Genomic DNA, 461373 nt, shown 5'->3' with positions numbered 1-461373 from the left:
TAAAATGACTCCTTTTGATGAGATGTATGGTGAAGAAGCATCCCGTAACACCGTAAATGATCTCTTACGAGAAGCCGCCAGAAAACCGGGTAAAGAATGGGTTTTTGATGAAGCTAATCCGGGCAAAATTCAGTTATATGATGGTCGTACTGGTGAACCATTTGATCGCCCTGTGACGGTGGGTAAAGCTTATATGCTCAAATTGGTCCACTTAGTGGATGATAAAATTCATGCTCGTTCTACAGGTCCTTACTCTTTAGTGACACAACAACCTCTTGGCGGTAAAGCTCAACAAGGGGGACAGAGATTCGGAGAAATGGAGGTATGGGCGTTAGAGGCTTATGGTGCGGCTTATACTTTACAAGAGTTACTAACTGTTAAATCTGACGATATGCAAGGACGTAATGAGGCTTTGAATGCTATTGTCAAAGGTAAAGCGATTCCTCGCCCCGGCACTCCTGAATCTTTTAAAGTATTGTTGAGAGAATTACAATCTTTAGGCTTAGATGTTTCTGTCCATAAAGTATTAGAAGACAATGAAGAAGTTGAAATTAATCTCATGGATACAGGTAATCGTACCCCTAAACGTCCTACTTATGAGAATCTTGCTAGTTTAGGTCAAGATGATGAAGACGAGTATTAAATAACGAATAATTAACAATTAACAATTACTAATTCTATCCTTGATTTTTCCTTTACCTATCAACTAAGAAATATGCCTACTGAGAAAAAAACTCAAACTTTTTATAACATCGTTATCGATAAAGGTGCTCTTAAAAAACTTATTTCTAAAACCTTTACTGAATATGGTTCTGCTCGTTGTGCTTCTGTTTGTGATAAATTGAAGACAATGGGTTTTCGTTATGCTACTCAGGCGGCAGTGTCAATCAGTGTAGAAGATTTAAAAGTTCCTGAAGCCAAAAAAGCGATGTTAGCCGAGGCAGAGACTACCATAAAAAAAACGATCAACCGTTACGCTAATGGCGAAATTACAGAAGTTGAACGTTTTCAGAAAGTAATCGATACATGGAATGATACTTCTGAATCTCTTAAAGATGAAGTCGTGCGGAATTTCCGTCAATCTGATCCTCTCAATTCTGTCTATATGATGGCATTTTCTGGAGCAAGGGGAAATATTAGCCAAGTTCGTCAGTTAGTCGGTATGCGTGGCTTGATGGCAGATCCTCAGGGAGAAATCATCGATTTACCGATTAAAACTAATTTCCGTGAAGGTTTAACTGTTACAGAATATATTATCTCTTCTTACGGTGCAAGAAAAGGTTTAGTTGATACCGCATTGCGTACAGCAGACTCGGGTTATTTAACCCGTCGTTTGGTGGATGTTTCTCAAGATGTTATTATTCGTGAGACTGATTGTGGTACAACAAGAGGTGTTACGGTTTTACCCATGAAAGACGGGGAACGAACTTTAATTCCTTTAGGCGATCGCCTCTTAGGTCGTGTATTGGGAGAAGATGTCATCGATCCAGCTACTGGTGAAGTTATCGGTGTTCGTAACCAAGCTATTGATGCTGATTTAGCAAAAGCTATCGGTAAGGCAGTAGATAAAGTGAAAGTCAGATCTCCTCTTACTTGTGAAACTGCTCGTTCTGTATGTCAAAAGTGTTATGGTTGGTCTTTGGCTCACGGAGATTGGGTAAACATGGGTGAAGCTATTGGTATTATTGCCGCTCAATCTATCGGTGAACCCGGTACTCAGTTAACCATGCGTACTTTCCATACTGGAGGGGTGTTTACAGGGGAAGTAGCTCAACGTATTATAACTCCTAAAGCTGGTACGGTTAAATTTGATAAAAAACTAAAAGTTCGTGATACTCGTACTCGTCATGGAGATCAAAAGTTATTAGTGGAAATTGCTGGTAATATTATAGTCGGTGATGCGAAAATCAATGTTCCTGCCGCTAGTTTATTAGCCGTCAGAGAAGGTGATACCGTACAAGTTGATGATCTATTAGCCGAAGTAATGCCTCAAAAAACTCGCTCAACAGAAAGAGTGACGAAAGATGTTTCTTCGGATCTATCTGGTGAGGTCTATTTTGCTGATATTTCCCCTGAAAGTAAAACTGATAGACAGGGTAATACTACTACTACTGTTACCCGTAATGGTTTAATTTGGGTACTCTCAGGACAAGTTTACAACTTGCCACCAGGTGCTGAACCTGTAGTTAAAAACGGTGATAAAATTGAAATTGGTTCAGTTTTAGCAGAAACTAAACTCAGAACTAAAAGTGGCGGAGTTTGTCGTTTTGAAGAAGGTAGTCGGGAAATTGAAATTATTACGGCTTCCGTTTCTTTAGATCAAGCAGATATTTACCTAGAACATAATGGTAGTCAACAACAATATGTTATTCATACTCCTAAAGGTGATCGTTTTGCTTTAAAAGTTGTCCCCGGTACAAAAGTACAGAACAATCAGGTAGTTGCAGAATTAATTGATGATAGCTTCCGTACTAATACTGGTGGGATTATGCGTTATGCAGGTTTAGAAACTGGAAGAGGCAATCGTAAACAAGGTTATGAAGTCATAAAAGAAGGCACTTTAATTTGGATTCCTGAAGAAAGTCATGAAATTAATAAAGACATCTCCTTACTATTAGTAGAAGATGGTCAATATGTGGAAGCTGGTACAGAAGTCGTTAAAGATATTTTCTGTCAATCGAGCGGTATTGTAGAGGTAATTCAAAAAAATGACATTTTACGGGAAATAATCATTAAACCCGGACAGCTATATATGGATTTAGATCCCGAATACTTAGCTACTATTGAAGATGCTACTATTATTGCTCCCGGTACACAAATCGCCCCTGGTTCAGTTACAGAGGATGAATTTTTAGCAGAATTTGTTGATACTAACGAGGGCGTTGGTTTATTACTGCGTCCCATGAAACAGTATGAAATTTTTAATACTACTCAATCTCCTTCCCAAGAGTCTTTAAATAGTGCTGGAGGTGCAATTAATTTACGTCCTGTATTGCGTACTTTCTTTAAAGATGGCGAAAGAGTTAAAAGTGTTGAAGGTGTTCAACTTGTTACTACTCAGTTAGTGTTAGAAACCGTTGAGGGCTTGAGTGCTGATATTGAGTTAATTCCCCATGAAACTGATGAAGATGCTTTCCGTCTGCAAATCGTGGTTTTAGAATCTGTGATGTTGCGTCGAGAAATGGAATCAGAATCGAATATCATCACCCGTGTTTTAGTTACCGATGGACAAGAAATTGCTCCGGGTGAGGTAGTTGGCACAACGGAAATTCTTTGTTTAGAAAATGGTACTATTCAAGGGATTCGTGAAGGCGTTGAGGCAATTCGCCGTATTTTAGTTGTCAGAGATATTGATAATATTGATATTGAGTTCGATGTTGACACAAAATTACAGAAGAAAGTAGGAAATTATGTTACTCAAAGTGATTATTTAGACATCGATAAAACAATATCTTTCCCTGAATCTGGGATTATTACACACATAGGGAAAGGAAAATTAACATTACGTTATGCTCGTCCTTATCGTGTGTCACCCGGTGCTATTTTACACATCGAACAAGGAGACTTAGTACAACGGGGCGATAACTTAGTATTACTCGTATTTGAACGGGCTAAAACGGGTGATATTGTCCAAGGTTTACCAAGAATTGAGGAATTACTTGAAGCTCGTAAACCAAAAGAACCTGCTTTATTATCTCGCAGACCGGGTGTTTGTCAAGTAGAATACCGAGATGATGAGGCGATCGATATTAAAGTTATTGAGGATGATGGTACTATTTCTGAATATCCCCTCAACCAAAATCAAAATATCATCGTTAACGATAATCAACGAGTAGAAGTGGGTGAACCTGTAACTGATGGTTTACCTAGCCCTCACGAAATGTTAGAGGTATTTTATGAATATTATCAAGAACATATGGGAATGTATGATGCCGCATTAGCTGCCTTACAAAAAGCTCAATTATTCTTGGTTAATCAAGTACAAGGAGTTTATCAATCTCAAGGTATTGATATTTCTGATAAACACATTGAAGTGATTGTTCGTCAAATGACATCAAAAGTCAGAATTGATGATGGTGGTGATACTATTCGTTTACCGGGTGAATTAGTAGAATTACGAGAAATAGCTAAGGATAACGAAACCATGGCTATTACTGGTGGTGCACCTATTCAATATACTCCGATGCTCATGGGTATCACAAAATCTAGTTTGAATACTGATAGCTTTATTTCGGCGGCTAGTTTCCAAGAAACCACCAGAGTATTAACAGAAGCGGCTATTGAAGGTAAATCAGATTGGTTAAGAGGTTTAAAAGAAAACGTCATTATCGGTCGTTTAATTCCTGCTGGTACTGGTTATAATGCCTATGACCATCATCTTGATTGGGATGATCCTGAACCTAATGTATCAAATATAATCTCTTATAGTGATTCTTGGGAACAAGATGATAATAATTCATTATCGATGAGTGAAGTGGAAGATGTAATTATTGATGATCAAGTCGCCAGAGTTTTATCTCCTGAAGAATCATTTATTGACGATGATAGTGAGTATGATGATGGTGATCATAACTATGATGATGATGATCAAGATTATGAAGATGATTCTGATTATGATGACGATTAGACTCTATTACCTATTTTTTATTTTCTTTCTTAGGTGTTTTCAACGTTGAGGCTAATTTGTTTAGCCTTCACCCCCAACCCCTTACTTTCAAAAGGTGGGGGTGTTTTTTTGTCAATAAATTTATTTTAAGAATGCACAAATATTAGAATTTTTTTACTATTCTATTTGTTCACCTGTTTTTCTTCTGTTAAATGGAGTCTTGTTTTATTGTTTCTATTATTTAATTTTAAGCCTTTCTAAATTCCAAAAAGCACCACCTAAAGCAGAATATTCAACTCCTTCAATACGATTTCTAACGGCGGCTAAAGAATAAGGATTTACTAAATAAATTAAAGGTAAATATTCATTAGCTAATTGCTGAGTTTGTCCATAAATTTTCTTTCTTTTTTCTAAGTCTAATTCTTTTGCTCCTTCAATATATAAATTCCCAATTTTAGCTTCCCAATCTGCTATAATTCTGCCTTGAATTGGTGGTCTTCCGGGTTGAGGTTTTTGGTTAAAAACGTGTAAATTTCCATCAGGAAACCATAAATTAGCACCTCCATTAGGTTCATTGCCACCAGTAAATCCTAAAATATGGGCTTCCCAATCTAAGGAGTTACTTAGTTTATCTACTAATACATTAAAGGCGATAGGAGTAAAATCAACGGTGATACCAATTTGACTTAAATCTTGTTTTATTTGTGAACCTAAAGATTCTCTAATTCTATTTCCAGCATTAGTTAATAAAGTGAATCTCACTTCATTATTTTCTGAGTCTAATAATCTGCCTTCTTGATCATATTTGAATCCTTCTTGTAATAAAATTTTTTTTGCTAATTCTGGTTCATAATCATAGCCAATAATAGTAGGATCATAAAAAGGTGATTGTACAGAAATAGGTGAATTTTGTGCTTCTCCTAAACCTCGATAAATATTATTAATCATCCTTTCTCTGTTAATACTATAAGCGATCGCTTTGCGAAAATTAACATTATTAAACCATTTAGATTTAATAGGATCAACAAGAGGTTTACCATCTCTTGAGCCTTGATTAAGATTAAAACTAATAAATGTTGTACCGTAAGCCGCACCTCCATTATGAATAGTAAAGTTACCTCGATTTTCTTCTCTTTTTAGTAAGGAAAAATATTCAGGAGAAACGGTAATAGAATCTAAACCACCAGAGCGAAATTGCAATATAGAAGTATCAGTAGATTCCACAATTTCCCATACTACTTCTTCTATATAAGGTAATTGATTATTTTCATTATCTTTTTGCCAATAATAGGGATTTTTTGTAAAAATTAATCGTTGAGAAGTCGCATAATTTTTCAATTTATATGCACCATTAACGATTAGTTGATCTGGGGGAGTATCAACACCCCAAAAAGAAAGAAAAAGAGGCTTACCATTTGCTCCTTTGGTAGTAACTTTTTCTTCTAAAATATGTTTAGGTAATATTGATAAACCAGTACTTTCTAAAAAAGGTGCAAAAGGTTCAGGAATTATAAATTTTACCTGTAAATCATTAACTTTTTCAACTATAGGTAAAGCCTTACTTTGACCAATTCTTAAACTATCTCTTGCATTAGTGGGAATTTCCTCATTTAAATATAATTGGTTATAGCTAAATATCACATCATCAACTGTTAAAGGCTCACCATCTGACCATTTTAAATCATTTTTAAGAGTAAAAATAATACTTAATTTATCTTCAGAAATAGTCCAAGATTCTGCTAACGCAGGTTCAATTTCTCCCGTGAGAGGATTTTCGATAATTAATCCTTCATAGGTTAAGCCAAAAATGTTAGGAGATTCTTGAGATAAAACAGCATTAAAAGTTTTAGGATCACTTAAAATAGCTTGAATAAGTCTTGATTGATTCTGTGGAGAAGAATTTAAAGCACAAGAAGACAAAAGTAAAGTAGTGGTACAAAAAATAATAATTAAATGGAATAATTTTCGCCACTGCAATCTTAAGAAAATACTAACAAACTTCATATTTATAAGCATAAAAATCTAATTATTGCTAAAATAGTAACTTAAATTGTTACTAAAAAGAAAGTTTACTCCGAATAATGTTAGATAATATTTTAAAATTATCAGAAAAATTTCAGCCTTTTATCACAGATTTAATTATTACTTTTAGTATCTTAATTTTAGGTTATTTTTTCTTGAAAATTACAAAAAATATAGTTTTTAGACAAATTAGAAAAATTGTTAGAAAAAGTGAAAATAAATTAACTCATCAAATTATAGACATTTTAGATAAACATTTTGTTCTTATTACTTATTTTAGTTTATTTTATATAACTTTAAAAGAAATTGAATTAAATGCCACAATTTTAGCGACAGTAAAAACTATTGTTATAATTGCCACTACTATTTTTATCGCTCAATTTTTAATAGATTTGTCCAGAACTATTATTTATTTTTATGGAGAAAAATATCGTAATTCTAACTCAGTTATAGAAAGAAATATTAATGCTTTATTTCCTGCTATTAGAGTATTAATTTATGGTTTAGGTATTATTTCTATTCTCAGTAATTTAGGTTTTGATATTGCTGCTATTATTGCTGGTTTAGGGATTGGTGGTGTGGCTTTAGCTTTAGCTTCTCAAGGAATTTTACAAGATTTATTTAGTTATTTTGCTATACTTTTTGATCGTCCCTTTGAGATTTCTGACTTAATCGCTGTGGGGGATTTTATGGGTCATGTAGAACATATTGGTATTAAAACTACGAGAATAAAAACTATAACAGGAGAACAATTAATATTAGCCAATACAGATTTAACCAGTTCAAGATTACGTAATTTTAAACGCATGGATAAAAGACAAGTAATCATTAAAATTGGACTTATTTATGAAACTGATAATGAAAAATTAAGTCAAATTCCTAATATTATAAAAGAAGCAATAGAAGAAATTGATAATATCACGTTTGATATTGCTTATTTTTATGGATTTGGTGATTTTAGTTTAAATTTTGAAGTAGTTTATTATGTTGATAATAATGATATAAAGGATTATCGTTTAGCCAGAAATGAGGTTAACTTAGCTATTAAAAATGCTTTTGCTGTTCATAAATTAGAGTTTGCTTATCCTACTCAAGTTAATTATTTATCAGGAGCAAAAGAATAATTAAAATTTTAATGATTATAATTTTATCCTGAAATAATTTTTAAAGTATTTAAACTTTGGTCACTTGTTCCTGTAATTATTCCCCCTGAATTAATAACTTCTTGAGCATATCTTAAAGCATCTTTAGTAATAACTTCTCCTGCCATAATTAAAGGAATTCCGGGAGGATAAGGACAAATATTTTCGCCACTAATTTCATTGATTGCTAAATCTCGTGAAACAACTTTTTTTTCAGCCCAAAATGCTTGGCGAGGAGTTATTTTTAAAGAATTTATTGGCAAAGAAGAATGATTAAATTTATTATTATCAGATTTTTTTTGATATTTTTCTAAGTCTTTTAAAGCTTTAATTAACCTATAAATATTCTCGATTTTATTACCATAAGAAATGATAAAAGTAATATTTTTTAAAGAGGGCAATTCACAAGTTACTCCAAATTTTTGATGAAAAATTTCATCTGCTTCATAACCCGTTAAACCTAATTTACTAACATTAATAGTTAATCTTGTTATATCTAAATCGGCAAAATTATCTAGGGTTTTAACAAAGTCTAATAAAGATAAATATTCTAATTTGGCTATTTCTTTTCTTGCAATTATTGCCAAATTTATAGTATTAATTAATAACTTTTCTCCTTCCATCACCATTTGTTGTCTTGCACCATCTAAAGAGGCTAAAAGTAAATAGCTAGGGCTAGAAGACTGCACCAATTGTAAAGCCTGATTAATACGATAAGGGTTAACTAAGTTGCCTTGAAGATGAAGCATTGAAGCCTGAGTCATTGCCCCTAGAGTTTTATGAGTGGATTGTATCGCAATATCTGCTCCTGCTTTTAATGCTGACATCGGTAAATTAGGATGAAAAGAAAAATGTGCACCATGGGCTTCATCAACTAACAAAGGAATGTTAAAGTGATGTGCAAGATTGGCTATTTCTGTCAAATTTGCACAAATACCATGATATGTCGGAGAAACTACCATTACAGCTTTAACATTAGAATGAGTTTCTAAAACATCAGCAATTTGAAAAGGAGAAAGGGTATAACAAAGGTCAAAATCCGAGTTATATTCAGGATTAATAAAGAGGGGAGTTGCACCAGACAAAATTAAGCCAAAAATAGCTGATTGATGAATATTTCGAGGCAAAATAATCTTATCCCCTTCGCCACAGGTAGCCAAGATAGAAGCAATAATGCCAGAAGTCGAACCATTCGCCAAAAACCATGTTTGTTTAGCACCAAAAGCCTCTGAGGCTAAAATTTGAGCTTCTTTTATGACTCCTTCGGGAGCAAATAAATTATCTAATTCAGGTAACTCTGGCAAGTCAGCACGAAACACTTTTTCTCCCATTAATTGCTTTAAAGATTTACTGATACCTTCACCCTTTCTATGTCCGGGAGTATAAAACGGAGCATCTTCTTTTAAAGCTAATTCTTGTAAGGTAGTTAATAACGGGGTTTTTTCTTGAGAATTTTTGTTCAAAACCGACTTTTAAAATGAGGAAAAAGACAATAATAAATAAATTATGTTATTAATTGTTAATTGTTAATTGTTCACTATTAATTGTTTATTTTCCCATACCCAACTGTTGGGCTTTTTGATAAACTTTTCCTTCAGTTAATAGAGAAGGTGCAATCACCACTTCTACTTCCTGCATTTCCTTGATATTTTTTGCCCCTAATGTACCCATACTGGTTTTTAACGCACCTAATAAGTTATGAGTACCATCATCAAGTTTAGCAGGTCCTCGTAAAATTTCCGTGATCGTACCAGTTGTACCAACATTAATTCTAGTACCACGTGGTAAAACAGGGCTAGGAGTTGCCATACCCCAATGATAACCCCTACCGGGAGCTTCAGCACTACGAGCAATAGGAGAGCCAATCATCACAGCATCTGCACCACAAGCGATACATTTACAAATATCACCACCAGTAATAATTCCACCATCAGCAATAATAGGGACATAGTTACCTGTTTCTTTGTGGAAATCATCCCTAGCCGCTGCACAATCAGCAACAGCAGTGGCTTGAGGTACACCTACTCCTAGAACACCCCTAGAAGTACAAGCAGCACCCGGACCAATACCTACTAATATACCTGCGGCACCAGCTTTGAGCAGTTGTAATGTTACCTCGTAAGTAACGCAGTTACCAAGAATAACAGGCATCGGCATTTCTTGACAAAAAGTAGCTAAATCCAGAGGAGTAATAGATTCAGGGGATAAATGAGCAGTAGATACCACGGTTGCTTGAATAAATACTAAATCTGCACCTGCTTCCGCAACAACTTTACCAAATTGACTAGCACCAGCAGGAGTCAAACTTACTGCTGCAATACCACCTTGTTGCTTAATTTCAACGATTCTTTGCTTAATTAGCTCAGGTTTAACTGGTTCACTGTATAATTCCTGCATTAAACCAACAAATTCTGATTTTCCCACCGAAGCAATACGATCTAAGATAGGATTAGGATCTTCATAACGGGTTTGGATACCTTCTAAGTTAAGTACTCCTAATGAACCTAACTGAGATAATAAGACTGCCATTTTAACATCAACAACACCATCCATTGCACTGGCAATAATAGGAATTTCTCGCTCAATACCACCAAGAGTAACACGAGTATCAGCTAGTGCGGGATCTAATGTGCGATTTCCCGGTGCTAAAGCTATTTCATCTATACCATAAGCTCTACGGGCTTGTTTTCCACGACCAATTATAATACTCACTTTATTTTTTCTACTATAAGTTATTTGCTTAGATTATCAAATTTTGGATGATCGTGGCAATTTGAGCAATATTTCAAAGAAGTTTTTTTTTGATTAAGAAATTTAGTTAAGATAGGATGGAAACTCAATTAGTTTGAAGTGGGAAATAATCCTTTATGTTAGGTAAATTTCAAAAAAGCGAATTAAGAATTGAAGTTAAGGCAACAGAAAAATTTATCGGTGATTGTTTATTAGATATTAATAAATTAAAAAAATGGTTTTTCCCTTTAAAATTTGATCATCATTCTTCAGAAAAATTATCTCAAGATGATAGTTTTAATTTTTACCTTGGTGTCATAGAAATTAAAAATAAAGTAGATGTCATTGATAGTAATTATGTGAGAATAATTTTAAGCGGTGGTATTGATGGTTATCAGGAATGGTGTTGGGGTGATGGTTGGATTCAGTCTCGTCTTGAAGGAATTTCGATGTTACCCCTTAATTTAGGGCAAACCTTAAATTTATTGCGTTTAAAGTCTTTCGTAATAAATAAATCTCAGTAAAGAGAAAAACTGATCAGGTTTCACAGTATTTTTTAGTAACTTCATGGCGATAACGAAACATCTCTTGAAGGCGAGAATTTACCCACCAACCGAGGAAAATTTCACTTAACCACCCTCCCGGAATTCTATATTCAATAATATCTGTGAGCTTTGTTTCTAAACCTTTAGCCTCAAAATAATGACGATGAATCCATGAATCCATTGGTCCTCTAATTTGCTCATCAGTAAATATTTTATACTGTTCATATTCAGTATGACGGGCTAACCAAGAAATATGAATCAAGCCAAACATCAGTAAAAATTCGCTAGTTGCACCAATATTTAAACCTCCTTGTCTAGCAATAACTTTCACAGGTTGCCAAGGAGGAGTTAAAAGTTCGAGAATGTCTTGTCTTTCGTGAAATTCCCAAACTACTTTTACTGGTGCTTTAATAATACTTGAATATTGAAATTTTCTCACTATTTTTTATCAATTATTAATCGCTAATTATTAATTATTTAACCTAAATTTTCTCCAGAATAAATATTTTCAATAGGAGCGGGAGCCGCTAAATCAGTTTTAATAAAGCTCCGTGCAGTGACTGCTACTAAAGCAAATAAAGCAATCAAAATAGTAATTAAAGGAACTATCTGTTGACGAATAAAATTCATAATAAATAATGTAAATTTAGTAATAAAATAAAGTAGTTAATCAGGGATAATTAAACCTTTAGAATTGAGCCATTCACGGTTATAAAGTCGAGATTGATAACGGGCACCGCCATCACATAAAACAGTCACAATAGTATGCCCAGGTCCGAGTTTTTTGGCTAAAGCAACAGCCGCACCTACATTTATACCAACAGATCCCCCCATAAATAAGCCTTCTTTTCGTAGTAACTGATAAATAACCCGAATTGCCTCTTGATCATCAATTTGAATGGCATCATCAATGGGGACATTTTCCATATTAGCAGTTATTCTACTGTTGCCAATCCCCTCAGTAATAGAATTACCTTCCATTTTGATTTCTCCAGTTTTCACATAACTGTATAAACCGCTACCTAAAGGATCTGCCAAAACACATTGTATATCATGATTTTGATCTTTTAGAAATAAAGAAACCCCCGCAAAAGTTCCTCCTGTACCTGTTGCGGCTACCCAACCATCAATTTGATGATCTGTTTGCTCCCAAATTTCTTTCCCCGTAGTTTCGTAGTGTGCTTGACGATTAGCTAAATTATCGAATTGGTTTGCCCAGATAGCATTATCCATTTCAGAAGCAATTCTGCCAGAGAGTTTAACATAATTATTGGGATCTTTATAAGGTACAGCAGGTACAGCTCTAACTTCTGCTCCTAAAGTCCGTAAAGCGTCCATTTTTTCCTGTGATTGAGTATCAGGAATGACGATTACACATTTATAACCCTTGGCATTGCAAATATGAGCTAAACCGATGCCAGTATTTCCTGCCGTGCCTTCTACCACTGTGCCACCGGGTTTAAGCAATCCTTGAGCTTCTGCTTGTTGAATTATGTATAATGCGGCTCTGTCTTTCACCGAACCACCCGGATTCAAAAACTCTGCTTTGCCTAGAATTTCGCACCCCGTTTCTTCACTGAAACTATTTAAGCGAATTAATGGGGTATTGCCGATAGTACCAATGAAGCCGTCTTTAATATCCATTTCTCAGTATTTGATTAGTTCTTGTCATTTAAGTTTTTATTGTACAGTTCATTGACACTCCCGATAGGCTAAAGCCACGAGGATTCTTTAGAGGAGATAACTAACACAATGCTAGTCATTGCTCGTAACAACCACATTGTCATATCGTCTATTAACAAAAATATAATAGTACTTCACAAGGCGGTGTCAATCGTCACTACACTGTTAGCTATTGCCTTCAGTTTACTTTTAGGTTTATGCTTTTCACTCCCTTAATGTCTTTGCTTGTGGGGGCTGAGTCTATAGTGCATTGCACCGAGTACCATTTCGGTAACTCATCTTTTCAACAGGTGTCCCACCACTGGGAGTTGCACCGCACAATGAAGGTCTTAGTGGCTACCTTGATTTTAACCTAAAACCACTAAATATAAAGCCGTCTTAGAAGTACGGGGTTTCAGACCTAAGAATTTTGATGAACTTCTGAAGTAATGAGATTATCTTTTTTTTCGAGAAATTTTTTTTGATAAAAACCTTGACAATTTTTTTTTTTTGCGACATAATATTAAATGTACTGATTGCGGGTATAGCTCAGTGGTAGAGCGTCACCTTGCCAAGGTGAATGTCGCGCGTTCGAATCGCGTTACCCGCTTTTTAAAAGTGTTAAGAAATTTTGCTGGTAATTCTAGTCTTACAGATAATACTTAAGTATTGTATTATTTATATCAGTTAGTTCTAAAGTGCTTACTAACAAGCTCAAATTAGTTAAAATTTATGATTGATTGGCTTACTAAGGGCTTAAAATTAGTTAAGATTCAAGAGTAATTGATTAACTAAAAACATGAATATAAGTAGTGCTTTACCGACTTTTGTTGTCACCCTAAGAGAAGGTTTTGAGGCCGCTTTAGTAGTGGGAATTGTCTTTGCTTGTTTGCAAAAAGCACAAAAACAGGAATATTATCGTTGGATTTATTTAGGAGTTTGTGGTGGCATATTAGCAAGTGTTTCTGTTGGTTGGTTTCTTTGGGGTAGTTTACAACAAATAGATTCTAGTCAATACTTTTATGCACCTGTATTGAAAGAAATCTTAAAAACTTTATTTGCTTTAGTGGCGATCGCTATGTTAAGTTGGATGTTGATTTGGATGAGTCGCCAAGCTCAATCATTAAAAGGTGAAGTGGAAGGAGCGATTAATTCTGTATTAACCAATGAAAATGCAGGTAAAGGTATTTTTTTATTAGTCTTTATAGCCGTTTTACGAGAAGGTTTTGAAACGGTTTTATTTATGGCTGCTAAATTTCAAACTGATTTTATTAGCCCAACGATTGGAGCAATCTTAGGACTAATATTAGCAGGTTTAATGGGATGGGCATTATTTTATTGGGGAGTCAAAATAAATATTCGTTTATTCTTCAAAATTATGGGAGTTTTTCTCTTGTTAATTGTGGCTGGTTTAGTAATTAGTGCTTTAAAAAATTTAGATGGTGCAGTAACAATTCTTAGTCAAATTAATTCTAATTATGAAAGTTTATGTATATTTAAGCAAGGTTCTTGTTTATTAGGAATACCTATTTGGAATACCAGTAATTTTTTACCAGATGGTGAATTTCCAGGGATACTATTTAAAACTTTATTAGGTTATCGAGATCATATTTATTTAGTGCAATTAATTGCTTATTTGCTTTTTTTAAGTATTGTAGGTAATTTATATTTTTCTAGTTTAAAGTCGAAAACTAATTAATAGTTAATAGCTAACAATTTAATTCTCAAATTCTTTGAGTGAATATCATTTCATGGGATAAGTTCGTAATTCCTAATTCTTAATTTATATTATTTATCATGTCAAAAAAATATGACTTTGCACAACAATTTCCAAATCAAACACGAAAGGCAGGAGAATGTATCTTTGAAGAAGGAGAAAAAGGAGAATTTGCTTATATTATTGATGAGGGTGAAGTAGAAATTTCGACAATTTCTGCTGATAATAAAAAAATTATTTTAAATATCTTAAAAGCTGGTGATTTATTTGGTGAATTAGCCTTAGTTGATGGCAGCCCTCGCTCTGCTTCTGCCTATGCTAGAACTAATGTGGTGCTAACTATTGTCACCAGTGAACAAGTTAAAACTAGAATTGAAGATGCTGATCCTATCTTAAAATTATTATTAATGGTAGTGATGAAATATTTTCGATCAGAAACTGATAGATTAAGATTAGCGAAAGAAGAATTAGATCAATTAACTTTGCAAAAGACACAAAAAGATTATCAGGAAAAAATTTTTCAAGCTATTGAATTAATCAGACTAGAAAGTGAATTAAGAACGGGTTTTAAACAGAATGAATTAGTACCTTTTTATCAACCTATTATTGATTTAAAAACTAATTTAATTGTAGGTTTTGAGGTTTTATTAAGGTGGTTTTCTGCCACAAGGGGTAATATTTCTCCCTCAATTTTTATTCCTTTAGCAGAGTCAACTTCATTAATTGTTCCCATAGGAGAGTGGTTATTAGAAGAAGGTTTAAAAGCTATTTTACGAATTAAAGAAGAAACTAACTATAATGTTTTTTTGAGTATAAATATTGCTGAAAAACAAATTTCTGATGTAGATTTTCTTCCCATTTTTAAAAATAAAATTATTACTTCTTCTGTGAATCCTAATCAAATTAAATTAGAGATTTTAGAAAGAAGTTTATTTGAGGGAGATATTGCTTTATCATTAATGAATGATTGTCGTAATTTTGGGTTGCATTTAGTTATAGATGATTTTGGCACAGGATATGCTAATTTATCCTATTTAAAAAACTTTAAATTCGATACGATGAAAATAGATCAATGTTTTGTTAAAGATTTAGAAAATAATGATAAAGATCAAATTATTTGTCGTACTCTAATCAGTCTATCTCAGGGTTTAAATATGACAACAGTGGCTGAAGGCATTGAAAATCAATCACAGTTAGATATTTTAAAATCTCTTGGTTGTAATTATGGACAAGGATATTTATTTTCTCCTGCTTTACCTTTAGAAAAAGCTATTGATTTTATTAAACAACAACAACATCAATAGAGTTATAAAAAAATATTCCCTAGAAATGGGGATAGGGTGTTGGTGTAGTAAAATGATGGAATGATCAAGTTTAAGAAGATTATGCGCATATTCATTAGTACTGGAGAAGTTTCAGGAGATTTACAAGGAGGTTTATTAGTTCAAGCCTTTCATCGACAAGCTAAACAACTTAGTACTAATTTGATAGTTGAGGGTTTAGGTGGAGAAAAAATGCGCTGTGCTGGTGCTAATATTATCGCTGATACTACCGCTATTGGATCGGTGGGTTTATTAGAATCTTTACGTTTTATTTTCCCTACATTGCAGATTCAAAAAAAAGCTAAAAAATATTTAGAAGCTAATTTACCTGATATTGTTGTTTTAATTGATTATTTAGGTCCTAATTTGGCGATCGCCTCTTATTTGAAGCAAAAATTCCCAAAAATCCCTATAATTTGGTATATTGGTCCACAATTTTGGGTTTGGACACCATTAGGGCAAGATGTTAACCAATTAGTTGCTGTTACTGATAAATTACTAGCAATTTTTCCTGAAGAAGCTAAATTTTATCAAGATAAAGGATTAAGTAGCTCTTATGTAGGGCATCCGTTGGTAGATCGGATCAAAAATGCACCAACAAGAGAAGAAGCGAGAAAAAAATTAGGTATAAAAGAAGAAGAAAAAATGGTTGTTTTATTACCTGCATCTCGTGAACAGGAGTTAAAATATTTATTACCAGTAATGTTAGAATCTGTAAAAAAACTTCAAATTAAAATACCTTCAGCTCATTTTTATTTACCCATTTCTTTACCTAAATATCGCACTAAAATTGAGAAACTAATTACAGAATATAAATTAAATATCAATCTTTTTGAAGGGGAAACTTTAGAAATTTTAGCCGCCGCAGATTTAGCTATAACCAAGTCAGGTACGGTCAATTTAGAGTTAGGACTATTAAAAATTCCTCAAGTGGTAATTTATAAAGTTAATGCTTTTACCATTTGGGCAGCTCGTAAAATTTTAAGATTTTCTATTCCTTTTATGTCTCCTGTTAACTTAGTTTTAATGAGAGAAATTGTTCCAGAATTATTACAAGAAAAAGCCACGCCAGAAAATATTTTCAACCTTTCCTTAGATTTATTATTTAACAAATCTGCCCAAGAGAAATTACAGTCAGAATATCAAAAAATGATTAATACTCTTGATAATGGAGTTGATTGTGTTAGTGATACGGTTGCTCAAGAAGTCTTACAGTTTGCTGATAGCATCAAAAATGAATGCAATATTTAAGTTAAATGCTATGATACCAAGAGCAAAAAAATAATTAGTTGCCAAAATCAAGCAAGGTCAAATAAGTTAACAATGGGAAAAATTTGGGAATTAGATTTTTATTCACGTCCAATTTTAGACGATAATAACAAAAAACTATGGGAAATATTGATCTGTGAAAGTCCCACTGCTATTGATACGGATCTTAACTCTTTATTTCGTTATTCTCAATTTTGTTCCAATAATGAAGTTAATTCTGTAACTTTAAAAAAGGTGATCGCCACTGCCATCGAAAAATCAGGAGAAACTCCCAGTAAGATTCGCTTTTTCCGTCGTCAGATGAATAATATGATTATCAAAGGCTGTGAAGATGCTGGAATTGCAGTATTTTCCTCCCGTCATACTTATGCTCTAAATCAATGGTTAGAAGAAAGAAACGAAAACTTTTATCCACAACAACAAGGATATGATGAAAAAGCTCGACAATTAAATACAGTGCAATATCCTCAAAGTAATGCGATTAATCTCCCTGATGCTGTTAAAGGTGATAAAAAAGATAAATGGGCATTAGTAAATCTGTGTGCAAAAGATTTTGCGGAAATGAAAGAATGGGATATTGGCTTCGGTGAAGCTTTCCCTCTTTCGATGATAAATATTGAACCCGATACTATAATTCCTGGATTGATTATTTTCTCTCAAAGGGCGTTACCTTTAGCAGGATGGATGTCTGGTTTAGAATTAGGTTATTTAAGGCTCGACAAAGGAAATTTCCCTAAAATCTCTTTAGAAACAGGAGTTAGTGATAGTTGGATTCTTGCGAATCTTACAGATAAAGCTACTTTAGCAGAAGGAGAAAATTTTGAAAGAGTCAAAAAACAAGCTAACGGAGTTCACTTTTTAGCGGTACAATCTTCCCCAGAATCAGAATCTTTTGCTGGTTTTTGGCTACTTCTGGACAATTAACTATCAACAATCAATAATTTAAACAAGATTAGAAGAAAATTAAAGATTTATTATTATGAGTGAAAGAACAATTATTACAGGCTCTGGTATTCCCCTCATCGGTAATGACATTGACACCGATCGCATTATTCCCGCTCGTTTTTTACGATGTGTAACTTTTGATGGTTTGGGAGAACAAGTATTTGCCGATGATAGAAGTGCCATGAATGGGCGACATCCTTTCGATTTACCTCAATATCAAAATGCAAAAATTTTGGTAGTTAATGCCAACTTCGGTTGTGGCTCAAGTAGAGAACACGCTCCTCAAGCTATTTCTCGTTGGGGTATTGATGCCATTGTTGGGGAGAGTTTTGCTGAAATATTTTCGGGTAACTGTTTAACGATGGGAATTCCTTGTGTTACCACCACTTCTGGTAACATTAAAAGTATTCAAAATTTATTGACAGAAAATCCTAATATTTCCATGATTTTAGATTTAGAAAATTTAAAAATACAATGTGGATATTATAGTAGTACGATAAAAATGGATTCTGGTGCCAGAAATATGTTAACAACGGGAAAATGGGATACCTGTGGTTTATTAACAAAAAATATAGATGAAATTAAAACCACCGCCACAAAATTACCTTATTTAACGTGGTAAATTTTCCAAATTTACAAAAAGTATGAGGTTAAAAGCTCTAAAAAATCTTTCATTGGTATTGCTATATAAAAACTTAATTACTCACAAAACGGGAAATATCTGCTCAGGAGGCTCAAGATGGTAACACTAACCTCAATAAAACCGCAAATCACCTTGGAAGAATTTTTAAAACTACCAGAAACAAAACCCTACAGTGAATACATTGAAGGAAAAATAGAGCAAAAACCCATGCCCCAAGGACAACATAGTATTATTCAAACTTCTCTATCCGCTAAAATCAATGAGATAGGAAAACAAAAAAAAATTGCCTTAGCCTTAACGGAATTAAGATGTAACTTTCTTGATCGATCTATAGTGCCAGATATTAGTATTTTTTTCTGGAATCGTATCCCTAAGGATGAACAAGGAAGAATTGCTAATCGTTTTAATCTTCATCCTGATTGGGTAATTGAAATCTTGTCCCCTGAACAATCTGCCAATAAAATCATTAAAAGAATTATGTTTTGTGTGAACCAGGGTACACAACTAGCATGGTTAATTGATCCTGAAGATGAATCAGTAATGATTTTTAAACCGAATCAGTTTCCCGAAATTAAATCTGACGATGAAATTTTACCTGTTTTAGATGAGCTTAAAGAAATTCAATTATCCGTTCGAGAAATGTTTAGTTGGTTAAGTCTTAACTAATATATAATGACAAAAACCTTGATATATTTGTCAAGATAATCATCTAATATTACAACAAATAATTGCCTATTCTTCATTCTCAAAATTTATCAATCTGAAATTATTCCCGTATTGAGTATAGATTTAATAAGATGATCACCTTTATTTTTTAATTATATTCTCACCAAAAATGTAAGCTAAAATACTTGATTAAAGAGATTAAAAAAAGTAGCAAATATGTTTGTTCAAGAAAAAATCGATGATGATTTGAGACAAGAAGAAAAGTTGGTGATTTTAGAGGAGTTTTGAGATTAGTATACTGATGGTTATGAAGATCGACTTGAATTACATAATGAGTTGTTTTCAAAATACAACCCACTAACACCCATGAACTAGTAGCGGGTGTTTTAGCCTCAAAATTATCTGTTTAACCTCAGTTTTGGATAAGAAAACAGGCAAATAGTAAGCTGAATATAGCAAACTATCAAACTAACTACTGCCTTATGTTTAATTTAGACTATTTATTTTGTCATGTCGATGATTTCTGCCAACAATTTGAGACTCAATGGCAACAAAAGCTCTTATCTCATGGAGCTGTTACTCGTCTTAGAGCCAAAAGTCTTTGTCTAAGTGAAATTATGACCATCCTTATCGCTTTCCATCAGAACCATTACCGTAATTTCAAACATTTTTATCTCAATCACGTTCAACAATATTGGTTCGATGCTTTTCCAAAACTACCTAGTTATCAACGTTTTATTCAATGGGTACCATCAACTGTCATTCCTTTGTGTGTTTATCTCAAACATTGCTTTGGCAATTGTACAGGGATTAGTTTTATTGATTCTACGAAGATTCAAGTGTGTCATAATCGACGTATTTCACGACATAAGGTATTTCAGGATTTAGGGGCGAGAGGAAAAACCTCTGTGGATTGGTTTTTTGGTTTTAAACTTCATCTAGTAGTCAATGAACTGGGAGAAATTCTCCATATGAGTCTGACTGGGGGAAATGTGGATGACCGAAAACCAGTAATTGATCTTCTCCAAAAACTTTGGGGTAAAGTGTTTGCTGATGGAGGTTATGTATCTCAAAAATTAACGACCAAACTTTTGAAAGATTACGGAATCGAGTTTTTTGCCAAGAGGAAACGTAACATGAAAAACAAATTAATGCGTCTTCACGACAAATTACTATCTCGTAAGCGATTGATTGTCGAAACCATTAATGATCAATTAAAGAATATCTCACAAATAGAACATTCACGCCATCGTTCACCAATAAATTTTTGTGTCAACTTATTATGTGGATTAATCGCATATTCTCACCAAGCAAAAAAGCCGAGTCTCCGTTTAGAATGGCTTTTACCTCAATCTGCTTAACCAAAACTCAGGTTGTTTATATTGATCGTTTCAATTTACCCTTATTTATTATCCCTCGTCAAAGATTAATTAAAATCATAGACACAGATAAATAAATCAGCTTATATTCCTTATGTGATGGTGTTAGAGAAGGTTAGGGGAAGACCTTATATTAGTACACAAAAAGGCATTGGTGATTTTAGGTATGAAGAAGACTAAAAGTAGTTCTCCCTAAAGGACGAAAAGGAATTGGTATATCTTTAAATTTGAGATAGTGAATCAATAGTGAAACAGAATACTTTAAAATCTCCATGGATTTTGAATAACATAAAGTTTTTCGATGTAGTCTAGCAAGATAATGTCTTAATCTCGTATTTTCTCCCTCCACTCTGGTCATGTATGTTTTACAGATGATTTGGTCGCCCTCAGGAATAAAGTTTCCATAGACTTTCCACCCGTCTGTTACATAAAAATAACAATGCCATTTTTTTACTTGCTCCCACAACGGTCTAAATGTTTTTGCACTTCTATCCCCTATGACCCATTCCAATATACCCTCGTGAAAATGATCTACCGCTGTCCATCGCCAGATTGGTTTTTTTTGAGCCGACAAAGGTTTGCAATTCATCTAATTCTCCAACTTCTGGTCGCGTTTCTGGATGATAGCTCTGTGGCAAAATTTGACCCACTGCTTTAACCCAAGAGATGATCGTTGTATGATGCACCTGTTTAATCCTCCCAATAGCTCGAAAACCCATACCATTGACGTACATTTTTAAGCATTCTTTTCTGAGATCATCACTATAACCTTTACCACTGAGTTGTTCTAGAGCTATAAATTGTCCGCGACAATAAACACAAATATGATTTTGTTTTCCTTTTTTTATGCCATTTTTATTGATATTCTTGGAGCCACATTCTGGACATTTCATGTTTTTTTACTTCACTTTTTTCCTTTTTCTATCATACCCTCATTCACCAACGCCCACAAAAACAATCAACCATTTCTATTACAATCAAGATTATAAAAAATTTTATCAAAATTTATCTTCTCAAAAAATTTTAAATAAAAGTATTTGCCCGAATATAATTAACCATTAGCAATTATATTATTAGTGTAGAGTGGGCATCCCCCACAATCAAGAATTATATCTCATGACTATTCATAGCAACATTACCCTCTCGATGATTGTCAAAAACGAGGCACACAACCTTGTAGATTGTCTTAATAGTGTCAAAAATTTAGTGGATGAGATAGTGATTGTCGATACAGGCTCAACCGACAATACAAAAGAAATAGCAAACAACTCAGGTGCAAAAGTTTATGATTATTCGTGGCAAGATAATTTTGCCCAAGCCAGAAATCAAACCTTAGAATATGTCAACACAGAATGGGTTTTAGTCTTAGATGCTGACGAAATTTTAAACCCCCCAATTATCCCTTATATTCAACAAGTGATTAAAGAAAAAGATAATCTGGTTGTTAATTTAATTCGTCACGAAATTGGCGCACTTTCTTCTCCTTATTCTCAATTATCTCGTTTATTTAGAAAACATCCTGACATCAAATTTTCCCGCCCTTATCATGCTTTAATTGATGATGCGGTATTATCTTTACAAGAAAAAGAAACTCATTGGCGCATCGTTGATTTACCAGAAATTGCCATTAAACATTATGGTTATCAACCCGAAATTATTGCTTCTCAAGATAAAACTCAACGGGCAAAAAAAGCCATGGAATCTTATTTAAAGGGAAATCCCAATGATGCTTATGTTTGCAGTAAATTAGGTGCATTATACCTTGATTTAGGAGACACCAAAAAAGGTCTAAAATTGCTGAAGACTGGCTTAAAATTGAATTTAGCAACCACTGCGACATTATTTGAACTGCATTACCATCTAGCTAATGCTTTAGTCAAAGAAAAACAATGGGATACCGCCGTTAAACATTATCAAAAAGCCATTACACAACCAATATTAGCGAAACTCAAATTAGGAGCTTATCATAACTTAGGTAGTTTATGTTATCAAGGACAAGATTTTAATAACGCCATTAAACTTTATGAAGAATGCTTAAAAATCGAACCAAATTTTGCCTTAGCTTATTATAATTTGGGGTTAACTTATCGAGCAATGGGACGTAACTTTAAAGCCATTGACGCATATCAAAACGCTATCAAACTCAATCCAAGTTATCCTTGGGCATATCAAAATTTAGGAGTTTTATTATATAAACAAGGAGAAATAGAAGACAGTATTCGCGCTTTTCAAAAAGCCTATGATTTGAATAAACAACAAAATCCAAAAGTTGCCCAAGAATTAAAACAAGAATTATTAAATATGGCTATAGAATTAACAGAAAATTAAGAATTATTTCCTATTCTTTAATCTCAAGTTTGATTTTGAAGGCAATGTGTGATTATAATGACTGCAACATTAGTTGTTGTGAATACATTATATGGCATAAAGTATTATGAATAGATTTCTAGTCGGTGATCCTGTACCTTGGTTTCAGTGTAAAAGTACTAGCAACCCTACCTATAACTTTAGCACTGTTAGTGGTCGTTATATAATTTTATGTTTTTTTGGTTCGGCTGCTACAGAAAATAGTATTAAAGCCTTATCTTTTTTTTATCAAGAAATGCGACATCAATTTAATGATACCAATTTATGTTTTTTTGGTGTAAGTGTTGATCCTCAAGATCAAGAATTAAATCGTGTTCAAGATATAATACCGGGTATTCGTTTCTTTTGGGATTTTGATTTAAAAGTTAGTAACCAATATGGTGCATTAAAATCTCAAGATGATAATATTCTCTATAATCCTTTTACTCTTATTCTTGATCCTACATTACGGATAATTGCTAATATCTCTCTTAATGATCCTGATACTCATAATCGTGAGATCGCTGATATAATAAACAAATTACCTTCTGTCGATGATCATGCTCAAGTGCCTTTAACTGCACCAATTTTAATCGTACCTCGTGTATTTGAGCCAGAATTTTGTCAAGAACTAATTAAGTTATATAATCAAAATGGTGGCTCTGTGTCAGGATTTATGCAAGAAAAAGACGGAAAAACTGTTGGCATAATCAATGATAAATTTAAACGTCGCCAAGATTATAATATAGAATCAGAAGACATTAAAAGTCATTTGAGATCTTGTTTAGTGAGAAGATTATTGCCTGAAATAAAAAAAGCCTTTCAATTTGACGTCACTCGTATTGAACGTTATATCGTAGCTTGTTATGATAGCGAATCGGGAGGATTTTTTCGCCCCCATCGAGATAATACAACAAAAGGCACGGCTCATCGTCGTTTTGCCGTAACAATTAATCTGAATGCAGAAGAATATGAAGGGGGTAATTTACGTTTTCCCGAATTTGGCTCAAAAACCTACCGAGCACCTAGTGGTGGCGCTGTCGTTTTTTCTTGCTCTTTACTTCATGAAGCTACTCCAGTAACTCAAGGTACTCGTTATGCAACCTTACCTTTTTTATATGATGATGAAGCAGCAAAAATTAGACAAGAAAATCTGAAATTTTTTGATAATGAAACAGCCAATATTAATCAATAAAAATGTTTCTTTTTTTACAAAATTAAATAATATATTAATCCTATAGGGGTTGTAAAATTTTTGGAGGTGTTAGCTATTAGCTTTCATGAGTTCATTTTAGGGGTATTGCAAAAATTACAGATTTATTTATTAATTGTTAATTATTCACAAATAATTTAGAATTGCTATAAATAAAATTTGTCTCCCCGTTGATGAAAAATTCCTACTTCTAAAAAAGAATTTCCTGTGAATATATAACCATTTTTTTGATAAAAAATAATACTTTCTTGACGGGCATGGAGATAAAAATGATTAATTCCTAAATCACAGAAAACTTCTTCAATTTTCTTTAATAATAAACTACCTATTCCTTGTTTTTGATATTCAGGAATAACCAACATTTGTCTAATTTTTACTGTTTCGTTTTCTCTGATTCCTAAAACACAACCGATAATTTGATCGTCATGATAAGCTACCATATGATATGCGTGGCGATCAATTTCTAAATCATCAGGAGTAAAATTGATTCCGAGAGGAAGACGCAGATATTTTTCTCTGATTTCTCGGGCTTGATAATATGCTTGAGAATTGAATTTAACGGCTTTAATTAAAATATTATTTTTCATATAGTATCAAAAGTTAACAAGATCATGATTACATTTTGGTTTAAGACATAAATAAAATTAATTTTATGAATGAAAATATTGGCAATCAAAGAGATTGGATTTGGCACGGTTGGCATATTCGTTATACTTTTAAACGAGTAGCTTTAGAAAATAAATTCTCAGACATACCTATAATACTTTTACATGGTTTTGGTGCATCTTTAGGACATTGGCGACATAATATCCCTGTTTTAAGTCAACATCACACGGTTTACGCTCTTGATTTACTTGGTTTTGGGGCATCAAAAAAAGCTTATACTAACTATGGTGTGGAATTATGGTCTGAATTAGTCTATGATTTTTGGAATACTTTTATTACTCAACCTTGTATTATTCTCGGTAACTCTATTGGTTCATTAATTGCTTTAAACACTGTGGTTGAATATCCTCTGATAGCCAAAGGTTTAGTGATGTTGAGTTTGCCTGATATATCGGCAAGACAAAAGTTAATTCCTCCTAAAATTCAACCTTTTGTCAATACCTTAGAAAATTTAGTTGCCTCTCCTTTTCTTATTCGTCTAATTTTTTATTTAGTGCGTCAACCTAGCATTATCCGTCGTAGTTTAAAGTTTGCTTATATTGATCATACCAATGTCGATGATGAATTAGTAAATATTATTAGTCTTCCTCCTCATGATCGTGGTGCTGCTCGTGCTTTAATTGCTTTAAGTAAATCTGTTAGTAATTTTTCTTTATCCACCTCAGAATTATTAAAACAAATTAATATTCCTATATTATTACTTTGGGGTAAAAGCGATCGCTTAATTCCGCCAACTTCAGCAAAAGAATTAGTAAAAATAAACCCAAAAATTGAACTACAATTATTAGATAATTTAGGACATTGTCTTCATGATGAAAATCCAGATTTATTTCATCAATTATTATTAAAATGGTTAGCCCAAATTTTAGATAATAACAATTTTATAGATACAGGATGTTGAAAAATTATTTTTGTGGGGATAAGAGAAATGCTTATGAATAAGTATTTCAAGCTGAGGGGGCGACAATGAAGGTAAACAGACGATGGCATAAGAGATTGAAGCTGGTAATCTGGATAAAAATAAGATGTTTTTAGTTTTTATATTAATTACTATAGAAAAAGATGTTTCAACTTCCCCAATTTTATCAGGAGTATTTAAAAAAACAGTTTAATTTACCTCAATATTTAACTCTTTGTCTTTTAGTTAATTTACTTCAAAATCTTAAAACTGTTAGGTTAGAAGAAATGGCAAAACTTTTTCCTTATCCGATTAAATTAAGAAGTAGAATTAAAAAGTTACAAAGATTTTTAAGTCTGAAAAATTGGAAAGTTGAAACCATATGGTTTCCGATTTTAAAATCATGGATTATGAACCAATGAGAATCAAACAAAGTAATTTATTTAGTCATTGATAGAACACAGTGGCAAAACATTAATATATTGATGGTAAGTTTAGTTCATCATCAAGGAGCTATCCCTGTATATTTTATCTTATTAAATAAAAAAGGAAGTAGTAATTTATCAGAACAAAAACAAGTATTAGAAGCAAGTATTAATTTATTAATTGAATATAAAATAATCGTTTTAGGAGATAGAGAATTTTGCTCTGTGGATTTAGCAAAATGGTTATCAGTAGAGAAACAGGTTTATTTATCTCTACGTTTAAAAAAGAGTGAATATGTGGAGTTAGAAACTGATATATGGTTTCGATTGAGTGAATTAGGTTTATCTCCAGGATTCTCCGTATATTATCGAGGAATAAAAGTTACAAAAACCAAGGGATTCTCAGGAATTAATTTAGCAGCAAAATGGAAGAAAAACTATAGACATAAATCGAGTAAACAGCCATGGTTTATTCTCACAAATTTAGAAAGTATGTCGGAAACAATCTCTGCTTATTCCAAAAGAATGGGTATTGAAGAAATGTTTAGAGATTTTAAATTAGGAGGTTATAACTTAGAAAGTACAAAACTTGAAAATGAACGACTAATTTCTTTAATTATACTGATAACATTATCCTATAGTTATTCAACATTTATAGGAGAAGAAATTAAAAGAAAAGGAATAAGTGAATATCTAGTTAGACCCACAGAAAAAAGAAGAAGATATAAAAGATATAGTGATTTTTCTATTGGTTTAAATGGGATAAAATGGCTAAGTGAAATCTGCTTTTTTCAAGAACAATTAGATAAGTTAACCTCTTTATTTCCTCAGAAACAGTCCTATTATCGTCAAGGTATGAGGGCTATTTCCCTTATCCAATCTGCATTCTGAATGTTCTGTCGCCCCCTCAGTATTTCAAGACGAATATTAGAAATAAAATTAAACCAAAAATAATTATTAACTATTAATTATTAACTGTTGATATATTGCTTGTTTTTGTTCATCGTCATATCCCCAACGATTTAAAAACTCTTGATAAACTCCTTTTTTATTTTTAATTGTATTAAGTAATAATCCTATTTTTTCCTCAATTTCTGATAAGGATAAATCATCAATTAAAATTAAACTTCTTTTAGCAACTCTAGCAGATTTTTTAGCCATTTCCAAGTTATTATTTCTTTCATGAGTTATCTTCATTGCTGTGGACATTGCCACATTTTTAACTAATAATTCACTAACTATTTCGGCAGATGTTTTTAATCCTGCAATAATACCTGATGATTTTTCATCTACGAATAGATTATCGTTAGTTAAATAAGTTACAAAAAAACCTCTAGCACCATTTTCTGAAATAACTAAAGATGAAACAATAGATTTTTTTTCTGACTCTGATAACTCAGGAATTTGTTGAATAAATTTTTCTGTTAAGGCAATTGCTTCTTCAAAAGTAATATTTTTTTGTGCTATTAAACTCATCATTTTTGCCAAAATAAATCTATGATCTTGTTTGATTGAAATTGATGATCCTTGATCTTCAAAGTATTTCTTAAGCTAACTTTTTGCTAGAAAATTTAGAATCAAGGATCGATCAATTAATCTGTCAAATATAATAATCTTTTGCCATGAATTAATGCCGCAACGGTTACAATATCAGATTCAATACGATAAATCAAACGATAACTATAGGCAAATTGTTCGATAATGGTAGATTCTTCTATTTCAGGAATTAATCTTCCATGTTTTGCCTCTTCTGATAATTTGCTAGTAATTTCTATCACCCTTTGAACCACGGCGGCGGCATAAGACGGTGAATCCCTAGCAATATAAGCCGCTATCGCTTCTACATCTTCTACTGCTTTGGGAGACCAAACTACTCTATAAGCCATTTACTTAACAACCCTTCTACTTCTGCTTGTTGTAAAACCCCTTCTGTATCTGCAAATTGTAATCCTTGACGCACTTTTCCTAATACATATAAATGATATTGTATATCTTCAATGGTGCAATCATCAGGTAATTTTCTCAACATCGACTCAACTTTTTCTTTTGTCGAACTCATAAAATAATTAGGAATTAATTATTAATAATTAGAAATTAGAAATTTAAGACAAGATGCTTCTATTATAATATCAATTACTTCTTCTTCTCCTTTTATCCTATTAAGGTCCAGAAAAAACAGCATCTTCAATGTCTCGACGAGAAAGAGAATAACGAAATACTCTTTTTATGTCACTACCATCTGCTCCAGCATTGAGATAGTTAACATTAAGATCTTCTATCTCAAGGGTTATTTCTGCCTCCCATTCCAATTTTTTTATATACCAACAGTTAAGTTGTTGTGGATTTTGCTCACATCCCATTTGTTTTAACCAATTTTCAATTTCGGGTAATGGAAAATTATATAAAGGACTGTTAGGGTTTAATTTTGGCATTATTTTCTTGAAGTCAGACAAAAAATAGGATTTAAGGTCAACAATTATAACTATATAATAGAACTTCTCAACCAAGCAAGAGTTATTGCTAATAACAGACAACTAATTATTGTGATTCCCATTAATAATAAAGCAAATAATTCACCACCAGATAGCGGTCTTTCGGTAGGATCTAAATAAGTTGATGTCATTCCTTCTTCTTCTTCTGATAATGACATTGACAAATCATAAGAACTTTGAATTACATTCCAACGAGAATAACCAATTTGTAAATCATAAAGTGATCGCTTTTCGGGATTGGCTAAGATACCATAAGCCTCATTTAATTTTTGAAATTGTTGCTTTGCTTCCTCTAAAGGTAAATTAGTTGTATCGGGATGATAAAGTTTACTTAACTCTCGATAAGATCTTCTAATATCCATTGCTGATGCGCTGGGATGTAAATTAAACAATCCATAGTGAGTGTTGGCAAAATATTTACGAACACTAGAAGAATATTTATTATTACTAAATGAGTTCACCGTTTTTTTGTCATCAAGATCTGTTTCAATATTCTAGTACAAGGTTTTATTTTTTTGTATCTCATTTATCAAACTTTAACTTATGTTAACAACTCGCTTTTATTCGACTTTTAGACGCATCTTTATTACTTTCTTTTGTATTTTAAGTTTTTGGTTTAGTTACACCGATATTAGTAATGCTAGTATTGATGATGATCGCTACGATGGCAATATTTTTGTTGTTTATGCAGGGAATGGTTCTTTAGTACCTTCTAAATTAACCTTAAAACAATCCTTAGCTCGAAAAATGCCAGTAATTTTAGTATATTACCTTGATGATAATAGCGATTCCAAGCAATATGCTTTTATAGTTTCTCGTTTTCAAGAATTTTATGGACGTGCCGCTAGTATCATTGCCACCACAGTGGATACTATTCCTCTAAAAGATAAATATGAACCTGATGAACTGGGTTATTATTATAAAGGTGGTATTCCTCAAACCGTTGTTTTAGATCAAAAAGGTAAAGTCGTCTTTGATGAAATAGGACAATCAAAATTTGAGGATGTGGACGATATGTTACGAAAGATTTTTGACTTAGTACCTCGTTCAGAATCTGTGGAATTAAAACGCAAAACCTTCAATGAATTTAATAGCGAATTAGTACCCCAAACAAAAGAGTAATCATATAGCAATCCTACTACGGTGGGAGTTGTGAGATTTTTTAATCTTTAATTATTCACCAATGATTTAGGATTGCTATAGTAATAAATTTAAGAATACAAATAAAAATTTTATTGAATCACAGCATAGCCTCTAATAAATCTAATCTTAAATTAAACCCTCTGAACTTTTGGCACTTCTTAAAATTTTTTTAGCTTACAATACCACATTATGTAATACAAAAGTTTCATTGATTAAAATAGATTATTATTTATTCATGGCAAACTCGATGGCACTTTTTAATCCTTGAGCAAAATAATCAGGGGAATATTTATTAATATGTTGTAAAGATGCCTTGCCCATTGATTCTAAATCCACTTCTCCCGAAGACATTTTGATCATTAAATTGGTTAATTCTTGTTGATTTTCAGGATTAAAACCAAAACCATTAACTCCTTCTATTACCAAATCTTCAAAACAACCACAGCGATTAGAGACAATTATGGGTAAACCTGCCGCCATTGCTTCATTAACGACTAATCCCCATTGTTCAGTTGTACTGGCATGAATAAAACACTTGCCATGAGCAAAATAAGGAAATAATTCATCTTGCTGTAAAAATCCGGGGAGGTGTACATAATTATGCAATTTATACTGATTAATTAAATTTTCTAAAGTTGATCGCAATTTCCCATCTCCACATAAAACTAAATCCCAAGCATTTTCACCGAGTTGTTGCTGATAAGAAGCATAAGCTGAGATTAGTAAGGGTAAATTCTTTTTTTCAACAAATCGATTAATGGATAAGAAAAAAGGTTTATTCAATGGCGAGGTTAGATGTTTTATATTATCAGGATGAAAAGCACTGTTATCAACTACATCATAGCCATTAAAAATACCGTTTTCAGGAAATCCTAGTTTAACTAAGTATTTTTTGTGAGGATGTCCTCCTACTAACGCACTGGAATATTTTTTAATTAGCCAACTTTTAATAATTTCTTTCCACCAAATACGAGGTTCATCATCATCTTTCGACTCGGATAAAACAATAGCTGGTTTTCCATGCCAAAGACTCCAAAATAACGCCGATAGCATTGATAAACGAGCATATCCTGCGATAACAAGAATATCGGGATTGATTTTTGATAAAGCATCAAAGGTTTTTTTGATATTAGTTTTTGTGTCAACTTCACTGGGTTTTAAGTTACCTAAGATACTGTATATTTCTAATTCGCTATTTTTAAGATTCGTTTTCCACTGATAATCAACACCATCTCTAGTAATTTCTAGTCCAACAACTTCCCAATCATTTTTAACTATTGACTGGAATGCCTTAACTCTAGCTAAATGATAAGGACCATAATTAGTAAATAGGATCACTACTTTATATTGACTCATATATTTCTAGTTTTCTGTGTTGAATATTCATCACGACTATTGAGAAATTCTATATATTTAATTGGAATTAAAAAAATAATAAAATTCAACAGATTAAAAATAAATCCATCTGTTCCTCCAAGAAAAAGTGAAAATGTGAAAACTAAAGCGATAGGATAAAGAAGTTGATTTGATATTTTTGGTTTTTGATTCACCGATAACCATAAGTTTTTAAATTGCTTTCCAATAAAATAACAAATGAAAAAGCCAAAAAACCAAAACTGAGAAAATAGTTCTGCCATAACGGGTAGAATATAACCTGTTTGAAAAGTTTGAGTGGAAAAATAATCAAAAATTCTTACTTGTAATGATTCATTGAATTGTAAATATAATGATTCTTTAAAAGTTTTCCCTAAAAACTGAGCGGGAATAAAGCCAAAAACAATTCTATTCCAATACCTTGTACCATAATCAAATTGACCTGTTTCATTTGTTACTTGAATCACAGAAGCAGCATATTTTGTTTCCGATAAATTAGTAGTTGATAAATATTCATTATCTTTTGATGATTGAAATAATTTTGTACTTTCTTCCCACCAATTCACATTTTGAAACGCTGTTAGCCAATCATCTATCCAATTAAAAGTAAAAAAATCTTGCCAGTTAGAATATCCGATATTTACTTGGAATAATTCCGATCGCAATGCTCCAATAGCATTAATGAAGAAGAAACCTATAACTATACCAATTAACACCAATTTACTTTGAGGAATGACCCCCTTAATAAACCAAAGAGTTAATAAAACTATGGTGATATAAGTTACTGCTTCAGTTCTTCGAGCGTAAAACAACATTTTGAAAATAGGCCAAAATGCAGAAATACCAAAAACAAACCAGTACAGAAAATTACGTTTAATAATGGCAAAATATAGATTAATTGCAAATCCGAAATATAAAAGTCTTTGAAAAAAAGCATAAACAGTTAAAATACCAGACCATTGAGCTACCCTTTGTTGTTCAATATCAACATTTCCAATAGCTAGATTAGAAACAAGACCAATAATTGTATAAATAATTCCTATATAAAAAATTCTTTGATCTAAAGTTTTAATTTTATTATTTTCATTAAAAACTTGTGTATCTCCCTCTTTTTTTGCATAGCCGTAAAAAAATAGAAATAAAGATAATATAGTTAAGAAAATAGTTAAATCAACATAATCAGGACTGACAGGGTAAGGATCTTCGATTAAAGCAAAAAGTTGAGGTACTATGTATATTAGACAGGCAATGGTGATAAAAAAAGGGAATTGATATAGTTTAAGAGGTTCTCTAAAACTCCACCAAAGGATATAAGCACAAAGACACAACAAGATAATACACAGAATATAACTAAAAATCATAATAAGTCAGTATGTAATAATAAATATTTTAGATATTCAAGAAATAAGACTAAATAAATTTTTCAGTCTAATGCCTGTTTCTTCTATGTTAAAAGATTTAATTTTTTGCCAACTATTTTGCCCGTGTAAATCTACTAAATTGGGATTCTCCATATACATTAATAGTGATTCAACAATTTGCTCAATATTTCTTTCTTCTATAATCAGTCCTTCAATTCCATGAGTTACCCACGAACCCGATGATTTTGTGGTTATAACCGCCAAACCAAAAGCCATTGCTTCATAAATAACCCCGGCACTCCCTTCCGATAAGCTTGGAAAAACAAATACATCAGCCCATTCATACTGTTTAGCTAACTCCTGTTTATCAAGTTTCCCCATAAAGGTTACAATATCTGAATATTCCTTCACCTTACTTTCGTTAATTCCTATTGAGCCAACAATTCTAGCGGTAAATTTATGAGGATTTAATTTTCTGAGAGCTTGTAGTAAATAGGGTACACCTTTTCTGAGGTCAACGTTACCGACAAACAAAATTCTTAGCTTATCCCCCGAAGTAGAACTTCTCATTATCCTTGTTGAGTTTTCTTTAAAGGTTGTGTTGTAGTTGTATAACCAGAAAGGGGCGGGATACGGATTGAGATAAACTTTTTCTTCATCAATACATAAGTCATTGATTAGGCTTTCTTTTACCGAATCTGACGGAGCAAAAAAAAAGTCGATTGATTCTTTATCCTCCTGTTCTTTTGGCAGATATAATTCTTCCATTCCAGATAATAAACTTATTTCATTACTCCAATCAGAATGAATTTTCATCTCCTCAGTCAATATGGGTAGAAATGATTTTATTGGAGTGTGAATTTGGTCAACGATCAGTATTTTTGTCTTAGCAACTTCTCTACAATTTTTAGCACTAAAAGAATAACAGTAAATATGACTTATGACTTCCTTTTCATTTTTAATGAGTTGAGCAATAAAAAAAGAAATTTTTTGATTAAGTAAATATGATTCTTGATAAGAGAGATTTTTTTTTGGAAAGTTAGAGAATAAAAATAACCAGTCTAAACTATAAACCTTATCATCTGGTAAACCATTTTGTCTTCGTTTACATAAGTTACCTGTTATTGATATTTTACCATTGCTTAATTTTTCTGTGGCTCTTGCCCATTCTATCATCCAAGAGTAGGCATAAAAGTCTGTGAATAAGTTTTGTAGCAAACCTTGCTGATATAAGACTAAGGGGAGGGCATAATTTCGCCTAGCTCCCTGTTGATGAAAAGCTATTTTTATTTTTTCCATATATATTAAATATTATGTCTATCTATATAAATAATTAGGATTGACAAAAGTTAGTGTAGCTTTAGGTAACTTAATTCGTTTCCAGTTAATGCTCCGTGTAACTTAATAAAGTTTATTTCTGTGGAATAATCCAACTCCACAATATTTCTACTTTTTACTCCCATTTTTTTTCTTAGTTCTTTATTTTTACAAAGTAATAATAAGCTATCGAACCATTCTTCGGGAGAATTACACAGAAAACCGTTATCTCTAACAACTTCTTTATTCATGCCAACAGGAGAAGCGATGACTGGAATACCCACTGCCATATACTGTAATAGCTTAAAAGAGCATTTTCCTCGACTAAAAGGGTTATCTTCTAAGGGCATTAAGCCAATATCAAAAGATTGTAAGTCAGTCAATTCATCTTCTGCACTCCATTGCTTTAATTCCGCAATATCTTTTAGATTAGATGGCAATTCTTGGATATTAGTAACAATTCTAATTTGAATATGAGGAATTTGTTTTTTTATACTAGTTAAACTAGAAACAACTAAATTAAGATGGATAAGATTAACCCATCCTCCCATCCAACCAACTGTAATCTTATTCTTGTCCTGAATGTCATTATCTGTTTTGGGAACATAATAGTTAGTTTCAATCGGTGTGGGAATAATATGAATGTTTTTTTGATATTTTCGAGCGAATTCTGCCAAATATTCATTTCCTACTACTACAGCATCACAAATAGGTAGTAGTTTTTTTAGTTTCGTTTCTGTTCTCCTATTTGTAGCAAATATAGCATCATCAATATCTAAAACAATTCTCAAAGATTTTTTCCTTACTACTTGGGCTAGATAGTCTGTTTCTAAAAAAGGGGTCAGAAACGAATGTATGTAAACTACACTGTCTAAATCATTTATTTGATTAATCTGTTGCCAACGATTAACTACATTTTTTAATTCTGTGAAATATCGTGCAATGTTAAAAATCAAAATAGAGATCAAAGATTCTGATTTAGGTTTTTGTATGCTAGAAGCTAGAGAGGTAGAGAAAATTGTTGTATATCCATACTTGTGGAAATAAGACAAATACTGTTGCGATCTAAATCTTGTTGTCGGATATTCTGGAGGATTTGTAAAGAAATAAATTTTTGCCATAGAGTATTGGATGGGGATTTAGATTTTTTAATCACAAGAAGAATTATTTTTTGAAATGAATTGATTAAAGTCATCAGACATTAGGAGAGGAACATTACTTTTTATTTTATTCAGATCCCAATTCCACCATTCCATCTCCAATAGTTTTTCAACTGTGTGAGAATCAAATCTGGTTTTGATTTTCTTAGCAGGATTGCCAGCAACAATCGTATAAGGTGGAACATCTCGACAAACAACGGAATTAGCTCCTATAACGGCTCCATCTCCAATTTTTACTCCCGATAGAATTAATGAGTTCATGGCAATCCAAACATCATTACCAATTATAACATCACCTTTAGTTGCCGGATGTCCTTCTATATTAGTAAATTCTTCAAAAACGACGCTAAAAGGATAAGTTGTGAGCCAATCAACTCGATGATTTCCATCCAAAAGTATTGTTACCCCGGAAGCGATTGAACAAAAACTACCGATTCTTAGTGTTGATTCATTGCCCCACTTTAAAACTCTTGGTTCTCCATAAGTATATCGACCAATACTATAATCCGAATAAGTTGGATTTTCGTTCATCGGCATTATTGTTTTTCTATAAACAGTTGATTTTTTAAACAAGAAGAAAATCTTTCTAAATATTTGTGCCTTAATCATATTTTTTCAGACAAATTACGGTTAATCTTTCAGCTTGTTTTACACCGAAAATCAAAGAAATAAAGATGGATAAAAATCGGTCAACAAGTTTGTTTACAAAATTAATAGAAGTCCACTGTTGACTTAAAGAAACATTATCTAATCCTTGGGATAATAAAATACTGGGGTATAAACACCCTACCGTATTTTGTGCATATATTCCTATGATTTTCAGTCCTGATTTTTCGACTACTTGATGAATACTTTTCTGAGAAAAATGACTGACGTGAGTAGGAACTTGTAGTCCAGCCCATTTATTTTTAAAAAGATTAAATTGCCAACAATCAGAATTAGGAACACTAAAAGCAAATATTCCATTGGGTTTAAGGACTCGCTTAATTTCTTCTAAGGTTTCAATGGGTTGATAAAGATGTTCTAAAACTTGCCAAGCAAATACCGCGTCGAGGTGATTATCAGAAAGATTGATTAATGGAAGGTTGGTTTCAATAAACTTTGCTCCCATATTAACAATAGTAGATTGTAAATCTTGATTAAGATCTGTCCCGATCGTATTCCATCCACGAGAAACACATTCCCGAACAAAACTGCCACTGCCACATCCTAATTCTAAAACTGTTGCACCTTTGCTTAAATTTGGAATAACCCATCCTCGACTCCCCCAAAATCCTCCGTAAAAACTATATTTTAGAGAGTCATTGCTTACTATTTTTTCGGAAGCAGAAGATTCAATAATTTTGTTTGTGGAAATACGATCATCTCGATAACAATGATAGTCTTTTGTATAATAATCAAAAATATTTTCCGCAGGGGGACGCGGATTTGTGAATCGAAAATCACATTCTATACATTGTTCTACACCAAATTCCCCTGGCTGTCCCATTAATAAATCATTAGCTTTAAACAAAAGACGTTTTTCAGGTGAACCACATAAGGGACAATTTTTAAGTTCGATGTATTCAAATTTAGCTATAGTCATAGTGCTAAGTTTCAATTAAATTCTTTGATAACAAACACAGATTATTCCTCGAAGGAGATAAATTTTCCTTAAAGGATTCATAAAAAACACACTTTATTAAAATTAAGTTGATAATTATTTGAGATTAGCTGAAATATATTTTAGTGTTTACAATTTTAAAAGCATTCCTTGGTTAACCGCTAAATAGGTAGGAACAAAATCAACAAAATATTTAACTTCTCCTCCTCTTTCTTTAACTGCTTGTAGCAAAGTCTCCTCCGCAATCCTGGTATCGCTACCCTCCATAGTAGAATGTTTATCAGAATTATCAAGATAGATGTAACCCCCTCGCTTTAACTTTGTAACTGCACTTTTGGCGCAATTACCTCGTTCAGAACCATCAATCAAGATAAAATCAAAAGTTTCATCGGGATATTGATCTAAATTAAAATAGTTATCATCAGTTTTGAATTGATAATCTACATTATCAGTCTTGCTTAAAGTTGGTTTTACTTTTTCATACCAAGGCTGATAATCTTCAATGCTAGTTAGATGGCCAACTCTTTGAGCAAACCAAAGAGTGGACATTCCTGATCCCCATTCAAGCATTTTCCAATCTGGTTTTAACAGTTTGTCTAAAAACTTAATGGCTCGATAACTTAGCCAAGGTAAAACAGGGCGATAACCTATAGTTAATCTGAGGGCAGTTGTTGCTAAACAATGGGGTAGATAGATAAAACCCTTTAAATCCAGTGGGTTTCCTTTTTCATCATGAAAGCGACTTTTATGAGCTTTACCCCCTGTAACTATTTTATTAACTATTTGCATGGGTTTTAAAACCAATTTTAATCTATAAAAGTTACTTTATCGTAAATCTCCCCAAAAGTGATCACTAAATTTAAAGAGAGTAAATTTAAAATATTAGATTCTCTTTTTCCTTCTGTTAAAACCAATTTACCCTCAGCATTTTTGCTAAATTGTTCTACTCAATATTCAGATTGATTGAAATATATTCTTTTAATTTAGGAATAGCACGATAGTAAGTGAATTTCGTAATTCATTTTTAAATTCCGCTTTTTTTTCTAAAGTCAAGATATTCTTGTGGAGAATAGTGTTGTTGTTCAGTTAATTGAGAGGTTTATTTTTCAATGATTATTACTTTCATCATTATTTCCCCTTATATATAATTATATTTATGTTAAGGTAGAACGATAAAGACTGGAAACGAAAACTTTTTGCTGAGTATTTTTTTATTAAACTCTCCGATTACTGCCCCACTTGAAAAATTTGTTCTGCAGTTAAACTAAGTTCAGGAAAGAAAGAATATTTCAAAATATCTTGAGATTGAAACAACTCTAGGGTATATTCTTTTTATACCAATTATACCAACGATAAATGGTTTTAATTCTTTTATTTTACAATCGATATTCTCTAATTTTTCTATGAGCAATTATTTGACTACTTCATAAGGAATTTTACCTTGATCATGAACAATTTAAGATCTCTTTTATCTGTGTTAATTTTAATCCTAAATGTTGCGATCGTCGAATAAAATTTAAACGATTGATAAGCATAGGAGAAAATAGACGATAATCAGAATTATCACAGGAAATATGAGGACACAATAAAACTAAATCTACATAATAATGGATAAATTTAACTGGTAATTTGCTATAATCAGCTAAATTTTAAACATTCAGATTCCACAAACATTTTATTTATGATAAATAATCTCGTTTTCTTTTAAGAGGAGGTAAAGGAGTTAAATTACTTCGACTAGGGTTAAGATAACGTTTAGGATTGGATGAAGAAATCATATTTCTAGTTTTTTGCATTTGTAACCATCGCATCCAACCACTGATAATAACTAATAATATTCCTAATGATAGCAAAGTCCACCGCTCACTAAAACCACCTAAAATGGCATCCATTGCACCAAAAGTGAATATAAATGCTGATATTTTTTCTTTCTGGTATGTTGATTTTAATTTTCGAGCTAATGTCACATTCATCTAATTTTCAAAGTTTTAACTATACATCTCTCATTGTACTAAGATTTTGTTTGAATCATCAAATATTTAAAGAAGATGGATTATCAACTTAATTTTTAGTTATGAAATTTTCGTAATATATATTATGATTTTGTGTACGAAATGGTACGAATACTTTAAATTTTTAGTATTACAATGTTAAATTAATATTTAAACATATTAATATTTTCTTTTAATTAATTACATGATATTTTTGTCAGGCTATCAAATTTACCACCAAATTGATGAAGATGTTAATTCATCTCTTTACTTTGGTGTTAGAGAATCTGATCAAAGAAAAGTATTAATTAAAATCTCTAAGCAAGATTATCCAACAACACTGGAATTAAATCAATATAAACAAGAATATAAAATAACTAAATCTCTTAATTTTGATGGGATTATTAAGGTTTATGCCTTAGAAAAATATAAAAATGGTTTGGCACTTATTTTAGAAAATTTTGAAGGTAAGTCTTTAAAACTATTAGTTAATGATAGTAGTTTTTTAATATCTGATTTTTTAAAAATTGCTGTAAAAATTGCTACAATTTTAGAATTAATACATAGGAATAGTATCATTCATAAAAATCTTAATTCTCATAATATTTTTTATAACCCCAATACTGAAGAATTAAAAATAAGTAATTTTAGTATTGCTACGGTTTCAAACAAAGAAAAATATCAAGACAAATTTATTGAAGAAGATTTATTTATATTACAAACAAGATTAGCTTATATTTCTCCAGAGCAAACGGGAAGAATTAATCACAATTTAGACTATCGCACTGATTTTTATTCTTTAGGGGTTACTTTTTATGAATTGTTAACAGGTATTTTACCTTTTGAAAGTGATGATTCTTTAAAGTTATTTAATTTTCATATTACAAAAACACCGATTAATCCATCCTTCATTAATCCTTCCATTCCTGTTGTTATTTCAGATTTGGTTATGAAATTAATGGCTAAAAATCCTAATGATAGATATCAAAGTGCTTGGGGATTAAAAGCAGATTTAAAAGATTGTTTACAACAATTAGAGTTAACAGGAATTATTAACACCTTTTCTTTAGGAAATAACGATATTTCTGATAGGTTTTTAATTTCTCAAAACATATATGATAGAGAAGAAATTTGCACAAACTTATTAACTAAATTATCTAATATAACAGAGCAATCTCAGACTGAAATAATTTTTATTACAGGAAATTCAGGCACGGGTAAATCATTTTTAGTTGAGACAATATATCAAAAAAATATCATAAAAAATTTTATTTCAGGAAAATTTGATCAATTTCAACAAAGTAATCCTTACAGTGCTTTAATTAATGCTTTGCAACAATTTGTTAAAAATAAATTAACAGAAAATCAAGAAAATATTAATAGCTGGAAAAATATATTATTAAAAAAATTGGGAATTAATGGACAAGTTATTATTGATATAATTCCAGAACTTGAGTTAATTATTGATAAACAATTACCTTTACTGAAAATAAGTTCAAATGAAGCAGAAATTAGGTTTAATTTAGTATTTCAAAAATTTATGGAGGCTTGTTGTACAAAAGAGAATCCTTTGGTTATTTTTCTTGATGATTTACAATGGGCGGATTCTGGTAGTTTGAATTTAATTGAATTAATTATTACTAATAATAATTTACCACATTTATTTTTAATAGGTGCTTATCGTGATAATGAGATTAATGGGAATCATCCTTTAACTATCATGATGAATAATATAAAAAAACATCAGGTGATAGTTAATGAAATTTATTTACAAAATTTATCTATTAATAATATTACTTTTTTAATTGCTGAGACTCTTAAAAGTGATATTGAAGAAGTAAAATTTTTATCAGAATTAATTTTTAAGAAAACAAAAGGTAATCCTTTTTTTACGAAACAATTTTTACAAAAGCTATATTTAGAAAATTTTATTTATTTTGATTATAATCAATATAAATGGCAATGGGATATAGTCAATATTTCTGCTCAAAATATCACGGATAATGTAGCAGAATTGATGATTGATCAGTTAAAAAATTTCCCTAAAAATACTCAATCTTTATTAAAATTATCGTCTTGTCTTGGTAATAAATTTGATTTATTGACTTTATCAATTATTAGTGAAAAATCTCTTGAAAAAATATTAGAAGAATTAACCATTGCTATTAATTACGGATTAATTGTTTTATTACCCTCTGAAGAAAAAATAAATAATTATCAGTTTCAATTTTTACATGATCGTGTTCAACAAGCCGCTTACACTTTAATTGGTGAGGATGAAAAACCAAAAATTCATCTAAAAATAGGACAATTATTATTACAAAAATATACTGAATTAGAACAAGAGGAACATTTATTTGATATTGTTGAGCATTGGAATAAAGGAAAAAGTTTGATTCAAAATTCAGAAGAAAAAGAAAATTTAATTACACTCAACTTAAAAGTAGCAAAAAAAGCAAAAAAAACTATTGCCTATGATATAGCGAAAATTTATTTACAAACAGGAATAGAATTATTAGATATTAATTGTTGGCAAAATCAATATGATTTAACTCTTAATCTATATAATATGAGGGTTGAAATTGCTTATTTAACAAGTGACTTTCAAAAAATGCAAATAATGGCACAAAAGGTATTAGATAATGCCAGAAATATTTTAGATAAAATATTAATCTATAAGATTTTTATAGCAGTACAAATAGCAAAAAGTAGAATGAATCTAGCCATTGATGTTGGTAGAAAAGCATTAAAAGAATTAGGGATTCAATTACCAATTTCAGCTAATATTTATGATACGAATAATGCTTTACAAAATCTTAATCGTCAGCTAGAAAATAAGAATATTGAAGAATTAATTAATCTGCCCATAAATAACAATCCCGAAGGAGAAGCAATATTAGAAATATTAGCCATATTATATTCTCCTTTTTTTCAATCCATGCCGAATATCATACCTTGGGTTAGTTCTACCATGGTGAGTTTATCGATAAAGTTTGGTAATCTTTCCTCTTCAGCTATTGGTTATTGTATTCATGGTATGGTACTTTGTAGTTTTTTCTCAGAAGTTAATAAAGGCTACAGTTTCGGCAAATTAGCGATGAATTTAATAGAAATCGATCCTCAACAACAGTTTCAGTCTGTAATTGTACAGATATTTGGATGTATAATTCAATGTCGTCAAGAACCTATAAGAAATAGTTTAATTACGTTAAAAAACAGCCATCAAATTGCTTTAGAAACAGGTGATTTAGTCAATGTCGGTTATAATGCTCTAATTTATTGTTTTACTGGATTTTTTGCTGGGGTTGAATTAGAAACTTTAGAAACAGAATTGACAAGTTATCATCAATTATCAACTAAAATTTCTCAGAATTCCGCAAAAACCTATTTAGAGATGACATGGCAAACTATTAAAAATTTACGAAACATATCACCTCAACCTGATTTATTGAGAGGAATACTATATGACGAAACCATTAAAATTACTTACCATGAGTCACATCAAGAATTAACAGCCATCGCACAAGTTTATATCTATAAATTATTACTAGCTTATTATTTTGGTAATTATCAATCAGCAGAATCTTATATTAATCAGGCACAACCTCATTTATCTGCTGTAAGTGGAATTGTATTTTTTCCTTATTATTATTATTATGCCGCTTTAACTTATGGGGCATTATGGGAAACACAAGATAATAAAGAAGAGATTTTAGAAAAAATGGAATATTATCAAACGATACTTTCTCAGTGGGCAGAAGATACCCCCATCAATTACAAGTCGAAGTGGCATTTAGTTGAGGCAGAAAAACAAAGAATTTTAAACAATAAGGCTAAAGCTATTGAAAATTATGATAAAGCCATTGAATTAGCTAAAGAAAATCAGTTTATCAATGAGGTTGCCATGGCTAATGAATTAGCAGGAAAATTTTATTTAAGCTGGAAAAAAGAAAAATTAGCTCAAATTTATTTTGAAGAATCCTTATATTACTATACCCGTTGGGGGGCAACAGCAAAAATCGCCGATTTACAACAAAAATATTCTCAGGTTTTATCTTCTATAACTACTTCATCTAATATTTCTGGAGATATTCATAAAACAACTAATGGCATTAACTCTCGTAATAATTTAGATTTAATGACTTTGATGAAAGCATCTGAAGCTATTGCCAAAGAAGTTCAGCTAGAAAATTTATTACAAACTTTAATGACAATTTTAATGGAAAATGCAGGAGTACAAAAAGGTTGTTTATTACTGCATACTTCCTCTTCTGTTGAAGAATTAGGTACATTTACCATCGCTATTGATATTTGTAATAATAATCATTCACTTTTTCCTGATAAAACCATTGGTGAAACCTTACCAGAGTCTATTTTTTACTATGTAGCACGAACTAAAGAAATCATCTGTCTTGATTATCCTTATTTGACAGGAGATTTTGTCTCCGATTCTTATATTCAATCAGTGCAACCCTTTTCTATTCTCTGTTATCCATTAATTAATCAAGGAAATTTAATCGGAATTGTCTATCTGGAAAATAATTTAACCCCTGGTGCTTGTACTACACAAAGTTTAGAGCTTTTACAATTACTTTCCGGACAAGCTGCGATCGCTATTAAAAACTCACAACTTTATCATCAAGTCAAGCAAAATGAAGAATTATTAAGACAATTTTTAGAAGCAATGCCCGTAGCAATAGGTATTTTAGATGCTAATGGACATCCTTATTATACCAATCAAAAAGCAAAATATATATTAGGTCAAGGAGTATTATCTAATACCTTAAAAGAAGATATTGCTAAAACTTATAAAATTTATGTATCTGGTACTAATCAACTATATCCTAATCAAGACTTACCCGTTATCAAAGCATTAGAAGGGAAAGTTTCTAGTGCGGATGATATAGAAATTCATCAAAATGGTCAAATTATTCCTGTAGAATGTTGGGCTACACCTATCTATGACGAATTAGGAGAAATTTTGTTTGCAATGGTTGCTTTTCAAGATATTGCACAACGGAAAGAAATAGAAAAAAAATTAAGAGACTATCATCGCACCTTAGAGAAAGAAGTCTTAAGGCGTACAGATGAGTTGCGAAAAGCTAACCAGCAATTATCGCGCCTTGCTAATTTAGATGGTTTAACCCAAGTTGCTAACCGCCGTCATTTTGATAATTATTTACAAAAAGAATGGCAAAGACATTTAAGACAAAACAAACATCTCTCTTTAATACTTATCGATATTGATTATTTTAAACCTTATAATGATTTATACGGTCATCAAAAGGGAGATGATTGCCTAATCAAGGTGGCACAAACAATATCGAGTGTTATCCAACGCCCCACAGATTTATTCGCTCGTTATGGAGGAGAAGAATTTGCTATTATTTTGCCTGAAACACCCCCCATGGGGGCATTTACAGTGGCTCAATCAGTTAAAGACGCTATTAATGAATTACAAATTATTCATGAACAATCATCTGTAAATAAATATGTCACTTTAAGTATTGGTTTTGTTAGTCTTATTCCTACTTCGCAACTTACCCCCGAAAATTTAATTACTAAAACTGATTTGGCATTATATCAAGCTAAAAATGAAGGTAGAAATCGAATTATCGGTAATATAGAAGATTAATTAAGTGCTGATTAATAATTTAATTTTTTGATAAAGTATTCTTAAAAGCTATTTTTACTTTACCAATGGTTATATCTCCAGAAATTAATACCCCTAGCATCACTCAAAATATTATCAAACTCCTTCGTTGGGATAAACCAGCAGGAAGACTGATTCTGATGATTCCTGCTTTATGGGCAGTATTTTTCGCTAGTATGGGTAAACCCCCTTGGATTTTAGTCGCTATTATCATTTTCGGTAGTTTAGCCACCAGTGCCGCAGGATGTGTTATCAATGATTTATGGGATCGTAACATAGATAATCAAGTAGAAAGAACAAAAAATCGTCCTTTAGCATCCCGTGCTTTATCAATCAAAGTCGGGATTATTGTCTTTATTATCAGTTTAACTTGTGCCGCAGGATTAGCATTTTATCTCAATTCTCTTAGTTTTTGGCTTTGTGTGGCTTCTGTACCGTTCATTATCTGTTATCCTTTAGCAAAGCGCGTTTTTCCTATTCCTCAGCTGGTTTTATCTATTGCTTGGGGCTTTGCCGTTTTAATCAGTTGGAGTGCCGTGACGGGTAATTTAACTTTTAATACATGGGTATTGTGGGGTGCTACCATTACATGGACGATGGGCTTTGATACTGTTTACGCTATGGCAGATAAACCTGATGATCTCAAAATTGGTATTAATTCTAGTGCAATCTTTTTTGGCGATTTAGCTGGGGAAGCTGTGGGTTTATTTTTTGCTCTCACTGCTGGTTTATTTGCTTATCTTGGCTCTTTCAACGGCTTAAACTACTTTTTTGGGCTATCATGGGCGATCGCCGTTATTCTTTGGGCAGGACAATACATTGAATTGAGACAATCAAATCAAGAATTCGTCAATTATGGGCAAATATTCAATCAAAATGTTTGGATTGGCTTTATCTTATTATTAGGCATCATTTTTGGTAATTAAGAATGACAAATCACCTATAACTATTAACTATAACTATTAATTACTTTGAATAACTGGTTAGGCTTAATTATCGGCAACTCTCGACTCCATTGGTGTTATTTTGATGGAGAAAAAATACAACAAACATGGAATACTTCTCAAGGTGAATCCTTAGCTGAATTATACCATATGTTAGATAACAATCTCTATTCTTATTTAAAAGCACAAATTCCCTTATATATTGCTTCCGTTGTGCCTTCCGCTACTAAAATCTTTCTTTCTTTACCACAAACTACAATTATCGATCCAAAAATTATTCCTTTACAAGATATTTATTTCACCATGGGAATCGATCGCATTTTAGCATTGTGGGGTGCAGGAAGTACTTATGGTTTTCCTTGTCTTGTGATTGATAGTGGCACAGCTTTAACTTTTACAGGTGCAGATGAAAATCGCAAATTAATTGGCGGTGCAATTCTTCCGGGGGTAAGATTACAATTACAAACTCTATTTTTTAATACCGCTGCCCTACCAGAAATTGAAATAATAGAAGATATAATACCTCGTTGGGCAAAAAATACATCTTCAGCAATTCAAAGCGGAATCGTTTATAGCCTTATTGCTAGTATTCGAGATTTTAGTCAAGATTGGCTGAGTAAATATCCTGAAAGTAAAGTTATTTTAACTGGTGGGGATGCGTCATTATTATTTCAATATTTAAAAGCTGTTGTGCCCGATCTTAGTGATAAAATTACGGTAGATGTTAACCTAATTTTTTTAGGAATGCAAAAATATATAACAGATTTATAGAGAAGAGTCAAATTCTTCTAACTCTTCTCTATACTAAATTCTGTTTGTAAAATTGCTAGAATTTCTATGGCTTCTTCTGCATTATTTGCTAAACTAGCAAACTCCATAAATCTTTTTAACTCTTTTTTCAATAAACTACGCTCAATTTCCCAAATATCTCGTTCTAACACTGGCGGTATTACAATCATATCAAATAAAGTTGCCTCTTTTTTCCCGTCATGGGGGCGCAAAATTCTTCCTCGTCGTTGAATAAATTGTCGAGGATTACTACTACTTGCCAAAATTACCGCATTTTCAATCATCGGAATGTCGATACCTTCATCTAAACAACGAATTGCCACTAATCCCTGTAATTCTCCTGATATCAGCTGTTTTTTTATTTTTTCTCGATCTTCTAAAGATGTTTCTGATGTATAGGTATTGACTCGATAATTTAATTCTTTACCTAAAATTCTTGTTACTGCTTCCAATTGACGCTCATTTTTATTTATATAACCATCTCCGCAATAAAATAAAGTAGCCTTCATATTTAATCTAGCTGACATTAATTTTTTCAAGGCAACTAATTTATTACTAGCCGTAGCAATTAAACGTGATCTTCTGATTAATAATGCTTTAAGATTATGATTATTTTCAAGATTATTATTTTTTGATAATTCCCAACCAATTTTTTTAGTTAATTTAGCATAATGTAATACCTCAATATCTGTTAATTGTACTAAAATTGGATGATAATTATATTTAACTAAAGCTTGTTTTTTGATGGCATTTGCTAAAGTAAATTCTGGAGGTAAAACCTTCCCAAAATAATTAATTAAAAAGTCTGTACCATCATCATCAAAATATCTTTCAGGAGTTGCTGATAATGCTAATCTTAAACCAATTGTAGCTGGTAAAGAAGATAATAAACGAGGTGATCCTAAATTATGAGCTTCATCACCAACTATTAAAGTTTTTTCAGGAAAAAATAATATCTGAGATTGAAAACCATCACTCATAAAAGTAGAATTAGTAGTAATTATCGTTAAAAATTTTTGTTGATTATTTTGAATACGATAAAGTTGTCTTGAAAGCTCACTTTGCCAATTATTAATACTTTCAAAAGCTAAAATCGGTTCTAAATTAAATTTTTTTGTTTCTTCTTCCCACTGTAAAACCAGATGACGAAAAGGACAAATTACTAACAAAATTTGTAAATTTATCTGCTGATATAATTCTGTGGTAATAGCTAAAGCTGTGATAGTTTTTCCACTACCTGTTGCCATTTTTAATGTGCCTCTACCATGATTTTTCAACCAATTTAAAACTGCTTCTTTTTGATAATCTCTTAAAATTAAATCATCGGGAAAAATAGGCACATAATTTAATATATTTTTATAATTATAATTTCTTTTTTTTTCTGCTAATTTATAATTATTTCTCTGCTGATAATTTACAATTAAAGCATTCCAATTAATATTCATAATCTATTTTTTTAGTCTTAATACTTAAAATTTAATAGCCATTATTTGAATACATTTAATTCTATAATAGAAATTATTTATCGAAGGTCATTGTCAGAAACAATTCGCATCAAAAAATATTTCAATTAAAATTAAAAATGTTTTAAAAATCACATCTATTATATTATCCAAATAAAAAAAAATTTTTATAGTTTAAAGTGATCTTTTTTGTCCGATAATTGGTAAATTAACCTCAATACTCAATATATAAAAACATATTCAAGATGAAAACATTAGTAATAGGTGGAGATGGTTATTGCGGTTGGGCAACTGCATTACATCTTTCAAATAAAGGTTATGAAGTAGCTATTCTCGACAGTTTAGCCCGTCGTCACTGGGATGACAAATTAGGTTCACAAACTTTAACCCCCATTGCTTCTATTCAAAAACGTATTCAGCGTTGGTATGAGTTAACTGGAAAAAAAATTGAATTATTTATTGGTGATATTACTAATTACGATTTTTTAGTCAAGGCATTTCGTAAATTTGAGCCTGAATCTATTGTACATTTTGGAGAACAACGCAGTGCACCTTATTCTATGATTGATAGAGAACACGCTGTATTTACTCAAGTAAATAATGTTGTCGGGACATTAAATATTCTCTATGCTATGAAAGAAGAATTTCCTGATTCTCACCTCGTCAAATTAGGCACAATGGGAGAATATGGCACTCCCAATATTGATATTGAAGAAGGTTATATCGAAATTGAGCATAACGGGCGTAAGGATATTTTACCCTACCCTAAACAACCCGGTAGCTTTTATCATTTAAGTAAAGTTCATGACAGTCATAATATTCATTTTGCTTGTAAAGTTTGGGGTATTCGTGCCACTGACTTAAACCAAGGTATTGTTTATGGTGTTTTAACTGAAGAGACTGGCATGGATGAGTTACTAATAAACCGCCTTGATTATGATGGTGTTTTTGGCACTGCATTGAATCGTTTTTGTATTCAAGCTGCAATTGGTCATCCTCTAACAGTTTATGGAAGTGGTGGTCAAACTCGTGCTTTACTAGATATTCGAGATACTGTACGCTGTATGGAACTTGCCATCGCTAATCCAGCAGAAGCAGGAAAATTCAGAGTATTTAACCAGTTTACCGAGTTATTTAGTATCAATGATTTAGCTCATATGGTACAAAAAGCTGGAGAAACCATCGGCTTAAAAGTAGAAGTTAATAACCTTGAAAATCCCCGTGTTGAGTTAGAAGAACACTACTTTAACGCTAAAAATACCAAATTATTGGATTTAGGATTGCAACCTCATTATTTATCTGATTCTCTCCTTGATTCTTTACTTAACTTTGCCACTAAATATCAAAATCGAGTTGATTTAGAGCAAGTATTGCCAAAAGTTTCTTGGCGAAGATAAAAAATAATTAATAATCAATAATTAATAATTGACAATTAACAATTAAAGAATTAATAATTATAGATTTTTGTCAATGATTCTTGCTCCTTAAAAAATTACCCCATATTTTATTGACAAAATTATGATTGCAAATCTAAAAGTTGATAGTTATAAAAAAAGTGACTATTTATTAAAGTTAATGTCCATGACTTTATTTGTGATAGCTTTCTTGATGATATATCCTATTAACCATTCTTTCGCCCAATCCGTCACCCCAGAAAATAGAGATTGGAATAGTTTTATTGAAACTGAGCAAACTAACTTCGGGATGAAAATAAAAGCCGATGAAGCTATCAATATCTTAAATAATAGAATGGATGAAATAATAACACAGATGAATTTATCTTTAGATAGTGAAGCCCAAGAATTATTGGAAAAATCACAATTGGCATGGAATGATTATAGTGCGGCAAACAGCAAATTTTTAGCAGACACTTTTCGAGGTGGAACTCATTTTGGATTAGCTTATAGTTATAACATGATAGACGAGCAAATAAAAAGAATTAAACAGTTACTGGAAATGAATAAGTATCGCAATAACATTTAAGTTTATCGAAGAACTGGTAAAAAAGAAAGTAAATTGTGCAACAAATGATATAGTTATTACTTAAAATTCACCGTCTTTGTATTCACTCTCACTTATTTATGCGTATCGCCTTATTTACCGAAACATTTTTGCCTAAAGTTGACGGCATCGTTACTCGTTTAAAACATACCGTTGAACATTTACAAAAACAAGGAGACGAAGTTTTAATATTTTCTCCTGAAGGCGGTTTAAAAGAATATAAAGGAGCAAAAATCAACGGTATTAAAGGAATTCCTCTTCCTCTTTATCCAGAATTAAAATTAGCAATTCCTAACCCTTCCATTAATTTCGCCTTACAAAGATTTAAGCCCGATTTAATCCATGTAGTTAATCCCGCAGTTTTAGGGATTGGGGGAATTTACTACGCCAAAAAACTAGACATTCCTCTTATCGCTTCTTACCATACCCATTTACCTCAATATCTTCATCATTATAATTTAGGGGCATTAGAAGGAATTTTATGGGAATTACTAAAATTAGCCCACAACCAAGCTCAATTAAACCTATGCACTTCTACAGCCATGGTAGATGAATTAGTTAATCACGGCATTGAAAAGGTTGATTTATGGCAAAAAGGTGTTGATACCGATTCTTTTCATCCTAGTTTAGCTTCTTCTGAAATGCGTAATCGTCTTTCTCAAGGTAATCCTGATGCACCACTTTTATTATATGTCGGTAGAGTCTCCGCCGAAAAAGAAATTGACAAGATAAAACCTGTTTTAGAGAGTATTCCTGATGCAAGACTAGCAATCGTAGGAAATGGTCCTGCTAAAGATGAATTAGAACAACTTTTTGCTAATACTAACACAAATTTTGTTGGTTATCTTCATGGACAAGAATTAGGTGCGGCTTATGCTTCTGCTGATGCTTTTATTTTTCCCTCTTCCACTGAGACTCTTGGTTTAGTATTATTAGAAGCCATGGCGGCGGGTTGCCCAGTTATTGCTGCAAGACGGGGAGGAATTCCTGATATTGTTACTGATGGTATTAATGGTTATATGTTTAATCCTGATGATGCTCAAGGGGCGATCGCAGCTACTCAACGTTTATTGGCTCATCAAGACGAGAGGGAAAAATTAAGACAAAATGCTCGTTTAGAAGCCGAAAAATGGGGCTGGAGTTCAGCAACAGCTCAATTAAGGAATTTTTATCAAGGGGTAGTATCGGGTAATTTATCCTTGGCTGCATGATGACAAAAAGAGGAGACTAAGAGACTGGGAGATTATGTTTTTGTGAATGAATTAGATTGTCTCAAAAATCCACAAATTTATTTTGAGAATTTTTTACTATTTTACTTACCCACTATTACAGTTGTTTAAAGGTTTTGTCTTCCTGATTTTTTCTATTTTGTCTTCCTGATTTTTCCTATCTCGAACTGAGGTTTGCCTTTTTTTATTGCTCATTGGCTTTTTTCATGCTAATATTAAGATTCTTTAAGTTTAACGGAGGTCAAAAACCGAGTGTATAAACAAATTATCCCTCAAATAATCATCTCTTTACTTTTAGGAGGTATGGGTTTAATCCCGCAAAATTTACCCGCAGAAGCTCAAAATTCCGTGCAGGTAGCCACAAAATTAAATTCTCAACAAAGACAACAACTATACAGCTTATTACAACAAGGTAAACAATATGTTACCACAGGAGATTTAAACAACGCACTATCAATCTATCGTCAAGCCGCTACTTTAGATACAAATAATGCGAAAATATTTTCTAGTCTAGGGTATCTCTACGCTTCCCTCGGAGACTATTCAGCCGCTACGAATGCTTATCAACAAGCTATTTCTCTTGCCCCTGATAATGGTGATTTTTACACTGCTTTAGGTTATACTTTTGCTCAAAGGGGTGATAATACTAACGCTATCAATGCTTATAGAAGGGCAATTGCCCTACAACCTAAAAACCCAGATAATCTAATCGCCTTGGGAGTTTTATTACTCAGAAATGGCGAATATTCCCAGATAGAAAATTATTATCAACAAGCTATCGCTTTAGATAGTAAAAATGAAACTGCTTATGACATGATGGCAACAGCACTTTATCAGCAAAATAAAAATACTGAAGCTATTGCTTTTTTAGAAAATGCCATTCTCAAATTTCCTGCTAATAATGATCTAAGATTAAAGTTAGCTACAGCTTATTTTAAAGAAGAAAAATCTGATTTAGGATTGGAACAATTAAAGATTTTAGAAACATCAGAGCCTAATAATCCTCAAGTTGTGTTAAAAATGGCTATGGTTTATGAGCAACAAAAAAATTGGGATAATGCTCTTTTAGCTTATCAAAAAGCTTCTGGTTTAGATAATAAATCAATTCAAGCCTATGGTGGTACTGCTAGAATTTTAGAACAAAAACAAGATTATTTTCGAGCTATCGTTGCTTATCGTCGTTTTATCGAATTAGCACCAGAAAATCCTTACGGTTATCATCGTTTGGGTTTACTTCTCAAAGACAGGGGTAGAAAACCAGAAGCAAAAGAAATGTTAGAAAAAGCCAAGAGTATTTATCAGCAACAAGGAAAATTAGAAAAGGTGGCAGAAGTACAAAAACAGATATAATCTAAAGCTCGTTGCTGTAATTACCACTTTGATGAATGTCTAAATCTAATTTACAAATTTATACCTTAATTTCTGGTGTCATGGGGGGATTGTTATTGGTTTTTTTCTTCCAACCCTTAATGTTGGCTGAAAATGAAAATACAATTAATAATCCTCTAGTTGGTATCAATATTTTTCAGGCGTTAATTCTGGGTTTAATACAAGGTTTAACGGAGTTTTTACCTATTAGTAGTACTGCACACCTCAAGGTTATTCCTGTCGCTTTAGGTTGGGGTGATCCGGGAGTGACTTTTACCGCTATTATTCAATTAGGGAGTATTTTAGCGGTTTTATGGTATTTTCGACGGGATTTGCTGGATTTAGGTAGTGGTATTTTTAAAGCTGTAAAAGTAAAAAATTATCAAGCTCAAGAGTTTAAAATTGGTCTAGGTATTATTATTGGTACAATTCCTATCATCATATTTGGCTTAGGTTTAAAAATTTTAGTGCCAGATTTAGATAATTCTCCTTTTCGTAGTTTGACTACTATTGCAATAGCTTCCATTGTGATGGCGATTCTATTGGGTGTAGCAGAAAAAATTGGCAGTCATAAACGAAATTTTGACCAATTATCCACAAAAGACGGAATTTTAATGGGATTAGCAGAATCTCTTGCTATTATACCAGGGGTTTCTCGCTCAGGCTCAACGATTACTGCTGGTTTATTTATGAATTTAGAAAGGGCAACTGCCGCTCGTTTCTCTTTTTTACTTGGTATTCCGGCTATTACTTTAGCAGGTTTTGTGGAGTTAAAAGATGTTTTTGATCAAGGTTTGAAAATTTCTTATGCTATACCTTTGACGGTGGGTTTAATTTCTTCTTGGATTTTTTCTTACCTTGCTATTGCTTGGTTAATTCGTTATTTACAAAAACAAGATACTTGGGTTTTCGTCTGGTATCGTCTTGTTTTTGGAGTTGTTATTTTAGTTGCAACTATTAAATAATTATCCTTATTGTTTTTTGGTGAAGGTAGGAGATAGGAGAAATACTTATAAATAAAGATGTTTATTTCAGTATCATGAATAAATATGGAAACACTTTATTGATAAAAAATTCCTATTGCCTATTGATTTTGTATTTAGATGTGTCTGAGTTTATATTATCAATTATCTTCATCAGGTTGTTTTATTTCTTCTTTAAAACCTCGCAACATTTTCCCTAAAGAATTGCCCAATTCAGGGAGTTTTTTTGGTCCAAAAATTAAAAGTGCGATCGCAATTATAAGAGTTACTTCTGTCCATCCTAAACCAAACATAATAGATTTTCCTGTAAATGCTATGGTAGAAAATACTGGATATTTTTTAATGCCAGTACCTGATCATAACTAAAATTCAGAATAAATCAACAATTAAATTATTTTTTATGGTAGTTTCTTCCTCTGATTTGAAAAGTCGTTTACATCCCATTATTAATGAATTAGCTGAAATTATCGTTGCCACTTGGCAAGAAAATCTTTCTTTATCTGTCTATGAATTACCTGAAGGTTTAGGATACGTTGAAGGAAAATTAGAAGGTGAAAGATTGACGATTCAAAATCGTTGTTATCAAAGTCGGGAATTTCGTAAAATGCACCTCGAATTAGCAAAAGTTGGTAATAACTTAGATATTCTTCACTGTGTAATGTTTCCTAATATTGAGTATCCTTTACCAATGTTTGGTTGTGATATTGTGGCAGGAAAAGCGGGAATTAGTGCGGCTATCGTAGATTTATCTGCAACCAATGCTGAAAAAATCTTATCAACTGATTATCAACAAAGATTATCCAATTTAGAAGAAATCATTTTTACTGATAAACGAGATTTACCCACATGGGGAGATATTTTTTCTCCTTTTTGCTTATTTATTCGCCCAAATAGTGAGGAAGAAGAAAAGTTATTTTTAAAAAGAGTTAAAGATTATTTAACTATTCATTGTCAAGTAGCAAATCAATCAAAACCATTATCTAATAATGAAAAATTGGTCTATTTTGAAGGACAAAAAAATTACTGTTTACAGCAACAAAAAAATGATAAAACCCGTCGAGTTTTAGAAAAATCTTTTGGAGTGGAATGGGCAGAAAATTATATGAATTCTGTTTTATTTGATTTACCATCTTTTTAAAGTAATTAATCATTGATAGTTGATAATTAAGAAAATAAAAAATTAATTATTAAGAGTTAAAATTGTACGATAAACTTTTTCTCCCTTATTTAAAGTTGCAATTTCTCTCTCTGTCATCACCTCTAAAGGATTTTCCGTTAACCAGATATCAGATTTTAAAGGTTTAAATTGAGGATTTTCTAAAAAATGCTCACACATTTCTTGGGCAACTTCTTCAATATCTGACTGTAAAAATATTTGTCCTTTTTTATTTAAAAATTGTCCTATAATTTCTACAATTTCTGGTTGTACAACTCTTCTTTTTTGATGCTTTTTCTTAAACCAAGGATCAGGAAACTGTATTGTTACTAACTGTAAACTATTTATTGGTAAAGATGCTAATAACTCTGATAAAAAATGATTAATATTTCCATATAAGTAGTAAAGATTCGTTAAATTATATTCATCTTTAATCTCATTAGCTTCTATTACTAATGCTTCTCTTATTTCTATACCTAAATAATTTCTATGGGGATTTTTTTGTGCCATTTGTAATAAAAAACGCCCCCTAGCACAACCTAAATCAAGATGAAAAGGCAAAGATAGATTAGAATATATTTGACTCCAGTCAGGTATAGATATTGATTGTTGATATTTATTACTTAATGGATTGACGTGTTGACGCACTCTTATTCTAGCCAATGTGTTATTTCTCCTTCTATTTATCTTTACTTATCGATTTATTTAAAATATGAATGTACGTTTTGCTGTCGCCAGTGATTTACATATAGCTTTACCTGAAACCATTGATAATAATGCTAATCGTTTTCACTTAACCCAATTCAGCATACCAGCCTTAGAAGTGGTTTTAGAGCATTTAAGCACTCTTAATCTTGATTTTCTCTTATTGCCGGGGGATTTAACCCAAGATGGTGAAAAAGTTAATCATCGTTGGCTACAGGCAAAATTAGCTACTTTACCTTATCGGGTGTATGTGATTCCGGGTAATCATGATGTACCAAGTTTTCAAGGAAATGACAAAACTATTGCTTTTGATGATTTTCCTTACTATTACCAACAATTCGGTTATAAAAATACTAAATTGTTAGATTATACCTGTGAGATTGCAGAAGGTTTACAATTAGTTGCTCTAAATTCTAATCAATTTAACTCTGAAGAAAAACAATTAGGTTGCTTAACAGACAATCAGTTTATCTGGTTAGAGGAAACTCTTTCTAATGTTACCGATAAATTAGTTTTCTTGATGATTCATCATAACGTCATTGAACATTTACCTCAACAATCGGATCATATTTTAGGGCAAAGATATATGTTAGATAATGCACCTCGTTTATTATCAATTTTAGAGAAATATGGAGTTAAATTTATTTTTACAGGACATTTACACATACAAGACATTTCTACTTATAAGGGTATTTATGAAATTACCACAGGCTCATTAATTACTTATCCTCATCCTTATCGCATCTTAGAATTGAAAGATAATCAATTAATTATTGAATCTTATCGTATCACTCAATTACCAAACATGGAAAATTTAGGGAATTTTTCTCAGAAATGGACAAGTGAACGCTCATTTTCTTTTATGATGACGATGTTAACTTCTCCCCCTCTAAATTTACCATTGACAGATGCACAAAAATATGCACCACTGCTAAAGCATTTTTGGGCAGATATTGCACATGGTGATAAAACATTTAATTTTCCTGAATTACCGCCTTTAATTAATCAGTATTTTCAACAATTTGGTGCTATTGATAGTGACGGAAAGCCACGATTGATTGATAATAATGCTAAAATTAATCTATACTAATGATAACTTTTGAGTCAAGATTACGTAGTCAAAAATAAAAAATCTTACGCTAAAAATCGATTCAATCTTTAGAAAAGATTACAGTTTTACCAAAATAAAACAAATCAAGACATCATAGTAATAGATATCTGTTGAGGTAGAAAAAACTAGCTTTTTTTTTAAATTCTAATTAATGTTTATCCCCAGTCAATCCCTAATTAGTAGAATTATTCCCCATCAAATGTTTACTAAAATAAGTCATCTTTGGCAAGAATTAGTAAATGAAAATGAGGATGAAGGAATTTATCTGAATGAGGATAATTTAGTTTCTTCCACTAATATTGAAACTACAAAACAAAAATTTCATAGTTTTAAATTATTTGTATCACCAAAAATACAGGCTTTATTATTAATTGAAAAACAAATTAATCAAGTATATTATCAAATAACTGTCACTTTTGATTATCAAGAAATAGTGGATTTTTTAGAATTAATCCAGCCTCAAATAATTATATCAAATGAAAAATTAACGAAGCTAAATCAAATATTATCTAAAGATCAAAATAAAGATTGTAGTAATCATACTTTTATCTTTGCTTTACTAAGAATACTAACAGAACCTTTGTGCTTGCAAGAAGGATATTTTGGAGATTATTATCAAAATCAACCCATCGAAGTCATCTTAAGAAATAGAATCGAACAAGAACGAATTTTACATCAAGTAACTCAACAAATACAGCAAGATTTAGATCTATTAATTATTATTAAAATGACGATAGAACAAGTACAAACATTATTACAAATAGATCGTCTTTTAATATATCAAATTAAAGTACCAGTTCAAAAGAAAATTTCTGATGAAATTAAATTTATTGATACTGTTACCTATGAAGCAAAAGTATCTAGTATTATTCCTTCTGTTTTAAACTTTCAAGAAGAAAGTTGCTTTAATAATATAAAAAACTGTGAAGAAAAATATCTAAATGGTTTTTATTTAGCTGTAGAAGATGTTGACAATTCTAATATTAATAATTGTCTTAAAGAATCAATGCAAAAATTAGGAGTACAAGCTAAAATAGTTGTTCCTATTATTGTTCAAAATAAATTATGGGGTTTATTAATTGCTCATCAATGTTTTTCTCCTAGAAAATGGAAAAGTAGTGAAGTTAATTTTTTGAAAAATATTTCTGAGTATTTAGCCGTTGCTATTTATCAATATAACTGTTATCAAAAATTAGAAAAACAAAAAAAATTACTAGAACAGCAAATAGAAAAAAAAGCGAAAGAATTACAAGATGCCTTAATTGCGGCTCAAATTGCTAATCAATCAAAAACTGAATTTTTAGGTAGTATTAGCCATGAATTAAGAACTCCTTTAACTTGTATTATTGGCTTGTCAGGAACTTTGTTACATTGGTCACAAGATAAACAACATAAACTATCTACTGAGCAACAAATAAGATATTTAAGAATTATTCAAGATAGCGGAAGAAAGTTATTACAATTAATTAATAATATCTTAGATTTTGCTGATATTGAAGCAGGTAAATCATTGCTTTTTATTGAGCAAATATCCCTACAAAATATTAGTAATATGATTTATTTAGCGGGGATAGAAATTGCTCGTAATCAAGGTATCAGTGTAAAATTAGATAATCTAACTACTCCAGAATTAGACTTATTTTATGCCGATGGAGAAAGACTATATCAAATATTATTAAATCTAGTTGATAATGCCATTAAATTTACTCCATCAGGTGGAGAAGTAATTATTAGATTAATGAGAAATCAAAATCAGGTAATTTTTCAAATCGAAGATACAGGAATAGGTATTTATGAAGAACAAATTTCTCTTTTATTTACCAAATTTCAACAACTAGAAAATTATCGAACTCGTACTTATTCAGGCACAGGATTAGGATTGGCATTAACCAAACATTTAGTAGAATTACATGGTGGTTTAATAGAAGTGGAATCTGTTGTCGGAAAAGGTTCTATTTTTACTGTTATTTTACCTAACTCTGAAGAAAAAAATAATATTAAGCCAAAAATAATTGAAAAAGAAATTGGTGATATAAAAATTAATAAAACAATTGTAATTATTTGTGATGATGATGAGATTGGCACTTTTTTATGTGAATTATTAACTGCGGCTGATTATCAAGTTATTTGGTTAATTGATGTTAGTGAAGCTATTAATAGAATCAAACTAATTAATCCTGCTGTTGTTATTTTAGAAAAAAATCAGCAAATATCTTTAAGTATTTCTAATGCTCTTAAAAATGATGAAAATAAAAGCTTTTACTTAATAGTAATTAGGGACGAAATTAATGGTAATGATTGGGAAAATTTATCTAATTCTGGTATTGATGAGTATTTATTAAAACCTTTACTACCAAGAGTTTTACTAAAAAAAATGAGTAGAATAATTAAAAATTGAATAAACAATTAACGAAAATATTAATTATTTTTTAGATGACACAATTATCAATTATAGACATTTTATCTAATTTTATTGAAAATCATCACTTATCATCATTAGACCTAAAGCTATTATATGATGATGATGCAATTAATAATAAATATCCATTAAAATTCAAACAAAATTATGATTTTTTACAAAGTAAACTTGACATTTTAATACTTGTCTATCACCATGTAAAACTATTATTTAATGATGTACAACTTATTCATAAATCTAGTTATCTCAATCATCTTTGGTATTTTTGGATTCCTTTAGCCTTAGAGTTAGCCAAGAAAAGAAAACAACAAAATTATCCTTTCACTATAGGTATTTTAGGAGGACAAGGTACAGGAAAAAGTACTTTGACACAAATATTACCTGTTATATGGCAGTGTCTTAATATCTCTAGTGTGGGAATTTCCCTTGATGATTTATATAAAACCTATGAAGAAAGACAAAAACTTCTTAAAATTGATTCTCGTTTAATTTGGCGAGGACCTCCTGGTACTCATGATGTAGAATTGGGTATTAAAGTTTTAAATCAACTTCGTCATGGCTATTATCCTGTGGAGATTCCCCGTTTTGATAAATCTCTTTATAGTGGTTCGGGCGATCGCATTGAAAATGAATTGTTAACTAATTATATAGGACAAAAAAGAAGAAGTCAAATAGATATAATCATCTTAGAAGGTTGGTTTGTTGGAGTGCAACCTGTAGCAGAAGAAAAATTTATTTATCCTCCTTATCCTATTATCACGAAAGAAGACCAGAAATTTGCCCTCGATTGTAATCAAAGACTCAAAGAATATTTGCCGTTATGGGAAATACTCGATTATCTAATGATATTAAATCCTGAAGATTATCGATTCAGTTTACAATGGCGGAAAATAGCTGAACATAAAATGATAAATCAAGGTAAAGCAGGAATGAATGATGAACAAATAGAGCAGTTTGTGCATTATTTTTGGAAAGCATTACACCCACAAATTTATATTCAACCGATGATCAAAAATTCTTGGTTAACTGATTTGGTGATAAATATTGATTATGATCATAATGTCACAAAAATTATTCGTCCTAATTTAACTCAATAAATAAAAGAAAAATTTCCTTTTTCATTGCCTATTAAATATTTAAACTTATAATTACCAAAGCATAAAAATGTTTATTGAAAATATAATACTAGAAAAATACATTGCACAAAACATTATGATAGAGAAAAAAGATATTATTAATAAAAATATGGTTTTAAACGAATTAGAAATCAGACAAAAATTAGCAAATCTCCCTGATTGGATGACAAATGGACAAGCTATAACTAAAACCTATAAATTTAAAGATTTTATTCAAGCTGTAGAATTTGTTAATCGCTTAGTTATACCTGCAGAAAAAGCTGGACATCATCCAGATCTTGAAATATCCTATAATAAAGTCACTATTCATCTAACGACCCATGACGCAGGAGGAATCACTCAAAAAGATTTTGATTTAGCAACAGAAATTGTGAAAATTGTTGATACTTTTAAGTAGTTCAAATTTTTAGAATCAATTTTTCTTTGAGAAGTACTTTTGCATTACAGTAAATTATCGTAGATAATAAACAATTATTTACTATACAATTTTAAAAGGCGACGCCCAGATTCGAACTGGGGGATGAAGGTTTTGCAGACCCTTGCCTTACCACTTGGCTACGCCGCCATTTTTTTATACTTTATCATCTTAACGTAAAATAGTATTTTTTGGCAAGGAAATTTTTAATTATGGGTTTAGAAATTGAACGTAAATTTTTAGTTAATCATACTCTTTGGCAACCTTCAGATAATGGTATTTTATATCGCCAAGGTTATATTTACACCCATAACGGTAATACTGTTAGAGTTAGAATCGCTGGAAATAAAGGTTATTTGACTTTAAAGGGAAAAACTAAAGGTAGTGTACGCTCAGAATTTGAATATGAAATACCTTTAGATGATGCTGGAGAAATGTTAGATACATTATGCGATCGCCCGTTAATTGAGAAGATTAGATTTAAACAAAAAATAGGTGAATTAACATGGGAAATAGATAATTTTTTAGGAGAAAATCAAGGTTTAACTTTAGCAGAAGTGGAGTTAAAAAATGAAAATCAAAAAGTAATTTTACCATCATGGGTAACTGAAGAAGTAACCCACGATAGACGTTATTATAATTCTAATTTAGCTAAAAATCCTTATAGTAAATGGTAAAAACAATTAAGGAATTAAGTAATTTAAGCAGTTATTTCATTTTTCCTTCATTATTAATTATTAATTATTTAAGTGATTACAGTGGGTATATCCCTGTTAGTAAACTTCTTAATTTGAACGATTTCTTCGGTGATATTAATTAAATCTTTTAAGGCTTCTTGAGTATCTAAATCATGTTTAGTGACATCAGGCTCATAACTTTCGAGATATATTCTTAAAGTAGCACCTTTAGTCCCTGTGCCTGAGAGGCGAATGATAATCCTCGAATTGTCGGTAAAAATAATGCGAATACCCTGATTTTCAGTCACACTACCATCAATAGGATCAGTGTAACTAAAATCATCAGCGTAGGCAACGGTATAATTGCCAAATTGTTTACCTTTCAATGTCTCAAATTGACTTTTTACATGATTAACTAATTCATTCGCACCTTCAGAGGCTACTTCTTCATAATCGTGACGAGAATAAAAATTACGTCCGTATTCTTGCCAGTGAGATTTGACAATTTTTTCCACGGATTCACCTCTAACAGCCACTATATTTAACCAAAAAAGCACTGCCCAAAGTCCATCTTTTTCTCGGATATGATTGGAACTTGTTCCGAAACTTTCTTCACCACAAATAGTAGCTTGATCTGCATCTAATAAATTACCAAAAAATTTCCATCCCGTAGGAGTTTCATAACAGTTAATACCCAATTTTTCGGCGACTCTATCCACTGCACCACTGGTAGGCATTGATCGTGCTACTCCCGTCAGACCATTTTTATAACCTTTGATAAGGTGAGCATTGGCGGTAATAACTGCTAAACTATCACTAGGGTTAACAAAAAAATTACGCCCTAAAATCATATTGCGATCGCCATCACCATCAGAAGCCGCACCAAAATCAGGAGCATCATGAGCAAATAAAATATCAACTAAACTTTTAGCATACACTAGGTTAGGGTCAGGATGACCACCGCCAAAATCTTCTAAAGGTACACCATTAATGACAGTGCCAGTTTTTGCCCCTAATTTACCTTCAAAAATTGCCTTAGCATAAGGACCTGTAACAGCGTGTAAAGAGTCCATACACATAGTAAAATCGCTCTTAGAAAGAAGATTCCGCAGTAAATCAAAGTCGAATAAAGATTCCATTAACTCGATGTAAGGAATAACAGAATCAATGACTTCTATATCCATCGTACCTAACTTAAACGAACCGACATGATCTAAATTAACATCAGCAGATTCTAAAATTTGGTATTGACTAATGGTTTTTGTCTGAGAAAAGATAGCTTCGGTAACTTTTTCTGGTGCAGGTCCACCGTTGCTAATATTATATTTAATACCAAAATCGCCGTTAATTCCCCCAGGATTATGAGATGCAGAAAGAATAATTCCTCCATAAGCTTTATTTTTGCGAATAATAGCCGAAGCGGCAGGAGTTGATAGAATACCATTTAAGCCGACTAAAACTCTACCAACACTATTAGCTGCCGCCATTTTTAGGATAGTTTGGATAGCTTGACGATTATAGTAACGCCCATCGCCACCTAACACAAGGGTTTTACCTTCTAAATCTTCGAGACTATTAAAAATGGATTGAGTAAAATTTTCTAAATAATGAGGTTTTTGAAAAACTGTTACGGCTTTGCGTAGTCCAGATGTACCGGGTTTTTGATCATTAAATGGTTGAGTGTTAACCGTAAGAATAGTCATTGGAAAATGTTAAATTAGTTAATTTTTTTCTCTGCACCTAATTTATCAGTAAAGAGTGAAAAAACATTACTTAAGGTTTATTTTGATACAAATTCAGTATATTTTATGATAGTCAGAGATCTATGATTATGATTAGACTATTAGTTAATGAATATAGTGATTATTAAATTATGAAAAAATTATCTTTATCAGTAATATCAGCTTTAGTTTTATTGACAGGATGTACTGGTGGTGAAGAAACATCTACTGTTGCCCCAATTCCGCCGCAAAATCCTACTCCTACTCCCATTCCTGAAACTTCTCAAAATAATCAAAGTAATCAAAGTAATAATATCAGTAGCTCTAGTGGTTTAATTCCTTCTACTAATCCTCAAGATAGATTAAATGAGATTAGTCAGGGTAGAAATGATCCTTTTGATACAATTAATCCACCAGCAATTATTAGGGTTAAAACAGATCAAATTATTAGTGAATCTGTAGCTACGAATAAAGCTATTCTTAAAGAAGCTCCTAAAGTTGTCAATTCAGAAACCACTGGCAAGGCAAATAATACTGCTCCAAATATGGGTAAAAATACCACAGCTAATACCAGTAGCCCTAGTGACAGAAGAGATGCAAATATCACTAATATTAATGGTAAGTCATCTTTACCTTTTCAACCTCCTTCACCTAATGATGCACAAAATATTATTGTCTCAGGTATATTGAATTTAAACGGTGAAAATGTGGCATTGATTCAAACCCCTTGGGATGGTATGACTCGATCAGTACGTGTTGGTGACATAATTTCTGATAACACTTCGGGTATTCGTGTGAGAGTCAAAGATATTAATTTTGGATACCCAACTACTATTGCCTTACGTGAAAATAATCAAACAGTATTACGCAGTGTTAATGATGATAATGGAGTTGTAGTTTTAGAGCAATTTGGACAAAGAGTTACCCGTCAAATTGGTGAAAATAATAAAGATGAAAAAAATGTGGCTAAATTATAGTTATTCATTAACGATTAAATATTATCAGTCACTATTTTTATAAACAAGATTATTAATTTATGAAGAGGTAAAAAATATTGTTAAATACTATTATTAATAAATCAACGAACAAAATAAATTTAATTTGTGAGCAACTTCCTTTAGCAGTGTATCGTGAAATAGTATCTCATTTGAGACAAATAGAAGGTGTAAATGCTGATTTATTACCACAAACTTCTAAGGAATTTGATTATTTGCAAAGTCAAGTAGGTGGTTTATGGTTGGAATATTCTTCCACAGAAGAAAAGCAAACAAAAATCATCTCTATACTAAGCTACTATGAAAATAAATATGGTTCATGGAAAATAATTAATAATTGAAAAAACTATCAGCATTATAATAACAGGTAATATTATATTTTTCATGAATTCAACTTTAATAGAAAATCAACAAATTTCTGTATCTAAAGGTTTAATTTCTTTAGAGAATATCTATAAAATTTATGGTAGTGGTGAAACAGAAGTTCATGCTTTATCGGGGGTAAATCTCACCATTAATTCAGGAGAATATTGCGCCATTATGGGATCGTCAGGCTCAGGAAAATCTACTATGATGAATATTTTAGGTTGTCTTGATCGTCCCACTTCTGGTAATTATTTTCTTAATGGCGAAAATGTTGCTTCCTTATCCAGTCAAAAACTAGCCACAGTGCGCAATTTACAAATAGGCTTTGTTTTTCAGCAATTTCACCTTTTACCTCAGTTAACGGCTTTAGAAAACGTCATGCTACCCATGATTTATGCTGGGGTGTCTGAAGTCGAACAAAAAAAACGGGCAACTTCTGCCTTAACCAAAGTTGGTTTATCCCATCGTCTCAATAATAAACCCAATCAGCTTTCTGGAGGACAACAACAAAGGGTTGCGATCGCAAGATCAATTGTAAATAATCCTTTAATATTACTAGCAGATGAACCCACAGGAGCATTAGATTCAGAAACAACAAAAGAAGTATTGCAAATATTTCGTCAATTAAACGATGAAAAAATGACCATTATTTTAGTAACCCATGAGCATGATGTCGCCCAAGAAGCTAAAAGAATAATTCGTTTTGCCGATGGGAAAATAATTAATAATTAACTTGATGGATATAATTGACTCGTGAATATTAAAGAGTCGTAATCATTAGCTCTGCTCAAGATAATTCTGTCTCTGAAAAATCAAAATAGAGAAAATAATACTCTTTTATCTGATTACGAATCCAAAATTTTATGCAAAAATAAAAAAGCAAAATTTAATAAAAATAATCTAAGATAATAGTGAATTCTACTAACTTTAATCCTCATCAAATAAGTATTAAAAATAATTGTTTTTTCGGTTTACCTCATTCCATAGAAAATGCGAAAATAGTTTTTTTAAGTGTCCCTTGGGATGCCACGGTGTCCTATGGTGAAGGTACAGCAGAAGGACCAGAAGCCATCCTTGATGCTTCTTATCAATTAGATTGGTACGATTTTGATTTACCCCACGCATGGGAAAAAGGTTACGCTACCATCCCCATTGATAAAACTATTAAAGCTAAAAGTAACGCAAAAAGAATGATGGCAAAAACTGTCATAGATCACCTAGAGTCAGGAAATGATCTTGATGACAAGGCGATCGCAAAAGATTTAGCAATGGTAAATAAAGGAAGTATAGATTTAAATGAATGGGTATATAATCAATGTCTAAACTATTTATCTCAAGGAAAATCTATCGCTTTAATTGGCGGTGATCATAGTGTGCCTTTCGGTTATATTAAAGCTCTGACAGAACATCATCAACAATTCAGCATTTTACATATTGATGCCCATGCAGATTTACGTAACGCTTATGAAGGCTTTACTTATTCCCATGCTTCGATAATGTATAACGTTATGCAACTGCCAAATATTGATAAATTAGTGCAAGTAGGAATTAGGGATTTATGTCAAGAAGAAATGAATAAAATTCGCAGTGATAATCGTATTATTTTATTTGATGATTGGCAATTAAAAAATCATCTTTATGAAGGTATATCATGGCAAAAACAATGTCAAAATATTATTTCGAATTTGTCGGAAAAAGTTTATATCAGCTTCGATATTGATGGTTTAAATCAAGCATTTTGCCCTAGCACTGGAACACCCGTTGCTGGTGGTTTAGACTTTAATCAAGCTATTTATTTGATCCAAATTTTAGTAAAATCAAGAAAAAAAATTATCGGTTTTGATCTTTGTGAAGTTTCTCCTAGTTCAAATAAAGAGGATCAATGGGATGGAAATATTGGTGCTAGATTACTCTATAAGTTAACTAATTTAATGTATCTTTCTTCTCATCAAAATTAATCTTAAAAAGTTCATAAAAACTATTGCATATTTTAAAATTATTTGTTATGATCAAAGTATAAAAAACAAAGCCGCCTTTTCTTGAGCCGTAGCGCTCGGGGGGAGGTGGCTTGTCCATTTTTCTGTATTGCCTAGTAAAAATTTTATCTTCTCTCGCAAAGGGGTTTATCGGTTATCCTCATGATTGGTATTAAGTGAAGTTTTTTCATCACCTGTTAAAATGGTTTACATTACTTAACAAAGATTTATTCTTGAGAAAGCAAAGCCGATGAAACGTATCGTATTAATAACAGGATTTGAGACTTTTAATAGTAGTTTATACCGTCAATCAGCTTCGATCGCTATATCTTGCTGTGAAGGTTTAGAAGTAATAGTTTTCACCGATACGGATATTAATACTCAAAGAGAAAATGTGGAATCGGCCTTACAAAGTGCTGATGTTTTCTTTGCTAGTCTGCTTTTCGACTATGATCAAGTAATATGGTTAAGGGAAAAAGTTGCCCATATTCCCATTCGTCTTGTTTTCGAGTCGGCTTTAGAATTAATGAGTCTTACCCAGATAGGTAAATTCGCTATTGGTGATAAGCCTAAAGGAATGCCTAAACCTGTACAATTCATCTTGAGTAAGTTTACCAATAGCAAAGAAGAAGATAAACTGGCAGGATATATCAGCTTCTTAAAAACAGGGCCTAAATTATTAAAATATATTCCCGTTAAAAAAGTCCAAGATTTACGCAACTGGTTGATTATTTACGGTTATTGGAATGCTGGAGGGGTTGAGAATGTTGCCTCTATGTGTTGGTTTATCGCTGAAAATTATCTCGGTTTAACCGTCACCGAAATTCCCCCCGTTATCGAAACTCCTAATATGGGATTACTTCATCCTGACTATGATGGTTATTTTACTTCTCCTAGTGAGTATTTGAGTTGGTATCAAAAGAAATTAGATGAGGGTAAGACAGGCAGACAGGCAGACAGGCAGACAGGAAGACAAGAAGAAAATACTATCAACTATTCACTATCAACTATTCACTATTCACTGCCTGTTGTTGGTATATTGTTATATCGTAAGCACGTTATCAGCAAACAACCTTATATTCCTCAACTGATTAGTTACTTTGAAGAAGCAGGATTAATTCCCTTACCTATTTTCATTAATGGTGTGGAAGGTCATGTGGCTGTAAGGGATTGGATGACAACGGATTATGAGCAAGAAAAACGCAGTCAGGGTATTAATGAAACTCCCTCTTTATCAAAAGATGCTGTGAAAGTAGATGCGGTAATCTCTACCATCGGGTTTCCTTTGGTGGGTGGGCCTGCTGGTAGTATGGAAGCTGGAAGACAGGTAGAGGTGGCAAAACGTATCTTAACGGCAAAAAATATTCCCTACATTGTCGCCGCACCTCTGTTAATCCAAGATATTCATTCATGGGTAAGAAAGGGTATCGGTGGTTTGCAAAGTGTGGTATTATACGCTTTACCTGAGTTGGATGGTGCGATCGACACTATCCCATTAGGTGGTTTAGTAGGTGAAGATATATACCTGATTCCTGAAAGGGTTAAGCGTCTTACTGGTAGGGTTAATAACTGGATTAAGTTAAGAAGAAAGGCGAAGTGCGATCGCAAGATTGCCATTATTTTATATGGATTCCCCCCCGGATACGGTGCAACTGGTACGGCCGCACTATTAAATGTACCTAAATCTTTGCAAAAATTACTAACAGCATTGAAGGAAGAAGGCTATACCGTTGATAATATTCCCGAAGACGGCGAGGAAATTCTTAACCAAGTCAAAACCGCTGATGATTTTATCTCCTATTCAGGAAAAGCAGAAGGCAGAAGGCAGAAGGCAGAAGATGATTTAACTATTGACAAGTCACTATTAACTATTAACTCTAATACTGTTGATGTGAAGACCCTCGATCGATGGTTAGGATATATACTAATAAATAAGATCAAGAAACAATGGGGTAATCTGACTCAAACTGGTATTAAAACCATTGGTGACAAATTCCAAATCGGCGGTATTCAATTAGGAAACGTCTGGATTGGAGTACAACCGCCACTCGGTATAGCGGGTGATCCCATGAGGCTTATGTTTGAGAAAGATTTAACCCCTCATCCTCAATACACAGCTTTTTATAAATGGTTGCAAAATGACTTTCAAGCCGATGCGATTATACACTTCGGAATGCACGGCACAGTAGAATGGTTGCCCGGTAATCCTTTAGGTAATACGGGCTATTCATGGTCAGATGTACTATTAGGAGATATTCCTAACCTATATATTTATGCCGCTAACAACCCTTCCGAATCCATGTTGGCAAAAAGACGGGGTTATGGTGTTATTATCTCTCACAATGTGCCTCCTTACGGCAGGGCAGGATTATATAAAGAGTTAATGGCATTAAAAGAGTTAATTAACGAGTATCGAGAAGATACAGAGAAAAACGCCCTCTTAAAAGAAGATATTGTCCAAAAAATAGTCGATAGTAGCTTAAATAAAGACTGTAAATTTAGCGAAGAGGAAAAACGAGGTATTGAATTTACTGCTGACAATGCCAAGGTATTCAGTAAACAGGCATTAAATGATTATTTTGTCCAAATATATGACTATTTGCAAATAGTTGAACAAAGATTATTTTCCAGTGGTTTACACATCTTAGGGGAAAATCCGAATCAAGAACAATTGCAATCATACCTTGAGGCTTATTTCGATGATACTTATAGTCAACAAAACTTCGCCCAAGAGTTAAACAATAGCGACTTATTCGCCAGAGTTGAGAAGAAAGCGGAAAAAGAAGAAGAATTAAAGCAACGTTTTGCGCAACAACAGCTAATTACTGACTTGTTAATGCAAACCGAAGACGAATTAACTAATTTATTGCGAGGCTTAAACGGTGAATACATCCCCCCAGCGCCCGGAGGTGATTTACTGCGAGATGGTGCTGGAGTATTGCCTACAGGACGTAACATTCACGCATTAGATCCCTATCGGATGCCTTCTCAGGGTGCGTATTCAAGGGGTAGGGAGATTGGTAAGAAAATTATTGAGCAAAATTTAGCAGAAAACGGTTGTTATCCAGAAACCGTAGCCGTCATGTTATGGGGTTTAGATGCTATTAAAACCAAGGGGGAGTCGATCGGCATTTTACTAGAATTAGTGGGTGCAGAGCCTGTTAAAGAAGGCACAGGGCGCATAGTTAGATATGAGTTAATGCCGTTGAAAAAAGTAGGGCATCCTCGCATTGATGTTTTAGGTAATTTATCAGGCATTTTCCGAGATACTTTTATTAATATCATCGAATTGCTGGATGATTTATTTCAACGGGCTTCTACTGCGGAGGAATCGATCGAAAATAACTTTATTCGGAAACATTACCTTGAATTAAAGGAAAAAGGCATTGATAACGCCTCCGCACGACTATTTTCTAATCCTAACGGCGATTTTGGCTCATTAGTAAATGATCAGGTTGTGGATGGTAACTGGGATTCTGGGGATGAATTAGCGGATACATGGAAAAATCGCAATGTTTTCAGCTACGGTAGAAAGGATAAAGGGCAAACGCGCCCTGAAATTTTAGATAAACTATTACAAACCAGTGCAACCGTTGTGCAGGAAATCGACTCGGTGGAATATGGCTTGACGGATATTCAGGAATATTATGCTAACACGGGAGGCTTGAAACGTGCCGCCGAAAAACAAAGCGGTAAAAAGGTATCGGCTAGTTTTGTGGAAAGTTTCTCTAAAGATACTACTCCCCGTAAATTAGAGCAGGTGTTAAGGATGGAATATCGCACTAAGTTACTTAACCCAAAATGGGCGAAAGCTATGGCTGATCAGGGTTCAGGTGGTGCTTATGAAATTTCTCAACGGATGACGGCATTAATCGGTTGGGGAGGTACTGTCGATTTTACCGATAATTGGGTATATGATCAAGCTGTTGATACTTATGTATTAGATCAAGACATGGCAAATAAGTTAAGGGAAGCGAATCCCGAAGCCTTCCGAAATATTGTGGGAAGGATGTTGGAGGCGAATGGGCGTGGTTTTTGGGATGCGGATGAGGAGAAATTAGAGAAAATCAAAAGTCTTTATGAAATGACGGAGGATGAATTGGAGGGGGTTACTGTTTGATGCTTGAAATCAATACCTTTTATTGATAGAGTAAAGTAGTAGTGTATTAATTTTGTTTTTGTAGAAAAAACGACAACATATAAAAAACTATCAACTTTCATATTGTTAAATTTATCCCAAAGTCAATTATAAAATGAAAGCCTCTGAAACCAGTTTAAGAAATTTACTAGAAGGTACAAAACAGTTTCAAGTACCATTGTTTCAAAGATCTTATTCTTGGAAAAAAGATAATTGGCAAATGTTATGGGAAGACTTATTAATGATTTATGATGATCATAGCGATGATCCTTTTTTTATGGGTTCAATTGTTACACAATCAATACCTGGAACGGCTGACGGTATTTCCCCGTTTATAATTATTGATGGACAACAACGACTTACGACTTTAACTATCTTATTAGCTGCAATTAGATATTCTCTTGATAATGAAAATTCTTTAAAAGAAGAAATTTATGAAACACATTTAATTAATAAATATCAATCAGAAGATTATCGTTATAAATTATTACCTACTCAAACAGATAAAAAATCATATAAAAAAATTATTGATTTAGAACTAGAAAATATTGAAGAATTAAGTAGGGAAAGTAAAATTTTTGAACTGTTTAAATTTTTTGATAAAAATATTAATAAGTCTAGTAATAATATTGAGTTTAGAAAACTGAAAAATATAATTTTAGAGCGTTTATTTTTTGTCAATATTACATCTGGAGAGGAAGATAATCCTTATCTAATCTTTGAAAGTTTAAACTATAAAGGTCAAGAATTGACTCAATCTGATTTAGTTCGTAATTATATTTTTATGCTTTTAGAACCTCATAAAAGAGAAAAAATTTATAATGAAACATGGTTGCTAGTTCAAAATAAATTTTTAAATCAATTTGAAAATAATCAAGAAAAAGTTGCGGAAGAATTGACAAATGCACTATGGTTTTATTTGCGAAAAGATGGAAAATCTGTTTTACAAAGAAATATATACAAAGAGTTTCAAAATAGATTTAAAAAACAAGAGAAAAATATAGAAAATAAATTAACTGAAATAACAAAATTTATCAGCTATTATCTAAATCTTTCATGTCCTAATGATAATACCACTATTAATGAATACTTAGGACGATTTAAAATTTTGGACTTTAAGGTAGTTTATATTTTTTTATTAAACGTTTTTCATGATTATCAAGAAAATAATTTACCACAGTGTGATTTTCTCGAAATTCTTCGTTATTTAGAATCTTATTTTGTGAGAAGATGGATAGTTGATATTTCTACCAGAAGTTTAGGAAATATTTGTAACAAACTATATAGTTTACTATCTTCTGAAGAGGGAAATTTACCTATGAAATTATATAAAGTTTTAGATAGTTTTAAGGATAATGATAGATGGCCTGATGATAAAGAATTTAGACAGGCTATTATTACAAAATCAATATATAAGAAAAAACTAATAATGAAAGGGTAAAATTAGTTTTAAGTAGTATAGAGAAATATCAAACAAAAGAAATTGTTAGTTTGGATAATTTAACAATAGAACATATCTTACCTCAGACATTAAATGATGAATGGAAACTTATGTTAGAAAATGAAAAAGAAAAATTAGATTCATATATTCACAGATTAGGAAATTTAACGTTGACAGCTTATAATGGCGAACTATCCAATAAATCTTTTTCTAAAAAAATAGATTATTTTAATAATAGTAATCTCCGAATTAATCATTATTTTCGAGAACAAAATATTGAAATATGGAATTTAGAAGCTATTAATCAACGTTCAAAATATTTAGCAGATATTGCAGTTAAAGTTTGGATTAGATAATAATCAGGTGAATGTTAAAAGGAAAAACTTTTATTGATTTATTCGCAGGAATTGGCGGTTTTCATCAAGCATTAAGTTATTATGGTGCTAAATGTGTTTTTGTTTCTGAATGGGATAAATATTGTCAGGAAATTTACTTAAAAAATTATGGTATTTTACCCGAAGGAGATATAACCATAATTCCTGAAAATGAGATACCTAGTCATGATATTTTGTGTGCTGGTTTTCCTTGTCAAGCCTTTAGTATTTCAGGGAAACAATTAGGATTTAATGATACTAGGGGTACTTTATTTTTTGATATAGTGAGAATTGCTAAATATCATCAACCGTCATTATTAATCTTAGAAAATGTGAAAAATTTTGCTAGGCATGATGGTGGTAAAACTTTAAAAGTTGTTAAAAATACTTTAAATGAAATTGGTTATGATGTTTTTTATCAAGTGTTAAATGCTTCTAATTTTGGTGTACCTCAAAAGCGAGAAAGAATCTATATTTTAGGTTTTAGAAAAGATTTAAAGGTTAAAATGTTTATTTTTCCTAATAGTTATAGTAAAGCAACCAGTTTAATTGATTTTTGTTTAGATGACTCAGAAACTAAGGATTTTATTATTAATAGAAGTGATATAAAAATGAACGAAAATTTGGAGATAACTAGAGATATTTTAGGGAATTATCCGCAAAAAACCATTAGAATTGGTACGATTAATAAAGGTGGGCAAGGTGAAAGAATTTATCATCAATTTGGTCATGCTATCACTTTATCCGCTTATGGTGGGGGTATTGGGTCAAAAACTGGTATTTATTTAATTAATGGTAAAATTCGGAAATTAGCACCTAGAGAATGTGCGAGAATTATGGGATTTCCTGATGATTTTATTATTAGTGGTAGTAATAATATTGCTTATAAACAATTTGGAAATAGTGTCGTAGTTAATGTGTTAAGATTGATCGTTGAGAATGTTTTACAGATTAATAATTTATTTGCTGAGTTGATTTTGTTATAATTTGATGTATATATCAACTTTACTTGTAGGTATTTTATGTCGATCGCAGATTTAATTAAAGCAGAAATTGATAACATTCCCGAAGATAAATTAGCTGAATTATATCAGTATATTAAAAAATTAGCAAAACCACAAAAAACTCTTAATCACTTATGGCAAAAAATAGATGAATTAGGAGAAGATGAAGATCAATTATCAATGGAAGAAATCGTATCTCTAGTAAAAGAAGTTAGAGAAACCAAGACTAAATAATGAAACTTTTATTAGATACAAATATTTGGATTTCTGGATTATTGTGGGGCGGAGTGCCTCGTGAAATAATTAGTTTAACAGAAAATAATTTGGCGAGTATTTATATATCTAATTCTTTATTACAAGAGTTAGAAGATACTTTAACAAAATCAAAGTTACAGAAAAGATTAAAACAGCTAAACTATTCAGAACAAGATTTGATAGATACCATAAAATCTGTTACTATACTATGTCAACCTCTGTCAATATTAGCAGTGAAAGAATTAAGAGATTTAAAGGATAAAATAGTTTTAGAAGCTGGTTTATCTATTCCAGTAGATTTCATTATTACTGGTGATTTAGACTTGTTAGTTTTAAATTCTTTTCGAGGTATTAAAATTCTAAATCCTAATGATTTTAAGTTAAAAATTTTATCTTGAAAATGTTAATTACTAATTTTGTTTTTTATTCTAGGTTCTAAAAAATAATCTAACTAATTGCATATTTTTTTACAGAGTTAAATTTTATTGATTTATTTGCAGAAAAAATTATTTCTATCCTAGTATTATAAGTTTATAGATAGTATTTTATTCCGTTTTATGTTTTTGATCGAGCAAATAGATAATGTCATAAAATAGAATTAAAATCATGCAATTAAGTAGAAGATGATGGAAAATACAAAAGTTATTTTGGGAAGAATCACCTTTAACTCTGAAATCATGGGAGGAAGGGCTTGTATTCGAGGAATGCGCATTACAGTTGCTTTAGTGCTAAAATTGTTAGCTAGTGATATGTCGATCGAAGAAATTTTAAGAGAGTATCCTGACTTAGAATTAGGGGATATTCAAGCCTCCCTTAACTATGCCTCCTTGTTAGCGGATGAAAAAGTTTATTCTTTTGAGCAAAAAGTGGCATGAAATTTTTAGCAGATATGGGAGTATCACCTTTAACTGTTAAGGCTTTATCTCAGCAAGGATATTATGCTATTCATCTATCAGAAGAAGGCTTGTTTTATTTACCTGATTCTCTGATTATGTCAAAGCAAAGGATGAAGGAAGAATAATTCTCACTTTCGATTTAGATTTTGGGGAATTGTTGGCGTTTAGGGGTGATTCTTTGCCTAGTGTGATGATTTTTCGATTAGAAAAAGCTAATCCTGATTATGTTTTATCTAAATGAAATCCTGTTTTAGAAGAATTTCAAAATATCTTAGAAAATGGTGCAATTATTACTATTAAAGATAATAATTATCGTGTTCGATATTTACCAGTAAAAAATGAATAAATATTTTAGTTATTTAGGATTAAAATTATTTATAACAGTCCTAAATCATTTGTGAGAAATTACCATACATAAACATTTTGGGAAAATTAAAAATATTATTATTCGTAGAAAATTCAAATAAATATCTAACAATCTTAAATGATTTACATAAATGATAAAATTCTCTAATAAATCTTTTTCCCTGTAGCCATATATCTTCCATTGGATTTTGTTTTGGGCAATTGGGGGCAAATCTTATGCAAGTTACCTTCCATTTTGTTTCTTCTAAACCCTCATTTAATGACTGTAAATATTCTCTTATTTCTTCTGAACGATGATAGCTCGCTCCATCCCATATTATGGCGATACGACTTTCTTTATTTTCTGATAATAAATATTTGATAAAATCTATTGTATTCTTTGAATTACACCCTTCATATTTTTTACTTATACACTTTTGATTTAATATATTTATTGCTCCATAATAAGTTTGCCTTCTTCTTTCATTTATCATCGCTATTTCTACTCTTTATTCTTTTTTACCCCAAATATAACCACAGGTATCTCCCCATAATAAATGACATTCATCTTCAAAAAAAACTGCTAATTCTCCTGTTTGTATTTCATAACTATTTATTTCTAACCAATCTATTATTTCTTGTTTTTTTTCGACTAATTCTTGATCTTCTTTGGGATTTGATTTTTGACTTTTTTTCCAACTAATTCCCGCTAAATTCAACATATCATAATAACTTTGATTAGATTCAAACTCCACATTATATCTGACTAATATTTCTGTTTTTACGGATGATAAAGACCAATAGTTTTTTCTTTTAGCCATTTATTTATTTGTTGTCGTTGTTCCTCTTTCAAATAACCATTTGAACCCATATATTTTAATTTTAAGACTTCAATGCCTGAGTGTTCATATTTATCTGTCCATTTACTAATAAAACCTGAACTTACCCCTAAAATATTTTGAATCTGATAATGTTTATATCCGTCCAACCACATTTTTACTGCTACTGCACGTTTCAATTCTCTAGGGTCTGGATTTGACTGAATATATTGATTAAGGTCTTCCTGATACATGGCGAGGAATCTACTAATTTTGGTTAATTAATTATTAGTTATATTCTTACAACTTATTTAAGAACACTATATTAGCATAATTAAGGAAAATCAACTACATCAAAAGATAGTTTTATCCTCTTTAAAACCATTAAATTGATGTTAATGATGATCGAATAATCCCTCATTTTTTTATTGAATAAAGGAAATTAAACCATGATTAAACAACTAGAAAAAGCAATTAGTAAATTGTCAGAATTATCAGAAACAGGACAAGAAGTGATTGCCCAAATAATTATAACAACAATTGAGAATAAGAAAGAAGAAAAAAAAGGTTATGTAAAGGATGATCCATTAGCAGAATTAAGGAATAGTGATTTTATTGGTTGCTTTGCTGATGAACCAGATTTAGCAGAAAAATCAGAACAAATTGCTCAAGATATTATGTCGAAGAAAGGTTAATTATGATTATTGCTGACACTGGTTTTTTCATAGCTTTAGGAAATAATAAAGATAAATTTCATGAACTAGCAAAACAAAAACTTGTTACTCTTAAAGAAAAATTAGTTATTACCTATCCACTAATAGTAGAAACCAGTTATTTATTATTAGAAAGATGCAATAAAGAAGCTCAATTTAAGTTCTTAAATCAGTTAACAAAAGATAGTATAGATATTTTTCATTTAAGTAACGATAATTTAACGAGAATGATTGAGTTAATGAAAAAATATTCTGATTTACCAATGGATTTAGCAGATGCTTCTTTGGTAATTTTAGCAGAAGAAATTAAGGAAAATCGAATTTTAACTACAGATTTTAGAGACTTTAATATTTATTGTTAGCAAGACAATAAAAAATTTAATATTCTACTAACCTAATTTTTATATGCTTATGTTGCTTTTCAATCTTTTAAAAAATAACGATATAACTTTATCAATAAAGGACAAAATAAAATAAGGAATAAATAATACTAAATAATATTAAATTTATGGTTTTCTTAAATATAAAATAACATGATTACTCTAACTATATTGTATTAAAAAATATGAATATTTATTTTCTGGAATGTTATGGAGAAGGGGTAACAGATGATCCAAGAGTTAATTTTTTTCTACCATCCTTAATGGCTTTTTCTTTCTTTGCGATCGAATCCTTAACTAATGTTGTTTATATTCAGTTTATTCAAGATAGTTTAAAGAAAATAAAAGATATTGACTTCAAAAACAAAATCAAGGAAATAAATGAGCAATTAAATATAAGTGAAGATGAGTTTTCTGAATTAGAGACAATAATAGATGAAATGAAAAAATTTAGGAATAATTTAGTACATTCTAAACCTTTAAAAATAGAACATGGTCCATATTATTATGAAAATAATTCTGATGCCATTGGTTATATACCAACAAAAATTTATGAGATAAAAAATTTATTTAATCGAGTAAATAAAGATAATGTACAAAAATTTATAGAAACAGTAAATGATTTAGAAGAAATGTGGGATAAACAGTGTCAAAAACAATTTAACAGAGAGATAATTTTTTCTCAAGTAATGCAAATCAAAAATACCCCATAATCTTATCAATGTTTGATCGCACCCAATATAATAATACTTTATTAGATGTGCCGACAGTGAATGATTACACCTCAGCACTCAGGAAAACAGTCATCTGTTAGAAGTTAGAGAAATAAACAAAAATTCAAAATAAAAGCAATAAAAATTAATAAATACCTGAAAGTCTGAAAAATTAATGGTTCTAAAATTTGTCACCAGTAATCGGTGAGGTCAATATCGTACAATAGTCTTATCATTTTGTTTTTCAGTTTTCCACTAACATATTCTACATCAAAACTTTTCAAACAGCTTCTAATATCGTTGACCAAAACTATGAGATAAAAAATTTTATGTTGCAAAATAGATGGAACAAATTTTACTTAATTTTGTTTAGTATATTTTTTCTATTAATAAGCCCAAAAGTAAAAGGAGATGAAAGAAAAATAGTCAATCCTGACAATGGGAATGAATATCTTTTGACAGACGTAATGTCATGGCAGGAAGCAAGAGTTTTAGCGGAGAAATTAGGCGGATATTTAGTGACAATCAATGATGAAAAAGAGAATCAGTGGTTAATAAATACATTCCTTCACCATGACACTGATTTTGTCTGGATTGGTATAAATGATTACCAAGAAGAAGGGCATTTTATTTGGATTAATAATGAAAATGTTCCCTATACAAACTGGGCATCGGGAGAACCGAATAATAATTTACTACAAGGCGGTGAAGATTACGGAGTAATAAATGGAGGAAAAAATCCTTTTAACCGTACAGTAGGAACATGGAGCGATGCACCTGAAAAGGCTAGATTAAGAGGTATTATTGAATTCACAATCAATTAGGCAGAAACAGATGATATTCACCTGAGAAATTAGGATTAAACCAAGTCATAACAATTTCTGATTTTTCAGGAAATTCAATAACCTCGAAATTTTTATCCCAATAACATTATTTAGTATTTAAGAAATCATGAGTAACAATTAAAGTTTTGAAGAAAAATACTTCAAACTTAGCGATTTTGTTTACTATCAAGGAAGAATAGAAATCGGTTAACGAGAACATTAACTCTTTTGTCGTTGCTCATGATTAAGGAGGAACGGTTTATGAGGGTAAAAGACACTATGGAGGATGCCTTAGCAGATTTAGAAGTTGGTATCACTCAATATTTAGAAGAAAACGGTATTGATTTGAAAGAATAAGATGTCTATAAATCAGAAAAAATCGGTAAAATGTATTGCTCAAAAAGTTAATAAAAAAGATGGGATTGTTAAAGAAATTGTTAATGCTACCTTAGAAGAAATATATAATTGTTTAAAAAAGAAAGAAAGTGTCAATTTAAGAAATTTTGGAATATTTTATATCCAAGAAAAAAGGGATAGTACACTGTTTAAATTTAATCCTTCTCAACGCCTACGAAAATTATTTGGTTGGTCATCTACTTATAAAGGAGATATATAAAAGATTTTTCTGATACTGGAATATAATCAAACTATTAATATGAATAAAGAGTAACAGATGATAGAACTTTACTATTGGACAACTCCTAACGGGCATAAAATCAGTATATTTTTAGAAGAAGCTGGTCTTGATTATCAGATTATCCCTGTCAATATTGCCAAGGGAGAACAGTTTGAACCAGATTTCTTGAAAATATCTCCTAATAATCGTATTCCTGCCATCATCGATACTAAACCGACTGATAACGGAGAACCCATTAGTTTATTTGAATCAGGGGCAATATTACTTTATTTAGCCCAGAAAACAGGCAAGTTTATATCATCCGATACTCGACAATATGCTAAAACTTTAGAATGGTTATTCTGGCAGGTAGGCGGACTCGCACCAATGGCGGGGCAAAATCATCACTTTGGTATATATGCTCCTGAAAAAATACCCTATGCCATCGATCGATATGTTAAAGAAACTAATAGATTATACGGAGTATTGAATAAACAGTTAGAAGGGAAAGATTATATTGTAGGGGAGTATTCCATCGCAGATATGGCTTGTTATCCTTGGATAGTACCGTATAAAATTCAACAACAGGATATAAGAGAGTTTCCTCATTTAGAAGCATGGTTTAAACGCATGGGAGAAAGAGAAGCAGTGATTAGAGCTTATCAACAAGCAGAACAATTTAATAATCAACCAACCGTTACCGAAGAAAGTAGAAATATTTTGTTCGGACAAACTGCTAAAAGATAGTTTTATCCTTTTTGAAATATTCAATTAAATACCAAATTAAAGTGACAATAAACAAAACAAATAAACAACAAAAAACCATTAAAGAACAGGTTAAATTATTAGCTCAAGAATCTTTACAACGTTCTGAACCTTCGGGCTGGTTTGATCTTATTTATCAACAAGCTGGAGACGATGCAACTCAAGTTCCTTGGGCAAAAATGCAACCTTATCCTTATTTCCATGATTGGCTTAATGAACTTCAACCAAGTAATTTATCAGGATTAAATAGCCTTGTAATTGGTTGTGGATTGGGTGATGATGCCGAAGCTTTAGCTGATTTGGGAGTTGAAAATATTACTGCATTTGATATATCTCCTCATGCGATTGCTTGGTGTAAAAAACGTTTTTCGAATAGTAAAGTTAATTATCTTGTCGCTGATTTATTCAATCTCAATGCAGAATGGAGTAAAAAGTTTGATTTTGTTTATGAATGTAGAAACATACAAGCATTACCTTTAAATGTGAGAACTGAAGTGATTACTAATATTGCTAACTTAGTAGCTGATAACGGTATTTTATTAGTTATTAATTATTTTCGAGATAATGATGAAGAACTAACAGATTCACCACCTTGGGCATTGTCAAAACACGAATTTGACCTATTTAAAAAACTAGGATTAAAAGAAAATAAAATCAATACTTATTTTGAAAAAGAAAATAAGATACAAATAGCAGAGTATATAAAAACTGAACAACTTATTTTGGATAAATCAGTCTTTGCATTCCGCTAAACTGTATTGTTATCTGTCTGTTACTGGTTAATTGCTTTAAACAAATATTAATCATACTTACAGGGCGGTTAATGATATTACTTAATTGCTTGATGGTTAATCCTTGAGGATTTTGATTAATTACGTTTAGCAAAGTTTCACCCGTAGTTAAACCACCACGAGCTTTGATGAATATTAAGTTAGTCATTTCCTCACACAGAAATTATTAAAAATTATTAAGATATTATAATTCACTCTGTAAATATTTACAGAAGCAAAGTTAATAATCATCAAGAAAAAATAATCAATAGTTTATTGCCTTGTAGCTTTGAAAAGAGATTCGTCTTCATTTTCATTTATTAATTCAATCGATCCCTCACCACTAACATCGTCCATATCATCATTACCTTCCCATACGTTCGTTTGCTTTAAATAACCATTAAACCAACCTGTTACTAAGCCAAATCTTAATCTCCTTCATTATTAGCTTTAATTTCAAGTAATTCCTCAATTCGGTTGATAATATTGAGAATAATACTATGATCTACCTTAAAAAAGTATGGCATACCTATTGACAGTTTTCTCTTTATTGGTTAGTATATTAAATATAGTAAAGGGAAAGGGGCAAAGGTGAAACATCCACTATTTGTTAATTCTTGTAGCTTTATTACTAATTAACTTGTTTTTTGCGATAACACGATTATTTTTGAGGGGAATCGATGAATATTACTAAACATGGACATCAAAGGATGAATCAGAGGGGAATTACTAAGACGATGATTGAGTTAGCAATTCATTATGGAACACCAAAACAAGATCAGTATATTCTAAATAAAAAATTAGCTGAACAACTCGCAATTGATCTACAAACACAGCTTAAAACTCTTAAAAAAATTATTGATAAAAAAGGAATTGTAGTAGTGCAAGAACAGGATATATTAATCACTACCTACAACTGTTAAATTTCTAAATCAGAATATTTTTTAATGGGATAAAGATAGAACATAACCTTTAGATAAAAGTCTATATTTTTCTTTATTGGATAACTCTTATTAAAATCAACATATTCAATTAATTATTAATTTTCACTACACAGACACAAAATTTTATGGATAACGAAAAAATATTGTCAAGTTTATTAGATTGCTTACCCTTGGACAAAAATAAACCAGAATATGTAGTTTTTTATCTTCAAATTTTAGCATGGGCGAAACTTTCAGCATCAGATTCTCTAAAACAGGAATTATCATTTAATCCCCAATTTTTATCTGATAATTTTGAAAAAGTAAAAGCCATATTTAATGATATTTATAAGAATAATTCTTTTTTAAAAAATGCTTTAGCTTTTAAATTATCAGATATTAATATTGATAATGATTCTGTTAAAAAACTATTGATTTTAGTTGAAGATTTAAGTAAAAATGGTATTATTAACAATTTTAGAATTTCTAACGAAATTTTATATAAAATTTTAAATTCAGATAAAAATTATACAGGAATCTTTTTTATCCCTAGTGAATTATGCGATTTAATGATTAATTTATTGGGGGATATTACAAAAAAAGAAATATATTGTCCTTATGATAATTATTGTGATTTTAGTCTAAAAATCTATGAAAAGGGGGGTTTACCTTATATTGAAATATTATCAACTAATTTAATTCCTGAGTTAATAAATATATTAAATAATTCGGATATAACTATTGCTCATAGTGATCCAATTTTAAATCCTTCCTATGTGAAAGAGGGTAAATTAAAACAGTTTGATTTAGCAATGTCTTGTCCCCCAATAGGACTTAAATATGATTCTGAAGTTGTTAAGAAAGATTGGTTTAATCGTTTTAGTCACATCAATCGTAATGGCGATGTTTATGCTCTTTCTCATATTCTTTCTCAAACTAAATCCCGAATCGTGGTAATTGTAGCTCATAGTATGCTTTTTAGCTCCACAACGGAAGTTTTTAGAGAAACGATATTGAAAGAAAATCAAATTGAAGCTGTAATAGCTTTACCTTCAGCTATTTTCCCTTATACTTCTTTTCAATCTTCAATCCTTATCTTTGATTTACATAAAACAAAGAAAACAGTCCGATTTGTTGATGGTAGTGATGAACAGTTTTTTATTCGATCTCATCATCAATCTCAATTAGTTAATTGGCAATCTTTACTGGAAACTTATTTATATGGTGAGGATGAATCTTTGGTTGTTGATATTGATATTGAAACCATCCTTAACAATCATTCTATTCTGGAAGTATCTAAATATATATTACCCCCAGAACAAAAAAAAGTTACTCAACTATTAATAGATCAAAAAACCGTCAAATTATCAGAGATAGTAACAATTATTTCGCCCCTTCAAATTAGCTATCTAAAACGTGCTGACAAAGAATCAAAAATTAAAGCATGGGAAATAACTGCATCTAATTTTCCTGAATATGGTTATTTACTAAAGCCAGAAAAAGAAGTTGAAACCATTTATTCTAAAAAAGATAATCAACATTTTTTACAACCTAATGACGTTGTTTTTATATATAAAGGTAGTGTTGGTAAAGTGGGAATTATTCCAGAAGATGTACCACCTAAAGGTGAAGGGGGATGGGTTGTTAATCAATCCTGTTTGATTTTACGCCCGAATAAAAAAATAAATGCAAAAGTATTATTTATGTATCTAAACTCTGAAGTAGGTCAAACTTTAGTAAAAAGAATCATCTCAGGTGCAACTATACCTTTAATTCAATTGAAACTATTAAAAGAATTAGAAATTATGATGCCTAATCAACAAGAATCTCAAAAAATTATTAGTACTTTCGACCAAATGGTTACAATTCAATCTCAAATACAAAATTTATTTCAAGAACAAGAAAACTTGAAACGTCAACATTGGGCGATAAGTCCGTAAACAACAGATAACAGACAAGTATATTTGTTTGCATAAATCATTAAAGTTATTCGGATAAATAAAAATATAGTGGAGATAATTATGACTAATATCGCATCAAACAATGCCAGAAAATTTATTGATTTAGTTATCAACTTTAAACATTACTTTGATAATAAAGATCGTTTCATGACTCTTTTTCTATTGTATAAAGGAAACAAGTTTGCAGAGCATGATCAATTCTATTTTACCAATCAGTTAACGAAGATTTATCCTGATTTTTTAGCTTCCCTGAGAGAATGTACTCCTTCAGAATGGCTAAAAGCTCGTTTGCGTGACTGTCAATTAGATATGAGTATTCGAGCTTTATTTATTATTTTTTGTGATGATATTCTTGGTTATGGTTGGGATGAAAATGTACATCTTGATGATTGTACTGGTCATTTATATCTTGATGATCAAGTGTTAAAAGAAATATCTCAGTATTGGGATTATAACTTTTTCACTGTTTATGGTTACGATGAGATTGTCTGCCCATTATCATTGTTACCTCAAGATTTACAAGAAGAAGAATAATCTATTAGTAAATAGGGTCTGCTGAATAAATCAAAAAGTGAGTCAAAATTAGATAAAAGGTAATTTTTAATGAATAGTAATAGTAAAATTAATTTTGTTGATGGTTTTATCTCTGCTATCAGTTTTGCAGGGAACATTGAACAATTGCAAAATGAAATTGATTTTCATATAAATTTTAATGGGTATTCAGAAACAAATCTTGAATCTTTAGTGAGAGAAGCCAGAAATGAATTTGAGCTAGAAGAAATCGGAGAATGGTCTGCTCCGAAATGGACAACAAAAAACGATATTATTTACTTTTATTTAACTAAAGATAGACCGATAAAATATGTTAAAAATTTAATTAAATTTGCTGAAGAAAATAAAGACTTTAAATTGATTAAAATTTTATATAGAAATCAGCAATTAATTGAAACTTATAAAGGAAAAATTTTTGCCTGTGCAAGAGTTGTAGGTTCACCCATACGTTCTCAAAACAATCATGATAGTTATCATCATAAAGGTAGGATATATATTTCTTATGCTCAATGTTATGTTTTTCAAAATCCTTTGCCTTTAGAAAAAATAGAGAGACACATAAAAATAATAAGAGGTGCTACTACAACTCCTGTCAGAGGACAAAATTTTGATGGAATAAAATTAGAATTATCGAGAAATAATATACTACCTGATTACTTAAAAAATGCACAGGGTGGTAATATTAATTTCACAAATATAGGTAAAGATACATGGAAAACAATATCATGTTCGCCTGAAAAAACTTTTATTGATGAGTCGCAAATAAGAACTTATTTTCTTAATTATTTATTAACTGAAATAAAGGATAAAAACACGCCTTTACTTGAGGAATGTAAATGTTATAAAGAAAATAAATATAATAACGGAATTGTTGATTATTGTATTAGAATAAATGGACATTGGATTCCTGTTGAAGCTAAACTTAATATAAGTTGTGAAAAAGATATTTTGGCTCAGGTTAGAAAATATACAGACGCAAATAATTTTATTGCAACAAAAGGAAAAAATAAAGGAAAGAGAGTTACGAATAACAACTATTTATGTATTGTAGCTGATATGTTTGGTTTATCTTTGATAAATAAAAATCAGTTTTTGTATGGTAATCCTGAGAATCCAGCATGGAAAAGAGAAGAATTTTTATACAACACTACATTAGTTGATAATCTTCGATTCTCAATAAGGGAATTACTAATTAACCAAAATGGATAAAATTTAATAATCTTTTAATCATTACAAGGATTACTGGTCCGATTTGAAGAGTTAAAAATATTAGACAATGTACTAAATAGAAGAAATTTTTATTGAATAGTTATTAAATTTTGTTTGAAATATGATCTCAAATTTTAAACTATTATTCTGAGCGTAACACATATTTATATTCCTCAACAGTTTTTTTATTTAGTTCCCATTTCCAGTAATCATCTCTATTACCTCTAAAAGTTATTTTTTCTGCTCTTATTAATAGAGGTTTAGCCTCATCAGGTAGAGAAAAAAAATTGAAAACCTGAAGCATAGCTCATTTCTTGCAAATCAAAAACTTTATCATTTATTTTTAATTCCATATAAGGCATACGGGGGGTTTCATCTCCTGTATCCCTCGTTTAGGCTACAAGTGAAATCCCTATTGAATCTTTATTTAATCTTGTAAACCCTATGATTCTGTAAGCCCATGTTTTTTGTATGTAAGATTTATCATATACTAATGGGGCTGAAAGTTCATTTCTAAATTTATCTAATTGCCTATATGCCAGTGAATAAAGGGGCTTATCATCTTTATTCACTGGTAAATCTTTTGCAGAGTTATTACAAATATCATTTCGATTATTTTCTTCTAAAATATCTGGAGATTTTTCTATACTTGAGTTTAAACCATCAGCTTTCAATGGTGTTGAATTTTCAGTAATTATCATTAAAGAAAAAACAAGAAATAATAATCTCTTAAAAAAATAAATCATTCTTTTTCAATTATTAAACAAATAAGTACCTAAACAAAATAGATTGTGGACTTTAAAATTAACAAGAATTGTGTCAATTCCTTATTCCTAATCTTTACTTAAATATACAATAAAATTGGCTGATTAATTTAAACAGGGCTGTAAATATTTTAGCTAAATAATCTTTATAGTTTAATAATTTATAATAAACAGCTAATCAAAGCTAAAATATTGGGCAAAAACTGATTATACAGATAATTAGAACGGAAAAATTATCCCCTTATCTAGCACTCCAAGTAAAATCATTTCCTTTCGTAAGAAAAAAGCTTCTTAATTCTCTAACAATAAATTAATCTTTTCTAATAACTTCTCTACTTTCTCCCACTTCTTCCGTTCAGTTTCCCATAGTTTCTTTTTCTCAATATTTTTGACTAAATCCTTAACTGTTTTTGATGCTGATTCTATTAGTTTTTCTTGTAATTGTTTTATCTTTTCTTTAATCTCCCTTACTGATAAATTAAGATCGAGTGATTCCTTCAATAAATCTACTCTTATCTTTTCTTCTTTTATTTTACTGAGAGCGATCGCTTTAGTATAAGCAATCTTTCCTTCTCTGAGAGCTTGTAAAATATCGTCAGGTAATTTGAGTAAAGGTAAACGAGTTCTAATAAAAGATTCCTATTTAATGGCTAATGATTCAAATAACTGAATAATTACAGTACTTTCATTGTGAATGGAAACGTTTCCATTCACTCTAACTTTCTCATTTTGCATTCGATATAACTGAGCAATGACATCAGAAATAGATAAATTGAGTTGAATAGAGAGTAACTGTAAAAAACCCTCTGTTTCCTCTATAGGGTTTAAATCCTCTCGTTGTAAATTTTCGATTAATGCTACTTGTAAAGCCTCTTCATCAGTAATTTCCTTGATAACTACAGGAATTTCTATTAATCCTAATGATTGACTAGCCCGATAACGTCTTTCTCCTGCGATTAATTCATATTTTCCTTCTGATAATGGTCTAACTAATAATGGTTCGAGGATACCATGTTGTTTAATGGAGAGGATTAACTGTTCTAATTTTTCAGAATCAAAATAACGTCTCGGTTGTTGTTTAGGTAAAACAATATTTTTGATGTTAATGGTATTGGAGGATAATTCAGTGTCACTAAAAATAACATCGAGATTAGCTTTCCCACGATAAGGTTTATCTGTTTTTCTTGTTACCATTATTTTTAACTTTTAGCTTTTAACTTGAATATTGGTAATTTCTTTGGCTAACTTATTCATCATTTTAACCGCAGGACATTTAAGATCATAAACGGCAAGGGGTACAGCTTCTTCAGAAGCATCAGCAAAAGCAGTTAACCGAGGAATAGCATCATAAACTGTGGCAATTTGTCCAAACTCTTCTTGAATAGCTTGTAATGTTCTTTTATCCTGAGAATTTGCTTTACTATAACGAGAGGGAATAAAACCAGCTATTTTTAAATCACGATTACCTCTTTTCTTTACTTTAGCAATAGTTTCGAGTAATAAATTAGTTCCCTGAAATGCCTTAAAATGAGTTTCAATGGGTATTAAAACATGAGTTGATGCAATTAAAGCACTATAACTGAGTAACCCTAAACTAGGGGGACAATCAATCAAGATAAAATCATAATTGGGTAATAGGGGGGCGATAGCTTCAAGTAATCTTACCTCACGAAAATCAAGATTAACCAACTGAATTTCGGCGGCGGATAAATTAATATTAGTCGGGGCTAAATCGACACCATGAATATTTTTTAAGATAAACAAAGGTTCTTCATTAATAATAGCATCAAAAGGTGTTTTATCTAATGTCTCAGGCTCAATGCCCATGAAAGTAGTTAAAGAAGATTGAGGGTCAAGATCAATGAGTAAAACTCGATATTTTAAGAGGGAGAGATGATAACCAAGATTATAAGTAATAGTCGTTTTACCGACTCCTCCAGCCTGATTAAATAAAGGCAATAGTAATAGCCATAGTAAATAAAAAATGAAACTGAGAAATATTCAAATTACAATTATTGTTATCGGTAGTATATTAGTTGCCTTGCTATTTATTAGCAGAATAACAGAACAATATGATTATCGTAAGCAAATAATAAAAATTAAGGAATATGTAACTAAAATTAGTGATAGTAAAAAACAATGTACAATTAACTTTAAAAAAAATATAGTAACTTCGGATTGTGCTGAATCATTAAAATTGAAAAACCACTGAAATTAAATTATCAGAATGGAGTATTTAAAGGAGAAGAAATATTATTGATTAAATCAAAAAAATATCTTCAACAATGTTGTATTGGTTTTAGTGGTTTAATTATTGCAATGGGTGATTACGATGGTCAATGTAATAATTTTCGTAACTAAACTGAAAATAATTGACTCCATTCTTTAGATTGAGCATCTTCTTTGGCGACTATTTCTAAAATATGATTATTAGTTTTAGGGTGAAAAATAGACTCGACACAAACTTGAGCGACTTTAACACGAGGAATCGAACCCTCAAATAAAGTATCTGCACCACTAACCACTAAAGGATATTGATTATCTTCATTTTTTAATCCAGCAGGACGAACAATTGTATAATTTAACCCACTGTTAATTAAATATTTTTCTGCTTGTTTTTTCCAAAATAAAACTAAACCAAATAAGTTGAGAGGATGAAAAAATCTTGATACACACAAAGAGGTAACAAAGATAAATTTATCAATATTGTTTTCCTTTGCCGAATTAATCAAATTTTTACTACCTTCATAATCTACCTTATAAAATGCAGTAGGATCTAAACTAGGAGTTGCACCAGTAGCACAAATAACAATATTACAATTAGTTAAAGCAGAAGAAAAAGAATTAGGATTAAGCACGTCACCAATTATCAGTTCTACTTCAGAAGGTAAAATTTTCCGTGCTTTATTTTCATCTCTTACTAAAGCACAAACCGATATATTTCGTTTTACCAATTCTGAGGCAATTCTTCTACCAGTTTGCCCCGTTGCACCAGCTAAAAATATTTTCATAATTTGCTCCTTTTTATTTTTCATTGATCTCACTTTATCTTGCCATAAACTAAACTATATATGTATTCGTTAAAATTCATGAAGAATATTACTCATCGAATCAATATTCTTCATCCTGTTTGTATTCAATTACTTGGGAGAGAGGAACTTTAATTATTTTAGTTATACCTGATTCTCTTCCGAATAAATAACCATGTCGTTCACTTAAACCAACTAAGATTTGACTTTTGGCATATTCAACAGGAACACGAGCATATAATCCTTCATATTTATTTACTGCTAATTCATCATCAGAATTAACTTTATTGGAAGATAATATATCAGTGGGGTCAGAAATTGACATTGGTTCAAATGTTGATAATGATTCTTCATTTGAAGAGAGAAGGTTTAAATTTTGTTTTTCATCTTTTTCATTAGATAGATTGAGTTTTGATTTATTAATATTTTCTCTTATATTTTCCTCGATTATAGAGGATTGAGATTGTGAATTAATTTGAGTAATAATAGAATTGACAGAATTTTTAAGTTCCTTAAGTTCGGAGATTAATTCTAAATTTTGATTTCTTAATTGTGAAAAATTAATTTGTAGTTCTGATAAATTTGTTTTTAGTTTTACATTTTCATTTTTTAGTTGCGAATAAGCAGAAGATAAAATCTTTTCATTTTCTGAATTTTCAGTTTTTCTTTCTAAATTTGGTAAACTGTCAACATTAGCAACTTCTTCATTAATAAAGGGCTGTTGATAAGAATAACTATAGCTTTCACCATTGACAAGATAATTTGGCAATTCTGATATTTTATTGTCAACAATATCAACATTTTTATTGTTTTCATTTGAATTATTACTATTTTCTTTAATCCTGTCACTTTGTGTAATAAATCGCCATTCTAAATGTTTCCCATTACCTCGAACTTCCCCAAAACCTAAATCAATTAAATCTTGAAAATGTCGGCGGATGTCGATACTTAATACATTACGGAAATAACGGTCACATTGTTTTAAATCTCTTGCTTTTAACCATCCCTTCCGTTGACTCAAACTTATTATTTTTGAATAAATCGGACTTAAATTTTTCTCATTACTTCCTTCATGTTTAAGATATATACTTTTAATTTCATTTATATATCGTTTAGCTAATTCGACTCCCATCGCCATAAATTTAGGTTCTAGCAACATATTGCTGTCAACATTACCAACATTATGATAAAAAGCCTTATGGAGAGATTGAAGTAAAAGAGCGATTTCTCCTGCTACTCGTTTAAATTTAGAATAAACAGCCCTCAGTGCTTGATTCGGTTCATTTAACTTTAACTCCTCCATTTCATCGAAAAATTGTTGATAAATCTTACTTCCTGTTTGACAAAGATGATATTGATAAGCAGGAAGATTCTCAATATTTTCATATAAACCACATAGTAAAGGATAAATATCGAATTTTACTTCATCATCAGGAAACTTACATTTTTTCAGAGGTAAACTCGCATAAACGAATCTTGCCCAATAACCTGATTCATCCTGACAACTTCCCATTTGTTGACGTAAAACATCAGGAGTCATCGCTCCTAAAATTGAATAAGTTGACCGAGCATTATTAAAACGATCGCCATTTTTACGGTTAACTTTCCAACCAGTACCGTCACGACCTGAGAGTATTTTTTCTTGGTCAGCTCCTTTACCGCCACGATAAGCATTATTTTGTTTAATTAAGCCTGATAACTCATCGAATAACATCAAAAAGCCTTTATTGGGTTGATCATTAATAATTTGAGCAATACATTCAGAAGTAACATCAGTTACGTAATATTCTAATGGTTTAGGCTTAGGAGGCTTTTCTTCGATACTTTTGTCAACTTTAATTCTTTCATATTCAGCGAGAGATTGTTGATATTGATGTTCTGCTTTTTGTTGGATATATTGAATAAGAGGAGCAGTAAAAATATCCATAGTCGGAGATTTAGAAGAACCACTTTCACCCACCACTGCCGAATAAAAAATTGGACGAGCGATAAATTTAGAGCTTTTGATTAAAGTTAATTTCGTGTGAGGATTAATAAGAGAAGCTATTACAGGTAATAAAGCCGTTAATTGAGCGATGCTATTACTTCCTAAAATTTCAGCAATTTGATTTAAAGGATGAACTATTTCAATCGGTAAATACTTCGATAAATCAAAATAATCAGATTCTAATTTTAATAATTGATTAATTTCATCTTGGCGAATGGATAACTCAGCAGATTTATCAGATTCTTTCGTTAAATCTCGGTATAATTTCCGAACTTCGGTTATTGGTAATCCAATTAATCGACTAAGTTTATTAAATATTGTAGTCAAAACTGACTCTTTTGGACTGCTATCAATTAATTGCTCTAATTCAATTATTAATCGTTTATCGTTAAATTGTTCTGTTGTTTGTTGACTACCTTCATTAAACTGTGATTCATTATTTATCGAAGTGTTGACTGATTTTGTTGACATTGATTTATGAAAAGGTAAACGGGAAAAAGCAAGGGGCAAAAGATTATTTAATTTTGAGTTCTCAGTTTCAATTTCTAAGTTGAGAGTTTGAAAATGACGAGATTGATTTTCAACAGAATGGAAGATAGTTTCTTTAATTTGTTCATTATTGAGTCCATAACTATTTTTGAGTTCATCAATCCAATCAGCAATATCTAAACCATTACTATCAGGTAATGTTATATTCCACAAAGGAGATTGAGGAAAAGCATATAACCAGAAAGCATTTTTAAAATATTGATTAATTTTGTCCATATGTTCAACACCAACAATATCTCTGTCAGGACATAAAACTATTGAAGGCAAATGGTTATTTTCTTTACTGTTCTCTACTCCCCGCTCTGTACTGCCTATATTTATTAATAAATCTTGAGAATGAGAATCACGCCATTTTTTACTGCCACCGATATTAGTAGTAGCTGGAATACCTAATTTCCATAAAGCATCAGCACAACTTTCTCCTTCTACAATAAAGATAATCTTATCTTCGGTAATCGCCTTCTGAATTTCGTGATAACGATAAATGGGGATATGTTGACGTTTTTCTTCTTTAAGTTGATTAAATAATTCCCATTCAGTATCGTTACATTTACCATTGTCATAATCTTTTTGGGATAATTTAACCCAATATTTCTCGGTTCTGAATTTAGCTAAATCTGGATGTTCTAGCCAATATTCCTGCCAAATAATTTTATTTGGGTCAATTCTTACCACTCTGATTAATTTATTACCAGAGCGATCTAAATATTCCCATGTCCTTGTCTGAGATTGTCGGGGTTGCTTGGTGGGTAAATCATTAATAGGAGCGTAATAGGAATGACCATTGATTTATCTAAAGTTTCAGGAGTTCCAGAAACAGTGATTAGTTTATTTAGAACAGGAGAAAGAAATACTGGTGTCAAAATTTTTGATCAACTTAGAGAAGGTTTACAACAAATTTCGCCGAAAGCATATAGACGTTTTATGGAATTATTAGCAGAGGTAGAACCATTAGAAGAGATAAATTTAGCTGAATTGGTTGCTAAAGCTCCATTTTCGGTTCAGGCAGAGGTATTAAAAGCTATTGCTTCGACTGGGGTGTTTACCCGATTATCAGAAATGGCACAAGATAAAAATAATCAAAAAGTATTGAGTTCTTTTTAATAAAATTTTATATGATAGTGTTTTAAATTACAATATAAAACTGTAGTTTATTATACAAGAGATAAATTGTGAGTCAAAGAAATAAATATAAAATATTGGGAACAGAAGAATTAGTAACCAAGTCGAAAAAGGTAATTATTGCGGAGAGAGAATTAAATATAAAACCTTCAAATGACAATAACAATGACGAAAAAGAAAAAACCCACCCAATTCTTATCATTGGATCAAATAATATTTTTGGCAAAAATGTATTTTTGCTTAATGCTGGTACAGAACAACAAGATATAGATTTTTTAATGCAACACTTCTCACCAGAACTTTTAGATAAATTTATGTTTGGTCTTAATACAGAAATAGACAAAAAAAGTAATGAGATTAATTAAAATTTAATATTTATTTTTAATTTTATTATAAAAAAGCCTTCCTCTAAAAACTAAGATTTTGAACGACTTTCCTTTTTATATCATTCTCTCGTCGATCATAACTAGCTGTAGTAATGGGGGAGGCGTGATCTGCCAATTTTTGTACTGTAACAATATCCACTCCTGCCGACAATAAATCACCACAGAAAGTTTGTCTTAAATCATGAGAACAACAGGATTCAATTTTAGCAAGTTTAGCTCGTTTTTGGAGCATACGCCAAATAGAGTTAGAGTGCATTTGACCGATTTTGAGATGTCCGCCTCGATGGATACGACAGAAAAGATAGCCGTTTTCATAACCTCGTAATTCTAACCATTGTTTAATAAAAAATAAAGCCTCATCAGGAAGGAAAATTTTACGACTTTTATTGCCTTTAGAGTTACGAATATATAATTCTGAATTTTCTAAGGTAACATCTCGTAATTCTAAATTAATTAATTCAGTACGGCGTAAACCGCCACCTCTGAGGACACTGAGAATAGCTCTGTCTCGAATATCGAAAGGACTATCACCATCATAAGTAGCAATTATTTGCTGAATTTCCTGTTTACTTAATGCTCGTCCTTTTGGTTCGCTCGTACCGACAACTTTTTTAAAATCAATAGTTTTTTGATAAATCTCAAATTCCATCAATCTTAATTTCTGAGCTTCTCCCAATACTCTTTTAAACGCTTAGGATGGCTACCAGTGGTAAGGAATGTACATTTTACCGATGAAGAAATAGAATTAATGACCATCATTAACTAAAGTTGCTTCAATCAAAATTAATTTATGTTCTGATTTTTCCCTTGTACCATAAGATTGCCACCGATAAAATCCTCTCCGCCAATGAGTAGTAATGGTAAACTAAAGCTAATAGGAGAAAAAAAGCTATCCTTCCATGACTATTTTATATGAAGATGAATATATTATTTGTGACGATGATGCTTTAACTATTCTTTATTACTATTTCCCCTTTGGAGATAAGCGAATACCATACAAAAACATAGCTAAAATTGATCAGCAAGAAATGACATGGTTGAGTGGTAAAACCAGAATATGGGGTGGTTCGTTTGAGTATTGGTTAAACTTGGATATTAAACGTCCATGGAAAGATAAATTAATCATTATTGATGAGGGAGAATTAACAAAACCTGTTATTACTCCTGATGACCCCGAACAGGTTTACCAGATTCTTGTTAATAAAACATCTAGTTAAAATTCATAGTCTCTTGAAATGACTATAACTTATACTTTTTTATGTTTTATTGTTAAACTGAAAATAGGAACAATAAAGGGGAGGTAGCTCAATGGTAGAGCAGCGTTTTACTTTTCGCAGGATGCAAACAAAGTTCCTTGATTAAATTTTTGGATAAATTATTACTTTCCGCATAATGCAAAGCAAGTTCCTAATTTTGGCTCATAACCCGCTGGTTGCAGGTTCGACTCCTGGCTTCCCCAACAAAAGGGGGCAAAAGAGATTCCTTATAGTGGCTTACGCCATTAGTCTTAAGAACTAATTTTATCTCTCGCCCTCTTTCTAATTCAAGGATATTGAAAGATGAATAAAGCAACGTTAAAATTATTTAATGCGATCGAAGTTAACCATAAGCAAAAGAAAAACTTACCTGAGTCTGTATTGGTGAGAACAATTCAAAATGGTTATATTCTTGAAGATGCAATCGCACCTGATGAAGACTTACTCAATCTCATTGAAAGCGTTGTCGGTATTTCAGGAATTAAAGCCAATTCCGCCTTTCATAAATCTTGGCAAATAATTCAAGAATCGGATTTAGAATTACTGGTTACGCAACAAATCATTCATTACATTACAACCTATGGCTTTGAAAGACTAGGTATTTATCGAGAAGACGCAGTTTATATCCCCAAAGAAATATTAGAGTTACCTACTATCACCGATGATATTCCGTTGGTGGTGATTAAAGCCATGACGGCAGATGAAATTCTTGAGCAGATTATTAATTTAGCCAATGGTATTGCTTTAGCACAAGAAACCCTCGATGATATAATGAACATAATTAAAAGCCATAACTTCAATCCTAGTTTTGTTGAAAAAATTGGCAACCGAGAATTAAAAGCCTTACTTTATGATTTTTATGGCATTGTACCATCAGAATCCGTAGAATTTTTGCGTCATTTGATCAGTAAATTAACTGATGAATCTTTGCTAATAAAAAATCAATATTTAATCAATAAAATTAAACAATCTAATGGCAAGTTTTTAGATACTTTACTAAAAAAAGCACCCGATGATTTAGCTTCAATTTTCTTTCGCTTCAAACCATTATTCTTAGCAATGAAATCAATTTCCAGTAATAAGAGATATTTTAACCAACTGAGAAAAAAAGCGAATAAATTACACAAACCTATTCCCACTGACTATCTAAATAATGTCACCAGTCAAATAAAATATGAAAAATTAGAGTTAGAAACTTTAGCTCAAAAACTCAAAAAAGCAACCATTTTTCGTAAAATTCGCCTCGCTTATGCCTTAAAATACCGCTTGGATATTTCCGATTCTATTGTTTATCGAGTTAGAAATGGCAAAGGTTGGGCAACAGAATTTGATTTTGAATGGTGGGATATGGTTGAAGATAAAACCCAACAAGCCTTAGATATTGTCGTTAACTCCATTGTGGAGGATGTGAAAAAAAATGTCGAGGGTAAAACTATTTATATTCCCCATAATATTCATTATGCTTTACCAGCCACAGAAAAACAATTTACAGGATATTTTCCCACAGGTACTTATGTTACCAGTACTGAAGATATGATTGTCGGGATTCATTGGACAAATACGAAGAAAAATAGAGTAGATTTAGACTTATCTGTGATAGGAGAATCAGGAAAAATTGGTTGGGATGCCAATTATTATGCAGAAGAAAAAGAGGTTTTATTTTCTGGAGATGTCACTGATGCACCACCTCCCCATGGTGCAGTTGAGCTTTTTTATTTTAAACAAGCTGATTACGAAGCGAGAATTTTAATGGCAAACTATTATAATTTTATACAAGGAGAAAAAGTTGACGCTAAAATTTTAGTAGCACAGGAAAAACCAGATAACTTTAATAGAAATTATATGGTAGATGTCAATAAAATTATTGCTTCTGCTAATATAACTATTACTAAAAAGCAAAATATTTTAGGTTTAATTATTAATATTAATGGGGAAAATAGGGCTTATTTTGCTAATATAATTATAGGTAATTCTATCACTTCTAGTTATAATTATCAGTCTATAAAAACTAGAAAATATTTAGTAACTAAGTTGATAAATGCTCTTGAATTAAGGGAAATTTTAATGGCAGCAGGAGCAAAAATTATCGATAAAATACCAGATAATAAAGAAGAAGAATATATTAATCTTTCTCCAGAGGCATTAGATAAAACAACAATTATTAATTTAATTAGGGATGCTGAATAAACCAAAAGAGTATAAAAAAACAAAAATTTAGATACACTACATTGCAAAAAAAAAAGTCGAGAATTTTATAAAAATTTAGTCTCCACAAATCTTCAAAATACATGGGTATAAATAAACTAAGACTATGAGTATCTAAAAGATTATTGATAAAGGCTTTTATCGTTATTGAATACAATTGTACGGAGAGTTCAGATATTAGTTGAATTTAATTAGCTAACAGTTAATGACTGTCCATTATTTTTTGCAGATAATTTAAGCAAAAACGGTAATGCTTGTTTTACCCATTCATCAATAGGAGTATAATATTCGGCTTCATCTCCAAAACAAATATTTAACATATCTGTTTGAATGATACCAGGGTTAAGAGCAACCGTTGCCATGCCTGATGGTAATTCTTGGGCTAGTGCCTGAGTTAATCCTTCTATTGCCCATTTGGAAGCACAATAGGGTGCAACTTCTGGGGATGTTGAGCGTCCCCAACCAGAACTAATATTAACGATAATTCCTTGTCTATTCTTTATCATTACAGGTACAACATGACGAATAACATTAGCAGTACCTTTAATATTGACATCAATCAAATAAGAAAAATCGGTGGCTGGAATTTCCCAAAGTGGTGCTGGACGATTAATAACTGCGGCATTATTGATTACTAAATCAGGAATATCAGGGAAAGATTCAATCCATGTTTTGACCTGTTCATCGTCTGCTACATCAAGAACAGTAAAATAATGTTGAGGATATTGTTGCTGTAATTTGTTAATGGCATCTTGAAAACGAGAGCAACCAATAATAGTATGACCGAGACTAATAAATTTCTCTGTTAAAGCACGTCCTAATCCTTTGCTTACTCCTGTAATAACTATAATTTTTTTCATAATCTATTTAGCTTTCCATGTACCACCATAACGATAAAATTTGTTATTTTTAGCTAATAATTCCCAACAATCTGGGCAAACCATTATCCATTTTTGACTCTGATCATATTGAATACGATAACGAGTTGATACTAAATTACTACAATAATTACAATTTTTAGATTTTATTAATTTACCCATTTATGAAATAGATAAAATACTATTGATTAATTGTAAACCTTTAAGTTTGTTTAAAATTAATTGGTAATAAATTTTTTCAGATTTTATAGATAATAATGTAAAGTTATTTTTTCGGTGCTTCACAAGCTATACCATCTTTATTTCAGTCTAATCGATGAGGGTCATTAGGAAAAGTATCAAGTACTCTCTGGGCTTCTTGTCGATTCTTGAAATCTTTGCAGTCACAATCAGTTTTTACCAATTAAGAGCAGGAGAAAATATTATTGTTACTATTACTGGTAATAATTTAGACAATGTAAGCTCGATCGTATTTCCTGATAATGAATTAATTTTAATTACTATTAAACAACAGGATAAGACAAAGATAATAACAGAATTTCAGGTATTACCAGAACATCCTCATCAACAATTAACAGAAATAATACTTAGTACAGATAAACCATACTTATTAGAATTAAGTCAAGCTATTGAGATTATCCAGAGAATAGTAATACCTGAATTTCCAGAGATTGAAGGATTCAAAGAAGCTGTTGAACTTATTTTACAAGGAAGACATGGACAACCAGAGGATTTTATTTATTGGTTAGCTCAACAAAAACCCCATTTACTGAGGGTAGAAGATAGTGATTTATTGGTAGAATTGGTTAATGATGGTATCCTGTTTGAACATCAGAAATCAGGCTCTCAACACTGTTATAGAATCATGCAGGATTTTGGGGTGGCGGTGTGTGCTGATGCGGTGGGATTAGGTAAAACTAGGTTAGCCTCCGCCGTAGCTAAACTTTACCAATATAATCAAGGACAAGTAAGAATAGCAATTATCGCCGCCAAGAAATTACATTCTAACTGGGAAAGAGAAATGAGAGAGTTAGGATTCAGAAAAGGCGATTACGAACTCTATAATAAAAACCTGATGAGTCGTAAAAATAGTAACTTCTTCGATGACTTTAACCGTTTTGGTGGTGCTGAATTAGTGATTATTGATGAAGTCCATGAGGGTATCAGAAACTATAATAACCGTATCCATAAAACTTGTTTACGCATTAGACAACAGGATATAGTTGATAACAGACAAAGATATTATTTACTGTTGACTGCTACCCCGTGGAATAATCGCAGAGAAGACATTTATAATATTTTATCACCTTTTTTAACTCGTCCAGAGGGATTCACTGATTTAGGATTTCCTTCAGAATTATCTCATTGGTTTAGTAATAGAGAAATAGGAGTAGAAAACTTTACTGATAATACCCCTATTTTTCGTAACGTTTACCGAGAGTTATTTTTGCAACGCACCCGTAAAATGTTGAGGGATGCCACCCCTGATTTAAACCTATACGCTAAGAGGATAGCAGAATGGTTACCCGTTGAATTTGAAACAGAAACAGAAACAGCTTTAGAACAGATATTCACTCAATTTGAGAATAGCTTATTTATCCCCTTTGCTGACCCTATCCGCTATTTTACTGATACTGTCGAGCAACGTTCTTTACTACGCAACCAACGGCGGATGTTCTTACAAAGAGCTGAATCTAGTATGTATGCACTAAGAAGAACTATTAAGAATTTTAGCGATCGCATTATACTATTACAGAGAAGATTAGAGAGTGTAACAGCTAACGGTGAAGGATTAAAGCAGTTTTTGTTATTACATTATGATTTTATTACTGAGAATGAGTTAAACCAAGATGAGTTAGAGGATAATTTACTTGACTTTGATAATTGGGAAGAAGGTTTTGAGGAAGATGAGGGGGAAGAAGAAACGGATAATAACCAAGAAGATAGCAGACAACAGTTAAAAACCAGTATCAATTTAGTGACTCATAATTTAACCGATGAAAGAGCGATCGATATTTATCAGAGAATGTTAACAGACTGTGATAGTGATTTAGAGCAATTAAGAGAAATTGAGAGTTTATTAAAGGATGAGTTTATTACTGACCACAAAAGAGAGATTGTTACCGCTAAAGTCCGAGAATTAGTTAAATCAGGTCACAAAGTATTATTAATTTCTACTTTTGCTGATACTGTTATTGATTACTACCGCTACATGGCACAAGATACGATTGATTATTACTTCTAAAGGTATTGGTATGGCAATGGGGGGTAATAAACGTTACTTTAACGATAATCAGATAGTTAAGGTAAATAAACATAATCTAGTCAAGAATCAGCGGGAGAAAAAAGGAATAACAAGATTAGAGTTATTTAGGTTATTTGCTCCCTCCGCCAACGCTAAAGGTAATAAACCATCTGCTGATGAAGAAATAGCTGTTTTAATCGGTTCTGAAACTCTCTCCGTAGGGCAAAATCTCCAAGATGCTGATTACACTACAGAATCAAAATTTATCTTCAAAATATTTTTATTCATAGTCTGATTCACCAACGCCGATTAATTTATTTTATTGATTAGAGGTATTTTATGACTGTTGGTGACTTAATAAAAGCGGACATTGATACTTTCTCAAAAAAAGTATAATTATTATTACTAGATTTTATTGAATTATAAAAAAAACGCTATCCCCCATTAAAAGATAAAAATATAGATTTAGATGTTACTGATAAAATAAATAAACAATCTTTTATTGGAATATGGAAAGATAGAGAAGATATGAAAAATAGCAGTGAATGAGTAAGACAAATTAGAAAATAAGAATGGTATTAATTAAATAATATACAAGCTATAATAGTAACTATTTAATTAATCAGGTAATTATTAAATAATATGACTTTTTGTGACGTAGTGGAAGCAGTTAAAAAACTATCTAATGAAGAAAAAAATGAGATAAAATCACTCATTGAACATTATTTAATCGAAGATAAAAGAGAAGAAATTTATCAGAATTATTTAATTAGTAAAGAAAACCATAAAGAAGGTAAATTACACTTTTCTTCAGACATAGATGAGTTAATGGAGTCTTTGGAAAATTAATGTTAGAAATAAGTTTTGATGAATCTTTTAAACGAGCTTATAAAAAAAGGATTAAAGGTAATATAAATTTAGAACAAAAATTTAGAAATAAACTGGAAATATTTAAAAATAATCCCTTTGATTCAAGATTAAAAACTCATAAACTATGCAGGAAAACTCAAAGATTTATGGAGTTTTAGTATTGAATATGATCAAAGAGTAGTTTTTTATTTCATTGATACAGATAAAATTGTATTTATTGATATAGGAAATCATGATCAAGTTTACTAAAATTTAAAATAATTTAATGTTAACAGGGTTAAAATTTATTGATTTATTCGCTGGAATTAGCAGTTTTCATCAAGCATTAAGTTATTATGGTGCTAAATGTGTTTTTGTTTCTGAATGGGATAAATATTGTCAGGAAATTTACTTAAAAAATTATGGTATTTTACCCGAAGGAGATATAACCATAATTCCCGAAAATGAGATACCTAGTCATGATATTTTGTGTGCAGGTTTTCCCTGTCAAGCCTTTAGTATTTCAGGGAAACAATTAGGATTTAATGATACTAGGGGTACTTTATTTTTTGATATAGTGAGAATTGCCCAATATCATCAACCGTCATTATTAATCTTAGAAAATGTGAAAAATTTTGCTAGGCATGATGAGGGAAAAACCTTAAAAGTTGTTGAAAATACGTTAGATGAGATTGGTTATGATGTTTTTTATCAAGCCTTAAATGCTTCTAATTTTGGTGTACCTCAAAAACGAGAAAGAATCTATATTTTAGGTTTTAGAAAAGATTTAAAGGTTAAAAAGTTTACTTTTCCTCATAGTTATGGTAAGGCAACAAGTTTAATCGATTTTTGTTTAGATGACTCAGAAACTAAGGATTTTATTATTAATAGAAATGATATAAAAATTAAGGAAAATTTAGAGATAACTAGAGATATTTTAGGCAATTATCCGCAAAAACCCATTAGAATTGGTACTATTAATAAGGGAGGGCAGGGGGAAAGAATTTATCATCAATTTGGTCATACTATCACTTTATCGGCTTATGGTGGTGGTATTGGGGCGAAAACGGGGATTTATTTAATTAATCGTAAAATTAGAAAATTAGCACCAAGAGAATGTGCGAGAATCATGGGGTTTGCTGATGATTTTATTATTAGTAATAGTAACAATATTGCTTATAAACAATTCGGAAATAGTTTGGTGGTTAATGTTTTAAAATCGATCATTGAAAATGTTTTAGAGATTAATCATTTATTTGCTGAATTGATTTTGTTATAATCTGATATATCTATGAAACTTATTTAGAGGTATTTTATTTCGATCTCAGACTTAATGAAAGCCAAAATTGATACTTTTCCTGAAGAAGTATAATTATTCTTACTAGATTTTATTGAATTATAAAAAACTTTATTCTTCATTAAAAAGCGAAAATATTGAAGTCACAGAAGATATAGATAAGGAATCTTTTATTAAAATGTTAAAAGATAGATAATATAAAAAGCAACATTAATTATGTCAGACAAAATACAAAGTAAGAATGGTAATAATTAAATGACTAAAAAAAAATTAATTGATACGGATATTTTAATCGATAATTTGAGAATTGTTTTGATATAACTCTATCAAAATATTTGTATCACTTAATATCATTTAGTTTTATCTAACGATGATTGTTTACTAATTGATTGGATCGAAATTTCCCTATCCTGTCATAAACCAGCTAAGGAAAAAAATCTCCTTAATATTGTTAAAAGATTCATCACAAATATGTTTTAATCTGTCTATTTGACTTCTAATAGTAGAATTATCTTGAATCAGATTTTCTTGATGATATTTTTCTTGATGATACTTTTCATAGTGTAATAATTCCTTTTGAAGACATAAGGGTATTTTTTCCAGCATTTCCAATATTTTAGTTTTTAATTCCATTTATTTTATTAATAAATATTACTTCTATTTTTTTATCTAAACCTAATATAAATTATTGATCACTGTCTAATCGTTTTTTGTAAGCAAGTTGAAAGTAAAATCGGTTTTTATTAAAGGTTAGATGACGAAGGCTTTTTATTGAGGTTTAGGGTATCATTTTTAATTATTTGGAATTAAATAATGTTTGAATTATGAAAAAGTTAGTTGTAGCCACAGGAAATGCGGGTAAACTTCGAGAAATACAGGGATATTTAAGGGAATTTAACATTGAATTGGCTTTAAAACCTTCAGAATTAGACATAGAAGAAACGGGGTTAACTTTTTTGGAAAATGCGATTCTTAAAGCCTCAGAAATCTCTAAAGCATTAAAACAATGGGCGATCGCCGATGATTCTGGTTTAATGGTAGATGCGTTAAATGGACAACCAGGTATTTTTTCTGCTAGATATGGTAAAACAGATCAAGATCGCATTACTCGTTTATTAAAAGAATTAGAAGGAGAAAATAATCGTAATGCCCAATTTGTTTGTGCTGTGGCTATTACCAATCCTGAAGGAGAAATAATCATTCAAACTGAGGGTATTTGTGCGGGGGAAATATTAACAGAAGCAAGAGGAAATAATGGTTTTGGCTATGACCCAATTTTTTTTGTGCCTGAATTTAACAAAACCTTTGCACAAATGTCACCAGAATTAAAAGCAAAAATAAGCCATCGGGGAAAAGCATTTACCAACTTAACACCTTTACTTAAATCTCGGCTTAAGTGAGAAAAAGAATAGACAAATGGACAGGTAGAGAATAAAGTTTTTATGATAAATAATGATAGAAATGTTAATTAAATAAAAGAAAATGACAGAAAAAGAAGTAATAGGGGTTGATTTAGGCGGTACGGCTATAAAGTTAGGCAGATTTCTCGAAAATGGTACTTGTTTAGAATCTGTTACTATTCCTACCCCCCAACCAGCTACCCCTGAAAGTGTTATTGATGCGATCGCCAATATAGTAATACAATTAAATTCCAATAAAAAAGCTGTAGCCCTAGGAATAGGTACACCAGGACCAGCGGACGCTCATGGCAGAATAACATTAGTTGCCATTAATTTATCAGGATGGAAAAATGTTCCTTTAGCCGATGAATTGGAAATCAAAACAGGCTTAAAAACTATCATCGCTAACGATGCCAACTGTGCTGGATTAGGAGAGGCATGGTTAGGGGCAGGAAAACATTATCAAAACTTGATTCTTTTAACTCTAGGTACAGGAGTTGGTGGTGCAATAATACTTAATGGTAAGTTATTTACAGGACATCTAGGATCAGCAGGAGAATTGGGTTTAATCACCCTTAACCCTGATGGACATAATTGTAATAGCGGTAATCAAGGATCACTTGAACAATATGTATCTGCTACAGCAATTTATCGAGATACAAATAAAACTCCTGCGGAATTAGGACAATTAGCAGAAAATAATAACATTGAAGCTTTGACATTTTGGCAAAATTATGGTAAGCAATTAGGGTCAGGATTAGCTAGTTTAATCTATATATTGACACCTGAAGCGATTATTATTGGCGGTGGTGTAAGTGCTAGTAGTCAATTTTTCTTGCCTTCCACTAAAGCAGAAATTAATCGTAGAGTTTTAGAAAGCTCTCGTATTAACTTAAGGTTGATGGTAGCAGAATTGGGAAATCAAGCGGGAATGGTGGGGGCGGCAAAATTGGCATGGCAATTGTGGGAAAGTAATTAACTAAGGGTTGCCGAAAAATTTTGAGTGTGAAGGTAGCAGTTAGGAAAAGAGAAGACTAGGAAAAATAAGGATAAACTAGGACGCATTTAACTTGCATTTTTTCAAACTAATGAAAATATCTCAAAATATTACCCATTGCCCATTGCCTATCTTCACCAATCAACTTAGATACGTCCGAGCTTAAACCTTTTTTTTATGGCTTTTTGGTTTATTTAATAACCCCTTAGTAATAAGTAATAGGTATATTAATTGATCCAAAGATAAGGATTTTCAAGATATACTTGTATAGTTAAAAATTCCTTCTTTGACAAAGTTTGAACGTAAATTATGGATAATCCTTCGGGTAACTCAGATTCTTCTATCAGTAAGGTAGTTACGGGAATATGGCAAAATATCCAAACTCAGTTACATTTTCCTACTTTAAAGCCGAATGCTAAAGTACAAGGAATTCATGTTAAAAATGGACAAGATAACTATACCTCTTTTTATCCATTATTAGGTGATCGCTATATTATAGGGAGAAGTACTAAAAGTTGTGATATAGTTATTCGTAGTGCAATTATCAGTCAAACTCACTGTGTAATCGAAAGAGATACTAATAATCCTGAACAGTTTATTATCCGAGACTTAAATTCAACTAACGGTGTTTATTGTGGCAATCAGCGTTATCAATCTTTAACCCTTCAGCATAACGATATTATCACCCTTGGACCGCCAGAATTAGCCGATGTGATTGAAATACGCTTTGATAAATGTCCTCCAAAGTCTTTGATTTTTGCTCGTTATGGTTTAATTGTGAGCGGTGTTAGCTTATTATTAATAATCGCTTGGCTCAACTTTGAATGGGCAAAATATGACGTTTATCCTATTCCTGATCATGTTGGGGGTTCAACGGTGGTGTATGGTGATGATGGTAAAACCCTACTTTCTCCTCGTATTGATTCCCCTCACCGAGAATTGGAAGATTTAAAAGAATTTTCTCCTGTTTTACCTCAAGCATTAATGGCATCAGAAGATAGTCGCTACTATTGGCATTTTGGGGTTGATCCTTTGGGCATTTTAAGAGCAATATTAATTAATAAACGAGAAGATGGACTTAAACAGGGTGCTAGTACTATAACACAACAATTAGCAAGAAGTATTTATCCTGACGTGGGGAGAGAAAATAATCTCGCTCGTAAACTACGGGAAATGATTGTAGCCTTGAAGCTAGAAACAGTTTACAGCAAAGATGAAATCATGAAAACTTACCTTAATCGAGTTTATTTAGGAGTAAACTTGTATGGTTTTGAAGACGCTGCACAATTTTATTTTGATAAATCTGCCAGAGATTTAGATATAGCTGAATCCGCTACCCTTGTAGCTATTTTACCTGCACCTAATGCCTATAATCCTGTGCAAGATTATGATACCGCCGTTAAATTACGTAACCGAGTCATAGAAAGAATGTTAAACGCAGGAATGATAACTAAAGATGAGGCTTCTGACGCTAGAAGATCAAGAATTTATATTAGCCCTAAAGCACAAGAAACTTTATCTAAAATTTTAGCACCTTATTATTATGGTCACGTTTTTCAAGAAATGAATCGCTTATTGGGAGATAATTTGACTCAGGAAGGAGATTTTATTATTGAAACAGCTTTGAATCCTAAAATTCAAGCTATTGCGGAAGAAAGTCTCAAAAATCATCTGAACTCTAACGGTAAACAAAATAATTTTTCTGAAGGTGCGATCGCCACTATTAAAGCTAAAAATGGAGAAATAGTTGCTTTAGTTGGTGGAAAAGACTATCGACAAAGTCAATTTAATCGTGCTACTCAAGCACAAAGACAACCAGGTTCAACTTTTAAGGTTTTTGCTTATACCGCAGCCTTAGAAGCAGGAATTTCAGCAAATAAGAGCTATTCTTGCAGTCCTCTTCGTTGGCAAGGATTTACCTATCGGGCTTGTGAAAGATCAGGAGGAGCGACAAATATGTATCAAGGTTTAGCTTTATCAGAAAATGCCATTGCCTTGAGAGTTGCGAAGGATGTTGGTTTAAATAAAGTAGTAGAAACAGCAAAAAAAATGGGAATAAAGTCAAACTTAAATCCAGTACCGGGTTTAATATTAGGACAAAGTGAGGTTAACGTTTTAGAAATGACGGGTGCTTATACGGCTTTTGCCAATCAAGGAATTTGGTCACGTCCTCACGCTATAAAAGTAATTCGAGATGGAAGAGATTGTGAAGATTACGAAAAACATAATACTTGTCGAGAAATTTACCGTTTTAATCAAAATAAAGATGAACAAAAACAAGCAATTAAGCCAAAAATTGCCAAAACAATGGATCAAATGTTGCAACAAGTAATTTCATCTGGTACGGGTAGAAGTGCTTACATAGGAAAAAATGAAGCGGGTAAAACAGGCACAACAAATAAAGGTGTTGATTTATGGTTTATTGGTTATGTTGCGAAGGATAATTTAGTGACTGGAATTTGGTTAGGGAATGATAATAATTCCGCCACCAATAGCAGTAGTGGACAGGCAGCGATATTATGGGGTGATTATATGAAAAAAATTTTATAAACTGAAGCACATCTAACTTTATTTAGAAAAGTAGAAAATAAGTAATATGTTAAAAAAATTTTTTTTCTGACATTAAAGTTTTTCAAATATGTATTGACTTAAGTTAATAAAGTAATTTCTTTGTTATTAGTTTTTGTTGAAATCTGTTAATTGTAAAAAATGATTGATACTCTTAATTATCTTTTCTTTTTCAGAAATATTACCTGTAAGATCGAGAGGAATTTCTAAACCTCGATGTAAAATAATTTTTGATTTTAAAATTTTATCTCCATCACTATCTTTTTCTTCCACTATTATAACTTCTTTAATTTCTCCTAATCCATATTGTTTTATTTTTGATTGGAATAGATTATCTTCTCTAATAAAAAACGTTCCGTTACCATTATTGAAGATACAATTAATTTGTCTAAAAAATGTTAATGAACCTAGCATTAAAGAACCACCAACCAACACAAAAATTCCACCAAAAGGATAGGCAAAAAGTCGATCATCTTGCTTAATTTTTAGAGAATTTTGAGTTTTATCAGTGATAAAATTATTAATTTTTTTTACTTGTTTTCGTTTATTTGTACTGCCTGAACTATATACTTCTGTTAAAGGAATTATTCCCTCAGATGTATTCAATTCAATGCGATAGGTATCTCCTTCATCTCCTCCACTGATTCCTAACTCTGTACTATATACTTGACCAATATCAATATTTTTTTTCCCCCTTAAACCTTCTCTGATTAATTGACAAGATATTTGTTGAAATTCTACTCGATTACATTGTAAAGTATTTAATGTTCCCATAAAGAAAATAACAGCTATTCCCGCACAAAAAAAAGGAGTTGCAAAAAGAAATAAGAATAATCTTCCTAAATAAAATTTACTATTCCCTAACTCTAATATTTGAGAGGTTTGTTTTTTGATTTTCATAGCTTTACTGAATAAAAATCTTTTGAAATTTGATTCTAATAATTAACCATATAACAAAATTTTTAAATTATTTATCAATAGCTCTTAAGTGTAATAATTTTTAGACCTATTTATCATTGATCAATAAAAATTAACAATAAAAATTGAACAAATAGGTTAATCTTTTATCCTAGTAGAATTTATATTTATATATTTGATTATGACACAACCAACAATTGAATCAATCTTACAAGAAAAACGTACTTTTACCCCGCCATCAGAATTTGCAGAAAAAGCACAGATTAAAAGTTGGACAAACTATCAATTATTATATCAACAGTCTATTAATAATCCTACGGAATTTTGGGCCGATTTAGCGGAAAAAGAATTAAATTGGTTTCAAAAATGGGAGCAAGTATTAGACTGGAGTAATCCTCCCTTTGCTAAATGGTTTGTCAATGGCAAAATTAATATATCCTACAACTGTTTAGACAGACATCTAATTACTTGGAGACGCAACAAAGCCGCTATTATTTGGGAAGGCGAACCCGGTGACAGTCGTACTTTAACCTATGCTCAATTGCATAGAGAGGTCTGTCAATTTGCTAACGTCATGAAGCAGTTAGGAGTCAAAAAAGGTGATATAGTGGCAATTTATATGCCCATGATTCCTGAAGCGGCGATCGCCATGTTAGCCTGTGCCAGAATTGGAGCGGTGCATAGTGTAGTATTTGGCGGTTTTAGTGCCGAAGCCTTGAGAGATAGAATTAACGCCGCATCCGCTAAATTAGTCGTCACCGCCGATGGTGGTTTCCGTAAAGATAAAATTGTAGCCCTTAAAGAGCAAGTGGACTTAGCCATTGCTGATAATCAAGCCCCCAATGTCGAAAACGTGTTAGTAGTACAACGCACGAAGGAAAAAGTCTCTATGGAAGTAGGTAGAGATCATTGGTGGCACGACTTACAAGCTGGAGTATCCGCCCATTGTGAAGCTGAAGCAATGGATAGTGAAGATATGTTATTTATTCTCTATACCAGTGGTAGTACAGGGAAGCCTAAAGGAGTTGTGCATACAACAGGAGGCTATAACCTTTACTCTCACATGACGACTAAGTGGATTTTTGATCTTCGTGACGATGATGTATATTGGTGTACTGCCGATGTGGGATGGATTACCGGGCATAGTTACATAGTTTATGGACCTCTTTCCAATGGTGCGACAACTGTTATGTATGAAGGTGTACCCCGTCCGTCTAATCTCGGTTGTTTTTGGGATATAATCGAGAAATACGGCGTAAATATATTTTACACTGCCCCTACCGCTATTCGTGCTTTTATCAAAATGGGCGAACATCACCCCAACGCTCGTGATTTATCATCTTTAAGGCTTTTAGGTACGGTGGGCGAACCCATTAATCCAGAAGCGTGGATGTGGTATCATAAGGTAATTGGTAAGGAAAAATGTCCCATAGTCGATACATGGTGGCAAACAGAAACAGGAGGAGTGATGATTACTCCTTTACCCGGTGCTACCCCCACAAAACCCGGCTCTGCGACCCATCCTTTTCCCGGCATCATGGCGGATATTGTGGATTTAGAGGGCAATTCTGTTGAGGATAACGAGGGCGGTTATTTGGTGATAAAACATCCTTGGCCCGGTATGATGAGAACAGTATATGGTGATCCTGACAGATTCCGTAACACCTATTGGGAGCATATAGCGCCGAAAGATGGAAAATATTTGTATTTTGCTGGGGATGGTGCAAGACGAGATGAAGACGGCTATTTTTGGGTAATGGGGCGTGTTGATGATGTGATTAACGTTTCGGGACACCGTTTAGGTACGATGGAGGTAGAATCGGCTTTAGTATCTCATCCTGCGGTAGCAGAAGCCGCCGTTGTTGGTAAACCTGATGAAATTAAAGGGGAGGAAATCTTTGCTTTTGTCACCCTCGAAGGTGATTTTATCCCTAGCGATGAGTTAGCGAATGAACTTAAAGCCCATGTAGTACAAGAAATTGGGGCGATCGCCCGTCCGGGAGAGATCAGATTTACTGATGGAATGCCCAAAACTCGATCGGGTAAAATTATGCGTCGATTATTGCGTAGCCTGGCTTCTGGGCAGGAAGTGACAGGAGACACTTCTACTTTAGAAGATCGTAGTGTCTTAGATAAATTAAGAGAGGGAGCATAATAAAAGTAGGTTGGGTGGAGGAAACAAAACCCAACTATTTGATAATGAAAATGATTTATATTACCATCATGAAGATTTATTTATGAAACCGAGGAGATCAATTTCTGATAATTATTAGGGTGAATTTATGCCAACTTCGCAACAATTAGAAGGTCTTTATCGAATTTGTTATTATTTAACTTATCGAGCTTTGCAACCAATTCACCTTATTTGTCTTGATGAAAGAACAGGTAATCTGTTTATTTTGGCAGGAGATGAGGAGAATATTGAGATGGAAATTACACCCATTGGGGAGGTGCTTTAATGTCTGATATTAATTATACTACAATGTCCGATGAGGCGTTAAAAAAATACTTTTTAGCACATAAAAATAATCCATCTGCTTTACACGCTTATTTAGACAGAAAAAATCAGCAACAGAGAAAAGTAATTACAAAAGTAGGTGATCCTGATTTCGACCTAAAAATAGAAAAGGCTATTCAAGCAAAGTTACAAAAACAGAAAAATCAAGGAGAAAAATAATCAATGATTCAATATACTATGCTAATTGAATGATCAGAAGAAGATCAACTTTTTTTAGTAACAATACCTGAATTTTCGGAAAAAAATGATGCCTTGTTGTCACGGTAAAACTCGTCAAGAAGCGATCGAACATGGAGAGGAAGTTATCGAAATGTATTTAGAAATATGGCAACAAGAAAGAGATATTATTCCTCAACCGAAAAATTTATAAGTTACCTAAATATAAAAGTTTGATTATAAGATTAAGCATTATTTATAATTAAGTTGAATCTTATTAAATCAAGTTTATACTTACCAGAAACTGTGAAATTATTTGTGTAACTATTATGAGTAAATGCCTTAATCCTGAATGTTTGGCAGAAAATGAATTAAGTGATAAAATGTGTCAAAAATGTGGTAATAAATTATTATTAAAAGAACGTTATAGAGCGGTAAAAATAATTGGACAAGGTGGTTTTGGTAGAACTTTTTTAGCTATTGATGAAGATAAACCATCTAAGTCTTATTGCGTAATAAAACAATTTTTACTCCAAGCTCAAGGCACAGATAATTTAGAAAAAGCATCGGAATTATTTGCCCAAGAAGCTCACCGATTAGACGAGTTAGGCAAACATTCTCAAATACCTGAATTATTAGCTTATTTTATTCAAGATAATCGTCAATATTTAATTCAACAATTTATTGAAGGACAAAATTTAAAGCAAGAATTAAACTCTCAAGGTAATTTTAATGAGCAGAAAATTAAGGCTTTATTAATAAATATATTAAATGTCTTAAAATTTGTTCATCAAAATAATATAATTCACCGAGATATTAAACCTGAAAATATTATTAGAAGAAGGGAAGATAACAATTTATTTTTAGTTGATTTTGGTGCTTCAAAAGTTGTCGAAAATAGTCGTTTATCCATCACTGCTACCGTTATAGGTTCGGCTCAGTATTGTCCTCCCGAACAATCTTTTGGGAAACCTCAATATTGCAGTGATTTATATAGTTTAGGGGTAACTTGCTTACATTTATTAACAGGAATTGAACCTTTTAATTTATTTGATATGGGAGAAGGTAATTGGGTTTGGCGTGATTATTTAAACAATAATTTTGTTAGTAATGATTTAGGAAATATTTTAGATAAATTGGTAGAATTTGCTTATAAAAAACGTTATCAATCTGTCGATGAAGTTTTTAATATTTTACTATTGAAAAAAGAGAGTGTATTAGATAAAATTCCGATACATAAAACTATAGAAAATAAGGTAAATAATACTATTAATACAAATAAAGACACCCTTAAATCAGGTGAATTTTTATCGGTAAATGAATTTTTAATATCTGCTAATGGTAATTATAGTCTAGTACTTCAAGCAGATGGAAACTTGGTATTATATAATTGTAGGTCTTCAAAAGCTATATGGGCTTCAGGTACAAATGGTAGAAAACCTATAAGTGCGGTTATGCAAGAAGATGGTAATTTTGTGATTTATTTTGATGGTTTTAATCCTTGGGCTTCTAATACAGCTAATAGATTAATTTCTCATCTCAAACTAGAAGATAATGGTACTGTAATTTTGTATAATAATCATTATTCTTTAACAATTATTTCTTAGCTTTAACTCTGGCAGAGGCGAGAAAAAGATTAGATATATAATATGAAAATTATTGATTTTGTTATTCATAAAATTGAATCAAAACCTAATCAGATCAAAATAAAAATTGATGGTTGACAATTAGGTTGAATTCAAGAAATACTAGGGATTAATTGTCAAGAAAAGACTCGCCTATAATTAATTAATGGAAAATTTAAAAATCACCTTAGAACAGGCTTTAGAATTTAATCCACAAGAAGCTATTAATTCGGCAGATGGTAGTTATTTTGAGGAAAAATTGCAGTTGTCATATAAGTTATATAAAAAGAAGTGAGCTTTTGCGTTATCTTCACTCTCAAGAATCTGAATTGTTGAGAGAAGGTGGTAATCATTGATGTTGGCATAATCCGTCTTAAAATAAACGATCAGCTATTCCCCGACATAATAAAATTCCTGATATTCTTGCTAAAAAAATTTGTAAAGATTTAGGGGTCATATTTTTAAAATAAGTGCGATCGCTTGTTCAGGAGAGATCCCATTTACGGTAAGGAGTGCCGAAAACTTGATAGGGTAAAATCATGTGCAGATTATTGCGTAGTTTAGCCTCTGGGCAGGAAGTAACAGGAGATACTTCTATGTTAGAAAATCGTAGTATATTAGATAAATTAAGAGAAGGAGCTTAAGTTGCTCTATTAGTAGGCTTTTTAGATAACCTTTAAATTTATAATAGTACAGTGGAGGCAATCTCATTTTACCGACTGTTGGACAATCAATAAAATTCAGGAATACTTTTACCGCAGTGATAAAATCATTTCTTACTTATTACTTATCATTTATTACCTACTTATGATCGCGCATCATTTTCACAAATTGCTCGAATAAATAATCAGCATCATGAGGACCAGGACTAGCTTCTGGATGATATTGTACGGAGAAAAAGGGTAAAGTTTTATGTTTGAGTCCTGCTACTGTGCGATCATTTAAATTTAGGTGAGTAATTTCTATATCAGCACCTAAAGATTCTTCTGTAACGGCAAAACCGTGATTTTGACTGGTTATTTCTACTTTTTGTTTTAACCCACAAGGTTGATTTAAACCTCGATGACCAAATTTTAATTTAAAAGTTTCCGCTCCTAATGATAAACCGAGAATTTGATGCCCCATACAAATACCAAAAGTTGGTTTTTTTGCTTCTAATAAAGCTTTTGCCGTTTCGATACCTTCTGCCACAGCAGAGGGATCTCCAGGTCCATTAGACAGAAAAATACCATCAGGATTATATTTAAGGATGTCTTCAGGAGGAGTGTTGGCAGGAACAACAACCACTTTACAACCATAACTAGCTAAACGACGTAAAATATTACGTTTAACTCCAAAATCAATAGCGACAACGGTGAATTTTTCTTCTTCTAAATTAGTACGATGACTAAATTCCCATTCTGTGGAGGTGGGTTCTGTCCATTCATAAATTTCTTTTGTACTAATCTCTTGAACAAGGTTTAAACCTGCCATAGAAGGTACTGCTTGAAGTTGAACGAGTAATTGGTCAGGATCTAGTATTTCACTAGAAATCACCCCATTCATTGCTCCTGATGAGCGTAAACGACGAGTTAAATCACGAGTGTCGATGCCATAAATTCCTACAATGTTATGTTGTTTTAAATAGTCTGGTAATGATTGAGTTGATCGCCAGTTACTCGGTTTTTCTGTAATGTTACGGGCAATAACTCCTTTGATATGAGGTTTCGCAGATTCTTCATCTTCAGAGTTGACACCCGTATTACCTAATTCAGGATAAGTAAAAGTAACTATTTGACCAGAATAACTAGGATCTGTCATGACTTCTTGATAACCTGTCATGCCTGTGTTGAAAACGACTTCTCCGAAAGTTGTACCTTTTGCACCAAAAGCATAGCCTTCATAAGATGTACCATCGGCTAAAACTAATAATGCAGGATTAAAACGCAAGATAGACATAAGTAAGAGAAATAAATTTTATTTGAGATAATGCAATTAGGTCACTTTATCTGAGGTTCAGATTAAATATACTAATAAGCAATGTACATTAAAATTAGCTGATAGTGATACTCTTATTTGAGCTATTCTTGACAAATAGCACTAACATAAGTCACATTAATAATGGCTAGATTAGTTTGAGTTTGACTACATTAACGAGTAAGGTTGAGATTATGAGTCCGAGAAAATTGTCTGATGGCGATCGCCAAGAAATCTTAGAACTATATCGCAACACAGAAGAAACTACTTCAACTTTAGCGGTACGTTTTGGGGTGAGTAGTTCTACAGTTAGTCGTTTTCTCAAAATCAGTTTATCGGATTTAGAATATGAAGATTTGATACAAGAAAAACGTCTTGCTCGTACTACCAGAGGCTCGGGGGAAACAGAAAATCAAGCACAATTAAACTTAAACTCAACAACAGAAGTAGAAACACAAACATTATTATCAGAGATTATTCCTGAAACACAGGTAAGTATTAATCCGACATCGGAAATTCCTCCTGTAGAAGAAACTGTTATACAAGAAGAAGAAAACCTTATTTTAGAGGTTTGTGTTCAAGAAGATTCCATCTCAGAAGTTTCCATTAATATTAATAAACCTATCATAAAAAACAGTCCAAAAACAGATAAAGAATCAAATAATATTTTATTTGAACCAGAAGAAGTCGTTACACCTCCATTTGAAGAAGAAAATATAATTGACGATACACAAATAGAAGAAGAAGGAGAATTAGACGAAGAAGATAATCTCGAATCCGTTAATGCTTTAGCCGCAATGTTTGGTGAGGATATGGAAGATGAGGATGATGAAGATGATGAGGATGATGAAGATGATGAAGATGAAATTCAACCCATCACAAAAAAACATATTACCTCTGAACTATTACAAGTCTTACCTTTAGCAAAAGCAAATTTTCCTAAAGTTTGTTATCTTGTGATTGATCGTTATTCAGAATTAATTACTAAACCCTTGAGAGAATTTGCTGATTTAGGTAAAATACCCGGACAAGAAACTCAACAACGCACTTTACCAGTATTTGATAATCATCGAGTCGCTAAACGATTTTGTGATCGTAAAGGAAAAGTGATAAAAGTGCCAGATGGCAGAATTTTACAAAAAACCTCATCATTTTTACAGGCTAAGGGTATCAGTCGTATTCTGATTGATGGCAAAATTTATTCTTTAGTTTAAAATAATCTTGGTAGTGTTTGAAATTTTCGACTTTTTCAGTAAATCCTAATTAATTTCGATGGTTGTTTTCATGATAAATTCTTGCACCAGCCCATTGTAGTTTTTCTCGTAGGGTTTTATAAAAAGAATGGGATTCTCTCAAGATAATAAATTGGGCTTGACAATCTGCCATTTGTATACTTACCCACTGCCCTGGCCATATTGAAGTTGCTAACACTCCATCCATCCATAATTTATTATTTAATTCATAATCTCCTAATGTCCAAATACTTACAACAGAGCGAGGAGGTAATAATAAAGGGCGACTGGATAAACTTAAAGGACATATGGGCGTAACCGCAATAGCACTCATTCCAGGGTGTATAATAGGACCATTAGCTGATGCAGTATAACAAGTTGAGCCTGTGGGAGTAGAGACAATTAAACCATCTCCATGATATTGATCAACTACTTCTCCATCTACCTCCATTTCAAGCATAGCAGTGGGCATTCGATCTAAACAGGCTGGTTTAACGCACATCTCATTTAAGCAGAAAAAGCGATCGCTAACAGGTTCAATATCTTTTTTGTTTCTTTCCCAAATTTGAGCTTCTAACATCATGCGTCTTTCTACCGCATAGAAATCATTTTCGAGACGATGCCAAAGATTTTCTGTGTCTTGAAATAAGGAAAAAGGTTCAGTTAAAAAGCCCAAATGTCCCCCCACATTCACCGCTAAAATAGGTATTCTTTCGGGGGATAAATGACGAGCAGCGGCTAAAATAGTACCATCACCACCTAAAATAATCCCTAAATCAATTTTTTGGGTAGCAGAAGCTAAAAAGACAGGATAAGGATTATCTTTTATGCCACTAGGACCTAATAATACCTTACATTTACGGACTTCTAATTCCTTAGCACATCTTTCCGCCCACTTTTTACTATTTTTATCCCCTGCTTTATAGGCAATAATTACTTGTTCAAGCTGCACAATTTTTATAGTGTAATTTTCCTTATTTTAGTATAGTCGGTAAGGGAATAATTTTATTTTACTAAAGATTGGTAATGAAGAATCGTCAATTAGCAATGCTTTTTATAATATTTATTTTCTTTTTTGCTACTCTCGTTTTTATGAGTTTTTTATCTCAAATTCAAGCTTCTCAAGTATCTTTTCGGAGTCATCAATAGCCGATGAGATATTATTTCCCTCATAATAGTTATATTCTTATTCTAAAGCCGACTGGGCGATGGCAACTGTAACAGCTCCTTTTTCGCCTTCTCGATGAACAATTTGTTTAGAGACGATTAAATTAGCTGATTTTAATCGATTTTCGATGAAATTAAATGATAAAGCAGCTTTTAAAGCAGAAGCCTCTGCAATGCTACGAGTTCCAACTTCTTGGTTAACTATAGCTGATGGATTGGGTACAGAAATTTGATTTAATTCTTCAGCCGTGAAAATGCTTAAAGGTAGATGCCACTTATCAGCTAAAGCTAAAATACCCACTTCACTGCTTTTTATATCAATGGTAGCTAAAGAGGCGATGGCTTTTCGTTCCAAGTTATACTTATTTAAAACTTCAGTGACAGCAGATTCAATAAGGGAAAATGAAGTATTTTTTTGACAACCAATACCTACCCATAAAACACAACAATGCCTAATAATAGAGGGAATATTAATATTTGGAGTTTTTTGTAGATGAATATAAATCATTGCTTTTAAGTCTAGTTGATGAGCAATTAATTCAGTTAATTTATCAATATTAGCTTGATGTTCTTTTAATAAGCTAATCACAGATTAATTCTCAAAATCAATAACGATAATAGTGAGATCATTTTTTTATTTGTCAACAACGGAAAGATTAAACATATTACTCCGCCAACAGTTAAATTAAAAATAATTCCTTGATAATTTTCGCAAATATTTTTTTAATGTTCTTTTAAAGAATTATCGTAATATTGAGCCATTAATTGATTATTTTCTAATTTTTTAGCCAACCATAAAGTTTCTTCTGTAATTTGACTCAAAGATTCAAGTTTAAAAATATTATCTTCAGTAGCAGTAATTAACTACTTGGGCAAAATTAATTATATATAGGCAATGAGTTTAAACTTATTGTTATTAAGAGCTTTGTAAAAATAAAATTCACAATTGAAAGTGTAAGGGTTGAAAATAAAAAAATAATCGATATTACTTACAAATAATTAATACTTGACAGTTCTAAAGATAAAAAAAACATTGAACAATAACCATCTCAAGTTAATATTACTTAATAAAGCTATTATTAAATTAGAATTTTCATTTTCACCCCTCAAAAATAGACATGATTGGAGAATTATCCCAAGCCAACGAAATATTCCATCTTATTGCCTTTCTTGTTGCTATGAATGTTGTATTGTGGAGCACCCCAATAGTCAAGAGTATTGGCTTAAGAAGTGGTCATGTAGATAAACCAGATGCCAGAAAAGTACATCGGAAACCCATCGTACGCATTGGAGGGGTAGCAATTTTTGCCGGAACAACCGCAGGTTTATTAGTGGTATGGTGGCTAGGAGGATTTGGCATATTATCTCCGGAAAAAGATGCAGAAATTTGGGGTGTAACCATTGGTGCTATTTTTTTCTTTTTTATTGGTTTAGCAGATGATTTATTTAACTTATCCCCTTCCTCTCGTTTAATAATGCAATCGATCATTGCTGGTTTTGCATGGTATAAGGGAGTAAGAATTGAATTTTTTACCCTTCCTTTTGGTGAATTAATCAACCTGAATATGTGGTGGTTAAGTCTTCCCATTACTATTATTTGGTTAGTAGGAATGGTAAATGCTATCAATTGGATTGATGGTTTAGATGGATTAGCCGCAGGGGTGTGTGGTATCGGTGCAGTCGTTATGTTAATAGTTAGTTTGTTTATGAATCAACCAGCCGCTGCATTATTAGCCGCTGCATTAGCTGGAGGAGCACTAGGATTTTTAAAATATAACTTTAATCCTGCTGAAATTTTTATGGGGGATGGTGGTGCTTATTTTATGGGTTTTATGTTAGCTGGTGTTGGGGTGATTGGTTTAGCGAAAACTGCCGCCGTTACTGCTGTGATTTTACCTTATATTATTCTTGCTGTACCGATTTTGGATATGTCTTGGGTAATTATATCCCGTGTCATGCAGGGAAAATCTCCTTTTTTAGCCGATAAACGTCACTTACATCATCGTCTTTTAGATGCAGGAATTTCTCAACGTTTAACCGTTTTATTTATTTATTCATTAACTCTTTGGGTAGGTAGTTTTGCCTTAGTTTTTTCAGGATTTCCTAGTGGAGGAGTATATGCTTTCGGTGCAACGATGTTATTGATTTATACGGCTTGGCAAGTTTGGCGTAATCGTAAGGTTGATGCAAACACTAATGATTAATCTACATTGTTTTTTAATTAAATTTTAATTATATTTCAAAAAGTAATTGCATATTCACAAATAATGATCTATTATGTAAAATAACTCACAAGTCAAACCCTTATGGAATAGTGAAAACAAGTAGTTTTCTCAATAAATCAAAATCCTTTGTCAAAAAACTGTTGGCAAATTCTCCATTAAACATCATGCCGTCCTTCCGTTCTTCTCCTACTTGGGTGTACGGTACTGAACAGCCTCCAGAGTTTTACGATGAAAAGTTTTTAGAACAAGACTATTTACGAAAACATTATACGCAATCAGGATATTATTCTTTATGGTCAATTATTGCAGATCGCATAAGACTAAAAAAAATTAACTCTCTGTTAGATGTTGGTTGTGGAACTGGTCAAATGGGGCTTTTTTTGTTTGATCAGGGATTACCAAATTATTTGGGGTTTGACTTTAGCCCAAAACGGGTTGACTACGCCAAAAAACTTTGTCCAAACTTACAATTTTTAGTTGCGGATGCTTTTGAGACAGATTTGTTTGATATTTATAACTATGATGCTATTCTTTGTACCGAGGTTCTAGAGCATGTAGATAAAGACCTTGAAATAATTCAAAAAATCCGTCCTGAAACTCGTTTTTATGGAACCGTGCCTAATTATCCAGCCACAGGTCACGTTAGACATTTCAAGAGTGTACAAGAAGTTTTAGCAAGATATGAAACTTATTTTTATTCACTCGACGTAGCTGAACATCTTATCAGTTTAAATGGTAACAAAATCTATATCATGGATGGAATAAAAAATTAAGATGTAATCTTTTGTTACTAAAAAAAAGAGATTAAACAATAGACTTGTGAAAGAAGTTTCCTAATAAGTAATAGTAATACGATTTCCTCTTGTTGATTTTTTCTTTTTACCAAAATATTTTTACAAGTAAACTCTTAATATAAGTTTTTTAAATAAGTATAATAACTTATAAAATTATCTTTTTTTTCTATATGTAAAGAAATATATAGTAAGTAACGTTTTAATGGTAAAAACAAAAAATAGGTCACTTACCATATCCTTAAGAAGATAGATAAGTCAAAGGGATAAACATTAGTTAAGTTAATAAAAATCAGAAAAAATAGTAATCAAAAATAGTCGAAAAAAAATTATTCTTTATGCAAAACTTGATCCCCTTCATGATAAGATTGAAACTCGAAAAGTAAAAAGCTTAAAACTAACTTCCAGTTTATAGAAGTTATTAAAAATAAAGCCATAAAGAAAATTTATATATTTGGAGGAAACGACAAATGGTACAAGCTGGATCCAAAGGTGGATTTAAAGCTGGTGTACAGGACTACCGCCTGACTTATTACACCCCTGACTATACCCCTAAAGATACTGATTTATTAGCCTGTTTCAGAATGACTCCTCAACCCGGAGTTCCCCCTGAAGAATGTGCAGCGGCGGTGGCAGCTGAGTCCTCTACTGGTACTTGGACTACTGTTTGGACCGATGGTTTAACCGACTTAGATCGTTATAAAGGTCGTTGTTACAACGTTGAGCCTGTACCCGGCGAAGATAATCAATATTTCGTATTTGTTGCTTATCCTTTAGATTTATTTGAAGAAGGTTCTATCACTAACGTTTTAACCTCTTTAGTTGGTAACGTATTTGGATTCAAAGCTCTTCGTGCATTACGTTTAGAAGATATTCGTTTCCCTGTTGCTTTAATCAAAACTTATCAAGGTCCTCCTCACGGTATTACTGTTGAACGCGACATTTTAAACAAATATGGTCGTCCTCTCTTAGGTTGTACCATTAAACCTAAATTAGGTTTATCAGCTAAAAACTATGGTCGTGCAGTTTATGAGTGTCTTCGTGGTGGTTTAGACTTCACCAAAGATGACGAAAACATTAACTCTCAGCCTTTCATGCGTTGGCGTGATCGTTTCTTATTTGTACAAGAAGCTATCTCCAAAGCACAAGCTGAAACCAATGAAATGAAGGGTCACTACCTCAACGTTACTGCAGGTACTTGTGAAGAAATGATGAAACGTGCTGAATTCGCTAAAGAAATCGGTACTCCTATCATTATGCACGACTTCTTTACTGGTGGTTTCACTGCTAACACTACCCTCGCAAGATGGTGTCGTGATAACGGTTTATTACTCCACATTCACCGTGCAATGCACGCAGTAGTTGACCGTCAGAAAAATCATGGTATTCACTTCCGTGTTTTAGCTAAATGTTTACGTCTATCTGGTGGTGATCATTTACACTCTGGTACTGTTGTCGGTAAATTAGAAGGTGATCGCGCTGTAACTTTAGGTTTCGTTGACTTAATGCGTGAAGATTACGTTGAAGAAGATCGTTCTCGTGGTGTATTCTTTACCCAAGATTATGCTTCTTTACCCGGTGTAATGCCTGTTGCTTCTGGTGGTATCCACGTATGGCACATGCCCGCATTGGTTGAAATCTTCGGTGATGATTCTTGTTTACAATTCGGTGGTGGTACTTTAGGACACCCATGGGGTAATGCACCTGGTGCAACCGCTAACCGTGTAGCTTTAGAAGCCTGTGTTCAAGCTCGTAACGAAGGTCGTTCTTTAGCTCGTGAAGGTAACGATGTTCTTCGTGAAGCAGGTCGTTGGAGTCCTGAGTTAGCTGCGGCTCTTGAACTTTGGAAAGAAATTAAGTTCGAGTTTGACACCGTTGATACTCTCTAAATTTTAGTAATCAGTAGGGGCGTAATATATTACGCCTGTACAGAAGTCAGGAAAAATAAGTATTAATAGTAATTAATGAACAAAAATTCTTAAGATAAAGAGAATAATGAAATTATTAATTGAGTAATTGTACTTATTATTAAAATTCTGATAACTGAAAACTGATATTTACTAAAATTTATGACTTATAAACAAGTCGTTAAGGATACGGCAAAGGTTTTGCAAAGTTATCTCACTTATCAAGCCGTAAGAGTCATTATTGAACAACTCTCGGAAACTAACCCCGGACAAGCTATTTGGCTTAGTGATTATAGCGATCGCAAAAAAGTTCAAGATAGTGACTTCTATATCAATAATTTGATGAAAGAAAACAAAGAGTTAGTATTAAGAATTCTTACAGTAAGACAAGATTTAGCAGAGCAAATTGTGGAATTTTTACCAGAAATGGTAAAGACAAATATCGAACAATCTAATATGGAACACCGCCGTCATCTTTTAGAGCGTTTAACCCAAACTCAATCTTCTTCATTAACGTCATCTTCTGTAGATGAACCAAATCTAGAATCTAATCAATCAGAAAACAAGGAAGAATAAAAAATGCAAACTTTAGGAAAAGAGCGTCGTTACGAGACCTTATCTTATTTACCTCCTTTAACCGATCAACAAATCGTTAAACAAGTTCAGTACTTATTAGATCAAGGATTTATTCCTGCCATCGAATTTGAAAAAGATCCTTTACCTACTGATCACCACTGGACTTTATGGAAATTACCTTTATTTAATGCTTTCTCTCCCCAAGAAGTATTAAATGAAGTTCGTGAATGTAAAGCACAATATTCCGATTCTTATATCAGAGTTATTGCTTTTGACAATCTCAGACAGTGTCAAACTGTTAGTTTCATCGTTCACAAACCTAACGCAAGTCGTTTCTAAGATTAATCTTTAAATCTTAAATTAATGATGGGGTGGGCTTTATTGTCTGCCCTGTTTTTTTTGAAAGAGAATGAATGAAAAAGATGTCTTATAAATGTGAATGTTTACTGTTCCATGTTTGAATAATAATTAGCAACAGTGCAACAATTAAAGGGACAAAAAAATAGACTATACGATAAGCAATTAATCCCCCTAACATATCGGCGGCACTAACTGATTCAGGACGTAAATATAAAATTACAGTTTCAAATACCCCTAATCCACCCGGTACATTACTAATAAATCCTGTGGTTAAAGCTACAATATAAATACCGAAGAAACCAATAAAAGATAAATGGGTATCAACTGGTAATAATAAATAAAGTACTGAAGCGGCGATACCCCAATCAAAAGCAGTAACAAGAATACTGGCGAATGAGATAACGGGTTTTGGAAAAGTTATTTCATCTTCACCAAATTTTAAAGAATGTTTAATGGTGACACTAACAATAAAATAGATTAATACTAAAAATAAAAAAATAAATCCCAATGGGTGTATCGATTTAAAAGGTAGTTTGATAACAGCGGGTAAGGTTAAGGGATCTAATAAGCATACAATACCACTGACACTAAATAATCCTAACCAAAAAGTTAGATGAGTAAAAACGATTAATTCCGCTATCTTTATTTTAGAGATACCCCATAAACCATAATAGCGATAACGGATAGCAGTACCAGAAAAAGCGGTGAAGCCAACTGTATTACCAACTGCATAACTAATAAAGGCGGTAAAAGCTATTTTTAGAGGTGCTAATTTTTGCTGAATGTGAGCAAATCCAAGTAAGTCATATCCTGTCATTAATCCGTAACCTAATATTGTCATCAATAATGCGGTTATTTTATGCCAACGGGGAATATTTTGTAAGTATAACCATACTGATTCTATACTGTATTTTTTTAATTCAGAGACGATGGCTATGATTGATACCGAGAATAAAATCAAGACAAAAACAATCGGAATTAATTGACGAATTTTTTTACTCATAAAATATTGAATCTAAAATATATCTAATTAGAATGATGAGAGTCAGCAATGGGCAATAGTAAACTGAGTAAGAGTTTTAAAAATTTTTATTAATTTTAAAAGATTCTAGTTAAATACGTTTTAGCTTATTAAAAAATCTTACTAATTGTTAATTATTAATTGTTAATTATTAATTTTTCTATTCCCAGATTTGACAAGCTAAATCTCCTGCTTTACGGGAAAAACGGATATTTTCTCGATAATCAACAGGACAATCAATTACGGCTGGAACATCCTGTTCTAAAGCAGTCTTTAGAGTCGGGATTAAATCTTCAGCAGAAGTGACTCTATAGCCTTTTAATCCCATACTTTCAGCAAATTTCACAAAATCAGGGTTACCAAAATCAACATAGCTTTTAGAGCCAAATTGATTCATTTGCTTCCATCCAATTAAACCATAACCGTTATCATTAAAGATTAGTGTTACAAAAGGAGTTTTTACTCTTAAAGCTGTTTCTAATTCTTGACAATTCATCATAAATCCACCATCTCCTGTTACTGCTACTACTTTTTTATTAGGGTTGACTAATTTAGCCGCAAGAGCACCCGGAATAGCTATACCCATAGCGGCGAAACCATTGGAGATAATACAAGTATTTGGACATTCACAATGATAATGTCTTGCTATCCACATTTTATGAGCACCCACATCAGAAATAACTATATCATCCGAACTCATTACTTGCCTTAAATCATAAATAATTTTTTGAGGTTTAATGGGAAAACCTTCATCATGGGCATATTGTTCATAATCTTCTCGTATTTCATTTCGTAAAGAAGCTGCAAAAGGTGTTGGTTTACCTGTGCGATCACATCTTTTCAGAATTTCATCTAAGGAATCGCTAATATCACCAATTACTTCGACGCTAGGAATATAACTACTATCAATTTCTGCCGAATTAGCTCCGATATGAATAATGGGAGTTGTACCATCAGGATTCCAACGCTTTGGAGAATACTCAATCAAATCATAACCTACCGCAATAATTAAATCTGTTTGTTCAAAAGCACACGTGATAAAATCTCTCTGTTGTAGCCCCACAGTCCATAATGATAAAGGATGAATGTAGGGAATTGCACCCTTACCCATAAATGTATTCGCCACAGGAATATTTAAACGAGTGGCAAATTCTGTCAACGCATCGGCAGCATTAGCACGAATTGCTCCATTTCCTGCTAGTATAAGAGGGTTTTTTGATTTTGCGATCGCTAAAGAAGCAGCATTAACACTGCGATAAGAAGCATAAATTTTCTCTCGATTATCAATACGCAAAGGTTTACCTTCTACGGGCATCGCCGCAATATTTTCAGGTAAGTCAATATGTACTGCCCCGGGTTTCTCATGTTCGGCTACTTTAAAAGCCTTGCGCACAACTTCGGGGGTAATACCCGGGCGTACAATTTGTTTATTCCACTTAGTCACAGGTGCAAACATAGCAACTAAGTCGAGATATTGGTGAGATTCAATGTGCATTCTATCTGTGCCAACTTGCCCCGTAATAGCCACAAGAGGTGCACCATCTAAATTAGCATCAGCAACGCCAGTCATTAAATTTGTAGCACCAGGACCGAGAGTAGAAAGACAAACTCCAGCTTTTCCCGTTAAACGTCCATAAACATCTGCCATAAAAGCAGCTCCTTGTTCATGGCGAGTAGTGATAAACTGAATAGAGGAGTTTTTTAAAGCCTCTAAAAGGTGTAAATTTTCTTCTCCCGGTAAGCCGAAAATATATTCTACTCCCTCGTTTTCTAAACACTTAATTAATAATTCTGCTGTATTCATTTCTCCCATGATTTTGCCCCTAATTTTTGATTATGTTAAATCTTGTTGCTATATTCTAAAAAAGTGATCAATAAAATCGCTAAAATTCAGAATTTGTATCATATATACCAATATAAACTTTTTCATTAAGAGAACATCAGTGTGAATTTAAGTAATCCTTCCGTTTATCCTCAAAATTTATCTTCTGACTCTAATTATCCCTTAGATCATTTTGCGGTGGGTATTCCTCACCATCCTTTACAATACCGTGCGATTGGTATTATTCAAGCTAAATATCAACCCTTAGAAGATAAACTTACTAAAGGAGTTATTATCAGTTCTGATAATCAAACTTTTGAAACAGTATTATTAGGTAAAACTATTAGTGCTGTAAAAAATCATATTGACTTAAACGAATCACAAAATTGGGTTGTTTATCCCCATACAATTCCTGAAATTGAACAAATACATTTTCAAATAGCGGGAATTTATATCCCTGAAAATATTAGTAGTGACACTTTGCCTCTGAACTACTTTTCTATTCGAGGAGAAGTACTTTACTCTTCTAAAAAAGAGAAAAAAGTGATCGTTAAAATATGTAAAAATAATACTTTATCTACTAGAAGAGTTTGCTTTTTTAAACTGGAATTAGAAGGAAAAATACCTGATCATACTATTAAACATTTTTACTCTTTTTCGGTGGTTTTGGAAGGAAAAAAATTAATTATTAAAAATTATATAGATTTAGGTTTAATCGCCGTCAATTTCTGATAATTATCACATTGTCTTAATTTCTTTATTATTCACGATTCCATTATTTACTATTGATTATGGGTAAAAGAGCTTTATTATTGATTAATCGTCATTCTCGTAAAGGAGAAAAATCACTGCCTTCTGCGGTGGAATCTTTTTATGCCCATGACATGGAATTAATTATTAAACCTGTTAAACATCCTGATGAATTAGGGGCAGTAGTTAGAGAATATCGTAATCAACTAGACTTAGTCATTGTTGGTGGTGGTGATGGCACTCTCAATGCGGTGGTGGATAGTTTAGTCGAGACTAATTTACCTTTAGGTATTTTACCACTAGGTACAGCAAATGATCTGGCTCGAACTTTAAATCTTCCTCTCACTATGAAAGAGGCTTGTGATGTTATTGCCAAAGGTAATTTAAAATCCATTGATTTAGGAAGAGTTAATGGTAAATATTTTTTTAACGTGGCTAGTATGGGTTTAAGTGTTGATATTACTGAAAAATTATCCCGTGGAGTAAAGCGTCGTTGGGGAGTTTTAGCTTATGGCATTACCGCTTTACAAGTCATTAGCTCAACTAGACGTTTTCGAGCCAGAATCAAAGTTGATGGTCAAGTTTTTGATGTCAAAACTATTCAAATTGCTATTGGTAATGGCTTGTACTATGGCGGTGGCATGGCGATCGCTAAAGATGCAGCCATAGATGATCAAAGACTAGATTTATACAGCATAGAATTAAAACATTGGTGGCAAATTTTCCCCTTAATTTGGGGTTTACCAAAAGGGCATCATCATCAACTAGACTGGGTGAGAAGTATTGAAGGAAAAGAGATTGAAATTTATACCCAGAAATCTTATAACATTAATACTGATGGCGAAATAACCACTTTTTCTCCTGCTAAATTTAAAGTCATTCCCCACGCCTTAAATGTGTTTGTACCATAAAATAGGATAAACAATTGATAATTAACAATGGAATATAGACAATTGATAGATAATGAACAATAGTGCTGGTATCTTCGATGTTTTTTAAATTATTGATTTACAACTTCTAAAAAGATTTTTATCTTACTATCAACTATTAACTATCAATTATTTATTATCAACTAAACATTAAATCTAAATAACATCACATCACCTTCTTTAACTATATATTCCTTTCCTTCAGAACGAACTAAACCTTGCTCTTTAGCAATACTCATGCTACCTGCTTTAACTAAATCTTCATAAGCCACTGTTTCCGCTCGAATAAAACCCCTTTCAAAATCAGTATGAATTACTCCTGCGGCTTGAGGTGCTTTCATTCCAGCTATAATTGTCCATGCTCTAGTTTCGGTTTCCCCAGTGGTAAGATAAGTACGAAGTCCTAATAATTCATAAGTAGCTTTTATTAGAGATTGTAAACCACCTTCGGTTACTCCTAAAGATTGAAGAAATTCAGCTTTGTCTTCGGGGGATAAATCTACTAATTCTGATTCTACTTGGGCAGAAACCACTACGACTTTAGCATCTTCCGAGGCAACAAATTGTTTAACTTGTTCAACCCATTCGTTACCATTTGCTAAATCTTCATCGGTGACATTAGCCGCATAAATAACGGGTTTCGAGCTTAATAATCCCAGAGGTTTGATGATAACTTCTTCTTCAGGGGTTAATTGTAATAATCGAGCAGGTTTACCATCATTTAAAATTGGTAAAATGCGTTCTAAAATTATCAATTCTTCGGCGGCTTCTTTATTATTTTTTGCTTGTTTTCTAACTCTATCAATTCTGCGCTCAACTTGAGTTAAATCTGCTAAAACTAATTCTAAATTAATTACTTCAATATCTCGAATGGGATCGACAGAGCCAGAAACATGGATAATATCATCATCATCGAAACATCTTACCACATGAACAATGGCATCAACCTCTCTAATATTTGCTAAAAATTGATTACCTAAACCTTCACCTTTCGATGCGCCTTTGACTAAACCCGCAATATCTACAAACTCAATAGTAGCAGGTACAATTTTCGTACATTTAGAAATTTTAGCTAATACTTGTAAACGTTCATCAGGTACGGCTACAACGCCCACATTTGGCTCAATAGTACAAAATGGAAAATTTGCTGCGGTGGCTTTTGCATTGGCAACTACGGCGTTAAATAAGGTAGATTTACCCACATTTGGCAATCCGACAATACCAGCTCTTAACATAGATTTACATATAACAATTAATCAACACTCTATTATCAATGATTAACGTAAGATTGCACAATGCTGTAACGAAGAAATGTCTAAATTGCTTATTTCTCAATACCATAAAGGAATAGAAAAAATATTCAATATAGTCGTACTAAAAATGAAACTTTTGTTAGATTTCCTTTTCAAAATTTATTAAATAGTTATTATCAAATAAAGGATTTTATCTTAATTCCAGAGTTACCTGATAAAAATGAAAAAAATTCGTCCTGATATTACAATTAAAGACACTTTAAGGTTAGATTAAAAATATTAAGAAAATAGAGATAAATACCATAATTTAGATTTGCAAATTGAGAAGAAAGAAATTAAGGAGTTATTAATATATTTTTTACTAGCAAAATAAAAAGACTTTAAGCAGTGTTTAAAGATATTCTCAAGTAATTAAACGCACTACCTTTAGTATAGTTAAATACTATAAAAAATAGAAATTTTTATAAGTTATTTATGAAAATTTTTATAAGACTTATAATCTTATTTCTGCATGGTAAAGTAGAAATATAAAGCCGCCCTAAAAGTGCGGGGTTTCTAACCCAAGAATCTTGATGAAAGTGTTTTATCTTAACTTCTGAAATCTATTATCATACTTCTCTTCGATTTAGGCGAAACTGATAAACATCCCCCTGAAGACGAAAATTAAAATCAATTCTCCCCGAAGAAATTATTAATTTTTTTCCTAGATGTGAAGTTGGTTGATGAGAAATTGCTAGACAAATGAAAGAAGTCTAATTCACCCTTACAAATTTTGTGATTTAACTAAAAGAAAATTGCCGTAATCGTTAATCAGGCAAAAATTTTGATAAGTTAGATACCATAATCAAAATTTATAAAAAAAGGAGATAATTAATGACTAAAGCTAAAGACGTGCAAGTTGGTAGTGTTGGTTTAAATACAAGGGTTTTTCGCTCTCGTACATGGGATAGGCTTAAATTTGAGGTAGAATATGGTTTAAGTAGGGGTACAACTGCTAATTCTTTTATTATTGAAGGTGATAAAATAGCGTTAATTGATCCTCCGGGAGAATCTTTTACTGATATATTTCTTTCTGCTTTAGATCAAAGAATTCCATTAAATAAAATCGATTATGTTATTTTAGGTCATGTTAATCCTAATCGTTGCAATACAATAAATAAATTATTAAAACAAGCTCCACATATTACTTTTATCACTTCTAATACTGGAGCAAAATCATTACAAACAATCTTTAATAATACTTATCCTGAAACTATTGCAGAAAACATTTTAAATATTATTTCCGTCAAAAGTGATTATGAATTAGACTTAGGAAAAGAGCATCTTTTAGAATTTATTACTACTCCTAATCCTCGATATCCTGATCAACTTTTAACCTTTGATAATAATAGTAAAATTTTTTATACTGATAAATTATTTTCTGCTCATGTTTGCGGTGATCAAATATTAGATGAAGGTTGGAAAATTTACCAAGAAGATAGACGTTACTATTTTGATTGTGTTATTGCACCTTATGGCACACAAATAGTTAAAGCTATTGAAAAAATTCAACAAAAAAATGCCTATATTTACGCTACTTCTCATGGTCCTTTGGTAAGATATGGTTTAACAGAATTAACTGGTTTATATAGTCAATGGTTAGAAAATCAGCAAAATCAAAGTCTTAATGTTGCCTTAATTTACGCCTCGGCTTATGGTAACACTGCTATTTTAGCTAATGCCATCGCTCGGGGTATTACTAAAGCAGGAGTTAGGATAGAATCCATAAATGCTGAATTTGCCAACAGTGAGGAAATTAAAACAGCTATTCAACAATGTGACGGCTTTATATTTGGTTCACCTACATTAGGAGGACACGCTCCTACTCAAATTCAAAGTGCTTTAGGTATAGCTTTAGCCAACGCTGATACAAATAAATTAGCAGGAGTTTTTGGTTCATTTGGTTGGAGTGGAGAAGCCATAGATCTGTTAGAATCTAAATTTAAGGATGGGGGTTATCGCTTCGGTTTTGATACCATCAGAGTTAAATTTAAGCCCACTGAGGAGATATTAAAGACTTGTGAGGAAGCTGGTACGGATTTTGCCCAAGCCTTAAAAAAACGCAAAAAAGCACTCAAACCAAAGGAATCTGCTGATAATTCCTTAAGTGCGCGCACAGAACAAGCATTAGGTCGTATTATAGGTTCTCTATGTGTTGTAACGACTAAACGACATGATTTAAAAGGTGCAATGGTGGCTTCTTGGGTATCTCAAGCAACATTTAACCCTCCGGGTTTTACGGTGGCGGTGGCAAAGGAAAGAGCGATTGAATCTTTGTTGCCTATTGGTAGTAAATTTGTTTTAAATATCCTCGAAGAAGGCAAACATATCGAATTGATGAAATATTTTCTTAAACCCTTTGCCCCTGGGGAAGATCGTTTTGCTAATATTGAGTCTCAAGAAGCTGAAAATGGTTGTCCAATTTTATCCTCCGCTTTGGCTTATATTGAATGTGAAGTTAGTAAACGTCTTGAATGTGGTGATCATTGGGTAGTTTATGCGATCGCCAAAAATGGTAAACTATTATCGGATACTGGCGTAACTGCGGTACATTATCGTAAATCAGGTACTCATTATTAGAATTTTGGTAGATTAACCTAAATTCGATATGGAAATAGATAATGATTTACTCTGGTTGACAGGCAGACTCCGCAGACAAGGAGATTCTATTTGTGTGGATAAACGAAATTCTTTCAAAAATATACAAATATTGAGAGTTTTTTGACTATTGTTTTTGTCCGCCTGTCTCGTTTTCAGGATTTTTCTTCTGTCGAACTGAAGTAAATTAGGCTTCTTCTTGAAGTTTATTTCTGAAAATTTATATGATACTTCATTTAATCAATCATACTCTTTGTTGAACTCAGGTAACTTATTGATAATTTCATGGCGACTTAAGAAATTGCTATCGTAATGCTTTTTGTTGGTGCAAATTCATTTTCCCACTAAAAAGGATGTTCGACGCTACCATCGGTAGCTCTATTCGGACTCGTTTTATAGTGGTAGTCTTATTTGCACATTAAGATAAACTCTGTAACAATTTATTTGTTTTAATTATTTAACAACTAATTACTAATTACTAATTATTTAATATTCTTTTTTTAGTTGTTGACGTAATTGCTCTAATTCATCATCAACAATACTAGAAGAGGAAGGGCTAGAGGTGGTAACATCAATACTAGGAGGTAAGCTAGTAGTTGGTTGAGGTGTGCCAGATAATTGTGCTTTTAGCATTGCTAATTCATCATCAACGGCAGTGCCACCTTCTAAAGCTGCCCATTTAGAATCTTCGCCCATTCCTGCTAATTCTCCAGCAGACTGAGAAACTGCTTCCATTTGTAAAACTTTGTCTTCCATGCGCTCGAATGCAGACATTGCGGAGCTAGTATTAATGTTACTAATAGTACTTTGTAGTTGTTGATTGGCTTTAGCCGCACTAAGACGAGCTTTAAGCATATCTTTTTTCGTTTTCGCTTCTGAAATTTTACTTTCTAAAGCAGTAAGATTACGACGTAAAGAGTCGATTTGTCCTACTTGTCCATCTAATTGAGTTTTTAAAGTAGTGGCAGTCTCACTATAAGTTTTTTTGCGGACTAAGGCTTCTCTGGCTAAACCTTCTTCTCCTTTGGTTAAAGCTAGTTGTGCCCGTTGTTGCCACGTATTCGCTTCAGAGAGATTTTTTTGATATTGTTGCTCTGTACGTTTTTGAGCAGCGATCGCCTGTGCTACGGCTTGACGCATTTTTACTAGATCATCTCCCATTTCCCGAATACTTTGTTCTAGTACTTTTTCGGGATCTTCGGACTTATCAATCATATCATTGACATTAGCTCGAACTACTCTACTGATGCGATCAAAAATTCCCATAATAATTTCAACCTTTTATTCTACTTCTATCTATATATTACTTTATCACTTTCGACTTTATTCTATTTTAAATCATCATTTTCTGATTTTAAAAGAGCCTTGAAATAGTGAAACCTTATCATTACTTATTGTTATGGAGTATTTTCTCCTAATTTACGGTTTAAATCAAATAAAAAACCATGAATATATTCTTCTGTCCATTCTGCACCATATAATCGAGTAAACATTCCTCTGGCTGGATCTTTTTCCCCACGATAGTTAATATATTTTTTTTGAGACTCTAAAATTTGTTGTAATTTATTTTGATCTGTTATTTCTGGTGCTTGTTGTACAAAATTGATATAGGCTTCGAGATATTCTTTAAAGGCATCAAATACTATTGTTTCTATAATTTCTGTTTTTTGAGGACGAGTCCATAAAAAGGCGGGAGAAAAAAATTCTTTAGCTTCCTCAGGAAAATCTCCCCCCCATGCTAATTGATCTTTATATTTATTAAAAATAGATGCGATAGGCTTAAAATAAGTTGCTTGATAATCACTATCATGGAATAACGGTTGCATATCAAGGGCAATTAAATGCCCCCCCGGTAAGGTGACTAAATCAGCTCCAAAAAAAGGTAAATCATAATTTAAGTGGGGAAAAATGACAAAATTCAATACTTGTAGAGAATTTCCTCCTTCCACATGAGCGGCTCTAATCTGTCTTAATTTTGAAGATTGATAACCATAACTGGTAGTAATGACTTCTTGAGTTTTATTTCCTTTCCCCGTAATGGTTTTATTTTGTGCAAAACCTTCAGGTATAGGATAATCTGTTATTTCTAACCGCTCTTTTAATAGTGCGATGGCATAGTCTAAAAAAGGTTGATAAAGAGACATAAAACAATTTTATATTTATTGTTAAACTACCGCTAAAGATAAAGCATCTTCAAAAAGAAATTCATGGAGAAAACGATTTGCCCATGGATGACCAAAATAACTACTAAATAAACCATGGGCTGGATCTCTTTCTGCACTATAGCGATCATATTCTTTTTGTGCATCTATAACCTTGGCAATTTCCGATTTATTTGATAAGGGTTTTGCTTCTTTTACCATTTGCCAATATAAACGCAAATATTCTTGATAAGCAGGAAAAAGTCGATTGTGGATAGAGTCAGGATCAGTTTTAGCAAATAACAGATTTTTAGAAAAGAAACGATTAGCATCATAAAACTTCATCCCTAAATTTTGAGCTAAATCAGAATATTTTTCTCTAATTTCAGTGATAGGATCTATATACTTTTGTAAGTAAGCCTCATCTTGAAATAATGGCTGAAAATCTAACACCACTAAATTTTTTTTCTCTCCAAAAGTCAGAAAATCAACTCCTAATAATGGTAAATCATAATGATGGTCAGGATAAATAACACTATTAAAAATTTGTGCCGATTCTCCAGCATCTATATAGGTATAGCGAATCTTTCGTAATTCTGAACACTGATAACACCAACTTCTAATGGTTGCTGGATTTTTACCACGCTCACTAACTTTTTCGGCTAATCCATCAGGAATAGAACGAGGTTGCAGTTCAAAGTTGTGATGAAGTTCTTGTTCTAAAAAATTCTGAAAAGCTTGATACATATAATTTTTTATCTTATAAAGATGCTTAGTTATGCCTTTGATCTAGTTTAAGAATTTTGTGATTCACATCAGCCAATTTATGAAAGAAAGTAATATTACTTAATAAAATTACCGTTTATATTAAAAAAATATTTGTTACAAATATTAATAAAGATTAGCGAGAAATTGCTGTTAAATATTTTATAAACCGAAGGCTTAAGTAATTATCAAAGATCGTTTTTAGATAAATCTAAACTTATTATTAACCTTATTTTGATTAGGTTTTATAGTTTTTATTTTCTCAGAATCTTTGACTTTTCTGACATGAGCCGATAATGGTTTTTTGTTAAAATCATCATACTGCAAGTAAAAATAATTAGAAATACTTCAATAAAATTGAGGAAAAATTAAAAAAATTTTAGAAAAAATTTACTTTTTCTATATTCCCTAATAGATTTACTTGTTAAGTTTTGTAAAAAAAAATAGAAAATATCTCAGATTATAGAGAGGAATATCGCAAATGGTTTTTGGACCTGCATCTCAACTAGGAGTAAGTTTGTTTGAAGAAACAGCACCTATTGAAAGACTGCCCAATAGTAGCACTGAAGATTTAGAAACAATTATTCGTGCTGTGTATCGTCAGGTTTTTGGTAACGCTTACATTATGGAAAGTGAACGTGCTATTGTACCTGAATCTCAATTTAAAAGAGGGGAATTAAGCGTCAGAGAATTTATCCGTGCTTTAGGTAAAAGTTCTGCTTATAGTTCTCGGTTTTTCGACACTTGCCCTCGTTATCGTTTTATTGAACTTAATTTTAAACATTTCTTAGGGCGCACTCCCGAAGGATTGGAAGAAACCAGAGCTCATAGCACGATTCTTGACACAGAAGGTTTTGAAGCAGAAATTGATTCTTATCTTGATAGTGACGAGTATCAAAATGCTTATGGAGAAAACATCGTACCTTACTATCGTGGTTATAAAACTGAACCTAACCGCACAATGGTAGAGTTTACTCATATGTTTGCTATGCTTCGTGGTGCTTCTAGTAGTGACTTTAAAGGAAGTTTATCGGGTAAAAGTCCTGTACTTAATCAATATGTGATTCAAGGTACTCCTTTAGCTGTAATTCCCCCTTCTGGTGGTTCTGCTGGTGATGGCTGGTCATTCCAAGATCGTACCATCGGTTCACGTTCTCAAGGCAGTTTTGGCACAGGAGATGAAGGCAAAGTATTCCGCATCGAGGTTACTGGTTACGGTTCACCTAAGGGTAAAGGTGTTAATCGTGTCTCGGCATTCCGTCGGAGTAATCAAGTTTACTTAGTTCCTTTTAATCGGCTCTCAGCAACCTATCAAAAAATTCACCGACAAGGTGGAACTATTGCTAGTATTACCCCCGTATAAGAACAATCCTCGGTCGAAGCGTTTTCAATAACGTTTTTACCGAGAACTTTTGCCATAAGTATAACACTTAAATGTTTTTTATATATATTCGTTAATGACCATATCAAAATTTGTTCAACAATCCTTGGGTAACTGGCGATCGCTTCGCAGTGTACATCATCTTGCTTTTAGTCATTTAGAAGAAGTGCGATCAGAAATTGAGATTATTTCCTTAACAGTTGATGATCCTCTAGTAATTAGTTTATGTCAAGAAAATAATATAGATATAGCATTAGCCACAAATCCCTTTAAAATGAGTTGGGAAGGAGAATCAGATTGGGATGAGAAAGAAGAATTAAAAGGTACAACAGTATTAGTACCTATTCCAGACGCAAACAACTCCAATAAAGGACAATTATTGCGAGATCGAGGTTATGCAGAGACAATGGCAGCTATTGCCCTATATGAAATTCAAGAAGACGGTACATTTATCTTAACCACTAATTATGATCGTGCCAGTGCAGAAGAAAAAATTTGGTTTGTCAATCCTAATCTGCGGTTTCGTGTATCAATGATTAAAACGGCTGATGGTAAAGGAGTTGTTACTGCTTCTTTTTCTTCTGAAATTCGCTCTAAAGCAGTGGATAATTAACAATGAAATTATCATTAAATTATTTGAAGTTGGTGAATTAATGTATAGTTTATCTCTTGCAAAAGTGCTCATGGAGCAAAGTGCCAAATTTTACAATTTTATTTACTAAATGATTAATAATAATTCTGATTTACTAATAACATTGGCTCGGTGGATAGCTGGAGAATTTAGTAATAAAAAACAATGTTTTGCTGATCCTAAATTATTTGCCCACATTCATGTATTTTTTCGCCCATTACCTGAGAATTTTTTTGACGGAATTGGTTTTTATTCTGAGCAAGTTTATGACTATAATATGTGGACTCCCTATCGTCAAGGAGTGCATAAATTTGTGCAACAAGACGATAAAATTTATGTAGAAAATTATAGTTTAAATGATGCTATGCTTTATGCTGGTTCAGGGCATAATCGCTCAATTTTACAGACTATTAAACCAAAAGCTATCGAAAGACGTTATAATTGCTCGATGATTTTTAGTAAAAAAAATGATACTTTTTTCGGTAGAGTAGAAGGAAATAAATGTCTGATTCCAAAAAAAGATAAATTAACTTATTTAATCAGTGAAGTAGAATTAACAGAGGAAACTTTCGTTAGTTTAGATAGAGGAATGGATATTAATACAAATCAGCAAGTTTGGGGTTCAACAGAAGGTCCTTTACGCTTTGAAAAAATACAAAATTTTGCTGATGAATTGCCTTTTTAGTTGTCAATAAAATATAGTAAAGTACATTAAAAAATAATTAAGCTATTTTTACTATTACATTCTTTTAACACCGAATTTATTGATGAGATTCCAGTCTTTATTTCCATAAACCCCAGCCAATGCTGATTTAAAGCATGAGATGAAAAAATAAAATAACAATTCTAAGAATATTTCGTACATCTTACCTTTGCGCATCGAAGCGAGACAAATCATAAATTAATTCAGCAACAAGAATAATTAAGTATATTTCTGACTCATTTTCTCTAATATTTCATTAGGAATACAACGACGTTCAGAAGAATATGTCATTAAATTGACTCCATTCATCATTTTTACAGTACTAATTCTTACTCGAAAATCGTCGGTAATAAACCAACATCTCTCCATGCCCTGATTTTTTTCATATTCAGTGATAATAGTTAATACTCCATCGGGGGCGAAATTATAATTACAAACAACAGGAATCCCCTCAACATAACCTTTATTACGCAAAAATCTACCACTACTTTTATTGTCAGAATTGGGAATATCTACTAGAATTGCCGCCCAATTCGGATTCGGATTCGGATTATCTAAATTATCCTGCCACAGAAAACTTGCTCCACCAACAGTTAATTGGGGATCAATATTTTGCTCTTCACATACTTTTTGAATCCGATTATCATTTCTGTCTAATACTTCAATAATAATATTAGAATTTCCAGATTGTTCAACTGTAGTATCAAAATGATGTACTGTTCTTTGAGAATACCAAGTACCTTCACTTTTATTGAAAAAATCCATCATTGTCATCGGTGCTTTTAATGGCATAATATCTTATTCTTATTATGGTTTAATGTGTATGATTATTAAAATGTCAAGCTGTTTTGATTAATTTTTCTCAAGGTATATTAAGAAAATTAATTTTAGTTATTTTAGTCACTCATTTAACCATATTATAAGTTAAGGTATTTACCTCAAAATGTGAAAATTTTTAACAAAAAAATAAATATACATAAATTATTATTTGATCTTTTTATTATTTATTAATTGATTTAATATCTATGTCATTATCTCAAAGTCATTCAAAATCAGAAATTCTTGCGATTATGCAACAGGATAAAAATTTAGCAGGGGCGAATCTACAAAATATGGATTTGTCACAATTAGATTTATCGGGTGCAAATCTTCAAGGTGCAAACCTTATTGGGGTTGATTTTAGCGAGGCTAATCTTAGTCATATTAATGCCCAAAATGCAGATTTGAGGGGTGCTTGTTTACAAAATGCTGATCTTAGTTTCACTAATTTACAAAATGCTTTATTACATAGATCACAATTACAAAGTTGTAATTTGAGTAATAGTAATTTAGGGGGAGCAAAATTAGATCTTGCCTGTTATGATAGTCAGACAAAATGGCCAGATAACTATGATTATCGCAAATGTGGAGCAGTAGGCCCTTATGCGAATCTAACAGGTATTTTTCTTAATACAGCGAATCTGAGAGGTTTAGATTTACAAGGGGTTAATTTACGAGGTGCTTATCTCAGTGGTGCAGATTTTACCGAAGCAAATTTAGAAGGAGCGGCTTTAAGTGGTGCTAATCTTAAGTATGCTTATTTGACGGGGGCTAATTTACAAAATGCCTTGTTAGTAGGTGCTCAGTTAGAAGGTGCTGATTTACGAGCAACTAACTTAAAAGGTGCTAATTTAGACAGGTTAGAGAGTATTGCTGGGGCTGATTTTACTTACGCCCAAGGATTAGATGATAATACTAGAGCGATGCTTTGTAGTTTTCCTGCCCAAGAATTAGGTACATGGAATGCCTTTACCCGTAGCAATACTCAAGTTAGTCTTCAGGCAATTAATTAATAATATTGCCCAATAAAGGGATTAATGAGTCTCTCGCAAAGGTGCAAAGAAAGAATCAAGTTTTTTATCCTTAATTTTTTTATTTTCATCTCTTCAATTAGTAATGGCATTTATTTTACAAAACCTATTTATCTTTAATCAATAAGCTCTTAACAATGACGAATACAACAATTAAATATACTGCTAATTCTATTCAATTAACCGAAACTGAAACTGATGAGTTATTACAAAAAGTTGAGGAAAAATTGTTTAGGCATAATTTTGACACCGATGATCATGAGACGATCGCAAGTATGGTTGAAAGTATGGGTGATAAACGAGGAATGACTCGTTTAAAGTTTGCTGAAAGACTGGGAATCATCGGTAAACCTGCCGTACCATTTTTATTAGAAGCCTTAGCTAACCATCCCAATCCAGTAATTCGTAGAGCTAGTGCTAAAACTTTAACATTAATTGCTGACCCTAGCGCTGTACCTAACTTAGTTTATGCTTTATTACATGATGAGGATACTGTGGTACAAGGTTCTTGTATTGGTGCTTTAGCTCGTACGGGGGAAGCCTCAGTACCCGAACTACTTAAAATCATAGCTGATTCCGATCAAAATGAAACAATTAAAGGTCATGCTAGTTGGGCTTTAGCTTTTATTGGCTCACAAGCATCGGAATATTTATATCAAGCAATCAATTCTGAATCGTTAGATGTTCGTTGTGCTGTGATTAGTGCTTTAGGTAGTTTAGTGCAAGAGCAACAGGATGAACAAGCCTTAAAAATTTTAGTGGATTCTTTACAAGATTCTGAACCAATTATACGTTGCGAGGCGGCGGCGATTTTAAGTAAGGTAAATCAACCCTCTGTGGTTTCAAATTTAATTGCTTCTTTACAAGATTCTGATGCCCAAGTGCGCAAAGCCGTTGCATTAGCATTAATGAAAATAGGGGGAGAAAATGCTTTACTACCGTTAGAAAATGCCTTAAATCAAGAATTAGAGGCAGAAATAAAACCCATTTTTAAACTGGCGATTTCTCAAATTCAAAGAAATTTAGATGTTGAATAATTATGTGGCACAGGCATCTTTTTTGTTACTCATTAGTAATTACGAAAATTAATTATAAGGCAATATAATCTTAACGGTTGTGCCTTTATTCATTTGACTTCTAATGGTAATACTACCACTATGCAAATCTACACACTTTTTCACTACTACTAATCCTAAACCAGTACCAGTGAGATGACGCACATTTTGTCCTCGATAAAAAGGCTCAAAAATTTCCCTCATATCTTCTGGAGAAATACCTACACCTTTATCTCTTACTTTTATTTGAATTTTATCTGAATGAAATATTAAATATAAATAAATAGAGCTATTTTGAGGAGAATATTTAATGGCATTGGATAGTAGATTGGCTAAAATTGATCTTAATAATTTTTCGTCTAAACAAACATCAATTCTTTTTCCCTGACAGATAAATTTAAGGTGATGTTGAGTGTTAGTACTCAGTTTTATTTCTTCCATAAATTGACGACAAAAATTCTCTAGTGCCAATGGTTGAGGATTAAATTCTAAATTGCCAGTTTCCGCACGATTAATAGTTAAAATGTCATCTAAAAGTTGCACCATATTTTTAACGGCGTTTTGGATTCGATGTAAATTTCTTAATTGTTTTTGCGGATTATGGGAATGGGTTGTTGCATTTTCTAATACTTGGGCGGCAGCTAATACTGTGCTTAAAGGAGTACGAAATTCATGGGATGCCATGGAAAAAAAACGGGTTTTGACAATATTTAACTCTTTTTCTCGCTCTAATGCTTTATGTACTTCTTTTAGTCGTTTTCTTTCGGAAATATCACGAGAAGTAATGACAATTCTAGTTTCAGGCACATAGTCAATAAATTTTTGGGTGATAGCTTCCAGATGATGCCACTCCCTTTGTTTATTTCTGCATCGAAATTCAATGGGGCGCACAATAGGATTATCTTCTAAAGCATCTGCAATACTAGAGCGAATATTGGCAATTTCATCAGGATGAATATAGCTAAAAAAGTTTTCTTGAATAAATTCGGCGAAAGTATAACCTAAAACTTTTTCTACCGATGGACTTTGATAGTGAATTGTACCGTTTTGATCTATGATCGTAATAATATCTAGTGCATTTTCTACTACTTGACGAAAACGCTCTTCACTATGACGTAAAGCTTTTATTAAGGATTCTAAAGTGTGGTTAGTATGACGCAAAGCGGCTTCGGTTTTTTCTCGTTCGATAATTTCTGCTTTTAATGATTCATTGGTTAATGCTAATTCTTCTGTACGTTGTTGTACTCTTTCTTCTAATTCTGTATTTAGTTGTTGTAATTGTGTATGAAGTTCTGATTGTTGAATGGCGATCGCCACTTGAGTTGCCAGTTGCTTCATTAATTCGATTTCTTCATCTTCCCATATTCGTGGTTGACTACATTGATGAGCGATTAATAAACCCCAGAGATAGGAACAAGGAGTAGAATCAATGGACAAAATAGGAGTAGAATTAACTCTGGATTCATCTTGATTTTCTAAATTGCGATTTCTAATATCTTGAATAATCGGTACAACTAACTTTGCCTTCACTCCAAATTGTTTCACAAATTCTGCCAAGCAATCTTCGACATCGGTTTGTTCAATGTCATTAATAGCACGGGTTTTACCCTCAATATAAGCCTGATGATATTCTTGAGGAAACACTTCTTCAGGGAAAGTTTTACCCAAAATTTGAGGGTAAGGAGAGCGTACATTTTCAGTAATAGCACTACCTGTACCATTATCCCATAAGCGAAAAATTATAACTCGATCAGTTTGTAGAAAACTTCTGACTTCAGTAACAGTGGTATTTAAAACTTCTTCAATATTTAAGGAAAGACGGATTTGATGAGTAATTTGATGTATCAATCTTTCTCGTTTAGCTTTTTGCTTCAAGATAAATTCAGCTTCACGACGAAGATTTATTTCTCGTTTGAGTAAATAAAAACCAATTAAAACAATAAAGCAATAAAAACTAATAACGGTAATCAGTGGATTGAAAAAATTAAATAAATTCACATAAGTTACTCAATCTTAAATTATCTTGGGTGTTTATCCTTCTACAGAATCAATCTTAACCTCTTAATTCAATAATGGGAGAAAGTTCGACAACAACCCTCATCAAATTTAGTCGAAAAACTGCCATTTTTATACCAGTAGTTTTTCAGAGGATGATGAGGTGTTTTCAAATTTGCCTTTGCTTGATAGAGAATAACTTGACGATGGTTTCCTCGCCAGACTTTTTTTAAGGCTTCCACAGAAATTAAATATCCGCCCAAACTAATAACACATTCTTCAAATCTTTCTATGGTTGAATAATCAAAAGTTTCAAATACTAAACAATTTTCAGCATAAATTAAATGACGACTCCGAATCCAAGTCTCCATTTTTTTTGTAGCGACTGGAGGCAACATTTCCCTTATTAGTTATAAATTAGTGTCTTAAAAAATGAGGTTAATTAGAGTTAATTTTAAATTTTTTAGTGAAAGTTAGGAAAAAATAGACAACAATTTTATTATCAATTTTAGATATAAAAATCCTATAACAATATTGTTATCTAACAAACCTAAATAATTTCTGTAATTTGTCTCTAAATTTAGTCCCTTAGCCCTAACTTTGGCAGAGAGTTTTTTCTACTTTTATCAAAAAAAATTTTCTTAATTCTTCTTTAAACTTCAACAATACTAAGGATTTGTCCTCCTTTTTTCTGAATATTTTGAATTTGTGGAGATAGTTGACTATAACCAACAGTATAAGTAATATTACTTTGTTTAAATAAAGGAGTTGTACCAGACTTTCTGACAGAAATTTTAAATCTTTTACCCGTATTAGTATGCGCTTTTTCTATTCCAGAAGATTTAACTTTAATTTGTGGAGATAAATTAGCACCAATGGAGTTAGTTAACTGTGCTTTATTACTATTATCACTGGTAGCTAATCCGCCTAATAAAGATATTGTGCGATTGAAAACGACATTTTTTACCCCTTTTTGAGAAGTAATATTACGAGGAAAAGGAACAATATTTTCCCCAAAAACACGATTATATTCCTCACTATCAATATAAGAATTGATTTCAGCTTCGTAACCTTGTTCATTATAAATCTGAACGTGTTCGGAAATTTCCTCTTGATTTAAAGGAGCACGACCAAGAAAATGTTTACAGTTTAATTCAATAAAACGATAAGCAGAACTGGAATTAAAAAATAAGGATTGATATAATTCTGATTGACCAACCATTCTCACAAAATTACGAAGGGAAATATTCCCATTGCGTAACATCGATTCAGCACTCTCTAAACGTTCACTTTCCATGACATGGGCATTACCTAAAACTTGCTTATACACTGCTCGAATAACTAACTGTAAGTCATCTTCTGTATTATTAGCCCATAATTCGATAGGGTTATTGATGAAAGCCTCTGTTAAACTTGCCATAATAATTTGTTTTTAATAAAATTTTGCATTAAACTTTACAAAAAAAATATCATATAGGTAGTAAAGAAAAGGGTAAGAAAATAGTAAAGATTTCGGAAAGATAGTTAAATTTGTGAGAATTTGTTACTTATCTTAACATTTTATGTATTTTGAAACACTTTAGCCTAAAATTGCATAATATGAGATCTAATAGCGATCAATTATCAATAATTCATGAGAATTCTTTTAGTGGAAGATGACTTACCTTTAGCGGAAACTCTAGCAGAAGGAATTACTGATCAACTTTATACTGTTGATATTGCCACCGATGGAATCTTAGCTTGGGATTATCTTCAAGCTATAGAATACGACTTATTACTTTTAGATGTCATGTTACCTCATATTGATGGCATCACATTATGTAAACAATTGCGATCACAAAATTATCAAATGCCTGTACTAATGATTACGGCACGTGATACAGTAAGTGATAAAATTATGGGTTTAGATGCAGGAGCGGATGATTATGTAATTAAACCCATTGACTTAGGAGAATTATTTGCTCGTATTAGGGCATTATTACGTAGGGGGAGTATGTCACTACCTCCAATTTTGAGATGGTATCAATTAGAATTAGATCCGAGTACCTACGAAGTAAAATATGCTCATAAGCTGATTCACCTAACACCAAAAGAATACTGTATTTTAGAATTACTCTTAAGAAATGGTCGGCGAGTGCTTAGTCGTCATGTAATAATAGATCATATATGGTCAATAGAAGATTCTCCCGAAGAACATACTATAAAAGTACATATTCGTAGCCTGAGACAAAAACTGAAGATAAATGGTGCACCCGAAAACTTAATTGAAACAGTACATGGTATCGGTTATCGTCTTGGAGAAAGATAAAAAAACTCAATTATTAAGGGAAAACGTCTTTAACTTGCATTTCTTAAAATTGCTAAAAAATCAGAGAAACTATCGCCCATTGCTTACCCCCCAGTCAACTTAAATGCGTCTGAGCTTATTTTATTTAGAAATAACTTTAAAAATATCCTCTGTTAAACGTCCTGCTATCAAATTATCCCAGTTAATGGATTGTAAAAATTTTTCAGCATTTTCAACTTCAACTATATCTACACCCCAATCTCCTTGTTGAAGAGTATTAACATCAGAAGAGTTAGCAGGAGTATTTTTTACGCCTCCCAAAGCCAATATACGATAGGGTAATTTTTTCTGCAATTGATTTTGACGATAATCAACCAAAACTTTAACGAAACTATCAGCCACAGTTGAAACAGGTGCATCAGTAATCACTTGACATCGCCAATGGGGATGAGAAAGAGGAATTACTTGCCATGGGGAAGGTAGATATTCATGAAACACTTGACAAAATGTATCACTAGAAAGAGGAGGAGCAATATTTTCAGAAATACTATAATTATGGGATAAAAAAAATCGATGGGACATAGAAATAATTAATTGAGATTGATATTTTATAAAATTACTGTAACAAAATTAGAGTTTTTAAGAAAATATCTCATAATACTGAGATTTTGCTTAACTGTGGAAAATTGAAAAATAAAAAATAGCTGATAACAAAAATGGAGAATAATTTACTTATTAAAATTATATTATCAAATTTTCGTTGATTTTTAGGAATTTAAGTCCATTAGACTCTTTTATAATCTTATTTACTCTTTTTAACTTCTTTTAACTATTAATAAAATAAACGAAAAATCTTGATGCTCGGTAAATAAATTTATGATTTTTGTGTAAAATATTACAGATTATTAATTAGTTTTTCATAATTGAAGGTATTTTTCATTGGTGCTTTATATTGATATTTGAAAAGGTTCACCACAGAACCAAATTCAAAATTTTAAGAAAAATATATACTTATAGGAGAGCTGAATGTTAGACGCTTTTTCAAGAGCGGTTGTATCCGCAGACAGTAAAACTGCCCCCATTGGTGGTGATGAATTAAATCAATTACGTAGCTTCATTGCTTCTGGTAATCGTCGTCTTGATGCTGTTAATGCCATTGCTAGTAATGCAAGTTGTATGGTATCTGATGCTGTTGCTGGTATGATTTGTGAAAATACCGGATTAATCCAAGCTGGTGGTAACTGTTACCCTAACCGTCGTATGGCTGCTTGTTTACGTGATGCTGAAATAATCTTACGTTACGTTAGCTATGCACTTTTAGCTGGTGATGCTTCTGTTTTGGATGATCGTTGTTTAAATGGTTTAAAAGAAACCTACACCGCTTTAGGCGTACCTCTTCAGTCTGCTGCTCGTGCAGTAGCGATCATGAAAGCTCAAGCTGCGGCTCACATTCAAGACAATCCAAGTGAAGCTCTTGCAGGTAACAGACTCCGCAAAATGGGAACTCCTGTGGTAGAAGATCGTTGTGCCACTTTAGTAGCTGAAGCTAGTAGCTATTTCGACCGTGTAATTGGTGCTTTAAGCTAACCCAATTTGAGTCTGTTTTTAGCTATTCCAAGCCATCCCTTGAAGGCTTTTCATCATTTAAAAATTAAAAACTAAGTCCACTTAAGTCAAATTTAGAAAAACTAAAGATATGAAGTCTGTTATTACCACAGTTATTTCCTCTGCTGATGCGGCAGGACGTTTTCCTAGCACCTCCGATTTAGAGTCCGTACAAGGTTCAATTCAACGTGCAAATGCTCGTTTAGAAGCTGCTGAAAAATTAGCTGCTAACCTTGATGCCGTAGCTAAAGAAGCTTACGATGCAGCTATCAAAAAATATTCCTACCTCAACAATGCAGGTGAAGCCAACTCTACTCCTACCTTCAAGGAAAAATGTCTTCGTGACATCAAACACTACTTACGTTTAGTCAACTATTCATTAGTAGTTGGTGGTACAGGTCCTCTTGATGAATGGGGTATTGCTGGTCAACGTGAAGTTTACCGTACTTTAGGTTTACCTACCGCTCCTTATGTTGAAGCTCTTAGCTTTGCTCGTAATCGTGGTTGTGCACCTCGTGATCTTTCAGCTCAGGCTTTAAGTGAATATAATTCTCTCCTTGACTATGTAATTAATTCTTTATCTTAGTAACATAGATTATATTACGTTACTCTCGGTTAGTCAATCAATCTAAAAGACTCTCAGCTGATCAGTTTTCCCTTATTAGGTTACTCTGATAAAGCGAGAGTTTTTTAGTCTGTAAAAATAACAAATATTAGAAATTTTCCCACTTGTCTATCTGTTCACCTGTCTCATCTTCATCAATTTTTTTTTCTAAAGTAAAATTAAAGCTAAAGTGAGTTACGGAGGATTCATGAATTATCCGTACAGGAGAAATGCACATCTTTTAAAATACAAAATATTAAAAATATTCACTAAAAAAATGGATTCTCTTTTTGAACAACTTAAACATCCTAATCCTAATTTGCGAGATCGAGCAATGGTAGAAATAGCCGAGTCTCGTACTGAAGAAACTATCCCTCGCTTGATCAGTCTTCTTGGTGAAGAAGATGTGGTGTATCGCCGTGCCGCCGTCAAAACTTTAGGGTTGATTGGTTTTGATACTATTCCATCTGTGGTAGATTCCCTAATTAATAGTGACAATGTAGTGATTAAAGCCAGTGCGGGGAAAGTATTAGCACAAATCGCTGTTAATTATAAAGACTTCCCTTTTCCTGAAGAGGGTATCAATGCCCTTAAGATAACAATGAATGATCCTAATCCTGTCGTTCATATTGTGGCAATTATGGCTTTGGGTGTAATTGGTAAACCAGTTCTTGATATTTTAATTAAAGCTCTGCAAACTACTGATAATATAGCTGTATCTGTTTCCATCATTAACACCCTTGGCTCTATTAATGACGAAAAATCCGTCAATGTTTTAACAGCTTTAAGTAAGGATGAATCCCAAGACGTTTATATTCAAGAATCAGCTACAAGTGCTTTATCTCGTTTAGAGCAATTAACCTTTTTTCAGTCAAAATAGTAAAAGTATTTCTTCTTTGTACCTTTGTGCATCGAGGCGAGATAATATCATACATTTGATAAACAACACCTAATGATTTAATAATGGATAAGCGTTTTAGTAATCTTTTTCAAATTACGGAAGAACAAGCTATTAAGTTACTTCAAACTCCTCTCGAACAATTGGAGGATAAGAGTGATCGCTATGCTGCGGCATCTCATTTAGTACGTTTTAAAAGTGATCGCAGTATCAAAGCCTTAATAGAGGCGATCGCCGTTTGTGATGATCAAATGTATAATCAGATTACCAAACGCAAAGCCATTGAAACTTTAGGAAGATTCAAAGCTGAAGAAGCATTTGAGATTATTTGCTCTTGTTTAGGAGATCATGATTGTTATACCGTAGAAAATGCCGTATGGGCAATAGGGGAAATTGGCACGAAAGACAAGGCTATTTTAAATAAAATTACAGAAATATTATCTAAACCAAATCAAAATTACCGAGTTGTCATTCAAGTTCTGGCTAAATTAGATTATCATCTTGCCGTTGAAGCCATTAAACCTTTTATTGAGGATAAAGATCAAAGTATTGCTAGTGCGGCATTAAGTGCCATTATCCGTTTAACTGGAGATAATAGTTACACAGAGCGGATTGTTGAATTATTACAGTCTGATAGTGTTAATGTTAGACGTGCTTGTATTCAAGATTTAATGGATATAAAATATTTTGATAGCATTGGGGCAATCGCTTCTTGTCCTGTGTCTATAGTATTTCGTTTACGAGCTATTCGAGCTTTAGGAGAAACTGCCATTGATGAAGGGTTTAAAAGTTTTGCGGAAATAGAACCTTATTTAGATCAAGTAATTAGAGATCATCCAAATGATTTACAATTAGTTCACGAATATGATCAACCTCCATCCTTAGAATTTTTAATCAATGAGCTATATCATACGGATTTTGGTCGTTGTTACCTTGCCACAAAAACCATTTTAGACAATTATGCAGATGTAGCAGGAGAAGCACTGATTAACACTTATAAAGAATCTGCACATAATGACTATGGAGCTCATTATCATGTGATAAAACTTTTTGGGTGGTTAAAATATCAACCAGCTTACGATTTATTATTAGAAAATCTTTTTAATAATGCGCCCCAATTTCAAAAATCCAGAGCGGCAAGTGCGATCGCCTTGGGTAATTTAGGAGATGAAAGAGCGATTGAGGCAGTGGAAAAAGCATTAATAACCAACATTTTTGACCTTAAATATGCTTGTTTAATGGTTTTACAACAGTGGAATTATCCTATTGATTCACAAATTGCCGTCAATGAATCGGACTTTTTACTTCCCTATAAAATACAAAATAAGGCAAATATTTTTCCGAATGACTAATAATACTCAGAAATATTAACTTTCACATTATGGACGCAAAAGGAAGGTAATAAGCGAAGAGGAGAGTTAATTAATTTTGTAATTATTCAATCTACGATTAAGAAGGTAAAGGAATTGAATAAGCTAAATAACCTGAGTTTTGGTTAAGCAGATTGAGGTAAAAGCCATTCTAAACGGAGACTCGGCTTTTTTGCTTGGTGAGAATATGCGATTAATCCACATAATAAGTTGACACAAAAATTTATTGGTGAACGATGGCGTGAATGTTCTATTTGTGAGATATTCTTTAATTGATCATTAATGGTTTCGACAATCAATCGCTTACGAGATAGTAATTTGTCGTGAAGACGCATTAATTTGTTTTTCATGTTACGTTTCCTCTTGGCAAAAAACTCGATTCCGTAATCTTTCAAAAGTTTGGTCGTTAATTTTTGAGATACATAACCTCCATCAGCAAACACTTTACCCCAAAGTTTTTGGAGAAGATCAATTACTGGTTTTCGGTCATCCACATTTCCCCCAGTCAGACTCATATGGAGAATTTCTCCCAGTTCATTGACTACTAGATGAAGTTTAAAACCAAAAAACCAATCCACAGAGGTTTTTCCTCTCGCCCCTAAATCCTGAAATACCTTATGTCGTGAAATACGTCGATTATGACACATTTGAATCTTCGTAGAATCAATAAAACTAATCCCTGTACAATTGCCAAAGCAATGTTTGAGATAAACACACAAAGGAATGACAGTTGATGGTACCCATTGAATAAAACGTTGATAACTAGGTAGTTTTGGAAAAGCATCGAACCAATATTGTTGAACGTGATTGAGATAAAAATGTTTGAAATTACGGTAATGGTTCTGATGGAAAGCGATAAGGATGGTCATAATTTCACTTAGACAAAGACTTTTGGCTCTAAGACGAGTAACAGCTCCATGAGATAAGAGCTTTTGTTGCCATTGAGTCTCAAATTGTTGGCAGAAATCATCGACATGACAAAATAAATAGTCTAAATTAAACATAAGGCAGTAGTTAGTTTGATAGTTTGCTATATTCAGCTTACTATTTGCCTGTTTTCTTATCCAAAACTGAGGTTAAATAAACTTTTTAGATGAAGCAATGGAGCTTTTTTTCAGAGTAACAAGAAATGTTTATTTTTTTATTAGATATTGGCAGTCATGATGAGGTTTATTCAGGTTTTTGCTCATATAGCATAATCCGATGTCCGTCATAATCACAAAAAGCCTGTTCTGTAAAAGAAAGATTATTCTCAGTGGTAAAATGATTTGGGGGTGCGATAAAAAGATTTAATTGTTCAAGTTGTTCTATCTTTTTTGTTAATGCTGAAACTTGAATTACCAAAGCACAACTATAAGTTAATGGAGAGGAAGAAAGTTCAACCCCTTTTACTTCCGTTAAAGCTAACGCTCTGGGATTATCTTTAGTACTTAACGCCGCAAAAGTTAAGGATGCTGACTGAGGTAAATTAAACACAGAATAAAGGTAAGAATTACTATCCGCTTTACTTTGATAAATTAATTGAAATCCTAAAATATCTCGATAAATAGAAAGAGATTTGCTTAAATCACCCACCGTTAAACAAGGACGTTTGATTAATAAATATTCATCTAAAAAACAATTTGGATTATCCATAAATTATTGCCCATTGTTGATGATAACTTTTTCTAAAACAGCCCCTACCACTCGATGATCTTCATCTTTTTTTAATAAATTGAGTGCCTCTTGAGCCTTAGAATCGTTAAAATAACTTAACGCTTTTGCTACTTTCATCCTAATACGCCAAGAAGGATTATTAACCATTGTTAAAAGTTGGTTTAAAGCCTCTGTTTCTTTAAAACTTCCTGCTAATTGCCCTAAAGCACTAATAGAAGTTTCTCTCACAGCCTCATCATCACCTGCAATGCCACATAGGCAAATATCAAATAATTGATCATAACAATTCAAATCCATGAAAGCGGCTAAAATACTTAAACGCACTAACCAATTATCATCTTGGTGAAAAGCCTGTTGTAAATGAGGTATCGATACATCTCCAAAAAAAGAAAGAGCATTACAAGCTTCAGATCTCACATTGGTGTCTTGATCAAATTTAAGCATTTCTAACAATGTAACCATAGACTCTGCGGTTTTCTTTTTCCCTAATATCATGGCAACAAAAGAACGTACCAAAAATTGTGAATCTTTTGTCATACTAATTAGCAACGGAATAGCCGCATCTTCGTTTATCTCTCCAAGGGCTGTAACTCCATCGAGTCGATCCTGAAAATCTTGAGAAGCTAATTTAATTTTAATTTGATTAATATCCATGATAATAAGAGATTTTTAAACCTAAATTAACTTTACTCGAGAGAATCAAATTTAGCAATATCTTAACAATTGACAATTGACCGAAGATATTTGAAAATATAGTAGATATGCTTTTTGATCATGATAAATAAAGCAATCAAAATTAGGTTGAAAAAACTTTAAAAACTTATTACTAAATTTATCCAATTTTTACATTTAAAGAGGTATTAAAAAATGTCAGAAGTAGTGAACAAAGAAGCATCAAAAGCAGAAATTGAGGAGATTATTCTGGAAATGGAACAATATAGAGAAAGACTTGTAAATGACATATTACAAATGGGCAAAAAAATCAAGTTATCTCAAAAAGCAGTAGATAAAAATATTACTGAACATCCAGAAATAGCTAAAATAGATGCAATTTTAGAACATCTTCGTTCTCAATAAATTATGTTGAAAAAAGATATAACCACCCTAGATTATCTGTGCAAAATCAATTTACCCATTGCTTATTACCTATAAACTTTGCGTCCTAGCCTAATTAATCTTTTGCAGCTATTCTAAAGCATACTTTGCTTAATTTGTTAACAAATAATCCTGTCAGTTATTAATTCTTTACAAATCTTGATAATAAATGTACTCTTATCATTGTATAAATAGATCTGACTAGGGGTAAACATCCCTATATTTTAAATTAACTTTAATTTAACTCATCAATTAATACTAAATAATCGGCTCAAGTCTATGTTCAGTAAAACTTGAAGGGTTAATAAGTACAAATCTTAACAAAAAAAGTGTCTTTGATTAAACTATTTTTATCTAAGTTAATCATGATTCACTTGATTAAGTTTTGTAAAAAAAATTAAAACCAAAAAATAACACATTCATAAAAGGAGACTAACAAATGTCTTTACAACAGGCGGCAAATCTAGGTATTAGCCTATTTGAAGATGCTAATATTATTGAAAGAAAACCCAATGATTCTGATGAGAGAATTTCACAGATTATCAATGCTGCTTATCGTCAAGTGCTTGGTAATTCATATATCATGTCTAGTGAAAGACTTGTTAATGCTGAATCTCGCTTCAGAAATGGACAGTTAAGCGTTCGTGATTTTGTCCGTGCGATCGCCAACTCTGATTTATACCGTCAGCGCTTTTTTGAGCCTTCACCTCGTTATCGCTTTACTGAACTAAATTTTAAACATCTTTTAGGTCGTACACCTGAAAATCAAGAAGAAATGAGATATCATAGCGATATTTTAGACACCCTTGGTTATGAAGCTGATATTGACGCTTACCTTGACAGTGACGAATATAGCGAAGCTTATGGGGATAATATTGTGCCTTACTATCGTGGTTACAAAACCGATAATAATCGTACGATGGTGGAATTCACTCATTTATTTGCGATGCTAAGAGGTGCGGCTAGTAGCGATTCAAACAAATCTCCTGTAATTCACAAAAGCGTTTTAACTCAAACTCCTCTGTCAGTAATTCCTCCTTCTGGTGGTGCAGCTGGTGCTGGTTGGGCATTCCAAGACACTCCTTTAACTTCTGCCACTCGTCAAGGTGTGGGTGCTGGAGATGATGGGAAAATTTACAGAGTGGAAGTTACTGGCTATCGAGCAAAAGTATATAATTCTTTCCCTAAATATCGTCGTCCTAATAAAGTTTATATGGTTCCTTTTAATAAGTTATTTCAACTTTATCAAACCATCCATAAACAAGGTGCTAGTGTCGCTAGTGTAACCCCTGTTAACTAAAAAACTTCAGAGAAGTAAAAGTTAACTTCTCCTAAGTAAATAAGTAAAAATTGATGAAGTAACAAAGATAGTTGAGTTATCAGATAATAGAAAAATATCAAATTTTCTTGATAAAAAAAAGACTAAGATTATTGAGCCTAATCTTAAATAGTTTTTAAACTAAGTCTAAAATGACTCATCATCTTTGCTACTCATCAATGCTATTTCATATTTATAAAGAGGAAAAAAATTAATTTACTAGAAATATTTGAGACTCTAAATTTATGGTCATAAAATAATCGAGTTAAAAATCCTAGAAATTGATATTTTAATCATCAGTATATAATCTTAACAAAAATTTAACATTCTTTTCACTAGATTTTCCGAACAGTTAAAATCAATTTTGACTCTTCGATTAATTAATAAATTAATTTAATTTAGATAAAATAAATTTAGATAATTTTTTTGTCCATTTTCAAACTTAATAGCTAATATCTTGGCATTATTGATAATTTTATCTTGAACTTAAGTAAATTAATTTTAAAACAAGATCAACGAATTAAAATCTGCTATAAACATGAGTAATCGTACCTTAGCGGTGAAAATAAACCCTAGTTTAGCCACTAAAAAACTGCAAACTTGGATAAAAAGTCGGCATTTAATTTGCTCAGGAAACTTTTTTGTTTTGGAAACAGTAGAATATTCTATGATTGAGCGTTTTGAGGAATATATCACCATATTAGGTGGCAGTCTAATTTCTGTTGAATCTATCAAAAAAGTACCGATGGGAAACCATCGCCAAGTAATTCTCTACCAAGTTAAAGCCAGTTTACATACTCCTAATCATCAACTCAAAGAATATTGGCAAAGATATGGTGCTATTTCCAGTAAATTTGAGCAACGATGAATAGCCTTGTTGCATTAATCAGTAAATAGGTCATTTTTGAGAAGGCATTCCCACCGTAACACTTCAAATTCTTTCAGAAATAGTGGTATGATTTGTCAAAATAAATCCATTTCCGTCAGAGAAAATAGTGATCTCATTCAAATAAAACATTCTCTCTTGGTTGTTTTTTCATTGAAATTAAAGACTTAATCATGAGACAAGTTAGAATAATCTAATTTGAGAAATAATGTGATACACCGCTTTTCCGAATCTTTTGAATTATCATTTTATATGACGAAAGGAGCTAGTAATGATATATTAAAGAAAAATTAGTGGTTATCATTGGCTATGAATGGGGAATATTGGATTAAAAAACTAGATTTACAAAAACATCCTGAAGGAGGCTATTATCGAGAAACTTATCGTAGTAATGATATTATTAATCAGGATAAATCTTTAACAAGATATAATGATGTTAGAAATATTAGTACTGCTATTTACTACCTTTTATTAGGGCAAGAATTTTCTGCTTTTCATAAATTAAAAAGTGACGAGATTTTTCATTTTTATGGTGGTTCATTTTTGAGAGTTCATCTAATAAATAATGAAGGAGAATATCATCAATTTAAACTAGGAAATAATCCTGAAAATGGTCAAGTTCTACAGTTAATTATTCCTCATGGTTATTGGTTTGCTTCTGAAGTTGGAGAATCTAATTCTTATAGTTTAATTGGTTGTACTGTTTCTCCCGGATTTCATTTTGCTGATTTTACATTAGGGAATAAAGAACAATTAATTATTTTATATCCTCATTTAAGTGATCTTATTAGCAAGTTCACTTATAACTAAATTAAGACTTTTGATTGACAGAAAAAAGATTATAAATTTATAATACTAATTGAATATAAAGAAAATTATATATACTCCCATAGCAACGTTAAATAACTTTATTATATAAGCAATAAAAAAGGATAAAAAACATGGATGGAAATTATCAAAATTATGTAAATAGAGTTGTACAAATGACTCTTCCAGCTAACTATAAACAACAGTTAAAAAATATTCAATCATCTCCTAAATTTATTGATGGAAAACCTGTAGAATTTCCGGGCTATAGTGTTATTACTCCTCCTTATGAAGAAGAAAATGTTAATCATAAATTCTATGAAAATTTACAATTTATTTCCTCTCGATTAACACAAGATTTAGATGCTGATTTTTTCTTAAGTTTACCATCTCAAAGTTTTCATTTAACCCTAGCGGATTTAATTTGGGATAAAACCTATCTTAATGCAGTTAAAGAAAATCCTGATTTTGATAATATATTAATTTCAGAGATGAACAAGATTTTTAAAGAATTTCAATCTTTATTACTTGATAATGAATCATTAGAATTAGAAATTATAGGTTTGTCTGTATTCCCTAGAGCCATTGCCGTATGCCTTGCACCGACAGAAGCTAGTTATGAAACGATTATTAAATTACGTCAATTAATTTATCAAAACGAACAAATAATTAGGCTAGGCATCGAGCAACAATATGATTTTGCCGCTCATGTTACTTTAGGTTACTTTAATAAAATTGAAGATAATATTGATTTAGCAAAAGTCGAATCTATAATTAAAGAAATCAATGATCTATGGATAGAAAATCCTGCACCAATCTTTAAGTTAAAACAGTTTGAATTAAGAAAATTTACCGATATGGTTAATTATATTCGTCAACCTGAATGGGCTACTATTAAAATGAATTAATCATTAATAATAAACAATTAACTATTAACAATTAATTCCGCCTTTAAATCCTAAAGTTTTTCAAGATTAACTTAATTATTAAATAAAATTTTGTAAAGTATTTCAAATCTTATTATCGAAAAAGATTTTGTCATTATTGATGAAATTATTAGGAAACATCATCTTTCTCCTTTAGAGTATGATATTGTTCGTTACATTATTCACAATGAGAATCTAAGGCATATTTAGCTTTACCTAGACATTCTACTGGTACAAATCATAGGTAATAAAAGTGACTGAATATATCATAGCTCCAGCAATTATCAATGCTTTATTCTTGATGATAGTTGACAGTTGACAGTTGACAGTTAATAGTTAATTATACAGACATTTTATCTGTTAATTGTTAATTGTACATTGTTCATTGATTATGCGTATTTACGGTAACAGAGAAATAAAAACCCTTTCAGGAAAAGATACTCGCCCCACAACATCAAAAGTACGAGAGGCGTTATTTAACATCTGGGGTGATAAAATTGAATCAGCATCATGGTTAGATTTATGTGCAGGAAATGGTACGATGGGAGCAGAAGCTTTATGTAGAGGTGCATTGGAAGCAGTTGCCATTGAAAAATCATCCCTTGCTTGTCAAATAATTCGAGAAAATTGGCAAAAAGTAATAACAGAAAATCAAGAATTTAAAGTCTTAAGAGGTGATATTTTACACAGATTAAAAGGTTTAAATGGACTTAGATTTGATTTAATTTATTTTGATCCTCCTTATTATTGTGATTTTTATAATTCTGTTTTAAATGCTATTTATGATTATCAACTTTTAAAGCCTAATATTGGGGAAATTGCAGTAGAATATAATCCTAAAAGATCTAATCTTAAAGATGCTCATAATTTACAATTAATTCAAACTAAATTTTATGGAAATACTGCTGTCAATTTTTATAATCATCCTGAATAAATAGAATAATTAATTATCAATTAAAATTATAATCATAGTTAATAAATATTTTAAAATATATGGAAGTTAAAAACATTTTAAAAGCTTATCAACAAGGACGAAAAAACTTTAATAAAATTAAATTAATTGAAGCAGAAATAATCAACGAAAATTTATCAGAAATAGATTTTACTGAAGCAGATTTAAGACAAGCTAGATTAGGACGTACAAACTTTCATAAAGCTAATTTTACCAGAGCAGATCTAAGTGAGGCTATATTATGGGGTACAGATTTAAGTGAAGCTATTTTAGTTAAAATTCTCTTAAGAGATGCTGATTTAAGTAGTGCTAAACTAATAAAAACTAACCTTCATCAAGCAAACTTAATAAAAGCTAGTTTTTGCGGTGCAAATTTAACTCAGGCAAATTTATCTAATAGTATCATTATAGATGGTGATTTTCGTCCTAATTCAGATCAAATAACGAATTTAAGTCAAGCAAATTTAACCAATGCAGATTTAAGTTATGCTAATCTTTCTCAGGCTTTATTATGTCAAGCGAATCTTGATGGTGCAAGGCTTTGTCGAGCAAATTTAAGTATCGGTAAAAACTATGAAAAAATTGTCACAGATTTAACGGAAGCTAGTTTAAAAAATGCAGATTTAAGTTATGCTGATTTGACAGGTGCAATCTTAATTAATGCTAATTTAGAGGGTGCTGATTTGACAGGTACAATTTTAAAAAATGCTGATTTAACAGGTACAATAATAAATAATTAATATTTTATTTAATAACTATTATTACCAATATTTTCATATTCTAAATAAACAATATATAGCAAAAAATAAGTTAATTAGGATATTATTAAACCCCATAGAATAATTATACTTTATATTTGCTCTTTGGCTCTTGCCCTTTACCCTTTCCTATCAATTAAATTCATGACTACTTTACTAACTCCCAAGATTAAATCATCTGAAATTCGCCCTGCAATTGCCGAACTACAACCCCAATTAGTCCATTGGCGAAGAAGATTACATCAATATCCAGAATTAGGTTTTAAAGAAGTATTAACTTCTGATTTTATTGCAGAAAAATTGAGCGATTGGGGTATCGAATATCAAACTGAAATTGCCAAAACGGGTATTGTCGCAATTATCCAAAGTAACTATAAAGGAAAAGTCTTAGCTATTCGTGCAGATATGGATGCTTTACCCATTCAAGAAGAAAATGAGGTGTCTTACTGCTCAAAACATGACGGATTGATGCACGCCTGTGGTCATGATGGACATACGGCGATCGCATTAGGCATAGCCTACTATTTAGCGCATCATCGAGATCAATTTCAAGGTACTGTAAAAATTATATTTCAACCTGCTGAAGAAGGTCCAGGAGGTGCAAAACCAATGATAGAAGCGGGGGTGTTAAAAAATCCTGATGTTGATGCCATTATTGGCTTACATGTATGGAATAACTTACCATTAGGCACAATGGGAGTTAGAGAAGGAGCATTAATGGCGGCAGTAGAATGTTTTAAATGTGAAATATTTGGTAAAGGTGGCCATGGAGCAATACCTCAGCAAACCGTTGATTCTATAATAGTAGGAACACAGATAGTTAATGCTTTACAAACTATTGTTTCTCGTAACATTTCTCCCATCGATTCTGCTGTAGTTACCGTGGGAACTTTTCATAGTGGCACTGGCTTAAACATCATCGCTGACACAGCAACAATGAGCGGTACAGTTCGTTACTTTAATCCTACTTTAGAAAAATATATCGGTGAAAGAATCGAGTCCATCATCTCTGGTATTTGTCAAAGTCACGGTGCAAAATATCACCTTGATTATTGGCAACTTTACCCCCCCGTTATCAATCATCCGAGAATCACACAATTAGTTAAATCCGTAGCTTTAGAAGTCGTAGAAACCCCTTTAGGAGTTGTGCCTGAGTGTCAGACAATGGGCGGTGAAGATATGTCTTTTTTCTTGCAAAAAATCCCTGGATGTTATTTTTTCCTTGGTTCAGCTAATGCCCAAAAAGGTTTAAACTATCCTCATCATCATCCTCGTTTTGACTTTGACGAGACGGCGTTAGGTTTAGGGGTAGAAATGTTCGCTCGTTGTGTGGAGAAATTTGCTGATTTTGTATAACTTGTGTCTAAATTACTAATTTTAGTGTAGGTAATTTCATAGCATTAACAATTGATTAAGGTTTTATTATGCTAATTTTCCATAGTTAGATTAAACTAACATTATGTTCATTTACAGTGCAAACATTTCAGCTAAAGTAGATAAAACCTGTTCTTGATGAGTACTATCGAGAACTCCTATTTTTTTGATTAAACGAATTTTCTCAACTGTTCTAATTTGATCTAACACTATTTGACCTTTTTTTTCCTGAAAAACACAATCTACACGGGTGGGATAAGATTTTGTTGTGCTGGTCATTGGTGCAATAATAATAGTGTTGATGTAGTCATTCATTTCATCAGGAGAAATAATTACACAAGGACGAGTTTTCTTGATTTCACTTCCCAATGTCGGATTAAGCACAACTAAATAAATATCAAATCTTTTCATCTACCAATCCCACTCTTGTTCATCCCAAGTGCATGTAATATCCTGATTAATATCTAAAAGTTGATCATCATTATTCTCAGCCATATTTTTAAAAACCTTATCCCAGTCTTGACGATTTTTGCTTATTGGAGTAATTATAATTTTGCCATTCTCACTAGATAAATAAATTTTGTCTTTAATTCCGGAAAGTTCTAGGAGCTTTTTCGGTAATCTAACACCTTGAGAATTTCCTATTTTCACCATATGGGATTTGATCATTATCTTTTCATGAATAATTTTAAAGTAATTACATTATAATCACTTCAAAGGATTTAATGCAAGTTTTTAAATAGTTAAATTGATTAAGTCAGTAAAATGATATTGAGCATTTTCACCATAATTATTGGTCAAATAAATTAATAATTCTAAAGCGTAATCATAAAAACCCATAACATCAGCAACACAGGCTAATTTAAGAATTTTTGACGGATTTTGTTCTTCTTTACTAAACTGATTTGATATTAAATCTCTTAAATAAAAAGCATCTCCCCACAGTAATTGCCCATTAGGATGATTACGGGATTTTTGACCAAGATTATAACGAGGGCGATAAGCTAAATATAAGTCAAATAAGCTAAATTTTTGATTTCGTAAGAAAATATCAACATCAGCAAATAGAGGTTGATTAATATATAAATGGGAAAATTCTACTTCTATTTGAATCGCTAAAATAGTTTTATTTAATAGGTTAATTGCACCTTTTAAAACATCCAAATCCGCTCCTTGTACGTCTATTTGTAAAAAATCAATTTCTTCTATTTTTTCTTCTCCACAAAAAGCATCTAAAATTGTTGTTTCAATACCTACTGTAAAATCTAAATTTACTAACTCAGGTAATCCATGAAAACGAGCTAAGTAAGTTTCATTGGGAGGGTATAAAGAACTACACATTGGGGCTTTGGTGACATAAAGTTCTTTTTCGCCGATAGAATCAGATAAACCTAGAGGAATATGTACTTCTTGCCAGTTAATGCCTCTTTGTTGTAATTCGGCGTTGGCTTGATTACAGGTATCTTCGTCAGCATCAAAACCATAAATGCTTAAATTTGGGGCAAAAATTCCCCATCCTTGACTGGAGTAGTCATCTTGAATACTCATTTTTCTTGAGCCGACGTTAACAACAGTAAAATGTAAGTTGTCTAAATAGCCTTTATTTTTCAGATTTTGAACAAAAATTGACATAACTTTATTTATTTATTTTGATGTTGAGCAATAATATTTAATTTACCTGATAATTCTTCTAAGGATTGAAGTGGTATTAATTGCTTGAGGAAAGGCTGGTAATAAAATAATTCATAACCTATGCTTAATAGAAATTCGGCGACAGGAATGTTGCTTCCTTGACTACCCGCAATATTTTCATAGAGGATTTTGGGTTTAAATTCTGAGAGAATATAACTGCTACCCTTTAAAACTTCGATCTCATTCCCCTCAGCATCTAACTTCAACCAGTCAACAGTAGATAATTGATATTTTTCCACTAAACTATCAAGGGTAAAACATTCTACTTCTTGATAATTGCCTTCTGGGGATGAATCGTCTTTGATAATTTCGTTTAATTCACTTGCTTGATGTAAGGATAATTTTACTATCTTATTTTCTTCTCCTGCCGCCCCCGCACAAATATTTACCCAGTTTAACTGATTAATTTTACGGGTTTCTTCTAAACATTCTACACAACCAGAAAAAGGCTCAACTGCAATTACTTTACCATTCTTTCCTACTTTTTGAGCAGCACTAAAAGTATATACTCCTACATTTGCTCCCACATCAATTATTACCATCTCAGGTTTAATTTCTTCTCTCCACATTTCCATTTCAGACTCAAACCAATCTTCTTGTGCTAAAATCACGGAGGTAACAATTGAGCGAAAACTAGCCTCCACAGCTAAGAATAAATTGCCATCAAAGTTAACATAAGTGAAAGGATTATCTAAAGGTAAATTAGTCCACATCCATTGTAAATGTTGAGGATTATCTTGATAAATTTTTTTCCCATATTCGTAGTAATAATTAGTTAAATTTACATTGTTTAAATCACGATAAGCAAGATAAAGAGCCTGAATAATATTACTATTCGTTGGTTGTAATTGTCGAGCTTGATGAAGATAAAGTAAACCTTCTGGTTGACGATTAGAAAGATTACTAATGCCTAAATTTAATTTAATATTGACAGAATTAGGAATAATATTATTCGCTAAATTAAGTAACCTTAAACCGCCTGAATTATAAAACACCATTTGAGATTGCTCACAATCAGCGATTAGTAAATAAAATGCTTGTAAATAGCCATTATCCAAACTTATAATGTTCTTTAAACTCTCTTTATTTTTAGCTTTATTTCTATTATTAATTGGTAAGTAAACTAATCCCGAAACTGAATTTTCTTGAGGCTCAAAAATAATGGGTAAGATGTCCAATAATCGAGAAAATTCGATTTGATGAGCAGTATGAACTTCACCTGTTAAACTTTTAATAATACCTAAATGAGCCACACAAAGAGGGTGATTTTCTTGATTTAAGGCAGTTTCTAAGGCTTCGATGGCTAATTCTAAATAAAACTGACGTAAGCCTATATCTTCAGTTTTTCTCGCTTCAATAATTTGAATTACCGCAAAATTATTTAACTCTATTGTCGTCGATGGATTTTCCCAGTCAGTTTGTTGTGCCGATGTAAATAAAGGTAATGAGGATAAATTAATATCAGCAACATTTTCGCTTATATATTCTTGATAACTGTCAAGGAGAGAACTATAACTCATAGGTTAGTTAATTGGAGATATTTATGATAATCATAATCAAATTTTGTATCGATAAAATTAAGATTATTTAACAATTTTATTAAAAAAAAAGGTCTATGATCGCCCTTTAGGTTAAGTTTTATAACAAGGAGAGATTTAAGGAAGCCAATTTTCATCTAAGATTTGTTCAAGAGAGGCGCTCGGCTTTTTGGGAAATCTATCAAGAGGTAGTTGGGAATGTTTGGAAGCCAATTTACAACCTTTTAGATAACAGTCAAAAAACTTATTATTGAGATGATTGTTTAAACTAGGACTATCTTCTAATTCTTCCATGATTTGCAGTCGAAAATTCAAAATTTCTCTCTCCCAATGACCTCGATTTCTTTCTTTTTCAGAATCCCAATATTGTAAAATTAGCAGGTGTTCTATCAATTTCATTAATAAACTTGTCATTTTTCTTCTTTTACGCTCACTCAAGTCTAAAACCTCCTCAATTAAGTTTTCCCAGTCAACAGCGTTAAAATTTTTATTTTCTAGTTGTTTAACTGTTTCTAATATCCAAAGATTGTAGTCAGTCTCGTATAAATTTGTTTGGTTTTTGATTAATTCCGCTACCATTACAATTACCTCCAATTTTTAAGTAACTTTATTATAAATTATTTTCATGGAAGGGTTGAGGAAACCTGAGTTTGATATAAAAATAGATGACGACTGACTTTCATTGACAGACATGAAGACAGGGGGATTATATCTTGCATGAATCAATAAAATTATTTTAAAGTGTATTGAATCTTAGGAATTTTTCTCCTATTCTACTTGTCTTCAGCGTCTTGTTTTCACAACTTTTCTTCTGTCGAATGAAGGTGAGGAAGCCATCAATATTAGAGAGTAAGCCGATGGGCAAGAGTTTTGAGAAGGATGGGTGCAAGACAAGAAATAGAAAAACTATACAATTAATATCGCCTAATATCGCCCATTTGGGTTTCATATCAAAAAAAAAGGTCTGTGATCGCTTATAAACTCATCATTTAGAGAGTCTAAAAACCATCACAGACACTTGATTTTTATAATTTTGACTTGTAAATCAAAACCTAGAATAAACCCAAGGTTAAGGATTTATCGATGGGGAATATAGAACCAGCACCTAACCAAAGAGTTACAGCAGTACCGAATAAAAATACAGTCATCGCAATAGGGCGACGGAAAGGATTTTGGAATTTATTAACACTTTCAATGAAAGGTACTAACATTAAACCTAAAGGAATCGCCGCTTGACAAGCAATACCTAGAAGTTTGTTCGGTAAAACTCGCAAAATTTGGAATACAGGGTATAAATACCACTCGGGTAAAATTTCTAAGGGTGTTGCAAAAGGATCGGCAGGTTCACCCATCATAGCGGGATCAAGAATTGCTAAACCAACGACTAAACCTAATGCACCTAAAATACACACAGGAAACATATACAGAATATCGTTAGGCCATGCAAGTTCACCATAATAATGATGACCCATATTTTGAGCTAATTTGGCTCTCAATTTTGGATCATTAAGATCCGGTTTTTTGTGTAACTGAGAATTAGGGTTGGACATGATTGTAGTTATCTCCTAAATAAGGGAAGAATAGAACAAAAAAAACAGAATATTTGTTTATTTTATCCTGATTTTTTTCTACTACTGATAAATTTATTAACGAAACGAAATAAAAAATTTGAGATTAGAAGGAGAGGATATAGGTAGTTACAAAATGAGATTTCCTCATCTTCTAGCCCTTATCCTCATAGCCTAGCAAGTTACAAGGGTCCAGAAATGCCTTGTTTGCGGATTAAAAGGAAGTGTAATAACATGAAAACAGCCATTAACCAAGGTAAAACAAAGGTATGAATGGTATAGAAACGGGTTAAGGTAGCTTGACCTACACTTGCACCACCTCGTAAAAGTTCCACCATTTGATCACCCACTACAGGAATAGCCGCAGGTACACCAGATACGATTTTAACCGCCCAATAACCAACTTGATCCCAAGGTAAAGAATAACCAGTTACACCGAAAGAAACGGTAATTACTGCCATAGTTACGCCCACAACCCAAGTTAATTCACGGGGTTTTTTGAAACCGCCAGTTAAATAAACACGGAATACATGAAGGATCAACATTAGTACCATCATACTAGCAGACCAGCGATGGATAGAACGAATTAACCAGCCGAAATTAACTTCATTCATGATAAATTGAACGGAAGTAAAGGCTTCAGCAACAGTGGGTTTGTAATAAAAAGTCATGGCAAACCCAGTGGCAAACTGAATCAAGAAGCAAGTTAGGGTGATTCCGCCTAAACAATAAAAAATATTGACGTGAGGAGGAACATATTTGCTACTAATATCATCGGAAATCGCTTCTACTTCGAGGCGATCGTTAAACCATTTATAAACAGGAGAATCGGTTACTTGTTTAGTAAACATTAAGCCGTGAACTTTTAGGAATTATTATGTACAGTGATTTTTAAATCAGTATTTTTAGACATTCTCTGACTTTCGTTTCAAGATTTTTTGCTTTTGTGCAGTTACGGTTTGTCTTACCGTTTTATAACTATAAATCTCAGTTTTAAAGACTTATCGTTACAATTAGTCAAATGAATTATATCATGACGTTGTAGCAAGATCTGACATCATTAACAATGGTAATAGTTTGATCTTTTGCTACATAAAATTTAACATATCTTTAAGGTTTGTCGCAATAAACTGATTTAACGGAAACCTTCTTAAAAGTAAAATAAACTTGAATTGCTAATTCGATAATCAGGAATTCTCTTGTATGTAAATTTTCCACATTTGCTGATAAGCCTTTTCCATTTCTTTTGTAAATTGCTTACCATTCCATAGCGGTGATGTTTTTTTAGATTGTCTCAATTTCCAACTAACTTCTTTTCTTAAGTTTTCATCTGTGCCTAACTTTATACCCCATTCGATATATTCTTCATCACTCCATGCAATACCTTCAGTGATACCTGCATTCATCATAAAAGTATAACTATTTCGAGCGGCAAACTGTTCACCCACTCTAGTAACTAATGGTACTTCCATCCATAGGGTTTCAAGGGTTGTGGTTGCACCATTATAGGGATAAGTGTCTAATACTACATCTGCTATTTTGATGTTAGCTCGATGAGTTGCTTCGGTAAGAGTCATCTCTAAAAATTTTATTCTCTCTTGTTCGACTCCTTCTTGTTGTGCGATCGTCAGATATAATTGTTGTGCTAGTTGATCATCTCCACTACCTTTGATTAAGAGATAACTATCAGCTACAGACTTAATTATTTTCATTTGTAAATGAATAGTGTGAGGATTTCTTTTTAAAGCACTTTGAACATTTAAAAATACAATCGCTTTTTCCTGAATTGCTAATTTTTTTCGATTTAGATTCGGCACATCAATTTCAAAGCCATTAACTCCTAAATAAGTATGTGGTAAACGCCAGATTTTTTCTTGATAGTATTTGTCGGCATTATCAGGTAAAACGTAAGGATCAGCGATAAAATAATCTATATTCGGAATCCCGTTACTATCCATTCCTAACCAACTTACTTGTATTGGTGCTGGTTTTAGTGCCATAATCATCGCCGTTAAATTATGAGTAAAACTGTCTAAATCTACTAAAATATCTATTTCATCTTTTTCGATTTGAGTAATAAAATCATTAACTACATTAGTGCTATTGTAGGCTTGATCAACATTATTGATAAAAAATTGTTCCGTGATATGATCATTTTTTTGACAAGCAAAATAAGTATAAATGGAAAACTGGGTGCGATCATGATTTTTAATTAACCAACGACTTAATAAACCTACGGAATGAGATCTTAAAGTATGTCCTATATAACCAATTTTTAACTTTCGAGCAACCTTTAATTTTTCCGAAAAATGCACAGGACAACTATAATAATTATGGGCTTGTTTTTGAAATAATTGACCAATTCCATTAATTGATTGACGATTTTTGTGGAGTTCATCTTTAACGTAAAGTAATAATTTTCCAATATTAGCTAACCTAGTAAAAATATATTTCTCTTGAATTTCGGGCTGTTGTTTTACTAAACTATTTAAGTTTTCTTGATAGAGAAGAAAATCATCTTGAATATTTAACCAATCACCACTTTCAATAGCATTTAATAATAATTGATAAGAAGCAAACACTTTTTCTATGAAAGTAGAGCTATATTTTTGATATTTGATCGCACTTAATCTGGCTTGATTGTAATTACGGGATAGAAAATAAAAAAAGAAAATTTTGCTAATAGTTTCAAGATTTTTGGGCTGATGTTCAAGAGTTATTTCTAGCAATTTTGCACCATAAATTAAAAATCTTTTTTCTTCTGCCATTAACCCAATTTTATCAGCAAATAATTCCTGAAATTCAGGATTATTTACTAATTTTGAGTAACTAACTTTCACAAAATCTAAGGTAAACTGATGGGGAATATCTAATAATTTATCCAAGAAATGAAGAATCAAAGTTGTTTCTCCTTCTGATAAATTAGAACTATCCTTAATAAAATCCAAACATTTATATTCATGTATTATTTCAACACAAAAAGTCTTATTTTGAAATCTTAATAAAAATAATTTGATGATATTTAATAAACTAGGATTAATTTCTAATACCTTCTCTATCAGGAACACACTAATATTTAATTCATTTAATTGCTCTTGTCTTTCTGCTTCTTCCTCCAAAATCTTCACGAAACTTTTGCTAATAATTTTCTCATTATTCTCCTTTATTTCTAAAAAAGGAAGTAACCAAATTGATTCACAATCTTCATAATTTTCTTTCAATAAATAAGCTAAACCTAAATACCAATAATTATTTAATTCAGACGGATTTGTTTCTATTTGGTTTTCATAAAAAAGAATAATAGGATCAATTTTTTTGTCTTTCAATAATTCTTTTATATTAGGATGCCAAGTCATAATCAATCTTAAATATTATATATTTACTAAATTTATTTTGATAACGAAAATTAAAAATTTTATATGATATTATTAGAATAAGTTAATTTTACCATCTATGAGAATTATGCAAAAATATAGTCCTGAACAATTGATGTTTACAGAAATTTTAACTGATAATCAAAACTCAGTCGGGGACTATTTTGGAACTTTTTTTGATTATATGCGCCGTTCTCTTGTTTCTGGTGGTTCTGAATTTGGTTTGGGACTAACTTTATTTAGTTTAGTTGTTAGTACCCGCTCTAAAAGACTGATAGAAATAGGTAGATTCAAAGGGTTTTCCACTCTCTGTCTTGCTAGTGCATTAAAATTTTTAGATATTGGTTGGCAAGAACCAGCACAACATAAGCAACGTCCAGATATAAATTATCAAGTATTTGAAAATTCTACTAAAGGAAAATTATTATCGATCGATCCTTTTCCTACGGAGGAGGCAGAAAAATTGATTAAGGAAACGAGCCTAACAGAATATGTAGAATTTATCAATGCCCGTTCCGATGAAGTTGATATTCAAGGGGAATTTGATTTAATTTTTATTGATGGTGATCATAGTTATGATGGTTGTAAAGCTGATACATTGTTATATGTTCCTTGGCTTTTGAAACAGGGAGGCTATTTCATCTTACATGATTATTTTGGTTGGTATGACGATAAAGGTAATAACAATTCTCCTGTGAAAAAAGTTATTGATGAAATTATCGAAGAAGGAATTTGTGAACAAATATTAATTGATACTGGTTATATGTCATTCAGCATTTTTAGAAAACTATAATGACTCTATTTGCTGTTATATAAATTAACATAGATTTCCCACATTTGCTGATAAGCCTTTTCCATTTCTTTTGTAAATTGCTTACCATTCCATAGCGGTGATGTTTTTTTAGATTGTCTCAATTTCCAACTAACTTCTTTTCTTAAGTTTTCATCTGTGCCTAACTTTATACCCCATTCGATATATTCTTCATCACTCCATGCAATACCTTCGGTGATACCTGCATTCATCATAAAAGTATAACTATTACGAGCGGCAAACTGTTCACCCACTCTAGTAACTAATGGTACTTCCATCCATAGGGTTTCAAGGGTTGTGGTTGCACCATTATAGGGATAGGTGTCTAATACTACATCTGCTATTTTGATGTTAGCTCGATGAGTTGCTTCGGTAAGAGTCATCTCTAAAAATTTTATTCTCTCTTGTTCGACTCCTTCTTGTTGTGCGATCGTCAGATATAATTGTTGTGCTAGTTGATCATCTCCACTACCTTTGATTAAGAGATAACTATCAGCTACAGACTTAATTATTTTCATTTGTAAATGAATACAATTAGGATGACGTTTAAAAGCATTTTGAATAGTTAAGTAAATAGTACTTTCTGAGGGAATATCTAAATTTTCTCTTGTTAAGGTTGGCACATTTACTTCAAAACCATTGATTCCTAAATAGGTATAAGGCAAACGCCAAATTTTTTCGGTATAGTATTTCTGGGCATTACTGGGTAACACATAAGTATCGGCAATAAAGTAATCTATTGATGGTATTCCTGACGCATCACTTCCCAACCATGTTACTTGAATTGGTGCTGGTTTTAAACTCATGACGGCAGAAGTAGTTTGATTAGTTATAGCGTCTAAATCAATTAAAATATCTATTTTATTATTAATAATTTGTTGTGCTATTTTATCTATTTCACCAGATAATTTATAGTTATAGTCCACTTTATTTTTAAACCATTTTTCTGTCATTTCGTCTTCAGATTGATTGATTAAATAGATATATATTTCAAAATTTTCTCTATCATGATATTGAAATAACCATCTGCATAACCAACCGACAGAGTGCATCCGAAAAGTATAACCGATGTAGCCTATTTTTATTTTATGTTTCTCTTTTTTATTCTCTGTTAATTCGCTATTTTTATTGATCTTAAAATTATCTTTTATATGATTTTCAAAAAGTTGAGCGAGACGATTTTGAATCTTTCGATTTTCTCTAGGATTATCTTCTGAATGTAATAATGGTCTAATTAAACGGACTAAGCCATTATCATAAAAATTACGGCATTCTTTTTCTTGAGTAATTGTTTTTAATAGCATTTTATGACGTTTAAAAATCTCATCACATTCTAACCATAAATTACTTTTGTGCATCAGCTCTAACAAAAATCCATTAAGATATACTTTTATTTCTGTATTTTCTTGTTGTTCATAAATTTTTTTTGCCAATTCAATAGCATTTTGATGAAAACTATCAGAGAAAAGATATAAACAAAGATTCTTTTGTAAATACCAATCATTAGGTGTTTTCTGTAAGCATAAATTGGTTAATTGAATTGCTAAATTAGGTTTTCTATAACAAAAATATTGAGCTGTATCACTAATTTTTTGGAGACAAATTGATAAATCGTAAATATAATAAGATAGACAAAATTCAATAAAGTGTAAAGAGTTTTCTTCTTCAACTATAATGAGTTTTGGTAAAAGTTCCCACAAAAATTTTAGGTTAATATCCGGTGTTTGTGGGACAAGTAATTTTTCTAAGTTCCAGTTATTTAAACTTCCTATTATATATTTATTAAGGATAATTTCTAAATCAATTAAATATAAGATATTATTAATATAATTGGGATTAATTTCTTTTAAATAACTACGAATTAACCACACATTTTCTTTGTTTTCTAAACTTAATTGTCTCTGAACTTCTTGTTCTAAAATATCACTTAATAAATTTAATAATTCTTCATCTTCTAGGGTTAAAAGATAAAACCATGTGCTTTGTGCTTCTGCTTCATTTCCTGCTAATAAATAAGCTAATCCTAAATAAATATAATCGTTAATATTATCTGGATTATTTTCCATTAAATTTTCATAAAAACTGACGATGCGATCAAATTTTTGTTCTGTTAAAAATTCTTGTACTTCTAAATGCCAACTCATAAATTTATATTTATCCCCTAAATTATTTTATTATTACTATTCAATACTCAGAGAGTATAGACAGTATCGTATCAAGATAAGAGGGAATTATTAGCAGATTATTCTGAATTACTTATCAATGGATTCTGTTGTACTTTTAGGATTGCATTTCTGAAACAAAAATCTTAGATGAAAATTGGCTTCTCTAAACACGAGATCTATCTATTTTGAGTATGCAAAGCAACACTCTTTCATCTTATCTTTTTTATTTCATTTTAGCTTTAGTTTCTTGATTAACGTATATATCCCACATTTGTTGATAAGCCTTCTCCATTTCTCTTGCAAACTGCTTTCCATTCCATAACAGAGAATTTTGTTTTGATTGTTTTAACTTCCAGACTACTTCCAGCCTTAGATTTTCATCTGTACCCAACTTAATCCCCCATTCGATATATTCCTCATCACTCCACGCAATGCCTTCTTCAATTCCAGCATTCATCATAAAACCGTAAGTATTTCTTGCCGCAAACTGTTCTCCTACCCTAGTCACAACAGGTAACTCACACCACAAGGCTTCAAGGGTAGTAGTAGCCCCATTGTAAGGATAAGTGTCAAGTAAAACATCAGCTATACTTAAATTAGCTCGATGCTCTTCCACAGTGGGATCTGTAGAAATAAATCTTAATTGATCTTGATTAACTCCACACTTTTGCGCGATCAACTCTAAATATTTTCTAATTTTATCTTCTTCTAATCTAATTTTAAAAATTAAATAGCTATTGGGTACTTGTTTAATAATCGCCATTTGCAAACAGATTAAATCGGGATGTAATTTTGCAGTGTGTTGCACATTCAAGTAAATAATAGCATCATCACTAATATTCAAATCCTCTCGCCGTAAAGTTGGCACACCAATTTCAAAACCATCTATAGCTAAATAAGTATGAGGTAAACGCCAGATTTTCTCTGAATAATACTCCTGAGCGTGATCTGGTAAAACATAAGGATCGGCGATAAAATAGTCTATATTTGGAATACCACTAGCATCCATCCCTAACCAAGTCACCTGAATTGGTGCTGATTTCATCGCCATGGTTAAAGCCGTTAAATTATAGGTTAAACTATCAACATCTACTAAAATATCTACTTCATCTTGATGAATTTGCTCAACTAAAGCGGCGATATTCTGTTGAGAATTCACAATCTTATGGACATTCGGTGTAAACCATTTTTCTGTCCAATCATCCCCAGTGCCTTGGGGAAAATACAGATTAATCTTAAATAAATCCTGATCGTGATAGTATATTAGCCAACGGGCAAGATAACCCACAGAATGCCGTCTTAAAGTATGTCCAATATATCCGATGGTTAATACTTTTTTTTGTTGGGGTTTTGTGTGAGTAATATGGGGATAAAAAGGATAATTAATTTCTTGAAATAAACTAGCTACCGTATTAATTTTTTTTCGGTTATTTTTGGGATCATCACTTAAATAATAAGGACTAGAAAACCAAGAGAAAAAACTTGATCGAATTAAAGAATCACTTAACTCATTTTTATAAAGATGAATTTGTTGATAAATATCTTCTTGTTTTTTAGCAATGTTTCTCGCTTTTTCCCATTCAGCTAACATTAAGTAAGTATTTAACAGAGAATTATTAACTGTATATTTTTCCACAAAACTTTCAGCTTTTTTTTCTGCTTCTTGTGCAATAGCTAACACTCGATCGAAATTATGAACTAACTTATAATATTCAAATAAATTGATATAAACCCTAATATTTTTATGGGAATATTTATTACACATTTCCATTAACTCTATTCCATAAAAAATGTATTTTCCCTCATTAGTACGATTATCCCCGACATTAACAATTAATTGAACAATCTCTTTATCCACATCAGTATAAATTAAAACTGACTCCGCAAAATCCACCGTAACATTATAAGGATAATATAAAATATCCTTTAAAATCGTTGACAACAACACAAAATCCAAAGAATTAGCAGAACTATTTTTAACTAATTTAATTAAATTATAGTTAATTAAATCATGGATTTCAAAAGTTTTTAATAACAATTTAAGATTAATTATATGTAATAAATTATGAATATTATTCGGCGTAATTTCCTGAATTTGTTGACGAATTAATAAACTTTTTTCATACCTTCCTGAAAACAATAATCTTAAAGCTTCTTGATCTAATATTTTCCCTAACTCCTGATTCCATTCTTCTAATTGCGAATCATCACCTTGAGAAAAAACTATAAACCAAGTTGTTTGTGCGGAATCTATATCTTCATTTAATAAATAAGCCAGTCCTAAATACCAATAATGACCAACATTTTCCTCATTATTTTGCACTAATTCTTCATAAATTTTCACAACTTCTGAGTATTTTTCCGCTTCTAGAAAAGGTAACGCTGAATCAAGCCAATTAATCATATTTTTTTCTTCTAAGATTCACTCTTTTCGTTATCATAACAAGAAAAGCTATTTATAATTTCCCTATATGAACCAATCCTCCCAAGATTTATTACAACAACAGTATGATAGTTTACCTTATCCTAAAATTCCCCTAGAAAAGTCTCCTGCTAAAGATTATGACTCTCTATTTGTCAATAATTTGACCACTTCCTATTATCTTTGTCATCAGAGAGTTATTGATACAAAGGATAAAGTTATCTTGGATGTAGGATGCGGTAGTGGATGGACTACGTTAAATTTAGCTTTTGCCAATCCTCAAGCAAAAATTATTGCCATAGATTTATCGCAAAATTCCTTAGAAGTAGCGAAAAAAAGATTAGAATTTCATGAATTTAATGATGTAGAATTTCATCAAATAAGAATCGAAAATATCGCCGAATTAAATTATCAATATGATTATATTAGTTGTAAAGATGTTTTGTGTCTTTTAGATGAACCTTTAGAAACATTAAAAACATTCAAATCAGTGTTAAAATCTGATGGAATTATTCACACAGACTTTCACAATTATTATCAAAGATTTGTTTACTATACCTCCCAAGAATTATTTCGTTGTTTAGGTTTATTGGAAGAAAATCCCGATGATTTTGAAATTAACGTAGTAGTAGAAACTATAAAAAATTTAAAGCCCAATGTTTTATTAAAACAAAAAGTAGGGGGATTATTTAATGATGAAAATTTAGATATAAAATCAGATAAAGTCAGACAAGCTATTCTGATGAATCATTTACTACAAAATGATAAAGGTTATACCATACCCAAAGTTTTTGAAATGCTAAGGGAATCTAAATTAAAATTTTTCAGTATGGTTAACTGGAGACAATGGGAAATTCGAGATTTATTTCAAGACAATAGTTTACCCACTGTGTGGGAATTTGCCTTAGAAAATGCTTCGGAAGAAGAGAAGTTACATTTCTATGAATTACTGCACCCTTGCCATCGTATAATTGATTTTTGGTGTAACCATGATGAGATTTCCTCATCTTTTCAACCGCCATCTACTTGGGAAGAAAATCATTGGCAAAAGGTAAAAATATATTTACATCCCCAATTAAAATTACCAGAAGTTAAACAAGATTTATTAATGGCAATTAAGCAACAAAACCCTTGGGAAGTGAGTAAATTTATTAAACTACCAACTACTATACCCATTTATTTATCTGCTGGTTTAGCTGCTGTTTTATTAATCTTGTGGGAAAAACCTGCAATCTTGCAAGAATTAGTCTCTTATTCCTTAAAAATTCAGCCCATTAATCTAGTAACAGGGGAAGAAAAAAATTACTCGGAAGCTGAAAAAGAAATTATTGATTTAGTTATTAAACTAGAGACTTTTTTATATTTATTAGTAGAAAAAATCTAACTATTTTTGATGAAAATTGTTTTTTTAGATTTGGGTAATATTGACTATAACGTGGAAACTCCCCATTCTCAACCATTGAGCGGTTCTCAATCAATGATCTGTTATTTAGCCGAAAATTTGGTAAAATTAGGTCATGAAATTTATCTAATTAATAACCTCAGTAAAGGAGGTATTTATCGGGGAGTTTCTTGTCTTTCCTACAATGAAATTAATGTTAGTTTTTTTCTGACAGTGGACATTGTCATTCTGCAAAATAGACCTGCTTTTGGCTTTACTATAAAAAATTTAATTAGTTCTCACTGTCTTCTTATTTTATGGTTACAACACGCACAAGATCAACCAGCCGTTGAATGTTTGTTAAATGCTGAATTAGTTAATATTTATGATCAAATTGTCTTAATCAGTCAATGGCAAAAAGACCAATATTTAAAAACTTTTCCTATCTCTCCTGAGAAAGTTACTATTTTAAATAATGCCATTAGTCCTAATTTTGCTCAATTATTTAGAGAAAATGAGCAGATTTTAAGCCATAAAATCAACCCTCCTGTTTTGGCTTACACCAGCACTCCTTTTCGTGGTTTAGATTTACTTTTAGAGTTTTTTCCTTATATCAAAAAATTGATTCCAGAAATTACTTTGAAAGTTTTTTCCAGTATGCAAGTTTATCAAATCAATGATGAATCTAAATATGCTGGGTTATACGAGAAATGCCAGAATATGGAAGGTGTTGAATATATTGGTTCAATTTCTCAGAAAAAATTAGCAGAGGAATTAAAATCAGTATCTATTTTAAGTTATCCTAATACTTTTCCTGAAACTTCTTGTATCGCAGTGATGGAAGCCATGGCAAGTGGTTGTTATATCATTACTAGCGATTTGGGAGCACTTGGGGAAACATCTGCAAATTTTGGCTCTTTACTTGCCGTGGATGATAATGATTGGAATAGATATGGTGAAGTTTTTATTCTTAAAACTGTGGAAATTTTACAACAATATCTTAATGAAGATTATGAATTAGAAAATCATCTACGAAAACAGGTTGATTTTGTTAATTATAATTACGGTTGGAAAGTTCGCACTCAAGAATGGATAAATTTTTTGACGAAAGGAAAATTTCAGCAATTTCTCAAGGAAGAAAAATATCAAGAGGCAGTAGATTTTTTTGAACGAGAGATTAATATTAATCCCTTAATTACAGATAATTATTGGTATTTGGGATTATCTTTCTTATTTTTAGGAGATATTATCACCGCTCAAACGACTTGGTTTAGTATTCTTTTTAATGATTCTACTGAAATAATAGAAAACAATAAATTAGAATTATTAGATATTTTACAGACACAAATCAAGGAGTTATGGAAGTTAGAGCGAGATGATTTAAGGGAATTATTAGAAAACACTATTAAAGATGTAAGTTGTTAGGTGATTTCTAATAATAAATATACTTGCTAGATCTCCCCTAGCCCCCTTAATGGGGAATTATAAAGAACACAATTCTTCTCGAAAAGATAAAATCAATGTATAGACTTTTATTGGAGGCTCTGAAATGATAAAAATTCAAGCAATTATACATGAAGCGGAAGGATGTGGATATTTGGCAGAAGTACCATCACTACCCGGTTGCCTCACAGAAGCTGATACAATGGAGGAATTAGAGAATAATCTTAGGGAGGCTATAGAACTATATTTAAGAGCAATTCCTAATCAACAAGATTCATCTGATAAGATATTAGAACTAATTTTATGAAGTCAATTTCAAGAAAGTGATTAGCTATATTCTCAAGAAAAAAGGTTGGGTATTAGTAGATGTTAATGGCAGTCATTTTAAATATTGCAAAAATAATCAGACAGTAATAATTCCTATTCATGGCAATAAAGATTTAAGAATAGGTACTCTTAAAAGTTTCATGAAACAAGCAAATTTGACTGAAGATGATTTGATTTAACAACGAATTAGACACATAAATTGACAAAACATAGTACAGATATGAGAGACAATATTGAATATTAGTTTGTAGTGATGGCTTTAGTCATTAATCTGTAGATAAAATTTTTCTAATGCTTTCACACATTCTAAATCTCCATAAAGTCGATCGAGCTTAACTTTTATTTTCTCTCTAATCGTTTGATTATAGGCTCGATCAAGCCCTAATTTCACAGCAATTTTGATATATTCTTTTTCGGAATTAGCAATTGTTTGAGTCACCCCTAACATTTTCAAAATTCCGTAACTGTGACGACTGCGCATAAATTCTCCAGGTAGTGTCACCACAGGTAAATGACAAGATAGAGCTTCTCTTGTTGTATTATCTCCAGACCATGCAATACTATCTAAAAAGACATCAGATAACCAATTTAACTCAAAATAATCACCTTGAGACAAAGAAGGCAAAAAAACACAATAATCATGAAAATCTAAGTTATTTTTCTTAAAAACAATGTCTAATCTTTCTTGAAAAATATGCGTTAAATCAGGATAAGATTCTATAAAAACAAACTTAGCGAGAGGGACTTTTAGAGCTATTTTTGGAAGTAAATAATCATGACGGGGAAGATATTTAAACAACATTTGACTGCATAAATAAATAATATCATCACAGTTTAAATAAAAATCTTCCCTTATTTTATTTACCTCAGTAATAACCTCTTTTTCTAAACACATACCAATATTAGGTAAGCAAAATAATTTTTCAGAATAATGATTTTGTGCCTGTTTAGTTTCCATTAACTCCCTTGAAATATAATAATCAATCGTTTCTAATCCAGAAGTGAGAGGATGTCCGATGGTTGCACACTGAATTGGAGCTAATTTTAAACTACCCATGACGATAGTTTGCGGTAACATTCCTATTTCTGTATAGGTTAAAATATCTAAATTATCTTGATAAATTTGCTTACAAATTAATTCTAAATTATCAGGAATACAACAATATAATTTAGTTATTTGCTCAATTTGTTTTCTTAAAGACTCAGAAATATTTTCAATAAAATAAACATGAATAATAAATTTATTTACATCTAAATTTTCTAACCATTTAAATAACCATTTAGCTCGATTATAACTTCCTCCACAAACAAAACCTAGTTTTATTTTTCTTTCTTGTTTTCCTTTGATATAACTGCGTCTTTTTGACCATTGAGGAAAATTTGCTTCTGCAATTTTAGTAACTAAATAAGCATATTTTTTTTGTAAATCTAAATCGTTATAACCTTGATAAGCTAAATAAAAATTGGTATGATTAGTAATAGCTTCTAAAGCATTTTTTCTTTTATCTTTAGTAGATAAATCTAAATTATTAATTAAAAAATCTAATCCTCGACTAAATCTTTGACGATAATCAATAATTTCTTTTTCTGCACAATAAATAATAGGTAAAAATAAATATTTTTGCAATTGCCAAGTAAAATTATCAGGAAATAAATCGGCAGTTTTTATAGCTAAATTGACTGCTTCATCAAATTTTCCCCTATTTTTAAGGGCTAATAATAAATTAAAATAACTACCCAAATAATTCTGGTTAGTTTCGATGGCTTTTTGATAAATTAATTCGGCTTTTTCCCATTGATTAAGGTAACAATAAATATTACCTAAATTATTATAAGCATCTACTAAAGAGGTATTAATATTGATAGCTTTTTTATAGGCTTCCATCGCCCTCATTTTATCCTGTAGTTTTTCTAAAGCTAGGGCAAAATTATAATAATATAATCCCCACTCAGGTTTTAAGATTTCTTGTTCCCATAGTAGCTGATGAATTTTCCCATAAATTTTTACTGTGACGCTAAAATTATTATGATGAAATTGAGTTAAAGCCATCTCATCAAAAATATTTAAAAGCTCTTGAAAATCATCATCAAAATTATTACTACTTAAAAGAGTTGACATCAAAATCTCATCAGTATTTTCTATGTCATTAAGTAATAAATATACTAATGCTAAATAAAAATAACTAGTAATTTCTTCTGGTTTTGTTTTAATTCTTTCCTCAAGAAGATTTTTTAATTTCCAGTAATTTTCTTGATTTAATTCTTTGACAACTAAGGATTTTAAATCATTCATAATTTAATCTTCTTGGGGTAATTTTACCTGTACTTTACCATCCTTAGATATATTCACTTCTCCTCCTAAACTTTTAATTTTATCCATTGCCATTTGACGGCTTTTATCATCAAAAACAGAAGTAAGAATATTTGCCCAAGCACTAACTTGAGCTTTTTTACTATCAGGATTTTTTGCCAAATATTGGGCAGTTTCTAAGCGTTGTTTGGCAACGCTTTTGCCGATGTCGTCTCCTCGGGTTAAAGCCCATTGAGCTGATTTTTCGTAAGATTTTTGGGCGGCGGATATATCTCCTAAAAAGAGAATTTCATCTACTCCTTTATAAGTCCATAAATTAAAAGCTAAAGGGTTAACTTCTGGAGTAATTTGAGGTAAAATTTTATCGAGAAATTCTACAGTTTTCTCAGGTTTACCAGCATAAATAGAGTTAGCGGTGGAGAGGAAAAAATAAGCATTGACGAAGGAAGGATCATAGTTACTAATTAACTCAAAGTAATCTGTAACCAGAGAATAACCAGTTTTATCCCGTGCTGGAGTATCCCCAAAATATTGGATTAATTGTAAGTATTGCCAATCTGCGAGTAAATTGTTGAATCCAACGGTAGGTAATTTTTTCTGTAGAGTTAAAGCGGTTTTGAGCTTTTCTTCTTGTGAGAAATAATCAACTTGTGTTGTTTTATTCTCGATATTTGTCTTAACGTATTTCTGCTGAAAAAAAACTATTCCCATTCCGCAAAAAAGTATAAACACAAAGGGAATTAAAGATTTTATTTTCATGGAACCTATCAAAAATTATTACCATCATTTTAATTTTTTACCGCTATTAGTGCAATCATCGGCGGCAGTATCACCCACATTCACCGCCTGATTTACTCCAGAAGATTCACAAATACTAAAGGTATAAAGTCCACTATTATAATAAACTCCTGCGGCAAAGTTTCTGACTTGATCTTTGACAGGGTTAATGGCAATGGCTTGGTGTTTGACTAAAGTAGCGTCCACATCGCTAGGATCAGGAAAGTTATGATATTTAGTATCCAAACTATTACTGATTCCATCGTTTAAAAGGGTAATGGTGGGGGCAAAGGTTTGTTTTTCCCAGTGGTAAGCCTGTTGTCTCCTTGCCACTGAACCTAAAGCTGATTTGGTTTCCGCTTCTCTGGCTTTGCCCACTTGATTGATAAAGTTAGGAATGGCAATAGCAGCTAAAATACCTACAATAATCAGAGTGACTAAAAGCTCAATTAAGGTAAAACCTGAAGTTTGATGACGATTAATTACCCTTAGTTTTTGTAATAATAAGGTTTCGATCATGGCTTTTTAGTGGATTGATTTATACACCCTCAATGTACCCAAATTTTGGTTCTTTGTTATCAATCGATGGAGATAACTTCTCCAAAGTTTGAAGAAGTGTTAGATTTATACCTAGATGCCAAATGGTGGGCAACGCCCCCCTACTAGTTGATAAAAAAAGAGCAAGTATTACTACCCACTCTTTATGTTTTATTTTGTTTTGTAGAATGCTGTTAAGCTAAATAATTATTTGAGGGTTGTACCAGAAGTACAAGCACCACCAGTAGCGGCAGCAGCACCACCAATATTGTCGGATTGACATACGGCACTACTGTAAGCACCAGTACCAAAGGCAATGGAAGCAGCATATTGTCTTACCCCATCTACTGTTGCGGCTTTAGCTGCAGCGTCACTATCACCGGTACTGGTAGAGATGTTGAAATATTGGCTATTGATTACTGTTCCTAACACGTTGTCAGCCTGAGCGAGGGTGGCAGAATCAACAGTAGCAAAGGATTGTTTCTCAAAATGGTAAGCTTGTTGAGTTCTGTTGAGAGTACCCATGGCGTTTTTAGCTTCAGATTCTCTAGCTTTACCAACTTGTCCTAATAAATTGGGTAAGGCAACCGCAGCAAGTACACCGATAATGATTACAACGACTAATAGTTCAATTAAGGTAAAACCTTCTTGTTGATTTTTTTTGTTACGGAGGTAAGATAAATATTTTAAAGTTACTTCTGGTTTCATGGCTTTATGCTCCTGTGAGAGTTGTTTTTAAAAGTTTGTTTTTTCTCTTATTGATACCTTACCCAAGTTCGATCAAAAACCTATCATCTTTTTCAAAAAAATTTTTTCTATGTCTAAAATTCTTTATGGAAGTTTGATGCAACGTCTCCATGGTGATTTTTGAAGATGTAAATTATTATCAGGCATTTGAGAAAAATAAAATTTATCGTTATTCAGTTTATCCACTTAGTAAGAATTGGATATAAATAATAATCAAAAGGGAAAACTTAAGAAAACTCTATAATAAAAATAAAATCCTCTAAATAATTATGGATCAGGGTAATTTATATAAAGAAAAATTATTAGTCCAACGTTACCTCTTAAAAGAAATCATTGGGCAAGGTGCAATGGGCATAGTTTATCGGGCGGAGGATACTATTTATAAAAGACAAAATGTTGCTGTCAAAATTCTCTCTCGCTCATTAAATGATATGAAAATGATTCAACGGTTTCAAAGAGAAGCGACTATCAGTGCTTTACTTTCAGAGAGAAGTGATAACATCGTTAAAGTTAGTGATTATGGTGTCGATGAAAATAAAGTTCCTTTTTATGTGATGGAATATCTTAATGGGGAGAATCTCACTGAAATAATTGATATTCATGGTATATCCTTAACGAAATTTTTTGATTTTTCCCGTCAAATTTGTCGTGCGATGGAAACTGCTCATAACGGCATTTTTTTTGAAGGGGAAATTTCTCCCGTGATTCATCGAGATCTAAAACCTAGTAACGTTTTTGTGATAGAAGATGCTAATGGAAAACAACAGATCAAAGTCTTAGATTTTGGCATTGCTAAATTAATTAAAACGGAAGAGGGGGAAACAGAAAGTTTCATGGGTACTCCTCGATATTGTTCTCCCGAACAGTTACAGGGGAAAGACTTAGATAATCGCTCTGATATTTATAGTTTGGGTATGATCATGTATCTGATGTTAAGTAAAAAATATCCATGGGATTTAGAAATAGATTCTGTGGGAGAATGGTATAAAGCTCATACGGAATTAACACCAGCTCAATTTTCCTCAGAATTAAATATTGCGGCAGATTTAGAAAATTTAATTTTAAAATGTCTCGAAAAATCTCCTAATAATCGTCCTCAAAGTGTTGGTGAAATTATCCAAAAATTAGATCTAATTTCTCGAAAAAATAGCGAAAATAATAGTGCTATTACTACCAAGAATATTCCTAAAAATGATTTATTATCAAACGATTCTAAATTAACTCTAAATCAATTTTTATTAGAAAGTAAGTGGCCTAAAAATAAGCCCATTCAAAAAATAGTATTTCCTAGAATTATCACTTATGAAAAACAAATAATCTCAACAGTTTGTACCATGCTAGAAGAAGTAGATATAAAAAATAGGCAAAATGATATTCGTTACAATCAATTTCTATTTCAAAGTTATCCTCATCCCATGATTTTATGGTTAACCGTATTATATAATCATAAAGATGGAGCTCGTTGGTTGCCTTGTTATTTAGATTTAAAAACTAATATTGGTCAACAAGTTGTTAATACATTAAGTGATTCTAAAGAATATTATTTACTATTTTTCCCCATTGAAAAACCACAAGTTTGTCAAGATTTTTTATCTTTTAAAGTAATGCTTAAACAAAGAACAAATCTTAAACAATGGGGTTCAGTAAGTAATATGATAACAGTAAAACATAATGAAGAGGCAATTGTTAGTAGAAAAAAACTTAAACAAGATTTAGAAGAGTTAAAACCAAAAATTATTTTAGAAATTGAAAAAAGCAACACTCAAGAGCTACATTTTTAGTCATAAAATACTAATTATTTTGCCATTATTTTTTTTAAAAATTAACGATAATAGTATGAATTTAACAGAAATTATTAAACAAGATTATCAAAACTTTCCCGAAGATCAAACCTATAGTATCTATGCTGAAAATGTTCATTTTAAAGATCCTGTTTATAATTTTTATGGTTTAAAAAAATATCAAGAAATGATTAATTTTCTAAAAAAATGGTTTAAAAATTTACACCTAGAATTACACGAAATAAAACAAACAGAAAATCAAATAGATACTCGTTGGACAATGTCATGGAATAGCCCTTTACCTTGGCAACCTTTTATTTCTGTTTCTGGTAGAAGTGAGTTAAAGTTGAAAGATAACTTAATCATCGGTCATTATGATTATTGGGATAAATCATTTTGGAACATGATTCAACAACATTTTGTTTTCATAAGAAATCAACAAGTTAAATTTTAAATAAAAATTAATTAGCATCTAATCTTAAATAATTAATAACTTAAATTCAAAATAAATATGACAAATAAAAATAATAAAAATAACTTAGATTCTCAAAAATACGCCTATTTAAAAGCGGAAGCTGAAGCTCCTTATAAGGGATTAAGAAAATTTATTTATTTTGGTATTGGTGCATCAGGTGCGATTGGTGCTTTCATCTTTTTCATCCAAATAATTGCGGGAAAAAATATTACTAATAACATTCCTAATTTATTAATTCAAATTGCTGTAATTATTCTGATGATTTTCTTATTTCGTTGGGAAAATAAAAATAATTAGGATGTCATGAAACAGTATTTTGATAAATCTGATTTAGAGATAAATTTGTTAACGAAGGTGAGATTAGAAGATTAGAGAACAAGCTGAAGAAGAAAGAATTCAGTTAAACATTATTATAATTGATTTTAGACACCTTTTTTGGTATAAATTTTGTAAAATACATAGTACTATAAAGGTGAGCAATGCCCACCCTACGGATTAAGATAAGGCTTCTATTAATTTAGTTTTCGCTATAGTTAAAGCCTCCTCAACTTTAGTCGTATCTTTACCACCAGCTTGGGCAAGATTCGGTTTTCCACCGCCTCCTCCACCGCAAATTTTAGCGATTTCACCGATAAATTTACCCGCTTGAAGTTGTTTTTCTTTATAAACTTTCTCCCCAAAAGCCGCCACTAAACTAACTTTATTGGCTTCGGGAATAGATGCTAAAATCACCGCAGAATTACCTAATTTTTGTTGCAATTTTTCTCCTGCTGATTGCAAAGATTTAGCATCTAATTCGCCCATATTAGCCACCAAAATTTTAAATTCGCCCACAGATTGTGCATCACTAATTAAACTTTCAGACTTTAATAAAGCTAACTCTTGTTTCACATTTTCTAATTCTTTTTGAGTGACTTTTAATTCACTTTGAAGATTAAAAAATCGATCGACAATTTCCTCTGGTTTAGCTTTTAATTTATCTGATAATTGCTTGACGACATCATCTCTCACTTTAAGATATTCTAAGACAGATGCACCTGCTACCGCTTCAATACGTCTAATGCCAGAAGCAACCCCTGTTTCAGAAATGATTTTAAACAAGCCAATTTCCGCCGTATTATTAACATGAGTGCCTCCGCACAATTCCATCGAAACGCTAGGAATATCAATTACTCTGACTTCACTACCATATTTTTCTCCAAACATGGCGATCGCACCCTTAGCTTTAGCATCTTCAATTCCCATGATACTAATATCTGTGGAATGAGCTTCCGCAATCCAAGTATTGATTAAATCTTCAACCTGTTGTAATTGTTGCTTAGTAATGGGTTGAGGAGAATTAAAGTCAAAACGTAACTTATCAAAGGATACCAAAGAACCAGCTTGAGAGATGTTTTCATCGACAACTTTTTTCAAAGCTGACTGTAACAAGTGAGTTGCGGTATGATTCGCTCTGACACGGTTACGACAAGATTTGTCTATAGTTGCGCGTAACTTTTGCCCTACGGTGACAATACCTCTTTCCACTGTACCATAATGGACAAAAAAGCCCGACTCTTTCTGTACATCTTCGATCGATATTAACACATCTTCTCCTGCTAAATAGCCTCGATCGCCAATTTGCCCACCAGATTCGGCATAAAATGGGGTTTTATTCAAGATTAGCTGAACTTTGCTACTTGATTCGGCTTTTTCCACCGATTTACCTTCAACTAATAACGCCTCGATGTGACTGATTAACTGATATTCGCTATAGCCTAAAAATTCCGTCGGATGGATATGCTCTGCTAACTTGTCTATGCTACCCTGTACAGTTAAATCAATGGTTTCGTGGGCAGACTGAGATCGAACTCTTTGAGCTTCCATTTCCGCTTCAAAACCAGACACATCAACGGTTAAACCTTCTTCCTCTGCAATTTCCTGAGTCAATTCGAGGGGGAAACCATAGGTATCATAAAGGGTAAAAGCATCCTCCCCCGAAATAACTGTTTTTTGCTGACTTCTGAGTTTAATAATCACCTCATTTAAGAGTTTTTCACCCCTTTCAAGGGTTGCCAAGAAAGCCGATTCTTCCCGTTGTAACTCGGTTTTGATTACCTTTTCTCTTTCTCTCGTATTGCTGTAAACCTCTTCTAATAGCTTGATAGCGCTTTCGGCTACCTCATTGATAAAATTGCCATCGATACCGATTAAACGCCCGTGACGCACGACTCTGCGTATCAGACGGCGCAAAACATAACCCCTTCCTATATTTGAGGCTGAAATACCATCAGCAATCATTTGAACGATCGATCGTACATGATCACCGATAACCTTTAAAGATACCTTAGTATTTTCATCGGCTTTGCTATAGTCAATATCCGCCAACTTTGCCGCCGTTTTAATGATAGGGAAAATCAAGTCAGTTTCGTAGTTATTAGGCACTTGTTGCAGAATTTGTGCCATTCTTTCTAACCCCATGCCAGTATCGATGTTTTTGTTTTGCAGAGGGGTTAAATTGCCGTCAGCGTCTCGATTATACTGCATAAACACCAAGTTGTAAAACTCGATGAAACGGGTATCGTCTTCCAAGTCGATGTTATCATCCCCCAATTCGGGTTTAAAATCATAGTATAACTCGGAACAAGGGCCACAAGGACCAGTTACTCCCGATTTCCAAAAGTTATCTTCTTCTCCCATACGAATAATCCGTTTTTCGGGGATTCCCACTTCATCACGCCAGATAGCAAAAGCCTCATCGTCTTCTCTAAATACACTGACAACGATTCTCTCTGGGGGTAGCTGAAACACTGTAGTTGACAACTCCCAACCCCAAGCAATGGCTTGTGACTTAAAGTAATCACCAAAGCTAAAGTTACCCAACATCTCAAAGAAGGTGTGATGCCTAGCGGTGTGCCCTACGTTTTCAATATCATTAGTACGAATACACTTTTGCGAAGTGGTAGCACGGGGATAGTCAGGGGTTTTCTGCCCTAAGAAAATAGGCTTAAAGGGAAGCATTCCTGCGATCGTCAGTAAAACAGTGGGATCTTCTGGTACTAATGAGGCACTAGGCAGGATTTTGTGTTGTTTTTGGGCGAAAAAGTTTAAAAATTTCTCTCTGATTTCGTTTCCTGTTAAAGAAGGAGGGATATTAGTCATAAAATATTATCAATAATGGTCTATCTCCTATTATTGCTGATTTTTGTTGCTATCATAAAAGCTAAAAGTTTGTAAATCAAGAAAATCTGATGATTGATGCCTAAAAAAATTCGAGAATTAAATAGTTTATTGAAGAAAGCACGGTTTTCGGTTAAACCAGCAAAAGGAAGTCGTAGCAAATGGCAACATCCACAACTATCACAAATCATGATTGCCTAGAAGGTAGAAGATATATAATAGAGTTCGTTTTTGCAATATATTTATTTATGTACATGAAAAGTTTATGAGTAAATCTGAAATAATACCATCTGCAATAATTTTTAAAAGTGATCAACAAAAAAAACTATTTCATAATGCTGAAGATAATGATATTGATCTTTCAGATGGAGTCGGACAATTTCACGGTATAATCTCGAACGCAAAATCAGAAAATGAAGTTCATAATTTTTTAGAAAAATATCCTGATTTTCTTCCTGGTTTTACAAATTATCATTTAGGTCCTGCTGCCAGAGCCATTGTAACAAAACTTCCGTTAGGTAATGATTTTAAAACAGATTTTGCTTTTTTAGCTTACAATTCAATGGAAGTTTGCCTAACAACAATAGAAATTGAAAATCCAAAATATAATATTTTCAATCAAAATGGTAATTTTTCATCTCATTTCAATAATGCTCGTCAACAAGTGGAAGATTGGATGGAATGGGCAACAGATAATAAGCAACAAGCATTTGATTGTTTTGGCGATTTGGGACAAATAAATTGGAACAATACATTAACCAAGACATTTAAAGCATACTTAGTTATCGGTGATTCAGATAAATTGGAGTTGGAAATAGAAAAACAACGATGGTCTAATCTCCAAAGCTATGAATCGAAAAACATTTATATAATGAGTTATCGTAGGCTCTTACAAATGTCATCCTTAGCTCATATACTTTATAATAAGAGGCTATTAGTTTGTTCATATAAAAATAGACAATTATACGTTAAAAATGTTGCAGGATAATTTATCTATCTATGTGTATATGCCACTATTGGAGAGTTTTTTTTTAGGAATTGTAATCTTCATAATTTTCTTTCGGCTGTTTTTGTGATGGACTACATCTTGAATAAGCAATCAGGTGCTTAACTCCTGAAGATTTTTCTCTTGGATTATTATTGCTTTAGATAAAGAAGCAAAAAGATTAGGAATTGAATCTCAATCTTTAATTAAAGTTTGGATTGCTCAACATTTAGATTCTGTTAAATTATCATAATCTATTCCTAAAAAAATTCCATAATTAAAAAGTTTATTGAAGAAAGCTGGTTTTGTATATCGTACAGCTAAAGATAGTTATACTCGTTGGTATGATGAACTATTACCAGAAGATCCGATTACAATATCAGGAAATGATGGTTATGATGCTCAAAGATGGTGATGGTGCTCAAAAATATTTAGAAAAACAAATTAACCAAAAATTAGCTAAATTAAAAAGAATAAAAGAGGGTAAATAATTATGAATAAATTTAATTATACGATCGTTATTCAATAGAGTGATGAAGATAACTGTTTTGTCGTATTCCTTCCTGACTTTAAAAATGAAATGCAACCTATTACTCACGGTGAAACCTATGAAGAAGCCTTAAAGAATGGGCAGGAAGTTTTAGAGTTAATTATAGAAGAATATCAAAAAGATGGTAAAACTTTACCTCAATCTAAAACTTTTGTTTTTGCTTAAATTTTAGTCTTACATAAATGAAAATAGAATCTTTAAACAAAAAAGAGCTTGAAAATTATTGTCAAAGATATGGTATTAAAATACAAGCTAAAAATACAAAACAACAGTTATTAGAATTAATTAATCGAGATAAATTTAACAAAATTACTAATGCTCTTAAAGAAGGAAAACAACTAGAATTACTAATATCGCAAATTCATTTACTTTCGGAAGAATATGCTTGTTAATTAAAAATACAAATTGATTTAAGAAAAGAAGAAATGAAGAATGATGATACTTCTCATTATCTAATTTATAGAGTTTTGGGGATAACCAGCCAAGAAGGGCAAAAAATAGACGAATATCAAAATATTGGTAGGTTTTTATATAATTATGCTGGTTCTTTTTTAAAAGAAATTGCTTCTTTATGTTTATTATTTAACAATCCTCAAGGAAAAAAAACTACTGTTAAAAATTCTTTTGGTACAAAACCGAAAACCTTTGAAATTGATTTTTTAGATGGCAATGATGCTATTGAGATTAAATGGAGAGATGCCACTACAGACAGAGACCATAATCACGAAAGAGCATACTCATGTAAAAGCTATACAAAATAGTGGATATAAACCTATTAGAGTAATGTTTTATTATCTTCAAAGAGAACAAGCTATCAATATTCAACAAACTTTAGAAACAGTTTATAAGGGTGTAAATGGCGAATATTATGCTGGAGAAGAAGCATGGAATTTTATCAAAACTCGTACAGGATTTGATTTAAAACAGATTTTAATAGATATTGCAGATAAAAAAACACCTGAAAAAACTTAAGTTATGAACAAAATAATTTTAGGAAATTGTCTTGATGAATTGAAAAAGATTGATTCGGAAATAGTAGATTTAATATATTTAGATCCACCATTTTTTACTTAAAAAAACATTCTTTAACAACCCGTGATAATTCTATTAATTATGAATTGGATGATGTTTGGCACAGTCTAAATGATTATCTATTAATGATAGAAAAATGTTTAATTGAATGTAAAAGAGTATTAAAAAAACTGGTAATATTTTTTTTGCATTGTGATAAATCTGCTTCTCATCATTTAAGAATTTTATTAGATAAAATATTTTTTCCTGAAAATTTTACAAGTGAAATTATTTGGTCTTATAAAAGATGGTCAAATTCAAAAAAAGGTTTGCTTAATTCTCATCAAACTATTTATTTTTATTCCAAAACAGATAATTTTAAATTTAACATTATTTATACTGATTATTCTCCTACGACAAATATTGATCAAATATGGCAATTAAGAGAAAAAAATAGTTATGGTAAATCTGTTTATAAAAAGGATAAAAATGGTAATATAATTATAGCTCAAGAGAAAAAAGGCGTTCCTTTATCGGATGTTTAGGAAATACCTTTTTTAAATCCAAAAGTAAAAGAAAGAGTTGGTTATCCTACGCAAAAACCTGTTTTACTTTTACAACAAATTATTAATATTTCTACCGATGAAGGTGATTTAGTTTTAGATGCTTTTTGTGGTAGTGGTACAACTTGTGTCGCCGCTAAATCTTTGCATCGTAATTTTATTGGCATTGATATATCAGAAGATGTGTGCAGCGTAGCTGTGCCTTTGGCATCGAACTTACGAAAAAAAGATTAAATGAGATGATTATAACTAATTCAGAACTTGTGGAAAAAGGAAAAGCAAGTTATATAGAAAAATCGGAAGATGAACTATTTTTATTAAAAAGTATTAATGCTATTCCTGTACAAAGAAATAATGGCATTGATGGTTTTTTGAAGAGACAATTTAATAATAAACCTATCCCCGTTAGAATCCAAAAAAAAGATGAAACTTTAGAAGATGCGATCATATCTATTAATAATTCTGAACAAGCAAAAAAAAGTGATTTAAAAATAGTTATTCAAACAAATAATTATCGTCAGTTATTCCCTTTAGAAGATAAGAAAATTCTCATTATTAAATCTTATGAATTATTGATTCATGAAGAATTAAACAACAGGAATATGATACCGTATAATAAATAGAAAAAAAATCACTTAAAATGACCAACAACAAAGATATTGAATATATGCGTCAAGCGATCGCCTTGATGCGAGAGGCAGGAGTTGTCAAGAAAACAGGTGGGGCATTTGGTACAGTTGTAGTTAAAGATGGAGAGGTAATTGGGGCTTCTGGTAATAGTGTTTTACGGGATAATGATCCTACAGCACATGCAGAAGTAAACGCTATTCGTCAGGCTTGTAAGAAACTAGGAACTGTTGATCTATCAGGTGCTGTTTTATATAGCAGTTGTGAATGTTGCCCTATGTGTTATGCAACGGCTTATTGGGCTAGAATTTCCAAAATTTACTACGCCGCTGGTTGGAGTGATTTTGCAGATCTTTTTGATGATGCTAATATTCAAGAAGATTTAGTTAAAGAATATAAAAATCGCTTACTCGCACCAGAGCAAATTCTTCAAGAAGAAGCACAGGCTGTTTGGAAAGAATTCAGAGAACTTCCTGATGGTGCAAGATATTAAATTAAATAGATATTAAAATAAATATTTTCACTACCAAAAACTAATCGGAATATGTCGGAAAATCTGTAACAGCATAAAAAGGGCAAGGAAAATGCTTGTTAATGCTAATAATTGCTCTTTTTTTGTGCCTTCACTTTCTAACCAATTTTGATAAAGACGACTAATCCAAGGAACTGCAAACCAACCAGTTATGGCAACACTACAGAAATTACCAAAAAGCATCCATGTCGGAAAATCAATTAAAGATGGCTTTTTCAAAAGTAAATTAAATAGCATCACGGTGGGATAAAGTACCAGTAAAACTAAAAGGTTAATTTTCCAAACAGGAGAGGAGTTGTTAACACTTTGTTTTATCCAACTGGTATAACTCCCGAAATTTGCTTCCCCTTTAAATTGATAACCATTATTTTCTTCCGCATAAAGTAATTCTCGTCTTTCTTTACTATCAATCCAGTTAATACAATTTTCTGGGGTATCAAATCGCAATATAGTTTCAAAAACAAGGGTTTCTCCTTCTTCCAATAATACAGGCAAATCTTCACTAAGATAACCTTGATAATTTTTAGCCCGTGTTCTTAATTTTTCTTGAAATTGTAAGAAATTATTATAGGCTAAGGGATTAATCCTATGTACAAAACGATATTCAAAAAAATGATCAGATGCTTCAGGTAATGAAGAGAAAGAACTCATGATAAAAGATTGAATGGCAAAAGGAAACTTATAATCTGAGTTTATAACTAAAAAGTTTTAGATTACAACTTAAACATAGTTTATCAGAGTTTTTCTTTTTCTGTAAGAGTGGATAAGTATAGTTCAATTGCCTCTTGAATATTAGCTTTTATTTCCTCTAAGGAATCCAATCGATGTTGACAACTGAACCTTCTAATTGAAAACAATAAGCATAATAGCCATATTTATTTTTTTCAATTATTGCACTTATTTGATAATATTTATTGTTCATATAAATTGTTAATTTTTAACAAAAGTATTGATCTATCTTTTACTATTGCTGATTTTTGTTGCTATGATAAAAGCTAAAGTGGAGTAAATTAACAATTTATAATGGTTAATGCCTAAATTACTAAGTATTACGGCTAATAAAATTATTACATTTATAAGTAATTAATCCCCGCAAATGAAATGTTCAGAATAAAGATAAAATAAATTAAGATATACTAAACTATGTAATCAATAAATTAATATTTAAAATCGACACGGTATAGGAATGAGTAACAAAAGACTGGTTATTGGAGATGTTCACGGTCATTATGATGCTTTATTGAGATTATTTGAAAATATTGCTCCTGATAAAGAAGATCAGATTTACTTTCTAGGAGATTTAATTGATCGTGGACCTCACAGTGCCCAAGTAGTAGAATTTGTCATGAACAATGATTACAATTGTATTCAAGGCAACCATGAAATTATGTTACTCAATGCCTTAAATCAGGGGCAAACAAATTATAAAATATTGCAAGGATGGTTACAAAATGGTGGTAGTACGACAGTTAATAGTTATGGTCAAAAAATGCCTCCAATAGAACATATCGAATGGATCAAAAATCTACCTCTATACTATGATTTAGGAGATTATTGGTTAGTCCATGCTGGAATAGATCCTAATCTTCGTCTTGAGCAACAATCTTCTGATCAATTTTGTTGGATTCGTACACCCTTTCATGTTAGTACTCACCCATATTTTTTGGACAAGACTATTATTATCGGTCATACTATCACTTTTACATTTAAAGGACTAAAACCCGGGCAGTTAGCTAGAGGACAAGGTTGGATTGGCATTGATACAGGTGTTTATCATCATGAACAAGGATGGCTAACAGCTTTAGAATTAAATGAATCTATGGTATATCAAGTAAATAGTTTCGGTAAAAACTTCCGTAAATTTCCCTTAAATCAATGTCTGATTCCTATTAATAATCGCAAGTTATTTAGTTTTCGCCCAAAAGCCTTATTTTCATAATTTTTTTATTTCCAACTATTACTATTCAACTTTTTTAAGAAAAGATTTTTTATTGTCTCGTAGTAAGGGTTTTAACTCTTCTAAATCATCAACTTTGCAGATGTCTATTTTATTAAAAAATAGCAGGTGTTTTTGTAGTTTGATTAAAAAAGGTTAAACATCAATTTGTTCTACTTTGCCGTCAAGATAAATAAAATACAGTTCTATTGTTAAATTCGGATAGCGATTAGCGATCGCATCATAAGCCTGAGTTAAATATTGACGATGAATATTTATTTCCTCTTCGAGATTTTGAGTCAAATTAGTATTAAATTTACTGCTATAAGCACCACAATCTTGATGATCTAAAATAATAACCTGTTCAATATTATGTAACTTGTAAGATAAAGCTAGTTGTTCCCAAAAAACGATAGTATCTGCAGGGCTAGGAAAATCTGTCAGAGCTAAAGATGCTCCCGCTAAACTTAACCAATCAAATTGATGATCTAAATTACTATTTATCAAGAAATTTCGCTCAAAATCAACAAAACGAAAATCAATACAACTTAACACTAATGCTTTAGCTTTATACTCAGCTTTCGCTGATAAAGCAGAAGATAACCAAAAAGATAAGCCGAAACTTCCTGTTAATAATAATTTAGTAAAATCTCGTCTTTTACAAGTGCAAATGTCTAATTTATTTTCTTTTTTATTCATTATAGATAGTTATTTTTAATCTGATCATTCTTTTTTTGTTTTTAAAATTGACAGATATAAATGAATAGTTTAAATGACTTGAGTGGTGGTATCAAAATCAAAACTTACTGTCGCCAGTATTACTAACATTAATCCCATTAAAGAAAAGATACATTTACTAGCATAAATATAAAACTAAATTAGTTTAGTTACAATGACAATTACAATGATCGCCATAGAATAAGGATTGATTAAGTCCAAATTATTGAAAGCCTATCATGAATAGTTAATAATATTTTATTCTAGTTTTTGTAAAGCATTTTTGACTTGCACTAAATGATTATTAAAAACCTCCTTTGCTGAGTCTAACACTTTCAAAATTGCTGGTTCATTTATCGAATAAAAAATGTAATTACCTTGTCTGTGACTTTTAACTAAATGATATTTTCGCAAAATTGCCAACTGTTGTGAGATTGAAGACGCTTTCACCTCTCACCATTGAGCAATATCATTAAAACTAATTTCTCCTTGTCTAAAAGTGTCTAAAATTTATATTTTTATAGGATTCGAGAGAATTTTAAACCAATCAGCTTTAAAGTAACTTGGTTGAAAAAGCATTTAGCTATCTCACTATCCACAAAGTTCTTCATATGCTTTAGCACAATTTTTTAAAAGTTAAAAAATAATCAATTAACATAATTAACTATAGATTAGTGTGCATTTGACTGATAAGATAACAAACAATAGAAAAATTACTGATATAAGTAAAATTTAGTTTCAACTATAGAGGAAAATATGACTCAAGATAGAGTAGTTATTATTGGCGTTGCTGGAGACTCTGGTTGTGGAAAATCAACTTTCTTGCGCCGTTTAGAAGATTTATTTGGTAAAGAGTTTATGACGGTTATCTGTTTAGATGACTATCATTGTTTAGATCGTAAAGGTAGAAAAGAAGCTGGTGTAACCGCATTAGATCCTCGTGCCAATAATTTCGACTTAATGGCAGAACAAGTTAAAGCGTTAAAAAATGGTCAAGCTATTGATAAACCTATATATAATCATGAAACAGGAGAATTAGATCCTCCTGAAAGAATCGAACCTAATAAAGTAATTGTTATTGAAGGTTTACACCCTCTTTATGATGCAAGAGTTCGAGAATTAGTGGACTTCAGCGTCTATCTTGACATTAGCGAAGAAGTAAAAATTAACTGGAAAATTCAACGTGACATGGCAGAAAGAGGTCATAGTTATGATGATGTGGTTGCTTCGATCATGTCCAGAAAACCTGATTTTACTGCTTATATCGAACCTCAAAAACAATATGCAGACATCGTAATTCAAGTATTACCTACTCAATTAATTGAAGAAAAAGAAGGTAAAATTTTACGAGTTCGTCTCATTGAAAAAGAAGGTATTGAACACTTTGAACCTACTTACTTATTTGATGAAGGTTCAACTATTGATTGGCGCCCTTGTGGACGTAAACTTACTTGTGCATTCCCCGGTTTAAAAATGTACTATGGACCTGATAACTACATGGGTAATGAGGTTTCTATCCTTGAAATTGATGGTGAATTTGACAACCTAGAAGAAATTATCTATGTTGAAAGTCATTTAAGTCGTACTGGTACTAAGTATTATGGTGAAATGACTGAATTATTACTTAAACACAGAGATTATCCCGGCTCTAATAATGGTACTGGTTTATTCCAAGTTTTAGTGGGCTTAAAAATGCGTGAGACTTACGAAAAGTTAACGGGTGTAGTAGCAAATACCGAAGAAAAAGAAGTAGCAACTGTTTAAAAAGAATGAAGAAGTAATGAATTTTTTTGATTCTTTTAGTGCCGTAACTAATAATTCAAAAAAGAAAAAGTTTAAAATTTTTAATTCCTAATTATCTTATCGAGACTGTGGTTAATTTTTGTAATTAGTCACGGTCATTTTTTTTGTCAAAATTTATAATGAGAACAATAAACAATGAATAATCAATCAATATTTCTTTTATTTACTTATTACTTCAAAACTAACAACAATTCGTTTACTTAAGTGTAGAGGTTCACTTATGTCTGCCATCATCTTCAAAGATAATTCTGTTACTCTTGCCGATTATAGTTATAATGCTATTGCAAAGCAAGTCAAGAAAATTCTTAAGTATGAAAAGAAAATATTAATAGAAGAAGATCCTGAAAACTTGCATCAATTAAGAGTTGCCATGAGGAGATTAAGAAGTATTTTAAGTGTTTTTAATTCTGCTTTAAAGATTCCTTCTATTATTAATGATACCAATATTAGTAATATTGCTAGATTTTTAGGACAACAAAGAGATTTAGATATTTTAAAAATCAATTTAGAAGATAAATTTAGTCAGGAAATATTAGAGATAGAACATAAATTTATCCAAAAAATTATCGCTGATATTAGTAAACCATCATCTCAAGATACTAAAGAAATTAAGTTAATTTTAAGTACAAAAAATTATCAAAAATTAAAACAATCTTTAATAAAATGGTTAGAAAAGCCTGAATTTAAAGGGATTGCCAACATAAAAATCAAATCATTATTATCCTGTTTGTTATTACCTCAAATTAGTAATTTTTGTTTACAATCTGGTTGGTTAATAGGAACAAAAATCAATGAAAATCAGGATATTATTGTCCAAGAAAACTTAACTGATGAAGAAATTAATTTATTAATCAATAAACAAAGAAAAATTTTACATACCTTAAGAAAACAAGCAAAAAAAACTCGCTATCAATTAGAGTTATTTATTGATTTTTATCCCGAAGAATATAAAAAATATTTGTATTTAGTAGAACAAGTACAAGAAATTTTAGGAAATATTCAAGATAATATTTGCTTAGAAAATCATTTAACAGAAAAACTAGGTAAAACATGGTTAACAAAATTACCAACTTTACATTATTTAATTATGAAAGATCAATCAATAAAATGGCAAGAATGGCAAAAATTACAGGAAAAATTTTTAGATAATAATTATCGTAATCAATTAACTTCTTTGATCATTGCAATCTGAAAACTTTAGACAAAGTAGGATTAATCGAAAATAATAATGATATTTACTCAAAATGATCTAATTCTGAAAAAAAATTTTGTAAAAATTAAGGATCTTTCAAGGAAAGTTAGTTAGATTTAAGCATAAACATAATTAGAATTAAAAGTTATAAATAATTATTATGACACCCGAACAATTTAGCCTCTTAATTCACCCTTTTCTTACCATTATTAGTGTTTTTCCCTTATTGGGTATAGTTTCTTATTTTGCATGGGAAACTCGTCAAAGAAGATTAGAAATCAAAGAAGGAGATAAAAGTAAAATTCCGCCCTCTGTAGGTTTAAATCATGTAAAAATAGGTAAAATATTATCTACCGCAGTGGTAATTGTTACATTGATAGGGTTAGGACAACCCATTATTACTAAAAATATTCTCAAAGAAACCCTTTGGCAAACAAATTTTTTTCAGTTTATATTCTTAGTTTTAATGTTTATTTTCACCATCGCTTCTTTTATTTTATTATTTCTTGCCAGAGAAAAATTATGGCGAGGAATTTTTGCAACATTGAGCGGCATGGGAGTGATAATTTTAGGTTGTCAAGATGGTGTTTTTCGTCGTAGTAATGAATGGTTTTGGTCTCATTACTATTATGGTGTAATAGTTTGCTTATTAATGATTTTTTCTGTAGCAATTATCGATGACATTTACCGAGATAAATCCCATAAATGGCGTAATATTCACATTATTCTCAACTGTTTAGCGTTATTATTATTTATAGGACAAGGAATCACAGGATCTAGAGATTTATTTGAAATTGGATTATGGACTCCTCCTCCAGCATTAATGGTTTTTTAATTAAATTAAATTAACGAAGGAACAAAAACATTTCCTAAAAGTCTAAAATTATACTAATTCAATTAATTATGAGTAAATTTATGTCTTTCGATAGCAATCTTTAAATCGTTTGTTAATCATTAAAGATTTAAAAATTAATCTATAAATTTTACCATATCGCTAAAGCTGACTACGAATAGCGAATAGCTAACATATCTACAAAATCTCACAACTAACTCACATACTAGAATTGTTATCACCATTTATTCATTGATAATCTTATACAATTTGAGGAAAATATATGTTTAAAAAGCAGAAAAAAAATAGATTTTATAAATCAACAATAATAATAGCTTTTGTTATGGGTTTTATCCCTTTGATGGAGATATTTATTTCTTCGGCAAATGCCATCGAGTTTCCCAATGCTCCTAAAAGAGAATCGCCCCAAAGTACTGCGGCGGGAGGAAGAAGAGGGGGTTGTGTTCGAGGCAATTTACCGATTACTCCTTTAACTCCTAGTAATGATAATTTCATCAAAACTATATCTAGTCAACCACAATTTTTTGTTTACATTCCTCCCACTCAAGCTAAATTTGCTCAATTTATTTTGAGGGAAGAAAACGGCAAAGATTTGGATATTCAGGAAATACCCATAACTGCAACCGATCAAATTATAACGATCAATGTATCGAATAAAATAAATTTAGAAACCGATAAAAAATATGTATGGGAAATATCTTTAATTTGTAATCCCATGTTTATTAACACTAGCAATCATACAAAAGGAATGATTGAAAAAGTTTCTTTAGAAGAAAATATTAACAATCAATTATCAACAAACTTAGACAATCTTCAAAGAGCTCAAATTCTAGCCAATGAAGGAGTTTGGCAAGATACCTTATCTTTGGTAGCCACTTTAAAAGAATCTCAACCTAAACAATGGCAAGAATTATTAACATCCGTAGGATTAGATGCTTTACTAGATAAAAATTTAGTTAAATCTTCTGAAAATTAATTTTAACGATGAACGTATAAATATAAGGGTTAATGATATTAACCCCAAAACAATTGAATTAAGGACAGCCAAGAGATTGACGAGTACTTGCTCCTGTCTTAGAATTTATTCCACCAGCATATTTACAAAGTTTGATAATTTGTTGATTATCTAACACTGCCTGAGTAAAATCTGCACCTTCAATTTGAGCATTATTAAAAGTCGATCTCAACATCACTGCTTCTTTAAAAATAGCATCCGTTAAATCGGCATTATCAAAATTAGTAAGATAAGTTAAACCATTGGTTAAATCAGATCCAGAAAGGTTTATTTTTTCTGCTTTCACACCGTTAAAAACGCTTCCTCGTAAGTCAGTATTACTTAAATTTGCATTTTCTAACTTAACATTAGTAAACTCTGCTAATTGTAAATTTTGTCCAGAAAAATCTTCTCCTGTTAAGTCTTTTCTTTCAAAAGTTGATGTTACCGCACTCGAACTAGCGGCTATAGCTTTTGTGGGTATAAATAAAGTTGTTAGAACTAAAATTAGAACTAAAAAACGGGCTAATTTTTTAAGCATAAATAGAGAATATAAATATTGATAATTGTTAATTGTTAATTGTTAATAATTAATTAATTTATGTTCCCACAGTCCAAGAATTCATATACTCAATTTGAGCAGGAGTCAGAGAATCAATAGTGATACCCATACCTTGTAACTTCAAACGAGCGATTTCTTGATCTACTTCCACGGGGATAGAGTGAATACCGGGTTGTAAACTGCCTTGATTTTTAACCAAATATTCACAGGCTAAGGCTTGGTTAGCAAAACTCATATCCATAACCGCACTAGGATGACCTTCAGCCGCCGCTAAATTAACTAAACGCCCTTCACCTAAGACAATTACCGATTTGCCGTTATTAAGTAAATATTGTTGGGTAAAGTTACGTACTTCTTTCACTTCACGAGACATGGATTTTAAGGTTTCTAAGTCAATTTCTAAGTCGAAGTGACCAGAGTTACACACCATCGCACCATCTTTCATCACTGCGAAATGCTCTTCACGGATAATATGTTTATTTCCTGTTACAGTTACAAACACATCACCAATACTGGCGGCTTCACTCATGGGCATTACACGGAAACCATCCATCGCTGCTTCAATGGCTTTAACGGGGTTAATTTCGGTGACGATGACATTTGAGCCTAAACCACGAGCACGCATTGCTACTCCTTTCCCACACCAACCATAACCAGCAACGACTAGGTTTTTACCTGCTAAAAGTACATTAGTTGCACGGATGATACCATCAAGGGTAGATTGTCCTGTACCATAACGATTATCGAAGAAGTGTTTTGTTTCAGCGTCATTGACGTTAACGGCAGGGAAAGTTAATACACCATCTCTATACATCGCTTCTAAACGAACGATACCTGTGGTGGTTTCTTCGGTTGTACCGATTAAGTCACTTAATTGGTGTTGTCTTTCTTTAATTAACGTAGCAACTACGTCCGAACCATCATCGATGATAATGTTAGGTTTATGATCTAATGCGGTTTGTACATGACGGTGATAAGTGGCATTATCTTCGCCCTTAATAGCAAAAACAGGGATACCATAGTCATTTACTAAACAAGCAGCTACGTCATCTTGAGTTGAAAGAGGGTTACTAGCAATTAATACCGCATCCGCACCACCAGCTTGAAGGGCGATCGCCAAATTGGCAGTTTCAGTGGTAACGTGACAACAAGCCACTAAACGAATACCCGCAAGAGGTTTTTCTTGGGCAAAACGTTCGGTGATTTGTCCTAAAACAGGCATTTCTCTTGCCGCCCATTGGATTCTTTGGCGACCAAGGTCAGCTAAATTAATATCCTTAATATCGTAATTTAATTTGGTAGGAGTTGCAACCATGAGGAATACTCAATAAAACTTTACATTTTAATGATACCTCACGACTGTTAAATCTTACCTGAGTTCAATATAAAATTATCATTAATTAATTTTTCTATCAAAATCAAAGAGATTATAGAATATGTCCCTACTAAAATAATTATTACGATTGCCTTCTATTGATTAAGATTATTTACAGATATATCAATAGAGTAAGTATTAAAAAAATAAATTTACATATCGTTACGTTTCGGGTAAAATCTCCAAAGAGTAAAATTTTTTACCAACTTATTTTTAAAAATCAAATATATATAGGAAGATTTGCGTCATGGCAAAAAAAAGTATTGCAAGTTTAACACAATCTGATTTAGAAGGAAAAAGAGTATTAGTGCGCGTTGATTTTAATGTACCTATGGATAACGGACAAATCACCGATGATACTCGTATTAAAGCAGCTTTACCCACCATCAATCATTTAACAGCTAACGGTGCTAAAGTTTTATTATGTAGCCACATGGGTCGTCCTAAAGGTCAAGTTAAAGATAGTTTACGTTTAACCCCTGTTGCTAAACGTCTTGGGGAGTTATTAGGTAAAGCCGTTACTAAATTTGAGGACTGTATTGGTGATGTTGTTAGTACTGGGGTAAGTGCTTTAGCTAATGGTGATGTTGCTTTATTAGAAAATCTCCGTTTTTATGATGAAGAAGAAGCTAACGATGCTGAATTTGCTAAAAAATTAGCTAGTAACGCCGATTTGTACGTTAATGATGCTTTTGGTACAGCCCACCGTGCCCATGCTTCTACTGAAGGCGTAACCCATTATTTATCTCCTTCTGTTGCTGGTTTTTTGATTGAAAAAGAATTAGAATTTTTACAAAGTGCGATCGAAGCTCCTAAACGTCCTTTAGTAGCTATTGTAGGTGGTTCAAAAGTATCCAGTAAAATCGGTGTTATTGAAACCCTCCTTGAAAAATGTGATAAATTAATCATCGGTGGTGGTATGATTTTCACCTTCTACAAAGCACGTGGTTTAAGTGTTGGTAAATCCTTAGTAGAAGAAGATAAATTAGACTTAGCCAAAGCATTAGAAGCTAAAGCTAAAGAAAAAGGAGTAGAGTTTTTATTACCTACCGATGTCATTTTAGCGGATAATTTTGCCCCCGATGCTAACACCCAAACCGTTGATATTAATAGCATTCCTGATGGTTGGATGGGATTAGATATTGGACCTGATTCCGTTAAAACTTTCCAAGAAGCTTTAGCTGACTGTAAGACAGTAATCTGGAATGGTCCTATGGGTGTATTTGAGTTTGAAAAATTCGCTAAAGGTACAGAAGCGATCGCACATACCTTAGCAGAATTAACAGGCAAAGGTGCAATTACCATTATCGGTGGAGGAGACTCTGTCGCTGCGGTAGAAAAAGTAGGAGTTGCTGAAAAAATGAGTCATATTTCCACTGGTGGCGGTGCAAGTTTAGAGTTACTTGAAGGTAAAGTCTTACCCGGTATCGCTGCTTTAGACGACTAGAGAATTAAGAATGTAGAATGTAGAATATAGGGTAAAAAACTCTTGATTTTTGGTATTTACCCCAAATTTTAGAATTTCTTTTTATTTTAAGATTCTACTTTCTACTATACTATTGAGCTTCAACTTATCTATGACCAAATTAACCGAAACTGATTTATCTGCTACGTCTAAATCTAATTTTTGGATACAAATAAAAGAAAATTTTAGTATTGTTTTTATAGGCTTAATCTTAGCTATTCTTATTCGAGTTTTTATTGCTGAGCCTCGTTTTATTCCCTCTGAATCTATGTCTCCGACTCTTTCTGTTGGTGATCGTCTTGTGGTAGAAAAAGTTTCCTACTATTTTAATCAACCTCATGATCATGATATAGTTGTTTTTACCCCTCCTCCTCAATTACAAATATTGGGATACGATGCAAATCAAGCATTTATCAAAAGAATTATTGCCCATGGGGGAGAAACCATAGCAGTAAAAAAAGGCATAGTATATGTTAATCAAAAACCCCTTGCAGAAGATTATATTTTTGATCCTCCTCAATATGACTTAGAAACAATGGAAGTGCCTCAAGGATATGTTTTTGTGATGGGTGATAATCGTAATAATTCTAATGACTCTCATATTTGGGGATTTTTACCTCAAGAAAATATTATAGGCAAGGCAATTTTTACTTTTTGGCCTCTTGAACATTTAGGCAAAATTAGTTAAGAGATGAATCTGATATGAGAATATTTTTGCAAAGAAAAATTCCTTAACTTTAATATTTATTTCCAGTAGCTATAATCAATATCTTGATTAGTTTTAGGTTGTAAATCTTTGGCTTTTTCTCGAAACTTAAAAATGAGATCTTCTAATTCATATTGATGTAAAATAAATGCTTCATAATAAATAGTGGAAAGACATTTTCTGAATTGATTAGGAAGTAAAGATTCATCTAATAATTTATTAAAAAGTTGTGGAAATGATACTTTTCCTGTTTCCATTAAACGTTGTTTTGCCATGCCAGTGGGAGAAAATAGATAATGATAAGAAAATATTTGAGTATCATCTTTATCAGAACAAAAGAAGGCTAAAAATAGAATAAATAAAGGAATAACAATGGGATTTTTTTCGATGGTATCTTTAACTATTTCTTCTACTTTTACTCGATGATAGCCTATACCACTATAATCTTCTATTAAAATTGCATCTAATTTAACTACTTTTTCTGTGTCAGGAAATTTTAAAATCATTCCTTGGGCATTTAAACCCATAATTAATTTTTCCCATTTTTCAAAAGTAAGATTATCGGTGCTAAAATGGCGATCGCAATAATTGACAATATCTCTGACTGCTTCTTCAAATTTTTGGGGAATGGTAATATTATCAAATTTATATAAATCATCAGGAATAGGAGGAATAAAATAAGTAAGGAAAAGAATTTTATGGGTATCAGGAGTTAAAAAACCTACATTTAAAAGTTCAACTAATTTTTCAATATTGAAAGGAAATTTTTTGAAAGATAAGAAAATTTCTGCACCAATTTCTTTAATAACAATTAATAATTCTGCTGGTTGTAAGTTAAACGATTCTCGATAAATTTTTTGTTTTAATTTTTGTTTATGAATACCAAAACATTCATCTAAAGCACAATCAATAAAAAGAGCGTAGTCTTGTTGAGGTTGAGAAAAATCTAAGTCATATATATCAACAATATATAAAGGAGTCCAAATACCTGTTTCTATTTGTAAATTAATCAAAGATCTATCAAATTCATCAATTATTCTTTTTTTTCTTTCTATCTGTAATTCTCTTTGTTCTTTGATTGATATTTTTGCTTTTTTATCAATGATTTTAATATTAATATTATTATTATTAATGGTAGAATTTTCAGTAGATATATTAGAGGTTTTCTTCTTTTTTTTCCCAAAAAGTTTGTCTAACATTTAACTAAACAGAAATAAATAATTAAAATTATTCAGCCATTATACTCTCCATAAACAAAAGTTGGGGAAAATGATGATAAAAAATAATATTTAATGAATGTTAATTATAGACAAAAGATGATTTGTGATAGACAATTGATAATTGACCTGAAGATATAGATATTTGATTGAAGATGAAACCAATTATATTTAGCATGGGAATTGTGATTATCTGTGCAGGATTTTTGATAATTTCCCTTATTTTTAACAACAATGGTAAACCAGAAGCGATCGCTGACGAAATAGGTATAAACAATGTTACACTAACTCAGAATATGTCTGAAAAATCATCTTTAATAGCAGACGCTAGTCAACTTAAACCTAAAGGAAATATGGATATAGATTTATCGACGGCGCAAACTTCTCCTACCGGCTTAAAGTATATTGAAAACATTGCTGGAGAAGGACAAACCCCACAACGAGGACAAAAAGTAACAGTACATTATACAGGTTACTTAGCAGAAGAAGGAGTTAAAAGAGGCAAAAAATTTGATAGTTCTCTTGATCGCAATCAACCTTTTACCTTTACCATTGGTATAGGACAGGTTATTAAAGGATGGGATGAAGGAGTTGCAAATATGAGTGTAGGCTCAAAAAGTACTTTAATTATTCCTCCCGATTTAGGTTATGGTGCTAGAGGTGCAGGAGGTGCAATTCCTCCTAATGCTACTTTGATTTTTGACGTAGAATTATTGGAAATCAAATAAATAATTGACTAACAAATTACTTTTAATTTGTAAGGGCGAATACTTTTCGCCTAAAGTCTTGTCGTAATCAATCAAAATATGATAAGTACAAAAAAAGAGCAAAATTGGGATTTTTGGTTTTTATTACCCCTTTATCCTTATCAACAACGCCCTACTTTAAAACAAGAAATTATTACAGATACTATTTGGACATTTGACCAACCTCATGGTTTATTATATGCTGTTGTGCCGATTCGCATGACTGTTATTAAATTGGCGAAAGGAGGATTATTAGTATATTGTCCTATTGCACCTACTCAAGAATGTGTTAACTTTGTTAGACAATTGGAAAATCAACACGGAAAAGTTAAGTACATTATACATTCTACCAGTTCAGGGTTAGAACATAAAATTTTTGTTGGTCCTTTTGCTCGTTTTTTTCCCGCCGCCGAAGTTTGGAGTGCACCTAGTCAGTGGAGTTTTCCCATCAATTTACCTATAACTTGGCTTGGTTTTCCCCCTCGACGTACAAAGATTTTGCCCTTAGATTATCGACAGTCTCCTTTTGCTGATGAATTTCAATATCAAATTTTAGACATTAATTTAAGTCAAGGCTCATTTGTTGAAGTTGCTCTATTACATAAAGCCACAAAAACTTTATTGGTTACTGATGCTGTAATCAAAATACCTCAACATCCTCCTAAAATTATTGAATTAAAACCTTTTCCGTTGCTTTTTCATGCTAGAGAAACTGCTTTAGATAATCTTGAAGATACTACGGAAAATCGTCTCAAAGGTTGGCAAAGAATTTGTTTATTTGCCCTTTATTTTCGTCCTAGTGCTATCGATACTACTTCTGTTAAACAATTAATTAAAGAAGCTCTCAACGCCCCTAATCGTTCTGTTAGTAACTATTTTGGGCTATATCCTTTTCGTTGGCAAAGACATTGGCAAAAATCCTTTGAGGCGATCGCCAATCGAGAAATACCATTAGTTGCGCCAATACTCGAAACTTTAATTTTACCCCAAGCACCAAAAGAAGTAATAAACTGGGCGACAATAATCTCAACATGGAATTTTAATCAAATTATTCCTGCTCATTTTTACGCACCAATAAAAGCGACACCAACACAATTTCGCCAAGCATTTTCTTTTTTAGAAAACAATTCTTCTTCTCCCCAAAATTTATATCCCAGTGGGAATGATCAAATTTATCAAAAAGATAGTAATTTTATTAAACAATTAGAGGCAACGTTAATTAAATTAAAGATAGCAAAACCACCAAAGACTAAGTTAACAAAAATTGAAATTGATGGATAATATCTCTTTGCAAGTAAAACTAGCTCTTAAGTGGGATTCTTTAGTACAACCTTTTTATATTGAGCAAAAAGTTAGTAAAAAAATATTTCTGGATTTAGTTAAACATTATTCCAATTCCTCAAGATATTATCATAATCTTAAACATATTGACCATCTTTTAGAAATCATTGAAATTTTACGAGAAAAATCACAGAATTTTATTGCTATTCAATTTGCTGTATGGTTTCATGATGTTATTTATAATACTCATTGTAAAAATAATGAAGAAAAAAGTGCAGAATATATGGAAATAGAATTAAATACCTTGAAAATTCCTTCAGAAATTATTGATAAAGCTAAAAATATGATCTTGAAAACTAAAAACCATGAAGCCCATGAAAATGATATTGATAGTGAAATTTTATTGGATGCAGACATGGCAATATTAGGAGCTGAAATTTCTGAATATAAAATTTATGCCCAAGGAATTAGACAAGAATATTACTGGATTTCAGAACATGAATATTCTATAGGAAGAAAAAATTTTTTAGCTCAGATTTTAGCAAGAAAATATATCTATTTTAATCAAATCTTTATAAAAACTTTAGAGTTAAAAGCTAGACAAAATATACAATGGGAAATTGAGAATTTATCAAGAAAAAACCCTCAAAACCCTAAGTAATATTTTCTAAATTCTTTATCTTGTTAATTATTAATTCTTAACTAAAATTGGTTGTTTCTTAGAATAATTAGCAACAATTTGACGAAAAACATCTCCTTCAATAGTTTCTTTTTCGATTAACTGATCTACTAAATTATCAATTAAAGGACGATTATCTATGATTATCTTTTTAGCATTTTCATAACATTGATAAACTATTTTTTGAATTTGTAAATCAATTTTTTCAGCTATTTCTTGAGAATATTCCGAGCGATTAACAGTGTCATTACCTAAAAATATTGGTTGTTCGTCTCCCTCTAAGGCAAGGGGTCCTAATTCTGACATTCCAAATTTAGTAACTATTTGACGAGTTAAAGATGTAACTCTTTCAATATCATTTCCCGCTCCTGTGGTTACTTCATCATTACCGAAAATAATATCTTCGGCGGCTCTTCCCCCTAATAAACCTGTAATACGAGCAAATAGTTGAGTTTTAGAAATTAAACCTTGTTCTTCATCAGGGGTAAACCAAGTTAATCCTCTGGCTTGTCCTCTAGGGATTAAGGTAACTTTTTCCACGGGATCATGACCGTTGGTAAATGTACCTACAATTGCGTGACCAATTTCATGATAAGCAATTAACCTTTTACACTTACTATCGACTAAAGGAGTGCCTTCCATTCCAGCTATAACTCGATCAATTGCCGCATCAATTTCTGACATGGTGATAGCTTCTTTTCTTCTTCTGGCAGTTAAAATAGCCGCTTCGTTGAGTAAATTCGCTAAATCTGCTCCTGAGAATCCGGGAGTACGTTGAGCGATAGTGTCTAAAGATACTTCGGGAGCGATTTTTTTAGTAGCGGCGTGGACATCTAAAATGCCTAAACGTCCTTTCAAATCAGGATAATCAACCATCACTTGACGATCAAATCTTCCGGGGCGTAATAAGGCACTATCCAAGACATCAGGGCGATTGGTAGCGGCAATGACGATAATACCTGTATTTCCTTCAAATCCATCCATTTCCGTCAATAATTGGTTAAGAGTTTGCTCTCTTTCATCATTGCCTCCGCCGATACCTGTACCTCTTTGTCTTCCAACTGCGTCAATTTCATCGATAAAGACTAAACAAGGGGCGTTTTCTTTGGCTTTTTTAAATAAATCACGAACACGGGAAGCACCAACTCCCACAAACATTTCGACAAATTCTGAACCAGAAATGCTAAAAAAAGGAACTTGTGCCTCTCCTGCAATAGCTTTAGCTAAAAGGGTTTTACCTGTTCCTGGAGGTCCAATTAGTAATACTCCTCTAGGAATTTTAGCACCAACGGCGGTGAATTTATCGGGGGTTTTGAGAAAAACGACGACTTCTTGTAATTCTTCTTTAGCTTCCTCAATTCCTGCCACATCTTTAAATTCAACTCCTGTAGCCGCTTCCATTTGAAATCTTGCCCTTGATTTCCCAAAATTCATCGCCCCTGCCGCACCACTAGCAGATTTTTTGATGAGGAGAAATAAACCAATAATTAATAAAAGAAGAATACCTAGTTGCATGGTGTTTAATAAAGCCGCCGTATTAGCCGCAGAAGATTCTACGACAAAATCCACTCCTTTTTCCCTAATTTTGGCAATTAATTCGGGATTTTGATTAAATAACTTGACTTTTTGCGGTTTATTATCATTTTCTCCGTTCAAATAAACATAGGCAATATTTGTGGAAGGATCAATAGAAACTTTTTTTACTTCTCCAGTTTCAAGACTTCTCAGTAAATCGCTGAAATTAAATTGCTCATTTTTTTCTTGTGCTAAGACACTGCTACCAGTAAAAAATGTTTGTAATAGCAATAAACTTCCTGCCATTAAACTGATAATTTTTTTGTTTTTAATTGCTTTATTTTTCCGTAATTTATGATTATAATTGTACATTTTATGATTTTTTTAATAGTATTTTTTAACTAAAAGAAATTTACTTTTGATTGATTATTGTATTGTCAATTTCTGATTCTTTTACCTATTCCTTGTAAAATACCTTTACCAATTAAGCCGATGCCTTTACCAATAACTTCTGTTAGTAAATAAACAACAATTTTACCTAAGGTATTTTCTAAAGATTTTATCCCTCTAGAGAGACTATCTCTTAATTCAATTGAAATGGTTATCCATAAAGGTATTCCTTTTATAACATTTAATTCTTCATGACGAGGATGAGTTATCATACAAGTCTCTATGCCCTGATAAGTTAATTTTAACATTTGATATTGATCTTCAAAGATATTTCTAGGATTTAGCCAATATGTTTCTTGACGATATGCCCAGACTAAATTATTACGAAACATGGCTACTTTTCGAGAAGATTTTAGCTCTAAAGTAAATAAATTTTGTTTAATATTTAAGTTATCAGCAAATTTATTTAAAGTGAAATCCATAATCGAATTAGCAATGGTGATCAGTAAATTATCAAAAATAGTTTCTTCAATATCTTTAGCTGATTGGCTATCATATTCATATAGTTGATTATCGATTATTAAGTCTTTTTGCTTAACTTGATAAAGAATAATTTGTTCTAAAAGGGGAATTTTTGATAAATTTTGAGTTAAGAAAAAATTAGAATTTTCTAAAACCAATTGTACCAAATCATAAGAATTATTTTCATCAAAATTATAATATCTACTCAAAAATTTAATAGTTGAATTTTGCCAAATATCTTTAATAAGAATATCAATTTTCTTTGGTAATTCTTCCTCTTCTAAATTAATACTATTAAAATTTTTAATTGTCATTATCCATTCTTGTAGAATAACGATTAATAACTCTTGTTTTTTAGATTCTTTGAGTATATCAGTAGAATATAATTTATCAGTAGAGTTTTTAACTGAGCCTTTAATTTTTGCTAAAGTTAAATCATAAATATTATTTGGATTATTACTTACAACAATTTGATTGTTAAAATTTATAGATGAATCATTTTCGTTACCAATATCTTGTGATTCAGATTCCAAGGTAAGGTTAGATTGAAAATGAGTATAATCAGGAGTAAATTGCCGTATAAACCATTTAGCTAACTTTAATTCTCTTTTTCTTCCTTGCCAGTATAAAATATCTCCCACTGATAATTTTTTCCCTTGAATGTAATCTTCAATATTAATTATTTCTCCTTGAATTTGCTGTAAACCAAATTGACATTGATTATAAAACCAGTTATGAATATTTTTAGATGGTGTTGAAGAATTATTAATAGAAAAATAAGTTTCTCCTGAGGCACAGATTCTCACTATTTTTACCAATTCATTAACATCAGTTCCTTTATAACAACATCCTTTAATTACAGGAATAAGAGAAAAATCACCTATAAAACCCCAAGGAACTAAAATAACTAAAGATAAGTTAGAATTTTGTTCACTTAATTTTTCAAGAGAATTAAGAAATTTTTGAGCTTTATCTGGATATTGATTAAAATCTAAAGATACCACCCATAAAGTAAGATTATATTCTTTTAATAAAGACGAAAAATCTAAGATCTTACCAGTCGCTATTACATTTATATCCTTAAATTCTTCCCCATTCAAAACTTCTTTTAATCCTAAAACAAATATCGGATCATCATCTAATAATATTGTATTAATTTCGGTCTTATTGGTATTAGTGAAAGACATTGTAAATAATGAAGAATTAAGAATTAATTTAAAAGCATATTAGCTTAAGTCATCTGATTGGTGTTTATAACCATAAAAATCAATGCGATAATGGGCTACTTTTACTCCTGTTTTTTGTTCAATAGTTTTAATTAATTCTGAGGGTAATTCCACTTGTATATCTACAATTTGATTAGTGTCTAACACATTAACATGACTATGATCTTCGCAAAAGTTACCATATAACCTTCCTTCATGTCTTTCCACACATTCAATAATTCCTTGACTTGATAAAGCTTCTAAATTTTGATAAACAGATGTATGCCCTATATCTTTTCCTTGCTTACTTAGGCGATCGTAAATTTCTTTTGCCGATAAGTGTTCGTCTTGTGACCACAATAGTTCAAGAACAAAACGTCTTTGACGAGAAAGTCTCATACCTAATTCTTGGCAACGGTTGAGGGCATCTTTTAAGGAGCGAATTTTTTTTGCGGTTGCTCCTGATTTTTCCATATTCTCCTATAATGTATTTCTGCTAAAGTAAACTCACTACCACTTTAACCTAAGTAACCTAACTTTGAACATTTACTCGGACAAAATCAATGATTAAACTTTTTAGATATTTTTCAAGGTTTATCTTTTACCATATTAAGCATCTCATCTATTCAATCTGAATCCGTTTATTCTTTTTATGTTAATGTTAAATTACATCTTGTCGGCATGGTTTTTTGGGACTTTTTTCTCAGGAATCTTAGCTGTTATCGTTGGTTTAATTATCGGTTTGATTGTTGGGACAATCAGAAAAAGCATTAAAACAACTATATACACTACAATTGTCGGTTGTTTTGTTGGTATCATGTGGATTTGTATTATTCCTCTCTATGGGACTCCTGGCAACATCCAAGGATGGGGTATGGGAGGAGGATTAGGATCACTCGCTCCTCTGATGACGATGATTGGTTTAGGTTCAATAGGTGCATTAACGGGAGGGATAACAGGTGCTACATTCGGGTTTTCTTTTTTCCAAAGTTTATTAATTAACCAGCACAAACTGGGAATATTAATAGGAATAGTTTACTTAGTAGTTGCACTATGTATTTTTCTCAGTTTTAGTGTTGCCTGTATCAATTCTAATTCTGCCGACTGGTATTGTAAAAAAGTCGGATTTTAAAAGAGATAATCATTATAATCTTTATATCAAATAAATTATTTGGCTTATTGGTGGCACTTCTGAGAGTATTGCGATCACAAAATCATCAATAAAACATGAGCAAAAAATTATTATTTTTGTAACTACAGCTAAGGCAACCCAACTATATCAATTTGTAGGAAAACAGAAGATTTTTGTCAGAAAATTAACGAAAAACATGATGTTAAAATTTATTCAACAAAACTCTAATATGGCTCACCAAAGATTATGACTGAGCGAGTAAGTTGTCTAACTACTTCCGTGGTTACATCACTTACTGCCAAACCTCCCGCAGTACGACGACGAACAGAGCGTAAGATAACTAAATCAAAATCATATTTCTGGGCAGTATGAATAATAGCTTGAGCAGTATCTGGATAACGTAATGTTTTAATGGTAATAGGAATTTGAGTAGCTATTTTTTCCACCGCAATACTTAAAGCTGACTTAAAGGTTTCTATTTGATTTTTATTAATTTTGCGATCGTGTACGTGAAGTAGGGTAAGACTACCTTGATTATTACCAGCAAAGATAGAAGCAAAACGAATGATATTGAGAGTTTTTTGATCTAAGTTTTTAACAGGTACTAAGATTTGGTGTATGTCATTTGGTTCATCTAATATTTTTATCACAGCAACAGGACAATGAGAAGCCCAAAATACATTATCAATTAAATTACCAAATAAACGAGCTTGAATAGTAGTATTTGGACTCCAACCCATCACAATTAAGTTAGCTTGATTTTCTTTTGCAACTCGGCTAATGGCTTCGGCTAAATCATCATCAATGCGAATAATTGGTTTAACAGATACTTGTAAATCTTGACTATATTTGACACTTCTAGTTAGTAATTTATGGCTATGATTTAGGGCGATTTTCAATTCTGGCTCATCCATGTGAACATGAGCTTTTACTATAGATAAAGGTATGATAGAGCCTTTTTCATGACGTGCCAAAATTGCGCCAATTTCAATGAGTAACTTTTCTGTATGAGGATTAGCAATCGGTACAACAATGGAAAAAGAATCTATTAAATTATGCTCTTTAAAAGTTTCTTCCTTAGCTAATTCTGAAGACTCTTGAATCTCTAATGGTTCGATTAATGCAACATCTACAGTAGGATTAAATAAATTACGGGCAAATTTACCTGTTATAATGGGGCCTGATACAGAAGTAACTAACATCATCACAATAACAACGTTAAAAACTGAGTCTGACAATAAACCAGCGTTAACTCCCACTAAGGTTGCCGCTAAAGTTGCCGCTACTTGAGGTAAGGATAAAGACCACATTGTCATACATTGATCCCAATTATATTTATACAAAAATTTAGGTATTAATGCCGCAATAAATTTACTTAAAAATAAACCACCAACAATAGCAATGGTAAGGAAAAAATCGCTACTTAAAGTGTCAATAAAACCCGAAATATTTAAAATTAATCCGATGGAAACGAAAAAACATGGTATAAATAAAGTGCTACCTACAAATTCAACTTTTTCTTTAACTGGTCCTTTTCCTACAACATCATTAACTGCTAAACCAGCTAAAAATGCACCAACAATTTTATCTACATTAATCATTTGTGCTCCCACAGAAGCAAGAAAAACTGCTAATAAAACGAATAAAAATTGATTACTTTCCTCGTCGCCTGTACGCCTAAAATATTCTTTCCCAGCTTTATCAAAACCATATAAAATCACAAAGGAATAAAAGGCTAAACTCACTAATTGAAAAATTAAAGTAGCTAAAGTAAATTCTCCGCCGTGAATAGAAACACAAATAGCTAAAACCAATAAAGCACCAATATCTGTAAAAATAGTTGCACCAATAGTGATGACAACTGCTTCATTTCCCACTACCCCTAAACGATTGACAATGGGATAACCTAAGAGAGTATGAGAAGCTAATAATGAACCTAATAAAATAGAAGAATTTATGCCCATATTAAAGGTTAAACCCACTAAAGTACCCATAATTAAAGGTACGATAAAAGTACAAAAACCAAAAGTTAAAGAACGATTTTTACTCTTACGAAAATCTGCTAAATCAATCTCTAACCCTGCCACAAACATTAAATAAATTTTACCAATGTCGGCTAAAAGTTTAATAGATTCACTCTCTTTATCTAACAAACCAAAACCATCATTTCCCAAAATAACTCCTGCGACTAATAAACCTACTAATCCGGGTAGTTTGATTTTTTCAAAAAGAGGGGGAATAGTGACAATAACTAATAATAAAATAGTAAAAGTAAGAAGAGGACTATCGGGAATTAGGTCATAAAATTTTTCCATCTATTTAATTTTTTATTTTTGGATATTTTCTTCTTTATTTTTATACCATTAAAATAGTCTAATTCTTTAAAAACTTATTTAAAGTTTATATTAGTTTTTTATTTTTACTTACCTTAAAATTTTAGATATTTAGAGTATTTTAAAAATCTATTTATTTTGATCTATATAATATTATTATTAAGTTAAAATTTTTGCTATTATAACTTTATTTTTCATAAATCATTAGATCAATTATTTAAAGTAATATATCATTTTCAATTCAAGATAACTTATCTATTTGACAATTTTTTCTCGAAGATTTATTTTAAGTAGCAATTCATTAGACTCAAAGTGTCGTGTCAAAAACAAAGTTAATGATATTTACGTATGAATAAGTAATAGAAAATTCTTAAGTATCAAAATAATTAATTCAAATAATTAGATTTTATTTTAAAATATATCAAAAAAAAATACCAAAATATACTGATTGTTTAATAAAAAAAAGATATTATTATTTTAAATATAGGAGAAAATTCTCATGAAGAGGTAATGCCATGAAAGTAGAATTAACATTGGAGGGAAAATTAGATAAACCTTGGTGGAATCGTCCTTTATTAGGAGAAAAAACTCTTATCGATTATATTTTTAGCCAATATATTAAAGCTGATATACCTCAAGATATTTTATTTCATTACAATAGTGCTTTGGAAAAGATAGAAAGTACGAATGTCACTCTAAAGGCTTTATTAAGTGAAAAATTTATCGAAAAAGATTTTTTAACCTATGCAAGAATACAGAGTTATTTAGATAGATATTGTCAACAGAAACAGCATTATTTTGTTATTGCTAAAGAGTTTTTTAAAATATTATTAGATAATTTAGATACTCTTTTTAAAATCAAAGAAATTGAAGCAGAATATAATAGTCCAGCATTTTTAGAATTTTATCAAAATTCTCTTGAGTTATTTCAACAACAAGAAAATAAATTAATTTTTCAAGAAAAACTAAGAAAATCAATATCCTTTTTTATAAAACAATTAAATGAAGAAAATGAACAAAAAACTATGAAACTTTATATGAAGTACTTGTTCATGATTTCTGATGTAAATAATTTAGGAACTTTTTTTTACTTATTAAAAACTAATGAACTAGAATATTGGCAATTATTGAAAAAGATTAAAGATTTTATTGAACAGAACAAAGCATATAATATAGAGGATTTAAAACCTTTCGTTTTATTGGTAAAAAGTGATGATAATTTATTCCGAGAAATAGCGACTCAATTTCTTAGAATAAAAAAAGATGACACTGAAGATTTCTTAACTATGGCGAGAATTCTACAGTACATTACGTTAAGTTATAAGTATGAAGCATTTTACAGTCAATTTCAACTATTTTTAAGTTATCTCAGTAAATGGGAAAAAACCTATTATTATATTCTCCATCTCAAAAATAAATATCCAAATAGTAAATATAATTATCCTTCTAATTTCAAAGTTAAACTACCTGGATTTGATTTATATAAGAGTTATTATGATTATTTAGATACAACTTATTCTATTAAATAATGGAATAAAATCTCATCATTTTTTTATAATTTTTGATTTTGAAACGATAATTAAAAGCCTTAAAATAATCACTAATTTTTAATGTTCAATTTTATGTTGACATCTTTATTATATGATGATTGAGAATAAAAACAAGATCAAAAAATCATTGAAACATGAAAATAGTTGTTACTGGTGCAACTGGCTTTTTAGGCAGACATCTTTTACCACAATTAAACACTCAATATCCTCAAGCTACAGTAATTGGTTTATCTTCTCAAGATTATGATTTGATGAATCCTGTGGAAGTGCTGAAAATGTTTGAAGAATTACACCCAGAAATATTAATCCATTTAGCCGCTTATTCGGGAGGAATTGGTGCTAATCGTTCATTTCCAGCCGATTTCTATTATCGCAACACTATTTTAACCGCTTTAGTATTTGAACAAGCAGCGAAATTTAAAGTCAAAAAAATGATTTATACGATGGGAGGATGTAGCTATCCAGCAACCGCAACATCACCTATCGATGAATCTCAGATGTGGCAAGGTTATCCTCAAGCTGAAAGTGCAGGTTATTCAAGTGCGAAAAAAATGGGTATTGTCGCTTCACAGTCTTATCGCACTCAATATGGTTTAAATTCTGTGGTATTAATTCCGGGTAATTTATATGGAGAATATGATAATTTTCGTAACAATGAATCTCATGTCGTACCTGCTTTAGTTAGACGTTTTTATGAAGCTAAATTAAACAATTTGGAAGAAGTAACAATGTGGGGAAGTGGTGCTGCTAAACGAGATTTTGTTTATGCCCAAGATGTGGCAAAAGTTATTCCTTATTTTATTGAAAATTATGATTCTAGTGAGCCAATTAATATTTCTTCAGGCACAACAACACCTATTAAAGAATTGGCAGAAATAATAAAAGAAACCACGGGTTTTGAAGGTAAACTAAGTTGGGATATAACAAAGCCTGATGGGCAAATGGTAAAAATTTTTGATGTTACTAAATTAAATTCTTTAGGCTTATCTTGTGATACTCATTTAAAAGATGGCTTAGAAAAAACTTTCGCTTGGTTAAGTACAAATTATAGAAATAAAACCGATGGAATTCGACTCTAATTTTAAAATTATTATTATCGGTGGAGAAGGCTTTGTTGGTTCGGCTTATACTCGTTATTGTCAAAAAAATAACCTTGATTATCTAGTAATAAATAGAGCTAATTATGAAAATAATATTGGCACAAAATGTGACTTATTAATCAATGCCAATGGCAACTCTAAAAAATTCTTAGCTAAAGATAACCCTCTATTGGAATTTGACGCTTCCGTCCGTTCTGTGCGACAATCATTAATAGATTTTCCTGCCAAAAAGTATATATTCTTGTCTTCTTGTGATGTTTACCCAGATTGTTCAAATCCTGAATTGACAAAAGAAGATAGAATCATTGACATTTCTGCCCAAAGCCCTTATGGTTTTCATAAGTATTTAGCTGAACAATGTGTTCGTCATGTACATCCTGACTGGTTAATTTTCCGTATGGGGGGTTTTGTCGGCGAAGGAATGAAGAAAAACGCTATTTTTGACATCCTTGAAGGGGAAAAACTTTGGCTACATCCTGATAGTGAATTGCAATATATTCATACTGACATAGCGGCAGCCGCAGTTATAAATATTATTCAACAGGGTTACACTCAAGAAATTTTCAACCTCTGCGGTAAGGGTTTAGTCAAGTTGAAAGAGATTATTGACATAACTAAAAGTCAAGTCAAAGTTAACTTTGAGACTCCTCCCGTCGCCTATGAAGTATCTATCAATAAAATTCAGTCAGTGGCAAATATTCCTTCTACTCGTGAAACAGTAATTGATTTTGTGAATGAGAGTATCTCGCAAAGGCGCAAAGACACAAAGGAAATTTATTAAATTCAGTTTTTTAACGTAGTTTGTTGTCGCTAAAAATTAAATAAGCGGCGGCAGCCAACAGCATTGCCGCAAAAAAATAATTTCGAGTAATTGGAACTTTCATGTAAGCAAAACTAAATCCTGCAAAAACTAGCATACTGATTACTTCTTGCACTACTTTTAATTGAGGAAGGCTAAAATATTGATTCCCAATACGATTGGCTGGTACTTGAAAACAGTATTCAAAAAATGCTATTAACCAACTTATAATAATTACAGTCCAAAGAGGAAATGATTTTAGATCTTTCAAATGACCATACCATGCAAAGGTCATAAAAATATTTGAAATCACTAAAAGAATTAATGGTTTAAACATTTTTGATTTGTAAAGTTTATTTCTTTTCAATGCCTAAATATAATTCTGCTACTTGAGGGTTGTTAAGCAAGTCTTTTCCCTCACCCTCAATAGCATCTTTTCCATTTTCTAAAACATACCCACGATGTGCCATCATCAAAGCTTTTTTGGCATTTTGTTCTACTAAAACTATTGCTTTACCAGTGGCATTAACAGCTTTTATTTGTTCAAAAATATTATTCACTAAAATGGGAGAAAGTGCAGCAGATGGTTCGTCTAATAATAGCAAATCTGGATCTAACATCAAAGCCCTACCCATAGCTAACATTTGTCTTTCACCACCAGATAATGTACCAGCACTTTGTTTCGCTCTTTCTTTTAATTTAGGGAACATAGTATATATTAGCTCTTTTTGCTTCTTATTTGAGCCTGATAATGTATAAGCACCCATTTCTAAATTTTCCTCGATGGTGAGACTAGGAAAAACGTTGACAATTTGTGGCACATAACACATTCCACGCTTAACAATCTCATTCGGTTTTAATCCAGCTATATTTTCTCCTTTAAAGATTATTTTGCCTTGATTTGGTGATAATAAGCCAAAAATGGTCTTAGCAAGAGTAGATTTTCCTGCACCATTTGGACCGATTACGGTAACTAACTCATGGGCTTCAATACTAAAGTTTATACCTTGTAAGATGTTTAAATCTTTTATATAACCTGCATAAACATTTTCGACTTCTAGTAAATTAGCCATAAAAATTAATAATCATCTATAAAAATTAATTACCTTGTCAACTTGTGTTATGAGAAGAATCTATTATTCCTTAAATCAGATAAACTTAATCACTATACAGGAGTTTTTTGCAATTCGGGACGCTCTTCTGCTAGGATGGCATCTTCTACTGGACATACTTGCAGACAAATTCCACAATCAATACAAGTGTCAAAATCAATCCAATACCAATCAGTGCCTTTGATATTTTTACTTGGTCCTTCATGAATACACGCTACAGGACAAGCTGAAACACAATCGGCTATTCCTTCGCAAACATCCGTTACAATAGTATGTGGCACTTTTTCGCTCCTGATTTATTAATTCTATCTTTTACGCCCAAAACATTATACAGTAAGCTATTAACCATTGACAATAAAATTGCCTTATGAATCAGTAAAAAGATGAAATATCCTCATTATCAATCAGGTAAAAGTAATAATCAACAGTTAAGTTTATTTGAATCTGTCGCAGTTTATCAAGTAAAAAAGCCTAATTTAACTCCTGATTTTGTCATGGGAAAAAAGTTTTTAGAAAATTGGAAAAATAATCTTTATAATTATCAACAAAGTCAGCGTAATAATTTATCTCAACAAATTAATTTTTTTCCCGATAAGACGACTTTATTTGACATAAATTTATTTGATCCTTTTAGCCTTGAAACTCATCCTGATCAATTTTATGATTTACCGAACTATAATCTTAGTGAAAGTTGTCTTTATTTTATTTTAGATACTCATGTAGATATACTTTTATATGTAGGAGAAACTAAATTATCCCCCCATCAAAGATGGATTAATCATGACTGTAAAAGTTATATTCAAAACTATATTGAATTGCACCGAAAATATAAGCTCAATTTAATGATTCGCAGTGCTTTTTTATGGAGTATTCCTACTGATAGAAAATTACGTCAAACCATTGAAAAAAATTTGATTATTAAGTGGCGATCGCCGTTTAATAAAGAATCATGGAAATATTGGGGACAACCTTTTAAATAGATCAAATTTGATTAGTTTATAGTTATTTTACGTTCTAAATTAAAAACTATTTTATTATTTCTCATAAGCTGATATTTTCCTATCCATGTACCTTTTTCTAAACTTGATTTATTATTTTTTCCAGCATAACTCATCCATGTACGAGAAGATTTATTAATAGGTTTTTTCTGATTAATAATTAGTTGATTATTCGGGTTAATTAATTGGAAAGATTCTTGATCATTTTCTAAGACTCCAAAAGCATGAATCCAAAAAATTAATTGAGGACTTTTATTGTTAATTGACAGATTATAAAATTGTCCTTCCCATAATTTTTGTTGAGTGGGAATTTCTGAGGCAAAACCAGCTTCAATTAATCCTGTTGGTGTATAGTCTAATTTTTTTTCCCATAGAGATTTTTTTGTTATGTCACAACCTGTTTTATCTGTTATTCCCACAAAAGGATCGACAATTTTGCCTTCCTGCCTTAAGCTTAAATGAACATGAGGAAAAGATGATAATCCTGATGTTCCTACCATACCTAAAGTTGTTCCTTTTTCTACTTCCATGCCATTTTTGACAATGATACTATTTTGTTTTAAATGACAATATTGACTTTCCCAACCGTCTTCATGTTTAATTACGATTCCATTACCACATTCTTTGCCTTCTATCGCTTTTTTGTCTTCTTGATTCGATATTAAATTATCTTCTACTCCATCTCTTACCCTTAAAACTATACCATCTTCGATAGCTTTAACCTGAACACCCTGTTGCATAATTTGCAGATTAGGAATCCCAAAATCTGTACCGTTATGAGTGTCATAGGTTTGTCTGCCACAACCAAAATCAATTACTTTTGATGTGGGATCATGATCAACATAGTGCATAATATAACAATCTTGACCTAATTTACAATCAATTGGTAAACCAAATTTGGGTGCTGAAGATGCAAAAGTAGCGATAGAAAATGAAACTAACACTAATATAAGAATAAAGCTAATTCTTTTTAACCATTTGATTGATAGTTTTGACATTTTATTCAAGTATTGAAGATAAGTACAATATATTTATTTTATCTTTTATGAAAAACAAAGATTAAAAAAGCTCTAAAAAATGATTATTAATTAATATTATTTTTTGATTGATTTTTTAAGTATTCAAATACTGATTTATCGCCAATATCAGGAGAAATTTCTTGAATAGATTTTCCCATGAGAAAAACTAGAAATAAGATTCCCCATGTAGTTAATAAAAATTGTTCTAATTTTAGAGGGAAAATATCCATCATATAACCTAGTAATAAACTGGGAATCATAAAACTTAAAATTTTTGATTCTATACGGTTAAAACAAAAGGCTTCTTTAATAAATATTCCTGTTAAACTGGCAAAAATAAAGCCAATTCCTAGTAAACTTAAAGGTTGATTTTTGATAAAATTTACCAAGTATCCTTGACTATTTATAGCAAAAACAATAGTACTAATTGTACCGATTAACCAAAAAACTTTTAACGTATTGTGTAAGGGTTTTAAGTAAATATGAATCTTTTGTAAACTTACCCCTAAGCTCATAATAAATAAGGCAAATAATATCGTTAAAACTTGATCGATAATCGGAGTAAAATCTAACCATAAAAATAATAAAATCCCTACAGCAAAACTGACTCCTGCTAATGCTAAACCAAGACGATATATCATTACTTCTTTGCGATCTTCTTGTGTAATGATAAAGTTACCAAATTGTCCTTCATAAATTTTAGATTCTATAGTCATATATTTAATTAAATATTACTTTAATTTGATCATAATATTGCTTATTGAGTTCTATTTTAGCACTACCGCCATTAACTGCTATTTCTAACCATCCGTTACTATCAATTAAGGCTAATAAATCTCCTTCATTAACATTAGAATAAGTTAAATGTTGCTCAATCTTTGTTTTTTTTTCTATAACATACCATGATTTATTATTAAGCATATTAACAGGAATATTAGTTACTAAATTACCATAGATATCAATATACTGAATTGAACCAATAATTTCTTGATTATTAATAATAATAGGCTCAATATTGATTTTGACTAAATTTTCTAATGGTATTTGTGTTCCTAACTCATCTAAACTAATACCTTTACTTATATAGGCGGCTACGGGTGCAAAAATATCTCTACCATGAAATGTCTTGCTAGGGTTACTATTCAACCAATATTTATGATTAGTTAATTCGATAACTTTTTGAAGTTTATATTTTTCTAAAATTCCGCTAAAAATACCATTATCAGGACAAACTAAGTAACCCTTTTCAAACTTAATTGCAATACTTTTTCTTGCACTTCCTACGGTAGGATCAACTATGGCTACATAAATAGTATTATCAGGAAAAAAATCCATAGCATTCATTAAAGCAAATCTAGCCGCCAAAATATTTTGTCGAGGAATTTCGTGAGTTAAATCAATTAAATTTACATCGGGATTAATCGTCTTAATAACTCCTTTCATAACTCCCACGTAAATATCTTGTAAACCAAAATCTGTTAGTAAAGTTATCATTTTTTCTTGATAGTTATATATTTATAAAGCGTTAATTATGATTAAAAATTCCAAAAAAATAAGTTAAATATTAATTTAAATTTATTAATAGTTTCCGTTGACTCAATGGGTAACTCCTAATCTCTATACTTCTTAAATAAGTTCGTTACTTATTAAGATTTTGTAATAAATGATACAAAAATTATAAAAAAAGTTATTATAGAAGTACAAACAAAAAATAATGAAAATAAAATTAATAAATAAAATTTTAGAGGTAAAACATAATGAACATTGCTCGGAAAAATCAAATGAGTGCCAATGCAGGACAAGCCTATCAAGATAGTTTACGTAAAAATTTAGAACATCGCTTAGAAGTTGCTAGAAATCAAGGTAATCAAAAATTGGTTGAACAATTAGAAAAAGAAGCTACTTATTTACATTTGAAATAAAAAATTATTAATAAAGTTAATTGTTTTGTATTCTCAATGAATTACCAAATCAAAATCAAATAAATAATAAGGGTTTATCTTTAAGAGGTGCAAAAGCATCTGTATCAAAACGATACAGTGTAGCAGGTCTTCCAGCACCTTTAGAAGCCTTTTTTCTGGTATCTATTAAAAATCCTAATTTCAACAAACGTGAGCGAAAATTAGAATAATCAGTGAAATTTTCTCCTAAAACAGTAGTATATAACTGATAAAGGTCGTAAAGAGTGAATAATTCTGGCAAAACCTCAAAAGCGATGGGACTATATTCTAATTTATTGCGTAATCTTTGATAACCATACTCTACAATTTGGTTGTGATCAAAAGCAAGGGCGGGAATAGAATCTAGTGTCATCCATGTAATGCTTTTTATATCTTTTGTGATTTGTGCTTCTTTGTATCTAACTAAGGCAAAATAACTTACAGATAGATAACGCACCCCAAAACTATCCGATGATTCTCTAGGATCTCTATGAGGATCACCAAAAGTATATAATTGTTCTAAGTAAAGATTGTTGACTTGTATTTTTTCTGCTAAAGTTCGATAGGCTGCTGATTCTAAAGATTCTCCTTGTCTTACTAAAGTACTAGGTAAGCTCCAATAGGTTTTAAATGGATTTTGTTCACGTTTTACCAGTAAAATCAATAGTTTATTATTAGTTGTATCCACGGAAAAAATTGCATTATCTACTCCTACTTTAAAATCTGCTAGGCAATGGTTTACATTAAGTACTTTTTTGTTCATCCAAATATAAACTATTTTCTTCAATATAAGTTTTTACTTTATCAGTTAATACCCCTTGATCATGATTTGTACGATAGTCAGTGGAGGAAAAAGGAGGTGTTTGACAATTTGCGATCGCACATCCTAAACTAATATGATTAATATTTGTAATAACTTCATTATCAATTTTATAACCTTCACGGGGAATTAATAAAACTTTTACCCCTTGCCATAATTGTTGTGCTTCATACCATGTAAAAATTTGTTGTGCCAAATCTGTGCCAATAACAATAGTTAAATCAATATTTTCTCCCCATTTTATCTTCGCTTTTTCTACAGTATATATTGTTCGGCGATCGCTTATTTCGGGACAATGAATAATATTACCATAAGTCGAATTCATATCTTCAATAAGTAACTCTAGCATTCGACTACGATGAGGTAAATCACTACCATGACTTTTAAAAGGATTCTCGGAAGCATAAACGGCGACGAAGTCATAGTTATTACCTAAGTAATTTAATATGGTTTTATGGGCGATAGTAGGGGGATCTGCACTCGTACCAAAAATAGCGACAAACATAAATAACTATTAATTATTTGGAGGATATTCCAAAGAAACAGCACCTAAATAACCTTTGCGAAAATCTTGTAATATTTGACGAGCAACCCGTTCAAGATCATTATTATACTTAGACTGTGCTAATCTCAGTATAAACTCTTCCCCTGTCATATCTAAAGGATCTAAACCATAACGAGAATGTAATACAGATTCTGTACCCAAATTGACTAATAAATCAACGAAAGCCTGTGCCACTTCTTGATTATTATAAGCAGCGTCGCCGATGTCTTCACAAATAGCTAATTTTAAGGCATCTTCCTGATTTTCTAATTTCAATGGAATTATACCAGGAGCATCTAATAATTCTATTTCCTCGGAAATGCGTACCCATTGCAATTGTCTTGTTACTCCTGCTTTTCTAGCACTAGCTACTATTTTACGTTTGAGTAAACGGTTAATTAAAGCTGACTTGCCCACATTAGGAAAACCAATCACCACGGCACGAACAGGACGAGGTAACATTCCTCGACTATAACGACGTTCATTAACGGCAATCCCCGCCGATTGAGAAGCCTTTTGTATTGCTTTTACTCCACCACCATCTTTAGCATTGGTAAAATAAGGTATTTCTCCCCGACTTCTAAACCAAGTACGCCATTCATCACGCAAAGCATCGGTAATCATATCTTCTCGATTCAAAATCAAAATCCGTGGTTTTTCGCCAATCCATTCTTTAACTTGAGGATGATGAGAAGCTAAAGGTATTCTTGCGTCTCTTACCTCTAATACTACATCAACTTTTTTTATTTGTTCTTTTAATTGTCTCTCCGCTTTGCTAATATGCCCCGGATACCATTGAATCAGTGCCATAACCAAATTTATAAATAATTTAAGGCGTTTAGATTTAAAATTGAAATTAACTTCAGCCTTATAAAAAATGAAGCAGTCAAATCTTATCACCTCAATAATTATATCTATTTTGACTACATTTCTTGATTAATTAATAATAATTAAAAAGAATGATTATAATTAAACTTAAAATCATCAATTTTCATTGAATTAAAATTAATTTTATTATTATCATGAGTAGTTTTCGTGTGGGCATAGCTGGTCCTGTAGGCTCAGGAAAGACAGCATTATTAGATGCTTTATGTAAAACGATGAGAGAAAATTATTCTTTAGGGGCAGTAACTAATGATATTTACACCCAAGAAGACGCACAATTTTTAGCAAAATCTCAAGCATTACCATTAGATAGAATTAGAGGAGTAGAAACAGGAGGATGTCCTCACACTGCCATAAGAGAAGATGCTTCTATTAATATTGAAGCTATTGAGGAATTAGAGTCTTTATTCAGTGACTTACAATTAGTATTTGTGGAAAGTGGTGGAGACAATTTGGCAGCAACTTTCAGCCCCGAATTAGTTGATTTAACTATTTATGTTATAGATGTAGCTGCTGGGGATAAAATACCCCGTAAAGGTGGTCCTGGTATTACTAAATCAGACTTGTTGGTCATTAATAAAATTGATTTAGCACCCTATGTGGGAGCGAGTTTAGAAGTAATGACAAAAGATACAAATAAAATGCGTGGTGATAAACCTTTTGTCTTTACTAATCTTAAAACTGGAGAGGGTCTAAGTCAAGTTGTTGATTTTATTAAGTTTCATTGTCCTTAGGAAAAAAAAGTTATCTATTGAATTAAGGAAGAAATTTGTCCTAAAATAAATATAATAATTAACCAAGGAATAATCCAAATAAAAAATTCTTTTACTCTTGATTTTATTCTGCTCTTAATCGATTTTTGTTCTTTAAAAATTGTTTGACGGTAAAAATAATTAATCACAAAAGTTAATAATAAAACGATTAATTTTCCCCATAAATCATAAGATTGATCATAGTTCAATATAACAATAATTAAAGTTTCTAATATTATTCCAATACAAAAAAAAGTTGCTAAAGGTAAGTTTAATAACATGGGTATAAACACTAATTCTGGTTTAATAAATGCACTAACGGCATATATTATCATCCAAAAAATAAACCATAATAAACTAATGCCAAAACTTCGAGGAGACAATTTTTTAAGGTTAATAAATTCTTTATTTTCTAGTTTCTGATATAAATTATAACAGTTCATTTCGTTGGTGTTAATAAAGTAAATTTAGATTCTGGTATTATTATTTTCTGAAAGCAATTTTTTGAACTTTGTTTTTCAGTGGATAATTGATCTTCGGAAAATGAAATATAGCAATAGTTATTTCCATAAGTAACTAAATTAAGCTCAGATAAAGTTTCCGTATTGACTAATAAAGAAGATGGTGATTTGAGCAAATTTTTCATCTCTTCTAAACTAGCAGGTATGACTCGATGTTCACTATAAAAGTTCATGGAAGGACGTTCGTAGTCAAAAGAAATATAAACAGTTTCTTTCGGTTTTACCATTTCTTTAACCACTGCGGCAACGGGTTTGACTTTATAAGCTTCATTTAATTCCCATAACCAATAATTGGAACTAAAAAACATCATTAAAGATACGTACATTCCCCAAAATAACACAGAAATAAATTGTGGTTCTTTCTTATTCAAAAGAATTGTCGTCGTGGTAAATGTAATTAATAATAGTCCTAAAACCGTTAAAAGATTTTGATTATTGGGCTGAGTTAAAAGAAAATAGAAAAATCCTCCTGTAATGACTACACTAAGAAAACCAAAAAATATTTTCCATGTTGGAGGATAAGCCATAAAAGAAGGGAGAGATTTAATTTGTGCTAATGCTACTCCTGCGGCAATGGATAAAGCTGGATATATCGGCATGATATACCAAGGTAATTTTGTTCCCATAATCGATATTATGACAAGATAAATACTACTCCAAACTAAAATGAATTTTGCCCAACTCCAATTCTGATTTTTATAGGCGATCGCAATGCCATAAACAGCAATAAAAAGCCAAGGATGAGGATATTTCAGTAATTCTAAAAAATAATACCAAATTGGTCCTTGATGTCCTTCTACGGCAGTAAAAATGCGATCTACAGACTGATCTTTAATAGAAGTATTGATAAAATTTTCACCATAATATTTATATTGTGCCAATTGCCAAGCAATAACAGGAACACTACCTAAAAGTAATCCTAACCATAAATAAACTGAAGAAATTAATCGAGGAGTATCCCAAGCAAGAAATAAAAAGGCAATGGCAACAAATAAAATGCCTATCATCCAACCTTTACTCAGACAGATTAAGGCAAAACTAAGTCCTGTGGGTAAACTCCATCGTAAATCTCGTCTTGATTTTAAAATAGATAACATCAATAACATTTGAAAACATAACACTGCACCATCAAGCATGGCTAATCGTCCATGACGGACTACAGGCATAGTGGTAAGATAAACTAAAGCTGAAAATAAAGCATAATTACGAGGTAAAAATAATTCTCTCGCTAAGGAATAAAGTAAAGGCACAGATAAAGCCGTTAAAGAAGCACCGACAATACGAGTTGTCAGTTCACTGACTCCAAAAAAACTATAAACTAAAGCCGTTAAACTATGAATTAAAGGCGGTTTATTGAGATACGGCTCATCCCAAATTGTAGGAAAAAGCCAGTGTAAATCCATGAAAGAAGATTGATAAATTTCCTTCGCTACTTGAGCAAAAGTACCTTCATCCCAATCTCTTAAGGGTAAATTACCTAAATGAAATGTATATAAAATTATAGCAACACAAAAAAGACCAAAAAAAACAAAAAATTCTTCCCAGTATTCTTCTGATTTTACTCGATAGCGAGGGATTTTAGAAGTAAAAATATGACGATTCATAATATAAAAATTAATTCTTAACCATTGACTATTAGAACATTTTTCTTGAGAATCAAACTACTCATTAACAATGAAAACAACATAGAAAATTAATATAACCTGAATAACCTATAAAATTTACTGGTGAATATATAACAAAGAACACAGAAGAGAGAAGATAGTAAAAATAATTGATTAAAACATCTCAAAATTAATTTTATTAAGATTATATTAATTATTTAATAGATAAAAATTCAGAAAAATTAACCCAAAACCTAAGCATTTGAAATATTCTTACGCTGTATTCAGATAATCGACTAAAGAGCAAAAGTGAAACATGGATGATGATTAGTTCTAGGGTTTTCATAATCTCCTAATTATCCGGTTTTATAGTGCGGTAAAAAAAAGATAACATACAGAAATAATTTTGCTAAAATAGCGATCTATTCACTATTCTTTGGTAAATTATAGAGCTTATGTTTGTTTATCATGTCGAGGAATTAAGAAATCAAGGAATACTCAATCTAGCAAATTCTGAGTTATTTCATCAAGGACAAAAACTGGTAAAAAGTATTTCCATTTCCAAACGACTTAAACAAATGGCGATTAATATTTGTCAACAAGAATATCAAGCTGGTAGAGTCTGTATAGTAGTGGAAAATGAGAGTCATTTCACTATTTGGAAACAAAAGATCGATAATCAATTAAAGAAAAAGATTACCAGTGATTCACCTTCAGAGTCAAAAATTGAAGTTAAACCTTTGGATGCACAATTAATCTCCGTGTGTGAAAAACAATTAGGTCAATATGTTGGTCCTATTAGCAAGTTTATTGTCGATGATTTAGTAGCGGAAAATCCTCACATAACGAGTAAAAAATTAGTTAATTTAGTGAGTGAGGAAATTCCTGATGAATCTCATAGAGAAGAATTTAAAAAATATTTTATAAATATCTTAAAGGATTAAAATTCTAATTTGAGCCTTTATTTTTGTCTCTCATCTGATTTAATTTTTTCATCGCTAACATAAAACTGGTTTTCATGCGAGAAAAAGAATCGGCTAATGCACCAATTTCATCATGGGATGTTTTTTGAAAATCAACGGTTAAATCACCTTGAGATACCATTTCAGCTACTTTAGTCATTTTCACAACTGGACGTACTACGGTTTTTCTTAACCAATAATTAATGACAAGAATAACAATTGCAAAAACACCTATAACTACAGACATATTGAGAATAAATGATTTACGAGCACTTTCGATGACTTTACTAGCGGGGACAAATATAATTTGACTCCCAATTACTTCATCTAATTGCCAACCAAATCCTCCTTTTGAGCCATAAAGATTGATCATACTAACAGGAGCGGCTTGGGGGGTAGAATGACATTCTAAACAACTACTTTGTGTTATTTTTAAGGGACGAGCAATATAAAAAATATCTTCGTTATTATTATTTCTAAATCCTTCTATGGCTTTGGCTACATTACCAGAGCGGAATTTTTCGATAATTTGTGTCTCAAAATCATCGGCTTGATCTCTTGGATTAGTGGGATTAAGGGCAGCTTCTTTATAAAAAAATTGTTGATAGTCTTTGTTGCTACGAAAATTCTCAAATACTTCTGTGGCTGAATAAGATGGAACTGTTTGGGGTAAAAATTCTTCTTTTAAACGGGAGGCTAATTCTGGTTTAATCTGCTTACTGGTATAGTCTCGCACTGAGATCATGGTATCCATTAGAATTAAAGCTTGGGAAGTAATTTCTCTTTGGGTATTTTGATTCAAAAGATAAGATAAAGCTATACCACTTAAAACACTACCGATAAGAAAAATAAGAATTAAAATGATAGTTAATTTTTGTCCCAGTTTCAAATTGTCATAAAATTTAGAAGTGCCAAGATTTTTAATATTCATATTTTTAAGTATTGAATTTTCACTTATTAATTATTATATAAATCAAAAAAAAAATTAATATTAATATTTTCAGATGCAGATTTGTTTTGGAGAAGAAAAGATGAGTTTTACTATTAATTAAGAATCTGTGCTAGTCTAATCAAAACTAAGAAAATAGATTTGGGCATCAAAATAACCCCAATAAAACTCTCAACCTAAATTCAAAATCATCATGGATGGATCATTTGCGCTTACCATACAGATTGTTATAACAGTTGTAGCAGGAATTAGCGCTCAAGTATTAGGAGAATATTTAAAAATACCGAGTATTGTCTTTCTACTCATCTTTGGCATTGCTTTAGGTAGAGACGGGTTAGAAATATTACATCCAGAATTATTAGGTACAGGATTAGAAGTTTTAGTGGCGTTAGCCGTCGCCATCATCCTCTTTGAAGGAGGATTAAATCTTGAATTAAAAGAATTAGGAAGAGTATCAGGAAGTATCCGTAATTTAGTTACTATAGGCACTTTAATAACATTTTTAGGTGGAGGAATGGCTGCCCATTGGTTAGGAGAATTTCCTTGGCAAATTGCTTTTTTATATGCTTCTTTAGTCGTAGTAACAGGACCGACAGTTGTTGGACCACTTTTGAAACAGGTAACGGTAGATAGAAGAGTGGCAACTTTACTTGAAGGAGAAGGGGTATTAATCGATCCTGTAGGAGCTATTTTAGCGGTAGTAGTACTAGATACGATCCTTAATAAATCTCCTGATTCGGTGGAAATTATTTCAGGCTTATTATTCCGTTTAGGTGTTGGTGCGATTCTTGGTGGTGTTAGTGGATGGTTATTAGGCACATTTCAGAAAAAAGCAAATTTTGTTGCTGATGATTTAAAAAATTTAGTGGTATTAGCAGGAGTGTGGGGAACATTTGGACTATCTCAAACCATTATCAGCGAATCAGGATTAATGGCAACAGTAACAGCAGGTATTGTTTTAAGGGCATTTAGTATTCCTGAAGAAAGATTATTATTACGTTTCAAAGGACAATTAACTGTTTTAGGGGTATCCGTTTTATTTATTTTATTAGCGGCGGATTTGTCTATTGCCAGTATTTTTGCCCTTGGTTGGGGTAGTGTATTAACGGTGTTAGTTTTAATGTTAATAGTTCGTCCTTTAAACATTTTAATCTGTACGTGGGGAAATGGGATGAATTGGCGACAAAAGTTTTTTTTATCATGGATTGCACCTCGTGGTATCGTCTCAGCTTCCGTTGCTTCTTTATTCTCGATTTTACTCACTCAAAATGGTGTTAATGGTGGCGACTCTATCAAAGGATTGGTATTTTTAACCATTATGATGACGGTTTTTATTCAAGGTTTAAGTGCTGGTGCGGTAGCTAATTTACTTAAAATAACATCAGATCAAGCTACAGGAGCGATGATTATCGGTTGTAATCCTTTAGGGCGTTTAATTGCAGGTTTATTTATTTATGCGGGAGAATCCGTTGTTTTAATTGATACAGATAAAGATGCTTGTGAAAAAGCGAGAAAAGACAACTTGCCAGTAATTGAAAGTAGTGCATTAGATCATCAAGTATTAGAAGAAGCAGGAATAGAATCTTTTGGCACTTTAATAACTCTTACCAATAATGGTGATGTTAATTTAATGATCGCACAAAGGGCATCTGAAGAATTTACATTACGAAAAATTTTAGCCGTATTTCCTAATAATGATGATAATAATATCAAAACGAATAAACAAAAAATTAATCAAGCTTTTATGTCTCAATTTTCCATGAAAACATGGAATCAATATCTAATTGATGGACAGTTTAAGTTAGGTAAAACAACAATTAAAGCTAATGCGATTGATTTACAACAAATTCATTTACAAACCATGATTAGCACTGGAGAATTACTACCTTTATTAATAAAAAGAGAAGGTAAATTACTTATCTTAGTTGCAGGAGAAGAATGGAAAATAGACGATGAAATTATCTATTTATTACATGATTCTCGCCCTGATTTATTAAAACGTTTATCTGGTAATATACAATCTTCTCGCTTTAGTTTAGATAAGTTAAAAGAAGTAGAAGAAATACCAATTTATAGTTTAGATAAATTATCTACTTTAGAAATAACTAATTAATAATTATAATAAGTAAATTTATAATTTTATTCAAAATCTCAATAAAAATTAGTTGAATTTTATTTTTATCACTTTTTTTGGTGGATTTTTTTTACAATTGCTTCTATGAAATACTCTTTTCTTAATCAATGGGAAAATTTACAAGGTATTTTATATAGTAGATTAAGTCTTTTAATTTTATCTATTCCTTTTATGTTTATTGGCATTTATTTCAAAATTATTATTAATTTATAGAGTTTTTAATAAATTTATTGATAAAATAACATCATTAATTATTAAAAATTTTCATTTTCATTATCGTGTTATGGTTAGATTTATTATGTTAGGCGGTCCTGGTTCAGGAAAAGGTACTCAAGCTTTAAAAATTAGTAAAGATCTTAATTTAACAATTATTGCCACAGGAGATATTTTACGTCAAGGAATTACTCAAGATAATGGATTAGGAATAAAGGCTAAAGAATATGTTGAGAAAGGAGAATTAGTACCTGATTCTATCATGATAGAATTTATGAAAAAACGTCTTTTACAAGAAGATGTTACTAAAGGTTGGGTTTTAGAAGGTTATCCTCGTACAGCATTTCAAGCGGAAGAATTAGACTTTTTATTAGAAGATTTAGTCCAAAAAATTAACTATGCTATCTATTTAGATGTTAGTGAAGAAACTATGATTAAACGTTCTTTATCTAGGAAAAACATCGATGATAAATTAGAAACCATACAAAAAAGAATTCAATTATTTAAACAACGCACAACTCCCATTTTAGAATATTATCAAGGAAAACATAAATTAATTACCATAGCGGCAGAAGGTACTATTGAGGAAGTGGAACAGGCTATATTTAAAGAGACAAAAGTCATAAACTAGATGCTTTTATTATCATGGCACAAATATAATGCAACTGATAGTATAGACAAACACAAAAAAAGACGGAATAAAACCGTCTCAATTATTTCTTAAACTTTGAATTCGTAACAAAAAATAAATAAATTATTGTACTGTAATTACTCCATTCATTCCTGCACCACGATGAGGCTCACAGTAATAAGGATATTCCCCTGGTTCGGTAAAAGTAATATCAAAAGATTCACCAGCAGAAAATGCTAAACCTTTATGGCTTAGTTTGTCAGCATTCTTGACAGAACTATCAAATACTACATTATGAGGAGCCAATTTATTATTTACCCATTTTACGGTATCACCAGCATTAATTGTTACTTTCGCAGGTTGAAATCCTAAAGCTCCATTATCAGCACCCATTTTTACTTCCACAGTATCAGCTAGTGCAGGGTTAATTGCTGAAAACATCATTGTAACTGCTAACAATAGAGATGATAAGAATACACCTAATTTTTTACTCATTTTTATATTGATTTTTTCTAATTTTCTTTTTTTCATTTTACCACTAACTTTGACCACTTGTCATTTTTACTACCAAAAAAAATCCTGAATCTTAGCTTGTATTGATAGACTTTTGTGTGTTATAATATTAATTGACTCGGACTTATGCAATCGTGACGCTCAAACCTTGTCAGAACCGGAAGGTAGCAGCAATACGAGATGCTTATGGTGGGCGTAGGCTTCGGGTCTTTTCTCTTCATTAAACTTTCATTTTTTTTGTTGTAACTTTAAACATTAGAAGTTTTAATTAATTGAACTATTACTTCTGTTAGTTCTGGTGTTGCACCCAGTGGAAAGATGAAATTTAACTTCGTGTCGGTAGTTTTTTGTAGTAATTTTATTTCATCGTAAATTGTATCTATAATTCTACCTGTAAACAAGAAATAAGGAAGAATCCCAATACTATTTGAACAAGAGTTCGGTAGTTGATTAACTATAGTCGCAAGATTAGGTGAAATTGACCAATAAGCGGATTCTGCCTTTAATTTTTTAGCTATTTGTTGAGATTCTTGATTACCTTGAGCAATTTTTGTACCATGACTTAATAAAATGCGGTGATTGGTGGGTTGTTGTTGATATTTATTGTCTAGTAATGTGATTAAATTTTCACTTTGCCCTAAATGAATCATCAATTCTATTTTAAGGGGTGAAAAAGGACGAGATATTTCCACCTCTTCGGGGATGTCTTTTAAAACGTGAGTACCAGATAATAAGAATAAAGGCAATATTTTGAGAGTTGTATAACCTTTTTTAGCGTATTTTTGTGCAAAATTAACAATTTTTTTTGATAAAGGTTGATCTCCCAATTCCAAATAAGCTGTAACGATAGGTGCTGTAAATCCTTGACTATGCAATTTTTCAATAATTAATTGTTGTAATTGATCTAATTGTTGACGATAAGCAGAATTGCGACTACCATGGACTACTAACATATAGGCTATCATAATTGATAATTAATGATGAATAATTGACAGTTGAGAGGGAATAGTTAATAGTTAATAGTTATTGATTATTTATTAGACATCTCAATATTTTATCTATTATGGAACTTTTACCCTCTAATTTACAAAGATTAAAAGATCAAGTTGCCATCGTTACAGGTGCATCCAGAGGTATTGGCAAAGCTACAGCTATTACTCTAGCCTCTGAAGGTGCAAAGGTTGTTGTTAATTATGCAAGTAACTCTCAAGCGGCAGATAATGTTGTTAATGAAATTATAAGTGCTGGAGGAGAAGCCATCGCTATTAGTGCGGATGTATCTCAACAAGAAGCAGTAGAAGAAATGTTTAAACAAACTACTAGTAAATGGGGAAGAATTGATATTTTAGTCAATAATGCTGGAATTACTCGTGATACTTTAATGTTGCGAATGAAATTAGAAGATTGGCAACAGGTAATTAACCTTAATTTAACAGGGGTATTTTTATGTTGTAAAGCCGCTAGTAAAATTATGTTAAAGCAAAGAAGTGGAAGAATTATTAATATTTCATCAGTAGCAGGACAAATGGGTAATCCGGGACAAGCCAATTATAGTGCCGCAAAAGCTGGGGTTATTGGTTTAACGAAAACCCTCGCTAAAGAGTTTTCTAGTCGTGGTGTTACTGTTAATGCCGTTGCACCCGGATTTATCGAAACTGATATGACAGAAGGTTTACAAGCGGAAGAAATCTTAAAAATGATCCCCCTTAATCGTTATGGTAAGCCAGAAGAAATTGCAGGAATGATTCGCTTTTTAGCTGCAGATAACGCCTCTAATTATATTACAGGACAAGTTTTTAACGTTGATGGTGGCATGGTAATGTAATTTATTGATTAAACATTAAAACCAAACAACTGTAAGGGTGAAAGCATTATTCACCCAACCAATTAAAAACCAATAAGCAATTTATTAAATTAGATTCCTCTAAAAAGTTCGGCAATATTGTAATAGTTTCTTTAATTTTTTGCTAATTTTAAAAGATAACAATTAAATGTGTTTTGGCTGAAAATTGATAATTTGTTACCTTAAATTGATTTTATTGTTTAATGTGATCTCTGTCCATTTATGACCAGTTGAGTTATTTATGCTCAATAATCCATGCGATAGCAGGAAGTAAAACAATACTGGCGATCGTAATAATAGATACAATCCAAATAGTATTAATGTATTCTAAAGTCATAGTGCAAATCCTCTCTATTAATAGTCGGTTTCCCCTAGCACTAAGCAAAAAACTTAAGGTTCTGATTTGCTCTACCTTCTATTTTAACTACTTATTTTTCTATCTTTTTATTAATGTTATAAAAAGTTATAAAAAGTAACTATTAACTAAATACGAAAGTTTTCTTTAACTATTTCCTAACTGTTGAGATCTTTGATAAGCAGCAGTTACTGCAGAAATAACAGCATTACGGAAACCATTTTTTTCTAATTGTGCCACTCCAGCTATAGTCGTGCCTCCTGGACTTGTAACTTGATCTTTCAATAAAGCAGGGTGTAAATTTTGTTGTTTCACTAATTGGGCAGTGCCTAAAACCGTTTGTGTTGCTAATTGTAAGGCAATTATGCGAGGTAAACCCGCCGCCACACCCCCATCAGCTAAAGCCTCAATCATTAATGCTACAAAAGCAGGACCAGAGCCAGATAAACCAGTTACGGCATCCATTAAATATTCTGGTATTTCAATCACAGATCCAATAGCGTTAAAAATAGACAGGGTAGTGGTCAATTGCTTTTCAGAAACAAGGTTATTTGGACTAATAGCAGTCATTCCTTCCCCGACAATAGCTGGAGTATTGGGCATAACTCTTACAAGGGGAAATTGAGGAAATCCTTGGGCTAATTTGTCCAAAGAAACTCCCGCTAAAATTGAGAGAATTAAAGGATTTTTTGTCTGAAAATTGAAAGTTAAATCTGAGATTACTGTGGAGAAAATTTGAGGTTTAATCGCCAAAATAATTATGTCGGCATTGTCTAAAATTTCTTGATTTTTTTCTGTAATAGTAACTGAATATTTTTCCTGCCAAAACTGACGACGTGTAATCGAAGGCTCACTGATGATAATCTCTGACGAACTATATATTTTTTCTTGAATTAGGCGAGAAATAATCGCTTCTGCCATTACTCCACCGCCAATAACACCTATTTTAAATGACACTTTTCTACCTAATTTTTAATTTCTAATTCCTAATTCCTAATTCCTAATTATTTTACTGTGCGATGGGATCAGATAATGATGTGGAATCACCTTCCCAGAGAGATTCAGAAAAAGAACTACCTAAAGTACTACTGCTGACCATGGGTTCTCTAACTTGATAAGAATTACCAGATACAGTACTAACTTTAACACTTCTGGGAGTGAATAAAAAGATACTTTCTCCTATTCTTTCTTGATGACCATCAATGGCGTAAGTACCACCAGCCACAAAGTCCACGGCTCTTTGAGCTTCATCTGGTTCCATTATATTTAAGTTTAATACCACACATCTTTGCTCTTTTAAAGTTTGAATTACCTGGGGAATTTCATCAAAAGAGTGGGGCTCGATTACTACTACTTCATTCACAATGTTATTAACTCCTGGCATTCCGATAACGTTATTTGGTAAGCTGCTTCCGATACTACTACCGTCCATATCAAGATAAGATGATGAAGGTAACTCCATTTTAAGGGCGGATTTATCACGATGACGACGACGAGAAGGAGTAGAAGATTGTACAGGGGTTTCAGGTTGTGATTCCATAACTGGTTCAACAATTTTTTCTTCTTCCAATGAATTTTGAGTTGCTAAACTCTCAATTTCATCCTCGTAATATTGGTAATCCTGTTGACCTCCACCAATAATATCTTTTAATTTACCTAAAAAATTACTCACTTGTTTAATTCCTCAATGACTCTAGTATAATAGTACAAACTTTGTGATTTCAGACAAAAATTTAAGGATACTTTCCTTCCATTTATAGTTTAGGTTACAAAACAAGGTTTATTTTACTCAGATTTTGTCTGAAGTTTCAAATTAACGATTAAGTACTCATGTAAAATTAATTGTATAGAGGCAATAAGTTTAAATCCATTGTTACCAAAGCTTTGACAAAACTAAAATGCACAATCAATTTTACTCACTCATCAGTAGTCAACTTAAATGATCAAAAATCCTGTTTTAAAAGACTTTATTCTACTTATAAAATAACCTCTAATTACCAAAACGCATTTTAGCTAAAGCCGTTTGAGTTTTTGTATCCAGAGAATTAAAAAGAAAACGCCCCTGAGATTTCTGTCGAGGGCGAAAGTTAGGCTTTTCTTTAGTTTTAGTTGAATCAATTTCTTTAGCTAATCCTTGAGCTGATAGCCATTCTGCCCCATATCCGACAACAGTATGACGTTGTGCTTGATCTGAAGTAGCGACAATTATTCTTGTATCGGTTTCAGGATTTCGGCGAGGAAAAGATGCACAAAATTTTTCTATGTAGGTATCCGCAGTTTCAGAATAAGATGTGTAGTGAACTGATACGTTTTTACCATGTTTTTCTTCATAACTAGGAGTTTTTTGATAATGAGCATCAAAAACTATTTTTGCTTCTAGTGCTTTGTAACCCGTATAATTAACCAAACTCTCAATTAAAGAGTCTCTGGCGTGTTCTAAGCCGTTTTTATCTCTAATTTTTTTAAGCCAGTACCATGTCCCAATTATATTGTAGCCATCTACCAACAAGATAGCTTGAGAAGTAGTAGAAACCATTTCTTTGCATATATTATTTAACTAAGGGTTTTTTTTGCGATGTCATAATGGTAAATTTTAACAAAAATTTAAGATCTTCGGTGTATTTATTGCCACATCTTTTCAAATAGTTCTTGTGGATTACCCTGACTTACGACTTCTCCTTGTTTTAATAAAAAATAACCATCAGCATAGTTTAATTCTTCTAAACGATGAGTTACCCATAATGCAGTCATTCCTCTTTCTTTGACCAATTTTTGTACTAAGGCGACTAATTCTATTTGAGTATCGGGATCTAATAATGCAGTCGGTTCATCTAATAATAATACTTGACAATGACGAGCAATAGCACCGGCAATGGCAATACGTTGTTTTTGCCCACCGCTTAAAGCGTAAATGGGACGACGTTCTAATTCCAAAAGATTAACCGCTGTTAATGCTTCTTGTACCCTTAATTTGACTTGGGATAGGTTTAGTTTTTCCTCTACCAATCCGAAAGCTATATCTGCCGCAACAGTGGGCATCACTAATTGATGATCTGGATTTTGAAATACAAATCCTAAAGGAGGCTCGGTTTTTACTGTACCACTATCAGGAATTAATAAACCAGCTAATAATCTCAAAAGAGTTGACTTTCCACAGCCATTATTACCTAACAACATCCAAAACTGTCCTTTTGGGACATGGAGATTACATGAGTTTAAAATATTAGTTTGAGGATTCCAACCAAAACTCAAATTCTCAACAACGATCGCAAATTCAGATTTCTTCAAGGTGGTGAATGATAAAAAAACTTATTACTTATTACTTACAACTCTGTTGTCTATTTTTCCGTTAAAGCAGCAAAAAATCCGGGTGCTTTCCCACCTGCATTGACAGCATCTTTCTGAGAAATTACAACTCCTGTCACTTGATTACTTAACACGGCAATTTTTTTATCAATCTGTTTATCACAGGTTAATTGAATAATTTGTACTTCTTCACTTTTTATTATTTCTAAAATACTGTTATAAAGAGCTTGTGCTTCAGACTCTTCTTTTTTTTCGACGGATAAGGGTACGGGAATGTATCTAACTAATAAATCAATGGTAAACATAATTGTTCTTAAATTTTAATTACTTTAAGTTACAGGAAAAAGGGATAAACTTAACTAATTTTAATATTTTTAAGGATTTTTTAACAATTTAGTTGTCAAATATTGCAATCTTCCCATAAAATGTTACTATAAGTTAACGTTAAGAAAAGTAAATATTTCTCAGAAAAACATCATAATTAGAAGTTGAGACCGAGAAAAAACTTCAAAAATAACGTTTTAGTAATTATATTCATTCGGAGTTTATTTTATGACCATTGCAGTCGGACGTGTGCCGGAAAGAGGGTTATTTGATACCCTTGATGACTGGCTCAAAAGAGATAGATTTGTCTTTGTTGGTTGGTCTGGTATCCTACTATTCCCTTGTGCTTATTTAGCATTAGGTGGTTGGTTAACTGGTACTACCTTCGTTACTTCTTGGTACACCCATGGTTTAGCTAGTTCCTACCTTGAAGGTGCTAACTTCTTAACTGTAGCTGTCTCGTCTCCTGCTGATGTTTTTGGACACTCCTTACTGTTTTTGTGGGGTCCTGAAGCTCAAGGCAGTTTAACTCGCTGGTTTCAAATCGGTGGTTTGTGGCCTTTCGTCGCATTACACGGAGCTTTTGCTTTAATTGGCTTCATGTTGCGTCAATTTGAGATTTCTCGTCTTGTAGGGATTCGTCCTTATAATGCCATCGCTTTCTCTGGTCCTATTGCTGTATTTGTAAGTGTTTTCTTAATGTATCCCCTCGGACAATCTAGCTGGTTTTTTGCTCCTTCTTTTGGAGTAGCAGGAATTTTCCGCTTTATCTTGTTCTTACAAGGATTTCATAACTGGACACTCAACCCCTTCCATATGATGGGTGTGGCAGGAATTTTAGGTGGTGCATTACTTTGTGCTATTCATGGTGCAACGGTAGAAAACACCTTATTCCAAGATGGTGAACAGGCAAACACTTTCCGCGCGTTTGAACCTACCCAAGCTGAAGAAACCTACTCCATGGTAACAGCTAACCGTTTCTGGTCTCAAATTTTTGGTATCGCATTCTCCAACAAACGTTGGTTACACTTCTTCATGTTGTTTGTACCTGTTACTGGTTTGTGGATGAGTTCCATTGGTATCGTTGGTTTAGCTTTTAACCTCCGTGCTTATGACTTCGTCTCTCAAGAATTAAGAGCGGCGGAAGATCCTGAATTTGAAACTTTCTACACCAAAAATATTTTGTTGAATGAAGGTTTACGTGCATGGATGGCACCTCAAGATCAACCCCACGAAAAATTTGTCTTCCCTGAAGAAGTATTACCACGTGGTAACGCTCTCTAATTCAAAAGATAAATTTAATATCAATTCCAAGCCCTGATTCTGGGGCTATTTTTTTTGAAAATTATTCCAACCCACCACTGACGGATGAATACTCACTATCTAAACTACGATTAGAACCATTATTAATAACTATTAAAGGATTAATGGCTTGATTTCCTATATCATTAGGGGATAATTGGTCTGAAGATATACTAGATTCAGTAATACCCATGACAGTCAATGATCTAATACTAGATGTTGTAGTGCCAGGGTTTAGATGCTCTATTGTTAATTGAATGCCTTTCATATTATTTATCGGTTGATTAATAATACATTCCACGGAAGCAGAAATAGAACTTTGATCGATTCTTGTTTCCATAAAACCACCAGACATTGATACTTGAGCAGATGCTATTCCTGTAGGGATTAATGAGAATGCTGAAGTTAAACTGATAATTGAGACAACTATTTTTAAAGTTTTCATCGTCTCACCTCTCTTTACTTATCCTATCTATATCTTGATCTTAACTTTTAATACATTTTGAAACCATGACATAAACACCCATTTTGATGGGGATAAATACTCATAATTCATCGTCAAAAAAATAACGAAAAATACTGCTTTATTTACTAAAATTTCATAAAAGTAAACCCATGAATACTTAGGTAAAATTAATTAAATTCATGGCTAAAAAGTTAACTATTCCAAATAATTCATTAATAATTGCTCTATACTAGGAAGATTAAGCTCAATTTTATGATTATTTTTATATAAACTATGACTGATAAAAAACGTCTCTATAATATCGTTACTTTTGGTTGTCAGATGAATAAAGCAGACTCTGAACGCATGGGCGGTATTTTAGAAAATATGGGTTTTGAATTTACCGAAGACCCTAATAACGCTAATCTTATTGTTTATAATACTTGCACCATTAGAGATAATGCCGAGCAAAAAGTTTATTCTTATTTAGGCAGACAAGCAAAACGGAAACACCAAGAAGCGGATTTTACTTTAGTTGTAGCTGGATGTGTAGCTCAACAGGAAGGAGAAAAATTATTACGTCGTGTGCCTGAATTAGACTTGGTTATGGGACCACAACACGCTAATCGTTTAGATAGTTTATTAGAACAAGTTTTTGCTGGTAATCAAATTGTAGCAACTGATCCTATACATATTTATGAAGATATTACTAAGCCTCGCCGTGAAAGTGAAATTTCTGCATGGGTAAATATTATTTATGGTTGTAATGAAAGATGTAGCTACTGTGTTGTGCCAAATGTAAGAGGTGTAGAACAATCTCGCACCCCTGAATCTATCAAAGCTGAAATTGAAGAGATTGCCCGTCAAGGTTATAAAGAAGTAACGTTATTAGGTCAAAATATTGATGCCTATGGGCGAGATTTACCCGGCACGACGGAAACAGGACGCAATTTACATACTTTTACGGATTTACTTTATTACATTCATGATGTGGAAGGCATTGAGCGTATTCGTTTTGCCACTTCTCACCCCCGTTATTTTACAGAGCGATTAATTCAGGCTTGTCACGAATTACCCAAAGTTTGCGAACATTTTCATATTCCCTTTCAATCGGGAGATAATGACATTCTTAAGGCTATGAAACGAGGTTATACCCATGAGCGTTATAGGGATATTATTACTAAAATTCGTCATTATATGCCCCATGCTTCTATTAGTGCCGATGCCATTGTCGGTTTTCCGGGAGAAACTGAAGCACAATTTCAGAATACTCTAACTTTAGTGGATGATATTGGTTTTGATCAACTAAATACCGCTGCTTATTCTCCTCGTCCAAATACTCCCGCCGCATTATGGGATAATCAAATTAGTGAAGAAGAAAAAAGTGATCGCTTACAACGGTTAAATCATTTAGTATCAGTAAAGGCAGCGCAAAGATCTCAACGATACTTAAATCTTGTGGAAAAAGTCTTAGTAGAAGATGTTAATCCTAAAGATAACACTCAGGTAATGGGTAGAACCGATGGTAATCGATTAACCTTTTTTGCAGGAGACATACAAAAATTGAAGGGCAAAATTATTCCTGTGAAAATAACGGAAGTTCGTCCTTTTAGTTTAACGGGTGAAGCCTTATCCTTAGTAACAAGATAAGTTATTGATTGACAGTTGCCAGTTGATAGTTGATAGTTGATAGTTGATAGCTAATTGTTTAAATATGACAAAAATTATTGCCTATTTAGGACCCAAAGGAACTTATTCAGAAGTAGCTACTCTTTGCTATGGTAAATATTTACAAGAAAAAAAACTTATACAATCTGAGTTAGTACCAATAGTTAGTATTTCTCAAACTTTGCGAACGTTGGCAAAAGGTGATGCTGATATTGCTGTTGTGCCCGTTGAGAATTCTATAGAAGGTACAGTAGCAATTACTCTTGATACTCTTTGGGAACTGGAAGGGCTACATATTCAACTAGGCTTAACTATTCCAATCATACATAATTTACTATCGAGAGGGCGATCGCTAGAAGGTATTAAAACTGTTTATTCTCATCCTCAAGCCTTAGCCCAATGCCAGAAATGGCTAGAGAAAAATTTACCTCAAGCACAATTAATTCCCACCAATTCCACCACAGAAGCCTTGCATCATCTTAATCAAGAACCAACGGCTGGAGCTATTTCCTCTTTACGAGCTGCCCAATTATATGATTTACCTATCAAAGTGTCTAATCTAAACGATTATGCTGACAACTGTACTCGTTTTTGGGTTATCAGTAAAGAACCTCATGATCATGGTAATAACGTATCTTTAGCCTTTGCTTTTGAAGCAAATCTTCCAGGTGTATTAGTTAAACCTTTACAAATTTTTGCGGATAAAGAAATTAATTTAACGAAAATAGAATCAAGACCTACAAAACGTTCTTTAGGAGAATACTTATTTTTTGTTGATTTACAAGGAGATACAACCCAAACACCTATCAAGTCAGCTTTACAAGAATTATCTTCTTTAACTAAAGTCTTAAAGGTTTTTGGTAATTATGACATTCTCAACATCGATCATCAACAGTTGAATAATATTTCTTGAAACATTCTTAAGAGTATTTTTGTGGGATGAGATGTTGATTATAATTTCACTTTAACTTTTAGATTTAATTACTTCAGTTTTTTTGAATTTTGAAGAATAATCAACTAATTCATCAGTTTGAAATCATTCTCCATCTGATTCGAGTGTGTTAGAGTAATCTATTTCTTCATGTGCTCTTGCCATTATTTCTTTTACTCTTTCTTCTATCATAGGGGAGATGTCTGAACTCTTAATTGTAATAATTGCTATATATTTTCCCCTCAAATTTAGCCTCTAGCATCCTTCCCTATCTCAATTTCACCGTAAAGATCATAAATATCAGCCGATGTAATTCTCACAGGCATGATCGAACCTAAAATAGCTTCTCCTGTTACATAGACTAAACCATCAACTTCTGGGGCAAAACGAGAGGAACGACCAATTAATTCACCAGTACTAGGATTTTCTTGTTCGATTAACACAGATACAACTTTACCTACTTCAGTCTGATTTTTTCGAGCGGCGATGGGTTGTTGTAACTCCATTAAACGATTACGGCGATCTTCTTTGATGTCATCAGATACTTGATTCTCTAAATCATAGGCTTTTGTGCCTTCTTCGGGAGAAAAAGTAAACACTCCGACATGATCGAATTCGTGTCTTTTCACAAATTGTAATAAATGTTCAAAATGCTCCTCTGTTTCTCCAGGAAAACCCACAATAAAAGTTGTACGCATTACTGCATTTGGTAAAGCCAGTTTAATCCTGTTGATAATTTCATCATTAACTTTTCCCTGCCAAGGGCGATTCATGCTCTTTAAAATGTCAGGGTGAGAATGTTGTAAAGGTAAATCTAAATAAGGCAAAATATTATGAGTTTCTCTCATCGCTTCGATTACTTTATCCGTTAACCCTGTGGGGTAGGCATAATGAATGCGAATCCAAGGAATATCAACCTTACCTAAAGCCCTGAGCAACTCTGCTAATTTAGGTTCACCATATAAATCAACACCATAATTAGTAGTAATCTGAGAGATTAAGATTAGTTCTTTTACTCCTTGTTCTGCTAGTTGTTGTGCTTCTGCGACGATAGATTCAATAGTTCTTGATCGTTGATTACCCCGTAAATGAGGAATAATGCAAAAAGCACAACGATAATCGCAACCTTCTGCAACTCGAAGGTAAGCAACTCCTTCAGTTGTGGTACGATAGCGGGGAATATTTTCATCGGCGATAAAAGTTGGTTGTGCTGAAACGGCTTTGACTCTTTCTCCTGCTTCGACTCTTTTAATGACATCGACAATATTTTGGTAGTCACCTGTACCAACGATCGCCACGGCTTCGGGCAATTCTGCTAATAACTCTTCTTGAAAATGCTGTGCCATACAACCAGAGATGATGATTTTTTTCTGGTTTTCTGCTAATTCGACTAAAGTTCTAACGGATTCTTGACGAGCAGACTCAATGAAGCTACAGGTATTTACAATCACATAATCGGCTAACTCTTCGGTATTATCGATGGGATAACCTGATTGGGCTAGTAACCCTAGCATATGTTCAGAATCGATTCTATTTTTTTCGCATCCTAAGTGAGAAACGGCGATGGTTGGCTTATTGCCCATATTTAAAGATGATGTAACTTTTCTACAACTTTTATTTGATGAATAGCTTAACAATAATAACAGATTTAGTCACTGATGACATAAATTTTTCAACGGTGGTGGGAAAATGATTCCTAGATAATTAAAGTTTTACTTGCCTAAAAACATCTTTCAAAATTTCTGCTGATTTTTGTAATAGTTTTTCTTCTTCCTCGTTGAGAGTTAGATTAACAGTTTTTAAAATACCTCTTTCATTAACAACCCTAGGAATACTTAAACAAACATCTTCAATGCCATAGAAGCCACTCATAAAACCACTAACGGTTAAAATTCGTTCTTGAGAATTTAAAATTGCTTTGACAATATCAGTGGTTGCCAAACCAATAGCATAGGATGTATAGCCTTTTCGTTGAATAATCTCGTAAGCGGCATTTTTGACATTGTAGAAAATATCAGATAACTTATTTTGTTCATCTTGTGCTAAGTTTTCCCAACCATCAGGCACAAGTTTCATTCCGCCAATATTAGCTGTACTCCAGACAGGTACTTTACTATCTCCATGTTCACCAATAATATAAGCATGAACACTACGAGCATCGATACCCATTTCTTGGGCAATTAATGAACGAAAACGAGCACTGTCTAATACAGTACCAGAACCGATAACTCTTGAAGAAGGAAAACCAGTTATTTTCAAAGTGGCGTAAGTGAGAATATCAACAGGATTACTCACGACTAAAATAATAGAATCAGGACAATATTTAACTACATCTTTTAGAATATCTTTATATATAGCAAAATTGCGTTCTAACAAACTTAAACGACTTTCTCCTTGTCTTTGAGCAACACCGGCGGTAATAATTACTATATCGGCATTTTGTCCTACATCTGCAACAGTACCTGATTTTAAATCTGTTGGCGGTAGAAATGAAATGCCATGAGACAAATCCATTACTTCTCCTTCTAGCTTATCTGCATCTATATCCTGTAAAACTAATTCATCAAAACAATTTTGTATCAGGAGAGAATAGGCACAGGCTAAGCCAACTTGCCCTAAACCAATAATAACTCCTTTACGGGGACGGATAGAAGAAGGTTTTTCAGAACAGGGATTCGGAATTAAAATCTTTTCAAACATATTTAATGATATTTTTTTTAGTTTTAACCATTTCAGTATAAACAAAAAATTTTTAATAAAAGGTTAATTTTTAATTAAATTGACAAATTATCTTTGATAATAACTGGAATTTCTTGAGTTTTTCTAGTTTGTGGATTTATGCAAATATGTCGAGTTAAAGCAGTAGCAATTAAAATATCATCTTTATAAATTTTATAGCTGATTTCAAAAACTTTATTATTAATTAATTTTATGTTAAGATTGATGATAATTAAATCACCACAAAAAATAGGTTTAAAAAAGTCTATTTCAGCGTGAATAATAGGAATAGCAATTATATTACTGCTAAAAAAATCTTGTAAATTAATATAAAAATTAGTTAAAAATTCTTCATAGGCTTCATGACAAATAGATAACAAGTTCGCAAAATATACCACACCTGCGGCGTCAGTGTCAGCAAAAAAAATTTTTCTTTGATACTTAAATTTAGTCATAATTTTATGATTTCATTATATTAATCAATCTTTTTTTATAGGATTATTAACTATAATCATTAACAATTCTTAAACTATCTATATTTATTTATGATATTTTGATTATGATAAAAAAGAATAGCAGTTAATAAAAAGAAAATATTATGTATAACAATCAAATTATTATTCTGACAGTCATCATGACCCTATGTTGTAATTTTTCAGAGGTTAAGGCACAAAATCAGCAAATAGAAGATGTAAGTATTACAGGTGATTCTTTACAAGGGCTTGATTCGAGAAATATAGAAGAAAATCTAAGTAAAGACAAAACTCCAAAATTAAATATAACTTTAGAGAGAGATAATAAACCTGAAAATAAATTTAGTACAGGTAACGAATTTATCGATTCTTTAATTAGCAATCCTTCTAATCCAAAATCATCAAATATAGATTCTATAAACACTAACAAAGGGGACGTACCGACTACGGGAAGTGGTACGATTCCCCTTGTGAATTTTTAACTTTTACAGTGGGCATTGCCCATGTATATAATATGTATTAACTACGGTGCTAAGGCGTTACCTCTTAAAAGACTGCCAATGGTTTTAGCTGTAATCTTCATTTGTACTAATGGGTTAGCAGGTACAACGGTTTTATATAAGTAGCTATCAAAAGTGATTTTTTGCACGTCAATATCCGCACACATTTCTACAAATGCTTCACGGGTGGCATCACTGCGATAGAAAACCCTTTGTAAAATATCTAATACTAAGTAAGTTGTGCCGTATTGTTTATCCCAACGTTTGAGATAGGTTTTTAAGTCTGCTTCACTAGGAACTTTTTGACCATTATTACTGGTTTCCACGATCACTTCTGCACACATTCTCGCAGATTTAGCCGCAAAATAAATGCCTTCCCCTGAAGACTTAGTAACTGTACCCGCCGCATCACCGACTAAAGCAACTCTACCAACTACACGACGAGGACGAGGATGTTCAGGAATAGGATGTGCTTCTACTTTAATGATTTCGCCACCTTCTAAGCGTTTAGCCGCCCTTTGACGGATTCCTGCTTGTAAGTCTTTGATCATTGCTTTATTGACTTTCATTGTACCAGTGCCAACGGCAACATGATCATATTTAGGGAATACCCACGCATAAAAGTCTGGAGAAACATCATTACCAACGTACATTTCCGCTAAGTCTTCATAGTACGCCATCTTATCTTCAGGCAACCTAATTCTTTCTTGAAAAGCGATGGCATAGTTATAATCACCAGCATCAATGGCTTTAGCAATACGAGAGTTAGCACCATCAGCACCAATAACTAGATCTACTTTCAGAGTTTTCATTTCCCCTTGGGCAGTGCCATTAGAATGATCTGCATAGTGCAGGGTATAAGCTTCTTTATCGTTGTTAGGAATATCTAGTTGATAAACAGTACCATTAATCAAATTAGCACCCAATTTAGCGGCACGTTCGCGCATAAAACCGTCTAAAACTTCTCGACGACACATTCCAATATATTCATCATCTTTGAGAGTTTGACCGATATTGACTTCAATATTCGAGGGTGAAATCATTTTCATTTTACGGACTCGACGATCAATAATTTCGGGCGGTAAATCAAACTCACTCACCATACAAAGAGGAATTGCACCACCACAAGGTTTAGCATTATCTAACTTTCTTTCAAAAATATAAGTTTCAATTCCTGATGAAGCTAAAACTTCTGCTGCTGAAGAACCTGCAGGACCTCCACCCACTACTGCTACCCGAATTGTCACGGTTTTTTCTCCTAAAAATCTTTTAAATCAGTTATTTGATTATAAATTGCATATACATAGAAATTTAAAATAAAATGGACATCGATAAAAATTTTTCTAGAGTTTTGCAACAGTCCTTAACAAAGTTAGCAATATTTCGTAATACTCTTTGATAAAAATCTATGGATATGATAGAGCGAGGTTATTGACACTCCATCGGGCTAAAGCCACGAGGATTCTTTAGAGGAGATAACCGAAAATGTCAGTTATTGCTCGTAACAACCACATTGCCGTACCGTAGTACTAACACAACAGCAGTCCACAAGGCGGAGTCAATCGCCACTACACTGTTAGCTTTTGCTTTCAGTTTACTTTCAGGGTTGTGCTTTTCACTCGCTTAACGTCTTTGCTTGTAGGGGCTGAGTCTGTAGTGCATTGCACCGAGTACCATTTCTGTAACTCATCTTTTCAACAGGTGTCCCACCACTAGGAGTCTCACCTACCGTTTTAAGGTCTTTGTGGCACAATATTTATATTATCAAATTAATGCCCTAAAGGGCAGGGTTTCAGACCCACGATTTTTTGATGAAAAAGTATTTGATGATAAAATTTAAAGCGTAAATCGAATTAATTCTAATATACTTTGAGTCAATATTATTCTTAGTGCAAGATCTAAGTATAATATTAAGTGTTTGAACCTAAATGAAAAGAAGGTGAGAAAAAAGAGAATAAAGATCTTTGAATTTTGACTCTTTATCTAAAATTTTAAATTAGTCCGTACTTATTACTTAGATGAATATTTTTTATTCACTGATAAATTTATTTGTTACTTTAAAACTAACATTTTTTGCTTCTCACCTAAAATTTTGTTTACCCCTTAAACCCCATTGATAGGATGACAAAACCTTTATTTTGCATTTGGAACAAAGAATCAGTTACCCTTAAAGAAAGTAACCGAATTTTGGCTATTAAAAATCTTAATTTAATACCAGAAAAAACTATTCCCGTTTTTGATGAAGCGACTCAAACTGCCGCTAATTCTTTAGGTATATCCATTTGTTGTTTAGGTATTTTATTAGAAGAAGAATATCAACTTAAGTCAGCCTTTGGTTTATCTAAATTAGGGTTGATGAATGATATAGCTAAAACTAGAAAAATTCATCGAAACAATGCCTTTGCTACTCATGTTATTGATAGTGGTAATTCTTTAGTTATTGAAAATGCTTTAGATGATATTTTTTTTAAACAAAGTATTCTAACTCAACATTATGGAATTATTGCTTATTTGGGTGTACCTATCTTTAACTCTAACGGTTTGTGTATCGGTTGTTTAGAGATAATAGATACAAAACCTCGTCAGTTTTCTACGGCTGATATTAATTTTCTCACTATTACTGCTCGTTGGTGTATAGCAGAATATGAAAAAAATCAATTAATTACAAAAAAAGAAATAACTTCTGATTTAATTGATAACATTGAAGAACTTAATAAAGATATATTAACAAACAATTTAAAGGATCAAAGTTCATCTAATTTAATTGTTCAAGAAACAAAAAATAATTATAAAGATTCTGAGCAATATATCCGAAGATTAAGTTTTCAATTATTAAATAAATTAACTCAAAAACTATCGATTCCTTTAACTTCTGTGATTGGAATGTCTAGTGTTTTAAAACAAGAAATTTATGGGAAACTTAATCCTAAACAATTAGAATATTTAGAGATTATTCATGATAGTGGCAAAGAGATGATTACTTTAGTAGATGAAGTAACAAAATTAGCTAGTATCAAAACTGAAGTTAACCTCGAATTTGTACCTGTTGATTTGGAAAATTTAGGCACACAAGTTATTAAAAGTTTAGAAAGTGTTGCCCGTAGTCGTGAACATACATTAAGATTATCTATCGAACCAGGGGAAAAAATTTGGAATTTAGACAGGGAAAAAGTCAAGAAAACTCTATATTATCTTCTTATTACCATTATTGAAGGTTCGAGAGCGGGGGGAGAAATACAAATACACATATCACAAAGGTTACATATTCTTAAAATCAATTGTTGGGTAACTCATCCATGGTTAGGAGATGGTATTTCTTTTGAAAAAATTAGCAGTTATGAAGAGGCTTTAAAAAATAACACAAATCTCGCACAAATTTTAGATAAAAAAGATGAAATTAACCAAGAATTAAATCAATATAACAACTATGATTATGATTTAGTTTGTTTATTATTTAGTGCTTATTTAGCTAGTCTTCAAAAAGGTAATATATCTTTACAAGGCTCAACGGAATCAACCTATCGTTTTGTAATTTCTATTCCTATTCCTAACTAATAATCAATATAAATGAATGAAAAGTGATTTAATTTATTAAAATTCTTCGGGGTTAACTAAACCTCTCATTTTAGCAATACCTTTTTTCACTCGTCGAGAAACAGTAATAACGCTAATGCCCAATTTTTCGGCGGTTTCTTTTTGGGTTAAATCCTGTAAAAAAACGAATTCTAATACTTTACGAGTGCTATCTTCTAACTGACATAAAGCGTTATTTAATCGGATTTTATCTTCTTGTACTAATTGAAAACTATGATATTGATTATCAGGTAAACAGTCCACCAAACTATTTTTATCATCTTCTTGATTATTGGTAGTATCTAGGCTGATAAGATCTCTATTTTGATGAGCTAATTTTACCTCATGCCATTCTGTTAAAGATACCCCTAATTCTTGAGCAATTTCTCTGTCAGTGGGTTGACGGTTAAGTTTATTTCTTAAATTTATAACAATACGATTTGATTGATGCTTTAATTCTAAGCAACGACGAGGAATACGAATAGAATCTCCTTTATCTCTGAGATAGTGTTGAATTTCTCCTTTAATATAAGGTATCGCAAAGGAGCTAAAAGCAAAACCTTTTTCGGGATTAAATCTTTCAATGGCACGAATTAAACCGATACATCCTACTTGCAATAAGTCGTCATAATTTTCTTGACACTGATTTATCCAATGACAGACTTCTTTTCTAACTAAGCCTAAGTTTAGCTCTAAAATTTGATTCCGAATTTTTAGATCTTGATTTGTTTGATAAAGAATAAATAGTTTTTCGTTTTCAATTTTGTATTCTGAAGCAGTTTTATGGGACATAATCTTAGATTCGTATTTGACGATTAGAAGATAGATAATTTAATTAAACTATTCCTTTAAGAAATATTTCCACAAAATTTTATTTTTATGTATTTAATTATTATATTTCATCTATTTGAAGTAAAACAATGGGGTATTTACTGTATTTTTATGTTTAGTTTCTTTTTAATTCCCTATTTATACTGATATTTTATCTTCCTATCAAATATAAAATATGAACAAATTCAATGATGTTTTATTAAAAAAAGTAACAATTTAAACAGAATTCTTGACAAAGTTGCAGTTTTAATATCCATATGTTAGCTTATTATCTAACTTACCAATTGAGGAGTGAAATTTATGGAAACATCAGCAAAACTTAGTCTTGAACAAGAATTCAAGCTAGAGGTATTAAAAGATCAAGTTCAAAAGTTGAGTCATGAACAAGCACAAGAGTATCTCATCGAAGTATTTCGTCAAATGATGGTTAAAGATAACCTAATGAAACAATTACTGAGAAATGCTTAAACTTTGTGACGTTGCCGTAGAGTAAAGATTCTGGTTGTTTTCTTTGCAACAAGATTTTTTGTTAATTTTGAAATAAATTTTATTTTTTATGCTTTTTCGTCTCGGCAACGTCTATGATTCATTTTTTGTCACTGAAACGGTTGCTACACCTATTGTTTTTAACTTTACTTTGTTTAATACTTGTATCGCTTCATTTACAGTTATTCCAGTGGTATAAATATCATCAATAATGAGAATTTTGTTATATTTATTTATTTTTGTGTAATCTTTTCCTAAACAAAAGGCTTGACTAATATTTTTCTGTCTTTGTTGAGGATTTAAACCAAACATTGCTTCAGTATTTTTTATTCTCATTAATAATTTTCTTTGCAAAGGATAGCCTGTAACCTGACAAAAACCATTGGCTATTAATTCTGCTTGGTTAAAACCTCTGGTTTTTAATTTATCCTCATGTAAAGGAATGGGAATTACCATTAGTTGAGGATATTTTTTTTTATTCCCTGATTGTAACCATGCTTCTCCTAGCCAGTTGCCTAATAATTCTCCTATGGCTTTATTTTTATCATATTTTAAGGCGGCGATCGCCCGTTTTAAATAACTATCATATTTACCCCAAGCAAATAAAAGAAAATCGGATTGACCAAATTGTTTATAATTGGTAAGTTGACAAGAGAGTAATTTTTGCTCACAATATTGGCAAATAATATTATCAGCATTACGCTGACAAAGAGGGCAATTAGATTTAAGAAACAAAGATAAAAAATTGTTCAACATAAATAAATATTGTTAATTATTCTTAGAATTCAAGAAATAAAAAAATGCAGATAAAATTTAGAGAATTTAATCCTTTTGATGTATGGATTTGGTTAGAATTTGATCATGTGCCGTCAGAAATGGAAAAACAATATGTAGAAGAATTATTTAACTCATGGTTTTATTTAGGCAAATTAGGAGGATTTAATGCCGAAAATCTACAAATACAAGAATTAGGGATTGATATTAGTTATATGGAATATGATGAAGATTTAGCAGATAATTCCATGATGTCTCCGATGCATAATATGGGAGAATTTGAATTTTTAGGAAATTGGGGTAGGTGTTGGTTTGATTTAGGCACAAGTGATTTAATTAGTTTAGATATATTAATTAATGCTTTGAGAGAATTAGCTAACGAATATGTGGGCATTAGTCAGTTAATTATTGGGGGAGAAAATGAAGATTGGACAATAGATAAAGATAAAAATTCTAATTTTTTAGAAGAATAAATTGATAAAATATTCTGCTTTTTGATATTTTTAACTTATCAAAAATTGTCAATTTATTTCATCAATCTTCAGGTATTCAATTTTTGTCCAATTTTCTTGATTATCCAACTTAACAAAGCACCTATAAATAAAATATCTATTGCTGGATTAAATACAGGTTGCCATAGTTGATACCATATTTCCCATGGTAGGGAAACATCTAATGATTTGAGGATTAATGCGATGATAAACCAAACAAAACCGATGATGACTAAAAATACATCAGCGACTAAAAAACGATCTAACCAAGTTAATAAGTTTTCTTTCATAAAGGAGATATTAAAACTAAATCTATATTAAAAAATTAAGTGTTATTAATGAACATTTTATTTGTTATTTTAACACTTTAGTTATCACTTTTATTTTAAGTTTAAAATAACATTATAAAATTCCATAAGTTTTGGGAAAAGTAAAATGATTTACATGAAACAGTAAAATATAAGTGAATGAGTAGAATAAATGACAAAAATAACAAAACTATCAATCTTCTCTTATCCTGTTATAAATATTATTTTTTTAGGTTTAATTATACGTACAATTATCGCTATTTATTTATATCCGGGATATGATGAAGCCTATTATTATATTTATAGTCAAAATTTAGATTGGAGTTATTTTGATCATCCTCTTTTAGTTTCTTTAACCACTGGTTTAGGAGTATGGTTAACAGGAGAGGTTAATCAATTTACCATCAGAATTGGCACATTAATTATTTTTACTGCTAGTCTTTATTTTCTTTATTTAACAGGTAAAAAATTATTTAACTATCAAAGTGGATTATTAACTTTAATTATTGCTTCAATTATTCCTATTTTTACTGTTGCTTTTGGAGTTTTAACTTTACCTGATGTACCATTAATATTTTTTTGGACATTAACTTTATTATGCTGTTATTATGAATTTTTTGCCTCTGAAAATTTGTTGAATTATCAACCTAGTTATCGTCTCATTTTGATAGCAATTTGTGTTGGTTTAGCTTGTTTATCAAAATATCATGGCTTTATTTTAGGATTAGGATTAGTAGGATTTTGTCTTTTTAATTCCCCTTATCGCCGAGTTTTTACATCCTATTGGTTATATATCGCTACAGTTTTATTTATCTTAACTTTATTTCCGCTTTTATATTGGAATTGGCAACATGATTGGGTTTCTTTTGGATTTCAATTATCAGGGCGTTTTCAATCTCAGAATTCTTCATTACTAATTATAAATCCCCTAAATATAATTCTTGTGGCATTAGTCAGCATTGGTTACTTATTTCCTAGTTTTGGTTTTCCTCTTTGGTGGGTAAGTTTTAAAAGTCTTTGGAATGAAATAACTATTCAATCTAACTATCGCTATCAACTAATTCTCTGGATTTCTTTACCGTTAACTATTGGATTTACTTTACTAGGTGCAGTTACTCAAATATTACCAACATGGTCTATGCCCGGATTTTGGGGTTTAACTTTAATTTTAGGAAATTTTGTCGAACAATGGCTTAAATACTTTCCAAGAAGCGTTAAGCGTTGGTTATATCTTTCTTTTTTGATGATTAACACCATTATTTTCATTATGTTATTACATTTTAATTTAGGATTATTTCAAAAACCTAATCAAAATATCTTTTTTTCTGGTTTAATTTCTCCTCAAAATGATCCTTCTACAGAATTAATTGATATTGTACAATTTAGACATCAATTGACAGATTCTCGTGCATTTACCGAAGCCTTAAAATCCAGTGACTTTATTTTTACTAATCAATACTATCTTGGTGGTTACATTGGTATGGCAATTAATTCTTTAACAAATATACCCTTAGTGTGTTTTTGTGATGATAGTCGAGGATTTAATTATTGGTATCCGTTAGAGAATTTAAAAGGAAAAACAGGGTTATATATGACATCTAAGCGTTTCATTGAGGAAGAAGACAAATTCAGTCAATATTTTACACATTGGCAAAAGATTACTCAAATTTCTTTAAAAAGATCAGGTGAGATAACAGAAACGTTTTATATATATCAAGGGAAAGATTTAATGATTATACCAAAAGTCAGTTAAACTGAAGCGCATTTAGATTGAGGTTTGAAGCAGAAACACAGGAGAGGAAGAAGACAAGAAGAAAAGTTGAATAGTAAAAAAAATTACCAATATTTGTGCATCTTTGAGAGAATTTTATTAACTCACAAAAAATATAATCTTCCTGTCTGCGGAGTCTTCCAAGTTAGTAATCACCTCTTTTTTATCTCAAACTCAGATTTTATTGGGCAAATACCATTCACTCCTGAGAGATTCTTTTTATTTTTAATGACAAATGTCTCATTACCTAATAACTTGCTAACAATCCGCTATGTCTTAATAAAGGTTGAGTATTTGGTTGTCTTCCTCTAAATTGTTTGAATATTTCCATAGGTGATAAACTACCCCCTAATGCCAAAACAGTATCACGAAAATGTTTGCCAACTTTAGCAATCGCTTTTTCATCTTCTAAACCAACTTCTTCAAAAGCTGAAAAAGCATCTGCACTAAGCACTTCAGCCCATTTGTAACTATAATAACCAGCAGAATAACCACCCGCAAAAATATGCCCAAAACTACATAAAAATTGATCTTCAGGCAATGGTTTCATAACTGTAGTAGTTTCAGATATACGTTCTCGCACTTGATGGGGAGTTTCACCATTAGTTGGGTTATAACGAGAATGTAACTCTAAATCAAGGAAACTAAAATGTAGTTGACGCAACATCATAGAGCCACTCATATAATTTTTAGAAGCCAATAATTTTTCATAGTAATGATAGGGTAAAGTTTCTCCCGTCTCATAGTGTTTTGCCATACCAAAAAGAGTATTTTTTTCTAAGCACCAATTTTCCATAAACTGACTTGGTAATTCCACGGCATCCCATTCCACGTTATTAATTCCTGATGCCCCAGAATAATCAATTATCGTTAACATATGTTGTAAACCATGTCCAAATTCATGGAATAAAGTCTCAACTTCACTAAAAGTCATCAAACTAGGCTTACCATCGATAGGAGGCGTTTGATTACAAGTAAGATAAGCCACAGGAAGACGGGTGATAATCTTACCATTTTGCTCAAATTTTGCTCTACCTAAACAATCATCCATCCATGCGCCGCCTCTTTTTTCTGATGGGCGTGAATAGGCATCAAGATAAAAATGGGCAATAATTTGCTGATTTTCATTGGTGACTTGAAAATATTTTACATCCTCATGCCAAACTGGTGCTTCTCCATCGGCTGGGGTAATAGTAATTCCAAAAATTCGTTTTGCTAATGCAAATAAACCTTCTAAAACTTGATTTAAGGAAAAATAAGGGCGTAATTCTTCTTCAGTAAAGTTAAACTTAGTTTCTCTTTGTTTTTCTGCCCAATAACTCACATCCCAAGGATTTAAGTCATCAATCTCTGCAAATTCTTTTAATTCCGTTAACTCTTTTTGTGCCGCCGAATAACTAACAACTCGTAACTCTTCTAATAATTTTTCTACCGTTTCGACACTATCCGCCATTTTTTTAGCAAGACTCACTTGTGCATAGTTAGAATAACCTAAAATTTCGGCTAATTCTTGTTTTAAAGTCAAAATTTGAATAATTAAAGGATTATTATCAAATTCTCCACTTCCTGCACGACTAATAAACGCCCGATAAACTTTTTCTCTTAAATCCTCTCTTTTACTGAATTTTAGAAAAGGTACATAGCTAGGATAATCTAAGGTTATCATCCAAGGACCATTTTCAGGAGTAGCATTTTCTTCTCCTTCACTTCTAGCAGTTTGTGCCGATAAACTTAGTAAACTAGCTGGTAAACCGTCTATTTCTTCAGGATTAGTTAGACGTAATTTAAAATTTTTAGTAGAATCTAGGATATTATTTGAGAATTTTGTCGATAATTCGGCTAATTGTAACTGAATTTGATTAAAACGCTCTTTTTTTTCTCCTTCTAACGCAACCCCTGACAATTGTGCATCTTTGATAGCAGATTCTATGATTCTTTTTTGTGCGGATTCAAAATCATTCCACTGTTGACTATCTCTAATTTTCCTAAATCCTTCGTATAAAGCCCTACTTTGACTTAATTTATTGCTAAATTGGACTAAATCAGGTTGTACTGTTTCGTAAGCCGTACGCAGTTCGGGACTATTCTTAACTCCCATAAGATGCCCGATAATTCCCCAACTCCACTTTAATCTATCTTCTAAGTGATTCAAAGGTACAACTAAATCTTGCCATGTAGGTTGAAAATTAGCTTCTAATGAACTTAAACTCACTTCTAATTCCGTTAATAATTCTTGAATAGCAGGTATAATATGCTCTGGTTTAATATCTTGAAATGGTGGTAATCCTTCACCAATTAAAAGAGGATTATTTTTATTTATCATTGTTGGTATTTTTGAATATTTTTTTAAGGATTATATTTTTATATTATATATAGCAATCCCATGTAAGTTGTGAGATTTTTAGAGATATTAACTATTGGCTATAAACTTTCGGGTATGATTAAAATTTACAGATTTATTTTTTAATCTTTAAATGATTGAGAAATAATTTAAGATTGATGTATTGAACCTATTTTTCGTTATCAACAATTATTTCAAAATAAAAAACAAAAATATTATTGATAAAATAATCGATATTAATAGTATTTTGCCTAATAAAATTTACTAAACTTATCTTAATTGTGATTATTTTAACTTTTGCTGTTATTTTTATATTTTTTTTAGTTAAGCTATCAACGATTACTATTAATTTCTTTTTATTTAATTTTTTTTATCCTTTGGGAAATGTACTAATTATAACATTGCTAATATTAATTATCATTTTTGTTGGTTGGTGTTTTGGTGATAATTAAAAATTATAATTCAATATAAATACTTTAAGATTAAATACCACCAAATCTAATAGTTATACCAAAAATAACAAATAGAATAGATAAAGTTGTTACAGCTAAAATATGAATAATTAAATCCAGAAAATTATCTTGGTTTAAGTTAGGAATAATCCGAAAACGAGCATCAATACTTAAAATTAAACTAATAAGTAATAAACCTAATTTAATTAATATATTTTTCGTAATTGGTTCATTATAATTTAGCCAATCTTGCCATAAAGGAATATAAAAATGTCCCAACCATAAACCTGTGATAATTTGTATAACTAAAGCAGTTAATCCTATTGGTTCAAACTTATCCTCAAATTGATGAATAATATCTATATTTTTTTCTTTTAAAGCCTTTGGTAAATATGCTAAAGTTAGAATCAAATGCTCTCCCGTCCAAACCGTAGCACCCAAAACATGAATAGTTAAAAATATTGGCAATAATTGTTGATATATCATTATAATTTGATTAATTTAACTAAATAAATCTAAGGGGAAATGTCCATAAGTTCCCATAATTTCATCATTGAAATCTGAAAAAATAGTAATTAAAACTCCTCGATAATCTCCTTGATAATCACTTAAATTATAAGATTTTTTTTGAGTACTAAATTTGAGGTAAACTGATTTATTTTCTAAAGAAAAGTCTGTTGTTATCTCTTGATCATTATATCCTAAAGCTTTTAAATAGCTTTTTAAAGCTGCAAATGCTTCTATATTTGTTGAAGCACAAATCCCAAAATTTTGATCATCAGATACACTAACGATTAATTTTAAAGCAGATTGTAATATTTGTTTTTCTTCCTCAGAATTAATAACTTTTAATTTTATATCGCTATATTGTTTTAGTATCGTTATAGCTTCAACTATTTTTTTGTCCATAAATATCTTATATTAAATTATCAATTAAGTTAAGAAATTTATTATACACTATAGATTAATTTAATTTTTATTATTTTTTTAGATTATTGATATTAAATTAAGATAAAATATCAATAATTAATTTTCTATTGAAATATTTTTGAGAATGTGGTTATCTAATAGTTCTATAATTATTCAAACTCTAACTCCTATTTTTATTATTATTTTTGGTATTTTACTCGGTTTTTTAATAGAAAATAGGCTTAAAAAATTTAGGAAAAAACTAGATAATAATGATTTGTTAGCTAAATATTCTGTTATTTTAAGATCTTTTGAGGGTGTAATTTTTATTTGGTTTATTGTAGGTACAATTGCCTTAATTTTACCTAGTCTCAATTTACCTACACCCCTAAATATTTTACTACAAAAAATAATTATCGTTATTGCCTTATTTATGGCTACGATTTTAGCATCTCGTTTAGCTGTTAGTGCTATTCATGTTTATAGTAAAAAATCGAAAACAACAGTATCTTTAACTTCATTATTTGAATATTTAACTAAAGTTATTATTTTCAGTATTGGATTTTTAATTATTATTCAATCTATTGGTATTCAAATTACTGCATTAATTACTGCTTTTGGCGTTGGTAGTTTATCTATAGGTTTAGCTTTTCAAAATACTTTAAGCAACTTAATTTCGGGTGTAAATATTATCGTTTCTGGGAAAATTCGCCCAAGGGATTATATTGAATTTAAGAGCGGAGAAGAAGGATATGTAATCGATGTAGAATTAAAATATACCCTTATCAAAGACATTTTCAATAATATTATTGTTATTCCTAATCGACAAATTATTGATGCTAGTTTTAAAAATTATACCCTAGAAAATTCGTGGATGTTGTTGCCAATAAAAATAGTGATCAATTATGATAGTGATTTGGAAAAAGTAGAACAAATAACATTACAGATAGCTAAACAAATTTTAGAAAATATTGATGGTGGATGCAAAGAATTTGAACCTTTTTTGAGATATGATAATTTTGATTATTATGGTATTAATTTAACTGTTTATTTAAAAATTCATGAGTATTTAGATAGACTATTAATTACTCATGAATTTATCAAAAAAATTTATAAAATCTACCAACAAGAAAATATCACTTTAGCTTATCCTCTAGTTAATCCATACTTAAAAATAAACAAGTCAATAGATGATTAAGTAAAAATTAATTTCCTAATTATTTTGTTGATAAAAATAAGGTTCATAAAAAATACAGTGGAAATATTTATATTATTGTGGCACAATTTTAAATATATAACTAAAATTTATATTTATGGACAAATAATCTAATCACTCAGTAATTTTATGGAGGTAATCTTTCTCAATCATTGATTTGTCTTAATGAAATTCTATTTTGATTAAATTTTCATGACAAATTCTACCAAATTTTTCAAATATTCTCCCCAAAATCCAAAAGGTTTGCTAACCTAGAGGTCAGGGAAGATTAATAATCCATCAAAATCTATGTACTATTGCAGACCTGAGCCCTTTGATAATAAAAAAGTACCGCTTCTGGATGCCATTTTCTGTGAAATTCATTACAATATCTGAAGATTTTACTGACAAAACTTCTTAAAAAACTTAAAGAAGTTCTAATAGTTAAATCTCGGTTATATCGAGATAAATTTTATGAACGAATAAAACATTAAAAATCATGTTAGTGACCATAACACTGGTTTTTGTGCTTATTAATAATTTAGTTTTATAGTATTTATCTTTGAGTAAGTTAAGTATATCAGACTGTTGACTTTATAGAAAACAGTTCTTCGAATTTACCGTTATTCGGTATAATTCCCTCGTTTTCAGGTATCATCCTGAGCATTTTCTACCATAACTATCCATTTACTAAATCTCAATGAAACTAATAAATTATACTGTTCTTAAGTACTTAACACTCTTACAAAGAATGGGAATGTTATTAACTTTAAATAGTGAAATAGTTTATTGTGATACAAAAGTAAAATATGGGTTATGTATAGAGAAATAAATATAATTCAATTTTGACAATCTATCTTCTAGCTAAATTTTTTCAGAAGGAGTAAGAGGAAAACGGCATGACCCAGGCACAAGAAATTTTCGCAACTATCTCACCCGCTAATGATTTCGAGGAAATGTTGGACTTTAATTCTGGTAATAATCGGAATAGTTCTATAGCAACCATAGAAGGTGAATTTACCGATATCATTGCTGAAGCTGATTCTATTGGTGTTAGTGATCTCAATGGTAAAAAAACTCGTAAATTACCGACTACCCGTCGTCGTACCCAAACAAAGAAAAAACCATTCACAGAAGATTCTATTCGTATTTATCTTCAGGAAATTGGTCGAATCAGGTTACTTCGTGCAGAAGAAGAAATTGAGTTAGCCCGACAAATTGCTGATTTATTGGATTTAGAATATATCAGGGCGACTTTAATTGAACATCTTGGGCGTATTCCGACAGATCAAGAATGGGCGATCGCTTGTGATATTCCTGTCCTGCGTCAGTTTAACCGCCGCCTACATATTGGCAGACGTGCGAAAGATAAGATGGTACAGTCTAACTTGCGTTTAGTGGTATCCATCGCTAAAAAGTACATGAATCGGGGTTTATCATTCCAAGATTTGATTCAAGAAGGTTCTCTGGGTTTAATTCGTGCCGCCGAAAAATTCGACCACGAAAAGGGTTATAAATTTTCCACTTACGCCACATGGTGGATTCGTCAAGCTATTACTCGTGCGATCGCCGATCAATCTCGAACTATTCGTCTTCCTGTGCATCTTTATGAAACTATCTCTCGTATCAAAAAAACCACTAAGATGTTATCTCAAAAAATGGGACGTAAACCCACAGAAGAAGAGATTGCAGAAGATATGGAGATGACCATCGAAAAGTTACGTTTTATTGCCAAGTCTGCTCAATTACCCATATCCTTAGAAACCCCCATCGGTAAAGAAGAAGATTCTCGTTTGGGGGATTTTATTGAGGCCGATGGGGAAACTCCTGAAGATGAAGTATCTAAAAATTTATTACGAGAAGATTTAGAAAATGTTTTAGATTCTCTTAGCCCTCGTGAGCGTGATGTTTTACGATTACGTTATGGCTTGGATGATGGGCGAATGAAAACCTTAGAAGAAATTGGTCAAATCTTCAATGTTACCCGTGAAAGAATTCGTCAAATTGAGGCGAAAGCGTTGCGCAAATTGCGTCATCCTAATCGGAATAGTATTTTAAAAGAATATATTCGTTAAATAATTAACAATTAACAATTAACAATAGTCAGTTTGATTTCTAGTCATTAAAAATTAGTGAATAAAAAAATTAAGGCTGATATTCACTCTTAAATAGAAAAACTATTGCACTCTAAAAAAGAAGAAATTATCGAAATTGTGAAGAATCACGGAACATTTAATATCAGAATTTTTGCCTCAGTAGCTGGAGGTGAAGTTCAAGAAAATAGTGATGTTGATTTTTTAGTTGATTATTCTTTAGACAAAATTAGTTCATGGTTTCCTACTAGTTTAATATTCAATTTAGAAAATTTATTACAACATAAAATTGATGTAGCTACAGAAGGAGCTTTAAAAGAGCTAATTAGAGAGCAAATATTGCAAGAAGCAATTAAATTGTGAGAAGTGATAAAGATAGAAAGATACATTGTTAGATATTTTGGAAGCTATTAATAACATTGAAAAATATTTAAAAAATAATCAACAAAAGTTTTTTGAAGATGAGTTAATTCAAGTTTAGGTGGTGCGTCATTTACAAATTATTGGGAAAACTGCGAATAATCTTTCTGATGATTTAATTAATCGATATAATTATATTCCTTAGGCTAAAATTATGGCTTTTAGAAATATTATTTTTCATGAATATTTTAAGATAGATTTACAAATTATTAATAAAATTATTCAGGAAAATTTAAAGGAATTAAAATCACCAATAGAAGAAATTATTTAAGTTAATTATATTATGTTAACCAGTCTGCAAAATCCTCTTGTTAAAGAAATTCGTAAATTACATAAAACCCAGGAAAGACATCGACAAAATTTACATTTATTAGAAGGCACAAATTTATTAGAAGTTGCCACTAAGGTTAATTATCCCCTCGTTACGGTGTTAGCAACACAGTTATGGCAGAAAAAGCATTACTCTCTTTGGGAAGCTTTACAAACTCAAGCAGAAAGAATTGAAACAGTTTCCCCTGAATTGATGAAAAATCTGGCTACTACCGTTAATCCCGATGGCATTATCGCTACGGCTTATCGTGATTCTCGACAGTCACAACCCACTGAAAATCTGCGTTTAGGCTTAATTGGCGATCGCATTCAAGATCCGGGTAATTTAGGTACTATCATTCGTACTGCAGTGGCTACAGATGTTGATTTTTTATGGCTAAGTGGTGATAGTGTGGACTTGGATAATCCAAAAGTTATGAGATCTTCTGTGGGTGAATGGTTTAAAATTCAAGCAAAGGTAGAAAATGACTTAGTTTCTTTGATAAAAAAATATCAATCTCAAGGTTATCAAATTATTGCGACTTCTTTAGAAGGAAATAAAACCCATTGGCAAATTGATTTTACTAAACCTACGATTTTATTATTAGGTAACGAAGCCCAAGGTTTATCCCCTGAATTGGCTAATTTAGCGACAGAAACTGTCAAAATTCCTTTAGCTAATGGTGTGGAGTCTTTAAATGTGGCGATGGCAACTGCTTTTCTTTTAGCAGAATATCAGAGACAAATAATCAATTCAGATTAAGTAAGAGTTTCCATCTTTTTAATAATATTTATCGTCTCAATACTTACTTGACAAACCCACATTAATAAATTAATTACCTCTTCTTTATAATCAGCAAATTGATAATTATTGAACTTTTCACCGATGATTTTATCTTGAGTTTTCTTTAGTTTATATTGATCTAAAATCCACCCTAAAGCACTATTATTTCCTAGTTTATATTCCCACGCCATTGACGGTATATTTTCTAAAATTGTCACATCGTCAATAATAATTTTACTGTTAATTTTATCCGCTTTTAGTTTAGGTTTAGGAGTAGCTGAAGGAAATGGGCTTAAGCCCATTGTTATAGATGTATCAATTCTTTTTAGTTTATAAGGTTTAATAGTCTCATAATTGAGGTGTAAATCCATTAATTGTTTAACCCATTTTGCCCATTGCTAAAATTCATTATAAAAGGGTATTCTGGGAAATTTTCTTTTTAAATTTAATTTATTTTTTTGTCGATATTTAGGGTTATATAAAACGCCGTAAATATAATAAAAATATCTATTTTAGCAATTTCTTTACCAAGACTTCCAGACTAAAGGCTTAAGCCCTTTCTTACCCCGTCATCACCCTCTCGAAACACAGTTTTAGTAAGTTACCAAAAGCCACACGAATTGATTGTTTATTACAGCTACCATCAAAACGAATTTTATCTTCTAATTCTCGATAATAGTGATTGATTAAAAGACGTGACAGAACATTAACAATAAACTTAGAATAGTATCACTGTTATTGAACTAGGTAAATATTACGATAAATTAATCTCTCCCTTCTTCTAGTCTCCCTTGTCTCCTTTATCTTATCTTCATCATCTTCCATTCTCTCTTGTCTTCATCATTTTTTCGTCAAACTTTGCCCATCTCCTCACTTCTTACTCCTTAGTGCAAGATCTAAGTTATATTTTTATATACCAACTGGTATTTTTCTCAAAAAAGAAATTAGATTTATGACCAAAAGATTGACAGAATTAGGTATATCTCAAGAAGATTATTGCGTTTTCGGTTTAGCCACTTGTTTTATTCGAGACGAAGGAGAAATCAAAGAAATAAAAGTAATCGAGCCGATACCTTCCGCAGCATTAGAAGCATTATTCAAAGAAATTCCCACATCTTATCAGTTAGCAGTAGCAAAAACCATCGGACAAGTTATTGTTGAAGATACTCTACAAAAACCCTCAGAATTTCCTGCGGATAGTCAATTTTGCGATGATTTTCTTGATCGCACTTTTGCCGCCACTCGCACTTATAAAAGTAAACCTAGCGCCCAAGAATATATTAAATTAGGTGCATCAAAAAGTGATTTTAACTATTCCTTGGAGAGGAAAAGAGTCTTAAATAGTGTTCATAAAGTTTCTGACGATGATAATGTAAAACAACATTCTCACACTCATAAAGTTTTATAAAAATTTTCTCATAATTTCTCTAATGAAATATTACTCATTCAGTTTGAGTTTTTTGCTATTTATTTGTTTAGTACAACTTCCAACTTATGCTGAAAAAATAATTTCTTCGGGGAAAAAATCCCCTGAAAACTCCTTTATTTTTATCAAGAATCAAGAAAAAAAATCGATGAATCAAGTTATAAATAATTCAAATCCTACATTAAAATTATACGGCGGTACTCGTAGTCGTGCCTCTATTATTCAATGGTATTTAGAAGAAATCAATCTTAACTATGAGTATATTTTGATTGATATGGCACAACAAGAACATTTACAACCCACTTTTTTAGAATTAAATCCCATGGGAAAAGTTCCTGTAATTGTGGACGGTGATTTTAAACTTTGGGAATCAGGAGCAATTTTATTATATTTAGCAGAAAAATATGGTAATGAAATTGATTCTTTAGAAGAAAAAAGCATTATCAATCAATGGATTTTATTCGCTAATTCAACTCTAGCCACAGGATTATTTATTGAGGCAAATCGAGAAAAAGAAATGTCAAAATTATTACCTCCTTTAGAAAATATTTTGAAACAGAATTCTTACTTATTAGGGGAAAAATTTACTGTTGCTGACGTGGCAGTAGGTTCAATGTTAGCTTATACTCAAATTTTATTGAAACTTGATTTAACTGCTTATCCTGCAATTTCTAGTTATATTAAAAAGATTACCCAAAGACCAGCTTTTATGAATACCATTGGTAAAAGATAACTCATCAATAGTAAAAATTTTCTCCCATTCTTTTGCTTTTTGATCTATTAAACGATTTTTATTTTGTTAAAGAAAATGATTAGATAGTCTAAACTTAGTAAATGTCAGATAAGCTAGAAACAAAAAGTTTTCTTATCTGTCATTAAATAATAGTATGTTTATAAAAATAATTTCTTATTTATACTGAATCCAACTTAATCAAGATTATCTGAGGAAATAATACTATGGTGAAATTTTATTCTTTAATTCTAAGTCTATTAACATTTTTAATTCTTGCCGCCCCCGCTTATGCAGGAAGATTATTATTTTGGCGTTTTGAAGCTAATCAAAATCGTTTAGTTTTCACTACAGATCAAGGAATACAACCTACAGCACAACTAATCCCTAATCCCACTCGTTTAGTGATTGATCTTCCAGGCACTACTCTGGGTAGACCTTCTATCAGTGAAAACTTAGGTAATATTATCACTAATTTAAGAATCGGTCAATTTGATGCTAGAACTACACGAGTAGTCTTAGAACTAGCTCCCGGATATACTCTCGATCCTCAAGGTATTAAAATTAAAGGTCTTTCTCCTACGCAATGGACTGTGGATTTACCACAACCACAACGGACTAATTTTCCTTCTCAGTCTGCCCCTAATAATTTTTCTCCTGATAATCAGTCTCGCAATAATAACAATAATACTTCAGTAACAAATAACACTAATAATCGAAATAACAGTTTTAACACTGCCAATGGTTTACAAGTAACTTCTAGTGGTATTATTGTTGGGATTGATGGAAATCATAAAAATAAAATTAACGTTAAACGTAGCCGTGATCGTCGTCAAATCAATTTTGAAATAGATAATATGACCATACCCAATAATTTACCAAAGTCTTGGAAAGTTAATCAGTATGGTATCAGCGATTTACTCTTAAATCAATCCAGCAAATCAGTGGCATTATTAACATTAAACGTCAATCCTGATAGCCCCGATTGGCAAGCAAGTTTTAGTCGTATGGGTGGATTAGTCCTATGGCCTCAAGGGGGTATTTCCAGAGTGATTGATTTATCAGCTCAAAATAATGATAATTCAGAACCGAAAGCCTCTATTGTTTCAAATACACAACCCCCTAGAACACAAACTGTAGCGAATAGAAATAACCTTCCTATTAATTCTGGTAGAACAAGTATTGATTCGATCGAAGTTAACTATAATCAGTTAATGATCAGGGCAAATCAATCGGTAAAAGCTCAAGGTACTTGGACTCAGGGTAATAGTATTTATCAAATTAGAATGGAAAATACTGACTTATCCCCTAATTTTAAAACTCCTAATTTACCTTCAGGAAGTCCTATTTCAAAAATGCGTATTTGGCAACCAGATAATAAAACTGTTGTATTATTAATTGAACCAGCTTTAGGTATAAGAATAGGACCATTAAATCAACCTAGCGAAAGAATGTTAGTATTATTGCTAAACCGTAATATTACAACTTCTCGTGATATACGGAGTAATCCTTCTAATGCAACTTCTATTCCTGTACCCCAAGCACAAGCTGATCCTTTTAATTATACTCCTCCTAATAATTCTTTCCCTTCATCTACCACCAATAATTCTCGTCCTTTTAATAACTCTCGTCCTTCTAATAATCGCCCTCCTAATCAAAGTAGAGCTCTTGTTATTATAGATCCCGGTCACGGCGGTAAAGATGTTGGTGCGGTAGGAATTGGCTCTATTCAAGAAAAGCAGATAGTGTTATCAATCTCTCAGCAAGTGGCTCGTATTCTTGAGCAACAAGGTATTCAAGTAAGAATGACTAGAGACAGTGATTACTTTATTAGCTTAGAAGGTAGATCAGAAATGGCAAATCGTCTTAATGCTGATGTATTTGTAAGTATTCATGCTAACTCTGCTGGTGCAAGTAAACCCGGAGTAAGTGGTTATGAGACCTATTACTATCAAAATGGCAGAAATCTAGCACAAATTATTCATCGTAATATTATACGTCGAGTTGATGTTCGTGATCGAAAAATTAAACAAGCCAGATTCTATGTTTTGAGAAAGTCAAATATGCCTTCAGTATTATTAGAAACAGGTTTTGTGACAGGAACTGAAGATGCAGCAAAATTAACTAATTCTAGTTTCCAAAGACAAATGGCAGAAGCTATCGCTGCGGGTATTATAGAGTATGTCCAAGTCAATCGACTATAAGTCAGTTATCAGATCACAATTGTCATCAAAGTAAAAGAGTTCATAAGGAACGTGGAAACATGAAACAGGCAAATAGAAATAGGGAAAAAGATAAAACAATAAAGATACATAAGAAGAAAATGTAAAGACTAAATATTTTTAATATTAATTGTTTTCCTCAATCTATTTACATTTCTAAGTACTTTTGCTTAAATTAAGATAATTTTAATTGCAATCATGATAATTTTATGAAACATTCTCTGGGTAATAGAATTGGTGTTTTTGATAGTGGTGTCGGTGGCTTAACAGTACTTCGCAAAATGTATCGTCATCTACCTCAAGAATCCATCCTCTATTTTGCCGATACTCAACGTCTTCCTTATGGTACTCGTTCCCCTCAAGAGATTATTTTATTCGTTAGGGAAATTCTCGATTGGATGAAAGATCAACAAGTGAAAATGGTTATTATGGCTTGTAATACCAGTTCAGCCCTAGCTTTAGAAGAAGTGGAATCTGAATATGAATTTCCCATTCTCGGTTTAATTCACCCCGGAGCAAAAGGTGCAGTTAAACAAGGTAAAAAAATAGGTGTTATTTCTACCGTAGCCACAGCTCAGAGTAATGCCTATCATAATACAATTAAAGAAATTAATCCTCAAGTAGATGTTTGGCAAGTTGGTTGTCCTGAATTTGTACCTCTTATCGAACAAAATCGTATTTATGATCCTTATACTAAAAAAGTAGCTCAAAAATATTTAAAGCCTTTAATTAGTAACCAAATTGATGTTCTTATTTATGGTTGTACCCATTATCCTCATTTACAGGGCTTATTAAAAGAAATTTTACCCGCTGGTGTCAAATTAATTGATCCTGCTGACTCTGTGGTTAAGGCAACAGAAAGAGAATTAGATTTAATGAACTTACGAAACCATGAAACCGTTCTACCAACTCGTTTTTGCGTTAGTGGTGAGCCTGAAGATTTCGCCAAAATTTCTAAACAATGGCTCGGATTCACTCCTCAAGTGGAAAAAGTTTACTTATCTTCTGTTGATAGTGTCGTAAATACTTCATCATCCTCAAAAATGATCCCTGTCAATCACCATCTTTACGCGGAAAGTGTGATTATTTAACATGATTATAGTTTGCTGAATAAACCTACAATTTTATAGAAAAAATATTCAGCAAACCGAAGAGACTTCACAGTCATAAATACAATTTTCCCAAAAGTCAGAATATGAAAAATGAACTTGAGAGAAAACGAGTACGGAGGGAATCGAACCCCCGACACCCAGAACCGGAATCTGGTGCTCTATCCCCTGAGCTACGCACCCAACTTATTCTAAAATATCATAGTTTAATCATCTCAGCAATAATAGTAGCTCCTATAAAGTAATTTTTCTCTTTTTTGAGAATTTAAAGTCAGTAGATTGAGAAGAAAAAATAAAGGTATTTTAATACATACGCACTAAATAAATGTATTTTATTTCAGACAATAATTGTTGAATAGAACAAAAAGAAAGCTGGAAGATTAATCTATCACGAAATATTTTCTATAAAACGAATGTTATTTCTTCACAACCATGCAATAGAAATAATTTTTCAGAAACCAATATTTTTATATACCCATTTTATTTTGTCTCTTCAATGGAAAAATATCTTCTTATTATGAGATTTTCAACATAGAAATGTTATTCTAACGCATTTGACTTTTTTCTTAATCTATTTTAAAATGTATTTGAATACCAAGCGTCAGTTCAAACTTGGCAATACTAGACGTGATAGTTCGCTCAAGATAAACTTTAATAGGAGAAAACAGAAAATGTTAAACAGACGTTATGTATTGTTTGCTCTCTCAGGATTAATAGCTCAATTTGCTTTACCCGCCTTAGCTCAAAAAAAACCCAAAACTGTTGAATTAACTCTTGTTAGTTATGCTGTAGCTAAACCAGTATTTTCTAAATTAATTCCTGAATTTCAAAAAGAATGGAAGTCAAAAACAGGACAAGATGTTACTTTTAAAGAATCCTATGGTGCATCAGCCGCTCAAACCAGAGCAGTTTTAGGAGGATTAGAAGCCGATATTCTCGCTCAAAATCTCCAAGAATTTATTACTCCCTTAGTAGAGAAAAAGCTGGTTAATCCTAATTGGAGTAAACGCCTTCCTAATGGTGCAAGTCCTGCTAGTAGTGTTATGGTATTAATTACTCGGGCGGGGAATCCTAAAAAGATCAAAACATGGAAGGATTTAACTCGTGATGGTGTAGAAATTGTCGCTATTAACCCAAAAACGTCGGGTAATGCTCGTTGGGGTGCTTTAGCTGGATATGGTGCTATTTGGAAAACTGAAGGAGAAGCTAAAGCAAATACTTATTTTAATGCTTTTGTTAAAAATATTAAAAATTTAGTTAATTCTGGAAGAGAAGCAACAGATACTTTTGTAAAAAATCGGGTGGGAGATGTATTAATTAATTTTGAGAATGAAATTATCTTCACTAATGATGCCATTCCTAAAGATTTTCCTTATGTTGCACCTTCTCCTAACTTAAGAGTTGATTTTCCTGTGACAGTAATTGATAGTGTGGTAGATAAGCGAGGTACACGTCAAGTAGCTGAAGCCTTTACTAAATTTCTGTTTACTCCTAAAGCTCAAGCCATTTATGCTCAAGCTGGTTATCGCCCTATTGATGAGAAAATCAGAAAAGCTAACGAAAAAGACTTTCTTAAAGTTTCAAGAATTTATAATATCACTGATTTTGGTGGTTGGCCTGCGGTTAATAAAAGATTATTTGATGATGGTGCATTATTTGATAGAGCTTTACAAGCCGCTAGGAAGTAAGATTTACTGAATGATGACTCTTAATTTAATCTCTGGGTGGCAGACATTTATTCGTTATCAACTTCTCTTAAGAGGGATTGTTTTTCTATATATTAGTATTATAATTATACTTCCATTAACTGCCTTATTCTGGAAAGTTAGTCAAAAACCTTTAACACAAATTATCCCTTTAATTACCTCAGAAATTGCCATTGATGCTTATAAATTAACCTTTGGTACAGCTTTAGGTGCCGCTTTAATTAATAGTATTTTTGGCGTAATTTTAGCCTGGATTTTGGTTAGATATGACTTTGTGGGCAAAAGAATTGCTAATGGCTTAATTGATTTACCCTTGGCTATTCCGGGGGTTGTGGTGGGCATAACCTTGATGTCTCTTTATTCTCCGGCAGGAGTTATCGGACAATTATTTGAGCCTGATACCTTTTTAGGAAAATTATTTCAACACTTTGACATTGAAGAAGTTAATTTAACATCCTCAGTTATTGGTATTTTAGTTGCACAAATTTTTGTTACTTTACCTTTTGTAGTCAGAACTGTTCAACCTGTATTAATAGATTTTGAACCTGAAGTTGAAGAAGCCGCTAAGATTTTGGGTGCTAATTCTTGGCAGTGTTTTTGGAAGGTAATTTTACCCCAAATTTTGCCTTCCATTTTAACAGGTTTTACCCTTGCTTTAGCTAGAGGTATCGGTGAATTTGGAGTTGCTTTCATTATTTCTGGCAATATTCCCAATGAAACTTTAATGGCTACGGTTTATATTTATCAACGCTTAGAACAATTTGATTTTGTAGGTGCTACCGCAGTGGCGATCGTACTTTTAATATTAGCGTTGGTTTTTCTGATTCTTGCAGGAATTTTACAACGATGGAGTCAAAGACATAGCCAAAATAATTAACAATGGGCAAAGGTAATTTCCCTATGACTAATAACAAGTGACTAATTATTTATTGAGGTTATTTTGAAACAAAAAATATTTCCTTGGGAGCGATATATATTAATTACAATCGGTTTAGGATTTTTAGCTTTAGTTGTATTATTACCTCTAATTAATATTTTTTATGAAGCCTTTTCTCAAGGAGTCAGTGCTTATTGGCAAGGAATTAATACCCCAGAAGCTCATCATGCTCTGATGTTAAGCCTTATTATTACAGTGATCGCAGTTCCTGTGAATACAATTTTTGGTTTATTAGCCGCATGGGTATTAGCAAGACAAAATTTTGTAGGTAAACAACTTTTATTGGGAATTATTGATTTACCCCTAACCATTTCCCCTGTCATTATTGGTTTAATGTTTGTGTTGCTTTTCAGCCCTATCGATAGTATTTTTAAATCTATAGTGGTTGCTTTTGACCTGAAAATACTGTTTGCTTTACCTAGTATGATTCTTGTTACTATGGTGATTACCGTACCTTTTGTCGTTAGGGAAGTATTACCTGCGTTGGAAAATCTGGATAAGGATCAAGAAGAAAGTGCTATGATACTTGGAGCATCACCTTGGCAGGTTTTTTGGCAAGTTATTTTACCAAATATTAATTGGGCTGTGCTTTATGGTGTTATTTTATGTACTGCTAGAGCTTTGGGGGAATTTGGTGCTGTTGCCGTTGTTTCAGGGAGAATTATTAGTAAAACAAATACTTTAACTTTACACATCGAACAAACTTATAGTAACTATGAAACGATAGCGGCTTTTAGTGCTGCTTCTTTACTAGCATTAATTACTTTATTAACAATTATTTGTGAACAAATTTTAGATCATCGCCAAAAAATATCTAAGTAGAAAAAGATAATTATTATTTAACATATTTTTTTCTAGGAAGTTAGCTTATGAAAGATAATCCATTAAAAATGTCACAATTGCATATAGTAAAAAGAAAGGAATTAACCATACAAAAAATTCTTTAATTCTAAAACCTATTTTTTTATTTTTAAATAATTGATAACGATAAATATAGTTTAATAAATAAGGTAATAAAAGAATGTTAAACATTACAGAAATTATCATAATATTTTCATCACTAGAATGATATTCATAATAATTAATTGAGTGTAAAAATATTTGTGTAAATCCTATAAAGATTAAACCAATTAAATAAAAACTAACTAAAGGTAAATTAGCAATCATTGGTATAATAATTAATGATGAATTTATGTTCCCACAAATAGCAAAAATAGTAAACCAAATAATCATCCATCCGAAGCAATAAAGCATTTCTTTTCGGAAAATATTCATAATTTTTCTTAAACTACGAATAAAATTAAACTCTTCTTTAATAGTAACTCCAAATATTTTTGTTAAATTTGGTTTTATTTTTTGATATATATTACTGGGAACTTTTCCTGATGATATTTGATAAAAAAACATAGCCAAAATTAATGATTTATCACCTAATTTACTTAATAAAATTGCTAATACTTTATATTTATTTATAATAGGAGGGTTTCTTTTTTCTCGAAATTTTTGATATTGTTCATGGGTAAATAAGTCAAAATTAGTAGAATTGTTGGGGAATTGAGACATAAAAGCTAATTGATTTTCCAAAGAAATTCTTATTTCTTGATCATAAGTTTTTCCCCATAAAGTTTCAGGAGATTTTAGTAACCAAAAGACTATAGATAATAGCTCAGGTTTTTTTACTAAATTCAGTAATATTAATTGTACTCCTAGTCTTAAATTATAATTAATAAAAGGAGTATTATTTGATAAAAAACTACCTAAACTTAATTGAAAATCTATACACATCTCATAATGATCTTTCTTTTTTCCTTTTCTATTATTTAACCACTCTAAAAACTCTGATAAAGCATCAGGAATAATTATTGCCCTTAAAGTTAGTAACCTTACCATTTCTGAGGTATAAATAGCCTGTTGTAAAGCCATTATTGTGTTATTACCATTAAGATATTTAGTATAAATTTGACTATTTATTTCAGGATTGGCTAAAGCATTTTCGAAAACTAAAATATGTTCTTTTTTTAAATTTTTTCTTCTAGTTAAACCTTTGATAGCAGTGTTAATTTCTTGTTCAATTTCAATCATTATTTTTTAGACGTTTTTGCACAAAGTGAGAAAACAAGTAATAGGTAATCATAAAAGAGATTGTAGATCTTTTCTCTTGTGTCTATTTTTTTATCGCCTTAATTTCTCATTTTAAACTAGATAGACTAAGATTATCTATTGCTATCAAAGATTTCCATGTCTTGTCAGCCATAGATAAAAAATTAGATTTAAAGAAAAAACTTCTCGTTGCTTATAGTTCTTAGGTTAAAATAAAAGTTAACATTTGTAACAAAAATTAAAAAACTTTTATTAAAATCTTTTTGTAGCTGAACATTATGCAAAATCGTCTAATTCGTAAAACTTTCATTGCCTTGGTTATTGGCTTAATCAGTATTTCTACATGGTTGTTTACTCCTTATTCTTCTGCATCTGCGGTAAATAATCCTGAATTGTTACCAGCAGAAGTTACTCCTATCGTTGATTTAGCAAATTATTTGCCTACATTACAGGAAGAATCTATAACTAAACAAATAGAAGATTTTGAACAACAAACAGGATGGAAATTAAGAATTTTAACCCAATATGATCAATCTCCTGGGAGGGCAGTGATTAAGTTTTGGGATTTAGATGATCAAAGTATCCTTTTAGTGGCTGATGGCAGAGGTGGTAATTTACTGGCTTTTAGTGTTGGTGACGATGTTTATAAACTACTTCCTCGTACTTTTTGGATTGAATTACAAACTCGATTTGGCAATATGTATTATGTTCGTGATAATGGAGAGAATAACTCTATCGCCGAGGCTTTAGATACTGTCAAAGGTTGTTTAGCTAAAGGTGGTTGTTCTGTCGTACCCGGATTACCTCAAGAGCAATGGATTTTAACTTTAGTCACATCCGTGGTAGGTGGTATTATTTTTGGAGTAGCTGGGCATCCCCGTAAACCCGGACAAGTTTTTGCATGGCAATGGGTATTAATTATTTCTCCTTTATGGGGAATTTTGTTTTTTGCTTTCGGTATGGGACCTGTTGTTACTCGTACTTCTGAATGGTTGCCGATATTTCGTAATGTCATTGGTTTTGCTTTAGGTGCATTAGTCGCTTATTTCTCTCCTTTACTCAATCAGCAAACTCCCTATGAAACATAAATTGAAGTAAAATAATCAATATTATTGATTTTTAAACTTTAATGAAATGGAATTTATTAACGGCTCAAAATTTAGCTATTATCGATCAAGAAGTTAATCGAGGTAAATTTTCCCCCGCTGAATATGAAATAGTTCGACGTACTATTTATGTTAGTGGGGATTTCGATTATCATTCTTTGGTTTCTTTTTCGAGTAATGCGTTACAATCAGGTGCGGCAGCATTATCCGCTAGAGTTCCTATTATTGTTGATACTTCTATTCTTCAAACTAGTATTACTTCTTTATTACAATCAACTTTTCTTAATCCTGTTTATTCCGTGGAAGCAATTTCTAGTAATATTGTTTTTGAACAGAAACCCTCTTCCATATTGGAAAATTTAGCTTATCGTTATCCTTATGCAATTTACGTGTTTGGACAAAATCAGATCATCTTAGATTCTTTATTAGATTTTATTGAATCACAGGAGATTAAACCTAGTTTGATTATTACTACGGCTTCTGGTTTTATCTATAAGGAGGCTATTAATATGAAATTGAGAGATTCTTCGATTTCTCACATCAGAGTCGATAGTTGCAAAGGAGGAGTTAATTTAGCAATGGCAATTATTGATGGTTTAATCGATTTGGCATGGATGGCGAAACAATTAACCATTAATTAATTATTAAATTATTATTTCTTGGGGGGATACCAATTCTTGGGCGAATACCATTCCCCCCTAATAATCAATTTGGTGCTATCCATAGTAAGGTTTGCCCATATTCAACGGGTTCACCATTTTCTACTACAATTTCCATAACTTGTCCTGATACTTCCGCTTCAATTTCGTTCATCAGTTTCATCGCTTCAATAATACACACTATATGACCATTGGAAATGCGATCTCCAACATTCACAAAAGGAGCTTCTCCAGGGGCTGATGCACTATAAAATGTTCCTACCATAGGAGATGTAATTTCAATCCAATTATCAGTTTTTTTAACTGGGGAAGATTTTTCTGTAACTAAGGGTAGTTTTGCCTCTGTTTCCATTGGCTTAGTTACTTCTAAAGAAGGCGTTGCCACGTTTAATGGCTGAGATATTGTATAAGTGGTATTGTTGATGTGAGGACTTGTTTTTTGAAGTGTTAGTTCAAAATCCCCTTCCTTAATCGCTAATTCCGTTATATCTGTTTTGGCGATCGCCTCGATAAATTCTCGGAGTTGATTAAAATCTATTGGCACTTTTTAATATATATATCAATGAATTAATTAGAATTTGGGAGAAAAAAATAAAGATTTATTTTAATGATAGTCAATATAAAGTTATTCTCTTCCTAAATAACTGCCATTTCTGGTATCAACTTTAATTTTCTCACCGATAGAGACAAATAAAGGTACCATAATTTGTGCTCCTGTTTCGACAATTGCTGGTTTTGTGCCACCGGTAGCCGTATCACCTTTGACACCCGGATCTGTTTCGATGATTTCTAGTGTTACTGAAGTAGGTAATTCAATGTCTAAGACTGAAGTATTCCAAAATAAAACGTTGACTTCCATTTCTTCTTTGATAAACTTAGCACGATCTCCTACTTGAGAAGCACTGAGTGTTACTTCTTCAAAGGTTTCCATATCCATGAAAATAAATTGATCACCTTCTTTGTAAGTATGTTGCATAGTCCTTTTTTCAAGGTTAGCTTGAGGCACAGTTTCTCCAGCACGAAAAGTTTTTTCCATGACATTGCCACTTTGAGCATTTTTTAGTTTAGTGCGCACGAAAGCTGATCCCTTACCGGGTTTTACGTGCAAAAATTCTACCACTCGCCAAACACTACCATCTAATTCAATACTAACACCGGGGCGAAAATCGTTACTTGAAATCATATAAGTTTATACTCTTAAATCTTTTTTCTAATTTCGAGACATATTGGGTACAAAACACCAAAACTATATTCTCTTAAAATGGTACTAATTACAAGTAACAATTGGCAATTAACAATTAATAATTAACAATTAATAATGAATCATCAATAAAGTTAAAGAAACAATAGGCAACAAAAATCACGTTAATCCTTCACTTCTAAAGCTAATCGTGGTTATTTGTATCTTTTATTGTTAGTGCAAGATCCAAGTAAAATATGAATAGTTCCATGAATTAATTGATCTATTTATGAAAATTCGTCGTCAACAACCTTCTCCTCCTATTGCCATAGAAAGTTTACGTTATCAAGTTATCTCCCCTGAAAATGAGCCACGAAATATTTTAGAAAAAATTGTTTGGCATAAAGAAAAAGAAGTAGAAAAAATGCGCGATCGCCTTTCTTTATTAGATTTGCGTAAAAAAGTAGCAGAATTATCTTCTTTTCCCCTCAATTTTCTTTCTGCATTGCATAATTCAGAGAAAAAACCTGCTTTAATTGCAGAGGTAAAAAAAGCTTCTCCTAGTAAAGGAGTTATCAAAGAAAATTTTGATCCTATTACTATTGCTAAATCTTATGAAACAGGTGGAGCAAGTTGTTTATCTGTATTAACAGATGAAGAGTTTTTTCAAGGAAGTTTTGAAAATTTAGCTAAAGTTAGAGCAGCTGTTAAAATACCTTTGTTATGTAAAGAATTTATTATTTATCCTTATCAAATTTATTTAGCAAGAGTTAATGGTGCAGATGCAGTTTTATTAATTGCAGCAATCTTAAAAGATAATGATTTGCAATATTTTTTAAAAATAATTCATAGTTTAGGAATGACAGCTTTAATTGAAGTTCATACTTTAGAAGAATTAGATCGAGTTTTGGCTATTGATGACGTAAAATTAATTGGTATTAATAATCGTAATTTAGAAGATTTTACTCTTAGTTTAGATACAACTAAAGATATTTTATCTGCAAGAAAAGAAACTATTATTAATAAACAAATTACTATCGTGAGTGAATCTGGATTATATACCAAAAATGATTTAGATTTTGTTAAAAATGCTGGAGCAAATGCTGTTTTAATTGGTGAATCTTTAATTAAACAAGATGAATTAGAATTGGCAATTGATAAGCTATATAACAATTAACAATTATAAACAATGGGTAATAAGTAATAAAACTATTACAAAAAAATATGATTGATAATTGTGAAATTACGGTTATTATTCCTGTTATAAATGAAGAAAAAAATCTCAAAAAATTGTTTTCTCATCTTATTAAAAAGTCTTCTATCGAATTGATTTTTGTAGATGGAGGAAGTAATGATAATACAGTTAATTTAATCAAAAAAGCAGGTTTTAATGTTATTTTATCGCCTATTTTACGCCGTAGCTATCAAATGAATTTGGGTGGACAAAAAGCTAAAGGAAATATCTTATTATTCCTTCATGGAGACACTATTTTGCCTGATAATTATGACGAAATTGTTATTGAAACTGTAAAAAAGAATAACTTTATTGCTGGTGCTTTTAAGTTAAGAATTGATAGCCAAAAATCTATTTTTAGAGTCCTTGAAACTTTTATTAATTGGCGATCACAATATTTATCATTACCTTATGGAGATCAAGGAATATTTATCAAAAAAGAAATATTTGATAGTATAAATGGTTTTTCTGACCTAGAAATAATGGAAGACTTTGCATTCATTAGAACAGTCAAAAAAATTGGTAAAATTTATATAACAAATTCTTCAGTGATCACATCTGCTAGACGATGGAAAAAACTAGGAATTTTCAAAACAACATTAATCAATCAATTAATTATTATTGGTTATTATTTAAAAATCAATCCTGAAAAATTAGCTCGTTTTTATCGTCAAATTAACTAAAATTATTTCCTATAAACTAAAAAAAGAAGTGGTAAGTATGTCCATATTTCCTAAATTTCAATTTAGAAGCATAACCCATCGGCTCATTTTTGGTTGTGTCATTGCCGCTTTATTTATCTACAGTGTGTCTTATTGGCATATGCACCAAGTTGTTGAGTTAGGTGTTGTTACTTGGATGACTGATGTTGCCCAATCTCGCATTGATTCGGTAGCTGTTGAAGTTGAAGGAATTTTGCGATCAATTGAGGAAAAGACTGAGTTAATTATTTACCCTGAGCAATCAAAGGAAAAGAATCAATTTAATATAACTCTTTTTAAAAAACTACAACAACAACAATCATTAATCAAAGCCGTTGCCATTGGTAGTTTATTAACAGAAAGTAAAACTATTAAACCTTCCCAAATATTTGGTTTAAGTACTAATATTCAGGGTGAAAATGTGTTGATGACGGAAAGTGATATAACCAGATTACTTAATTATTGTCAAAATAATTTTAATGTATCTCTACCTTTTTGGTCGAATCCTTCTGCAAACAATCCTTCAAACAAATCACTGATTTATTGTACTTCTCTGGGTGAAGAAAAAGTAACTCAAAACTTACTTGCCATCGAACTTACTTTAGATTGGCTCGAACCTTTAGTAACTCGTAAACTTAACTTAGAAGACAAAATCAATCATTTTTCCATTGGGCAACCTTTTGTGATTGATTTAGCAACAAAGCAATGGTTAATAAGCCCTCCCGAAACTATACAATCCCTGTCTTGGTTTTCTAAACATACTACTGTACCTGAATTTCAATCTAACAAAAAAGAAAATAAAAATTATGGAAGTTCTCAAATTTTTACCGATTCTCAAGGTACACTGATTTTTACCATATTACCGAGAACATCTTGGGCTATGGGTTTTGCTATCTCTGAGGCACAAATGAAATCATTTCGCCAAAACTATTTTTTTACGATAATTGCATCTATGGTTAAAGATATGGCACTCATTTGTTTAGCGATAGTCGTGATTTCTCGTCAAACAACCCGTTCTCTCAGGGCTTTAATCGTTAGCACAGAAAACATTACTCAAGGTAATCTCAACACCATATTACCCACTACTAAATCAAGGGATGAAGTAGGACGACTTACGGCGGCTTTTCACCATATGCGTGATGCTTTGAAAACTCATATTAAGGAATTACAAGAAACCACTGCTGCGAAGCAAAAAATGGAAAGTGAGCTCTCTATTGCGGCTCAAATTCAACGTTCCATGATACCCCGTATTGAAGTTACTGATGGCTCTAATCAAAACTATGAGATTTCTGCTCTTTTCCAACCAGCAAGGCTAGTAGGAGGTGATCTTTATGATTTCTTTTCTCTAGGAGGAGATCACAAAGTGACACAGAGTGATCGCCTTTGTTTAATTATTGGTGATGTTGCGGATAAAGGTGTACCAGCGGCGTTGTTAATGGCAAAAACGGTGAGTTTGATTCGTACAATAACTAAAAGTACAAGTACTCCTAAGTCAATTTTGCAAACTGTTAATCATGAGCTTTGTATCGATAATGACGAGTGTTTATTTGTGACTTTATTTTGTGCAGTGCTAGACTTACGAACAGGAATATTAAATTATGCTAGTGGTGGTCATGATGCTCCGTTATTGTTGCGAGACGGAAATGTTCACTTTTTAGAATTAGAAACTGGACCACCTTTAGGATTAGAGGAAGAAGCCTTTTTTCCTGAACAAGAATATTTTTTGAAGCCCAAGGATTTGATTGTTCTTTATACCGACGGTATTACTGAAGCCATGAATCGAAAAGGTGAACTGTTTTCAGAAGAGCGATTAATTGATGCTATTTCCCATAATTTACGCTACAATCCTACTAAAATAATACATACTATTCAATATTTTCATCAACAGTTTATTCAAGATGCCTCACAATCAGATGATTTAACTTTGCTAGTACTTCAGTATCAACCTTCAAATCCTTTTTCTCAGGAGATTAATGTTTTGGAATGGACTATTACTATTAATAATGAATTAACTGAATTAGAAAGAGTCAAACCCCAGATAGGCAAAATTTTGCAAAGGGAATCTTTAGTGATCGAATCGATTGAAGATACTCAACTGATTGTGGAGGAAGTTTTAGTTAATATTATAAATTATGGCTATAGTAAAGAATCTCGATATTCTATTGATTTACAATTTCAGATTAGAGATCAGACTCTAGTTATAACTTTTCAAGATAGTGGACGACCTTTTAACCCTTTAACAGAGATTGAGACACCTGATTTATCGATGGATGATGATGAACGTGAACTGGGAGGATTTGGTTTTTATTTGGTACGAGAGTTAGTAGATTACATTGATTATACATATCATAATGATAAAAACATTTTAACGATTTACCAAACTATCACTAAAAAAATGTAAATTAAGTATCAGACTTTTTCAAAGCCTAGGCAAAAGGCAACAGGTTAGACTTTGATAAAAATGAAGCCAAAAATTGAGGGAAATCTCTATTATTGAGAAACAAAAATTGAAACTGAAAATAATTCAATGAAAAATAATAATCTTTGATAATAAAACTGATGACACTAAAAATTCACACAAAAATCACCCAATTAAATACTATGCACCTTATTCTTAATGGGCAATTAGATGCGATTACTGCACCTGATTTAGACCAATTTATTATTAAACTTGATCATAATATCAAAAATCTTGTCCTAGATTTTGAGAGTCTTAATTTTGTTTCTAGTGCTGGATTACGAATTTTGGCGAAGGCTAGAAAAACGATGAAATCTAGGCAAGGACAAGTATGTTTTGTCAATCTTAGTCCTCAAGTTAAGAAAGTTTTTAACATTGTTAAAGCTGTGCCAATTTCTGATGTTTTTCAAAATATAGAAGAACTTGATGCTTATTTAATGAAAATGCAAAATCAAAATAATTAATTAGAGTTTCCTGAAAAAGAATCTAAGTATTCATACAAAATTAATTGTATATTATCAATAGATTTAAACTCATTGTTATAATAGCTTTGAGAGAAATAAAATGTGCAATTAATTTTACTAACCTACTTATTTTAATTTTTCTATCGATGAGATGTCTATCAGAAAAAATAACCAGATTTAACGGTAGTTTGATTAGTTTTACTATCATAATCTAAAAGATACTCTCTGGCGATCACTTGTTTTTCTCGTAAAAAATTAACCTCCGATTCAGCGATTTCTGTATCAGTAGAAAGCAAAATCACCTGATGAGAAGCCGTAGGAAAATAACGCTCAATTAAATTATAACGGTGAGAAGAATCAAGTCGTCCTAAAGGAGTATCAATAGCAATAGGTAAATTTCTTCCAGAAACTCTTGCTAATCCCCACAATAAAGCAATCGCTAATAATTGTTTTTCTCCCGCCGATAAACGATTTTTTGGAATAACTAAACTATGATAATCATATAAATTTAAAGCAAAAGTATCCGCATCAATTACCACTTTGGCTACAAAATTAGATTTATGAAGTAGATAACGAAAACAATTTGTGACTTCTAATTCTAATTTATTTAACTTCCTTAAAGTTAATTTTTGTTTAAATAAACTTAAAGTATGTTTAACTTTTGGCATCATTTCAATAATATGCTGTACTTGTAAATTTTGTAAATTATTATTACCATAATGACTGAGTTTTTTTGTGATTTCTATTATTTTTTTTTCAATGGCATTTAAAGTTTGTTTAATAGTTTCACATTTAGTTTTAATCTTAATTAAAGCCTTTTCTTGATTTTTATATTCTTCTTCTAATTTTTGATATGCTTGAGGAGAATCTACACGAAGAATCGTTTCTTCTACCCCTATTAATTCTTTTTGTAATTGTGTTAATTTAATTAATTTTTCTTGTACTTGATTTTGTTGATTTGGTAATAAATTTCGTAAAATATTATCAAGTTTAGGTAATGTAATATCATCAGCTTCTAAATAAATTTGATGAGAATTTAACTGCTGCTCTAATAATAAATTTTCTGATTGTAAAAAATCTTGTATTTTACTATATTTATTTGGATCAATATCTAAATTATCAAGAAAAGATAATAATTTATAATCTTTTTCTTTCCATAAATCTTGAGAATTTTTTATTTTTAATAACATGGATTCTTCTTCAAGTTTTATTTTGAGATTATTTAATAAATCAGTAATCAAAATTAAAGGAAAATTTTGACTAGCTATGTATATTAATTCTGAATAAATAATTTCTATTTGATTTTCTAAAGACTTTTGCCTATCACGTAATTGATGTTTCTGTACTGCAATTTTTCCCCCTTCATCTTTAAGATTATCAGAAGCGTGACGATATTTTTGATTAACTATTTTTAGTTGTTTTTCTTCAAAATTTAATTCTTCTAATAAATCTTTTTTTTGTTCTTCCAATATAAGTAATTCTTGTTCAACATCAGAGAATTTTTGACCAGCAATTTCTTGATCTAATATTTTATCTTTTCTATTAATTAAAACATCTAAATCTGAGACTAATTTATCAGCCAACTCCAACCCTAATAAAGATTTCATCGCTTCTTTAACGGCATTAGTTGGTAAATCTTGTTCGGCTAATTCTTTAACTTGTTCACCATCAAATAAAAATAAATTAGAAATACCTAAAGGCAAAAAATTTTCGACATATTCATCCCAATTTTCTGTTAAGTTTAGCTCGGGGAATTCTCCTTCAATAACACCTAAATTATCTTTCCCATCTTTAGTATTTTTATCCCAATAACGAACAATTTTTAATTCTATCCATTGCTCATTAATTATATGTTCAAAAGTTAACTCTATTCTAGTTTTTTCTCCCAAAGAAATTTGATTATTAACACACTGAATTAAATAGTCATTATAACTTAAGTTTTCTCTATTAGAACACTGAGATCTTCTTCCATAAAGTGCTAATCTAATACTATCCATTAGGGTAGTTTTTCCACCACCATTCATTCCTCCTAATAAAATAATTGGAGTATTATCTAATCCTTTTTCAGGAATTAAATTAATAATATTTTTTCCCCTATAAGGACCAAAATTTTCTAATACTAATTCTTTAAAAATCATCATCTAATATTATAATTTAAACTGTTTAAAGTCTTCCTCCACGCATATCAAAATGAAATCTAGCAATACCTAAATATAAACTCTGAGGATTATTCCCTTCAGGATAAACAGTTATACCAAATTGATATATTCCACCATAAAGAGGATTTCTGGCTTTAATAGTTAATCTAATTTTGTCACCAGGAGTTGCTGGTTGTAATAAATTGATAATGATCTCATTTTGGTTATCACTAACATTTAAAGTACTATTAAGATCAAGAGGTTTTTGATATTTATTCAAAATAAAAGCCTTAGTTTTATCAGGAAAAAAAGTAATAGTTTCTGTATTTTGTTGCTGATTAATGACTATTTTTTTTAAGTTATTATCAGCATTTTCAGGAATTTCAATATCAAAAATATATGTAGAGATAACATCGGGAAAAGTATAGGTAGGATGACTTCTAATTAAACGAGGAGAAGCTCGAAAAAAATTAATATCCGTTGCTAAAACTTGTGTTAATAGTGATTTTGAGAATGCTTTATGTTGATTATTTACTAATAAAAATAAATCAGAAAAACATATAAAAACAGCAAAGAAGAAAAAATAATTACTACTCTTAACAAAGTTCTTAATAGTTTGAAAAATTTTCATTGATAATCACTTATGAATGCTTGTTTCTTCTTTAATTGTTAATTGTTAATCATTAATTATTAACTTACCATTTTAAAAGGTTAAAACGTTCCATATCAATGGTGTCACGGTTACGATAAATAGCTAAAATAATAGCTAAACCAACTGCGGCTTCTGCTGCTGCGATAGTAATTACAAATATTGCAAAAACTTGTCCTTTAATTTCACTAGGATCTAAATAATTGGAAAATCCTATTAAATTAAGATTAACAGCATTGAGTAACAATTCAATGGACATTAAAACTCTTACGGCATTACGACTGGTAACTAAACCATAAATACCGATACAAAATAAGGCGGCTGCCAAAATCAAAAAATATTGTAGTTGTATTTCCATAATTTAAGATCTTTATTTCTAAGATTTATTTACCCTCTAATTACTTATTATTAATTGTTAATTATTAATTATTAATTCTTATCACTACCTGCTTCAATTAAGTCTCTAGGTTTCTCTGGTAACGTCAAAGAAGTAGTATATATTTCTCTTGTTTTTTGAGCTGTAGGAATTAAATCTCTACGGGCTAAAATAATTGCTCCTACCATTGCCATCAAAAGTAAAACAGAAGCAATTTCAAAAGGTAAAAGATAATCACTAAAGAAATGTTTGCCAATCATCACAATTGTGTTTTCAATGACAGACGGAGAAATTGTGGATAATTGCCAAGGAGTAACTAAAACCATTGTACTTAATAAAGCAAATAAGCCAAGACAAACTAAACCAGTGGCAATTTTACGAATCCATCTACCTTTTACTTGTTGAAAATTTTCGGTTTTATTCACCAACATAATTGCAAACAGAATTAGCACATTGACTGCACCAACATAAACTAAAATTTGTGCGGCGGCAACAAAATCGGCATTAAGTAATAGATATAAACCCGATATACTTATAAATACTCCTCCCAAAAGAAAAGCGGAGTAAACAATATTATCTAATAAAACTACCCCTAAAGCCGCTCCAATCATCATGACAGAAAGGATTCCAAACGCTACAAATTGAACACCTTGTGATATTTCCACGATTTAATATACCTTTTTAAAAATATTTGTAACAACTATCAACTATACAACTATTAATTTTTGATTATATCTTGAGGATTTTGCCCAGCACGTTGACTACCTTCAGGTAAATCATGGGGCTCGATAACGCCTTTTGGTAAATAACCTAATTCTTTGAGAGGTGTTACCATTGAATCTTCTGTTACTTTTGTAGGTAAACGCCCTAAAGCGACGTTATCATAATTTAATTCATGACGATCATAAGTCGCTAATTCGTATTCTTCCGTCATAGATAAACAATTGGTGGGGCAATATTCTACACAATTACCACAGAAGATACACACGCCAAAGTCAATACTATAGTGTTTTAATTCTTTCTTTTTGACGGATTTGTTAAATTCCCAATCCACAACGGGAAGATTAATCGGGCAAACACGAACACAAACTTCACAGGCGATACATTTATCAAATTCAAAATGAATTCTCCCCCTAAATCTTTCAGAGGGTATCAGTTTTTCATAAGGGTATTGTACCGTTACTGGACGACGCTTCATGTGATCAAATGTAACAGCAAATCCTTGTCCAATATACTTTGCAGCTTCTACGCTTCCTTTGGCGTAATCGGTTACTTGTTTGAGAAATTTAAACATAATCTGTTCAATAAGTGCCAATGCAATTCATTTTACACGAACTTGATATATATAATTGCTAATTGTTAATTACTAATTATTAATCGATAACTGCATTTAACAAAACTTGAGTCAAATTCATGTCTTCCATATCATCAATGGTGATGGTATCGACAATGTCATATTTAGCACCAGCATCTTGCAATAAATCATCAAGGGCTTTAAAGTATTCCGTTGCTTTTTTATCTTTGCCAATTTGAATAAAAGAGATTCCTAATTCTTCATCTCGATCAATTTTATGGGTAGCTTCGATAATTAAACGAATAATTTCTTTTGGCTCATCGGGAACACCATCAGTAATAATTAACATAGTTTCACCATTAACTTTAGCTGTGCCTGAGGCTTTTCGTTGAAAATAATTATTTAAAGCATCTTGTAAAACACTTTTTAAATCAGATTTCCCCATCGGCTCATTTTGACGATAAATTTCCCTAATTTTGTCAGCAGTAACATTATCATATCTTCTAAAACGTCCTGAATATAAATAAACAGTAATACCATCAGGGTCAATATCATCACATTTTTGAGCAAGGGAAAAAGTTGATTCTTGGGCAATTTCCCAACGAGTTTTTCCTGTACCATCATCGGTGGTTAAACTACCACTTTTATCAATAATAAGAGTATAGTCACGATTGGTAACAATAGATTCAGTATTCATAGTCAATAATTTTTAGTGTTTATCTCTACCATGAATGATAACTAAAAATATAGAAATAAAAATTGTAAATTATTCTTGCGAATCTTTTAAAAATCTTTAAATTTAAGCTAAAACTGAATTTATAGCTTTAACCTAAATATAACAATAATATTGTTTTAAAAATTATGGATAGTGAAAAAAAATATCGGATGATTTGTACCCTCTCATTTGGTGATATTTATGGTCAAATTATCGTTTGGTTAGGCGTTATTTTTATTAGTCTTGCAAGTACTTTAGCTTTGTGGAGTAGTACTCGTCAAATTTATGCTTTTGCAACAGTAGGTATTGTATTAGTTTTATCTTTACCCTTTTTACTTTTTGCTTTTGTTACTACTTTATTAAATCATATTGAATTTGTTCCTTTAGAGGAAGTAGAAACCAATAAAGTAAAAAATAGAGCAAAATTTACCCCTAAAACGGCAGAAGCGATAAGCTAATTGATTTTTATATAGGTGAATAAAAAGGTTTTTAATGATCAATAATTATAACTATCTAAATTTATCAATTATGATGGTAGATAGTTGCATATTAAAGATTAATTTAAAACCAATCTTCCCTATTTTTTTCTTTTTTGTCAAAAATCATTAGTTAAAAACCTCGTCGTAAAAAGTCTTACTGTGGTAGAATGAGAATTAAGTCGTTCTAAAAGTTAACTAACGCAATATAAAAAGTGGTGAATGATTTTAAGTTATTGCCTAAACCCAGATTGTCCAGAGCCAAAGAATGAACCCAACGAAAAGGTTTGTGTCAGTTGTGGTTCTAATTTGATATTGCATAATCGTTACCGTGTAATTAAAAAAATTGGAAAGGGTGGATTTGGAACAACTTTTTTAGGGATTGATTTATCTTTACCGGGTAATCCTTTCTGTGTTATAAAACAGTTACGAGCTAATTCTAATGATCCAGAAACCTTTCAAATGGCATTAGATTTATTTCAAAGGGAAGCAAAAACTTTAGGAAAAATTGATCATCCTCAAATTCCTCGATTACTGGACTATTTTGAAGATAATCTACATTTTTATTTAGTTCAAAGTCTAGTTAAAGGTAAAAATTTACAACAAGAAGTAAAACAAAACGGCGTATTTAATGAAGCTCAAGCCAAAAAATTTTTAGGGGAAATATTACCAATTCTGCAATATGTTCACTCCATTAAGATGATTCATCGGGATATTAAACCAGCTAACATTATTCGTCGAGAACAAGATGGTAAATTGGTTTTAATTGATTTTGGAGCAGTTAAAGATCAAGTTAACACTCAATTAGCTAAAAATTATGGTCAAACAGCCTTTACTCAATTTGCTGTAGGCACGATGGGGTTTGCCCCTCCAGAACAATTAGCTATGCGTCCAATATATTCTAGTGATATTTATGCTCTAGGATCGACTTGTTTATATTTAATGACGGCAAAATCGCCCAAAGACATACCCTGTAATGAGTTAACAGGAGAACTTTTGTGGGAAAAAGAGGTTAAAATTAGTAACGGTTTTGTGAAAGTGTTACGCAAGATGTTAGAAGTTGATGTTCGTCTTCGCTATCAATCGGCAAAAGAGGTAATGGATGAACTGGATATTGCTCCTTATGAAGAAGAATTACAAAAAGGTTTAGTGACGAATACAAAAACCGTGATTCCTACGCCATCTGAAACTAACGATGAATATACTCACGTTTCAGCTACTTCTCGGTTAGCGATGGCAATTAGAGCTAGAAAATCTCGTCAGGGAAAAACAAAGTATCTTACTCAAATTAATGCTGAAAGTATTTTAGTTGCTTATTCTCAGGGCAGAATGGATTTTAGTAAACAAACTTTTAATCAATTTAATTTTATGGGGGCAAATATACCTCTAATTAATTTTCGTCATTGCACGATGACTCAGTGTAATTTTGAAGAGAGTTATTTAAAAGGAGCGAATTTTTATAGTGCAATTTTAATTAAAACAAAGTTTGCTAAAGCTAATCTTAAAAAAGTTCACTTTATGAAAGCAGATTTACAATCAGCAGATTTTCGAGGTGCAGATTTAGAAGGTGCAAATTTAGAAGGTGCAAATCTTAATGATGCTAATTTCTGTGGTGCTAATTTAACGAATGTTAGCGTAGAAGAAGATCAATTACAACAAACTCAAACTAATTGGAATACTATTTTCCCTGATGGAAAGCGTCGTTTATGGTAATTTTATTTTTCAGTTTATTAACTCAAAATTAATCATTCAAAATAAAATATATAGTCTTAATTATACGCTCAAACTCATTTAAATTATATCTTTTAAAATTAGTAAAAAAAATTGAAAATCGTACCTATTCTTGAATTTCTCCAAAATATTAATGAGAACAAATTCTAAATATGTCTCAAAGTCAATTAATTAAAATAATGCAGCAAGAGGATTTTTATCCCCATAAAGTTAAACTTCCTATTGAAGTTATACAAACTCATTGTTCAACAATTTTTTTAACAGGAGAATATGCTTATAAATTGAAAAAGGTAGTTAATTTTGGCTTTTTAGATTATTCGACTATTGAGAAACGAAAATATTTTCTTGAAGAGGAATTGAGAATGAATAAAATAATTGCTCCTGATCTTTATTTGGAAGTTATACCTATTAGTTATATTCAGGAAAAATTTATTTTAAATAATAATTATCAGATATTTGATTATGTTTTAAAAATGAAACAATTTCCTCAAGAAAATCTTTTAATTAATATATTTAAAGCTGGTAAATTAACAGAAGAGAGGATAAAAGAATTAGGTAAATTAGTGGCTAATTTTCATCAAAAGACTTTTACTAATAAGTATATTAATAGTTTTGGCACAGCAGAAAAAATTAGACAATCGATCAATGAAAATTATCGACAGACAAAAAAATATATTGGATTTGTTCAAACATTAGAACAATATCAAAAAACTAAAGCATTTACTGAAAATTTTTTTATTTCTCATCAAGAATGTTTTAAAAAAAGACAAATCAAAAATAAAATTAAAGAATGTCATGGAGATTTACATCTAAAAAATATTTGTATTTGGAATAATAAAATACAATTATTTGATCGTATTGAATTTAATGAATCATTTCGTTTTGTTGACGTAATTTATGATGTTGCTTTTACAATAATGGATCTTGATTTTAGAGAAGAAAAAAAACTAGCTAATGTTTTTCTTAATACTTATTTAGAAACCACTGGAGATTGGGAAGGATTGCAAGTTTTACCTTTATATTTGACTCGTCAAGCCTATGTTAGAGCAAAAGTTAACTCTTTTTTATTAGATGATTCTGCTATTAGTGAAACTGAAAAACAACAAGCTCAAAAAGTAGCTTCAAAATATTATAATTTAGCATATAAATATACTCAAAAATCTCAAGGAAAAATAATTTTAATGTCTGGTTTATCAGGCTCTGGAAAAAGCACAATAGCAAGTCAAATAGCCAAAAAAATTAATGGAATACATATTCGTTCTGATGCCGTAAGAAAACATTTAGCAGGAATATCTTTAGAAGAAAAAGGACAAAATGAACTTTATTCTTTAGAAATGAATGTTAATACTTATAATCATTTATTTTATTTAGGAAAATTATTAATTAAAGAAGGATTTACTGTTATTTTAGATGCTAAATATGATCGTATTTTTTTCCGTCAACCTATTATTGAATTTGCTAAAACTCAAAATATTGATTTGCAAATTATTTATTGTACTGCTCCTTTAAAGATTCTTGGCGATCGCATAAATAAAAGAACTGGAGATATTTCTGATGCCACGATAGAATTATTAAAAGAACAACAAAATAACTTTGAATTTTTTACGGAAATAGAAAAACCTTTTTTAAAAATTATTAATAATTCTAAATAATTTTTTGTCAAAAAATTAAAATACTTTAGTGTAAAAAAAAGAATTTCAAGACATATTAATTAAATAAAAATATGATTGATATAACAAACATAGATGAGATTAAAAATATTATTCCTGATTTAATAGAAATAGATATTCTTTAGATTGATACAGAAATTGCGGATTACTCTACGAAAAATCCTCGCTTATCTTCGATTCAACTTTTAACTTATAGAAAGAATCTTAATTCTAATCGTAGTTATATATTCAATATATTAGATAAATCGAGTTTAATTGATTTCTTTGTTAACAATACTATGATAAATCAGTCAATTTAAAAAGCATTACGTAGTACTACATTTGACTTAAAATTTTTAGGTAAAAATACTGCTAAAAATCTATTTTGTACTTTAGAATTAGCAAGAAAATTTCCCTATCATTTTCTCCTGATTAAAAAGAAAAATTTAAAGAATTTAACAGAATATTTGACAAACTTCAAAGATTTATCAAAAAAAGAACAGAACAGTGATTAGGGTATTCACCCTTTAAGAAAAACTCAATTAGATTATGCACAAATGGACTGTGTTTATTTAGTCCAAATTTATCATCAATTAAGAGAATTAGATACTAAAATTAAGAAAAATCAAGAGATAAGAAATTTAGAAGCTTTAAGCAGAAGATATAAATTGAAATACAATAGTTATTATTAGACTAAGAAATGATTCACCTAAAAGAATTAATAAAAGAGAAAAGGGTTGATAAAAATATCTCAAAAAATTATGATTTTCAACTTACTTCTATTACAAAAAAAATTTTAAAACTGATGTACAAGAATTAGTATAATTGGTCATTAATAATCATATTTATGTTGATTTTCCTATAACCTTAACCAAGGCAATTCAAGAAGAATTAGGAGATAATTTAGAAAAGTTAAACGTTGATATTAACACAATTATGTAATATACATTAAATAATAAAATTATAGACGATGAAGAATAAAATAAAAAGGTGGGTTTTACCCACCCTACCAATATCAAACAAATTAATTATTAATTAATTGCAAATCAGTTTCTTTTTTCGCTTCAATTGCCGCATATAAACGATTTAAAGCACTAATATAAGCACGGGCAGAAGCAACAATGACATCAGTATTCGCCGCATAACCTGAATAGGTTTTATTTTCGTGTTTCAAGCGAATTGTTACCTCTCCCATGGCATCAATTCCCGCAGTAACGGATTTGACGGAATACTCAATTAACTCGTTAGGAATATTCACTACACGATTAATCGCCTTGTATATCGCATCAACAGGACCTGTACCAATGGAAGCATCACTTAATTCTTCTCCTTGAGGGTTACGAATAGTAATAGTAGCAGTCGGTGCAGAATGATCTCCACAAGAAACTTGTACTAACTCAAGGCGGAAAAGTTCAGGGGGTTGCTGAATTTCATCATTAACGATGGCTTCTAAATCCCAATCACTAATTTCTCGTTTTTTATCTGCTACCTCTTTAAAACGCAAAAAGGCTTTATTTAAGTCTTCTTCTGACAATTCAAATCCCAATTCCATCAGACGAGTCCGAAATGCGTTACGTCCTGAAAGTTTGCCGAGTACAATCTGATTAGTTGTTAAACCAATAGATTCCGCATCCATAATTTCGTAAGTGAGGCGATTTTTCAACACCCCATCTTGATGAATTCCCGATTCATGGGCAAAAGCATTCGCACCAACAATGGCTTTATTAGGTTGTACTATCATCCCCGTCAAACTTGATACTAAACGAGAAGTTTTATAAATCTGCTTAGTATCTATATTAGTTAAAGGTTCAGTAGAATTAACGTCTCTGCCTAAAAAAGGATTAAAATATTGACGACGTACATGAAGTGCCATAACTAACTCTTCTAATGCTGCATTTCCAGCCCTTTCACCAATACCATTAATAGTACATTCTAACTGTCTTGCTCCATTTTTCACTGCTTCAAGAAAATTTGCTACTGCCAAACCTAAATCATTGTGACCATGAACGGATATGATGGCTTGGTCAATATTCGATACATTATCTTTAATACCTTTTATAATTGCACCATATTCACTAGGAGTAGTATAACCAACTGTATCAGGTATATTAACTGTTGTCGCTCCCGCATTAATAGCTAATTCTAATACTTGATAAAGAAATTCAGGATCACTACGCCCAGCATCTTCAGGGGAAAACTCTACGTCATCGGTAAATGTTTTAGCGTAAGCTACCATTTCAGGTACAATGGCTAACACATCGGCACGAGTTTTCTTAAGTTTATATTCTAAATGTATATCAGATGTGGCTAAAAATGTATGGATTCGGCTTTTAAAAGCTGGTTTAAGGGCTTCTCCTGCACTTTTGATGTCTTTGAAGGTTGCACGAGCTAAACCGCAGATGATAGGTCCATTTTCTGTACCTACGGTTTCAGCGATACGTTGTACGGCGTGAAAATCTCCTTGACTTGCATGGGGAAAACCGGCTTCAATAACATCAACACCTAATTTAGCTAAAGCACGAGCGATATTTAGTTTTTCATCTACATTTAAACTTGCACCGGGAGATTGTTCTCCATCACGCAATGTGGTATCAAATATAATAATTCTATCTGGCTGGTTTGTCATATCTTAAATTTTTGAACGAATTTACCAACATATATTAAGCCTTCTTATATCATAAACCAAAAATCAGAGTCTTGAGGTTAGTAAAGATTATTAATCTTCCATAACCATCAAATTTTGTCGATTTAAAGATTGATGATTAAAGATGTTATTTTATTAGGAAAATAAGAAGTTGATTTGTTGTGATATATTGTATTGTCTAAAGAATATTCTCTTAATTCTCGTGGTAATAACATATCCCATTGCGCCTCAGAAAAAATCAATAAGTTACTCATCATGACTATGGCTGTAACTCCAAATTGCCAACCATTAACATAGGGTAAGAGAAAAATAGTAATGGCATGAATGATTGTTGCAATAAAAAATGCTCTCGAACGCATACCCCACCCAGTGAGTAAATACCCAATAATACTCAATATCAGCCATAATTCACACAGGTGGGATAACATAAAACCCCAATGATGAGCGATGGCAATGTCGGTGATGATAACTCCAACAATCATTAAAATAACCCAAGAGTAAAGTAACCAAGAAAGTTTTTCTAATATTGTCCATCGGTAAGTTAGAGTTACCATTGTAATAATACCAACGAAAGTAATAATAGACCAAAAAATAGCTTGATTTGTCCAGCTAAGGCTAGAAAATTGTGCGGTGGTGAAAATTATACCCGCAAAAATTCCCCAAATCGCCATTGCTTGATCAATACAGGTATAGATTCCTGAGAGATTGATGATTTCTAAAGGTTTAATGATTAAACATTTCATTAATACCAACTGTTGAGGATTAGAGGATAATTGCTTTTTTTGTAAAATCGGCTGTTGAGGCTTAAAAAAACGCATTATAAAATTAAAGTATGATATATATTTTAATATTTTTAACAAAAGTTAATATTATCTTTATTCTAAGGCAAAATCGACGATATTAAAACATCTAATTCAGGTGTGATAAAAAAGTTTGTTGGTGAGAGTAGAAGATACTAAACGAGAGGAAAAATACTTATGAATGAAGATATTAGTATTTTTATTGTAAACAAATATAGGAAAACTTTACTGACAAAATCAAATTTAAAAAGTTGTGTTTTTGAATAAAAACTAATCCTTGAAGGCAAATTTCGGCAATTATGTTGTCGGGGAAATAATCTTTTTTATGGGAGTTATAGTGATTTTAAATAAGAATGAAACAGTTTAATAATATTAAAAATTCTGAAAAACCTTGATTTGTGAGCATTATTAATCCTGCATATTTTTTCTAACTGTCTCAGTGTTATTTTAATTAACTATATGCTTAACAAAGTCATTATTTGAGTTTTCTAATAACTCTTTTTGCTTGTCGTTGATGAGCGGAGCGATGTACTAACTGATACAATCAATCTGCTCAGGGGCTTGTCGAAGTCTCAAATCATTGCTTGTTGTCTGTTTTTTACCTCCATCAATATCTTTAATTTCCTTACTAAGTATAACTTCACTCTTAATTTTACCATTCAAATAATCCAAGTTATCATCGGTAGCAATTTGGTTAATTATTTCACCTTTGTCATAATTTTTATGACATTCCAGAGATATGGGATAGAGAAGGTTTTATAGTCTTCAAAATAATCCCGTGCCTCAGTCTTCTTCTAATCTTTTTTGGTAGTTTATATCCTCGATTAATCGCCCACTTAAACACTATAGCAATGGTAAGGGTTTTATCGGTGCATGATTTGCTAAATGAAGTTGCTCCGCTTCTACATTCTTGAAAAATAACTGGTTAAACTGGTTTATTTCATAAATTTCATATACCCCCAACCCATCTAAACTTTCTTTTAAGTCATGGAGTACATTTATATCGGTTGCTTCGGTAAGGCTAGTGGCAGTATAAAAAGGATCAAAGGCTTGTTTTATCTCTGTGGTGCTGTTAACAAAGTCGAGGATAAAAGTATCATTCTTACCCATTTTATTATTACAACGGTTTAGCCGTGATAGGGCTTGTACTGCTAAAACTCCTGTTATTTTCTTATCGATATACATGGTGTGTAATAATGGTTCGTCAAAGCCGGTTAAAAACTTATTTGCTACCACTAATAAGAGGTAATCATTGGTGCGCAATTTGCTCTCTATATCCTTACTAAGAAAGCCGTTTAAGCTCTCCTCGGTGTGTTCAATACCATTTACCTTCTTTTTGCCCGAAAAGGCGATAATAGCTTGAAAATCGGCGTTATTCTCTTTGAGCAGTTTTTGTATCTCTTGGTAATAAATAATCGCTGTGGTAATATTTTTGGCTACTACCATCCCCCTCGCTTCCCCTTTCATTTTCTTCGGTTTAACTACGTTTTCTAAGAAGTGATTAACCATGATTTCGGCTTTGGTGGCGATCATTTTCGGATGGGCTTCCACAAAGGCTTTTATCTTTTTCTGGGCTTTACTGGTATCAAATTCGGGGTTATCGATAATGGATTTCTGGATCTCGTAGTAACTTTTATAGGTGGTATAATTGGCTAAAACATCGAGAATAAAACCCTCTTCGATGGCTTGTTTCATTGAATAGAGATGAAAGGGTAAAAAACTACCGTCGCTTTGTCTGATGCCAAATTTTTCAAGGGTGCTATTTTTCGGGGTGGCAGTAAAGGCAAAATAAGAGGCATTCTTACTTAATTTGCGGTTTTTCATTACCTCTAAGATTTTATCTTGATTATCTTCGGGGATTTCTTCTTCTGTGTCGTCATTGTCATTAGTCTTATTGATTGTCATGTTAAGGGTATCAGCAGAAGTACCGCTTTGGCTGGAGTGGGCTTCATCGATAATTACGGCAAAGCGTTTGTTACTTAATCCTTCAATGCCTTCGACAATGAATCTAAATTTTTGAATGGTAGTGATAATGATTTTTTTGCCTGTTTCAAGGGCGTTTTTGAGTTCTTCGGAGGTTTTGGCATGGGCGATAATGTTTTTAACTTCGGAAAAGTCTTTGATGTTATCCCGTAGTTGTCTATCTAAATTAGTTCTATCTGTTACTACTATTACTGAGTTAAATAAAGGCTCGTCTAATGGAATATCTGTTTTATTGGTAGATTTATGGTTATTATTTGGGTTAGCAGTCGAGTTATTAACTTGCTCTGATGATTGGTTATTATCTTGATTAGCAGTAAAATTGCTAACGGTTTGTGATGTTTGATTAGTCGTAGAGTTATTAATTTGCCGTGAAGATTGGTTATCGTCTTGGTTAGCAGTGGAATTACTAACTTGTTGTGATGGTTCGTTATTATTAAGGTTAGTAGTAAAGTTATTAACTTTGGCGAGGGGAAGGGGATAGAGTTGAATTAGTTGAAAGGCTAACCATGTGATAGAATTAGATTTTCCTGAACCTGCGGAGTGTTGAATTAGATAGGTTTTACCAGTGCCATTAATTTGAGCAGATAGCAGGATTTTATTAACTACGTCTCGTTGGTGGTAACGGGGAAAGATAAGGGTTTTATCTTTAAGCGCATCTTTCGGATTACCTTCTAATAAGACAAAATGTTCAAGGATATTGGCTAAACTACTTCTGCTTAAAATATCTTCCCATAGATAGCTAGTTTTATGCCCATTAGGGTTAATGGGGTTGCCTTTGCCGTTGTTATTTCCTTTATTGAAGGGTAGAAAATAGGTGCTTTTACCATTGAGTCTGGTTGTCATCCAAACTTCATCGGTATCAAGGGCAAAATGTACTAAACACCGCCCGAAGTTTAATAATGGTTGTTGATAATCCCTTCCGCAGTATTGTTTTTTAGCATCGTAAACGGTTTGATTTGTCCATTGATTTTTCAATTCAATAGTTATGATGGGTAAGCCGTTGATAAATATTACTAAGTCTATGGAGAGGTTTTTGTCGGTGGTGGAAAAGTGAATTTGACGGGTAACAGAAAAGATGTTTTTCTGGAAGTTGGCTTGGATTTCTGGGTTTAAGTCGTTGTAGGGTTGGCTATAAAATAGGGTGAGGTGTGCTGAATCAATATCTAAGCCTTTCTTGAGAAGGGGTAAAAGGCTATTTCTCTTGATTTTTTGATCGATTCTATCTAATACTATTTTCTGCCAATCGGGCTTATACTTGAGCTTGTCTAATTCTTCGGGTTGGGTGGTTTCCAGAAATTGCCATAATTTGGCGGTGTCTATGGCGATTTGGGGGTTAAAGTCTTTATTCTCTCCGAGGTGATAGCCTTGTTGATGGATGAGGCATTCTTGTATCAAGTCTTCGAGGGCTTTTTCGTTAGTTTTACTGACCATTGTGACAAATTTTAATTTACTAAAAAAGGTACTAGGACTTGTCATCATTTAGCTGTGAAAACCTCCCAGATAAATATTTTCCCTATCAAAGATAAAAGACTTAAATTCTTATTTATAGAAGGTTTGTAGATTTAATTGATGACACATCCTAAGATATTTGACTTTTTATTATTTCTATCGATAGTTTTACTTGGTAGAAATAATATTAGTAAAGTGTCAAATACTATTGAATATTTTATTTTTTGAGTCTAAATATTTACCGACCCTATACTCAAAAATATTTTCCATGATAGAAATAAATTCTTTGTGAGATTTTGGTTTGAGGGTTATAGTATCACGATACTTTCGCTGTATTATATATTCAAAAATATTTCCCTTTTCCAGTTGTGAAAAAAAGAATTCATCATAAGGTTTTATTTCTTTATTTGCTGCTAAACCTGCTAAGTATTCAAGATCATCTAGTTCATATCTAATATAATTTTTGTAGTGTTCATCTTTATAATAACTTACTAATGTTTTTTGTAATTGAGGCTTATATTTTTTCCAGTAATCTTGATTGAGTATAGGTAAATTTAGAGTGTTTATTTCTCCCTCAAAAAAAAGATCTTCTTTGGTTTTTGATGTGAGTGGATTAAATTCTTGTTTATTCCAAAAATCATAATTTTCTTCTCCTATTTCGCTTACAATATACAATTTTAAATCTAACCAAAAATTATCTCTAAATATTTTAGGGATATAATAGCATACATTACTATCTTTTATGTGATATGTAGGTAACTCCTCAACAGGATAATCTGGATGAAATCTATTATTTCTTTCTTCGATTTCAATTTGTGTTAATTGTTCTACTTTTGTTATTTGATGCAATATAGGGTGCAAATCTTCTTCAGTAAGATTATTTTTTATATAGATAAAAGCATAATACTTTTTGCTGAGTTGAACATAAAAAAGACTTTCTTTGGCATTTTTATTCTTTTCTTTATAATAGATTCCATGATATTCTGAAGAAGAAGATAGAATTAAATTTGGGTATTCTGAAATTAAACTTTCTAAATAATCAATTAACTCTTTTTCTTGTATATTTTTATCTTTTTCATCTTCATCAACAAGTATAAATTTTTTTAAGTCATTTAAACTTAGTAATTTTTCTCCTTCTTCAGTGATAAATAAGCGAACGGGAATTTTTTGTTCGAGTATAATTTTTGTTTCTTTCATTTTTTTCTCTTGATAAAGTTTATTTAACTGATTAAAAGTGTTGATGATTTGGTAAAGTCTAATCTTTCCTTTTCATCAACAAAAATTGTATTTTATGCCAATTAAACTATTGATTTATTAGATTAATAAATCGTCAAAACCTTTCCACATTTCTACTAAAACTGATAAAGGATAGGAATTAATCTGATAATAATGTTCATCAGGAACTTTTTTGGGTACTATTCCTTTTTCCTTACATATTTTTGTGGCTTTTTTTCCCATTTGCTGAAGTACTTTTTTTGGTAACTTCGACAATATTGTTTTTAGTAGTATTCCTTGCTCTATAAGAAATAGCAAAAATGCCAATATTGTCATATACAAGTCATTACCATCAGATGGATCTGGAAATGGTTTTGTTTGGTTCATATGTTAAAATGTTCCTTTAATAATTTTTGACATAGGCTAGAAAAAAGATAGGTTTGGATTATATAGAATTGGCAGTTCACAATCTTAATCATCTTTTTTTGCCTATAAATTTATCATACTTTTTTTGTTCTAAAATGTCAAGGGAATTCTAAAAAAAAAAGAACAAGCAACTATTGTTTTAATATATAAATAAAAAAACAGCTTTGCAATAATAAAAACTTATCTTTTAGTCCCTATGCGTATTGCTTTTTTATTTTTTTTTGTAATTCATTAATAAGTGCTTGAATATCTTGTTCTATTTGTCGATAGCGTTTCTTTAGTTTCTTAAATCTACGTTTAAAAGGTTCTGTAAACTTTATTTCTTTCATTTATAGCTCATTATCGTCCCAAAGTTGTTCTAAGGGGTAGGTTTTACCGTCTCTAGCATCGGGGGGAAGCCGAGATACGCGCGAAATCGGACACCAATGTCAATAAACCATGACATTTACAGTTGAAACGCTGATTCTGCTTACGGTTCAGTAAATCTATTTTTGTAACAAAGAGCCAATTTGAAATTGCTCTAAGGAAGGAGGTACTTCAGCAAGATTAAGAAGATAATCACCAAATCTTTTCACATGACTGGTTAAATAAGGACTTAGACAAGCTACATCTTTTTTATCGATTAAATAACCTTCTTTTTGTAATTGCTGTAAAATATTAGTTAACTCGACAACATTATGAAAAATAACAGCATTAGAAACTAAATCATTGTATTTAATTCTTTTTTCCATTTCTTCTCTATCATTGGTGGCAATAATCTTATCTCCACCAAAAAATAACCATTTAGAAAAGCCATTATAAGCCTCAACTTTATTTGTCGCCGCCGTAATTTGTTGCCTTAATTCTAAATCAGAAATATATTCGAGTAAAAAGATAGTTCTAATCACTCTTCCTAACTCCCTAAAGGCTTTATATAATCGATTTTTTCTACTATAATTACTTAACTTTCTTAATAAACTAACACTGGATATTTTGCCCGTATAAATAGATAAAACTACTTGCATTAAATCTTGCCAATGAGTCTCAATTAACTGCCAATTAATTGTATCTGTAAATAATGAATCTATATGTTGATAAACGGTATTTTTATCATAACGATAAAAGACTAAATCTTTCCAATTTCTAATGCGAGGCATTAACTTAATACCCAATAAGTACGATAGAGCAAAAACAGGAGTACTTTGTCCTTGAGTATCACTATGAATTGTATCAGGTTTAATGTTAGATTTATTTTCAAATAAACCCTCAATAATATATACTGCTTCCCATGTTCCACAAGGAATAAAATGACTAAATAAGGCAATATATTTATCCGCTACATGATGATAAGCAATGCCACCATAACCACCATATCTGATATGATATTCTGAGAGTAAATTTTGTTCTCTTACATCATATTTAGTACCATCAGCCGCCGCCACATTTCCGTTACCCCAAACTTTGGGTAAATCTAATACATTATAACGATTAATAATGTCATTTATTGCCTTATTTAAACTATCAGTATTTATATGACGGCGATTAATAAAAGAGATTAATTTTGAGGAAATAATCTCTCTCATGTGTTTTTCTGCTTGAGACGGACCTAAATTACAACCATAAGTAAAAGTAGTTAATAAATAACGTTCAGTAGGATTATCAATTTTAGGATCACTACCACTCAGAGGTGCAAAATGTCTGGTAAAATTAGTCCAATAATTTACATTTTTAAGAATATCTATTAAGTTATAATTAGGCATTCTTTCTTCTATGATAACTTCAAGATTTTTGAGAGTAGAACTAACTTCATTTTTCGTAACTTTCTTTAAAATGGGTTCTCCTTCATCATTAATAATTAAACTCGAATTATTAGGATAGTTTAAATCAACTTTTTCAGCTGTTTGAATTAAGAAACTTTTTAAATTATTAACAAAAATTTGAGCCGTTTTTGGTAAACCTAAATTTTCACAATAATTATCTACAATAACTTCACATTCATCCCAACTTAATAATTGTGTTCGCCAATCGGCATATTCAGAACTTCCTTTGAGACAAATATCTCCTGATTTTAATTCAAAAGCTAGATAAGAAAAAATACAAGTCTCAAAGTGACGGCGAAAAATTTTTATGCCCATTTCATTCTGATAAATTACTAACTTTTGCCACTGTTGAGAAGCAAAAGAAAGATCTACTTCACTCGATAAATATTCTCCTTTTTTATGTTGATTTTAAAGATAAAAAATTTACGGCATCTATCAATCTCTTATCAGTACTGGTAGATTCTAATTGTAAAATATTAAGTAACCTAAAAAATGCACTGCGATGACTTTTATAAAAACGCCAAATAAAAGGCAAATAATTATTCCCTTTATAAGCACTTATAGCTTGGTATTCTTCTAATAATTGTTCATATCCACCATAAGTTTTGAGTAAAGAATATATTTGATTAAAGAGTGTATCATTATGATTTTCTTGCTTATCTTTTTCCAACCCAAATAACATCAATATTTCCCCAAAAGCTGAAATCAACTTTTCCATTATTTCTTGTTGTCTTTCTTTTTGTTTTTGTAGTTCTAACTCAGCTAAGTTCTGAATTTTTTTCATTCTTTTTAAGAACATTTCTCCCAAATCATCCCAAGTTTTTTCTTGTTTTCGATGAATTAAACATATTAAAAGTGTCAATCTTTTTAGTTCATTAATATCTTTTAATTCTGAAGCATCTAAAGAATTTGCTACACTGGCAAAATAACTAATTAATGATTTGTTTATTTCTGATAAAAACTGTTCTACATTACCAAAAGTATTTAACCATTTTTGATGTAATAATAAATCATTTAGATGATTTCTTGTGGCTTTTTTGGTGACTTTTTTTAGCTGATTATAAGGACTTCTTTGTTCGACTGGGTGAATTAGTAGTAAACTGTTTAAGGTTTCTCTATATTCAGGAGATAATTGATTATTCACTTGTTCATAAATTAGAGCATGAACTAATGTTCGGATTCGGGCTATTTGTCGCTCTAAGAAGGAAAAAGAGGGTAATTCATATCTTTCTTTGACTAATTCTTCAATGGCTACATTAATTAAGTCCGCAGGATTTCCCATTAAATAAGCCTTTTCTTTTACCTTTATTTCTAAATATTCTTGGGCTTTGTTGTCAAATTTTTTGACTTTTATTTTCTCTCTAATTAAATGTTGATGGCGATGATAAGTTCTCGGATTTATATAACCAATTGTTAGTTCTTCAGATAAACACAATATTTTTTTTATATGATTTATTATTGATAAGGGAATCTGTTCAAGTTTGGGGAAATATCCTAATCTTTGAAAACTTTTTAGTGCAACTAATAAATTCAAATAATTATTATCATTTCTTGTATATTCAGTAGCGAAAAGTTTATCTTCTGTGGTTGGCGTATAAATATTTTTTAGCTCATTTGGAGTATAATAACGTTTGAAGCGAGGATAAGCAGTTCTTTCAATTGAGGTCACTTTTTTTTGTTTAATTATTAATTGCAAAACTCCAATATTATAAACATGACTTGTCACTAATCTTGCCAAAAAGATTCAAATCTCTGGGGAGATATATCTGTATAACGAACGGTGTAATGAATATTTTTATGCCCTAGATAAGCCTGAATTGCTCTGGTATCATGTCCTTGAGATGCCAAATAATAACCACAAGCATGACGTAATTGGTGTGGATGTACTGGAAAGGGGATAGATGCTAATTTCCCAGCCCTCGCAATAATATGACGAATAGTACGGGTAGTTAAGGGTGCGTGACGCTCAGAAACAAAGACATAACTGCTTTCTGGATACTTGCGTTTAAGTTCATGTAAAGCTCTTAGTTCTGGAGAACGTAATGGATGTATCGTATCATGTCCATGTTTTACTCGATGTATGTCAATATGCCCTCCTTTTGAATCTATATAATCCCATCTTAATGCTACCAATTCGGCTGTCCTTAGTCCATGACGAAACATCTCAAGAATAATCGTTGAATCTCTGACTCCATGCCTTCCTACTTTTCGTGCTACTTTGATCATGGCGTTAATTTCATCAAGACGTAAATATTCCCTTTCACCGTCTGATTTTTTCTTCACTGGAGGTGGTGAAAAATGATACTTTGCCGAAAACAGAAGTGGAGTGGTTAAATTTAACATCTCTCTAACCCTTTAAAAATTATACTACTTTCTATTGTACTTTGCCGAAAATATGATTAACTCGGCAATGTTTTTTCCGTCTATAGTTTATTTAGTTATCTAAACGTTCTTATTGAAGTATTCTGTTGATTAAATCAGTTATGTAGTATTTAGTTTTGTTAAAATAGATTTTTGGAAACCTAACGGGAATAAGCGTTTCAACTATAAATGTCATGGTTTCTTGATATTGGTGTCCGATTTCGCACGTATCTCGGCTCTACGCCGCATCGAGGAGGCTTTGTTTAAAATCGGCTATTAATTGAGTTTTATGATCATTTTCTTCCTCTATTTCTAAGGGAAGGTTTTGTAAAATATTTTCCCCCATAGCTAGGGGTATTAAAACATCGGTTTTTTTTTCTTCTTCATTGGTTAAATATCTTATTTTATCTTTTAAAGTGTCAATATTCATGGCTTGATTATTTGTGCTTTATTACTATGTATAGTTTGAATTTTATACTTTAATTTTGCCTGTCACTGCTTCGGCGATTAAGATTTGTTTGAACTCTTTTAGTTTCTCTATCTGTTGTAATGTTTTCTCTTTTAATGCTTCTATTTCTGCTGTTTTTTGCTCTAAGTATTCCACTATTTTTTCTTGTTCTTCAATAGGGGGAATTGGAATTATTTGCAAACCAATAAAATCCCAACTCGCTCTGGGCATTTTTGAACCATATACAGAAGAATTTACTAAGTTTATAAATCTTCTTGATATTAAAAAGTAAAAATAATATTTTTGCTTACAATCTATCTTAAATCTTAAAACTAAAGCCTCAGTAGTGCAACAACCACTATTTTCGGCTAAATGAACTTTTGCTAAATAAGGTCTTAATTTTCCAAACAAAATATCATTTTTTTCAAAACTATTTGCTATCCCTTCTGTTATAAGTTCTGTTTCAATTACTTTACCACTCCATGATTCTATGTTTTCAAGTCCTAAATATTTTTTATTTGTATTTTTTACTGTAACTTTATCAGAAAGATTATTAGTTATATACTTTAACTTTTTAACTTTTCAATGAGCTGGAATATCGCCAAGCCAATCAATACCGCTATCTTTCATGGGTGCGTTAGGGTTTAAGCCTTTGGTGACGGCTTGGTTAATAACGATCGACTTTTGCTCGTCTAACAGTGCGATTAATCTTTGTTTGAGTTCGATCGATTTCTCCACCTCCTCACACTTCCTATCTAAAAATTTTACGATCCTTTCTTGTTCTTCTAATGGTGGTAGAGGTAACTTAAGATATTTAAAGTCAGTAAAACTTAAATTTTGTCTTAATCCAGATCCCATTCCATAATATACTTTCAGCAAATCATAGGCATGAAGTAAATAATAAGCAAATTCTGGTTTAATTTTTTCGTTTGTAACAAAACATAAATAAGCAGAAGTAATAATACCTTTGTTTTTAACTAAACCTACCCTTAAACTTGTTTTATCATTTTGTAAATCAGTTGACCTAATAATGATATTTCCTACATCAACAATTTGATAAGTTTCAAATGACTCAGGGACTAAACCATGTAATTTTGCTTCTGGTTTAATAACAATATTGCCATAACTTAATGAAAGAACTGTTGTTTCTTGATTACCTTTATTTTTGATTTCTTGTTGACCAAAACAAGTTCTCCCAGAAGTAAGCTCCCATGTTTGAGGAATTTCCCCCAACCAATCAACCCCAGAATCTTTATAACAATCGTATTTAGGTAAACTAAGCATCATAAATTAAACCTCAATAAAATCACTAGCAAAAACATTAGCGGTAATGATTGGTATATTTTCAAAAGGATTTAACACCAATAAATCATCATCCCCTGAAATCAGAAAATTAGCTTTACCCGATACTGCCAAATCCAAAAAACAATTATCTTTAGAATCAAGACAGGCATTAAAGCGTTTTGTAATAACGACTTTTTCCGCCGTTTTCATAAACTTTGTCAAGAAAATATAACGCTCTTCCTTAGATAAATATTTATCAAATTTTTGCCTATTTAAAACTCTTTTTACCTCCGTCAAAGTTTCATCAGAAGTAAGTAAAATATGATGATTAAATGCAAAATTAACTACCTTAAAAGGAATAGATTTTTTTGATAATAAAGCACTTATGAAAATATTGGTATCTAAAACTAAACGTAACTTACTCATCCGCTAAAAGTTCCGCTAATATTTCAGGAGTTAAGCCCCGTTTTTCAGCATTATCAGAAATAATCTCCATTACTTCAATAAGGTTTTTTTCTTCCCAAGACGAACCCAAATAAGCACCAATCAGATAACTTAATTCTTGCTTCTGTTGGGGTGAAGCCAACTGAAAAGCCTTTTTTACATTATCGTCAACCTCGATCGTTATTTGTTGCATAACTCATTTACCTCCTAATAAAGATATTAACCTCAATAGCTATATCTTTTCCCCTAACTATGTTATAACAAAAAATAATAACATTATCTATCAAAATAATGAAACAAAAAACATACAGCATAAACCCTGCTAAAATAGGTAATCAACAAGGTTTTCGCCTTCCTAGTGCCTTTTATAAAGAAAATCCCCAATTTGCCGAAGCTACAGGAGAAATTGAAGTATTAAACGACGATACATTATTATTACGGATTAACCCTAAAAATGATATTGATGAGGAAGAAGAAGAAACATTAATGATGAGTATTTTTCTTGACTTTTTAACTAAAGATGCCCTAAAAAATCCTGAACAACTCAAGCCTTATACTCAGGAAATGAGTGATGAAATAGATAATTTATTAACGGGTGTTGACATAGAAGAATAATGAAGCCCATCCAAATAAATGGATATTTAATTTACTTTCACCCCCTTTTTTATCAACAATGGTTAGAGTTAGTAAATAGAGTTAAATATCTTAAGGAAAAATTAGAGCCAGAAAACTTTGTAACTCATCCAGAAGTTAAACTATTAAAAGCATTAGATCAAGGCATAAAAGATAAAATATCAAACGATCCTTTTGCCTCTTATTTTGTTCTCAAAAAACCTTTGCAAAAATATAGCCGTCTCAAAAAAATGGGTTTACCATCGAGGTATCGGCTATTTTTTCGAGTATTTAAAGAAGCAAATACAATTATTATTTTGTGGCTAGGTTTTCCCCGTAAAGAAGGAGATAAAAAAGACTGCTATAATGTATTTTCTAAGATGGTTATTAATGGTAATTTTCCCGAAGATATGAGCAGTTTTTTAGACTTGGTTAATAATTCAGGATATGATAATTAATGCTACAGTTCAACCAACTTTTCACTTTCCAAACGAAGATTTAAAAGGGCTTTTTCCTCTTTGTTATGGTGTTGTTGAGCATCAATCATGGGTTCAGTTTGATAAACATATTCTAGTAATTCATCGAGTTTATTCGCCCTTACCCATTCATAGACAATATTATTTAATCTCAACTCAAGCCCCTTAGAAAAGCCAAAAGTTTTGGGGTTAAGACAGTTTTCAGCAGGTTGAATCAATTTTGCTGAACCTTTAGTAACTTCCTGCAAAATTCTAGCCTTATAGAGTTTTTCTAAAGCTAAATCGATATTTTCGCTCTAAGGACCATTAAGATAATAACGCCAATCTACATCAGTAAGTTGCTTATCTTGCCATTTAACCGCACCTAAATCTGCAAGGTACAAGAATTTAAGCAACTGGGTTTTAGTGATATTACCCTTGATTTTACACACAAAAAACACAATTAGTTTTTCGAGCATTGATAAATTCATGTTTAATACCTTAACTATTAAATCCATTGTACCCTATCTTGATCGAAATCTGGCTAGAACTAAATTTGTGCAAAACTAAGCAAATTCTTTAATAAACCCTCCTTTTGTGCTTCTAACTCTAAGACTTACTTGCTTACCTCCTGCAAACTTCTCAAAGGTTGATACTGATAAAAATACTTATTAAAACTAATCTAATATACCAATAACAGTTTTATTCATATCCAACCACGCATCCTTTACATGGGGCACACCTCCTGTAAAAAGTAATCTTCAATTATGGTGGCTACCCTATGGCCAAAGGTTGAGGGTTTCAAACTCTCGTTAACATTCAAAAACAGAGGTTAAACAACTTACATCTTTATTAGCAATAGTGGAGGAAGATAGATAATAATTAAGAGGTATATTTTCAGTATCCCGTAAATTAGTATCGCTTTCATATTCCACATAAACATCAGGCTTATCCGTACAAAAATCACCAAAATTAGCTAAATTTTCTTTAGTTGTGCCTAATTGGTTTAATAACTCTTCTAACTTGTCTTTTTTAAGTTTATGGACTTTCTTAATAACTTTTTCTGCGGATTCATCTACCCAACTAACCGCCCCTAAAATTTGTTTTTTCTCGAAAGCTGAAAGTTTAATTTTTAATTGGTTAATTACCTTATCTACTTCTTGAGTAAATAAGTTAAAATCAGTCCAAATTTTATCGTTATTATTAGTACCAGTAATTGTCTCTAAACCAGTAGCAATTTTTTCAGCTTTTACCATTAATTCTTTTTGCTCAAGCCATTTTTTCTGAGATAATAAGGTTTTTAAATTAGCAGGAGTAATGGAAATTTCTTCTTTCTCCAAATGGGCTTTAATGTCTTTTTCGTGGGCTTTTAAATCCTGATAAACTTTTTCCCCTAAATGGTTATAAATCCATTCCATAGCCTCAGCAATATCACTTACAAAGCGTAAACTAGCTATCCTGTCTGGGGTAAATTGAGCCATTAATCTTAAAAGGCCTCTACGGTTACTTTATAAAAACCGAAGTCTTCATTGTTAAATACTTTACTAATAATCCAAACGGTATAAATTGGATAAAAATATCAGATGCTTCTGCTAGTTCTAAATATATTTATCAAACAAAAGAGAAAATAAAACCCGAAGGAATTAGAAATTCAAGATTAGTAAATGAGGGTGATTTCATCTTATCAAATTCGATGAGTTTTGGTCGTCCTTATATAATGAAAACATCTGGTTGCATTCATTATGGTTGGTTAGTTTTAAAAGACAAGTCAGGATTATTTGATCAAGATTATCTTTACTATTTCTTAGGTTCAAATACAACATATAAGCAATTTGATAATTTAGCGGCAGGTTCAACAGTAAGAAATCTCAATACAACTCCTATTCAAAAAGTAGAAATCGTTATCCCTCCCCTTGAGGTACAGAAAAGGATAGTAGAGATATTAGACGAGGCGTTTGAGGGGATAGACAGGGCGATCGCACTCTCTAAACAAAACCTCCTCAATGCCCATGAACTATTCGACTCCTACCTTAATAACATCTTTACTAATAAGGGTGATGATTGGGTTGAGAAAAAGTTAGGGGATATTTGTCAAAATTTAGATAGTAAAAGAATACCTATTACTAAATCTCAAAGAAAAAAAGGTAATATTCCTTATTATGGTGCATCAGGAATAGTTGATTATGTAGAAGGCTATATATTTGATGAAAATTTATTATTAATATCAGATGAAAATTTATTATTAATATCAGAAGATGGTGCAAATCTTTTAGCTAGAACTTATCCAATAGCTTTTTCAATTAGCGGTAAGACATGGGTTAATAATCATGCTCATGTTCTAAAATTTAAGAGTATCAATTTACAGAAATTTATAGAATATTATTTTAACTCTATTTCACTGAAACCATATGTAACAGGAATGGCTCAACCTAAATTAAATCAAACTACTCTTAATTCAATTATTGTACCCTTTCCTTCTGAAAAATATTGTCAAAATATAGTAAATAAACTAGATAAACTATCAACAGAAGTAAAAAGATTAGAGGAGATATATCAAAAAAAAGTGGCGTTGGTGAATGAGGGTATGATAGAAAGAGGAAAAAAGTGAAGTAAAAAAACATGAAATGTCCAGAATGTGGCTCCAAGAATATCAATAAAAATGGCATAAAAAAAGGAAAACAAAATCATATTTGTGTTCATTGTCGCGGACAATTTATAGCTCCAGAACAACTCAGTGGTAAAGGTTATAGTGATGATCTCAGAAAAGAATGCTTAAAAATGTACGTCAATGGTATGGGTTTTCGAGCTATTGGGAGGATTAAACAGGTGCATCATACAACGATCATCTCTTGGGTTAAAGCAGTGGGTCAAATTTTGCCACAGAGCTATCATCCAGAAACGCGACCAGAAGTTGGAGAATTAGATGAATTGCAAACCTTTGTCGGCTCAAAAAAAAACCAATCTGGCGATGGACAGCGGTAGATCATTTTCACGAGGGTATATTGGAATGGGTCATAGGGGATAGAAGTGCAAAAACATTTAGACCGTTGTGGGAGCAAGTAAAAAAATGGCATTGTTATTTTTATGTAACAGACGGGTGGAAAGTCTATGGAAACTTTATTCCTGAGGGCGACCAAATCATCTGTAAAACATACATGACCAGAGTGGAGGGAGAAAATACGAGATTAAGATATTATCTTGCTAGACTACATCGAAAAACTTTATGTTATTCAAAATCCATGGAGATTTTAAAGTATTCTGTTTCACTATTGATTCACTATCTCAAATTTAAAGATATACCAATTCCTTTTCGTCCTTTAGGGAGACCTACTTTTAGTCTTCTTCATACCTAAAATCACCAATGCCAATCTTCGGGAGTGGGGAAACGATCGACATAACCTTCTTGGGCGGTTCTCATGTCAACTTGATAAATACCAATACCATTGGTAGAGTAAGTGAAGGGTGTTTGAAGTCGTTGAGCATATTCCTTGGCTTGTTGGAGTCCTTCGGTATCGGGTAAATCTCTTCTTTTAGCTTCGATGACGGCTAATTTCTGGTTACGGTAAACCAAGACATAATCAGCAATTAAAGATTTAGCTCTCTTTCCACCGCCTAAGAGTCGTCCGAGGGCAATAACTTCCCTTTTAATGGCACTATGGGCAACAACTCCCCAACCCGCTTCTTTTAATTTAGGGTCAATTAATTCGGCTCTGGTTTCGGCTTCATTCATACTAATTATCTCACTCCTGCCATCCTAACCATTGTTTGAGACTTTGTTCAAGGGTGTTAATATCCTCTGATGTTAATACACCTATCTTCTTGATGATTAAGGTACTTTCAATGGTAAATATACCCCGTTTAACTGAACTTTCGACATTTAATCCCCCACTTTGCCAATCTTTAAGAATAAACTCTCCAGCCAAGAGGTTTTGAGTGCGACTGCTCAAAGGCACAATAAAGTAATCCATAGAAGAATGAGAGGCATTGATAACGATAGCAGGGCGTACTTTACTACTAGATAAGTCAGAAAAGGGATACCGAACTAAGATGATGTCATATTTAGAGTAACTCATTATAAACCTCTTCATCGGGATGTCCCCATATTTGTTGTAAGGAAGGCTGACTGACATTCACCCAGAATTGTTGTTCTTCGGTTTGGCTATCTAATTCTTCATCTTTGGCTATCTCTGTGGCTAGAAATTGTAATAGACGAATCTTATCGCTTTTACTGAGTTGTTGGATAGTGGGGTAAAGGTTGTTAATCATTTGCTGTGTTAAGAGTGTCATCTTGCTTAGTATGGATTAATTGGTTTGCTTTTAAGTTTCACGCATAAAGCTCAACTTTAATCTTCATGCCCGTTTTGGCTAACATATTAATGAGTTTATCGATACTAAAACGAGTAATGTCACCATTGAGAAGGTTACTAATTCGGGGCTGAGTTTCCTTAAAAAAGGCGGCAGCTTGTTGTTGTGTCCATCCCTGTGCTTCGATGTAAAAGCGTAACTGTAACATTAAGTCCGCTCTAATCTTGAGATTCATGGCTTCTTCGGCTTCAAAGCCCAAGTCTTCAAAGACATTATCACTACCTTTGGTAATTTGTACTGATTGAGCAATAGTCATGGTTTTACTCCCCTAAAGATTGTCTATATTCGAGCATTTGTTGATAACGTTGTTTCCCTACTTCAATATCCTGTTTAGATGTCTTCTGGGTTTTTTTACCAAAGGCATGAAGGACATAAACGGCTTCGGGGAACTTTGCCACATAAAATACACGGTAAGTATCTCCAGTCCATACTCTAATTTCAGCGACTCCTTTACCAATGACAGCCATTAGCTTAAAGTCAGTGGGTTGTAATCCCTGTTGAACCGCCCTGAGCTGTAAACCAGCCTTTCGCTTTGCCTCCGCAGGAAAACTACTAATATCCTCCTTTGATGTGCCAATCCAGTAGATTGGTTTATCTGCCATTGCTTGTTAATTACTTATTATACCTAATTTAGTATAACTCATTGTGACAGGTTATATTGAGTTGGTTAATTCTCCTCTAAATGCTCTCTCTAATACCGACTGTTTTAACTCCTCTAATAGTTTTACTTTTTTGGCATTGGTGATTTTAGGTATGAAGAAGACTAAAAGTAGGTCTCCCTAAAGGACGAAAAGGAATTGGTATATCTTTAAATTTGAGATAGTGAATCAATAGTGAAACAGAATACTTTAAAATCTCCATGGATTTTGAATAACATAAAGTTTTTCGATGTAGTCTAGCAAGATAATATCTTAATCTCGTATTTTCTCCCTCCACTCTGGTCATGTATGTTTTACAGATGATTTGGTCGCCCTCAGGAATAAAGTTTCCATAGACTTTCCACCCTTCTGTTACATAAAAATAACAATGCCATTTTTTTACTTGCTCCCACAACGGTCTAAATGTTTTTGCACTTCTATCCCCTATGACCCATTCCAATATACCCTCGTGAAAATGATCTACCGCTGTCCATCGCCAGATTGGTTTTTTTTTGAGCCGACAAAGGTTTGCAATTCATCTAATTCTCCAACTTCTGGTCGCGTTTCTGGATGATAGCTCTGTCGCAAAATTTGACCCACTGCTTTAACCCAAGAGATGATCGTTGTATGATGCACCTGTTTAATCCTCCCAATAGCTCGAAAACCCATACCATTGACGTACATTTTTAAGCATTCTTTTCTGAGATCATCACTATAACCTTTACCACTGAGTTGTTCTGGAGCTATAAATTGTCCGCGACAATGAACACAAATATGATTTTGTTTTCCTTTTTTTATGCCATTTTTATTGATATTCTTGGAGCCACATTCTGGACATTTCATGTTTTTTTACTTCACTTTTTTCCTCTTTCTATCATACCCTCATTCACCAACGCCCACTTTTTTGTTAATATGATAAATCTAAATACTAGATGATAAAAGACTTAATTTTTTCATACGCAAAACTTGATTAAGCTAAAAGACATCTTCATTGCAACCTCTAATTCAAGATAGCAATGTTTTCATGGTTTCACATCGTAGATTAAATAGTCCTTAAGTTTAATCGTCTCAAATCATCAAATTGTAACGGTTGCCCAAGGCTCTAGTTCAATCACTCTAGTGCTAAGATTTTCTTTGGATAGTAGATGACGAAAATTATCTATTGAACCTTCTTCTTTTAATATCTTCGTTAATAAGCCCTGAAATTCTAAGTCTCCTCCCGCCGCAGTGGATAAAATGAATTCTGGTTTTAACCATTGACATGCTTCTATTGCCTTTTCTTGCCCTTTTATTACTGAACCAATAAACGGTATTTTTATATTAGTTAATGGTGTGATAATTACTTTTACTGTTTCTTTTTGTTTTAAATTAGGTGAATGGAAACCATGAGGTTCATAATATAAAGATTCTTCATTAGTTAAATCCCGAATAATATAACCATTTTCCACTAAATTTGGACCTACTGGAGAACCTGTTACTGCTTGTATTGTGATTTTATCATCAAAAATATAAGTTTCATCGTGTTTTAAGGTTTTAATATTCTTGAAACCTAAATCTTGACAAACTTTTCCTGCATTTTCTGAGCCTATGACAGGTAAATGATGATCTAAGATTTTTAATGTTGGAGGATGGGCGTGATCTTCTAAACCTTGAGATAATAAAATTAGATCAATATTTTCAGGAATTTCCCGTAAAGTGCATTTTTTTCCTTCTAATAGCCATGTCGCATTTCCAAAGACAAGAGTTCCTACTAACCAAGGATCAAGTAAAATTCTTAATCCAGCAATTTCGATTAACCATGAATTGCTATCTAACCAAGTTAACTGCATATAAAAACACTATTAAAATTTACTCTATTCTAGCTAAATATAAAAACATCAAATGACAATAATTTTTAAATATTAGAACGACAGAAATTTTATTAGTCGCTAATTATATTTTACAATGGTATCCCAATTAACTATTGATTAATTTTTAAAAAATGCACTATCAAACTTTAGAAAAATGGCAACATTCCCATGATTTTTTAACAGGAGATACAAATTCGGGAGAAAAAAGAACTTGGATAGTTTTAGGCTTTACTTTTATGACTATGATAGCCGAAATTATTGCTGGAACTACTTTTGGTTCGATGGCACTATTAGCTGATGGTTGGCACATGGCTACTCATGTAGGTGCTTTTTGTATTACTCTATTAACCTATCATTACGCTCGGATTAACGCCCATAATCCTAAATATACTTTTGGAACTGGAAAAGTTACTGTTTTAGGAGGTTTTGCTAGTGCGATCGCATTATCAGTTATTGCGTTAATTACAGGTGTTGAGTCAATAGTTCGTTTGTTCGATCCCCAAGAAATTCAATTTAATCAAGCTATTTATGTTGCTATTTTAGGCTTAATCGTTAATATTGTTAGTGCATTTTTATTACAAGAACATGACCACCATAATCATGAACATTCTCATCACCATCATGATCATAATCTTCGAGCGGCATATTTTCACGTTTTAGCCGATGCGTTAACCTCTGTATTGGCTATTATTGCCTTATTAACTGCTAGACAATGGGGTTGGATTTGGATGGATGCAGTTATGGGTTTAGTGGCAACCCTAGTTATAGGTAAATGGGCATGGGGTTTAATTGCTGATACTGCAACTATTTTACTTGATGGTAGTGTTAATCAAAAAACGAAATTAAAAATTATCGATATTATTGAATCAGATGCAGATAATCGCATTGTCGATTTACATTTTTGGAATATCAGTGAACATTATTTTTCTGCTACTATTTCTATCGTTACCCATCATCCTCAACCCCCTGAATATTATAAAAATTTATTGAAAAACATATCTAATTTATCCCATATTTTAATTGAAGTTAATCTTTGTGATAACGAAGAATGTAAGGGTTAAGAGATTTTGCCTAAATAAATAAGTAGGATAGGATGTGATAAAAAAGTTTTTTGGTGAATTTAACTTGTCGGTTTTCTTATGCTATTAGCAAAAAAACTATGATGCTTTTATTTTTGATAATTATCAACTCAATAATTTTGAGCGTAAATGCTTAATCTTATCTCGATATTCAGCCGCTTTTTCAAACTCTAAATTTTGGGCAGCTTTTTGCATTTCTTCTTCAAATTGTTTAATTAAATTAGGGATTTTATCTAAAGTTATTTCTTCTAAATGAGTATAAACTTCTTCTAATTCTTGTTTATTTAATTTTCTTGATATATCTAAATATTCTAAAATTGAGTTGCTAGATTTTTTGATAATAGATTGAGGAATAATATTATTTTCTTGGTTATATTTTTGCTGAATTTCTCGACGGCGATTAGTTTCATTGATGGCTTTTTCCATACTTTGAGTAAAATTATCAGCGTATAAAATTGCCTGTCCATTTACATGACGAGCCGCTCTTCCCATCGTTTGAATTAATGATTTTTCTGATCTTAAAAAACCCTCTTTATCAGCATCTAAAATAATCACTAAAGATACTTCAGGTAAGTCTAAACCTTCCCTTAATAAATTTACTCCAATTAAGACATCAAAATCTCCTGCTCTTAAACTTTGTAAAATCTCAATTCTTTCAATGGATTGAATCTCAGAATGTAAGTATTGTACATTTATATCTTTTTCTTGTAAATATTCTGTCAAATCTTCTGACATTCTTTTAGTTAAAGTAGTAATTAAAACTCGTTCTTTTTTACTAATTCTTTCCTTAATTTCTGAAAATAAGTCATCTATTTGTCCCTCGCTAGGTCTTACAAAAATTTGCGGATCTAAAATACCAGTAGGGCGAATAATTTGCTCAAAAATTTGATTATTTGATTGCTCAATTTCCCAATTACTAGGAGTAGCTGAAACGAAAATACACTGTTTAACTTTTTGCCAAAATTCATCGGCTTTTAAAGGGCGATTATCTGCCGCACTAGGTAAACGAAAACCGTGATCAATTAACACTTTTTTCCTTGCTTGATCTCCGTTATACATTCCCCTTATTTGTGGTACAGTGACATGGGATTCGTCTACTACTAAAAGCCAATCTTCAGGAAAATAATCGACTAAACAATCGGGAGATTCTCCCGCTTTTCTTCCTGCTAAATGTCGGGAATAATTTTCGACACCATTACAATATCCCACCTCTTTTAACATTTCTAAATCATAGTTAGTTTTTTGTTTTAACCTTTGTGCTTCTACTAATTTTCCTTCTTTTTCAAACTCTATTAATCTTTTCTCTAATTCTTCTTTAATCTCAGCGATCGCCTGTTCTACCCTTTCCTGTGGTGTTACAAAATGCTTAGCAGGGTAAATATTAATTCGCTCTAATTGGTCTAATAATTGACCTGTAACAGGATCTAAAAGGGAAATTGCTTCGATTTCTTCTCCAAAAAATTCGATTCTGATAACTCGATCTTCGTAGGCTGGGACAACTTCTAAGACATCACCTTTTATCCTAAAAGTAGCACGACGCATATCAATATCATTGCGAGTATATTGCACATTGACTAAATCTCGAATGAGTTGACGAGGATCATATTCTTGGTTAATCTGTAGAGGAATAGAGGCTTTAAGGTATTCAACGGGCATTCCCAAACCGTAAATACAACTTATAGAAGCCACGACAATAACATCTTTTCTTTCAAAAAGAGATCTAGTTGCTGAATGTCTTAACATATCAATCTCATCATTGATAGATGAACTTTTCTCGATGTAAGTATCAGTAACGGCAATATATGCTTCTGGTTGGTAGTAGTCGTAATAGCTGACAAAATATTCCACAGCATTATAAGGGAAAAATTGTCTTAATTCGTTACAAAGTTGAGCTGCAAGGGTTTTATTATGGGCTAAGACTAAAGTTGGTTTTTGATGGTTCGCAATAGTACAAGCAATAGTATATGTTTTTCCTGTACCTGTTGCACCAAGTAAAGTTTGAAAAGTATTTCCTGATTGTAATGATTTTACCAGATTAGCGATCGCTTTTGGTTGATCTCCAGTGGGTTTAAAAGGTGCTTGTAAGGTAAACATGAATTAATTTTTGAGAGACGTAATAGGTAATGGGTTAATTGTAGGGATGAATGGCATTAGCTCGAATTTTAAATCTCAGACTCTACTTTTACCAGTATATTTTATCCAATATCCAAGATCTAAGTTTTAACTAAGAGAAGGGAACATTTGTCTTTTTTTTCAGTCCATAATATGAGTAATAGTCTTTATGTTGACTAAATATTAAATCTTGGTTAATGATTGTGCTTTATTTTAAACGTAAATTATTATATTTAACTATCTCTTTCAGTGTTGCACTCGGTTTAATTTTTACAGATGTGAGGATGACTCAAGCTATTCCTTGGGGTGAATTATTGATTAGAGGAGTACAAGCAATTCAAATAAGTAATCTTAGTGATCAACAAGAGGTACAATTTGGAAATCAAATAAGACAACAATTATTATCTCAAGGGAAAATTAAATTATATCATAATGATGAATTATACCGTTATGTTAATCAAATTGGTAATAAGTTAGTCTCCGTTAGTAATCGATCAAATTTACCTTACCGTTTCGAGATTGTAGATAATCCTCAAGTCAATGCTTTTGCCACCATGGGAGGATATATTTATCTTCATACGGGGTTAATTACCACCGCTGCCAATGAAGCAGAATTGGCAAGTGTTATTGCCCATGAAATCGCCCATGTTGTTGCCCGTCATTCTCAAAAACAAATGCGTCAACAAGCTATTACTCAAGGATTGTTAAGTGCCACAGGCTTGGATAAAGCAAACGTAGTAAAATTAGGAGTACAATTAGCCGTTAATTTACCCTATAGTCGTCAAGATGAGTTTGAAGCCGATGCTATTGGTTTACAAATTTTATATGATGCTGGTTATGCACCCCGTGCTATGGTAGATTTTATGCAAAAATTAGCTAAAACTGGTGGTAAAACCCCTACTTTACTTAGCACTCATCCCAATGGTGTAGATCGTGCGATCGCACTTGATCAAAAAATTCCTCGTCAAATTGCTTATCAAGGATATGGTTTAGATAAACAAGCCTATCAGTATAATATCAGGTCGTTATTGAGAAAGTAAAAGATAATGAAAATATTTATTTAACAAACCTCACTTATAAAAAAATTTCGGTTAATTGGTGAGGTTTATCAATTAAAAAATCTGGTTGATGTTGAGCTAAAATATCGGCAGAATTAAAACCCCATGCTACGGCAATAACTTTTATTTTACTTTTTTTTGCTGCTTCTATATCACGAGTTTCATCGCCAACATAGACTATTTCATCAATTACTAATTTATGTTTTTTAATTAATTTGTTAATAGTTTTATTTTTTCCAAATAGTGTATTAGCAGAATAAACAAAATCAAAATAGTATTCTAATTCATTATTTTCAAGAAATTCTAAAACATTATCTTCCATATTAGAGGTAACAATACCTAAATTAAAACCTTGTTGTTTCAGTTTACTTAAAGCCTCTTTTATCCCCACAAATGGTTTAAGGTTTGCGATATGTTGATTTAATTCTTTTTTGACTCGCCTTAATAAAAATGGTATTTTATAGGCTGGAATAGGAGATTGTAAAATAATATCTCTAGAACTTAAATTACTTAAACGAATAACATCATTTTCCGTAACAGGATCATAACCAAATTCCTCAGCTAATTCATTCGCAATTTTAACCAATGTTGTGCGACTATCAGCAATAGTGCCATCAAAATCAAATATAAACATTTTTTCTGCCATGAAAATCTTATTTCTAGTGGGAATTTGTAGCTAAAAATTTTGGGAAATCTGATTGTTATTTCTAAATTCTAAGTTTTACTATTTATGTATCTTAATCTTTAATCGGACTTTTTTCGATCTGACATTGAGCATTGCGCCGCCACATTTCTGGTTTAATACGCCGTAAAGCTGAACCTTGAAAGCGTTTATCCCATTCTGTTTTCGTTATTTGTGCTAATTCTGTTAACTTAGGATTAATATTAGCAGAATAAGGAGAAAAATCTGGCACATCTGTGACTTTAGCAAATCTTTGATTCCAAGGGCAAACATCTTGACAAATATCACACCCCGCTACCCAGCCGTTTAACTTAGAAGCAATTTCTGGAGGTAAAGTTTCTTGACGGTTTTCGATGGTATGATACGCAATACAAAGATTAGCATTCACAACAAAAGGTTCGGTAATCGCTTGAGTGGGACAAGCATCCAAACATCTTGTACAAGTGCCACAATGATTAGTATGGGGTTGATCTGGGCTAAGATGAACATTGATTAAAATTTCTCCTAAAAATACCCAACTACCATAATCTTTTGTGATGAGATTACTGTTTTTAGCTACCCAACCGACTCCAGCTTGTTGTGCCCAAAATTTATCTTGAATTGGTCCAGTATCTACATAATATCTTACTTTAATATTTTCATCTTTTGCTGTTAACCATTGACATAAAGTTTTCAGTTTTTTTGCCATAACTCGATGATAATCTCTTCCCCAACCATAGCGAGAAATTTTAGCAGTGTCAGGATTATCGGAATGTTGATGAGGAGTATAGTAATTTAAAGCAAGGGAAATAATAGATTTTGTTTCCTCCCAAGTTTCTTTAATATCTTGTCTTCGAGGATTACTCATCCACGCCATTTGTGCTTGATAATCTTTATCTAACCATTGTTGAAGACGCTGTTTATTTTCTGCTTGTTTATATGAGTTTATGGTAACGTTTGTGATCCCAATTCGATGAAATCCGATGTCTAAGGCTTGTTGTTTAATATCTTCACTAGTAAAGTATAGACTTTTTTCATTGTTCTTCATTTGTTTTATAGATATTTATAAATAATAAATTTTTGATCTCAATTAGTAATTATTCATTGATTCCCCTATTTTCGGGTAATATTGACTATTAAGAGTTATCAAATTGATTAATTATGGATTTTTCTAGTCAAATTGCTAGTCAATTGAATGCTGGTGGTGTTATTCCCGAAGCAATTGTCATCGTCACTTTATTATTAGTACTAACACTGGATTTAATTTTTGGGCGTAAATCCGTGGCATGGTTGCCTTATTTCGCCATTGCTGGTTTACTTGCGTCAGTAACAGCTTTATTTTATGGTTGGGATAACCCTGATCCTACCTCATTTTTAGGCTCTTTTACTTCTGATAATCTTAGTATCGTTTTTCGTGCCATCGTCGCTTTATCCACCGCTATCACCATTCTATTATCCATCGCCTATATTGAAAATACGGGTACTTCTTTAGCAGAATTTATCGGTATTCTGTTAACAGCAACCCTTGGGGGGATGTTTCTTTGTGGTGCATCAGAATTAGTGATGATTTTCGTCTCCTTAGAAATGCTCAGTATTTCTTCTTATTTACTGACTGGCTACATGAAACGAGATCCTCGCTCTAATGAAGCGGCTTTGAAATATTTATTAATTGGTGCAGCTAGTTCAGCAATTTTTCTCTATGGTTCATCTTTATTATATGGATTATCAGGAGGCATGACTAATATAAATACTATCACCGCAACTTTACCAACAGGACAAGGTTTAGAATCTCTTGGTTTAGCAATTGCTTTAGTATTTATGGTAGCTGGTATTGCCTTTAAAATCTCCGCCGTGCCCTTTCATCAGTGGACACCTGATGTGTATGAAGGTTCACCTACTCCTGTAGTCGCATTTTTATCGGTAGGCTCAAAAGCAGCTGGTTTTGCCATCGCTATCAGATTATTAGTAACAGCATTTGCCCCAGTAACTCAAGAATGGCATTTTATTTTTACAGCCTTAGCCATTTTGAGTATGGTATTGGGTAATGTCGTAGCCCTAGCTCAGACTAGCATGAAACGAATGTTAGCTTATTCATCTATTGGTCAAGCAGGTTTTGTGATGATTGGCTTAGTAGCGGGTACTCAAGCAGGTTACTCAAGTATGATATTTTACTTATTTCTCTACCTATTTATGAATTTAGGTGCATTTGCTTGTGTAATTCTGTTTGCATTAAGAACTGGTACAGATAAAATTAGCGACTATGCTGGACTATATCAAAAAGATCCCCTATTAACCCTCGGATTAAGCCTTTGTTTGCTTTCTTTGGGCGGAATCCCCCCTTTAGCAGGATTTTTTGGCAAAATTTACATTTTCTGGGCTGGGTGGCAAGCGGGGCTTTATGGCTTAGTTTTAGTCGCTTTAGTTACCAGCGTTATCTCAATTTACTATTACATTAGAGTCGTTAAAATGATGGTAGTTAAAGAACCTCATGAGATGTCAGAAGTAGTGAAAAAATATCCTTCCATTCGTTGGAATATGCCCGGAATGCGTCCTATTCAAGTGGGGTTAGTGTTTTTGCTTATCGCCACTTCCTTACTTGGTATTTTATCGAATCCCGTGGTGACAATTGCCAATAAATCAGTCACCAGTAGTTTAGTATTAAAACCCTCTTTGGAAGCAGGTGCTAATAATATTTCTGCCAGTGAAGTCAGAACTATTTTATAAATAAATTTGATGGAAATTGGTTAAGTTTTAATACTACTAATTTCCATTAATGGGAAAGTAAACAAAGAGGATTAATCTTAATTAAATCTCCCAATCATCATCAGTTATAGAAGTCAGCTAATAGTGATAATAGTATTATCCTAATTCTAAATTTTTTGTTATATCTTACCAGCTTAGAATACAGAAGATAGATTAACTATATAATAAATTTTTGACAAAATATTAATTATCAATTACTTAAAAATGTTGCCAGAAAACATAACTATTCAAGCAAAAAAATTAACAGAATCTACATCGATTAATCTTTTAAAAAAAATAAAATTCACTTCTTTAAAAACAACTATTATAGAAGATAATATTTTAACTAGCTATGTCTTAGATGGAGAAAAAAACTCTCCCATTTTATTATTACATGGTTTCGATAGTTCTTTACTTGAATTTCGCCGTTTATTACCATTACTTAAAAAAAATCATCAAGTTTGGGCTTTAGATTTACTGGGTTTTGGTTTCACAGAACGTAAATTATCGATTAATTATTGCACTGAAAATATTAAAATTCATTTACAACAATTTTGGGCAAAAATGATCCAAAAACCAGTCATTTTAATTGGTGCATCTATGGGAGGTGCAACAGCTATTGACTTTACCTTAAATTATCCTGAAGCTGTAGAAAAATTAATTTTATTAGATAGTGGGGGTTTAATACAACCACCGATTTTGGGCAAATTTCTTTTCCCCCCATTCGATTATTTTGCCACAGAATTTTTGCGGAATTTAAAAGTTAGGCAAAGTATTAGTAAAACTGCTTATTTTAATCCTAATTTTGCCAGTGAAGATGCGTTGCTATGTGCCGCCTTACATCTACAATCTGATCACTGGAATAACGCCTTAATTTCTTTTACTAAAAGTGGCGGTTATGGCTCATTTTCTCAACAGTTAAATAACATCGAAAAACCAACTCTAATTATTTGGGGTGAAAACGACAAAATTTTAGGCATTAAATCTGCTAATAAATTTCAAGACATGATACTCCATAGTAAATTAATTTGGGTAAAAAATTGTGGTCATGTTCCACATTTAGAACAATCTAAGATTACAGCTAATCATATTCTCGATTTTGCCAACAACTGATAGACTAAAGAAAAATTCAATATTTTGTTACAATCAACTCAAACTAAATTATCTATATTTAATCGCAACTATGAGCAATAAACCCATCGTTATTTCCCCTTCAATTCTCTCTGCTGATTTTAGTCGTCTCGGTGAAGATATTAAGGCAGTGGATGCCGCTGGTGCAGATTGGATTCATGTTGATGTTATGGATGGTCGTTTTGTCCCTAATATTACCATTGGTCCTTTAATTGTACAAGCAATTCGTCCTTATACCAAAAAACCTTTAGACGTTCATTTAATGATAGTTGAACCTGAAAAATACGTTGCTGATTTTGCCAACGCAGGTGCAGATATTATTTCTGTTCATGCTGAACATAATGCTTCACCACACTTACATCGTACATTGTGTCAAATTCGTGAGTTGGGTAAACAATCAGGAGTAGTACTCAATCCCTCAACTCCTTTAGAATTAATCGAGTATGTGATTGATGTTTGTGACTTAGTTTTAATCATGAGTGTTAACCCCGGATTTGGAGGGCAAAGTTTCATTCCTTCTGTTGTGCCTAAAATCAAGGCTTTACGTCAGATGTGTGACGAACGTGGTGTAGATCCTTGGATTGAAGTTGACGGTGGCTTGAAACCTAATAATACGTGGCAAGTTTTAGAAGCTGGTGCTAATGCTATTGTAGCAGGATCTGCTGTCTTTAATGCACCAGACTATGCTGAAGCCATTAATGCGATTCGTAATAGTAAACGCCCTGAATTAGTTACAGCTTAAGCAATTAACAATTGATAATTAACAATTAACAATTATTGCAAAAATTACGGCTAAAACTCTTACCATGATGAGATAATTTTTTTGGTAAGTCTAACTAACAATATTTTTACCGATAATTTTTTTACAAGTGAGTAGATTATTAATAATTTTCTCGTCTAATTCATATAAATTTTTTAGTATTTTATAATATTTAATCGCCTCTAAATATAGGCATTGTTTTTGACAAATCATCGCCATTTGTAATAGTGCCCAGTAATCTTCATTTTTAATAATTAAGGCTTGTTGATAACTTTTTTTAGCATTTTCCCACTGTTTAATTTTTTGTTGACATTCTCCTTGCCAATAATAACTCCAGTAGTCATCATTACGAATTTTTAAAGCTTGTTGAAACAAATCTAATGCCTTAAGATATTTTTGTTGATAATAATAAGACTTTCCGAGGCGATAAGTTGCCCAATAATCTTTAGATTTGTTTTTTAAGACAATAGTAAAACAATGAATTGCTTCACGATGATTATTTAATTTTTCTTGCCAAAGATAACCTTCATCATACCATGACCAATAGTTACTTGATTCAATTTCACAAGCTGTTTTATAACTAAAGATAGCCTCAGAATATTTCCCTAATTCTTCTAATACTTTTCCTCGATAATACCATGCAAAATAATCATTAGGATGATATTCGATAGCTTTATCATAACTATATAAAGCATCCTCCCATAAATGACGATTGCGAAGTTGATTTCCTTGATAATACCATCCTTGATAGCTGTCAGGACGACATTCTAACACACGATAAACCTCACTGACTTTACTGGCAACCATGATATTTCACTTTCAATATAATTTAATTTTCTGCTGTGTTAACTTAATTTTATCAGTTATAACTATATAACTACACTGAAAGGGTTATCAAAATTTAACATAAGAAAAAAGATTAAAACTGAAAGTTTTTTTACTCTATTTATCCAGTTGCTAATTATAATTGATGCTATGTTTAAATTTAGAAGAAAGGTTAAAAGACTCAATGAATAGTAATAATAATTCAATTAGACATATATTAGCATTAGAATCTGGTTCATGGAAAAAAACTTTTTTTCTTGATAAAAACACTTATTCTATTGGTAGAAATTCTACTAATTCTTTAGTTATTCATCATCGAGTAATTTCCAGAAATCATGCTAGTTTAATTAGAATAAATTATCACAATATGGAAGATAAAAATGACAATCATAGTATTTTTTGGATTGTGGATGGTGATTTAAAAGGAAATAAAAGTACGAATGGAATTTATGTTAATGGAAAACAATATTTTTGCCATCAATTACAAGCAGGAGATATTATTTTTTTAGGTGGAGTAGAAGTTAAAGCTAAATACGATATTATTGATTTAAAATCTAAAACTTTTTTTAGTATCTCTTCTCCAAATAAAGTTTCTTTAGTAAATTATGACGATAAAAATAATAATAATACCAATTTTGTTTTACCAACTATTAATAATCATGATTTACAAAACTTTGAATTAATTTCTCAAGGTATTTTTGTTATGGATATAGATAGTCAAAAAATTTTAGCGGCTAATTCATTTTATTGCAATTTAGTTAACTATTCTTCTTCAGAAATTAACAATCTAACTCTTCATGATTTATGTATTTTAGAAAAAGATATTACTAATTATGACATGGAAATTTTTAAAAATTATAATATGTCCAGTGAGAAAGAGTCAATTCATCAAAGCAAAGATAAAAAATTAATTAATATTTTGACTACTTATATTCCCGTTAATTTTCAGAATAAAAAATGTTTATTAGTATCAGTACAAAATCTCAATGAATTGAAAAAAATAGAAGAAATTATACGTTATCAATCTACTCATGATACTATTACCAATTTACCTAATAAAAAATTATTTATAGAACAATTATTTTTATCACTAAGTCATCATCAAATAAAAGAAGAACATTTAGGAATTATAAAATTAAGATTTAATCATTGGCAAAATATCATTGATAAATTAAATTTAGATGATGAAAATAAATTAATCAATAATTTGGTTAAATTAATTAAAAATAATCTTTCAGCTGGAGATATTCTTACTAAATTATCAGATAATGAATATGTAATTATAATAGAAGAAGTTAAAAATAATAATAGAATTAATATTATCATTGAAAATATATTATCAACTTTAAGTCAACCTTTAACTATTAATGAAAATTCTTTTATCATTACCGTTAATTTTGGTATTAGTGTTTATTCTGAAGATAATAATCAAATAACAACTTTATTGAGTAATGCGACTATCGCTTTAGAAGATAGTTACAATAAATCCTTTAATAGTTATCAATATTATAGTGATAAAATTATTAGTAAATTTAGTAAAAGAAATAATAATTTTTATAATTTAATTTTTACTGCAATTAATGATAAAAAATTAATTATCAAATATAATCCTATAATTAATATCAAAGAAAAAGAAATATTTGGATTAAATAGTCAATTGTTTTATGAAAATGCTCAAGATTTAAATATTGATGAGTTAGATATTTTAAATATTGCATCAGATATAGGTTATAGTAGAAAATTAGTCGATTTTCTACTACAACAAATATCTCAAGATATAAATTTATGGAGAAAGAATGAAATTAATATAAATAGAGTTAGTTTTAAAATACTTGCTTCTTATTTGACAGATAGTGACGTTATTAATTCATTAATTTACCATATTAATCATCATAATCTTGTTAATTTAGATTTAGAAATTATCTTTAATAATTCTAGTCCCGATTTAAGTATAATTATCAATAATTTAGCTACCTTAATCACTTTACCTATCAACTTAACTTTATTTAATTTTGAATTTAGTTATTTAGCAGCAATAGAAAATACAATCAAAATTACTAATTTAAAAATCTCAGAAATTATAATTGAAAAATCAGCGAATAATTCTCATCAGTTATCTTTAATTTCTACTATAATTAATAGTGCTAAATTATTAGACTTAAATTTAATTTGTGAAGGAATAAAAACAGAAGAATTAAAAAATACTTTTCATGATTTAGGTTGTGAAAATATGCAAGGATTATTATTTTCGCCTTCTCTTTCCTCTGAAAATTTAATAAATTTTTGGAAAACTTATTCTCTAACAACTATCCCTTAAAAGTATAATCTTCTATACTATTTTTTGACAATTTTTATTCAAAAATGAAATATTTCAACCTAATTATCTATATCGTATTTACTCAAAAATATACAGTTCTTTAAAATTAAGAATTTAGGAATACTACATTAAGAAAAAATTGTAGGATTTTAGTAAATTTTATTCAAAAATTCAACATATTTAATTATAATACTGAGACAAAAATCTTTATTTATAAGTATTTCTCCTAGTCTCCCACCTCCACCAAAAAACTGTTTCATCACAACCTAATTATTAATTGATTTCAATTTTTCTCTTTCAATGTGTAAATTTTGCTCTAATTCTTGTAATTCTTCTCTACGAGTTTCAATCTCCAGACGAAGACGAGTTAAATCTTGACTTTGTGAAGTTAATTCTTGCCGCCATTTTTCAATTCGGGCTTGTTCTTCTGGAATATTGATATTATGATTGGAATGTCCTTCTACTAAGTATTCTCTGATTAAATTTAATATCCAATCTTTGGCATCTCGACAACGAATGATTTGATCATGATGATCTAATTCTACTAATAAAAATAATCCTAAAGGAAAACTTTCTTCACCGTTTAAAGATAAAAATTTCTCATGACAAAAAGTCCATTGTAATTTAGATTCTTCTACCGCCAGTAAATTTAATTCTAATTTCTCTGATATTGTGTTTTTTGTAACTTGGGCTAAGTACAACATTGTCTATTAACAGTTTAGGGAAAGACTAGGAGAATAGGAGAATAGAAGACTAGAAGACTAGAAGAGTAATTGTTAATTGTTAATTGTCAATTATCTTAGTAAGTCGATGCGTTTTTGTAGAATCTCTCCTTGAATTTTACTTTCTTTTAAAGCATTTTGTGCCGTTTCAATAATATCTTTAGGTGCTTTATTGACAAAATTGGGATTATTTAACCTTCCTTCTAAAGATTTAATTTCTCCCTCAATTTTAGCCAGTTTTTTAGCTAATTTTGTTGTTAGTTTATCAATCTCAACAATACCGCCTAAGGGTATCAATATTTGAATTGTGCCGACAACCGAGGCAATCGCTTGTGAGATTTCTTCAGCTAAACTATTAGTAATAGTGAGACTATCAACCTTTGCTAACTCTTTAATATAAATTTGGGTTTGACTTAAAATTGCCCTTTCAAGGTCACTATTTGACTGTAAAATAGCATTAACCTTCACACCGGGTTTAATTTCAGCTTCCGCCCGAAGGTTACGAATCGCCCGAATTGTCTCGAATAAAAGGCTAAAACTGGTTTCTAAATCATTATCAATAAGAGTAGTTAAAGGAGGAGTGATGACTTGAGGAGTTGCAGTTGTAAATTCTAAAGCTATGGCAGTATCGGAAGAAGAATGTCCGAAAATTTCTTGTTTTAAACGATTGAATCTCTCGAAAGTTTCCTTTCTCGCTTCTGCAAACACGAAGTTTTGATAAGTAAACCATAAACTGTAGAGTAAACCAACTAATTGTAAAAAAGGTGCTAAGAGAGGAAAATCATGAATAGCACTAATAACAGAAGTAATTAATTGTAAAGCGATGAAAGTAATAAAAATTATTGATAATAGAGTAAAAGGTTGTTGATATTTGCGAATAAATCCACTAACCTGATCAGGTAATTGATCTAATAAACTTACGACTTGATTTCCTAGCTTGATAATTGTACCGTCTTCCGTTTGATTTACGGTCATTATTGGCGTGGTAGCAACTAACTCTTGAGGAGATAAGGTGATTAATTCGTCAACTTCAGGAAAAGATTGTAAGGCTAAACTATCATTTTCATTTTGGGTTAAAGTGTGCCAAATTTCTTCGGTGATGTGAGGCATAAAAGGATGTAAAAGTTTTAAAATGCCTTCTAATACATAAGCTAGAGTTTGTTGTGCCACCACACGGGAGGAAGATTCCCCTTTTATCCATAAACGAGTCTTAACTAACTCAATATACCAATCGCAAAAATCACCCCAGATAAATTCATATAATCCTTTAGCCGCTTCTCCTAAACCGTAACTCTCGATATTTTCCCTCGTTTCTTTAACAACTTGGTTGAATTTTGAAAGTATCCATCTGTCTGATAATTCTAATAGCTGTAAATGAGGATAACCTAACTGTTGCGGTGTTTTGCCTTCTAAATTCATCAACACAAAACGGGCGGCATTCCATAACTTATTGGCAAAATTACGACTGGCTTCCACAGATTCTGACTCATCGGTTTCACGATTATACTGTAAACTAATATCTTGTCCTGCCCCAGCTACTTCTCGAATTAGGGTATATCTTAAGGCATCTGTACCGTATTTATTGCTCAATAATAAGGGATCGATACCATTATTGGCAGATTTTGACATTTTTTTGCCGTTTTCATCCCTTACCAAGCCATGAATATAGACATCCTTAAAAGGCATTTTATCAGTAAAATGACCAGCCATCATGGTCATTCTTGCTACCCAAAAGAAAATAATATCGAATCCTGTCACCATGGTAGTGTTAGGATAATATTTAGCTAAATCATAAGTATTGGAAGGCCAACCCATTGTAGAAAAGGGCCATAATCCCGAGGAAAACCATGTATCAAGTACATCTGGATCTTGAGCTATGATTATATCTTCTCCGTATTCTTCAACGGCTTTGTCCCTCGCTGAAATTTCATCAAATGCTACAATAAAAGGAGTCTCATCGGTAATTTCCCCCCCAGTTTTACTAATAATATACCAAGCAGGAATTTGATGTCCCCACCACAGTTGACGAGAAATACACCAATCTTGAATTTTAACTAGCCAATCTCGATAGACTTTTTGCCATCTTTCCGGTACAAAATGAGGAGAATGGTTATTATCTAATTCGTTTAAAGCATTTTGGGCTAAAGGTTCAATTTTCACATACCATTGAGTAGAAATGAGAGGCTCAACGGGGACTTTTCCTCGATCACTATAGGGTACACTATGACGATAGGCTTCAACTTTGACTAAAAATTGTTCATCATTGAGACGGTTAACTATATTTTTCCGTGCTTCAAATCTATCTTGCCCTTGAAATTCGCCACCATTTTCGTTAATCGTGCCGTCTTTATTTAAAATATTGATGAAGGGTAGATTATGTCGCTTACCCATTTGAAAATCGTTAGGATCATGTGCTGGTGTAACTTTAACACATCCTGTACCAAAAGTAGGATCTACAAATTCATCGGCGATAATAGGAATTTCTCGGAAAGTGATAGGTAAAATCAAAGTCTTACCAATAAGATGTTGATAACGCTCGTCATTAGGATTAACAGCAACGGCAGTATCTCCTAACATTGTTTCTGGGCGTGTTGTGGCGATTTCGATATACTCATCTCCCTCTGTCAAAGGATAACGTAAGTGCCATAAATTACCGTCAACTTCTTTATTTTCTACTTCCAAGTCAGATACGGCGGATTGAGATTCAGGACACCAGTTAACCATATAGTTACCTCTATAGATTAACCCTTCTTCATATAGTTTAATGAAAGCAGTTTTAACGGCGGTGCATAAATTCTCATCGAGGGTGAATCTTTCTCGACTCCAATCTGCAGATAAGCCTAATCTTTGCAGTTGGTTAACAATCGCCCCTCCTGATTCAGTGCGCCATTGCCAAGCCTTTTCTAAAAATTTCTCTCTGCCTAAATCGTAACGAGTCTTACCTTCTTCTTTGAGTTGTTTTTCAATAATCGTCTGTACCGCAATACTAGCATGATCTGTACCGGGTAAACAGAGGGTATTTTTCCCCGTCATGCGATGGTAACGAATAAGGGTATCAATCAGAGATGTATTAAAAGCGTGTCCCATGTGCAATCTACCTGTAACGTTAGGAGGAGGAATTACGATCGCATATGCCTCGCCTTCTTTCTCAGGATTGGCGTTGAAGGTTTCGTTTTGTCTCCAAAATTCTTGCCATTTAGCTTCGGTAGCTTGGGGCTCATATTGTGGTGATAATATAAATTGAGAGTCAGTCATAAAATTATATATAAATCTTTATTCTAATAACTTGGGCAAATTATTATTATATAGGGATTGGATATAAGAAATTGACACTATGATCTTAATTAGGGTGCGATGAAAAAGTTTTTTGTTGAGACTAGGAGAAATAGTTATAAACAAAGATATTTGGTTAAGTGCTATAAAAAAGTAGGTTGCATTTTTGAATAAAAGTCACCACAACCTTATACTTTTTTGTGAATGTAGTATTTTTCAACCCTTGATTTGAAAAACTTTCTACTTATTCAACAATCCCTAATTAATTATATAGAACTTAAGTATTTACTCTAAACCTCGGGTGGATATTGCCCACTAACTACCATCATTAGTGTTTAAATTTTCTCAGAATCATTGGTTTGCACAACTCCTATTATATTTAAAAGGCAATCGTACTTAACTTTAAATCAGGATGATCACCTAGTAATTGATTAACATTCCATTCATTACGAAATAGTAATACTGGGCGATCAAGAGCATCTTTTACCGTCATAGTATTAAATATACGCCCAACTTTTTCTAGAGCTTCCCAACCATCCACAACCCAACGTGCCACAGCAAAAGGAATAGCTTCTAATCTTGTTTCTACGTTATACTCACTTAACATTCGGTATTGTACTACTTCAAATTGTAATTGACCAACCGCTGCTAAAATGGGATCTCGAATAAACTCATCATTAGAATACATTATCTGTACTGCACCTTCTTCTTGTAGTTGTTGAATACCTTTTTGAAACTGTTTAAATTGAGAAGGATTAGGATTTTTGAGGTAGGCGAATAACTCAGGGGAAAAGCTGGGAATACCCTCATATTGCAATTTTTTACCGAGATAAATAGTATCCCCAATGGCAAAAACTCCTGGATTATTTAAACCAATAACATCTCCCGGATATGCTTCTTCTATCGATTCCCTGCCTTGGGCAAACAACTTTTGAGGATGAGACAATCGAATTACTTTACCGCTACGAGAATGATTTACTGTCATATCTTTCTCAAATTTTCCTGTGCAAACTCTGACAAAAGCGACTCTATCTCGATGCTTAGGATCCATATTCGCTTGTAATTTGAACACAAAACCCGTAAAATCAGGATAGGTAGGGTCTAATGAGCCTAAGTTAGATTTTCTTGGTGTTGGTGGTAAAGCATAATCTAAAAAAGATTGTAAAAATAAACTCACACCAAAATTTGTCATAGCACTTCCAAAAAAGACAGGAGTCATTTTACCTTCATGAATGGCTTGTAAGTCAAATTCTGCACCAACTTCTTGCACCATTTCTAATTCTTCCAAGGTTTGCTCGTATAGTTGTGAGTCTAAATACTTTTTCAGACTTTCATCACCACTAGGGATAATAATTTCAGGCACTTCTTTACTACCATGAGCAACTCTTTCAAAAAGGTGATAGTCTTGTTGACGACGATCAAAAACTCCTTTAAAATAGTCACCAATACCCACAGGATAGTTAACAGGATAAGTTTTTAAGCCCAATTCTTTCTCAATTTCGTCCAATAAATCAAAGGCATCTCTACCCGGACGATCCATTTTATTGATAAAAGTAAAAATGGGAAGTCCTCGCAATTTACATACTTCAAAGAGTTTACGAGTTTGTGGCTCTAAGCCCTTTGCCGCATCAATCAACATCACGGCATTATCGGCGGCGGCTAAAGTGCGATAGGTATCTTCACTAAAATCTTGGTGTCCGGGAGTGTCCAAAAGATTGATATGATAACCGTTATATTCAAATTGCAAAACTGTGGAAGTAATGGAGATACCCCGTTGTTTTTCCAACTCCATCCAGTCAGATGTAACTCGTCGTTGTTCACCTCTAGCTTTTACTGCCCCCGCTTGGTGTATTGCACCTCCGTATAATAAAAGTTTTTCTGTTAGGGTTGTTTTTCCAGCGTCAGGGTGAGAAATAATAGCAAAATTGCGTCTTTTACTAACTGCTTTTAATAATTCTTGTTCGATGCTTGAGGACATTTTTTGTAATGAATAATGGATAATTAGTAACGGCTAATTGATTTTTAATAACCATGGGTAATCGTCAAATTTTAATCAGCTTTACGGATAATAAAACCCTATAAAATTTTATTTTCACCCAAATTATAGCATTAAATGAGGATAATTGTCAGAGATAGAATATAATTTTATTGCTGTGATATGATTACTTTAAGATATTCAAAATTATTATGTATTTGACAATAATAAAAATTATATTTAACTAAACTGTATAATGAGATGAGCTAACTTAAATTTAAGATTTAACCTTCTTTTAATACTTGAAATTAATTGATAATAAAATTCAAACTTAAGAATAATGACTAAACTAAAAACAGAAGAAGAAAAGACTTTAGAACAGATAAAATTAAGAGAAATTTTAATACTTTTAGATCAATTATTTAAAAGAGAAGAAGTGACGGCTAAAGCTATTGTTGGCTGTTTATACGATATAGCGACTATTAATCTCATAAATAAATATTTTCCATTATGGGGAATTAATGCCACTCTTAAGTATTTAAGCCGTTTCCCTCGCCCTATTGCTCAATCTTTGGGAGTAAAATTATATTTACAGCCAAAATGTCCCCAACTAATTACCGATTGGCTTTATACCCTTGTAGAATTTTCGGAAAAAGAAATATTGAGTTTAGAGACAAATATTATTGCTGATGAATTACTACCTATTTTAAATAAAAGTAAATTAGAGATAAAATCTTTGAACAAAAAGGTTAAAATCTTAGGAGGAAGTCTAGCGGCTACTATTATATTTTTTAGTGGTAGTTTTATTTGGATTGCTTATAATTTAGAAATGAATCCCTTAGAATTATTAAATACATCCAAACCTAATTTAATAGATTAATTAATTTAGTTTTTATGAGTTTGATTAATAACCATTTTGTGTTAAAAAATCTAAGGTAATATCTTCTTGAATAGATTTTTTCCCCAGACGATGACTAATTAATTTATCTACATACTTGCCTAAAATATCACTTTCTAAATTTATCCAGTCACCAGCTTTTAATTGAGATAAATTCGTTTCCTTATAGGTATGAGGAATTACGGCAACTTTAAACCAATTACCATGAATATCACAATCAGCAATAGTTAAGCTAATACCATTGATAGCAATACTGGCTTTCGAGACTATATAAGGGGAAATATAAATTTGCCACTGATTTTTTAACTCTGAAGGTGCAGTAAAAGTCATTTCCCATGATTGTTGACAGTTTACCAATTCTACTAAACATCCTATACCATCTACGTGACCACTAACGAAATGTCCTCCAATTTTACTGCCAACTCGTAAAGAAGTTTCAAGGTTAACTTTTTTTTGCTTTTTGATATTTTCAGCTAAAGTTGTGCGTTGTAAAGTTTCAGGGGATGCGGTAGCAAAAAAACCATTGTCTAAAACTTTTTCTACTGTTAAACAAATTCCATCTACGGCAACACTATCACCAATAGCTAAATCTTGACAAATAATTCCCAAATAATTTTGATGAATTTCAATGGCGAATAAGTCATTATCTAAAGACTTTATATTACCAATTCCTTGTATCAATCCTGTAAACATAATTTAGAATGAAAAGACTAGAAGACTTCTTGATTATTATTTTTTAGGTAGTAACCTTATTCATTGTTAATTGCCTACCGCATCCAGTAATCTTAAATAGATTTTATTTTAATAAATTATGACAGTTTTTTTTGTAGGTGCTGGGATTGGTGGTGTTGATTATCTTACCGTTAAAGGTGCAAGGATTATTTCTCAGGCTGAGGTGATTATTTATGATGCTTTAGTGGATACTCAAATTTTAGATCTTGCCAGTGCTCATTGCATTAAGATTTGTGTCGGTAAAAGAGGAGGAAAAATTAGCACATCCCAAGAAAGTATTAATGATTTATTAGTTACTTATGCTCAAAAATATCATCAAGTTATTCGTCTTAAAAGTGGTGATTGTGGAATTTTCGGGCGTATTAATGAAGAATTAAAGGTTTTACAAGCTATTAATACTGAAATTGAATTTATACCCGGTGTTTCTTCTGCTCTTGCCGCTCCTTTATTGGCTAACATTATGTTAACAGAAAAAAATGATAGTCAATGTGTCACTATTGTCACGGGGCATGATTGTGATAGCTTAAATTGGTCAATTCTTAGTCAAGTTGATACTTTAGTTATTTTAATGGCGGGTAAAAATTTGTCAATAATTGTTGAAAAATTACAATTATATGGTCGATCACCAAATTTTCCCATAGCGATTATCAAAAATGGTGGGAGTAGTCAGCAACAAATTTGGAAAGGAAGGTTAGATAATATTGTTGAAAAAACCCTTAATATTTCTTTATCCCCTTGTATCATCGTTATTGGTAAAGTCGTTGAGAATGAACAATGAATAGTGAACAATAATCAATAAAAAATGATTAACTATAAAGAATCTTATCCTCTAGCTGGTGAAACTATTTTAGTGACTCGTGCGGTTTCGGCTAACAGTCAATTTAGGGAAATGTTAGAAGCAAAAGGAGGAATTGTCTTAGAGTTTCCCGCTTTGGTTATTAAACCCCCTTCTAGTTGGCAACAATTAGATCATGCGATCGCCAATATAGAAGAATATGATTGGTTAATCTTAACATCAGCTAACGGAGTCGAATATTTTTTTGAAAGATTACATCATCTCGGTAAGGATAAAAATGACTTAAAAATTATTAAAATTGCCGTAGTTGGCACTAAAACGGAGCAATATTTACAAAAATATAATTTAAAAGCAGATTTTATTCCTCCTGATTTTATTGCTGATTCTTTAGTGGAAAATTTTCCCGAAACATTACAAGGGCAAAAAATCTTATTTCCCAGAGTCGAAAGCGGCGGTAGAGAAATTTTAGTACAAGAATTAAGTCAAAAAGGGGCAAAAATAACAGAAATACCCGCTTATCAGTCAGGATGTCCAGATTTTATCGATGAAACTGCATGGGATGCTATCAGAAATGAGGTTATTAGTGTTGTTACCTTTGCTAGTTCAAAAACCGTTAGAAATTTTTATCGTTTAGTCAATCAAGCCCTAATTAACCATCCGAATCTTAGTCTTCATTCTTTGTTAAAAAATATTACAATTGCTTCCATTGGACCACAAACTTCCCTCACTTGTCAAGAATTATTCCAAAGAGTAGATATAGAAGCCAAAGAATATACCTTAGAAGGTTTAGTTAATGCCCTGATTCAGCAAAAACGCCTTTAGATTGTTAATCAGTAAGAGAAGACGAGAAGAGTTATCTTATTTCCCCAATTCCTAATTACTAATTACCCATTACTGATTGTTAATTGTGAATTGTTTTGCTAATCTCTAAAACATAGCCTATTACGTCAGTTTATAAAGATTAAGTAATAATACTCATGGTACAACAATTAAATTTATTAGGTCAAGGTCAAATTATTCCAACTGCGTTACATGCTGAAATGGAGCGTTCGTATTTGGAATATGCCATGAGCGTTATTGTAGGACGTGCTTTGCCTGATGTCAGAGATGGTTTAAAACCTGTTCATCGGCGTATTTTATATGCCATGTATGAATTAGGATTAAGTCCAGATCGTCCTTTTCGTAAATGTGCTAGGGTAGTAGGGGATGTATTGGGAAAATATCACCCCCATGGCGATCAATCGGTATATGATGCTATGGTGAGGTTAGTACAGGATTTTTCTAGCCGTTATCCTTTATTATCAGGGCATGGTAATTTTGGTAGTGTCGATAACGATCCTGCGGCGGCGATGCGTTACACTGAAACAAGATTAGCAGGAATTTCCTATGAAACCATGCTAGAGGAGGTTAACGAGTCCACCGTTGACTTTACTGGCAATTTTGACAATTCACAACAAGAGCCTGTGGTTTTACCTGCCAAGCTACCAATTTTGCTCTTAAATGGGTGTTCAGGTATAGCGGTTGGTATGGCGACAAATATTCCTCCCCATAATTTAAACGAAATTGTTAATGGTTTAATTGCCTTAATCGATCAACCTGATTTAACTGATGATAAACTATTAAAGTTGATTCCAGGTCCTGATTTTCCGACAGGAGGCGAGATAATTGATACCACTGGCATTAAAGAGGCTTATTTGACGGGAAAAGGTATTATTCCTATGCGTGGTGTTGCTTCTATTGAAATTTTGAAGTCTCAGAAAAAACGCAGTCGAGAAAAAACTGCGATTATTGTCAGAGAGTTACCCTTCCAAGTTAATAAAGCGGCATGGATTGAAAAAGTGGCTGAATTAGTTAATTTAGGTAAGATTGGGGATATTTCTGATATTCGGGATGAAAGCGATCGCCAAGGTATTAGAGTTGTAATAGAATTGAAAAAAGATGCCCAACCGCAAAATGTTCTTAATCAACTGTATAAACAAACGGCTTTACAAAGTAATTTCGGGGTAATTATGTTGGGTTTAGTTGATAAAAAACCTTGCCAATTATCTTTAAAAGAAATGTTAGAGGAATTTTTACGATTTAGAGAAATTACTTTAACAAGACAATTTCAGTATGAATTAACAGAAAAACGAGAGAGAGTCCATTTATTAGAAGGTTTATTAATTGCCTTAAAACAAGTTAAAAAAGTTATAGAAATTTTAGCTAATTCAGCAGATGGCACAACGGCAAAAATTAGCTTACAAGAGAAATTAAAAATTAGTGAATCTCAAGCTAATTCTATTTTATCCATGCCTTTAAGAAGGATAACAGGTTTAGAAAAGCAAAAATTAGAGGAAGAATTTACTCAATTACAAGGAAGAATTTTACAATTAGAAGGCTTATTAGCTGACAGACAAGAATTATTAAAAGCCTTTAAAAAAGAATTACGCAGTTTTAAACGCAAATTTGGAGATGATCGCCGTACAAAAATAATTAATAATATTACTATTCCCGTAGAAAAGGTAAAGGAGAAAAAAACTACCGTTAAATCTGATGAAAATGAGAGGGAATCTTTACCATTAATCATAACGCAGGAATTGCCAACAGATGCAGTGGTACAAATTACTGCTAAAGGTAAAATTTATTGGCAACCGCAAACGGCTATTGAAAAAATCCCTTTAATCAAAAAAACCACTGATTTAATCGTTTATCAGTCATTAATTAATAAACAAGAGCAAATTATGGTATTTTTCGACAGTGGAAAAGCCTATCCTATTTCTACCGTCCAAATTCCTTCTTTTCCTACTAAACAAACTATTGAGCGTTTGGTGTCTAATAGTGCCATGCAAAATGATTATCAACCCATTAACTATTTATGTCTTCACCCTGACAATGAAAAATCTACTTTATTGTTATTGACAGAAGGAGGTTTTGTGAAACGAGTTAGCCTAAAAGAATTAGATGGTATTGGTAACAGAGGTTTTCAACTTATCAAATTAAAACCAAAAGACAAATTAAAATATATTTTCCCTGTTAATGAAGGAGAAGAATTGGCGATCGCAACTACTGGAGGACGCATTTTACACTATAATATAACAGATCAGAATATACCGATTATGGGAAAATCTGCCCAAGGAAATGTTGGCATCAAATTAAGATTCGGTGAAACAATTGTCGGTTGTTTAGGAGTAAAAAATGATAGTAATTTGGTGTTGATTTCTAAATTAGGTTATGGCAAAATTATCTCTATTAATTTCATTCGTAAAATAAGTATTGGTGAAATTGGTACTCAAGGTTTTCGATTTAAACAAAAAGAAGATCATTTACAGTCAATGTTATTAGGTGATAATTGTGAGAATATAGTTATTAAAACAAATCTTGATCAACGTTATGTTATTGATGTCCATAAATTATCATCGAATCAAGGACAAAATTCAGAAAAAGCACTCATAAAATTGCAACCTGATGAAGTAATTACTTTAGCTTTAAATTGGCAATCTTAATTAATAGTTAATAACGAATAATTAATAATAAACTTTGTTGATTTTTTATTAATTTTATAATTACGAGAAAATAGATTTTAATGCCAAATAAATTACCCTATCTAACGACAATAATAGCCATGAGTATTGATGGTAAAATTAGTGAAGCTACTGACATTCCTGCAAGATTTAGCAGTAAAGAAGATTTAGCTCATTTAGAAACACAAATTTCTCTTTTAGATGCTATCATTTTCGGCGGAAATACTTTACGTGCCTATGGCACAAGTTTAGTTATAAAAAATCCTCAATTATTAAAACAAAGACAAGATAAGAAGCAAAGTTTACAACCTTTAAATATTGTATGTTCTGCTAGTGGTAATATTAATCCAGACTTACGTTTTTTTTCTCAACCTTTACCTCGTGGTTTATTAACTTCTTCTCAAGGTTTACTTCATTGGCAAGAAAAAGTTAAAGATTTTAATAAAAAAAATAACCTAAAACAAGATAACTATTTTCAAGATTTTTTTGTTGCTGATAATCCTTTTAACTGGAGGGAAATTTTAACTAAATTATCAGGATTAAATTATAATAAAATAGGTATTTTAGGTGGTAGTAAATTAATCTCTTTTTTATTAGCAGAAAATTTGATTAACGAATTATGGATAACAATTTGTCCTTTAATTATTCGGAATAAATTAGCCTCAAGTTTTTTAGATTCTGATATATTAGCAAATATAAATTTACCTATTAATTTAAAATTATTAGAAGTAAAAGTAATAAATCAAGAAGTTTTTTTACATTATTTAATCTTAAATCATGATCAATAATTTTCATCAAAGTTTGCTCTTTTGTTTCTTGGGAATAATTTTAATAATAATTGTTTAAAACTACTCAATATATTAAAATAACAATAATTATTAAAATTATGAAAAAAATTATAAATATTTATATGAATATCGATTTATTAATAGAAGAAGCCGAGAAAAAACTATTACCAACTTTTGCTGAAATTGATCAAAAAGTCAAACAACATTTACAAAAGATTCTTACTGCGTTTCAAGATCATCGAGTAGGAGTTCATCATTTTTCTAGTGTAAGTGGTTATGGTCATGATGACCTAGGTAGAGAAGTATTAGATAAAGTTTACGCTCAAATTTTTCATGCTGAAAGTGCTGCTGTTAGAGTACAATTTGTTTCTGGCACTCATGCGATCGCATCTTGTCTTTATGGGGTATTACGTCCTAGGGATGAAATGTTAGCTATTGCGGGGCATCCCTATGATACTTTAGAAGAAGTAATTGGAGTACGAAGCGAGGGACAAGGTTCACTACAAGAATTTGGAATTAATTATCGAGAGCTAGATTTGACTGCCGATGGTGGAATCGATTGGCATGGTTTAACTACAGCTATTAAACCGGAAACAAAATTAGTCTTAATTCAGCGTTCCTGCGGTTATTCGTGGCGACAGAGCCTGAGAATAGCAGATATTGAACGAATTGTCAAAGAAGTAAAGAGACAAAATCCTGAGACTGTCTGTTTTGTGGATAACTGTTATGGAGAATTTATCGAAAATATTGAACCAACGGCAGTAGGAGTCGATTTAATGGCAGGATCATTGATAAAAAACCCTGGGGGTACAATTGTCACTGCTGGTGGTTATGTGGCAGGGAAAGAAGATTTAGTCGAAAAAGCTTGTTGTCGTCTCACCGCACCGGGGATAGGTAGTAGTGGAGGTGCAACTTTTGAGCAAAATCGTCTTTTATTTCAAGGGTTATTTTTAGCACCACAAATGGTAGCCGAAGCTATGAAAGGTAGTCATCTCATCGCCTATGTTTTTTCTGAGTTGGGCTACGAAGTCAATCCTTTACCTTTTATTCCTCGAAGAGATATTATTCAAGGAGTAAAATTAGGTAATCCTGATAAATTAGTCGCTTTTTGTCGTGCTATTCAACGTAACTCCCCTGTAGGTTCTTATTTAGATCCCATTCCTGCACCAATGCCTGGTTATGAAAGTAATTTAGTTATGGCTGGAGGTACTTTTATTGATGGTAGTACGTCTGAATTTTCTGCTGATGGTCCATTAAGAGATCCTTATATTGTTTTTTGTCAGGGTGGCACTCATTGGACTCATACGGCGATCGCCATTTCTGAAGCGGCAAAAGCAGTTTTAACGATTAACAATTAGTAATTATTAACTATTAATTATTTCTATTCTTCTTCTGTTAAAGGATTATCTTTAGGAGTAATACGGTTAATTAAATTAATCAGATTATCTCCTTTTTCTAAAGAAGAGTCTTCAACAAAGCGAATTTCTGGGGTATGGCGAAGACTGATACGTTTACCTAAACTTTTTCTTACAAAAGCTGTACAGGCTTTTAAACCTTCCATTGTTTCATTTTTAGCACTATCTGTACCATAAATGCTCACGAAAACTTTTGCGTGTTGTAAATCTCCTGACATTTCTACTTCAGTAATGCTAACCATCCCTGCACCGACTCTATCATCTTTAATTTCACTGATAAGCATTTGACTAATTTCTCTTTTAATTAAAGATGAAACTTTTTCTACTCGACGACTATTTGCCATAATTTTTAGTGATTATAAATATTAAAATATTTGGTAATTAATGAATTAACTCTTCTTGGTAAATAAATTAAACTGGATTGACTCCTAACATTGCTTTGAGAGTAAAATAAAGGAAAGAAAAAGTAGCAATAATTAAGCCAAATATAGCAGTTGCGGTGACTGGATTTTGAAATAATGGTTTAATTTGTTCCCACAAAAAGAAAAAGATACCAAAGATTAAACTAACCATATAACGAGGATAACGGAAGACATTTTCCCAAAAACCTTCAAATTCTGCGGTTAACATATTTTTATTTATCATAATTTTTAAAATTTTATTTCTACGTAAGATAATTTTTTCTGGAGATTATTTTAAACTTTATTGTTACGGATAATCTTGCTATATAATTTATTTTTCATCCATTTTTCATCATAAATATTTGATAATTATTATCACTTTCTTGGTAATTTAATTGGTATTGGTAAATCTGGGACAGAAACTAAATCTATTAAACCTAATTGAATATAAGGTAACATTAGTCTGGTCATTTGCATAATATCTTGATTTAATTGTAAACTCAAATCTCGCAAGGTATTTTTTCCATTAAACAACTTAATCATAATCTGAGAAGTTTTTTCAGAAGTCTTTTGTTTTAGTTGATCTGGTTGACGAATTATCGGACAATCATTAGGAAAACGATCAGCTAATTTTCCTCCTTGCCATTGTTGCCATGCTTCCCATGCTTCTACGATAACTTGATCTGCATCAATAAATAATATTTGGGCTGATAAGGGTTGAGAGACATTAAGCTGAAACACTATTTCCATTGATTGAGTTACATCAAACAAAATTTCAACAATCATACTACGAATTATTTGATTTATTTGCTGTCTAGTAACTTCTTGATTTTGTAACCAATAGTTTAACAATTCATATTCCCAACATATCTGAAAAGCATCTTTATTGAATATGGTAGGATCAACAGATGGTAAATACGTAATCAATGCCGGTGCAAATCGAGTGACGTTTCTCATCCACCTTCTCACAGGATGTACTCCCCCAGTGGCATAGATTATTCTACCAAGATAAAGATAAAAAATCCATTGTTCACCTTTTGCAGAACCCAGTATCAATTCTCCTGTAAACTGTGGTTGTTTGAGGGTTTGAAATAAATTAGATTGTCTTGTACCAATAAATTCTCTGATAGGAATTTGAGGAGATTTACTAGATTCTGTCATTACTACAATTTAGATTTAATGATTAGGTTACTTAAATCGATTTTAGATTAACCGTTATGATGGAATAAACTTTATTTTAAACATTTTTAGTTTATCTTTATTTAACCACGATTTCATAACTATTTTCAGAAACTATCATGACTCAGATGAGGAAAATTTTACAACATTTGATGACTCAAGCACAAATTAAAGATTATCTTGAATTTAGTCGCAAAAGTCGAGTCTCAGAATTACAATTTTATCGCCTTGAAAATAATTTATTAGATAACATTCCTTTAGGAGTTTTAAAAAAAATAGCTAAGACTTTAAATATTTCGGTGACAACTTTAATTGATCATTTAAACAATAGCTCAGATTTATTTACAGAAAATTCCCTTAGTCAAAATTCAGAATTTGCCTCTGATTTAATTTCTGAATATCAACTAGAAACTATTTCTATTTTAGAGTCTTTATTATTACAGTTACCCACGGTTATTCATGCTGTTAATAATAATCCTGAATTACCCGCTTCTCGAATTGTACCGTTACTTCAGCCATTAAATCAACTATTGTCAACATGGGGAATTGAACCTATTGGTAAAGTTGGTGATATGGTTAGTTATAATCCCCAAGAACATGAGTTGATCGAAAATAATGATTTCAATGTCGGGGAAATTAATTTAGTAGAAATTCGTTATGTTGGTTATCGTCAAAAAGATAAACTGCTATATCGTGCCAAAGTAAGCATAAACAATTAATTATCAATAAATATTCCAACGTATAAATTAATTAGAATGTCATTAACGACAATTAATCATCAAGAAATTATGCTCATAGGCTTTCATGCCTTATCTGATAACATTAGAATCCAAGTTTTAGATTTATTACGCACAAGAGAATTATGTGTTTGTGAAATTAAAGAAATTCTTGATATTCCACAATCAAAGTTATCTTTTCATTTGAAGACTCTACGAGAAGCTAGTTTAGTTAATACTCGTCAACAGGGAAAATGGACTTATTACAGTATCAATTTATCTCAATTAGTAGCTTTAGAACAATATTTATCTGAATTTAGACGCTCAATCGTATTGCTTCCCACTCGGCTTTGTGAAAATTAAAAATCTCAAGATTAAATCAAATTTTCTTGTTTTGATAAATAATAACTAAGATTATAATAAACATAATTAGTTTTTATTTTGAGTTCAAGTTTTCTTGATTTATGATTTATGGATAATCAAACTAATCCCTCGGCGGTAAAAGCTGGTAGTAATCTAAGTTTTTTTGAGAAATATTTAACAGTTTGGATTATTCTGTGTATTATTTTAGGCATTGGCTTCGGGAGAGTATTTCCAGATCTAGCAAAAACTCTGGATAACATGAGTATTTATAACGTTTCTATTCCCATTGCTATTTGTCTATTTTTTATGATGTATCCCATCATGGTGAAAATAGATTTTTCTCAAGCAGTAAAAGCGGCAAAAACTCCTAAACCTGTAATCTTAACTTTAGTGGTGAATTGGTTAATTAAACCTTTTTCCATGGTAATATTCGCTAAATTTTTTCTTGGTTGGTTATTCTCTCCTTTATTAACTCAAACAGAAATCATTAGGGGTGCGCAAGTTACTCTAGCAAATTCTTATATTGCCGGTACAATTTTATTAGGTATTGCTCCTTGTACTGCGATGGTTTTGATGTGGGGATATTTATCTTATAGTAATCAAGGACATACTTTAGTAATGGTAGCAGTAAATTCTCTAGCGATGTTATTTTTATATGCACCTTTAGGTAAATGGTTATTATCAGCAAATAATTTAATTGTGCCTTGGGAAACCATCGTTTTATCTGTTGTAATTTATGTCGGTTTACCTTTAATTTGTGCTGTTTTTAGTCGTTATTTTATTTTTAAATATAAAGGCAGAAAATGGTTTGAAAATCAGTTTTTACAATATCTTTCTCCTATTGCTATTTCTGCTTTATTATTAACATTAATTTTATTATTTGCGTTTAAAGGTGAGTTAATTGTTAATAATCCTTTGCATATTTTATTAATCGCAATTCCTTTATTTATTCAAACTAATTTTATCTTTTTAATAACCTATGTTATCGCTTTAAAACTAGATTTAACTTATGAAGATGCCGCACCAGCCGCTTTAGTTGGAGCAAGTAACCATTTTGAAGTTGCTATCGCCACTGCGGTGATGTTATTCGGTTTAAATTCAGGTGCTGCATTAGCGACAGTTGTCGGAGTTTTAATTGAAGTTCCCGTTATGTTAATGTTAGTAGAAATATGTAAAAAAACTGCATTTTGGTTTAGAAGAGAACCTGAAAAAGCTACTTTATTAGATCCTCGATTAATTAGACATTAGGAATAAAAAATTCAGAGTTAAGAATTGTTATTAATAGTTGAAGCAGAATGATTTAAGAAAATATCTAAATTTTTAATCAACTCAGAAATACTTTGAATAATTAATAAAATAGGGCTAATAATCATGAGGGTTTTAATGGGATAACGAGGTAATCCACCATTATCAGGAGATATTTCCATTATTTGCCATGAATTAATGACATATTGCCAAGAAAAATAAATAAGAACTCCACAAAAAGGAATTAAAAATAAAATTATTCCTGCAATATTAGCTAAGGCTTTAGTTTTTGAAGACCAATTTTTATAGAAAATATCAACCCTGACATGACTATCTTTTTTAAGAGTATAAGCTGCACCCAAAAAGATAATTAAATCAAACAAATACCACTGCAATTCAATTAAACTATTAGAGCTTAAATTTTCCCCAATTATCTTACCAATATATCTCCCAATCACATTCCATACACCAATACCAATCATCATCAAAACTAACCAGTAAACAACCTTACCGTACCATTCGGTAATTAAATCAATTAAGTGAGCTATTTTGAGAGCAATATTCATAAATAATTAATAATTAATAACAGATAATGGATAATATATCATTAAATTTGATTAAGAATCTATAATATTTTCCACTATAAAAACATAATAGTTTATGATGTATATATATAAATATTTTAATCTTTTTTTCTCAGTTTATGAATAATAATCAACTATTTTATGGTGATAATTTAGAAGTTTTAAGACGACATATTAAAGATGAATCTGTGGATTTATGTTATATTGATCCACCTTTTAATTCTAAGCGTAATTATAACTAAATTTATAATAATATCGGTAAAGAAGATCGAGCTCAAGCACAGGCTTTTATTGATACTTGGACATGAGATGATTTAGCAAATCTTGGTTTAGTTGAAATTAAAGAAAATTATCACGGTAAATTTACTCAACAAAGTATAGATTTAATTTGTGGTTTACAGAAAGTTTTAGGTAAGGGAAGTTTATTTGCATATCTAGTAAATATGACTTTAAGAATAATGGAAATACACCGAGTTTTAAAGCCAACAGGTAGCTTTTATCTTCATTGTGATCCCTCGGCATCTCATTATTTAAAAATAATATTAGATGCCATTTTTTGTTCCCAAGGTGGTGATTTTTTAAACGAAATTATCTGGAAAAGAACAACATCTCATAGTGATGCAACTAAAAGATTTGGACGCAATAATGATATTATTTTATTCTATGTTAAAGATGCTAAAAAATATAATTGGAATCCTCAATACGGTAATTTATCAGAAAAAAGATTAAAAGATTATAGCTATCAAGATATTGATGGAAGATTATGGGCTAGTGATAATTTAACGGCAAAAGGTTTAAGTGGTGGTGGTTATGAATATGAATATAAAGGAGTAAAAAGTTATTGGCGTTGCCCATTAGAAACTATGAAGAAATTAGACGCAGAAAATCGCTTATATTTTACATCAAAAGGAGGTATTAGAATTAAGCGTTATTTAGATGAAAATAAAGGACAATTAATACAACAAATTTTTGATGATATTCCTCCTATTTCTTCTCAAGCAAAAGAAAGATTAGGTTATCCTACGCAAAAACCTAAAGCATTATTAGAGAGAATCATCAAAGCCAGTAGCAATGAAGGCGATGTGATATTAGATGCCTTTTGCGGTTGCGGTACAACTGTTGAAGTTGCTCAAGATTTAAATCGTAATTGGATTGGCATTGATATAACTTATCAAAGTATTAGTTTAATATTAAAGCGTTTAGAAGATAGTTTCGGCAAAGGAGTTTTAGAAAATATTACTCTTAATGGTATTCCTAAAGATATGGAATCTGCCCAAGCATTGGCATTAAAAAAAGACGATCGCACACGTAAAGAATTTGAAAAATGGGCAGTTTTAACCTATACCAATAACCGTGCAATAATTAACGATAAAAAAGGTGCTGATAAAGGCATTGATGGTATCGCTTATTTTGATAGTGGAAAAGATAAACCAGAAAAAATTATTATTCAAGTCAAGTCTGGTAAGGTAAAATCAGGTGATATTCGAGATTTATTAGGCACAATTGCTATAAATGAGGCAACTTTAGGAATATTTCTTACTCTTAATGAACCGACAAAAGATATGATTAAGACTGCCAAAGAAGCAGGAATTTATCAAAGTAAATTTATGAATAATCCTGTAGATAAAATTTCTATAATAACCGTAAGAGAGATAATTGAAGAACAAAAAAGACTTGATATAAGATTAGTATTAGAAGTGTTAAAAAGTGCTGAAAAACAAACAGAAATAAAAAGCGATCAAATTGCGATTAACTTTGATAATAATAAATAGAATTAAGACAAGAAAGCCAAAATTTTTATTTGATCTTGTTTAATTTAAACATAAAAAAGGTGAGCATTGCCCACCCTAATTACTGTTAATTATTAATTGTTATTGATTATGATGACCAAACGCCACTTGCAACTTCAATTAAGGGTTTTAAGTGAGGAGTTTGGCATAAAAAATATGCAAAAAACGCACCACCACAAGCACCTAATAAGAAACCACCAGCAAATTCGCTCCAACCTTCTTTTGAAGCTAAATCTAAAGGAACATTAGGTGTAGTAAGGGTTTCAGTAGGTTTACCAACTCCTACAGCTCCATAAATAGATAAACAAATGGTGAGGATAGAAACTAAACCAATAGTTGCCAATAAACCAGCAGTAGGTCCATAATCAGTTAAACGAAGAGGTCCTAAGACTGCAAAAGGTCCGTATAATAGATAACCGTGAGCCATGCCAATTTCTAATCCACGACGATTAGCAGACAAACCTTGACGGTAAGCAGGAAGTGCATTAATAAAGGCTTTAGTAAAAGCAGATCCATTGACGGGAGTAGAGAGATTTCCTACTTGAGGATCGTTACCGCAATTAATTAAATCAGTACTCATTGCTTTTTATGTAATCTCCTTAAAGTTTTATCAAAAATTGACTATTTTTAGGTTACTTTAACTCGAAGGGAGTCAGATAAGGATTTTTTTGTTAAGAATCTTTATATTTGATCTTTTTTGGTCTAACTTCACAGTATTATCCATTTAAGTTAATTTTATTTTTTAGTATAGGAACATATCAACCATGATTGGAGATTTTGCAGCGGCTTTTTTACCTAGTATTTTAGTTCCTGCTGTTGGCTTAGTTATGCCCGCAGTAGTTATGGGCTTGTTATTTTTACAAATCGAAAGCGAAGCGTAAATCAATGAACAATATACAATTAACAATGAACAATTAAGAATTGATAGTAGGTTGGGTTGAAACCCGAAACGCAAAAAACCTTCATTTTCTTGGGGTTACGTTATCATTAATCTAACCTACCCTCAATTATTACATTATTCACCAATTATGAATGACCACTGAAAATATTTACGGTAATCTTCAAGGTTTAAAGCCTAACCAACTTAAACAATTACAAAAACTTTATCATCAACGTATCCGTAGCGATCGCCTAACCACTACAGAATTGGCTGAAAGAATTGCTGCTATTAGTACTGATCTTAAACAGCCTGTTTGCGTCTATTTAAACCGCCGTGGACAAGTTATTCGAGTGGGGGTTGGTACTCCCCGTCAAACTCAAATCCCCCCTTTAGAATTACCTCGTTATGGTGCAGAAAGATTATCGGGTATTCGTTGTTTAGCTACGTCTTTGAAATCTGATGCTCCTAGTGAGGCTTGTTTAACAGCTATGGCACGGCAAAGATTAGATGCCTTGGTAATGTTTTCTCTCACAGGAGGTGGCGTTATGCGTAAGGGAGGAGGAGCTAGTGGTTTTATTAAAGATACTTATTTAGCACACTTATTGCCTATTTCTGAAAATGATACATATTGGGAAGTGTCATCACCACAAGATTTAGAAGATCTCGCCGAGCAAGATTTTCTGGATTTAGTGGATAGTTTAGAGGCTGAATTTAGTCGAGAATTTATCGCCCAGGATGTCTCATCTCAAGAGGACAAGGTATTATTAGTGGGCTTGATGACGGCAAAGATGACAGAACAAAAATTTCAAGATAGCTTACAAGAGTTAGCCTTATTGGTAGATAGTGCTGGAGGTAAAATATTAGCTACCATCGAACAAAAACGCTCAAATCCTCATCCTCAAACTTTGGTTGGTGCAGGAAAAGTTGAAGAAATTGCTTTACAAGTGCAAACTTTAGGTGCAAATTTGGTAGCATTTGATCGAGAATTATCTCCTGCTCAAGTGCGTAATTTAGAATTACAATTCGGCGTAAGAGTAGTTGATCGCACAGAAGTAATTTTAGATATATTTGCTCAAAGGGCACAATCAGGAGCAGGCAAATTACAAGTGGAATTAGCTCAATTAGAATATATGCTACCCCGTCTAACAGGAAGAGGTCAAGCTATGTCAAGGTTAGGAGGTGGTATTGGTACAAGAGGACCAGGGGAAACCAAACTAGAAACCGAAAGAAGAGCAATCAAAAAAAGAATCACTAGACTGCAACAAGAAGTTAATCAGTTACAGAATCATCGATCAAGGTTAAGGCAACAACGACAACAACAAGAAATACCTTCAGTGGCGATCGTCGGTTATACTAATGCAGGGAAATCGACTTTAATCAATGCTTTAACGAATGCTGAAGTTTACGCTGCGGATAAGCTATTTGCCACTTTAGATCCTACCACCAGAAGACTAACCATTACTGATAAAAATACCAGTGAATCTCGCACTATTTTATTAACAGATACTGTCGGTTTTATTCATGAATTACCCCCTCAGTTAGTGGATTCTTTTCGGGCAACATTAGAAGAAGTAACAGAAGCCGATGCAATGTTGCACGTGGTAGATTTATCTCACCCAACATGGGAAAGTCAAATTAATTCAGTAAAAGCAATTTTAGCAGATATGCCTTTAGCACCAAACATAGAATTAATCGTATTTAATAAAATAGATAAAGCTGATAGTGAACATTTAGAAACCGCTAAGAATAATTATCCTCAAGCATTATTTATTTCTGCGGAAAAACGTTTAGGATTAGAAACTTTACGCTCTCGTTTAGTTAACTTTTAGTCTAAAGTACAGTAAATTAAAAAGGTGGCAATAAACGGCGAAAACCGTGCATTAAAACAATTATTAAAAAAAGTAAATTTCTAGGTAATATCCACCACCAACCATAACTAACAGGGGTATTTTTTTGATAGTTATTATTGATATTTTCGGTTAATCTATCAGCAATTTTGATTAATAATCGAGTATTTCTGGGAAAATCTAAAATTTTTTTCTGCCATTGTTTTGGAATTGCTGATTCTCCCATCGTTACGCCACATAATGCCCCAGTTATTGCCCCAGTGGTATCTGTATCACCACCACAGTTAAATACTGATTCTAAAGCATCTCGAAAATTATCAAAATGAGAATACCAAGCATAAATCGCTATAGGCACTGTTTTATATACATAACCTGAAATACCTTTTTCTTGTCCGATTAATTGCGCAAATTCTGCCACGGATGATGATTGTTTTAAGCTATAAATGAGTTGATCCGTTAAATTTAACCATTCCGCTTCTTTATCTTCAACTAATCTTAAAATTAATTCTAATTCGTCAATATCAGGGCATTGTTTTAAATCTTCTCTCACAATCCAAGCTATAATATAGGCGATCGCTTTTGCACCAATTAAAGCACGGGGATCACTATGGGTTATCCTAGTAGATAAACGAATAAAAATGTCTAATTTCGGCAGATTATCGGCAAAATAAGCCCCTAAAACACTCGATCGCATTGCTGCACCATTTCCTGCAGAATAAACACCGCTATTGTAAGGGGAAAACCCTAACCATAATTTGATAATGGATTTTAGAGTCCCTAAACCCACTCCAGCAGGTAACGATAACAACCATAGTTTGAGACACCATGAAAATCTTTTAAGGAAAACTTCTTCAGAATCACCACAGGCAAGAAGACATTGAGAGATGAAGATAGTATGTTCTGTATCATCGCTAATCATGCCGTAACCAAAGATTAATCCTTGATGCCATTTTTCTCGAAAAAGTTGTTTATTGCGTCTTCTGGATATGCCCTCGGCGGGTAAACCAACGGAATCACCAACGGCTGTACCTATTAACAATCCTCTGATGCGCTCAAGTTGATTCATTTTCAAATTTACAATGTAGGGGCGAATGGTATTCACCCAATGCTATTCCACCGATAAATAAAAGTTAATGCCATTAACCTTTACAGAGGATCACGATCTTCGATTAGATGATAAGGAGAAAAATTGTCATAGGTTAAGTTTGATTTGCGAGTTTTTTGTATATCTTCGCGAATTTGCTCTAAATCTATATAACGATCTGCTACATTAATTAAAGTATCACTAGTCATTGATCGCAAACTGACAACTTCAATACGCGCCCCTCGATAACTTACTGCATCTACCGCATAGGCTAAGTCACCATCACCGCTTACTAATACAGCAGTATCATAAGAGCCAACCAAAGCCATTAAATCCACTGCAATTTCTACATCTAAATTGGCTTTTTTTGAGCCATCAGGTAATTGTACTAAATCTTTGGCAATTACTCGATAACCGTTACGACGCATCCAGAGTAAGAAACCTTGTTGTTTTTCATTACTGCGATCAACTCCAGTATAGAAGAAAGCTCGTAGTAATTTTGCCCCGGCAGTTAAACGATATAAAAGTTTAGTGTAATCGATCTCCACCCCCAATTGTAAAGCGGCATAAAACAGATTTGAACCATCAATAAAAATGGCTACTTTGCCTCTATTTTCTAAAACTTGTTCTGGTGGAAAAACGGGATCACTATCAAAATTATCCCACATTTTTTTATCCTTATTTTGAAGTAAAATTTATTTGAAAAATTGGTTTAATAGAAAATTGTTTTAATATAAAAAAGAGTTTTAAAAAGTGGACATTAAATTATTAAAGTTAATTAGCAAGAAAAATTTATTATGATGAAAATTAGTTATTTTTAGTTAAATATCTATTATATATTAACAATACTTGAGTTTTAAATATCCAAAATAAATTAATATAATCTATTTATTTAACTTATGACTATTTCTCTGGAAAAATAATTAATCAGCAATTTATGATTAATTATTAACTATCAATTGTTATAGGAGGTTCTAATTTAACAAATACAGGACTAGCCTTGGGTAAATTTTGATTTAAAGGTAGAATACCCCATTCAAAATGACCTCTATCTATATATGTTTTAACGCCTAAATCTTTTTGATTAAAATCGAAATTATAGCCTAATTGATGATAAATTTTGTTGCTTACATTTGGGATAATTGGAGCTAAAATAAAAGCAGAAAATCTCACAGATTCTAAGACAGTGTAAAGAATTTTTTCAACTTCTTTTTGTTCTCCTTTTTTATATAAACTCCAAGGTGCAGTTTCATCAATAAATTTATTACAATTGCGTACTAAAATTAACGCATCTTCACAGACTAAATGGAATTTATAAATTTTATAAGCCTCAGGAAAACGATATTTTAAGGTTTCACCAATTTGTTTAACATTATTCTCATCAGGGATATTTTTACCTAATATAGGTGGTAAAACTCCTCCACAGTACTTATTCAACATTCCTAAACTGCGATTTAATAGATTTCCTAAGTCATTTGCTAAATCTGCATTGAGAATATTCACAAAACGAGTTTCATTGAAGTCACCATCTTTACCAAATTCGATTTCTTTGAGAAAATAGTAACGTACGGCATCAGAACCATATTTATCAAGAAGACTAAAAGGATCTAAAGTGTTACCTAAAGTTTTTCCCATTTTTTGTCCATCTTTGGTTAAAAATCCATGACCAAATACTTGTTGTGGTAGAGGTAAATTCGCTGACATTAACATTGCGGGCCAATAAACGGCATGAAAACGTAATATATCTTTACCAATGAGGTGTAAATTAAATGGATACCACTTTTTTAGGGCATTTTCGAGAGTTGGTGCTTCATTTTCATCTAATAAAGCGGTAATATAACCTAGAAGAGCATCAAACCATACATAAATAGTATGATTTGGATCATTAGGAATGGGAAACCCCCAAGAAACATTTACCCGTGAAATGGAAAAATCTTGTAAACCTTGCTTAACAAAATTTAATACTTCATTACGTCTGGTTTCTGGTTGAATAAAATCAGGGTTTGATTGGTAAAGTTCTTCTAATGCTTGTTGATAACGGGAAAGACGAAAAAAGTAGTTTTGTTCATCTCGCCATTCTGCTTTGAGGTTAGTATGAGTGGGACAACAACCATCTTCTAATAGTTCTCTTTTCTCCTTAAATTCCTCACAAGCAACACAATACCATCCTTGTTGTTGATCAAGATATATGTCATTTTGCGTCCAAACTATTTCAAAAAATTCTTTGACTATAGCATCATGATTTTTTGCAGTAGTACGACTAAATCTGTCATATTGTATATTGAGTTTTTCCCATAAGTCACGAAAACTAGCTGCTATGCGATCGCAATGTATTTGTGGCTCAATACCACCTTGTTCTGCTGTGCGTTGGATTTTCTGCCCATGTTCATCAGTGCCTGTTACAAATAAAACTTCATTACCACAAAGCCTTTGCCAACGGGCGATGACATCAGCAATCATAGTAGTATAAGCACTACCTATATGTGGTAAACCGTTAACGTAATATAAAGGGGTTGTTAAAGAAAAAGTTGTTTTTGAAATAGAGTTATTAAAACTATTCATCTAAAAAGTTAAAGGGTGAATTATCAATCCTAAATTTTATGTTTAAGTTTTTATAATTTAATATACCTATTGTAAACCTTTTTTATTCTTTACGTTTTTTTTATTATTGTTAATGTTAGTAAAGTTAACAGTATGGGAAAAAAAGACGACATTAAACGGTTTCTTTGACAGAATAAGTAAAAGGAAAGGTATTTTGTAGCTGAATTAATTCATCTCGATGAGCTTGAATTGTAATTACTGTATCTGAAGATTCTTGGGTATTTTTATCTAGTCGAAAAGCAACTTTTTCTACTCTATTTGCACCTTTCCAATAGAAAAAACCAGCAAGAGGGGCTAATATTAATAGTCCTAAAAATATATTACTGTCAGTGGTAAATATCATTGATAAAACTAAAGCACAACAAAATAAACCACAACCAGCTAAAACAGTAAGAAAAAAAGCTAAAAAAACACTTGGTAAAACTTCACCTTCTAAAGTTACTTTATTAGTTTCTGTGTCTATAGCTTTGACTCGATAAGATCTTGTTTGAAAATAATCTCTTAAATAGCTTAAAATATTGTCTTCATTATCTTGACAGGCAATAGTAACAATTTCGGTACGATCTTTTATACTTCCTCTGATGAAGAAAAATAGGCCGATCATTAATAAAATTGTAAGAGATAAAATAGAAATCATAAATAATAAGTGGTGAGTAATTTAGGAATTGCTTTTGTTAATTGTTTTTGATGATTGATAATAATTGTGATAGTTGGAGCGATAATATCCTCCTTGATCATTATATTTGATTCCGTTAGCAACAATACCTAATAGGGGAATATGAGATATTTTTACCTGTTCTATCACCTGTTGTAAAGGATTTTTCTCTGTTTTACCCAATTTAACTACTAAAACTAAACCGTTGGTATGAGGAGTGATAATTCTAGCATCGGAAAAACCTAAAATGGAAGGGCTATCAAATAAAATTAAATCAAATTGTTGAGATTTTTTTAATTGTTTGATTATGTACTGCATTTTTTTTGAATGTAATAATTGAGTAGGGTCTAGTACTATCTGTCCCGCCGTAATCACTGATAGGTTTTCCCACTCAGGTATTTTTTTGATAACTGATGATAAATCACTTTCTTTACCTAAAATATCACTTAAACCATTATTGTTATTTATTCCTAAAAGATGGTGTAATTGAGGTAATCGTAAGTCTGCATCAATTAGTAATACTTTTTGTCCTATGGCGGCTGCCGCTTTTGCTAAATTTAAGGTAATGGTGGATTTACCTTCTGCAGGATTTGCAGAACTGATTACTAATGAAATTACGGGAGAATCTAAGCCAATCAAACTGATATTAGTGTAAAGATTACGAAAAGATTCAATCCAATAAGACGATTTATACTCTTCTATTTCAGTGGCTTTTGACATCCAATTTGGTGGAGATTCAGTGTGTGTGTTAAAAGAAGGCAAAGTTTTATGGATAATTTTTTCGATAGAATTAATGTTTTTCTGAACAGGAATTTCCCCTAATATTGGTTGTTTTGCATAACTTTTTAGTTGGTTTAAAGAATAAATCTTGTCGTCTAATTTATCAACTATTAATGAAGTTATTGTACCTAAAATTAATCCTCCTAAAAAACCAATAATCATATTATTTAATGGTATGGGATAAATGGGCTTTTTAGGCTTTTGTGGTGGACTAATTACCCGCCAATTTACTGTTTTTTGAACTTGTTCTAATTCTAACTTTTCTTTGATTTCTAAAAATCTTTTTAAACTATCAGTATTAGATTGCAGTTCTCTTTGTAAATCTGTATATTTTCTGGTGAGATCGGGCATTTTTTGGGTATGCTGATTAATTTGTGCTAAAACTATTTTTAAACTATCAATTTTTGTCTGCAACATTTTAATTTCGTTGGCTTTTGATAGCAATTCTTCGGTTAATTTGGTACGAATTTGATTAGGAGTAGATAAGGCAATTGATTGTTGGTCTGTAATATTACCAAAGTTTTTTGCTAAAGTATTATTACTTTCTTGTCTTAATAATTTTAGTAAATTTTCTCTTTTTTCTTTTAAGGTAATAATTTGAGGACTTTCATCAGTAAAAACTGCGGATTGTACTGCTAATTCTACTTCTAAATCTTGTAATTGTTTTAATGAATTTTGATAAGTAGGGGATTGAGTTAAATTACTGACAGCAATAGCTTGTTCAGGGGATAAATTTAATTGTTGTTGTATATTAATATAAGCAGAATTAGCTTGTTGTAACTGAACTTGTGTTGCTAAATAATCTTTTTCTACAGTAATCAACTGTTGAGTTAATTCTGTGGCTTTAATTTGAGGATCAATAAATTGATATTGTTGTCTTAATTTTTGTAATTGGTTTTGTAAAGAGCTAACTTGATTTTCTAATTGTGGTACTTGATTGCGAACAAATTTTAAACCTTCATTAATATTATTTTTATTTTCTTCTAAATTATTAGCTAAATAACTATCGGCAATTTTATCTAAAACGTATTTAATCTTTTCAGGATTTTTATTTTTAAAGGTAACTTCTAATATTTTTGTATTTTCCAATGGTTTGATTGTTAAATTATCTAAATTTTCGAGGTTAATATCTTCATAAATATCTGGATATTTAATAGCAATTTCCTCTAAAATAGGCAACAAAACACTGGAACTACTTAAAATTTGTATTTCTGTATTGTAATCAATTTCTGCTAACTGAGATGGAGAGATTCCTCCATTTATATTAATATTATTATTAACATCATTTTTTCCTTTTTCTTCATATTTTTCCACTAATAACATGAATTTACCTTGATAAATAGGTGATTGTTGATAAGTCCAAAAACCTACGATGGCAGTAATTCCTGTTGTTACAGTTATCAAAACAATCCAGCGTCTTTTTAAGGACGCAAAAAATTGATAAAAACCATGAGGATTATCTTTTTTTTCTTCAGTTATTTTTGACTTTATAGGTAAAGAAGAAACGACTTTGTTTTCTATCTCCTGATGGTTATTATTAATAGAATTCAATTCAAAATCAGATTTTTTTTTCTTAAACATTTTTTATAATTAATAACTAATTATTACTAAAAACATTAAACAAATTTAACACAGAAAAAGTTCTACCAATAGGTCCTAAAATCGTCTCAAAACTATCGGAAAAAGCGGTTATACCATTTCTGTTAACGATAATGACATCATTATTTTTAAGAATAGGATTTGTTTGTTCATTGACTCCCGCTGATAAATTCACGTTAACATCTCTTTTTGTGACTGTGCCATTGGGATTTACTCTTACCAGTTGAACTACACTATTATTTGCTCGACGTTCATCAAAACCACCAGAAGCTAATATTGCGGCATTCAAAGAACTATTTGGGGTTATTTTTAATGCTCCGGGTTTCCTCACTGATCCTACTACATTAACGGTAATTTCGGCAGGAGAAAAGTTTGCTGATGCTATGGTTTGAGCTTCAGTGGGATCAAGTTCTTCCGCTCTGGGTACAATAATTGTATCCCCATTTTGTAAAACAATATCTTTATTTACATCTCCTGTTTCTAACATTTCCCATAGATTAATCTCAATGTTTTGCTCTTGTCCATCTCTTGTTGTTCTATTCACCGTAATTTGACGAATATTTGCCATTTCTCGAATACCTCCACTTTGTTGTAAGGCGATCGTAAGTCTAGGTGGTCCTGTCTCAATAGGTACAGTATAAGCACCTGGGCGATTAACTTCTCCAACAATGGTAATATTAGGCGGTTGAGCAAATTTAATGCCAAAATTGGCATCGACTAATTGACGGTATTCTTTGACATTAATGGTTTCTTGTTTGGGTATGATAATCACGTCTCCGTCTTGTAAGTCAACGTCTTGTTTTAAGTCTCCTTGTTGTAATAGTTGCCAAAAATCGATGGTGTATATTCTTTCCCCTTTCTCCTCTTGTCTTTTTAACAAAATTTCTCTCACATTGGCTGAGATAGTTAAACCCCCTGCTTTTTCCAGTAAATCTGTTACTTTTGGTCGTTTTCTATCTCCTAAGTCTGGATTGAGGGTATATTTACCGGGTATATTTACTTCTCCTGCGATCGCCAATTTGAGAGGGCGTTGTGCCATAAGTGTAACGGTTATAGCAGGACGTTTAAGAAATCTTGCATATTCCTTTGTAAAAAGTTGATAAACTTCTTGAACTGTTTTTCCTGCAATATTAAAAGTACCAATAAGAGGAATTGACACTGTGCCATCTGTAAATATTTGAAAATCCCCACCTTGATCAGGGAGATCATATACACTAACTCGGATAATATCTCCAGGACCTAGGCTATAAGGCTTTATTTCGGGTAAAATATTCTGACGATTAGTAGATTGTATAGAAGGTAATAAACCTTGATTTTCTATAACTGTAGGAGATTGAGCATGAATAGCGGAAGAGATTAATAATATAGGAATATTAATCCCTATTCCTAGGATCTGATGAGTAAATTTAGATATCATAGATAAAAGATTTTATAGTTCAATTTAATATTGTTATTTTAAATATTTTTATCATACTCGATCATCAAATATACTTTCTTAAAAGCTCTTCAAAGTGATTATCAATTTTGACTAAGGATACAAAAAAAGATTGTTTCTAAACATTTAATTATTCACTGTTAATTTACTAGCAATAGGCATTTTCCAGCCTGTTCCAAATGCGCGGTCAGTAATTTTTAATCCGGGAGGAGCTTGTTTTCGTTTAAATTCAGCACGAATAACTAATTTTATTACTTTCTTAATAATGTCTAAATTATGACCACTTTGGTTAATTTCTTCTATGGATTGATGTTTATTAATATAACGTTCTAAAATATCATCTAAAATTTCGTAAGGTGGCAAAGAATCTTCGTCTTTTTGATCAGGTTTTAACTCTGCACTAGGAGGCTTTATTAAAATATTATTGGGAATTATTTCTTTATTTCTATTAATCCATTTACAAATACGAAACACTTTTGTTTTTGGTACATCAGCAATTACGGCTAAACCTCCATTCATATCACCATAAAGAGTACAATATCCCACTGCCATTTCTGATTTATTCCCTGTTGATAATAATAAATAACCAAACTTATTTGCGATCGCCATTAATAAAGTTCCTCTAATTCGTGATTGCAAATTTTCTTCAGCTATTCCAAATTCTGTATTTTTAAATAAAGGATTTAATAAAAAATCATAACTTTTCATGACTTCTTTTATCGGCAAGATTTCACTTTTAATTCCTAAATTTTTAATTAATTTTTCTGCATCAATAATAGAATGTTTTGAACTATAAGGAGAAGGCATTAACACTGCAAAAACATTATCTTTTCCTAAGGCATCAACAGCAAGAGTAGCAACTAAAGCTGAATCAATGCCTCCACTTAAGCCCAAAATAACTTTAGTAAAACCACACTTTTTAGCATAATCTCTTATTCCTAAGACTAAAGCTTGATAAATTTCTTTTTCTTCTGTGGTAATTAAATTATTAATTAAACTAGGTAATAAATCATTATTTTTTTCTTGATATTCGACATAAGTTAAATCTTCTTGATAAGGATTACATCTATTTACAATATCTCCTGCTTGATTCAATGCACAACTATAACCATCAAAAATTAAATCATCATTTCCACCTACCTGATTAACATAAATAATCGGTTTTTTATATTTATTAACAATATGATTTAACATTGCTTCTCTTACCTTTTGTTTTCCCACAATATAAGGTGAAGCTGATAAATTAATAATTAAATCTACATCTAAATTTACTAAGTCTTGAAGAGGATTTATTTCATAAGTTTTTTTGCCCCAAAATTGTTCATCATTCCATAAATCTTCACAAATTGTTACACCAATTTTGACGTTATCTAAATTAAAGTAATTGACTTCATTTCCAGCACTAAAATAACGATCTTCTTCAAATACGTCATAGGTTGGTAATAATCTTTTATGGAATATTTGATGAATTTTACCATTATTAATTAAGGCAACACTATTATAAAGGGGCTTTTTACCTTCTTTATTGGCAAAAAGATTAAATGTTACTGTGCCAACCAAGACATAAATTTCCGAAGGAATCTTACGTGCTAATTCTGATAATTCTTCAGCCATAGCACTAATAAAATCTTGATTTAATAGTAAATCTTTAGGAGGATAACCGCACAGAGATAATTCAGGGGTTAATAATAATTTTGCTTTTTCTTTAGCAGCTAATTCCGCTTTTTGTTTAATTTTTTTTGCATTATTTTTTATATCTCCTATGGTTGGATTGATTTGAGCGATGGCTATTTTCATGGTTATATAAAGATTAAGTGTTGTTCATGATAAATTCTGCATTCTATAACTATAACAATCCTAAATCATCTGAGTTCAAGATAAAAATACGCAGATATAGATTGAATTATCTTTTATTTTGAATATTGATCAATTTCAATCTTTTGTTAACTTTTGAAAATAGTTATTTTCTTAATTTAAAATTTTTTTAATCAAATAACCGCAACGATGTTCACCATCATTAATCCAATTAGTTCTTTCTACTTTACAATCAGGAAATAAAGAAGCAAACATTTCTAATTCATGACCACAAACTTGAGGATAAGATTCAGCTACGTCAGAAATAGCACAATTATGTTCACTTAAAAAAAATTGTTGTTGATGATCTAAATCTGTAGATTCTTCGACACAAAACAACTCTGCCATATAACCTTCTTCTTTTCTAATTTCTACTAGCTGACTAACTCTTTGTTTTAAAGTTTTACCAGTAATATATTGTCTATAATTTTCCGCTTTTCTTTGCCACTGCTTTTCTAATACTTTACTAACCTGATTTTCACCTACCGTTTCGGTAAGGGTATCTAAAAACGACACTGCAAACTCACCGTAATTTTGGGGAAAACGATTACGTCCTTTCCGAGAAAGAGAATAAAGATGTTGTGGTCTGCCTGTCTTTATTTGGGTAATATCTTTTATTATTAATCCTTGATCTTCCAACTCTTTTAAATGTCGGCGAGTTGCTTGAGCACTAATATCCATAACTTCAGCTATAGTTTGAGCCGAAGCCTTATTTTCTTTAAGCAGATATTGCAAAATAGAATCTTTACTAGATTGTTGTAGGGAAGTCGTCATCATCTCCCTTTAAAGTATCAATAAAACTAATAATTATCAAAATCCGAGAATAAAACAACTTTTTAGTTGCTTAAGTTTTCAGTATAGCAGTTTATTTTCTCAAAAATATTCAACATCAAAGGTTTCTCATGGTTAATTATTAATTGTCATAGTCTAATTTTATTGGTGACAACCCATAACTGAAGCGGTGTAAGTTCTTCCGATTTGCTCTAAACCGCCAAGAAAAAGATTAACTTGAAAAGGAAAGTCATTAGGGGATGATTTTTTCTCGATAATTAGAGGCTTTTGAGGATCAATTGTCACATTCTGTTGATTAAAAATTTCTTCTGAAGTTTGATCACTGTATTTAAGAAACATACTAAGATTAAATGAACCGCCATTAGGTGCGGTAATTGTAGTTACAAAACGATGAAAATTTATTCCTCCCGGCACAGCCCAATCAGTATTCCAATTATTGCGAGTGATTGTAATACCAAAAGGACCAGGAATAGTTGGTTGTGACACAGTTTTACTGACTTTACTGCCTTCACCACCCACTAATGAAAGAGGAATACAAGTTTCAGCTTGAGCTGGTAAATTTACAGTGATTATTAAAGCTAAAGTAGTCAAAAAAGTAGAACGAACAAACATACAAGACTTCTTATTTTAAAATGAACAGTTAATAGTTAATTTTGACCTAAATCAACAAGTTCAAGAAAAATTATTATGAATTTTTAAGTATCTTTTCGTTAACTTTATTTATCTCCATGACAGTTTTTCTGTATATTATCTGTGATAGGTTAAAGTCTGAAACATAATTTTAACTTTAATTTTTACCCGTAGTTGCCATGACACATAGCTTTCTCTTAGAACCTAGTAGTTGGATTATTAAAGGTACATGGTTAGATAAAAACCAAAAATCTTCTTCTTTTAAGGGAGCTACTATTATCACATGGGATCAAACTAACTGGTTTTTGATGAAAACTAAAATTGTTTTTCCTAGTGGCGATCGCCCAGATATAACATTTGAATATAAGGGATTTTTACCTAATGGGAAAACTCAATATGCTTATGTATTGAAAAGGAATGACTTTGAAAAAGTAGAAGGAGAAGGCTGGTTAAGTAATGATTCCATTATTCAAAGATATTGGGTATTAGGAGATAATCGTCGTCTTAATGGTTTTGAAACCTACTTTTGTCTTGATGAAAATACTTATCACCTCACCAGTGGTATGATGACAGGCAATAATATTCTTAATACTTGGGAGGGAATTTTAGAACGTCACGGGTAAAATGTCAGAACATGAGTCAAAATAGGAATAGATAAGATTTGATATTGAAGTTAAATCATGAGTTTAGGGAAAAAAGACAATCGTATATTAGGTGATCGTTATCAACTGGTAGAATTAATCGGCTCAGGGGCGATGGGACAAGTGTATCGAGCTGAAGATCAGGTGTTAGGTGGAGTAACGGTAGCCGTCAAATTCCTCTCCCAAACTCTGCTAAATGAAAAAATGCGTCATCGTTTTGAAAGAGAAGCGACTATTAGTGCTTTATTAGGGGAAAAAAGCATTCATATTATTCGTGTAAGAGATTATGGTATTGATGAAAATGAAGTGCCCTACTATGTAATGGAATTTTTGGAGGGGCAGAGTTTAAGCGATATTATTAAATTTCAACCGATGGCATTAAAAAGATTTCTCTACATTACCCGTCAAATTTGTGTAGGAATGGATGCCGCCCATAGTGGCATAATGTTGCATGGAGAGCTTTGTCAAGTAGTACATAGAGATATTAAACCTAGCAATGTATCTGTAATGCAAGATCCAACATTGGGAGAATTAGTAAAAATATTAGATTTTGGAATCGCTAAATTAGTACAAGCAAATGCAACCCAAACTCATTCATTTATGGGAACTTTGGCTTATTGCTCCCCTGAACAAATGGAGGGTAAAGAGTTAGATAATCGTTCGGATATTTATAGTTTAGGGGTGATGATGTATGAAATGTTGACTCTGGAAATGCCGATTTTACCTGAAACATCTTCCTTTGGTGCATGGTATAAAGCCCATCATGATTTTGAACCACGCCCCTTTGAATCTCATTTACAAATACCTTCAGAATTAAAAAATATTATTCTTAAGTGTATGGCGAAATCCCGTGAAAATCGTCCTCAAACTGTTGCTGAAATCTTAAAAGTGATTGAAGGATTAGAAAAAAAGAATAGCCGTGGCAATTCTAGTAATAAAACAAGCTATTCTGGTCAAGAAACTGTAGTGGCAAGTAGTACTATGGATAATGATCGAACAGAAATTTCTGATGGTGTGGTAAAAACTTCCAAACCGAAAATAAATATTACAAAAGATACTCAATTAACTTGGCCCAAAAATAAACCTTTACAAAAAATTGTTTTCCCTCGTATTGTCAATACCCAAAATGAAACTTATCCTAGTTTGTGGGTAATGTTAGATAAACAAGATATTTTAAATCGTATAGTTAGTATTCGTTACAATCAATTTCTTTTTCTTAATTCGCCTCATCCAATGATTTTATGGATTACAGTAATTTATAATCCTACTCATGGTCCAAGATGGCTACCTTGTTATTTAGACTTAAAAACTGAAAGTGCGAGACAAGTGGTTGTTTCTCTTTCGGAATTAGGTAGTTATAAAATTTTATTTTTTGCGTTAGAAGAACCCGAAAAATGTCAACATAGTATGATTTCTACTATTGCATCTAATCAATGTGCCATTATGCAAGAATGGATTAAAAATAGTACTTCTTTTACCGATAAAGGAGAAGCTCAAATCAGTCGTAAACGCTTAAGGGATGAATTTGAACGTTTAAAACCTCGTATTTTACAAAAATTAGCCCAAAGCTATAAATAATTAACCTGAGTTAGATATAAAATTGTCGGTAAAAGTAAAACTAGAAGAGGATAGACTTAAACATTATTAAAATTGATTTTTGATAATTATTTATCACATTTAATTCAGATGTTGACTTATTTTGAAAACAATCTGCTCTATCTCCAAGTCATCCCCCTCCTCCCTGTCTTCCCTCCATCAGTTTTCTTCTGTCGAACTTCAGGTAGCGGGGATGATTATTCATTAAGACTCGTTCATATTTTTATAAGTAGCTACCGCAGAAGGAGAAATACGATTAAGGTAACGGAAAATCCAATATTTTAAAACGGTATCTAAAATAACAGGAAAAGTGGCAATAAATAAAAAATTAAAATCTCGATTTTCTGGTAAGCCAAAATGACGGGCAATATTTTCTAAAATAATTTCCCAGCCATGGGGAGAGTGAAAACCCACAAATATATCCGTAAATAGAATAATTAAAAAAGCTTTTGCTGAATCACTTAAGCCGTAAACTGTTTCATCAATAAAAGATTTTAGAATAGATAATTCCGATTTACTATAAACAAGTATTAAACCAAAGGCGATGAAAGAGAAAATATCAGCAAAAATATTTTTAATAGCATTAGAACTTTGATTACGAAAATTTTGAACTAATTCTTGAGCTTTTTCTTTAATTTTTTCTTCTTTTTCTTCGGCAGATAAATCAGGCATTAAACCAATAATATGTTTTAGATTGAGACTTTCTTCATAGGTTTTTAGTTCCATTAATGCTTCTTCTTGTAAATCTTGATTAATAAATACTACTTCTTGATGCTGAGAAAAATAAGGATCTATAAATACTTTTCCTAAGGTAATTTTAGCTAAATTATGTACTAATAAAGGTACTATAATTAATAATAATAAAAATTTAACAGAGATAGCTGTTTTATATCTTGATTTTCTAAATTTATTGATAACATTTTGTTCTGTTTCTACTGCTTTGGGATCAATTTCTTGTTTAATTCGATCTAAAGTTCTTAAAAAAGAACGAGGCAATACACTTGTCTTCCCTGATATTTTCTCGTTACTAGATGGAATATTAGTGGATGAATTATTAATAATTGATGATTTCGATAATTTATTCTCCTTCGACAAAGATTGTCCATTATCAGCAATGTTTTCTTTTGTTATTTCTACAGTTTTGAGTGATGTATTGTAATTGTTGTATTTATTAATAACTTGATCAATAAAATTTAATCTTTCTAAGATTAGCTCCTGTGTATAACTATTATCGATGGGATCATATCCTTGTTTATGATTATTCTCAAAAAAATTATGAACCGATTTACTGGCTTTAAATTGATTAATTTTTACGTCAATGATGCGTAAGTTTGAACGTAATTCCCCTTCAAAATAAGCAAAAACTTTATCCCCGTAATTACAATTATTGAGATCAATTTTTTGGCCGGCAAAATGTTCTGATTCGATTTTCTTGATGGCTAATGCTCTTTGATATGCTTCTTCTAAAGCGTTTTGAGAATTATTACCAATCCAGCGTTTAGTAGAGCGGAGAAAACGATTAAACATGGAATGCCAAGTAAAATAACATGATTAAACAAATATTTTATCTCAATAATCTAATAATAATTATCAATTAGGTGTAAATGATGAATAATCATAGCTTTGCCCTTAAACAAAACTGATAATCTCCTCCTACTTCTAATTGATAATCATGTGTTTCTAAAAAGCGACACAAGGGTTCTTGAATCAAACTACGTCCAAAAATAGGTTTTACAGATAATTTTCCCTGACGAAAATGCCATAAAAAAAACCATTGATAATTTCCCGCATTAACTTTTCCTTCTATATTTCCTTTTTGCCAACATTGATTAGTAATAGTTATTTGTGCAAGGGTATTTGGTAATGTCATGACTCGAATCATTTTTGATAATAAACATGAAAAATATTATTGATTGAATTTAAGGAAGCAATAATTTAAACAACAAAGGAGCGACAGAGTTGACAATTTGTACAAATGCAGGACTTCCTTCGTTTCCATCATTGGCTTCAGATTCAGTACGGGCTTTGACTAATTGTATAAAACGATTAGATAATACATAACCATCGGAGTTATCTTGAGCTTTAAATAATTCTTCTGCTTTTTCTCCATCTTTGATGGCAGGGTTAGTTTGCCCATAACGAGATTTAATAATTGCTCTACCTAGATAGGCTTGAGCGAAATCTGGATTCATTTCGATGGCTTGGGAATAATATTTTACCGCCATAGGATAATTTCCTTTTTTGTCTTCCGAAACACCCCATAAATAAAATTGCTCTGCGTTACCAGCATTAGCAGGAATCCCTACAACTCCTTGTATGTGAGCACTTGATATATCTGTGCCATTTAAAATAATACCTTGAACATAGGCATTTCTAAAATCACTATTATTTAACACCGCCCCAGAAAGATTTGCCCCAGAAAGATTTGCCCCATGAAAAGATGCACCACTTAAATTTGCATTACTTAAATCTGCCCCTGTCAAATTGGCACGACTTAAATTTGCCCCCATCAGGTTTGCACCTCTTAAGTTTGCCCCTGTTAAATTAGTCATGACTAAACCTACTTGGGTTAAATCACAATTTTCACACTGTTTAGTGTTTAATAATTGAGTTAAATGAGTGACATTTTCGGCACTCACGGAAAAGGGAAAAAGAATAGCTGTGAAGAAAGTTGAAAATATAATACTCAGTTTAGTCATAAAGATTTTTCAGTAAAATGTCAAATTAATTTGATCTATTGTACAAAATTTTTTTTTATTTTATAATGGATTTATTAAATTTAATCTAGTTATGTTAATTTTAATTATTAAAATTATATAAAAAATTGATAATTATTAAAATTAATTAATGTTTGAATACAAGCAAAATTTAAGCTAAAATAAGATTAGCATGACCATATAATTTGTTGTTAAGTTGACATTATGCCTCTGCAAATCCTCGTCACAGATGATGATCTTACCATTAGAAGATTAATCAAAGATTGTTTAGAATTACATGGTTATTCTGTTATTTTAGCTTCCGATGGTCAAGAAGCTCTCTCATTAGCTCATAAATATCATCCTCATCTTTTAATTTCTGATATTAGAATGCCTCATAAAGATGGTTATAATTTAGTCAAAGAGTTACGACAAAATCCTCATTTTCGTTTATTACCCGTAGTCTTTTTAACTAATAAACACTCAACCCAAGATAAAATTAGTGGTTATCAAGCTGGTTGTGATATTTACTTACCAAAACCCTTTCAACCAGACGAATTATCTGCTGTTGTACGTCATTTATTAGATAGATCACAAATTATTCAGTCAGAATTATTATTTACGGAAATTGATAATATTAATTATGAAGAATCTATTTCGATAATCAATGATGATGTATCAATCAAAAATAATTTTAGATTTACAAAAAGAGAAACAGAAGTTTTACATCTACTAATTAAAGGTTTTTCTAATTTAAAAATAGCAGAAAAATTATTTTTAAGTCCGAAAACAGTTGAAAAATATGTTAGTAATTTATTGAAAAAAACTGATTCTGCTAATCGAACAGAATTAGTAAGTTTTGTTTTTACTAATAAAATAATGTAGATAAAAAATTAGAATTTGATGAAATTTCACTATGATTTAGTTGTGATTGGTGGTACAAAACAAGGCATTTTAGCGGCAGAATATGCAGCAAAATTAGGAGCTAGAGTTGCTTTAGTGATTGATAGTGATTATTTAGAAGAAAATGATAATCAGAGTTTTGTATTAGAATTTAAAGATGATTTATTAAGATTAAATAATAACATCAGTTGTCAAGAATTTATTGCAGAAAAAAAACTTATTTTAATGCAAAAATCTTTACTGAATTTAGAATTATTAGAAGTTGATATAATTAAAAGTAACTGTTATTTTCATAACCATAAAAATCTAACTTTATTAACAAGTAAATATCAGCTAAAATCATCATCTTATTTATTAGCTAGTATTCCTCATCAACTATTTTTAGAAAATATTTTAGAGACTGATAATCATATTCAGATTAATCATCTCCTTTCTCAAGATAATTGGAATAATTTACCGCAAAATATTGTAATCTTTGGTGATGATATTTCAGCAATTTATTTAGCCAATAAATTAATAACTCTTGGTAAAAATATAACTTTAGTAAATCAAAATCAACAAATTTTACCAACAGAAGATGAAGATATTTCTTTTCAGTTGCAATTAATATTAGAATCTCAAGGAATTAAAATATATACTCAATCTCATATAAATAATTTTCATCACAATGGTGACACTGATAATCAAATAATTATTGTTACTAATCATATTTTTTTGAAAGAAAATAAATTAAGGTTAGATAACCTAGGTATTAAATCAGAAAAAGGAAAAATATTAGTTAATAATAAATTACAAACTCAACATCACCAAGTGTATGCTTGTGGAGATTTATTAGGAGGTTATAACTTAGACAATGTAACAGAATATGAAATTAAAATTGCTGTTAATAATAGTTTATTTTTTCCTTGGCAAAAGATAAATTATTATCATATTCCTTATATTTTATCAACTAATCCTCCTCTTTATCGGGTGGGATATACAGAAAAACAAGCAAGGTTATTATCTAATAAAAATATCAAAACTTTAATTATTAATTCTAATTTATTTTCTGGTTTAAGTTTAGGGGAGAATAACATCTTTATCAAAATTATTTTAGACGATAATAATAATTTACTTGGTTTTCATGGTTTAGGATTTGAATTGGAAGAAATATTAACAGGAATAACATTATTAATTAAACAAAAAAAAGTTTTAAGCGACTTATTTAAACTTAAATTTAGTCAACTAAAATCACTAGAAATAGTTAGAAATATTCAACAAGTCTGGTTAGCAAAAAATAATACACAACATCAGTTTATAATGAATTTATTAGAAACTTTTTTTATTTGGAAAAGAATGTAAATTAAATATGATTTATCAGAAAAAAAAGCAAGGTTATTTTATTGTGTTAGAAGGAATAGATGGTGCAGGAAGTACTACCCAAGCTAATTTACTAGAAAGATATTTTATCAATAAACAAAAAAAAGCAATAGTAAGTCCTGAACCTTCTTCTGGTAAAATAGGAAAATTATTAAGAGAATTTTTAGCCCATCAAAATAATTTTATTAACCAAGATTTATTTGATCAACAAATGGCTTATTTATTTGCCGCTGATCGTCACTATCATTTATATAATAATATTGATGGTGTACAAAAACTTATCCAAGAAAATACTCATGTTATTACTACTAGATATTATTTTTCTTCCCTTGCTTATAATGCTAAAACTGAAAAAGATTTTCAATTTGTTAGTTTATTAAATCGAGATTTTCCTCCTCCAGATTTATTAATTTATTTAGATATACCTGTCGATATAGCTTTGAATAGAATTAGCAATCGTGCTATCTTAGAAATATATGAAACTAAAGAAAAATTAACCAGAGTTAAAGAAAATTTTGAAAGAATTTTAAGTCAATATGAATATCCTTATGTAAAAATTGATGCCACTAAAATGAAAGAAGTAATACACAAAGAAATAGTCAATTCTTTAGAAAGAGTAAGATGAGGAGAATTGTTATTTATCAAAACAATAAGTATTTATTCTTAGAGAAAACAAGAAATTTTTTAAAAAATAACGACACAAATTCTGATATATTCATAATCATGAGCAAAAGCTATATTGATAATATATAGACTGCTGAAAACTAAACACAAATTTTAAAATTAACTTAAAAACAAACATGGCATTAAATAAATTTTTTGGGAAAAAAGAAAAAAACTATTTTTTAGAGATTGAGACTAAAACTGAAAATGAATCCTCAGCACAAGTAGAGGAAAATAAAGAAGAATCCACCTTAAAAACATCAATCACAGAAGAAAAAGAAACCGTTGCAGCTACAACGATTAAGCCTAAAGCTGATATAAGTTATGATGTACCAGATTGGGTAAAAGCTATCAAAAATTACTCTAATCAAAGTAATAGTAGTGCTTCTGCCACAGAAGGAGAAAATTTTGCTGGAAAGTATGTTACCAACAATGTACCACAATCTCGTCGTCGTCCAGGTCCTAGTTTAGCAACTTTTAAAGACATGGCATCAAAAATTGGTAAATAAGAAATTAGGAATTAGGAATTAGTAGGGATAATTAATGAATTATCCGTATCAGATTTAAAAATTAGGAATTAAAGATTTTTTCTCACTGTCAATTATCAATTATTTAAAAATGTCTGATTCTTATTCAAAAATTTTACTTAAAGATTTAAAGTTTATTTCTTATATAGACGAAAAGGGAATGATAAATCCTGAATTAGAAGGTAAAATTGGAATTTATGCTATTTTCAATGAAGATAAAACCTTAGAATATGTTGGCTATTCTCGCAATTTATTCATGAGTTTAAAGCAACATTTAGTTAGACAAACTGATAAATGTTACTGGCTAAAATTTTATGTGATTGAGCGCCCCAGTCGCACTATTTTAGAAGAAATTCGTAGTAATTGGTTAACGGAAAATAAAAATTTACCAAAAGGTAACAGTGAGGAAGAATTTTTGTGGACTCAAGCCATCGATGCTAAACTGACAATGACAGAAGATGATAAAAAAGAGTATCAGCAAAATGATGAATTAGGGAAAATTAAGTTACTTAAAAAAGTAGCCAGAAGATTAGAAGAAGAGGTAAAACAAAAACTACTAAGTCGTAATATAACCTTGGAAATTCGCTTCAATCCAAAATTAAAAGAAGAAGGTTTATTGGATTTGAAATAACGACAATTAAAGTCAAAACAAATCATCTTTAATTTTATTGATTAGGATGTCTAAGGAATAACAGTTTTACTTATGTTTAGTTGAATTGAAAAATACTATTATCCCAATGCTAAATCATTTGTGAAGAGTTAAAAATTAAAGCAATAAATCTTACTATAGCTTAATTCAAATTTTATAGTTGACAATTGACGGGTAAAATAGAGAAAAATCATCTCGTCCATCTAATTAAATTAGATAAAAAATTATGCTTCGTCGCCTTTTCGCTATTATTACTCTATCAATTTCCTTTTTTCTGTTAACCATAATCTTAACCCCTTCCGCAGAAGCTCTTGTAAAGATAAAAGTTACAGACGTGTCATATAAAGAATGTCCAGCAGGAGTTGGAGAAGGTAGTGTCACCAGTGGAGGTAGTGCTTTACCCGCTACTTGTTATTTAATTACAGGTAAGACTAATAACACATCTGGGAAAATTCTCTATGATGCTGATGTATTTGGAAGAATTTATGATGCAAATAATGAACCAGCGTTACAAAATCGTACCAGACTAGGTGCTTTAACGCAAGTACCACCAGGAGTAAGTGAGTTTGAGTTAAGAATTAGTGTACCATCTAACCAGCCTACTCCTTTAAAGCTAAAGCAATTTAAAGCCACTGGTTTCTCTACCAAAGTTTATCCTACCTTTTAAATTACTCCAACGATAGAGATTAACAATTGAGGAATTAACTGCAAAACAAAGATAGCTAAAATTGCAGAAAAATCTATACCTCCTAATGGGGGTATAAAAGAACGAAATATATTAAGATAAGGATCAGTAATAGGTGCTAAAAATGAAATGACGTTACCTGCCCATTCTGCCGTTTGAAACCAACTTAAAAGAATTCTCACAAATATAAGTATTAAATATAATTGAATAAAATTGGTTACTGTATTAATAACTAAATAGCTTATATTACTCATCGAATTAACATTACTCCATCTTGCATGGTAATTTTATCCTTTTTATCTTAACTCAGATTTTACCTCAAGGATAAAGATTAAAAAGATTAAGATGTCAGAAATTATCAGATTATCAAAAATCATGCTAACACGAATCTCATTTAAGTGGAATGGTGTTGATAAGCAAAAGAAAAAAGGCAACAAATAAAAGTTTATTCAAATTTTATGGATATTTTAATATGTAAGTCAAATGAGTCTTATCTTAAAAATGATTTTATTTTTTTTCTTTTTTACCCCTTCATTTTGCGATTTAGCCAAAAACTTTTCATTCCTATGAATTTTGCCCCCCAATAATCTTCTTTAACACTATCTCCTATATACCAAGCATTTTCGGCTTGACAATTATGTTTTGCTAAAGCAGTCAAAAAAATTTTCTCATCAGGTTTAGCGACTCCTGTTAAAGAAGAAATAGTGATTGTTTCAAAGTATTTTTTTAAATTTAAGTTATCTAAAACATCATAAATTCGAGTGTCAAAATTAGAAATAATACCTAACTCAATTCCTTGTTTTTGCCATCGGTTTAAACTAGGTATCACATCATCATAAATAAACCAAGGTTGGCTAGTTTTAAAGTAATTATAAAGTTCTATAAAAAAGTCTTCAAAATTTGTAAAATCTTTTATAGCATCATCTCGATTAAAAGTATTATAAGTAACTTTTTGCCACCACTGAAATTCTAATCTTTTGATTTCTTCTTTATTTTTTATGTCAAAAGCAAGAGAGGGAGAATTTTTAAAAGCTTCATAAAAACAATCATTAATTATCTGTGCTTCTCGATTAACACCATATTTTTTTGCTAGTTGAGTATAAATATCACCAACACTATTTTTGACGCCAAAAATTGTACCCACAGCATCTAAAAAAATAACTTTAGGTTGATGATTAATGTTCATTGTTTATTTTTTATGACTTAATTTTTTTGGTAAGTTTAAGACTATTGATCTTTGTTTTAATAATTTTGAATATAGAAAACCCACTATAAAAAAATCATAACAGAAAAGGACGAGCTAGAAAATAACTAGAGATAGTTTTGGCATCAATATCGTTACCAGTCATGGCTAATTTTTCAAACTCATCGGGAGTCATTAAGACCACTTCAATATCCTCATCCTCATCTTGCTTAGGGGGATTGGGTAATTTTTCTAATTCTTGAGCAAGGAAGGCATAAATATATTCATCAGAATATCCAGGGGCAAGAGCAAATTTACCTAAACTGCACCATTTATGAGCACGATAGCCTGTTTCTTCTTCTATTTCTCGTTTAATGGTAATTTCGGGTTTTTCTCCTTCTTCTACTGTACCTGCTGGAAATTCTAATAATCGACTTTTAAGAGCAAAGCGATATTGACGTACTAAAACTAATTTACCGTCATTGGTAATAGGCACAGCCAAAGCACCACCAGGATGACGAATACATTCCCATTCACCTTCTATACCATTTGGTAATTTTAATCTATTAACTTCAAATTGAAACTTTTTTCCTTGAAAAAATAAACGAGATGATAAAATTTCAGGTGATTCTTGCTTTTCTAACATAGATTTTTAATTTATTTATTATGTTTACTATATCCTAATTGAACAGAAAAAATAATTAATAATTTCTCCTTTCTCATTAATTATTGATAGATTAGCTATAATAATATTAATAGAATTAAGATGGTTTAAATGAATATTTTACCAATATTTAAAGACTTAGATATTTATCAGTTAATAATCTTGTAATGCTAATTATTTTGTTTAAAATATTGTCAAGCTCAGTTTAAATTTTCGATAATATCTAAACTAATTACTATTTTTTCTTCACAATTAATTTTATGTTTTAAAGATGTTTAATAATTTAATTAAATTACTTCCACTTTCTGCATAAAAAATACGATCATAATTTGATAAATTTTCTATAACATTTTCAGCTTTATAGTTAATTAAAATAACACTGAGACAATCGGAAAAATTATGTAGGATGAACAATGCCTACAAATCAAAGTTTTTGAGAATTTTTAATATTATTAAACTGTTTCATTCTTATTTAAAATGACTATATCATTAATAATTTTTATATTATTTACCTAAAATCAAGACTAATAAATAGTGTATCTTGCTAAAGTATTTCAATGGATTAAATTCTAATTTTACAGAAATATGATGAAGATAAAATTAGAATTTTTCAGGTATAAAGTTAGTTAATCATATTCCGCCAATTATCAAAAAATAAAAGATTTTCTGCCGCTAATATTAATATATTTTCTCCTATTTTTTGATACTTTTTAATATTATTAAGTATTTTTTCTAAGTTATTAATCCCTATTTGAATAGCAAAGTGATTACTAAAAGATTTTAAATCGTGATTATCACTAATTAAAACTGTGGCTTGATTAACTATTTCTAATTCTAAAACTGAATTGATTAAGATATTTGCACTTTTTAAGCCAATACCAATAATTCTCAGAAGCATAAATAAGAATATCTAATGAATTCCTATTATTTTTTAATAAATTGATGTACTATAGTTAACCTTTTATTATTAACTATTTATATTCATTCCTAAAATATCAACATAATTAATTTTAGCATAAGGTTCTAAAGAGCGTAAAATATTAACACCATAACTACGATAATTAACTCTATTATCTAATAATGCTATCACCCCTTGATTTTTTCTAACAGACATAGTTGATTGTTGCAAAATTTTAATAGCTAAAGGTAATAAATAAAGGCGAAACCAATCTTTTTTCTGATTTTTATAATGAGTAACCTGTGCAGAAATTAGAGGATTTTCTAAAGAAGGAATTGGTAAAGTGGCAAAGATTAATAATATTGGGGTTAATAATTTAGATTGATAATTCAACCAAAATTTTATATCACAAACAATAATACTATTTTCTCCTATATTGATGGAATTTAATTGTACTCTTGAACCAAAATAAGCGGCTAAATTAGCTGTAACTTGTGTCTGTAAAGGTACATCATTAATAATAATAATAATAGGATGATGATTAATTTTTATACTGCTAACTAAAGCTAAAATTTCTTGAGTAACTCTACTTTGAAATTGAGAATTATTAGGAAAAGGAAAATTACGAGGAAAATAAAGATTAAGACTATTATTTTGTCCATCAGGAGAAAACTTTAAACAGGTAAAATTATCCAAATTTAATCCTAAATATTCGCTATAATCAAGAGGATATTTTTGTGGCTCTAAATAACTAGATAATAAAATTAAAGATTTATTTTCCCAAATATGATTAATAGAGAATTTTAACTCTAAGGGTAATGATTTAATAGAAAAAAAACCTTGTTTCCTATGAATCGTAAAATAATTAATGTATGACTTATCTGCTAATATTTTTGTTTGTAAATTAATAAATTTTTGTAAAGTACCTTTATTTTCAATATCTCGATGAATTATATTACATAACTCATTAATTATGATTATTTCTTCTTCTTCTAATAAATAACTATTATAAGGATTAACAGGATGACTATAAATTAATTTAGTTAGTTTCGCTAATTTCTCTCTAATAAAATTTTGATGTTGAGGAAAAAGTAACAATAAAGAATGCCAATCTTGAAAAACTATTTCTTGAGTTAAATATTTAGTAATAATATCTGGTAAATTTTCTGCTTCTTCAATAATATTAACAATATCATTATCTAGTGTATTGTTCATTAGTAAATCTAGCCAATCATCATAGTCAATAACATATAAAGGAAATTCTTTTAAAAAAATTTTATCAAACTTACTTTTTACCAATTTTTGCGTATTTAGATATTTTTGTAAAAAAGGAATTTTTTCTTTAATTAATGCTTGTTGAATTTTTTTTTCTGCTACGATAATGACGGAAACTGAAGATAACAAAACTGGAGTTAAATAACTTGGATAATATTGTTCATAATTAACCCCAGTTTGGATAATTGTTGATCGTCTTAATCTTAAACCACGAGCTACCATTCTTGCCATGGTTAGATGATGTAACCAAGAAGATTCCTCTGTTTTATGTAAAAAATTTCTTAATTCTGCGTGTACTTCTACTTCTAACATTTATATTTTACAATTATTGACAAAAAGATTATTTTTGACTAATCTTGAAATTTTACTATTGATCACTCAATGTTATGAGAAGATAAGTAAAGTTATAGTTTAATCAAAAATCATAGGAAATATCATCAATGGCTCAAATTGAATTTGCTAGAGGCATAGTAGAAGAATCTATCCCTGATGTTAAGTTAACTCGTTCCCGTGACGGTAGTAATGGCACTGCAACATTTCGTTTTGAAGGTTCAAAAGTACTAGAGAGTGGCAACACTCAAGAAATTACAGGAATGTACTTGGTGGATGAAGAGGGAGAATTGGTAACTCGTGAGGTAAAATGTAAATTTATTAATGGTGAACCTAAAGCTATAGAAGCAATTTATTTGATAAAATCTTCTCAAGAATGGGATAGATTTATGCGTTTTATGGAACGTTATGCAGAAGAAAAAGGATTAGGCTTTACTAAGTCTTAATATCAATTAATAATTAACAATTAACAATTAATATTGTAATTTTATAAAATGTTAACTGATTGATTTTTCCAATATCACTGTTACCAATTAATTATTGATCAAAGTAATAAAAGTTTTTCCCATTTATCATTATCGATTCTGATGTCTATTCCTCATCAAAATTCACAGAAAAAAAGTATTAATTGTGCTGTTGTTACCATTAGTGATACTCGCACTTTTGAAACAGATATTAGTGGTAAGATTGCCCAAGAAATATTAATTAATGCTAATCATAAAATAATTAATTATCAGATTGTTAAAGATGAGCCACATGAAATAAAATCTTTATTAGTAAATTTAGCATCCAATGAAGCATTAAATTGCATTATTTTTTCTGGTGGTACAGGTATTTCTCCACGGGATAATACTTATGATATAATCAGTCGAATTTTAGAAAAAACGTTGTCAGGTTTTGGGGAAATTTTTCGTTATTTAAGTTACCAAGAAATAGGCTCAAGGGCAATATCTTCTAGGGCTATAGGAGGAGTATATAACGGGAAAATTGTCTTTTCGTTGCCCGGTTCTCAAAATGCCGTTAAACTAGGTTTAGAAAAGCTAATTATACCTGAATTAAACCATTTAGTTGAGGAAATAAACAAAGGTTAATTGAATGAGCTAAAATACATTTAACTTATAGTATTTATCGGCTTTCAGGTATCATCAAATTGACAAATTAATTTTTTAATTTTTAATGATTTAGAACTGCTATAATAACAATGGATTTGGGCTTATGTCTAATAATAATGATGTAGAATCTCTCAAAATTAATTCCGAAAAACTGGCTAAATTTAAAAAACTATGTGCTAAAAAAGAGATTAATTATTTAGTTATTATTGAAAATTTTATTGATTCCTGTTTAGAAAATAATCAAGTAACAATTGATGACATTTTTAATAAAAACGATAACATTAATATAGAAGAAAAAATTAATTTAATTCTCAGTGAATCTCTACAACCTTTGATAGCTAGAATTGAAAAACTAGAATCACAATTAAAAGAAAATAATAATTATCTTCAAAAAGAAAATTTATCTAATCTTCCACCATTATTATCTAATTTACCTCAAGAAGATATTAGTAAAAGAGTTTATTTACCTCGTCAAGAAGTATGGCAAAGGTTGAAAAAAACTGATTATATAAGATATTTCGGCTATGACAGTTTTTTAAAGACAAAAGGTGATGAACTAATAGAATATGGTATATTTTTTGATGAAAATAAAAAACGCTTTTATATAATTAACAATTAAGCTAAAACACATTTAACTTCTATATTTATGAATCCTAATTTTCAATAATTCTAAACTCCATAAATCTTCATAATTAATAGGGGAGTAATAAGAGTTAAGGCAATGGTAAGAGGAAAACCAACACGGGTATAATCTAAGAATTTATAACCACCTGGTGCATATACCATGGTATTAGTTTGATAGCCAATGGGTGCTAAATAACTATTAGAAGCGGCAAATGTTACTACATACATAAATGATAAAGGATCGAGACTAATAGTTTCTGCCACTTTAACAGCAATAGGAATCATTAAAACCACCGCAGCGTTATTTGATAAAACTTCTGTTAACAGGGAAGTTGCAAAGTAAAATAGCACCAAAATCCAATATTGTGATAGATTATCCGTCACCGCTAATAATTTATCAGCTAACCATTGATTAGTGCCGGAGTTATCCATTGCCACTCCAAGAGGAATTAATCCAGCTAATAAAAAAATTATATCCCATCGCACAGCACCATAAATTTCCCCCGGTTTTAAACAACCAGTAATCACCATTAAAATAACACCGATTAAACTAGCTGTTAAAATGGGCAGAATATCTAAAGCTGAGATTATTATTACTACTACAATAATAGCTAAAGCAATGAAAGATTTATCTTGTCTTAAATTTTCTCGATTTTTTTCTTCTAAAACTAATAATTCTCTGGTAGTTTGTAAACCAATAAAACTCTCTTTTGGTGCTTGAATTAATAATAAATCACCAAATTTTAAAGTAATTTTACCAAGTCTTTCTCTAATCAATTCTTGCCCTCTTCTTATGGCTAAAATAGTACCATTATAACGTTGCCTAAAACGTAAATCTTTTAATGTTGAACCAATTAAACGAGAGTTTGATAAAATTAAAACCTCAGCAATTTTTTCTTCTTGATTTCTATATTCTTTTTCTAAAGTCTCTGAATTAAATTTAAAATCAGCTAAAATTTCTACCCCTTTTTCATCTTTAATATTCAATAAATTACTACGACTTCCTCTCACTAATAAAATATCACCAACCGCTAATACTTTATCTGCTAAAGGTGGTGGAAAATGTTCATCATTACGTATAATTTCTAAGACATCTAAATCAAATTTTCTCTGAATTTCACTGCTACGTAAAGTTTGCCCAATTAAACTCGATTTAGGAGGAATAATCATTTCACTCACATATTCTTTCAACTCATAATCTTCACTTAAAGATTCCCCTCCGGGTGGTTTACGTGCAGGTAGTAATTTTGGACATGCAAAGGCAAGATAGATTAAACCAATCAGAAAAGTGGGTAAACCTAATTGAGTAAACTGAAAAATACTAAATTCTTCATAACCTAATTGTACTGCTATTCCACTCGCTAAAATATTGGTAGAAGTTCCTAAAACTGTAATCATACCTCCTAGTACGGTAGCATAAGATAGAGGAATTAATAACTTGGAAACAGAAACTTTCGTTTGTTTACTCCACTGCTCAACAATCGGTAAAAAAATAGCTACTACGGCAGTATTATTAATAAAGGCGCTAATAGAGCCTACAATACCACCCATCACTAAAATTTGTCTTGTGGGATTATAACCTCCCCATTTAATTAGCCAATCTCTGACGATATTTAAAACACCTGTTTTCGTAATCCCCGCACTAAGAATAAACATAGCCATAACAGTAATTGTGGCAGAATTACCAAAGCCAGAAATTCCCTCATCTGGCGAGACTAAGCCTAATAGCATTAATACCACAGCTACCGATAAAGAAGTTAAATCGACGGGTAACCATTCGGCGATAAATGCAATTAAGGCAACAACTAAAACAGTAATAGTCAGAAAAATAGGCGAAATGTTGCTTAAAAAATCCATGTCTTTTAATTGATAATGGACAATGATTGTTTTGTGATTATTATTAATAATTGCTAATTATTTTTTAATCTTATAAAAATATTTTTGATAAGATTTTTAATTCTTTACTATAAAATCTTAGTGCATTTTTGATCGTTTTACAAAAAGAATTGACTATCTTTTCTTTCTTGTAAAATTTTTAAAGCTTTTTTTATATCTTGAGTTTTATGTTTATTCACCACTAAAGTTGCATTTCCATCTCTGACTATTACCACATTTTCTAAACCAATTGTCATAATCACTTCCTCTTCTTGGTTGTTATAAATAATAGAATTTTTTGTATCTTCCCCGATATGATTCCCTATTACCACATTATTATTTTCAGCAGTTAATAATCTTTCTAAAGCATTCCAATCTCCTAAATCATCCCAATCGAAATCCGCAGGGATAACGTAAGCAAGGGCAGTTTTTTCCATCAAGGCATAATCAATACTAATTTTTTCTAATTCTTGATAGGCTAATTGTCCTTTTTCTTGTAACGGTTGTAAAATTTGTGGTGCATAATTAGCTAATTCTTTTAAAACAACTCCGACTTGAAAAATAAACATCCCACTATTCCAGCTATACTTACCCGTAGCAATAAATTTTTTCGCTGTTTCTTCATCAGGTTTTTCCGCAAAGCGACTTACTTTATATATCGGCAACTCATTAATTTCTGTCTTGCTTTTTCCTTGTTCAATATAACCATAACCCGTGCTGGGATAATCTGGTTTAATGCCTAATGTCACAATAGCATCATTTTTTGTAGCAAAATTTATGGCAGTGTTAATAATTTTTTCAAATTCTTCTTGATTACCAATATAATGATCTGCGGGGAAAAAACCTGCGATCGCATTTTCTCCATAATGAGCTTTAATATATAAACTAGCCCATGCCACGGCGGCAGCAGTATCTTTTCCCACAGGTTCGACTAAGATATTATCTGAGGGTAATAAAGGTAATAGTTGTTTTACCGCCTCAGCTAATAACTCAGAGGTGATAACGACAATATTTTCCCAACCATTGGCTAAATTTAATAAACGATTAGCAGTGTTTTCTAACAAACTTTTGCCACTACCATCGAGAGAAAGAAATTGTTTAGGATTTTGTAATCGACTTAAAGGCCAAAATCTTTCACCTTTTCCTCCCGCTAAAATAACAGTTACAAATGTATTTTTCATATTTTTTGCCAAAATAAAGCGATAATAGTACGCAATTAATCAAAGATTATGTTATCAATATTAGAGATCGAAACTGCAAAAATTAATGGTGAAATTGAATCATAAATCAACCCATCAGTCAAATAACTCCCAAGGCAAAAAAAAATCTATCCCCGTCAAGAAATCTACTTCCCCTCTGCTACAAGGTTTTATTTGGGGTGGTTGTTTTACCGTTACGGCAGCTATCTCTAGTTTTATCGGTATGAGTATTGCTTTAAAAAGCCCTGTATCTATTGATATTAATCCTATCTTGGAAAAACTCGAAGCCTTCAAAAATTTTGGTTTTAGTTCTCTTTTTGCTCAACAATTACAAGATCCTGTTAACATTTTAGTCATGGGTATTGATAGAGTACCAAATAGTGAAGAAAATCCAGAAACTCGTTTTTCTGGACGTAGCGATACAATGTTATTGGTAAGATTTCAGCCTGAAGATCATTCCTTGAAAATTTTGTCTATACCTAGAGATAGTCGTGTGCGTTTACCCAACGGAAGCTACGATAAAATCAATAGTGCTAATGCCATCGGTGGTGTGCCTTATACTAAAGAAGTTATTCAAGAAAATTTAGAAGGAATCAATATAGATAAACATATTCGAGTTACCACTAACGCTTTTAAAGATTTAGTAGATTTAATCGGTGGTGTTGAGGTTTATGTGCCAATGGATATGCAATATACTGATAAAACTCAAGGATTATATATTGATTTAAAAGAAGGTAAACAAACTTTAAATGGTGATCAAGCAGAACAATTTGCTCGTTTTCGTTATGATAATTTAGGGGATATTGGTAGAGTACAAAGACAACAAATATTATTAAAAGCATTAAGAGAAAAATTACAATCTCCTCAAGCAATTTTTAAAATACCTCAAGCAATTAAGTTATTACAGCAAGAGATTGATACAGATTTAACACAATCAGAAATATTGAGTCTTTCTGCTTATAGTTTAAGTTTAGATAAACAAGACATTCATATGGTAATGTTACCCGGAAGAGCGAGTTATCCGAATGAATATCGTCTAAGTTATTGGCTAATTTCTCCTGATAATAAAGAAAAAGTTATTAATGAATACTTAACTAATGCCTCGTTTTTATCAAGTAATGATGAATTAAACAAAAATATTAGAATTGGGATTCAAAATGCGACTCCTAATCCTAAGTTAGCAAAAAAATTAGCTTTATTATTAGAAAAAAATGGCTTTAAAAATGTTTATATCTCTGTAAATTCTCCTTATCCTACACCCATAACTAAAATCATAGTTCAACAAGGAGATTACCAATCAGCAAAAAATCTTTATAATGTCCTTCATTTTGGAGAATTAGAATCTTCCTCTACGGGAGATATTGATTCTGAGATTACTATTCGTCTGGGAGATGATGCAGAAAAACTACTCTTAGAAGATAGCTTTGTTAAATAATAAGGAATGAGATTTAATTTTATTACCGTCAATTTCTTTATCTATAATATATTAAGATTAAACTATATTTTTGATCAATAAAACCATGAAGAAAAGTCTTAAATTTTTCCTTTTAGTAATATTAAGTTTTAGTTTTACTTTTACTAAATATAATCAAGTTGTTGCACAATCTAATAATATTCCCAAAGAGCTTTTAGGAGTAATAAGCAAAATAGATTTAGCAGCTAATAATCGTGATTTGAAATCAATTGAAAAAAATATTTCTCCTCAATTTACCAATCAAGATGGGTTAAATTATGATAGTTTTACCTCTTCTCTAAAACAATTATGGTCAAAATATGATGATTTGAAATATACAACCAAAATTGAATCATGGAGTCAAGACAAAAATCAATTAGTTGCTATTACTACTACTAATATTCAGGGTAGTTATAAAATTAATGATCAAAAAATGACTTTAAATTCTGAAATAAAATCAGAACAATATTTTGTCGATAATCAATTAGTAAAACAAAAAATTCTCAAGGAAAAAAATGAAATAACTTCTGGGCAAAATCCTCCTGTCGTAAGAATTAATTTACCAGAAAAAGCTCGTCCCGGACAAGAATTCGATTTTGATGTTATTTTACAAGACCCTGTCGGATCGGATATTATTTTAGGAGCCGCTATAGAAGAAAAAATTAATCCTTCACTGTATCTCAAACCTTCAAACCTAGAATTAGATGCGTTATCCGCTGGAGGTATTTTCAAACGAGTCAAATTACCCCTCACAGAAGAAGATCATTGGTACTCAGTTCTTTTAATTCGTACTGATGGCATTAGAATGATTACTCAAAGAGTTAACGTTGAAAGATGAATTCCATATTTTGTCTGTTTTTTTTCAGTTAATTTTTCAAGGCAATTGTACGGTAAAATTATGGTATTAAATTAAATCATCTTGTTTGGTAATCATGATCTTTCCTGATTTCCCCGAATTTTCGGCTTTAACTCACAAGGGAAATTTTATCCCTATCTATCGAGAATTAGTAGCAGACTTAGAAACTCCTGTGTCAGCATGGTATAAAGTTTGTGCTGATCAACCCTATAGTTTTTTATTAGAATCGGTGGAAGGTGGAGAAAATCTGGGAAGATACAGTTTTTTAGGTTGTGATCCTGTATGGATACTAGAAGCTAAAGGTAATCAAACTAGACAAATTCACCGTGATGGTAAAACAGAAACTTTTACGGGTAATCCTTTTGACATTGTTAGCCATTGTTTAACATCTATTCAACCCGTTAATTTACCTCAATTACCTTCTGGCATTGGTGGCTTATTCGGTTATTGGGGTTATGAACTCATATCATGGATTGAACCTAAAGTCAAGATTTATCCTCCTCAAGAAGGAGATTTGCCTGACGGAATCTGGATGCAGATGGATAATTTTATCATTTTTGACCAAGTTAAACGCAAAATTTGGGCTATCGCCTATGCAGATTTAAGACAAAAAGATTTAACCTTAGAAGATATTTATCATCAGGCTTGTGACAAAATCACTAAATTAGTATTAAAATTACAATTGCCTTTACCAGTATTAGCGAAACCTTTAGAATTCAATTCTAGTAAGAATAATCAAGAACCTCAAAATACGAATTATATAAGCAATACGAGTAAAGAAGTATTTTGTCAAAATGTCGAAAAAGCGAAAGAATATATAAAAGCTGGAGATATATTTCAAGTTGTGATCTCTCAAAGATTAGAATCTCAGTATCAAGGAAATCCTTTTGAGTTATATAGGTCATTAAGGTTAATCAATCCTTCACCCTATATGGCTTATTATAACTTTAATGGGTGGCAAATTATCGGTTCATCTCCTGAAGTAATGGTAAAAGCCACAAAAACTCCAGAAGGCAAAACAAAAGCCGTATTACGCCCTATTGCAGGAACAAGACCTAGAGGAAAAACTCCTCAAGAAGATCAACTATTTGCGACAGATTTATTACATGATCCCAAAGAAATTGCCGAACACGTAATGTTAGTGGATTTAGGTAGAAATGATTTAGGTAGAGTTTGTGTTAAAGGTAGTGTGAATGTGGATGAATTAATGGTCATTGAACGTTATTCCCATGTAATGCACATCGTTAGCAATGTGGTGGGTGAATTAGCAGATAATTGTACTCCTTGGGATTTATTAAAAGCAGCTTTCCCCGCTGGTACAGTTAGTGGTGCTCCCAAAATTCGTGCCATGGAAATTATAAATGAATTAGAACCTGAAAGACGAGGCCCTTACTCAGGTGTTTATGGTTACTATGATTTTGAAGGACAACTAAATACTGCCATCACTATTAGAACTATGATTGTCGAAAGGATAGATAATAATGATCATCATCGAGTATCAGTTCAAGCTGGTGCTGGATTAGTAGCAGATTCTGATCCTGAAAAAGAATATCAAGAAACCTTAAATAAAGCTAGAGGTTTGTTAGAAGCAATTCGTAGTTTAAGTTAATTATCTTCAAATGTGGTCAGAAATTACTAACGCAATTAATCAAAATAACGATTCAAAATTTGAATTAATCAATTATAAATCTATTGGTGGTGGTTGCATTAATCAGGCTTATCAACTTATTGGGAAAGATAAAAGTTATTTTGTCAAATTAAATAATGCTTCAAAAATAGAAATGTTTTTGGCGGAAGTCGTCGCCCTAGAAGAAATTTATCATACCAATACGATTATTGTACCAAAACCAATTTGTTATGGTGTATCAGGCAATAATAGTTATCTTGTTTTAGAATATCTAAATTTAGGGCGTGGAGATAGTCAATCATGGGGTTTACTAGGACAAAAATTAGCTTTATTACATCAAATCAAAATTAAAAAGCCCTTTGGTTGGCACAGAAATAATACTATCGGCTCAACACCACAAATTAACAATTATGATGATAATTGGGCGAATTTTTTTGCCGAAAAAAGAATTGGTTATCAACTAAAATTGGCAAATCGTCGAGGAGGAAATTTTACGAATCCGCAAGAAATTATTGAGAAAGTAAGATCTATTTTAACTAATCATAATCCTTTTCCATCTTTAGTACACGGTGATTTATGGTCAGGAAATGCAGGATTTAAGGATAATGGAGAAGGAGTTGTTTTTGATCCTGCATGTTATTATGGCGATCGAGAAGTTGATATTGCGATGACAGAGTTATTTGGCGGTTTTCCTAGCATTTTTTATGAAGGTTATAATCATCAATGGGCATTAGATAAAGGCTATAACCAAAGAAAAACCATTTATAATTTATATCATATTCTCAATCACTTTAACTTATTCGGTGGTAGTTATGAGTCTCAAGCTAAAACAATCATCATGAAAATAAGTAATCCTTAATCGGCAGTGAGCAAATGTTTTTGAAAAACTTAACATTTTTGGCTGAATTTTCAAATAAAAATTGACATTCAATCAATAATAATACTCAGTTAAAAATCTTGATTTTTTGTTATTTAAGATAATTACTGAGTGCTGATAGCTACCCTCACCAGCAAACTCTTTCAGCAACCCTTAACTATTCCTTATTACATTGAATATTTTGCCTGAATGAATTTTTCTGTATCACTGCTATTTAGGGGATGTCCAAATAAATAACCTTGTACATACTCACATTGATGTTGTTTTACCTTTAAAAATTGAGCTTCTGTTTCCACTCCTTCTGCCACTACTTCCATATCTAAATTGTGTGCTAAATTAACTATTGTTTCTAAAATTTTCTCTTTTCGTTCATGTTTACCAATAGCACGAATAAAACAAGCATCTATTTTGAGAGTATCGATGGGAAATTTATATAAACGACTTAAAGAAGAATAACCAGTACCAAAATCATCAATACAAAGTTTAACTCCTAACTGTTTTAATTCATTAAGCATTATATCTGCTTTATTATCTGTTTCCAAAATCGCACTTTCTGTAATTTCTAATTTAATTAGATGACGATGACATTGACTTGCTTTTAAAATATTTTCTACGGTTTCCACCAGATTCTGTTGTTTTAATTGACGAGGAGAAAGATTAACATTCATAAAAAAAGAATGATCAGGAAACAAATTTTCCCACAAACGAGATTGAGTACAAGCCTGACGTAAAACCCATTCGCCAATTTCCACAATTAAGCCTGTTTCTTCTGCCAAAGGAATAAATCCGGCAGGAGAAATAAAACCTTTATCAGCATTATGCCAACGCAATAAAGATTCAAAACCGACAATATTTTGATCTGCGACAGAAATAATTGGTTGATAATAAAGTTCAAATTGTTCTTTTTCTAAAGCCTTACGCAAATCATTTTCTAAATTGAGTCTTGTTACGGCTACTTTGTGCATAGTTTTATTAAAAATAGCAGATCGAGACTTTCCTAAAGACTTCGCCCGATACATAGCTAAATCAGCATCTCGCACCATTTCTTCTCCTGTTTCATAGCCCATACTGCTAAGGGTTATACCAATACTACCTGACGTAAATACTTCTTGAGAACCTAAAATAAGAGGTTGTTGTAATTTGCGTTGAATATTCTCAGCAGTTTCTGAAATAATACTTAAATCTTTAACATCTTCAATAATAATAGTAAATTCATCCCCCCCTAAACGAGCTAGTTTATCTTGAGGACGAATAGTATTTTGGATTCTTTGAGCAACTTCTTGTAAAAAAGTATCTCCCACAGAATGACCCAATGTGTCATTAATTAATTTAAAACCATCTAAATCTAAAAACAGTAATGCAAAAATATAATCTTGATACTCATTCGCTTTAGTTAAACTATTCTGTAAACTTTGTAAAAACCAAGCACGGTTATAAAGTCCAGTCAAAGAATCATGAAAAGCATCATAAACTAATTTTTTTTCCCCATTAATTTTATCGGTAACATCTCTTTGTATCGCTAAATAATGAGTAACATCTCCCGAACTATTTTTAATCGGTTCAATATGCCATTGATTATAAAACTCTGTACCATCTTTGCGATAATTAATTGCCTCTCCAAAAAAAACTTGTCCCTTTCTTAATTTTGCCTTTAAATCTTTAAATACAGTACGATCAGTATTTGGTCCTTGTAAAATACGAGGAGTCTTACCAATGATTTCATTAGTAGAATAACCCGTCATTTCGGTAAAAGCCTTATTAACAAACACAATTTCAGGACCGGGATAATCTAATTCTGTAGTAGTAATAACAATAGAATCATGCGCACTATGAACTGCCGCCGCTAATAGAGTAATCTGATCTTGACTATTATCATTACAAGAACTAGAAAATCTCTCTTGAGCGGAAGGATATGCTAAAGGTATTTTGGGGTCAGAGCTAAGTACATTAGAATCACTTAAATTCTTATCTGTAATCATCGTAATTATTGGTTTTGATTGATTAACAACAATGACAATAAAATTTGTTTGAGAGATTTAGTTGTTAACATTTCAGTATATATGAGTTATGGACAATTATAAAATAAATATTAAGAATATTTTAATCAATTCATCATCGTTTTTCCTCTTAGATCTATTCTAGTAAATTATTAAGTTATAATTGACAAAAAATAGTCCCGAAATTAAGGCATGAAGCGCAGACCAAAAAACCCTTACTCCTATGATAACTATTCAGAACCTGATCGCCGAAAAAACCTAAAATCATCTTCATTATTCGAGGGTATTAACTATACTCTAGCCGCTATTTGTGCTGGTATTTTTATTTTAGGTATTGGTGTCGGTATTGCTTTAAGTTCAGGACAAGCCACCAATAGCCCTAATGTGGCATCAAGGGAAGTAATAGATCGTAGTGCTCCTAATCCCGAAATTTGTGTCCAATTTGGTGCTAGCGCCATTGTTTCTGATCTTCGTGTCTTCATCACCCTCAATCCTTTCAACGTATATGTAACACAGCCTAACATGAAACCCGGATGTGTATTAAGAAAAAATAACTGGTCAATACTTGAACAACAAAAATTAGTTACCGATACTCAAGTTAGAGAATGCAAAAATCGCATGAACACTTTTGGATTTACTGGTACTTTAGAAAGTTCTCCAAAAATAGAATGTATTTATCAAAATGATGCCGCTGGAAATTTATTTTTTAATCGCCCAGGTGCTGTAGATTCAAAACCTACAGAAAACTTCTAAAAATTTCAGTTAATGGCAATAAAGAAAATACTAAAAACAAGTGGAAAAGTAGAAAACATCTCTATTTAGATTAATTGCGTATAATGTATCCAAATTAAAGTTATTTATTATAAAAATTATGTGTGGAATCGTTGGTTATATTGGAACACAAACTGCTATTGATATTTTAGTGAGTGGTTTAGAAAAATTAGAATATCGTGGTTATGATTCTGCTGGAATAGCTACCATTATTGAGAATAATATTTATTCGGTTCGTGCTAAGGGAAAATTATATAATCTACGGACGAAATTAGAAAAAGAAACTAACACGGCTAAAATCGGTATAGGGCATACAAGATGGGCAACTCACGGTAAACCAGAAGAGTATAACGCCCACCCTCACCAAGATAATAAAGGGAAATTTGCCGTAGTGCAAAATGGCATCATTGAAAATTACCAAGAATTGAAAAAAGAATTAATCAGCAAAGGACATCAATTTATCTCTGATACGGATACAGAAGTTATCCCTCATCTCATGGCTGAATATTATAACCCCGAAAGTGAAGATCCTTTTATGGATGCTGTTAATAAAGCAATCACCTATTTAGATGGAGCATTTGCTATCGCTGTTTTATGTGTTGACTACCCAGATGAATTAATTGTAGCACGTCAAAGTGCTCCTCTTACCATCGGATTCGGACAAGGGGAGTTTTTCTGTGCTTCTGATGTCACCGCTTTAGTTAATCATACTAACACCGTTTTATCTTTAGAAAATGGAGAAATTGCTCGTTTAACCCCTTTAGGAGTCGAAATTTATGATTTTTCTGGCAAACGCCTCCGCAAAACTCCTCGCACCCTCGATTGGAGTCCTGTAACAGTTGAGAAACAGGGCTTTCGCCACTTTATGCTCAAAGAAATTCATGAGCAACCTTCCGTTGTGCGTACCTGTTTAGAAGCCTACCTTAATCCCCATTGGCACACTGAAACTAACCCTGAAGAAAATCCCGTTACTCTCAACCTCAAACCTGAATTATATCAGGACTTAGAACATATTCAGATTGTAGCCTGTGGTACATCTTGGCACGCAAGTTTAGTTGGTAAATATTTACTAGAACAAATTGCAAAAATACCTACTTTTGTACAATATGCTTCAGAGTTTCGTTACTCTCCTACTCCGATAATGCGTAATACAATTACAATTGGTGTTACTCAATCAGGAGAAACAGCCGATACCCTTGCGGCTCTTGAGATGGAGCGTCAACGTCGCTCGAACCTGACAATCCCCTATCAATCCCGTATTCTAGGTATTACAAATCGTCCTGAGAGCACATTAGGAAGCATGGTTGATCAAGTAATCAACACCTATGCAGGTATCGAAATTGGAGTTGCGGCAACGAAAACTTTTGTAGCTCAAGTCATTGGCTTTTATATTTTAGCCCTTGATTTAGCATGGAGAAGAAAAACCGTCACCCCATTACGCATGGAAGAAATATTAACAGGTTTATTGCAGTTACCTACCCAAATTGAGCAAATTATCCACAGTGAGGAGTCAAAAGTGCGGGATTTAGCCCATCAATTTCCTGATACCAGAGACTTTATTTTCTTAGGTAGGGGTATTAATTTCCCCATTGCTTTAGAGGGTGCATTAAAACTTAAGGAAATTAGTTATATCCATGCTGAAGGCTACCCCGCAGGAGAAATGAAACACGGTCCGATCGCCCTTTTAGATGCTCATGTCCCCGTAGTTGCGATCGCCATGAATGGTAGTATATATGAAAAAGTTATTTCTAATGCGCAAGAAGCAAAAGCTAGAGACGCACGTTTAATTGGTATTTTACCCCAAAATAAAGAAGAGGATATATTTCAAGATGCCTTATTTGTGCCTGAAGTCGAAGAATTGTTATCACCTATTTTAGCAGTAATACCATTACAGTTACTAGCTTATTATATTGCATCCTTGCGCGGTTTAGATGTAGATCAACCTCGTAATCTAGCCAAATCCGTCACAGTAGAATAACTTTGGGGTGGGCATTGCCCACCTTGTCCAAAAACAATATAGTTGGAAACTATATAATAAAGTTGGAAACTATATAATAAAGTTGGAAACTTAGTAACCAAACTTTCTCTAGTTTTTTACCATAAATAACGCTTAGTGGCGATCGAAGGTTTAACAGATCCGTAGCTCTAGATAAAAAGGCTTTTACCTCTCCGGGTGATCAACGCCTAATGGCGATCAAAGTTTAAACAGCGTAAAGTCATGGGGGGAGCAAAGATTACCATCAAGTGATCAACGCCTAACGGCGATCGAAGGTTAAACAGTCGTGCGAAGACTGTTCCCTAGATTAGACTGAGCCTGTGATCAACGCCTAACGGCGATCGAAGGTTAAACAGATCCCCTAAAGAGAAAATTATACTTTTGCTCTTTTGTGATCAACGCCTAATGGCGATCGAAGGTTAAACAGAGCCAACCAAAGTTATTTTTTATGGACTGCCCCAATAGTGATCAACGCCTAATGGCGATCGAAGGTTAAACAGCTGTGAGGGAAAATCCATTAAGCCTGTACGTAATCGTGATCAACGCCTAATGGCGATCGAAGGTTAAACAGATTAATATAGAAATTCTCTAAATCAGCGATTTCTCGTGATCAACGCCTAATGGCGATCGAAGGTTAAACAGACCTATTTCATCTCTTATACTTTTTTCAATTAAATCGTGATCAACGCCTAATGGCGATCGAAGGTTAAACAGTGGCAACTTACCTTAAAAATGCCACTGTACCAAGTCGTGATCAACGCCTAATGGCGACCGAAGGTTAAACAGCTCTGCTTGGCGGTAGGGCTTTTTTCTTTTATATTCTAGTGATCAACGCCTAATGGCGATCGAAGGTTAAACAGATTTCTAAGAGGTCGTTTTGTGCTATTTTCGCTTTTGTGATCAACGCCTAATGGCGATCGAAGGTTAAACAGTCTTGGCTAAAAAACTATTAGTTTGTGAAAAAGTTTGTGATCAACGCCTAATGGCGATCGAAGGTTAAACAGATGATATTAAGCACATGGCTCAATCTTTTTTGTTACGGTGATCAACGCCTAATGGCGATCGAAGGTTAAACAGGCTATAATTAAGAGGTATATTTTTCTATTCAAAATTGTGATCAACGCCTAATGGCGATCGAAGGTTAAACAGGATCTGCGGGCGAAAACTAACCTTTTCCGCAAATGTGATCAACGCCTAATGGCGATCGAAGGTTAAACAGTTTGATTTAAACCCCATACGAGTCAGAATCATTTTGTGATCAACGCCTAATGGCGATCGAAGGTTAAACAGATCCTCAATGCTCTTACCTTTATGCTCACCTTAGTGATCAACGCCTAATGGCGATCGAAGGTTAAACAGTATCAGCATTAAGTCTTTTTATTGCCCTTCTTTTGTGATCAACGCCTAATGGCGATCGAAGGTTAAACAGAGCAAAAATCACAGGATCTGCACCATAAACATAATGTGATCAACGCCTAATGGCGATCGAAGGTTAAACAGTTCTGTGACTTTGCTTTCAAAGAAATTACCTTTAAGTGATCAACGCCTAATGGCGATCGAAGGTTAAACAGAAAACAATGTGGGGGTTGCGCATCCACTAATAACGGTGATCAACGCCTAATGGCGATCGAAGGTTAAACAGAATGTGCTACCAAAAGAGGCAAAATTGGCTTTGTTGTGATCAACGCCTAATGGCGATCGAAGGTTAAACAGATTGGTGAAAAAGGGATCTCTACTCCCTTTCACTGTGATCAACGCCTAATGGCGATCGAAGGTTAAACAGAGCGAATCCTGAAAGCCTTACAGTACAATAGCTGATATTTAAGTTTTCAAGGTGCAAAAAATTTTTTAGATTCTAGGATTAATATAGCAAATTTTCAGCAAAATATCATCAGCTAGAAACAATATTTAACAGGGCATTCAGGCATTTACAAGCACCTCTGGATTAGTAAAAAATTTCTAACCAAGATAGTCATTGACATTGAGTTAAGATTATTTGTCTTTAACCGTTGAAAAACACCAACGCTTGTTTTTAGAGAATCTTGAACTTATTTTCATCCAATAACCATGTATTAGGGCGATTATATTTAGGAATATCACGGACGCACTGATGAGAAAGACGAATTAAAATTAAGTCATCATCCTTTGACAAAACTTTCTCTAATTGCCATCGCAACTTTTCCCTCATTCTCTGAGTTAGCCAACAACGAAATATAGAATATTGGATTCTTTCCCCATAACCTTCCAATAACTTATAAGCCTTACGCCATCTTTTTTGACAACGAATATCGTAACAAACTAGATACCAGTTTTTTGCTTCTGCCATAATCTTACCTCAACACTAAATGACCAAATAAACCAGTTTCTCCGCACCATTCCTTCTCTAACAGTCTTACTTCTAACTCCAGTAAACGGCGATAAGTGAGAGAATAGCCCGTAACAGGATGTTTCCATGATTCTGTTTTCCGTTTCTCATACAAAGCAATAAACTTTTTTCTGCCCACATCACTTAACCACACTTGTTTTCCTCGAATATCAAAATCTTCTTTAATATCCCACTGAAGACGATTAACAGAAGCTAAAACCACCATATCCACTAATGGTATTCGGAAAATTTCCATCAAATCTAATGCCAAAGGAGGGGCTTGAGTTCTCGGTTGATGATAAAATCCGAAGGCAGGTTCTAAACCTACGGTTAAAATACTATTAACCACATCTTTGATTAGTAAAGAATAGCCAAAACTCAACAAAGCATTAAATCTATCTTTAGGAGGGCGACGGTTTCTCGTTTGAAAATGCAACTCTGCTGGAACGTTTTTACCAATAATGTGGGATAAAGCTCCAAAATATAAAGAAGCAAGGTTGCCTTCGATACCCAATAAAGAAGATAAAGAGTCAATTTTTGGTATTTGTCTTAATACCTTCTTCATTTGTTCGATCGCATAATCTAACTCATCACACTGACTGACAAGACTCCGTTTTCCTCTCATTAATAATTTTCGTTGCCCTTCTCCTCGACAATTAACCAATTTTTTTCCTAATTCTAGGCAAAATTCAGGTTTAGTCAAGGCTTGATACTGATTAATTCTTCTTTGAATACTGCCGTTTCTGGTGTCCACACTACCGATATATCTTCCCCCTCCTGAAATAAAATGAACACCGACTTCTTTATCACTCAAAAAATGTAAGGCTTGAGTAGAAATTTGTGAAAAACTGTGTAACACCACTTGCCCCACTTGTTGAATAGATACTTTTTCGTCAGGTTCGTTACGGCGACTGATTTTCAGTTGTTCTCCTGTTCTCCCAACCCTTGTACCTGCCTCTAAAATATGAATTACATCTCGATCGTCATCTTGGGGAAATAAACGTATGGGTTGCCATTCTTTATTATGGGCAAGTCGGGCTTCTTCGGGTAAACAAACAGGAGCAAGAGAACAGCGAGAACATAAATACTCATTATTAGTGACAGGTGGACGATAAACAGATTTTCTCAACTCTCTAGCCTGTTGAATGGTATCTTTTACCCATTGCCTTGCCTCATCATCTACAGGGAGATGAATTAAAACATTATCGGCATGGTAACGAATCCTTCCTTCTTTTACCACAATCCCTAGACTAGCTTCGATGAGACAACAATAAGCTAAAATTTGTAATCGATCGCTTTCCCACGGTTGAGGTTGTTTTTTCTCATCACGATAACATTTTCCTCGTTTATGTTCGTATGGTATGATGTCACCATGAATGGTTTTTAAAGCATCAATCCTTCCCCTCAATCCTAAATATTCATCTTCCAAATATAAATCTTGCCATTCGCCCTCTTCTTTTTCCTCTAATTCTTCATGTAGTCTTCTCCCAGCAAATACCGAAGCATCCTGAGTATAAAGTTCTTCTACTTCCTCCAGATAAAATAAACGAGGACAATAAGCAAAAGCATGGAGGGCAGACACTCTTAGAGTTGCTTCCGTTTCTTGATGGTAGTTTAAATCCGTGGCAAACATAGTTTTTCTCTTGGTAAAAATTCGATTACTACCAACTTAACTAGCCAACTAGGAAAAAAAATTTCCTTGCTGAAAAAATTTTTTTGAATCATTGCATAAATTGAGAATTTCACACTGATAAGTCTATAGAACCTATTTGATATTTACACCTGTAACCTAAATAACAAAAGGCTTTAACGAGATTAAAGCATTCCTCCTGAAATCATTACTATGTAATCATTCTAAAAAAGATACCAAATGGGTTCTATAAGACTGAAAAATTGATTCAATTATCAAAAACAAATTTTTAACTAGGAAAGAATTTTTCCTACTTCGGTTTTTATTATGGTTAATATAAATGTCAAAGGTCAAAATTTATGTCTCGTCATCTGGAAAGATTATTAGAAATAGATAGCCTAATCAGAGGCAGAGAAAAACAAACTAGCACCAGTTTAGCTAATGCTTTGGAGGTCTGTGATCGAACCATCCGCAACGATTTAGACTTTCTTAGGGATAGATTTTCTGCACCCTTAGAATACTCTAAACAAAAAGGATGGTATTATACCAATAATGAGTGGCGATTACCTAGCATTAATCTCAGTAAAGGTGAAGTATTCGCCCTAGTTCTAGGGGCTGGAATGCTTTCAGCCTATGCTGGATCAGGTTATGAGGCAGAGTTGAGAACATCTATTCAAAAGTTATCAGAAAGATTGCCAGAGAATACATGGATTGATTTACAACAGTTAGCTGATGAAAGGGTTATTTTTCGCTCGGGCGCACAAATGATAAATCTTGATCCCACAATTTGGCAATTATTGCTAGAGGCATCAAATACCAAACATTCTATTTGGATGCGTTATTATACCGCCAGTCGAGATCAAGAATCAGAAAGAATAGTTGATCCTTATTTACTTCATATATATCGGGCGACTAATCCTTATTTAATAGGCTTTTGTCATAATAGACAGGATTATCGTTGGTTTAGAGTCGATCGAATCAAAGAGATTAAAATTCTACCTGATATTTTTACTGTTGATCCAAATTTTGACAAAGAAAAGCATTTACAGCAAATCTTTCAATACGAAGTAGGAGAAAAAACCTTTACCGTCAAAGTTAAATTTAATGCTCAAACTGCCCCTTTTATCAGGGAAAGAGAATGGCATCCTAGCCAAGAAATAGAAGAACATCAAGACGGTTCACTTACTCTAACTTTACAATCTTCGGGCTTAAATGATCTTAAACGGTGGATTCTGAGTTACGGAACAGGTTCGATCGCCCTTGAACCACCTGAGTTAGTGGACTTAATTAAGAAAGAAATTAAAGAAATGAGTAATCATTATGAATTTTAATGGAGAAAAACCCATGATTTCATCAAACTTAGATAAAATCAAAATCATAACCTTTGATATACTATTCTGCACTAGAAATATTATTATTTCTTTTTGCAATAATTTAGAGTTGGGCATAAGCTCGTCTAATTTACAAAAGTTAACACTTTTCTTAACCTCAGATACCGTAAGGTGTTTATCTATTTTTATCATTCGAGACTGTAATTCTAATAATGAAGCTAGTCTAATTTAAAAATTTTGTGCTATCGTAGAAAAAACAACCCTCTACCGTTCAATGAAGTCATGGTCATCAAGCGGTAAAGGGGAAATTTCAAGCTATATAATTACAACCTCCATTTTAATCAAAATGACACCAACAATAAACCTTGTTTTTCCCGTGCAAGGGGATGTTTTGTGGGCGGATAACAACTATCGTCTCTATGCAACCCTGTGTAGAGTTTGCCCTCAACTCCATGATTTGCAGGGGTTAGCTATTAATACTATTTCTGGAATGCCCGATCGTCAGGGGAAAATAATTCTAACTCCTTACTCCCGATTATATTTGAGATTACCCGTAAGTTCGATCGCCCTTGTCTATTCTTTAGCAGGGCAAAAATTAAACATTGATGGTTATGAGATTACTCTCGGCAATCCCGAATTACAAACCATTCAACCCTGTTACTCTCTCAAAGCAAGATTAGTAACAATTAAAGGTTATACCGAACCGATGGAATTTTTACAAGCCTGTCAAAGACAGTTACAACAGCTAGAAATTCAAGCAAATATAGGAATTCCTGCGAATGAAAAAGGCGAACCAAAAAGGCTAACTATGAAAATTAACAAGCCTAATCGCAGTTATACCATCGTCGGTTTTAGTGTGGTGGTATCCGACTTATCAGAAGAAGACTCTATTAAATTACAAATTCACGGATTAGGGGGAAAACGCCGTTTAGGATGTGGTGTTTTTTATCCCAATATTCGAGTTAAAAAAGGTTATCAGGAGGTGCAAAAAAATGTCGCAGAAACTCTTAGCTAAAAGCAAATTTAACGACAAAGAATTAACCCTAGAGCAACATTTACAAGATACTGAAACCGCCTGTTTAGCGATTTTTCGAGGGCGTATTCTTGATAACTGGTGTCGTTTTTTCAAGGTAACAGATAAAGATAGATTTTTGTTATTTTTAAGAATTGCTTGTTTATTCCACGACATCGGTAAAGCTAACTTAGAATTTGTACAGCTAGTATCCGAGGGTAAAAAATTTAAGCAAACTTTTCACCATGATAAACAAACTTTTCGCCATGAGTGGATTAGTGCTTTTATTCTCCATTGCCCTAATCTAAAAGAATGGTTCGGTACAAGTAATTTAGGTTTAGACTCAGAAATTATTACCGCTTCGGTGTTAGGGCATCATTTACAAGCAACCCCCAAGCAACAAAATAGAATAGATGCTTTTGGGAAGCCGAGGAATATGATCAAAGAATTACCTCTATACTTAGATCATCCTCAAGTTATTAATACCCTTCAAAAAATAGCCACCTTAGCAAATCTTAAAGGTTTACCCACATTACCTCAACAATGGATAGATGGTGAGGCTTTTTGGGAGAATATTTACAACGATATTCAAGATACCGCCGAGGATTTTGAATACGAAATCAGTAAAAATGTCCAACGTCAAAGTTTACTACTGGCAGTCAAGGGTGGATTAATTGCTAGTGATTCTGTTGCTTCTGGTATTTATCGCACTCAAACATCAGAAGCTATAGAAGAATGGGTTAACCAAACTTTACACACTTCTTCTATTACAGCAGAAGAAATTGAAGAAAAAATATTGCAACCCCGTTACCATCAAATTGAGAAAAAAACAGGGATTCCTTTTCAACTTAAATCCTTTCAACAAGAAGCCATCAATTTAACTTCTCGACTGTTGTTATTAAGTGCTTGTGGTAGCGGTAAAACTATATTTGCGTATAATTGGGCAAAAGGTGTTCCTAACCGTTATCAAATCGGTAGAGTTATCTTTCTTTATCCCACAAGAGGCACGGCAACGGAAGGATTTAAAGATTATGTCTCATGGGCGCCTGAAACGGAAGCTAGTTTATTAACTGGTACAGCTAATTATGAACTACGGGGAATGACAGAAAATCCCACAGAGTCAACTAAGGGTAAAGACTTTACTACAGAGGAGAGGTTATACGCTTTAGGATTTTGGCAAAAACGCTTTTTTTCGGCTACGGTTGATCAATTTCTCTCGTTTTTAACCCATAATTACGGTGCTATTTGTCTATTGCCCATTTTAGCAGATTCTGTGGTCATTATTGACGAAATTCACAGTTTTTCTCGATCGATGTTTGACAATTTGGTTAGTTTTTTGCAACACTTTGATATTCCCGTGTTGTGTATGACTGCAACTTTGCCTACATCTCGCCAAGAAGAATTAACGAGAAGACTCCATGAATATAAATCAGGTTTAGAAATTTATCCATCTCCCAATAATCGTAGTCAATTAGAAGATTTAGAGAAAGCGGAAACCTTACCCCGTTATCAAATTAATCAGAGTAATTTCGATGAAGCAAAACAAAAAGCAATTATTGCCTATCAAGGGGGAAAAAGGATTCTTTGGGTGGTTAATACCGTTGACAGATGTAGAGAAATATCAACTCAATTAGGTGAGATTTTGGAGACTGAGATATTGACATATCATAGTCGGTTTCGTTTGAACGATCGAAAAAAACGTCATGAAGAAACCGTTAACGCTTTTCAACAAGAAAATACACCTATTATTGCCGTTACAACTCAAGTCTGTGAAATGTCGTTAGATTTAGATGCAGAAGTGTTAATCACCGAATTAGCACCAATTTCCGCATTAGTACAAAGGTTCGGACGATCAAATCGTCATGGTAAATTTGCCCACTCAGAAATATTAGTTTATGAGCCATCTAAAACATTACCTTACGCTAAAGAGGAATTAGAAATTAGTCGTCAATTTCTCCATGATATTGTTTCTTCTCACCCTGTCAGTCAAAGATTATTAGCCGATAAGTTGCAAGAATATTCTTTGAGAGAAAGGTTTAGTGATGGTAGTAGTCATTTTATCACGGGGGGTTATTGGGCGACAACACAACCCTTTAGAGAATCCGATGATTATTCCTTTAGCGGTATTTTAGACAAGGATATAAAGGAATACTTGCAATTAATAGAAGATAAAAACCCCGATGCAGAGGGCTTAATTTTACCGATAACTCGTAAATATATCATGGATGATCTCGATCGACCTGCAAAGTTACCGAAATATTTAAAAATTGCATCCCATGAAAACTATTGTGAAAAAAGGGGGTTAGGTTAATGACAGAGAAAGAACTTATTGAATTATCCTATCAACTAGCTGAATTACCATCACCGCAACATCGAGCAGGTTTAGCAGGTTTAGTGTTGATGGTGCAAGATATTAAGAAGCAGGAAATTTTACAATATTATCAATCTGCTTTACTCGATTTGGATAACCTCGATGAATTTGGTGTTATTATCAGATTTAATTTAGAAGGTTTAAAAGCCTTATTTGATCTGACTTTTGGGGCATTTATTGAGGAAAGAAGTACAGAAACTAAAATTAAAGATTTCGATCGAATAGAGGAAATAGAAGAAAAAGACGATAAGGGTAAGATTAAGATTAAAAAACGGTATTATTACTCTGTGGTGACTCCTCAAGGTGCTTTTTTGCCTTATTTAGATGAATCTGCTGAAGGCAATAACGGTATTTGGATAAAATTATGGCGTGATATGTACTGGAGTATTATTCGAGGAGTTCCTGCTACTCGTAATCCTTTTAATTTTCGTGCTAATAAAGATTATGGGGCTTATAGTAATGATGTTGTAAAACAATGGACACAATTACAAAATCCTGATAAAACGATTGGACAATCAGGGAATTATTATTTAGGTGCAATGGCTTCCAATGCCGAAAATATACCCACTAAAGATAATATTGCCTATCAATTTCTCTTAAATTTTTCCCCTTTTGTCTTTCAAGTTTATCGCCCAACTACTATTGATAAAGATGGAAAAAGAGAGTTTGGCAGTTATGCTTTAGCTATTCCTGACGTAGCTAATTTAGACAGATTTTGCTTTTCTTTTCCTAAATTATTAAAACAAAGAAATAACGATAAATTGGGTTATTCTCCCAAAGAATCTGTCATTGATTTAGCAGAAGAAAGTGCTTTAAATTTCTTTATTTTAGAAGATAGAATCAGTAGAGAAATAGGCGAACAATCTACTAAAAAATCTATTCTTGGAGTTGAGGTTATTCACACAGAAAAAGTCGGTAATAATGTTAAATTTTATGGTTTTAATTATCTTGAACCTATTACTACTCAAACTGATAAATATAAGCAAATAAAAGATAAATATTGGTGTCCTTGGTTTCGGAAACAACGGTTAAAAAATCTCTTAAATTCGATCGTTTATTCTGATGATCAAGAGAGTAAATATGAGGACATTCCTCCTTGGTTTGGCTTTGATGACTTACTAAGTAGAATCCCTCGTAAATGGCTAGAAACTGGTAAAGATTACTTTAGCCATGATGCTCGTATTTTATTCAATGAAGAAATTTTAAATCAACAAGGAGTAACTGAAATGTCAAAAAACAATACTAAAATTCGTGAGTACGCCTCGATCGTTTATCAAGTTTGTCAATCTTATGTTATGGGGAAATTAGAGAATAAATATGAGTTAAAATGGGATAAAATAAAAGGGAATTCTAAGCTAGAAAAAGACTATAGTGATAAAAAAAACAAGATAGCTAATGAGGCTTTTTTAGCAGTAAGATCGCGCACAGAAAAACAGGCTTTTATTGACTATTTTGTTTCTACTCTTTATCCCTTTGTAAAAAAAGAAGAGTTTGCTCAATTTGCAGAAGATTTATTCAATAAAACTGATGAAATTCGAGCTTTAACTTTACTGGCTCTTTCTAGTCAATTTGCTATTAGTAAAGAGGATAATAAAAATACTGAATCAAAAGTTGCTTAATTAATTTTTCCTTCCCCTCAGATACCGTCAGGTGTGTAAAAAATTAAATTATTTTGAGGTTAATTATGTCTAAAAAACAGTTAAATTTATTCGCTACGGTTTTAACTTATCCTGCCCCTGCTGGTAATTATCGGGGAGAATCAGAAGAAAATCGCACGATTTTACAGAAAATAGTCAAAGATGGGCAAAAATACGCTGTTATTAGTCCTGAATCTATGCGTAACGCTATCAGAGAAACGTTGATTACTTTAGATCAACCCCATAATCGTACTCGATTACATGATCAAGATCAACTGGCTGTAGAGTTTAAAGAATATCCTAATCCAGATAAGTATGCCGATGATTTTTTATTTGGTTATATGGTAGCGAAAACTGATGATGTCAAAAAAATGAAACCAATCCCTCCAAAACGGGATAGTGTTTTTCGTTGCAATATGGCAGTAGCTTTAAGTCCTTATAAATACGATGCTATTTTTCATCAATCTCCCCTCCATGCTAAAACCAAAAATAATGAAAAAACTCATTGGAGTAATGCTAGTACATCGGCTTTGTTACATCGAGAAGTAACCCATACTGCTTTTCAATATCCTTTTGCTTTATCTAGTCATGATTGTGGAGAAAAACCTGAGTGGGTAAGAGCTTTATTAAGTTCGATCGAGCAGTTAAATAATGTTGCAGGAGGTCATGCTAGAGCATACTATGAATTTGCTCCCCGTTCAATAGTTGTTCGTTTAACACCTAAATTAGTGGCTGGATATAACACTTATGGATTTGATGAGGAAGGTAATTGGTTAGAGTTGCATCGTTTAACTAATAGTAATGATGATAATTGTGATTTACCTGCGGATGAGTTTTGGATTGGAGGAGAAATTATCCGTGAGATGGAAGAATCCCAAGTTAAAAAATTAGCAGATATGGGGGTAAACCTTTTCAATAATTGTGAAACTCTTTTAAATTCCGTTGCTGATTGTTTTCTTTAATCTATTTTCATTTAAACCTCGATTGGTGGGCATTGCCCACCCTACTATTGTTTATTGTTAATGTACTTTTATGATTTTTCTCTCTTTTAAAGCCCCTTTTGCCAGTTTCCGCCCATTTCAATCGGGTTCTTACCGTTCTACCACTCCTATTCCCTCTCCTTCTACAGTTTACGGAATTTTACTCAATCTCGCTGGTATTGAATTACGAGATGATATTAATAAACCGATTTCTAATAACCGTCAAGATTTACCCTCTCTAACTTTTGCGATCGCCCTTCCATCTGGTAATTCAGAAAAAACGGTTTTATCTCAGCAGTTACATAATTACCCTGTGGGAAACTCAGGAAAAGAATTAGCTGAAAAAACCTACGGTAATAAGTATTGGATTGCACCTGTAAGAAGAGAAGTCTTAATTAATCATCGTTTTATTGTGGCGATGAAAGGCTGTTTAACCTTAGATCACCGTTTAGGTGTTGATCACAAAGAAGATAGTGATTTATCTAATCGTATTATTCAAGGATTAAATGGAGAATTACAAGAAACTCGTTATGGTTTACCCTTTGCAGGGGATAATAACTTTTTATTTGATTCTATTGAAATCATCGAAAAACCTTTAGCACGTTGGTTTTATCCTCTTGAAGCAAAAACGAAACCAAATAGGGGAGTTTGTCGCTTAACCACATGGGTTGACAGAGAAGATAATACCAAAACTAGCTTACAAGTATTTTCTCCTACTGATTTTTGCTCTGAACCTCCTGAAAAAGCATGGATTACTTTACCTATAATTCAATGATTTGTGTTTTTGTTACAAGCACTTATCTCTGTCAATATCAATTATCGGAGAAAAGTGTATCAATCCATTATCCTATGGACATTAGAAGATTTATCCCTTAATTAATCCTACTTGAAAAATCCTCTAGTTATTGTATGACAAGGTTTACGACTAAAACGAAATTTAGTTTATTTTTCCAAAAATGATAGTTTTTTCTATTATTAATTTGTACCTTGAAAAGTTATCTAGGAAGATTTTCTATTAAAGGCTTTCAGTCTTCGCACTGTTTAACCTTCGATCGCCATTAGGCGTTGATCACCCTCTACCGTAAAAATACCAAACTTAAATTTATTAAATTCTGTTTAACCTTCGATCGCCATTAGGCGTTGATCACGTATCATTTATTGAGTGAGTATAAACTGATAGTCTATCTGTTTAACCTTCGATCGCCATTAGGCGTTGATCACTCAGCAGATGCAACAGTGCATGAGTGGGACTGGAACACTGTTTAACCTTCGATCGCCATTAGGCGTTGATCACAAATCTGACCCAGACCAAATTATTTGGGAAGAATATCTGTTTAACCTTCGATCGCCATTAGGCGTTGATCACAGATGGACGAGAGCAAAAGGTCAAGTTTTGGAAGCTGTTTAACCTTCGATCGCCATTAGGCGTTGATCACAATCCGAATTTTTGGTCGACAGCACAGGAAATAGACTGTTTAACCTTCGATCGCCATTAGGCGTTGATCACACAATCGAAAACGTTGATAGCATTAAAGCTATCATCTGTTTAACCTTCGATCGCCATTAGGCGTTGATCACCTATTGTTGCGATTATTTTTTTACTATTTTGTACTCTGTTTAACCTTCGATCGCCATTAGGCGTTGATCACTAGAAAAATAAATTGAGCATTTCTTTTTTCATCACTGTTTAACCTTCGATCGCCATTAGGCGTTGATCACATAGGCACAAAAATATTAATTATTTCCTGTAAATTCTGTTTAACCTTCGATCGCCATTAGGCGTTGATCACCTGTAAGCACCCCTGATGGTAAGATTCTTTACACTCTGTTTAACCTTCGATCGCCATTAGGCGTTGATCACAATCCCCAATCTATTAGCTAATTCAGTAGCTGAGAACTGTTTAACCTTCGATCGCCATTAGGCGTTGATCACAGGAACTGACGATAAATTCTAAAGGTACTTTTTCTGCTGTTTAACCTTCGATCGCCATTAGGCGTTGATCACATTATTTAAAAGGGTTCGTAGAAAGTGCATTAGACTGTTTAACCTTCGATCGCCATTAGGCGTTGATCACACTTTAATGAGGTATTGAAACAACAAAAAAATCATCTGTTTAACCTTCGATCGCCATTAGGCGTTGATCACCTTCTATTGCTTAGAGAGTAAATGCCCGTTGAGTACTGTTTAACCTTCGATCGCCATTAGGCGTTGATCACATAGGAGCAAAAAAGAATCTACCTAGCAGGGGCTGAAACTGTTTAACCTTCGATCGCCATTAGGCGTTGATCACTTGTAGAACAGGCAATTTTCTTTGACTATTTTGAGCGATCTGTTTAACCTTCGATCGCCATTAGGCGTTGATCACAAATATTCAGCATGAGCTTTTATTACATTTTCTCTGTCTGTTTAACCTTCGATCGCCATTAGGCGTTGATCATCGTACAATCTCTTACGCTGTGCCTCGGAAATATAGCCACTGTTTAACCTTCGATCGCCATTAGGCGTTGATCACAAATTATAGTTTAAGTTTGGCATTACTTATTACTCTGTTTAACCTTCGATCGCCATTAGGCGTTGATCACGAAAATCTTTTCCCGTGAATGGGACTGTACTTTTACTGTTTAACCTTCGATCGCCATTAGGCGTTGATCACATACTGATATTTTTTCCCTATTTCTTTTGCAATATCTGTTTAACCTTCGATCGCCATTAGGCGTTGATCACCCTTTAAATAATATGCTAGTACCTGTGGGAGGAACTGTTTAACCTTCGATCGCCATTAGGCGTTGATCACAATTCAAATCGCTAGAAGGCAATCATGCTGTTATCCTGTTTAACCTTCGATCGCCATTAGGCGTTGATCACAATCCCTAATCTCTTCGCTAATTGAGTAGCTGAGAATCTGTTTAACCTTCGATCGCCATTAGGCGTTGATCACTTTAAGTCTGAATTAGTCTGAGAGCTTCCAGAACCCCTGTTTAACCTTCGATCGCCATTAGGCGTTGATCACAGTTGTTATACTATAGTAGTCAAGGTTAAAAGGAGACTGTTTAACCTTCGATCACCATTAGGCGTTGTTCACGAAAGCAAGGCTAAAATATCATATTTTAACAATTAGCATCAATAAAATTCTGAAAATAATTAACAAGAAAATTAATACTGTCGATCGCCTTAGAAACTCTGTTGTTAACAATAATTCCCTTGTGCCATTCTGGATTGGAACGTAACCAATTAATATCTTGAATCTTTTTGATTTTCTCTTGCCAATCATCAGGATAAGATTTCATCAGAAAGGATCCTAAATGTCCTAGTGCTGAAAGAGTTATGGCATGGGAACAAATATAATCTTCTCGAATTTTACCAGAGCTTGTTTCTCCCTGAAAAACTTGATTCCATTGACGCATATATTCACATACTTTTTGCCAGTAATTAACGGCTATGTCAATTTGAATCTCTAAATCATCATCATCATAGTTAATCAATAGGGCTTGGGTAGCTTTGTCGATCGAACTTAGGGTAAATAGATAGTGCGATCGCATTGGCAAACTACTACGTTTCATCTCCGTTAAATCACGAAATATCGGCACTTGATCGATAACAGCTTTAGCAATTACATTGGCATAATCTTCATTATCAATATCTAAATAAGAATCATTGTGACTTTGTTTGATGTCGGAGTGATAAAGAATAACAGGAATACGAGTATCCTTAAACTCAGGTTTTTCTTTGATTAAATTTTGCATCGCTAAAGAACGTGCTTCCCCCTCCACTGCAATAATAGGAACATCGAAAGAAACAATTATTTTCCCAATATTAGGATTCTCTGAGTCAGTATTTTCATAACTAAATTCACCATCAATAAAAGCAACTAGAGGTGAGAGTTCAGGATATTGAGGAGTAGTAAGATTATAGAGTGCTTCTGCGGAAAAATCCATTTTCTCTGGAATTTTTAAAGATTTCATTTCCTCAGAGATAAATCGATTATCAAAAATGAATAGTTGAAGAATTACCCCTACCTGAGAACGAGTGAGGAAAAATTCCCCCTGAGAATGATTTTCACGAACTACTCCCAATAACAAATTAATCATTCAACCTCGCTTTATTCCGCAATTTAAGACGTTGATCTAAATTTATTTTCTCATATCTTCTACAAAACTTTTATTTTTAACAAACGTATGTTAATATTACAGGTATTCATTAGATAATTTGTTTTGTTATGGCAAAGCGAAATCGTCAAAATACAAATAGATTAATAGAAAAAAGAATCAAAGATGGTAGAGGGCAAGGTAAAGGCTCTGAATATCAGCCTTGGTTGTTGATTCAAGATGTAGCATCTCAAGGTTTAGCAACTCGTATAAAAGGCATAAAAAGTAAAAGAGTTCAGCATTTTATGAGTAACTTTGAGCTATCTTACTTTTATCTGTTGGAATGGTCGCCTGTTATTTATGACATAAGAGAGCAATATCCCCTATTACCTTTAGAGGAAACTATTGCCATTGCTGAATTAGCAGGAATTAATCACCCAATAGACCCCCAAACAAAAGAGCCGATCGTGATGACTACAGATTTTTTACTAACAGTAGATCAAAAAATAGACACCATAGAACAAGCTCGAACTCTCAGACAAACGAAAGACCTTCAATCCCATAGAACCATTGAGAAGTTAGAAATTGAGCGTTTGTATTGGCAAGAAAGAAATATTGATTGGGGAATTGTCACCGAACAAGAAATTCCCGAAAATCTTGTTAAAAATCTATCTTGGCTTCATCCTTATCATGATTTGGAAAATCTATATCCTTTATCTGAAAATGACATACAAAAAATAAAACAAACATTAGAGTCTAGTATGTCAATAAATAACATACCTCTCAACTATTTAACATCTGAATGCGATGATCGGTTGTGTTTATCCGCGGGTACAAGTTTATCAGTGGTTCGTTATCTAATGGCGAATCGTATGTGGATTGTTTCCATGAATGAATGTATTGAACCCAATCAACCATTAGAACTAATTTCTACTCAGAAGAAAGTCACACAAGTCAACTCATGGAAGGAGAGAGAAGTAGGATGAGCATTTTGGTAAATATGTTACTAGAATGGCTAGATGATGAGGGAAATAACGTCATCGAACGGGTGTTATGGGTTGATTCTCTCACCGATAATGTGGTACTGATTGAAATTAATAATTCTAAAGCATTACCAACGTGGCGTAAGCTGTCCGAGTTAGAAAATGATTGCTTTAACCAAAAAATTAGAGTTTTAACGTTTGATCCTTATCAAAAATTAACACCATCAGAAGATGAAATTCCCTTCTCCTATAAACAAAGGCGCGATCGAGCTTGGGAAGTAATTAAGCCCATTGTTGAAAATCCTGATGGTTTGGCATTTATTCCCGAACATAGAGGCAAACTAATTAATGAGATTATCAACAATACAGGATCAAGCAAAAAAACAATTTATCATCATCTGCGGCGCTATTGGCAAGGAGGACAAAATAAAAATGTCCTTTTACCATTATTTGAAAAATGCGGTGCTAAAGGAAAACAACGTCAAAGTAGCGATCGCAAACGAGGTCGTCCAAGTAAACTAGCTAAAGCCACAAATAGCACTTTAGGGGTGAACATTGATGATGAAATCAAAAAGAAATTTGAGAGAGGAATTAATCTATTTTATGAAAATCAACAGGGGAGAACTCTTAAAGATGCCTTTCAGTTAACGCTGGAAAAATTATTCCATCAGGGCTATGAAATGCAAAATAATGTTTTAGTTCCGATTTTACCTCCAGCCCATGAACTACCGACATTTAATCAATTTCGTTACTGGTATCAAAAAGACAGAAATATTACCAGAGAAAAAATTAGCCGTGAAGGAAAACGTCGCTTTAATCTCAAATACAGAGAAATAACGGGAAACTCAACAAAAATGGCATTTGGACCTGGTTCTGTCTATCAGATAGATGCCACGATCGGCGACATTTATTTGGTTAGTTCTTTGGATCGAAATAGAATTATTGGTCGTCCTGTACTCTATATTGTTATCGATGTTTTCAGTCGCATGATAGTCGGATTTAGCGTCAGTTTAGAAGGACCAAGTTGGCTCGGCGCGATGTTAGCCCTTGAGAATGTAACTACGAATAAAGTCGAATTTTGCAATCAGTACGGTATTGAGATTACTCCTGAAGACTGGCCTTGTCATCATTTGCCCGAATCTATTTTAGCCGATCGAGGAGAATTTGAAGGTTACAACGCCGATAATTTAGTGAATGCTCTCAACATTCGTGTTTCTAATACACCACCTTATCGAGCAGATTGGAAAGGAATTGTTGAAAGAAATTTTGGCTTAACCAATGAAAAGATGATTCATTGGCTACCTGGAGCGGTTAGAAAACAACGAGAAAGAGGAGATAGGGATTATCGACTAGAAGCAGTTTTGGACTTACATCAATTTCGACAACTAATGATTTATCAAATCCTTGACCATAATCATAATCACTATTTGACGAGTTACTCAATGGATGAATTTATGATTCAGGATTATCTGCAACCTTATCCCATCGACTTATGGAATTGGGGAATACAAAATCGAGTAGGTCATTTGCGAACTCAATCAGAAGATGTTATTCATCTGAATTTATTACCGTCAGCACAAGCCTCTATCACTGCTCAAGGAATTTATTATAACGGTTCATATTATACTTGTGAGTTAGCCTTAAGAGAGCAATGGTTTGTCAAAGCCAGAAATGAGGGACGATGGAAAGTCAAAATAGCTTATGATCCTCGTTTTGTGGATCATATTTATCTCCGTTTGCGTGATAGTCCAGCCTTAATCACCTGTAATTTAGTCGAAGCAGACCTGAGATTTAAGGGGAAAGATTGGTATGAAGTTGTTGAATATTTTGAATTACAAAAACAATATCAAGAATCTTCTAAAACAAGGCTACAGCAAACTCAAGCTAATTTTCACGCCCAAGTTGAACAAATTGTCTCAGAAGCTCAAAAACAAACATCTCAAGCGAAAATTCCTCAAAGTAAACGTTCCCGTATTCAAGGAATTATTCAAAATCGTCATGCTGAAAAAGAGTATGAAAGAATAAACAATTCAGGCATTGAAGATAACAATGTCCAAGAACTAGCAGAGATAATTCCTATCTTTAACGGGACGGAAAAGGAGGAAAACGATTATATTGCACCTCCAAAACCTATTGATAAATTACGTCAACTCAGAAAAAAACAATGGCAGGATCAAGATGACTAAAAATTTCACCCCATCACTTCTAGCTTTTAAAGGACAAGTAATTCAGGCACAATATCAAGATCCTTTACTCTCTATCTATCGTAATAATCCTTTAATTGAAGCATTACCGACCATATTATCGGAGGAGGAAGCAATGGTTCGTTTAGCTTATTATCCCGAATATGATACTGGTGAGCGTACATTACCAAACCATTTACGTTTACATCTATTACAAAATGTTCAGCAGTTTGTTGAACCATTGCCTATTCACTTGGATTTGGAGCAGAGATTTTCTCGAATGATACGATCAGGTTATCGTTCCCGAAATCCCCTTACCCCAGAATTTCGTCAACAATTTCATCAACCATTTCAACTATCAGATTCAGGGGAATTCTCAAATCTCAATATTCGTTCCACTGCAACGGGATTCACGATTATGGGAATAAGTGGGATAGGTAAAACTACTGCTATTCGGTCTATTTTATCCTTATATCCTCAAGTAATTATTCATAATCAATATCAAGGACAAAATTTTACTCTAATGCAGGTTGTTTGGTTAAACTTGGAATGTCCTCATGATGGATCGATTAAAGGATTATGTTTCAATTTTTTTCAAGCTATTGATGAATTGTTAGGCACTAATTACTCAAAAAATTTTTCAAAAGCACGTTGCACCATAGATCAATTAATTCCAATTATGGCAAGGATCGCATCTCTCCATTGTATCGGAGTGTTAGTCATTGATGAGATTCAACATCTCAGTGAAGCTAAAAGTGGCGGATCTCGTAAAATGCTCAATTTTTTTGTTCAATTAGTTAATACGATCGGAATTCCTGTTGTTCTTGTTGGCACATATAAGGCAATGTCAATTCTTAGTGGTGAATTTCGACAAACTCGCCGAGGTAGTGGGCAAGGTGATCTGATTTGGGATCGCATGGAAGAAGATGATATTTGGCAATTATTTGTGGAATCTTTATGGCGATACCAGTACTTAAAACAGTTTACTCCTCTCAATGAAACTTTAACTCATAGCCTATATGATGTTAGTCAAGGAATAACGGATTTTGCGGTGAAGGTTTATCTTCTTGCTCAAGTTAGAGCAATTACCACCGAGAAAGAAAAAATAACTGAAGGTATTATTCGCTCCGTAGCCAAAGATAGTTTACGTTTAGCCAGACCTATTTTAGAGGCGTTGAAAAATAAAAACATTCAAATCTTACAAACGGTGGAGGATGTTCACCCTATCGATATTACAGATTATCTTCAACAAGCACAGGAAAAAGTTGCGATCGCAGGAAAAATCAAATCCTCCCCAATTATTCGCCAACAAAATCCTGCATCTATGCAACAAAATTCTGAAGATGAAAATGTGTATCGGACTGTATCTGTATCAGAAAAATCACCACAACAAATAAAACACCCTAAATCCCCCGTCGAAGTACAAGGATTAATAAAACTTATCGAATCTAATAATGATCAAAACTTGACAAACTATGAACTTTTAAAACAAGGGGGTTATATCCGTTCAGTAACAGAATATCTTATGGAGGTAAATAGCTTATGATTGGTTTTTTCCCAGACCCTTATCCCGATGAATTACTTTGTAGCATTAGTGCCAGATACCAAAAAATAGTTCAATACGAAACAGAACTAATAGCGGTACAGGATTTATTTGGAGTTGTTAAGGGTAATTTTGTGGTAGATTTGCCCAATCGCTTACAATATTTACTGGATCATTTGCCAAAAGGGCATAACTATTGTTTTGAATCTCTGATCTACAACAATACATTATTTCCCTTCTATAGTCCTTTTCTAACAAAAGAGAGAAAGACGAGAATTTTTGAAGAAATGGCAGGTAGTTATAAGATAGGAGTTCATAAGTTATTAGGATTAACGTCCAGTACGATTCCCTTACAAAAATACATGAGATATTGCCCATTATGTGTTCAAGAAGATAAAGATACTTACGGAGAAACCTATTGGCATCGATCGCACCAAATTGACGGTATTGATATTTGTGCAAAGCATAGAGTGTTTTTAGAACAGACGAATATCTTTTGTAGAAACAGAGATTTGTACCGTAACCGATTTTTGGCTGCGGAACAAGCCATTACAGATATAAGTGAGCCTAGACCATTGAATTTGTCCGATGAATATCATTTTATTATTGATCGTATAGCAAGTTTGGTGCAAAGTTTATTTGTTGAATACGAGTATTTTTCCGATTGTTATTCAGATCAGACAATAAATCGGTATCGTAGTATTTTCATAGAAAGAGATTTAGCTTCTTACTCTGGAAGAATTCGAGTCGAAAAACTCATAATCAGTTTTATGGAGAAATATCCTGATCAATTGTTGCAACGATTAGGATTGGAAATTAATCCCAAAGAGCCACATAATTGGCTATCACTATTTTTTAGACCATCAAGCGGAATTCAACACCCTCTTAAACATCTTCTGCTATTAGATTTTCTGGAAATACATCCCCTCAATTTCTTTCAACTACCAGAAAACTATCGCCCTTTTGGAGAAGCAAATTGGCCCTGTCTTAATCCCGTTTGTCCTGATTATAAGCAAATGGTTATATCTGACTATCACTCAAAACCATATTATTGTAAGAAAACTAAAATAGTTAAACCTATCGGCACTTTTAGTTGTCCTGTTTGCCAATTTACTTATCAACGTGTCGGTCCAGATGTAAGTTTAAGTGATAGATTTCAATTCTACTTGATTTCATTTCACGGTAAAATTTGGGATGATAACTTAGTCAAATTATGGAATGATTTCAGTATTACTCAAAAAGAAATAACGAAAAAATTAGGGCTTGATTGGAGAACTATTGAAAAACATGCAATAAGGCTTGATTTGTCTATTCCTCGTGATTGTCGATACAAAACTAGAACAAGAGAAGATAAGAAGATCTTGTTAGTATCACTGAAGAAACAATGCTCAACAGTTAACTCAGAAAAGTTAGACTCGTATCGTACTTCTTTTTTGGAAATATTAAAAGACAATGAGGGCATAACCCGAACACAACTCAAAGAAATTTTTTATCGGGAGTATAACTGGCTTAGTGAAAATGATCGTCCGTGGTTAGAAGCTAATTTACCTCCTAGCAAGAAGCGATACTATGGTGATTCCTACGAAAGTTATTGGCACGAGCGAGACTTGTTAATAGTTAATCAAATTCCTGATGTAGTCGTAAAAATAAAACAAATATCGAAACCAAGGCCAATTAGAATTACATTAGCTTTAATTGGTAGAGAACTAGGTTGCAAAAGCACTTTACAAACTAAATTATCTAAGCTGCCGAAAACGAAAAAATTATTAGATGAGGTTATTGAAACTCTTGAACAATTTAGCATTCGTCGTATATGGTGGGCATTTGATTTGTTTAATCAAGAAAAAATATGCCCTACAAAAAGTCAGTTTTTACTCAAGCTGAATTTTGAGCAGAGTGTAAAAGAAAAACCCCTTATTCAAAAAAATGTCAGTGAAGCTCTTCAACTTCTTGATGTATATAGATAATTTAGCAATATTTAGTAACTATGTTAGGCTTTTTTCCCGATCCTTATCCTGATGAATTACTGTACAGCGTATTTGCTCGTTACAGTGTTCGTATTCAATATTTCGATCAAAAGGATATTTTGCAAAGTTTATTTAACAATAGAAATGCGATCGCGGTGGTGGATCTACCGTCTTATCTTAGTGCTTTAATTGCAAATATGCCTCAAGGTCATTGCTATACAATTGATAGATTAATTTATCAACATACTTTACTGCCATTTTATGCTCCTTTTTATCCTTCTGAGCGTATTAGAATGGTAGAAAAGATAATGTCCAATAATGGTAAGGCTTCGGCTTCTGAAAAATTGGGATTAATGGCAAATAGTGTTCCTTGTGTTCATACTTTGAAATTTTGTCCTTTATGTTTGCAAAACGATAAAAAGCAATTTGGAGAATCCTATTGGCATCGTCTCCATCAAATATCAGGTGTGGAGGTTTGTCCTGAACATCAAGTTTTTTTAGAGAAAAGCAATGTTACGATAAAATATAGAAAAAATCGTCATAAATTTTGTTCTACAGATGATTCTCTTGCGATAGTCTCTCCTCGTTATTTGAATTTATCTAAGTCTTCCCATTACATCTTGTTTCAAATAGCAAAGGATAGTCAACGGTTGTTGACTTATAAAATTCCATCTCAGGGACTGAGTTCTTTTCGGGAACGCTATTTGACATTATTAATTAATCGTCAATTAGCCAATTATAATGGAACAATCAAAGTGAAAAAATTACAAGATGACTTTAGTGCTTACTATCCTACAGAAATATTAAATCAAATTCACTGCAAAGTTGATTATTCCAGTCAACATAATTGGTTAATCCGATTAATGCGTTCTTGTAAAGTGGCACAACATCCTTTACATCATTTATTGATGATTCATTTTCTCGGACATAATGCGGAAAGTTTTTTTCAGTTACCTGTCAATGTAAAACTTTTTGGAGAAGGTCAGTGGCCTTGTCTTAATAATATTTGTCCACAATTTCGCAGACATAGAATAAAAGAATATAATTTATCTTTTAGTAAAGATAGCGGTAAACCTGTTGCTTCTTTTCGTTGTGGTTGTTGCAAATTTAGATATTATCGTGTGGGACCTGATCAATCTCATCATGATTTATACCGATATAGTCGAGTGGAAAATTACGGAGAGTTATGGGAATCTGAACTGACAAAACTGTGGTCTGATAATACTATTAGTTTGCGAGAAATTGCCCGAAGATTAGAAGTTGATCCTCGAACGGTAAAGTTTCATGTTACTAGGTTGCAATTACCAATGAGAAACATCAATCAATTTGCTAAAAAAAATGATCATCAACAAGTAGATGAAGCTAATAACGTTATTTTTGATGAACAGAAAGAACTCAAGCGAAATGAATGGTTATCTTTAATGCAAGATCATCCAGAGATGAGTACAAGTGATTTAAAGAAGTCATCTCCTACTCTATATTTTTGGTTGTATAGAAATGATAAAGATTGGTTATCTGAAAATACGCCCACACGCAAAAAACCGTTGCCCGTATCAAGGGTTGATTGGAATGAGCGCGATCGCATCTTTGCGGAACAAGTTAAAGTTACAGTGGAAAATTTACTTACTCAGGAGGGGAAACTCGTTCAAATCACTGTCGCACAAATTGGAAGGGCAATTAATCAGTTATCAGTCTTACAAAAACATATTGATAAGCTACCTTTAACCAGTCAAGTATTATCAGAAGTGGTGGAGACTAGAGAGGAATTTGCTATTTGTCGTGTTAAAGGTGCTATCGAGTATTTTCGTCAAGAAGGAATATTTGCCCAAAAATGGCAAATTGTCCGTAAGGCGGGTTTAAGAAAAGAGATAGAGATGTTACCGTCAATACAACAAATTCTTGATGAATATATTAATTCTCTCGATTTTACCTAATTCAACCAGCAATAGTTTCCAACTTTATTATGATCAAAAGTCCACTAAATATGACAGTAAATATTGTTAGTTTCTAACTTTATTAATTTTCTTCTTATCCTAAATAACGGGGAATTAGTATTTGGAAACTCTTTCGAGTTTCCAACTATATTGTTTTTGGATACACCTTTGTAATAGGGGAATAAAGTTGTATACTTTAAAATAAAGTTGTATATTTTAAAATAAAGTTAGTAAATTTGTGATTGATAAAGATAATCTTAAAAAAGTATTAGTTAATCTTAGATTTATAGCCAGTGAAAAAGAGAATATTTTTACGAAAGAATTTCCCGTAATTGAAACAATATTAAAGGTAGATTTTAAAAACGAAAAATTAATTTATCCCACCGAAAAAGGTTTTACTATTAGTGGTGATTTTACCACCAGTTTCAACCAAAAAGAGAATTTTGTTGTTTTTGAATGCGTTTGTAGATTATTTGATAAAGGTTATAAACCGCAACATATTGAACTTGAACCAAAATGGACTGTAGGGCATGGTGCAAGTGGTGGAAGGGCGGATATTATGGTTAAAGATAATTCGGGTAAATCTTTGTTAATTATTGAGTGTAAAACCGCAGGAAATGAATTTGATAATGAATGGAAAAAGACTTTAATTAATGGTGGACAAATTTTTTCCTATGCCAAACAAGCAGGAAGCACTCAATTTATTGCCCTTTATACTTCTGATTTGGTAGATGAAAAGGTTACTTTTAACTATTATTTAATTACCCTTAAAGATAATGAAAAACTCTTAGAAGAAATAGCAGATAAAGAACCATTATCCTATGAAAAAGCTAAACTTTTAAATAAAGAAGACATTTATCAAGCATGGAAAGAAACTTATAATCAAGATTTCGCTACTAAGGGAATTTTTGAGGATGATATACCAGCCTATGAAATTGGTAAAACTAAATATTCTTTAGCGGATTTAACCACTATTAACAGTAATGATATTCAAGGAAAATATCATCAATTTGCCACTATTTTAAGACAGCATAATGTGTCAGGGCGTGAAAATGCTTTTGATAAATTAGTTAATTTATTCTTGTGTAAAATTGTTGATGAAACTAACAATCCTGATGAATTAAAGTTTTACTGGAAAGGTATCGCTTATGATAGCTTTTTTGAGTTGCAAGATCGTTTACAAAAGCTATATCAAGAAGGAATGAAACGGTTTTTAGGGGAAGATGTAACTTATATTGATAATGAATCAATTGATCAGGCTTTTCGATTTTTCAAAAATGATCCTGATGCCACAAAGGATACTATTAAAAAGTATTTTCGTCAACTAAAATTTTTCACTAATAATGATTTTGCATTTATTGATGTTCACAACGAAAAATTGTTTTATCAAAACTCAGCGGTACTTTTAAAATTAGTGCAAATGCTTCAAGATATTCGCTTGAAAACAGAAGAAGAAAATCAGTTTTTAGGGGATATGTTTGAAGGCTTTTTAGATCAAGCTATTAAACAATCAGAAGGGCAATTTTTTACTCCAATTCCTATTGTTAAATTTATCCTTAAATCCTTACCTTTAGAGCAAATTATTACAGAAAGTGAGGAGATACCGAAAGTAATTGACTATGCTTGTGGTGCAGGACATTTTCTTAATGAATACGCCCAAGAAATTAAACCCATTGTTGAAAATAACAAAAAAAATGACCTTGAAAAATACTATCAAAATATTGTCGGCATCGAAAAAGAATATCGTCTTTCTAAGGTAGCAAAAGTTTCTGCTTTTATGTATGGACAAGATGAAATTAATATTATTTATGCTGATACTTTAGCAAATATTCCTAATATCAAAGAAAATGATTACTCTATTTTAGTGGCAAATCCTCCTTATAGTGTGAAAGGTTTTTTAGAAACTTTAGAGGAAAAAGATCGCAAAAAATATCAACTTATTGAAACTATTGAAACGAAAAGTTATCCTAATAATAATAGTATTGAAACTTTTTTTATTGAAAGGGCAAAACAATTATTAAAACCCGATGGAGTAATGGGTATTATTGTACCTTCTTCTATTCTCACCAAAGGGAAGGCAAAAAGTACCTCGAAATCAACTAATATTTATGTGGCGACAAGGGAAATTTTACTTAAATATTTTGATATTATTGCCATCGCTGAATTTGGTAGTGGTACATTTGGTAAAACTGGCACAAATACAGTTACTTTATTTTTAAGAAGAAAAGCGGAAAATCCTGCCCCTTGTGAACATTTTTTGAATCGGGTTAATAGTTGGTTTAAAGGTGAAGATAGTAAGAATAACATTTTTCAAGATGAGTATTTAATTAAAAAATATTGTCATCATTTAGAGTTTAATTTTGAGGACTATAAATTATTTTTAGCAGGAGAAATTAATGAGCAACTCTTAAACCATGATATTTTTAAAGAGTATCAAAAAGAGTTTGATAAATGGACAGAAATTAAAAATTTGAAAAAACAAAGGGCTTTTAAAGCTTTAAGTAAAGAAGCGAAACAAGAAGAATTAAATAAAAGATTTATGGCTTATGTACAGGATATTGAAAGGGATAAACTTTATTATTTTGTGTTAGCTAGTCTGAATCCTCAAAGGGTTTTAATTGTTAAAAGTCCGTCTAAAAATACGGAAATAAAAGAGTTTTTAGGCTATGAATGGAGCAGTGCTAAAGGTAATGAGGGAATTAAATATTTAGGAAATATCACTGTTGAGGAAGTGACGGAAAATGAGGAAGATGATAAACGGGTTTTAAGTAATTTGTTTAATTTAGCTAATATTAATACCCCTCTTTATGATCCTCAAAATAATGATAATTCAGAAAAAATTAACTATTTAATTAAGCAAAATTTTATCGGTGAAACTGTGGATATTCCTGATAGTTTAACAAGTTTTGTTACTTCAGCTTTTTTGGTGGATATGTTAGATTTTTCTCGCCCTGATTTTAGTAAATCTCTTAACACATCACCTAATCAAAATTTAACTATTAATAGTAAATGGGATTTAGCAAAAATTGCTGATATTTTATCATTAGAATATGGTATAAGTTTACCCGAAGCGGATCGAATTAATGGAGAATATCCTGTTATTGGTTCAAATGGAATAGTAGGTTATCATAATGATTTTATTGTAGAAAAACCCTGTATTGTGGTTGGCAGAAAAGGTAGTGCAGGTAAAATAAATTGGATTAATGAAAATTGCTTTCCCATTGATACAACTTTCTATGTTAAAGAGTTAACAGACAAGACAAATTATTATTATTTATATCTGATACTCAATCTTTTAGGTTTAGAAAATCTCGCTGGTGGCACTGGTGTACCCGGTTTAAGTCGAGATGATGTTTATATTCAAAAAATCCCTTTACCTCCTCTCGAAATTCAAGAGGAAATAGTTAAAGCCTGTCAAGCTATTGATGAAGAATTTGAGAAAGCAGAAACTATTATTAAAAGTGAGAAAGAAAAAATTGAAAAGCTAATTATAGAAACAATTAATAAATCTCCCACATTAAAATTAAGTGACACAGCAATAAATATTTTTGCTGGTGGGGATAAACCAAAAGAATTTTCAACAGTTAAAACTGATAAATTTTCAATACCTGTTTATTCTAATTCTGCCGTTAATAATGGTTTATTTGGTTATACCACAAAATTTGATGATAGAGTTAGTGAATCTACTGTTACTGTTACTGCGAGAGGTACAATAGGTTTTGCGATCGCACGAAATGACAAATACGTTCCTATTGTTCGACTTATTGTTATAAATGTTAATAAAAAAGTAATCAATAATCGTTATTTAGAATTTGCCTTAAATTATTCTAATATTTTTAATAGTGGTTCTGTAATTCCTCAGTTAACTGTACCAGAAATATCTAATATTAATATTGCAGTTCCTAATCTTGAAATTCAGGTTAAATTAGTTGCAGAAATTGAAAAATGTGAGGCAAAAATTAAAGAAGCTCAAACAATAATTAACAGTATTGCTAATAGGAAAAAAGCGGTAATTTATCAATATTTATAGCTAGATGATTAACTTTATTGATGTTAACTTAGTCGATAAAAGATACAAGATGCGATCGCAATGTTAGAGGAAATACCAAAATTACAGCTATATAACCCATCTTATCTGAAGATCCTACTCTATTTTGCAACAAACAATTATGATTTTCTGGCTATAGTTATTTATTTTTTGACCGCATAAATAAGCGTCTTTTTGACTTCATTGTTTATTTTGTATATTCTTTATTAGTTATAAATTACTTTTGAGATAATGATCGAGAACTAACGGATTCACCTCTTTAGGTATTATCAAAACAAGAATGTGAATTATTTTAAAAATTAGGATTAAAATAATATAAAATTAATATTTACTTTCAAACAAAAAACAATGAAAATAACAGAAAAATGGTAGAGTATATCAAAGATAAATAATTTATTTTATATATACTAATATTTAGATAAATCTAAATCAATTAACATTTTCTGAATCTAAATTTTTAAAAATATTAAATAATATATCATATCCATTATTTTCTGAATATGTCAATTATATCGACAACAAAAATTTCTCCTTATTTTATTTTCAGTAAAACACAAAAACAGAGAGTTAGTGACGCAAAAACTATCTCAATTTTTTCTGATTGTCAGTCATTTAATTATACTTTAGTCATCGTTTTACCTCAACTCGGTGATTTTGATAGTCTCGAATATGTTTGGTGGTTAAATAAAGAAACAGATTTACTTAAAACCAAAAATGTAACTGTCAAGGCGATCGCCATTGGTAATAGAGAATCAGGGAAAAAGTTTTGTCAATATACAGGATTTTCCGAAGATAATTTATTCATTGATTCTAAGGCAGAACTTCATAGAGAATTAAAATTATATCAAGGTTTAAATTGGAATTTAGCTTTCTTTTCACCCATACAAAATGCTTGGTTAAATCTATTATTAATGTGTGCAGGAATTGGTAGTAAAGGCACTCTCAAAGAGGTTTTTAGAGGTTATATAGGAGATAAAAATGCACCATCACTATTTAGGGAAAATGAAGAAATAAATATTAAACCGTTACCGATGATTAAAGGCTCATTATTTAACCGTGCAGGAAAAGATTATCAACGCCCTTTTGAATTAGCTACTTTACGTCTGCAAAATATGATTGAAGTATTAAAACATTGGCGAACTTATGTACCAGATGATCAATATATTACTCAAAGAGGTGGAACTTTTCTTTTCAATAAAGGAGGAGAATTGATTTATGAACATCGAGATAAAGGAATATTGGGATTTGCCGAAAATATGAGTAATCCATTGACATTTTTGACAAAATTAACCTGATTATCCAAGATTAAACAATATCAGGAAAGGAAAAAAATATTATCTCAATATAAAAATTCTGAAGATAAGTGTTGTTTTATCAAACTCAGGTGCAACATTTGAGTACAATGGATTAGCGACTAAATTTATAGTTTTTTATCCCAAAAACAAGAGAATGTCACCAGAATCTACTCTCCACCAGTTAAGAAAAGATCTTCAAGAAGGTGAATTGCCTTCTAGTTATGGTGTTTATTTCAAAAATACCCTTGTTGCTCTTTGTCATGCTTTAGAAGATCATATTTTGCAACATACCTACGAAGATGATATATATAAGCCCTTAGTATTGGTGACTTTTCAAGAAGGTAAATGGTATCTTCAAGAAGCTGAACGTTATTGGGATTTAGCTCAACATTCTCGACAAGTGGCGATCGCAGCAGTAGAAGATAGTGGTTTTGGATCTCATCGCACCAGTCAGCTAGATAACGTTGAGTTGGTCTATTTACGGGAAGATGATAGTTTAGTCGAAGAATGGAATTTAGTTATTTTAGCCCCAGATTATGCCGCAATGGTGCTTTGCCATGAACTATCCTCAGAAGAATATCGAGGAGGAAGTCAACCCCAAACGGATACAGAAAGAAAGTTTTACGGCTTATGGACATTTGATCGAGCTTTAGTCGAAAAAACAGTTACAATCTTAACTCAACGCATGAAACCCTATAATATTGCTTTAGCAGATAAACTAGAAAAAATGCAATGGCAAATTAAATATATTGCCCCCTCTGGTATCGTTGATTTAACGGGGGTTGTAAGTCGTATCGTTTCCTATTTACAAACCAGTCAACAAGAATTAATTACCGTTAACCGTCAAGCCAGAGAATTAAGGGATTTAGAAGGACAAGCTCTCAAATTGAGTCGTAACCTTGCCGCTAGTAAACTTCAAGCCTTTCTGAGAATGGCACAAAAAGTAGATAGCAATGATCCATTTAACCCTTATGCTTCTTTACAAGTAGCTGCTTTTGCCGAGACACTGGGACAAATTCTTGATTTACCAACCCTACAATTAAGACGATTAAGATTAGCAGGATTATTATTTCGTATTGGTTTAGCGGAAGCACCAACGGAAATTTTTACGGGCAATCTTGATGAATTAGATTCTAGCACTTATAAATTTTGGCGTGATCGTTCAATTTTAGGTTCTCATTTACTATCCTCCATGAGTGAGCTAGAACCGATCACAAAAATTGTCTATCATCAACTAGAATATTGGGATGGTAGTGGAAATCCTGATGGTTTAAAAGCCACAGAAATTCCTTTAGAATCAAGAATTTTAGGATTAGTAAGCTATTTTCAAGAGTTAACCCAATCAAGGGGTGACAGACAAGGCTATAGCTTATCAGATGCCTTTGCCAAATGTGAAAAATACAGTGGTATCCGATTTGATCCTAATTTGATAGACTCATTAAAAACTATCATTCGTTTAACAGAAATAGGTTTAATGCAATTACCTGAGCGTCCAAGTCAACTACCTCCTGTATGGCTAGAAGATGCGACGAAATAATGACGATTTGCTTAAAAAGTTAGAAGGATTCTTAAGTAACAGGTTTAGAAAAATAAACAAAAAAGTGGAAGATTTTACTTACTTTTATTCAAAAACCCAACATTTTTAATCTCATTTTCTGAATAAAATATTATCGCATTTAATTATATTAATTGGGTAAACATCTTTGTTTATAAATATTTCTCCCAGTCTCCTAGTCTTCTAGTTTCCTATTCTTCTAATCTCCTATCTCCTAACCTCACCAAAAAACTTTTTCATCACACCCTAATTATTAACTTCTGCCATTTCAATTACACGATTATCATAATCTTTAACTAAAAAATTAAGAGGATTTTCCTTGCGAATTTTATATCTTAAGCGACGAGATTGTACTCTTAATAGTAAGGCTTCTAAACATTCATGATCAAAACAAACATGACGTTGACAATCTTTATATCCTAAACTAGCACCACCAATAATATGTAATTGAGTATTTTTCTTTAATTGATACCAAAGTCCATCACTAGGTTTTGGCATTGTATCATGAAGAGTTGAACCCATATAAATTGGATCAAAACTACTGGCACCTAAACTTTGTTCATAATTATAGTAATAGTGTAAAGGAATATCAGCGATAGGTAAATCAAGTATTTGTTCATAAAATAATTGGGCAATATTCAAATCTGAGACCATCACAGTATAGACTTTAGGAGCACTGGTTAAAAACATCCACATTGCACCACCGTAAGCTATTAATAACATCACCATGATGCCTTGAGTAGAAAATAAAGTTTCTCCTATCTCAGGAAAAAATACTGCTAAATAAAAATTAATAATAGTTAAACTGCCATTTATAATCATATGAGTCTAAAATATTAAACCTTTTTGTCTATTATGAAATATTGATCGCCTTTTAAGCAATAAATCTAATTTAATATTATTACGGATTATGACTATTGATAATGATATTTTTCCTGAATTAAATCATGAATTAATTAAACCATTACACGCTATTGATGATATTGAGCTATGGAAATTATGGAGAAAAAATACATCTCAAGCTAGATATTTAATTCTTTTGTTTTATCGCTATGTTAATTTAACAGAATATATTGGTGATGGTTTAAATAAGATAGAAATAAATAAAAATTATTTCGAGCGTTTATGGTTTTTTATTATAGATCAATTACTTATCTATCAAATTTCATTAGAGACTAATTTTGCTGAACTAATTTTACAATTAACTCAGGAATTTTTTAACGAAGAAAAAGTAATTATTAGTCAAGTTTATCATGATAATTATGATTTTCAATTAAGATATTTTCCCTTAAAATATTATCTGTTAAAATCTTTAGATAAATTATCTTCTATAGAGAGAATTATTTTATTAACGAAAGATAAATTTGGTTGGAAAGAAGAAAAAATTTTAGAGTATTTACAACAAAAAGACAGTATTACTTTACCAGAAATTAAAGCCTATTATATTCAAGCTCATTCTCGACTAATAAATTATTTACCGACAGATATTATTAGTATTTATCTTGAAACAGAAATTCTTTAACTCATAGAATGGTGATTAGTAAAAAATCCAGATGTCAGGTGTTAAGCGTCAGAATAAAGAATTGATTGCTCATAAAGGCACAAATTAGCATAAACTAATTTAAGAAAGTTTAGTTAGTAAAACAATATATTTTTCAGGAGATTAAAAAAAATGTCAGTATTGTTCCAATTACTTTTAACAGCCTTAGTGTTTTTCTCTTTTGTAATGATAGTATATGTACCCGTTGCTTATGCTTCACCTCAAAATTGGGAACAGTCAAAATCTTTACTCTATTTAGGTTCTGGCTTATGGATTATCTTAGTAGTAGCTGTAGCAGTGTTAAACTTTTTGGTGGTTTAAAAAAAACTTTTTGTTAAAAAATATTAAGAATCTATTTTGAGATTTATCTAGGTGGGCAAAAGTTAATAAAAGATCATAAGTATTTTTGCTCACCAAGTCATTAGCATACAAAATATTTACTAGAATACATGACAGTTTTTGAAGGAAATTTTAATCAAGATATTTCGAGTTTACGCTTTGCCCTAGTTATTGGGCGTTTTAATGATTTAATCACCAATAAATTATTAGCTGGTTGTCAAGATTGTTTAAAAAGACACGGTGTTGATATTAATCCTGAAGGTAATCAAGTCGATTATGCTTGGGTGCCAGGGAGTTTTGAAGTGCCATTAGTTGCTCGTAAATTGGCATTAACAGCCCGTTATGATGCTATTATTTGCTTAGGTGCGATTATTCGAGGCGATACTCCTCATTTTGATTATGTCAGTAATGAAGCCGCAAAAGGAATTGCCTCAGTAGCATTACAAACAGGAGTGCCAATTATTTTTGGTATTTTAACAACTGATACCATGCAACAAGCTTTAGAAAGAGCGGGAATAAAAAGTAATCATGGTTGGAGTTATGCTATGAATGCTTTGGAAATGGCTACCCTGATGAAAAAAATTAATTAGCCGTAAAAGAAAAATTTATTAATATTTTGCTCTTCGCATCTTTTAAGAATATTATTTTTGTTGTCACTCACTTAAATCTGATTTCTGCTAACTTATAACTATAACTTCTAAATTCTAGGAAAATATAGTTATGATGGAATTTTTTGTCACTTTAATAGTAACAGCAATATCTATGATCGTTACTGCTTATATTATTCCGGGTATTGTTATTAGTAGCACTTCAGCCGCTTTAATCGGTGCATTTATCTTTGGTATCGTCAATGCTATTGTCAAACCAATTTTAATTTTATTTACTCTTCCTGCGACAATTCTTAGTCTCGGTTTATTCTTATTTGTTGTCAATGCCCTTTGTTTTTGGATAGTTGCATATTTTACTCCCGGATTTGAAGTCAAAGGTTTTTTTGACGCACTTTTTGGCTCAATTCTTGTATCTATTGTTTCTGGTTTTTTAAGCCAATTTTTAGATAAATAATTGAAGTTTGTTGGATAAAAATGAAGCCTTTTATAATTAAAGCCTTAACAATACTAAACTAACAAAAAGGGTAGCAAAAATTGAGTGTTTTAAACCTAGTTTTATAACACTAAAATTTAGGAAATGTATCCTAAATTATAAAAACTATTATCTATTGCCCTACTTTCCATTCTCTATTACCTATTACTCATTAAATGTCTCCTTTATCTCGTTTACTTAAATATTCTCATAAATATCAAACTTCCATTTATCAAGCTGTCACTTGCTCAGTTTTAAATAAGTTATTCGATTTAGCCCCCCCTGTTTTAATTGGAGCGGCAGTGGATGTAGTAGTCAAACGAGATGATTCTTTTATTGCTAAATTTGGTGTTAAAGATGTTTTTAGTCAATTATTAGTTTTAACCATATTATCAGCTTTAATATGGAGCTTAGAATCAATTTTTGAATACGCATATCAACGCTTATGGCGTAATTTAGCACAAAATATTCAAAATGATTTACGACTTAATGCTTATCGTCATATTCAAAATTTAGAGTTAGAGTATTTTGAAAATAATAGTACAGGGAAATTATTAGCTATTCTCAATGATGATATTAACCAGCTAGAAAGGTTTTTAGATGTTGGTGCGAATGAAATTTTACAAGTTTTAACCACAGTTATTGTTATTAGTGCCGCTTTTTTCTTCTTAACTCCTAATACTGCATGGATGACTATTATTCCTATTCCTATCATTATTTGGGGTGCGATCGCCTTTCAAAAGTTACTCGCTCCTCGTTATATGGAAGTCAGGGAAAAAGTTAGCTTACTGAATAGTCGTCTGGTTAATAATTTATCAGGTATTACTACTATCAAAAGTTTTACCACAGAGCAATACGAAATTGAACGAGTCAGAAAAGATAGTGAAGCATATCTTCAGAGTAATCAAAAAGCGATCGCTTTAAGTGCCGCATTTGTGCCATTAATTCGCTTTATTATTTTGGCAGGGTTTACAGGAATTTTACTTTTCGGTGGTGTAGAAGTTGAAAAAGGTAATTTAACCGTAGGTACTTATAGTGTACTGGTTTTCATGACCCAAAGGTTACTTTGGCCTCTCACTCGTTTAGGAGATACCCTCGACTTATATCAACGAGCAATGGCTTCTACTTCTAGGGTTATGGATGTATTAGATACCCCCATGACTATTCATTCAGGAGATTTACCCTTGTCTCTACATTCTCTGAGAGGAGAAATTGAGTTTCAGAATATCACCTTTGCTTACCATGAAAGAGAGCCTGTCATCAAAAATTTTAATTTAAAAATTCCTGCCACTTCCACTATTGCCATTGTCGGTTCGACAGGTTCAGGAAAAAGCACTATAGTTAAATTATTATTACGTTTTTATGAAATTCAATCAGGAAATATAACTCTTGATGGCTTAAATCTTAAAGATATTGTTTTATATGACTTGCGTCGTGCTATTGGTTTAGTCAGTCAGGATGTCTTTTTATTTCATGGTAGTGTCAGAGAAAATATTGCCTATGGTAATCCTAACGCCAGAGAAGAAGATATTATTAACGCCGCACATATGGCAGAAGCTCACGAATTTATCATGGAATTACCCCAAGGTTATGATACCATTGTCGGAGAAAGAGGACAAAAACTTTCTGGCGGTCAACGACAAAGGCTTTCTATTGCAAGGGCAATTTTGAAAAATCCTCCTATTTTAATTCTTGATGAAGCGACTTCTGCTGTAGATAATGAAACAGAAGCAGCGATCGCCAAATCTTTAGCACAAATTACAGAAAACCGCACGACTATAATGATAGCCCATCGACTTTCCACCATTCGCCATGCTGATTGTATCTATGTAGTGGAAAAAGGGGAAATTATTGAAGCGGGAAAACATGAAGAATTAGTCGCAAAAAAAGGTCTATATAACAGTTTATGGCGTGTACAAACTGGTGCTTAAATTTGTTCAAAAAAAAACGATCAACACATTTATCGTGCGATCGCCTATAATAAAAAAAAGGTGGAGAAAACCGTGGGGGAGCTAGAATTTAAAAGTAGTTCTAACAACCCCCACCCAGACAGCATCGTTGCGACTGTCATGGTTTGGGTTGAGTACTACATAAGCTCCCGGAGTAATAGTAATATTATCACTGACAGGATATTTATACTGTAACTCTAATAAATAAGATGTGTTTCGATCATCAGAATCTTTAGGAGGCATACCTCCAGCAAAGGATAATATTCCTCCTTCTTTACCAACATCAAGGAAAGAAACATTAGCAGCCCATGTCCATAATTGTGTATTATCACGAGAACCTCTTCCCGTGGCTTGACGTTGTAGATTATCTGCTGAAGCATAACCTCCCCAACCTGAAATATTAACTTTATTGGCAATAAGCCAACTACCTTGCAAACCAACACGATGAGCATTAGATGCACTACCAGCAAAAGGATCTCTACCGATAGGGCTACCTGTACTATCCGTTAAATTAACTTCCCCTTGAGGCTGATAGGTATAAAGGTATGCTAAAGATAATTTTACGGGTTGAGAAGGAGAAAACCCGATTTGAGCACCTGTGCTAAATGCACCATTGAAAAATCCTTTTCCTTCTTCAGGGCTGGAAGCATTACGAGCTAGATAAAGAGTATTAAAATTCCATTGATCATTTAATTTAATCTTTATACCACCTCCTGTACCTTCAGGACCACGAAAAACGAGGGGATTTCGACGAAAAAAGCGAGTTAGTGTACCAGTTGAATCACTCTCTAAATAAGGGTTATCCACATCAAATACTTTATCAATATTCATAGCATTTGTGCCGACAAATGCAGTCACTTTTTTACCGATGGGGAAACGATAAAATAAATCATCTAATACCACATCATTGTCTGTGTTGGTATCATAGCTTAATCGTGTCATATCCGTATTACCATCAAAAGCCCTAATATTTCCTGCTTGAATCCGCACTCTTAATCTATCTTTACCTGTAAAACTGGTATCAAAATTAAAACGACTACGGTAACTAAATACGGCTTGATTTTCATTGACAGGATTTGCTCTTTTTGTTAAACCATCATAACTAGAAGTATCGGAGTTAAATGCACTAGCTAAACTCATAATTACTTCACCGCTAAGTTTTGTGGTGGTAGAGAACTGATGATCTTCTAAAAAGGCTACTCGCCCTTCTAAGTTATCAACCCTTGCCCCGAGTGTTGCTAATTCCGTTTCAAATTCTACCATTAATCGCTTAAGTTTCTCAATATCTTCTTTTAAAATTGATTCACTAGAAGCAATTAATCGTTCTATTTGTTGCATACAAGCATTTAAACCAGCCGCAAATTCATAACGACTTAAAGCACGATTACCTCTGAATGTTCGATCAGGATAACCTACAATACATCCATAGCGTTCTACAAGGCTTCTTAAGGCTTCAAATGCCCAATCATTAGGGGATACATCCCTTAGTTGAGAAACAGAAGTTACTTGTCCAAAAGAGTTTTTAGACTCTAACAAATCCGTTTCTGTCGGTATTTCTAATGCTCCTACAGAGGAGGCTAACAAAGTCGATATTAAAACCGTTAAAGAAGTCATCGGTGAACATTTGCCTAAAAATAGTAACATTAATTCCTTACACCAAAATTAATTGACTTTAATATTCAATAAAGTATAGCTTAAACCAAAAATTATTGCAAGTTAATATCAATAACTTAGGCGAATTTGTGATTGTAGTAGAGAAAGAAAAAGGAAAAAAATTGAGCGGAAGAAGTCAGGTGAAAAGAGAATGAGGTAAGCTAAGAGTTAATGCTTCTAAGATGTCGGTGTGTAATATGGTTGATACTTCTAATTTCTCTTTTTCACAAAATCCAGAGGATATTGAAAAACAATCTCTAGAGTTAGAAAAAAAATATAGTTTCTGGCGATGGTTTATTTATCTCACCTTATTATTCTTGGGAGGGGGGTTAAGTTATGGTTGGTTTTTTTTAACTCAAAAGCTAATTCCTTTAATGGAAAAACCTGTTAGTAATTACATTTCTCGCCCTGTAAAATTGGGTAAGATAGAAGCAGTTTCTTTGACGAAAATTAGATTAGGGAAAACCCAAATTGATACTACTAAAAATGAAAATGATTCTGCCATTGCTGAAGCGATAGAAATTAATTTTAATCCTTTACAGTTATTTACAAAAAATATTGATTTTGGTATTACTTTTATTGATAGTAGTATATATTTACAACAAAATAAAGATAATAGTTGGATTAATTTATCATTAAATAATGAGACAAATAAAATATTATTCTGGAATTTTAATGTTAATAGTATTCATGCCAAAAATAGTAATTTAATAGTTAAAAATAATAATTTACAAGATTTATCAGCTTCAGTTACTCAGTTAAAAATTTCTGATGCTAATATTATTATTGAAGAAAATCAATCTTTACTGGAAGTTAAAGGAAATTTTGTTCAAGGAGGAAATATTAAAGTTAATGGTTTATATAAAATTCCAGAAAGTCAGTGGTTATTCAATATCAATGGTGAGGATTTAGCGACAAATACCATTAATAATTTGATTATTCTTCCTATAAATGCTAATTCTGGAAAAGTTACAGGAAATATTGATTTACAATTTTCTCAAAATGTTTTAACGGATATTAAAGGAGATATTAACTTTGATAGTGTTAATTTTAATCTCCTCAATTTGCCTAATCCATTAACTAAAAGTAAAGGAAAAGTTACTTTTGATAATGAAAAAATAAATTTGGATAATATTAATACTAATTTAGGTTTAATTAATACTCAAGTCAATGGATTTATTACTACTAATAATCAACAGCTAAATATTCAAGCGAATACTTCTCATCCCTTTGAGATAAATAGTATACTTTCTTCTTTGAAGTTAGATAAAAATAATTTAGAAATCAAAGGAAAAATCAAAGGAAAAATTAATATTACTGGAGATATTTATAACCCTAAAATTCAGGCAAATATAGTTAATGTAGGAAAAGCAGAAGTTGATAAAATTAGTTTTGAGAATATTACTAGCAATATAGAAATTTATAACCATCAATTAAGTATTAATAATCTGAAATTATTACCAACTATCGGCGGAGAAGTGACGGCAACAGGAAATGTGAATTTATTAGGAAAAGAAAATGATAGTTTTAATATTCTTTTTGTCGGAAAAAATATTCAGGGGAAAAACTTACTCTCTATTTATCAACAACAATTACCTATTAATATTGGTTTAATTTCAGGGAAATATAATTTATCAGGAAATTGGAAGAATTTTAATCAAGGTAAATTAACAGGTTTTTCTACAGTAGAATTGCCGCAAGGAGGTAAAGCCGTCGTTAAGAATTTAGAAATTAATCGTGATAGTTGGAAAGGAGAAGTTGCACTAGCAAAAGTCAATTTAAGACAGTTATCAAATCTCGATTGCGAAAAATTTGCTTGTAATGATTCATTATTAAATGGAAAGTTTCAAATATCAGGGAAAAATCAGCAGATTAACGTAAATAATATTGAGTTATTCGGAGATTTTAATATTAATTTTGGTGGAGGAAAAGTTAACTTTATTAATACGAAAGTTAGTCAAGGTAACTGGGAAACATTAATAAATACTGAAAATTTTCTTTTTTCTCTATTACCTTCTATTAACTCGACTTTTTTGACAATGCACCAAAAAAAAGTTAATGCTAATTTAGAAGTAAAAGGTAATTTAGCGAATAATAACAACATTGAAATTCAAGGAAAAGGAAAATTAGATTTATCAGAGGGAAGAATAAATATTGACAACTTTACATTGGTAAAAGATAACTTTATTGCCGAAACAAATGCTGTAAATTTTGCCCTTAATGGTATGGGAAAGAATTTACGGGGAGATGTTAGTGGTAATTTAACAGCAAGAGGAAATATTAATCATCTCACGGCAGAAAAAATTAATCTCGATGGCGACTTAGTTTTTAGTCAAGGAATTAGTCTTATTAATCAACCAATTTCAGCAAATTTTTCTTGGAATGGTGAAAATTTAAAGTTAAATCAAGCAGTTAGTAAGGGTATTGAAGCAAAAGGAATTATTGATGTTGATATTCCAACACAGACAGTTAAAAATATTGATTTAGATATTCTCGCAACAGGAATTGACTTAAATAATTTATCGTTACCTTCTTCTTTCGATTTACTAAACTATCAGGGAAAAGTTGACTTTCAAGGAGGTTTGCAAGGGAATATATCTCAACCGCAGTTAAAAGGAAATGTTACCCTTAATAATTTTCAAATGGCTAATCTTGCTTTTTCTTCTTTAAAAGGAGATATAACTTTTGGCATTAACGAAGGTTTAAACTTACAACTCGATTCTGAAAATTCAGAGGAGAAAATTTCTTTACAATTCGATAATCAAAACCAACCGCAATTAATTAACTTACAAATTAAAGAGACTCAAGTTAAAGCAATAAAAAATGATGACACTTTAGCCATCAATGTCTTCAATATTCCTTTAGAAACAATTACCAAAACGTGGTTAACTCATCTTCCCACTGATGTAAAAAAAATTGGTGGTAATCTTTCAGGAGATGTCAATGTTAATCTCAATAATTATGAATTAACAACGGGAAATGTCATTATAGACAAACCAAGCATCAACCATTTACAAGGAGATAAACTTACCACTAAACTTTCAGGGGAAAAAGGAATTATAAAATTAGAAAATGGAAAATTAAATCATCAAAAAAATGAATATCTTTTTGCTGGAGAGTTACAACCTTTTAGACAAAACCCACAAATCAAGGCGAAAGTAGAAATCAAAGAGGGTGAGATACAAAATATTTTAAATAGTTGGGAAATTTTTGAGTTAGAAGATATATCTCTAGGATTGCAACCTCGTAAATATGGCAAAGCAAAGGATTTATATTTAGAAAAAACTTTGTCTTCTCCTTCAATAACTAATAACGAGGAAAAAACTTTACCTTCTCCTTCAATAACTAATGGCGAGGAAAAAACTTTATCTTCTTCTTCAATAACTAATGACGAAGAAAAAACTTTACCTTCTTCTTCAATAACTAATGACGAGGAAAAAACTTTATCTTCTCCTTCAATAACTAATGACGAGGAAAAAACTTTACCTTCTCCTTCAATAACTAATAACGGAGAAAAAACTTTACCTTCTCCTTCAATAACTAATAGTCAACCAAAACCTTTGGCTTCCATTGAAGGAAGTAATAATTCTTTATTCGATACTTTAACTTTTTTCCGCAAAGTTGAAGCGCAATTAAAGGAATCTGAAGCAAATAGTCTTCATGGTAGTTTGCCTAGTTTAGAAACTTTACAAGGAAATTTAACAGGTAGTGTTGATATTAATTTATCTTTTCAAGAAGGCATAAAAGCCGAATTTGATTTGCGGGGAAATAATTGGTTATGGGGAAAATATCATGGAGATTCATTACAAGCCACTGGAAGTTATGATAATGGTTTATTAACTTTATTACCTGTCAAAATTAATAGTAATAATAGCATTTTATCTTTGACTGGGACTTTTAAATCTGAGAGAATTTCTGGTGAAGTAATGTTGACTGATTTTTCGATTTCTCAGCTTAAAGAAATAGTTAATTTACCTAATCTTTTAAATATTGATGGTATTATTAATGCTAGTATCGCTATTAGTGGCAGTGAAGAAAAACCTTTAGCAAAAGGCAATATTGAAATTCAAGATTCTAGTATAAATGGCACTCAAATTGATAAAACAAAAGCTAGTTTTGGATTTAGAAACTCTAGGTTAGATTTTTTAGCTAAAAGTAATTTAACAGAAAATACACAACCATTAACTTTAATTGCTAGTTTACCTTTTCAATTATTTCCTAATTCTATTATTCCAGAAAATAATGACTTTATTGTCAGTTTAAATTTAACTCAAGATGGATTTAATTTATTAGATATTATCACTAATAATAAACTTAATTGGCTTCAAGGTCAAGGAGATATTAATTTAGATATTAAAGGTAAATATTCTCAATTTGGTAACAAAATTACAGATATTGATACTCAAGGAATTGCAACTTTTAAAAATGGAGTTATTGGTGGTAAGATTTTTCCTGATAATCCTATTACTAATATTAATGGTCAAGTCTTTTTTAATTTTGATCAGTTAAATATTCCTAATCTAACGGGTAATTTTAGTGGTGGTAATATCAATATTGTTGGAGGTTTACCTTTAATTAATAATCGTTTTTCTGATGACTCTTTAAATATTAGTGTTGATGATTTAACCTTAGATATTAATAGTTTATATCTGGGAAATGCACAAGGTTTAATTAATATTTCTAATAGTGCACTCGCTCCTAAAATTAGTGGTAAAATAAAATTATATGATGGGGAAATTAAAGTAACTGAAAACTTAAATAATAATCAGAATTTTAATAAAAATGAACTGGCTATCAATACAAAAATCGATAATTTAGAATTAATTTTAGGAAAAAATATTATTATTAATCAAGCACCATTATTAAATTTACAAGCTGAAGGTAACTTAAATATAAATGGGCAATTAAATAATTTAAAGCCCGAAGGAATTATTAATTTAAAAGGAGGCAATTTAAATCTTTTTACCAGTCAATTAAAACTATCAAAAAACTATAATAATATTGCTAAGTTTACCATGGATAATGGCTTTGAACCTTATTTAGATATACAACTAGAAGGTTCTGTAACAGAGACTTTACGTTATCAGTTAGCTGATAATTACAACCCCAACGAAATCAGAGATATAAGTAATTCATCTTTTAATAATGCTCAAACAATTAAAATAAAAGCTAATGTAAAAGGTTGGAGTAATAACTTAGAAAATAATATTAAATTAAGCAGTAGCCCTCAGAGAAATCAAACAGAAATTATCGCTCTTTTAGGAGGAGGATTTTTTAATAATTTTGAAGAAGGAGATGGCAATTTAGGACTAGCAAATTTAGCTAGTGCCGCTTTTTTAGGAAGTGTACAAGGACAACTACAAAAAGAATTTGGATTTGATCAATTAAGATTATTTCCTACTCAAATATTTGATACAGAAAATAGAACATCTAGTTTTGCTTTAGGTGCAGAATTAGGTTTAGATATAACTAACAATCTTTTTATTTCTATTACTAAAATTCTAACGAATGAACAAGCACCCAGTTATAGCATTCAATATCGTCTTAACGATAAAACTATTTTAAGAGGTTCAAGTGATTTTGAGCAAGATAGTCGAGGAATCATAGAGTTTGAACATCGTTTTTAGTTTTTGTTATAGATATTTGATTATAGTCTTACTAACTTTTTTTGTGTAAAATCTAAGTAGAATATTAATATAACAATCACAAATGATTTGTCAGAAAATAAAATTCTAAAATCCTTTTCAATACTATCTCCTATCTTCTACTTCCTATCTATCTAATACCCCTATCCAAAATCTGATGATTCAAATAGGATTGCAATATTATCTATCCATCATTGATTAACTGTCTATTCTTCATCGTTAAAAAATGCCAATCTACCTTGATTCTAGTGCCACCACTGCTCCTCGTCCAGAAGTTATCGAATTAGTCACCAAAATTTTGGCGGATGGCTGGGGTAATCCTTCTAGCTTACACTCTTGGGGAGAAAGGGCTGCCATAAGTTTAGAAAAAGCTAGATGGCAAGTAGCAGATTTAATTAACGCTTCTTCACCAGACTCTATTATTTTTACATCAGGAGGCACAGAAGCTGATAATTTAGCTATTTTCGGCATAACTTCTCATTATCATCAGCCACAACATCTTATTATCTCTAGTGTAGAACATTCAGCGATCGCTAATCCAGTCAAAATTTTAGAAAAGCAAGGATGGCAAGTGACAAGATTACCAGTGAATCGAGAAGGGAGAGTTAATCCTGAAGACTTAAAAAATGCTTTACAACCAAATACCGTCTTAGTTTCTATTATTTACGGACAAAGTGAAGTTGGTACAATTCAACCTATCAAAAAATTAGTAGAAGTAACGAAAGATAACACTAAAGCCTTATTTCATACTGATGCTGTGCAAATGGTGGGGCGTTTGCCTGTGGATGTGGAAGATTTGGGAATAGACTTATTATCCCTTTCTGGACATAAATTTTACGGCATTCAAGGGGCTGGAGCATTATATGTTAAGCAAGGTGTTAAATTAAATCCCTTATGGCATGGCGGAGGACAAGAAAATGGGTTACGTTCAGGTACACAATCATTACCTGCCATTGCTTCGTTAGGATTAGCAGCCAGTTTAGCTCAAAAAGAGATGGAATCCGAAAGCTTGAGATTGAGAGGGTTAAGAGACTATTTCATCAACTTAATGTTATCGAAATGTCCTAATTTAGCCTTAACAGGAGAAAAATTCTATCGTTTACCCCATCATGCTAGTTTTCTCATTAATGATGATGAAGCAATAACAGGGCGAAAAATGGTCAGAAAATTAAGTTTAAAGGGTATCGGCATCAGTGCTGGTTCAGCTTGTAGTAGTGGGCAAACCTTGCCGTCACCTGTCTTATTAGCTATGGGTTACTCACCACAAGAAGCAATCAAAGGAATACGCTTTAGTTTCGATCGTTATACTACCATAGAAGACTTAGAATTAACAGTAGCAGTAATTTTTGAATTATTTTTATCCTTCTTTAAAGATCATATTGCTGAATAATTTTTTGATTATCCATTGCCTATCTGTCAATTTTTTCATCATGAATCGTCGTCATTTTTTATATTTAACCAGCCTTGTTTTAGCTACTACTTTAAGTAGTCAAAAATTAGCAATAAGTAATCAAATTAAAACCAAAAAAAAGGTTATTATCATCGGTGCAGGAATTGCTGGATTAAGTGCCGCTCGTTCTTTACAAAATAAAGGTTTTGAAGTAGTCTTATTAGAAGGTAGAAATCGTATCGGTGGACGTTTGTGGACAAGTAGAAAATGGAAAGATGCTCCTGTAGATATGGGTGCTTCATGGATTCATGGCAAGGAAGGCAACCCTATTACTCAATTAGCTAAATCTGCCAACGCCAAATTATTTCCCACCACTTATAATAATGGGATTATTTATGACACTAATGGTAAAGTTATTACAAAGGCACGAGAAAATAAATTAGACAAATTACAGAGTAAGTTAGAAAAAATAATTATCGAGATACAAAATAATTATTCACAACCCATTTCTTTGCAACAGGCATTGGAAAAAGAATTAAATTGGCAAAATTTATCGAAAATAGATCGCATTGATTTACAGTATTTACTAAATACTATCATTGAGCATGAATACGCCGCAGATACATCTAAACTTTCAGCTCAATATTTTGATGAAGAAAAAGAATTTGACGGAAATGATTTACTATTTGTCAATGGCTATAACGTTATTACTGACTATCTCGCAAAGGGTTTAAATATTAAACTCAATCATCTTGTCCAAGAAATAAGATATGATTCTCAAGGAGTAAATATCAAGACTAATCAAGGTAATTTTACTGCTAATGCAGTAATTGTGACTTTACCATTAGGAGTTTTACAAAAAAATATTGTTAAATTTTCACCTTCTTTACCCACTAATAAAATTAAAGCAATCAACTCTTTAGGCATGGGAATTTTAAATAAATTATACTTACGTTTTCCCTCACGATTTTGGACAAAAAATTATGATTGGATTGAACATATTTCCCCAAAAAAAGGACAATGGAGTGAATGGGTAAATTTAGAATCAGCACTCAAAATTCCAATTTTATTAGGATTTAATGCAGGTAAATTTGGTAATGAAATTGAATTTTGGAAAGATGAAAAAATTGTGGAAGATGCCATGAAAACTTTACGAAGTATTTTTGGTAACTCTATACCTAACCCCCAAGATTATCAATTAACTAGGTGGAATAGTGATCCATTTACTTTTGGTTCTTATTCTTATTATGCCACAGGTTCAACTCCTAAACATCGTCGAGAATTAGCTAAACCCATTGGTAAACGAGTCTATTTTGCAGGAGAAGCTACTTCTCTAGATTATCCTGCCACAGCACATGGTGCTTACTTAAGTGGTTTGCGAGTGGCAAAAGAATTTTAATTTTGACAATGCAATACTTCTCATATATCTTTAACTTATACTTTTCTCTCAACTTATTAATATTAATTTACAAAATTTAATATTTCTTAATGTTAAGATGGGTAATTGTAAAAGTAAATCAGGACGATGACAGCAATTGTGTTTGGTAGCTTACCTTTTTCAGGACAAAATGGCGATAAAATAGTCAGTAAAGCAATAACCACAGCCATAGCTGCCTTGTTTAAAAAAACAGGCAATTTACAAGCGAATCTTAGAGTTGAACCTGTAGCCAAACTTTTACAAGGAAGTATTGATGGTTTTGACTTCATTGGTAATGGTATGTTGATGTACAACGGCTTACGACTCGAAGCGATGGAGTTATATCTTCAAGCTGTTTCCATTGACTTTAGTGCAATTTTTAGTGGTAAAGTAAAGCTGAGACAACCAACTCAAGCCACTATGAGAGTTGTTATTACGGAAGAAGATTTGACAACTTCTTTTAATACACCTTTTATCATTGAAAAGTTACAAAGATTAGAATATGAAGGAAAATCTCTTCATTTTCAACAAACACAAATGACGGTAAATGAAGATAAATCTTTAACTATTAAATCTCAAATAAAAATAGGAGATACTGAAGAAGTTACGAATATAGATATTAAAGCAAATTTAGATTTACAAGGTAGAACAAAAATTCAATTTACTAATCCTCAATATCAAGAAAATAGTGAAGGGCAAAGGTTAGGAAAAGTGATTCTCGATCATGTTAATAATTTACTTGATTTGGATAAGTTTTCTATTGATGGTATTAGGTTAAGAGTTGATCGTGCTAGGATTAAAGATAAGGAATTTATTTTTTATGGCACTGCCGAAATAGATCATTTTCCCGAAAGAAAACGATAAAATAATCAATAAATACAGTAGGAAATAGTAATAATAATTTATTAAAAAATTTAATTAATTTTGTTAATTTTTTTAATAGATATAATACTAATTCCTTGCCTTTATTTCTTCAATTTCTTATTAATTAAAGATTCTTATATAGGATTAAGGTAAAATTAGAATCTAAGTAATTAATTCCTAATTATTTAAGTGAAGATCATTCACCTTAAGAAATTTCCCGATTTTTAGTTATTGTTTAATTTTTCATTGAGAATTTTATTTGCTAATTTCGGATCTGCTTTCCCTCCTGTTTCCTTCATAATTTGCCCCACAAAAAACCCTTGTAATTTAGTTTTTCCCGCTCTAAATTGTTCTAATTTATCAGGGTTAGCAGTGATAATTTTATCAATAATTTGTGCTAATTCATCAGGATTAGATATAGCAATTAAGCCTTTACTTTCGACTATTTCTTTAGGAGATCCACCTTTAACTAATAATTCTGGTAATAAATCTTTAGCAATTTTACCGCTAATTGTACCATTTTCAATTAAAGTAATTAAATCCGCTAAATTCTCGGGTTTTAAAGCAATATCTTTGATGGTAATACCAACATTACTATTCAAATAAGCGGCAATATCCTGCGTTATCCAGTTAGCCGCCGCTTTGACACTTACACCACCAGCGACAACAGTTTCAAAATACAACGCTACATCTCTATCATCGGCTAAAATTCTAGCATCATAAGCTGATAAGCCAAATTCTGCTTCGTAACGACTACGTTTTTTAGCTGGTAATTCTGGTAATAATTTTCTTAGCTCTTCTAACTGCACTTCACTAACTTCCATGGGTGGTAAATCTGGCTCAGGGAAATAACGATAATCGCTTGAGCCTTCTTTGACTCTCATACTAATAGTTTTTTGAGTACCTTCTTCCCACAAACGAGTTTCTTGAATAATAGATTCACCATTATTAATAGCTTCTATTTGTCTTTCAATCTCATATTCAATCGCTTTTTGAATGGCACTAAAGGAGTTCATATTTTTGATTTCAACCTTCACACCAAATTCTTTTTGACCAAGAGGACGCACGGAAATGTTAACATCACAACGTAATGATCCTTCTTGCATATTACCGTCACCGATACCTAAATAACGCACCACACGACGCAGTTCTTGAGCATACTCAGAGGCTTCTTGTCCACTACGTAAGTCCGGTTCTGATACAATTTCTAATAAAGGAATACCAGTCCTATTAAAATCTACCAAAGAATGAGTTGATCCAGCTAAACGATCACTTCCAGCATGAACTAATTTTCCTGCGTCTTCTTCCATGTGTAAACGGGTGATACCGATGGTTTTTTTACGCACTTCTTTGGTTTTAGAATCGACTAATTCAATTTCCAATTTACCATGTTCAACGATAGGTAAATCAAACTGAGATATTTGGTAATTTTTGGGTAAATCAGGATAAAAATATTGTTTGCGATCGAATTTACTATAACGAGCAATGTCTCCTTCAATAGCTAAACCCATTTTGATGGCAGAGTTTAACACCTCCTCGTTTAATACAGGTAAAACCCCCGGATGTCCTAAACACACAGGGCAAACATTAGTATTAGGAGGACTGTCAAAATGAGTAGAACAATTACAGAAAATTTTTGTATTAGTATTAAGTTGACAATGAGTTTCTAAACCAATAATCGCTTCATACTTGGTTTGATTAGCTGTGGTCATATTTTTATGAATTATTAACAATATCTCAGAATTATTTTAACTCGAATTAATGCTCTAAATAATTTATAACCCTTGATGAATTGTTAATTATTAATTGTTAATTATTAATTGTTAATTAATATTTATCCCAACTGTGCCAAAGTTTCTTTTAACGCAGCCAAGGCACTTAAAACATCTCTTTCGGATACAAAGCCTAAATGTCCCATGCGGAAAATTTTACCACTGAGATGATCTTGTCCACCCGCTAGAGCAATATCAAATCTCTTACGCATAGTTGAGCGAATTGCTTCGGCATCATGTTTATCAGGAATTACTGCTGTGATAGCTAGTGCCGCAGCTTCATCACTAGCAAATAAAGGTAAACCTAAGGCTTTGACACCTTCACGGGTAACTTTAGTTAAGAGCTTATGGCGATCAAATATATTTTGCAATCCTTCCTCTTTCATCATTTCTAAAGAAGCTTTTAACGCAAACATTAAATTAATGGGAGGAGTAAAAGGAGAACTATTTTTAGCGTTAGCTTTTTTGTAAGGAGCTAAATCTAAGTAGAATTTAGGTAACGTAGCTGTTTTATAGGCTTCCCATGCTTTATCACTCACCGCTACAAAACCTAATCCGGGAGGAATCATATAGCCTTTTTGTGAGCCAGAAGCGACTACGTCTAAACCCCATTCATCCATCGGCACATTTACAGCCCCTAAACTGGTAACAGCATCAACGATGATGAGAGCTTCACCATGAGCCTTAACGTGTTTATTGATAGTTTCTAAGTCATTTAAAACTCCTGTCGAAGTTTCAGAATGAGTAATAATAACAGCTTTAATTTTCTTTTCGGTATCAGCTTCTAGTTTAGCCCTAAAATCTTCAGGATCAAGTTGTTTACCCCATTCTGCGGTAACCTCTTCTACGTCTAAACCAAACGCACGACTCAAAATAGCCCATCTTTCTCCAAATTTACCATTATTTCCGACGAGGACTTTATCACCAGCACTCAAAAAGTTAATGATACCAGCTTCCATCGCCCCAGTTCCAGAAGCACATAAAGTGAGAACTTCATTTTTAGTTTGATGTAACCACTTTAAATTTTCGTTTAACTCACCAATAATTTTACTAAAATCACCGCTACGATGCCCCATAGGGTGTTGTGCCATCGCTAATAATACTCTCTCAGGTACGGGAGTAGGACCTGGAATCATTAACATTAATTTGTCTTGCATATTTCTTTAATCCTTTTGATACAGTAAATAATTATCAATGAACAATGAACAATTGACAATGAACCATGAAAATTATCATAATTCCTCATTCTTAATTAACTAGCAATATATTCTTCAACAACTTCTTTGCGTTTGCGTAATTTAGTTAGAGCTTCTCTTTCAATTTGTCTAACTCTTTCACGAGAAATATTTAAAATAGTTCCAATTTTTGACAAAGTTAGAGGTTTACCATCGTCCAAACCATAACGTAATCTAATAACATCTTGTTGCTGTTGAGTTAATTCTGACATCATACGATTTAAGTCAAACTGGAGACATGAATAATCAGTATAATCATCTGGTGATTGTCCTTTATCTTCCAATAATTCTCCTAATTCCGTATCATTATTATCCCCCACTTTTAAGTCTAAGGATAAAGGTTGACGAGCTCTGCCTAAATACTCTCTTACTTGTTCTGCTGTCAATTCCAAAGCTTCTGATAACTCAGCAATAGTAGCAGGTCGTCCTTTTTCTTCTGATAATTTACGTTGAGTTTGACGGATTTTATTTAATTTTTCTGTAATATGTAAAGGTAAACGAATAGCTCTACTTTTTTCAGCAATAGCTCTTGTAATTGCCTGACGTATCCACCAATAAGCATAAGTAGAGAAACGATAACCCTTAGTAGGATCAAATTTTTCCACCCCTCTTTGCATTCCAATCGTACCCTCTTGAATTAAATCCAATAAATCCAAATTTCGTTTCAGATATTTTTTTGCAATAGACACCACCAAGCGTAAATTAGCTTCCACCATTTTACGTTTAGCTTTTTCCCCTTGACTAATTTTTATATCTAAATTTTTTTCAGAAATTTTTGCCTCTTTTGCCCATTCAGCTTTAGTTGGCTCAAAATCTAGTTTTTTTTTCAGAGCTTCTCTTTTTTTTTCGAGAATAACTAACTCTTGAATTTGTTTAGATAAAATAATTTCTTCCTCTTGACTTAATAAAGGAATACGGCCAATTTCTTTCAAATAAACACGGATTGTATCAATATTTTTGGGTAAAGGTTGCATAAGATAATAATATATTTATACTTTGATTAGTTAATAATATTTAGGGACTTAAATTTATACAGATTAATTTGTAAAGGTCAGCAAATTCTGAGACTTTTATTAATGAAAAGAGTCTTTTTGCGAAGAATCAACCTTGTCTAACTCAGATTAGTTACGGCATAATAGGAAAGTTGACCTTTCATAATCATAGAGCATAGATTTAAGTTTTGTAAAACTTTTTTTTGACTCTTGGTCTAATTCTTGATTTAATTAGAGTCTAACTGAAAATAACAACTGTGTTCTAATATACAGAAAATATAGTCCACTTCATGGGCTATGACAATTAGAACGAGATGAAAATATAGCAAAAATAAATGAGTGATTTTGACAGTAAACTAATGGAGCGATGTCTTGAACTAGCGAAAAAAGCTCAAGGTAAAACATCCCCTAACCCTTTAGTTGGTGCAGTTATTGTTAAAGATGGAAAGATTATTGGTGAAGGTTTTCATCCTCAACTAGGACAACCTCATGCAGAAATATTCGCACTACAAGAAGCTGGTTTAAATGCCGAGAATGCCATCGTTTACGTCAATTTAGAGCCTTGTAATCATTTTGGACGTACTCCCCCTTGTACTGAAGCATTAATTCGTGCCAAAGTGAAGCAAGTAGTGGTCGGAATGATAGATCCTGATAGTCGTGTTTCTGGTAGCGGTATTCAGAAGTTAATTTCCGCAGGAATAGATGTGAGAGTAGGTATTGAAGAAGATGCTTGTATGAAACTCAACGAAGCTTTTATTCATCGAGTGAAATATCAACAGCCTTTTGGTATCCTTAAGTATGCCATGACTTTAGATGGTAAAATCGCCACAGATACAGGTCATAGTCAATGGATTACAGGCACATCATCTCGAAATTTTGTCCATCACCTAAGAAGTAGCTGTGATGCGGTGATTATTGGTGGTAATACCGTTAGACGTGATAATCCTCAATTAACTACTCATGGGGTAACAAATCATAATCCTTTACGAGTAGTGATGACAAAAACTCTCAATTTACCTTTAAATTGTCAACTTTGGGATGTTAATCGAGCAGAAACCGTCATTTTTACTATTCCTCAAAAGAATACAAACATAAAAACCCACTTATTAAATCAAGGAGTGGAAATTGTTGAAATAGAAGATATTACTCCTTCAATTGTCATGAAAGATCTTTATCAACGAGGTCTTAATAGCGTTTTGTGGGAATGTGGTGGGAATTTGGCATCACAAGCGATCGCATCTGGGAATATCCAAAAAATATATGCTTTTATCGCTCCTAAAATTATTGGTGGTAACAACGCACCTACACCCATCGGTGATTTAGGGACTAAAAAGATGAACGAAGCATTCTCACTCAATAACATTAGCATTCAACAAATAGATGGGGATTTTTTAATCGAAGGCTATTTAGGAATTACGAATTAGGGATATTGACAAAAATCAAAAAAATGAGATATGATCATAGATTGTCACTGGTAAGATATACTAGGGGCAATTATATTTATATATACAAAAAATTGTGTATAAAAAGCATATCCCATGCCAACTATTCAACAACTAATTCGTAGCGAACGTTCTCTCATTCAGAAAAAGACTAAATCCCCCGCGCTCAAAGAATGTCCTCAGCGTCGTGGAGTATGTACAAGGGTTTATACTACAACCCCTAAAAAACCTAATTCTGCTTTAAGAAAAGTAGCAAGGGTTCGTTTAACATCAGGATTTGAAGTAACTGCTTATATTCCAGGTATTGGTCATAACCTTCAAGAACACTCCGTTGTTTTAATCAGAGGGGGTAGGGTGAAAGATTTACCCGGTGTTAGATACCATATCGTAAGAGGAACTCTGGATGCAACTGGGGTAAAAGACAGAAAACAGGGACGCTCCAAATATGGTGCAAAACGTCCTAAAGCATAGATTAACTTAGAAATAAAATTATTAAGGATAATAAATAAATGTCTCGCAGAAGCAAAGCCAAAGTGGTGGAAGTTCCACCAGACCCATTATATAATAGTCGTCTGGTTAATATGACCATTCGCAGAATTATGAAAGATGGGAAAAAATCTCTTGCCGCCAGAATTTTATATGATGCGTTAAGTATCATTGCTGAAAGAACTGGTAACGAGCCCATGGAAACTTTTGAAAAAGCTATTAAAAACTTAACTCCCTTAGTAGAAGTTAAAGCGAGAAGAGTAGGTGGTGCTACTTATCAAGTACCCATGGAGGTTCGTACCTCTCGCGGTAGTAGTTTGGCATTGCGTTGGTTAATCCAATTTTCTCGTAAAAGAAGCGGTAAAACCATGTCCATGAAATTAGCAAACGAAATCATGGATGCAGCTAACGAAACTGGTGGTGCAATCAAAAAAAGAGAAGAAACCCACAAAATGGCTGAAGCTAACAAGGCTTTCGCTCATTATCGTTACTAAGTCCCTAAATTGACAAAAAATTGCTTTCTACATTATTTCAATTTTCCCTTTTTCAAAAGTGGTAAGTTTTGTGAATAACGGTGTAGAATAATAAACGGTGTAAATTTTTAGTAGAAATCACTTAATAGTGTTGTGCTAAGTCAAAGGAGGTAACTGTGGCTCGTATAATTCCGCTAGAGAAAGTTCGTAATATTGGTATTGCGGCTCATATAGATGCGGGTAAAACCACTACAACAGAAAGAATACTTTTTTACTCTGGTATTGTTCACAAGATCGGGGAAGTTCATGATGGAAATGCAGTCACTGACTGGATGGAGCAGGAAAGAGAGCGAGGAATCACCATCACTGCGGCAGCTATCAGTACTGATTGGCGAGGTCATCACATTAACATTATTGATACTCCGGGTCATGTTGACTTTACCATTGAAGTAGAAAGGTCTATGCGTGTTCTCGATGGAGTTATCGCTGTGTTTTGTTCTGTGGGTGGTGTTCAGCCTCAGTCGGAAACTGTTTGGAGACAAGCTGATCGCTATCACGTACCTCGTATTGCTTTTGTAAATAAAATGGATCGTACAGGAGCAAACTTTTTTAAGGTATATGAACAGGTAAAAGAACGCTTGAGAGCACCAGCTATTCCTATACAAATTCCCATTGGTAGCGAAGAAAAATTCCTCGGTATCATTGATTTAGTTACTATGAAAGCAAATATCTACAAAGATGATTTAGGTCAAGATGTAGAAATCACAGAAATTCCTGCCGAACTCCAAGAGTTAGCCCAAAAATATCGTGGTTATTTGATTGAAGCTGTAGCTGAATCAGATGAAGTTCTTTTGGAAAAATATCTGGGAGAGGAAGAAATTACCGAGGCTGAAATAAAACAAGCTCTCCGTCAAGGCACTCTTGAAGGAACAATCATGCCAATACTTTGTGGTTCTGCTTTTAAAAATAAAGGTGTACAACTACTTTTAGATGCGGTGGTAGATTATTTACCAGCACCAACGGAAGTTCCTCCTATTAAAGGGATTTTAACTGATGGAAAAGAAGGCGTTAGACATTCTAGTGATGATGAACCTTTCTCGGCTTTAGCCTTTAAAATTGCATCTGATCCCTATGGTCGTTTAACATTTATTCGAGTATATTCGGGAGTTTTGGGAAAAGGTAGCTATGCTTATAATGCAACCAAAAATAAAAAAGAACGAATTTCTCGCCTAATTGTACTTAAAGCTAACGATCGTATCGAAGTGGACGAGTTAAGGGCTGGGGATTTAGGGGCAATTATTGGTTTAAAATTGACTACCACTGGGGATACTTTGTGTGATGATGAAAATCCTATCGTTTTAGAGTCCCTGTATGTACCTGAACCTGTTATTTCTGTGGCAGTAGAGCCAAAGACTATCCAAGATATGGATAAATTATCTAAGGCCTTACAATCTCTTTCTGATGAAGATCCTACTTTCAAAGTCAGTATTGATCCTGAAACTAATCAAACAGTTATCGCCGGGATGGGGGAATTACATCTAGAGATTTTAGTTGATCGAATGTTACGAGAGTTCAAAGTGGAAGCCCACGTAGGACAACCTCAAGTATCTTATCGTGAAACTATCCGTAAATCTATAAGTGCGGAAGGTAAATTTATTCGTCAAAGTGGTGGAAAAGGGCAATATGGTCATGTAGTTATTGAAATTGAGCCTCAAGAAGAAGGTAAAGGTTTTGAGTTTGTCTCTAAAATTGTTGGTGGGACAATTCCAAAAGAATATATACCATCCATTGGTCAAGGTATAAAAGAAGCCTGTGAATCTGGTATAATTGCAGGCTATCCAGTCATTGATCTTAAAGTCACCCTTGTTGATGGTTCATTCCATGATGTGGACTCATCAGAAATGGCATTCAAGATCGCTGGTTCAATGGCAATTCGGGATGGTGTTGAAAAAGCAGCACCTGTGTTGTTAGAACCAATGATGAAAGTTGAAGTGGAAGTCCCAGAAAATTTCTTAGGAGATGTAATGGGAGATCTCAATTCTCGTCGTGGCACTATTGAGGGCATGAACTCAGAATACGGTTTAGCTAAAGTTACAGCCAAAGTTCCTTTAGGGGCGATGTTCGGATATGCGACTGATATTCGCTCTAAGACCCAAGGACGTGGTATATTTAGCATGGAGTTCAGTAATTATGCTGAAGTTCCTAGCAATGTGGCAAATACCATTATTGCCAAAAATAGAGGTTATCTATAAATTAATTAATTAAACAAAGGAAAAAACAGAAAAATGGCACGGGAAAAATTTGAAAGAACAAAGCCCCACGTTAATATTGGTACAATCGGTCACGTTGACCACGGTAAAACTACTCTTACCGCTGCTATTACTTTGACTTTATCTGCAATTGGTCAAGCAAAAGCTCGTAAATACGATGAAATCGACGCCGCTCCCGAAGAAAAAGCCCGTGGTATCACTATCAACACTGCTCACGTAGAATACGAATCTCCTGATCGTCACTATGCTCACGTTGACTGTCCAGGACACGCTGACTATGTTAAAAACATGATCACCGGTGCGGCTCAAATGGATGGAGCTATCTTAGTAGTATCTGCGGCTGATGGTCCGATGCCTCAAACTCGTGAACATATCCTTTTAGCTAGACAGGTTGGTGTACCTAGTCTCGTGGTTTTCTTGAACAAAGAAGATCAAGTTGATGATGCTGAATTATTAGAACTCGTTGAGTTAGAAGTTCGTGAATTATTAACTGAGTATGGTTTCCCTGGAGATGATATTCCGATCGTTGCTGGCTCTGCTCTAAGAGCTGTTGAGCAAATGACTGCGAACCCCAAAACCCAAAAAGGTGAAAACGAGTGGACTGATAAAATTCATGCTCTCATGGAAGCGGTAGATAGCTATATCCCTACTCCTGAGCGTGACATCGATAAGCCTTTCTTAATGGCAGTTGAAGACGTATTCTCTATTACTGGTCGTGGTACTGTTGCTACTGGTCGTATTGAACGTGGAAAAGTTAAAGTTCAAGAAACCGTAGAGTTAGTAGGTATTCGTGACACCCGTAGCACCACCGTTACTGGAGTTGAAATGTTCCAAAAAACTTTAGACGAAGGTATGGCAGGAGACAACGTTGGTGTACTTCTTCGTGGTGTTCAAAAAGAAGATATTGAACGTGGTATGGTGTTAGCTAAACCCGGTTCTATCACTCCTCACACCAAGTTTGAAGCGGAAGTTTACGTTCTTAAAAAAGAAGAAGGTGGTCGTCATACTCCTTTCTTCCCTGGATACCGTCCTCAGTTCTATGTGCGTACCACTGATGTGACTGGGACTATCAGCGATTTTACTGCTGATGATGGTAGCTCTGCAGAAATGGTTATGCCTGGCGATCGTATTCAAATGACTGTGGAATTAATTAACCCCATTGCGATCGAGCAAGGTATGCGTTTTGCTATTCGTGAAGGTGGTCGTACCATTGGTGCGGGTGCTGTAGCTAAAATCTTAAAATAGGCTGAGATAATAGGGCGTACATTTTATTTGATTTGTACGCCCCAATTTTTTGTCTTGCTTAAATATCTTTACCCTAATTTTCTTTAGGAAAGATAACTGAAAACAATTGTGACGGTTAGCAAATACTAATAGTGATAATTGTTGACTGTTCATTGTCTTACGTACCTTGAAAACTTACATACATAGGAAATTTTAATCATGGCAACATTACAACAACAAAAAATTCGTATTCGTCTTAAAGCATTTGATCGTCGTTTATTAGATACTTCTTGTACTAAGATTGTTGAGACCGCTAATCGTACTAATGCTACACCAGTAGGTCCTATTCCTCTCCCCACTAAGCGTAAAATCTACTGTGTATTGAGATCTCCTCACGTGGACAAGGATTCCAGAGAACATTTTGAAACTCGTACTCACCGTCGAGTTATCGATATTTATCAGCCTTCTTCTAAAACTATCGATGCGTTAATGAAATTAGATTTACCTGCAGGGGTGGATATTGAGGTTAAACTCTAATTATTGTTGTCAAAATAATTAAGTGTTCATTGTGGAGAGCTGATTGCTCAACCCTAAATGCTATAATAGTAAATTGTGTAAATTTCGATAAAACAAAACTATGCCTAAATTAAAAACTAAGAAATCTGCGGCTAAACGTTTTCGTATTACTGGAAGTGGTAAAAAAATTCTTCGTCGCAAAGCTAATAAAAATCACTTATTAGAACATAAAAGTCCAGAACAAAAACGCCGTCGTTTAAGTAATCTCGCTTTAGTGGATGAAAGTAACGAGAAAGAAGTTCGCTTAATGTTGCCTTACGCAAAATAAATTTTGACCATCTTAAATATTTAATTGTAAAAAAATGACTAGAGTAAAAAGAGGTAACGTCGCCCGTAAAAGACGTAAGAAAATCTTAAAATTAGCTAAAGGTTTTCGTGGTTCACATTCTAAGCTATTTCGTACAGCTAACCAACAGGTGATGAAGGCTCTTCGTAATGCTTACCGTGATCGTCGTAAGAAAAAAAGAGATTTTCGTCGTTTATGGATTACCCGTATCAATGCAGCAGCCAGAATTCATGGTATTAGCTACAGTCAATTAATTAATAAATTAGATCAAGCTAATATTAGTTTAAATCGCAAAATTTTAGCTCAATTAGCTATTCAGGATGCGGAAGCATTTCAAAAAGTAGTTGAATTAGCCATTAAAGCATAGTTAAAACTATTTCTTTATTATTCACGCTCATCTTTAAAAAAGTTTGGGCGTTTTTTTTTGCAATTTCGATATGGCAATTCATTTAGGACTGCTATATATTAATCTTTATTTCAGAAAATTATTTTATTTCTCACAAATGATTGAAAATTATTATATATATTTTTTTATAATTTATAATCAGTAATAATCAATTTGTTGTTCATTGTCGATTATTAATTTATCCTATGGTTTATGTGAAGCGTGTTGAATTATCTCGTTTTAAGTCTTTTGGAGGTAGTAATTCTATTCCTTTTTTACCCGGTTTTACAGTAGTTTCTGGACCAAATGGCTCAGGAAAATCAAATATTTTAGATGCTTTATTATTTTGTTTAGGCTTAGCTAGTTCTAAGGGAATGAGGGCGGAAAGATTACCAGATTTGATCAATAATAGTCAAAATAATAATAATAAAATTTTAGAGACTATTGTTTCTGTTACTTTTGATTTGAGTAATTTAGATAGCTTAAATAATAATTTATTAATAGATAATAACTACAATAATTCAAAAAATATAAATATAAATCATAATAGTAAAAATCAAGATAAAGATAATTTTTATAGTAGTAATAACATTCAAGAAAATGAGTCAGAAAATATTATTGATCATCTAGAAAAAGAGACAGAAAAAAAATTTGACCTCGATTCGCTATCCGAATTAAAAATTACTCGTCGTTTACGGGTGACGAAAGGAGGCAGTTATGCTTCGACTTTTTATTTGAATGATAGTCCTTGTAATGCTAGTGAGTTGCATGAGCAATTAAATCGTTTACGGATTTATCCTGAAGGTTATAACGTGGTTTTACAAGGAGATGTTACCCGTATTATTACTATGAATGGCAAAGAAAGACGAGAGATTATTGATGAATTAGCTGGTGTTGCAGAATTTGATCGCAAAATTGAGCAAACCAAGACAACTTTAGAAGCAGTAAAAGAAAGAGAAGAGAAATGTCATATTATTCAAGATGAGTTAATCGAAAATAGTGCAAAACTCAAACAAGATTCGGAAAAAGCAGCTAAATATCAAAAACTGAAGATTCAAATTCATGAAAAAAAACAGTGGCAAATTGTCATTAATTGGCGTTTTTTACAGCAACAAAAAGAAGAGATAAAAAAAGAGTTATTAGATTTAGAAAATACACAAATTAATAAAACACAAAACTTGAGTAAAATTGATGATAAAATTCTGATAGCGAATAGGGAATTAATTATATTAAATGAAGAAGTTAAGGCATTAGGGGAAGAAGAGCAAATTACCATTGCTTCAAGATTAGCTAGTGATAAAGCAAAGCGAGAACAACTTTTAAAAAGAGAGCAAGAGTTATTTGATTTAGATAAAAGTTTAGTTTTTGAAAAAGAAGAAATTGAGAAAAAAATTAATAATTATCAACAACAATTAATAACTGTATCTACAGAGATTAAACAATTAGAAGATAACTTTATTCCTCATTTAGAAAAGGAAAAGAGTATTATCAAAAATCAGTTAAATGATTATAAACAAAAAGCACAACAAATTGCTTCTAAATCTCAAATCTGGGTAGCTAAACAAACAGCATTAAACCAAGAAATTACAGCTATTCAAAAAGAATTAAATCCTCAGTTAACCCAACAGGCTTTATTAGTAGAAAGATGTAGTAAGTTACAATTAACTATTAAGAATGAAAATGAACAAATAAACCAGTATCAAGAAGATATTAACAAAAAAAATGATCAATCACCTACTTTAGAGGCAGAAATAACTAAATCAGAGTATAAAATTCAAGAATTAGCTCAAAATTTAGCAAAAGTTGAAGCAGAAATTTCTTTAAATCAAGATACTATTAATCGTTTACAAATAGAGCAAAGGGAAAAACAACGACAATTAGATAAATTAGAGGCAACTAAACAAGCACAACAAGAAGCACAAGGTACTTATGGGAGTAAAATTATTTTAAATTCTGACTTACCCGGTGTTTGTGGCTTGGTGGCACATTTGGGAGAGGTGGATTCTAAGTATCAATTGGCGTTAGAAATTGCAGCAGGAAGTCGTTTAGGGTTTATGGTGGTGGAAGATGACACTGTCGCCGCAATGGGGATAAAACTTCTTAAACAACAAAAGGCAGGAAGAGCAACTTTTTTACCGTTGAATAAAATACAATCTCCTCGTTTTAATATTCCTAGGGAAATTTCTCAAGCACAAGGTTTTATTGATTTAGCCGTTAATTTAGTTAAGTTTGAATCAACTTATCAGGGAATTTTTGCTTATGTTTTCGGTAATACTGTTATTTTTGAAGACTTGGATTCGGCACGAAAATTAACAGGGCAAGGGCGTATAGTTACTTTAGATGGAGAATTGTTAGAGTCTAGTGGAGCAATGACAGGAGGGAGTATTTCTTCTCGCTCAACCTTAAAATTTGGGAGAGTATCTTCCACAGAAAGTAAGGAGTTTTTAGATTTAAGGAATAGAATAAGTGAAATTGAAGACATAATCATCCATCTTAGTTTGAAAATATCAGAAAAAAGAGAGTTAGTCAAGAGATGTTCAGAAGAGTTAAATCAAGAAAGACAAGAAAGACAAAAAAAACAGTTAATTTTAGAACAATGTCAACAAGAAATTAGTCGTTTAGAACAAGATAAAGAAAAAATTATTGCTAGTAATGCTAAGAATTATCAAGCCTTAGTTCACAGTAAACAAGAGTTAAATAATATTGAACAAAATTTGCCTTTGTTACAGCATCAATCTGCATTAAAACAAGAAGAATTAAAAGAGTTAGAGTCTAGTTATGATAATCAAGAGTGGCAAAATTTACAGCAAGTTATTAGTGAACAAGAATTGTTATTAGAACAGAAGCAATCTATATTTAATAAAAGTCAACAAAATTTAGATAGGTTAATTACTAATTATCAAGACTTAGAGACTAAAATTAAAGAAGGAAAAGAAAAAATAAATTTTTTATTGGCTCAAAAAAATCAAGTTAGTGAAGAAAAAACTAATTTGATTGATGAGTTAAATATTATTGCCCAAAAAATTACTAAGTATGAAAATCTTTTTCAAGAATTAGCTCAAAAATTAGAGGATATAAAACAAAGAAGAAATAAACAAGAAAATTTAGTTAAACAGTTAGAAAATGAACATCAACAATTAAAATGGTCAATCGAAAAATTAGTTTTACAACACCAAGAATCACAAACTAAATTAAATGAAATAACTTTGCAAATAGATGAAATAAGTCAAGATTTACCTAATCCTTTACCTGAAATTCCTTGGTTAGTTAATAATAGTCAGGCAGGAGAAATTAATCAGAAAATTACTTTTGATAGTTTGCAAGATCAACTTGAGCAAATTAAGCAAGAAATTCGTAAAGGAGAAAAAAAATTAGAAGCTCTTGAACCTGTTAATATGTTAGCTTTAGAACAGTATGAAAAGAATCAAAAAAGATTGGAAGAATTATCAGAAAAACTAATAACTTTAGCAGGAGAAAGGACAGAATTATTATTAAGAGTAGAAAATTTTACAACTTTAAGATTAAGAGCATTTAAAGAAGCTTTTACTGCGGTGAATGAAAACTTTAAAACAATTTTTGCTACTCTTTCAGAAGGTGATGGTTACTTAAAATTAGAGGATGAAAATAATCCTTTCAATGGTGGCTTAACTCTCGTTGCTCATCCTAAAGGCAAACCCGTTCAAAGATTAAGCTCAATGTCTGGGGGAGAAAAATCTTTAACTGCACTAAGTTTTATTTTCGCTTTACAAAGGTATCGTCCTTCCCCTTTTTATGCTTTTGATGAAGTGGATATGTTCTTGGACGGTGCAAATGTGGAAAAACTTTCAAAAATGATTCAACAACAGGCACAATCTGCTCAATTTATTGTGGTAAGTTTAAGAAGACCAATGATTGAGGCTTCAGAACGTACTATAGGAGTAACTCAAGCTAAAGGTGCTTATACTCAAGTTTTGGGTATTAAGTTAAGTTGATAATTAATAGTGGGTAATAGATAATGGATAATTTTTTGTTCAAAATAGATAATAAAGATAAACTTTATTTACTTGTTATTTTTATTTAAAACTTATGAAAAAATTTACTTTAATTGTCAAGATAAAAAAATATCTTAATTACCTTTTTTTCTTAGGTATTTTTTTAATATCAGTAGGAATCGTTTTATTACAAGTGACTGATAATTTATCTAATATTATTATTGCCATTATAAGCAGTGGAATAATAGTTATTATTTGTGGAATATCTCTTTTTCTTTACACCAATAAAAGTTTTTGGGGCAAACGAGGCATTGAAGCGGGTACTAATGCCATAATTTCTACTTCTGCTTTATTATTAATTTTAGCTTTAGTTAATTTTTTAGCACTCAAATATTCGGTAAAAATAGATTTTACGGAGAATAATCTTTACACTCTTTCTCCTCAATCTCAACAATTAGTTACTAATTTAAGTCAACCTTTAAAAGTATATATTTTTAGTACACTACCCAATGATTTTGATCGCAAATTACTTCAAGATTATAGTAGAAAAAATAATAAATTTCAATATCAATTTGTTGATCCTCAAGTAGATATTAATTTGGCTCAAAAATTTCAAGTTACTCGTCTAGGAGATGTTTATTTAGAGTATGCAGATAAACAACAATTAGTACAAACTTTATCTTCAGATAATCGTCTTTCTGAGATCAAACTAACTAATGCGATAGCCAAAATTCAACAAACTACACAACCCATTATTTATATCTTACAAGGTCATGGGGAATCACCAATAGAAGAAGGACAAGTTAGTTTATCTCAAGCAGTAAAAACCTTAAGAGATAAAGGTTATATGATTAATTCTCTTACTTTGGCTACTTCTCCTCTAATTCCTCCTGATGCTAATGTTGTAATAATTAGTAATCCTGAACAAAAATTATTGGAGGGGGAGATAAAAATTATTGAAAAATACTTAGACAATGGTGGTAGTTTATTGATTATGTCCAATGCGGGAAATAATGTGAATCTTGATCAAATAATCAAAGAATGGGGCATAAAATTTGATGACAGACTCGTTGTTGATGCTTCGGGCACTGGAGAAGTTTTCGGTTTAGGTCCTTCTATTACTATAATTGTTGATTATGGTACACATCCTATTACCCAAAATTTTGGCAATGGTATGAGTTTATTTCCTTGGGCAAGACCAATCATAACCGAAACTGTGGCAGATGTCACCGCAACACCTTTTTTAATTACCAATAATCAATCATGGGGTGAAAGAAATCCTGAAGGGGAAAATGTAGAACTAGATCCTACAACAGATTTACCCGGTCCTTTAAATATTGGGGTTGCATTAGCTAAAAAAAATATCCTCAATAAATCTTTAAATCTTCAAGGAGATGGTTTAGATAGTAAAAATGATTTATCTGTCAAAAATAATGTGGAAGCTCCAATAAAGCAAGAATCAATGAATGAAAATAAAATAGATGAAAACTTGCCTCAACCACCAACAATAAAAACTCCTTTAGAAGAAAAAAACAATAATCAAACAATCTCGAAATCTCAGCCTTCAGAAAGCAGAATAGTAGTTATCGGAAATGCTAACTTTGCCACAGATGGCTGGTTTCAACAACAGTTAAATTCTGATTTATTTATCAATACGGTAGGATGGTTAGCTAATGAAGAAAATTCGACATTATCCATTAGTCCCAAAGAGCCTTCTAATCGTAGAATTAATCTTAGTACTTTTCAAGGTGGTTTAATTGGTTGGTTAGCTTTATTTATTATTCCTGGATTAGCTTTTACTGCTTCTATCGTTACATGGTGGCAAAGAAGCCGATAAATAATTATGAAGAAGTGACTTCTTGTTTCTAGTAATGATCTTACTTAAACAGGGATTTTTTATCTAAGGTGTAATATTTCAAACTGTAGCAAAACTGAAATAAAAATTATCGACCAAAAACTTTGGAAAGTCAAAGTCTTTGACAAAACCTTAAAATTTAATACCAGTTTGATAAAGTTAAGAGAGGAAAAAAGCGGATAGTTACCCTCATCTCTCATACTTTTTCATCACACTCTAATTAGTTTTTCTATTTTAGTGACTAATTCTTTAAGGCGAACGGGTTTACTAATATAATCGTTAGCTCCTATATCAAGATAAAGTTGTCGATTATGGAGTGACTCTTTTAGAGGTATATGGCGATCATGAAGTGGTAGTGTACGATCGCCTTCCATGGTTAATGCCGTGAGAACAATAATAGGAATATTGTTAAAAGATTTTTGTTGTCGAATGCTTTTGATTGCTTCTAATCCATTGATTTCAGGCATTTGAATATCCATCAAAATTAAATCAGGATGATGTGTTTTCGTTATAAGGATGGCTTCTTTGCCATTATGAGCCACAATTAAACGATAACCTTTAGCGGACAAATAACTAGAAATGGTGAGGATATTGGCTTCATTATCTTCTGCTAATAAAATTAAAGGGGAATTTGTCGCCGAAGGTATGTGAATATCCTTGTCATGAAAATGAGTTTTGATAATGGAAGTTGGAAAAAAAGAAAGACTTGAAACAGAATAGGGTAAGTCAATATAAAAACAACTGCCTTCACCAATTTGGCTAGTCACTCCAACTTTTCCTTGGTGAAGTTCTATAATTTGTTTAACTAATGCCAATCCTAAACCTGTTCCGACATATTGACGATTAAGAGTACTATCTATTTGAATAAAAGGTTTAAATAATAGTGGGATATTTTCAGAACTAATACCAATTCCTGTATCAGTTATAGTTATGCGTAAATATGTTTGATCTTCTTTGTCTGAGTTATTAATTAAAGATATTTCTAGGGTAATTTTTCCTCTTTCAGAGGTAAATTTAACCGCATTATTAAGCAAATTGATTAAGACTTGACGAATACGTTTTTGATCTAGTAATAAATTAGGTAAAGACTTAGGGATTATAGAAATGAGTTGAATTTGCTTTTTAAAGGCTTGTTGTTGTACGAAAGTGATGGCAGATTGGCATAAAGACTCAAGGGAAGTAGAATTAAGTTCTAACTTCATTTGACCTGATTCTATTTTTGCTACATCGAGAATATCATTGATTAACTCAAGAAGATGATTGCCGCTATTTTCAATGGTTTTAAGACTTTTTTCTTGTCTATCATTAATTTCTCCAAAAATTTGTTCTAAGAGAATTTCTGCGTTACCTAAAATAGCATTAAGAGGAGTTCGCAATTCATGACTCATATTCGCTAAAAATTCATCTTTAAGACGAGTAGCACGGATTAATTCTTTATTACTTCTATATAATTGTTCTTCTGCACATCTTCTTTGTCGATCGATTCTATAACCTTTAATAAGGTTTGTACAAGTGATTATAAATGGCTGTAAATACTCAATTAGAGAGTGATCATATCCTTCTTGACGATTAGCAATACCTAAAATTCCAATTAATTGAGAGTTACTGAAAAAAGGAATTCCTAAAAAAGCATTAAGAAAAGAATGTTTTTCGGCAAAATCTTCATCAAGATTATTGGTTTGAGGATTATTACTGATAATTGGTTTCCCCGTGATGATGATGGTGTTGAATAGGGTATTTATGTTAGTCAATTCCATACCTTTTCTATGGTTTGATTCATAAAATTTCTGGTTTTTTTGATCCCATGAAATATTTGTGATATTTTGGCTTTGAATAGAAGGAATACTTCTTGTTTGTAGGATAGTTTCTTCGATTACGAAGCTATCATCTTGTTGAGATAAAACTTCTGCTATAAAACCATATTCGCTATCAGTGAACTCTAGGATACTAGAAAGTAAACTTTCAAAAATGGTAGAGCGACTTTCGGCAGTAATAAATTGAGATTGTGCGTTAGTTATACCACTAAGAAGATTATTCTTTTGTTGTAATTCCAATATTAATCTTTGTTTTTCTTCTTCTATTTGCTTTTTAATGGTGATGTCTAAAAACATTCCCACTAAACCAATTATGTTACCATCCAAATCCTTTAATGGTGCTTTATAGGTTTCTATCAATCGTTGTTCGCCATTAGGTAAAGTTAAGGTTTCTTCAATGGCTAATTTAGCTGTACCAGTGGTTATAATTTCTTGATCGCATAATACAATTTCATCATCAATATAATTATTCACCTCTATATTTTGATTATGAAAATCAGCTTTTCTTTTTCCAATTATCTCGGAAGTAGATTGTAAGTCCATAATTTCTGCGAGTTTTTGATTACATCCCAAAAATATCGATTCTTGGTTTTTCCAAAATACTGGCAAGGGAATCGTATCAAGAACAGTTTTAATAAATTGTCGAGAAGACTCTAATTCTTTTGTACGCTCTTGAATTTTTGCTTCTAAAATAGCGTTAATTTCTTGTAAGTTTTCATCTTTTCTAAGGCGTAATAATTCAGCACTGGCACGGGGTGCAAATATTTCTAAAATATTTTTAATCTGGTTAGCCATATCTGTACTTATAGGATTTTCATCTAAAATACAAAGATGCCCTAAACTATTTCCATTCATATCCAGTAAACTAATACCAACATAACTTTGAGCTGATATTTCTTTTAAAAACAAGTCGTAGGGAAAATACTGTTGAAGATTTTGGCAACAAAAATAATATTGATTTTCTGATACTTTTTCGCAAGGAGTATTTTCAAGTTTGTAATTTATATTAGGTTGTAATTTTCCTTTTGCCCAAAATGCCAATGTTTTAGCATAAGCAGAATCATCTCTCAAATCACACACGACAATATGAGATTTATTGATAGCTTCACCAATTTTTGTGACTAGGGCAGTAAAAAATTCTTGTCCATTAATACTATTTGAAGTTCCTTCCATAATCAGCTTAATAATGTTTTCTGCTGACTTCTGTGAAGTTACATCTTGCATCGTTCCAAAAGATCGTAATGGATTTCCTTCCGAATCATAAATAGTTCTACATTTTTCTCTAACATATTTGATTCTGCCATCTTTCATGAGAAGACGATGAACAAAATCATAATCATCACCATAAGCGATATGATTGGCATAGTTTGTTTGCACTAAGCAAAGATCATCGGGGTGAACTATATCACAAAATTTTTCAAAGGAAGGCTCACATTCTTGAGGACTAAGTTCAAGAATATTATATGATTCTTCAGACCAATAAGTACTTTTATCTTGAACATTATGTTCCCAACTGCCTATATGTGCTATTTTTTGAGCTTCTCCATATAACTTTTCACTTTCTGCTAATTTTTTGTACATTATACTTTGATTAATAGCAATTTCTAATTGTTTACCTATTTCTTGCAAAAGTACGATGTCTGTTTCTTCCCATTTAGAGCAATCACAACATTTATGTGCAATTAATAACCCCCACAAATCATCTTTGATTCTTAGGGGTACAACTAGATTACCTTTTACTTTATACTCTTTCAATAATTGTAAATGACATTTAGTATAATTTGTTTCATAAATATTATTAACAATAATAGGAATATTTTTTTGATAAAGAATGCTTGTCTTTTCTATAAAACAACTATCTTCAATGCGATTACCCAAACTTGAAGGAAAATTGTTAGTCACAGATTCGGCGATGATAATACCACTATAGTCTGGTTCAAATTGAAATACTAAAACTCGATCGCAATTAATAAAGTCTCTTATTTGTGTCACACAAGTGGACAAAATTTTTTCTAAAATAAAGGACTCACGAATCTGATTGGAGATATTAGAAACTAAGTTTTGTAGCTCAATTTTTTTTTCTAAATCAAAGATTTTTTGTCTCAATTCTGTCTCAATATTCATGTTCAGGTAAAAATAGGATGAAAGTTAAGTAAATATACTGAATTAGAAATCTCTATCTTTAAAAAAGTAGATTTATTTTAAAAAATTAGTTATCAATAAGATTATATAAGATTGCTTAATTATGCAGTAAATTTTCAGAAGATAATTTTTAAATAGTAAATAAATTAATTATTATTTTGATAAACTAAGTTAAATTAATGACACAAAAAATTTCTATTTTAGTAATAGATGATGATCCTAATAACTTTGATATTATTGAAGGTTTACTCTATGATTATAGGTATGATTTGCACTATAGTTCTAGCGGTAAAAATGCTTTATGTCAATTAGAAATAATTAAACCAGACTTGATTATTTTAGATGTGATGATGCCTGATTTAGATGGTATTGAAATTTGTAAAATTATTAAAGCAAATTCTCTATGGCAGTCGATTCCTATCATTATGGTTACGGCATTAAATGAGAAAAAAGATTTAGCTAAATGTTTAGAAGCTGGTGCTGATGATTTTATCAGTAAACCAGTTAATCGTGCGGAATTATCAGCCCGTGTTCACTCCATGTTAAGGATAAAAAAACAATATGATTCTTTACAAGAATTGTTAAATTTAAGAGAAGAAATGACCAGCATCATTGTTCATGATTTACGTAATCCTTTAACCAATATTATTCTTTGTGCAGGAATTTTAAAAATACCTCAAATATCTCCAGAAATTTATTTAGAAAAAGTTGACGAAATTGTTAGTTCAGGGGAAATTTTAAATAATCAAATTGATAATTTACTACAAATGGGTAAATTACAATATGGTCAACTTATTTTATCATTGAAAGAAAAAAATATTAATCAACTTTTAAAATCAGAAATTAATACTTTTAAAAATGCTGCAAATTTTTGTAATATTCAATTAATTTTGAACCTACCTTCTCAAGAAAAAACGGTCATTATAGATTCTCAAATAATCGGTAGAATTATTAATAACTTATTAGCCAATGCTATTAAATTTTCTCCTAATGATAGTAAAATAATTTGTGAACTTAATTACTTAGAAAATAACATTATTCAGATAAAAATCATTGATTTTGGCAATAATATTTCTGAGGATAAAAAACAATTAATTTTTGAAAAATATCAAATTGCTTCAGAGATGGAAGAAGTACAACAACTTGGTTTAGGTTTAGCATTTTGTAAAATGGCGATCGAAGCACATAATGGCACAATTAGAGTAGAAAATAATGCAGAAAAAGGTAATATTTTTATTGTAGAATTTTCTGACTATTCACAAAAATTAGAACAAAATTAATCTTATTAGATAAAATCATACAAATGAAAAAAGTTACTTTACTAGATCGATTACATTATGCCTTTGATAATTTTATGGCAAAGGGAACTATTTCTCTTATTGGCGGTTTAGCAATCATTTCAGGTTTATTTATTTTAATTACTGCAATTATTATTACCATCACAGGATTAACTTCTCCTGATTCCTCTCCCTATAGTTTTCCCGAAGCCGTCTGGGGTGTTTTAATGCGCACTCTTGATACGGGCACGGTAGGAGGTGATACGGGGTGGTTATTTCGTTTATTTATGTTATTTGTCACCTTTGGCGGTATTTTTATCATCAGTACTTTAATTGGTTTATTAAGTAGTGGTATTGAAAGTAAATTACAAGATTTAAGAAAAGGAAGATCACAGGTAATAGAAAATGATCATATCGTAATTCTTGGTTGGTCTTTTCAAATTTTTACCCTCCTATCAGAATTAATTCTTGCCAATGTTAATAATCCTAAATGTTCAATTGTAATTCTGAGCGAGGAAGATAAAGTTGAAATGGAAGAAAATATACAAAAATCTTTGAATTTTAAATATCATACTCCCATTATTTGCCGTCATGGAAAATCTAGTGATTTTAATGATTTAGCTTTAGTTAATATTCAAAATTCTCGCTCAATAATTATTCTTAATTCACCGTCAGAGTATGGTGATATTAATTTGATTAAAACTTTGTTAGCAATTATGAATATTCAAAGAGATGATCGAAAATCTTATCATATTGTTGCAGAGGTTCAGGAAGAAAAAAGTTTAGATATTATTAAGTTAATTACTGGAAATCAAGGATCAAGTTTATTAACTAATGATATTATTTCCCGTATCATTGTCCAAACCAGTCTTCAGTCTGGCTTATCTTTAATCTATATGGATTTATTTGATTTTAGCGGCAATGAAATTTATCTATATTCACAACAAGATTTAGTTGATAAAAATTATGGTGAAATAGTTCTAGCCCATGAAAATGCTTCAGTAATTGGAATTAGAAATAAAGAAGGAAAAATAGAACTAAATCCTCCCCAAGAAAGATTATTTCAAGCCAACGAACAATTAATTATTATCGCTGAAGATGATGATACTGCTTGTTTAAGAGAAGTAGAATTAAATATTGATTCTAAACTGATTACCACCGCTATTCCGATACCACCAAAATCAGAAAATACCTTAATATTGGGTTGGAATGTTCGAGTACCTTCAATGATTAAATTATTAGATGATTATGTCGGTGCTGATTCTTTAGTTACTGTTGTTGCTAATCTTCCAGAATCAGAAACTGGTTTAGCAGAAAATACATTGAATTTAATCCATCAAAAAGTTAAATATCATCAAGGTGAACCAACAGAATATAATGTTCTTCAACAGTTAAATTTATCTAGTTATGACCAAATTTTACTAACTTCTTCAGATCAAGTTGAACCAGAATTAGCCGATGCTCAAACTTTAGTCACTTTATTACAATTACGTCATTTAACAAAAGATTATCAACGAGGAAATCAAACTATTGTAACAGAAATGTTAGATGCTAGAAACCAAGATTTAGCCTCTATTGCAAAGCCTGATGATTTTGTGATCAGTGAACGTATTATTAGCTTAATCATGGCACAAATTGCAGAAAACAAAACTAATCAGGAAATTTTTGAAGAATTATTAAGCCCTGAAGGATCAGAAATTTATCTTAAACCAATTACTAATTATGTCATAATCGATCAACCATTAAGTTTTTATACTGTAGTCGCTTCAGCCAATAAACAAAATGAATCAGTAATTGGTTATCGCATCAAAGCATACGCCAACAATAAAGCAAAAAACTATGGCATCGTCCTCAATCCTCCAAAATCTAATATTATTGGTTTTAATGATCAAGATCAAATTATTGTGATTTCTCAATCTTGATTTTTTGATCATTAAACTGATAGCTGACTACCAATAAGTTTAGACCTATCTATTCCATTTTCCCCAACACAATAATATACTTAAGTTCAATGTAAGAATCCTTAATTATTCGGTGATTAAAGAAATGAGAGCAAAAAATAAAAGTGAAGAATTAGTATAGTAAATATTTTGAAAAAATTAATGGTGTATAAGCAATGAAAGGAAAGGGGTTTAAACCCCCCGATAACAATCATTAACAAGAGCTTAGGAAAAATAAAATCCATAATTAATTATACTCACCTAGTTATTTCCTTTCTTCACCGATAATTTTATATCGAAGTTAGGTAATATAAACTGCATTGACTAAATCCGCAGTTTTATGTAATTCAAATCCTAATTTAAGGCAAAGATTCTGCATTCCTTGATTATCAGGCAAAATATCAGCAATAACAGTTTTTATTCCTTCTTTTTTGGCTATTTTAATCAAATCTTGTCCTAATAGTGTTCCTAATCCTTGTCTTTGATAATTATCTTTAACTAATAAACCTAACTCTGCTTGTTCTGTATTTCCATGTACTCTACTTAGCCTTGCGATCGCCAGAATTTCTTTTTCATCAGTATCTGGATGATGATAACTAGCGACTAAAGCAATTTCTTGATCATAATCGATAAAACAAATGCGAGTCAGCCTTTCATGGGAAATCAAGGATTGATAACTGATAGAGTGGAAAAACCGTAAATAAACACTTTCTTGAGATAAATTTTGACAAAAAGAGGCAACTTGTGGCTCATCTTCGGGGCGAATCGGGCGAATTTTAATTTCTTTCCCATTGGCTAATTGTGCCATGGAGATATATTGATTAGGATAAGGGCGAATAGCGGGAAGAATAATGTCTTTTCTCTCAGTGTCAGGGGGATATAATAACACCCGTGCATCTAAAGCAATTAAGTTATTTTCCGAAACTAATAAAGGATTAATGTCAATTTCTTTGATTAACGGTTGTTCGATGACTAATTGACTAAATAATACTAAAATCTGCTCTAATTGTTCTAAATTAACAGATTTTCTACCTCTAACTCCTTTTAAAGCCTGATAGATTTTTGTTTGTTCCATCATACGCTTGGCTAAGGTACTATTTAAAGGTGGTAATCCTAAAGCCTGATCCTGATATACTTCTACTAATTGTCCACCAGTTCCAAATAATAACACAGGACCAAATTGAGGATCAACGGTGCTACCTAAAATTAATTCATAACCTTCAAGGTTAATCATCGGTTGAATTGTTACCCCTAAAAAGTCACTGTCATTAACTCTTTTTTGAATGGCAAGAAAGGCTTGTTTTATATCCTCTTGGCTAGTTAAATTTAATTTCACACCTCCCACATCAGTTTTATGGGTAATAGTTTCAGAATGGAGTTTCATCACCACAGGATAACCAATTTTTTCCGCCGATTCGATGGCTTTTTCTACGGTTTGAGCGATAATAGTCATTACCGTAGGAATACTATAAGCTTGCAATAACTGCTTCGATTCATATTCCGTCAATAAAGTGCGATTCGTTTCGTGGGCATGGGCGATAATATTCATAGCTAAATCTTCATCAATGAGATTATCCGCCTTAGAAAAACTAGGAATTTCATATAATCCCTTCAAGTTATAGCTATAACGCCCCATGAGATTAAATAACCTCGCCGCATCATCAGGATAAGGTTGAGTATAAATATTGGCACGATTGAGGATTTCAACACCAGTAGCGACACCACTTCCCCCCATCCAACTTGCTAATACAGGTTTATGATTAATTTTGCCCGTGATTTTTGTTAACTCTTCTGCAGTTTTAGTAGGATCAGTCATGTCTTGAGGAGTTAAAATAACTAATAATCCATCACTATTTTCGTCTTTTGCGGCAATTTCTAAAGCCTGTGCATAACGCCTTGGGGTGGCATCTCCCAAAATATCAATGGGATTGCTGTGACTCCAATGGGTAGGCAAAATTTTATTTAATTCTTCTATAGTCGTCTCACTCAAGAGCGATAATTCTCCTTTTCCCCAAGTTAGCGCATCGGTGGCTAAAACTCCAGGTCCTCCTGCATTGGTTAAAATCGTTAAGCGTCTTCCTTTCGGGCGAGGTTGCTTGGCTAATAAATCTGCCATGTTAAACACTTCTTTGATGGTATCTACCTGTAAAACACCACAACGGCGGAAGGCAGCCGCCAAGACTTTATCACTGCTACTCAATGCACCTGTGTGAGATGCAGCAGCTTTAGCGGCTTCCTCTGTGCGCCCACCTTTAATGACGATAATCGGCTTTGATAAAGCAACTTCCCTTGCGGCAGAAATAAAGGATCTAGCGTCACCGATGGATTCCATATAGATGACAATACTTTTTGTTAATGGATCATCACCAAAATAATAGATTAAATCTCCCCAATTGACATCTAACATTGAACCTATGGAGATAAAACCACTAAAACCAAGATTTTCTCTCAAACTCCAATCGAGAATAGAAGTACAAAAAGCACCACTTTGACTAATAAAAGCCACATTACCACTTTTTGCGCTGGTACTAGCAAAACTGGCATTTAAACCCGTAGGAGGACAGATCAATCCTAAGCAATTTGGACCTATAATGCGTAAATTACCTTTTTTGGCTTCTTTTAATATTTGTTGCTCTAGTGCAATCCCTTCTGCTCCAATTTCTTTAAATCCTGCGGAGATAATGATTGCACCCTTAACCCCAGCTTCGACACATTCCCTAATCAAATTCGGCACTGTCACCGCCGGTGTGGCAATTACAGCTAAATCAACGGTTTCAGGTAACTCTTTAATCGTACTATAAGCTCTAATACCGAGAACATTTTTACGTTTTGGATTAATAGGAAAAACCGTGCCACCAAAAGGATGACTAATCAAATTCCATAATAAAGTGCGTCCAACACTACCTTCTTTTTCTGATGCACCAATCAGGGCAACGGATTTCGGTGCAAACATAAAATCGAGAGGATTATAGTTATATCGCATAATGTCATGAACTTTATCTGTCGCCATAATAAATTCTTCCGCATTTAAAATAGTAGGGTAGGCATTGCCCACCATAACTACTATATTCTATGAAAAATATTTGTAACAAAACATTCATAATTTAAAGAAAGATCTTAGTTCTTTAAGATTAAACTAATTTCCTTATTAAGGGTACAAAACAAACAGGAAGCATTCTGTTTTCAACAATGCCGTGGGGAGTTTTGGTAAGGAGAATAAGAGATTGAGACCAATTTCCTACAGGAATGATCATCTTACCATTAATAGCCAATTGATCAATCAAGGGTTGAGGGATGTGATCAGGAGCTGCCGTTACTAAAATAGCATCATAGGGAGCGTGTTCCGACCAACCTTGATAGCCATCTCCAGCTTTAATCTGAATATTGTTATAGCCTAGTTGTTGAAGCAGATTACTGGCTTTTCGAGCAAGTTCGGGGAAAAACTCAATTGTATAGACTTCCTTCGCCAATAACCCCAGTATAGCAGCTTGGTAGCCTGAACCAGTACCAATTTCCAGCACTTTTGCTTTTGGGGAAATGGTTGCTAGTTCTGTCATATATGCAACGATATAAGGTTGGGAGATAGTTTGATTATTCGCAATTGGCAAAGGACAATCCTCGTAGGCAAAGGGAGCGACATCAGATTCAAGAAAAAGGTGACGAGGTACAGTGAGCATTGCTTTGAGGACTCTAGAATCTATTATGCCTCGTGGCTCAAGTTGTTTTTTGACCATGTACTGACGCTGAAACTGAAAACGAGCCTCACTTGGGTCTGAATTTTTTCCCAAAGTAGTTGCCCCAATTCCATTGAGTGGAAGGGATAAGATAACGAAAATCATGATCGCCTCCTTGGCAAACTTACCAGTCAGTATTAATGGGGGGCAAAATTGCTTTTAACTACAAGTATAAAATTAATTCTATCTAGGCAAAGAACTTAAACTTACTGCTATTAAGGACTCAACGAAAACAACTCTTCAAAAAAGAAGAAACTGCCCTTACTTTAATTATATCTCTCAAATAATAAAACAAGCACCAGTTTCTCCATATAAGTAAGCTAAAATGCATTTAACTTACATCTAATTTAATGACAAATAAATAACTCTTTCTCCTTGTCCACCTGTCTCCTTGTCTTCTTGTCTTGCTTTCACCAGTTTTCTTCTGTCGAACCTAGGTGTTCTCATGGATTTGGGAAAAATAAAATTTATTACCAATTTAGCTTATCTACTTACCATTAATTTTTCATCGGTATTTAATGTTATTTTTTAGGGAGTAAAAATCTCCAACTATCAGGCTCAAATGCTTTTCCTTTAAGCATTCTATTCCAATATAACCAAGGTAAAATATATTTTTTAACAAACCACATACTCGCTCTTTCTTTGGTAGGATCTAAAGGGAAGCTAGGTAACGGTTTTTTATCATAATCAAATTCTGCCATAATCGTTTTACCATAGCCTGTAATCAGAGGACAACAAGCATAACCGTTATACTTATTTTGGATTGTTTTTTTATTCATTAATGCCAAAATATTTGCCACGACTACAGGTGCTTCTTTACGAATAGCTGCGGCAGTTTTAGAAGTAGGTAAACTGGATGAATCTCCTAAACCAAAAACGTTTTTATACTTATTATGCTGACAAGTATATTGATCAACATCAACCCAACCTTGTTCATTAGAGATCGCACTTTGTTTAATAAAATCATAGGTAGTCATGGGTGGAGAAACATGAAGTAGATCGTATTCAATTGTAATATTATTTCCGTTTTCCGTTGCAAATACAGCTTCTTTGGTGTCTCCTTTAATTTCAACCAAATTGTGATTATATTTAACGTCAATTTTTTTGCGATCAACGATTTCTTCTAAAGGTTTACAATAGGTGGGAACACCAAACATTTTTCCTGTGGCATTGCCATAGATAATCTTCGTTTTTTCCCTAATCCCTTGGCGGGTAAAGGCTTCTTCCGCTAAATACATAATCTTTTGAGGTGCACCCGGACATTTGATTGCACC

General features: G+C 31.8%; 426 protein-coding genes, 3 tRNA genes, 1 other RNA gene, 7 pseudogenes and 2 CRISPR repeat arrays (2 of these 439 only partly in view). Of the genes and pseudogenes, 245 read left to right on the top strand and 192 right to left on the bottom strand.

The window, feature by feature from the left end; genetic code table 11:
• Nucleotides 1-643: the final stretch of a DNA-directed RNA polymerase subunit beta gene (gene rpoB / locus GM3708_RS07895; protein ID WP_066345407.1), read on the top strand. It extends 2624 nt beyond the left edge of the window; the window shows 643 of its 3267 coding nt (coding positions 2625-3267); its start codon lies beyond the left edge, outside the window; its stop codon occupies nucleotides 641-643.
• Nucleotides 644-715: 72 nt separating this feature from the next.
• On the top strand, nucleotides 716-4627 hold the full coding sequence (locus GM3708_RS07890; RefSeq protein WP_066345406.1) for a DNA-directed RNA polymerase subunit beta': 3912 nt from the start codon (nucleotides 716-718) through the stop codon (nucleotides 4625-4627).
• A 216-nt stretch (nucleotides 4628-4843) separates the two neighbouring features.
• Here the strand turns inward: GM3708_RS07890 and GM3708_RS07885 are convergent, their stop codons facing one another.
• Nucleotides 4844-6622 carry an ABC transporter substrate-binding protein gene (locus GM3708_RS07885; protein WP_396229661.1) on the bottom strand — a complete coding sequence of 593 codons (1779 nt, stop codon included), beginning with the start codon at nucleotides 6620-6622 and terminating at the stop codon, nucleotides 4844-4846.
• A 65-nt stretch (nucleotides 6623-6687) separates the two neighbouring features.
• Between GM3708_RS07885 and GM3708_RS07880 the strand changes: the two genes are divergently transcribed.
• Complete coding sequence (locus tag GM3708_RS07880; protein ID WP_066345404.1) at nucleotides 6688-7752, top strand: mechanosensitive ion channel family protein; 1065 nt, start codon at nucleotides 6688-6690, stop codon at nucleotides 7750-7752.
• Nucleotides 7753-7775: 23 nt separating this feature from the next.
• Here the strand turns inward: GM3708_RS07880 and GM3708_RS07875 are convergent, their stop codons facing one another.
• Together GM3708_RS07875 and GM3708_RS07870 are read right to left on the bottom strand one after the other, a co-directional pair.
• Nucleotides 7776-9233: an aminotransferase class I/II-fold pyridoxal phosphate-dependent enzyme gene (locus tag GM3708_RS07875; RefSeq protein WP_066345403.1), complete on the bottom strand. Its 1458-nt coding sequence runs from the start codon at nucleotides 9231-9233 to the stop codon at nucleotides 7776-7778.
• Between the two features lie 85 nt (nucleotides 9234-9318).
• Entirely contained in the window at nucleotides 9319-10482 is a 1164-nt protein-coding gene (locus GM3708_RS07870) for a GuaB3 family IMP dehydrogenase-related protein (protein WP_066345402.1), read from the bottom strand.
• A gap of 155 nt (nucleotides 10483-10637) precedes the next feature.
• Between GM3708_RS07870 and GM3708_RS07865 the strand changes: the two genes are divergently transcribed.
• Complete coding sequence (locus tag GM3708_RS07865) at nucleotides 10638-11024, top strand: hypothetical protein (protein WP_066345401.1); 387 nt, start codon at nucleotides 10638-10640, stop codon at nucleotides 11022-11024.
• 13 nt (nucleotides 11025-11037) lie between these two features.
• On the opposite strand, the gene GM3708_RS07860 is transcribed toward GM3708_RS07865, so the two are convergent.
• From GM3708_RS07860 to GM3708_RS07855, 3 genes are read right to left on the bottom strand one after another with little or no spacing between them, the layout of a single operon-like run.
• Complete coding sequence (locus GM3708_RS07860; RefSeq protein ID WP_066345400.1) at nucleotides 11038-11484, bottom strand: SRPBCC family protein; 447 nt, start codon at nucleotides 11482-11484, stop codon at nucleotides 11038-11040.
• 38 nt (nucleotides 11485-11522) lie between these two features.
• Nucleotides 11523-11675 carry a hypothetical protein gene (locus GM3708_RS18845; protein WP_173645002.1) on the bottom strand — a complete coding sequence of 51 codons (153 nt, stop codon included), beginning with the start codon at nucleotides 11673-11675 and terminating at the stop codon, nucleotides 11523-11525.
• 36 nt (nucleotides 11676-11711) lie between these two features.
• The gene (locus tag GM3708_RS07855) at nucleotides 11712-12689 is read right to left on the bottom strand and encodes a cysteine synthase A (RefSeq protein WP_066345398.1); all 978 of its coding nucleotides are present in this window, start codon (nucleotides 12687-12689) and stop codon (nucleotides 11712-11714) included.
• Between the two features lie 556 nt (nucleotides 12690-13245).
• Here GM3708_RS07855 and GM3708_RS07850 point away from each other — a divergent pair.
• The 8 genes from GM3708_RS07850 to GM3708_RS07815 all read left to right on the top strand — a co-directional run bounded on the left by GM3708_RS07850 (nucleotide 13246) and on the right by GM3708_RS07815 (nucleotide 20630).
• A tRNA-Gly gene (locus tag GM3708_RS07850) sits at nucleotides 13246-13317 on the top strand.
• 189 nt (nucleotides 13318-13506) lie between these two features.
• On the top strand, nucleotides 13507-14406 hold the full coding sequence (locus GM3708_RS07845; protein WP_066345397.1) for an FTR1 family protein: 900 nt from the start codon (nucleotides 13507-13509) through the stop codon (nucleotides 14404-14406).
• A gap of 98 nt (nucleotides 14407-14504) precedes the next feature.
• Complete coding sequence (locus GM3708_RS07840; protein WP_066345388.1) at nucleotides 14505-15728, top strand: EAL domain-containing protein; 1224 nt, start codon at nucleotides 14505-14507, stop codon at nucleotides 15726-15728.
• An 81-nt stretch (nucleotides 15729-15809) separates the two neighbouring features.
• A complete protein-coding gene (lpxB, locus tag GM3708_RS07835; protein WP_066345387.1) occupies nucleotides 15810-16997 on the top strand; it encodes a lipid-A-disaccharide synthase in 1188 nt (395 codons plus the stop codon).
• Nucleotides 16998-17069: 72 nt separating this feature from the next.
• Nucleotides 17070-17939: a Tab2/Atab2 family RNA-binding protein gene (locus GM3708_RS07830; RefSeq protein ID WP_066345386.1), complete on the top strand. Its 870-nt coding sequence runs from the start codon at nucleotides 17070-17072 to the stop codon at nucleotides 17937-17939.
• Nucleotides 17940-17994: 55 nt separating this feature from the next.
• A complete protein-coding gene (gene leuD, locus GM3708_RS07825) occupies nucleotides 17995-18582 on the top strand; it encodes a 3-isopropylmalate dehydratase small subunit (protein WP_066345385.1) in 588 nt (195 codons plus the stop codon).
• Between the two features lie 117 nt (nucleotides 18583-18699).
• A complete protein-coding gene (locus GM3708_RS07820) occupies nucleotides 18700-19269 on the top strand; it encodes a Uma2 family endonuclease (RefSeq protein ID WP_066345384.1) in 570 nt (189 codons plus the stop codon).
• Nucleotides 19270-19751: 482 nt separating this feature from the next.
• The gene (locus GM3708_RS07815; protein ID WP_066342778.1) at nucleotides 19752-20630 is read left to right on the top strand and encodes an IS982 family transposase; all 879 of its coding nucleotides are present in this window, start codon (nucleotides 19752-19754) and stop codon (nucleotides 20628-20630) included.
• A gap of 178 nt (nucleotides 20631-20808) precedes the next feature.
• Here the strand turns inward: GM3708_RS07815 and GM3708_RS07810 are convergent.
• A protein-coding gene (locus tag GM3708_RS07810) for an IS1 family transposase (RefSeq protein ID WP_144439296.1) occupies nucleotides 20809-21541 on the bottom strand; the annotation gives its coding sequence in 2 pieces (ribosomal slippage) (nucleotides 20809-21202 and nucleotides 21201-21541; 735 coding nt in all).
• Between the two features lie 223 nt (nucleotides 21542-21764).
• On the opposite strand from GM3708_RS07810, the gene GM3708_RS07805 reads away from it, so the two are divergent.
• Together GM3708_RS07805 and GM3708_RS07800 are read left to right on the top strand one after the other, a co-directional pair.
• A complete protein-coding gene (locus GM3708_RS07805; RefSeq protein WP_173645001.1) occupies nucleotides 21765-22976 on the top strand; it encodes a tetratricopeptide repeat protein in 1212 nt (403 codons plus the stop codon).
• A 106-nt stretch (nucleotides 22977-23082) separates the two neighbouring features.
• Entirely contained in the window at nucleotides 23083-24189 is a 1107-nt protein-coding gene (locus GM3708_RS07800) for a 2OG-Fe(II) oxygenase (RefSeq protein WP_066345379.1), read from the top strand.
• 164 nt (nucleotides 24190-24353) lie between these two features.
• Here GM3708_RS07800 and GM3708_RS07795 read toward each other — a convergent pair whose 3' ends face one another.
• A complete protein-coding gene (locus tag GM3708_RS07795) occupies nucleotides 24354-24794 on the bottom strand; it encodes a GNAT family N-acetyltransferase (protein ID WP_066345378.1) in 441 nt (146 codons plus the stop codon).
• 65 nt (nucleotides 24795-24859) lie between these two features.
• Between GM3708_RS07795 and GM3708_RS07790 the strand changes: the two genes are divergently transcribed.
• The 3 genes from GM3708_RS07790 (at nucleotide 24860) to GM3708_RS07785 (ending at nucleotide 27087) form a co-directional block, all read left to right on the top strand.
• Nucleotides 24860-25774 (top strand): alpha/beta fold hydrolase, encoded by a 915-nt coding sequence (locus GM3708_RS07790; protein WP_066345377.1) that lies wholly within the window; start codon nucleotides 24860-24862, stop codon nucleotides 25772-25774.
• Between the two features lie 161 nt (nucleotides 25775-25935).
• Nucleotides 25936-26193 (top strand): transposase, encoded by a 258-nt coding sequence (locus GM3708_RS19280; protein ID WP_231933125.1) that lies wholly within the window; start codon nucleotides 25936-25938, stop codon nucleotides 26191-26193.
• 15 nt (nucleotides 26194-26208) lie between these two features.
• The gene (locus tag GM3708_RS07785; protein ID WP_255358445.1) at nucleotides 26209-27087 is read left to right on the top strand and encodes an IS4 family transposase; all 879 of its coding nucleotides are present in this window, start codon (nucleotides 26209-26211) and stop codon (nucleotides 27085-27087) included.
• A 66-nt stretch (nucleotides 27088-27153) separates the two neighbouring features.
• On the opposite strand, the gene GM3708_RS07780 is transcribed toward GM3708_RS07785, so the two are convergent.
• The 5 genes from GM3708_RS07780 to GM3708_RS07760 form a co-directional block, all read right to left on the bottom strand.
• Nucleotides 27154-27675: a hypothetical protein gene (locus GM3708_RS07780; protein WP_315862624.1), complete on the bottom strand. Its 522-nt coding sequence runs from the start codon at nucleotides 27673-27675 to the stop codon at nucleotides 27154-27156.
• 113 nt (nucleotides 27676-27788) lie between these two features.
• Nucleotides 27789-28082 (bottom strand): type II toxin-antitoxin system RelE/ParE family toxin, encoded by a 294-nt coding sequence (locus GM3708_RS07775; RefSeq protein ID WP_066345375.1) that lies wholly within the window; start codon nucleotides 28080-28082, stop codon nucleotides 27789-27791.
• Complete coding sequence (locus GM3708_RS07770; RefSeq protein ID WP_066345373.1) at nucleotides 28067-28255, bottom strand: hypothetical protein; 189 nt, start codon at nucleotides 28253-28255, stop codon at nucleotides 28067-28069. The genes GM3708_RS07775 and GM3708_RS07770 overlap by 16 nt, the downstream gene beginning before the upstream one ends.
• 100 nt (nucleotides 28256-28355) lie before the next feature.
• Nucleotides 28356-28628 carry a DUF3143 domain-containing protein gene (locus tag GM3708_RS07765; protein WP_066345371.1) on the bottom strand — a complete coding sequence of 91 codons (273 nt, stop codon included), beginning with the start codon at nucleotides 28626-28628 and terminating at the stop codon, nucleotides 28356-28358.
• Nucleotides 28629-28678: 50 nt separating this feature from the next.
• A complete protein-coding gene (locus GM3708_RS07760) occupies nucleotides 28679-29149 on the bottom strand; it encodes a J domain-containing protein (RefSeq protein ID WP_066345369.1) in 471 nt (156 codons plus the stop codon).
• 82 nt (nucleotides 29150-29231) lie between these two features.
• Between GM3708_RS07760 and GM3708_RS07755 the strand changes: the two genes are divergently transcribed.
• A complete protein-coding gene (locus GM3708_RS07755; protein WP_144439295.1) occupies nucleotides 29232-29810 on the top strand; it encodes a thylakoid membrane photosystem I accumulation factor in 579 nt (192 codons plus the stop codon).
• Nucleotides 29811-30056: 246 nt separating this feature from the next.
• Here GM3708_RS07755 and GM3708_RS07750 read toward each other — a convergent pair whose 3' ends face one another.
• The 9 genes from GM3708_RS07750 to GM3708_RS07715 all read right to left on the bottom strand — a co-directional run bounded on the left by GM3708_RS07750 (nucleotide 30057) and on the right by GM3708_RS07715 (nucleotide 38619).
• Nucleotides 30057-31187, bottom strand: coding sequence for a glycosyltransferase (locus GM3708_RS07750; protein WP_066345367.1), 1131 nt, complete (start codon nucleotides 31185-31187; stop codon nucleotides 30057-30059).
• Nucleotides 31184-32566 carry a hypothetical protein gene (locus GM3708_RS07745; protein WP_066345365.1) on the bottom strand — a complete coding sequence of 461 codons (1383 nt, stop codon included), beginning with the start codon at nucleotides 32564-32566 and terminating at the stop codon, nucleotides 31184-31186. Before GM3708_RS07745 ends, GM3708_RS07750 begins: the two co-directional genes overlap by 4 nt.
• Nucleotides 32567-32602: 36 nt before the next feature.
• Nucleotides 32603-33865, bottom strand: a complete 1263-nt coding sequence (locus GM3708_RS07740; RefSeq protein WP_066345364.1) for a glycosyltransferase family 4 protein — start codon at nucleotides 33863-33865, stop codon at nucleotides 32603-32605.
• Nucleotides 33866-33915: 50 nt separating this feature from the next.
• Complete coding sequence (locus tag GM3708_RS07735; RefSeq protein ID WP_066345363.1) at nucleotides 33916-35004, bottom strand: glycosyltransferase family 4 protein; 1089 nt, start codon at nucleotides 35002-35004, stop codon at nucleotides 33916-33918.
• Nucleotides 35005-35031: 27 nt separating this feature from the next.
• The gene (locus tag GM3708_RS07730; protein ID WP_197671697.1) at nucleotides 35032-35652 is read right to left on the bottom strand and encodes a CatB-related O-acetyltransferase; all 621 of its coding nucleotides are present in this window, start codon (nucleotides 35650-35652) and stop codon (nucleotides 35032-35034) included.
• Nucleotides 35645-36628 (bottom strand): bifunctional 2-polyprenyl-6-hydroxyphenol methylase/3-demethylubiquinol 3-O-methyltransferase UbiG, encoded by a 984-nt coding sequence (locus GM3708_RS07725; RefSeq protein WP_066345361.1) that lies wholly within the window; start codon nucleotides 36626-36628, stop codon nucleotides 35645-35647. The genes GM3708_RS07730 and GM3708_RS07725 overlap by 8 nt, the downstream gene beginning before the upstream one ends.
• A gap of 147 nt (nucleotides 36629-36775) precedes the next feature.
• Nucleotides 36776-37435, bottom strand: a complete 660-nt coding sequence (locus GM3708_RS07720; protein ID WP_144439294.1) for a class I SAM-dependent methyltransferase — start codon at nucleotides 37433-37435, stop codon at nucleotides 36776-36778.
• Nucleotides 37436-38091: 656 nt separating this feature from the next.
• Nucleotides 38092-38232, bottom strand: coding sequence for a MerR family DNA-binding protein (locus GM3708_RS19775; RefSeq protein ID WP_396229660.1), 141 nt, complete (start codon nucleotides 38230-38232; stop codon nucleotides 38092-38094).
• A 93-nt stretch (nucleotides 38233-38325) separates the two neighbouring features.
• Complete coding sequence (locus tag GM3708_RS07715) at nucleotides 38326-38619, bottom strand: hypothetical protein (protein WP_066345359.1); 294 nt, start codon at nucleotides 38617-38619, stop codon at nucleotides 38326-38328.
• 223 nt (nucleotides 38620-38842) lie between these two features.
• Between GM3708_RS07715 and GM3708_RS07710 the strand changes: the two genes are divergently transcribed.
• The 3 genes from GM3708_RS07710 to GM3708_RS07700 all read left to right on the top strand — a co-directional run bounded on the left by GM3708_RS07710 (nucleotide 38843) and on the right by GM3708_RS07700 (nucleotide 46005).
• On the top strand, nucleotides 38843-44272 hold the full coding sequence (locus tag GM3708_RS07710) for a diguanylate cyclase domain-containing protein (protein ID WP_066345357.1): 5430 nt from the start codon (nucleotides 38843-38845) through the stop codon (nucleotides 44270-44272).
• A gap of 65 nt (nucleotides 44273-44337) precedes the next feature.
• The gene (locus GM3708_RS07705) at nucleotides 44338-45216 is read left to right on the top strand and encodes a 4-hydroxybenzoate solanesyltransferase (protein WP_066345356.1); all 879 of its coding nucleotides are present in this window, start codon (nucleotides 44338-44340) and stop codon (nucleotides 45214-45216) included.
• A gap of 45 nt (nucleotides 45217-45261) precedes the next feature.
• Entirely contained in the window at nucleotides 45262-46005 is a 744-nt protein-coding gene (locus tag GM3708_RS07700; RefSeq protein WP_082714029.1) for a pantothenate kinase, read from the top strand.
• A gap of 17 nt (nucleotides 46006-46022) precedes the next feature.
• Here the strand turns inward: GM3708_RS07700 and GM3708_RS07695 are convergent, their stop codons facing one another.
• The gene (locus GM3708_RS07695; RefSeq protein ID WP_066345353.1) at nucleotides 46023-47468 is read right to left on the bottom strand and encodes a DNA phosphorothioation system restriction enzyme; all 1446 of its coding nucleotides are present in this window, start codon (nucleotides 47466-47468) and stop codon (nucleotides 46023-46025) included.
• Nucleotides 47469-47731: 263 nt separating this feature from the next.
• Here GM3708_RS07695 and GM3708_RS07690 point away from each other — a divergent pair, with 263 nt between their 5' ends.
• The 5 genes from GM3708_RS07690 (at nucleotide 47732) to GM3708_RS07670 (ending at nucleotide 53049) form a co-directional block, all read left to right on the top strand.
• Nucleotides 47732-48883, top strand: coding sequence for an NAD-dependent epimerase/dehydratase family protein (locus tag GM3708_RS07690; protein ID WP_066345352.1), 1152 nt, complete (start codon nucleotides 47732-47734; stop codon nucleotides 48881-48883).
• 121 nt (nucleotides 48884-49004) lie between these two features.
• On the top strand, nucleotides 49005-49469 hold the full coding sequence (locus GM3708_RS07685) for a lysozyme inhibitor LprI family protein (protein ID WP_066345351.1): 465 nt from the start codon (nucleotides 49005-49007) through the stop codon (nucleotides 49467-49469).
• 98 nt (nucleotides 49470-49567) lie between these two features.
• Nucleotides 49568-50698, top strand: coding sequence for a glycosyltransferase (locus tag GM3708_RS07680; RefSeq protein WP_066345350.1), 1131 nt, complete (start codon nucleotides 49568-49570; stop codon nucleotides 50696-50698).
• A 270-nt stretch (nucleotides 50699-50968) separates the two neighbouring features.
• Nucleotides 50969-52066, top strand: a complete 1098-nt coding sequence (locus GM3708_RS07675; protein ID WP_066345348.1) for a tetratricopeptide repeat protein — start codon at nucleotides 50969-50971, stop codon at nucleotides 52064-52066.
• 35 nt (nucleotides 52067-52101) lie between these two features.
• Complete coding sequence (locus tag GM3708_RS07670; protein WP_066345347.1) at nucleotides 52102-53049, top strand: undecaprenyl-diphosphate phosphatase; 948 nt, start codon at nucleotides 52102-52104, stop codon at nucleotides 53047-53049.
• A 158-nt stretch (nucleotides 53050-53207) separates the two neighbouring features.
• Here GM3708_RS07670 and tatA read toward each other — a convergent pair whose 3' ends face one another.
• Nucleotides 53208-53360, bottom strand: a complete 153-nt coding sequence (gene tatA, locus GM3708_RS07665; protein ID WP_066345346.1) for a twin-arginine translocase TatA/TatE family subunit — start codon at nucleotides 53358-53360, stop codon at nucleotides 53208-53210.
• Nucleotides 53361-53467: 107 nt separating this feature from the next.
• Between tatA and GM3708_RS07660 the strand changes: the two genes are divergently transcribed.
• Nucleotides 53468-54205 (top strand): phycocyanobilin:ferredoxin oxidoreductase, encoded by a 738-nt coding sequence (locus GM3708_RS07660; RefSeq protein ID WP_066345345.1) that lies wholly within the window; start codon nucleotides 53468-53470, stop codon nucleotides 54203-54205.
• A gap of 42 nt (nucleotides 54206-54247) precedes the next feature.
• Here GM3708_RS07660 and trmB read toward each other — a convergent pair whose 3' ends face one another.
• Entirely contained in the window at nucleotides 54248-54886 is a 639-nt protein-coding gene (trmB, locus tag GM3708_RS07655) for a tRNA (guanosine(46)-N7)-methyltransferase TrmB (protein ID WP_066345343.1), read from the bottom strand.
• A gap of 49 nt (nucleotides 54887-54935) precedes the next feature.
• Here trmB and GM3708_RS07650 point away from each other — a divergent pair, with 49 nt between their 5' ends.
• The 4 genes from GM3708_RS07650 (at nucleotide 54936) to GM3708_RS07635 (ending at nucleotide 59991) form a co-directional block, all read left to right on the top strand.
• On the top strand, nucleotides 54936-56018 hold the full coding sequence (locus GM3708_RS07650; protein WP_066345341.1) for a metallophosphoesterase: 1083 nt from the start codon (nucleotides 54936-54938) through the stop codon (nucleotides 56016-56018).
• A 220-nt stretch (nucleotides 56019-56238) separates the two neighbouring features.
• A complete protein-coding gene (locus GM3708_RS07645; RefSeq protein WP_231933123.1) occupies nucleotides 56239-58437 on the top strand; it encodes an ATP-binding protein in 2199 nt (732 codons plus the stop codon).
• A gap of 35 nt (nucleotides 58438-58472) precedes the next feature.
• Nucleotides 58473-59555 (top strand): glycerate kinase, encoded by a 1083-nt coding sequence (locus tag GM3708_RS07640; RefSeq protein WP_066345338.1) that lies wholly within the window; start codon nucleotides 58473-58475, stop codon nucleotides 59553-59555.
• A gap of 148 nt (nucleotides 59556-59703) precedes the next feature.
• Nucleotides 59704-59991 (top strand): 4a-hydroxytetrahydrobiopterin dehydratase, encoded by a 288-nt coding sequence (locus tag GM3708_RS07635; protein ID WP_066349370.1) that lies wholly within the window; start codon nucleotides 59704-59706, stop codon nucleotides 59989-59991.
• 96 nt (nucleotides 59992-60087) lie between these two features.
• On the opposite strand, the gene GM3708_RS07630 is transcribed toward GM3708_RS07635, so the two are convergent.
• A tRNA-Cys gene (locus GM3708_RS07630) sits at nucleotides 60088-60159 on the bottom strand.
• 62 nt (nucleotides 60160-60221) lie between these two features.
• Here GM3708_RS07630 and GM3708_RS07625 point away from each other — a divergent pair.
• Nucleotides 60222-60686 (top strand): CYTH domain-containing protein, encoded by a 465-nt coding sequence (locus GM3708_RS07625; protein WP_066345337.1) that lies wholly within the window; start codon nucleotides 60222-60224, stop codon nucleotides 60684-60686.
• Nucleotides 60687-60754: 68 nt separating this feature from the next.
• On the opposite strand, the gene GM3708_RS07620 is transcribed toward GM3708_RS07625, so the two are convergent.
• Nucleotides 60755-62389: an alpha-D-glucose phosphate-specific phosphoglucomutase gene (locus tag GM3708_RS07620; RefSeq protein WP_066345336.1), complete on the bottom strand. Its 1635-nt coding sequence runs from the start codon at nucleotides 62387-62389 to the stop codon at nucleotides 60755-60757.
• A 170-nt stretch (nucleotides 62390-62559) separates the two neighbouring features.
• Between GM3708_RS07620 and GM3708_RS07615 the strand changes: the two genes are divergently transcribed.
• The 13 genes from GM3708_RS07615 to GM3708_RS19630 all read left to right on the top strand — a co-directional run bounded on the left by GM3708_RS07615 (nucleotide 62560) and on the right by GM3708_RS19630 (nucleotide 74093).
• A complete protein-coding gene (locus tag GM3708_RS07615; protein WP_066345335.1) occupies nucleotides 62560-63384 on the top strand; it encodes a hypothetical protein in 825 nt (274 codons plus the stop codon).
• Between the two features lie 77 nt (nucleotides 63385-63461).
• A complete protein-coding gene (locus GM3708_RS07610) occupies nucleotides 63462-63743 on the top strand; it encodes a hypothetical protein (protein ID WP_231933120.1) in 282 nt (93 codons plus the stop codon).
• 34 nt (nucleotides 63744-63777) lie between these two features.
• Nucleotides 63778-64500, top strand: coding sequence for an ABC transporter ATP-binding protein (locus GM3708_RS07605; RefSeq protein WP_197671706.1), 723 nt, complete (start codon nucleotides 63778-63780; stop codon nucleotides 64498-64500).
• Nucleotides 64501-64679: 179 nt separating this feature from the next.
• Nucleotides 64680-65726 (top strand): agmatinase family protein, encoded by a 1047-nt coding sequence (locus tag GM3708_RS07600; RefSeq protein ID WP_066345331.1) that lies wholly within the window; start codon nucleotides 64680-64682, stop codon nucleotides 65724-65726.
• 268 nt (nucleotides 65727-65994) lie between these two features.
• The gene (gene bchH, locus GM3708_RS07595; RefSeq protein WP_066345325.1) at nucleotides 65995-69864 is read left to right on the top strand and encodes a magnesium chelatase subunit H; all 3870 of its coding nucleotides are present in this window, start codon (nucleotides 65995-65997) and stop codon (nucleotides 69862-69864) included.
• 133 nt (nucleotides 69865-69997) lie between these two features.
• Nucleotides 69998-71323, top strand: coding sequence for a DUF262 domain-containing protein (locus tag GM3708_RS07590; protein WP_231933118.1), 1326 nt, complete (start codon nucleotides 69998-70000; stop codon nucleotides 71321-71323).
• Nucleotides 71324-71340: 17 nt separating this feature from the next.
• Nucleotides 71341-71679 carry an HNH endonuclease family protein gene (locus tag GM3708_RS19275; RefSeq protein WP_315862627.1) on the top strand — a complete coding sequence of 113 codons (339 nt, stop codon included), beginning with the start codon at nucleotides 71341-71343 and terminating at the stop codon, nucleotides 71677-71679.
• An 11-nt stretch (nucleotides 71680-71690) separates the two neighbouring features.
• The gene (locus GM3708_RS07585) at nucleotides 71691-72683 is read left to right on the top strand and encodes a DNA cytosine methyltransferase (protein WP_066345323.1); all 993 of its coding nucleotides are present in this window, start codon (nucleotides 71691-71693) and stop codon (nucleotides 72681-72683) included.
• Nucleotides 72684-72719: 36 nt separating this feature from the next.
• Nucleotides 72720-72935, top strand: a complete 216-nt coding sequence (locus GM3708_RS07580) for a hypothetical protein (protein WP_066345320.1) — start codon at nucleotides 72720-72722, stop codon at nucleotides 72933-72935.
• A complete protein-coding gene (locus tag GM3708_RS07575) occupies nucleotides 72935-73354 on the top strand; it encodes a putative toxin-antitoxin system toxin component, PIN family (protein ID WP_066345318.1) in 420 nt (139 codons plus the stop codon). The genes GM3708_RS07580 and GM3708_RS07575 overlap by 1 nt, the downstream gene beginning before the upstream one ends.
• A gap of 228 nt (nucleotides 73355-73582) precedes the next feature.
• A complete protein-coding gene (locus GM3708_RS07570; RefSeq protein WP_066345317.1) occupies nucleotides 73583-73831 on the top strand; it encodes a DUF433 domain-containing protein in 249 nt (82 codons plus the stop codon).
• Nucleotides 73828-73977, top strand: coding sequence for a DUF5615 family PIN-like protein (locus GM3708_RS19635; protein ID WP_255358431.1), 150 nt, complete (start codon nucleotides 73828-73830; stop codon nucleotides 73975-73977). The genes GM3708_RS07570 and GM3708_RS19635 overlap by 4 nt, the downstream gene beginning before the upstream one ends.
• 29 nt (nucleotides 73978-74006) lie before the next feature.
• Nucleotides 74007-74093 carry a hypothetical protein gene (locus GM3708_RS19630; protein WP_396229666.1) on the top strand — a complete coding sequence of 29 codons (87 nt, stop codon included), beginning with the start codon at nucleotides 74007-74009 and terminating at the stop codon, nucleotides 74091-74093.
• A 145-nt stretch (nucleotides 74094-74238) separates the two neighbouring features.
• On the opposite strand, the pseudogene GM3708_RS17915 reads toward GM3708_RS19630, so the two are convergent.
• A pseudogene (locus tag GM3708_RS17915) lies at nucleotides 74239-75269 on the bottom strand (IS630 family transposase).
• Nucleotides 75270-75464: 195 nt separating this feature from the next.
• Here GM3708_RS17915 and GM3708_RS07550 point away from each other — a divergent pair.
• The 7 genes from GM3708_RS07550 to GM3708_RS07520 all read left to right on the top strand — a co-directional run bounded on the left by GM3708_RS07550 (nucleotide 75465) and on the right by GM3708_RS07520 (nucleotide 79778).
• Nucleotides 75465-75710 (top strand): hypothetical protein, encoded by a 246-nt coding sequence (locus GM3708_RS07550; protein WP_066345315.1) that lies wholly within the window; start codon nucleotides 75465-75467, stop codon nucleotides 75708-75710.
• Nucleotides 75711-75712: 2 nt separating this feature from the next.
• Nucleotides 75713-76090 (top strand): type II toxin-antitoxin system VapC family toxin, encoded by a 378-nt coding sequence (locus tag GM3708_RS07545; protein WP_066345314.1) that lies wholly within the window; start codon nucleotides 75713-75715, stop codon nucleotides 76088-76090.
• A gap of 203 nt (nucleotides 76091-76293) precedes the next feature.
• The gene (locus GM3708_RS07540; protein ID WP_066345309.1) at nucleotides 76294-76821 is read left to right on the top strand and encodes a hypothetical protein; all 528 of its coding nucleotides are present in this window, start codon (nucleotides 76294-76296) and stop codon (nucleotides 76819-76821) included.
• 329 nt (nucleotides 76822-77150) lie between these two features.
• Nucleotides 77151-77645: a C-type lectin domain-containing protein gene (locus tag GM3708_RS07535; RefSeq protein ID WP_066345307.1), complete on the top strand. Its 495-nt coding sequence runs from the start codon at nucleotides 77151-77153 to the stop codon at nucleotides 77643-77645.
• Nucleotides 77646-78003: 358 nt separating this feature from the next.
• Nucleotides 78004-78261, top strand: coding sequence for an HU family DNA-binding protein (locus GM3708_RS07530; protein ID WP_066345305.1), 258 nt, complete (start codon nucleotides 78004-78006; stop codon nucleotides 78259-78261).
• 57 nt (nucleotides 78262-78318) lie between these two features.
• Nucleotides 78319-79008 carry a glutathione binding-like protein gene (locus GM3708_RS07525; RefSeq protein WP_066345304.1) on the top strand — a complete coding sequence of 230 codons (690 nt, stop codon included), beginning with the start codon at nucleotides 78319-78321 and terminating at the stop codon, nucleotides 79006-79008.
• 41 nt (nucleotides 79009-79049) lie between these two features.
• Nucleotides 79050-79778: a class I SAM-dependent methyltransferase gene (locus GM3708_RS07520; RefSeq protein ID WP_197671696.1), complete on the top strand. Its 729-nt coding sequence runs from the start codon at nucleotides 79050-79052 to the stop codon at nucleotides 79776-79778.
• Here GM3708_RS07520 and GM3708_RS07515 read toward each other — a convergent pair.
• Complete coding sequence (locus tag GM3708_RS07515) at nucleotides 79744-79965, bottom strand: hypothetical protein (protein WP_066345303.1); 222 nt, start codon at nucleotides 79963-79965, stop codon at nucleotides 79744-79746. The two genes, GM3708_RS07520 and GM3708_RS07515, sit on opposite strands and share 35 nt — an antisense overlap.
• Before the next feature lie 511 nt (nucleotides 79966-80476).
• Between GM3708_RS07515 and GM3708_RS07510 the strand changes: the two genes are divergently transcribed.
• From GM3708_RS07510 to GM3708_RS07495, 4 genes are all read left to right on the top strand, one after another.
• Nucleotides 80477-80719: a DUF4258 domain-containing protein gene (locus GM3708_RS07510; RefSeq protein WP_066345302.1), complete on the top strand. Its 243-nt coding sequence runs from the start codon at nucleotides 80477-80479 to the stop codon at nucleotides 80717-80719.
• A 146-nt stretch (nucleotides 80720-80865) separates the two neighbouring features.
• The gene (locus GM3708_RS07505; protein ID WP_066345301.1) at nucleotides 80866-82659 is read left to right on the top strand and encodes a type I restriction-modification system subunit M/S; all 1794 of its coding nucleotides are present in this window, start codon (nucleotides 80866-80868) and stop codon (nucleotides 82657-82659) included.
• A gap of 81 nt (nucleotides 82660-82740) precedes the next feature.
• Nucleotides 82741-83214, top strand: a complete 474-nt coding sequence (locus tag GM3708_RS07500; RefSeq protein ID WP_066345300.1) for a hypothetical protein — start codon at nucleotides 82741-82743, stop codon at nucleotides 83212-83214.
• A gap of 69 nt (nucleotides 83215-83283) precedes the next feature.
• Nucleotides 83284-84441, top strand: coding sequence for a hypothetical protein (locus GM3708_RS07495; RefSeq protein WP_066345299.1), 1158 nt, complete (start codon nucleotides 83284-83286; stop codon nucleotides 84439-84441).
• A 142-nt stretch (nucleotides 84442-84583) separates the two neighbouring features.
• Here the strand turns inward: GM3708_RS07495 and GM3708_RS18670 are convergent, their stop codons facing one another.
• The 7 genes from GM3708_RS18670 to GM3708_RS07465 form a co-directional block, all read right to left on the bottom strand.
• Nucleotides 84584-84745 carry a hypothetical protein gene (locus GM3708_RS18670; protein ID WP_158505854.1) on the bottom strand — a complete coding sequence of 54 codons (162 nt, stop codon included), beginning with the start codon at nucleotides 84743-84745 and terminating at the stop codon, nucleotides 84584-84586.
• Between the two features lie 88 nt (nucleotides 84746-84833).
• Nucleotides 84834-85142 (bottom strand): hypothetical protein, encoded by a 309-nt coding sequence (locus GM3708_RS07490; protein ID WP_144439293.1) that lies wholly within the window; start codon nucleotides 85140-85142, stop codon nucleotides 84834-84836.
• 354 nt (nucleotides 85143-85496) lie between these two features.
• Entirely contained in the window at nucleotides 85497-85796 is a 300-nt protein-coding gene (locus tag GM3708_RS19270) for a hypothetical protein (protein WP_255358443.1), read from the bottom strand.
• A 48-nt stretch (nucleotides 85797-85844) separates the two neighbouring features.
• A complete protein-coding gene (locus tag GM3708_RS19260; protein WP_231933115.1) occupies nucleotides 85845-86399 on the bottom strand; it encodes a ParB/RepB/Spo0J family partition protein in 555 nt (184 codons plus the stop codon).
• 12 nt (nucleotides 86400-86411) lie between these two features.
• Entirely contained in the window at nucleotides 86412-87164 is a 753-nt protein-coding gene (locus tag GM3708_RS07480; RefSeq protein WP_231933113.1) for a ParA family protein, read from the bottom strand.
• 398 nt (nucleotides 87165-87562) lie between these two features.
• Nucleotides 87563-88216, bottom strand: a complete 654-nt coding sequence (locus GM3708_RS07470; RefSeq protein ID WP_066349367.1) for an SDR family oxidoreductase — start codon at nucleotides 88214-88216, stop codon at nucleotides 87563-87565.
• A gap of 100 nt (nucleotides 88217-88316) precedes the next feature.
• Nucleotides 88317-91445: a DUF3987 domain-containing protein gene (locus tag GM3708_RS07465; protein WP_066345294.1), complete on the bottom strand. Its 3129-nt coding sequence runs from the start codon at nucleotides 91443-91445 to the stop codon at nucleotides 88317-88319.
• Nucleotides 91446-91547: 102 nt separating this feature from the next.
• On the opposite strand from GM3708_RS07465, the gene GM3708_RS07460 reads away from it, so the two are divergent.
• Complete coding sequence (locus GM3708_RS07460; RefSeq protein ID WP_066345293.1) at nucleotides 91548-91874, top strand: hypothetical protein; 327 nt, start codon at nucleotides 91548-91550, stop codon at nucleotides 91872-91874.
• Between the two features lie 68 nt (nucleotides 91875-91942).
• Entirely contained in the window at nucleotides 91943-92257 is a 315-nt protein-coding gene (locus GM3708_RS07455; RefSeq protein WP_066345292.1) for a hypothetical protein, read from the top strand.
• Nucleotides 92258-92300: 43 nt separating this feature from the next.
• Here the strand turns inward: GM3708_RS07455 and GM3708_RS07450 are convergent, their stop codons facing one another.
• The gene (locus tag GM3708_RS07450) at nucleotides 92301-92927 is read right to left on the bottom strand and encodes a tyrosine-type recombinase/integrase (protein WP_082714025.1); all 627 of its coding nucleotides are present in this window, start codon (nucleotides 92925-92927) and stop codon (nucleotides 92301-92303) included.
• A gap of 250 nt (nucleotides 92928-93177) precedes the next feature.
• Between GM3708_RS07450 and GM3708_RS07445 the strand changes: the two genes are divergently transcribed.
• Together GM3708_RS07445 and GM3708_RS07440 are read left to right on the top strand one after the other, a co-directional pair.
• A complete protein-coding gene (locus GM3708_RS07445; protein WP_066345290.1) occupies nucleotides 93178-93495 on the top strand; it encodes a hypothetical protein in 318 nt (105 codons plus the stop codon).
• Between the two features lie 342 nt (nucleotides 93496-93837).
• A complete protein-coding gene (locus GM3708_RS07440) occupies nucleotides 93838-95721 on the top strand; it encodes a hypothetical protein (RefSeq protein ID WP_066345288.1) in 1884 nt (627 codons plus the stop codon).
• Between the two features lie 209 nt (nucleotides 95722-95930).
• Here GM3708_RS07440 and GM3708_RS07435 read toward each other — a convergent pair whose 3' ends face one another.
• Together GM3708_RS07435 and GM3708_RS18840 are read right to left on the bottom strand one after the other, a co-directional pair.
• Nucleotides 95931-96599, bottom strand: a complete 669-nt coding sequence (locus tag GM3708_RS07435) for an SDR family oxidoreductase (protein WP_066345286.1) — start codon at nucleotides 96597-96599, stop codon at nucleotides 95931-95933.
• Between the two features lie 3 nt (nucleotides 96600-96602).
• Nucleotides 96603-96779, bottom strand: a complete 177-nt coding sequence (locus GM3708_RS18840) for a hypothetical protein (protein WP_173645000.1) — start codon at nucleotides 96777-96779, stop codon at nucleotides 96603-96605.
• Nucleotides 96780-96975: 196 nt separating this feature from the next.
• On the opposite strand from GM3708_RS18840, the gene GM3708_RS07430 reads away from it, so the two are divergent.
• From GM3708_RS07430 to dcm, 4 genes are all read left to right on the top strand, one after another.
• Nucleotides 96976-98862 (top strand): hypothetical protein, encoded by a 1887-nt coding sequence (locus GM3708_RS07430; RefSeq protein WP_066345284.1) that lies wholly within the window; start codon nucleotides 96976-96978, stop codon nucleotides 98860-98862.
• Nucleotides 98846-99157, top strand: coding sequence for a hypothetical protein (locus GM3708_RS07425; RefSeq protein WP_066345282.1), 312 nt, complete (start codon nucleotides 98846-98848; stop codon nucleotides 99155-99157). Before GM3708_RS07430 ends, GM3708_RS07425 begins: the two co-directional genes overlap by 17 nt.
• 347 nt (nucleotides 99158-99504) lie before the next feature.
• Nucleotides 99505-99711 (top strand): hypothetical protein, encoded by a 207-nt coding sequence (locus tag GM3708_RS07420; RefSeq protein ID WP_066345281.1) that lies wholly within the window; start codon nucleotides 99505-99507, stop codon nucleotides 99709-99711.
• A 286-nt stretch (nucleotides 99712-99997) separates the two neighbouring features.
• Nucleotides 99998-100990 (top strand): DNA (cytosine-5-)-methyltransferase, encoded by a 993-nt coding sequence (gene dcm / locus GM3708_RS07410; RefSeq protein WP_066345279.1) that lies wholly within the window; start codon nucleotides 99998-100000, stop codon nucleotides 100988-100990.
• A gap of 423 nt (nucleotides 100991-101413) precedes the next feature.
• Here the strand turns inward: dcm and GM3708_RS07405 are convergent, their stop codons facing one another.
• Nucleotides 101414-101641, bottom strand: a complete 228-nt coding sequence (locus GM3708_RS07405; protein ID WP_066345276.1) for a hypothetical protein — start codon at nucleotides 101639-101641, stop codon at nucleotides 101414-101416.
• A gap of 191 nt (nucleotides 101642-101832) precedes the next feature.
• Here GM3708_RS07405 and rdgB point away from each other — a divergent pair, with 191 nt between their 5' ends.
• From rdgB to GM3708_RS07390, 3 genes are all read left to right on the top strand, one after another.
• The gene (gene rdgB / locus GM3708_RS07400; RefSeq protein WP_197671695.1) at nucleotides 101833-102408 is read left to right on the top strand and encodes an RdgB/HAM1 family non-canonical purine NTP pyrophosphatase; all 576 of its coding nucleotides are present in this window, start codon (nucleotides 101833-101835) and stop codon (nucleotides 102406-102408) included.
• Between the two features lie 82 nt (nucleotides 102409-102490).
• Nucleotides 102491-103387 carry an ROK family protein gene (locus GM3708_RS07395; RefSeq protein WP_066345273.1) on the top strand — a complete coding sequence of 299 codons (897 nt, stop codon included), beginning with the start codon at nucleotides 102491-102493 and terminating at the stop codon, nucleotides 103385-103387.
• 327 nt (nucleotides 103388-103714) lie between these two features.
• Nucleotides 103715-105955, top strand: a complete 2241-nt coding sequence (locus GM3708_RS07390; protein WP_066345271.1) for a PBP1A family penicillin-binding protein — start codon at nucleotides 103715-103717, stop codon at nucleotides 105953-105955.
• Between the two features lie 126 nt (nucleotides 105956-106081).
• Here GM3708_RS07390 and GM3708_RS07385 read toward each other — a convergent pair whose 3' ends face one another.
• Nucleotides 106082-106873, bottom strand: coding sequence for a hypothetical protein (locus GM3708_RS07385; RefSeq protein WP_066345270.1), 792 nt, complete (start codon nucleotides 106871-106873; stop codon nucleotides 106082-106084).
• Nucleotides 106874-107072: 199 nt separating this feature from the next.
• Between GM3708_RS07385 and acs the strand changes: the two genes are divergently transcribed.
• The 6 genes from acs (at nucleotide 107073) to GM3708_RS19620 (ending at nucleotide 111485) form a co-directional block, all read left to right on the top strand.
• Nucleotides 107073-109046, top strand: a complete 1974-nt coding sequence (acs, locus tag GM3708_RS07380) for an acetate--CoA ligase (protein WP_066345269.1) — start codon at nucleotides 107073-107075, stop codon at nucleotides 109044-109046.
• 127 nt (nucleotides 109047-109173) lie between these two features.
• Complete coding sequence (locus GM3708_RS18835) at nucleotides 109174-109350, top strand: DUF6888 family protein (protein WP_173644999.1); 177 nt, start codon at nucleotides 109174-109176, stop codon at nucleotides 109348-109350.
• The gene (locus GM3708_RS07375; RefSeq protein ID WP_066345267.1) at nucleotides 109350-109568 is read left to right on the top strand and encodes a DUF6887 family protein; all 219 of its coding nucleotides are present in this window, start codon (nucleotides 109350-109352) and stop codon (nucleotides 109566-109568) included. The genes GM3708_RS18835 and GM3708_RS07375 overlap by 1 nt, the downstream gene beginning before the upstream one ends.
• Nucleotides 109569-109653: 85 nt before the next feature.
• Nucleotides 109654-109779, top strand: coding sequence for a type II toxin-antitoxin system HicB family antitoxin (locus GM3708_RS19625; protein ID WP_255358430.1), 126 nt, complete (start codon nucleotides 109654-109656; stop codon nucleotides 109777-109779).
• A gap of 115 nt (nucleotides 109780-109894) precedes the next feature.
• Nucleotides 109895-111172, top strand: a complete 1278-nt coding sequence (locus GM3708_RS07365; RefSeq protein ID WP_066345266.1) for a protein kinase domain-containing protein — start codon at nucleotides 109895-109897, stop codon at nucleotides 111170-111172.
• A 184-nt stretch (nucleotides 111173-111356) separates the two neighbouring features.
• On the top strand, nucleotides 111357-111485 hold the full coding sequence (locus GM3708_RS19620) for a hypothetical protein (protein WP_255358429.1): 129 nt from the start codon (nucleotides 111357-111359) through the stop codon (nucleotides 111483-111485).
• A gap of 506 nt (nucleotides 111486-111991) precedes the next feature.
• On the opposite strand, the gene carA is transcribed toward GM3708_RS19620, so the two are convergent.
• The gene (carA, locus tag GM3708_RS07360) at nucleotides 111992-113128 is read right to left on the bottom strand and encodes a glutamine-hydrolyzing carbamoyl-phosphate synthase small subunit (protein WP_066345265.1); all 1137 of its coding nucleotides are present in this window, start codon (nucleotides 113126-113128) and stop codon (nucleotides 111992-111994) included.
• A 212-nt stretch (nucleotides 113129-113340) separates the two neighbouring features.
• Here carA and GM3708_RS07355 point away from each other — a divergent pair, with 212 nt between their 5' ends.
• Nucleotides 113341-114360: a hypothetical protein gene (locus tag GM3708_RS07355; protein ID WP_066345264.1), complete on the top strand. Its 1020-nt coding sequence runs from the start codon at nucleotides 113341-113343 to the stop codon at nucleotides 114358-114360.
• A 49-nt stretch (nucleotides 114361-114409) separates the two neighbouring features.
• Here the strand turns inward: GM3708_RS07355 and GM3708_RS07350 are convergent, their stop codons facing one another.
• Nucleotides 114410-115330: an NAD(+) kinase gene (locus GM3708_RS07350; RefSeq protein ID WP_066345263.1), complete on the bottom strand. Its 921-nt coding sequence runs from the start codon at nucleotides 115328-115330 to the stop codon at nucleotides 114410-114412.
• A 234-nt stretch (nucleotides 115331-115564) separates the two neighbouring features.
• Nucleotides 115565-116134 (bottom strand): cobalamin biosynthesis protein, encoded by a 570-nt coding sequence (locus GM3708_RS07345; RefSeq protein ID WP_066345262.1) that lies wholly within the window; start codon nucleotides 116132-116134, stop codon nucleotides 115565-115567.
• 529 nt (nucleotides 116135-116663) lie between these two features.
• Here GM3708_RS07345 and GM3708_RS07340 point away from each other — a divergent pair.
• The 5 genes from GM3708_RS07340 to GM3708_RS07320 all read left to right on the top strand — a co-directional run bounded on the left by GM3708_RS07340 (nucleotide 116664) and on the right by GM3708_RS07320 (nucleotide 121383).
• Nucleotides 116664-117749, top strand: coding sequence for a glycosyltransferase family 4 protein (locus tag GM3708_RS07340; protein WP_066345261.1), 1086 nt, complete (start codon nucleotides 116664-116666; stop codon nucleotides 117747-117749).
• 110 nt (nucleotides 117750-117859) lie between these two features.
• Nucleotides 117860-118543 carry a bifunctional 2-polyprenyl-6-hydroxyphenol methylase/3-demethylubiquinol 3-O-methyltransferase UbiG gene (locus GM3708_RS07335; RefSeq protein WP_144439291.1) on the top strand — a complete coding sequence of 228 codons (684 nt, stop codon included), beginning with the start codon at nucleotides 117860-117862 and terminating at the stop codon, nucleotides 118541-118543.
• A 488-nt stretch (nucleotides 118544-119031) separates the two neighbouring features.
• Complete coding sequence (locus GM3708_RS07330) at nucleotides 119032-120450, top strand: form I ribulose bisphosphate carboxylase large subunit (RefSeq protein WP_066345258.1); 1419 nt, start codon at nucleotides 119032-119034, stop codon at nucleotides 120448-120450.
• Nucleotides 120451-120630: 180 nt separating this feature from the next.
• Nucleotides 120631-121044, top strand: a complete 414-nt coding sequence (gene rcbX / locus GM3708_RS07325; RefSeq protein WP_066345256.1) for a RuBisCO chaperone RbcX — start codon at nucleotides 120631-120633, stop codon at nucleotides 121042-121044.
• A 3-nt stretch (nucleotides 121045-121047) separates the two neighbouring features.
• A complete protein-coding gene (locus GM3708_RS07320) occupies nucleotides 121048-121383 on the top strand; it encodes a ribulose bisphosphate carboxylase small subunit (RefSeq protein WP_066345255.1) in 336 nt (111 codons plus the stop codon).
• A gap of 88 nt (nucleotides 121384-121471) precedes the next feature.
• Here GM3708_RS07320 and GM3708_RS07315 read toward each other — a convergent pair whose 3' ends face one another.
• Nucleotides 121472-122407, bottom strand: a complete 936-nt coding sequence (locus tag GM3708_RS07315; protein WP_066345254.1) for a UPF0104 family protein — start codon at nucleotides 122405-122407, stop codon at nucleotides 121472-121474.
• 178 nt (nucleotides 122408-122585) lie between these two features.
• The gene (locus GM3708_RS07310; RefSeq protein WP_066345253.1) at nucleotides 122586-124238 is read right to left on the bottom strand and encodes an acetolactate synthase large subunit; all 1653 of its coding nucleotides are present in this window, start codon (nucleotides 124236-124238) and stop codon (nucleotides 122586-122588) included.
• Between the two features lie 132 nt (nucleotides 124239-124370).
• Between GM3708_RS07310 and GM3708_RS07305 the strand changes: the two genes are divergently transcribed.
• Together GM3708_RS07305 and GM3708_RS07300 are read left to right on the top strand one after the other, a co-directional pair.
• Nucleotides 124371-124979 (top strand): 2-dehydropantoate 2-reductase, encoded by a 609-nt coding sequence (locus GM3708_RS07305; RefSeq protein ID WP_066345252.1) that lies wholly within the window; start codon nucleotides 124371-124373, stop codon nucleotides 124977-124979.
• A gap of 59 nt (nucleotides 124980-125038) precedes the next feature.
• The gene (locus tag GM3708_RS07300) at nucleotides 125039-125908 is read left to right on the top strand and encodes a lipid kinase (protein ID WP_066345251.1); all 870 of its coding nucleotides are present in this window, start codon (nucleotides 125039-125041) and stop codon (nucleotides 125906-125908) included.
• 161 nt (nucleotides 125909-126069) lie between these two features.
• Here GM3708_RS07300 and ychF read toward each other — a convergent pair whose 3' ends face one another.
• Nucleotides 126070-127161: a redox-regulated ATPase YchF gene (gene ychF / locus GM3708_RS07295; RefSeq protein WP_066345249.1), complete on the bottom strand. Its 1092-nt coding sequence runs from the start codon at nucleotides 127159-127161 to the stop codon at nucleotides 126070-126072.
• An 891-nt stretch (nucleotides 127162-128052) separates the two neighbouring features.
• Between ychF and GM3708_RS07290 the strand changes: the two genes are divergently transcribed.
• A complete protein-coding gene (locus GM3708_RS07290) occupies nucleotides 128053-129798 on the top strand; it encodes a diflavin flavoprotein (protein WP_066345247.1) in 1746 nt (581 codons plus the stop codon).
• A gap of 504 nt (nucleotides 129799-130302) precedes the next feature.
• On the opposite strand, the gene GM3708_RS07285 is transcribed toward GM3708_RS07290, so the two are convergent.
• The 3 genes from GM3708_RS07285 to GM3708_RS07275 all read right to left on the bottom strand — a co-directional run bounded on the left by GM3708_RS07285 (nucleotide 130303) and on the right by GM3708_RS07275 (nucleotide 132704).
• Complete coding sequence (locus GM3708_RS07285) at nucleotides 130303-131082, bottom strand: PspA/IM30 family protein (protein ID WP_066345245.1); 780 nt, start codon at nucleotides 131080-131082, stop codon at nucleotides 130303-130305.
• A gap of 131 nt (nucleotides 131083-131213) precedes the next feature.
• A complete protein-coding gene (locus GM3708_RS07280) occupies nucleotides 131214-131960 on the bottom strand; it encodes a phycoerythrobilin:ferredoxin oxidoreductase (RefSeq protein ID WP_066345243.1) in 747 nt (248 codons plus the stop codon).
• A gap of 21 nt (nucleotides 131961-131981) precedes the next feature.
• Nucleotides 131982-132704 (bottom strand): 15,16-dihydrobiliverdin:ferredoxin oxidoreductase, encoded by a 723-nt coding sequence (locus tag GM3708_RS07275; RefSeq protein ID WP_066345242.1) that lies wholly within the window; start codon nucleotides 132702-132704, stop codon nucleotides 131982-131984.
• Between the two features lie 499 nt (nucleotides 132705-133203).
• Here GM3708_RS07275 and GM3708_RS07270 point away from each other — a divergent pair, with 499 nt between their 5' ends.
• From GM3708_RS07270 to GM3708_RS07260, 3 genes are all read left to right on the top strand, one after another.
• A complete protein-coding gene (locus GM3708_RS07270) occupies nucleotides 133204-134085 on the top strand; it encodes a phycobilisome linker polypeptide (RefSeq protein ID WP_066345241.1) in 882 nt (293 codons plus the stop codon).
• Nucleotides 134086-134179: 94 nt separating this feature from the next.
• Nucleotides 134180-134716, top strand: a complete 537-nt coding sequence (locus tag GM3708_RS07265) for a phycobiliprotein lyase (protein WP_066345240.1) — start codon at nucleotides 134180-134182, stop codon at nucleotides 134714-134716.
• A 109-nt stretch (nucleotides 134717-134825) separates the two neighbouring features.
• The gene (locus GM3708_RS07260; RefSeq protein WP_066345239.1) at nucleotides 134826-135419 is read left to right on the top strand and encodes a chromophore lyase CpcT/CpeT; all 594 of its coding nucleotides are present in this window, start codon (nucleotides 134826-134828) and stop codon (nucleotides 135417-135419) included.
• A gap of 237 nt (nucleotides 135420-135656) precedes the next feature.
• On the opposite strand, the gene GM3708_RS07255 is transcribed toward GM3708_RS07260, so the two are convergent.
• Nucleotides 135657-136229, bottom strand: a complete 573-nt coding sequence (locus tag GM3708_RS07255) for a phycobiliprotein lyase (protein ID WP_066345237.1) — start codon at nucleotides 136227-136229, stop codon at nucleotides 135657-135659.
• A 233-nt stretch (nucleotides 136230-136462) separates the two neighbouring features.
• Here GM3708_RS07255 and GM3708_RS07250 point away from each other — a divergent pair, with 233 nt between their 5' ends.
• Together GM3708_RS07250 and GM3708_RS07245 are read left to right on the top strand one after the other, a co-directional pair.
• Entirely contained in the window at nucleotides 136463-137269 is an 807-nt protein-coding gene (locus GM3708_RS07250; RefSeq protein WP_066345235.1) for a pentapeptide repeat-containing protein, read from the top strand.
• Nucleotides 137270-137424: 155 nt separating this feature from the next.
• A complete protein-coding gene (locus GM3708_RS07245) occupies nucleotides 137425-138324 on the top strand; it encodes a HEAT repeat domain-containing protein (RefSeq protein ID WP_066345232.1) in 900 nt (299 codons plus the stop codon).
• 48 nt (nucleotides 138325-138372) lie between these two features.
• Here GM3708_RS07245 and GM3708_RS07240 read toward each other — a convergent pair whose 3' ends face one another.
• From GM3708_RS07240 to GM3708_RS07230, 3 genes are all read right to left on the bottom strand, one after another.
• Nucleotides 138373-140340 carry an ATP-binding protein gene (locus GM3708_RS07240; RefSeq protein ID WP_197671694.1) on the bottom strand — a complete coding sequence of 656 codons (1968 nt, stop codon included), beginning with the start codon at nucleotides 140338-140340 and terminating at the stop codon, nucleotides 138373-138375.
• A 68-nt stretch (nucleotides 140341-140408) separates the two neighbouring features.
• A complete protein-coding gene (locus tag GM3708_RS07235; protein ID WP_066345231.1) occupies nucleotides 140409-140735 on the bottom strand; it encodes a CpeR family transcriptional regulator in 327 nt (108 codons plus the stop codon).
• A gap of 254 nt (nucleotides 140736-140989) precedes the next feature.
• Entirely contained in the window at nucleotides 140990-141757 is a 768-nt protein-coding gene (locus GM3708_RS07230; RefSeq protein WP_066345229.1) for a phycobilisome rod-core linker polypeptide, read from the bottom strand.
• A 213-nt stretch (nucleotides 141758-141970) separates the two neighbouring features.
• Here GM3708_RS07230 and GM3708_RS07225 point away from each other — a divergent pair, with 213 nt between their 5' ends.
• A complete protein-coding gene (locus GM3708_RS07225) occupies nucleotides 141971-142645 on the top strand; it encodes a response regulator transcription factor (RefSeq protein ID WP_066345228.1) in 675 nt (224 codons plus the stop codon).
• 120 nt (nucleotides 142646-142765) lie between these two features.
• On the opposite strand, the gene GM3708_RS07220 is transcribed toward GM3708_RS07225, so the two are convergent.
• Nucleotides 142766-143206: a DUF2656 family protein gene (locus GM3708_RS07220; protein ID WP_066345227.1), complete on the bottom strand. Its 441-nt coding sequence runs from the start codon at nucleotides 143204-143206 to the stop codon at nucleotides 142766-142768.
• A gap of 444 nt (nucleotides 143207-143650) precedes the next feature.
• Between GM3708_RS07220 and cpeB the strand changes: the two genes are divergently transcribed.
• Nucleotides 143651-144211 carry a C-phycoerythrin subunit beta gene (gene cpeB, locus GM3708_RS07215; RefSeq protein ID WP_066345225.1) on the top strand — a complete coding sequence of 187 codons (561 nt, stop codon included), beginning with the start codon at nucleotides 143651-143653 and terminating at the stop codon, nucleotides 144209-144211.
• A gap of 109 nt (nucleotides 144212-144320) precedes the next feature.
• On the top strand, nucleotides 144321-144815 hold the full coding sequence (locus GM3708_RS07210; RefSeq protein ID WP_066345224.1) for a bleomycin hydrolase: 495 nt from the start codon (nucleotides 144321-144323) through the stop codon (nucleotides 144813-144815).
• A 127-nt stretch (nucleotides 144816-144942) separates the two neighbouring features.
• On the opposite strand, the gene GM3708_RS19615 is transcribed toward GM3708_RS07210, so the two are convergent.
• A complete protein-coding gene (locus GM3708_RS19615; RefSeq protein WP_255358428.1) occupies nucleotides 144943-145071 on the bottom strand; it encodes a hypothetical protein in 129 nt (42 codons plus the stop codon).
• 39 nt (nucleotides 145072-145110) lie between these two features.
• Between GM3708_RS19615 and GM3708_RS07205 the strand changes: the two genes are divergently transcribed.
• Nucleotides 145111-145713: a HEAT repeat domain-containing protein gene (locus GM3708_RS07205; RefSeq protein WP_066345223.1), complete on the top strand. Its 603-nt coding sequence runs from the start codon at nucleotides 145111-145113 to the stop codon at nucleotides 145711-145713.
• Between the two features lie 83 nt (nucleotides 145714-145796).
• Nucleotides 145797-147083 carry a HEAT repeat domain-containing protein gene (locus tag GM3708_RS07200; RefSeq protein WP_066345222.1) on the top strand — a complete coding sequence of 429 codons (1287 nt, stop codon included), beginning with the start codon at nucleotides 145797-145799 and terminating at the stop codon, nucleotides 147081-147083.
• Between the two features lie 143 nt (nucleotides 147084-147226).
• On the opposite strand, the gene GM3708_RS07195 is transcribed toward GM3708_RS07200, so the two are convergent.
• The 3 genes from GM3708_RS07195 to GM3708_RS07185 form a co-directional block, all read right to left on the bottom strand.
• The gene (locus GM3708_RS07195; RefSeq protein ID WP_066345220.1) at nucleotides 147227-148105 is read right to left on the bottom strand and encodes an IS982 family transposase; all 879 of its coding nucleotides are present in this window, start codon (nucleotides 148103-148105) and stop codon (nucleotides 147227-147229) included.
• A 166-nt stretch (nucleotides 148106-148271) separates the two neighbouring features.
• Nucleotides 148272-148736: a VOC family protein gene (locus GM3708_RS07190; protein ID WP_066345218.1), complete on the bottom strand. Its 465-nt coding sequence runs from the start codon at nucleotides 148734-148736 to the stop codon at nucleotides 148272-148274.
• A 3-nt stretch (nucleotides 148737-148739) separates the two neighbouring features.
• The gene (locus GM3708_RS07185) at nucleotides 148740-149411 is read right to left on the bottom strand and encodes a HEAT repeat domain-containing protein (protein WP_066345214.1); all 672 of its coding nucleotides are present in this window, start codon (nucleotides 149409-149411) and stop codon (nucleotides 148740-148742) included.
• A 213-nt stretch (nucleotides 149412-149624) separates the two neighbouring features.
• On the opposite strand from GM3708_RS07185, the gene GM3708_RS07180 reads away from it, so the two are divergent.
• The 8 genes from GM3708_RS07180 (at nucleotide 149625) to GM3708_RS07145 (ending at nucleotide 156855) form a co-directional block, all read left to right on the top strand.
• Nucleotides 149625-149834 (top strand): acetyltransferase, encoded by a 210-nt coding sequence (locus GM3708_RS07180; protein WP_066345213.1) that lies wholly within the window; start codon nucleotides 149625-149627, stop codon nucleotides 149832-149834.
• A 457-nt stretch (nucleotides 149835-150291) separates the two neighbouring features.
• On the top strand, nucleotides 150292-151152 hold the full coding sequence (locus GM3708_RS07175) for a phycobilisome linker polypeptide (protein ID WP_066345212.1): 861 nt from the start codon (nucleotides 150292-150294) through the stop codon (nucleotides 151150-151152).
• Between the two features lie 556 nt (nucleotides 151153-151708).
• A complete protein-coding gene (locus GM3708_RS07170; protein WP_066345210.1) occupies nucleotides 151709-152038 on the top strand; it encodes a CpeR family transcriptional regulator in 330 nt (109 codons plus the stop codon).
• Nucleotides 152039-152365: 327 nt separating this feature from the next.
• On the top strand, nucleotides 152366-152866 hold the full coding sequence (locus tag GM3708_RS07165; RefSeq protein ID WP_066345208.1) for a cupin domain-containing protein: 501 nt from the start codon (nucleotides 152366-152368) through the stop codon (nucleotides 152864-152866).
• Nucleotides 152867-152997: 131 nt separating this feature from the next.
• Nucleotides 152998-153771, top strand: coding sequence for a DUF1868 domain-containing protein (locus tag GM3708_RS07160; protein ID WP_066345207.1), 774 nt, complete (start codon nucleotides 152998-153000; stop codon nucleotides 153769-153771).
• Nucleotides 153772-154180: 409 nt separating this feature from the next.
• Nucleotides 154181-154723, top strand: coding sequence for a 16S rRNA (guanine(966)-N(2))-methyltransferase RsmD (gene rsmD / locus GM3708_RS07155; RefSeq protein WP_066345202.1), 543 nt, complete (start codon nucleotides 154181-154183; stop codon nucleotides 154721-154723).
• Nucleotides 154724-154782: 59 nt separating this feature from the next.
• Complete coding sequence (hetL, locus tag GM3708_RS07150; protein WP_066345201.1) at nucleotides 154783-155481, top strand: heterocyst differentiation pentapeptide repeat protein HetL; 699 nt, start codon at nucleotides 154783-154785, stop codon at nucleotides 155479-155481.
• A 162-nt stretch (nucleotides 155482-155643) separates the two neighbouring features.
• Nucleotides 155644-156855 (top strand): M20 family metallopeptidase, encoded by a 1212-nt coding sequence (locus GM3708_RS07145; protein WP_066345200.1) that lies wholly within the window; start codon nucleotides 155644-155646, stop codon nucleotides 156853-156855.
• Nucleotides 156856-156966: 111 nt separating this feature from the next.
• On the opposite strand, the gene GM3708_RS07140 is transcribed toward GM3708_RS07145, so the two are convergent.
• The 8 genes from GM3708_RS07140 to GM3708_RS07105 all read right to left on the bottom strand — a co-directional run bounded on the left by GM3708_RS07140 (nucleotide 156967) and on the right by GM3708_RS07105 (nucleotide 165027).
• The gene (locus GM3708_RS07140) at nucleotides 156967-157284 is read right to left on the bottom strand and encodes a type II toxin-antitoxin system PemK/MazF family toxin (protein ID WP_066345198.1); all 318 of its coding nucleotides are present in this window, start codon (nucleotides 157282-157284) and stop codon (nucleotides 156967-156969) included.
• Nucleotides 157285-157542 (bottom strand): AbrB/MazE/SpoVT family DNA-binding domain-containing protein, encoded by a 258-nt coding sequence (locus GM3708_RS07135; RefSeq protein ID WP_066345196.1) that lies wholly within the window; start codon nucleotides 157540-157542, stop codon nucleotides 157285-157287.
• A gap of 66 nt (nucleotides 157543-157608) precedes the next feature.
• Nucleotides 157609-158505 (bottom strand): FkbM family methyltransferase, encoded by an 897-nt coding sequence (locus GM3708_RS07130; protein WP_066345194.1) that lies wholly within the window; start codon nucleotides 158503-158505, stop codon nucleotides 157609-157611.
• Nucleotides 158506-158513: 8 nt separating this feature from the next.
• Nucleotides 158514-160085: an FkbM family methyltransferase gene (locus GM3708_RS07125; protein ID WP_066345192.1), complete on the bottom strand. Its 1572-nt coding sequence runs from the start codon at nucleotides 160083-160085 to the stop codon at nucleotides 158514-158516.
• 135 nt (nucleotides 160086-160220) lie between these two features.
• Nucleotides 160221-160682, bottom strand: a complete 462-nt coding sequence (locus tag GM3708_RS07120; RefSeq protein WP_066345190.1) for a DUF29 domain-containing protein — start codon at nucleotides 160680-160682, stop codon at nucleotides 160221-160223.
• 473 nt (nucleotides 160683-161155) lie between these two features.
• Complete coding sequence (gene petD, locus GM3708_RS07115) at nucleotides 161156-161653, bottom strand: cytochrome b6-f complex subunit IV (protein ID WP_066345188.1); 498 nt, start codon at nucleotides 161651-161653, stop codon at nucleotides 161156-161158.
• A gap of 200 nt (nucleotides 161654-161853) precedes the next feature.
• On the bottom strand, nucleotides 161854-162522 hold the full coding sequence (gene petB, locus GM3708_RS07110) for a cytochrome b6 (RefSeq protein ID WP_066345186.1): 669 nt from the start codon (nucleotides 162520-162522) through the stop codon (nucleotides 161854-161856).
• A 336-nt stretch (nucleotides 162523-162858) separates the two neighbouring features.
• Nucleotides 162859-165027 carry a hypothetical protein gene (locus GM3708_RS07105; protein WP_066345183.1) on the bottom strand — a complete coding sequence of 723 codons (2169 nt, stop codon included), beginning with the start codon at nucleotides 165025-165027 and terminating at the stop codon, nucleotides 162859-162861.
• 106 nt (nucleotides 165028-165133) lie between these two features.
• On the opposite strand from GM3708_RS07105, the gene GM3708_RS07100 reads away from it, so the two are divergent.
• Nucleotides 165134-165838: a class I SAM-dependent methyltransferase gene (locus GM3708_RS07100; RefSeq protein ID WP_066345182.1), complete on the top strand. Its 705-nt coding sequence runs from the start codon at nucleotides 165134-165136 to the stop codon at nucleotides 165836-165838.
• A gap of 5 nt (nucleotides 165839-165843) precedes the next feature.
• On the opposite strand, the gene GM3708_RS07095 is transcribed toward GM3708_RS07100, so the two are convergent.
• Nucleotides 165844-168000: a hypothetical protein gene (locus GM3708_RS07095; RefSeq protein WP_066345181.1), complete on the bottom strand. Its 2157-nt coding sequence runs from the start codon at nucleotides 167998-168000 to the stop codon at nucleotides 165844-165846.
• 244 nt (nucleotides 168001-168244) lie between these two features.
• Nucleotides 168245-170425 (bottom strand): hypothetical protein, encoded by a 2181-nt coding sequence (locus GM3708_RS07090; protein WP_066345180.1) that lies wholly within the window; start codon nucleotides 170423-170425, stop codon nucleotides 168245-168247.
• Between the two features lie 67 nt (nucleotides 170426-170492).
• On the opposite strand from GM3708_RS07090, the gene GM3708_RS07085 reads away from it, so the two are divergent.
• The 4 genes and pseudogenes from GM3708_RS07085 (at nucleotide 170493) to GM3708_RS07070 (ending at nucleotide 173773) form a co-directional block, all read left to right on the top strand.
• A complete protein-coding gene (locus GM3708_RS07085; protein ID WP_066345179.1) occupies nucleotides 170493-171827 on the top strand; it encodes a class I SAM-dependent methyltransferase in 1335 nt (444 codons plus the stop codon).
• Between the two features lie 9 nt (nucleotides 171828-171836).
• On the top strand, nucleotides 171837-173249 hold the full coding sequence (locus GM3708_RS07080; RefSeq protein ID WP_066345178.1) for a glycosyltransferase family 4 protein: 1413 nt from the start codon (nucleotides 171837-171839) through the stop codon (nucleotides 173247-173249).
• A gap of 124 nt (nucleotides 173250-173373) precedes the next feature.
• A complete protein-coding gene (locus tag GM3708_RS07075; protein WP_396229658.1) occupies nucleotides 173374-173574 on the top strand; it encodes a type II toxin-antitoxin system HicB family antitoxin in 201 nt (66 codons plus the stop codon).
• Nucleotides 173571-173773: pseudogene (locus GM3708_RS07070) on the top strand (type II toxin-antitoxin system HicA family toxin). Before GM3708_RS07075 ends, GM3708_RS07070 begins: the two are co-directional and overlap by 4 nt.
• Nucleotides 173774-173853: 80 nt before the next feature.
• Here GM3708_RS07070 and GM3708_RS07065 read toward each other — a convergent pair.
• From GM3708_RS07065 to GM3708_RS07050, 4 genes are all read right to left on the bottom strand, one after another.
• On the bottom strand, nucleotides 173854-175887 hold the full coding sequence (locus tag GM3708_RS07065) for a glycosyltransferase family 41 protein (RefSeq protein ID WP_082714020.1): 2034 nt from the start codon (nucleotides 175885-175887) through the stop codon (nucleotides 173854-173856).
• Between the two features lie 3 nt (nucleotides 175888-175890).
• Nucleotides 175891-176616 (bottom strand): hypothetical protein, encoded by a 726-nt coding sequence (locus GM3708_RS07060; protein WP_231933110.1) that lies wholly within the window; start codon nucleotides 176614-176616, stop codon nucleotides 175891-175893.
• Between the two features lie 72 nt (nucleotides 176617-176688).
• Nucleotides 176689-177201, bottom strand: coding sequence for a type IV pilin-like G/H family protein (locus tag GM3708_RS19255; RefSeq protein ID WP_066345173.1), 513 nt, complete (start codon nucleotides 177199-177201; stop codon nucleotides 176689-176691).
• Nucleotides 177202-177426: 225 nt separating this feature from the next.
• Entirely contained in the window at nucleotides 177427-177927 is a 501-nt protein-coding gene (locus tag GM3708_RS07050; RefSeq protein ID WP_066345171.1) for a type IV pilin protein, read from the bottom strand.
• Nucleotides 177928-178235: 308 nt separating this feature from the next.
• Between GM3708_RS07050 and GM3708_RS07045 the strand changes: the two genes are divergently transcribed.
• The 3 genes from GM3708_RS07045 to GM3708_RS07035 are packed head-to-tail and all read left to right on the top strand — an operon-like array spanning nucleotide 178236 to nucleotide 180519.
• The gene (locus tag GM3708_RS07045) at nucleotides 178236-179747 is read left to right on the top strand and encodes a serine/threonine-protein kinase (protein ID WP_066345170.1); all 1512 of its coding nucleotides are present in this window, start codon (nucleotides 178236-178238) and stop codon (nucleotides 179745-179747) included.
• 55 nt (nucleotides 179748-179802) lie between these two features.
• On the top strand, nucleotides 179803-180201 hold the full coding sequence (locus GM3708_RS07040; protein ID WP_066345169.1) for a DUF2358 domain-containing protein: 399 nt from the start codon (nucleotides 179803-179805) through the stop codon (nucleotides 180199-180201).
• A gap of 57 nt (nucleotides 180202-180258) precedes the next feature.
• Nucleotides 180259-180519, top strand: a complete 261-nt coding sequence (locus GM3708_RS07035; RefSeq protein ID WP_066345168.1) for a DUF3493 domain-containing protein — start codon at nucleotides 180259-180261, stop codon at nucleotides 180517-180519.
• A 198-nt stretch (nucleotides 180520-180717) separates the two neighbouring features.
• Here the strand turns inward: GM3708_RS07035 and alaS are convergent, their stop codons facing one another.
• Nucleotides 180718-183363: an alanine--tRNA ligase gene (alaS, locus tag GM3708_RS07030; RefSeq protein ID WP_066345166.1), complete on the bottom strand. Its 2646-nt coding sequence runs from the start codon at nucleotides 183361-183363 to the stop codon at nucleotides 180718-180720.
• A gap of 96 nt (nucleotides 183364-183459) precedes the next feature.
• Here alaS and GM3708_RS19610 point away from each other — a divergent pair, with 96 nt between their 5' ends.
• The 10 genes and pseudogenes from GM3708_RS19610 to GM3708_RS06990 all read left to right on the top strand — a co-directional run bounded on the left by GM3708_RS19610 (nucleotide 183460) and on the right by GM3708_RS06990 (nucleotide 187610).
• Entirely contained in the window at nucleotides 183460-183582 is a 123-nt protein-coding gene (locus tag GM3708_RS19610) for a hypothetical protein (RefSeq protein ID WP_255358427.1), read from the top strand.
• 64 nt (nucleotides 183583-183646) lie between these two features.
• Nucleotides 183647-184369, top strand: coding sequence for a Shedu anti-phage system protein SduA domain-containing protein (locus tag GM3708_RS07025; protein ID WP_066345165.1), 723 nt, complete (start codon nucleotides 183647-183649; stop codon nucleotides 184367-184369).
• Nucleotides 184370-184655: 286 nt separating this feature from the next.
• Nucleotides 184656-184781: a hypothetical protein gene (locus tag GM3708_RS19605; protein ID WP_255358426.1), complete on the top strand. Its 126-nt coding sequence runs from the start codon at nucleotides 184656-184658 to the stop codon at nucleotides 184779-184781.
• A 78-nt stretch (nucleotides 184782-184859) separates the two neighbouring features.
• A pseudogene (locus GM3708_RS07015) lies at nucleotides 184860-185081 on the top strand (type II toxin-antitoxin system HicB family antitoxin).
• 17 nt (nucleotides 185082-185098) lie between these two features.
• The gene (locus GM3708_RS18975) at nucleotides 185099-185308 is read left to right on the top strand and encodes a hypothetical protein (protein ID WP_066345164.1); all 210 of its coding nucleotides are present in this window, start codon (nucleotides 185099-185101) and stop codon (nucleotides 185306-185308) included.
• Between the two features lie 33 nt (nucleotides 185309-185341).
• A complete protein-coding gene (locus tag GM3708_RS18970) occupies nucleotides 185342-185677 on the top strand; it encodes an ApaLI family restriction endonuclease (protein WP_066345163.1) in 336 nt (111 codons plus the stop codon).
• A gap of 22 nt (nucleotides 185678-185699) precedes the next feature.
• Nucleotides 185700-185888 (top strand): ApaLI family restriction endonuclease, encoded by a 189-nt coding sequence (locus tag GM3708_RS19770; RefSeq protein WP_066345161.1) that lies wholly within the window; start codon nucleotides 185700-185702, stop codon nucleotides 185886-185888.
• Between the two features lie 185 nt (nucleotides 185889-186073).
• Nucleotides 186074-186724 (top strand): annotated as a pseudogene (locus GM3708_RS19245) (DNA-methyltransferase).
• Complete coding sequence (locus tag GM3708_RS19240) at nucleotides 186676-187113, top strand: hypothetical protein (protein WP_231933221.1); 438 nt, start codon at nucleotides 186676-186678, stop codon at nucleotides 187111-187113. The pseudogene GM3708_RS19245 and the gene GM3708_RS19240 overlap by 49 nt, the downstream one beginning before the upstream one ends.
• Nucleotides 187114-187130: 17 nt before the next feature.
• Nucleotides 187131-187610 carry a nucleoside deaminase gene (locus tag GM3708_RS06990; protein ID WP_066345157.1) on the top strand — a complete coding sequence of 160 codons (480 nt, stop codon included), beginning with the start codon at nucleotides 187131-187133 and terminating at the stop codon, nucleotides 187608-187610.
• 30 nt (nucleotides 187611-187640) lie between these two features.
• On the opposite strand, the gene GM3708_RS06985 is transcribed toward GM3708_RS06990, so the two are convergent.
• Nucleotides 187641-188300, bottom strand: coding sequence for a hypothetical protein (locus GM3708_RS06985; RefSeq protein WP_066345156.1), 660 nt, complete (start codon nucleotides 188298-188300; stop codon nucleotides 187641-187643).
• A gap of 535 nt (nucleotides 188301-188835) precedes the next feature.
• On the opposite strand from GM3708_RS06985, the gene GM3708_RS06980 reads away from it, so the two are divergent.
• The gene (locus GM3708_RS06980) at nucleotides 188836-189588 is read left to right on the top strand and encodes a metallophosphoesterase family protein (protein ID WP_066345155.1); all 753 of its coding nucleotides are present in this window, start codon (nucleotides 188836-188838) and stop codon (nucleotides 189586-189588) included.
• Nucleotides 189589-189741: 153 nt separating this feature from the next.
• Here GM3708_RS06980 and GM3708_RS06975 read toward each other — a convergent pair whose 3' ends face one another.
• Both GM3708_RS06975 and GM3708_RS18960 read right to left on the bottom strand, forming a co-directional pair.
• Nucleotides 189742-190284: a carbonic anhydrase gene (locus tag GM3708_RS06975; protein ID WP_066345154.1), complete on the bottom strand. Its 543-nt coding sequence runs from the start codon at nucleotides 190282-190284 to the stop codon at nucleotides 189742-189744.
• A gap of 276 nt (nucleotides 190285-190560) precedes the next feature.
• Complete coding sequence (locus GM3708_RS18960; protein ID WP_197671692.1) at nucleotides 190561-190752, bottom strand: helix-turn-helix transcriptional regulator; 192 nt, start codon at nucleotides 190750-190752, stop codon at nucleotides 190561-190563.
• 306 nt (nucleotides 190753-191058) lie between these two features.
• Between GM3708_RS18960 and GM3708_RS06965 the strand changes: the two genes are divergently transcribed.
• The 4 genes from GM3708_RS06965 (at nucleotide 191059) to GM3708_RS06950 (ending at nucleotide 195126) form a co-directional block, all read left to right on the top strand.
• On the top strand, nucleotides 191059-192066 hold the full coding sequence (locus GM3708_RS06965; RefSeq protein ID WP_066345153.1) for a phosphoribulokinase: 1008 nt from the start codon (nucleotides 191059-191061) through the stop codon (nucleotides 192064-192066).
• Nucleotides 192067-192325: 259 nt separating this feature from the next.
• Nucleotides 192326-193297: a CHAD domain-containing protein gene (locus GM3708_RS06960; RefSeq protein ID WP_066345151.1), complete on the top strand. Its 972-nt coding sequence runs from the start codon at nucleotides 192326-192328 to the stop codon at nucleotides 193295-193297.
• A gap of 160 nt (nucleotides 193298-193457) precedes the next feature.
• Nucleotides 193458-194132 carry a DUF4079 domain-containing protein gene (locus GM3708_RS06955; RefSeq protein ID WP_066345150.1) on the top strand — a complete coding sequence of 225 codons (675 nt, stop codon included), beginning with the start codon at nucleotides 193458-193460 and terminating at the stop codon, nucleotides 194130-194132.
• Between the two features lie 280 nt (nucleotides 194133-194412).
• Entirely contained in the window at nucleotides 194413-195126 is a 714-nt protein-coding gene (locus tag GM3708_RS06950; protein ID WP_066345147.1) for a DUF928 domain-containing protein, read from the top strand.
• Nucleotides 195127-195184: 58 nt separating this feature from the next.
• Here GM3708_RS06950 and GM3708_RS06945 read toward each other — a convergent pair whose 3' ends face one another.
• Nucleotides 195185-195685: a pentapeptide repeat-containing protein gene (locus GM3708_RS06945; protein ID WP_066345146.1), complete on the bottom strand. Its 501-nt coding sequence runs from the start codon at nucleotides 195683-195685 to the stop codon at nucleotides 195185-195187.
• A 58-nt stretch (nucleotides 195686-195743) separates the two neighbouring features.
• On the bottom strand, nucleotides 195744-197021 hold the full coding sequence (ahcY, locus tag GM3708_RS06940) for an adenosylhomocysteinase (RefSeq protein WP_066345144.1): 1278 nt from the start codon (nucleotides 197019-197021) through the stop codon (nucleotides 195744-195746).
• A 307-nt stretch (nucleotides 197022-197328) separates the two neighbouring features.
• Here ahcY and GM3708_RS06935 point away from each other — a divergent pair, with 307 nt between their 5' ends.
• A complete protein-coding gene (locus GM3708_RS06935; RefSeq protein ID WP_066345142.1) occupies nucleotides 197329-198528 on the top strand; it encodes a phosphoglycerate kinase in 1200 nt (399 codons plus the stop codon).
• 130 nt (nucleotides 198529-198658) lie between these two features.
• Nucleotides 198659-199234: a signal peptidase I gene (gene lepB, locus GM3708_RS06930; protein ID WP_066345140.1), complete on the top strand. Its 576-nt coding sequence runs from the start codon at nucleotides 198659-198661 to the stop codon at nucleotides 199232-199234.
• 56 nt (nucleotides 199235-199290) lie between these two features.
• Here lepB and GM3708_RS06925 read toward each other — a convergent pair whose 3' ends face one another.
• Nucleotides 199291-200451: a hypothetical protein gene (locus GM3708_RS06925; protein WP_066345138.1), complete on the bottom strand. Its 1161-nt coding sequence runs from the start codon at nucleotides 200449-200451 to the stop codon at nucleotides 199291-199293.
• Nucleotides 200452-200624: 173 nt separating this feature from the next.
• Here GM3708_RS06925 and GM3708_RS06920 point away from each other — a divergent pair, with 173 nt between their 5' ends.
• The 3 genes from GM3708_RS06920 (at nucleotide 200625) to GM3708_RS06910 (ending at nucleotide 203157) form a co-directional block, all read left to right on the top strand.
• Nucleotides 200625-201197 (top strand): FKBP-type peptidyl-prolyl cis-trans isomerase, encoded by a 573-nt coding sequence (locus GM3708_RS06920; protein WP_173644998.1) that lies wholly within the window; start codon nucleotides 200625-200627, stop codon nucleotides 201195-201197.
• A 78-nt stretch (nucleotides 201198-201275) separates the two neighbouring features.
• Nucleotides 201276-202496 carry a DUF4336 domain-containing protein gene (locus tag GM3708_RS06915; protein ID WP_066345134.1) on the top strand — a complete coding sequence of 407 codons (1221 nt, stop codon included), beginning with the start codon at nucleotides 201276-201278 and terminating at the stop codon, nucleotides 202494-202496.
• Nucleotides 202489-203157 (top strand): hypothetical protein, encoded by a 669-nt coding sequence (locus GM3708_RS06910; protein ID WP_066345132.1) that lies wholly within the window; start codon nucleotides 202489-202491, stop codon nucleotides 203155-203157. The genes GM3708_RS06915 and GM3708_RS06910 overlap by 8 nt, the downstream gene beginning before the upstream one ends.
• Before the next feature lie 30 nt (nucleotides 203158-203187).
• Here the strand turns inward: GM3708_RS06910 and ftsH are convergent, their stop codons facing one another.
• The 3 genes from ftsH to GM3708_RS06895 all read right to left on the bottom strand — a co-directional run bounded on the left by ftsH (nucleotide 203188) and on the right by GM3708_RS06895 (nucleotide 207281).
• Nucleotides 203188-205062, bottom strand: a complete 1875-nt coding sequence (ftsH, locus tag GM3708_RS06905) for an ATP-dependent zinc metalloprotease FtsH (RefSeq protein WP_066345130.1) — start codon at nucleotides 205060-205062, stop codon at nucleotides 203188-203190.
• Between the two features lie 65 nt (nucleotides 205063-205127).
• Nucleotides 205128-206789 (bottom strand): DUF3685 domain-containing protein, encoded by a 1662-nt coding sequence (locus tag GM3708_RS06900; protein ID WP_066345129.1) that lies wholly within the window; start codon nucleotides 206787-206789, stop codon nucleotides 205128-205130.
• Nucleotides 206790-206828: 39 nt separating this feature from the next.
• Nucleotides 206829-207281: a Fur family transcriptional regulator gene (locus GM3708_RS06895; protein WP_066345128.1), complete on the bottom strand. Its 453-nt coding sequence runs from the start codon at nucleotides 207279-207281 to the stop codon at nucleotides 206829-206831.
• Between the two features lie 184 nt (nucleotides 207282-207465).
• Here GM3708_RS06895 and GM3708_RS06890 point away from each other — a divergent pair, with 184 nt between their 5' ends.
• Both GM3708_RS06890 and GM3708_RS19765 read left to right on the top strand, forming a co-directional pair.
• Nucleotides 207466-207939 carry a hypothetical protein gene (locus GM3708_RS06890; RefSeq protein WP_144439290.1) on the top strand — a complete coding sequence of 158 codons (474 nt, stop codon included), beginning with the start codon at nucleotides 207466-207468 and terminating at the stop codon, nucleotides 207937-207939.
• A gap of 34 nt (nucleotides 207940-207973) precedes the next feature.
• Complete coding sequence (locus tag GM3708_RS19765; protein ID WP_144439356.1) at nucleotides 207974-208189, top strand: precorrin-6A/cobalt-precorrin-6A reductase; 216 nt, start codon at nucleotides 207974-207976, stop codon at nucleotides 208187-208189.
• Here GM3708_RS19765 and GM3708_RS06885 read toward each other — a convergent pair.
• Nucleotides 208164-210254, bottom strand: a complete 2091-nt coding sequence (locus GM3708_RS06885; protein ID WP_066345122.1) for a cation:proton antiporter — start codon at nucleotides 210252-210254, stop codon at nucleotides 208164-208166. The genes GM3708_RS19765 and GM3708_RS06885 overlap by 26 nt on opposite strands.
• Nucleotides 210255-210787: 533 nt before the next feature.
• On the opposite strand from GM3708_RS06885, the gene GM3708_RS06880 reads away from it, so the two are divergent.
• The 3 genes from GM3708_RS06880 (at nucleotide 210788) to GM3708_RS06870 (ending at nucleotide 213703) form a co-directional block, all read left to right on the top strand.
• Nucleotides 210788-211801 (top strand): hypothetical protein, encoded by a 1014-nt coding sequence (locus tag GM3708_RS06880; RefSeq protein WP_066345120.1) that lies wholly within the window; start codon nucleotides 210788-210790, stop codon nucleotides 211799-211801.
• Nucleotides 211802-211956: 155 nt separating this feature from the next.
• The gene (locus GM3708_RS06875; protein ID WP_066345118.1) at nucleotides 211957-212901 is read left to right on the top strand and encodes an NAD-dependent epimerase/dehydratase family protein; all 945 of its coding nucleotides are present in this window, start codon (nucleotides 211957-211959) and stop codon (nucleotides 212899-212901) included.
• Nucleotides 212885-213703, top strand: a complete 819-nt coding sequence (locus tag GM3708_RS06870; protein WP_066345117.1) for an NAD-dependent epimerase/dehydratase family protein — start codon at nucleotides 212885-212887, stop codon at nucleotides 213701-213703. Before GM3708_RS06875 ends, GM3708_RS06870 begins: the two co-directional genes overlap by 17 nt.
• Before the next feature lie 10 nt (nucleotides 213704-213713).
• Here the strand turns inward: GM3708_RS06870 and GM3708_RS06865 are convergent, their stop codons facing one another.
• From GM3708_RS06865 to GM3708_RS06855, 3 genes are all read right to left on the bottom strand, one after another.
• Nucleotides 213714-214058: a DMT family protein gene (locus GM3708_RS06865; protein ID WP_066349360.1), complete on the bottom strand. Its 345-nt coding sequence runs from the start codon at nucleotides 214056-214058 to the stop codon at nucleotides 213714-213716.
• Nucleotides 214059-214074: 16 nt separating this feature from the next.
• Nucleotides 214075-214794, bottom strand: a complete 720-nt coding sequence (locus GM3708_RS06860; RefSeq protein ID WP_066345116.1) for an ABC transporter ATP-binding protein — start codon at nucleotides 214792-214794, stop codon at nucleotides 214075-214077.
• A 92-nt stretch (nucleotides 214795-214886) separates the two neighbouring features.
• Nucleotides 214887-215114 carry a ferredoxin family protein gene (locus GM3708_RS06855; protein ID WP_066118594.1) on the bottom strand — a complete coding sequence of 76 codons (228 nt, stop codon included), beginning with the start codon at nucleotides 215112-215114 and terminating at the stop codon, nucleotides 214887-214889.
• A gap of 102 nt (nucleotides 215115-215216) precedes the next feature.
• Here GM3708_RS06855 and GM3708_RS06850 point away from each other — a divergent pair, with 102 nt between their 5' ends.
• The gene (locus GM3708_RS06850; protein WP_066345115.1) at nucleotides 215217-215813 is read left to right on the top strand and encodes a hypothetical protein; all 597 of its coding nucleotides are present in this window, start codon (nucleotides 215217-215219) and stop codon (nucleotides 215811-215813) included.
• Between the two features lie 11 nt (nucleotides 215814-215824).
• On the opposite strand, the gene GM3708_RS06845 is transcribed toward GM3708_RS06850, so the two are convergent.
• From GM3708_RS06845 to GM3708_RS06835, 3 genes are all read right to left on the bottom strand, one after another.
• Nucleotides 215825-216775, bottom strand: coding sequence for a M23 family metallopeptidase (locus tag GM3708_RS06845; protein ID WP_066345114.1), 951 nt, complete (start codon nucleotides 216773-216775; stop codon nucleotides 215825-215827).
• 140 nt (nucleotides 216776-216915) lie between these two features.
• On the bottom strand, nucleotides 216916-217566 hold the full coding sequence (locus GM3708_RS06840; RefSeq protein ID WP_066345113.1) for a DUF2301 domain-containing membrane protein: 651 nt from the start codon (nucleotides 217564-217566) through the stop codon (nucleotides 216916-216918).
• 4 nt (nucleotides 217567-217570) lie between these two features.
• A complete protein-coding gene (locus tag GM3708_RS06835) occupies nucleotides 217571-218344 on the bottom strand; it encodes an S-adenosyl-l-methionine hydroxide adenosyltransferase family protein (RefSeq protein ID WP_066345111.1) in 774 nt (257 codons plus the stop codon).
• A gap of 263 nt (nucleotides 218345-218607) precedes the next feature.
• On the opposite strand from GM3708_RS06835, the gene GM3708_RS18830 reads away from it, so the two are divergent.
• The gene (locus tag GM3708_RS18830; RefSeq protein ID WP_173644997.1) at nucleotides 218608-218772 is read left to right on the top strand and encodes a hypothetical protein; all 165 of its coding nucleotides are present in this window, start codon (nucleotides 218608-218610) and stop codon (nucleotides 218770-218772) included.
• A 55-nt stretch (nucleotides 218773-218827) separates the two neighbouring features.
• Here GM3708_RS18830 and GM3708_RS06830 read toward each other — a convergent pair whose 3' ends face one another.
• The 3 genes from GM3708_RS06830 to ylqF are packed head-to-tail and all read right to left on the bottom strand — an operon-like array spanning nucleotide 218828 to nucleotide 220964.
• Nucleotides 218828-219553, bottom strand: coding sequence for an NrtR DNA-binding winged helix domain-containing protein (locus tag GM3708_RS06830; RefSeq protein WP_066345109.1), 726 nt, complete (start codon nucleotides 219551-219553; stop codon nucleotides 218828-218830).
• Nucleotides 219534-220115 carry a nicotinate-nucleotide adenylyltransferase gene (locus tag GM3708_RS06825; RefSeq protein ID WP_066345107.1) on the bottom strand — a complete coding sequence of 194 codons (582 nt, stop codon included), beginning with the start codon at nucleotides 220113-220115 and terminating at the stop codon, nucleotides 219534-219536. The genes GM3708_RS06830 and GM3708_RS06825 overlap by 20 nt, the downstream gene beginning before the upstream one ends.
• Before the next feature lie 9 nt (nucleotides 220116-220124).
• The gene (ylqF, locus tag GM3708_RS06820; protein ID WP_066345105.1) at nucleotides 220125-220964 is read right to left on the bottom strand and encodes a ribosome biogenesis GTPase YlqF; all 840 of its coding nucleotides are present in this window, start codon (nucleotides 220962-220964) and stop codon (nucleotides 220125-220127) included.
• A 212-nt stretch (nucleotides 220965-221176) separates the two neighbouring features.
• On the opposite strand from ylqF, the gene ureG reads away from it, so the two are divergent.
• Nucleotides 221177-221773 (top strand): urease accessory protein UreG, encoded by a 597-nt coding sequence (gene ureG / locus GM3708_RS06815; protein WP_066345103.1) that lies wholly within the window; start codon nucleotides 221177-221179, stop codon nucleotides 221771-221773.
• Between the two features lie 14 nt (nucleotides 221774-221787).
• Here ureG and GM3708_RS06810 read toward each other — a convergent pair whose 3' ends face one another.
• Nucleotides 221788-222234: a hypothetical protein gene (locus GM3708_RS06810; RefSeq protein ID WP_066345102.1), complete on the bottom strand. Its 447-nt coding sequence runs from the start codon at nucleotides 222232-222234 to the stop codon at nucleotides 221788-221790.
• The gene (locus tag GM3708_RS06805) at nucleotides 222231-223916 is read right to left on the bottom strand and encodes a glycosyltransferase family 39 protein (protein ID WP_066345101.1); all 1686 of its coding nucleotides are present in this window, start codon (nucleotides 223914-223916) and stop codon (nucleotides 222231-222233) included. Before GM3708_RS06805 ends, GM3708_RS06810 begins: the two co-directional genes overlap by 4 nt.
• A gap of 455 nt (nucleotides 223917-224371) precedes the next feature.
• Between GM3708_RS06805 and GM3708_RS06800 the strand changes: the two genes are divergently transcribed.
• The gene (locus GM3708_RS06800; RefSeq protein ID WP_066345100.1) at nucleotides 224372-224860 is read left to right on the top strand and encodes a hypothetical protein; all 489 of its coding nucleotides are present in this window, start codon (nucleotides 224372-224374) and stop codon (nucleotides 224858-224860) included.
• Between the two features lie 4 nt (nucleotides 224861-224864).
• Here GM3708_RS06800 and GM3708_RS06795 read toward each other — a convergent pair whose 3' ends face one another.
• Nucleotides 224865-225809, bottom strand: coding sequence for a DUF3365 domain-containing protein (locus GM3708_RS06795; RefSeq protein ID WP_066345099.1), 945 nt, complete (start codon nucleotides 225807-225809; stop codon nucleotides 224865-224867).
• 211 nt (nucleotides 225810-226020) lie between these two features.
• On the opposite strand from GM3708_RS06795, the gene GM3708_RS06790 reads away from it, so the two are divergent.
• Both GM3708_RS06790 and GM3708_RS06785 read left to right on the top strand, forming a co-directional pair.
• Nucleotides 226021-227940 (top strand): sodium:proton antiporter, encoded by a 1920-nt coding sequence (locus GM3708_RS06790; protein ID WP_066345098.1) that lies wholly within the window; start codon nucleotides 226021-226023, stop codon nucleotides 227938-227940.
• 304 nt (nucleotides 227941-228244) lie between these two features.
• Nucleotides 228245-228805, top strand: a complete 561-nt coding sequence (locus GM3708_RS06785; protein ID WP_066349359.1) for a nucleoside monophosphate kinase — start codon at nucleotides 228245-228247, stop codon at nucleotides 228803-228805.
• A gap of 123 nt (nucleotides 228806-228928) precedes the next feature.
• Here GM3708_RS06785 and petE read toward each other — a convergent pair whose 3' ends face one another.
• Nucleotides 228929-229300 carry a plastocyanin gene (gene petE, locus GM3708_RS06780; RefSeq protein ID WP_066349358.1) on the bottom strand — a complete coding sequence of 124 codons (372 nt, stop codon included), beginning with the start codon at nucleotides 229298-229300 and terminating at the stop codon, nucleotides 228929-228931.
• A 133-nt stretch (nucleotides 229301-229433) separates the two neighbouring features.
• Here petE and ffs point away from each other — a divergent pair.
• Nucleotides 229434-229531: signal recognition particle sRNA small type (gene ffs / locus GM3708_RS06775), an RNA gene on the top strand.
• Between the two features lie 35 nt (nucleotides 229532-229566).
• Here the strand turns inward: ffs and GM3708_RS06770 are convergent.
• Entirely contained in the window at nucleotides 229567-230283 is a 717-nt protein-coding gene (locus GM3708_RS06770) for a sirohydrochlorin chelatase (RefSeq protein WP_071827601.1), read from the bottom strand.
• 98 nt (nucleotides 230284-230381) lie between these two features.
• Between GM3708_RS06770 and fabG the strand changes: the two genes are divergently transcribed.
• A complete protein-coding gene (fabG, locus tag GM3708_RS06765) occupies nucleotides 230382-231143 on the top strand; it encodes a 3-oxoacyl-[acyl-carrier-protein] reductase (RefSeq protein ID WP_066345095.1) in 762 nt (253 codons plus the stop codon).
• Between the two features lie 520 nt (nucleotides 231144-231663).
• Here fabG and proC read toward each other — a convergent pair.
• The 5 genes from proC to GM3708_RS06740 form a co-directional block, all read right to left on the bottom strand.
• A complete protein-coding gene (proC, locus tag GM3708_RS06760; RefSeq protein ID WP_066345094.1) occupies nucleotides 231664-232473 on the bottom strand; it encodes a pyrroline-5-carboxylate reductase in 810 nt (269 codons plus the stop codon).
• Nucleotides 232474-232525: 52 nt separating this feature from the next.
• The gene (locus tag GM3708_RS06755; protein ID WP_066345092.1) at nucleotides 232526-233188 is read right to left on the bottom strand and encodes a cell division protein SepF; all 663 of its coding nucleotides are present in this window, start codon (nucleotides 233186-233188) and stop codon (nucleotides 232526-232528) included.
• A 318-nt stretch (nucleotides 233189-233506) separates the two neighbouring features.
• Nucleotides 233507-234052 carry an NYN domain-containing protein gene (locus GM3708_RS06750; protein ID WP_066345091.1) on the bottom strand — a complete coding sequence of 182 codons (546 nt, stop codon included), beginning with the start codon at nucleotides 234050-234052 and terminating at the stop codon, nucleotides 233507-233509.
• Nucleotides 234053-234138: 86 nt separating this feature from the next.
• A complete protein-coding gene (locus tag GM3708_RS06745) occupies nucleotides 234139-234804 on the bottom strand; it encodes an energy-coupling factor ABC transporter ATP-binding protein (protein WP_066345090.1) in 666 nt (221 codons plus the stop codon).
• Between the two features lie 50 nt (nucleotides 234805-234854).
• A complete protein-coding gene (locus GM3708_RS06740) occupies nucleotides 234855-235127 on the bottom strand; it encodes a hypothetical protein (RefSeq protein WP_066345089.1) in 273 nt (90 codons plus the stop codon).
• 247 nt (nucleotides 235128-235374) lie between these two features.
• On the opposite strand from GM3708_RS06740, the gene psbD reads away from it, so the two are divergent.
• Nucleotides 235375-236430, top strand: a complete 1056-nt coding sequence (psbD, locus tag GM3708_RS06735; RefSeq protein WP_066345088.1) for a photosystem II D2 protein (photosystem q(a) protein) — start codon at nucleotides 235375-235377, stop codon at nucleotides 236428-236430.
• 61 nt (nucleotides 236431-236491) lie between these two features.
• Here psbD and GM3708_RS06730 read toward each other — a convergent pair whose 3' ends face one another.
• Nucleotides 236492-236893, bottom strand: coding sequence for a hypothetical protein (locus GM3708_RS06730; protein ID WP_066345087.1), 402 nt, complete (start codon nucleotides 236891-236893; stop codon nucleotides 236492-236494).
• Nucleotides 236894-237187: 294 nt separating this feature from the next.
• Here GM3708_RS06730 and miaB point away from each other — a divergent pair, with 294 nt between their 5' ends.
• Nucleotides 237188-238543: a tRNA (N6-isopentenyl adenosine(37)-C2)-methylthiotransferase MiaB gene (gene miaB / locus GM3708_RS06725; protein ID WP_066345086.1), complete on the top strand. Its 1356-nt coding sequence runs from the start codon at nucleotides 237188-237190 to the stop codon at nucleotides 238541-238543.
• Nucleotides 238544-238607: 64 nt separating this feature from the next.
• A complete protein-coding gene (gene pheA / locus GM3708_RS06720; RefSeq protein WP_066345083.1) occupies nucleotides 238608-239474 on the top strand; it encodes a prephenate dehydratase in 867 nt (288 codons plus the stop codon).
• A 266-nt stretch (nucleotides 239475-239740) separates the two neighbouring features.
• Here pheA and rimO read toward each other — a convergent pair whose 3' ends face one another.
• The 3 genes from rimO to GM3708_RS06705 all read right to left on the bottom strand — a co-directional run bounded on the left by rimO (nucleotide 239741) and on the right by GM3708_RS06705 (nucleotide 242665).
• Nucleotides 239741-241075, bottom strand: coding sequence for a 30S ribosomal protein S12 methylthiotransferase RimO (rimO, locus tag GM3708_RS06715; RefSeq protein ID WP_066345081.1), 1335 nt, complete (start codon nucleotides 241073-241075; stop codon nucleotides 239741-239743).
• A 121-nt stretch (nucleotides 241076-241196) separates the two neighbouring features.
• Nucleotides 241197-242192 carry an L-lactate dehydrogenase gene (locus GM3708_RS06710; RefSeq protein WP_066345079.1) on the bottom strand — a complete coding sequence of 332 codons (996 nt, stop codon included), beginning with the start codon at nucleotides 242190-242192 and terminating at the stop codon, nucleotides 241197-241199.
• A gap of 74 nt (nucleotides 242193-242266) precedes the next feature.
• The gene (locus tag GM3708_RS06705; protein ID WP_066345077.1) at nucleotides 242267-242665 is read right to left on the bottom strand and encodes a thioesterase family protein; all 399 of its coding nucleotides are present in this window, start codon (nucleotides 242663-242665) and stop codon (nucleotides 242267-242269) included.
• 143 nt (nucleotides 242666-242808) lie between these two features.
• On the opposite strand from GM3708_RS06705, the gene GM3708_RS06700 reads away from it, so the two are divergent.
• Nucleotides 242809-243165 carry a hypothetical protein gene (locus GM3708_RS06700; RefSeq protein ID WP_144439289.1) on the top strand — a complete coding sequence of 119 codons (357 nt, stop codon included), beginning with the start codon at nucleotides 242809-242811 and terminating at the stop codon, nucleotides 243163-243165.
• 41 nt (nucleotides 243166-243206) lie between these two features.
• Here GM3708_RS06700 and chlP read toward each other — a convergent pair whose 3' ends face one another.
• Entirely contained in the window at nucleotides 243207-244430 is a 1224-nt protein-coding gene (chlP, locus tag GM3708_RS06695) for a geranylgeranyl reductase (RefSeq protein WP_066345074.1), read from the bottom strand.
• 874 nt (nucleotides 244431-245304) lie between these two features.
• Here chlP and GM3708_RS06690 point away from each other — a divergent pair.
• Entirely contained in the window at nucleotides 245305-246738 is a 1434-nt protein-coding gene (locus GM3708_RS06690; protein WP_066345072.1) for a GAF domain-containing protein, read from the top strand.
• 36 nt (nucleotides 246739-246774) lie between these two features.
• Here GM3708_RS06690 and GM3708_RS06685 read toward each other — a convergent pair whose 3' ends face one another.
• On the bottom strand, nucleotides 246775-247548 hold the full coding sequence (locus GM3708_RS06685) for an RNA polymerase sigma factor SigF (protein ID WP_066345071.1): 774 nt from the start codon (nucleotides 247546-247548) through the stop codon (nucleotides 246775-246777).
• A 339-nt stretch (nucleotides 247549-247887) separates the two neighbouring features.
• On the opposite strand from GM3708_RS06685, the gene GM3708_RS06680 reads away from it, so the two are divergent.
• Entirely contained in the window at nucleotides 247888-248055 is a 168-nt protein-coding gene (locus GM3708_RS06680) for an NblA/ycf18 family protein (RefSeq protein WP_066345069.1), read from the top strand.
• A gap of 111 nt (nucleotides 248056-248166) precedes the next feature.
• Here the strand turns inward: GM3708_RS06680 and GM3708_RS06675 are convergent, their stop codons facing one another.
• Nucleotides 248167-248829, bottom strand: coding sequence for a ComF family protein (locus GM3708_RS06675; RefSeq protein ID WP_066345067.1), 663 nt, complete (start codon nucleotides 248827-248829; stop codon nucleotides 248167-248169).
• A 44-nt stretch (nucleotides 248830-248873) separates the two neighbouring features.
• Here GM3708_RS06675 and GM3708_RS06670 point away from each other — a divergent pair, with 44 nt between their 5' ends.
• Complete coding sequence (locus GM3708_RS06670; protein ID WP_066345062.1) at nucleotides 248874-249320, top strand: DUF3531 family protein; 447 nt, start codon at nucleotides 248874-248876, stop codon at nucleotides 249318-249320.
• Nucleotides 249321-249388: 68 nt separating this feature from the next.
• Here the strand turns inward: GM3708_RS06670 and GM3708_RS06665 are convergent, their stop codons facing one another.
• Nucleotides 249389-249628, bottom strand: a complete 240-nt coding sequence (locus GM3708_RS06665; protein WP_066345060.1) for a hypothetical protein — start codon at nucleotides 249626-249628, stop codon at nucleotides 249389-249391.
• Nucleotides 249629-249818: 190 nt separating this feature from the next.
• Between GM3708_RS06665 and GM3708_RS06660 the strand changes: the two genes are divergently transcribed.
• Nucleotides 249819-251399: a glycosyltransferase family 39 protein gene (locus GM3708_RS06660; protein ID WP_066345058.1), complete on the top strand. Its 1581-nt coding sequence runs from the start codon at nucleotides 249819-249821 to the stop codon at nucleotides 251397-251399.
• 265 nt (nucleotides 251400-251664) lie between these two features.
• Here GM3708_RS06660 and GM3708_RS06655 read toward each other — a convergent pair whose 3' ends face one another.
• From GM3708_RS06655 to GM3708_RS06645, 3 genes are all read right to left on the bottom strand, one after another.
• The gene (locus tag GM3708_RS06655) at nucleotides 251665-253740 is read right to left on the bottom strand and encodes a M3 family metallopeptidase (RefSeq protein WP_066345056.1); all 2076 of its coding nucleotides are present in this window, start codon (nucleotides 253738-253740) and stop codon (nucleotides 251665-251667) included.
• Nucleotides 253741-254240: 500 nt separating this feature from the next.
• Nucleotides 254241-254696, bottom strand: a complete 456-nt coding sequence (locus GM3708_RS06650) for a CopD family protein (protein WP_066345054.1) — start codon at nucleotides 254694-254696, stop codon at nucleotides 254241-254243.
• Between the two features lie 15 nt (nucleotides 254697-254711).
• Nucleotides 254712-255119, bottom strand: coding sequence for a DUF1824 family protein (locus tag GM3708_RS06645; RefSeq protein ID WP_066345053.1), 408 nt, complete (start codon nucleotides 255117-255119; stop codon nucleotides 254712-254714).
• A gap of 145 nt (nucleotides 255120-255264) precedes the next feature.
• On the opposite strand from GM3708_RS06645, the gene GM3708_RS06640 reads away from it, so the two are divergent.
• From GM3708_RS06640 to GM3708_RS06620, 5 genes are all read left to right on the top strand, one after another.
• Nucleotides 255265-256317: a mechanosensitive ion channel family protein gene (locus GM3708_RS06640; protein WP_066345052.1), complete on the top strand. Its 1053-nt coding sequence runs from the start codon at nucleotides 255265-255267 to the stop codon at nucleotides 256315-256317.
• An 896-nt stretch (nucleotides 256318-257213) separates the two neighbouring features.
• A complete protein-coding gene (gene rpoD / locus GM3708_RS06635) occupies nucleotides 257214-258389 on the top strand; it encodes an RNA polymerase sigma factor RpoD (RefSeq protein WP_066345051.1) in 1176 nt (391 codons plus the stop codon).
• Nucleotides 258390-258494: 105 nt separating this feature from the next.
• Nucleotides 258495-258770, top strand: coding sequence for a nucleotidyltransferase family protein (locus tag GM3708_RS06630; RefSeq protein ID WP_231933107.1), 276 nt, complete (start codon nucleotides 258495-258497; stop codon nucleotides 258768-258770).
• Nucleotides 258771-258981: 211 nt separating this feature from the next.
• Nucleotides 258982-259098: a HepT-like ribonuclease domain-containing protein gene (locus GM3708_RS18955; protein WP_197671690.1), complete on the top strand. Its 117-nt coding sequence runs from the start codon at nucleotides 258982-258984 to the stop codon at nucleotides 259096-259098.
• A 12-nt stretch (nucleotides 259099-259110) separates the two neighbouring features.
• Entirely contained in the window at nucleotides 259111-259899 is a 789-nt protein-coding gene (locus GM3708_RS06620) for an RNA methyltransferase (RefSeq protein WP_066345049.1), read from the top strand.
• Here GM3708_RS06620 and GM3708_RS06615 read toward each other — a convergent pair.
• Nucleotides 259896-260423, bottom strand: a pseudogene (locus tag GM3708_RS06615) (type ISP restriction/modification enzyme); the annotation flags it as partial. The gene GM3708_RS06620 and the pseudogene GM3708_RS06615 sit on opposite strands and share 4 nt — an antisense overlap.
• Nucleotides 260424-260872: 449 nt before the next feature.
• On the opposite strand from GM3708_RS06615, the gene GM3708_RS06610 reads away from it, so the two are divergent.
• The 4 genes from GM3708_RS06610 to murI all read left to right on the top strand — a co-directional run bounded on the left by GM3708_RS06610 (nucleotide 260873) and on the right by murI (nucleotide 265389).
• Nucleotides 260873-261328 (top strand): hypothetical protein, encoded by a 456-nt coding sequence (locus tag GM3708_RS06610; protein ID WP_066345045.1) that lies wholly within the window; start codon nucleotides 260873-260875, stop codon nucleotides 261326-261328.
• A gap of 166 nt (nucleotides 261329-261494) precedes the next feature.
• Nucleotides 261495-262079 (top strand): glutathione S-transferase family protein, encoded by a 585-nt coding sequence (locus tag GM3708_RS06605; RefSeq protein WP_066349357.1) that lies wholly within the window; start codon nucleotides 261495-261497, stop codon nucleotides 262077-262079.
• Between the two features lie 224 nt (nucleotides 262080-262303).
• Nucleotides 262304-264280 (top strand): N-acetylmuramoyl-L-alanine amidase, encoded by a 1977-nt coding sequence (locus GM3708_RS06600; protein ID WP_231933105.1) that lies wholly within the window; start codon nucleotides 262304-262306, stop codon nucleotides 264278-264280.
• A gap of 227 nt (nucleotides 264281-264507) precedes the next feature.
• The gene (murI, locus tag GM3708_RS06595; RefSeq protein WP_066345044.1) at nucleotides 264508-265389 is read left to right on the top strand and encodes a glutamate racemase; all 882 of its coding nucleotides are present in this window, start codon (nucleotides 264508-264510) and stop codon (nucleotides 265387-265389) included.
• A 128-nt stretch (nucleotides 265390-265517) separates the two neighbouring features.
• On the opposite strand, the gene GM3708_RS06590 is transcribed toward murI, so the two are convergent.
• A tRNA-Arg gene (locus GM3708_RS06590) sits at nucleotides 265518-265590 on the bottom strand.
• Nucleotides 265591-266078: 488 nt separating this feature from the next.
• Between GM3708_RS06590 and GM3708_RS06585 the strand changes: the two genes are divergently transcribed.
• The 3 genes from GM3708_RS06585 (at nucleotide 266079) to cysW (ending at nucleotide 268872) form a co-directional block, all read left to right on the top strand.
• On the top strand, nucleotides 266079-267095 hold the full coding sequence (locus tag GM3708_RS06585; protein WP_066345043.1) for a sulfate ABC transporter substrate-binding protein: 1017 nt from the start codon (nucleotides 266079-266081) through the stop codon (nucleotides 267093-267095).
• Between the two features lie 10 nt (nucleotides 267096-267105).
• Complete coding sequence (gene cysT, locus GM3708_RS06580) at nucleotides 267106-267990, top strand: sulfate ABC transporter permease subunit CysT (RefSeq protein ID WP_197671689.1); 885 nt, start codon at nucleotides 267106-267108, stop codon at nucleotides 267988-267990.
• Between the two features lie 63 nt (nucleotides 267991-268053).
• A complete protein-coding gene (gene cysW / locus GM3708_RS06575) occupies nucleotides 268054-268872 on the top strand; it encodes a sulfate ABC transporter permease subunit CysW (RefSeq protein WP_197671688.1) in 819 nt (272 codons plus the stop codon).
• Nucleotides 268873-268917: 45 nt separating this feature from the next.
• Here the strand turns inward: cysW and GM3708_RS06570 are convergent, their stop codons facing one another.
• Nucleotides 268918-270132, bottom strand: a complete 1215-nt coding sequence (locus tag GM3708_RS06570; RefSeq protein ID WP_066345035.1) for a hypothetical protein — start codon at nucleotides 270130-270132, stop codon at nucleotides 268918-268920.
• A 296-nt stretch (nucleotides 270133-270428) separates the two neighbouring features.
• Here GM3708_RS06570 and GM3708_RS06565 point away from each other — a divergent pair, with 296 nt between their 5' ends.
• Both GM3708_RS06565 and GM3708_RS06560 read left to right on the top strand, forming a co-directional pair.
• Entirely contained in the window at nucleotides 270429-271238 is an 810-nt protein-coding gene (locus GM3708_RS06565; protein WP_066345034.1) for a TPM domain-containing protein, read from the top strand.
• Nucleotides 271239-271279: 41 nt separating this feature from the next.
• Nucleotides 271280-271897 (top strand): precorrin-8X methylmutase, encoded by a 618-nt coding sequence (locus tag GM3708_RS06560; RefSeq protein WP_066345033.1) that lies wholly within the window; start codon nucleotides 271280-271282, stop codon nucleotides 271895-271897.
• 64 nt (nucleotides 271898-271961) lie between these two features.
• Here the strand turns inward: GM3708_RS06560 and accB are convergent, their stop codons facing one another.
• Nucleotides 271962-272459, bottom strand: a complete 498-nt coding sequence (accB, locus tag GM3708_RS06555; RefSeq protein WP_066345031.1) for an acetyl-CoA carboxylase biotin carboxyl carrier protein — start codon at nucleotides 272457-272459, stop codon at nucleotides 271962-271964.
• Nucleotides 272460-272540: 81 nt separating this feature from the next.
• The gene (gene efp, locus GM3708_RS06550; RefSeq protein WP_066345030.1) at nucleotides 272541-273098 is read right to left on the bottom strand and encodes an elongation factor P; all 558 of its coding nucleotides are present in this window, start codon (nucleotides 273096-273098) and stop codon (nucleotides 272541-272543) included.
• Nucleotides 273099-273384: 286 nt separating this feature from the next.
• On the opposite strand from efp, the gene trpC reads away from it, so the two are divergent.
• The 4 genes from trpC (at nucleotide 273385) to GM3708_RS06530 (ending at nucleotide 277952) form a co-directional block, all read left to right on the top strand.
• Nucleotides 273385-274272, top strand: coding sequence for an indole-3-glycerol phosphate synthase TrpC (gene trpC, locus GM3708_RS06545; RefSeq protein WP_066345029.1), 888 nt, complete (start codon nucleotides 273385-273387; stop codon nucleotides 274270-274272).
• A gap of 47 nt (nucleotides 274273-274319) precedes the next feature.
• The gene (locus GM3708_RS06540) at nucleotides 274320-275012 is read left to right on the top strand and encodes a TIGR04283 family arsenosugar biosynthesis glycosyltransferase (protein WP_066345028.1); all 693 of its coding nucleotides are present in this window, start codon (nucleotides 274320-274322) and stop codon (nucleotides 275010-275012) included.
• Nucleotides 275013-275049: 37 nt separating this feature from the next.
• Entirely contained in the window at nucleotides 275050-277431 is a 2382-nt protein-coding gene (locus tag GM3708_RS06535; protein WP_066345026.1) for a SpoIIE family protein phosphatase, read from the top strand.
• A 158-nt stretch (nucleotides 277432-277589) separates the two neighbouring features.
• On the top strand, nucleotides 277590-277952 hold the full coding sequence (locus tag GM3708_RS06530) for an STAS domain-containing protein (RefSeq protein WP_066345021.1): 363 nt from the start codon (nucleotides 277590-277592) through the stop codon (nucleotides 277950-277952).
• 158 nt (nucleotides 277953-278110) lie between these two features.
• On the opposite strand, the gene dndD is transcribed toward GM3708_RS06530, so the two are convergent.
• The 6 genes from dndD to GM3708_RS06500 form a co-directional block, all read right to left on the bottom strand.
• The gene (gene dndD, locus GM3708_RS06525; protein ID WP_082714018.1) at nucleotides 278111-280093 is read right to left on the bottom strand and encodes a DNA sulfur modification protein DndD; all 1983 of its coding nucleotides are present in this window, start codon (nucleotides 280091-280093) and stop codon (nucleotides 278111-278113) included.
• A 22-nt stretch (nucleotides 280094-280115) separates the two neighbouring features.
• Nucleotides 280116-280721, bottom strand: coding sequence for a DUF2808 domain-containing protein (locus GM3708_RS06520; RefSeq protein WP_066345019.1), 606 nt, complete (start codon nucleotides 280719-280721; stop codon nucleotides 280116-280118).
• A 64-nt stretch (nucleotides 280722-280785) separates the two neighbouring features.
• On the bottom strand, nucleotides 280786-281091 hold the full coding sequence (nuoK, locus tag GM3708_RS06515; protein WP_173645037.1) for an NADH-quinone oxidoreductase subunit NuoK: 306 nt from the start codon (nucleotides 281089-281091) through the stop codon (nucleotides 280786-280788).
• Nucleotides 281092-281168: 77 nt separating this feature from the next.
• Nucleotides 281169-281780, bottom strand: a complete 612-nt coding sequence (locus GM3708_RS06510; RefSeq protein ID WP_066345017.1) for an NADH-quinone oxidoreductase subunit J — start codon at nucleotides 281778-281780, stop codon at nucleotides 281169-281171.
• A gap of 53 nt (nucleotides 281781-281833) precedes the next feature.
• A complete protein-coding gene (gene ndhI / locus GM3708_RS06505; RefSeq protein WP_066345015.1) occupies nucleotides 281834-282409 on the bottom strand; it encodes an NAD(P)H-quinone oxidoreductase subunit I in 576 nt (191 codons plus the stop codon).
• Nucleotides 282410-282488: 79 nt separating this feature from the next.
• Complete coding sequence (locus GM3708_RS06500; RefSeq protein ID WP_066345013.1) at nucleotides 282489-283106, bottom strand: VWA domain-containing protein; 618 nt, start codon at nucleotides 283104-283106, stop codon at nucleotides 282489-282491.
• Nucleotides 283107-283270: 164 nt separating this feature from the next.
• Here GM3708_RS06500 and GM3708_RS06495 point away from each other — a divergent pair, with 164 nt between their 5' ends.
• The 4 genes from GM3708_RS06495 (at nucleotide 283271) to GM3708_RS19760 (ending at nucleotide 287672) form a co-directional block, all read left to right on the top strand.
• Nucleotides 283271-283582: a hypothetical protein gene (locus GM3708_RS06495; protein WP_066345011.1), complete on the top strand. Its 312-nt coding sequence runs from the start codon at nucleotides 283271-283273 to the stop codon at nucleotides 283580-283582.
• Nucleotides 283583-283822: 240 nt separating this feature from the next.
• Entirely contained in the window at nucleotides 283823-285313 is a 1491-nt protein-coding gene (locus GM3708_RS06490) for a serine/threonine-protein kinase (protein WP_066345009.1), read from the top strand.
• A 170-nt stretch (nucleotides 285314-285483) separates the two neighbouring features.
• Nucleotides 285484-286983 carry an AAA family ATPase gene (locus GM3708_RS06485; RefSeq protein ID WP_066345008.1) on the top strand — a complete coding sequence of 500 codons (1500 nt, stop codon included), beginning with the start codon at nucleotides 285484-285486 and terminating at the stop codon, nucleotides 286981-286983.
• 515 nt (nucleotides 286984-287498) lie between these two features.
• Nucleotides 287499-287672 carry a hypothetical protein gene (locus tag GM3708_RS19760; protein WP_144439355.1) on the top strand — a complete coding sequence of 58 codons (174 nt, stop codon included), beginning with the start codon at nucleotides 287499-287501 and terminating at the stop codon, nucleotides 287670-287672.
• 332 nt (nucleotides 287673-288004) lie between these two features.
• Here GM3708_RS19760 and GM3708_RS06480 read toward each other — a convergent pair whose 3' ends face one another.
• From GM3708_RS06480 to GM3708_RS06425, 12 genes and pseudogenes are all read right to left on the bottom strand, one after another.
• Entirely contained in the window at nucleotides 288005-289606 is a 1602-nt protein-coding gene (locus tag GM3708_RS06480) for a 2-isopropylmalate synthase (protein WP_066345007.1), read from the bottom strand.
• 122 nt (nucleotides 289607-289728) lie between these two features.
• Nucleotides 289729-290442 carry a hypothetical protein gene (locus GM3708_RS06475; RefSeq protein WP_071827600.1) on the bottom strand — a complete coding sequence of 238 codons (714 nt, stop codon included), beginning with the start codon at nucleotides 290440-290442 and terminating at the stop codon, nucleotides 289729-289731.
• Between the two features lie 825 nt (nucleotides 290443-291267).
• On the bottom strand, nucleotides 291268-293838 hold the full coding sequence (locus tag GM3708_RS18950; RefSeq protein WP_197671687.1) for a type I restriction endonuclease subunit R: 2571 nt from the start codon (nucleotides 293836-293838) through the stop codon (nucleotides 291268-291270).
• A 216-nt stretch (nucleotides 293839-294054) separates the two neighbouring features.
• Nucleotides 294055-295053 (bottom strand): hypothetical protein, encoded by a 999-nt coding sequence (locus GM3708_RS06465; protein WP_066345006.1) that lies wholly within the window; start codon nucleotides 295051-295053, stop codon nucleotides 294055-294057.
• 117 nt (nucleotides 295054-295170) lie between these two features.
• Nucleotides 295171-295458 (bottom strand): hypothetical protein, encoded by a 288-nt coding sequence (locus tag GM3708_RS06460; RefSeq protein ID WP_066345004.1) that lies wholly within the window; start codon nucleotides 295456-295458, stop codon nucleotides 295171-295173.
• Nucleotides 295459-295982: 524 nt separating this feature from the next.
• Nucleotides 295983-298965 (bottom strand): annotated as a pseudogene (locus GM3708_RS06455) (Tn3 family transposase).
• 56 nt (nucleotides 298966-299021) lie between these two features.
• A complete protein-coding gene (locus GM3708_RS06450) occupies nucleotides 299022-299639 on the bottom strand; it encodes a tyrosine-type recombinase/integrase (RefSeq protein WP_066345002.1) in 618 nt (205 codons plus the stop codon).
• Between the two features lie 256 nt (nucleotides 299640-299895).
• Nucleotides 299896-300087 carry a hypothetical protein gene (locus GM3708_RS06445; protein WP_066345000.1) on the bottom strand — a complete coding sequence of 64 codons (192 nt, stop codon included), beginning with the start codon at nucleotides 300085-300087 and terminating at the stop codon, nucleotides 299896-299898.
• Between the two features lie 42 nt (nucleotides 300088-300129).
• The gene (locus GM3708_RS18255) at nucleotides 300130-300546 is read right to left on the bottom strand and encodes a restriction endonuclease subunit S (protein WP_255358442.1); all 417 of its coding nucleotides are present in this window, start codon (nucleotides 300544-300546) and stop codon (nucleotides 300130-300132) included.
• Between the two features lie 141 nt (nucleotides 300547-300687).
• Entirely contained in the window at nucleotides 300688-301392 is a 705-nt protein-coding gene (locus tag GM3708_RS18250; RefSeq protein WP_082714013.1) for a restriction endonuclease subunit S, read from the bottom strand.
• Nucleotides 301393-301395: 3 nt separating this feature from the next.
• Nucleotides 301396-301815, bottom strand: coding sequence for a putative toxin-antitoxin system toxin component, PIN family (locus GM3708_RS06430; protein WP_066344997.1), 420 nt, complete (start codon nucleotides 301813-301815; stop codon nucleotides 301396-301398).
• Nucleotides 301808-302026: a hypothetical protein gene (locus GM3708_RS06425; RefSeq protein WP_066344996.1), complete on the bottom strand. Its 219-nt coding sequence runs from the start codon at nucleotides 302024-302026 to the stop codon at nucleotides 301808-301810. The genes GM3708_RS06430 and GM3708_RS06425 overlap by 8 nt, the downstream gene beginning before the upstream one ends.
• 98 nt (nucleotides 302027-302124) lie before the next feature.
• On the opposite strand from GM3708_RS06425, the gene GM3708_RS06420 reads away from it, so the two are divergent.
• Complete coding sequence (locus GM3708_RS06420; RefSeq protein ID WP_066344994.1) at nucleotides 302125-302448, top strand: hypothetical protein; 324 nt, start codon at nucleotides 302125-302127, stop codon at nucleotides 302446-302448.
• Nucleotides 302448-302903 carry a type II toxin-antitoxin system YhaV family toxin gene (locus GM3708_RS06415; RefSeq protein ID WP_066344993.1) on the top strand — a complete coding sequence of 152 codons (456 nt, stop codon included), beginning with the start codon at nucleotides 302448-302450 and terminating at the stop codon, nucleotides 302901-302903. Before GM3708_RS06420 ends, GM3708_RS06415 begins: the two co-directional genes overlap by 1 nt.
• Nucleotides 302904-302905: 2 nt before the next feature.
• Here the strand turns inward: GM3708_RS06415 and GM3708_RS18945 are convergent, their stop codons facing one another.
• The 3 genes from GM3708_RS18945 to GM3708_RS06405 form a co-directional block, all read right to left on the bottom strand.
• Nucleotides 302906-303169, bottom strand: a complete 264-nt coding sequence (locus GM3708_RS18945; RefSeq protein WP_197671686.1) for a hypothetical protein — start codon at nucleotides 303167-303169, stop codon at nucleotides 302906-302908.
• A gap of 48 nt (nucleotides 303170-303217) precedes the next feature.
• Nucleotides 303218-303391, bottom strand: a complete 174-nt coding sequence (locus tag GM3708_RS18940; RefSeq protein ID WP_197671685.1) for a hypothetical protein — start codon at nucleotides 303389-303391, stop codon at nucleotides 303218-303220.
• A 321-nt stretch (nucleotides 303392-303712) separates the two neighbouring features.
• On the bottom strand, nucleotides 303713-304381 hold the full coding sequence (locus GM3708_RS06405; protein WP_066344991.1) for a hypothetical protein: 669 nt from the start codon (nucleotides 304379-304381) through the stop codon (nucleotides 303713-303715).
• On the opposite strand from GM3708_RS06405, the gene GM3708_RS18245 reads away from it, so the two are divergent.
• Nucleotides 304372-305508 (top strand): restriction endonuclease subunit S, encoded by a 1137-nt coding sequence (locus GM3708_RS18245; RefSeq protein ID WP_082714011.1) that lies wholly within the window; start codon nucleotides 304372-304374, stop codon nucleotides 305506-305508. The two genes, GM3708_RS06405 and GM3708_RS18245, sit on opposite strands and share 10 nt — an antisense overlap.
• A gap of 11 nt (nucleotides 305509-305519) precedes the next feature.
• A protein-coding gene (locus GM3708_RS17865) for an IS1 family transposase (protein WP_231933103.1) occupies nucleotides 305520-306253 on the top strand; the annotation gives its coding sequence in 2 pieces (ribosomal slippage) (nucleotides 305520-305858 and nucleotides 305861-306253; 732 coding nt in all).
• 2 nt (nucleotides 306254-306255) lie between these two features.
• Here GM3708_RS17865 and GM3708_RS06385 read toward each other — a convergent pair.
• The 7 genes from GM3708_RS06385 to GM3708_RS06350 form a co-directional block, all read right to left on the bottom strand.
• Nucleotides 306256-306630 carry a type I restriction enzyme HsdR N-terminal domain-containing protein gene (locus GM3708_RS06385; RefSeq protein WP_066344985.1) on the bottom strand — a complete coding sequence of 125 codons (375 nt, stop codon included), beginning with the start codon at nucleotides 306628-306630 and terminating at the stop codon, nucleotides 306256-306258.
• 10 nt (nucleotides 306631-306640) lie between these two features.
• Nucleotides 306641-306973 carry a type II toxin-antitoxin system PemK/MazF family toxin gene (locus GM3708_RS06380; RefSeq protein ID WP_231933101.1) on the bottom strand — a complete coding sequence of 111 codons (333 nt, stop codon included), beginning with the start codon at nucleotides 306971-306973 and terminating at the stop codon, nucleotides 306641-306643.
• Nucleotides 306960-307187: a hypothetical protein gene (locus GM3708_RS06375; RefSeq protein WP_066344983.1), complete on the bottom strand. Its 228-nt coding sequence runs from the start codon at nucleotides 307185-307187 to the stop codon at nucleotides 306960-306962. The genes GM3708_RS06380 and GM3708_RS06375 overlap by 14 nt, the downstream gene beginning before the upstream one ends.
• Before the next feature lie 37 nt (nucleotides 307188-307224).
• Complete coding sequence (locus GM3708_RS06370; protein WP_066344982.1) at nucleotides 307225-307521, bottom strand: helix-turn-helix domain-containing protein; 297 nt, start codon at nucleotides 307519-307521, stop codon at nucleotides 307225-307227.
• Nucleotides 307522-307525: 4 nt separating this feature from the next.
• Entirely contained in the window at nucleotides 307526-307867 is a 342-nt protein-coding gene (locus GM3708_RS06365; protein ID WP_066344980.1) for a type II toxin-antitoxin system RelE/ParE family toxin, read from the bottom strand.
• A gap of 145 nt (nucleotides 307868-308012) precedes the next feature.
• Nucleotides 308013-308746 (bottom strand): IS1 family transposase gene (locus GM3708_RS17860; RefSeq protein ID WP_396229655.1). Its coding sequence is split into 2 segments (ribosomal slippage): nucleotides 308013-308405 and nucleotides 308408-308746, totalling 732 coding nucleotides; the frame shifts between segments, so codons are not numbered across the junction.
• Nucleotides 308747-308979: 233 nt separating this feature from the next.
• On the bottom strand, nucleotides 308980-309732 hold the full coding sequence (locus tag GM3708_RS06350; RefSeq protein ID WP_066344977.1) for an MBL fold metallo-hydrolase: 753 nt from the start codon (nucleotides 309730-309732) through the stop codon (nucleotides 308980-308982).
• Between the two features lie 152 nt (nucleotides 309733-309884).
• Between GM3708_RS06350 and dmeF the strand changes: the two genes are divergently transcribed.
• Nucleotides 309885-310814 (top strand): CDF family Co(II)/Ni(II) efflux transporter DmeF, encoded by a 930-nt coding sequence (gene dmeF / locus GM3708_RS06345; RefSeq protein ID WP_066344976.1) that lies wholly within the window; start codon nucleotides 309885-309887, stop codon nucleotides 310812-310814.
• Between the two features lie 123 nt (nucleotides 310815-310937).
• On the opposite strand, the gene uvrB is transcribed toward dmeF, so the two are convergent.
• On the bottom strand, nucleotides 310938-312926 hold the full coding sequence (gene uvrB / locus GM3708_RS06340; RefSeq protein WP_066344975.1) for an excinuclease ABC subunit UvrB: 1989 nt from the start codon (nucleotides 312924-312926) through the stop codon (nucleotides 310938-310940).
• A 221-nt stretch (nucleotides 312927-313147) separates the two neighbouring features.
• Here uvrB and GM3708_RS06335 point away from each other — a divergent pair, with 221 nt between their 5' ends.
• On the top strand, nucleotides 313148-313984 hold the full coding sequence (locus GM3708_RS06335; protein WP_231933100.1) for a M48 family metallopeptidase: 837 nt from the start codon (nucleotides 313148-313150) through the stop codon (nucleotides 313982-313984).
• A 34-nt stretch (nucleotides 313985-314018) separates the two neighbouring features.
• On the opposite strand, the gene GM3708_RS06330 is transcribed toward GM3708_RS06335, so the two are convergent.
• Nucleotides 314019-314648 (bottom strand): HAD-IA family hydrolase, encoded by a 630-nt coding sequence (locus tag GM3708_RS06330; RefSeq protein WP_066344971.1) that lies wholly within the window; start codon nucleotides 314646-314648, stop codon nucleotides 314019-314021.
• A gap of 91 nt (nucleotides 314649-314739) precedes the next feature.
• On the bottom strand, nucleotides 314740-315711 hold the full coding sequence (gene queG / locus GM3708_RS06325; protein WP_066344969.1) for a tRNA epoxyqueuosine(34) reductase QueG: 972 nt from the start codon (nucleotides 315709-315711) through the stop codon (nucleotides 314740-314742).
• Nucleotides 315712-315824: 113 nt separating this feature from the next.
• Here queG and GM3708_RS06320 point away from each other — a divergent pair, with 113 nt between their 5' ends.
• From GM3708_RS06320 to rpe, 3 genes are all read left to right on the top strand, one after another.
• Nucleotides 315825-317387 carry an NAD(P)H-quinone oxidoreductase subunit N gene (locus tag GM3708_RS06320; protein ID WP_066344968.1) on the top strand — a complete coding sequence of 521 codons (1563 nt, stop codon included), beginning with the start codon at nucleotides 315825-315827 and terminating at the stop codon, nucleotides 317385-317387.
• A gap of 243 nt (nucleotides 317388-317630) precedes the next feature.
• On the top strand, nucleotides 317631-318518 hold the full coding sequence (locus GM3708_RS06315; protein ID WP_066344966.1) for an alpha/beta fold hydrolase: 888 nt from the start codon (nucleotides 317631-317633) through the stop codon (nucleotides 318516-318518).
• A 70-nt stretch (nucleotides 318519-318588) separates the two neighbouring features.
• Nucleotides 318589-319278: a ribulose-phosphate 3-epimerase gene (gene rpe / locus GM3708_RS06310; RefSeq protein WP_066344964.1), complete on the top strand. Its 690-nt coding sequence runs from the start codon at nucleotides 318589-318591 to the stop codon at nucleotides 319276-319278.
• Between the two features lie 90 nt (nucleotides 319279-319368).
• Here rpe and GM3708_RS06305 read toward each other — a convergent pair whose 3' ends face one another.
• Entirely contained in the window at nucleotides 319369-320103 is a 735-nt protein-coding gene (locus tag GM3708_RS06305) for a tetratricopeptide repeat protein (RefSeq protein ID WP_066344962.1), read from the bottom strand.
• Between the two features lie 163 nt (nucleotides 320104-320266).
• On the opposite strand from GM3708_RS06305, the gene GM3708_RS06300 reads away from it, so the two are divergent.
• Nucleotides 320267-322438 (top strand): diguanylate cyclase domain-containing protein, encoded by a 2172-nt coding sequence (locus tag GM3708_RS06300; protein ID WP_082714008.1) that lies wholly within the window; start codon nucleotides 320267-320269, stop codon nucleotides 322436-322438.
• A 266-nt stretch (nucleotides 322439-322704) separates the two neighbouring features.
• On the opposite strand, the gene GM3708_RS06295 is transcribed toward GM3708_RS06300, so the two are convergent.
• The 3 genes from GM3708_RS06295 to prfC all read right to left on the bottom strand — a co-directional run bounded on the left by GM3708_RS06295 (nucleotide 322705) and on the right by prfC (nucleotide 328411).
• Nucleotides 322705-323142 carry a hypothetical protein gene (locus tag GM3708_RS06295; protein ID WP_066344959.1) on the bottom strand — a complete coding sequence of 146 codons (438 nt, stop codon included), beginning with the start codon at nucleotides 323140-323142 and terminating at the stop codon, nucleotides 322705-322707.
• Between the two features lie 90 nt (nucleotides 323143-323232).
• Complete coding sequence (locus GM3708_RS06290; protein ID WP_066344958.1) at nucleotides 323233-326415, bottom strand: valine--tRNA ligase; 3183 nt, start codon at nucleotides 326413-326415, stop codon at nucleotides 323233-323235.
• Nucleotides 326416-326812: 397 nt separating this feature from the next.
• A complete protein-coding gene (prfC, locus tag GM3708_RS06285) occupies nucleotides 326813-328411 on the bottom strand; it encodes a peptide chain release factor 3 (protein WP_066344956.1) in 1599 nt (532 codons plus the stop codon).
• Nucleotides 328412-328748: 337 nt separating this feature from the next.
• Between prfC and GM3708_RS06280 the strand changes: the two genes are divergently transcribed.
• Complete coding sequence (locus tag GM3708_RS06280; RefSeq protein ID WP_066344955.1) at nucleotides 328749-329288, top strand: hypothetical protein; 540 nt, start codon at nucleotides 328749-328751, stop codon at nucleotides 329286-329288.
• 24 nt (nucleotides 329289-329312) lie between these two features.
• On the opposite strand, the gene GM3708_RS06275 is transcribed toward GM3708_RS06280, so the two are convergent.
• Nucleotides 329313-329999, bottom strand: a complete 687-nt coding sequence (locus tag GM3708_RS06275) for a riboflavin synthase (protein WP_066344954.1) — start codon at nucleotides 329997-329999, stop codon at nucleotides 329313-329315.
• A gap of 118 nt (nucleotides 330000-330117) precedes the next feature.
• Here GM3708_RS06275 and cobA point away from each other — a divergent pair, with 118 nt between their 5' ends.
• The 5 genes from cobA to GM3708_RS06250 all read left to right on the top strand — a co-directional run bounded on the left by cobA (nucleotide 330118) and on the right by GM3708_RS06250 (nucleotide 336480).
• Nucleotides 330118-330816, top strand: a complete 699-nt coding sequence (gene cobA, locus GM3708_RS19725; protein ID WP_066344953.1) for a uroporphyrinogen-III C-methyltransferase — start codon at nucleotides 330118-330120, stop codon at nucleotides 330814-330816.
• A 24-nt stretch (nucleotides 330817-330840) separates the two neighbouring features.
• Nucleotides 330841-331656, top strand: coding sequence for a uroporphyrinogen-III synthase (locus tag GM3708_RS19720; protein WP_066344952.1), 816 nt, complete (start codon nucleotides 330841-330843; stop codon nucleotides 331654-331656).
• Nucleotides 331657-331811: 155 nt separating this feature from the next.
• The gene (locus GM3708_RS06260; protein WP_066344950.1) at nucleotides 331812-334316 is read left to right on the top strand and encodes a DNA topoisomerase (ATP-hydrolyzing) subunit A; all 2505 of its coding nucleotides are present in this window, start codon (nucleotides 331812-331814) and stop codon (nucleotides 334314-334316) included.
• Between the two features lie 80 nt (nucleotides 334317-334396).
• Nucleotides 334397-335122 (top strand): RibD family protein, encoded by a 726-nt coding sequence (locus tag GM3708_RS06255; protein ID WP_066344949.1) that lies wholly within the window; start codon nucleotides 334397-334399, stop codon nucleotides 335120-335122.
• Between the two features lie 122 nt (nucleotides 335123-335244).
• A complete protein-coding gene (locus GM3708_RS06250) occupies nucleotides 335245-336480 on the top strand; it encodes a methionine gamma-lyase family protein (RefSeq protein ID WP_066349349.1) in 1236 nt (411 codons plus the stop codon).
• A gap of 23 nt (nucleotides 336481-336503) precedes the next feature.
• On the opposite strand, the gene rbfA is transcribed toward GM3708_RS06250, so the two are convergent.
• The 3 genes from rbfA to GM3708_RS06235 form a co-directional block, all read right to left on the bottom strand.
• Nucleotides 336504-336881, bottom strand: a complete 378-nt coding sequence (rbfA, locus tag GM3708_RS06245) for a 30S ribosome-binding factor RbfA (RefSeq protein WP_066344948.1) — start codon at nucleotides 336879-336881, stop codon at nucleotides 336504-336506.
• A gap of 67 nt (nucleotides 336882-336948) precedes the next feature.
• Nucleotides 336949-337182: a DUF751 family protein gene (locus GM3708_RS06240; protein ID WP_231933098.1), complete on the bottom strand. Its 234-nt coding sequence runs from the start codon at nucleotides 337180-337182 to the stop codon at nucleotides 336949-336951.
• 131 nt (nucleotides 337183-337313) lie between these two features.
• Entirely contained in the window at nucleotides 337314-338099 is a 786-nt protein-coding gene (locus tag GM3708_RS06235) for a DUF4388 domain-containing protein (protein WP_066344946.1), read from the bottom strand.
• 137 nt (nucleotides 338100-338236) lie between these two features.
• Between GM3708_RS06235 and GM3708_RS06230 the strand changes: the two genes are divergently transcribed.
• From GM3708_RS06230 to arsB, 3 genes are all read left to right on the top strand, one after another.
• A complete protein-coding gene (locus GM3708_RS06230) occupies nucleotides 338237-338836 on the top strand; it encodes a helix-turn-helix transcriptional regulator (protein ID WP_066344941.1) in 600 nt (199 codons plus the stop codon).
• Between the two features lie 36 nt (nucleotides 338837-338872).
• Nucleotides 338873-339196, top strand: coding sequence for a helix-turn-helix transcriptional regulator (locus tag GM3708_RS06225; RefSeq protein ID WP_066344940.1), 324 nt, complete (start codon nucleotides 338873-338875; stop codon nucleotides 339194-339196).
• Nucleotides 339197-339304: 108 nt separating this feature from the next.
• Nucleotides 339305-340444 carry an ACR3 family arsenite efflux transporter gene (gene arsB, locus GM3708_RS06220; RefSeq protein WP_066344939.1) on the top strand — a complete coding sequence of 380 codons (1140 nt, stop codon included), beginning with the start codon at nucleotides 339305-339307 and terminating at the stop codon, nucleotides 340442-340444.
• Between the two features lie 17 nt (nucleotides 340445-340461).
• On the opposite strand, the gene GM3708_RS06215 is transcribed toward arsB, so the two are convergent.
• Complete coding sequence (locus GM3708_RS06215) at nucleotides 340462-341007, bottom strand: TRAP transporter small permease subunit (protein WP_066344938.1); 546 nt, start codon at nucleotides 341005-341007, stop codon at nucleotides 340462-340464.
• Nucleotides 341008-341144: 137 nt separating this feature from the next.
• On the opposite strand from GM3708_RS06215, the pseudogene GM3708_RS06210 reads away from it, so the two are divergent.
• A pseudogene (locus GM3708_RS06210) lies at nucleotides 341145-342797 on the top strand (site-specific DNA-methyltransferase).
• Nucleotides 342798-342903: 106 nt separating this feature from the next.
• Here GM3708_RS06210 and GM3708_RS06205 read toward each other — a convergent pair.
• A complete protein-coding gene (locus GM3708_RS06205; protein WP_066344937.1) occupies nucleotides 342904-343395 on the bottom strand; it encodes a photosystem I reaction center subunit XI in 492 nt (163 codons plus the stop codon).
• 184 nt (nucleotides 343396-343579) lie between these two features.
• On the opposite strand from GM3708_RS06205, the gene GM3708_RS06200 reads away from it, so the two are divergent.
• Both GM3708_RS06200 and hflX read left to right on the top strand, forming a co-directional pair.
• Entirely contained in the window at nucleotides 343580-343696 is a 117-nt protein-coding gene (locus GM3708_RS06200; RefSeq protein ID WP_017295711.1) for a photosystem I reaction center subunit VIII, read from the top strand.
• Nucleotides 343697-343847: 151 nt separating this feature from the next.
• Nucleotides 343848-345524 carry a GTPase HflX gene (gene hflX / locus GM3708_RS06195; protein WP_066344932.1) on the top strand — a complete coding sequence of 559 codons (1677 nt, stop codon included), beginning with the start codon at nucleotides 343848-343850 and terminating at the stop codon, nucleotides 345522-345524.
• Between the two features lie 16 nt (nucleotides 345525-345540).
• On the opposite strand, the gene GM3708_RS06190 is transcribed toward hflX, so the two are convergent.
• From GM3708_RS06190 to GM3708_RS06150, 9 genes are all read right to left on the bottom strand, one after another.
• Nucleotides 345541-346608 (bottom strand): ADP-ribosylglycohydrolase family protein, encoded by a 1068-nt coding sequence (locus GM3708_RS06190; RefSeq protein WP_066344930.1) that lies wholly within the window; start codon nucleotides 346606-346608, stop codon nucleotides 345541-345543.
• Between the two features lie 80 nt (nucleotides 346609-346688).
• Complete coding sequence (locus GM3708_RS06185) at nucleotides 346689-347294, bottom strand: NYN domain-containing protein (protein ID WP_066344928.1); 606 nt, start codon at nucleotides 347292-347294, stop codon at nucleotides 346689-346691.
• A gap of 280 nt (nucleotides 347295-347574) precedes the next feature.
• Nucleotides 347575-349188, bottom strand: a complete 1614-nt coding sequence (gene metG, locus GM3708_RS06180; RefSeq protein WP_066344926.1) for a methionine--tRNA ligase — start codon at nucleotides 349186-349188, stop codon at nucleotides 347575-347577.
• A 151-nt stretch (nucleotides 349189-349339) separates the two neighbouring features.
• Complete coding sequence (locus tag GM3708_RS06175; protein WP_066344923.1) at nucleotides 349340-349864, bottom strand: cofactor assembly of complex C subunit B; 525 nt, start codon at nucleotides 349862-349864, stop codon at nucleotides 349340-349342.
• Between the two features lie 21 nt (nucleotides 349865-349885).
• Nucleotides 349886-352243, bottom strand: a complete 2358-nt coding sequence (locus GM3708_RS06170; protein ID WP_066344922.1) for a polysaccharide biosynthesis tyrosine autokinase — start codon at nucleotides 352241-352243, stop codon at nucleotides 349886-349888.
• A 16-nt stretch (nucleotides 352244-352259) separates the two neighbouring features.
• Nucleotides 352260-353678 carry an SLBB domain-containing protein gene (locus GM3708_RS06165; protein WP_066344920.1) on the bottom strand — a complete coding sequence of 473 codons (1419 nt, stop codon included), beginning with the start codon at nucleotides 353676-353678 and terminating at the stop codon, nucleotides 352260-352262.
• Nucleotides 353679-353822: 144 nt separating this feature from the next.
• Nucleotides 353823-355493: an NAD+ synthase gene (locus GM3708_RS06160; RefSeq protein ID WP_066344919.1), complete on the bottom strand. Its 1671-nt coding sequence runs from the start codon at nucleotides 355491-355493 to the stop codon at nucleotides 353823-353825.
• A 171-nt stretch (nucleotides 355494-355664) separates the two neighbouring features.
• Nucleotides 355665-356324 carry an iron-sulfur cluster biosynthesis transcriptional regulator SufR gene (gene sufR / locus GM3708_RS06155; protein WP_066344917.1) on the bottom strand — a complete coding sequence of 220 codons (660 nt, stop codon included), beginning with the start codon at nucleotides 356322-356324 and terminating at the stop codon, nucleotides 355665-355667.
• A gap of 159 nt (nucleotides 356325-356483) precedes the next feature.
• Nucleotides 356484-356954: a hypothetical protein gene (locus GM3708_RS06150; RefSeq protein WP_066344916.1), complete on the bottom strand. Its 471-nt coding sequence runs from the start codon at nucleotides 356952-356954 to the stop codon at nucleotides 356484-356486.
• A gap of 197 nt (nucleotides 356955-357151) precedes the next feature.
• On the opposite strand from GM3708_RS06150, the gene GM3708_RS06145 reads away from it, so the two are divergent.
• Nucleotides 357152-357595, top strand: coding sequence for a hypothetical protein (locus GM3708_RS06145; protein WP_066344914.1), 444 nt, complete (start codon nucleotides 357152-357154; stop codon nucleotides 357593-357595).
• 57 nt (nucleotides 357596-357652) lie between these two features.
• Entirely contained in the window at nucleotides 357653-359191 is a 1539-nt protein-coding gene (locus tag GM3708_RS06140; RefSeq protein ID WP_066344912.1) for a serine/threonine-protein kinase, read from the top strand.
• 222 nt (nucleotides 359192-359413) lie between these two features.
• On the opposite strand, the gene GM3708_RS06135 is transcribed toward GM3708_RS06140, so the two are convergent.
• From GM3708_RS06135 to GM3708_RS06125, 3 genes are all read right to left on the bottom strand, one after another.
• The gene (locus GM3708_RS06135; protein WP_066344911.1) at nucleotides 359414-360736 is read right to left on the bottom strand and encodes a proton extrusion protein PcxA; all 1323 of its coding nucleotides are present in this window, start codon (nucleotides 360734-360736) and stop codon (nucleotides 359414-359416) included.
• Between the two features lie 88 nt (nucleotides 360737-360824).
• Nucleotides 360825-361079 (bottom strand): DUF3146 family protein, encoded by a 255-nt coding sequence (locus GM3708_RS06130; RefSeq protein ID WP_066349348.1) that lies wholly within the window; start codon nucleotides 361077-361079, stop codon nucleotides 360825-360827.
• Nucleotides 361080-361128: 49 nt separating this feature from the next.
• Nucleotides 361129-361908 carry a pentapeptide repeat-containing protein gene (locus GM3708_RS06125; RefSeq protein ID WP_066344909.1) on the bottom strand — a complete coding sequence of 260 codons (780 nt, stop codon included), beginning with the start codon at nucleotides 361906-361908 and terminating at the stop codon, nucleotides 361129-361131.
• A 222-nt stretch (nucleotides 361909-362130) separates the two neighbouring features.
• Between GM3708_RS06125 and GM3708_RS06120 the strand changes: the two genes are divergently transcribed.
• The 6 genes from GM3708_RS06120 (at nucleotide 362131) to GM3708_RS06095 (ending at nucleotide 366673) form a co-directional block, all read left to right on the top strand.
• A complete protein-coding gene (locus tag GM3708_RS06120; protein ID WP_066344907.1) occupies nucleotides 362131-362790 on the top strand; it encodes a response regulator transcription factor in 660 nt (219 codons plus the stop codon).
• 18 nt (nucleotides 362791-362808) lie between these two features.
• Nucleotides 362809-364149, top strand: coding sequence for an FAD-dependent oxidoreductase (locus GM3708_RS06115; RefSeq protein ID WP_066344905.1), 1341 nt, complete (start codon nucleotides 362809-362811; stop codon nucleotides 364147-364149).
• A gap of 7 nt (nucleotides 364150-364156) precedes the next feature.
• Complete coding sequence (gene tmk, locus GM3708_RS06110; RefSeq protein ID WP_066344904.1) at nucleotides 364157-364792, top strand: dTMP kinase; 636 nt, start codon at nucleotides 364157-364159, stop codon at nucleotides 364790-364792.
• A gap of 175 nt (nucleotides 364793-364967) precedes the next feature.
• Complete coding sequence (locus GM3708_RS06105; protein WP_066344901.1) at nucleotides 364968-365339, top strand: hypothetical protein; 372 nt, start codon at nucleotides 364968-364970, stop codon at nucleotides 365337-365339.
• A gap of 109 nt (nucleotides 365340-365448) precedes the next feature.
• Nucleotides 365449-365988, top strand: coding sequence for a GIY-YIG nuclease family protein (locus tag GM3708_RS06100; RefSeq protein WP_066344899.1), 540 nt, complete (start codon nucleotides 365449-365451; stop codon nucleotides 365986-365988).
• Nucleotides 365989-366232: 244 nt separating this feature from the next.
• Nucleotides 366233-366673, top strand: coding sequence for a hypothetical protein (locus GM3708_RS06095; protein WP_066344897.1), 441 nt, complete (start codon nucleotides 366233-366235; stop codon nucleotides 366671-366673).
• Here GM3708_RS06095 and GM3708_RS06090 read toward each other — a convergent pair.
• The 5 genes from GM3708_RS06090 to GM3708_RS06070 form a co-directional block, all read right to left on the bottom strand.
• Entirely contained in the window at nucleotides 366670-366945 is a 276-nt protein-coding gene (locus tag GM3708_RS06090; RefSeq protein ID WP_066344895.1) for a YggT family protein, read from the bottom strand. The genes GM3708_RS06095 and GM3708_RS06090 overlap by 4 nt on opposite strands.
• A gap of 269 nt (nucleotides 366946-367214) precedes the next feature.
• Complete coding sequence (locus GM3708_RS06085; protein ID WP_066344894.1) at nucleotides 367215-367877, bottom strand: HAD-IA family hydrolase; 663 nt, start codon at nucleotides 367875-367877, stop codon at nucleotides 367215-367217.
• Nucleotides 367878-367971: 94 nt separating this feature from the next.
• Nucleotides 367972-368520 carry an NUDIX hydrolase gene (locus GM3708_RS06080; RefSeq protein WP_066344893.1) on the bottom strand — a complete coding sequence of 183 codons (549 nt, stop codon included), beginning with the start codon at nucleotides 368518-368520 and terminating at the stop codon, nucleotides 367972-367974.
• A 640-nt stretch (nucleotides 368521-369160) separates the two neighbouring features.
• On the bottom strand, nucleotides 369161-369436 hold the full coding sequence (locus GM3708_RS06075) for a hypothetical protein (protein WP_066344892.1): 276 nt from the start codon (nucleotides 369434-369436) through the stop codon (nucleotides 369161-369163).
• A gap of 69 nt (nucleotides 369437-369505) precedes the next feature.
• On the bottom strand, nucleotides 369506-371023 hold the full coding sequence (locus tag GM3708_RS06070; protein WP_066344890.1) for a helicase C-terminal domain-containing protein: 1518 nt from the start codon (nucleotides 371021-371023) through the stop codon (nucleotides 369506-369508).
• A 128-nt stretch (nucleotides 371024-371151) separates the two neighbouring features.
• On the opposite strand from GM3708_RS06070, the gene psb28 reads away from it, so the two are divergent.
• From psb28 to GM3708_RS06055, 3 genes are all read left to right on the top strand, one after another.
• Nucleotides 371152-371487 (top strand): photosystem II reaction center protein Psb28, encoded by a 336-nt coding sequence (psb28, locus tag GM3708_RS06065; RefSeq protein WP_066344888.1) that lies wholly within the window; start codon nucleotides 371152-371154, stop codon nucleotides 371485-371487.
• Nucleotides 371488-371628: 141 nt separating this feature from the next.
• A complete protein-coding gene (locus GM3708_RS06060) occupies nucleotides 371629-372132 on the top strand; it encodes a molybdenum cofactor biosynthesis protein B (RefSeq protein WP_066344887.1) in 504 nt (167 codons plus the stop codon).
• 124 nt (nucleotides 372133-372256) lie between these two features.
• On the top strand, nucleotides 372257-372772 hold the full coding sequence (locus GM3708_RS06055; protein WP_066344886.1) for a hypothetical protein: 516 nt from the start codon (nucleotides 372257-372259) through the stop codon (nucleotides 372770-372772).
• A 50-nt stretch (nucleotides 372773-372822) separates the two neighbouring features.
• Here the strand turns inward: GM3708_RS06055 and GM3708_RS06050 are convergent, their stop codons facing one another.
• Entirely contained in the window at nucleotides 372823-374634 is a 1812-nt protein-coding gene (locus tag GM3708_RS06050; protein WP_066344885.1) for an SLC13 family permease, read from the bottom strand.
• Between the two features lie 137 nt (nucleotides 374635-374771).
• Nucleotides 374772-375833 (bottom strand): mannose-1-phosphate guanylyltransferase, encoded by a 1062-nt coding sequence (locus tag GM3708_RS06045; RefSeq protein WP_066344884.1) that lies wholly within the window; start codon nucleotides 375831-375833, stop codon nucleotides 374772-374774.
• An 85-nt stretch (nucleotides 375834-375918) separates the two neighbouring features.
• Here GM3708_RS06045 and GM3708_RS06040 point away from each other — a divergent pair, with 85 nt between their 5' ends.
• The 4 genes from GM3708_RS06040 to GM3708_RS06025 all read left to right on the top strand — a co-directional run bounded on the left by GM3708_RS06040 (nucleotide 375919) and on the right by GM3708_RS06025 (nucleotide 380646).
• The gene (locus GM3708_RS06040) at nucleotides 375919-377286 is read left to right on the top strand and encodes an LCP family protein (protein ID WP_144439285.1); all 1368 of its coding nucleotides are present in this window, start codon (nucleotides 375919-375921) and stop codon (nucleotides 377284-377286) included.
• Between the two features lie 85 nt (nucleotides 377287-377371).
• Complete coding sequence (locus GM3708_RS06035) at nucleotides 377372-378142, top strand: hypothetical protein (protein WP_066344883.1); 771 nt, start codon at nucleotides 377372-377374, stop codon at nucleotides 378140-378142.
• 94 nt (nucleotides 378143-378236) lie between these two features.
• The gene (trpE, locus tag GM3708_RS06030; protein ID WP_066344881.1) at nucleotides 378237-379769 is read left to right on the top strand and encodes an anthranilate synthase component I; all 1533 of its coding nucleotides are present in this window, start codon (nucleotides 378237-378239) and stop codon (nucleotides 379767-379769) included.
• 10 nt (nucleotides 379770-379779) lie between these two features.
• Nucleotides 379780-380646 (top strand): fructosamine kinase family protein, encoded by an 867-nt coding sequence (locus GM3708_RS06025; protein ID WP_066344880.1) that lies wholly within the window; start codon nucleotides 379780-379782, stop codon nucleotides 380644-380646.
• Nucleotides 380647-380831: 185 nt separating this feature from the next.
• Here the strand turns inward: GM3708_RS06025 and GM3708_RS06020 are convergent, their stop codons facing one another.
• Complete coding sequence (locus GM3708_RS06020; RefSeq protein WP_066344878.1) at nucleotides 380832-382643, bottom strand: bifunctional diguanylate cyclase/phosphodiesterase; 1812 nt, start codon at nucleotides 382641-382643, stop codon at nucleotides 380832-380834.
• A 210-nt stretch (nucleotides 382644-382853) separates the two neighbouring features.
• On the opposite strand from GM3708_RS06020, the gene GM3708_RS06015 reads away from it, so the two are divergent.
• Nucleotides 382854-383414, top strand: a complete 561-nt coding sequence (locus GM3708_RS06015) for a DUF3172 domain-containing protein (RefSeq protein WP_066344877.1) — start codon at nucleotides 382854-382856, stop codon at nucleotides 383412-383414.
• A 118-nt stretch (nucleotides 383415-383532) separates the two neighbouring features.
• Entirely contained in the window at nucleotides 383533-385410 is a 1878-nt protein-coding gene (gene glmS, locus GM3708_RS06010) for a glutamine--fructose-6-phosphate transaminase (isomerizing) (protein WP_066344876.1), read from the top strand.
• A gap of 121 nt (nucleotides 385411-385531) precedes the next feature.
• A CRISPR array of direct repeats spans nucleotides 385532-387211; the repeat unit is 36 nt; unit sequence GTGATCAACGCCTAATGGCGATCGAAGGTTAAACAG.
• 249 nt (nucleotides 387212-387460) lie between these two features.
• On the opposite strand, the gene cas2 is transcribed toward glmS, so the two are convergent.
• Both cas2 and GM3708_RS06000 read right to left on the bottom strand, forming a co-directional pair.
• Nucleotides 387461-387754, bottom strand: coding sequence for a CRISPR-associated endonuclease Cas2 (gene cas2 / locus GM3708_RS06005; RefSeq protein ID WP_066344875.1), 294 nt, complete (start codon nucleotides 387752-387754; stop codon nucleotides 387461-387463).
• Between the two features lie 4 nt (nucleotides 387755-387758).
• Entirely contained in the window at nucleotides 387759-389426 is a 1668-nt protein-coding gene (locus tag GM3708_RS06000) for a type I-MYXAN CRISPR-associated endonuclease Cas4/Cas1 (protein ID WP_066344874.1), read from the bottom strand.
• Nucleotides 389427-389782: 356 nt separating this feature from the next.
• Here GM3708_RS06000 and GM3708_RS05995 point away from each other — a divergent pair, with 356 nt between their 5' ends.
• The 6 genes from GM3708_RS05995 to cas5 all read left to right on the top strand — a co-directional run bounded on the left by GM3708_RS05995 (nucleotide 389783) and on the right by cas5 (nucleotide 397529).
• Entirely contained in the window at nucleotides 389783-390754 is a 972-nt protein-coding gene (locus GM3708_RS05995) for a YafY family protein (protein ID WP_066344872.1), read from the top strand.
• A gap of 346 nt (nucleotides 390755-391100) precedes the next feature.
• The gene (gene cas6, locus GM3708_RS05985; protein WP_066344870.1) at nucleotides 391101-391769 is read left to right on the top strand and encodes a type I-MYXAN CRISPR-associated protein Cas6/Cmx6; all 669 of its coding nucleotides are present in this window, start codon (nucleotides 391101-391103) and stop codon (nucleotides 391767-391769) included.
• Nucleotides 391747-394077: a CRISPR-associated helicase/endonuclease Cas3 gene (locus GM3708_RS05980; protein ID WP_066344869.1), complete on the top strand. Its 2331-nt coding sequence runs from the start codon at nucleotides 391747-391749 to the stop codon at nucleotides 394075-394077. The genes cas6 and GM3708_RS05980 overlap by 23 nt, the downstream gene beginning before the upstream one ends.
• Complete coding sequence (cmx8, locus tag GM3708_RS05975) at nucleotides 394077-395756, top strand: type I-MYXAN CRISPR-associated protein Cmx8 (RefSeq protein WP_066344868.1); 1680 nt, start codon at nucleotides 394077-394079, stop codon at nucleotides 395754-395756. Before GM3708_RS05980 ends, cmx8 begins: the two co-directional genes overlap by 1 nt.
• 65 nt (nucleotides 395757-395821) lie before the next feature.
• On the top strand, nucleotides 395822-396736 hold the full coding sequence (gene cas7i / locus GM3708_RS05970) for a type I-B CRISPR-associated protein Cas7/Cst2/DevR (RefSeq protein WP_066344866.1): 915 nt from the start codon (nucleotides 395822-395824) through the stop codon (nucleotides 396734-396736).
• 70 nt (nucleotides 396737-396806) lie between these two features.
• Nucleotides 396807-397529 carry a CRISPR-associated protein Cas5 gene (gene cas5, locus GM3708_RS05965; protein WP_066344864.1) on the top strand — a complete coding sequence of 241 codons (723 nt, stop codon included), beginning with the start codon at nucleotides 396807-396809 and terminating at the stop codon, nucleotides 397527-397529.
• A 262-nt stretch (nucleotides 397530-397791) separates the two neighbouring features.
• A CRISPR array of direct repeats spans nucleotides 397792-399837; the repeat unit is 36 nt; unit sequence CTGTTTAACCTTCGATCGCCATTAGGCGTTGATCAC.
• Nucleotides 399838-399862: 25 nt separating this feature from the next.
• Here cas5 and GM3708_RS05960 read toward each other — a convergent pair.
• Nucleotides 399863-400843, bottom strand: coding sequence for a DNA sulfur modification protein DndB (locus GM3708_RS05960; protein ID WP_066344862.1), 981 nt, complete (start codon nucleotides 400841-400843; stop codon nucleotides 399863-399865).
• Nucleotides 400844-400971: 128 nt separating this feature from the next.
• Here GM3708_RS05960 and GM3708_RS05955 point away from each other — a divergent pair, with 128 nt between their 5' ends.
• The 8 genes from GM3708_RS05955 to GM3708_RS05920 all read left to right on the top strand — a co-directional run bounded on the left by GM3708_RS05955 (nucleotide 400972) and on the right by GM3708_RS05920 (nucleotide 416330).
• Nucleotides 400972-401826: a heteromeric transposase endonuclease subunit TnsA gene (locus tag GM3708_RS05955; RefSeq protein WP_071827599.1), complete on the top strand. Its 855-nt coding sequence runs from the start codon at nucleotides 400972-400974 to the stop codon at nucleotides 401824-401826.
• Nucleotides 401823-404009 (top strand): Mu transposase C-terminal domain-containing protein, encoded by a 2187-nt coding sequence (locus GM3708_RS05950; protein WP_066344861.1) that lies wholly within the window; start codon nucleotides 401823-401825, stop codon nucleotides 404007-404009. The genes GM3708_RS05955 and GM3708_RS05950 overlap by 4 nt, the downstream gene beginning before the upstream one ends.
• A complete protein-coding gene (locus tag GM3708_RS05945; RefSeq protein WP_066344860.1) occupies nucleotides 404002-405552 on the top strand; it encodes an ATP-binding protein in 1551 nt (516 codons plus the stop codon). The genes GM3708_RS05950 and GM3708_RS05945 overlap by 8 nt, the downstream gene beginning before the upstream one ends.
• Nucleotides 405549-407516 carry a TnsD family Tn7-like transposition protein gene (locus GM3708_RS05940; protein ID WP_066344858.1) on the top strand — a complete coding sequence of 656 codons (1968 nt, stop codon included), beginning with the start codon at nucleotides 405549-405551 and terminating at the stop codon, nucleotides 407514-407516. Before GM3708_RS05945 ends, GM3708_RS05940 begins: the two co-directional genes overlap by 4 nt.
• 20 nt (nucleotides 407517-407536) lie before the next feature.
• Nucleotides 407537-409450, top strand: coding sequence for a TnsD family Tn7-like transposition protein (locus GM3708_RS05935; protein ID WP_066344856.1), 1914 nt, complete (start codon nucleotides 407537-407539; stop codon nucleotides 409448-409450).
• 238 nt (nucleotides 409451-409688) lie between these two features.
• Entirely contained in the window at nucleotides 409689-413480 is a 3792-nt protein-coding gene (locus tag GM3708_RS05930) for a restriction endonuclease subunit S (protein ID WP_066344855.1), read from the top strand.
• Nucleotides 413481-413998: 518 nt separating this feature from the next.
• Nucleotides 413999-414793 (top strand): peroxiredoxin-like family protein, encoded by a 795-nt coding sequence (locus tag GM3708_RS05925; RefSeq protein ID WP_066344854.1) that lies wholly within the window; start codon nucleotides 413999-414001, stop codon nucleotides 414791-414793.
• 154 nt (nucleotides 414794-414947) lie between these two features.
• Entirely contained in the window at nucleotides 414948-416330 is a 1383-nt protein-coding gene (locus GM3708_RS05920) for an HD domain-containing phosphohydrolase (RefSeq protein ID WP_066344852.1), read from the top strand.
• Between the two features lie 264 nt (nucleotides 416331-416594).
• Here GM3708_RS05920 and GM3708_RS05915 read toward each other — a convergent pair whose 3' ends face one another.
• Nucleotides 416595-417170, bottom strand: a complete 576-nt coding sequence (locus GM3708_RS05915) for a glyoxalase-like domain protein (protein ID WP_066344850.1) — start codon at nucleotides 417168-417170, stop codon at nucleotides 416595-416597.
• Nucleotides 417171-417258: 88 nt separating this feature from the next.
• Between GM3708_RS05915 and GM3708_RS05910 the strand changes: the two genes are divergently transcribed.
• From GM3708_RS05910 to GM3708_RS05890, 5 genes are all read left to right on the top strand, one after another.
• Nucleotides 417259-417870: a hypothetical protein gene (locus GM3708_RS05910; RefSeq protein WP_066344849.1), complete on the top strand. Its 612-nt coding sequence runs from the start codon at nucleotides 417259-417261 to the stop codon at nucleotides 417868-417870.
• Nucleotides 417871-418020: 150 nt separating this feature from the next.
• Nucleotides 418021-418209 (top strand): photosystem II reaction center protein PsbZ, encoded by a 189-nt coding sequence (gene psbZ / locus GM3708_RS05905; protein WP_066344847.1) that lies wholly within the window; start codon nucleotides 418021-418023, stop codon nucleotides 418207-418209.
• 128 nt (nucleotides 418210-418337) lie between these two features.
• Nucleotides 418338-418817 carry a 6,7-dimethyl-8-ribityllumazine synthase gene (gene ribH / locus GM3708_RS05900; protein ID WP_066344845.1) on the top strand — a complete coding sequence of 160 codons (480 nt, stop codon included), beginning with the start codon at nucleotides 418338-418340 and terminating at the stop codon, nucleotides 418815-418817.
• A gap of 130 nt (nucleotides 418818-418947) precedes the next feature.
• Nucleotides 418948-419289 carry a phage holin family protein gene (locus GM3708_RS05895; RefSeq protein WP_066344844.1) on the top strand — a complete coding sequence of 114 codons (342 nt, stop codon included), beginning with the start codon at nucleotides 418948-418950 and terminating at the stop codon, nucleotides 419287-419289.
• A gap of 194 nt (nucleotides 419290-419483) precedes the next feature.
• Nucleotides 419484-421238, top strand: coding sequence for an ABC transporter ATP-binding protein (locus GM3708_RS05890; RefSeq protein ID WP_066344843.1), 1755 nt, complete (start codon nucleotides 419484-419486; stop codon nucleotides 421236-421238).
• Between the two features lie 81 nt (nucleotides 421239-421319).
• On the opposite strand, the gene GM3708_RS05885 is transcribed toward GM3708_RS05890, so the two are convergent.
• Nucleotides 421320-422900: an iron uptake porin gene (locus tag GM3708_RS05885; protein ID WP_231933096.1), complete on the bottom strand. Its 1581-nt coding sequence runs from the start codon at nucleotides 422898-422900 to the stop codon at nucleotides 421320-421322.
• Between the two features lie 206 nt (nucleotides 422901-423106).
• Between GM3708_RS05885 and GM3708_RS05880 the strand changes: the two genes are divergently transcribed.
• The 4 genes from GM3708_RS05880 (at nucleotide 423107) to GM3708_RS05865 (ending at nucleotide 432225) form a co-directional block, all read left to right on the top strand.
• Nucleotides 423107-428536, top strand: coding sequence for a translocation/assembly module TamB domain-containing protein (locus GM3708_RS05880; RefSeq protein WP_066344842.1), 5430 nt, complete (start codon nucleotides 423107-423109; stop codon nucleotides 428534-428536).
• A gap of 244 nt (nucleotides 428537-428780) precedes the next feature.
• Entirely contained in the window at nucleotides 428781-429944 is a 1164-nt protein-coding gene (locus GM3708_RS05875) for a cysteine desulfurase family protein (RefSeq protein ID WP_066344841.1), read from the top strand.
• Nucleotides 429945-429984: 40 nt separating this feature from the next.
• Nucleotides 429985-431343: an FAD-dependent oxidoreductase gene (locus GM3708_RS05870; RefSeq protein WP_071827597.1), complete on the top strand. Its 1359-nt coding sequence runs from the start codon at nucleotides 429985-429987 to the stop codon at nucleotides 431341-431343.
• 126 nt (nucleotides 431344-431469) lie between these two features.
• Nucleotides 431470-432225: a DUF2993 domain-containing protein gene (locus GM3708_RS05865; RefSeq protein WP_066344840.1), complete on the top strand. Its 756-nt coding sequence runs from the start codon at nucleotides 431470-431472 to the stop codon at nucleotides 432223-432225.
• 224 nt (nucleotides 432226-432449) lie between these two features.
• Here GM3708_RS05865 and gatB read toward each other — a convergent pair whose 3' ends face one another.
• The 3 genes from gatB to GM3708_RS05850 form a co-directional block, all read right to left on the bottom strand.
• Nucleotides 432450-433937: an Asp-tRNA(Asn)/Glu-tRNA(Gln) amidotransferase subunit GatB gene (gatB, locus tag GM3708_RS05860; RefSeq protein ID WP_066344838.1), complete on the bottom strand. Its 1488-nt coding sequence runs from the start codon at nucleotides 433935-433937 to the stop codon at nucleotides 432450-432452.
• Between the two features lie 122 nt (nucleotides 433938-434059).
• A complete protein-coding gene (locus GM3708_RS05855; protein WP_066344837.1) occupies nucleotides 434060-435154 on the bottom strand; it encodes an alanine--glyoxylate aminotransferase family protein in 1095 nt (364 codons plus the stop codon).
• A 95-nt stretch (nucleotides 435155-435249) separates the two neighbouring features.
• Complete coding sequence (locus GM3708_RS05850) at nucleotides 435250-436206, bottom strand: RNA polymerase sigma factor, RpoD/SigA family (RefSeq protein ID WP_066344836.1); 957 nt, start codon at nucleotides 436204-436206, stop codon at nucleotides 435250-435252.
• Between the two features lie 353 nt (nucleotides 436207-436559).
• On the opposite strand from GM3708_RS05850, the gene ribD reads away from it, so the two are divergent.
• From ribD to GM3708_RS05800, 10 genes are all read left to right on the top strand, one after another.
• The gene (gene ribD, locus GM3708_RS05845; RefSeq protein WP_066344835.1) at nucleotides 436560-437648 is read left to right on the top strand and encodes a bifunctional diaminohydroxyphosphoribosylaminopyrimidine deaminase/5-amino-6-(5-phosphoribosylamino)uracil reductase RibD; all 1089 of its coding nucleotides are present in this window, start codon (nucleotides 436560-436562) and stop codon (nucleotides 437646-437648) included.
• A gap of 114 nt (nucleotides 437649-437762) precedes the next feature.
• Nucleotides 437763-438137 (top strand): 30S ribosomal protein S12, encoded by a 375-nt coding sequence (gene rpsL / locus GM3708_RS05840; protein ID WP_066344834.1) that lies wholly within the window; start codon nucleotides 437763-437765, stop codon nucleotides 438135-438137.
• 38 nt (nucleotides 438138-438175) lie between these two features.
• Nucleotides 438176-438646 carry a 30S ribosomal protein S7 gene (gene rpsG, locus GM3708_RS05835; RefSeq protein WP_066344833.1) on the top strand — a complete coding sequence of 157 codons (471 nt, stop codon included), beginning with the start codon at nucleotides 438176-438178 and terminating at the stop codon, nucleotides 438644-438646.
• A 155-nt stretch (nucleotides 438647-438801) separates the two neighbouring features.
• Nucleotides 438802-440877 (top strand): elongation factor G, encoded by a 2076-nt coding sequence (fusA, locus tag GM3708_RS05830; RefSeq protein ID WP_066344832.1) that lies wholly within the window; start codon nucleotides 438802-438804, stop codon nucleotides 440875-440877.
• Nucleotides 440878-440910: 33 nt separating this feature from the next.
• Entirely contained in the window at nucleotides 440911-442140 is a 1230-nt protein-coding gene (gene tuf, locus GM3708_RS05825) for an elongation factor Tu (RefSeq protein WP_066344828.1), read from the top strand.
• Between the two features lie 198 nt (nucleotides 442141-442338).
• Nucleotides 442339-442656 carry a 30S ribosomal protein S10 gene (gene rpsJ / locus GM3708_RS05820; RefSeq protein WP_066344825.1) on the top strand — a complete coding sequence of 106 codons (318 nt, stop codon included), beginning with the start codon at nucleotides 442339-442341 and terminating at the stop codon, nucleotides 442654-442656.
• 100 nt (nucleotides 442657-442756) lie between these two features.
• Nucleotides 442757-442963 (top strand): 50S ribosomal protein L35, encoded by a 207-nt coding sequence (rpmI, locus tag GM3708_RS05815; RefSeq protein WP_066344823.1) that lies wholly within the window; start codon nucleotides 442757-442759, stop codon nucleotides 442961-442963.
• Between the two features lie 34 nt (nucleotides 442964-442997).
• Entirely contained in the window at nucleotides 442998-443348 is a 351-nt protein-coding gene (gene rplT, locus GM3708_RS05810) for a 50S ribosomal protein L20 (RefSeq protein WP_066344822.1), read from the top strand.
• 224 nt (nucleotides 443349-443572) lie between these two features.
• Nucleotides 443573-447337, top strand: coding sequence for a chromosome segregation protein SMC (gene smc, locus GM3708_RS05805; RefSeq protein ID WP_066344821.1), 3765 nt, complete (start codon nucleotides 443573-443575; stop codon nucleotides 447335-447337).
• 94 nt (nucleotides 447338-447431) lie between these two features.
• Nucleotides 447432-449174: a Gldg family protein gene (locus GM3708_RS05800; protein WP_071827594.1), complete on the top strand. Its 1743-nt coding sequence runs from the start codon at nucleotides 447432-447434 to the stop codon at nucleotides 449172-449174.
• A gap of 227 nt (nucleotides 449175-449401) precedes the next feature.
• Here the strand turns inward: GM3708_RS05800 and GM3708_RS05795 are convergent, their stop codons facing one another.
• Complete coding sequence (locus GM3708_RS05795) at nucleotides 449402-453130, bottom strand: GAF domain-containing protein (RefSeq protein WP_066344818.1); 3729 nt, start codon at nucleotides 453128-453130, stop codon at nucleotides 449402-449404.
• 197 nt (nucleotides 453131-453327) lie between these two features.
• Between GM3708_RS05795 and GM3708_RS05790 the strand changes: the two genes are divergently transcribed.
• Nucleotides 453328-454428 (top strand): response regulator, encoded by a 1101-nt coding sequence (locus tag GM3708_RS05790; RefSeq protein WP_066344817.1) that lies wholly within the window; start codon nucleotides 453328-453330, stop codon nucleotides 454426-454428.
• A gap of 23 nt (nucleotides 454429-454451) precedes the next feature.
• Complete coding sequence (locus tag GM3708_RS05785; RefSeq protein ID WP_066344816.1) at nucleotides 454452-456347, top strand: CASTOR/POLLUX-related putative ion channel; 1896 nt, start codon at nucleotides 454452-454454, stop codon at nucleotides 456345-456347.
• A 319-nt stretch (nucleotides 456348-456666) separates the two neighbouring features.
• Here GM3708_RS05785 and GM3708_RS05780 read toward each other — a convergent pair whose 3' ends face one another.
• From GM3708_RS05780 to GM3708_RS05770, 3 genes are all read right to left on the bottom strand, one after another.
• On the bottom strand, nucleotides 456667-459375 hold the full coding sequence (locus GM3708_RS05780; protein ID WP_066349343.1) for a bifunctional acetate--CoA ligase family protein/GNAT family N-acetyltransferase: 2709 nt from the start codon (nucleotides 459373-459375) through the stop codon (nucleotides 456667-456669).
• Nucleotides 459376-459496: 121 nt separating this feature from the next.
• Nucleotides 459497-460099 (bottom strand): protein-L-isoaspartate(D-aspartate) O-methyltransferase, encoded by a 603-nt coding sequence (locus GM3708_RS05775; protein WP_066349342.1) that lies wholly within the window; start codon nucleotides 460097-460099, stop codon nucleotides 459497-459499.
• A 521-nt stretch (nucleotides 460100-460620) separates the two neighbouring features.
• Nucleotides 460621-461373, bottom strand: the 3' portion of a protein-coding gene (locus GM3708_RS05770; protein ID WP_066344814.1) for an FAD/NAD(P)-binding oxidoreductase. The gene runs 477 nt beyond the window's last position; 753 of the gene's 1230 nt are visible here — the last part of the coding sequence; its start codon lies beyond the right edge, outside the window; the stop codon is at nucleotides 460621-460623.

It is taken from the genome of Geminocystis sp. NIES-3708, from assembly GCF_001548095.1.
Taxonomy (GTDB): Bacteria; Cyanobacteriota; Cyanobacteriia; order Cyanobacteriales; family Cyanobacteriaceae; genus Geminocystis.
Note: the sequence above shows the minus strand (reverse complement) of the source record. Positions and strands in the feature narration are given on the sequence as shown.

What these genes read in the sequence shown, in the direction of transcription:
- GM3708_RS07890 (WP_066345406.1), top strand. Translation starts at nt 716, where the DNA reads ATGCCTACTGAGAAAAAAACTCAAACTTTTTATAACATCGTTATCGAT.
- GM3708_RS07885 (WP_396229661.1), bottom strand. Translation starts at nt 6,622, where the DNA reads ATGCTTATAAATATGAAGTTTGTTAGTATTTTCTTAAGATTGCAGTGG.
- GM3708_RS07880 (WP_066345404.1), top strand. Translation starts at nt 6,688, where the DNA reads ATGTTAGATAATATTTTAAAATTATCAGAAAAATTTCAGCCTTTTATC.
- GM3708_RS07865 (WP_066345401.1), top strand. Translation starts at nt 10,638, where the DNA reads ATGTTAGGTAAATTTCAAAAAAGCGAATTAAGAATTGAAGTTAAGGCA.
- GM3708_RS18845 (WP_173645002.1), bottom strand. Translation starts at nt 11,675, where the DNA reads ATGAATTTTATTCGTCAACAGATAGTTCCTTTAATTACTATTTTGATT.
- GM3708_RS07855 (WP_066345398.1), bottom strand. Translation starts at nt 12,689, where the DNA reads ATGGATATTAAAGACGGCTTCATTGGTACTATCGGCAATACCCCATTA.
- GM3708_RS07845 (WP_066345397.1), top strand. Translation starts at nt 13,507, where the DNA reads ATGAATATAAGTAGTGCTTTACCGACTTTTGTTGTCACCCTAAGAGAA.
- GM3708_RS07840 (WP_066345388.1), top strand. Translation starts at nt 14,505, where the DNA reads ATGTCAAAAAAATATGACTTTGCACAACAATTTCCAAATCAAACACGA.
- lpxB (WP_066345387.1), top strand. Translation starts at nt 15,810, where the DNA reads ATGCGCATATTCATTAGTACTGGAGAAGTTTCAGGAGATTTACAAGGA.
- GM3708_RS07830 (WP_066345386.1), top strand. Translation starts at nt 17,070, where the DNA reads ATGGGAAAAATTTGGGAATTAGATTTTTATTCACGTCCAATTTTAGAC.
- leuD (WP_066345385.1), top strand. Translation starts at nt 17,995, where the DNA reads ATGAGTGAAAGAACAATTATTACAGGCTCTGGTATTCCCCTCATCGGT.
- GM3708_RS07820 (WP_066345384.1), top strand. Translation starts at nt 18,700, where the DNA reads ATGGTAACACTAACCTCAATAAAACCGCAAATCACCTTGGAAGAATTT.
- GM3708_RS07815 (WP_066342778.1), top strand. Translation starts at nt 19,752, where the DNA reads ATGTTTAATTTAGACTATTTATTTTGTCATGTCGATGATTTCTGCCAA.
- GM3708_RS07805 (WP_173645001.1), top strand. Translation starts at nt 21,765, where the DNA reads ATGACTATTCATAGCAACATTACCCTCTCGATGATTGTCAAAAACGAG.
- GM3708_RS07800 (WP_066345379.1), top strand. Translation starts at nt 23,083, where the DNA reads ATGAATAGATTTCTAGTCGGTGATCCTGTACCTTGGTTTCAGTGTAAA.
- GM3708_RS07795 (WP_066345378.1), bottom strand. Translation starts at nt 24,794, where the DNA reads ATGAAAAATAATATTTTAATTAAAGCCGTTAAATTCAATTCTCAAGCA.
- GM3708_RS07790 (WP_066345377.1), top strand. Translation starts at nt 24,860, where the DNA reads ATGAATGAAAATATTGGCAATCAAAGAGATTGGATTTGGCACGGTTGG.
- GM3708_RS19280 (WP_231933125.1), top strand. Translation starts at nt 25,936, where the DNA reads ATGTTTCAACTTCCCCAATTTTATCAGGAGTATTTAAAAAAACAGTTT.
- GM3708_RS07780 (WP_315862624.1), bottom strand. Translation starts at nt 27,675, where the DNA reads ATGATGAGTTTAATAGCACAAAAAAATATTACTTTTGAAGAAGCAATT.
- GM3708_RS07775 (WP_066345375.1), bottom strand. Translation starts at nt 28,082, where the DNA reads ATGGCTTATAGAGTAGTTTGGTCTCCCAAAGCAGTAGAAGATGTAGAA.
- GM3708_RS07770 (WP_066345373.1), bottom strand. Translation starts at nt 28,255, where the DNA reads ATGAGTTCGACAAAAGAAAAAGTTGAGTCGATGTTGAGAAAATTACCT.
- GM3708_RS07765 (WP_066345371.1), bottom strand. Translation starts at nt 28,628, where the DNA reads ATGCCAAAATTAAACCCTAACAGTCCTTTATATAATTTTCCATTACCC.
- GM3708_RS07755 (WP_144439295.1), top strand. Translation starts at nt 29,232, where the DNA reads ATGTTAACAACTCGCTTTTATTCGACTTTTAGACGCATCTTTATTACT.
- GM3708_RS07750 (WP_066345367.1), bottom strand. Translation starts at nt 31,187, where the DNA reads ATGAGTCAATATAAAGTAGTGATCCTATTTACTAATTATGGTCCTTAT.
- GM3708_RS07745 (WP_066345365.1), bottom strand. Translation starts at nt 32,566, where the DNA reads ATGATTTTTAGTTATATTCTGTGTATTATCTTGTTGTGTCTTTGTGCT.
- GM3708_RS07740 (WP_066345364.1), bottom strand. Translation starts at nt 33,865, where the DNA reads ATGGAAAAAATAAAAATAGCTTTTCATCAACAGGGAGCTAGGCGAAAT.
- GM3708_RS07735 (WP_066345363.1), bottom strand. Translation starts at nt 35,004, where the DNA reads ATGGCAAAAATTTATTTCTTTACAAATCCTCCAGAATATCCGACAACA.
- GM3708_RS07730 (WP_197671697.1), bottom strand. Translation starts at nt 35,652, where the DNA reads ATGATTAAGGCACAAATATTTAGAAAGATTTTCTTCTTGTTTAAAAAA.
- GM3708_RS07725 (WP_066345361.1), bottom strand. Translation starts at nt 36,628, where the DNA reads ATGACTATAGCTAAATTTGAATACATCGAACTTAAAAATTGTCCCTTA.
- GM3708_RS07720 (WP_144439294.1), bottom strand. Translation starts at nt 37,435, where the DNA reads ATGCAAATAGTTAATAAAATAGTTACAGGGGGTAAAGCTCATAAAAGT.
- GM3708_RS07715 (WP_066345359.1), bottom strand. Translation starts at nt 38,619, where the DNA reads ATGAATGTGACATTAGCTCGAAAATTAAAATCAACATACCAGAAAGAA.
- GM3708_RS07710 (WP_066345357.1), top strand. Translation starts at nt 38,843, where the DNA reads ATGATATTTTTGTCAGGCTATCAAATTTACCACCAAATTGATGAAGAT.
- GM3708_RS07705 (WP_066345356.1), top strand. Translation starts at nt 44,338, where the DNA reads ATGGTTATATCTCCAGAAATTAATACCCCTAGCATCACTCAAAATATT.
- GM3708_RS07695 (WP_066345353.1), bottom strand. Translation starts at nt 47,468, where the DNA reads ATGAATATTAATTGGAATGCTTTAATTGTAAATTATCAGCAGAGAAAT.
- GM3708_RS07690 (WP_066345352.1), top strand. Translation starts at nt 47,732, where the DNA reads ATGAAAACATTAGTAATAGGTGGAGATGGTTATTGCGGTTGGGCAACT.
- GM3708_RS07685 (WP_066345351.1), top strand. Translation starts at nt 49,005, where the DNA reads ATGATTGCAAATCTAAAAGTTGATAGTTATAAAAAAAGTGACTATTTA.
- GM3708_RS07680 (WP_066345350.1), top strand. Translation starts at nt 49,568, where the DNA reads ATGCGTATCGCCTTATTTACCGAAACATTTTTGCCTAAAGTTGACGGC.
- GM3708_RS07670 (WP_066345347.1), top strand. Translation starts at nt 52,102, where the DNA reads ATGTCTAAATCTAATTTACAAATTTATACCTTAATTTCTGGTGTCATG.
- tatA (WP_066345346.1), bottom strand. Translation starts at nt 53,360, where the DNA reads ATGTTTGGTTTAGGATGGACAGAAGTAACTCTTATAATTGCGATCGCA.
- GM3708_RS07660 (WP_066345345.1), top strand. Translation starts at nt 53,468, where the DNA reads ATGGTAGTTTCTTCCTCTGATTTGAAAAGTCGTTTACATCCCATTATT.
- GM3708_RS07650 (WP_066345341.1), top strand. Translation starts at nt 54,936, where the DNA reads ATGAATGTACGTTTTGCTGTCGCCAGTGATTTACATATAGCTTTACCT.
- GM3708_RS07645 (WP_231933123.1), top strand. Translation starts at nt 56,239, where the DNA reads ATGTTTACTAAAATAAGTCATCTTTGGCAAGAATTAGTAAATGAAAAT.
- GM3708_RS07640 (WP_066345338.1), top strand. Translation starts at nt 58,473, where the DNA reads ATGACACAATTATCAATTATAGACATTTTATCTAATTTTATTGAAAAT.
- GM3708_RS07635 (WP_066349370.1), top strand. Translation starts at nt 59,704, where the DNA reads ATGGTTTTAAACGAATTAGAAATCAGACAAAAATTAGCAAATCTCCCT.
- GM3708_RS07625 (WP_066345337.1), top strand. Translation starts at nt 60,222, where the DNA reads ATGGGTTTAGAAATTGAACGTAAATTTTTAGTTAATCATACTCTTTGG.
- GM3708_RS07620 (WP_066345336.1), bottom strand. Translation starts at nt 62,389, where the DNA reads ATGACTATTCTTACGGTTAACACTCAACCATTTAATGATCAAAAACCC.
- GM3708_RS07615 (WP_066345335.1), top strand. Translation starts at nt 62,560, where the DNA reads ATGAAAAAATTATCTTTATCAGTAATATCAGCTTTAGTTTTATTGACA.
- bchH (WP_066345325.1), top strand. Translation starts at nt 65,995, where the DNA reads ATGAAACGTATCGTATTAATAACAGGATTTGAGACTTTTAATAGTAGT.
- GM3708_RS07590 (WP_231933118.1), top strand. Translation starts at nt 69,998, where the DNA reads ATGAAAGCCTCTGAAACCAGTTTAAGAAATTTACTAGAAGGTACAAAA.
- GM3708_RS07585 (WP_066345323.1), top strand. Translation starts at nt 71,691, where the DNA reads ATGTTAAAAGGAAAAACTTTTATTGATTTATTCGCAGGAATTGGCGGT.
- GM3708_RS07580 (WP_066345320.1), top strand. Translation starts at nt 72,720, where the DNA reads ATGTCGATCGCAGATTTAATTAAAGCAGAAATTGATAACATTCCCGAA.
- GM3708_RS07575 (WP_066345318.1), top strand. Translation starts at nt 72,935, where the DNA reads ATGAAACTTTTATTAGATACAAATATTTGGATTTCTGGATTATTGTGG.
- GM3708_RS07570 (WP_066345317.1), top strand. Translation starts at nt 73,583, where the DNA reads ATGGAAAATACAAAAGTTATTTTGGGAAGAATCACCTTTAACTCTGAA.
- GM3708_RS19635 (WP_255358431.1), top strand. Translation starts at nt 73,828, where the DNA reads ATGAAATTTTTAGCAGATATGGGAGTATCACCTTTAACTGTTAAGGCT.
- GM3708_RS07550 (WP_066345315.1), top strand. Translation starts at nt 75,465, where the DNA reads ATGATTAAACAACTAGAAAAAGCAATTAGTAAATTGTCAGAATTATCA.
- GM3708_RS07545 (WP_066345314.1), top strand. Translation starts at nt 75,713, where the DNA reads ATGATTATTGCTGACACTGGTTTTTTCATAGCTTTAGGAAATAATAAA.
- GM3708_RS07540 (WP_066345309.1), top strand. Translation starts at nt 76,294, where the DNA reads ATGAATATTTATTTTCTGGAATGTTATGGAGAAGGGGTAACAGATGAT.
- GM3708_RS07535 (WP_066345307.1), top strand. Translation starts at nt 77,151, where the DNA reads ATGTTGCAAAATAGATGGAACAAATTTTACTTAATTTTGTTTAGTATA.
- GM3708_RS07530 (WP_066345305.1), top strand. Translation starts at nt 78,004, where the DNA reads ATGTCTATAAATCAGAAAAAATCGGTAAAATGTATTGCTCAAAAAGTT.
- GM3708_RS07525 (WP_066345304.1), top strand. Translation starts at nt 78,319, where the DNA reads ATGATAGAACTTTACTATTGGACAACTCCTAACGGGCATAAAATCAGT.
- GM3708_RS07515 (WP_066345303.1), bottom strand. Translation starts at nt 79,965, where the DNA reads ATGACTAACTTAATATTCATCAAAGCTCGTGGTGGTTTAACTACGGGT.
- GM3708_RS07510 (WP_066345302.1), top strand. Translation starts at nt 80,477, where the DNA reads ATGAATATTACTAAACATGGACATCAAAGGATGAATCAGAGGGGAATT.
- GM3708_RS07505 (WP_066345301.1), top strand. Translation starts at nt 80,866, where the DNA reads ATGGATAACGAAAAAATATTGTCAAGTTTATTAGATTGCTTACCCTTG.
- GM3708_RS07500 (WP_066345300.1), top strand. Translation starts at nt 82,741, where the DNA reads ATGACTAATATCGCATCAAACAATGCCAGAAAATTTATTGATTTAGTT.
- GM3708_RS07495 (WP_066345299.1), top strand. Translation starts at nt 83,284, where the DNA reads ATGAATAGTAATAGTAAAATTAATTTTGTTGATGGTTTTATCTCTGCT.
- GM3708_RS18670 (WP_158505854.1), bottom strand. Translation starts at nt 84,745, where the DNA reads ATGCTTCAGGTTTTCAATTTTTTTTCTCTACCTGATGAGGCTAAACCT.
- GM3708_RS07490 (WP_144439293.1), bottom strand. Translation starts at nt 85,142, where the DNA reads ATGATAATTACTGAAAATTCAACACCATTGAAAGCTGATGGTTTAAAC.
- GM3708_RS19260 (WP_231933115.1), bottom strand. Translation starts at nt 86,399, where the DNA reads ATGGTAACAAGAAAAACAGATAAACCTTATCGTGGGAAAGCTAATCTC.
- GM3708_RS07470 (WP_066349367.1), bottom strand. Translation starts at nt 88,216, where the DNA reads ATGAAAATATTTTTAGCTGGTGCAACGGGGCAAACTGGTAGAAGAATT.
- GM3708_RS07460 (WP_066345293.1), top strand. Translation starts at nt 91,548, where the DNA reads ATGACCATTGATTTATCTAAAGTTTCAGGAGTTCCAGAAACAGTGATT.
- GM3708_RS07450 (WP_082714025.1), bottom strand. Translation starts at nt 92,927, where the DNA reads ATGGAATTTGAGATTTATCAAAAAACTATTGATTTTAAAAAAGTTGTC.
- GM3708_RS07445 (WP_066345290.1), top strand. Translation starts at nt 93,178, where the DNA reads ATGACTATTTTATATGAAGATGAATATATTATTTGTGACGATGATGCT.
- GM3708_RS07440 (WP_066345288.1), top strand. Translation starts at nt 93,838, where the DNA reads ATGAATAAAGCAACGTTAAAATTATTTAATGCGATCGAAGTTAACCAT.
- GM3708_RS07435 (WP_066345286.1), bottom strand. Translation starts at nt 96,599, where the DNA reads ATGAAAAAAATTATAGTTATTACAGGAGTAAGCAAAGGATTAGGACGT.
- GM3708_RS18840 (WP_173645000.1), bottom strand. Translation starts at nt 96,779, where the DNA reads ATGGGTAAATTAATAAAATCTAAAAATTGTAATTATTGTAGTAATTTA.
- GM3708_RS07420 (WP_066345281.1), top strand. Translation starts at nt 99,505, where the DNA reads ATGACTTTTTGTGACGTAGTGGAAGCAGTTAAAAAACTATCTAATGAA.
- dcm (WP_066345279.1), top strand. Translation starts at nt 99,998, where the DNA reads ATGTTAACAGGGTTAAAATTTATTGATTTATTCGCTGGAATTAGCAGT.
- GM3708_RS07405 (WP_066345276.1), bottom strand. Translation starts at nt 101,641, where the DNA reads ATGGAATTAAAAACTAAAATATTGGAAATGCTGGAAAAAATACCCTTA.
- rdgB (WP_197671695.1), top strand. Translation starts at nt 101,833, where the DNA reads ATGAAAAAGTTAGTTGTAGCCACAGGAAATGCGGGTAAACTTCGAGAA.
- GM3708_RS07395 (WP_066345273.1), top strand. Translation starts at nt 102,491, where the DNA reads ATGACAGAAAAAGAAGTAATAGGGGTTGATTTAGGCGGTACGGCTATA.
- GM3708_RS07390 (WP_066345271.1), top strand. Translation starts at nt 103,715, where the DNA reads ATGGATAATCCTTCGGGTAACTCAGATTCTTCTATCAGTAAGGTAGTT.
- GM3708_RS07385 (WP_066345270.1), bottom strand. Translation starts at nt 106,873, where the DNA reads ATGAAAATCAAAAAACAAACCTCTCAAATATTAGAGTTAGGGAATAGT.
- acs (WP_066345269.1), top strand. Translation starts at nt 107,073, where the DNA reads ATGACACAACCAACAATTGAATCAATCTTACAAGAAAAACGTACTTTT.
- GM3708_RS18835 (WP_173644999.1), top strand. Translation starts at nt 109,174, where the DNA reads ATGCCAACTTCGCAACAATTAGAAGGTCTTTATCGAATTTGTTATTAT.
- GM3708_RS07375 (WP_066345267.1), top strand. Translation starts at nt 109,350, where the DNA reads ATGTCTGATATTAATTATACTACAATGTCCGATGAGGCGTTAAAAAAA.
- GM3708_RS19625 (WP_255358430.1), top strand. Translation starts at nt 109,654, where the DNA reads ATGATGCCTTGTTGTCACGGTAAAACTCGTCAAGAAGCGATCGAACAT.
- GM3708_RS07365 (WP_066345266.1), top strand. Translation starts at nt 109,895, where the DNA reads ATGAGTAAATGCCTTAATCCTGAATGTTTGGCAGAAAATGAATTAAGT.
- GM3708_RS19620 (WP_255358429.1), top strand. Translation starts at nt 111,357, where the DNA reads ATGGAAAATTTAAAAATCACCTTAGAACAGGCTTTAGAATTTAATCCA.
- carA (WP_066345265.1), bottom strand. Translation starts at nt 113,128, where the DNA reads ATGTCTATCTTGCGTTTTAATCCTGCATTATTAGTTTTAGCCGATGGT.
- GM3708_RS07355 (WP_066345264.1), top strand. Translation starts at nt 113,341, where the DNA reads ATGAGTCCGAGAAAATTGTCTGATGGCGATCGCCAAGAAATCTTAGAA.
- GM3708_RS07340 (WP_066345261.1), top strand. Translation starts at nt 116,664, where the DNA reads ATGATTGGAGAATTATCCCAAGCCAACGAAATATTCCATCTTATTGCC.
- GM3708_RS07330 (WP_066345258.1), top strand. Translation starts at nt 119,032, where the DNA reads ATGGTACAAGCTGGATCCAAAGGTGGATTTAAAGCTGGTGTACAGGAC.
- rcbX (WP_066345256.1), top strand. Translation starts at nt 120,631, where the DNA reads ATGACTTATAAACAAGTCGTTAAGGATACGGCAAAGGTTTTGCAAAGT.
- GM3708_RS07320 (WP_066345255.1), top strand. Translation starts at nt 121,048, where the DNA reads ATGCAAACTTTAGGAAAAGAGCGTCGTTACGAGACCTTATCTTATTTA.
- GM3708_RS07315 (WP_066345254.1), bottom strand. Translation starts at nt 122,407, where the DNA reads ATGAGTAAAAAAATTCGTCAATTAATTCCGATTGTTTTTGTCTTGATT.
- GM3708_RS07310 (WP_066345253.1), bottom strand. Translation starts at nt 124,238, where the DNA reads ATGGGAGAAATGAATACAGCAGAATTATTAATTAAGTGTTTAGAAAAC.
- GM3708_RS07300 (WP_066345251.1), top strand. Translation starts at nt 125,039, where the DNA reads ATGGGTAAAAGAGCTTTATTATTGATTAATCGTCATTCTCGTAAAGGA.
- ychF (WP_066345249.1), bottom strand. Translation starts at nt 127,161, where the DNA reads ATGTTAAGAGCTGGTATTGTCGGATTGCCAAATGTGGGTAAATCTACC.
- GM3708_RS07290 (WP_066345247.1), top strand. Translation starts at nt 128,053, where the DNA reads ATGACTAAAGCTAAAGACGTGCAAGTTGGTAGTGTTGGTTTAAATACA.
- GM3708_RS07285 (WP_066345245.1), bottom strand. Translation starts at nt 131,082, where the DNA reads ATGGGAATTTTTGATCGCATCAGTAGAGTAGTTCGAGCTAATGTCAAT.
- GM3708_RS07280 (WP_066345243.1), bottom strand. Translation starts at nt 131,960, where the DNA reads ATGTCTCTTTATCAACCTTTTTTAGACTATGCCATCGCACTATTAAAA.
- GM3708_RS07275 (WP_066345242.1), bottom strand. Translation starts at nt 132,704, where the DNA reads ATGTATCAAGCTTTTCAGAATTTTTTAGAACAAGAACTTCATCACAAC.
- GM3708_RS07270 (WP_066345241.1), top strand. Translation starts at nt 133,204, where the DNA reads ATGGTTTTTGGACCTGCATCTCAACTAGGAGTAAGTTTGTTTGAAGAA.
- GM3708_RS07265 (WP_066345240.1), top strand. Translation starts at nt 134,180, where the DNA reads ATGACCATATCAAAATTTGTTCAACAATCCTTGGGTAACTGGCGATCG.
- GM3708_RS07260 (WP_066345239.1), top strand. Translation starts at nt 134,826, where the DNA reads ATGATTAATAATAATTCTGATTTACTAATAACATTGGCTCGGTGGATA.
- GM3708_RS07255 (WP_066345237.1), bottom strand. Translation starts at nt 136,229, where the DNA reads ATGCCATTAAAAGCACCGATGACAATGATGGATTTTTTCAATAAAAGT.
- GM3708_RS07250 (WP_066345235.1), top strand. Translation starts at nt 136,463, where the DNA reads ATGTCATTATCTCAAAGTCATTCAAAATCAGAAATTCTTGCGATTATG.
- GM3708_RS07245 (WP_066345232.1), top strand. Translation starts at nt 137,425, where the DNA reads ATGACGAATACAACAATTAAATATACTGCTAATTCTATTCAATTAACC.
- GM3708_RS07235 (WP_066345231.1), bottom strand. Translation starts at nt 140,735, where the DNA reads ATGTTGCCTCCAGTCGCTACAAAAAAAATGGAGACTTGGATTCGGAGT.
- GM3708_RS07230 (WP_066345229.1), bottom strand. Translation starts at nt 141,757, where the DNA reads ATGGCAAGTTTAACAGAGGCTTTCATCAATAACCCTATCGAATTATGG.
- GM3708_RS07225 (WP_066345228.1), top strand. Translation starts at nt 141,971, where the DNA reads ATGAGAATTCTTTTAGTGGAAGATGACTTACCTTTAGCGGAAACTCTA.
- GM3708_RS07220 (WP_066345227.1), bottom strand. Translation starts at nt 143,206, where the DNA reads ATGTCCCATCGATTTTTTTTATCCCATAATTATAGTATTTCTGAAAAT.
- cpeB (WP_066345225.1), top strand. Translation starts at nt 143,651, where the DNA reads ATGTTAGACGCTTTTTCAAGAGCGGTTGTATCCGCAGACAGTAAAACT.
- GM3708_RS07210 (WP_066345224.1), top strand. Translation starts at nt 144,321, where the DNA reads ATGAAGTCTGTTATTACCACAGTTATTTCCTCTGCTGATGCGGCAGGA.
- GM3708_RS19615 (WP_255358428.1), bottom strand. Translation starts at nt 145,071, where the DNA reads ATGTGCATTTCTCCTGTACGGATAATTCATGAATCCTCCGTAACTCAC.
- GM3708_RS07205 (WP_066345223.1), top strand. Translation starts at nt 145,111, where the DNA reads ATGGATTCTCTTTTTGAACAACTTAAACATCCTAATCCTAATTTGCGA.
- GM3708_RS07200 (WP_066345222.1), top strand. Translation starts at nt 145,797, where the DNA reads ATGGATAAGCGTTTTAGTAATCTTTTTCAAATTACGGAAGAACAAGCT.
- GM3708_RS07195 (WP_066345220.1), bottom strand. Translation starts at nt 148,105, where the DNA reads ATGTTTAATTTAGACTATTTATTTTGTCATGTCGATGATTTCTGCCAA.
- GM3708_RS07190 (WP_066345218.1), bottom strand. Translation starts at nt 148,736, where the DNA reads ATGGATAATCCAAATTGTTTTTTAGATGAATATTTATTAATCAAACGT.
- GM3708_RS07185 (WP_066345214.1), bottom strand. Translation starts at nt 149,411, where the DNA reads ATGGATATTAATCAAATTAAAATTAAATTAGCTTCTCAAGATTTTCAG.
- GM3708_RS07180 (WP_066345213.1), top strand. Translation starts at nt 149,625, where the DNA reads ATGTCAGAAGTAGTGAACAAAGAAGCATCAAAAGCAGAAATTGAGGAG.
- GM3708_RS07175 (WP_066345212.1), top strand. Translation starts at nt 150,292, where the DNA reads ATGTCTTTACAACAGGCGGCAAATCTAGGTATTAGCCTATTTGAAGAT.
- GM3708_RS07170 (WP_066345210.1), top strand. Translation starts at nt 151,709, where the DNA reads ATGAGTAATCGTACCTTAGCGGTGAAAATAAACCCTAGTTTAGCCACT.
- GM3708_RS07165 (WP_066345208.1), top strand. Translation starts at nt 152,366, where the DNA reads ATGAATGGGGAATATTGGATTAAAAAACTAGATTTACAAAAACATCCT.
- GM3708_RS07160 (WP_066345207.1), top strand. Translation starts at nt 152,998, where the DNA reads ATGGATGGAAATTATCAAAATTATGTAAATAGAGTTGTACAAATGACT.
- rsmD (WP_066345202.1), top strand. Translation starts at nt 154,181, where the DNA reads ATGCGTATTTACGGTAACAGAGAAATAAAAACCCTTTCAGGAAAAGAT.
- hetL (WP_066345201.1), top strand. Translation starts at nt 154,783, where the DNA reads ATGGAAGTTAAAAACATTTTAAAAGCTTATCAACAAGGACGAAAAAAC.
- GM3708_RS07145 (WP_066345200.1), top strand. Translation starts at nt 155,644, where the DNA reads ATGACTACTTTACTAACTCCCAAGATTAAATCATCTGAAATTCGCCCT.
- GM3708_RS07140 (WP_066345198.1), bottom strand. Translation starts at nt 157,284, where the DNA reads ATGAAAAGATTTGATATTTATTTAGTTGTGCTTAATCCGACATTGGGA.
- GM3708_RS07135 (WP_066345196.1), bottom strand. Translation starts at nt 157,542, where the DNA reads ATGATCAAATCCCATATGGTGAAAATAGGAAATTCTCAAGGTGTTAGA.
- GM3708_RS07130 (WP_066345194.1), bottom strand. Translation starts at nt 158,505, where the DNA reads ATGTCAATTTTTGTTCAAAATCTGAAAAATAAAGGCTATTTAGACAAC.
- GM3708_RS07125 (WP_066345192.1), bottom strand. Translation starts at nt 160,085, where the DNA reads ATGAGTTATAGTTCTCTCCTTGACAGTTATCAAGAATATATAAGCGAA.
- GM3708_RS07120 (WP_066345190.1), bottom strand. Translation starts at nt 160,682, where the DNA reads ATGGTAGCGGAATTAATCAAAAACCAAACAAATTTATACGAGACTGAC.
- petD (WP_066345188.1), bottom strand. Translation starts at nt 161,653, where the DNA reads ATGTCCAACCCTAATTCTCAGTTACACAAAAAACCGGATCTTAATGAT.
- petB (WP_066345186.1), bottom strand. Translation starts at nt 162,522, where the DNA reads ATGTTTACTAAACAAGTAACCGATTCTCCTGTTTATAAATGGTTTAAC.
- GM3708_RS07105 (WP_066345183.1), bottom strand. Translation starts at nt 165,027, where the DNA reads ATGACTTGGCATCCTAATATAAAAGAATTATTGAAAGACAAAAAAATT.
- GM3708_RS07100 (WP_066345182.1), top strand. Translation starts at nt 165,134, where the DNA reads ATGCAAAAATATAGTCCTGAACAATTGATGTTTACAGAAATTTTAACT.
- GM3708_RS07095 (WP_066345181.1), bottom strand. Translation starts at nt 168,000, where the DNA reads ATGAGTTGGCATTTAGAAGTACAAGAATTTTTAACAGAACAAAAATTT.
- GM3708_RS07090 (WP_066345180.1), bottom strand. Translation starts at nt 170,425, where the DNA reads ATGATTAATTGGCTTGATTCAGCGTTACCTTTTCTAGAAGCGGAAAAA.
- GM3708_RS07085 (WP_066345179.1), top strand. Translation starts at nt 170,493, where the DNA reads ATGAACCAATCCTCCCAAGATTTATTACAACAACAGTATGATAGTTTA.
- GM3708_RS07080 (WP_066345178.1), top strand. Translation starts at nt 171,837, where the DNA reads ATGAAAATTGTTTTTTTAGATTTGGGTAATATTGACTATAACGTGGAA.
- GM3708_RS07075 (WP_396229658.1), top strand. Translation starts at nt 173,374, where the DNA reads ATGATAAAAATTCAAGCAATTATACATGAAGCGGAAGGATGTGGATAT.
- GM3708_RS07065 (WP_082714020.1), bottom strand. Translation starts at nt 175,887, where the DNA reads ATGAATGATTTAAAATCCTTAGTTGTCAAAGAATTAAATCAAGAAAAT.
- GM3708_RS07060 (WP_231933110.1), bottom strand. Translation starts at nt 176,616, where the DNA reads ATGGGAATAGTTTTTTTTCAGCAGAAATACGTTAAGACAAATATCGAG.
- GM3708_RS19255 (WP_066345173.1), bottom strand. Translation starts at nt 177,201, where the DNA reads ATGATCGAAACCTTATTATTACAAAAACTAAGGGTAATTAATCGTCAT.
- GM3708_RS07050 (WP_066345171.1), bottom strand. Translation starts at nt 177,927, where the DNA reads ATGAAACCAGAAGTAACTTTAAAATATTTATCTTACCTCCGTAACAAA.
- GM3708_RS07045 (WP_066345170.1), top strand. Translation starts at nt 178,236, where the DNA reads ATGGATCAGGGTAATTTATATAAAGAAAAATTATTAGTCCAACGTTAC.
- GM3708_RS07040 (WP_066345169.1), top strand. Translation starts at nt 179,803, where the DNA reads ATGAATTTAACAGAAATTATTAAACAAGATTATCAAAACTTTCCCGAA.
- GM3708_RS07035 (WP_066345168.1), top strand. Translation starts at nt 180,259, where the DNA reads ATGACAAATAAAAATAATAAAAATAACTTAGATTCTCAAAAATACGCC.
- alaS (WP_066345166.1), bottom strand. Translation starts at nt 183,363, where the DNA reads ATGACTAATATCCCTCCTTCTTTAACAGGAAACGAAATCAGAGAGAAA.
- GM3708_RS19610 (WP_255358427.1), top strand. Translation starts at nt 183,460, where the DNA reads ATGCCTAAAAAAATTCGAGAATTAAATAGTTTATTGAAGAAAGCACGG.
- GM3708_RS07025 (WP_066345165.1), top strand. Translation starts at nt 183,647, where the DNA reads ATGAGTAAATCTGAAATAATACCATCTGCAATAATTTTTAAAAGTGAT.
- GM3708_RS18975 (WP_066345164.1), top strand. Translation starts at nt 185,099, where the DNA reads ATGAAAATAGAATCTTTAAACAAAAAAGAGCTTGAAAATTATTGTCAA.
- GM3708_RS18970 (WP_066345163.1), top strand. Translation starts at nt 185,342, where the DNA reads ATGAAGAATGATGATACTTCTCATTATCTAATTTATAGAGTTTTGGGG.
- GM3708_RS19770 (WP_066345161.1), top strand. Translation starts at nt 185,700, where the DNA reads ATGTTTTATTATCTTCAAAGAGAACAAGCTATCAATATTCAACAAACT.
- GM3708_RS06990 (WP_066345157.1), top strand. Translation starts at nt 187,131, where the DNA reads ATGACCAACAACAAAGATATTGAATATATGCGTCAAGCGATCGCCTTG.
- GM3708_RS06985 (WP_066345156.1), bottom strand. Translation starts at nt 188,300, where the DNA reads ATGAGTTCTTTCTCTTCATTACCTGAAGCATCTGATCATTTTTTTGAA.
- GM3708_RS06980 (WP_066345155.1), top strand. Translation starts at nt 188,836, where the DNA reads ATGAGTAACAAAAGACTGGTTATTGGAGATGTTCACGGTCATTATGAT.
- GM3708_RS06975 (WP_066345154.1), bottom strand. Translation starts at nt 190,284, where the DNA reads ATGAATAAAAAAGAAAATAAATTAGACATTTGCACTTGTAAAAGACGA.
- GM3708_RS06965 (WP_066345153.1), top strand. Translation starts at nt 191,059, where the DNA reads ATGACTCAAGATAGAGTAGTTATTATTGGCGTTGCTGGAGACTCTGGT.
- GM3708_RS06960 (WP_066345151.1), top strand. Translation starts at nt 192,326, where the DNA reads ATGTCTGCCATCATCTTCAAAGATAATTCTGTTACTCTTGCCGATTAT.
- GM3708_RS06955 (WP_066345150.1), top strand. Translation starts at nt 193,458, where the DNA reads ATGACACCCGAACAATTTAGCCTCTTAATTCACCCTTTTCTTACCATT.
- GM3708_RS06950 (WP_066345147.1), top strand. Translation starts at nt 194,413, where the DNA reads ATGTTTAAAAAGCAGAAAAAAAATAGATTTTATAAATCAACAATAATA.
- GM3708_RS06945 (WP_066345146.1), bottom strand. Translation starts at nt 195,685, where the DNA reads ATGCTTAAAAAATTAGCCCGTTTTTTAGTTCTAATTTTAGTTCTAACA.
- ahcY (WP_066345144.1), bottom strand. Translation starts at nt 197,021, where the DNA reads ATGGTTGCAACTCCTACCAAATTAAATTACGATATTAAGGATATTAAT.
- GM3708_RS06935 (WP_066345142.1), top strand. Translation starts at nt 197,329, where the DNA reads ATGGCAAAAAAAAGTATTGCAAGTTTAACACAATCTGATTTAGAAGGA.
- lepB (WP_066345140.1), top strand. Translation starts at nt 198,659, where the DNA reads ATGACCAAATTAACCGAAACTGATTTATCTGCTACGTCTAAATCTAAT.
- GM3708_RS06925 (WP_066345138.1), bottom strand. Translation starts at nt 200,451, where the DNA reads ATGTTAGACAAACTTTTTGGGAAAAAAAAGAAGAAAACCTCTAATATA.
- GM3708_RS06920 (WP_173644998.1), top strand. Translation starts at nt 200,625, where the DNA reads ATGAAACCAATTATATTTAGCATGGGAATTGTGATTATCTGTGCAGGA.
- GM3708_RS06915 (WP_066345134.1), top strand. Translation starts at nt 201,276, where the DNA reads ATGATAAGTACAAAAAAAGAGCAAAATTGGGATTTTTGGTTTTTATTA.
- GM3708_RS06910 (WP_066345132.1), top strand. Translation starts at nt 202,489, where the DNA reads ATGGATAATATCTCTTTGCAAGTAAAACTAGCTCTTAAGTGGGATTCT.
- ftsH (WP_066345130.1), bottom strand. Translation starts at nt 205,062, where the DNA reads ATGTACAATTATAATCATAAATTACGGAAAAATAAAGCAATTAAAAAC.
- GM3708_RS06900 (WP_066345129.1), bottom strand. Translation starts at nt 206,789, where the DNA reads ATGTCTTTCACTAATACCAATAAGACCGAAATTAATACAATATTATTA.
- GM3708_RS06895 (WP_066345128.1), bottom strand. Translation starts at nt 207,281, where the DNA reads ATGGAAAAATCAGGAGCAACCGCAAAAAAAATTCGCTCCTTAAAAGAT.
- GM3708_RS06890 (WP_144439290.1), top strand. Translation starts at nt 207,466, where the DNA reads ATGTTAAATTACATCTTGTCGGCATGGTTTTTTGGGACTTTTTTCTCA.
- GM3708_RS06885 (WP_066345122.1), bottom strand. Translation starts at nt 210,254, where the DNA reads ATGGAAAAATTTTATGACCTAATTCCCGATAGTCCTCTTCTTACTTTT.
- GM3708_RS06880 (WP_066345120.1), top strand. Translation starts at nt 210,788, where the DNA reads ATGAAAGTAGAATTAACATTGGAGGGAAAATTAGATAAACCTTGGTGG.
- GM3708_RS06875 (WP_066345118.1), top strand. Translation starts at nt 211,957, where the DNA reads ATGAAAATAGTTGTTACTGGTGCAACTGGCTTTTTAGGCAGACATCTT.
- GM3708_RS06870 (WP_066345117.1), top strand. Translation starts at nt 212,885, where the DNA reads ATGGAATTCGACTCTAATTTTAAAATTATTATTATCGGTGGAGAAGGC.
- GM3708_RS06865 (WP_066349360.1), bottom strand. Translation starts at nt 214,058, where the DNA reads ATGTTTAAACCATTAATTCTTTTAGTGATTTCAAATATTTTTATGACC.
- GM3708_RS06860 (WP_066345116.1), bottom strand. Translation starts at nt 214,794, where the DNA reads ATGGCTAATTTACTAGAAGTCGAAAATGTTTATGCAGGTTATATAAAA.
- GM3708_RS06850 (WP_066345115.1), top strand. Translation starts at nt 215,217, where the DNA reads ATGAAATATCCTCATTATCAATCAGGTAAAAGTAATAATCAACAGTTA.
- GM3708_RS06840 (WP_066345113.1), bottom strand. Translation starts at nt 217,566, where the DNA reads ATGACTATAGAATCTAAAATTTATGAAGGACAATTTGGTAACTTTATC.
- GM3708_RS06835 (WP_066345111.1), bottom strand. Translation starts at nt 218,344, where the DNA reads ATGATAACTTTACTAACAGATTTTGGTTTACAAGATATTTACGTGGGA.
- GM3708_RS18830 (WP_173644997.1), top strand. Translation starts at nt 218,608, where the DNA reads ATGAACATTGCTCGGAAAAATCAAATGAGTGCCAATGCAGGACAAGCC.
- GM3708_RS06830 (WP_066345109.1), bottom strand. Translation starts at nt 219,553, where the DNA reads ATGAACAAAAAAGTACTTAATGTAAACCATTGCCTAGCAGATTTTAAA.
- GM3708_RS06825 (WP_066345107.1), bottom strand. Translation starts at nt 220,115, where the DNA reads ATGTTTGTCGCTATTTTTGGTACGAGTGCAGATCCCCCTACTATCGCC.
- ylqF (WP_066345105.1), bottom strand. Translation starts at nt 220,964, where the DNA reads ATGGCACTGATTCAATGGTATCCGGGGCATATTAGCAAAGCGGAGAGA.
- ureG (WP_066345103.1), top strand. Translation starts at nt 221,177, where the DNA reads ATGAGTAGTTTTCGTGTGGGCATAGCTGGTCCTGTAGGCTCAGGAAAG.
- GM3708_RS06810 (WP_066345102.1), bottom strand. Translation starts at nt 222,234, where the DNA reads ATGAACTGTTATAATTTATATCAGAAACTAGAAAATAAAGAATTTATT.
- GM3708_RS06805 (WP_066345101.1), bottom strand. Translation starts at nt 223,916, where the DNA reads ATGAATCGTCATATTTTTACTTCTAAAATCCCTCGCTATCGAGTAAAA.
- GM3708_RS06800 (WP_066345100.1), top strand. Translation starts at nt 224,372, where the DNA reads ATGTTTGTTTATCATGTCGAGGAATTAAGAAATCAAGGAATACTCAAT.
- GM3708_RS06795 (WP_066345099.1), bottom strand. Translation starts at nt 225,809, where the DNA reads ATGAATATTAAAAATCTTGGCACTTCTAAATTTTATGACAATTTGAAA.
- GM3708_RS06790 (WP_066345098.1), top strand. Translation starts at nt 226,021, where the DNA reads ATGGATGGATCATTTGCGCTTACCATACAGATTGTTATAACAGTTGTA.
- GM3708_RS06785 (WP_066349359.1), top strand. Translation starts at nt 228,245, where the DNA reads ATGGTTAGATTTATTATGTTAGGCGGTCCTGGTTCAGGAAAAGGTACT.
- petE (WP_066349358.1), bottom strand. Translation starts at nt 229,300, where the DNA reads ATGAGTAAAAAATTAGGTGTATTCTTATCATCTCTATTGTTAGCAGTT.
- GM3708_RS06770 (WP_071827601.1), bottom strand. Translation starts at nt 230,283, where the DNA reads ATGATAGCCTATATGTTAGTAGTCCATGGTAGTCGCAATTCTGCTTAT.
- fabG (WP_066345095.1), top strand. Translation starts at nt 230,382, where the DNA reads ATGGAACTTTTACCCTCTAATTTACAAAGATTAAAAGATCAAGTTGCC.
- GM3708_RS06750 (WP_066345091.1), bottom strand. Translation starts at nt 234,052, where the DNA reads ATGGTTTCTACTACTTCTCAAGCTATCTTGTTGGTAGATGGCTACAAT.
- GM3708_RS06740 (WP_066345089.1), bottom strand. Translation starts at nt 235,127, where the DNA reads ATGTTTACCATTGATTTATTAGTTAGATACATTCCCGTACCCTTATCC.
- psbD (WP_066345088.1), top strand. Translation starts at nt 235,375, where the DNA reads ATGACCATTGCAGTCGGACGTGTGCCGGAAAGAGGGTTATTTGATACC.
- GM3708_RS06730 (WP_066345087.1), bottom strand. Translation starts at nt 236,893, where the DNA reads ATGAAAACTTTAAAAATAGTTGTCTCAATTATCAGTTTAACTTCAGCA.
- miaB (WP_066345086.1), top strand. Translation starts at nt 237,188, where the DNA reads ATGACTGATAAAAAACGTCTCTATAATATCGTTACTTTTGGTTGTCAG.
- pheA (WP_066345083.1), top strand. Translation starts at nt 238,608, where the DNA reads ATGACAAAAATTATTGCCTATTTAGGACCCAAAGGAACTTATTCAGAA.
- rimO (WP_066345081.1), bottom strand. Translation starts at nt 241,075, where the DNA reads ATGGGCAATAAGCCAACCATCGCCGTTTCTCACTTAGGATGCGAAAAA.
- GM3708_RS06710 (WP_066345079.1), bottom strand. Translation starts at nt 242,192, where the DNA reads ATGTTTGAAAAGATTTTAATTCCGAATCCCTGTTCTGAAAAACCTTCT.
- GM3708_RS06705 (WP_066345077.1), bottom strand. Translation starts at nt 242,665, where the DNA reads ATGACTAAATTTAAGTATCAAAGAAAAATTTTTTTTGCTGACACTGAC.
- GM3708_RS06700 (WP_144439289.1), top strand. Translation starts at nt 242,809, where the DNA reads ATGTATAACAATCAAATTATTATTCTGACAGTCATCATGACCCTATGT.
- GM3708_RS06690 (WP_066345072.1), top strand. Translation starts at nt 245,305, where the DNA reads ATGACAAAACCTTTATTTTGCATTTGGAACAAAGAATCAGTTACCCTT.
- GM3708_RS06685 (WP_066345071.1), bottom strand. Translation starts at nt 247,548, where the DNA reads ATGTCCCATAAAACTGCTTCAGAATACAAAATTGAAAACGAAAAACTA.
- GM3708_RS06680 (WP_066345069.1), top strand. Translation starts at nt 247,888, where the DNA reads ATGGAAACATCAGCAAAACTTAGTCTTGAACAAGAATTCAAGCTAGAG.
- GM3708_RS06675 (WP_066345067.1), bottom strand. Translation starts at nt 248,829, where the DNA reads ATGTTGAACAATTTTTTATCTTTGTTTCTTAAATCTAATTGCCCTCTT.
- GM3708_RS06670 (WP_066345062.1), top strand. Translation starts at nt 248,874, where the DNA reads ATGCAGATAAAATTTAGAGAATTTAATCCTTTTGATGTATGGATTTGG.
- GM3708_RS06665 (WP_066345060.1), bottom strand. Translation starts at nt 249,628, where the DNA reads ATGAAAGAAAACTTATTAACTTGGTTAGATCGTTTTTTAGTCGCTGAT.
- GM3708_RS06660 (WP_066345058.1), top strand. Translation starts at nt 249,819, where the DNA reads ATGACAAAAATAACAAAACTATCAATCTTCTCTTATCCTGTTATAAAT.
- GM3708_RS06655 (WP_066345056.1), bottom strand. Translation starts at nt 253,740, where the DNA reads ATGATAAATAAAAATAATCCTCTTTTAATTGGTGAAGGATTACCACCA.
- GM3708_RS06650 (WP_066345054.1), bottom strand. Translation starts at nt 254,696, where the DNA reads ATGATATATCAACAATTATTGCCAATATTTTTAACTATTCATGTTTTG.
- GM3708_RS06645 (WP_066345053.1), bottom strand. Translation starts at nt 255,119, where the DNA reads ATGGACAAAAAAATAGTTGAAGCTATAACGATACTAAAACAATATAGC.
- GM3708_RS06640 (WP_066345052.1), top strand. Translation starts at nt 255,265, where the DNA reads ATGTGGTTATCTAATAGTTCTATAATTATTCAAACTCTAACTCCTATT.
- rpoD (WP_066345051.1), top strand. Translation starts at nt 257,214, where the DNA reads ATGACCCAGGCACAAGAAATTTTCGCAACTATCTCACCCGCTAATGAT.
- GM3708_RS18955 (WP_197671690.1), top strand. Translation starts at nt 258,982, where the DNA reads ATGGCTTTTAGAAATATTATTTTTCATGAATATTTTAAGATAGATTTA.
- GM3708_RS06620 (WP_066345049.1), top strand. Translation starts at nt 259,111, where the DNA reads ATGTTAACCAGTCTGCAAAATCCTCTTGTTAAAGAAATTCGTAAATTA.
- GM3708_RS06610 (WP_066345045.1), top strand. Translation starts at nt 260,873, where the DNA reads ATGACCAAAAGATTGACAGAATTAGGTATATCTCAAGAAGATTATTGC.
- GM3708_RS06605 (WP_066349357.1), top strand. Translation starts at nt 261,495, where the DNA reads ATGAATCAAGTTATAAATAATTCAAATCCTACATTAAAATTATACGGC.
- GM3708_RS06600 (WP_231933105.1), top strand. Translation starts at nt 262,304, where the DNA reads ATGGTGAAATTTTATTCTTTAATTCTAAGTCTATTAACATTTTTAATT.
- murI (WP_066345044.1), top strand. Translation starts at nt 264,508, where the DNA reads ATGAAACATTCTCTGGGTAATAGAATTGGTGTTTTTGATAGTGGTGTC.
- GM3708_RS06585 (WP_066345043.1), top strand. Translation starts at nt 266,079, where the DNA reads ATGTTAAACAGACGTTATGTATTGTTTGCTCTCTCAGGATTAATAGCT.
- cysT (WP_197671689.1), top strand. Translation starts at nt 267,106, where the DNA reads ATGATGACTCTTAATTTAATCTCTGGGTGGCAGACATTTATTCGTTAT.
- GM3708_RS06570 (WP_066345035.1), bottom strand. Translation starts at nt 270,132, where the DNA reads ATGATTGAAATTGAACAAGAAATTAACACTGCTATCAAAGGTTTAACT.
- GM3708_RS06565 (WP_066345034.1), top strand. Translation starts at nt 270,429, where the DNA reads ATGCAAAATCGTCTAATTCGTAAAACTTTCATTGCCTTGGTTATTGGC.
- GM3708_RS06560 (WP_066345033.1), top strand. Translation starts at nt 271,280, where the DNA reads ATGAAATGGAATTTATTAACGGCTCAAAATTTAGCTATTATCGATCAA.
- efp (WP_066345030.1), bottom strand. Translation starts at nt 273,098, where the DNA reads ATGATTTCAAGTAACGATTTTCGCCCCGGTGTTAGTATTGAATTAGAT.
- trpC (WP_066345029.1), top strand. Translation starts at nt 273,385, where the DNA reads ATGAAAATTCGTCGTCAACAACCTTCTCCTCCTATTGCCATAGAAAGT.
- GM3708_RS06540 (WP_066345028.1), top strand. Translation starts at nt 274,320, where the DNA reads ATGATTGATAATTGTGAAATTACGGTTATTATTCCTGTTATAAATGAA.
- GM3708_RS06535 (WP_066345026.1), top strand. Translation starts at nt 275,050, where the DNA reads ATGTCCATATTTCCTAAATTTCAATTTAGAAGCATAACCCATCGGCTC.
- GM3708_RS06530 (WP_066345021.1), top strand. Translation starts at nt 277,590, where the DNA reads ATGACACTAAAAATTCACACAAAAATCACCCAATTAAATACTATGCAC.
- dndD (WP_082714018.1), bottom strand. Translation starts at nt 280,093, where the DNA reads ATGATGATTTTTAAAGAATTAGTATTAGAAAATTTTGGTCCTTATAGG.
- GM3708_RS06520 (WP_066345019.1), bottom strand. Translation starts at nt 280,721, where the DNA reads ATGAAAATTTTTCAAACTATTAAGAACTTTGTTAAGAGTAGTAATTAT.
- ndhI (WP_066345015.1), bottom strand. Translation starts at nt 282,409, where the DNA reads ATGTTTAAATTTCTCAAACAAGTAACCGATTACGCCAAAGGAAGCGTA.
- GM3708_RS06500 (WP_066345013.1), bottom strand. Translation starts at nt 283,106, where the DNA reads ATGAATACTGAATCTATTGTTACCAATCGTGACTATACTCTTATTATT.
- GM3708_RS06495 (WP_066345011.1), top strand. Translation starts at nt 283,271, where the DNA reads ATGGATAGTGAAAAAAAATATCGGATGATTTGTACCCTCTCATTTGGT.
- GM3708_RS06490 (WP_066345009.1), top strand. Translation starts at nt 283,823, where the DNA reads ATGATTTTAAGTTATTGCCTAAACCCAGATTGTCCAGAGCCAAAGAAT.
- GM3708_RS06485 (WP_066345008.1), top strand. Translation starts at nt 285,484, where the DNA reads ATGTCTCAAAGTCAATTAATTAAAATAATGCAGCAAGAGGATTTTTAT.
- GM3708_RS06480 (WP_066345007.1), bottom strand. Translation starts at nt 289,606, where the DNA reads ATGACAAACCAGCCAGATAGAATTATTATATTTGATACCACATTGCGT.
- GM3708_RS06475 (WP_071827600.1), bottom strand. Translation starts at nt 290,442, where the DNA reads ATGCGTTTTTTTAAGCCTCAACAGCCGATTTTACAAAAAAAGCAATTA.
- GM3708_RS18950 (WP_197671687.1), bottom strand. Translation starts at nt 293,838, where the DNA reads ATGGTCAGTAAAACTAACGAAAAAGCCCTCGAAGACTTGATACAAGAA.
- GM3708_RS06465 (WP_066345006.1), bottom strand. Translation starts at nt 295,053, where the DNA reads ATGAAAGAAACAAAAATTATACTCGAACAAAAAATTCCCGTTCGCTTA.
- GM3708_RS06460 (WP_066345004.1), bottom strand. Translation starts at nt 295,458, where the DNA reads ATGAACCAAACAAAACCATTTCCAGATCCATCTGATGGTAATGACTTG.
- GM3708_RS06450 (WP_066345002.1), bottom strand. Translation starts at nt 299,639, where the DNA reads ATGTTAAATTTAACCACTCCACTTCTGTTTTCGGCAAAGTATCATTTT.
- GM3708_RS06445 (WP_066345000.1), bottom strand. Translation starts at nt 300,087, where the DNA reads ATGAATATTGACACTTTAAAAGATAAAATAAGATATTTAACCAATGAA.
- GM3708_RS18250 (WP_082714013.1), bottom strand. Translation starts at nt 301,392, where the DNA reads ATGATGCTTAGTTTACCTAAATACGATTGTTATAAAGATTCTGGGGTT.
- GM3708_RS06430 (WP_066344997.1), bottom strand. Translation starts at nt 301,815, where the DNA reads ATGAGTAAGTTACGTTTAGTTTTAGATACCAATATTTTCATAAGTGCT.
- GM3708_RS06425 (WP_066344996.1), bottom strand. Translation starts at nt 302,026, where the DNA reads ATGCAACAAATAACGATCGAGGTTGACGATAATGTAAAAAAGGCTTTT.
- GM3708_RS06420 (WP_066344994.1), top strand. Translation starts at nt 302,125, where the DNA reads ATGAAACAAAAAACATACAGCATAAACCCTGCTAAAATAGGTAATCAA.
- GM3708_RS06415 (WP_066344993.1), top strand. Translation starts at nt 302,448, where the DNA reads ATGAAGCCCATCCAAATAAATGGATATTTAATTTACTTTCACCCCCTT.
- GM3708_RS18940 (WP_197671685.1), bottom strand. Translation starts at nt 303,391, where the DNA reads ATGAATTTATCAATGCTCGAAAAACTAATTGTGTTTTTTGTGTGTAAA.
- GM3708_RS06405 (WP_066344991.1), bottom strand. Translation starts at nt 304,381, where the DNA reads ATGGCTCAATTTACCCCAGACAGGATAGCTAGTTTACGCTTTGTAAGT.
- GM3708_RS06385 (WP_066344985.1), bottom strand. Translation starts at nt 306,630, where the DNA reads ATGAATGAAGCCGAAACCAGAGCCGAATTAATTGACCCTAAATTAAAA.
- GM3708_RS06380 (WP_231933101.1), bottom strand. Translation starts at nt 306,973, where the DNA reads ATGAGTTACTCTAAATATGACATCATCTTAGTTCGGTATCCCTTTTCT.
- GM3708_RS06375 (WP_066344983.1), bottom strand. Translation starts at nt 307,187, where the DNA reads ATGACACTCTTAACACAGCAAATGATTAACAACCTTTACCCCACTATC.
- GM3708_RS06370 (WP_066344982.1), bottom strand. Translation starts at nt 307,521, where the DNA reads ATGACTATTGCTCAATCAGTACAAATTACCAAAGGTAGTGATAATGTC.
- GM3708_RS06365 (WP_066344980.1), bottom strand. Translation starts at nt 307,867, where the DNA reads ATGGCAGATAAACCAATCTACTGGATTGGCACATCAAAGGAGGATATT.
- GM3708_RS06350 (WP_066344977.1), bottom strand. Translation starts at nt 309,732, where the DNA reads ATGCAGTTAACTTGGTTAGATAGCAATTCATGGTTAATCGAAATTGCT.
- dmeF (WP_066344976.1), top strand. Translation starts at nt 309,885, where the DNA reads ATGCACTATCAAACTTTAGAAAAATGGCAACATTCCCATGATTTTTTA.
- uvrB (WP_066344975.1), bottom strand. Translation starts at nt 312,926, where the DNA reads ATGTTTACCTTACAAGCACCTTTTAAACCCACTGGAGATCAACCAAAA.
- GM3708_RS06330 (WP_066344971.1), bottom strand. Translation starts at nt 314,648, where the DNA reads ATGGCAGAAAAAATGTTTATATTTGATTTTGATGGCACTATTGCTGAT.
- queG (WP_066344969.1), bottom strand. Translation starts at nt 315,711, where the DNA reads ATGAAGAACAATGAAAAAAGTCTATACTTTACTAGTGAAGATATTAAA.
- GM3708_RS06320 (WP_066344968.1), top strand. Translation starts at nt 315,825, where the DNA reads ATGGATTTTTCTAGTCAAATTGCTAGTCAATTGAATGCTGGTGGTGTT.
- GM3708_RS06315 (WP_066344966.1), top strand. Translation starts at nt 317,631, where the DNA reads ATGTTGCCAGAAAACATAACTATTCAAGCAAAAAAATTAACAGAATCT.
- rpe (WP_066344964.1), top strand. Translation starts at nt 318,589, where the DNA reads ATGAGCAATAAACCCATCGTTATTTCCCCTTCAATTCTCTCTGCTGAT.
- GM3708_RS06305 (WP_066344962.1), bottom strand. Translation starts at nt 320,103, where the DNA reads ATGGTTGCCAGTAAAGTCAGTGAGGTTTATCGTGTGTTAGAATGTCGT.
- GM3708_RS06300 (WP_082714008.1), top strand. Translation starts at nt 320,267, where the DNA reads ATGCTATGTTTAAATTTAGAAGAAAGGTTAAAAGACTCAATGAATAGT.
- GM3708_RS06295 (WP_066344959.1), bottom strand. Translation starts at nt 323,142, where the DNA reads ATGTTGTACTTAGCCCAAGTTACAAAAAACACAATATCAGAGAAATTA.
- GM3708_RS06290 (WP_066344958.1), bottom strand. Translation starts at nt 326,415, where the DNA reads ATGACTGACTCTCAATTTATATTATCACCACAATATGAGCCCCAAGCT.
- prfC (WP_066344956.1), bottom strand. Translation starts at nt 328,411, where the DNA reads ATGTCCTCAAGCATCGAACAAGAATTATTAAAAGCAGTTAGTAAAAGA.
- GM3708_RS06280 (WP_066344955.1), top strand. Translation starts at nt 328,749, where the DNA reads ATGACTAAACTAAAAACAGAAGAAGAAAAGACTTTAGAACAGATAAAA.
- GM3708_RS06275 (WP_066344954.1), bottom strand. Translation starts at nt 329,999, where the DNA reads ATGTTTACAGGATTGATACAAGGAATTGGTAATATAAAGTCTTTAGAT.
- cobA (WP_066344953.1), top strand. Translation starts at nt 330,118, where the DNA reads ATGACAGTTTTTTTTGTAGGTGCTGGGATTGGTGGTGTTGATTATCTT.
- GM3708_RS19720 (WP_066344952.1), top strand. Translation starts at nt 330,841, where the DNA reads ATGATTAACTATAAAGAATCTTATCCTCTAGCTGGTGAAACTATTTTA.
- GM3708_RS06260 (WP_066344950.1), top strand. Translation starts at nt 331,812, where the DNA reads ATGGTACAACAATTAAATTTATTAGGTCAAGGTCAAATTATTCCAACT.
- GM3708_RS06255 (WP_066344949.1), top strand. Translation starts at nt 334,397, where the DNA reads ATGCCAAATAAATTACCCTATCTAACGACAATAATAGCCATGAGTATT.
- GM3708_RS06250 (WP_066349349.1), top strand. Translation starts at nt 335,245, where the DNA reads ATGAATATCGATTTATTAATAGAAGAAGCCGAGAAAAAACTATTACCA.
- rbfA (WP_066344948.1), bottom strand. Translation starts at nt 336,881, where the DNA reads ATGGCAAATAGTCGTCGAGTAGAAAAAGTTTCATCTTTAATTAAAAGA.
- GM3708_RS06240 (WP_231933098.1), bottom strand. Translation starts at nt 337,182, where the DNA reads ATGATAAATAAAAATATGTTAACCGCAGAATTTGAAGGTTTTTGGGAA.
- GM3708_RS06235 (WP_066344946.1), bottom strand. Translation starts at nt 338,099, where the DNA reads ATGACAGAATCTAGTAAATCTCCTCAAATTCCTATCAGAGAATTTATT.
- GM3708_RS06230 (WP_066344941.1), top strand. Translation starts at nt 338,237, where the DNA reads ATGACTCAGATGAGGAAAATTTTACAACATTTGATGACTCAAGCACAA.
- GM3708_RS06225 (WP_066344940.1), top strand. Translation starts at nt 338,873, where the DNA reads ATGTCATTAACGACAATTAATCATCAAGAAATTATGCTCATAGGCTTT.
- arsB (WP_066344939.1), top strand. Translation starts at nt 339,305, where the DNA reads ATGGATAATCAAACTAATCCCTCGGCGGTAAAAGCTGGTAGTAATCTA.
- GM3708_RS06215 (WP_066344938.1), bottom strand. Translation starts at nt 341,007, where the DNA reads ATGAATATTGCTCTCAAAATAGCTCACTTAATTGATTTAATTACCGAA.
- GM3708_RS06205 (WP_066344937.1), bottom strand. Translation starts at nt 343,395, where the DNA reads ATGAGTACTGATTTAATTAATTGCGGTAACGATCCTCAAGTAGGAAAT.
- GM3708_RS06200 (WP_017295711.1), top strand. Translation starts at nt 343,580, where the DNA reads ATGATTGGAGATTTTGCAGCGGCTTTTTTACCTAGTATTTTAGTTCCT.
- hflX (WP_066344932.1), top strand. Translation starts at nt 343,848, where the DNA reads ATGACCACTGAAAATATTTACGGTAATCTTCAAGGTTTAAAGCCTAAC.
- GM3708_RS06190 (WP_066344930.1), bottom strand. Translation starts at nt 346,608, where the DNA reads ATGAATCAACTTGAGCGCATCAGAGGATTGTTAATAGGTACAGCCGTT.
- GM3708_RS06185 (WP_066344928.1), bottom strand. Translation starts at nt 347,294, where the DNA reads ATGTGGGATAATTTTGATAGTGATCCCGTTTTTCCACCAGAACAAGTT.
- metG (WP_066344926.1), bottom strand. Translation starts at nt 349,188, where the DNA reads ATGAATAGTTTTAATAACTCTATTTCAAAAACAACTTTTTCTTTAACA.
- GM3708_RS06175 (WP_066344923.1), bottom strand. Translation starts at nt 349,864, where the DNA reads ATGATTTCTATTTTATCTCTTACAATTTTATTAATGATCGGCCTATTT.
- GM3708_RS06170 (WP_066344922.1), bottom strand. Translation starts at nt 352,243, where the DNA reads ATGTTTAAGAAAAAAAAATCTGATTTTGAATTGAATTCTATTAATAAT.
- GM3708_RS06165 (WP_066344920.1), bottom strand. Translation starts at nt 353,678, where the DNA reads ATGATATCTAAATTTACTCATCAGATCCTAGGAATAGGGATTAATATT.
- GM3708_RS06160 (WP_066344919.1), bottom strand. Translation starts at nt 355,493, where the DNA reads ATGAAAATAGCCATCGCTCAAATCAATCCAACCATAGGAGATATAAAA.
- sufR (WP_066344917.1), bottom strand. Translation starts at nt 356,324, where the DNA reads ATGACGACTTCCCTACAACAATCTAGTAAAGATTCTATTTTGCAATAT.
- GM3708_RS06150 (WP_066344916.1), bottom strand. Translation starts at nt 356,954, where the DNA reads ATGTTTGTTCGTTCTACTTTTTTGACTACTTTAGCTTTAATAATCACT.
- GM3708_RS06145 (WP_066344914.1), top strand. Translation starts at nt 357,152, where the DNA reads ATGACACATAGCTTTCTCTTAGAACCTAGTAGTTGGATTATTAAAGGT.
- GM3708_RS06140 (WP_066344912.1), top strand. Translation starts at nt 357,653, where the DNA reads ATGAGTTTAGGGAAAAAAGACAATCGTATATTAGGTGATCGTTATCAA.
- GM3708_RS06135 (WP_066344911.1), bottom strand. Translation starts at nt 360,736, where the DNA reads ATGTTTAATCGTTTTCTCCGCTCTACTAAACGCTGGATTGGTAATAAT.
- GM3708_RS06130 (WP_066349348.1), bottom strand. Translation starts at nt 361,079, where the DNA reads ATGACATTACCAAATACCCTTGCACAAATAACTATTACTAATCAATGT.
- GM3708_RS06125 (WP_066344909.1), bottom strand. Translation starts at nt 361,908, where the DNA reads ATGACTAAACTGAGTATTATATTTTCAACTTTCTTCACAGCTATTCTT.
- GM3708_RS06120 (WP_066344907.1), top strand. Translation starts at nt 362,131, where the DNA reads ATGCCTCTGCAAATCCTCGTCACAGATGATGATCTTACCATTAGAAGA.
- GM3708_RS06115 (WP_066344905.1), top strand. Translation starts at nt 362,809, where the DNA reads ATGAAATTTCACTATGATTTAGTTGTGATTGGTGGTACAAAACAAGGC.
- tmk (WP_066344904.1), top strand. Translation starts at nt 364,157, where the DNA reads ATGATTTATCAGAAAAAAAAGCAAGGTTATTTTATTGTGTTAGAAGGA.
- GM3708_RS06105 (WP_066344901.1), top strand. Translation starts at nt 364,968, where the DNA reads ATGGCATTAAATAAATTTTTTGGGAAAAAAGAAAAAAACTATTTTTTA.
- GM3708_RS06100 (WP_066344899.1), top strand. Translation starts at nt 365,449, where the DNA reads ATGTCTGATTCTTATTCAAAAATTTTACTTAAAGATTTAAAGTTTATT.
- GM3708_RS06095 (WP_066344897.1), top strand. Translation starts at nt 366,233, where the DNA reads ATGCTTCGTCGCCTTTTCGCTATTATTACTCTATCAATTTCCTTTTTT.
- GM3708_RS06090 (WP_066344895.1), bottom strand. Translation starts at nt 366,945, where the DNA reads ATGAGTAATATAAGCTATTTAGTTATTAATACAGTAACCAATTTTATT.
- GM3708_RS06085 (WP_066344894.1), bottom strand. Translation starts at nt 367,877, where the DNA reads ATGAACATTAATCATCAACCTAAAGTTATTTTTTTAGATGCTGTGGGT.
- GM3708_RS06080 (WP_066344893.1), bottom strand. Translation starts at nt 368,520, where the DNA reads ATGTTAGAAAAGCAAGAATCACCTGAAATTTTATCATCTCGTTTATTT.
- GM3708_RS06075 (WP_066344892.1), bottom strand. Translation starts at nt 369,436, where the DNA reads ATGCTTCTGAGAATTATTGGTATTGGCTTAAAAAGTGCAAATATCTTA.
- GM3708_RS06070 (WP_066344890.1), bottom strand. Translation starts at nt 371,023, where the DNA reads ATGTTAGAAGTAGAAGTACACGCAGAATTAAGAAATTTTTTACATAAA.
- psb28 (WP_066344888.1), top strand. Translation starts at nt 371,152, where the DNA reads ATGGCTCAAATTGAATTTGCTAGAGGCATAGTAGAAGAATCTATCCCT.
- GM3708_RS06060 (WP_066344887.1), top strand. Translation starts at nt 371,629, where the DNA reads ATGTCTATTCCTCATCAAAATTCACAGAAAAAAAGTATTAATTGTGCT.
- GM3708_RS06055 (WP_066344886.1), top strand. Translation starts at nt 372,257, where the DNA reads ATGTCTAATAATAATGATGTAGAATCTCTCAAAATTAATTCCGAAAAA.
- GM3708_RS06050 (WP_066344885.1), bottom strand. Translation starts at nt 374,634, where the DNA reads ATGGATTTTTTAAGCAACATTTCGCCTATTTTTCTGACTATTACTGTT.
- GM3708_RS06045 (WP_066344884.1), bottom strand. Translation starts at nt 375,833, where the DNA reads ATGAAAAATACATTTGTAACTGTTATTTTAGCGGGAGGAAAAGGTGAA.
- GM3708_RS06040 (WP_144439285.1), top strand. Translation starts at nt 375,919, where the DNA reads ATGGTGAAATTGAATCATAAATCAACCCATCAGTCAAATAACTCCCAA.
- GM3708_RS06035 (WP_066344883.1), top strand. Translation starts at nt 377,372, where the DNA reads ATGAAGAAAAGTCTTAAATTTTTCCTTTTAGTAATATTAAGTTTTAGT.
- trpE (WP_066344881.1), top strand. Translation starts at nt 378,237, where the DNA reads ATGATCTTTCCTGATTTCCCCGAATTTTCGGCTTTAACTCACAAGGGA.
- GM3708_RS06025 (WP_066344880.1), top strand. Translation starts at nt 379,780, where the DNA reads ATGTGGTCAGAAATTACTAACGCAATTAATCAAAATAACGATTCAAAA.
- GM3708_RS06020 (WP_066344878.1), bottom strand. Translation starts at nt 382,643, where the DNA reads ATGATTACAGATAAGAATTTAAGTGATTCTAATGTACTTAGCTCTGAC.
- GM3708_RS06015 (WP_066344877.1), top strand. Translation starts at nt 382,854, where the DNA reads ATGAAGCGCAGACCAAAAAACCCTTACTCCTATGATAACTATTCAGAA.
- glmS (WP_066344876.1), top strand. Translation starts at nt 383,533, where the DNA reads ATGTGTGGAATCGTTGGTTATATTGGAACACAAACTGCTATTGATATT.
- cas2 (WP_066344875.1), bottom strand. Translation starts at nt 387,754, where the DNA reads ATGGCAGAAGCAAAAAACTGGTATCTAGTTTGTTACGATATTCGTTGT.
- GM3708_RS06000 (WP_066344874.1), bottom strand. Translation starts at nt 389,426, where the DNA reads ATGTTTGCCACGGATTTAAACTACCATCAAGAAACGGAAGCAACTCTA.
- GM3708_RS05995 (WP_066344872.1), top strand. Translation starts at nt 389,783, where the DNA reads ATGTCTCGTCATCTGGAAAGATTATTAGAAATAGATAGCCTAATCAGA.
- cas6 (WP_066344870.1), top strand. Translation starts at nt 391,101, where the DNA reads ATGACACCAACAATAAACCTTGTTTTTCCCGTGCAAGGGGATGTTTTG.
- GM3708_RS05980 (WP_066344869.1), top strand. Translation starts at nt 391,747, where the DNA reads ATGTCGCAGAAACTCTTAGCTAAAAGCAAATTTAACGACAAAGAATTA.
- cmx8 (WP_066344868.1), top strand. Translation starts at nt 394,077, where the DNA reads ATGACAGAGAAAGAACTTATTGAATTATCCTATCAACTAGCTGAATTA.
- cas7i (WP_066344866.1), top strand. Translation starts at nt 395,822, where the DNA reads ATGTCTAAAAAACAGTTAAATTTATTCGCTACGGTTTTAACTTATCCT.
- cas5 (WP_066344864.1), top strand. Translation starts at nt 396,807, where the DNA reads ATGATTTTTCTCTCTTTTAAAGCCCCTTTTGCCAGTTTCCGCCCATTT.
- GM3708_RS05960 (WP_066344862.1), bottom strand. Translation starts at nt 400,843, where the DNA reads ATGATTAATTTGTTATTGGGAGTAGTTCGTGAAAATCATTCTCAGGGG.
- GM3708_RS05955 (WP_071827599.1), top strand. Translation starts at nt 400,972, where the DNA reads ATGGCAAAGCGAAATCGTCAAAATACAAATAGATTAATAGAAAAAAGA.
- GM3708_RS05950 (WP_066344861.1), top strand. Translation starts at nt 401,823, where the DNA reads ATGAGCATTTTGGTAAATATGTTACTAGAATGGCTAGATGATGAGGGA.
- GM3708_RS05945 (WP_066344860.1), top strand. Translation starts at nt 404,002, where the DNA reads ATGACTAAAAATTTCACCCCATCACTTCTAGCTTTTAAAGGACAAGTA.
- GM3708_RS05940 (WP_066344858.1), top strand. Translation starts at nt 405,549, where the DNA reads ATGATTGGTTTTTTCCCAGACCCTTATCCCGATGAATTACTTTGTAGC.
- GM3708_RS05935 (WP_066344856.1), top strand. Translation starts at nt 407,537, where the DNA reads ATGTTAGGCTTTTTTCCCGATCCTTATCCTGATGAATTACTGTACAGC.
- GM3708_RS05925 (WP_066344854.1), top strand. Translation starts at nt 413,999, where the DNA reads ATGTCAATTATATCGACAACAAAAATTTCTCCTTATTTTATTTTCAGT.
- GM3708_RS05920 (WP_066344852.1), top strand. Translation starts at nt 414,948, where the DNA reads ATGTCACCAGAATCTACTCTCCACCAGTTAAGAAAAGATCTTCAAGAA.
- GM3708_RS05915 (WP_066344850.1), bottom strand. Translation starts at nt 417,170, where the DNA reads ATGATTATAAATGGCAGTTTAACTATTATTAATTTTTATTTAGCAGTA.
- GM3708_RS05910 (WP_066344849.1), top strand. Translation starts at nt 417,259, where the DNA reads ATGACTATTGATAATGATATTTTTCCTGAATTAAATCATGAATTAATT.
- psbZ (WP_066344847.1), top strand. Translation starts at nt 418,021, where the DNA reads ATGTCAGTATTGTTCCAATTACTTTTAACAGCCTTAGTGTTTTTCTCT.
- ribH (WP_066344845.1), top strand. Translation starts at nt 418,338, where the DNA reads ATGACAGTTTTTGAAGGAAATTTTAATCAAGATATTTCGAGTTTACGC.
- GM3708_RS05895 (WP_066344844.1), top strand. Translation starts at nt 418,948, where the DNA reads ATGATGGAATTTTTTGTCACTTTAATAGTAACAGCAATATCTATGATC.
- GM3708_RS05890 (WP_066344843.1), top strand. Translation starts at nt 419,484, where the DNA reads ATGTCTCCTTTATCTCGTTTACTTAAATATTCTCATAAATATCAAACT.
- GM3708_RS05885 (WP_231933096.1), bottom strand. Translation starts at nt 422,900, where the DNA reads ATGTTACTATTTTTAGGCAAATGTTCACCGATGACTTCTTTAACGGTT.
- GM3708_RS05880 (WP_066344842.1), top strand. Translation starts at nt 423,107, where the DNA reads ATGGTTGATACTTCTAATTTCTCTTTTTCACAAAATCCAGAGGATATT.
- GM3708_RS05875 (WP_066344841.1), top strand. Translation starts at nt 428,781, where the DNA reads ATGCCAATCTACCTTGATTCTAGTGCCACCACTGCTCCTCGTCCAGAA.
- GM3708_RS05870 (WP_071827597.1), top strand. Translation starts at nt 429,985, where the DNA reads ATGAATCGTCGTCATTTTTTATATTTAACCAGCCTTGTTTTAGCTACT.
- GM3708_RS05865 (WP_066344840.1), top strand. Translation starts at nt 431,470, where the DNA reads ATGACAGCAATTGTGTTTGGTAGCTTACCTTTTTCAGGACAAAATGGC.
- gatB (WP_066344838.1), bottom strand. Translation starts at nt 433,937, where the DNA reads ATGACCACAGCTAATCAAACCAAGTATGAAGCGATTATTGGTTTAGAA.
- GM3708_RS05855 (WP_066344837.1), bottom strand. Translation starts at nt 435,154, where the DNA reads ATGCAAGACAAATTAATGTTAATGATTCCAGGTCCTACTCCCGTACCT.
- GM3708_RS05850 (WP_066344836.1), bottom strand. Translation starts at nt 436,206, where the DNA reads ATGCAACCTTTACCCAAAAATATTGATACAATCCGTGTTTATTTGAAA.
- ribD (WP_066344835.1), top strand. Translation starts at nt 436,560, where the DNA reads ATGAGTGATTTTGACAGTAAACTAATGGAGCGATGTCTTGAACTAGCG.
- rpsL (WP_066344834.1), top strand. Translation starts at nt 437,763, where the DNA reads ATGCCAACTATTCAACAACTAATTCGTAGCGAACGTTCTCTCATTCAG.
- rpsG (WP_066344833.1), top strand. Translation starts at nt 438,176, where the DNA reads ATGTCTCGCAGAAGCAAAGCCAAAGTGGTGGAAGTTCCACCAGACCCA.
- tuf (WP_066344828.1), top strand. Translation starts at nt 440,911, where the DNA reads ATGGCACGGGAAAAATTTGAAAGAACAAAGCCCCACGTTAATATTGGT.
- rpsJ (WP_066344825.1), top strand. Translation starts at nt 442,339, where the DNA reads ATGGCAACATTACAACAACAAAAAATTCGTATTCGTCTTAAAGCATTT.
- rpmI (WP_066344823.1), top strand. Translation starts at nt 442,757, where the DNA reads ATGCCTAAATTAAAAACTAAGAAATCTGCGGCTAAACGTTTTCGTATT.
- rplT (WP_066344822.1), top strand. Translation starts at nt 442,998, where the DNA reads ATGACTAGAGTAAAAAGAGGTAACGTCGCCCGTAAAAGACGTAAGAAA.
- smc (WP_066344821.1), top strand. Translation starts at nt 443,573, where the DNA reads ATGGTTTATGTGAAGCGTGTTGAATTATCTCGTTTTAAGTCTTTTGGA.
- GM3708_RS05800 (WP_071827594.1), top strand. Translation starts at nt 447,432, where the DNA reads ATGAAAAAATTTACTTTAATTGTCAAGATAAAAAAATATCTTAATTAC.
- GM3708_RS05795 (WP_066344818.1), bottom strand. Translation starts at nt 453,130, where the DNA reads ATGAATATTGAGACAGAATTGAGACAAAAAATCTTTGATTTAGAAAAA.
- GM3708_RS05790 (WP_066344817.1), top strand. Translation starts at nt 453,328, where the DNA reads ATGACACAAAAAATTTCTATTTTAGTAATAGATGATGATCCTAATAAC.
- GM3708_RS05785 (WP_066344816.1), top strand. Translation starts at nt 454,452, where the DNA reads ATGAAAAAAGTTACTTTACTAGATCGATTACATTATGCCTTTGATAAT.
- GM3708_RS05780 (WP_066349343.1), bottom strand. Translation starts at nt 459,375, where the DNA reads ATGGCGACAGATAAAGTTCATGACATTATGCGATATAACTATAATCCT.
- GM3708_RS05775 (WP_066349342.1), bottom strand. Translation starts at nt 460,099, where the DNA reads ATGGTCAAAAAACAACTTGAGCCACGAGGCATAATAGATTCTAGAGTC.